This window comes from Nocardioides sp. YJ-D4, from assembly GCF_054031495.1.
The window spans coordinates 1,125,115-1,573,754 of record NZ_CM132932.1 but is presented as its reverse complement, the minus strand read 5'-3'; the positions used below and the strand labels follow the sequence as shown (position 1 = coordinate 1,573,754).

The following is a 448,640-nucleotide window of genomic DNA, read 5'->3' as shown; positions in this document are numbered from 1 at the left end:
CCGGAGGCGACCAGGATGGCGGCCGAGGGCGCGACGTACCAGAACTCCTTCGTCATCGACTCGCTCTGCTGCCCCTCGCGCGCAGCGCTGCTCACCGGGCAGACCCCGCACCACACCAAGGTCCTCACCAACACCCAGAACGACCCGGAGCACCCGGTCGGCGGCTGGTCGGCGTTCCAGCGCTACGGCAACGTCGAGAAGCAGTTCAGCATCGGGCTCCAGGAGGCCGGCTACACGACCGGTTTCGTGGGGAAGTACATCAACGCCTACGAGGCCACCGTCGGCTCCGACGGCAAGCGCGTGCCGCCGCCCAAGGTGCCTGGCTGGGACTCCTGGAACGCACTCCTCGGCGGCGCCTACGGCGGCTGGGGCTACCAGAGCACCTTCCTGGACGGCAACGGCGCGGTGCAGCTCCGCAACCACCCGAGGCCGCCGACCTCGGCCGGAGTGGCGCGCAAGGACGCGGGCTACGCCACCAACGTCACCCGTGACTACGCCCTCTCCTTCATCGAGAAGCACCGCGACGACGAGAATCCCTACTTCCTCGAGATCGCCGCCTACGGGCCTCACTCGCGCCTGGGCCACCACTACCCGGGCCTGGACACCTGGTTCCCGCCCGCGTTCGCCGACCAGGCGCCGGCCGGCGACCCCGCGGGCGGCAATTGCGGCCGGGTCGCGTGCGCCGACCTGAGCCTGACGGACCTGGTCGGCTACGGCGACGACCGCTGGGACAACGCGCCGACCTACCTCGGCCGCGGAGGACGTACGTCGCAGGCTCCCGCCTGGCGCACCAACAAGGTCTCGCTGAGCGACGAGACCGCGCTGAGCCAGTACCGCGACCGCGCCCGGATGGTGCAGTCGATCGACCGGATGATCACCCAGGTGCGGAAGGCCGCCGGGGATGACACCTACATCGTGCTGACCTCCGACAACGGCTTCCACCTGGGACAGCACCAGCTCAACGGTGGCAAGGGCGCCCCGTACGACTCCGACACCCGCGTGCCCATGGTCGTCGTCGGCCCGGACGTGGTGCCGGGCAAGCGCAGCCAGTTCGTCAACAACATCGACCTCGCGCCGACCTTCCTCGACATCGCCGGCGCTCCGACCCCGTCCTACGTCTCCGGGACCTCGTTCGCGGAGACCCTGAGCCGGCCGCGGCTGCCGGGTGGGCGGTACGCCTTCTTCGAGCACACCTATGCGAAGTCGCATCCCGGCGAGGTCGACCTCGACAACGGCTCGGGCGGCACCATCGACATCATCCCGTCCTACATCGGGGTGCGCGGCTCGCAGGGCCTGCTGGTCCGGTTCGACCTGGACAAGTCCTGGAAGGGCACCGACTACGCCTACGAGCTCTACCGCTACGACCGGCCGTGGGAGGACCGCAACGTCTTCGCCGAGGATCACGCGAAGCCGTATGCCCGTGACCTGATGCGCCGGTTGAACGCCTACGAGGGTTGCGCACCAGCTGTGTGCCGGGCTTTGACCCGCTGATAACCGATGTGGGCTATGGTGTCTCCGCTGAGGAAATGTGTCCTCGGTCACTTCACAACGGATCGTCCGGCACGTACCTGCCGGTGAAGGAGACAACGGAATCATGGCAACAGTTACGTTCGAGAAGGCGCAGCGTTGGTACGCCGGCGCCGCCGAGCCCGCGGTCAAGGGCATCGACCTCGAGATCAAGGACGGCGAGTTCATGGTGCTCGTCGGTCCGTCCGGATGCGGTAAGACCACCACCCTGCGCATGCTCGCCGGGCTGGAGGAGGTCAACTCGGGTGCCATCAGGATCGGCGACCGTGAGGTCACCAACGTGGCCCCCAAGGACCGCGACATCGCGATGGTCTTCCAGAACTACGCGCTCTACCCGCACATGAGCGTCGCCGAGAACATGGCGTTCTCGCTGAAGATGGCCAAGGTGCCGAAGGCCGAGCGTGACAAGCTCGTCGCCGAGGCCGCCAAGACCCTGGGCCTGACCGACTACCTCGACCGCAAGCCGAAGGCGCTCTCCGGTGGTCAGCGCCAGCGCGTCGCCATGGGCCGTGCGATCGTCCGCCAGCCGCAGGTCTTCTGCATGGACGAGCCGCTCTCCAACCTCGACGCCAAGATGCGCGTGCAGACCCGCACCGACATCGCCAAGCTCCAGGCCGACCTCGGCATCACCACCGTCTACGTCACCCACGACCAGGTCGAGGCCATGACGATGGGCGACCGCGTCGCGGTGATGAGCAACGGTGAGCTGCAGCAGGTCGACACCCCGCTCAACCTCTACCGCAAGCCGGTCAACCTCTTCGTCGCCGGCTTCATCGGCTCGCCGCAGATGAACCTCATCAAGGCCACCGCTGCCGACGGCGGCGGCGCGAAGATCGGGGAGTACGTCGTCCCCGTCGGCACCACCGACATGCCCACGCAGATCACCGTCGGCGTGCGTCCGGAGAGCTTCCGGGTCATCGGCGAGGGCCAGGGCGGGCTGCCGGTCCAGGTGACCGTTGTCGAGGAGCTCGGCTCCGACTCCTACGTCTACGGCACCAGCGACGTCGAGGGTGTTCCCTCGACCCTGATCGTCCGGGTCTCCTCCAAGGACCACGTCAGCAAGGGCGACACGATCTACGTCACCACCGACCCCGAGGACGTCCACGTCTTCGACACCGAGTCGGGTCTGCGCGTCAACTGAGCGCCGACCGACGCGCTCAGTGCTGCTGGTTCATCCGGGCCAGCATCGCGTTGTAGGCATCGAGGGCCTCGTCGCTGTCGGGATCCACGGATCCCGGCTCGGCGGGGCCCTCCGTCGTACCCCGGGCGCTCTCCTCGGCGAGCCGGCTGCTGCGTACGCCATCGAGGAAGCGGCCGGTCATCTTGACCCGGCGCTCGGGTGAGGAGACGACGGCGATCACCAGGCCGATGGCGAGCAGCATCATGCCGCCGTCGCCGCCGGCCCACATCAGGCCGCCGGCGGTCTGGATGTCCTTGACCGCGTCGAGCGCCCACTCGGGCCGGGCGCCGGAGTAGACCGGGTAGAGGTCGCGCTCGGCCTGCAGCATCACGATCCCCACGATCGTGTCGGGCACCATCCCGACGACGAGGAGCGCGATCCGGCCCAGGTAGGGCAGGTCGGTGCGTACCTTCTCCTCGCCGATCGTGCCGGTGAGGAAGAGGAAGCCGGCGACGACGTAGAGCACCTGCTCGCCGACCATCAGCGACGTGCTCTGTGCCATCGAGTCCATGAACCCGGACAGGTGGGTGCCGATGATGACCACCGAGTAGAGCAGCGTGCCGGTGACCGGGTGGATCAGGATGGTGACCGGGAGCGAGCGCATCGCCCGCTCGGCCCGCGGGCCGGTCTCGGCGATGACGGTGAGCGGGTGACCGAGCACCAGGAGCGTGGGCACGACCATGATCAGCGTCAGGTGGAGCACCATGTGCATCCAAGCCAGCGCCATCGCGTAGCCGTTGATGGCCGAGGCGACCACGACGTACATCAGGCCGAGCCCGGTCAGGAACGACGCAACCCGCCAGCGCTTGACCGTCGAGGCCGCGCCGGCGGCGTTGCGGAGCGTGAGATAGCCCGCCGCGAGGATGACCACGGCGAGCAGCCAGCCGGGCTGGAGACTCCAGGTGGTGAAGAACTCGGACCAACCGAGCGGGGGCAGGGAGCCGTGGTCGTGCATGGTCTCACGGTATCTCCGGGCCCACGCCGAAGGTTATTTCGGGCGGCTGCCGGGGTCGATCAGCGGCACCAGGAACAGCCGGGCGAGCGCGCGCAGCTGCGCCTCGTCGTCGATGTCGACGACCTCGCTCGGGGTGACCAGGAACGAGGTCGAGGTGCGGACCATCAGCTCGGCGACGAGGTCGACCTCGATCTCGGCAGGTACGTTGCCGGCCCGCTGCTCGCGACGCAGCTGGCCCGCGACGAAGCGTGCGATCGTGGCCACGGTGCGGCCCCCGTCACCGACGATGGAGTGCACCAGAGAGTCGGTCTCGACGGTGAGCAGGCCCCCGATCAGCGGGTTGCCGCGGATCGCCCGCATCGCGCTGGCGAAGCCGATCTCCACCCGCTCCGCCGCGTCGGCGGCATCGGCGATGTCGAGCACGAACTGGTCGAAGTAGCGGCGGAACTCGCGGCGTACGACCTGCTCGACCAGGGCGTCCTTGTTGGCGAAGCGCCGGTAGACGGTGATCCGGGCGACCCCGGCGCGGTTCGCGACCTCCTCCATGGTGGTCCGCCTGATCCCGATCTGGCGGAACTGCTCCGCGGCGGCGTCGAGGAGCTTCGCGGTCACCGCCTCGTCCTCGATGGGCTCGGCGACGTCCGTGAGCGCCCTGGCGAGCAGCGAGCCCGACTCGCCCTCGGGGACCGTGGCGTGCATCCGCTACGCGGTGACGGTGTGGTCGGCGGCTCGGTCGGCCGTGCGGCGTACGACCTTGATGAAGGCGGGCCACAGTGCTCGGGGCAGGTCGTGACCCATGCCCTTGAACAGGGTGATCTCCGAGCCGGGGACGGCCGCGGCGGTCGCCCGGCCGCCGGAGACGTGGACCATCTTGTCGGTCAGGCCGTGGATCACGCTGAACGGGACCCGGATACGACCGAGGTCCTCGGTGCGGTCGGGCTGGGTGAGCACGGCGAGCATCTGCCGCGCGACGGCGGGCCCGCTGACGCCGCGGTTCCAGGTGTCGATCGCGCGGCGGCGTACCTCGTCCTCGGGCTCGGGGAAGCCGGGGGAGCCGATCTGGATGCCACCCTTGATCTGGCGCTCGATGTAGCCCTCCAGGCCAGGCTTCTTGATGACCAGCGCGGGCAGCAGGGTCGGGTGCTGGAAGCCGACACCGCGACGGCCGGTGGTCGACATCGTCGAGCAGACCGAGCGCACCCGGTCGGGGTGGCGGATGGCGAGGGTCTGGGCGATCATCCCGCCCATCGACACGCCCCACACGTGCGCGGAGTCGATGCCGAGATGGGTCAGCAGCGCGGCCGCGTCGTCTGCGAGGTCGTCCATCGCGTACGGCGCCCGCGTCGGCAGCCCCGCGAACGCACGCGCCAGCCGCGCAAGCGTGATCCGCTCGTCGGAGGGGTGCGGCGAGGAGTGGCCGATGTCGCGGTTGTCGTAGCGGACCACGTAGAACCCGGCCTGGGCCAGCTGCTCGCACAGCTCGGTGTTCCACCAGGTCATCGGGCCACCGAGCCCCATGATCAGCAGCAGCGGATCAGCGCTGGGGCTTCCGAACGTGTCGTACGCCAGCTCGACCCCTCCGGGGAGGAAGGCGGTGGACTCGGTCGGCTCGGCGGCGGTGGTCATGTGGTGATTTTACGGGACGCGGCCAGATGTCTCCGGGACGCGTAGATCTCGACCCGCCCGTCGCTCGGGCTCGCTCGATCTTTTCGCGTTCGCCCGGCGCAAGCGCCGGGCGAGGCTCAGAAGTCGATGGCGCTGTATGCCTGGAGCTTGGCGAGCTGGTGCTCCGAGGTGACCTTGCGGATCGTGCCCGAGCGGCTGCGCATCACCAGGGAGTCGGTGACGATGGCGCCGTGGGGGAGGTACTGCACGCCCCGCATCAGGTCGCCGTCGGTGATGCCGGTGGCGACGAAGAAGCAGTCGTCGCCGGTGACCAGGTCGTCGGTGTGGAGCACGAAGTCGGGGTCGAGGTTGTGGCCGGCGTCGAGGGCGCGCTGGCGCTCCTCGTCGTCCTTGGGCCACAGCCGGCCCTGGATGGTGCCGCCGAGCGCCTTCATCGCGCACGCGGCGACGATGCCCTCGGGAGTGCCGCCGATCCCCATCAGCAGGTCGGCGCCGGAGCCGGCGCGGGCGGCCGAGATCGCGCCGGCGACGTCGCCGTCGACGATGAACTTGATCCGGGCGCCGGTCTCGCGGATCTCCTCGACCAGCTTGTCGTGGCGCGGCCGGTCGAGCACGATCACGGTGATGTCGGAGGCCTTGGTGTCCTTCGCCTTGGCCACCGCGGCGATGTTCTCGGCCACGGGAAGGCGGATGTCGACGACGTCGGCGGCCTCGGGGCCGGTGACCAGCTTCTCCATGTAGAAGACGGCGCTGGGGTCGTACATGCTGCCGCGCGGCGCGACCGCCATCACCGCGACGGCGTTGCTCATGCCTTTGGCCGTCAGGGTGGTGCCGTCGATCGGGTCGACCGCGACGTCGCACTCGGGGCCGGTGCCGTCGCCGACCTGTTCGCCGTTGTAGAGCATCGGGGCGTTGTCCTTCTCGCCCTCGCCGATCACGACGGTGCCGTTCATGGCGACCGTGGAGATCATCGTGCGCATCGCGTTGACCGCGACACCGTCGGCACCGTTCTTGTCACCACGCCCCACCCAGCGGGCCGCGGCCATCGCAGCCGCCTCCGTCACGCGCACGAGCTCCAGGGCCAGGTTGCGGTCAGGAGCGGTGGGGGCGACGCCGAGCGGCTGGGTGTCGTTCATAGGGGTCAATCTATCCGCCGGGCGCGGTGGAGCGGCCACGGTGTCACTTGATCGATCCAGAGACAAGCCTCACAGCAAAACCCGACTGCGGGTCGTTCAGAACCTGCTCGGTGGGGCCGTCCTCGACGATGTGACCATGCTCGATCACCACCACCCGGTCGGCGAGCGCACGGGCGTCGGCCGCGTCGTGGGTGACGATGATGGCGGTCCTGTCCTCGAGGGCGGTACGCAGGGTCTGCCGCAGCGCGGGACGTACGTCGACGTCGAGCGAGGCCATCGGCTCGTCGAGCAGGAGCAGCTCTGGGTCGGCCGCGAGGGCCCGCGCCACCGCTACGCGCTGGGCCTGACCGCCGGAGATCTGCGTGGGTCTGCGGCCGGCGAGCATCTCGGCGCCGACCTCGGTGAGGTGGCGGGTGGCGAGCTCGTTGGCCTGGCGGCGGCGTACGCCACGGGCGCGGGGCGCGAAGGCGACGTTGGCCAGCACGGACAGATGTGGGAAGAGCAGCGGGTCCTGAGCGAGGAGCGCGATCCCGCGGGCGTGCGGGGGAGTGCCGTCCAGGACGCGGTCGCCGAGGCGTACCTCTCCCTCGTCGGGACGCAGGAGTCCGGCGATCACGCCGAGGATGCTGGACTTGCCGGCGCCGTTGGGGCCGGTGAGCGCGACCGTTTCGCCCGCGGCCACGTCGAGGGTGACGTCGATGCCACGCTGGGGGATCACCGCCCGCAGATGAAGCCTGCTCATAGAGCTCTCCCGTGGCGGGCGAAGCCGATCACGGCGACCGCGACGACGACCAGCACCAGCGAGAGCGCGACCGCGGCGTCCGGGTCGTCGACACGGAGCAGGTAGACCTGCAGCGGCATGGTGCTGGTGACCCCGGGGAGGTTGCCGGCGAAGGTGATCGTGGCGCCGAACTCGCCCAGGCAGCGGGCGAAGGCCAGGACCGACCCGGAGAGCAGGCCGGGGCCGACCAGGGGGAGCGTGACGCGCCGGAAGACGGTGGTCGGGCGGGCCCCGAGGGTGGCCGCGACCGCCTCGTAGCGAGTGCCGCTGGTGCGCAGCGCGCCTTCGAGGCTGATCACCAGGAACGGCAGCGCGACGAACGTCTGCGCCATCACCACGGCGAGCGTGGTGAACGGGATCTGGATGCCGACCAGGTCCAGCGACTGTCCCAGCAGCCCCCGCCGGCCGAAGGTGTAGAGCAGCGCCAGGCCGCTGACGACCGGTGGCAGCACGAGCGGAAGGAGCACCAGCGAGCGCATCAGCCCCTGGCCCCGGAAGCTGGTGCGGGCGAGGACGGTGGAGAGAGGTACGCCGAGGAGGATGCACAGCGCGGTGCTCGCCACCGCGGTGCGCAGGCTCAGCCAGAGTGCCTCCAGCGCGGACGGCGAGGTGATCAGCTCCGGGAAGCTCGCCAGATCGACGCGGAGGATGATCGCGGCGAGCGGAACGATGATGAACGCCGCCGCGAGGGCCGCCGGGAACCACAGCCAGCGTGGCATCCCGACGGACGGACCGGCCCCCCTCTGCCGGTCCGTCCGCCTGGCGGTCCCGAGAAGATCAGGGCTGGCTGAAGCCGGCATCGGTCAGGACCTTCTGTCCGGTCTCGCTCAGCACCAGGTCGACGAACTCCTGGGCGAGGTCGGCGTCGTCGGAGCCGTCGATGGTGCTGATCGGGTAGGTGTTCACGACTTGGTCGGCCTCATCGAACTCGACGCCCGTCACGGTGTCGCCGGCGGCTTTGACGTCGGTGACGTAGACCAGTCCGGCGTCCGCGTCGCCGGAGGTGATCTTGGCGAGTACGTCGCTGACCGACTGCTCCTCGCTGACCGGCTCGATGTCGACGCCGGTCTCCTCCTCCATCTGCGCGGTCGCGTTGCCGCAGGGGACCTCGGCCGCGCAGACGACGACCTTGGTCCCGTCCTTGGCGAGATCCTGGAAGCCGGTGATGTCGGCCGGGTTGCCCGGGGGCGTGGCGATCTCCAGGGTGTTGGCGGCGAAGTCCTCCGGGTCGGCGGCCAGGTCGCCGAGCTTGTCCATGTTCTTGGTGTCGGCCGAGGCGAAGACGTCCGCCGGGGCGCCGTCCTCGATCTGGGCCACCAGGTCCGAGGAGCCGCCGAAGCTGGTGGTCACCTTCACGCCGGGATGGTCCTTCTCGAACTCCTCGGCCAGCTTGGTGAACGTGTCGGTCAGCGAGGCCGCCGCGAAGACGGTCAGCTCCCGGTTCTCCGACCCCTCGCTCGAGCTCCCGCAGCCGGCGAGCGCGAGGGTGGCCGCCATCGCGACGGCGGCACCGATTCCAGGGCTCTTGATCATGGGCGCTCCACGACGACGTTGGTTGACTTGATGGATGCGACCGCGCTGACTCCTGGCTCGAGACCCAGCTCGACAGCGGCCTCGGCGCTCATCAGGGAGACGATCCGGTAGGGCCCGCAGACCATCTCGACCTGGGCCATCACGGTGTCCAGGGTGGTCTTGGTGACGATCCCGAGCATCCGGTTGCGGGCGCTGACCGCCTTCGCCCGGTCCGGGTCGGGGGCATCGGCCAGCTCGGAGGCCAGCTCGGCCAGGACGATGCCGTCGATGACCGCCCGGCCGTTCTCCGTGCTTGCCTCGATCCGTCCCGCGTCGATCCAGCGGCGCACGGTGTCGTCGCTGACGCCGAGGAGTCCCGCGGCTTCGGCGATACGGTAGGTGGTCACCGGAGGAGTATCGCATCTGCGGAGAGATCATGGGTGGATTGTCCTCATCTGCGGAACGCTCGGACTCGTTGGTCGAGCTTGTCGTGACCACGATTCGAGGGAACATCGACCGAGTGGGACCATGGAGGGCGTGAGCGACACCGATCAGCAGCAGCCCGCCCAGCCGTCGAGTGAGCCGGCGAGCGAGCAGCCGGAGACCCCGGCGCGCAGCTACCCACGCACGTTCGGTGCCCTGATCGGGTCGATGATCTTCCTGCTCGTCCTCGTCGTCCCGATCGTGCTGATCGTGCAGTGGCGCGGCAACCTCGAGCGTGAGGTCAGCGGTGCCAACGAGACCTACAAGGCCGACTGGGCCGAGGCCGTACGCAGCGCCCAGGTCGCCGACCTCGACGTCGTCTACCCGCGCGAGCTGCCTTCGGGCTGGTACGCCAACACCGACCCGTCCTACCAGGGCGGTGAGGAGCCGGCCTGGACCATGTCGTTCGTCAAGGGCGAGACCTCCTACGTGGGCTTGGAGCTCTCCTCCCGCTCGGCGCAGTCGCTGGCCCAGAAGAACGTCGACACGCAGGCCAAGAAGGGCGACGAGGTCAGCATCGACACCGACGTCGCCGACACCTGGACCGAATGGTCCGACTCCGGCGGCGACACCGCCTACTCTGCCGAGGTCGACGGCCAGACCCTGATGCTCTGGGGCCCCAAGGACGGCGACGTCCGCGACTACCTCGCCCTCATCACCACCGAGCCCCTGAAGTAGCGAGACGCCACCCGCGTCGGCCGAGACGTCACCTACGTCGGCCGACGTGGCAGTGCGGTGACTTCTCGGCCGACCTAGGTGACGTCTCGGGCGACGGGAGTGACGTCTCGTCAGTCCTGGATGGCGGCGTCGATCTTCTTCCGGGCGCCGTCGAGCCACTCCTGGCACAGCGTGGCCAGCTTCTCGCCGCGCTCCCACAGGGCGAGGGACTCCTCGAGGGTGATGCCGCCGGCCTCGAGCTTGCGGACGACCTCGACCAGCTCCTCGCGGGCCTGTTCGTAGGACAGGTCGCTGTTGTTGTCGTCAGTCATCGGCAGGATCTTTCTCAATCGAGGTGATGGTCGTTGTCAGGCGGCCGTCGGCGAGGCGGATGCTGACCGTCTCGCCCTCGGCGGCGTCGGCGACGCTGGTGAGGACGTGTCCGTCGGCATCCTGGGCGACGGCGTACCCCCGTCTCAGCGTCTCCAGGGGTGAGAGCGCTCGAGCTCGGGCGCGATGGTGGCCGATGTCGTCGGCGGCCCGGTCGAGGGCGTGCCCGAGGGTGCGGCGGGCACGGTCGCGCAGCGAGGTGACCTCGTCGCGCCGGGCGTCGATCAGGGAGCGCGGGTCGGCCAGCACCGGCCGGGAGCGCAGCGCGTCCAGGAGCGTCTGCTCGCGGTGGATCAGCGCGGCGATCCCGCCGCGGAGCCGGTCGCGTCCGGTCGCGACGATCCGCTGCTCCTCGACCACGTCGGGTACGACGAGTTTGGCGGCATCGGTCGGCGTCGAAGCACGTACGTCGGCGGCCAGGTCCAGCAGCGGCGAGTCGGGCTCGTGGCCGATCGCGGAGACGACCGGGGTGCGCGCGGCGTGCACCGCACGGATCAGGTGCTCGTCGGAGAACGGCAGCAGGTCCTCGACCGAACCGCCGCCACGGGCGATGACGATCACGTCGACCTCGGGGTCGCGGTCGAGCCGCTGCAGCTTCTCGACGACGTCGGCAGCGCTGCGCGCCCCCTGCATCGCGGCGTACGCCACCTCGAACCGCACCTGCGGCCACCGCCGCTTCGCGTTCTCGAGCACGTCTCGCTCCGCCGCGGAGTTCGCTGCGGTGAGCAGCCCGACCTTGGCCGGCAGGAAGGGGAGCGGGCGCTTGAGCTCGGCAGCGAACAGGCCCTCGGCGGCCAGCAGCTGCCGGCGCTGCTCGAGCCGGGCGAGCAGCTCGCCGAGCCCGACCGGACGGATGTCGCGGGCCTGCAGCGAGAGGGTGCCGCGGTTGGCGTAGTAGGACGGCTTCGCATGGATGATCACCGAGGCGCCCTCGACCAGCGGCGGATTCAGGCTGTCGAGCAGGAACCGCGTGCACGTCACCGGTACCGAGATGTCGGCCACCGAGTCGCGCAGGGTCAGGAAGACGGTCTGCATCCCCGGCCGCCGGCTCATCTGGGCCACCTGCCCCTCCACCCAGACCGCACCGAGCTTGTCGATCCAGCCACCGATCGCGTTCGCGATCTGCCGCACCGGGGCGGGCGACTCGGGGGAGGTGTCCAACGCCATGTCGCCAACCCTAGAGCGGGCCACCGACATTAGAGGTGTCACGCCACGGTCTCTAGACTGGAGCCATGAGCATCGACCTTGGCACCCCACGCCTGATCTCCGACGACGAGAAGGCTGTCCTCCTCGCGGAGCCGCGCGGTTACTGCGCCGGTGTGGACCGGGCCGTGATCACGGTCGAGGAGGCGCTGGACCTCTACGGTGCGCCGGTCTACGTGCGCAAGGAGATCGTGCACAACAAGCACGTCGTCGACGACCTGCGCAACCGTGGCGCGATCTTCGTCAACGAGCTCGACGAGGTGCCCTCGGGTGCGACCGTCGTCTTCTCCGCCCACGGCGTCTCCCCGGCGGTCCACGCCGACGCCGCCGTGCGTGAGCTGAAGACGATCGACGCGACCTGCCCGCTGGTCACCAAGGTCCACCTGGAGGCCAAGCGGTTCGCCCGCGAGGGCTACAGCATCCTGCTGATCGGCCACGCCGGTCACGAGGAGGTCGAGGGCACCATGGGCGAGGCGCCGGAGGCGACCACGCTCGTCGAGGGCCCCGGCGACGTACCCGGCCTCGAGGTCGCCGACCCCTCCAAGGTCGTCTGGCTCTCCCAGACCACCCTCTCGGTCGACGAGACGATGGAGACGGTCGCCGCGCTCCGGGCGAAGTTCCCCGAGCTGCTCGACCCGCCCAGCGACGACATCTGCTACGCCACCCAGAACCGCCAGCAGGCGGTCAAGGAGATCGGCGGGGCCAGCGACCTGGTCATCGTCGTCGGCTCCGGCAACTCCTCCAACTCGGTCCGCCTGGTCGAAGTCGCCCTCGAGGCCGGCGCCAAGGCCGCCTACCGCGTCGACGATGCCAGCGAGATCGACGAGTCCTGGCTCGAGGGCGTGCGCAGCGTCTCGGTCACCTCCGGAGCCAGCGTGCCCGAGAAGCTGGTCGAGGGTGTCGTCGGGTTCCTCAAGGACCGCGGCTTCCCCGACGCCAAGGCGCACAAGAGCGCCGAGGAGTCGCTGATCTTCGCGCTGCCGACCGAACTCCGCAAGGACCTGAAAGCCGCTGCCGCGAGGGGTTGATCCCAGCCCGCCCGGTGGCGTTAGGGTCGAGGGGTGGCCCGATTTCTCGACGTACACCCAGACAACCCGCAGCCCCGTCTGATCAGCCAGGTCGTCGATGCCTTGCGTGACGACCAGCTGATCGCGTACCCGACCGACTCCGGTTACGCGCTCGGCTCGCGGATCGGCAACAAGGACGGTCGCGACCGGATCCTCAAGATCCGTGGTCTCGACGACCGCCACCACTTCACGTTGATCTGCAAGGACTTCGCGCAGCTCGGCACGATGGTCCACGTCGACAACAGCGCCTTCCGGGCGATCAAGCACGCGACCCCGGGGCCCTACACGTTCATCCTCCCGGCGACGCCTGAGGTGCCGCGACGGCTGATGCACCCGAAGAAGAAGACCGTCGGCGTACGCATCCCCGAGCACGCCGTCGTGCAGGCGCTGCTCGAGGAGCTCGGTGAGCCGCTGCTGTCCTCGACGCTGATCCTGCCCGGCGAGACCGAGCCGGAGGTCTTCGGGTGGAACGTCAAGGAGGCGCTCGATCACCAGGTCGACATCGTCATCGAGGCCGGTGAGACCCCGGCCGAGCCGACCACCGTCATCGACTGGTCCGACGGCGAGCCCGAGGTCATCCGTGAGGGTGCCGGCGACGTCTCCGGGTTCCTGGCGCTGGACTGAGTTGCTGGACTGATCAGGAGGCTAGGGCGCGTTCGCGCTCGACCTCGTCGCGGGTCTCGGTGCGCTGTTTCAGCACCCGGCGGCGCATCACCAGGCAGCCCAGGCACAGGGCGTAGCCGATGAAGAGGCTGATCGCGTGGTGTCCGAGGCCGCTGACCACGGCTTGGACGAAGCCGTCCCCGGCGTCGGCGATCGATCCGGGCTGCGTCGCGGCCAGCAGGATGAAGATGCCGAGCATGATCAGCGGCGGGAGCACGCCGACCACGAAGAAGTCGCTGGGTCTGACGATCAGCGCGAGCGTCAGCGCGATCGCCACGAAGGCGAAGTCGAAGAGCAGGCCGATCTGGTCGTCGATGAGCAGATCGACGAAGGTCACCGTCAGCGAGGTGGCGGATCCGAGCGCGACAACATGGCGGCCGGACTCGCGTCCTTCCTCCCAGATGGTGCGCTGACTCATGGGGTCACGATCTCTCGTATGCAGCCTGTGTATCCGAACCCACGGTAGGGCCCGGCACACCGTCATTCTCGGCGGCGCGCCGATCATCTTCCCTTACGCTGCTGAGCCGCTCCACAGCGCGTATCTCCACCGGACGCGGCGTCTCGAGCTCGTCGTCGGTTACCGATAATTCATTGAAACGACGGGCGGCCACCAGGACCCGGTTGTCGAGGGATCCGATCGCCTGGTTGTAGCGGGTCACCGCGGTGTTGAGGGAGCGCCCGATCCCGTCCAGGTGGCTGGACATCGTGGACAGGCGCTGGTGCAGGTCACGGCCGAGCCGGTGGATCTCCCGGGCCTGCTCGGCGAGCGCCTCGTGGGACCACCCGTGCGCCACCGTGCGCAGCAGCGCGATCAGCGTGGTCGGGGAGGCCAGCACGACGCGGCGCTCCGCGGCGTACTCGATCAGGCCGGGCTCGGTCTCCAGCGCCGCCGAGAGGAACGACTCCGCCGGCACGAAGAGCACGACGAACTCGGGCGACTCCTCCAGGAAGCGCCAGTAGGACTTCGAGGCCAGCTGGTCCACATGCGTACGCAGCTGGGCGGTGTGTCTGCGCAGATGAGCTCGGTAGTCGTCCTCGTTGTCCGCCGCCGCGGCGTCCAGGTAGGCGTCCAGGGGGACCTTGGAGTCGACGACCAGCTCCTTGTTGCCGGACAGGTGCACCACCAGGTCGGGTCGCAGCCGCCCGTCCTCGAGATGGACCTGCTCGGAGAAGTCGCACTTGTCCACCAGGCCGGCGAGCTCCACCGCGCGGCGCAGGTGCATCTCGCCCCAGCGGCCCCTGACCTGGGGTTTCCGCAGCGCCGTCGACAGCGACCGGGTCTCGGTCTGGAGCCGCCCGACCTCCGTCTCGAACTGCCCCTGCCAGCGAGCCCGCTCGCGGTCGAGATGCTGCATCTGGTCGCTGAGCCGGTCGAGCCCCTGCATCACCTCGGCCTGGTCCACCATCCCCGCCGCGACCGTCCCCACGCTCCGGGCGCGTGCCCACAGCACCCCGAGCACGACGCCCAGGGCAAGACCGATCACCAGTCCGAGCACGAGGATCCAGATCTCCATACATCGATCCTCGCAGGCACCACCGACAATTTGTTCGGATGGGCACTGTCGGCGGTTCGTGGTTCCATGGAGGCATGGCCCACGACGTCGAGCTCGCCGAACGAGTGCGGGACCTCGTGCCCGCCGGTGCCACCGAGGTGAAGATGTTCGGCGGGCTGGCCTTCATGGTGAACGGCAACATGGCCTGCGCCATCCGCCGCGACGACCTGCTCGTACGCACCGGCAGATCGGCCTTCGAGGCCGCCATCGCCGCGGGTGCCGAGCCGGCGATCATGGGTGGCCGGACGATGTCCGGCTACGTCAACGTCCCCGCCGACCTGCTCAGCGGCGACGCGCTCGCCGGCTGGGTCGAGCGCGGCGTCGTCACCGCCGAGTCACTGCCACCGAAGTAGCGCGACCACCGGAAGGTGATCGCTCCCGGTCCGGTCCAACGGTCGTACGTCCTCGACCTCGGCGCCACGGGCGAAGACGTGGTCGATGCGGATGGCCGGGAGGGCTGCCGGGAAGGTGAACCCGAAGCGGTCCTGCGGTTCGCTGACCTGGGAGATGACCGCACGGAGTGCGCGGTCGCGCGCGTCTGCGTTGAAGTCGCCGGAGACGATCACGACCTCGGTGTCGTCGGCACGCAGAGCCTCGGCGAGAAGCTCGATGCTCCCGTTGCGCGCCCTGACGTCCAGGCCGCGGACGCCCAGCCGGATCGAGGGCAGATGCACGGCATAGACCGCGACGACAGGGGCGTCGTCGGCAGGCCTGGTCTCGACCCGCAGCCCGCGTCTCCACGACGCGTCCACGCCCGCCGGGCGCAGATCGAGAGGTGTCGCGTTCTCCAGCGGTCGTGCCGACCAGACCCCGACGGTGCCGTACGTCTCGTGGTGCGGAAGGACATCGCCGAACGCCCGGCTGTAGTCGTCGACCCGCTCGGGAACCACCTCGTTCAGCGTTACGACGTCGGGCGAGGCCGCGAGGATCTCGCGGACGGTCCCGGTGATGTCCGTGTTCGTGTCGCTCACGTTGTGCTGGACGACGACCAGGTCAGGGCGCGACGCGGGAACGTCGGAGAGCTTGGGATGAAACGTCCAACCCCAGGCCACGGCGGGCACGAGGAACGCGACGACCGCGGCGGCCGACCGTCGCGCCAGCCCGACGATCAGGACCAGCACCGCCACGGCGCCGAGCCAGGGCAGGAACGTCTCCACGAGGCTGCCGATGCCGAGCGCCGACGGGAGATGGGCGTGGAAGACGATCGTGCCGCCGATGGCGAGCAGGAGGATCGCGCACACCGTTCCACGGGACCAGACCGTGCTCCGGCCCTCCCGGTTCACCTCATCGCGGTCAGTCGGCGAGATCGACGATCACCGGAGCGTGGTCGGAGGGAGAGCCGGTGCCGATCGCGGGGTTGCGCTCGTCGAGGTCGACGAACGCGCCCGTCACCCGCGAGGCGAAGGAAGGGGAGCCGAGGACGAAGTCGATGCGCAGGCCGCGGTTGCGCTCGAAGCGCTGCCGGTAGTAGTCGAAGTAGGTGTAGGCCTCCGGACCGGGCACGAAGGGGCGTACGACATCCTTGAAGTCCTTCTCGATGGCGAAGAAGGCGTCGCGCTCGGCGGGGGTGAGGTGGGTCTTGCCGACGAACTGCTTGGGGTCGAAGCAGTCCTCGTCGAAGGGGCAGACGTTCCAGTCGCCGACCATGGCCGAGGGGCCGTCGTGCCAGGCCAGAGAGGCCTTCTGCAGGGCCGCGAGCCATTCGAGCTTGTAGGCGTAGTGCGGGTCGTCGGGCTTGCGGCCGTTGGGGACGTAGACCGAGGTCACCCGGATCCCATCGCACGTTGCCGAGATGGCGCGGGCCTCGGCGACGTCCTTGAACGACGGCATCCCCTCGAACCCGACCTGGATGTCGGTCAGCCCGACCCGCGAGATCAGCGCGACGCCGTTCCACTGGTCGTAGCCGACCGAGGCGACCTCGTAGCCACGGGCCTCCAGCCCCATCGTCGGGATCTGGTCGGGCTTGGCCTTGGTCTCCTGCAGGGCCAGCACGTCGATCGAGTGTCGCTCGACGAAGGCCTCGACGCGGTCGATGCGGGAGCGGATGGAGTTGATGTTCCAGGTGGCGATACGCACGCCCGTCAGACTATCCAGAGGACGTATTGGACTACCGTTTGAGGCGTGGGCAGAGCGACGATCGAGATGCACGGGGTCCGTCGTCTCTATGAGCAGGCCGATCTCGCCGAGCTGATCGCCCTCGACGACATCGACCTGACGATCGAGCCCGGCACGTTCGTGAGCATCATCGGGCCCTCGGGCTGCGGCAAGTCGACCCTGTTGCGGCTGATCAGCGGGCAGGAGTCGGCCGACGCCGGGAAGATCACGGTGTGCGGTCTGACGCCGAAGGAGGCGGCCGAGGCGAAGGCCTTCGGTTTCGTGCCGCAGTCTCCGGCGCTGCTGCCCTGGCTGAGCGTGCTCGGCAACGTGACCCTGCCGCACAAGGTGAATCGCCGCAGCGACCGCGGCCGGCCCGATCTCGAGGCGATGCTGCGCGAGGTCGGCCTGGGGGAGTCGCTCCACAAGCTCCCGGCCGAGCTGTCCGGCGGCATGAAGCAGCGGACCGCGATCGTACGCGCATTCGGGCTGCGCCCTGACGTACTCCTTCTCGACGAGCCCTTCGGTGCGCTCGACGAGTTCACCCGCGAGGCGCTCCAGGAGCAGCTGCTGGAGCTGTGGGAGCAGACCCGCGCGACGGTCGTCTTCGTCACCCACTCGATCTCCGAGGCGGTCAGGCTGTCCGACAAGGTCGTGGTGATGGCTCCGCGACCGGGCCGGATCACCGATGTCATCGACATCGACCTGCCCCGTCCGCGTCACCAGGAGCTGCTCACCTCGCCCGAGTTCCACGCCTACGAGCTCGCCCTCCGGGGCAGCCTGAGGGACGCCTTCAGCCACGGAGAGGTCGTCTCGTGACCCTGGACTCAGGTACGCAGCCGGCCCCTCGGCCACATCTCGTCGTCCCCACTCCCGAGCAGCTCGCCGCGCGCCGCCTGCGCCGCCGTACGCGGCTGCTCCGCCCGCGCTACTGGCTCCCGTTCGTCCTCCTCGTCGTGGTGCTCGGGCTCGCCTGGGAGCTGGGCGCGCGGCGGATGCCCTACCTGTTCGCGCCGCTCGGCGACATCGCGAGCGTGCTGACCGAGGACCCCGGCTACTTCCTGAGCAACACCCTGGTCACGCTCAGCGAGGCGCTGGTGGGGCTCGGGATCGGCTTCGTCGCCGCCTTCGCCCTCGCCGTCGTGGTGAGCGAGATCGCGGTGGTGCGGCGTGCGGTGATGCCGGTGGCCGTCGTGCTCTCGGTGACGCCGCTGGTTGCAATCGCGCCGCTGCTCGTGGTCGCGCTCGGGTTCGGGATGGGGCCGAAGGTCGTCCTGACCGCGCTGGTCTGCTTCTTTCCGATCCTGATCAACGTGGCGACCGGGCTGCGGGCGGTGCCCTCGCCGGTGCTGCAGGTCTACCGGACCGTGGCCGCGAGCCGGCTGGAGGTGCTGCGCTACCTGCGGGTGCCGGCCTCGCTGCCGTACGTCTTCGCGTCCCTGCGGATCGTCTTCCCGCTGTCGATGATCGGCGCCGTCGTGGCCGAGCTCTCCGCCGCGGGGTCGGCAGACGGCCTCGGCAGCGTGATACAGGTGGCCAGCTCGCAGAACAGACTGGCTACGGTGTGGGCAGCGATCTTCGTCCTCGCGGCGCTCGGGTCGCTGCTGTTCTGGCTCGTGACGCTCGCCGAGCGTCGAGTGCTCCACTGGCACGAGTCCTGATCTTCGAGTGAAGGAGCCCTTCATGTCTCGCGTACGTCCGATCGCTGCTGCCCTCACGTCGGCGGTCGTCCTGCTCGGTGCGCTGACCGCCTGCGGGTCCTCGCAGAACTCCGCCGGCGAGCAGGGGAGCGCGGTCTCGGCCGAGCGCTGCGAGCAGAACGAGAAGGCCGGGAAGATCACCTACATGTCGGGCTACTACTGGCAGGCGTCGGCCTCGATCATGGAGGCCATCGCCGCAGATCGGCTCGGCTACTTCACCGATCTCTGCCTCGACGTCGAGCTTCAGCCGGGCTCGGGCGACGTCTCCCAGAATGCCAAGCTGATCGCCGCCGGGAAGGTGCAGGTCGGGCCGCTCTCCGAGCAGGACATCATGACCTCCAACGCGAGCGGCCTGAAGGTGCTCGGCGTCTCGTCCTACTCCAACGCCGGTCTCGACGTGCTGATGACCGGCACCTCGATCACCGACCTGAAGCAGCTCGAGGGCAAGACCCTCGGCCACAAGGGCTGGGTGCCGGTCGGCGTACAGGCGATGCTCGCCGAGGCCGGCGTGGACATGACCAAGGTGAAGCAGGTCAAGGTCGGCTACGACCCCGGCGTCCTGCCGCGCGGCCAGGTCGACGCGCTGGTCGGGTTCGTCTCCAACGAGCCCAACCAGCTGAAGGAGGCCGGCGAGGACGTGACCGTCTGGGAGCCGACCGACTTCGAGGTGCCCGGTTCCCTCGGCGCCTACTCCGTCAACCTCGCCTGGGCCGAGAAGCACCCCACCGCCGTCGAGGACTTCCTCCGGGCCGTCTTCAAGGCCTACACCTACTGCGCCTCCGCGGACCACGTCGAGGAGTGCATCGGCTACCAGCACGACCTGGCCGGCGCCGAGTCCGACGAGAAGCACGAGACGGCCATCTGGCGCACCGAGGTCGCGGTCGCGGCCGACAACCCGCTCCCGGGCAAGTTCGGCTCGGTCGACCCCGACAACGTCGCGGCGCTGGCCGGGGTCGTCACTGCGTACGCCGGGCAGAAGGTCACGCCCGAGCAGGCTGCCTCCTGGTTCGACACCTCCTTCGCGGAGGCCGTCGTCGATGACAGCGACAAGGTGATCTGGCCCGCTCCGTGATGCGACCGGCGGCAAACGTACGAGTTTCGTTCGAAACTTTTGCCTGGCAAACGGGAATTTGACCGAAGTTTCTATGCCGTATGCGGGGTCGTAACGCTTGAATCTCCTGTGGCCCTCGGGGTGCCCTATCTCGGGCGGCCGCTCACATTTCCAGGAGGAAGAGCTATGCGAGTTCGTATTCCCATGATGATCGCCGCGGCTGCGGGTGCCGCAGCGCTGACTGCGTCGATGGTTCCCGCATTCGCCGAGGAGGCACCGAGCTACCAGGAGTTCGAGGCGTCCACATACGTCGACGTGGACGGTCAGTACATCGTCAACGGCGACGAGGTCGTCTCCAACCAGGGTGACCTGCACAAGTTCTACGAGTCGATGGTCTCGACGCCGAAGCACGTCCCGGAGGACGGCCTCATCGTCAACACCGTCAGCGGCCGGGACGACAAGTGGTCGGCCTCGCAGGCGCTCAACCTGACCTACTGTGTCTCGGACAAGTTCGGCACCAACAAGGCCGGCATCGTCTCGGCGATGGCCCAGGGCGCCGGCCTGTGGGAGGCGGCGAGCTCGGCGGTCGAGTTCACCTACGTCCCCGCCCAGGACGGCGCGTGCAACACCCGCAACTCCAACGTGCTCTTCTCGGTCGAGCCGGTCAGCACCTCGCAGTACATCGCGCGAGCGTTCTTCCCCTCGACCTCGAAGCGTTCGCGCAACGTGCTCATCGACGACTCGATCTTCTCGTCGGGCAACTGGGAGCCGGGTGACATCCTCGCGCACGAGCTCGGTCACGCCCTCGGGTTCCGTCACGAGCACACCCGCCCGGAGGCGGCGACCTGCTTCGAGGACAACAACTGGCGTGCGCTGACCCCGTACGACTCCTCCTCGATCATGCACTACCCGCAGTGCAACGGTGGCTCGGAGGACCTGGAGTTCCAGGCCTCCGACGCGGCCGGGGTCCGGGCGCTGTACGGCTCCTGATCCACCAGCAGTGATCCACCAGCAGTAAGAGAGCGGCCCTCCCGGGCTTCCGGGAGGGCCGCTCTCATGGGGGGTTCTAGTAGGACAGCCCGTGACCGAGCGGGAAGAGATCGGGGATCTCCACCGGGAGCTTGCCGCTCGGGTTCACCTCGCCGTAGAGCACCCGCACCAGCGACTCGAGCTGGTGGGAGGTGTAGCCGTAGGTGTCGAGCACCGTCGCGGCCTCGGGGAAGGAGGTGACGTCGTAGGGGTTGCGCATCGCGGTCACGATCACCGGGGTGTCGGTGGCGAGCAGCGCCTTGACCAGCTTGGTCTGGGCCACGGACGCCGGGGTCGGCTGACCGGTCGCCGGGTTGATCTGCCAGGCGTTGTTGGTCGGCACCACCACCAGATCCTTGCCCGCGGCAGCGGCGACCGCGGCATCGATCTGCGCGTCGGTCGGAGTGGTGCCCGACTGCAGAACCTGGGTCGTCGCGCCGCGCTTCTGCAGCCCGGCCGCGATGCCCGCCGTCGTGTCCACGCCCCAGCCCGCGACCAGGACGTTCTTCGCCCCCGGCGCCAGCGGCAGCAGATCGTCGTCGTTCTTCACCAGCGTGGTGGTGCGGTCGGAGATCGCCTGGGCGTCGGCCTTGTGCACCGGGTTGCTGAAGACCGCCGGAGCGGCCGCCACGTCGACGTACGGACTCTCGAAGATCTTGTTCTCGAGCTTGTGCTCCAGGATCCGGTAGACCGACTCGTCGAGCCGCTGGCGCGAGATGGTGCCGTCCTTGACGGCGTCGAGCACGGCGGCGTACGCCGTGTCCATCTGAGGCGGGATGAGCAGCTGGTCGGCGCCGGCGAGGAAGGCCTCGACCGGGGCGACGTCGGGCGGGTACGTCGCGCTCGCGCCCTGCATGTCGAGGGCGTCGGTCACGATCAGGCCGTCGAAGCCCATCTCCTCGCGGAGCAGGCCGGTGAGGATCGGCTCGGACATGGTGGCCGGCTCGCCGCTCGGGTCGATCGCGGGCACGGTCACGTGGGCCGTCATGATCGCGTCGATCCCGGCGTCGATCGCCGCCTTGAACGGCGGCAGGTCGATCGCCTCGAGCTCCTCGCGGCTGTGGGTCACCTCGGGCAGGCCGTAGTGGCTGTCGGTGCCGGTGTCGCCGTGGCCCGGGAAATGCTTGGCGATCGAGGAGAGGTCACCGTCGTCGAAGCCGCCGACCTCGGCCGCGACGATGTCGGAGACCGCGGCCGAGTCGGCACCGGCGCTGCGGATGCCGATGACCGGGTTGTTGGGGTTGAGGTTGACGTCGGCGACGGGCGCGTAGTCCTGGGTGACCCCGACCGCGGCCAGCTCGGTGCCGATCACCTCGGCGGACCGGGCCGCGTCCTCGGTCGAGCCGCCGGCGCCGAGCGCCATCTGGCCGGGCATCTGGGTCGCGCCGCTGGCCGGACCGAAGCGGGCCACGAGCGCGCCGCCCTCCTGGTCGACCGCGATGTTGAGCGGGATCTTGGGCCGCTGCTGCAGCGCGGCGCTCTGGAGGCCGTTGGAGAGCTTCGCGACCTGGGCGGCATCACCGATGTTGTCGGGCCCACGGGTCGTGAAGTAGATGACCCCGCCGGGCTGGTACTTGGCGATCGCCTGCGCCGGGGTGTCCACGCCGTAGAGCCTCTGGTTGCCGGCCTTCGCCGTGTCGCTGACGTTGTTGGCGTCGCGTCCGTAGACCTCGATCACGAAGAGCTGACCGACCTTCTGCTGCAGCGACATGTGGTGCATCAGCGAGACGATCTTGCGGTGCTGGGGCGACGCCATGTCCGTGGCGGTCGTCGCGGGCGGATCCGGCTCTGCGGCGTGGGTTGCTGCGTACGGCGTAGCAACCGCCACCGCGGCCGCGAGTCCCGCAGCCGCCAACCTTCCGCGTCTGGTCAGTGTCGTTCTGCTCATGACAACCTCCCCATCTGCACCGCGGTACGCGGCACGGCGATTCACTCTAGGGGCTACCAACCGGTCACGGAAGAAAATTCCCGAGTCGGCAGATGGGGGCAGGACGATTTTCACCGGATCGGTGGACAGAACGGCCCGGCAGGGCCAGGGTGAACCTTCGTGCGCATCGTTGTCGGAGCCGCAGCGGCGGCCACTCTCGCTCTCACCACCCTCACGTTCGCGCCGGCGGCGCAGGCTGTGCAGCCAGGGGGTGCGTACGGCTGGACGTCTGTGAACGTGGATACGACACAGGGGTTCCGGGCGCTGGACGCCGTCGACGCGGAGACCGCGTGGGTCGGCGGGGACGGCGGGGGAGTGTTCCGTACGACCGATGGCGGCCGGACCTGGGACGAGGTCTCGCCACCGGGATCCGACGGGCTGCTCTTCCGCGATGTCGAGGCACGCTCGGCGAGCGAGGCGGTCGTGCTCTCCATCGGCGAGGGCGAGGCGAGCCGGATCTACAAGACCGTCGACGGCGGAGCGACCTGGACCGAGACGTTCCGGTCCGCGGAGCCGACCGCGTTCTACAACTGCGTCGACTTCTGGCCCGGCGGCAAGCGCGGGATCGCGATGAGCGACCCGGTCGACGGTGAGTGGCGCATCATCACGACCTCCGACGGCGGCGACACCTGGACGATCGCGGACACGCGCGGCCTGGAGGCGCCGGGTGAGTTCGGCTACTCGGCCAGCGGGACCTGCCTGGTCACCGCGGGGGCGCGCGACGCCTGGATCGGCGGTGGCGGCGCGGCCGCGAAGATCTACGCCACCCACGACGGCGGTCGTTCCTGGTCCGCCGCCGACTCCACGATCGCGACCGGTGAGGCCGCCGGTGTCTTCGGGCTCGGGTTCCGCAACCCTCGCCAGGGCATCGCGGTCGGTGGCGACTTCGGCCTCGAGGACGACGGCGTCGACCGCGCCGCGTACTCCACCGACGGCGGCCGCACCTGGACCAACTCCGACTCCGACCTGGGCGGATACCGTGAAGCGGTCGCCTGGATCGGTGGCCGCACGGCGATCGCCGTCGGCCCCAACGGCAGCGACATCAGCCATGACAACGGCCGTTCCTGGAAGCCGTTCGGCGCCACCCAGACCCGCTTCCACACCGTCGACTGCGCCCAGGGTGTCTGCTGGGCCGCCGGTGCGGGCGGGCGGGTCGGGGTGCTCGCCCGCTGAGCTCAGATCTTGAGCCCGATCGTCATCGGTCCGCTCGAGGCCATCTCGTGCTCGCCGCGCTCGATGCAGAACTCGTTGCCCTCCGGGTCGCGGAGCGCGACGAAGCCGGTCCCGTCCTCCTTGCGGTGGTCGCCGAAGACGGTGGCGCCGAGCGAGAGCGCGCGCTCGACGAGCTCGTCGCGGGTGGTGTCCTCCGGCTTGATGTCGATGTGGACCCGGTTCTTCGCCGACTTCGCCTCGGGCACCGGGACGAAGAGGAACATCAGCTCCTTCGACGGGAAGCTGCGGGCGACGATCACCTCGGGGTCCTCGTCGTAGAAGAGGTGCCAGCCGGTGACCGCCGACCAGAACTCCCCGAGCTTGCGGGGGTCGGCACAGTCGAAGGTGAGATGGCGGATCTGGATAGTCATGGCCGGATCATCCACCGAAGCCCGCCCGACGCGGAACGGGTTATTCGACGAACTCCGAGACCGTACGCGGCGTGGCCGCCGTCGCCAGGGCGACGGCCGTCTCGAGCGGCACGTCCGGGATGTCGACGTGCTCGTGGCCGGCCGCGGTCATCGCGGTGACCTGGGCCAGGCCGATGCGGCGGTCGAAGAACGTCTGTCTGACCCGCCAGCCGATGATGCCGTCGGTCTGCAGTGCGGTGCGTACGGCGGTGTACGAGCCGGAGCGGACGACCAGGTAGCGATCGGTGAGCGCGTGGCCGAGGTGGCGGTGGCGCAGCTCGGCACCGAGCAGCCCGAGAACGAGGGCGACCACCAGCATGGCGACCGGGATCCACCAGAGCCAGACGTCGCCGAAGACGCCGATCAGCACCGTCGGGACGAGCGCGACGAGCGTCCACACGACGGTGGCGACGACCGCCCGGAACCAGTAGCGCCGGCGTGGCCGCGGCCCGTGTCCGGTGAGCGCCGTCGAGAACGCGTCCTCGCCGAGGATGTCGGTGCCGACCTCGGAGACGACCTGCTCCGGGGCCGTCGGCAGGACCGCGGGGAAGTTGTCGTCGAGCCCGGTCGTCAGCAGGTTGAGATCGGCCCCGCCGGCCAGGCCGATCAGCGGGCCGACGGTGGAGGTGGCGCCGCGTACTTTCGCCTCCTCCACCGTCGTCGCGCGGGTGCTGGTCAGGCCGAAGCTGCGTCGCAGCGTGGTGCCCTCCCGGCCCTGCTCGCGTACGACCTGGAGGTCCCACCAGCGCACCGCGTAGCCCACGCACGACCCGATCGCCCACACCGCGGCGGCCCCGACGATCGCGATCGGCACGGCGATAAACAGCATGCGTACGAACTCGTCGACCGGGACGCCGTTGACCTCGCCGTTGGTGACCCGGACGCCGAAGGATTCCCACGGGATGAGGTCGGAGAAGGCACCGAAGAGCGCGCCCAGACCGCCGAGCGCGATCGCGAGGTTCCTGAGGTTGAGCGGGGCGTACCTGATCCAGGACCAGTCGAGCTTGGCGATGATCTCGCCCTCGGGTGAGTCCGCGACGGGCGCGGTCTCCGGGGAGGAGCCTTCGGCCGAAGGGACGTCAGACGCGAATGGCCCGGATGGTGCGGGGGCCGCGTGCAGAAGCTCGCGCCGCAGCCGGGCGGCGGCATCCTTGGTGAGCGAGTCGAGGGTGATCTGGCCCTCGTCGACCCCGGTGCCGACATTGACCTTGGTGACCCCGAGGGCACGATGGATGAGGGTCGAGCTCAGGTCGACGCTCCGCACCCGGTCGAGCCGGGCGGTCAGGGTGGTGCGGTTGAGCAGGCCCTTGCGTACCTCCAGATGTGTCGGTGTCACCCGATAGCTCGTGGTCAGCCACGGGACCATACCGGCCAGAGCCGCGACCACCGCGATGCCGACCGCGACCAGCAGACCGATGAACACGTTCGCCTGCCCGGCACCGAAGGCACCGACCGCGGCCGGGATGATCGCCTGACGCAGCGTCGAGAGCGGGCTGACGACCGCGGTCCATCCGGCCAGCCGCTGCCACTCCGCGTCCGGAACGAGAGGAGTGTCAGGGACCTCGGGGACGTCAGGGACCTCGGGTGTGCTCACGTCGCGTCCTCGGGCGTCGCCGCGGTGATCGCCACCAGCTTCGCGACGACCTCGAGCGCGAGCGCGTCGTCGAGGCAGGCGATCTGGACGATGCCCGCCGAGGAGGCGGTGGAGACCTTGACCGTACGCAGCCCGAACCGCCGCATCAGCGGCCCCTGGGTCGAGTCGACCGTCTGCACCCGGGAGAGCGGCACGATCTCGTCGATGACGGTGAGCCACCCGTGGCGTACGTGGACGGCGATGTCGGTCACCTCCCACCGGTGGATCCGGAACCGGATCGAGGGCACGAAGGTCAGCCCCGGCACCGGCGCGAGGACGAAGACCACGGCGACGGCCCAGAGGATCCAGGTCCAGAAGCCCTCGGGGACGAGCACCGCCGCCACGATCGCACCCACCGCGAGCGCCAGCCAGATCACGGCGCCGATCGCCTCCGCCGTACGCCAGTACGCCGGCGCGCGCTCGGAGACCTGATGTGCGGGTTCGCGCAGTCGCTGTGGTGCGTCGGGGGCGTTCACGGGACGCGAGCCTATTGGGTGGTCGGTCTTTACCGTCGGATATGTGCAGATTCGGTGCAGACGGCGCCAGCGCACCCCTAGAACAGCTAGGGTTAATGCCTAGAAGAACTAGGTATGGGAGGCGGGTGCGCATGCGCATCGACAAGGATCTGGTCGCCGCCTCGGCGACCCCGCTCGTGCTCGGCATCCTGGCCGAGGGCGAGTCGTACGGCTATGCCATCGGCAAACGGGTCGCGGAGCTCTCCGGTGGCCGGATGGAGTGGACCGACGGGATGCTCTACCCGCTGCTGCATCGTCTGGAGCGACTCGGCTACGTCGACGCAAGCTGGGGACGATCGGAGAGCGGCCGCCGGCGCAAGCACTACGCGATCACCGACACCGGCCACCAAGCGCTCGCCGACCGGCAACGTCAGTGGCAGGTGGTCGCCGACACCCTGGACAACGTGTGGCGCAACTTCGGCACGCCCCCGGTCGCGGAGGGGCTGGCATGAGTCTGGACCTGGAGGCACAGATCGATCAGTGGCGCGGCTTCGTGGCCCGCCGGCCCGCCCTGGCCGCCGACGACGTCGTCGAGATGGAGGACCATCTCCGCAACCAGATCGCTGATCTCACCGACGGGGGTCTCGCCGAGGACGAGGCGTTCCTGGTCGCGGTCAAGCGGATGGGCAACCTCGACGACGTCTCTCGGGAGTTCGCCCGTGAGCACTCCGAGCGGCTGTGGCGACAGCTGGTGCTGATCCCGGAGCCGGGTGCCGGCGTCGTCGGGTCGCGCTGGCGCGACCTCGGCATCGTGATCGGCGTGGCGCTGCTGGCCGGCGTCGCGCTCAAGATCCTCATCGAGTCCTTGGACGAGTTCGCGTTCATCCGCAACGTCGCGTTCGTGCTGGTCGCGGCCGTGGCCGGCTGGATGGCGTACAAGCGCCGGGTCTCCTGGCGCGTGGCTGCAGTCCTCACGGCGGTGGCAGCCGCGCTCGTGCTCGTGGTCAACCTTTACCCGTTCGAGATGACGCCGGTGCCCGGTGCGGGCGAGGATCCGGGCATGACCGCCGTGCTCGTGGTCATCCACACGCCGGTGGTGCTGTGGTTGCTCACCGCGGTGGCGTACGCCGGCGGCATCTGGCGCTCCCACGGCCGTCGGATGGATTTCGTGAGGTTCACCGGCGAGCTGGCGATGTATCTCGCGCTCATCCAGGCCGGCGCCGGAGTGCTGATCGGGCTCAGCGTCGGGGTGTGGAACCTGGCCGGTTTCGACCTCGAGCCCTACCTGGAGAACTGGATCCTTCCCTTCGGTGTCCCCGGCGCGATCATGGTTGCGGCCTGGCTGGTCGAGGTGAAGATGAACGTGGTCGAGAACATCGCCCCGGTGCTCACCAAGGTCTTCACACCGCTGGCACTGGTGATGCTGGTGGCGATGTTCGCGGTGATGGTCCTCGGCGACTCCTTCGACGCGGTCGACCGCAACCTGCTCATCCTGATGGACGCGGTGCTGATCTTGGTCGTGGCCCTGCTGCTCTACTCCATCTCCGCCCACAACCCGATGGAACCCGCCGGCGTCTTCGACTGGATCCAGCTCGCGCTGGTCGTGGCCGCCCTCGCCGTCGATGCGATCGCGCTGAGCGCGATGCTGACCCGGATCGCGGAGTTCGGCTGGACCGCCAACAAGACCGCGGCCCTCGGCCTCAACCTGATCCTGCTGGCGCACCTCGCCTGGACCGGTTGGCTCACCCTGCGTTTTGTACGCCGCACCGGAACGTTCCACGACGTGGAGCGCTGGCAGACCCGCTATCTGCCGGTCTACGGCCTGTGGGCGGCGGTCGTGGTCGTGGCCTTCCCCGTCATCTTCTCGTTCGACTGACGCGCCCGGGTGTCATCGCCGCGCCTTGTGCGCGGCGATGACCGAGGGGTACCAGTCGAAGGAGGGTCGCGGGGAGAGCGAGCCGGCGATACCGGTCGACGATCCGGCCGGGTTCGGCGCAGAAGGCCGCTGCAGCCCCGTTCGGCGTTTCGGCCGTGGTCGGCGTACGACCCTAGGATTGTCGATCGTGGCACTCACCATCGGCATCGTGGGACTTCCCAACGCGGGCAAGTCGACCCTCTTCAACGCTCTGACCAAGAACGACGTACTCGCGGCGAACTACCCGTTCGCCACCATCGAGCCCAACGTCGGTGTCGTCGGGGTTCCCGACGAGCGGCTGGCCGAGCTGGCGAAGATCTACGGGTCTCAGAAGCTGCTGCCGGCCACGGTGCAGTTCGTCGACATCGCCGGCATCGTGCGCGGCGCCTCGCAGGGTGAGGGCCTGGGCAACAAGTTCCTCTCCCACATCCGCGAGTCCGACGCGATCTGCCAGGTCACCCGGGTCTTCCGCGACGACGACGTCACCCACGTCGACGGCAAGGTCGAGCCCGCCAACGACATCTCCACCATCCAGACCGAGCTGATCCTGGCCGACCTGGAGACGGTCGAGAAGGCGATCCCGCGGCTGGAGAAGGAGTCGCGCAAGGCTCCTGACCTCAAGGCGAACCTCGCTGCCGCGGTCGAGGCCAAGGAGGCCCTCGAGGCCGGCACCCCGATCATCGCCACGAAGATCGACCGCGCGCTGATCCGCGACCTGATGCTGCTCACCGCCAAGCCCTACATCTTCGTCTTCAACTGCGACTCCGACGAGCTCGCCGACGAGGCCCTGAAGGACTCCATGCGCGAGCTGGTCGCCCCCGCCGAGGCGATCTTCCTGGACGCGAAGTTCGAGTCCGAGCTCGTCGAGCTCGACGAGGACGAGGCCCGCGAGTTCCTGGCCGATGCCGGCGTCGAGGAGCCCGGCCTGGACATCCTCGCCCGCGTCGGCTTCGACACCCTCGGCCTGCAGACCTACCTCACCGCCGGCCCCAAGGAAGTACGCGCCTGGGAGATCCCCAAGGGCGCCACCGCCCCCGAGGCCGCCGGTGTCATCCACACCGACTTCCAGAAGGGCTTCATCAAGGCCGAGATCGTCTCCTACGACGACCTCATCTCCGCCGGCTCCGTGGCCAAGGCCCGTGACCTCGGCAAGGTCCGCATGGAGGGCAAGGACTACGTCATGGCGGACGGCGACGTGGTCGAGTTCCGCTTCAACGTCTGAGAAGTGATCTGCTGAAAAGCCAGACGCCTGCCATCGGGCATGCGAATTTATACGCATGCCTTATGATGCAACGTTCCACCGAGGGAAGCGGCTCCGTGCCTTGGCGCGATGGTCGGAAGTGGGCGTCTTGGAACCGCGCGCGAGATTGCCAATCGAGGCTAGGTTTGCAGCCCGTGTCGACCAACGGTCGGGGGTCTTCTTCCGGCCAGTACTACTTTGTGACTCGGACTCCGTAGAATTTCATCGCCAACTGAGTTACCTCATAGACGCCTTCGACGCATTGCCTGAGCGAGTTGACATTGCGTTCGACTCGACTTGGAAGGCCTTTGAGGTTGCGTCCGCTGCCGCGGTTAGCGCAAACATCACCGACCGGCTTAAATTGCTGTCTCGATCGATTGATGTAGCCGTTACCGATCGACTCTGTGCAAGCATTCCGGTGCAGTCATGTGAGTATCTCTTCAAAAAGATCGTTGCTGATATTGATGAACCTGAATCGCGGTCTCGATTCAGAAAACGAATCGATGGTCTGGGAGATTCCGCGATCAACCAGCTAGTCGGCCACCTACGCGCGACATATGGTGAAGGATCTCTGGAGTCAGGGCGAAAGGGTGCGTTGCTGCTTAGAAGAGCACTTCGGGGTGAGATCCTCAGGCTCGGTTCCGACATCGATTTTCAATTGAGCGGATTATCGCGTTCAAGATTTCTGATGTCTGTCTTTCTGTATACGGCTCGCAACGATAGAATTCATGGAGAGTCCTTCTCGCCGTTTGTGAGCAGTGTGGCGAGTTTGCGAACCTATACCCACCCATACTTTGCGTTTCTGGCGTCCTATTACCTACTCCTGTGCGTTTGGCGAGAAACTATGCCGGACGTGCTTCCGGGCGGTCATGTCGGCATAGCATCTTCGCTCGACGAAAATATCAAGCTGGCGATGGAACTGTTCGGGCGACATTGGGAGAGGTAGAAATGGTGGTCGGGGAGTGCCGGATGTATTTGTAGAAGCAGATTGGCTGCATAGTCGAGTTCCGCTTCAACGTGTAAGCCTCCGGGACCGAGCCTCCGAGGAGATACTCGCGTCATGACGATCGACCGTCTGATCGCGTCGGGGCTGTTGTCGGCCGACGACGCGGAGTGGTCGCCGGTAGCCGGCGGAGAGTCCGGTGCCACGGTGCTTCATGACCGTGAGGCGGAGCGCTATGCGAAGGTCGTTCCCGCTGCGGCGGCGCAGGACCTGGCTGCGGAACGCGATCGGATCACCTGGCTCGGCGAGGCAGGCCTCCCCGTCGCCTCCGTGCTCGACTGGTGGGCGACGGACGATGGCGCGTGCCTGATCACCAGTGCGGTGGCCGGCGTCTCGGCAGACCAGCTGGATGCTGATGCGCTTCGACGCGCCTGGCCGAGCATCGCCGCGATCGTTCGTACGCTGCACGGCCTGCCTGTGGAGGAGTGTCCCTTCGACAGGGGGCTCGGGGTGATGGTGCCGCTCGCACGGGAGGTGGTCGCCGCGGGTCGAGTCCAGGCTGAGTTCCTGCCGGTAGCGCTGCAGCAGGTGCCGCCGGCGACGATCCTCGACGGGATCGAGGACGAGCTGCCGCAGCGTACGTTTCAAGAACGCACCTCACCTGTCGTGTGCCACGGCGACCTCTGCCTTCCGAACGTCCTCGTGGACCCGGACACGATGCGCGTATCTGGACTGATCGATCGGGGGCGGCTCGGTCGTGCGGACCCGTACGCGGACATCGCCCTATTGCTTGAGAATGCTCGCGAAACGTGGCGTGATGAGGCCACCGCTTCCCAGACCGATCGTGAGTTCGCCGAGCTGTATGGATTCCGTCTCGACGCCGAGCGTCGGCGCTTCTATCTGCGTCTCGACCCACTGACCTGGCCTGGCTGAACGATCAGGCGACAGCCGCATGATCAGTGGACTGGTGGGCCCTGCGGCTGCCCCTCGAACCTGGCTCCGCTCGGTTCGGCGAATACCGCACCTCATGAGCGGAGGCCGGCGGCGTGGTCCGCGTAAGCGATACTGAGCGGGCACGACATGCCGCCGCCTCAACCCAACACTGGAGGTTCCATGCCCAAGGGCTACTGGGTCAGCGCCTATCGCAACATTTCAGACCCTGAGAAGCTGGCCGCGTACAACAAGCTGGCCCCGCAGGCCGTCAAGGCCGGGGGCGGTCGGGTCCTCAGCCGTGGCAGTCGGGTCGTGGCGCACGACTCCGGAATCGCCGAGCGCACCGTCCTGATCGAGTTCGACAGCTTCGAGCAGGCCGTAGCGGCGCACGAGAGCGCGGCGTACCAGGAGGCGCTCGCCGCCCTCTCCGACGGTGTCGAGCGCGACTTCCGCATCATCGAAGGCATGGACTGACCGAAGTCCAGGATCTTCAGGTGCCACGGATCGAGCTCACCACTGAGATTCCGGCGACGCCGGAGCGGTGCTTTGAGCTGAGCTTGTCCGTGGACGCGCACCAGTCGTCGATGTCCGACTCGGGTGAGCGCGCCATCTCCGGTGTCACCTCGGGTGTGATGCGTCGGGGCGACTCGGTGACCTGGAGAGCACGTCACCTCGGGATCGCGTTCACGATGACTTCGGTGATCAGTCAGTACGACGCTCCGTACCGGTTCGTGGACGAGCAGGAGTCCGGCCCGTTTCGGCGTTGGTGGCATGAGCACCGATTCGAACCAGTCTCTGGTGGCACCCTGATGACCGATGTCGTGGAGTTCGAGTCGCCCGCCGGACCGGTCGGGCGGTTCATGAACGCCCTCGTGCTGACTCGGTACATGACGAAGCTGTTGGAGCAACGGAACGCGTGGTTGGTCGACGCTCTCTCTGCGCCTGAGGTCTGATGGCTCTCGTGGCGCGAGCCCTCGTCGCCCCGTGCTGATGCAGCAGCAACGTGGGAGTCCCGAAGTCACCCGGTGACCTCAGGACTCCCACGTCGCTTGTCGGTCAAGGTCGCGGCACCTTCTGCTCCTGCTGGGACCCCGGGACGAGCTGGCCGTCGATGGCAAGCTCGGAGGTGTACTCGTCCATGTCGTGGGGGACCTCGAAGGCGGCGTATCCGGCTCCGTCGACCTCATGGACGTCGAGGTCCTTGGTGTAACCCGCTGACGTGATGCGGACAGACGTCACATCGGGATGAACGGCGTAGACCCAGACGAACGAGTCGCCGACCTCGACACCAGAGGCGTTGAAGAGCGCCGGATTCTCCAGATAGCGGGACGTGTCGTTGACGTGGCCGCAGTCCATTTCGACGTACTCACCGTACTCATAACCAGTAGTGCTCCACTCGCTTCCGAGCAGGTTCTCCTTCTCCTCGACCAGTTCCACTCCGGTGACGGGCTGACCACACTCATCGGTTCGGTCGGACTCGATCAGCAGGTAGCGGCTGCCGTCCACGCTTCCGCGCATGACGATGTCCTGCGGAGGGATCTTGTCGACGTACTCCGGTCCTTGGCGGACGATCGCAGCTCCCGCGGCCGTCGCCAGCACCACAGGGATGGCGACTGCGCCGAGGCCGACCAGGATCCGCCGCCTGCGGTGCGGCTTTCGTGCGGTGTTGATCCGGCTTGCGGCGAAGTCGTCCTCGGCGAGTGTGTCCGCAACCGTGTGCAGGGTGTGTCGCAGCAGCAGGCCGAGGCTCTCCGGGTCGTGGGTGTTCTTCATGCGAGTGCCTTTCGGAGCTTGCCCAGCGCCCGCCGGTGGTCCGAGCGGACAGTTGCTGCTGGGCGGTTGAGGATGTCTGCGATCTCAGCCAGGGGAAGATCTTCGTAGTAGTGGAGGACGACGACGGCGCGTTGCGTCCACGGCAGCTGCGCGATCTGTGTCCAGGTCTCGTCAACCTCAGGCGGAAGGGTCACCAGCGGCCGATCAACGGCCTTGGCTCGGAGGCGGAACTGCCGTCGCTGGGCATCCTTGACGAGATTGACCACGGCCTTCTTGAGGTAGCGCGACGGGTTCTCGATCTGATCCCAGCGCTCGTGGGCCGAGGTGAACGCTGACTGGACCACGTCCTCGCTCATCTCGTGCGAGCCAGAAACCAGGTACGCCAGCCGCAGGAGCGTCATCCGGTACTCCCGGTAGGCCTCCTCGAACCCAACGTTGGGCATCTGCCCCTTCGTCGTCATCACACCTTCTCAGTCGTACCGGACACCCGAAACGTTGCACCTGATACTGCGCCGAATGTGGTGATCGCCAGGCACCTTCGAGTATCCGGCGGCCTTGCAGACATTCGTAGCGACAGGAGTCCCGAGCGGTGGTCGCGGTGGCGCCTGCGATCGTAGAGACCGAGACGACCTTGAACCGGGTCGATGAGGCGTACGCGCTGGCCTGGGCCGAAGCGCGTACGGCAGCCGACGAGGACCTGATCGACGTGCTCCGCCAGGCAGGACTCGGGCCGAGCTGGACCGAGCCGGGCCGGCCACGGGCGGATCTGCTGCTCGCCATCTGGCGGGCGGGCGCTACCCCGCGGTCCGCCTCGAGACAGCTTCGCGAAGCTCTCGGCGTACGGTCTGGTGCTTGACCCTGGTGGGGACCAGGAGAAGTCTGGAGAGATGACCAACCGTGCGATCGATGACTCGCGTTCGCTGCTGACTCTCGGCCGGGTGGACTCGGTGCGGGTCCAGGTCGGCTATCGGGCCAGCCCTGACGACCAGGTGGACCGGCAGTACCTGCTCGACCTGTCGGTCCCAGAGCCGGACGGCGGGGGAAGCGAGGATGTACTCGACGAGCGGGAGATCCTCGCCGCGCTGGAGCCAGTCCTCTACGCCGGAGCCGACGCGCGACGGCACTACTCGCTGCACCAGCACCGATGGCACACCAGCTGGGGCGCCAGCCCGGGCGCCCTCGAGATCGGGCTGCTGGTGAACACCGGGCCTCGGACCACGGCCGTCTCGGAGGCGTCGTACGACGGTGTGGCCCGCGCCTTTCGTGACGTGATGGAGGTGGTCGGCCGGCCGGAGCGGACGCCGACCTCGCGGGAGTCGGCGGTCCAGCGCACGCTGCGTGCGGCCGCGACGGCGTACGCCGTGGACCCGGACGCCCTCTCGCTCCGTGCGGAGGAGCACCACACGGCCGACAACTCCTGGACGCTCACCCTGCGCTCCACCGCGGGGGATGAGTACGACGTGGTGGTCGGTTTCGTCGAGGGGTACGCCGGTGCGGTGTCGGTGCGGCATGCACACCGGATCGAGGCGGCCGACTCCATCGGCCCCGAGTGACCTGGAGCCATGAAGTCGCCGCGCTACAGCCAGGGCCGGCGTCCGGGGCCGGTCGGGTGGGTGCCGGTGACGCCCATGACGACCGAGTACAGGCTGGTCTCGGCGGTGATGAAGAGGCGGTTGCGCTTGGCGCCGCCCCAGGAGATGTTGGCGACGGTCTCTGGGACGTTCAGGCGGCCGATGAGAGCGCCGTCGGGGTCGTAGCAGTGCACGCCGTCGTCCATCGCGGCGACCCAGAGGCGGCCGCCGTCGTCGAAGCGGAGGTTGTCGAAGCGGGCGCCGTCGCGGGCTCCGGCGTCGGCGAAGACCTCGCCCTCGGAGAGGGTGCCGTCATCGCGTACGTCGAAGACCCAGATCTTGCCGGCTCGGGTGTCGGAGACGAAGAGCTGGCGCTCGTCGGGGGAGAAGACCAGCCCGTTCGGGGCGCCGAAGCAGTCCGCGACCAGGCGGACCTCGCCGCTGGCTGGGTCGATCCGGTAGACGTTGTTGGAGCCGATCTCACTCTCGGCGCGGTAGCCCTCGTAGTCGCTGGTGATGCCGAAGTCCGGGTCGGAGAACCAGATCGAGCCGTCTGACTTCACGGTCGCGTCGTTGGGGCTGTTCAGGCGCTTCCCTTGCCAACGCTCGGCCAGCACGGTGATCGTGCCGTCGTGCTCGGTCCGGGTGACCCGCCGGTTGCCCTGTTCGCAGGTGATCAGCCGGCCCTCGCGGTCGAGGGTGTTGCCGTTGGTGTGCCCGGCGGTGCGGCGGAAGACGCTCACGTCTCCGGTCTCCTCGTCCCAGCGCAGCATCCGGTCGTTGGGGATGTCGCTCCAGACCACCTGACGCCAGGCGGGCACGTAGATCGGCCCCTCGGCCCAACGGCACCCGGTGAAGAGGACCTCCAGCGCCTCGTCGCCGTTCATGCATCGTCCGGTGCGGAACCGGTCGTCGAGCATCTCGTACAGCCCAGGGCGATCACTGCTCATGGAGTCCACTCCTCAGTATCCAATGCCGAATCTGAATCGGCCTGAGGTGAAGACTGCAAGATCAGGTATGGTCAGCGCAAGATATTTCTGAACGGAGAACCTGTGGACCAGATCGATCGCGAGCTGCTGGCCGAGCTTCAGAGCGACGCCACCCAGTCCTACGCCGCGCTGGGCCATGCAGTCGGCCTCTCCGCGGGTGCGGCTCACGAGCGCGTACGCAAGCTGCGTGAGAGTGGTGTCATCCGGCGCACCACCGCCGACGTGGACCCGGCCGCCGTGGGCAGCTCGGTGCTGGCGTACGTCATGGTCGACTCCACGTCGTGGATGGGAGAGTCGGCGGAGGCGTTCGCCGCGCTCCCGGAGATCGTGGAGGCCCACATCATCGCGGGCAGCGCCTCCGTGCTGGTGAAGGTGAGGACCGCGACCACCGAGCAGCTGCAGGACGTGCTGCGCCGGATCTACGCCATCGAGGGCGTCAGCGGAACGCAGGCGACGGTCGTCCTGGAGACCTTCTTCGAGCGGCCGCTCTCGCCGGTGGTAGCGGACCAAGCCTGAGGTCAGGCGGGCACCTTGTCCAGGAAGCCGCGTACGTCACGGATCCGCTGGTCGGCGTCGACGACGACCACGTCGAAGCCGATGACGACCGGCTCCGCGCCGGCCGGTCCCAGACCCCACTGGAACCGAGCCTGCTGGTGGTGGGCGTCGACGGTCCCCACGGGCGTGAACACGAAGCCCGGGAACTGCGCACGTACGGCCTGGATGGTCGCCCCGACGGCCTCGCGGCCCTGCACGTCGGCGAGCGGGTCCACGTAGACGCAGTCGTCGGACCAGTGCTCGGCCAGCAGCTTGGTGAGCACCGACTCGTCGGTGGCGTTCCAGGTGTCCAGGTAGCGCGTCACGATGTCGTTCATGGTGTCTTCCTTCTCTCGGATCGGGTTGCCACGAGAAGGTTCGCCGCTGGTCGGTGCGCGGGTCGATAACCTCCGAGGTCATGGCCCTCGGAATCCAGGGTTGGCTAGCCTCGGGCCGTGATCTCAACCGCGACGTCACCGTCACCGTCGGTCGGCAGCGAGCTGCGCCGCTGGCGCGAGCTGCGGTCCTTGAGCCAGCTCGCGCTCGCCACGCAGGCCGAGGTGAGCACCCGGCACGTGAGCTACGTCGAGAACGGTCGCTCCCGGCCGACACCGGAGATGATCGTCCGGCTGGCCGAGGTGATGCGGGTGCCCATGGCCGAGCAGAACCGGCTCCTGCTCGCCGGCGGGTTCGCGCCTCGCTATCCGCACCGTGCCACCGACGACGACGCGCTCGCGCCGGTGATGGCCGGGCTTCGCAGCCTGTTGGACGCCCACGCGCCGTACCCGGCTCTGCTCCTCGACGACCACTGGGACATCGTCGATGCCAACCAGCCCGTCGACGGACTGCTCGACGGCTGTGACGCCAGCCTGCTCGAGCCTCCGCTGAACGTGATCCGGCTCTGCCTGCATCCGCGCGGACTCGCCCCGCGTATCCGCAATCTGCCCGTCTGGCGAGCCCACCTGCTCCATCAGCTCGGCCGCCGCATCACCCACACCGGGGGCGACCCGGCCCTGGTCGCTCTCCGCGACGAGGTCACCGCCTACCCCTCCGGCGACGAGCCGTCCGTCCGGCCGCTGGCCGACCCGGTCGTCCCGCTGGAGATCGACGCGGGCGGCCACGCGCTGCGCTTCTTCAGTGTCGCCAGCCAGATCGAGAATGCCTCGGACGTCACCCTCAACGGGCTCCATCTGGAGACCTTCGTCCCCGCCGACGACCGGACGCGACAGCTGCTCAGCCGGTGACCAGTCGCTCTCTCCGTTGACGCGTGCGGCTCAGCTGTCGAGGGGCATGCGTACGCCGGTGAGCTCCTCGGAGACGGTCCACAGCCGCTGCTGGGTCTGCAGGTCGTAGGAGGCGGGGCTGGAGGTCACCAGCTTCGGATATCCGCGGGCCTCGCCGAGGCCGCTGGGCCCGTAGTACTGACCGCCGATGACGGCGGGGTCGGTGGCGGCACGCAGGGTGGGGAGTGCGCCCATCGCGGGCGCCTGGCCGACCAGGGGCGCGAGCCAGTCGAAGGCGACGCGGATCGGGCCGGGAGAGTTGCGGCCGAGCTCGGTGTTGGAGCCACCGGGGTGGGCTGCCACCGCGATGGTGGTGCCGTGCGAGGCCAGCCGGCGCTGGAGCTCGTAGGTGAACATCAGGTTGGCGAGCTTGGCCTGGCCGTACGCCGCGACGCGGCTGTAGGACCGCTCCCACTGCAGGTCGTCGAAGTGGATGTCGGCGCGGATGCGGTGGCCGAGGCTGCTGACCGTGACGACCCGCGAGCCGGGGACGGGGAGGAGCTGGTCCAGAAGCAGGCCGGTGAAGGCGAAGTGGCCGAGGTGGTTGGTGCCGAACTGCATCTCGAAGCCGTCCGCGGTGGTCTGCTTCGGCGTGTACATCACGCCGGCGTTGTTGATCAGGAGGTCGATCCGCGGGTGACTGGCGCGCAGGTCGGCCGCCGCGGACCGGATCGACTCCAGGGAGGCCAGGTCGAGGACCTGGACGGTGACGTCGCCGTCGATGCGCGCGGCTGCCTGCTTACCCTTCTCTGCGTCGCGTACGGCCATGACCACCTGCGCACCGTGCTCGGCGAGCATGCGGGCGGTCTCGAAGCCGAGGCCGGTGTTGGCGCCGGTCACGATCGCCACTCGGCCGTGCTGGTCGGGGATGTGCTGATCAGTCCAGGTGTCGCTCATTGTCCACTCCTAAAGAACCATCGGTCTGTTATCACCAACTTAAGAGACCGATGGTCTGATGTCAAGGGACCGGCGGTCTTTAAGTTAGTCTGGGGCGGTGACATTCCAGCGGGCACGAAGCGACGAGCAACGAGAGATCCGCCGCCGGGCGATCCTGGACACGGCGGCGGCGATGCTCGACGAGATGCCGGTGGCCGACGTGAGTCTCAACGAGCTCAGCCGGCGGGTGGGGCTGGCCAAGTCGAACGTGCTGCGCTACTTCGAGTCGCGCGAGGCGGTGCTGCTCGAGCTGCTGGACGACTTCTTGGGGGCGTGGCTCGAGGAGCTGGCCGAGGAGCTGGCCGCGGGTGTCCAGGCCGAGGCGTCACCGGAGGTGCGGGCGGACCAGCTGGCCGAGGTCCTCAGCCGGTCGCTGTCGGGTCGGATGGTGCTCTGCGACCTCTTCGGTGCGCAGGGTGGCGTCCTCGAGCACAACGTCTCGGTCGAGGTCGTCAAGCGCCATAAGCGCTCCACCCACGAGCACCTCGCCACCATGCTCGAGCTCGTACGCCGCCACCTGCCCGAGCTCGGCGACGGTGCCGAGACGTTCTGCACGATGAGCCTGATCTCGGCCGGCGCGCTGGCGGCGTACGTCCCGCCGCCGCCCAGCGTCCTCGCCGCCTATGCGGACGAGCCGGAGCTCGGCGTACTGCATCTGGATCTGCGCGACGCCCTGCGCACCTCGTTCACCGCGGCGCTCGTGGGCGTGCTGCCACGCTGACCTACCCCTTGATCAGCCGCATGGTCTGGTGCGACAGCACCCGGCTCACTGCGGGCAGCCGGGAGATCGTCCCGACGATGAGGGCTTCGTACGCATCGGGGTCGGCGACCTGGACGCGCAGGTAGTAGTCGGGCTGGCCGAGCATGCGGCGCATCTCGGTGACCTCGGGGACGGCGATGGCGGCGGTCTCGAAGTCCTCGATGGTCTTGCCGTCGTTGACGGCGATGTCGATGGCCACGATGACCTCGAACCCGCGTCCGCCGCTCTTCGGGTCGATGCTGGCGTGGTAGCCCTTGATCACGCCGGCGCGCTCCAGCCGCTGCACCCGGCGCAGGCATGGCGCCGGGGTGAGCCCGACCCTTCGGGCGAGCTCGGCGTTGCTCAGCCGGGCGTCATCCTCGAGCTCGGCAATGATTGCTCGATCCAGGTCGTCAATCGCATGATCATTGCGCACAGCGGCACTTTAGCATCGCCGATGGGCAATCCAAGGACGTCAGAACTTTCCTAGGCTTGCCGCATGCACGTGATGGATATGGAGACGGCGCCCGGGGAGCTCGCGGGGACCCGCGAGGAGGTCGCCGCCGGGTGGAGGACAGTGCTTCCCGCATGTGTCGCCGTCGTCCCGCTCGGGCTCGCGCTCGGCGTACTGGTGGTCCAGTCCGGGCTCGCCTGGTGGTGGGCGCCGGTGCTCGGCGCGGTCGTCTTCGCCGGCTCCATGGAGTTCCTGCTGGTCGGCCTCCTGGCCGCCGCCGCGCCGCTGGCGCAGATCGCGGTCAGCACCCTGCTGGTGAACTTCCGGCACGTCTTCTACGCCATCACGTTCCCGATGCACCGGGTGCGCGGCCGCGGGTGGAAGGCCTACAGCACCTTCGCCCTGACCGACGAGGCGTACGCGCTCACCGCGACGCCGGAGGCGGCCGAGTGGTCGCGGACCAGGATCATCAGCATCCAGGCGTTCTTCCACCTGGCGTGGGTGCTCTGCGTGGCCGCCGGCGCCGGGCTGGGATCGCTGATCCCGCCGCAGGTGGTCGGCCTCGACTTCGCGGTCACGGCGCTGTTCGTGGTGCTGGGGATCGAGGCGTACAAGGTCCGGAGGTCGGTGCCGATCTCAGTGCTCGCCCTGGGCTGCGCGATCGTCGCGGCGCTGATCTCGCGCGACAACATGCTGCTGATCGCGATGGGCATGTTCTGCGCCGCGCTGGTCTGCTCGTACGTCCTGGCTGCCCGTAGGAGCAGGCGTGACTGATCCCTGGTACGTCCTGTCCGCCGTCCTCGTCTCCGCGGCCGTCACCTGGACCCTTCGCGCGGCTCCGTTCGCGATGCTCGCTCCGCTGCGGCACAGCGCGCTGCTGGCCTACATCGGCGACCGGATGCCCGTCGGCGTGATGGTCATCCTCGCCGCCTACACCCTCCGTGACACCGACCCTGCCGTCCTGGCCTCTGCCGGACCGGCCGCCCTCGCCCTCGCGATCACGATCGGGCTGCACCTGTGGCGAGGCAGCATGACGTTGAGCATCTTCGCGGGCACGGCCGCGTACGTCCTGATGACCTCGGTCATCGCGGCCTGATCGGCAGCTGTCGGGGACTACGGTGTCCGCATGACCGTAGAGAACAGTGCCAGGAAGTCTCGTCAGCGAGGCGACGGACGGAACGGGTTCGAACGCTTCGTGGAGGTGGTCACCTCTGTGGTCAGCCATGCTCCCTTCTTCTATGTGATCGTGGGCGTCCTGCTGCTGTGGGCGGTGAGCTTTCCCTTCTGGTCCTCCAGTACCAAGTGGGAGCTGGCCGTGCACACGGGTTCCTCGGTCCTGTCGCTGCTGTTGCTGGTGCTGCTCCAGAACGCCGGGCGGCGCTCGGAGGAGGCGTCCCACGAGAAGCTCAACGTGATCGCCTCGGCCCTCTCTGATCTCATGGAGTCCCGGGCCCGCGACGACGAGGACCTTGCCGACTCGGTGCGGATCCTGCGCGAGGCCGTGGGGCTGGAAGAGCGACACTGAATACTCGCGCCACCACCCGCTGAGAAGGAGTGCACATGACAGAGCAGACGATTCCTGAGCCGGTCGCCACCTTCATCGAGGCCGTCAACAGGCACGACGAGTCCGCGTTCCTCGACGCCTTCACCGAGGGTGGAGCTGTCGACGACTGGGGCCGTGTCTTCACCGGACGAGAGCAGATCAAGGGGTGGAGCGACAACGAGTTCATCGGCGCTCAGGGGACCCTCGCCGTCGAGGAGGTCGCGGCCGAGGACGGCACGGTGACCGTGATCGGCGACTGGCGCTCCACCCACGCCAACGGCCGCTCGAAGTTCGTCTTCGACGTCGACGGCGACCGGATCACCACGATGACCATTCGCGAGGGCTGACTCGCCTTGACCTCGATCCGTTGGGGGAGTGGGCGCTGGACCCATCCGCCTGTCGCCGCCGTGGAGCGCGGCTCCGACCTGCTCGTCACTGCCGCCGAAGGGAGCGACGCGTGGCGTACGACCTCCTACGGGTTCGTCCACGACAGCGAGCACGCCCTGCTGGCTCCCTTCGACCAGGACACCGCGGTCGAGGTCGAGTTCACGGCAGCGTTCTCAGAGCAGTTCGACCAGGCCGGGATCTTCGTACGCGTCAGCGAGACGCATTGGGTCAAGGCAGGCGTCGAGTACGCCGACGGTCGTCCGCAGCTCGGTGCCGTCGTCACCGACGGCAGATCCGACTGGTCACTGGCGCCCGTGCCCGACTGGCGCGACCGCAAGGTCCGCATGCGGGTCAGTCGATCCGGTGACGCGCTCACCATCCGAGCCGCGGTCGACGGAGGCTCTCTTCAGCTCGTCCGACTCGTTCCCTTCGCTCCGGAGCTCGTCGCCGAGGCCGGGCCGTTCACCTGTGCTCCCACGAGGGCCGGGCTCACGATCGCCTTCCATGCCTGGCGTACGACCGCGGCGGATGCCGCCCTGCACTGATCGTGGCCCTAGTTGATGATCTCGGCCCGTTCGTCGGCTCGGATCGCAGCGAGGCGGTCGCGCCACATCTGGAGGGCCTCCGGCGTCAGCCGGGTCCAGTCGTGGACCTCGGAGACGATCCGGAGCGGTGCCGTGCTGCGGTAGGAGCGGGTCGGGTTGCCCGGGAACTTCTTGTCCGTGACGTTGGGGTCGTTCTCGTACTCTCCGGTCGGCTCGACGAGATAGACCCGTGGCTCGCCGGCGCCGGGGGCGATCTCGGCGGCTAGGCCTGCGCCGTCGGGGAGTGCGGTGAAGTAGATGTGGTTCATCACCACCTCGGGTTTGTAGTTCGACCGGAAGCCGGGGGTGAGTAGATCTCCTTCGCGCAGATCGGCCTTTGTGCCGTGGTAGAACGGCCCGTCGTCCAGCGGCTCACTCATGGTTGGAGGCTATCTGAGGGCTGGGGTATTCGTGCTTGGGTTCCAGCGTGGGTGGGGCCAATACGTTGTCTGGGTTGGGAGATTTAGAAGCAGGGTGTCTGGGTTGGGTGCCATTTACCTGTCTTGCGGGCTTCCAGCAGCGGTCTGGGTTTTGTTGGGGATATCTGTCCCTGATTGGGTTCATTGGTTTTGTGTTGTGTGGTAGGCTCGGCGCAGGCGTGAACGTGAAGGCCGACCACCTCGAAAGAGGCGTGCCCCATCCACCCGAGACACAACGGGGGGTGGGGTAATCCAGGGGAACCAGGGGCGTGCACGCTGAGCTGCGAGGGTAAGTAATAGCCCGTACTCCGGGCCTCCGAGACCAGCGAACCAGCACACACCCGTGCCAGCGGGCGTGGAGAGTTCGTACGTCGGGAGGTGACCGGTTCGATGACCACGCTGCAGCAGCCCCAGCACCCTGTGCTGGGGGCGGTGGTCGCGATCACTGCCTCGCTCGAGGGAGTTGCGGCGGCGAACCCGTCGTTCATGGCCACCGACCAGAAGGCCACCGCGCTGCTCGAGATCGCCCGCGCGAAGGCGCAGCTGGCCGAGCTCGAACTGCGGGTGCTCGCTGTTGCTGATGATGTCGCGGACGAGTCCGCGGCGCGGGATGTCGCGGCGTGGTTGCATCACCACACCCACCAACGCCCCGAGACCCTGCGCGCCGACCTCCGGCTCGCTGAGGCACTGGACCGCTCATATGGGCTGGTGGCGGTCGCCATGCGGGCCGGAAACTGCAACCCGGCCCAAGCCCACGTCATCGTGAACGCCCTCGACGACCTGCCGACCGACCTCGACCCCGAGATCAAGACCAAGGCCGAAGAAGCCCTGGTCGCCTACGCGACCCGGTTCGACCCCACCCAGCTGCGACGTCTGGGGCGCCGGATCCTCGATGTCATCGCGCCCGAGATCGCCGAAGCCGAGGAGGCGAAACGGCTGGCGGCCGAGGAGGCCCACGCCCGGAAGAAGACCCGCCTGGCGATGCGGCGCCTCGGGGACGGCACCACCCGGATCTCGGCGGTGGTCCCGGACGCGACCGCGGACCGCCTGGCCACCACCCTGGAGGCGTTCGCCTCACCCCGCCGCGATGACGGCACCCGCACCGAGACCGGCGACTACCTGCCCTACGACCGCCGACTCGGACGCGCGTTCTGCCAGCTCCTCGAGACGATTGACCCGGCCCGGCTCCCGATCCACGGCGGGGATGCGACCACGGTGATCGTCACCATCGACCTCGACCAGCTCCGCAAGGAAGCCGGCATCGCCCAGATCCTCGGCGGCAGCCCGATCACCGCCGCCGAAGCCCGACGCCTGGCCTGCACCGCGAACATCCTCCCCGCCGTCCTCGGCGGCGCCTCCGAGGTCCTCGACCTGGGACGCAAGGAACGCTTCTTCACCGCCGCCCAACGCCGAGCCCTCCTCCTCAGATCGGCCACCTGTGAGGCCGAAGGCTGCGACATCCCCGGCACCTGGGCCGAGGCCCATCACTGGCTCGCTTGGGCCCAAGGTGGGGCGACCGACCTCGACAACGCCGCCCTGCTCTGTTCCCATCACCACCACCGCGCCCACGACGCCACCTACCTCCACGAACGCCTCCCCAACGGCGACATCCGCTTCACTCGACGAACGTAGATCGCGGCGGAACTCAGTCGAGCCACGAGCGCCTGCGACGTACGGTTGCCACCATGAGCGCCACCCCGATCGGGCCGAACCCTGCGGGCATCAGACCGGCGGAGCCAGCGGATGCGCCGCGGCTGAGGGAGATCGCGCTGGCGGCGTACGCGAGCTATGTCGAGCGGATCGGGCTCGAGCCTGGGCCGATGGGGGCGGACTACGAGGAGGCGATCGCCTCCGCGGAGGTCTGGGTGGCGATGGTTGATGGCGATGTCGCCGGATACGCGGTCACGAGGCATCCAGGGGACGGGGTGCTGTTGGAGAACCTCGCGGTGGCGCCTGGCCATCAGGGGCGGGGGATCGGACGAGCACTGATCGCTCACGTCGAGTCCCGCGCGATGGCCCGCGCCGCGACGTACGTCGAGCTCTACACGCATGAGGCGATGACCGAGAACCGGCGGCTCTACGCGCGGTTGGGGTATGAGGAGACCGGGTACGTCGTCGAGGATGGCTACCGCCGTGTGTTCATGGCGAAGACACTCTGATGCGGGTGTCGGTGGTCGGATCCTCTGGTTCGGGTAAGTCGACGGTCGCCCGGAGGCTGGCGGAGACTCTTGGGGTCCGGTACGTCGAGCTCGACGCGCTTCATTGGCGGCCGGGATGGGTCGAGGAAGAGCACGACGGGTTGGGGCGGTCTTCGTCTCTGGGATCCGAGCGACTCGGTCATCCGCTGGGCGTGGGACTCGTATGCTCCGCAGGTGAAGCGTTATGAGGCCGCGATGGCCGATCCGCGTCACTCTCACCTGCGGTTCGTCCGGCTTCGCTCGAGGCGGGACGTCGAACGGTTCCTAGAGAGTGTCGGCGTGCAGGATCTCGACGTCGAGTGCTGAGAGCCGCTTGATCACGCCATCGGTCGGGGCGGCGTCGGTGATGATGCCGGTGACCTGACCCCACGGCAGCACCCGGTAGGGGGAGGCGGTGCCGATCTTCTCCGAGGAGGCGAGGACGTACGTCTCGGCCGCACGCGCGGCGAGGGCGCGCTTCATGGCGGCGTCCTCGGCGTCGCCGGTGGTGAGGCCGGCTTCGGGGTGGACGCCGGTGACACCGATGAGGCAGAGGTCGGCGGAGACGTTCTGGGCTGCTTCGACGGCTGCGGCGCCACAGGCGACGGCGGAGTGCTTGAAGACCCGGCCACCGAGGAGGAACAGGTCGGCGCTCGGGTGCTGCAGGAGGGCCGACGCGACGGTCGGGCTGTTGGTGATGACGGTGCACTCCACGTCTCGGGGAAGTGCCTCCGCGACGGCGAGCGCGGTGGTGCCTCCGTCCAGGATGAGCGTGCTTCCGGGACGTACGAGGCCCGCGGCCGTGGCCGCTACCGCACGCTTTCCGCCGGGCTCGACGCTGTGGCGGGTGGTGTAGTCGACGACCGCCGGGGAGACGGGGAGCGCACCACCGTAGACGCGCTGGCACAGACCCTCCGCGGCCAGGTCACGCAGATCGCGGCGGATGCTGTCCTCTGAGACGCCCAGGTCGACGGCGACGTCCTTGGCCACGATCTTGCCTGTTTCGTCCAGAATGCGCAGGAGGTGAGCGCGGCGCTGTCCAACGAGCATGCACGTTCCTTTCTGTTCTTGCACAGTATTGCATGTAGCCTGGCGCCATGACGACACCGAAGCCGATGCTCATCCTCATTGCCGGCCCCTATCGTTCCGGCACCGACGGTGACCCCGCGGCCATGGCCGCCAACCTCGAGCGGCTCGAAGCGGCCGCCTGGCCGATCTTCGCCGCCGGCCACATCCCGATGATCGGTGAGTGGGTCGCGCTGCCCGTGCTCAGCTCTGCCGGCGCGGGGCCCACCGACCCGCTGGCAGAGGAGGTCCTCTACCCGACCGCGGAGCGGCTGCTTCAGCGCTGCGACGCCGTCCTCCGGCTTCCCGGGGATTCGGCCGGAGCCGACCAGGATGTGGCGATCGCCGAGAGCCGAGGGCTTCCGGTCTACTACGACATCGCGGAGATCCCGGCGATCGAGGCCCAGCGCGCATGAGCGGCCGTCCAGGGCATCGAGGTCCCCGACCATCGAGGCCGCATCGGTCTCGACCGCGCCGGTCGAGAGCTGACCCGCAACCCCGACGTCGTGGTCCGAGACGTCGAGCTGACCTCGCAGGGGTGGCACGTACTCAGGCGCACCACGTTCGACTACCGCCGACGGGACGGGCGCTGGGAGACGCAGCAGCGCGAGACGTACGACCGCGGGAACGGCGCCGTGCTCCTTCCTTACGATGTCGAGCGCGGCACGGTCTTGCTGACGCGGCAGTTCAGATATCCGGTCTACGTCAACGACCATCCTGACGGGCTCCTCATCGAGGCGGCTGCGGGGCTGCTGGATGCCGACGACCCGGTCACCGCCATCCGCCGGGAGAGCGCCGAGGAGCTCGGTATCAGCCTCACCGACGTCGACCACGTCTTCGACGCCTACATGAGTCCCGGGTCGGTGACCGAGCGGCTCCACTTCTTCGCGGCGGCCTACACGCCGGCGAGCCGCATCGGAGACGGGGGCGGAGTCGCCGAGGAGGGCGAGGACATCGAGGTGCTCGAGCTCGACTTCGCCGAGGCGCTGGCGATGACCCGGGACGGCAGGATCATCGACGGCAAGACGGTCATGCTCCTGCAGTGGGCCGCCCTCGACGGACCTTTCGCCCGCGTCAGGAGCCGGCAGGCTTACGCGTGAAGGTCAGGTGGGTGACGCCGCTGGGCGTCGAGACCGCCTCGATGTCGTAGTCGTTCTCGGCTCCCTCCAGGCCGTCCCAGACGCGTACGCCACGACCGAGGACGATCGGCACCTGGACCAGGTGCATCAGATCGACGAGCCCGGCTGCGACGAAGTCGCGCACCACGGTCGCGCCGCCCCCGAGGCGTACGTCCTGACCGTCGGCCGCCTCGAACGCGGCCGCCAGCGCCTCGGCCGGAGGCGCATCCAGGAAGTAGAAGGTCGTGCCGCCCTCCATCTCCACGGGCGGACGCGGCCGGTGGGTGAGGACGAAGGTCGGCGAGTGGAACGGCGGGTTGGAACCCCACCAGCCCTTCCACTCGGGGTCGTCCTGCCACCCCGGCGGACCGAACTTGTTGGCGCCCATGATCTCGGCGCCGATGCCCTGGCTGTGCCGCTGCGCGAAGGCGTCGTCCGCGCCCGCGCCGCCGGACGAGTCCCAGTAGCGGGTGGCGAACATCCATTCGTGAAGGCGCTCGCCGGCATGGCCGAACGGCGCCTCGGCCGACTGCGGCTCCCCGGTCGCGAAGCCGTCGAGCGAGATCGAAAGATTGTGGACTCTGGTGAGTGGCATGGGTTCCTCCGTGAACCATGACGACGAGTCAGCTCGGCGTCCGATCGAGCGTACTGCTCGAGGACGGAGACGACGACGCCTTTCTCCGGCGGCCGTGATGGAATCGCCAGGTGCGGCGCCACCACGGAGCGCGGCGTGGCTCGGAGGGTGAGGATGACCGGTTCGTTCTGGTGGGACCTGGCGATCGGCATCGCTGCGGCGCTGTTGCTCACCTGGCTCTGCCTCATCGTCGCGCTGCTCGTCGTCCGCCCGCGCGGCGACCTGTTGCGTGAGGCTCTGCGGATCCTGCCCGACGTGGTGCGGCTGCTGCGTCGGCTTGCGACCGACAGATCGATGCCTCGCGGCGTACGGATCAGGCTCGGGCTGCTCATGGTCTACCTCGCCCTGCCGATCGACCTGGTGCCCGACTTCATTCCGGTGCTGGGCTACGCCGACGACGCGATCATCGTCGCCGCCGTCCTCCGCGGTGTCGTCCGTCGCGCCGGGATCGACGCGGTTCGCGCCCAGTGGCCGGGCACCGACGACGGCTTCGCCGCGCTGGTCCTGATCGCGGGCCTCGACCCGAAGTAGCTCCTCGCTCAGCAGACGTACGCTGGGTCGGTGGCCGAGCGAGTCGAACGGGAGCGTGTGGTGGCTTTCCGGCTGGCATCGCACCAGCTCGATGCCCGACTTGGAGAGCAGGGCCTGGTAGCGGCTGCGGGACGGTGCGGTATCCAGAACTCTCCTCCCGGGTCGGCGCTGCTGGCGTTCCACGCACGGGTCGACGGTGTCTCGGCTGACCTGGTTGCCGACGCCGTCGAGGGTCGGGAGCTGTTGCTGACCTGGAGCATGCGGGGTGCTCCCTACTATGTCCCGACCGCCGAGGCGTACATCTTCACGACAGGTGTGCTTCCTGTGACCGAGGAAGCGCGGCGGCATTTCCTGCTGGGCGTCCAGCAGGCGGTCGACAGACTCGGGCTGACCGTCACCGAGGCCGTCGACATCGTCGCAGCGGCCACTCGTGAGGTGCTGCCGGGACGGCAGCTGGCGATCGACGAGCTCGGAGCCGAGGTGGCCAGACGGATCGCCCCCGAGCTGACGGACCGGCAGCGAGCGGTCTGGAACGAGGAGGGGCCGTACGCCGAAGGGCAGCCCATCGGGGAGGCGGTCGTGCACTTCTGCGTCCGCCTGCTCGCGCTGCAGCGGACCGTCTGCTTCGCACCACGCACCGGGAACAAGGCTCCGTTCGTCCTGACCGAGGAATGGCTCGGACGTCCTGTCGCGGAGACGGATCCCGTGGCGTCTCGCCGCGAGCTGCTTCGGCGCTACCTGCGCTGCTACGGCCCGTCGACCCGAAGCGACTTCGCGACGTGGCTCGGGGTGCGAGCGGGGGACGTCGATCCGTGGTGGAGCAGTCTCGAGGACGAGCTGGTCGAGCTGGACTTCGGCGGCCCCGCCTGGGCCCTCGCCGCCGATCTCGACGCACTCCGAACGGCGAGGATGCCCACGGGCGTGCGGCTTCTTCCGCCCCGAGATCCCTACACCCAGCTGCGCGATCGAGACACCATCGTGGGCAAGGCCCATCACCGGGACGTCTGGAGAACCGTCGGCGATCCCGGAACGATGCTCGTCGACGGCGAGATCGTCGGCACCTGGCGCGCCCGCAAGAGCGGGCGGAGGCTGCGCGTCGACCTGAAGGCGTTCGAGGCGCTGAGCCGACGCCATCAGGACGCCCTGGTCGCGGAGGCGGAGAGCATCGGGCCGCTGCGGGAGGCGTCGTCGGTGTCGGTGGACGTCACCACCTACTGACCGCGATGGTGCTGGAATAGGGCGATGTCGTCTGCTCCCCGTGTCGTCGTCTGCGGCCCCGCGTCCTGGAACCACCTGATCGAGCTCGACCGGCTGCCCGAGCCGGTGCCACACATGCAGTTCGCGCGTCGCGCGTGGCACACGGTCGGCGGCACGTCTGCGGGCAAGGCGCTGCATCTGGCCGGGCTCGGCATCGACGTACGCCTGTGGGCTCCTGTCGGTGACGACGAGGACGGCGTGCGGCTGCGCGAGCGGCTCGAGCAGGCGGGGGTCGTCATGGAGGCGATCGCGAGCGAGCAGACCGAACGGCACGTCAACCTGATGGCCGAGGGCGGGGGCCGGGTCTCGTTGTACGTCTCGACCCCCTCGATCCCGTCCACCGAAGCGGTCGAGGCGGCGGTGAGCGCGGTCGCCGCCGCGGACCTCGCGGTGATCGACCTGAGCGAGCTCGGTCGGCTGGTGCTCGAGGCGATGCCCGCCCGACGGGCGCCGCTGTGGATGGACCTGCACGACTACGACGGCGCCACCGCCTTCCACGAGCCCTTCCTTCGCGCCGCCGAAGGCGTGTTCATGAACGACGACGGCACCGAGGACCCGTGGGGGCTGATGGCCTCGTGTCTCGACCGCGGTCCCCTCTTCGCCGTCTGCACCCTCGGCGCGAAGGGAGCGATCGCGCTCGAGGCCGACGGGACCCGGCACGAGGTCGCGGCGACACCGGCCACCGTCGTCGACACCAACGGTGCCGGCGACGCTTTCATGGCCGGCTTCCTGGCCGCGTGGCTGCGTACGGAGCCGGTGGACGTCGCCCTTCGTGCCGCCGCCGAACAGGCCAGGGTCGCGATCGAGACCGAGCACCTCCACCCGGCCCTCGCTCAGAAGGCCGTCCGCCGTCAGGCGTGAGGAGAGAGCCCGGACAACATCACGTCGAGGAGCAGGTCGCGGTCGGTCCCGTCGCCCAGGCGGACGGCGTGCTCGACCCCGCAGACGAGGCGCTGCAGGTGGCTGGTGGTGATGTCGGGACGCACGGCGCCATCGCGGATGGCCGCCTCGAGGGTGGTCTCGGCGAGCCCGAAGAGCTCGTCCCGGAGCGTGCGTGCGGCCGGTGAGACCTCCTCGGACAGCAGGATCGCCTGGAGACCCTCGTGCTCGACCTGGAACAGGGCGGCGCTGCGTACGAACGTGGTGAACGCCTCGCCGGGATCGGGGAGCGCGGCTGTCGCGCGTGCCTGGGCGACGAGCTGCTCGAGCGCATCGAGGTTGAGTGCCTCCACGAGGGCGTCGACCGTGGGGAAGTGGCGGTAGACCGTCGCGACGCCGACGCCGGCTGCACGCGCCAGTTCGTTGAGACGCAGGTCGGCCACCGGTCGCGCGCGGGCCGTGTCGAGGATCTTCGCGCGGGAGCGAGCTGCGTCCGAACGTAGCGGGGACATGGGCACAGCCTACGCGATTCGGATGAGTTATCCGCTTTGGGTATATCCTGAAACGGATCATCTATCCGATTAGAGGAGCATCCATGACCTGGGACCCCATTCACCTGCCCGATCTACGTGGTCGCGTCTATGCCGTCACCGGCGCCACCGGAGGAATCGGCTACTTCGCCGCCGAGCAGCTCGCAGCGGCCGGCGCCGAAGTGGTGCTCGCCTCGCGCTCGCCCGAGAAGATCGGCGTCGCCGCGGCCGCGATCCGCGGACAGGTCCCGGACGCGGTCACCAGCGCGGTCGCCTTCGACCTCACCTCGCTCGCATCAGTCGAGGAGGGCGCCGATCAGCTCGCCGCGCTGCCGCGGCTCGACGGGATCTTTCTCAACGGTGCCCCGATGCAGCTCGACCGCCGGGCCAGGACGACGGACGGCCTGCCGCTCATGACCGGAGCGCACACCGTCGCCAACTTCGGCCTCGTCGCTCGGCTCCTCTCCGCGCGGTCCACCGGGACCGCCTACCCGCTCCGGATCGTGCATGCCTCGACCGGGTTCGTGCGGCGCTTCCACCTGGACGTGTCCGACCCGCGGGCGACGCCGCGCACCGGCATCGCCGCGTACGTCAAGGCCAAGACGCTCACCGAGATCTTCGGCTACGAGCTCGACCGCCGGCTCCGCGCAGCGGGGCTGCCCGTCGCCTCGATCCTCACCCACCCCGGAGTCGGGGTCGACGCGAAGACACCCCGGCGCGCCGGGATCCGGGACGACAGCGTCGGCTATCGGCGCAACCCGTACACGCCCTGGGCCCAGGGCAAGGACGCGGCGGCCTGGTCCGGGGTGCGCGCCCTGGTCGACCCGGACGCGGTCGGCGGCGACTACTTCGGTCCCGCGAAGATCGCCGGCCCTCCCGTACGCCTGACCCCGCTGCCGCACACGATCGACCCGGGGCCGGGCGTCGTCGCGCGCGTGTGGGAGGCGCTCGAGGAGATGGCCGGCGTGACCGTCGACTTGTCCTCCGCGGGAGCTACCCGTACCTCACCTGCAAACCCGTCAGGGTCGCGGGCTCAGAACGGGTAGCGCGCCGGCTCACCCCGCATGGTGATCCACCGGGTCTCGGTGAACGCCTCGATGTTGGCCTCGGCGCCGCCGAACCGGGACCCGGTGCCGGACGCGCGGACGCCACCGAACGGCGCGTTGGCCTCGTCGTTGACGGTCTGGTCGTTGATGTGGACGATGCCGGTCGGGATCTGCTCCGCGACCGCGAGGCCACGCATGACGTCCTTGGTGACGATGCCGAGGGACAGGCCGTACTCGCTGGCCGCCGCGAGCTCGATCGCGTCCTCGACGGACTCGACCTTGGTCACCGGTGCGACGGGGCCGAAGACCTCTTCCGCGTACGCCGGCGCGGTGATCGGGACGTCCGCCAGGACTGTGGGCCGGTAGAAGAGATCCTCGTACGTGCCGCCGGCCGCGATGACGGCACCGGCATCCGCCGACGCAGTGACCAGACCGTGGATCTTGTCGCGCTGGCCGGCATCGATGACGGGGCCGAGGGCGACTTCGTCGGTGGCGGGATTGCCGACCGGTAGGTGGCTGGCCTTCTCGGCGAGGGCCTCGACGAAGTCGTCGTAGATGCTGGCGGCGACCAGGTGTCGGCCGGTCGTCATGCAGATCTGGCCCTGGTGGAAGAACGAGCCCCACGCCGCCAGGTTGACGGCGGCCTCGACGTCGGCGTCATCGAGGACCAGCAGCGCGGAGTTGCCGCCGAGCTCGAGGTGGGCACGCTTGAGGTGCCTGCCCGCCAGCTCACCGATGCGGCGGCCGACGCCGGTGGAGCCGGTGAACGAGATGACCCGGACGTGGGGATCCGTGATCAGCGCTTCGCCCACGTCGGCGCCGCCGGGCAGCATCTGGAGCACTCCCGGGGGCAGGCCGGCCTCCTCGAAGATGCGGGCCATCAGCGTGCCGCCGGTCACGGCGGTGCGCGGGTCCGGCTTGAGGATGACGGCGTTGCCGAGGGCGAGGGCAGGGGCGACCGAGCGGATGCCGAGGATGATCGGCACGTTGAAGGGGGCGATGACGGTGACCACCCCAGCGGGCATGCGGCGTGTCATCGACAGACGCGGCTGTTCGGACGGGATGACTTCGCCGCTCGGACGGCTCGGGAGGCCGGCGGCCTCGTAGCACTCCTCGGCCGCGACGTGGAGTGCGAACCCGGCCATACCGGGTACGGCGCCGACCTCACGGACGTTCCACCCGGTGATCTCCTCGGCATGCCGCTGCCACAGGTCGCCGGCGCGGCGCAGGACGGCGGCGCGTTCCGGGTGGGGGAGTGCGGCCCACTCGAGCTGGGCCTCGGCGGCTGCTGCGGCGGCATCCGCCACGTCGGCCGCGGTGGCCAGCCCCATCCTGCCCAGCTCGGCGCCGGTGGCCGGTTCGACGACGGCGTAGTCGCCTCCTCGCCCGGGTTGCCAGGCGCCGGCCTTGAGGATGTTGCCGGACCAGTCGACGGAGTCGAGAACGGACATGGTGTGCTCCTGAATGTCGGGTGGTCAGTTGCTTGGGTGCGCCGGCACGGTCAGCAGAGCCAGCATGGCGATCACGGCCGCGCCGGCGAAGGCGTAGAAGCCCCACGGATAGGCGATGCCGGCGGTGAGGAGCGCGCCGCCGAGGAACGGCCCGACGATGGCGCCGACCCGGCCGATGCCGGCGGACATGCCGAGCGCCGTGCCGCGGATCCGGGCGGGGTAGAGGTGGCTGACGAACGCGTAGACCAGCACCTGCGCGCTGAAGACGAAGATGCCGGCGGCCAGCACCGCCGCGTACACCAGGAAGCTGCTCTCCATCTTGATCGACAGCAGGGCCAGCATCAGCGCGGCGACGCCGAACCAGGTCACCACCGTCGGCTTGTTGCCCTTGGCGTCGGAGATCAGGCCCGCCAGGACGAGCCCGATCACGGCGCCGACGTTCAGGGTGAGGAGCAGGCCGAGCCCGGCGTCGAGGGAGTAGCCCGCCTCGCCCATGATCGTCGGCAGCCAGGTGTTGAGGCCGTAGACCAGCAGCAGTCCACAGAACGACGCCGCCCACAGGCCCAGGCTGACCCACAGCAGGCGGCCGCGAACGACCTCGGAGGGATGTACCTTCTCCGCCTCGACAGTCTCCAGGTAGGCCTGCGACTCCGGGAGCTTCGCCCACATCACGGGGACCGTCAGCAGGCCCGCGACGCCGCCGATCACGAACATCGCCTCCCAGCCCAGGTGCGGGATCACCCACAGGGCCAGCAGAGCGGTGAGTACGGCTCCGACGTGGTAGCCGGTCATCATCCGGGTCATGGCCGTGCCCGAGCGTCCCTGGCGGGCGTGCTCGCTCATGAACGCCAGGGCCGTCGGCAGGCAGGCGCCCAGGCCCAGACCTGCCAGGAAGCGCAGCACGATGAACACCGTGGCGTTCGGAGCGAAGGCGACGGCCAGGGTGAGCAGCGAGAACAGCGCGATGCTGCTGATCAGGGTCCGGCGACGGCCGAACCGGTCGGCGAGCGGTCCTATGGCCACGGCGCCGATGCCGACGCCGATCAGGCCGACTGTGGCGGCCGTGGTCAGTGACGCCTCGGTGAACCCGAGCGCGCCGGTCCCCGCCAACGTGGGGATAACCGCTCCGAGAACGACGAGGTCATAGCCATCGAGGGCGACAGCGAGCCAGCAGAGGACGACCGGCCACAGGCTCCGGGTATCGCCACTGACGGTGGACGATGTGGTTGCGGACACATTCATGGGGGCGAACCTACGAGCACTCGCCCTGTGAGTATCGACACAGCTTCCACTCAGTGGAAGCATCGCCAAAATTTTCCTAGCCGACGTTCCTCAGAGCCGCCGGCCGATCGACTGTGCGGCGACACGGAGTGCGCCGTGCAGTCTCTGTTCGCTGCCCTTGAGCGTGGGCACCACCAGACCCAGGGAGGCGACCACCTCGTCGCGGCGATGGATCGGGACGGCGATCGAGCAGGCGCCGAGGCTCATCTCCTCGCGGGTGGTGGCGTAGCCCTTGTCGAGCACCTGCCGCAGCTGCCTGCGGAGGACGCCCGGCTGGGTGATCGTGTAGGGGGTGATCCGGGTGAGGGCGCCCAGCACCGCGTCCTGGACCTCGACCGGAGCGTGGGCGAGGAGGACCTTGCCGACGCCGGTGGTGTGCAGCGGCAGGCGCCCGCCGACCTTGCTCACCACCGGGACGGACTGGTTGCCGCGCAGCCGGTCGAGGTAGACCACCTCGAGCTCCTCGCGTACGGCGAGATGGACGGTGGCCAGGGTCGCCCCGTAGAGGTCGTGGAGGAACGGTTCGGCGACCTGGCGCAACCCGGTCTCGGCAGGGGCCAGGTGGCCGATGTCCCAGATCTTCCGGCCGATGACGTACTCGCCGGAGGGCAGACGCTCCAGTGCACCCCACCGGAAGAGCTCGCCCAGGAGCCGATGGGTCGTGGCGAGCGGAAGGTCCGCGCGGGCCGCGATGTCGCTGAGCGACATCGACCGGTGCTGCTCGTCGAAAGCGCTCAGGATCGCAAGTGCCCGGCTGGTCACGCTCGTGCCAGTCTGTCGGGTGTTCCCTGCCATTGCTGCGGAGATTACTCCTCAGCCGCCGAACGCGGGGTGGAGCGGCCTGCCGGACCCCTGGGAGCGGGCGGTCGCGGTGGGCTCGACCGGGTCGAAGGTCCACAGCGCGTACGCCCCGGGACCGACGTGCAGCGTCGAGTTGCCGATCGTCTCGGTGTGAGGCTCCTCGGCCGCCTCGTTGAGGGCGAGGATGATGTGGCGTACGCCTGCCTCCTCGGCCGGGACCGGGAGCAGGCGGATCGTGGTCATGCCGTCGAAGGCTAGGACGCCGCCGTCCTTGAGGACCCGGATGGTGATCCCGGCTGCGCGCCACAGCGGCACCATCTTCTCGATGTCGGCGGCGGTCGTGGCGATCTGGATGCCGATGACGTCGCGCAGCTGGTGGTCGAGATAGCGGTCGCGGTTGTAGCGGTCGCGGCTGACGTCGCCCTCGTAGGCCGGGGGCGGGAAGGAGAGCCGCGGGTCGTCGAGGAACTCGTCGCGATACTCCATCGCCCAGGAGAAGAAGGTGTCGTAGGTCGAGGTCGTGTAGGCGGCGTCGAACCACGGGATCAGGTTGCCGTCGCCGAGATCGGTCACCTGGGTGAACTCGACCGGGTCGGCGACGAGGTCGCGCAGGTTGTCCGCCGCGATGGCCAGGTCGCCGTCGTCGTCCGCCGAGACGGCGAGCCCGGTGTCACCGACGACCGCGTCGGGAGCGTCGCCCGGACCGAAGAACTCCAGGTAGATCTCCTTGCCGAGCAGGTAGCGACCGGTCCAGGTCGAGGTCCCGTCGTTGCCGGTGCTGATCCGGCGATCGGCGAACTCGCCCAGGTAGTCGGAGTGCTCGATCGCGTCGGCCGTCTCCCGGTCGACCATCGCCCAGGCGTGGTTGAAGGCCAGGAGCGGGTCGGGACGCCCCTCCTCGGCGCGAGCAGGCTCGGTGGCGTGGGCAGGAGTCGCCAAGGCCCCCGAGGTGATGGCGAGCGAGGCGAGTGCGGCCGCGATGAGGCCCGAGAGTGGAGTCCGCATGCGTCCCAGTCTCGATGACCGAGGCGCTCCTGTCTTCGGAATTCGGCGGCTGGCGGCCGGTTGCCGGCGCTCGGCTCGGGTCGGTCAGGCGCCGTGGGATGCGGTCGCCAAGGTGGCGCCGAGTCCGATCATCACAACGCCGCCACCGGCGCCGAGGCCGTCGAGACGCTTGGGCTTGCGGGCGAACCAGGCCTTGGCACGGCTGGCAGCGAAGACCCAGCCGGAGTCGCAGGCAAAGGCCATCGCCGAGAAGATCGCACCCAGCAGGAGGATCTGCGGAACGGCCGGCGCCGAGGTGTCGATGAACTGGGGCAGGAACGCGAGGTGGAAGACGATCGTCTTCGGGTTCGTCGCGCCGACGATGATGCCGGTGCGGACCGCGCCCCACCCGCTCACTCTCGCAACCTCGCCACCGTCCAGGGCCGCGCGGGCATCGCCGCGGTGACGGATCGCCTGGATCCCGAGATAGACGACGTACGCAGCGCCGACCAGCTTCACGACCGTGAACGCCGTCGCGGACGCGGCCACGAGCGCGCCGAGCCCGATGGCCACCGCCAGGACCTGGATGAACTGGCCGGACGCGTTGCCACCCACGGACAGCACCGCATCGCGGCGCCCGGCGGTCAGAGCCCGGCCGAGGGCGAAGAGAACGCTCGGGCCCGGGATCAGGATGAAGACGAAAGAGGCCAGCGCGAAGGCGGCGAACTGGTTCAGGGACGGCACGATTCTGATTCTCCGGCACGGCCGTCCAGACGTACGAACCATTTCTGGCAGGCGAGACGAGGTTCGGGCGCACGGTCCCGGTCCGGATCACGCACCATGGGTGATTCGCACGTCGCGCGGGTCGTCTCGAATGGCTGTCATGACCAACATGACAGGGGCAGCGGTGACCGCCGGATCAGGAGCCGTCCTGTTCACGCTCGCCTCGGCGCAGTTCCTGATGACATTGGACAGTTCGGTCATGAACGTCTCCATCGCAACGGTGGCCGAGGATCTCGACACGACGGTCACGGGTATCCAGACGGCCATCACCCTCTACACGCTGGTGATGGCCAGCCTCATGATCACAGGCGGAAAGGTGGGCCAGCTGCTGGGCACCAAGCGGGCCTTCGCGATCGGCTGCGTCATCTACGGTGTCGGCTCTTCGACGACGGCACTGGCTCCCAACCTGACCGTGCTCCTCATCGGATGGTCGTTCCTGGAGGGTGTCGGGGCCGCGCTGATCATGCCGGCGATCGTCTCGCTCGTAGCCACGAACTTCGCTCGGGCCGAACGACCGCGCGCCTATGGACTGGTGGCGGCAGCAGGAGCGATCGCAGTGGCCGCAGGACCGCTGATCGGCGGAATGCTCACCACGTACGCCTCATGGCGGTGGGTGTTCGCCGGAGAGGTCCTGATCGTGTTGGGCATCCTGCTCCTCACCAAGAGGATGACGGACGCGCCGGCAGACCCGAGCGCACGCCTCGACCTGGTGGGCACCGTGATATCGGCGCTCGGGCTCGGCCTGGTCGTGTTCGGGATCCTGCGCGCGGGGGCCTGGGGCTTCCTGATCTCGAAGGAGGGGGCGCCGTCATGGCTCGGCGTCTCACCTGTCCTCTGGCTAGTGATCGCCGGTGGACTCGTGCTCCGGGCGTTCCTGGGATGGGAGCGACGGCGCCAACAGGAGGGGAGGTCAGCGCTGATCGACCCGGCGATCCTCGACAACGGAGTGCTACGTGGCGGCCTGACGTCCTTCTTCTTCCAGTATCTCCTGCAGGCCGGCCTGTTCTTCTCGGTGCCGCTGTTCCTGTCGGTGGCCCTCGGACTGTCCGCGGTCGAGACCGGGGTGCGCATCCTTCCGCTGTCCCTCACCCTGCTGCTCGCCGCGGTCGGCATCCCGAAGCTCTTTCCGGACGCCTCGCCCCGCAGGGTGGTCAGGGTCGGGTTCGCCGCCCTCTTCGCCGGCAACGTCTCTCTGCTGGTCTCGCTCGAGGTCGGCGTAGGGCCCGAAGTCGTCACCTGGCCGATGCTGCTGGCCGGACTCGGCGTGGGAGCGCTGGCCTCGCAGCTGGGCAGCGTCACCGTCTCTGCGGTCCCCGACGAGCAGAGCCCGGAAGTCGGCGGGTTGCAGAACACGGTCACCAACCTGGGCGCGTCGATCGGCACAGCCCTTGCGGGCGCCGTGCTGATCTCTGCCCTGACCTCGTCGTTCCTGACCGGAATCCAGAACAACCCCGACGTCCCCGACAGCCTCTCCTCGACCGCCGCGGTCGAACTCGCTGGAGGAATCCCCTTCGTCCCTGACGACGAGCTGGAGGACGCCTTGGCCGACGCCGGCGTGCCGGACAGTACGTCCGCCGCGATCATCGAGGAGAACTCGGCCTCCCGCCTCGACGGGCTGCGGGCCGCCCTGTCGGTGCTCGCGCTGATCTCTCTCGTCGCCCTGTTCTTCGCCCGCCGAGTGCCTACCAGGCAGCCCGGTGCCGAGCCGACCGTCTCGAGCGAGGTATGAGCAACAGCTAGGCGACGCGGGAAGCCTTGATCTGCTCCACGAGGATGTCGCCGTGCCCGGCGTGGCGGGCGAGCTCCTGGATCATGTGCGCATAGATGAACCGCAGCGACACCGGGTTGCCGTGCCAGTCGAACTCATCGTCCAGCTCGTGTTCGGCAGCGATCTCGCGGGAGCGCTCGCAGGCCGCGCGGTGGGCCGCCCGGACGGACTCGACCGTGTCCTCGGGGTCCGGCAGGAAACTCTCGTCGACGGTGTCGGGCAGCCCGATCTCCTTGCGCGGCACGCCCGCCACCCGGGCGTGGAACCACACCTTCTCCACGAAGGTCGCATGCTTCACCAGCGCCAACGGTGTGGTCAGCGACGGCACCAACCGCCGTCGCGCCTCCTCGTCGTCGAGGTCCTCGAGGATGGCGTTGATCTCGTCCCGCTGGATGTCGACCATTCCTTCGAGAAGCGCGCGCTCGTCCGCCTGTCCGATCTTCATGCGGGCAGGCTAGCCGGGCGCCGTTCAGCAGCGCTCCCTGACGTACGCCTCGGCCTGCAGGTGATCCCAGCCGCGTGACTCCTCGAGCCCGCGAACGAGCATCGAGACGTACGCAGCCGACGGCTGGGTGTGCGGGACGGCGTCGAAGCCGTGGGGCGCGGTGAAGGTGAGCATCGGGAGGCCGTCGCGGCGACCGACCTCGATCAGGGTCTCGTAGTGGCCCGGGCCCGCCTCGTGGCGGCCCTTCTCGAGCCCGTCGATGACGACCTTCTCGATCGGGTCGCCGACGGTGGGCAGCCGGTCCATCTCCTGGGCGGCGATGTCGGCGAACTGCTCGGCGGTCATCCGGAAGGCCCGGGCAGCAGTCCACGACCCGGCCGCGTCGTGGTCGTAGAACGCCACCCCACCGGTCCACGTCGTCGACTCACCCGCGAAATAGAGTCGCCCGGGGAGATCGACGGCGGCGTCGTCGACGGGCATGACCGGCGTACGGGCCCCGACGTACGACCGCCGCGCACCCTCCGGTTGGCCACCGAGGAGATAGGCGCGGAGACGGTCGCGGCACATGTTGGACCCATAGCTGACGTACCAGACCTCAGAACTCATCGCGGCGCAGCCTACCGAGGGTGCGGGAGCGAGCAGCCGGCGACCTAGAGAGCGGCGAGCACGCCGTCGGCGTACTTCTCCAGCTTCGCCTCGCCGATCCCGCTGATCGTGCCGAGCTCCTCGCGGCTGGCCGGCAGGCGGGTGGCGATCTCGCGGAGCGTGGCGTCGTGGAAGACGACGTAGGCAGGTACGCCCTGCTCCTTGGCGACCTCGCCGCGCCATGCCCGCAGCCGCTCGAAGACCTCGGCGGCCTCGGGCGAGAGGTCGGCGGCGGCCACCTTCGGCTTCCGCTCCCCGGAGCTGCGACGGGCCTGCCGCGGCGGCTCCTTGCGGAGCATCAGCTGCTGCTCGCCGCGCAGCACCGGGCCGGCGGCCTCGGCCACCGAGAAGACGCCGTAGCGGGTGTCGACCGCGAGCATCTCCCGGGCCAGCAGCTGCCGGATGACGGAGTGCCAGTCGCTCTCGGCGATGTCGGTGCCGATCCCGAAGACCGAGAGCTCGTGGTGGCGGAACTGGCGGACCTTCTCGGTCTCCTTGCCCCGCAGGATGTCGACGATCTGCCCGGCCCCGAAGCGCTGTCCGTTGCGCTCGCGGTCGAGCCGGATGACGGTGGAGAGCACCTTCTGGGCGGGAACGGTGCCGTCCCAGGACTCCGGCGTGGCCAGGCAGGTGTCGCAGTTGCCGCACGGCTCGGCGCCCTGGCCGAAGTAGCGCAGCAGCTGCACCCGCCGGCAGTCGACGGTCTCGCACAGCGCCAGCATCGCGTTGAGGTGCTGGCCGAGCCGGTGCTTGTGGGCCCGGTCGCCCTCGGAGGTCTCGATCATCTGCCGCTGCTGGACGACATCGGCGAGCCCGTAGGCCAGCCACGCGGTCGACGGCTGCCCGTCACGCCCGGCCCGGCCGGTCTCCTGGTAGTAGCCCTCGACCGACTTGGGCAGGTCGAGATGGGCCACGAAGCGTACGTCCGGCTTGTCGATCCCCATCCCGAAGGCGATCGTGGCGACCATGACGATGCCGTCCTCGCGCAGGAAGCGGGACTGGTTCTGCGCGCGGGTCCTGGCGTCGAGACCCGCGTGGTAGGGGAGCGCCGGGATCCCGGCGCCGACCAAGGTCGCGGCGGTGCGCTCGACCGAGTTGCGCGAGAGGCAGTAGACGATGCCGGCCTCGCCGGGATGCTCGGTGCGGATCAGGTCGAGGAGCTGCTTGGCCGGCTTGTCCTTCGGGGCGATCCGGTACTGGATGTTGGGCCGGTCGAAGGAGGCCACGAAGTGGCGGGCGTCCTCCAGGTTGAGCCGGGAGGCGATCTCGCGCCGGGTCTCGGCGGTGGCGGTCGCGGTCAGCGCGATCCGCGGCACCTCCGGCCAGCGCTCGTGCAGGTGGGAGAGCTGCAGGTAGTCGGGCCGGAAGTCGTGACCCCACTGGGAGACACAGTGGGCCTCGTCGATCGCGAAGAGCGAGATCTTCGCCTGGTCGAGCAGCCGGCCGGTCTCGGGCACTCGCAGCCGCTCCGGGGCCAGGTAGAGCATGTCGAGCTCACCGGCGAGCAGCGCCTTCTCCACCTGCTGCCGCTCGTGGGGCATCTGGGTGGAGTTGAGGAAGCCGGCGCGTACGCCGAGTGCGGAGAGCGCGTCGACCTGGTCCTGCATCAGCGCGATCAGCGGTGAGATGACCACCCCGGTCCCGGCCCTTACCAGGGACGGGATCTGGTAGCACAGCGACTTCCCGCCACCGGTCGGCATCAGGACGAGCGCATCGCCGCCGCCGGCGACGTGCGCGATGATCTCCGCCTGCTCGCCGCGGAACTCGTCGTAGCCGAAGACGCGGCGCAGGACATCCAGCTCGGGAGTCAGCGCATTCACGCGAGTGACCCTATCGGCCGCCACCGACGGTCTCCTCAGACAGAGACCTTCTCCCGCTTGACCGTGGCGCCGTCGGCTTCGTCGGCGCCGTGGGCCCGCTCGAGTGCGGCACCCTCGACGTCCACGTTCGGCAGGATGCGGTCGAGCCACTTCGGCAGCCACCAGGCGGAGCGGCCGAGCAGGTGCATCAGCGCCGGCATCAGCAGCATCCGGACGATGAACGCGTCCAGCAGCACCCCGAGCGCGAGCCCGAAGCCCATCGAGCGGATCATCACCGACTCGGCGAAGATGAACCCGCCGAAGACGGAGACCATGATCAGGCCGGCCGCGATCACGACCGAACGCCCGGCCCGGAAGCCCTGGGCGACGGCGATGCGGGCCGGGGCGCCGTGGACGTACGCCTCACGCATGCCGGAGGCCAGGAACAGCTGGTAGTCCATCGCCAGGCCGAAGAGGATCCCGACCAGCAGGATCGGCAGGAAGCTCAGGATGGGGCCGGTGCTGTCGAGGCCGATCCACTCCGCGCCGATGCCCTTCTGGAAGACCGCGACCACGACGCCGTACGTCGCCAGCAGCGAGAGCACGAAGCCACCGGTCGCGATGAGCGGGACCAGGATCGAGCGGAAGACCAGGATCAGGATCAGCAGCGAGAGGCCGACGACGACGGCGAGGTAGGGGAGGAGTACGTCGTTGAGCCCCTGCGACACGTCGATCGCGACCGCGGTGGCGCCGGCGACGCCGAGCGTGATGTCGCCGTTGACCGCCGGCATCTCCCGGATCGCGTTGACCAGCTCGTTGGTCGAGACGCTGTTGGGGCCCTCCTCGGGGACGACCTGGAAGGCCGCCGTGCGACCGTCCTCGGAGACCGCGGCCGGGGCCACGGCGCGTACGTCATCGAGGTCCGCCAGAGCCTTGGCGACCGTCAGCTGGGATCGCTGGATGCCGGCCTCGTTGAGGCCGTCGGGCAGCTCTGCGGCGACCAGCAGCGGGCCGTTGGCGCCGGCGCCGAAGCTCTCCTCGGTGATCGTGTAGGCGGTCTTGGCCAGCGAGCCCTCGGGCTCGGAGCCACCGTCGGGCAGGCCGAGGCGCATGTCGAGGGCGGGGACCGCGAGAGCAAGCAGGGCGACCACGGAGGCGACGACGGTGACCAGCGCACGCCAGGTGGGCATCGGCTTGGCGTGGGCCTCGGCGGCGTCCTGCTCGGCGACCTTCTTCCGGGCGCGCTTGGAGACGATGCGGCCACCGACGAGGCCGAGGATGGCCGGGGTCAGGGTGATCGCGACCAGGACGGCGATCGCGACGCACGCCGCGCCGACCGAGCCCATCAGGCCGAGGAACGGGATCCCGGTCATGTTGAGGGCGACCAGCGCGACGATCACGGTGGAGCCGGCGAAGACGACCGCCGTGCCGGCGGTGCCGTTGGCGAGCGCGATCGACTCCTTCACGTCGGCGCCGTGGAGCAGCTGCTTGCGGTGCCGGTTGAGGATGAAGAGCGAGTAGTCGATGCCGACCGCCAGGCCGAGCATCAGACCCAGGATCGGGGTCATCGACGCCATCTGCACGACGCCGGAGAGGGAGAGCGCGCCGAGCGCGCCGATGCCGACTCCGGTCAGCGCGGTGACCAGCGGGACGCCGGCGCCGATGATCGTGCCGAGCATCACCAGGAGGACGATCGCGGCGACGCCGACGCCGACGATCTCACCGGGACCCATCGGGTTGGGCGCCTCCTGGGAGATGTCGGAGGAGACGCCGATCTCGACGCCGTCGATCGGGTTGTCGGTGAAGTGGTCGACCGTGGCCTTCTTGGTCTCCTCCGACATCTCCAGCCGGCCGACGGAGTAGGCGACGTTGACCAGGGCGGCCGAACCGTCCGCGGAGACCATCCGGATCTCCTCGGAGAGCTCGAGCAGCTCGGCGCCGTTCTCGGCCTTGGCGGTGTTGGCCTCGAGGTCGGCGGCGCTGTCGTCGAGCTTGGACTGCTGCTTGTCGAGGGCGGCCTGCTGGGCGTCGATCTGGGTGGTCGGCATCCCGGCGGCCTGCAGCTGGGCTCGGGCCGCGTCGATGTCGGCCTGCGCCTTGTCGAGCCTGGCCTGAGCACTGTCGAGCCGGGTCCGGCCGGCCTCGAGCCTGGCCTGGCCCTCGGTGACCTTCTCGGCCTGCGCCTTGCGCTGGGCCTCGGTCTGGAACGGGTCGGTGACCGCGGCGACGTCGGGGAGGTCCTCGGCGCTGGTGATGAGCGCCCGGATCTCCTGCTTCTGGGTCGCGCTGAGCGGGGTGCCGTCCTCGGTCCGGAAGGCGATCGTGCCGGAGCCGCCGGCCAGGTCGGGCAGCCCCTCCTGGAGCTCGTCGACCACCTCGGACGAGGGCAGGCCCGGGATGTCGAAGCTGGTGGTGAGCTCGCCGGACCAGGCGACGTACGCCCCGGCGGCGCCGGACAGCGCCAGCACCCAGGCAAGGATCACAAGCCAGGCGCGGCGCGCGGCCGACTTGCCCAATCGGTACAACAGCTCCGCCATGACGGCATCCCTCCGGTAATACGCAACGGTGCGTCCAGTTAATCACCTGTACGCCGATGGACAAGGGCTGCTGAGCGAGTGATGTGTCACACCTGTGCCGTGGCCAGGAGATGCCACGGGCTCTTAGGATGCCGTTCATGCCAGCGTCAGCAGGAGTGCGCCGAAGGGGTGCCGTACGCAGCGAGGAGGCTCGCATGGCGGTCCTCGACGCGACCGGGCGGCTCTTCGCCAGCCAGGGCTATGACCACCTCACCATCGAGGGAATCGCGGCCGAGGCCGGTGTCTCCAAGCAGACGATCTACCGCTGGTGGCCCTCGAAGAGCGCGGTCGTCGCCGATGCCATGATCGAGGACCTGCTGCTGCCGGACCACCCGGTCGTACCGGACACCGGGGACATCCGCGGCGACCTGATCGCCTGGATGCAGAGCCTCATCGACCTCGTCGCCCAGCCCGGCAACGACGGCCTCGTCCGCTCGCTCGTCGCGGCCGCCTGCGAGAACCCCGACATCGGCACCCGCCTCAACGACGCGCTCGGCATCACCGCCACCGTCTCGACCCGCATCGAGGCGGCCGTCGAGGCCGGCCAGCTGCCCGCCGACCTGCCGGTCACGGAGTTCGTGCGCGCCCTGGTCGGTGGCTTCGTGCTCCACTCCCTCGAGCGCACAGAGCCGGCTCCGGACGTCGCCGAGCGCCTGGTTCGCGCGCTCTTGCACTGAACTTCCCTTTACCCAAGAAAGAGGGATACGGACCTTCGCGGCCCGGCTACGGTGGAAGGCATGCCGAAGGTGCCGCCGCCCGTCTACGTCGCCGTGGGCCTCGCCGCCCAGCATCTGCTCGCTCGGGGCCGCCGACCGACGCTCGTGCGGTCCGTCGCGGCCGGTCTCCTCACGGCCGGCTCGGTCTATGTCGCCGGCGGAGCCGCCCGGGGGTTCAAGCACAAGGACACCACGTTCGACCCGCTCGAGCCCGAGGGTGCGACTGCGGTCGTCACCGACGGGCCGTTCCGCTACACCCGCAACCCGATGTATGTCGGCATGGCCGGTCTCCTCACCGCCCACGCCGTTCTCCGCGGTGGCTGGCTTCCGCTCGTCCCCGTCGCGGCCTTCGTCGCCGTCATCGACCGCACCCAGATCCCCGCCGAGGAGCGCGCCCTGTCGTGGAGCTTCGGCGAGGCGTACGACTCCTACCGGAGCGCCACGCCCCGATGGCTCGGTCCGGTCCGGGGTGTCCCGCGTGGCTGAGCTCCTCCACACCGTTCTCGACACCACCGACGTACGACTATGCGCAGAATAGGCGCGTGAGCGAGATCGAGTACGTAGACAACCCGGCCAGGCATCGCTACGAGATCCGTGACGGCGAGACCGTCGCGGGGCTGGCGGCCTACCGGCTGCCCGACGACGAGCACGTGGACTTCGTGCACACGGAGGTCAAGGAGGCCTACAACGGGCAGGGGCTCGCCTCGAAGCTGGTGGCCTTCGCGTTGGCCGACGTGAGGGCGAAGGGGAAGCGGATCATTCCGCATTGCCCGTACGTCGCGGGGTGGCTGAAGCGGCACGGCGAGGAGTACGCCGACATCACCGACTGGCCGGCCCGATAACGAGGCTCGATCAGAGGGAGTCGGCCGACTTCCGCGGCTCCAGGCCCAGCTTGGCCAGGGGAGTGCAGGTCATGTGGGCCGAGGGCCAGGTCTGGCCCCGGGAGGACCCGCGGGAGTAGGGCCTGGCGCCCGACTGGTAGGTCACGAAGAACTCGTCCCCGACCTCGGCGACGCCTTCGGCAAGGTGCGGGAGCCACTGCAGAGCGCGGGGCCGGATGGTGACCCGGTCCTGCACGATCAGCTGGCTGCGTCGGGCCGGACCACGGTTGACGCTGAAGACGTACTCCTCCTCCCGGACCACGACGCCCTGGGTGCCGACCGGGGTGCGTACGCCGATCGGGGTCTTGATCTGCCAGGTGTCGTCCTTGCGGATGTACTTGTAGAGGCGGTTGTTCGCGTGCGACCCGACGTAGAGCAGGTCCTTCGCGGCGGCGAGGTAGGAGCCGGCGGCGAGGGCGACCAACGGGGAGACGGTCGAGACGGTCGAGAGCGGTTCGGCGTGGACGATCTGGGTCAGTGAGTAGCGGTAGAGGCGGGGCGGGTTCCCCTCGCGGCACACGTAGACCTCGTCGCCGATGACCGCGACGCCGCCGGCGTTGACCGGTCCGCTGACGCTGCCCTTCGGCCCGCCGAGGTAGACGGCGTTGATCAGCTCGCCCGACGGCCTGTCGATCAGAGCGAGCGCGGAGCCGAGCTTGTCGCCGTAGTAGCCCTGCAGGAGCAGCTCGGCCTCGGGGGAGTACGCCAGGCCCTGGGGGATCCAGCCGTGGTCCTCGTCCCCGGTGAGCACCCCGGCGGTGGCGATGTGCGGGATCAGCGGACCGAGTCTGCTGCCACTACGGCCCAGCCAGGTCTCGGTGCGGTCGATGCCGCGTTGGACCCACTTCTGCTGCCTCTTGGCCATCACCTTGGGGTCGATCACGATCAAAAAATCTATCCGCTCGGGCACCGATCGACGGTCGCTTCGGGGTGCGAGTCCGACAACTGTCCATCTGACGGAACGGTCGGGCGACAGGTTCCATGTACTCGCGGGTAGATATGGTGGCAGGATCTGCCGACATGACGAAGCACGCCGACGTGATCGTGGTAGGAGCCGGCCTCGCCGGCCTGGCAGCAGCGGCCGAGGTCGCGGACGCGGGAAAGAGCGTCCTCCTGGTCGACCAGGAGCCGGAGCAGTCGCTGGGCGGCCAGGCCTTCTGGAGCCTCGGCGGGCTCTTCCTCGTCGACAGCCCCGAGCAGCGCCGGATGGGGATCCACGACTCACCCGAGCTGGCGCTCCAGGACTGGATGGGATCTGCCCAGTTCGACCGTGACGAGGACCTGTGGCCGCGGCGCTGGGCCGAGGCGTACCTGGACTTCGCGGCGGGCGAGAAGCGGTCCTGGCTGCGTCAGATGGGCCACCGGATCTTCCCGGTCGTCGGCTGGGCCGAGCGTGGCGACGGCCGCGCGGACGGCCACGGCAACTCGGTGCCGCGCTTCCACATCACCTGGGGGACCGGGCCGGGCGTGGTCGAGCCGTTCGAGCGGCGGGTGCGTGCCCACGCCGACAGCGGCCGGATCACCTTCGCCTTCCGGCACCGCGTGGACCATCTCGTGGTCGAGGACGGGGCCGTCGTCGGCGTACGCGGCAAGGTTCTCGAGCCCAGCGACATCGAGCGCGGGCATGCCTCCTCGCGCACGGAGGTCGAGGACTTCGAGCTCAGCGGCCAGGCCGTGATCGTCACCTCCGGCGGCATCGGCGGCGACCACGACCTCGTCCGCAAGCATTGGCCCGCCCGGCTCGGCACCCCGCCGAAGTCGATGGTCTCCGGCGTCCCGGCGCACGTGGACGGCCGGATGCTCGCCATCACCGGAGCGACCGGCGCCAAGATCATCAACGACGACCGGATGTGGCACTACGTCGAGGGCATCCGCAACTGGGACTCGATCTGGGCCAACCACGGCATCCGGATCCTGCCCGGTCCGTCCTCGCTGTGGCTGGACGCGACCGGCAAGCGCCTCCCGGCGCCGTTCTTCCCCGGCTTCGACACCCTCGGCACGCTCAAGCACCTGCGTCAGACCGGCTACGACTACTCCTGGTTCGTGCTCACCGAGAAGATCATCAAGAAGGAGTTCGCGCTCTCCGGATCGGAGCAGAACCCCGACCTGACCGGCAAGGACATCAAGCTGCTCGCCGAGCGGGCGCGCAAGGGCCCGGGCCCGGTGAAGAGCTTCATGGAGCACGGCGAGGACTTCGTGGTCGCCGAGAACCTCACCGCGCTGGTCCACGGCATGAACGGCCTCGCGGAGAAGGACCCGACCGGCCCGCAGATCAAGGAGAGCGAGCTGCGCCGGATCATCGAGGCCCGCGACCGCGAGATCGCCAACAACTTCACCAAGGACGCTCAGATCACCGCGCTGTACGCCGCCCGCCACTACCGTGGCGACAAGCTGCAGCGCACCGCCAAGCCCCACCGGATCCTCGACGCCGAGGCCGGCCCGCTGATCGCGGTCAAGCTGCACATCCTCTCCCGCAAGACCCTCGGCGGGCTCGAGACGGACCTGTCCGGCCGCTGCCTGACCGCCGCCGGCACCCCGCTTCCGGGGCTCTATGCGGCCGGCGAGGTCGCGGGCTTCGGCGGCGGCGGGATGATGGGCTACAACGCGCTCGAGGGCACGTTCCTCGGCGGCTGCCTGTTCTCGGGACGTACGGCGGGCCGAGCGGCGGCCGCGGCGATCTGACCCGGTCGGCTCAGTGGGCGCCGGAGAGGTTCAGCCCGACCACGCCGACGACGATCATCGCCAGGAAGCCGGCCTTGGCGGCGGTGAGGTGCTCACCGAGGAACATCACGCCGATGCCCGCGACCAGGGCGGTGCCGAGGCCTGACCAGATGGCGTACGCCACCGAGACCGGCATCCGCTCCACGACCACCGAGAGCAGCCAGATCGAGGCGCCGTAGCCGGCCAGGACGGCGACCGACCAGCCGAGGTTGCGGAAGCCCTCGGTGCGTGGGAGCAGCGCGGTGCTGACCACCTCGATCGCGATGGCGGCGACGAGCAGAATGGCGGCGTACATCTTCGGGTCCTCCTGAGGCGCATGTAGCGACTGCTACATCATGCCAAATGTAGCAGTCGCTACATGTTGGGCATAATGCTTTTCATGGACCGCAAGGAGGAGCTCCTCGGGCAGGTGGTCGACCACGTGCTGGAGCACGGGCTGATCGGCCTGACCCTGCGTCCGCTGGCGGCGGCGATCGGCACCAGCGACCGGATGCTGATCTACCACTTCGGCGGGCGCGACGAGCTCGTCGCCGCGGTGGTGGCGCGCACCAACGAGCTCTCCGTCGCAGCGATCGCCGCGCTGGAGCCGGCCGATGACGTACGCGCCGGGGTGGAGACCCTGTGGCGGGCCTACCGCACCGAGCCGCTGCACAGCTGCCTGCAGATCTACCTGCAGGCGGCCGCGACCGGGCTGATCGGGATGGAGCCCTATCGCTCGGTCGTCCGGGAGACCAACGAGCTGTGGTACGCCGCGCTGCGCGACTACCTCACCGCCTGTGGCGCGCCGCCCGAGCGTGCGGGCCGCATCGTCACGCTCGTCGACTCGTCGCTGTTCGGCTTCCATCTGGACCTGGCCACCGACCGGCCCGACGAGCTCGCCGCCGGAGTGGCGGATCTCGCCGCGGCCGCGGGAGCGATCGCCGAGGGCTGATCGAGGGTTCGGCACAATGCGGCGGGTGAACTCGCTGCTGAAGACGATCCCCGCCGACCGTATGCACCTGTGGCTGATGCTCGTGCTCACCTTCACCACGGGCATCAACGACGCCGTCGGCTACCTCGGTCTGGACAAGGTCTTCACCGGCAACATGACCGGCAACGTGGTCATCCTCGGCATGGCGCTGGTCGGCGACACCGGCCTCCCGGTCCTCGGGCCGGCGCTGGCACTGGTCGGGTTCATGGCCGGAGCCGCGCTCGGCGGGCGGGTGCTGAAGGCCGACAAGCGGGCCTGGAGCGGGCGCACGACCGCACTGTTCTCCCTGGTCGCGGTCATGATGCTGGTGCTGGCCGGGCTGCTCTTCGTGACCGGTGACGAGCCCTCGAGCGCGGTGATGATCACGACCACCACGCTCGCCGCGGTCGCCATGGGGACCCAGGCGGCTGCCGCTCGCCACATCGCGGTCAAGGACGTGACGACCGTCGTCGTCACCAGCACGATCACGGGCCTCGCGGCCGACTCACCGCTCGGCTCCGGCAAGGCGTCCTTCCGTGGTGGCGGCACTGCGCGGCGCGTGATCACCATCCTGCTGATCCTGCTCGGCGCCTCCGCCGGCGCCGGGATGCTGCTGTGGCACACCGGCGGCGGCCTGCTGCTGGCCGGCATCCTGATCGGGCTCGCCACCATCCTCGGCGCCTGGCACGCCCGGGTGCACCGCTCGATCATCTAGGGTCTGCCACGTGGAGTGCCCCAAGTTCGCGGTCAGCGTCGATCTCGTCGTGCTCACCGTGCGTGACGACGCGCTCTGCGCCCTGGTCGTACGCCGCGGCATCGAGCCTTATCGAGGCGCCTGGGCGCTGCCGGGTGGATTCGTCCTCGACGACGAGGGTCTTGAGGAGGCGGCGGCACGCGAGCTCGCGGAGGAGACCGGCATGCGGCCGGGCAGCGTGCATGTCGAGCAGCTGGCGACGTACGGCTCTCCGGGGCGGGACCCGCGGACACGCGTCGTGACCGTCGCCTATCTCGCGCTGGCGCCCGACCTGCCGGTGCCCGCGGCGGGGTCGGACGCGGCGGAGGCGCAGTGGTGGCCGGTCGACGCGCTGCTGGCCGGCGGCGGCCTCGCCTTCGACCACGCCGCGATCCTGCGTGACGGCGTCGAGCGCGCGCGCTCCAAGCTGGAGTACTCACCGCTGGGTGCGGCGTTCTGCGCCGAGGAGTTCACCGTCGCCGAGCTGCGCCGGGTCTACGAGATCGTCTGGGGCGAGCGCCTCGACCCCCGCAACTTCCATCGCAAGGTCACCAAGACCGAGGCCTTCCTCGAGCCCACGGGCGCCACGACGACCCGGGACGGTGGCCGGCCGGCTCAGCTCTTCCGCCGGGGCTCCGCCGAGCACCTGCACCCGCCGCTGCTGCGGCGTACGACCTGACGGTTTGGTCACCGAAAGGTCTCGGGCTGATCACGAACCGATAACGGCGAACTCGGTGTGGTGGACGGCACACACGACGCGGCCGAACGCGTTGGGTAACTAGACAACAGTCACGGCATTCTTGTCCAGCGGACGCCGCGTCTCGGGATCGAACGCCCTGTTCGAGAGTTTCTCTTGAAAGGGTCGTTACAACGCCGAAACGCCAGTGCCAGCCCCTGAAACCTCCGCTCGCTACGGTCCCCGAAACCTATGCGTGACACTCCTCGAAGGGAACTCGTTTCGATGTCTACCCCCGCCTCTCGGACCTCGCGACGTACGTCAGTTCAACGCCGGGCCGCCGCGGCCCTGCTGACCCTGGTCGCCGCCACCACTCTGGCCGCCTGCGGCTCCGACTCCGAAGAAGGCAGCAGCGAGGAGGGCTTCGGCACCATCTCGATGCAGTACTCCTGGATCAAGAACGAGGAGTTCGCCGGCGAGTTCTACGCCGAGGACAAGGGCTACTACGAGGAAGCCGGCTTCGACGCGGTCAACGGCATCTCCGGCCCCGACACCGGCGTGGCCAAGCTGCTCTCCGGCAAGGTCCAGGTCGCCATCAACGACGCCGCCTCGGTCGGCTCCGCGATCGCCGAGCAGGAGGCGCCGCTGAAGATCATCGGCGCCACCTTCCAGAAGAACCCGTTCACCATCCTCTCCCTCAAGGACGGCGGCAACATCGCGACGCCGGCCGACCTCAAGGGCAAGAAGATCGGCGTCCAGGACTCCAACGTCAACGTCTTCAAGGCGATCCTCGCGGCCAACGGCCTGGAGGAGAAGAAGGACGACATCACCGTCGTCCCGGTCGAGTTCGACCCGACGCCGCTGATGAAGGGCCAGGTCGACGGCTTCATGGCCTACCTGACCAACGAGTCGATCACCGTCGAGATGGCCGGTCACGAGGTCACCAACCTGCCCTACGCCGAGAACGGCGTGCCGTACGTCGCCGAGACCTACACCGTCACCGACCAGTACCTCGCCGAGAACCGCGACCTCCTCAAGGCGCTGCTGACCGCCGAGATCAAGGGTTGGACCGAGACCTTCAAGAACCCCTCCGACGAGGTCGTCAAGGTCATCACCACCCACTACAACCAGGCGGCCAGCGACTCCGACGGTCTCGAGGCCAGCTTCGGTGAGCTCGACCCGGTGAAGACCAAGCGCGGTCTCGAGGAGTCGCAGAAGCTGATCTCGACGCCGGAGACCGAGAAGAACGGCCTCTTCACCATCTCCGAGGAGCTCCAGCAGCAGACCGTCGACTCGCTCGCCGCTGCCGGCTGGGAGGTATCGGCCGAGGACCTGTTCGACACCTCGATCATCGACGAGATCTACGAGGAGAACCCCGAGCTCAAGGACTACCAGAAGTAGTCATGGCCGAGAACAAGCTCATGGATGCCGGTGCTCCCGCTGCGGAGACCGGTGGCGGCACCGGCATCCACATCTCCGGAATCAGCAAGGTCTTCGGCTCCGGGTCGAAGGCAGTCACAGCGCTCAAGGACACCGAGCTCCACACCGACCAGGGCTCGTTCCTGGCCCTGCTGGGGCCTTCCGGCTGCGGTAAGTCGACGATCCTGCGGATCCTCGCGGGCCTGGAGACGCCCACCAGCGGAGAGGCGTACGTCGACGGCAAGGCTCCCGCCGAGCTGCGGCGTGACTCCGAGCTGGGGATCGCGTTCCAGGACCACGCGCTGCTGCCGTGGCGCTCGGTGGTCGGCAACATCAAGCTCGTCTTCGAGGTCGCCGGGCGCCGTCCCGACATGTCCTACATCCACGAGCTGATCAAGCTCGTGGGACTGGAGGGCTTCGAGAAGGCGCGCCCGGCGCAGCTCTCCGGCGGGATGCGGCAGCGGGTCTCGATCGCCCGCGCGCTCGCGCTGAAGCCGTCGGTGCTCCTGCTCGACGAGCCGTTCGGTGCGCTGGACGACATGACCCGGCAGAACCTCAACCTGGAGCTGCTGCGGATCTGGACCGAGAAGCCGGCGACCACGCTGCTGGTCACCCACGGCGTGAACGAGGCGATCTTCCTCTCCGACCGGGTCGCGGTGATGTCGCCGCGACCGGGCCGGATCAAGGAGATCATCGAGGTCGACCTTCCCCGGCCGCGCACGCCCGAGATGATGCGTACGCCGGAGTTCCACGCGCTGGCCGACCGGGCCTCCGAGCTGCTCTTCGGTGACGACGGGCGCGCCGAGGCGGAGTCTTGATGCGGCTGAGTCAACAGCTGGCCGGCTGGGTGGCCGGTCTGATCGGCGTGGTCACCCTCTTCGTGCTGTGGGCCGTCGTGGCCGTGACCGTGTTCCCGCCCGACCCCGGCACCGGGTTCACGCCGGTGCCGCCGCCGTGGACGGTCCTCTCCGAGATGGCCGCCGCGGGCCCGGCGGCGTTCTGGGACGGCGTACTCCGGGAGACACTGATGGAGGCGTCGATCGGGTTCCTCTGGGGCAACCTGATCGCCCTGCTGCTGGCCTCCCTGGTGCTGCTGGTGCCGTGGCTGGAGCCGATGATCATGCAGATCGCGGTGACGACGTACTGCCTGCCCGTGGTCGCCGTGGGCGGCATCTCGATCGTGGTCCTCGGCGGCGCCGAGCAGCCCGGTGACCCGTCGAAGACGTCGATCTTCCTGGCCGCGCTGATGGTCTTCTTCACGACCGTCGTCGGCGCCGTCCTCGGGTTCAAGTCGGCCGATCGCGCCTCGCTCGACGTGGTGCGGGTCTACGGCGGGTCGGTGTGGACCCAGCTGGTGAAGGTACGCCTCGTCGCGGCCGTGCCGGCGATCCTCAACGCGCTGCAGATCGCGGTGCCGACCGCGATCCTCGGTGCCGTGCTCGGCGAGTACCTCGGCTCCACCGACCGTGGCGTCGGGCGCACGCTGATCGTGCTGCAGGGCAAGCCGGACCCGGAGCGGCTCTGGGCCGTCTTCCTGGTCTGCGCCCTGGTCGCCCTGGCCGGCTACCTGCTGCTGGGGCTGGTCTCGCGTCTGGTGACGCCATGGGTCGCTGGGAGGTCCGGATGAGGTCGGGTGCGAAGGGTCTGTCGCGGGCGGTCCTGGGGCCGGTGCTGCACACCGTCGCCGCGCTGGCGATCGTGGTCGTGCTCTGGCAGGCGTTCGTGTCGTTCTCCAGCGTCTCGGAGTTCGTCGCGAAGGGTCCGCTGGACGTCGTCGACCACCTCTTCACCGGGCCGGACGCGGATGCCCACCGGGCGGAGCTCTTCCCGCTGACCTGGGTGACCCTGAGGGACGCCGCGCTCGGCTTCCTCGCCGGGATGGCGATCGCGGTGGTGGCGGCGGTGCTGTTCAACCTGTCGCGTACGGTCGAGGCCGGTGTGATGCCGCTGGCGCTGCTGCTGCGCTCGATCCCGCTGGTCGCGATCGCTCCGGTGGTCATGCTGATCACCGGCCGGGCTTCGACCGCCTCGGTCGTGGTGCTCGGGATCATCGTGGTGCTGTTCCCGGCGCTCGCCGCGGTCCTGTTCGGGCTCTCGCAGGCCTCGCCGCAGTCGCTGGACCTGGTCGCCGTCTACGGCGGATCGCGGCTCACCGCGATCCGCAAGGTGTCGCTGCCCGGCGCGCTCCCGTCGATCTTCGCCGCCGCCCGCGTCTCGGTGCCCGGCGCGGTGACCGGTGCGCTCCTGGCCGAGTGGCTCTCGACGGGCAAGGGCATCGGCGGCAACATCCAGAAGTTCCCCGCCGCCGCCCGCTTCGACGACCTGTGGGCAGCCGTCGCGATCATCACCGTGGTCACGCTGGTGCTCTACAACCTCGTCCAGCTCCTGGAGTCGGTCGCGCTGGAGCGGATGGGGATGACGACCCGCTAGCGCCGAGGCGTCACGTACGTCGCGCGAAGCGTCACTCCGGTCGGCCGAGTGGGCAATCCGATGCCCACTCGGCCGACCGGAGTGACGTCTCGACGGGTCAGTAGTCGGTGCGGTCCTGCTTCGCGAGCCACGCGTCGAACGGGTCGTACGCCTGCGGGATCCGCAGCTCGTCGACGCGGGTCGGCCAGTCGTGGTGCTCGTTGGCGCGGCCGGTCCCGAACAGGTCGTAGAAGGCGCGGTCGTCGAACCCGCCCTTGGCCGCGTCGTCACGGTCGGCCGCGTAGACGACCCGGTCCAGGCGCGCCCACAGCGCGGTCGCCAGGCACATCGGGCAGGGCTCGCACGAGGTGTAGAGCGTGCAGCCGGCCAGCGAGAAGCTGTCGGCCTCCTTGCAGGCGGAACGGATCGCGACGATCTCGGCATGGGCGCTCGGGTCCAGGTCGCGGGTGACCCGGTTCTGGCCCGTGCCCAGCAGGATGCCGTCGCGCAGGATGATGGCGCCGAACGGGCCGCCGCCGTTGTTCACGTTGCGCACGGCCAGCGCTACGGCCTGCTCCAGCCACATGGTGTCCGTCATGCCTAGTCCCCTCGCACAGGCCCGAGGATCGATGTTCCTACTGTCATTCTGCTCCTCGACATCACTCGACCTCGTGGAGCCGGTCATAGGTGGCGCTGATGGTCGAGACGCGGTCGCGTCCGGCCCGTCCCCGCTCGTGGAGTACGCCGTCGGCGAGCACGCTCGCCAGCGACATCGGCGCGGCCAGGGAGTCGAAGGCGAGAGCGCCCTGGACCGGGCACTCCAGCGCGATGTCGGCACGGCCGAGGTGGACCGTTCCGGTCGGGTCGGCGATCACGATCACGGTGCTTCCGGAGGCCGCGGCGGCGTCGACGAACTCGCCGAAGCCCGGCGGCCGGCGCCGGAGCCCGACCGCGACCACCACCGATCCCTCGCCGAGCTCGGCCAGCTCCTCGCCGATGACCTGGCCGGGAGCGGGCGCGAGCGTGACCCGCTCGCGGGTCTGGGTGAGCTGCTGGCGCAGATGGAGCGCGACCGGGTAGGAGTTGCGCCAGCCCGCGACCATCACGTCGCTCGCCTTGGCGATGGCCTCGATCGCCTCGGCGATGCCGGCCTGCTCCACGACCCGCGTGATCGCGGCTGCCTCACCCTCGGCGTGGGCGCTCAGGTCCGGAGCGCCCTCGACCCGTCGCGGCTCGCCGGCCGTACGCAGCCCCCGCAGGTGGTCGCGTACCTCGTCGAAGCCGTCGAAGCCCAGCGAGCGAAAGAGCCGGCTCATCGTCGCTTTGGACACCTCCGCGAGCGAGGCCAGCTCGGCCGCGCGGTAAGTCGCCAGGTCGTCGAGATGCTCCAGCAGCGTGTCGGCCGCCTTGCGCTCCTGGGGCGAGAGCGTCTGGTAGTTCGCGGCGATCCGCCGGTCGATCCGCTGATCCGCCCGAGTCGTGCTCACGGTCATGTCGATCACGCGAAGCCCGGCACCGAGGCCCAGGCGTCCGGCTCGGTCGATCCGTCGCGCTGCAGGGTCGCCTCGATGAGCCCGTAGGGCCGGTCGGCGGCGAAGAAGACCTCGTTCGGGTTGTCGAGGTCGAAGGGGGAGAGGTCGACGAGGAAGTGGTGCTTGTTGGGGCAGGAGATCTTGAACTCCGCGATCCCCTCGAAGGCCTCCATCACGGCCTTGCCCATCTCATAGATGGTCTGCTGCAGCGCGAGCGAGTGCACCTCGGCGAAGGTGTCGAGCATGATCGCGCGGATCCGGTCGTAGGCCTCGTTCCAGTCCTCCGGATGCGTCTCCCAGCGCCACCAGGCCGTGACCGAGGTCGCCAGGATCCGGTCTGTCGTCTCGGCGAGGGTGGTGTAGCGGTCGCGCGGGAAGCCGTGGAACTCCGAACCGGTCGACTTGAGCACCACCAGGTCGGTCAGGCCCGAGAGAACGAACTCTCGTTCGCCGTAGCTGTTGACCACCGCCGTACGCGTCTCCTGACCGCGCCGGGCGAACGAGAACTCGTTGGCCGGGATGCGGTCCCAGGAGTAGGACTCCGCCTTCATCACCGACCCGGTCACCCACGGCTGATCGGCCCAGTAGGCGGTGAGATCGAGCAGGAACGCCTCCGGCGAGGTGATGCCGAGCTCCTTGGCCTTCGCGTAGACCACGTTCTTCTGGGTGTCGGTGGCGTGCACGTGCAGGTTGTCACCCTCGGTGAACGCCGTCGCGAAGTCGCCCCTGAGCTGGGTGGACACGTTCAGGTCGTGGATCGTGTGCCGCGCGCCCTCCCGGTCGACCTTGACCAGGCGTACCTCCGCCTTGCCGTGCTGGTTGGGGCCAAGAGTGATCGACATCAGCTTCCTCGATAGGTCGTGTAGGAGAACGGGCTGAGCAGGAGGGCGACATGGTGGTGCTCGCCGGCGGTGACGGTGAACCCGACGGTCACCTCGGGAAAGAAGGTCTCGCGATCCTGCTCGGCGAACCACGGCCCGGTCTCGAAGGTCAGGATGTGCGGCCCGGGCGGCACCTCGCCGTCGAACCGCACCCGCCCGTCGGCGTCGGTGGTCGCGGTGCGCGCGCTGTCGTCGGGAAGGGTGAGGTAGAGCGCCAGCCCTGCGGCGGGCCGACCGAGGGCGGCGTCGAGGACGTGCGTGGAGACGGTGGTCATGCCACCAAGCCTCGCAGCCGGAGCAGCGCGATCTCGGCGAGCTGGCCCTTGGTCACCGCGATTTCGGTAGCCGGGTCGTTCTTCAGCCGCTCCTCGAGCAGCGCGAGCATCTCCTCGGCGCTGCGTCCGGCCGCGCGTACCAGGTAGATCCGCCCGAACCGCTCCTCGTAGGCCGCGTTCCCCGCCCTCAGCCGCGCCTGCACCTCGGCGTCGGCCGGGTCGACTCCGGCCTGCTCACGGGCGGAGAGCGCCGCGCTCGCCCCGTCCCCGGAGTGCCGTTCCCCGATCCTGGGGTGGTCGGCCAGGGCGCCCTCGACCTCCTCGTCGGTCCAGGCCGCGGCCAGTTGCCTCGCGGCGGCGAGCAGGTCGGGGATGTCCGTATAGGGCCGCCTCGCGACCAGCCCGGCCGCCCACGAGGGGATCGCGACGCAGGGGGCGACGACGCTCTCCGCCTCGTCGGCGGGGAGCGCATGGAACTCAGCGAGCGTCATGGTCACCAGGGCAGCCTATGAAACGAGCGTTTCGGCGTCCGCAACGCAGGTTGCCTTTGTGTAACGCCCCGGCGGCTACCCCGCGAAGCTCTGGGCCAGGGCGAGAAGGTCGCGGTCGCGGCCGGGTGCCGCGACCAGACAGAGCCCTGCCGGGAGGTTGGTGGAGGTGCGTACCGGGATCGAGACGGCGGGCAGGCCGGCGATCCCGGCGACGCAGGTGAGGCGCATGGTGTCGTCGCGCGCCCCGGCAGCGTCGGCCGCCGTCGGTGCCACCGAGGAGGCGCTGGGGTAGGCGAGGATGCGGTCGCCGACGACGTCGAGGATCTCCGTACGCGCCTGCGCGAGCACGGTGCGCGCCTCGGCGGCCTGCTCCCGGGTCACCGACCGGGCCATCTCGAACCGCCCGCGCACCGCCTCGCCGAGCGTGTCGAGCCGGGTCTCCAGCCAGGCCCCGTGGGCCTGCCACGCCTGGTAGGCCTGGCCGATGACGAAGGCCTGGCGCCACTCGTCCAGCCTGGCCGCCTCCCAGTCCAGCGGCTTGGCCTCGGGCAGCGCCTGGTTCACCGCGGTGGCGACGTCCTCGGCGGCGAGCCCGACCAGCGACGGCACCAGGTGGACCTCGTCCACCGAGACGGACGACGTCGGAGCCTCCGGCAGCAGTACGTCACCGACCGCCTGCAGCAGGAACGCCGAACGCGTCATCCAGCCGACGGTGTCGAAGGCCTTGGCGAGCGGAAGCAGGCCTTCGCGCGAGACGGCCCCGTGCGACGTACGGATCCCGTAGAGGCCCTGATAGGCGGACGGGACCCGGATCGAGCCGCCGGTGTCGGTGCCGAGCCCGATCGAGGCCTGGCCGAGGGCGACCGCGGTCGCCGACCCCGATGACGAGCCGCCGGGGATCCGTCCGGGAGCCTTAGGGTTCGGCGGCGCCCCGTAGTGGGCGTTGAGCCCCGACAGCGAGTAGGCGAACTCCTCGGTGCGCGCGATTCCACGCACCGACGCCCCGGCATCGAGCAGCGCGGCGACGGCGGCGGCATGCGACGGTGCCGTCGGCGCCTGCTCCAGCCAGGCCGGGCTCCCGGCGCCGACCGCGAAACCGGCGACCGCGAAGAGGTCCTTGACCGCGACGGTCTCGCCCGAGAGCGCGCCGTCGGCGGTGTGCGAGGAGACCAGCGGGTCCCCGACGACCCGCCAGATCCGGGTGTCGAAGGCCGGCGCGGGCGTCGAGACATGGGCCGCGGTGACCTGCCAACCGCCGTACTCGATCCGCACCGGGTCTCGCGCCCACAGCTGCGTCTGGAGCCCGCGTCCACCGCGGTCGAGCTCCGTGACGGCCACGATCAGCGCGTGGTCGTCGTCGATCACCTGCACGTGGGTCTGCACGATGCGCCGCTTCGGCGCGCCGCCGCGCGACCCGCGAAAGGCGGAGATCTGCTCGTGCCCGACGAGCAGACCGGCGGCATCGCCTCGCAGGGTGGTCGGTGAGTCGGCGAAGAGCGCGTCCAGAGCGGCGACGTCGTCGGACATCAGCGCGCTCTCGTACGCCCGGAAGGCCTGCAGCAGCCCGTGCGGGACCGGTGTGAGCTGGGCGCCGGCATGTCGAGGGGTCATAGGGCGAAGTCTGCCTTGCGGATCGTGGCGTGTACGCCTTTGACGACGTCGACGACCTGAGAGATCCGGAAGTCGGTGGCCGCCGAGAGATAGGCGTACGCAGCCTCCGGCTCCATGCCGAAACGCGCGCTGAGCAGGGCGATCGCGGCACGGACGCAGTTCTGCGTGGCCACGTCGAGGGACTCGTCGAGCCCGGTGGGAATCAGGAACTCAGAGGTCTCCGCCAGCGGCCCGGCGAGCTCGCCGAACCGCGTGGCGGCCTCCTCGCGAGCGACCAGGTCGAAGCGGAGCGTCGCCCGGAGAGACGCCTCCAAGGCCGTCAGCGAGACCTCGCCGTCGCCCTGCGCGAAGTGCGGGTCGCCGACGTAGGCCAGCGCCCCGGCGACCTGGACGGGCAGGTAGAGGGTCGCCCCGGCCGTGAGCAGCCGGATGTCGATGTTGCCGCCGTGCGACCCGGGCGGGACCGAGTGCGGCCGCTCAGGCCCCGGCACGGCGACCCCCATGATCCCGAGGAACGGGTCGAGGGCGAACGACGCCGGCCCGATCACCCCACGTCCGTCGACGACGGGCGTGAAGACGCTGTGCACCGGAGAGCCGCGGCGCGGGAACTCCTCCGGCAGTGCTCCCCGCCCGTGCCGGTTCGAGACGACGCCGTAGGGCACTCGCGGCAGCGTCTCCAGCACCGTGATCGCGAGCAGGTCGCCCACCTCGGCACCTTCGACCTCGATCGGTCGCGAGACCACGTGCGGCCCGTCGACGCCGAAGGTCCGCTCGTAGCCCGAGGCTGCGAGAGCGACCGCGTCGGAGAGGACCTCCGAGACGCCGTGGGCCGAGAAGAACCGCTCGGGATCGCGCCCCTGGTCCTCGAGGATGCCCTCGTGGGAGATCGTGTCCACGGTCACCGAGGTCCCCGGCGCGACGCTCAGCACGGGGGAGTCCGTCGCGCACGGCAGCCGTCCCCACAGCACGTTGTCGACCTCGGCCGGGAGGTAGGTCGAGGAGCTGATCGGTCCGGTTCCCGGCTGCAGTGCCGTCACGGTGGGGGCAGTCATGGTCGAAACCGTATGGAACGGATGTTTCACGCTCGTGACGAGCGGATCGGCCGGTGACTCAGAAGACGAGCGCGACGCCGAGGAGCACCGCGATGAGCAGCAGCGCCCCGGCGAGGATGAACCCGGTGGAGAAGGCCGGCAGCGGGCGCCGTTCCCGCATCGCGCGTTCGACCCGCGCCCAACGGACCATCGCGAGGACCGTGCACAGGATCGCGGTGAGCACCAGCAGGGCGACCACCCCGATGCGTACGCCCTCCGCGGAGGGCACCTGGAACGAGTGCAGCGCGACCGCACCGGCGAGCAGGCCGAGAACGGTGCGTGCCCAGGCCAGGAAGGTGCGCTCGTTGGCCAGCGTGAACCGCGGGTCCGGCTCGGAGCCGTGGTGGTAGACCCAGTGCGGGTGCCGCGGGTCCTCCTTCGATGGCGTCTCGGTCATGCCCCCATCGTCCACCACATCGGGTCCCGATCTAGATTATTACCCATGGGTAATAGGGAACCGGCCGAGTTCGACCGCGACATCGCGGTCCGTCGGGTCGATCAGAAGACGTACGCGGCCGACCTCGCGCCGGGCTGGGTGGTCGGCGGCGGGGTCAACGGCGGCTACCTGCTCGCGGTGATCGCCAACGCGCTGCGGGCTCACCTGCCGAACCACCCGGACCCGATCGTGCTGAGCGCGTTCTACGCCGGCGCGAGCACCCCGGGGCCGGCGGAGGTCCGCATCGAGACCAAGCGTGACAAGGGCTCGCTGGCCATCGCGACCGCCGAGCTGTGGCAGGGCGAGGAGCTGCGGATCACCACCACGGCGACGTACGCGGACCTCGACGGACTCCACGCCAAGAGCAGCGGCTTCGAGCGGGTCACCGCGACCGAGCCGGAGCTGCCGCCGCTCGATGAGTGCCTCTCCTCGACCACGGCGCCGGAGGAGATGAAGAAGTTCGTGCCGATGCTGGACCGCTACGAGCTCTGCGTGCCGAAGGAGCAGTTCGTCTGGGGCGGCGCGGCGCCGACCGGCGAGGCGGTCTTCACCGGTTGGTTCCGGCACCACGACCGCGAGCCCGACCCGCTCTCGCTGCTGCAGGTGCTCGACGCGCTCCCGCCGGTCACCTTCGGGCTCGAGCTGCCGGGCTGGGCGCCGACCCTCGAGCTCACCTGCCACATCCGTCACAAGCCGGCACCGGGCTGGCTCAAGGTCACCCACTTCTCACGCAACCTCTCGGGCGGGATGTTCGAGGAGGACTGCGAGGTCTGGGACTCCGAGGGCAAGCTGGTCGCGCAGGCGCGTCAGCTGGCTCGGCTGCCGCGCGCCTGACGGGTCAGATCCGCCGACTCGGCGCCACGAAGGGTCACATCGGGGCGCAGCGGTCCTTCCCGCCGTACGCGTCCCAGTGCCAGGCCTCGGCCGAGTACTGCTTCAGCCCGAAGTCCAGAGCGTTCTTGTTCAGGAACCGCCACACTGCGCTGGCCGGCTCCGAGGCCCGCGTCGCGCAGGTCTTGCCGCCGGTCGCGCTGGGCTGCTCGAAGTCGATGGCGATGCCGAGCTGGTGGGAGGAGTGGCCGGGCTGCGCGGTGAGGGTGTAGTCGCCGGACGGACAGCCGCCGGTGGCGTCCTCCTGGCACAGCGACTTCTGCTTCTTCATCGTCCGGAACGAGCTGCCCGCGACCAGGTCGACGCCCTGCTTCGAAGCCCTCTTGACCAGCGCTGCCGCGGCCCCGGAGATGCGTGCGTTGACGACGGTCAGGCCGTCGGCGCCGTCGATGTAGTAAGGGTCGCCCTTGGTGCTCTCGGTGCCGGTGTTGGGCAGCCCCTCGACCGCGCAGAGCCGCACCGGGATCAGCCTGCCCTCGTCATATCCCTCGCCCTCGCCGAGGTCCTTCGTCCCCGGCGCGCACACCAGCGCGGTCGAGTCGGCGCGTACGTTGCCGACCGGCCTCGTCGGCGCCGCGACCTCGAGGAGCTTGCCCTCGGCACCGCCGGCGGCGCGCTGCTCGGAGGCCTCCACGGCCAGCTCGGCGAGGTGGCCGGTGACCCCGCCGGTGTTCGCGTCGGCGTCGGCTTGTCCGGCGTCCGGAGCCGTCTTCGGGACGTCCTCGGGGCAGGTCGTGATCGTCTCGCTCAGCGGCTTCTGGGTCCCGGACGCGAGGGTGATGTCGGCACACACGACCGTGGTGTGGTCGCGCTTGGCGTAGGTGTCCTGCCAGGTCCGGTAGCCCGCCACCGAGAAGCTGTTGCCTGCCTCGTCCGCCTGCAGCGTACGCAGCCTCAGGCCCTCGCCGTAGGCGCCCGGCTGCTCCAGCCACGTGCCGATGTCCGCGGCGGTGACCTCCCAGCCGACGCTGCGCAGCGACGCCACGGCCACCGACAGGTCGCTGCCGACGTCATTCAGGTCATCGGTGGTGGTCTGTTCCCACTTCTGCGTCTGGTCGTAGAAGTCGTACGCCCCGTAGCCGCCCACCCCGACCAGCGCGAGCAGCAGCAGACTCACGACCACCTTCGGCCACCGCCGCTTCTTCGGCGGCTCCGGCCCGAACCGGCCGGGTCCGAAACCCTGCGGGTACGCCGGGGGAGGCTGCTGTCCGTAGGGCTGCTCGAGGTAGGGCTGGTCTTGGTAGGGCTGGTCTTGGTAAGGCTGCTCCGGATACGGCTGGTCCTGGTAGGGCTGCTCCGGATACGGCTGGTTCGGGTAGGGCTGCTGATCCGGGTAGGGCTGCTGGCCGTAGGGCGGCTGCTCAGACGGATAGGGCTGCTGCTGTGCCGGCGGGTAGGGCTGCTGCTGACCCGGGTACGGCCGCTGCTCGGGGTAGCGCTGCCCGCCCGGGTAGGGCTGGTGCTGACCCGGATGAGGCCGCTGCTGACCGGGGTGCGGCTGCTGCGGCCGTCCCGGCGGCGCCTGTGGTCGTTGGGGCTGCCGCGGGCCGGGGAGCGGCTGCTGCCCCCGGTAGGGCGGGCGAGGCTCGCCGGGGCGCCGCGGGGGCCACTGCTGATCGCTCATGATCGGGCCCCGGACGGGGGCAGGCAGGCGATGAGCAGAAGACGGCGAGGCACGGCGTTGGAGCGTACCCAAGAGACACCACTTTCCGGGTGTCTAGGGAACAATCTCACACGTGAACAGCCCCAAGACCGTAGTGGCCGCGGCGATCCTCAGCGCCGACGGCAAGCAGGTGCTGGCCGCGAGGCGTACGTCCCCGCCCGAGGCCGCCGGACGCTGGGAGCTCCCCGGCGGCAAGGTCGAGGAGGGGGAGACGCCGGAGGCGGCCCTCGTCCGGGAGATCGGCGAGGAGCTCGGCTGCCTGATCGAGGTGCTCGACTGGATGCAGGGCGAGGCGCCGATCGGTGAGGAGGCCCGCCTGATCGCGGCCACCGCGCGGGTGGTCGCGGGGGAGCCGAGGCCGCGCGAGCACGACCAGGTCCTCTGGTTGGCGGCCGAGGACCTCGACTCGGTCGACTGGCTCGAGCCCGACCGTCCGTTCCTCGATGCGCTCCGCCACGTACTCGGCGTGCCCGAAGGGACCACCCTGCGCGGCATCTTCTTCGAGGAGGAGGACGCCCGTTCGGCCGCCTCGACGCTGGAGCGCGAGGGCTGGACGGCCCGGGTCACCCGGGAGCGCTACCAGGGCGAGGACGACGACGAGGACCACCCCTGGTCGGTGGAGACGGACGCCCCGGAGATGGTTCTGGAGCTGCTGGTGGACCAGTACGACGGCTGGCTCGACATCCCCGAGGATGCACCGGACGACTCGATCGCCCCCGAACCCGTCGAGCTCCCCGACAACCCCAAGCGGATAAAGCGCCCCGACCTAGGATCGAGTTCGTGACTTCACAGAAGAGCCTGCTGCTCGTGCACGCCCACCCCGACGACGAGACGATCACGACGGGGGCGACGATGGCGAAGTATCTCGCCGAGGGCGCCCGCGTGACCCTGGTGACCTGCACGGCAGGCGAGATGGGCGAGATCCTGGTGCCCGAGCTGGCCCACCTCGCCGCGGATCAGGACGACGCCCTGGGCGATCACCGCCGGGGCGAGATCGAGGACGCGATGGCGGCCCTGAAGGCGCCCGACGGCAGCCAGGTCGACCACCGCTGGCTGGGCGGATTCGGCAACTACCGCGACTCCGGGATGACCTGGAGCGAGGACCGCACCCACGCGCTCCCCGACCCCGACGCCCGCGAGAACGCCTTCTGGTACGCCGACCTCAACGAGGCCGCCGACCACCTCGTCACGATCATCCGCGAGGTGCGCCCGCAGGTGCTGGTCACCTACGACGAGTTCGGCAACTACGGCCACCCCGACCACATCCAGGCCCACCGGGTCGCGACGTACGCTGCCCATCTCGCCGCCGTGCCGACCTACAAGAAGGAGCTCGGCGAGGCCCACGAGATCGACCGGATCTTCTGGACCGCGATCGCGGAGAGCTGGATCCGCGAGGGGCTGCGAGCGGCCCGCGCGGCCGGCAACGAGGACGCGCTCGGCGGGATGGACCCCGAGGGTCCGCTGCCGATGGCCACCCCCGACGTCGACATCGCCGCCGCGATCGACGGCACCGCCTTCGCCGACCAGAAGGTCGCCGCGATGCGCGCCTACCCCACCCAGATGGACATGGAGGAGGGGATCTTCGCGATGACCAACAGCCTCGGTACGACCGCGTGGTCCCACGAGCACTTCCGGATCGCCAAGGGAGACGTCGAAGGGACCACCCTGACCGACCTCTTCGCCGGGTTGTGAGGCCGTTCGGCGGCGGCCTGGCTCGTGGTGGGGCCGGTCTTCTCCTCGGTCTCGTCGTCGGGGTCGCGGCGGTCGCGGTCCACCCGTGGTGGTGGGGTCTGCTGCTCGCGTTGGCCGCGTCCTCGGCGACGCTGCTCGTGCTGCCGCGCGGGGCTTCGAGGATCGCGTACGCCGTGGCCTGGGCGATCGTGGTCGCGCTGGCCGCGACGCCGAGGCCGACGGGCGGGTATGCCGTCGCGGGCGACGTGGCGGGATACCTGATGATCTTCTGGGCCGTGCTGATGGTCGTGGTGGCCACCGCGACCGTGTCGAGGGCCGCTTCCCGGGCCGATCAGGACCTCGCCGCGAAGTGACGAACGTCCCAAGATGGGCTACGGGTTCGGCCTAGGGGGGTATAGGTCCTAGGCTCTCCCGCATGTCCCATGAGCCCGAGGCCTCCAAGGCCCCCGAGCCCGCGAAGCAAACTGACGCGGCCGGGTCCAACGCCAGCCAAGCTGGCGCGGACGATGCTGCCATCGAGACGATCATGATCCCTCAGATCGAGATCGATGCTCGTGTTGCCGAGTCGACGGGTGCTGCGCCGGTCCCGACCGATGCCGATGAGGATCCCGCCGAGGAGACCCTGCTGCGCAGCACGATGCTGCGCTCGGAGCTGCCGAAGCGCGCGCCGCTGCCGGAGGACGAGAACTTCCTCTTCGTCTCGAAGAACCGGAAGTTCGCCCCGGAGCCGGACGCGGCCGACGCCGCCCCCGACCTGGCTGACGACGCGGCGACCGAGATCGCCTTCGACCGCCAGGTCCAGGACGTCCCCGACTTCGATGACGAGCCTCTCGAGGCGACCGTCATGGGAGTCGGTCCGTTCGTCGTGAACGAGCCGGCGCCCGCCGAGCCTGCTCCTTTCGAGACGGCCTTCGAGCAGCCCGACTACGCCCAGCCGGTCGCGGCCGAGAGCAAGCCGCTCGGCACCGGCACCAAGGTCGCCGTGGCGATCGCGGGCGGCGTCGCCATCCTGGCCTTCGCCGGATGGGCTGCTGCGTACGCCGTGGCCGGGGAGAAGATCCCCGAGGGCACCACGGTCGCGGGCGTGGACATCGGCGGCATGACGGCCGACGAGGCGACGCCGCTGCTGGACCAGAAGTTCGCCCCGGCCCACAGCCAGCCGATCAACGTGACCGCCGGCGACAGCACGACCGAGGTCAACCCGGCCGACGCGGGCCTGAGCTTCGACGCCGAGGCGACGATCGAGAAGGCCAATGCCGTACGCAGCTGGAGCCCGGTCAAGCTGTGGAAGCACTTCACCGGCGGTGGCGAGATCGAGCCCGTCATCAAGGCCGACGACAAGCTGATCGCCAAGGTCGCGGCCAAGGTGAACAAGCGCGCCGGCACCCCCTTCAAGGACGGCGACGTCGTCATCAAGAAGGGCAAGATCAAGACCACCCAGCCGGTCGCCGGCGAGGGCGTCAGCGATGAGGCGCTCCAGACCGCGCTCGCCGGTCAGCTCCTCGTCGAGGGCGACCGCAAGGCCGACGTACCTCTCGCGGAGCTCACCCCCGACGTCGACGAGGCCGACGTCCAGGAGGCGGTCGACAAGGTCGCCACGCCGGCGGTCTCCGGCCCGATCACGCTGAAGTTCGAGAAGACCCCGGTGGAGCTGTCCCCGAAGGAGTTCGGCGACGCGATCCGGTTCGACCCCAAGGACGGCGAGCTGCAGGCCTCGGTGGCGCCCAGCAAGCTCAAGAAGGTGCTCAAGAAGGCCCTCGCCGACGACGCCGCGAAGCCGGTGGACGCGACCATCAAGATGGTCAACGGCGCTCCGAAGGTCATCCCCGCCAAGCCGGGTGTCACCTTCAACCAGAAGGACCTGGAGGCGGTCTTCCTCGACGTCGTCACCGCGCCCCAGGGCGAGCGCACCGTCGAGGTGAAGTCGAAGGTCGCCAAGCCGAAGGTCACCACCGAAGAGGCCAAGGCCTGGGGCGTGAAGGAGAAGGTCTCGACCTTCACCACCAACTTCCCCTACGCCGAATACCGCAACGTCAACATCGGCCGCGCCGCCGAGCTGGTCAACGGCACCGTGCTCGCTCCGGGCGACACCTTCTCCCTCAACGGCATCGTGGGGGAGCGTACGGCCGCCAACGGCTTCACCAAGGGCTGGATGATCCAGAACGGGATCTTCCGCGAGGACTACGGCGGCGGTGTCTCGCAGATGGCGACGACCACGTTCAACGCGATGTTCTTCGCCGGTCTCCAGGACGTCGAGCACAAGGCGCACTCGCTCTACATCGACCGCTACCCGATCGGCCGTGAGGCGACCGTCGCCTGGCCCTCGCTGGACCTGAAGTTCAAGAACAACACCAAGTACGGCGTCCTGATCCGCTCCTGGGTCAACCCCGCCAGCGCCGCCGGCCAGGGCTCGGTGACCGTCGAGATGTGGTCCACCAAGATCTACGACATCAAGGCCCGCACCGGCGAGCGCTACGACTTCAAGTCGCCGGGCAAGCAGAAGATCACCGACGGCAACTGCGAGAACACCGTCGGCGCCCCGGGCTTCTCGATCAACGTCTGGCGCGACTTCTACAACGCCGGATCGGGCACGAAGGTCGACACCGAGACCTTCAAGACCACCTACATCCCGCAGGACGAGGTCGAGTGCACGGACGAGTCGGAGAAGCCGCCGCCGCCCGCCGACCCCAACTAGCGTTCAGCGAGAGCTGAGTCGGCGCAAACGGACCGGAGCGAAGCGAGGACCGTGTTGCGCCGACTCGGCGCGTGCTGTCAGGGCGTCAGGCGGTGCAGGTCACGGGGGAACAGAGTGACCTCGCGGATGTTGGCGGCCCGGACGAGCCGAGCGACCCATCGTTCGAGGCCCAGCGCAAAGCCGCCGTGGGGCGGCATCCCGTGGGCGAAGGCCTGCAGGTACGACGCGTACGCTGCCGGGTCCTCACCGCGCGCCCGGATCGCCTGCTCGTAGTCGGCGAGCCGGTGCAGGCGCTGCCCGCCGGTGACCAGCTCCAGGCCCCGGAAGAGCAGGTCGAAGCTGTTGGTCCAGCGCTCGTCACCGGGCTGCGGGTGGGTGTAGAACGGCCGCTTCCCGATCGGGTAGCCCTCCACGGCTAAGAAGTCCGAGGCGTACGTCTCCCGAGCCCACGCCCCGAGCGCGCGCTCGTGCTCGGGAGCGAGGTCGGGCTCGTCCTCGGCCGCCCCGACCAGCTTCAGCGCGTCGGTGAAGTGGATGACCGGGATCTCCTCCGGCACCACGGGAAGCGCTGCGCCCAGCCGTTCGACCGCGTCTGAGGCGTACGCCGTGATCCCCCCGACCATGCCCGCCACCACCGTGCGGAGGACGGCGAGCACGTCGCGGTGGTTGCGGATGAATCCGAGCTCGACGTCGAGGCTGACGTACTCGGCCAGGTGTCGCACCGTGTCATGCGGCTCGGCCCGGAAGACCGGCCCGACCTCGTAGACCCGTTCGAAGACGCCCACCAGCTGCTGCTTGTAGAACTGGGGCGACTGGGCGAGGTAGGCGGACCGCCCGAAGTAGTCGATCTCGAAGACGTTCGCTCCAGACTCGGTCACCGACTCCACGATCTTGGGGGAGTGGACCTCGGTGAAGCCGGCGGCGTCGAGGGTCTGCCGGAAGCCGCGAAGGGACGCCGCGGCGAGCTCCCATCGGGCCCGGACCGCCGGATGACGCCAAGTCACCGGCGCGTGGTCGAGCAGGGTCGGCAGACCGGCCGCGAGCTCGGGTCGCCAGAGCTCGACCGGCGGGGTGATCGCAGGGTCGGAGAGCGAGGTGACCACCGGCGAGGTGACCTCGACCCCTCCCGGCGCCTGCGGGTTGGCGGTGGCGATGCCGATCACCTCGACCGGCGTCTCCTCGGGTGGCGTCTGCTGCCCGTCGGCCGGCTTGATCACCACTTGGGCAAGGCCGCTGTGGTCACGCAGCACGAGGAACGTCACGGCGGCGAGCTCGCGTCGTCGGTGCACGTGTCCGCAGAGCCGAACGGTGGTGCCTGGTGTGGCCGCGGTGAGACGGGCGGCGAGCGTACGGTCTATCGGTTTCATCATTCCTCCAGGTGGCGAGGCCCTGGAGGTGTGGGCGGGGGCTAGGTCGCGGTGCCACCACACCTTCGCTGATGTCTCATCAGCCTCTCGTCGATACGCCGTACGCGCGGGTGCCGCCGTGCCGCGGGGCAGAGGGTCGTCACTCCTCGGCGGTGCCGCTGACGATCGTAGATCTCGCCACAGGCCGTCCGCCAACGCGTTTCTGGGCGTGACGCGGGTCACAGCCGTTCGTTGAAGCGGTCATGCGCCCGTTCCTGTTGAGTCTTCTCGCTGCTGTCGCGCTCGTTCTCGTCCCGGCCCCGCCTGCCGCTGCTGCGGGGTCGAGCCCGACCGCGATCCCGCTGCCAGGGTCGCCCTACGGAGACCCTGCCGGGTCCAACGACTGGGCGTGCGCGCCGTCGGCAGCGCGCCCGACGCCGGTGATCCTGGTGCACGGCACCTTCGGTGACCGCCGCTCGCTGCTGGACCCGATCTCGCTGGCCATGAAGCGGGCCGGGTTCTGCGTCTACTCGTTCGACTACGGCAACCGCGCGACCGGCGACATCCGGGACTCGGCCGCTCACCTGGGTGAGTTCATCGAACGCGTACGCGAGGTCACCCACGCCGACAAGGTGTCCCTCGTCGGTCACTCCCAGGGCGGGATGATGCCGCGCTACTACATCAAGAACCTCGGTGGCGCCGCCCACGTCGAGGACCTCATCGGCCTCGCCCCCTCCAACCACGGCACGACCATCGTCATGGACGGGACCGCGATCGGAGCCACCGGTCTGTGCCAGTCGTGTGCCCAGCAAGCGGCCGGCTCGCCGTTCCTCGTCGACCTGAACGCCGGCGACGAGACCCCGGGCGACATCTCCTACACCCAGATCGTCACCGCCACCGACGAGGTGGTCGTGCCTCACACCTCCGGCTTCCTCGCCGAGGGCCCGAACACCACCAACGTACGCATCCAGGACGCCTGCGCCCTCGACCTCTCCGACCACCTGCTCATCCCGATGAGCACCTCCGCCATCGCCCTCACCCTCGACGCGCTCACCCACGAAGGCCCCGCATCCCCGGGCCTGAAGACCTGCTGACCGTCGCCGGGAGAGGGCATCCCCGACGATGTGGTCACCAGATGGTGTGAATGGAGTCGTACGCCTGCAGCCTGCTGTCCTTGGTCACCAGGGGAAGGTTCTCGAGCATGCTCTGAGCTGCGAGCATTCGGTCGAACGGATCGCGGTGGTCCCAGTCGAGCTCACCGGCGAGGCGTGAGTGGTTGAAGTCCATCGGCAGCCGCTCCAGGACATGAAGGCGTGTGCGGTCCTCGAAGGTGGCGGCCAGGGTGCCTCCGCCGGGGAGCTTGCTGAGCCGAGCCTTGGTGGAGATCTCCCAGAGGCTCGCCGCCGAGACGAAGACCTCGGTGTCGATGTCGATGACGGCCTCGTAGGCAACGGTGCTGAGCCGGTCGGGGTCGCTCACCAGCCAGATGTATGCGTGGGTGTCGAGGAGGACCCGCTCATAGGTCTTCATCGAGCGAGCCCTCCCAGGAGGCGATCTCGTCGTCGGGGAGTGGGTCGAAGAACTCGTCGGGCACGCTCACGCGCAGGCCGCCGAGAATCCGTCTGGTCGGCCTCTCGATCGGCACCAGGCGGGCGATGGCGCGGTCACCTCGGGCGATGACGACCTGGCCGCCCGCCTCGACCTCGGTGAGCAGGCTCGACAAGTGTGTCTTCGCCTCCTGCACCTTCACCACATGTGCTGCATCCATAACATCCACGGTAGGTTGGTCAACCAGGTTGGTCAACCCATGGTCGTGACCCACTGAGGAGGATCAGGATGCATCTGGATCTGGTGACATTCGTCGTGCCCGACTACGACGAGGCGGTGGACTTCTTCCGCGACGTCCTCGGCTTCGAAGTGACCGAGGACGCCCCTGCGACGACGAACGACGGCCGCCCGAAGCGATGGGTGGTCGTCCGCCCGCCGGGCGGCGGCACCGGGTTCCTGCTCGCTCGGGCCGACGGTCCGGCGCAGGCCGCGAGGGTCGGTGACCAGACCGGCGGCCGGGTCACGTTCTTCCTCCGCGTGGACGACTTCGGGGTGGCGTACGAGAAGCTGGTCGCTGCCGGGATCGAGCTCGTCGGGCCGGTGCGCGAGGAGCCCTACGGCACCCTTCAGGTCTTCAGGGACCCCTTCGGCAATCTGTGGGATCTTCTGTCAGGGTAGGCGTACAAGCGCCTGGACAGGGGTGTGGTCGCTGGGCCAGCGACCGTCCTTGGTCCAGGTGTTGATCGCGGATTCCTTCACGGTGATCCCAGGAGTCGTCAGGATCCAGTCGATCCGGTTGCCGGTCGGGGAGGGCGTGCCGTAGTTGGGGAAGGTGCCCACACGCGGGGTGAGGTGGGTGCCCGCGAGCCAGGTGTCGATGAGGCCGCCGTCGGTCACCAGCGTCGTGTAGGACGCCGAGGCCTCGGCCGCAGCGTTGCAGTCGGCGGTGAAGACAGCCGGGAGGCCGGTGTCGGCGATGAGCGAGCGGACGACCTCCGCACCTCGGACCCGGGCGTTCTCGGACTGGTGGTCGAAGTGGGAGTTGACGTGCAGGAACTCCGTGCCTGTCTCCAGGTCGCGGAACCGCACCCAGGTCACGATCCGGGTCACCGTGTTGCCCCAGGTCGCCGAGCCGATCAGATCGGGAGTGTCGGAGAGCCAGAACTGGTCCCACCACAGGGCCTCGAGCCGAGAGGCGTCGTAGAAGATCGAGGAGTACTCGCCACCGGCGCCGCCGTCACGCCCGAACCCGAGCATCCGGTACTTCGGCCCAAGACCCGCCTCGAGGGCCACGAGCTGCCCGAACTCCGCCTCCTGCACGCCCAGGATCGTCGGCTTCTCGAGCTCGACGAGCTCGGTGACCAAGGGCTTGCGCTCGGGCCAGTAGTCGGGCTGCCCCGGCTGCGTGCCCTCGCGGTCGTAACGGATGTTGAAGCTCATCACGTGCAGGTCGGGCGCCTTGACCTTGCCGATCAAGGCGTCACCCGAAGGCCCAACGTATGCAGCGACACCGGTCGCGGGCAGGGTGCCGCCCAACGTCGTGCCGGCCGCTGCGGCCACGCCCAGCGCGCCCGCGGAAGAGAGGATTCCTCGCCTGGTGATGCTGATGCCCGATTCCATCGTTGCTCCTTCGGTGGGGGTTTCCACCCACCTCAACAGGCGCAGATGAGCACTCGCGGAACTCTGGGTGAGCGGGCCCGGACGGCTCCGCTACGGAGTGGGCGAGGCGTAGTAGCGGCAGCGGTGGTGCTCGGTGAAGCCGAGACCCTCGTAGAGGGCGAGGCCGGGGGCGTTGGTGGTCTCGACGTGCAGCCAGGCGGCGCGGGCACCGCGTTCGGCGCCCCATTCGAGCAGGGTGGCGAGGGCTTTGCCGGCGAGGCCCTGGCGGCGGTGTGCCTCGGCGACCTCGAGGTCGTGGATGGCCAGCCAGTCGCGTTCCATCGTGCCCATGATCCGGGCGGTGTCGCCGAGGGTGATCAGCACCTGCGCGCCGCTCTCGCCCACGGTCTCGACGTGGGCGTCCTCGACGGGCGGCGGCAGCAGTCGCCGGGTGGCGGCGAGCCCGGCGAGCTGGAACTCGACGGTCACGTCCTCGACCCAGCCGCGCGCGAGCACGGCCTCCTCGGCCGCGGAGCCGACCTCGATCTTCACCCTGGGTCGCTTGTGGCGGGCCCGGTAGAAGCTCTCGACCCGATCGATCGCCGCCTCCAGGTCGACACCGGGGTCGCCGATCGCCAGCGCCGAGTTGGGCCGCCGGCGGACCGAGACCTCGTGGTCGAAGAGGACCCACTCGCCCAACGGCTCCGAGGTGGTGCCGGGGAAGATCGCGGCGCTGAGCAGCTCGGCCTCGCGCACCCCGATCCGCAGGCGTACGTTCGGCCGCGGTGGCACCGGTTTGCCGGAGACGATCTCGGCTACGGGCACGCTCACCTGCTCCCCGGACTCGCGCTCGATGACCGCGATGCCGTCGGCCCAGGACGTACAGATCCCGAGGATGTCGGTGAAGGCGGGGCCGCCGGTGGGGCCGGTCTCGCCGGGCACGAGGCGACGGATGACGATCCGCTTGCCGACGACATGTGGTCCCAGGAGATGAGCAGGCACGTGGGGATACTAGGCTGTTCCCTGAAGGGCCAGTCGCGCCCCTCTGACTTTCGTGATACCCCGCTTGGAGGAGCCCCGAATGACGTACGTCATCGCCCAGCCCTGTGTTGACGTGAAGGACAAGGCTTGCGTCGACGAATGTCCGGTGGACTGCATCTACGAAGGCAAGCGGATGCTCTACATCCACCCCGACGAGTGTGTCGACTGCGGCGCCTGCGAGCCGGTGTGCCCGCCCGAGGCGATCTTCTACGAGGACGACACCCCGGAGGAGTGGAAGGAGTACTACGACGCCAACGTCAAGTTCTTCGACGACCTCGGTTCGCCCGGTGGTGCTGCCCGCATGGGTGAGATCGACAAGGACCACCCGTTCGTCGCCGCGCTGCCCCCGCAGAACCAGGACTGATGCCGGCCTCGATCCCGGTCTCGCAGCGGCTGCCTGACTTCCCCTGGGACAAGCTCGCTCCGTTCAAGGAGAAGGCGTCCGCGCACGCTGACGGGCTGGTAGACCTCTCGATCGGGACTCCGGTCGACCCGACTCCCGTCGTGGTGCAGAAGGCCCTTGCTGCTGCAGCGGACTCGCCGGGGTACCCGACCACGATCGGCACACCCGCGGTGCGTCAGGCCGCGATCGACTGGCTCGCCCGCAACCACGGCGTCGACGGCCTCGGGCTGGACAACGTACTGCCGGTGATCGGCTCCAAGGAGCTGATCGGCTCGCTGCCGCTGCACCTCGGCGTCGGGCAGGGTGACCTGATCGCCTACCCGGAGCTCGCCTACCCGACCTACGAGGTCTCCGCGGCTCTCGTCGGCGCCGACACCGTCGCCACCGACTCGCTGGTCGCGCTGGGCCCGAAGGCGCCGAAGATCCTGTGGATCAACTCGCCCTCCAACCCGAGCGGCCGGGTGCTCCCGGTCGAGCACCTGCGCAAGACGGTCGAGTGGGCGCGTGAGCGCGGCACGCTGCTGATCTCCGACGAGTGCTACATCGAGTGCGCCTGGGACGTCGAACCGATCTCCGTGCTGCACCCCGACGTCTGCGGTGGCTCCTACGAGGGCATCCTCGCCGTCCACTCGCTCTCCAAGCGCTCCAACCTCGCGGGCTACCGTGAGGCCTTCGTCGCCGGAGACGCCTCGGTCCTCGGCGAGCTCCTCGCGGTCCGCAAGAACCTCGGCCTGATGATGCCGGGCCCGCAGCAGGCCGCCATGGTGACCGCGCTCGGCGACGACCAGCACGCCAAGGAGCAGCACGCCCGCTACGCCGCCCGGCGCACCAAGCTCAAGGCGGCGCTGGAGTCGGCCGGCTTCCGCATCGACCACTCCGAGGCGTCCCTCTACCTGTGGTCGACCCGCGACGAGGACTGCTGGGCCACTGTCGAGTGGCTCGCCGAGCGCGGCATCCTCGCCGCTCCCGGCGTCTTCTACGGTCGCGCCGGCAGCCAGCACGTACGCATCGCCTTCACCGCCACCGACGAGCGCGTCGACGCGGCCGTCGCCCGCCTCTCGGCGTAGCCGGGCGGCGTTTGCCCCATACGTGAAGATTGGTGGAGTGAGCGCACAGCCGGGGACCCCGACGGGCCCGCCGACCATCCCGCCCCCGGGTCCGCGCCCTCCCGCGCCGGGCCCTCACGGGCCGAGACTCCCCGAGCCGGCGCGCGAGGCGCTGCGGAAGTCGGCGCGGGAAGCCCGCAAGCAGCTGCGGCCGGTACGCAAGCACCTCATCGTCCTCGGCGTAGTGATCGCCGTCGCCCTGGTCTTCGCGGGCCTGCGGCTCCTCGGTGTCGGGGTCGGCGGCATCCCGGTCCTCGCCCGCGAGGCCTGCACCGTGACCTCCGAGGGCGAGACCTACGACCTCTCCTCCGAGCAGGCCGAACGTGCCTCGGCGATCGCCGCCCAGGCCGTACGCCGCGGCCTCCCCGCCCGCGCGGCCTCCGTCGTGCTGGCGGTCGAGCTCGCCGACCACTCGCTCGAGCGGGATCCGGCGAAGGCGGCCGGCCTCTACGACCGGCTCTCCGGGGTCGCCGACTATCGCCAGCAGTCCGTCCCGGGCGTCGCCCAGCAGATCAGCGACGGCTCGCGTGACGGTTATCGCGATGCCGAGCCCGAGGCACGGGCACTGGCCTCGGCACTGACCGGCAACACGCCTGAGGCATTCTCCTGCGTCGTCAAGGGTGGCGCCGAGGAGGTCCCGGACAGGCTCAGCGGAGCCGGACTCACCTCGCGTGCGGAGGCGCTGCGCGAGGACGTACGCAATGTCTACGGGGGCCTCCCCGAAGGCGGCTTCCAGCCCGGCGGGGTGACGACCGGACACATGGTCGGCTCGGCCCACTACGAGGGCCGCGCGGTCGACTACTTCTTCCGCCCCATCAACGCCCGCAACAACATCAGGGGCTGGTCCCTGGCGCAGTACCTCGTCGCCAACGCCGACCGCCTCGACATCGAGACCGTCATCTACGACGACCGCATCTGGACCAAGTTCCGCTCCGGCGCCGGCTGGCGCGACTACGAGGTCCCGCCTCGTGGCGGCGACCAAGCCATCCTCGAGCACCGCGACCACGTCCACGTCGACGTAGCCGACTGACACCGAGGCGTCACGTACGTCGGCCGAGTGGGCGCTCGCGTCGGTCGAGTGGGCACCCCGATGCCATCTCGGCCGACCGGGGTGACGCCTCGACCGACGGGGGTGACGCCTCGGCGGGTGGGGTCAGGCGAGGGTGACGACGATCTGGTCGCTGGTGACCTTGGGAGTGTCGGCCCACTCCTCGTCCTTGCCGGCGGACCAGGTACGGCCGTCGTAGGCGATGGAGGTGGCGCCGAACTCGCTGGCCCGGGCGAGTACGTAGTGGGCGACGGCCCAGCCGTTGCGCTGGCCGGTCTCGCCGGCGTCGACGGGGATGACCACGGTGCTGCCGTCGACCCGGGCGCGGCCGACCATCTGGCCGAGCAGCTGGTTGACCTCGGTCTTGGTCGCCTGGGGCTTGCCGGAGCCGGCCTCGGGCTCGTCGATCCGGCAGGTCAGCGCGGCGGGGGAGTAGCCGCTGATCGCGGAGGCGATCGCGCGGCCCTCGCCCTCGTGGTCGGCGTACGCCTCGGGGTAGGCCGAGCGCTGCACCTCCTGCGCCGCCTCCGTGACCACCATGTCCTCGTAGCCCTCGATCTTCACCAGCGCGTCGTAGAACTTGTTGGTGGCGTAGACGGGGTCCTGGACCTGCTCCTCGGTGCCCCAGCCCATCGACGGGCGCTGCTGGAAGAGGCCGAGCGAGTCCCGGTCACCGTGGCTGATGTTGTAGAGCTTCGACTCCTGGATCGCCGTCGCGATCGCGATCGTGGCCGCCCGCGCGGGCAGGCCGCGCTTGAGCCCGAGCGCCGTGATCACGGCGGCGTTGCCCATCTGCTCGGGGTCGAAGCGCGCCTCGTACTCGCCCGCGACCGCCGTGCACTGCTGAAGGTCGGGCAGGATCGAGTCCAGCTTGTCCGTCGCGGCCTGGACGACCCAGTAGATGCCGCCGGCGATCACGCTGAGCACCACCACGGCGGTGAGGAGCTTCTTCAAATCGGCACTCTGCTCTTCGGTGAGTGTCAGTTGGCGTGGAGAGCGGCGTTGAGCTCGATGCCCTCGCCCTTCCACGGAACTGCCTCGATGGCGCCGCTGACGGAGTTGCGGCGGAAGAGGATGTTGGAGGCGCCGGAGAGCTCGCCGGCCTTCGTCACGGTGCCGTCGGGGAGCGTGACCTTGGTTCCGTACGTCACGTAGCACCCAGCCTCGACGACGGCGTCGTCGCCCAGCGAGATGCCGATACCGGAGTTGGCACCGAGCAGGCAGCGCTGGCCGATGGAGATGACGGCCTTGCCGCCACCGGAGAGGGTGCCCATGATCGAGGCGCCGCCACCGACGTCGGAGCCGTCGCCGACGACGACACCGCCGGAGATCCGGCCCTCGACCATCGAGGCGCCGAGGGTGCCGGCGTTGAAGTTGACGAAGCCCTCGTGCATCACGGTGGTGCCGGAGGCCAGGTGGGCGCCGAGGCGGACGCGGTCGGCGTCACCGATCCGGATGCCGCTCGGGACGACGTAGTCGACCATCCGCGGGAACTTGTCCACGCCGTAGACGGTCACGTGCTGGCCCGCGGCGCGCAGCCGGGCGCGGGTGAGCTCGAAGCCCTCGACGGCGCACGGGCCGGCGCTGGTCCACACCACGTTGGTGAGCAGGCCGAAGATGCCGTCGAGGTTCTGCCCGTGCGGCTGCACGAGGCGGTGGGAGAGGAGGTGGAGCCGCAGCCAGACGTCCTCGGTGGTCTCGGGCGCCGTGTCGAGGTCCTTGACCTCGACGAGGGCGACCCGCTGGGTGACCTGACGCACCTCGTCGGCGCCCTCGAGCGCGGTCAGCTCGGCCGGCGCGGTCGCGTCGGCGGGCTTCTCGCCCAGCTGCGGCGCGGGGAACCACACGTCGAGCACAGAGTTGTCGGCGGCGTACGTCACGAGGCCGAAGCCCCAAGCTGCATTCGTCACGGGCCGCAGTCTAGTGGCCGAGCCTGAGCGGTCCCTTATCGACGGTCTCGACGTGCGAACATGTGGAGGTGAGCAAGAAGAGTGCGCCGCCGATGCCCCAGCTCCTCCAGGCGGAGGACGGCACCTGGACTCTGGACATCCCGGGGGTGGCGACCAGCAAGGGGCACCCGGCGCCGGAGTGGGCGATGGCGAAGGGTGTGGAGGTCGTCCGCCGCGCCGCCTCCGACATCGTCCGCAGCTGGATCAACGGCAAGCCGGTGAGCGACGCCGAGAAGCAGGTGGTCCTGCTCGTCACCCGAGGTGACTCGCAGGTGTACGCCTGGCTCGACGCCGCCTTCGCCGACGACAGCCCCCGCTAGTCCGCTAGCAGCAGCGGGCCTGCGGGTTGTGCTCCTTCTCGTCGGCCCGGTGGCGCTCGAACGCGCGCCGGGTCATCGGCTCGACGCCCTCGCGCTCGCACCGGGCGACGTACTCGTCCCACTTCGCCTCCCCGGTCGCCTGGCGGAGCAGCCGCCAGGCGCCGGAGAAGCGATCGGAGACACGCTCGGTGAGCAGGCTCATGAGACCGGCGTCTTCTGGGACGCCTCCCACTCGCGTACGGCTTCCTTCTCCTCCTTGGTGGCGAAGAAGTCAGAAGGCGCGACGATCTTCGACTCGACCTTCGGGACCTCGGTGGTCGGCAGCGAACCGCCGGCGCGGATCGACTTGACCACAGTCACCGCGGCACCGGCGACGATCACGATCACCAGCAGCGCGAACGCTGCCTGCAGGATGCCGCTCTGGGTCGAGTTGTAGATGATCTGGTCGACGTCCTCGGGGGTCTTCGCCACCCCGTAGAGCTCACCGGCGTCGCGAGCCTCGCGCGCGGCAGAGGCCTGGGCGAAGTAGCCGATCGCGGGATTGTCGCTGAACACCTTCTGCCAGCTCGCCGTCATGGTGACGATGAGGTCCCAGACCAGCGGGATGCCGGGCACCCAGGCGAACTTGGCCAGACCGTGCTTGAACATCAGCACCGTGGCCAGGGTCAGGGCGACGGCGGCGAGCAGCTGGTTGGCGATGCCGAAGAGCGGGAACAGCTGGTTGATCCCGCCGAGCGGGTCACCGACGCCGATCCAGAGCATGTAGCCCCAGGCCAGTACGACCAGCGCGGAGGCCGACCAGGCTGCCGGCCGCCAGGAGGTGTCGGCGTAGCGCTTCCAGACGTTGCCGATCGTGTCCTGGAGCATGAACCGGCCTACTCGGGTGCCGGCGTCGACGGCGGTCAGGATGAAGAGCGCCTCGAACATGATCGCGAAGTGGTACCAGAAGGCGGCCAGGCCGCCACCGAAGGCCTCACTGAAGATCAGCGACATCCCGAACGCCAGGGTCGGGGCGCCACCCGTGCGGGAGATGATCGTCTCCTCCACGCTGGCCGCGGCTGCCTCGAGCTCGGCCGGGGTGATCGTGAAGCCGAGCCCGTTGACGAAGGCGGCCGCGGTCTCCGGGGTGCCTCCGGTCGCGCCGGCGGCGGCGTTCATCGAGAAGTAGATGCCCTGGTCGATGACCGAGGCCGCGATGAGGGCCGAGATCGCCACGAACGACTCCATCAGCATGCCGCCGTAGCCGATCATCCGGACGTGGCTCTCCTTGGCGACCATCTTCGGCGTGGTGCCGGACGAGATGAGCGCGTGGAAGCCGGAGAGGGCGCCGCAGGCGATGGTGATGAAGACGAACGGGAACAGCTTGCCGGCGAAGACCGGACCCTCGCCGTTGGTGGCGAAGTCGGTGACGGCCTCGTTCTGCAGCACCGGCGCCGCGAGGATCAGGCCGACGGCCAGCAGCACGATGACGCCCACCTTCATGAAGGTGGAGAGGTAGTCACGCGGGGTCAGCAGCATCCACACCGGGAGGATCGAGGCGATGAAGCCGTAGACGACCAGGCAGATCACCAACGTCTCGTGGGAGAGGGTGAGGGCGCTTGCCAGGCCCATCTCCTCGACGTACCCACCGCCGATGATGGCCAGCAGCAGCAGTGCGACGCCGATGACGGTCACCTCGCTGACGCGGCCGGGGCGCAGGTAGCGCAGGTAGAAGCCCATGAAAAGCGCGATCGGGATGGTGAGGCCGATCGAGAAGACACCCCACGGCGACTCCGCGAGCGCATTGACGACGACCAGCGCGAGCACCGCCAGGATGATGATCATGATCGCGAAGACGGCGATCAGCGCGGCCACGCCGGCGACGGTGCCGATCTCCTCGCGCACCATCTGACCGAGGCTCTTGCCGTCGCGGCGCATCGAGAAGAACATCACGACCATGTCCTGCACGGCACCGGCGAAGATGACGCCGACGATGATCCAGATCGTGCCCGGCAGGTAACCCATCTGCGCGGCCAGCACCGGGCCGACCAGCGGGCCGGCGCCGGCGATCGCGGCGAAGTGATGCCCGAAGAGCACGCGCCGGTCGGTGACGTCGAAGTCCTGCCCGTTCTCCAGCCGCTCGGCCGGGGTGGCCCGGGTGTCATCGACCTTCAGCACCTTGTTGGCGATGAACTTCGAGTAGAACCGGTAGGCGATCGCGTACGAGGCCAGTGCGGCGAACAGGATCCACAGCGCCGAGACCTCCTCGCCTCGGGACAGGGCGAGCACGGCCCAGCAGACGGCGCCGACGGCAGCGACGGCGGTCCAGATGACAACAGACTTCACGTTGGGCCCGGTCCGTGGGCCCGGGCTGGTGGGGTTGGCGGTCGACGTCGACATGGTCTCCCTCTGATGCAGCGCGCGGTAACGGTCGTTGTGACCGCTGTCTCAGCCTAGTCTCAGGAAACCGCCTGGTGGGCGGGGGAGGGGCTACTGCCCGGTACGCCCGTCGATGACCTCGCGCAGCAGGTCGGCGTGACCTGCATGGCGGGCGTACTCCTCGATCATGTGGACCAGGATGTCGCGGATGCTGGTCGACTCGTCGCCGCGGCCGAGGTCTCGGGTCTCGCCGAGCATCGTGTCGTCGATCGAGTCGAGCCACTCGTCGGCCGCCGCGACCTGCTCACGCCAGCTCGCGAACGCCTCGTCGACCGACTCCTGGGTCGGCTCCACCTTGTGGAACCCACCGGTGGGGTCGTCGGCGTCGAGGCGGGGGAGCTCGAGGTCCTCCTTGAGTACGCGCTCGAACCAGCCGTGCTCGACCCGCGCCATGTGCCGGATCAGCCCGAGCAGGCTCAGGTCGCTCGGCGGCACGCTCTGCTTGACCAGGTCCTCCGGACCGAGGTCCTGGCACTTGAGCTCGAGGGTGAGCCGGTAGTGGCGCAGGTAGTCCCGGTACGTCGCCAGCTCGCCGACGGCCTGCTGGTCCTGGTGGCGTGGATCCTCGCCCTCGGGAAGCCAGATTCCGTCGAAGCCCACCTGTCGCTGATCACTGCTCATGGGCTCACCCTCGCGGAACGAGCGCCTTTCGGCCAATGATTTCAGCCGGTGAAGCTGGGCGGCCGCTTCTCCAGGAACGCGTTGATGCCCTCGCGGCCGGAGGCCGAGCCACCGAGCGCGGAGATCGACTGCGCCTCGCGGCGCAGCCCCGACTCGGGGTTGGGGTCGGCGACGTCGCGGATCAGGTGCTTGGTGCTCGCCAGCGCCTCGGGGGAGCCGGCGAGGAGGGTCGCGACGACCTCGTCGACCGTGGCGGCGAGCTCCTCGGCCGGTACGACGCGGGCGACCAGTCCGGCCTCGAGCGCCTCGGTCGCGGAGAGCATGTCGCCCAGCAGGGTCAGCCGGAGCACCCGGTGCAGACCCAGGGTGTGCACGAGGAGCGACCCGCCGCCGTCGACCGACAGCCCGACCTTGGCGTACGCGAGGCTGAACTTCGCCTTGTCGGCGGCGATCACGATGTCGGCGGCCGCCGCCAGCGGGAACCCGACCCCCGCGGCGGTGCCCTGGACGGCGCTGACCACGATCGCGTCGCAGCGGACGAGCTCGGTGATGATCCGGTTGGCGCCCTCGGCGAGCTCGAGGATGAACGGTCCCAGGTCGTCGGCGGCGGCAAACCCGGCCAGGTCACCCCCGACGGAGAAGTACTTCCCCTCCGCCGCCAGCACGATCACCCGCGCCGAGTCCGCCTTCGCGCGCAGGATCGCCGCCAGCATCTCCGCGCCCGCCTCGGGCGTGAAGACGTTTCCCCGGTCCGGGTTGGTCATCGTGATGCGCGCGCAACCGTCGGCGTACTCGTAGCGAATCAGGCTCATGCGCGCATCCTGCCAGGTGCCCCGACGAGGTGTCCGCACACCGATATGGTCGCGACGTGAGCACGGTGCGCCGGGTGGCGGTTGAGGAGACGTATCCGTTGCGGGCGAAGGTGTTGCGCAACGGAGGGCCGCCGGAGGCGGCGAGGGTGCCGGGGGACGACGGTCCCGAGGTCGCTACGTATGCGGCGGTGGATGTGGACGGGAACCTGATCGGATGCGTCGGGCTCTTCCCGGAAGCATGCCCTGACCTGGCCGAACACCCCGGGAAGGGGTGGCGGATCCGGGGGATGGCGACGGCGGACGGGTGGCGCGGCAAGGGCGTCGGAGCCGAGGTGCTGCAGGCGGCGCTGGACCATGTCGCGGCCAGAGGCGGTGGGCTGGTCTGGTGCAATGCGCGTACGCCGGCGGTGCCGTTCTACAAGAGGGCCGGGTTCGTCGAGATCGGCGAGCCGTGGGACGACCCGGAGATCGGTCCGCACGTGCGGATGTGGCGCGCGGTGTAATCGGGTTCGCGTGGCGGGCGCCGGGCGGCGTACTCTCTTCCTTACAGGCGTTCGAGCCGTCATCAGCGGCGAGCCCCGGGAAGAAAGCCTCCAGGTGGATCGAAGGCAAGTAGAACCCGGCGGGAGTGGCCCGTCACAGCCGTAACGAAGTGGTCCGGCAGGACAAGCAGGGTGGTACCGCGGTCGAAAGATCGTCCCTGTGGTGAAGACAAACCCACTACCACCCAGCAGGAGATGCGTCGATGGCCTATCCGAAGGTCAACTCAGCCACAGTCCCGGCCAGCCCACGCTTCCCGGAGATCGAGACGCAGATTCTCGATTACTGGAAGAAGGACGGGACCTTCCAGGCGAGCATCGACAACCGTGACGCCGGCGAGAACGGCGAGAACGAGTTCGTCTTCTACGACGGCCCGCCGTTCGCCAACGGCCTGCCGCACTACGGCCACCTGCTGACCGGGTACGTGAAGGACATCGTCCCGCGCTACCAGACGATGCGCGGCAGGCGCGTCGAGCGGCGCTTCGGGTGGGACACGCACGGCCTGCCCGCCGAGCTCGAGGCGATGCGCCAGCTCGGCCTGAAGACGACCGACGAGATCGTCGAGATGGGCATCGACAAGTTCAACGCGGCCAGCCGGGCCTCGGTGCTGAAGTACACCGGCGAGTGGCGCGACTACGTCACCCGCCAGGCGCGCTGGGTGGACTTCGACCACGACTACAAGACCCTCAACCCCGACTACATGGAGTCGGTGATCTGGGCGTTCAAGACGCTCTACGACAAGGGCCTGGTCTACGAGGGCTTCCGCGTCCTGCCCTACTGCTGGCAGGACGAGACCCCGCTGTCCAACCACGAGCTGCGGATGGACGACGACGTCTACAAGGACCGCCAGGACCCCGCGGTCACCGTCGGCTACGCGCTCGATGCCACCGGTGAGGACGAGGTCCTCGACAACGCCCACATCCTGATCTGGACCACCACGCCCTGGACCCTGCCGTCCAACCTCGCCGTCATGGTCGGCTCCGAGATCGACTACGTCGTGGTCGAGGGCCCGGTCCCGGGCACCGACAAGACGGCCAAGTACCTCCTCGCGGAGGCTCGCCTCGCGGCGTACCAGAAGGAGCTCGCTCTGCCCGATAAGGAGGGCGACGCCGACGAGCCGACGATCCTCGGACGATACAAGGGCGCCGAGCTGCTCGGCCGCACCTACCAGCCGCCGTTCTCCTACTACGCCGGTCACCAGAACGCCTTCCGGATCGTGGCCGCCGACGACGCCGTCACCACCACGGACGGCACCGGGGTCGTCCACACCGCCGGTGCGTTCGGTGAGGTCGACAAGGAGGTGACCGACCGCGAGAACATCGAGGCGGTCATGCCTGTCGGCAAGGACGGGCGCTTCACCGCGCCGGTGGTCGACTACGCCGGTGTCCAGGTCTTCGACGCCAACCTGCAGATCATCGACCACCTCAAGGCGGTCACCCGCGGCGAGGCCGGGGGATCGGTGACCGCCGGCACGATCCTGTTGCGCCGCGAGTCCTACAACCACTCCTACCCGCACTGCTGGCGCTGCCGTCAGCCGCTGATCTACAAGGGCGTCTCGAGCTGGTTCGTCGAGGTCACCAAGATCAAGGACCGGATGCTCGAGCTCAACCAGCAGATCCGCTGGGTGCCCGAGCACATCCAGGACGGCCAGTTCGGCAAGTGGCTGGAGAACGCCCGCGACTGGTCGATCACCCGCAACCGCTTCTGGGGCTCGCCGGTGCCGGTGTGGAAGTCCGACGACCCGGCCTACCCGCGCCTGGACGTCTACGGCTCGTTCGCGGAGCTGGAGCGCGACTTCGGCACTCTTCCCAAGGACGCCGAGGGCAATCCCGACCTGCACCGTCCGTACGTCGACGACCTGGTCCGTCCCAACCCGGACGACCCGACGGGCAAGTCGATGATGCGCCGGGTCTCCGACGTCCTCGACGTCTGGTTCGACTCCGGGTCGATGTCGTTCGCCCAGAACCACGTCCCGTTCGAGAACGAGGAGTGGTTCCAGCACCACTTCCCGGGCGACTTCATCGTCGAATACATCGGTCAGACCCGCGGCTGGTTCTACACCCTGCACATCCTGGCGACCGCGCTCTTCGACCGCCCGGCGTTCTCGAGCTGCATCAGCCACGGCATCGTGCTGGGCTCGGACGGGCAGAAGATGTCCAAGTCGCTTCGCAACTACCCGGACGTCAACGAGGTCTTCGACCGCGACGGCGCCGACGCGATGCGCTGGTTCCTGATGTCCTCGCCCATCCTTCGCGGCGGCAACCTGGTCGTCACCGAGCAGGGCATCCGGGATTCCGTACGCCAGGTGATGATCCCGCTGTGGAACAGCTGGTACTTCTTCCAGCTCTACGCCAACGCGGCCGGCCTGGAGACCACCGGCTCGACGGCGTCCGAGGACCCGCTGGACCGTTACGTCCTGGCCAAGCTGCGCGACTACGTCGGCGAGATGACCTCGGCGATGGACGACTACTACGTCGCCGAGGCCTGCGAGGCGACCCAGCGGTTCATCGACGTGCTCACGAACTGGTACATCCGGCGGAGCCGCGAGCGGTTCTGGAACGAGGACAAGGCTGCCTTCGACACCCTCTACACGGTGCTGGAGACGGTGACCCGCCTGGTCGCGCCGCTGCTGCCGCTGACCACCGAGGAGATCTGGCGCGGTCTGACCGGTGGCCGCTCGGTGCACTTGGCAGACTACCCGGTCGTCGAGGACCTGCCGGCCGACGCCGACCTGGTCGCCCGGATGGACGCGGTGCGCACGGTCTGCTCCTCGACCTCCGCCCTGCGCAAGGCACGCAAGCTCCGCAACCGCCTGCCGCTCGGCGGCCTGACGGTCGTCGGTGCCGACATCGCCGGCTTCGAGGAGATCGTCGCCGACGAGGTCAACGTCAAGTCCGTCCGGCTGCTCGCCGCCGACTCGGAGGAGGCCGGCACCTACGGCATCGAGCAGCGGCTCGCCGTCAACGCCCGCGCCGCCGGTCCGCGGCTGGGCAAGGACGTCCAGAAAGCCATCAAGGGCTCCAAGTCCGGTGACTGGTCGGTCTCCGAGTCCGGCGAGGTCATCGCCGGTGGCCTGGCGCTGGTCGAGGGTGAGTACACCCTGGAGACCGTCGCCGGTGCCGCCTCCGACGACATCGCCGTCTCGATGCTGCCCAGCGGTTTCATCGTCCTGGACACGGTCGTCACCCCCGAGCTCGCCGCCGAGGGCCTCGCCCGCGACCTGATCCGCGCCGTCCAGCAGGCCCGCAAGGACTCCGGCCTCAACGTCGAGGACCGCATCACCCTCTCGGTGACCGGCTCCGAGACCGTACGCCAGGCAGCCACCACCCACGCCGACCTCATCTCCCGCGAGACCCTCGCCACGACGTACGACGTGGTCGACTCGCTCGAGGGCAACCCGGTCGACCTGGGCGACGGCGAAAAGGCCCAGATCGCGGTCACCAAGGTCTGAGCCTGGGACCCTGCGACGAAGGAGCAGGGTCGCAACGCGAAGAGATCGAGCGAGCGCAGCGGGTGAGCCGGCGAACCCGCGAAGCGGGTCGAGATCCGTCCAGCATTGCTGAAGCTTAGGAGGGTGAGTCACGCTGGCTGTGACTCACCCTCCTACGGTTCGCTCGCGTTGGAGCTGACTGCCGGTACGGTGCGATCGTGGCCAGCCAGGAGGAGATCGATCGGCAGATCCGGGCCTACTACGGAGGCCTCGACTGGGACGAGGGAGCCCGGCTGACCAGCAGGTCGGCTCAAGGGTCCTGGAGTTCGTACGTACGCAGGAACTCATAGCCGAGCGGATCCCAGCGGAATCACGGATCGCAGATATCGGCGGCGCGACTGGGGTCCATGCCGCGGCGCTTGCGGATGCTGGACACCAGGTCACGCTTCTGGACGCGGTCGTCGAGCAGGTCGATCGAGCTCGGTCGTTCGGCACTTTCGAGGCTCTGGTCGGCGACGCGCGGGAGCTGCCCTTTGAGAACAGCAGTCTGGACGTGGCGCTGCTCCTCGGTCCGCTCTACCACCTTGCCGACCGTGAGGACCGGCTGCGGGTGCTGTGCGAGGCGATCAGGGTGGTGCGGTCGGGTGGGTGGATCTTCGGCGCCGCGATCCCAAGACTGGCAAGGCTCGCCGCGATGTCCGGTGGGGCCGGAGTGCCGCGAGGGTGGGAAGACCTGATCGAGCATGGATCTCCGCCTGCAGGAGGACGATTCCCGGGCGGGCATTTCCACACCAGTGCCGAACTGTCAGCGGAGCTGAGCGATGCGGGGTTGCTGCAGGTCGAGGTGGTGGGTGTCGAGGGGCCTGCTGGCTTGGCGTTGGAGCAGATGCCCGGGGTCGATGAAGAACTCCACCGGGCCGCGCTGACCATGGCGCGTGCAGTAGGTGGGCAGAAGGGTGTTCAGGATCTCTCGAACCATCTCCTCGGCACAGGACGACGACCTTAGGAAGGTGTCTCCCGTTCTGGGTCGTCGCGTGCGATAACTGTGACGTGGACATCTCGGAACCTGGCGGTGAGCAGAAGGCGGCATGGGATCGAGAGCATGCGGTGCGACTGATGGAGGCGCACCGACGTCAGCAGGATGGCGTGCTCAGCCATGCGCAGCTCGCGGCCGGTGGGCTGACGCGCGCTGACATGATCAGGATGCAGCGGCGCAAGGAGATCGTGCGCGTGCATCCGCGGGTGTACGTCGATCACACCGGGCCGCTCACCTGGCACCAGCGCGCCTGGGCGGCCGTCCTGTACGCGGCCCCCGCCTACGTGTGCGGCCCGAGTGTCGAGGCACCCCGCACGGAGCGGCCGATGGTGCCCGGGGTGGTGCCCGACCCGATCCATGTCGCCATCGACCAGACCCGGAGGGTCGCGCCTCAACCCGGCATCGTGATCCACCGCCTCACCAACCTCGAGACCCATGCCCACGGCGGTGTCCCGCCTCGCCTGAAGCTGGAGGACAATGCGCTGGCGATGGCGCATGACGCCCGCTCGGAGATCGACGCGATCGCCAGTCTCGCCGATGTCACTGGGCGTGCCTATGTCACCGCCGACTCGCTCCGCGCGGCGTTGAGTCGGTTCCCGTCCCTGCGCCGCCGCGCCTGGATCGCCAAGATCATCGATGACCTGGAGTCCGGTACGAACTCCGTGCTCGAGCACGGCTATCTCACCAAGATCGAGCGCGCCCACGCGCTGCCACGCTCCGAGCGACAGACGGTGCGAGCGACGCCCGAGGGCAATCAGTTCCGAGACGTGGAGTATGCGGCGTACGGCCTGGTCGTCGAGCTCGACGGAGCGCTGGGTCATGACACCTGGCGCGACCAGGCCCGCGATGCCGATCGGGTGCTCGACGACCTCGCCACCACCGGCACTGTCACCGCGCGACTGCGCTGGCACCAGGTCTTCGAAACGTCGTGCCGGACCGCACTGGGTATCGCGAAGGTCCTGGCTTCGCGCGGCTGGACGGGGTCGCCGACGGCGTGCGACGACGCCTGCCTGATAGCGCGGAAACCTTAGGAGGCTCAGGCACACGTGGTGTGACTGAGCCTCCTAAGGGTCAAGCGAGACACGGCTCACGCCGCAGCCAGTCTGGCGTTGCGCCGGGCTGCGGACCTCGCTACTGCGAGGGCGACCGCTGAGTAGGCGGTCCAGACGAGGAAGGCGTAGGTCGCATCTGCCAGAGTCGTCGCGGGCGGGATGGCGGAGAAGGTCAGGGTGCTGGCGATGAGAGTCACCCATCCGGCGCAGATCGACACGGTTGCGCCACCCGCGTACGCGGCCAGCTGGGTGCGGGCCGAGTTGGGTGCGCCGGAGGAGAGCGTGGCGACCACGCGGCCGCCGATGGTGCCGCCGATGAGCGGGATGGCGACGGTGACGACCGCGTAGACCACCCAGCCGAGCGATTCCGATCCTGCGCCCGGTGCGGTGGTGAGAGTGGCAGGAAGGTCCGCGTGAGCGCGCCAGGTGAGTTCGTACGGCGCCAGGAGCACGGCGAAGGCGATGACGCCGATGATCCAGTAGGACGCGAAGGTGAAGGCTCGCTGGGTCGGGGTCACGCCACCAGTGTCCGGCAACCGGGCGCGGGCTCGCATGAGTTCGGACACTCAGACCGTCCGGGCGCTACGGTCGGGGTATGCAGGGGCCGACCTTTCGTGAGCTGGCGATCCAGGCGTTGTCGTCGGTGGAGCGCGGCTACGACCTGCTGGCGCCCAAGTTCGACGCGACGCCGTTCCGGACGCCAGACTGGATGCTGGCCGCGACGATCACCGCGCTGCGGGAGTACGGGCCGTTCGAGCGAGGGCTCGACGTGTGCACCGGCACCGGGGCGGGGCTGGAGATGCTCGCGGAGGCGACCACGGAGCGGCCGACGGGGGTCGACTTCAGCGTGGGGATGCTCGAGCAGGCCAGTGTGGCGCACCCCGACGCCGACCTGGTGCGGGCGGATGCTCGCGCGCTGCCGTTCGAGGACGCGTACGACCTGGTGGTGAGCTTCGGGGCGCTGGGCCACTTCCTGCCGGAGGAGCGGCCGGAGCTCTTCGACGGCATCCATCGGGCGCTGCGGCCGGGCGGGGTGTTCGCGCTGCCGGTCAGTCGGGCGCCGGGGCCGACCCACCCGGCGTACTGGCTGCTCTCCGGCTTCGACCTGGTGATGCGGGTGCGCAACGCGGTGTGGCGGCCGAAGTTCGTCATGTACTACCGAACCCATCCCAGGCCGGCGCTCTTCGCCGACCTGGCCAACGCCGGGTTCATGGTCGAGACGACGCCGATGCCCGGCGTCGGCGAGCTGATCATCGCTCGCCGACCACCGGGCTGACGTCCGCGGACACCTCAGGCGCGGCGCGGGTTGCGCTCCGCCAGCCGGGCGGCGATGACGGGGACGATCACGACCGCGGCGATGAGGTGGGAGATCACCAGCATGATGTTGGTGGCGTAGGAGTCGGTGACGGCGACCAGGCTGGGCACCAGCGAGAGCGCGGTCAGGGTCCAGGCGGTGCGCTTCCAGGTCGAGCGCGGACGCTTGGCGAAGCGGGCCAGGCAGACGGCGATGAGGATGCCGATCAGGCCGAGTTCGGCGACGGCCCAAGCGAGTCCGGTCGCGGGGATCGCGGCGGGATCGACTCCGGTGCCGGGCAGTGCGACGTTGAACGGCACGCCGACCGCGCGGGCGATGAACTCGTAGACGCCGGTGACCAGGGCGCCGACGAGGACGGCGGTGACGCTGACGAGCCAGACCGGCATCCGCGCAGCGAACTGACCGCGGGAGGTGGTCGTGGCCTGGGTGTAGGTGCTGGTGCTCATGATGGTGCCTCTCGTCCGGTGGTGGTTTGTCGCGGTCCGTACGGCCGCTTCTCACTCACTCCACGAACGGCTCGACACCGATCCGACAGGTTCCGCGAAAAAAGTTCTGCACGACGAAGATCACACCCGTCATGTCTATGATTCAAACGTAAACCAAGTGAGCCTTGGTCGGCATGACCCGCAAACCTCGGATCGCGAAGCTGCTGAGCCCCCTGATCGGGCTGTTCGGCCTCCTGTTCATCGCCAGTGGCGCCGTCACCTACTACCTGGCCCACACCCAGCTGAATGCGCAGGAGATCACCGTCGCCGACGACGCCTCCTTCCTCGCCGGAGACAACGTCGACGGCCCGTTCTCGGCCTACGCCCAGGCCGCCACCGTCGAGAAGCACGCCCTGGGGATCACCAAGGGCAAGACGTACGCCGAACTCGACCAGGAGGACCCGATCCGCGCAGTCGCCGCGGAGTCGTCGTTCGTACGCGCCTCCCTGCTGACCGCGGTCACCGCCTTCGGCCTCTCGGCGCTGGTCGCGGGCCTGGGCGTCGTCCTGCTCTTCGTCGCCTTCGCACTCGGGTCGCTGACCCGGGCCTTCGCGCCGGTGAAGGAGAAGGCCACGGACGAGACCGACGGCCTCGAACCAGCCACCGCCTGACCCCCACCCATCCGCCAACGGGCCCGGGAAGGCATCGCCTTCCCGGGCCCGTTCTCCGTTCTCAGCCCAGGCGCCGGAACGCGCGGACCGAGAGCGGGACGAAGATCGCCAGCAGGACGGCCGGCCAGGCGAGCGCCAACAGTGTCGCGTGGTCGGCGAGCACGCCGGAGGTGATCCCGGTCGGGTTGCCGAAGAGGTCGCGGCAGGCGGTGGCGGTCGCCGAGACCGGGTTCCAGGCGGCCAGGAAACCGAGCCATCCGGGCATCGTCTCGGGCGAGACGAACAGACTCGAGCAGAACCCCAGCGGCCATACCAGCACCTGCACCATCGTCAGCGCACCCTCCATCCGCAGGGTCAGGCCGAGGAAGATGCCCAGCCACAGCATCGCCAGCCGCAGCCAGAGCAGGAGCCCGACCGCGGCGACCGCCTCGAGGAAGGTGCCCTCGATCCGCCACCCGATGAGCAGCCCGCCGAGCATGAGGACGCCCAGCTGGACCGCGGAGTTGCCCAGGTCGGCGATCGCCCGCCCCAGCGGCACCGCGAGACCGCTCATCGGCAGTGACCGGAACCGGTTGGTGACCCCGCGCTTGGTGTCCTCGGTGACCACGGCCATGGTGCCGTCGATGCCGAACATCATCGTCAGCGCGAGCACTCCGGGCAGCAGATAGGGCAGGTACGACCCGCCGCCCGGCATCTCGATCGCGCCGCCGAACAGGTAGCCGAAGATCAGCAGCATCATGATCGCGAACAGGATCCCGAAGACCGGTCCCCACGGCTCGCGCTGCCAGTGCTTGAGGTCGCGGAGCGTGATCACCCAGGTCTGGGTCGCGGTCTGTCGCAGGGTGGAGGCGATGGCGGTCATCGGGCGGCTCCTTCAGGATCGGGTACGTGGCCGGGGGCGGTCAGGTGGAGGAACACCTCGTCCAGGGTCGGTCGGCGCAGCAGCACGTCGTCGACCGTGATGCCGGCGGAGTCGAGAGTGCGTACGACCTCCACGACCGCGGCACCGCCGCCGGCCGCGCCCGCCTCGACGGTGACCTCGTGCCGGTCGGGATCGACGACGGCGGCGGAGCCGAGGACGCCGGCCATCCGGGCGAGGTCGTCCGGGCCGGTCGCGGTGATGATCACCCGGTCGCCGCCCAGGTCGCTCTTGAGCGCCGACGGGGTGCCCTCGGCGATCACCCGGCCCGCGCCGAGCACGGTGACCATGCCGGCGAGCTGGTCGGCCTCGTCCAGGTACTGCGTGGTCAGCAACACCGTCGTCCCGTCGGCGACCACCTGCCGCACCATCTCCCAGACCTCGTGACGGCCGCGCGGGTCCAGCCCGGTGGTCGGCTCGTCGAGGAAGAGGATCCGCGGACGGGTGACCAGGCCGGCGGCGATGTCGAGGCGCCGCCGCATCCCGCCGGAGTATCCCGAGACCTTCCGGTCGCCGGCCTCGGTGAGGCCGAACGCGTCGAGAAGCTCCCCGGCGCGGCGTACGGCATCGGGCTTCGAGAGGCCGTGCAGGCGGCCGAACATCGCCAGGTTCTCCCGGCCGTGAAGTGCCTCGTCGAGCGCGGCGCTCTGCCCGACCAGGCCGATCGTGGAGCGGACCCGGGCGGGGTGGCGTACGGCATCGTGGCCGCCGACGCGCACCTCACCGGTGTCGGGCCGAGTCAGGGTCGCGAAGACGTTCACCGCGGTCGACTTGCCGGCGCCGTTGGGCCCCAGCAGCGCGTGCACGGTGCCGGCGGCGACCTCGAGGTCGAGGCCGTCGAGCGCCTGGGTGTCGCGGTAGCGCTTGCGCACGCCGCGCGCGGACAGAGGACTCGAGGTCATCGGCCCACCTCGATCCGGAACACGCCGCAGCGGCCGACGACCGCCTCGAACGCCTCCGGCGTCATCGCCGTGACCACGCCGGCGTCGAGCATGATCTTCGCGCCGTCCGTCATCCGCTCCGGCCAGGCCCGGAGCACGGTCAGCGCCTCCTCGCGCTCCACCTCTACAAGACGCACCTCCTCGGTGGCCTTGCCGATCCGGAGAGTGGCTCGGCCGCCGGCGGCACGTACGTTGCGGGCCCAGTCGGCTCCCGGAAAGCCCTCGAGCAGATAGCGGTGTCCGTCCAGGTCCAGGACCGAGAGCGGAGTGCTGCGGGGCTTGCCGCTCGCGCGGCCAGGCACGGTGAGCACCGGCAGCTCCTTCATCCCGAGCCCGGTCTTCGACAGGGTCATGAAGACCTTGTTCATCGGCTTGAGCCAGCGCGGCGGGACCGGCTTCGCGTCGTTCGGCATACACGTTCCTCCAATTTCGTACGTTGTACGAAGATGTCAACGGAGTGACTGTAGCATTTGTTCCGTACGATGTACGAAATTATTTCGGATGAGGTTACGATGAGCGACGTGCCGGACCAGCCAGACCAGTCGGACCCCTCCTTGCGCCTGCTGTGGCGCCATCGGGCGGGTGCGCGCGAGGAGCCGAAGACCAAGCGCGGCCCGAAGCAGAAGGTGAGCGTCGACGAGATCGTCGATGCCGCGATCGACCTCGCCGACGCCGAGGGCCTGGCCGCCGCCACGATGCGCGCGATCGCCCAGCGCTTCGGTCTGGGGGCGATGACGCTCTACTCCTACGTCCCCAACCGGGACGCGCTCCTGGTCCTCATGGCCGACCAGGTGACCGGCCGCGCCGAGCTGCCGGAGCTACCCGAGGATCCGCGCAAGCGCCTCGAGCTGGTCGCCAACCACACGCACGACGAGCTCCGGGCCCATCCGTGGCTACTCGAGGTGCAGGACGTACGCCCCTGGCTGGGTCCCAACATGAGCGAACGCTACGAGTGGCAGCTACGGGCCGTCGACGGTCTCGGGCTCTCGGACCTGGAGATGGACCAGACGGTCGCCGTGCTGGTCGGCTTCGCGGGCAACATCGCCCGCAGCGAGCTCATGAAACGCCGCGCCGAGCAGGTCACCGGGATGACCGAGGCAGAGTGGTGGGAGGCCAACTACGACACGCTGAACGAGGTCATGGCGGGCAGCCACTATCCGCTGGCCAACCGCGTCGGCACCGCCGCCGGCGAGGCCTATCAGGCGGCCAGCGACCCCGCCCGCGAGCTCGACTACGGGCTGGCCCGGATCATCGACGGGGTGCTCGCGCACGTCGGCCGTTAGCCGACGCTGCGGCGGGCAGGGTCGGCGAGCTGCTGCGACAGGTGGGCCACCAGGTCGGCGGAGTCGTCGCGAGCGCCGTCGATGTAGGTCGAGCGCCGGCGCCGCAGCACCGGGAGCCCGGTGACGTAGAGGCCGGGCATGTCGGTGACGCCGCCGTCGTGGCGGATCGCGCCCTTGTGGTCGAAGACGTCAGCGTCGAGGAAGCGGTGGTCGGGCTTGATGCCGGTCGCCCAGACGACGGAGCCGATCTCGCCTGAGGTCAGCGATAGCGACAGCAGCGGTTCGGGCACGCGGGTCGGCTCGAGCCGCTCGCCGGAGCCGCCGAAGGCATGGTCGATGCCGTTGAGCAGTCGGTTGCCCTTGAGGTCGGCAAGAGCCGCCATGTTGGTCAGCGAGCCCGAGAAGAGCGCCTCGCCGTCGCGCAGCGCGGCCAGCTTGCCGACAACGCGTACGCCGGCGTCCTGCAGTGTGTTGAGGTCGAGCGTGGTGGTGCCGCCGACGAGCTGGAAGGAGGAGAGCCGTCGGGCGCGAGTGATGTCGTCGATCTCGTCCCAGCGCTCGTCGAGGATGCCGGCCTCCTCGATCCAGGCGAAGATGTCGCGCCCGCGGTAGCGGCGCGGCACCCGAACGTGCTCGCCGACCGCGAGGGTGACCTGGCGACCCGATGCCTGCAGCTCCGCCGCGATCTGTACGCCGCTGGCTGCCGCCCCGACCACCAGCACGCCGCCGGGCGGGAGCTGCGAGGGGCGCCGGTAGTCGATGGCGTGCACCGAGGGCAGTCCGGGTGGGAGCTCGGCGGCGAGGGCGGGCACGACGCCGCGTACGGAGCCGGTGGCGAGCACGACCTGCTCCACCGACCACGGACCCGCGGAGGTCTCGACCAGAAAGCCGCTCCGGCTGGGGGCGAGGCGGTGGACCTCGACGTTCTCGTGCACGGGCGCTGCGATCACGTCGGCATAGCCGGTGACCAGCGAGGCGACCTGGGCGGCGGTGAGGAACTCGTCGGCCTCGGCGGGGCCGAGCAGCGGGTCGGCGAGCCCGGGAAGTCGGTTCATCCAGCCCGGGGTCAGCAGGCGGAGCGAGTCCCAGCGCTGGGTGCGCCACGAGTGAGCGACCTGCCCGCGCTCGAGGACGACATGGTCGATCCCCTCGGCGCTGAGTCGGTGGCTCACTGCGAGGCCGCTGTGCCCCGCCCCGATCACCGCGACGGTGGTGCGGCGAGACGAGGCACTCATCCTCACGAGACCGAGACGCTGACCGCGGTCGGGTTGGTGAGGATGTCGAAGACGGCCGAGCGCTTCTGCGACTGCGCGACCAGCGCCTCGACGTCCTCGGGGGAGGCGTCGGCGTCGATCGAGTAGTTCACGCGGACGCCGGTGAAGCCGTTGCGTACGTCCGCATCGGCGCCGAGGATGCCGCGGATGTCGTGGTCGCCCTCGATGGTCGCGGTGACGGAATTGAGCTGGATGCCCCGCTGCTGGGCGACGGCGGCGACGCCGGCCGTCAGGCAGCCACCGAGCGCGACCAGGACGGTCTCGACCGGCGTGGGGCCCTGGTTGTCGGCGGCGAACTGGGGCGGGTGGTCGCCGTCGGACTCGAACGACCGCTCGGACTCCTGCTCCTCGCCCAGGCCGAAGAAGCCCTCGACCTTGCTCTTGGAGTGGGTGCCCTTGATCCACGTGTTGGTGGCGCGCCAGGTGAACTTGGCCGCCTCCGGGGTCTCCTGGAGGGCGGCGCGTGCGCCGAGCAGTGCGGCGACGTTGACGCCGTTGTCGACGGTGGTCTCTGTCATGTTGGTTCCTCGTTTCGATGGGTGTGGATGGGCGTGGATGGGCGGTGGAGGCGACTCAGACCAGCGAGACGTTGACCGGGACCGCGCTGCGGAGCGTGTGGCCGACGGGCGAGCTGGCGAGCACCTTGGCGTGGAGCGACTCGAGCTCCTCGCGGGATGCCTCGGACGCGATGGTGACCACGGCGTCGATCGTGTCGAAGCCGGCGTGGCCCTCGGCGAGGCCGAGGAAGACCGTGAGGTCGACGTCGCCCTTGAGGTCGATGCGCAGGTCGTCGAGCTCGATCCCGGCCACCGAGGCGTTCGCGGCGTAGCCGACGGCGAGGCAGTTGCCCAGGGCGCCGAGAAGCTGCTCGACGGGGTTGGCGGCGGTGTCGCCGCCGCCCAGACCTGAGGGCTCGTCGGACTGCGTGGGCTCGAAGGACCGGATCTTCGCTTCGGACGCGAAGGCGCCCTTCCAGGTCACGTGTGCGGCCCAGGTGGTGCGCGCCTTGGCGGGATCGTCCTGGATCGCCTGGACGAGGTTGCCGACGGCGGCGAGGTCGACGTCGTTGAGCTGTGTCGTTGAATCGATGCTCATGGGAACACTCCGGAGTCGAGGGAACGGCTTAGTCGAGATATTAGACTAACTAACTCGACTAAGGAAGGGACCTCACCGCGCGGTCCGGCGTGAGGTGATCAACCCGGTGTCGAACCCGGCCAGGTGCAGGCCGCCGTGGAAGCGGGCGTGCTCGATCTTGAGGCAGCGGTTCTGGACGACGGTCAGCCCCGCCGCGCGCGCCGACTCCGCGGCCTCGTCGTTGGTCAGCCCGAGCTGGAACCACACCACCGGCGACCCCAGCGCGACCACCTCGTCGACGACCGCGGGCAGGTCGCTCGCGCGCCGAAAGACGTCGACGACGTCGGGAGTCTCCGGGAGATCCGCCAGGCTCGAGTAGACCGGCTGGCCGAGCACCTCACGACCCGCGGCGTTCGGGTTGATGAAGTAGAGCCGATAGTCGGTGTCCTGGGTGAGGTAGGTGGCGACGTAGTAGCTCGACCGCGCGGTGTTGGGGGAGAAGCCGACGATCGCGATCGACCTCGTGGCCTGCAGCAGACCCTGCCGCTCGCGTGCGCTCGGCTCGTGCGGAATCTGTGGGATGGCCATCAGATCTCCTTCCTGGTCGAAGCGAAGCCCGAAACGGTTGGTACGGCGGCGGTCAGCGCCTGGTCGAGGTCGTAGATGATGTCGTCGGCGTCCTCGATGCCGACGCTGATCCGCACCAGCCCGGGGGCGACGCCGGCCTCGGCCAGCCGCGACTCGCTGAGCTGGCGGTGGGTCGTCGAGGCGGGGTGGATCACCAGGGTCTTGGCGTCGCCGATGTTGGCCAGATGGCTGGCGAGCTCGACCGACTCGATGAACCGCTCGCCGGCGGCGCGACCGCCCCGGACGTCGAAGGAGAAGACGCTGCCGGGGCCCTTGGGCAGATACTTCTGCGCCCGCGCATGGTGCGGGTGCGAGGGCAGGCCGGCCCAGCGTACGTTCTCGACCCGGTCGTCGGCATCGAGCCACTCGGCGACGACCCGTGCGTTCTCCACGTGCCGCTGGACCCGCAGCGCCAGGGTCTCGACGCCGAGGGCGAGCTGCCAGGCGGACTGCGGGCTCAGTGTCGCGCCGACGTTGCGGAGGTGCTCGGCGCGGAGTCGGGTGAGGAAGGCGTACTCGCCGAAGTTGCCCCACCACGACAGCCCGCCGTAGTGCTCGACCGGCTCGTGGAAGAGCGGGAACCGCTCCGGCGAATACTCGAACCGGCCGGACTCGACGACGACTCCGCCGAGCGTGGTCCCGTGTCCGCCGAGGAACTTGGTGGCCGAGTGCACCACGATGTCGGCGCCCCACTGGATCGGCCGAGACAGGTACGGCGTCGGGATCGTCGAGTCGACGACGAACGGCACCCCGTGCGCGTGCGCGACGTCGGCCAGCCCCTCCAGGTCGGCGATGTCGCCGGACGGGTTGGCGACGGTCTCGGCGAAGACGAGCTTGGTCTCGGGGCGGATCGCCGCGGCGTACGCCTCCGGATCGGTTGAGGAGACGAAGGTCGTGGAGACGCCGAAGCGGCGCAGGGTGACGTCGAGCTGGGTGACCGAGCCGCCGTAGAGCTGGGCGGAGGCGACGATGTGGTCGCCGACGCCGGCGAGGGAGGCGAACGTGACGAACTCGGCCGAGAGGCCCGAGGCGGTCGCGACCGCCCCGATGCCCCCTTCCAGGGAGGCGAGCCGCTCCTCGAACGCGGCCACGGTCGGGTTGCCGACGCGGGTGTAGATGTTGCCGTACTTCTGCAGCGCGAAGCGCGCCGCGGCGTCGGCGGTGTCGTCGAAGACGAACGACGCCGTCTGGTAGATCGGCAGCGCCCGGGCGCCGCTGACGCCGTCGGGGATGTTGCCGGCGTGGATCGCACGGGTGTTGAAGCCGTACGCGTGGTCACTCATGAACCAACTCCAGTTCGATCGGTGAGGAAGCTCCGGACGAGGTCGAGATAGCCGGGCGGGTCGAGCAGGAACGAGTCGTGGCCCCAGGTCGAGGCGATCTCGTGGCGCTCGACGTCGACGCCGGCGCAGCGCAGCTCCTTCTCGATCAGGACCGAGTGGGACGTGGGGAAGCGCCAGTCGGAGTCGAAGGAGATGACCTGGAACCGGGTGTCGCGGATCCGCTCGGCGAAACCCGCCGAGGCGAACGGGTCGAAGTAGTCGAGGAGGCGGGAGAGATAGAGGTAGGAGAGCGCGTCGAAGCGGTCGACGAACGAGCTCGCCTGGTGGTCGAGATAGCTCTCCACCTCGAAGTCGATGCCGAATCCCGGGGTGGCGCCGCGCCGCGACCGGCCGAACTTCTCCTCCAGCCCGGGCTCGGAGACGTACGTGACATGGCCCAGCATCCTCGCCACCGAGAGGCCGTCGGCGGGGATCACGCCGTGGTCCGGGTAGCGTCCGCCGCGGAAGTCGGGGTCGCGCAGGATCGCCTGCCGGGCGACGTTCGAGAGCGCGATGTTCTGAGCGCTCAACCGGGCTGAGGCGGCGACCAGGACCGCCCGTTCGATCTGGCCGGGGGCGTCGGCGGCCCACTGCAGGACCTGCATGCCGCCGAGCGATCCGCCGACGGCGGCGTGGAGCTTCTCGATGCCGAGGTGGGCCAGCAGCCGGCGGTGGACGGTGACCAGGTCGGCGACCGAGATCAGTGGGAAGTCGAGCCCCCAGGCGCGGCCGGTGGCGGGATCGGTCGAGGACGGGCCGGTGGTGCCCCGGCAGCCGCCGAGGAGATTGGCGCAGACCACGAAGAACCGGTCCGTGTCGACCGGTCTCCCGGGGCCCACCATCGTCGGCCACCACTCCGTGACCTCGGCGTCGCCGGTGAGCGCATGGGCGATGAAGACGACGTTGTCGCGGGCGGGTGCCAGCTCGCCGTAGGTGGCGTAGGCGACGTCGACGGGTCCCAGTGTGTCGCCGCCGGACAGGTGTAGCGGGTCGGCCTCGTCGAAGAGGCGGGCGTGCCGCACGGTGGTCATCGACACCCTCTCTCCATTAAGTCGAGTCGTTAACTACAGAATGTAGCGTGCGTGTCGAGCCCGCGGATGGATGTCCGGCATCCAGGCAGCCAGGTCCCCCGCGTGATCTCTCATGGACGGCTGGTTGACTAGCGCCTGTGACAACCAGTCCTGACACTCCCGAGATCGACCTGACGACCGACGTGGTGACGCTGACCCGGCAGCTGATGGACATCAACTCGGTGAGCCTCAACGAGCTCGAGCTGGCCGACGCCGTGGAGCGGGCGCTGGCTGCGTACGACCACCTCGTCGTCGAGCGGCGGGGCAACTCGATCGTGGCGCGCACCGACCTCGGGCTCCCCGAGCGTGTGGTCATCGCCGGCCACCTCGACACGGTGCCGGTCAACGGCAACTTCCCGAGCCGCCTCGACGAGGCCACCGGCATCCTGCACGGCCTCGGCGCATGCGACATGAAGTCGGGCGACGCGGTCATCCTCAAGCTCGCCGCGACCCTCCGGACACCCAACCGCGACGTGACGTACGTCTTCTACGACGCGGAGGAGATCGAGGCCGTCCACAACGGTCTCGGCAAGCTCGCGGCCAGCGAGCCCGACCTGCTCGCCGGAGACTTCGCGATCCTGATGGAGCCCTCCAACGCCGGCGTCGAGGCCGGCTGCCAGGGCACGCTGCGGGTGGAGGTGCGCACCACCGGCGAGCGCTCCCACAGTGCCCGTTCCTGGCGCGGCGTCAACGCGATCCACAAGGCCGGCGAGGTGCTCCGCCGCCTGGAGTCGTACGTCCCGCGCAAGCCGGTCATCGACGGGCTGGAGTATCACGAGGGCCTCAACGCGGTCTTCGTCGCCGGGGGAGTCGCGGGCAACGTGATCCCCGACGAGTGCGTGGTGACGGTCAACTACCGCTTCGCGCCGGACCGGAGCGAGGAGGAGGCGCTGGCGTTCGTGACCGAGTTCTTCGAGGGCTACGACGTCACCCTGACCGACTCGGCCCCGGGTGCGCTGCCCGGTCTCGACCGCCCGGCGGCCAAGGCGTTCATCGAGGCGGTCGGCGGTGAGGTCGGACCCAAGTTCGGTTGGACCGATGTGGCGCGGTTCACGGTTCTGGGCATACCGGCGGTCAACTATGGTCCAGGTGACCCGATGTTCGCCCACAAAGCCGACGAGCACGTGCGGATCTCCGAGATCACCGCGTGCGAGCAGGCCCTTCGTGATTGGTTGACCGCATGACCCGACGCAGCGGCTCCGGCCCACGCCCTACCAAGGGGCGCCCCGCCGGCAGCACCACCGACCAGCGACTGCTGGACAGCTCCGGCCACGGCGACTGGGTCCACACCGATCCGTGGCGGGTCATGAAGATCCAGGCCGAGTTCGTCGAGGGGTTCAACGACCTCTCCGAGGTCGGCCCGGCGGTCTCGGTCTTCGGGTCGGCGCGCACGCCGAAGGACCACCCGACCTATGCGCAGGCCGAGGCTGTCGGCCGAGGTCTGGCGGAAGCGGGCTTCGTGGTGATCACCGGCGGCGGTCCGGGCACGATGGAGGCGGCCAACAAGGGCGCCCTCGAGGCCGGTGGGGAGTCGATCGGCCTCGGCATCGAGCTGCCCTTCGAGGCCAGGCTCAACGACTACGTCAGCTTCGGGCTCAACTTCCGCTACTTCTTCGTGCGGAAGATGATGTTCGTCAAGTACTCCCAGGGCTACGTCGTCATGCCCGGCGGTCTCGGCACGATGGACGAGCTCTTCGAGGCGATGACGCTCTCCCAGACCAAGAAGATCACCCAGTTCCCGGTCGTGCTCATGGGCGTGAAGCACTGGGAGGGGCTGCTCGACTGGATGCGCGAGACGATGCTGGCCGACGGCCGGATCAAGCAGAGCGACCTGGACATGATCACCCTCACCGACGACGTGGACGAGGCGGTCGAGCTGATGTTGAAGGCGCGTGACTGACGCATGGGTTGGATCTTCGCGGCACTCATCGTGCTGGCTCTCGGAGGAGTCGCCCTCGTAGCCGCCGGGACAGGCGCGCCGATGGGGGAGGAGTACGGCGACCAGCCCGACGCTCTGGTGCCCCGCGACCGCGTCCTGGAGGCGGCAGACCTGCGTCACGTACGTTTCTCGGTGGCCTTCCGCGGCTACCGGATGGACGAGGTGGACGCTCTGATCGCCCGCCTTGCCGAGGAGGCAGAATGGCGTGAGTCGACCGCAGCCGGGGATGCCGGTGCCGAGGTCGGAGTCGGGGGACTCACATCACCTACGCCCGAGCCCGATTCGGGCTCGCCCGACGTCTAGGACAGAATCGCTGCCGTGAGCTTCGCTGCCGTACTCGTCTACGCCGTGACCGCCCTGGTCGCGGTGATCGTCGCGCTCACCTATCTGAAGCCACATCTCCTGCAGCCGCAGGAGGCGGGGCTGCCGTCCAAGATCCACCTGTACGCCGGTGCAGCCGGCCTCCTGGTCTGGGTCCTCTTCCTCGCCTCGCCGTCGTCGTTCTTCCTCGGCGGCGACATCCCGGGGGTGATCGGGCTCTTCGGGATCTGGCTCGCCGCGATCGCGGGTCTCTACCTGGTCGCCCGCCGGCTCAAGGAGCAGCGCGCCGCAGCCTCCGGCCACGACGACTACGGCTATGACGACGACTACGACGACTACGCGGAGGAATACGCGGAGGACGGCTACGGCTACGACGAGGCCGGCTATGCCGAGCCCGGTTACGACGACTACGCCGAGCCTGACGGCCGGGCGGGCTACGCGGACCCGCGCCGACCGGTCCAGCAGCCCGTTCCTCAGCCGGTCGCCCAGCAGGGACGTCCGGCCGAACGCCGGCCCGAGCCCCGGCGAGCGGCCTCGGGTGTCGACGAGACCGCGGTGATGGCGCCGATCGAGCGCGACCCCTCGCCTGCGCCGCCGCCAGCTCCGGCCCCCGCTCCGGCGCCTGCTCCGGCCCCCGCTCCGACGCGGGACGGGCAGATCGGTCGCCGCGTGGCCGGGCGGCAGACACCGCCCCCGCCCGCTCCACAGCCCGCACCGCAGCCTGCGCTGCAGCCGGCACCGCAGCCCCAGCCGTCCCCGCAGAGGCCTCCTCGGCGGGCAGCCGCACCCCAGCCGCCTGCGCCCCAGCCGCCGCAGCAGCCCGTACGTCACCAGCCCGTGCCCCAGCCACCGGCCCCGGCGGGTCCTGCCCGGCCGCGGCAGGACCGCCCTGCTCCCGCGCGACCGGCGCAGGAGCGGCGAGCCCCGGAGCAGCCGATGCGCGAGCGTCCGGCGCCTCAGCGTCCCGCCCCTCAGCGTCCGGCTCCTCAGCGGCCGGCGCCCGAGCAGCCCCAGCCGAGCCAGGGCGAGCCGGGCCGGAGCGGCCAGGACCCGTGGGGTCGCCGTCAGGAGCCGCCGCAGCGCCGCTCGCGCGGCTACGACGATCGCTACGACGACCGCCGCAACGACAGCCACGACGAGTTCGCCGATCGTCGCTACCGGCGCGACAGCAGCTACTCCGACTACCCGGGCCAGCAGCCGAGCCCGCCGCGCGCACCGCGCCCCGCACCCCGGCCCGCGCCCCAACCGGCACCCCAGCCCGCACCCGCGCCTGCACCGCCGCCCGCGCCGAGCCGGCCCGCCGGCCGCCAGCCGGGGCAGCGGACCGAGACGTACGATCCCTACTCCTTCGAGTCCTACGGAACCCGGGACCGTGATCGGGACCGGGGCCGCGACCGGACCGGGCCCCCTGCCCCGACCCCGCCCGCGCCCGAGGCGCAGCCGCGTCGACGGCAGCGGGACCAGGGCTACGACGAGTCGGCCTACGCGGGCTACGAGCAGGGCTACGACCAGGCGTACGCGCAGCGCTACGACTACGACGAGGCCTACGACCGTGGCTATGACGATCGCTACGACGAGCGCTACGACGATGCCTACGACCGGCCCGCCGGAGGCGACCGTCGGGACCCGGACGGAGCCTTCCACGAGTCCTCCGGAGCGGCCATCGTGGTGCACCTCACGCTGGTGATCCTCGCGATCTGGCTGACCTGGGCCTACGGAACCTCGGTCATCTGACAGGTTCGAAGGCAGGTCAACCCGCCGAAACTCGCACCTTGCCGTCAGGTCTGCTGACCTGATGAGGGATAATGGACGTGCAATGCGCGCTCCGAGGCCATCCGGCAGGTGAGCGCCGACACGCGAGACACGGAAGAAGGTGCCGCATGGCGGCGATGAAGCCGCGGACGGGAGACGGTCCGCTGGAGGTCACCAAGGAAGGTCGGGGCATCGTGATGCGCGTCCCGCTCGAAGGTGGTGGCCGGTTGGTCGTCGAACTGAACGCCGAAGAGGCCGCCGCGCTCGGCGAAGAGATCAAAGGCCTTGGGCTGAACGCGTAGATGACCACAACGCTGCCGTCACCGGCTCTGCCGTCGCAGGTCGGGCCGCCCACCTTCACGCTCAATCCGCTCGGCCCGGAGAGCCTGGATGCCGAGATCATCGCGCTCCCGGTCATCCCGGGCGAGGACGAGTTGGTCATCGGTCCCGGGGCCGTCGACCTCGGCGACCAACACGACCTCCTGGGTCATCTCGAGTTCGAAGGCGCCACCGGCAGTGCCGGTGAGGTGACGACGTACGCCGTCACCGGCTCCGGCACCCTGCGACAGATCCTCCTCATCGGTGTCGGCGCGCAACGTCGCGACGACTTCCGGCGGGCGGGAGCCGCGCTGGCTCGCGCCGTGCGGGATCGGTCCGAGGTGGTCACGACCATCCCGGCGGCCGACCCGGAGGTCGGGCTCGAGCCGTTCGTGGCCGGTGCGACGCTGGGGTCCTTCCTCTTCCACTGGCGCTCCGAGGGGGCGCCGTGGAAACCGGTGGAGACGATCACTCTGGCCGACCTCGGCGACGACCAGGCGGCAGCGTTGGACCGGGCCCAGGCGATCGCGCGCGCCAGCTGGCGCGCGCGGTTCTTCTCCTCGGTCCCGAGCAACGTGAAGAACCCGGCCTGGCTCGCGGGGCAGGCGACGACACTGGCAGCCGAGACCGGCCTGAAGGTCACCGTCTGGGACGAGGACCAGCTCGCGGCCGAGGGCTTCGGAGGCATCGTCGCGGTCGGCCAGGGCTCGGCGACCCCGCCGAGGCTGATCCGGCTCGACTACACGCCCCGCAAGACGGGGCGGCTGAACTCGTTGAAGACGGTGCCGACGGTGGTGCTGGTCGGCAAGGGCATCACCTTCGACACCGGGGGGCTCAACATCAAGCCCGGCGACGGCATGCTCAACATGAAGCGCGACATGACCGGCGGTGCGGTGGTGCTCGCGGTGATGTCGGCGCTGGCCGAGATCGGCTGCCCGGTCAAGGTGGTCGGCATCATCGCCGCCGCCGAGAACGCCATCTCGGGCTCGGCACTGCGCCCCGGCGACGTGGTCACCCACTACGGCGGCCGCACCTCCGAGGTCACCAACACCGACGCGGAGGGCCGCCTCGTGCTGGCCGACGCGATGGCCTACGCCGTGGACAAGCTCAAGCCGGCCGCACTGGTCGACATCGCCACCCTCACCGGTGCGATGCGGGTGGCGCTCGGGCAGACGATGGCCGGCTACTTCGCCGACGACGACGCACTGGCCACGCTGCTGGCCGAGGCGTCCGAGGTCTCCGGTGAGACGCTGTGGCGGATGCCGTTGGTCGCCGACTACGAGGACAAGCTGTCCTCGAAGGTCGCCGACGCCGACAACGCACCCGGCGGGCCCGGCGCCATCACTGCCGCGCTCTTCCTGCACCACTTCACCGGTGGCATCCCGTGGGCCCACATCGACGTCGCCTGCGGTGATGCGTACGCCGACGTCCACGAGCTCACTCCCGGTCCCACCGGATTCGGCGCCCGGGTCCTCCTCAGCTGGCTGGCGAGCGCAGACCCGCTCTCCGGCGTAGGTTCCTGACGAGACGTCACCCGCGTCGGCCGAGAGGTCACGTACGTCGGCCGAGATGGCATGCAGATGCCGCCTCGGCCGACGTACGTGACGTTTCGGCTAGATCTTGCGGGCGAGCAGGAGGCCGTCGCCCACCGGGAGCAGCAGCGGGATGAGGCCGTCGCTGTCGGCGACCTGCTGGTTGAGCTCGCGGATGGTGGCGGTCTCCTCGTCGCGTACGGACGGGTCTGCGACGCGGTCGTGCCACAGCGCGTTGTCGAAGGCGACGACGCCGCCGGGACGGAGCAGGCGCAGCGCTTCCTTGAGGTAGGCCGAGTATTCGGTCTTGTCGCCGTCGACGAAGACCAGGTCGTAGTGGTTGTCCGTGAGCCGGGGGAGTACGTCGAGGGCGGCGCCGGCGATGCACCGCGCCTGCCGCTGGCCGAAACCGGCCTCGGTGAAGCTCTGTCGGGCCAGCCGCTGGTGCTCGGTCTCGATGTCGACGGTGGTCAGGACCCCCTCGGGGCGCATGCCGCGCAGCAGCCACAGCCCCGAGACACCGGTGCCGGTGCCGACCTCGACGACGTTCTTCGCATCCAGGACGGAGGCGAGGAAGCGCAGCGCCGCACCGCCGCCCGGCCCGATGGGTGCGACTCCGACCTCCTCGGCCCGGGATCGGGCGGCTGCGAGGAGGTCGTCCTCCGCGACGAACTCGTCGGCGTAGGTCCAACTTGCGGTCGAGACAGGGCTGGTCACACCGCAAAACCTAACCTGTTTCGCGTAACGGTGCGGGAACGCCTGATCCAACTTGTGCGTTGGAAGAGCACAGGAAGAGGAAAAATAGGAGCCTCACAGGCAACTCTCAGCCCTTCCGGTCCTAGGCGATCTACCGTAGGAGATGTCAGCGATCAGCGAGACAGACGACAGGAGCACCATGACCGCGGAGCCCATGCAGACCCCGACCGAAGAGCCGGGTGTTCCGACGTGGGACGAGATCGTGGAGAAGCACTCCGACCGGGTCTACCGGCTCGCTTACCGTCTCACCGGCAACCGCCACGACGCGGAGGACCTCACCCAAGAGGTCTTCGTGCGCGTCTTCCGCTCTCTCGACACCTACAGCCCCGGCACCTTCGAGGGCTGGCTGCACCGGATCACCACCAACCTCTTCCTCGACCAGGCCCGTCGTAAGCAGCGGATCCGCTTCGATGCCCTCTCCGACGAGCGCGCCTCGCGCTTGACGAGCAGCGGCCCGACGCCGGACGTGGCCTACACCGACCAGCGCTTCGATGACGACATCGAGCGCGCGCTGGCCACGCTGCCGCCCGACTTCCGGGCCGCGGTCGTGCTCTGTGACGTGGAGGGGCTCTCCTACGAGGAGATCTCCGAGATCCTCGGTGCCAAGCTCGGCACCGTCCGCTCGCGTATCCACCGCGGCCGGGCGATGCTCCGTGACAACCTCGCCCACCGCGCCCCGCGCGGCGGACGACTGCGTCACTCCGGGCCCAAGGTGTTGTGGGGCGGGGCTTCATGAGTCTTCTGGGCAACCACCTCGGCGCGCGCATCAGCGCCCTTCTCGACGGACAGCTCCCCGCAGCAGACGAGGAGCGGGCCTGGGCGCACGTGCACGAGTGCTGCGCCTGCCGCCGCGCGGTGGAGCGCGAGGGCTGGCTCAAGCGACGCCTGGCCGGTCTCAGCGTCGACCCGGGCGTCACCGCTCCGGCCGACCTCAAGGGCTCGCTCCGCGGCGGTGTCCTGGCCGCCTCGATGTGGCCCGCCGACGACCTCGACGAGACCTACTCCGACCCCCGGTCGATGCGGCGTACGTTGGTGATGGTCGCCGCCGGTGGCGGTGCTGTCGGTGCCGCTGTCTTCGGCATGTTCGCCTTCGCCGCCGCGCCGGCCGACGCGCCGGTTCCCAGGAATCTTCCGGTCACCGCGGTCACCCAGGTGCCGGGCACTCCGGGCGCCCCCGTCGTCGCCCACGTACGCCGCTGAGCATCGGCCCGGCGACGCGACACGAGACCCGGGCTGCCCATTGTTGGGGCGAGTGGGAAGAATGGGTGTCGTGACGCAGGAACCACAAGACGACCAGTCGCGGCCGATCTCCCGTTGGGCACCACCGTCCGACGTGCCCCCGGCCGGGCAGTCGTCCCCCGACGACCTTGTCGACGACGAGCGGGACACGGCCGAGGTGCCGTTGCCGGGTATGCCGAGACCTGCCGTGGAGCCGGTTCCGGCCGCCGACACCGCTCCGCTGCCGCCGATGGTGCCGCCGCCACCGCCGGGCGGTTCCCTGCCCGGGTTCGACAGCCCGCCTGCGCCACCACCGTCCTCACCCCGGACCGACTCCTCGCAGCGCCGCCGTGTCCCCGGCCCGATCTGGGCGCTCGCGGCCGCGGTCGCGTTCCTGCTCGGCGTGCTGGGCGGCTATGCCGGCGGCGTACTCGAGGACCAGGACGACATGTCCAGCCTGGCCGGCGGTGGGCTCGAGCCGGGCTCGATCGAGACCGACGCGCCGCTCGAGGGGGACGACGCCAGCATCGTGAAGGTGGCCGCGACGCTGCTGCCCTCGACGGTCCAGATCTTCGCCGAGTATCAGGGCGTCGAGGACGCCGCGACCGGCTCCGGCTTCGTCTTCGACCGGAACGGCCACGTGGTGACCAACAACCACGTCGTCGCCGACGCCGCCAAGGCCAAGGGCAGCATCGAGGTGGTCGACCACAAGGGCCGCCGTTACAAGGCCGACGTCGTCGGGCGCAGCGCGGTCTACGACCTCGCGGTCCTCGACGTTCCCGAGGTCAAGGAGCTCGAGCCGGCCTCGCTCGGCAGCACGTCACGGCTGAGGATCGGTGAGGGCGTCGTCGCCATCGGGTCGCCGCTCGGCCTCAGTTCCACGGTGACCTCGGGCATCGTCAGTGCGCTCCAGCGCCCGGTGAGCACCGGGCAGACCGAGGACGACACCTCCTACATCAACGCCGTCCAGACCGACGCGGCGATCAACCCCGGCAACTCCGGCGGCCCGCTGGTCAACCTCGTCGGCCAGGTGATCGGGGTCAACTCGGCCATCGCGACCGCCGGCGGGGGAGAGGGCGGAGAGGGCGGCAGCATCGGCGTCGGGTTCGCGATCCCGATCGACCAGGTCAAGGTGACCGCCGCGCAGATCCTGAAGACCGGCAAGGCGACCTACCCGATCGTGGGCGCCTCCGTCGACGTGCAGGCCGCCGATCACAACGGAGCGCTGATCTCGGTGGTCGACGCCGGCTCGCCGGCCGCCGCCGGTGGGCTCAAGGACGGCGACCGGGTCACCAAGGTCGGAGACGTCACCGTCACCGACGGGATCGGCATGATCGTCGCCATCCGTGCCCACCAGCCCGGGGAGACGGTCGAGTTCACGGTGATGCGCAACGGCGCCCGCCACGAGCTCAAGATCAAGCTCGAGGCGCAGACCGAGAACCTCGCCTAGACATCGACGCCCCGCTCCGCCGCGACCAGCTCCCGCACGGCCGGGGCGATCTCGGCGCCGAGGCGCTCGGTGATGGCAGGGTCGTCGCCTCCGATGAGGTACGCGGAGAAGCCGTGCTCCAGGGTGAGTCCGGCCAGATCCTCGACCCACTGGTCCACCGGTCCGTCGAGCAGCCCGCGGCTGGCCGGCTGGAGCGAGACGTTCATGACGTTGAGAAGACGGCGTACGTCGCCGGGCGAGCGGCCCGCTGAGACGGCCGCCTCGTCGATGCGCTCGTTGAGGCCGGGGACCGCGGCCGGACCACCCTCGATGTACTCCATCGTGGGCAGCCACCCATCGGCGTGCGCACCGGTCAGCGCCAGCATCCGGGGCTTGTAGGAGCCGACCCAGATCGGGATGTCGTGGGCAGGGGCGGGGCCCCGCTTGACGCCGTCGGCGACGTAGTAGTCGCCGCGGAAGTGGACGCCGCCGGGGCTGTCGGTCTCCCACACGTCCCGGATGATGTCGATCGCCTCGCGCAGCGCGTCGACCCCCGCGCCGGCGCCGAGCCGGCGACCGCCCATCGCGGCGATCCCGTCCCAGAAGGCTCCCGCGCCGAGTCCGAGCTCGATGCGGCCTCCGGTCAGCCGGTCCAGGGAGGCGACCGCACGGGCGAGCGTCGCGGGTGGGCGCAGCGGCAGGGAGAGGACGTTGCCGGCCAGGTGGATGTGCTCGGTGCGCGCAGCGGCGTACGAGATCAGGGTCCAGGCGTCGAGGAGTGCCGGCTGATAGGGGTGGTCCTGGAAGGTGACCAGGTCCAGTCCGGCTCGGTCGGCGGTGACGGCGAGGTCGACGACGCGTTGCGGCGTCCGTGCGCTGGGGGTGACGAAGGTGCCGAAGAGTAGGTCGTGTCCGTAGTCGCTCATGCTTCCTCCGCCGGGTCGTTGTTCGAGTTGAAGTGTGGTGCGATGTTGAAGTTGTCGCGGAACAGGTTCTGCGGGTCGTAGCGTCGTTTGATCTCCCGCAGCCGATCCAGCGCCCGGGTCCCGAAGGCGTCGGCCAGCCGGCCCGGATCGGTGTCGGTCTCGAAGCTGAGATAGAGACCGTCCAGATGGTTGCGCAAGCCGTCCCAGGCTGCGTCGAGCGCACGCCGGTTCCCGCCGAGACCGGTCACCTGGAAGGCGGCATCACGATGCGGGAACGCGGTCTCGCCCGGGTCGACCTCGGCGACCGCTCCACCCATGGTGCGCAGCTGGAAGAACTGCACACCGCCCGCACGCAGCATGGCGGCCGCGTCGCGCGCGAACTCCGGGGTGAGCGCGCCGATGAGCCCCGAGTGCGAGTGCGGCTCCCCATGGCCGTGGTGCCCGTCGCTGCCGACGTCCGGCGCCTGGTTCATGACGTCGGTGTAGCGGGCCAGCACCACCTGCTGCTGGACGAGACTGCCGAGGCCTGCGAACGGGTTGAGCCGCTCGACGATGGTCTCGGGGTCGGAGGAGTCGACCAGCCCGTAGAGCTGGATCACCGAACCTCCCGGCTGCGGTGGGCCGGTCACCAGGAACACCGTGGTGTCGCGAGGCGCGGCGGTGGCGATCTCGCCGAAGCGGAGCAGCGCCTCCTCGAGGTCGGGAACGACCAGCATCAGCTGGGCGGAACCGACCTCGGCGACCTCGTGGGCCTCGAGCTCGAAGGCGGTGACCACACCGAAGTTGGCCCCGGCACCGCGTACGCCCCAGAACAGGTCGGGGTTCTCGGTCGCGGTGGCGCGGACCAGCGACCCGTCGGCGAGCACCATCTCGACCGCGATCAGATGGTCGATGGTCAGGCCGTGCTCGCGCGAGAGGAAGCCGATGCCGCCCGCGGTCGCCAGACCTCCGACCCCGACGCCGCCGTAGTCGCCGGAGCCGATCGCCCAGCCGTACGCGTCGAGGGCCGCGGCCACCTGCTTCCAGGTGGCTCCGGGGCCGATACGGACCAGGCGCCGCGCCGGGTCGATCACCTCGATCCGGTTCATGGCTCTCAGGTCGATCACGATCCCGCCGTCGTTCGTCGAGCGCCCGCTCACGCCGTGGCCGCCGCTGCGGATCCCGAGGGGCAGGTCGGTGTGGCGGCGGGCGAAGCCGATCGCATCGGACACCTCCGCCGGCGTACGCGGCCGCAGCGCCAGGCCTGGGCTCCCGCCGCGCAGATAGGTCGAGCGAACGCTGCGATAGCCCGGGTCGCCCGGCTCCACCGCGCCGGCCACCAGGGTCGCCGGGATGTCGTCGTAGGCGATCCCCGGCCGGCGCAGCGCGCGCACCGCCGCGGGACGCCGGGGCCTGCCCGAATCCGGGCCGCCGAGCTCGGCGAGCAGCCCCGCGACCCGTTCGATCTCGGCCTCGGTCGTGGCCGGGACGACCACCGCACGGCCACCGGGGCCGCTCAGCTCGTCGGAGGTCGGCGAGGTCAACGAGGTCAGTGAGTCCGCGGTCGCTCCCGCGGGAGCGACGATCCATGCGGACGTGTCGGTGAGCAGGCGGGCGCCGGCGAGCTGGTCGAGGTTCTGCCTCGCTTTCTCGGCGACCTGTGGAGACCATCCGTCAGGGGCCGAGGGGTCAGCCGTGCCCGCCGCCTCGATGCCGACCCCGATCTGGATCGCCTTGGTGCTGCCGAGCAGCCAGGTGGCAACGGTCCACGGATCGTCAGCGCCGGGGTCGAGCACGACCAGGTCCAGGCCACCCTCCTCGGCCCGGCGGGCCAGGGAGAGCAGTCGTTCCGGGGCGAGGCCGGCAGCGAGGGCGACGCCCAGTTCGATCGTCATGCACATCCTCCAATACGCGGTGTTGAAGATCGTATGTGAAACAGACGATTGGTTCAACAGCAGGAATTGCTAGGATGTTCCCGTGACCACGAACGCAGACGAGCAGACCGATGCCGACCTCGGATGGAGCCTCGGCACCCTGCTGCGCGGCTACCGGGAGCACGTCAACGCCGCGATCGGTGAGTTCCCGCACGGGCAGCGCGGCTACGAGACGATGTGCGCGGTCGTCCGGGGCGACCAGCCCAGCCAGCTCGCCCTGGCGACCCACCTGGGCATCGACCGCACGGTGATGACCTACCTCGTCGACGACCTGGTCGAGGCCGGACTGGTCGAGCGGCGTGCCAACCCCGCCGACCGTCGCCAGCGCCAGGTGGTCGCGACCGGGGCCGGCGCGGAGGCTGTCGCCGCGCTGTGCCGCCAGGTGGCCGCCGCCGAGGCGGGCGTGCTCTCCGGTCTGGAGCCCGAGGAGCGCGGCATGCTGCGCCAGCTGCTCCGGAAGGCGGCCGGCGCGGCCCCCGCGCACAGCCCGGAAGCCTGTGCGGTGGTCACCGGCGAGGACCACGAGGCGTGAAAAGACGCGAAGAGCTGCTCGGCAGCATGCCTGGCAGCTCTTCGCGTTGTTGTGGGGAAGGTTTAGTTGTGGGGGTTGAGGTTGCTGTGACTCAAGAAGCGTCCGGCGTGGCAGCGGGCGCGGGCGCCTCGGCCTCGACGAACGGGTGGTCGGCCACAAAGGCCTTGGTCTGCGAGTACATGTCATCGATGAACTTCTCGAGGACGCTGGACTCAACGCGCCACTGGCCGCGCCCGCCGATCTTGATGGCGGGGAGCTCACCACGGCGGACAAGGGCATAGACCTGTGCGCTCGAGGTGTTGAGCACCTCGGCGACGTCGGCAAGAGTCAGGAAGCGGGGGGTACCAGACATAAGGATCAGTCTCCCAGACTCTGCAAGCGGCCGTAAACCATCGAGCCAACCTGTTAGTCCGCATTAGGTACTGTTGCGCTGCTTTGTGGATGCGTGGTGGGTGAACCGTGAAGCAGAGACGCGCTAGGCAGCGAACAGTAGATACAACCCACCAACAGTGAAGCCGACCATCGTGAGCAGAAGCGGGATCTGCCCGGTCACCAGGTGCTGCGGCGGAAGCACCTGGAGCGCCCGGATGTGGGCCGACCAGACTCCCAGCACGTGTCCGGTGATCACCGCGGCCACCTTGATGACGGCCAGCAGCGTGGCGTGGAAGGCGAAGAAGTAGGAGACCGGCAGGTCCGCGGTTCCGAACCAGTCGCTTCCGTTTCCGAACGGATCCGAGGCGTTGCGCAGCGTTGCCAGCCCGCTCTCCCAGAAGTAGCTGAGGTAGTGGGCCACCACGTAGCCGACGATGATCGGCACCAGCGACGGCGCCAGCTCGCCGGGCAGCGCCCGGCGCGGCACGTCCCCGACGCCGGTCAGCATCGTCCCGGCGCAGTAGAAACCGGCTACGAGCAGCGGGAACGCGATCAGGGCGACGTTGCTGATCAGGTAGGCGGTGCTGCCCGAGATCTCCGGGTTCTGCACGAACTGGAGCCATGGCGGCGACTCCCGGTAGGAGTCGTAGACGATGGTGCCGAAGAGCACCGAGACGACCGCGACCAGCCCTGGCGTCGGACGCAGGGTGTCCAGGTTGCCGAGCGGGGTCCGCAGGACCAGGTTGCCGGCCTGCGTACGTCCCCACACCGACAGCCGCGCGGTCAGTGACGAGTAGACCTCGAACGGGTCGCAGCGCTCCAGGAACTCATCGCCGAAGAGCACGCCGCCGAGGATCATCACGGCCAGGTAGACGGCCAGCCAGAGACGTACGGGGCCGAGATAGTTGTTCTCCGGGTAGACCAGCTCGAGCCAGGCGAAGGCGAGCAGCGTGAACGCCGCCGGCCAGTAGCCGAGCCGCTCGGGCAGACGCAGCGGCGGATCGCCGGCACCGCGCAGCCACGTCAGTCCGGCCACGATCGTGCGGGCCGGGCTGATCGCCCGGAAGACCCGCCCGAAGAGCAGGGAGAACGGGACGAGGCCGACCCACAGCCAGACGTACGTCATCCCGAAGATGGGGTTGTTGGCGTTGTCGGAGCCGGCGAAGGCGACCAGCACGAAGTAGGCGAAGATCAACAGCCCGACGACGCGCCACAGTGCGGTCCAGGCGGGGGAGTCGACGACACGCCCGAGACGGGGCACCGGCCATCCGCGTGGGTTCCGTACGCCGACGACCTGGCCCTCGGCTGCGCGCTTGGTGGTCAGCACCAGCAGCGCGAAGGAGACGAGGAGGGCGAGGACGGCGCCCGCGATGACGTACTCGAGCGGCAGCGGGAGGTCTTGGCGACCACCCACGCCGTGGGTGAGGATCACTTGACCTCGAGGGTGACGATGGTCTTGCCGAGGGTGTGTGACTCCACCTCGTACTGACCAGGGATGTCGAATGCGCCCAGGCTGATCCGTGTGGTGCCCACGCCGTAGGCGGCGGACTGCTCGGGGTCGGAGTGCACGTGGATCTCGCCGGCGGCGTCGGCGGTCACGTCGAGCTCGACTCCGTGGCCGACGGGGACGTCGATCTGGGTCCCGTGCGGGTCGACCGAGTCACCGGAGAAGTTGATCTCGACGACCACCGGGTCGCTGTCTTTGCTGGGCTCGGTGGCGACGTCGTTTCCGCAGGCTGTCGCGGCGCACGCGATCCCGCAGATTGCTGCCACGACCGCGATGATCCGGGCCGTGAGGCGCATTGCTCCCCCGTTTCGTGGGCTAAGTTCAAGCTGGCGTCTGCCACAATCGCACATGAACCAAAGAGGGGGCTGAGAGGGCATGAGGAGGCAGCGTGAGTGACCGACTTCGGCCACGCGAGGTGGCTTTCCTGGACGGGGAGACGCTGGCGGTGCCGCACCAGGTGGCGAGCATCGAGCTGATCGAGCCCAAGTCCGAAGGCTTCGACTACGGCGCGTTCCTCGAGCACGTCGAGGACCGGCTGGCCTTCGTGCCCCGCTACCGCCAACGGGTCCGTGTCGTGCCCGGCCGCATCGCCTACCCGGTCTGGGCCGACGACGACCGTTTCGACCTCACCTACCACGTACGCCGCTCTGCGCTGCCCCGTCCGGGCTCGATGGATCAGCTCCTCGACCTCGCCGGACGGATCGTCTCCCGGCCCCTGGATCGCTCGCGGCCGCTGTGGGAGCTGTACGTCATCGAGGGCCTGGCCGGCGACCGGGTCGCGCTGATCACCAAGACCCACCAGGCGCTGGTGGACGGCGCCGAGACCGTCGACCTGGTCCAGCTGCTCCTCGACGACAAGCCCGAGGTCGGGCCGATCGTGCCGGACCTGTGGGAGCCGCCGGAGCCGCAGTCGAGCGCGCGACTGGTCGCGGGTGCGGTCTTCGACGCGGTCACCTCGGTCAGCGGCCTGACCGGCACCGCACGCAGCCTGGGCGGCTATGCCCTGGGGCGGGTCACCGGGGTGGCGAAGGATGTCCAGAACGCGGGCGTCGGCATCGCCCGGGCGCTCAGCCGCCGCACGCCGGAGCGGCCGACGCCGCTCAACGGGACGCTCTCCCAGCAGCGGCTCGTGGTCACGCTCCAGGCTGACCTGGCCGACTTCCGCCGCATCCGGGACACCCACGGCGGCACCGTCAACGACGTCATCCTGGCTGCCGTCACCGGCGGACTGCGCGCCTGGCTGATGACCCGGCAGCAGTCCCTGGCCGGCGTACGCCAGGTGCCGGCGCTGGTGCCGGTCTCGGTGATCGACGAGGAGCTCGACCCCACCCAGCTCGGCTCCGCGGTGGCGCCCCACTTCGTGGTGCTCCCGGTCGCGGAGCCGTCGCCGGTGGTCCGTCTCCACCAGGTGTCCTACTCCTTCGAGCAGCACCAGGCGCACGCCCGCACGGTCAGTGCGCAGCGGCTGGCCGGGATCAGCGGCTTCGCCCCGGCGACCTTCCACGTGATCGGCTCCCGGGTGGCCGCCGAGAGCGAGCACGACTACCTGCTCTCCGTATGTAACGTGCCCGGACCGCAGGAGCCGCGCTATGCCGCCGGCTCCCGGCTGGTCGCCTCCTATCCCATCCACCCGCTGGCCGAGGGGCACACCCTCGCGATCGGGGTGACCTCCTACGACGGGCAGGTCTTCTTCGCGATCACCGCCGACCGCGACCTGGTGCCCGACGCGTCGCTGGTCGGCCAGTGCATCAGCGAGGCCCTCGACGAGCTCCTCGACACCGTCTCCGGACGCCGGTTCCGGGCGCCCCGGGGCCTGCGCGTGGTCAAGAACTCCGGCGAGTGAGGCAGAATCCGACCCGTGACCCGCATCTACGTACCCGCCACGCTCGAGCTCCTCGCTGACTGGTACGCCAAGGGCGAGCTGCCCGGCACCGCCGACGGCTACGCGGCCCCCGACGACAGCGAAGAGGCCGAGTACGCCGCCCTGATGAGCGCCGCCGACGACTCGGCGGCGCTCCTGGCCGGTCCCGGGCGCAGGGTCGTGATCGTCGTCGACGCCCCTGCGGCTCTGGGCGATCAGGTGGTTCCGCTCAAGCTCGTCGCCGCGGTCCACGCCGACCTGGCGGATCGCCCGGCCGACGCGGACCCCGACGAGGATCTGGGCTGGTTCGCGACCCAGGAGATCCCCGACCTGATCGGCTAGATCACCGCTCGTTCCACCAGGTCTCGGTGTCGACGCCCTGATACGGCGGGACCTTGACGGTGCGGGCGCCGGCCTTGCCGCCGATGGTGACGGTGCGGTAGCTGATGTTGTTCGACCGGGTCCGCTCGTAGAGGTTGCCGTCGGGGTTGACGGTGACCTTGATCCGGTACGTACCGTTCTTGACCTTGCTCAGGTCGAAGGCCTGGGTCTGGGCCTGGTTGTAGGTGTCACCCCAACCCGTCGGCATGCTCTCCCGCAGCCAGAGTGCGGACTTCTCGCCACAGGCCGACTCGAGGCCGGTCTGGCTGGGCCGCAGCGTAGCGCCGGGCACGGTCAGGTCCACCGGGTCGGTGGGCGCAAGGCACCAGGACTGCTTGCCGCTGGTCGAGATGACCTTGTCCTTGGCGTCGACCAGCTCGTACTTGGCGAAGTCGAGGAAGTGCCAGTGGTTGTGCTCGGGAGCCTCGTGGAACTCCATGGTGCCGGTCTTCTTGACCCCGACCTGCTTACCGTCACGGTAGAACATCTGGTAGGCGTCCATGACCGGCGCGGTGCCGCGGCGGAAGCCCTCCACGATCATCGGCGCGGGGCCGGCGTTCCACTCGTTGGCGGCGAAGTTGAGGCGGTCGGTGCCGCCTTCGTCGACCTCGGTCGAGATCTGCCAGGCGGGCAGCGAGATGAGGTCGGGCAGGGTGTCCTTCCTGGGCTTGCCCGGCGTGATCTCGCCGCGGGCGCCGCCCAGCGGGAGCCGGCCGCGGCCGTTCTCGCCGCCTTCGAGCGTCTCTCGGGGCACCACGGTGCGGGCGCCCTGGTCGTCGTCGGCTCCGTGGGCCGCCATGGCGCCCATGCCGACGCCTCCCTCGCCGCCTTCCCCTTCGCAGTTGCCGTCGGGGCACTGGTCGACGATGACCAGGTTCTGCTTGGCGGTGCGGTTGGACGTCGACAGCCCGAGGAAGTCGGCGACCGGCTTGTCGATGCTCATCGTCATGATGAGCTCGGTCTCGCCCTTGGTCTGGAAGCCGAGGTCGGAGACGGTCGGGACCGCCATGCCGCGCTCGATGCCGTACAGGACGCCCTTGGTGAACCAGTTGCCGCCGCAGAACTCGGGGTAGACCGGGCCGGTGGCGCCGTCGGTCTGCACCCGCTGCCGGTCGTAGCCGCCGGGGCAGAGCGGGCGCTTCTCGTCGAGGATCACCTTGCCGGACTTGCTCTTGAGGGTGACCCGGAGCCCGTTCTTGAAGCCCTTCATGCCGTCGACGATCGCGGCCGGCGCGGTCGTGGTGGTGCGCTTCTTGCCGCGGATGACGGTCTTGGTCAGCTTGACCGGTTTGTCATAGGCCGACTGCGTCGCGCGGAACTCGAAGCCCGCGTCGTAGGCGGCCAGCCAGACCGACGGCTGGACGTACGCCTCCCCGCCCCAGGCCTCGACCTCGACGGTGTCCGAGGCGGCCACGAGCTTGAGTGCTCCCTTGCCGGTGCTGCCGCTCGCGGGACCGGAGTTCGCCGTCACCGTCGTCGTGACGACGAGTGCGGCTGCCACCAGCCCGATGCCGGCCGAGACCAGCTGCCGAGTGCGAGTACGAGGTTTGACCATCGAGATGCCCCTCCAGTGTGTGGCCCGAATCCCTCCTGATCCGGGGCCCGAGTACCGGCAACTTATTGCCAGCCACCTATTGGGACGGTTAACTTTTCGATCCGGTTGCATCGGATCGAGAGAATCACCGAGAAAGGTACGCCGCTCCGACCGCCTGCTCGAGGTCGAAGGCCTTGAGCATCAGCTCCTCGACGTACTCCTCGAGCTTGGCGCCGACCAGCGGCACGGGCACCTTGATGTTCAGCCGCACGCTCTCGGTGGTGCGCCCGTCGGACTCGGACAGCGAGATGTTGCCGCGCAGGGTGGCCAGGCCGCCGGGGACGGTGATGTCGACGACGGCGACGGTGTCAGAGGACCAGACCTCGTTCTGATGGACGGTGAGGTCGCCGGAGACGATGCGCTTCGCGAAGGAGGGTACGCCGACGGTCGACTGCACCCGGTCGATCCGGACCTCCCGCGGCGCACCGCCGATGGTCACCCGGCGACGGAGCGCTCCCTGGGCGTCGGCGACCCGCTCGCGGAAGCCCGGATCAGCGAGCATCGCGGACACCTCGCCCATGCGGGCGTCGTAGACGAGCTCGTGCTGAAGGGTCGTCGTCATTGCCGAATCCTTTGGGGCTCTTCTGCGGGTTGGGATGGGGGATGAGGAGGCTCAGGCGGCGAGCCAGCGGGTGCCTACCTCATGCTCCTTCTCGAGTGCCTTCTTGAAGATCGAGAGGATGAGATCCTCCAGCTTTCCGCTGACCAGGGGCACATTCACGGTAGCGGTCAGGGTGACCGTCTCGATGGTCTTCGTGCCGTTCTCAGCCAGCCGTGCGATGCCGGAGAGCGAGCCCGGCTTGCCCGGAAGCGTGACCTCGAGGTCGCCGGAGGTGAAGTCGCCCGACCAGATCTCGTCCTGGTGCACCTCGATGGTGTCGCCGACGAACTTCTTCGCGAACCCGGGCACTCCGCTGACCGCCTGGGCGTAGCGGATGCTCACCGTCGAACCGGTGATCGCCACGCTCTTGGACAGCGCGTGCTGGGCGTCGCAGACCTGCTCGCGGAACGCCGCGTCGGAGAGCATCCCCGAGACGGCTGCGATCGGCGCGTCGTAGGCCAGGTCGATCGACAGCTTCTTGCTCATAACCACACATCATGACGCCTAGTGCGGTCAGAGTCATCAACAGAGCCGCCGAGAGAACGGACACATTCCAGGAGTATGCTCTTTACCCCCAGGGTGCTGAGAGGTCGTCAGCCTATGACTCACATCGGCGATTCCTTCGGATCCAGCCGCCTACTCAGAGCCCTCGCGGGATACCGTGACTGGTGTGTCAACGGAGACGCATATCAAACCTGTCCAAGCTCAGCAGAACGTCCTGCAGAACCGCCTGCCGAGCACCACCTACTTCCGCCACGTAGCCCCTGAGGAGCTCACCGGCCGCAGCGAGGCTGATCTCGCCGGCGCGGTGGGATCGCATCTGGCGCTGGCAGCGAACCGCCCGCAGGGCACCGCCGCCGTGCGCATCCTCACCCCGACCACCGCCGCAGACGGTTGGTCCGCCGGAGGCCGCAGCGTCGTCGAGATCGTCGTCGACGACATGCCCTACCTCGTGGACTCGGTCAAGACCGAGCTCTACCGTCGTGGCCTCGACGTACATCTCGTCGTCCACCCCGTCATCGACGTCGCCCGTGACGTGACCGGTGCGCTCGAGGGGGTGAACGAAGGCGACATCAGCGAGTCGTGGATGCACATCGAGATCGACCGTCTCGCGCCCGACGCCGCCAAGGAGATCGTCTCGGGCCTCGAGGGAGTCCTCGAGGACGTACGCGAGGTCGTCGAGGACGAGCCGAGGCTGCACCGCCGGCTGGCGGAGATCGCGGCCGGCCTGCGCTACACCCCGCCCAACAGCGTGCCGCGCGAGGAGGCCTCCGAGGCCGCCGAGCTGCTGGCCTGGCTGGCCGAGGACCACTTCCTGCTGACCGGCTACCGCGAGTACCGCCTCGACGGCGACTACCTGCGCGGTCGCTCCGGCACCGGCCTGGGCATCCTGCGCGCCGACCCGCCGCAGGCACCCGACCACGGCAAGATGCCGCCCAAGGTCGCCGCCCACGCCCGCGACAAGGTCATGCTCGTCCTGGCCAAGGCCAACTCACGCTCGACCGTCGGGGAGCCCGCCTACCTCGACCACGTCGGCATCAAGATCTTCAACGGCGCCGGCGAGGTGATCGGCGAGCACCGCTTCCTCGGCCTCTTCACCACGAAGGCGGCCCGGCAGTCGGTGACCCGGATCCCGGTCGTACGCGGCAAGGTCGCCGCGGTCCTCGACCACACCGGCTACGACGCCCGCAGCCACACCGGCAAGGCGATGCTCGACGCGATGGAGTCCTACCCCCGCGAGGAGCTGTTCCACGCCTCCACCGAGGAGCTGATGGACCTCGCCGAGGCCGCGCTGGGAGCGATCGAGCGTCGCATCCTGCGGGTGGCCGTCCGGCCCGACACGTACGGGCGCTATGTCTCGGTGCTCGTGTCGCTGCCGCGTGACCGCTACAACACGACGGTCCGCGAGCGGTTCTCGAAGGTGCTTCTCGACGCGCTCGGCGGCACCGACCTGGAGTTCACCGTACGCATCAGCGAGTCGACCACCGCCCGGGTGCACTTCGTGGTCCACGGCACCACCGAGTCGCTGGGGAAGGCCCTGGACACCCCGGGGCTGGTCGACAGCCTCGAGTCGCGGCTGCGCAAGGCCGCGCGGAGCTGGCGCGACGACCTGGTCAGCGCGGTCATCGCCCATGCGGGCGAGGACGGCGCCGCCCGGCTCGCGCACGTGCTCGACGCCTTCCCGGAGGCGTACAAGGAGGACTTCGACGCCGACACCGGCGCCGCCGACCTGACCCGGCTCGAGATGCTCTCGCACCAGGGCGAGGCGGTCGACTTCTCCTTCTACAAGGACCCGGAGAGCCCTGGCGGTTTCCGGATCAAGATCTTCCGCACCGGTGGCCCGCTCTCGCTGTCCCTGATGCTCCCGATCCTGTCCTCGTTCGGCTTCGAGGTCACCGACGAGCGGCCCTACGACCTCGAGGGCGTCGGCACGTCCGGGTCGGAGGAGTGGTTCATCTACGACTTCGGGCTCGCCTACCCCGGCACCCCGGTCGGCACGCCCACCCAGCTGGTCGCCGCGCTGCACCAGGCCTGGTCCGGGCGCAGCGAGATCGACGGTCTGAACGCGCTCGTCCTCGCGGGGCTCGACCACGGTCAGGTCACCATGCTGCGTGCCTACGGCCGCTACCTGCGCCAGGCCGGCACTCCGAGCTCGTTCTTCTCGATCGGCAACGCGCTGTGCACCAACCCGGGCATCGCCCGGCAGATCGTGGAGCTGTTCGAGACCCGTTTCGACCCCACGCTCACCACGCGTGACGAGACGAAGCGGGCCGAGGCGATCATCGAGGCCCTCGACGACGTGGCGAGCCTGGACCAGGACCGGATCCTGCGCAGCTACGTCACCGCGATCCTGGCGACGACGCGGACCAACTACTACCGCGGGCGCAGCTACCTCGCGTTCAAGTTCGACCCGCAGCAGCTGCCCGACCTGCCGCTGCCGCGGCCGGCGTACGAGATCTTCGTCTACTCGCCCGACGTCGAGGGCGTGCACCTGCGCTTCGACGCCGTGGCCCGTGGTGGCCTGCGGTGGAGCGACCGGCGCGACGACTTCCGCACCGAGGTGCTCGGGCTGGCGAAGGCGCAGCAGGTCAAGAACACCGTGATCGTGCCGGGCGGCGCGAAGGGTGGCTTCGTCCCCAAGGGCGTGGCCGGTCCGGACGCGTACGTCACCTTCCTGCGTGGTCTCCTCGACGTCACCGACAACCGGGTGGACGGTGAGATCGTGCCGCCGCCCGACGTGGTGCGCCACGACGCCGACGACTCCTACCTCGTCGTCGCCGCCGACAAGGGCACCGCGACGTTCTCCGACCTGGCCAACTCGGTCGCGGCGGAGTACGACTTCTGGCTCGGCGACGCGTTCGCCTCCGGCGGCTCGGCGGGCTACGACCACAAGGCCATGGGCATCACCTCGCGTGGCGCCTGGGTCTCGGTGCAGCACCACTTCAAGCGGCTCGGCATCGACCCCCAGACCGATGAGATCACCGCGGTCGGCGTCGGGGACATGTCCGGTGACGTCTTCGGCAACGGCATGCTGCGCTCGGACCGCATCCGGCTCGTGGCCGCCTTCGACCACCGGCACATCTTCATCGACCCCACGCCCGACGCGGCGGTGGGCTTCCAGGAGCGGAAGCGGCTCTTCGAGATGCCCCGGTCGACCTGGGGGTCCTACGACACCTCACTGATCTCGGCGGGCGGCGGCGTGTGGTCGCGGCAGCTGAAGTGGGTGCCGATCAGCCCCGAGGTGCGGCAGGCGCTCGGTCTGGCGACCGACGTCAAGCGGCTCACGCCGCAGGAGCTGATCAGCGCGATCCTGCGGGCGCCGGTCGACCTGCTGTGGAACGGTGGGATCGGGACGTACGTCAAGGCGTCCAGCGAGACCGACGCCGACGCCGGTGACCACGCCAACGACGGGGTCCGCGTGGACGCCGCCGAGCTGCGGGTGCGGGTCGTCGGTGAGGGCGGCAACCTGGGCATCACCCAGGCCGGCCGCGTCGAGTTCGCCCGCAAGGGTGGGCTGATCAACACCGACGCGATCGACAACTCCGCCGGTGTCGACACCTCCGACCACGAGGTCAACCTCAAGATCCTGCTGGACCGTGAGGTACGCGCGGGCTCGCTGACGCTGGCCGCGCGTGACGAGCTCCTCGAGGAGATGACCGACGAGGTCGCCGCGCTGGTGCTGGCCGACAACGAGGCCCACAACGTGACCCTGACCCGTGCGGTGGCCTCGGCCCCGCAGCTCCTGGAGGCTCACGAGCGCCAGATCGCGGAGTGGGTCACGGCAGGCCTGCTCGACCGCGACGTGGAGGGCCTGCCCTCCTCGACCGAGGTCGCGCGCCGTTTGGAGGCGGGGGAGGGGCTCACCGCCCCCGAGCTCGCCGTCGTGCTCGCCTGGACCAAGATCGAACGCCGGCGCGAGCTGGTCGCCGAGGGCGTCCCCGACCCGGCCGCGGACCCGGAGATGACGGAGCGCCTGGTGGCGTACTTCCCGACCGCGATCCGCGAGCGGTTCCCCGAGGCCATCGTGGATCACCCGCTGCGGTGGGAGATCTGGGCGACCTCGGCGGTCAACGAGGAGGTCAACCTCGCATTCGGGACGCTCGACGCGCAGTCACGGTGAGCATCGTGCCGGCGAGCAGGAGCGAGATGCCGAGCGCGGCGAACACCCACGACGGGCCGCCGGTATCCGGCAGCGAGCTCTGAGGTGAGGTCTCCGTCGGCGGTCCCGGGTTCGGGGCCGTCGGCGGATTCTCATTTCCGCCGGGGATCGGCACGTCGGTCGGGTCCGGCGTGGGCGTCGGGTCCGGGGTCGGCGTGGGATCCGGGGTCGGGTCCGGGGTCGGTGTCGGGTCCGGTGTGGGGCTCGGCGAGGGAACCTCGTCGACCCTGAAGTCCTGTCCGCCACGGATCTCGCCGGCCGAGGTGATCGTGACCGTACGCGAGGCCTCGCCGACGACCCGCATCCCATCGGGTGCGGTGACGGTGATGGTGTAGTCGCCCGGCGGGAGACCCTCGACGATGTAGCCGCCCGCGTCGTCGGTGGTGGCGGTGACCGGGCCGTCGGGCCCGTCGACCGTGACGGTGACGCCGGCGACCGGGTCTCCGGTGGAGGCGTCGGTGACCCGGCCCGTGATCGTGCCGGGGCGGGTGAGGTCGAAGTCGACCCCGGTGACGTCGCTCGTGGCCACGGTGACCGGTCGCGTGGTGGCGCCGGTGTATCCCTCGGGTGCGTCGATCTCGGCGGTGTAGTCGCCGGGCGGCACCCCGTCGAGCCGGTAGCTGCCGTCGCCGTCGGTGACGGTGGTGATCGGGTCGCCGCCGCCGGCGGGGACCAGGCGCACCTGGACGCCGCCGAGCCCGCTGCCGCCGCCGGTCACGGTGCCGGAGACGCCGGCCAGCTGGTTGACCACGAAGTCCTGGTCGGTGATGGGGGTGTCGTCGACGGTGATGTCGGAGCGGGTCGTACCGTCGGGGCCCGCGGTGTAGCCCTCGGGCACCGTCAGGGTCACCGAGTAGCCGGTGCCGACCGCGTTGTCGTCGAAGAGATAGCTGCCGTCGGTGCCGGTGGTCGTGGTCGCGGTGGTCCCGTCGGGCCGGGTGAGGGTCACGGTCGCGCCCGGGACCGGAGCGCCGGCGTCGTCGCGTACGGTGCCGCTGATCGCCTGCGGGATCACCTGGCGCACCTCGAAGTCGGCCCGGGAGGCGGGGTCGCCGTCCTCGCCGCGGTTGCTGACGGTCGCCTCGGTCTGCCCGACGATCGCGCATCCGTCGGGCTGGCTGAGCCGGACGGTGTAGCCGTCCTGGGTGGCGAAGTCGCCGAAGGAGTAGGTGCCGTCGGCGGCGGGGCTCGTGGTGGCCAGCGTCTCCCCGTAGGGCGAGACGAGGGTGAGCACCGAGCTCTCGACCGGGCAGGACCCGGAGGTCGACACGTCGGCGACGGTGCCGCCGATCGGCCGCGCCCGGCTGACGAACCAGGTCTGGTAGACCGGGAACCCGGCCCGGCGGGTGAAGACGAAGGTCAGGCTGGTGAGCCGGATGTCGGGCTCGTACCAGCCGCTGGCGCCGTTGGTGTCGGTGGCGGTGGGGTTGCCGGTCAGCGTCGAGGTCGCCGGGTTCCAGGTCGGCTGGTCGGTGCCACCGGCGTAGTTGAACGGCCCCTGGAACCACGAGGAGATCTCCGTGGCCGGGACGTCCTCGCCGTTCTCGTCGGTCGCCTGGACCTGGACCTGGTCGGAGTCGATGTCACCGAGCACGAACGCCCAGCCGGTGTCGGGCGTGGGGTTCGCGAAGGCGTACGTCGTGGTCGAGGCGCCTGTCGGGGTGTCGGCCTTCGGGCGCAGGTTGATGTAGGCCGAGTTGCGGCTAGATCCGTACTTCGCTCCGGGAGGCGTGCTGGCGTCGAGGAACGTGCTCGCGCCGCTGGGAAGGGCGACGTTGGCCCGGGAGTCGCTGGCCATCTGAGCCGCGGGGAAGCCCGCGGACCGCTGGGTCATCGTGGTGGAGTAGTCGTTGGACGTCCCGGAGACGGGCGCCCATTCGGCCCACGAGTCGGTCACGGCGTGAGCCGGTCCCGGGGACATCACCGTGACGAACACGCCGGCCAGAAGTGCCAACGCCAGACAGGCCCGGTTGAACATTGCGAGGGGATCCTTTGCTTCCGAGGAGCAAAACGTTGCGTTGGGGGACTTTGAGAAGGTTAGCCTTGCGGAACCGGATTTTTACGCTCTGAAGTGCGTGTGTGGCCGAGGTTGTCGTCGTTCGAGGCCAGGGTCTGCCAGTCCGCGGGGCGCGGGATCGATCTCACCGAACGGGCGAGCGTGGGGATGAGAGCGGCGAGAGCGACCAGCGCCGTGACCGCGAGCACCGCGGTGGTGCCGTCGGTGACGGCGAGCAGTGCCCCGGCCAGGGCGGGCGCCAGCGGGATCGAGAGCATGGAGACGAACTGGGCCGCGGACTGCACGCGTCCGACCAGCTCCGGTGGGGTGATCGCCATCCGGTACGCCGAGACGCCGGCGTTGCCTGCGGGGTTGAGGAAGAGGCCGACGGAGACCGCCAGGGCCATCACCGCCGGGTGGGTCCAGAACGCCAGCGGGATCGAGAGCGGCACGAAGCTCCAGGCGACCAGGGCGGTGAGTCTGCCCGTGGGGATCCTGTCGATGAGCCAGGGAGCGACCAGCGCGCCGAGGATCCCGCACGCTCCGATCGCCGCCTCGGCCAGTCCGATCTGCCAGGCCGGGAACCCAGCCTCGATCAGTCGCAGCAGGGCCATGAAGAAGAGCGCGTTGACGGCGAGGTTGGCGGCGGGCCCGAAGAAGAGCAGCGTACGTAGGAATGGCTGCCGCCAGCTGTAGCGCAGTCCGGCGACCAGGTCGGCCGAGGCCTTCTCGCGAGGCGTGCGGGCGAGGGCAGGCGGGGCCGAGAGGTCGGCTCGGACGCGTCCGAGGAGCAGCCAGCCGGCGGCGTACGCGATGGCGTTTCCGGCGAACGGCGCCCAGCGGGTGATGCCGAGCAGCACGCCGCCGAGCGGCCCGCCGAGCAGTCCGGCGATGTGCTGGCGTGCCTGCTGCTGGGAGAGGGCCGTCGGGAGGTCGTCGGCCGCGACGACCGATCTGATCGCTGAGTTCTCGGCCGGGAGGAAGAGCCCGTTGAGCGCTCCGGTGAGGAGGGCCACGAGGAGCAGGTGGGGGAGGGTGAGCGAGCCGAGGATCCCGGCGACCGCGAGCGAGGCGTACAGGACGGTGCCCGAACCGTGCGCGAACCGCATGATCCGCAGCCGATGGCGGCGGTCGGCGATCACCCCGGCGGGCAGCAGCATGCCCACCATCCCGATGAGGTGGATCGCCTCCGCGGACGCGGCCCAGAAGGCGGATCCGGTCATCGCGTAGGCGACCAGCGGCATCGCGAAGAGGCTCACCCGGGTCCCGAGCTCGGCGACGGTGGCACCGATCCAGAGGGCGGTGAAGTCGTGGTTGCGGGCGAGCTGGCGGTAGGAGGGCATACTCGCACCATAGAGTGCGCAAGATATGTTGCGCAATATGTGTTGCGGAATTCTGTAGACTGCGGCCATGGCTACGTACGACGACCCGCGGATCCTGCGCGCGATCGCCCACCCGACTCGCAACCGGGTGCTGCACGAGCTGTCCGCAGCGGGATCCCTCCGCGCCGCGGATGTCGCGCAGCGCACCGGCATCCCGGCCAATCAGGCCAGCTTCCACCTGCGCCAGCTGGCGAAGTACGGCCTGGTGGAGGTCGACCCCGACGCCGGCCGGGACAAGCGCGACCGTGTCTGGCGGCTCACCGACGACGACATCACCATCAGCCCGAGAGAGATGGTCCAGCAGCCGGGAGGCGAGGCGGCGTACACGGTGTTCCAGCGCAGCTCCGTCGCCTGGGGCCACCACCTGGTCGACGAGGCCTTCAAGGTCTCTCCGGAGGACGATCCCGCGAAGCGTTACGTGTCGGAGTCCTCCCTGCGGCTGACCAGCGACGAGGCGCTCCAGCTGCAGCAGGAGCTGAACCAGATCGTGGGGCGCTACCGCGACACCGGCCGCCAGCCATCCGGCGAGGAACGGGACCTCTACTCGGTCTACCAGATCGTCCAACCGATGCCGGACCTGGCCGGTGAGCCCGATCCGGAGGCGGCGACGTGAGTCATGTCTCAACGCGCGCCTCAGGCCTGCTCCTACTCGCGAGTCACCGAGAAGTTGGTTTACCGTCCGAAGTCGCGGCCATTCCAGGACGCCAGTAGGGAGATAGACGAACGATGAGCACGAGCCAGATCGCCGAGAAGCGCGAGGTCCGCGAAGCCAACCGAGTCGAGGGCCACAACGCCCGGTCCTGGCTCCTGGTCTCCGCGATGCGTACGGAGATTTTCGACGACGCCCAGCTGAGCCGAGCCGACCAGATCATCCTCGACATGGAGGACGCGATCGACACCTCGCTCAAGTCGCAGGCGCGCGAGAACGTGACCAGCTGGCTCAAGGGTGGCGGCCGTGCCTGGGTACGCATCAACGACTGGACCACCGAGGACTGGAGCGAGGACCTCGCGGCGCTGGCCGGGATCGAGACGCTCGCCGGGGTGATGCTCGCGAAGACCGAGTCGCCGGACCAGGTGACCGACACGTTCCAGCGGCTCGGCGGCTCGACCCCGGTGATCCCGCTGCTCGAGTCGGCGCTGGGGATCGAGGACGCCGCGACGATCGCTCGCGCCCGCGGTGCCTATCGGCTCGCGTTCGGCTCGGGTGACTACCGCCGCGACACCGGTGCGGAGAACGACCCGCTCGCGATGGCCTACCCGCGGACCAAGCTCGTCCTCGCCTCGCGGATCGGCAACCTCCCGGGCCCGATCGACGGCCCGACCGTCGGCAGCAGCCACCCGCTGCTCCGTGAGCAGGGCGCAGACGGCGTCGCGATGGGCATGACCGGCAAGCTCTGCCTCGATCTCGAGCAGCCCGCGGTGATCAACGAGTCGTTCAGCCCGTCCCCGTCGGACGTCACCTGGGCCTACGAGTTCCTCCACAAGTTCGAGGAGGGTGGCCGCGTGATCCGCGACGGCAGCGACAAGCCCCGGCTGGCCCGCGCCGAGACGATCAAGCGCCGCGCGGAGCTGTTCAAGATCAAGCCGGACACCGAGGCCTACGACGCCCCCTCGGCGGGGCCGAGCGTCTACTGATCGACGCCGACTCGGCGCTCTGGGATGGGACAGACGCGCCGGGTCGGCACGGCTCAGCTAGCGTTGATGTCGTGGATCTGCAGCAGCGCATCAATGACCGGGCCGGTGAGATTCTCCTGTTCGCCGTCACCCCGCCGAGGGTGACGACGGCACCCGAGAGGGTGCAGCAGATCGCGGAGGTCACGCTCGAGCGGATCCGGCCCCTCGATGTCGACGGGCTGATCCTCTACGACATCGACGACGAGTCCGACCGCAACCCCGAGGAGCGGCCGTTCCCGTTCGTACGCACCCTCGATCCCGCCGAGTTCCTCGAGCGCAACCTCGTCGGTCTTGACGTGCCGGCCGTCGTCTACCGGGCCACCGGGAAGTACGACGAGCCGACGCTGCGCGACTGGGTCAAGACCCAGGACCCGGCCAAGGCGCTGTCGGTCTTCGTCGGCGCCTCCTCGGGTGAGAAGCGGGTCGCCACCAGCCTGCGCCGCGCCCAGCAGATCCGGAACGAGGCCAACCCCGACCTGCTCCTGGGTGCCGTCGCGATCCCTGAGCGGCACACGGCCAAGGGCGACGAGCACCTCCGCCTGATCGCCAAGCAGGAGGCGGGCTGCTCCTACTTCGTCACCCAGGTCGTCTACGACGTCAACGCCGCCAAGAACCTCGTCTCCGACTACCGCTACGAGTGCGAGACCCGTGGCCTGCAGCCGGTGCCGATCGTGTTCACCTTCTCCGTCTGCGGCTCGATGAAGACCCTCGAGTTCCTCCGCTGGCTCGGCGTCGACGTCCCGCGCTGGATCGAGAACGAGCTGCGTCATGCCACCGACACCCTCGACGCCTCGCTCGAGCAGGCCGAGGCGACGGCGATCGAGCTGATGTCGTTCTGTCGTCAGCTCGGTGTGCCGTTCGGCATCAACATCGAGTCCGTCTCGATCCGCAAGGTCGAGATCGAGGCCTCCGTACGTCTGGCCGAACGGCTCCGCGGCAAGCTCGCCCGCTGAGGTCGGTCGGCGCGGAGCGGCTACAGCCCCGTACGCATCGCCCACAGCTCGGGGAACAGGATGATGTCGAGCTGCTTGCGCAGATAGGAGACACCGCTGGTCCCGCCGGTGCCGACCTTGAACCCGATGATCCGCTCGACGGTGGTCACGTGCCGGAACCGCCAGACCCGGAAGGCGGTCTCCAGGTCGGTGAGCTCCTCGCCGAGCTCGTAGAGGTCCCAGTGCTTCTCCGGGTCGCGGTAGACCTCGCCCCAGGCCGCCTCGACGGCGTCGGAGGCGGCGTACTCCTGCTTCCAGTCCCTGTCGAGATGGTCGGCCGGGATGTCGAAGCCGCGCCGGGCCAGCAGGCGCAGCGACTCGTCGTAGAGGGACGGACGTCCGTACGCGGCCAGCACATCCTGCTCGTGCGGCCGCCCCTCGTGCACGCGGAGCGTGTAGGCGGCCTTGTTGCCGAGTGCGAACTCGATGCAGCGGTACTGCCACGACTGGAAGCCCGAGCCGGTGGCCAGGTAGGGGCGGAACTTGTCGTACTCGGTCGGGGTCAGCGTCGAGAGGACGTCCCAGGCGTGCACGAGCTGCTCCATGATCCGGGAGACCCGGGCCAGCCCCTTGAACGCCGGGCGCACCGCATCCCCGGCGAGGAGGCGCTGAGCCTCGGTCAGCTCGTGCAACGCGAGCTTCATCCACAGCTCCATCGCCTGGTGCTGCACGATGAAGAGCATCTCGTTGTGGTCGCCCGAGAGCGGGTGCTGAGCGCCGAGCACCTCCGGCAGGTGGAGGTAGTCGGAGTAGTCCATCGGAAGGTCCTGCGTGCTGCTCATGTGACTGCTCCTCGGGTCCAGAAGCGCTCGTCGCGCCATTCGTCGTTGTCCATCACCGAGACCAGGTGGTCGACGGCGTCCCAGACGTCGACGTAGCGGGTGTAGAGCGGGGTGACGCCGAAACGGAGGATGTCCGGTGTACCTGCTCGGAAGTCGCCGACCACACCGCGCTCGATGAGCGCCTGCACGATCGCGTACGCCCCGTCGTCGGCGACGCTCAGCGACAGCTGGCTGCCCCGCTGGGTGTCGTCCAACGGCGACTCGATGGCGAACCCGGGAAGCCGGGACGCGACGAGGTGGGCGAAGAGCCTGGTCAGCGCGAGCGACTTCTCCCGGATCGCCTCGAGACCGCCGTACACCTCGGCGGCCAGCAGCGTGTCGACGCCGCACTCCAGGGCGGAGATGCCGATGACGGCGGGGGTGCCGGACAGGTAGCGCGAGACCCCCTCCGCGGGCCGGTAGCCCGGCGACATCTCGAACGGTGCCGCGTGACCCATCCAGCCCGACAGCGGCTGCTCGAAGCGGTCGACGTGGCGCGGGTTGACCCACAGGAACGCCGGCGAGCCGGGGCCGCCGTTGAGGAACTTGTAGCCGCAGCCGATCGCGAAGTCGGCGTCGGCGCCGCGAAGGTCGACCGGCACCGCACCGGCCGAGTGACACAGGTCCCAGACGGCAAGGGCGCCGTGCTCGTGCGCGAGCGCGGTCACCGAGGCCATCGAGTGCAGGTAGCCGGTGCGGTAGTTGACCTCGGTCAGCATCAGCACCGCCGTGCGGTCGAGCAGCCCCTCGATCTCCTCGGGGGAGTCGAACAGGATCAGCTCGTAGCCGCGCTCGCGGCACAGCGAGGAGGCGATGTAGAGGTCGGTGGGGAAGTTGCTCCGCTCGCTGACCACGACCCGGCGCTCAGGTGAGTCGACGGACGCGATCGAGAGCGCCGAGGCGAGGACCTTGTAGACGTTGAGCGAGGTCGAGTCGGCGACCACGACCTCGCCCTGACCGGCGCCGACGAGCCGGGCGATCTTGTCGCCGACGCGCTGGGGGAGGGTGATCCAGGACGCGGTGTTCCAGGACTCGATCAGCCCCTGGCCCCACTCCTGGGTGACCACCTCGGCCACTCGGCCGGCGGTGGCGCGGGGGAGTGCCCCCAGCGAGTTGCCGTCGAGGTAGATCGTCTTCTCGGGCAGGTCGAAGAGGTCCCGCAGCGGAGCCAGCGGGTCGGCCTGGTCGAGAGCGACCGCATCGTCGCGGTTCATTCGGCAGTCTCCTTGATCGGCCTGAGCACTGCCCGCACGGGCGCGGCGTCGGCGGTGGTGAGCTTGAGGGGGAGCGCGATCAGCTCGTAGTCGCCCGCAGGAACCTCGTCGAGCAGCAGGTTCTCCAGGATGCGTACGTCATGACGGTGGGTCGCGAAGTGGGCCGGAAGATCCTTGGAGGAGGACGGGTCGAGGCTGGCCGCGTCGGTGCCGACCAGCTGCACGCCGTGGGCGGCGAGGAGGTCGATCAGGGCCGGGTCGATCGCGCAGAAGTCGTCGTCCCAGGTCGTCGGCTGGGTTGCGTACGTCCGGAACAGCACGCGCGGCGGCAGGTCCGTAACGTCGATGTCGTCGACGGTGACCAGCGGCCGCACCCCCGAGACGTCGACCACGCGGCACCGACCGAGGAACGGCTCCAACGGCATCTCGCCGGCGGGCGTGCCACCGTCGGTGAAGTGCAGCGGAGCGTCCGCGTGCGCGCCGACGTGGGCCGACAGGGTCAGCTCGGCGACGTTGACCGGGCAGCCGGGGCCGATCCGGAACGTCCAGCCGACCTCGGTCGCGTGGTCACCGGGGAAGACCGGCGAGTCGACGTGAACGGGTGGTGAGATGTCCCACAGTTGCGCCATGTTCCGCAGCCTAGACGACCCGATTTTCCGTCGACTCGGCGCGTCGTGACAGGTCATCCCGTCGAGTCGGCGCATCGTGACCGATCATCCCGCCGAGTCGGCGCGTCATGACGAGCCGACTCGGCGCTTCAGGCGGAGAAGAACTCCGTCGCCACCGGAGCCAACGCCGACGCCTTGACCATGTGGTCCTGCCCGTCGAGGACGACGTAGCGGCCCTCGGGAACGGCCTGGGAGATCGCCTGCTGGGCGTTGGTCATGTAGGTCGGGCTCTTGCTGCCCGCCACCGACAGCACGGGCACCGACACGTTCTTGAAGTAGCCGCCCGGCAGGGGCAGACCCTGCTGGAACGGCACGCACATGCCCAGGTCGTAGACCAGCGTGTGGGCGACCGGGGTGAGCTTCTTGAAGGCCGGGGTGAGACGCATGATCTTGATTGCGACCAGCGGCATGCCGACCACGCGCATGAACAGCTCGATCGCGGCGGCCCGCTTGCCCTTCTCCACCAGCTTCTCGACCTGCTGCGCCAGGTCGGCGTCGTTGGGGCGGTGGGTGTCGTCGAGGATGAGCGGCGCCTCGTAGGCGACGATCTTGTCGATCGGCAGCCCGGCCCGCGCGCCCTCGAGGGCGAGGAAGGCGCCGGAGCTCAGGCCCAGCAGATGGGCGTGTCCGCCGGCCGCCTCGATCACTGCCCCCAGGTCGGCGACCTCCTGCTCCACCGCTTCCATCGTGCCGGCGGCAGCAGGCTTGGCGATGTTGCTGTCGCCGCGGCCGCGACGGTCGTAGCGGTAGACGGTGAACCGGTCCGAGAACGCGTCGGCCAGCTCCTTCGACGGCCCGAAGCCGCGGTAGCACATCGCCCCGTCGACCAGGACGAGCGCCGGGCCGGTGCCGACGACGTCGTAGGCGATCTTGGTGCCGTCGGCTGAGGTGGTGGTTGTGGTCATCGTTCTGCTCACTTCTGTCGCGGTGGTCGAGCCTCAGAAGACCCGGTTGATACTGACGCGTCGGACGAGACCCCGTCGCTTCGACACGCGGCCGCACGTTTCTCGAGAAGCTCCTGTTCGCCGGCGTTGGTGGTCAACGAGGCCGCCTCGTCGAACGCCGCCGCGGCCTCGAGGTGCCGTCCGGCCCGGTGCAGCAGGTCACCACGTACGCCGGCGGGCAGATGCGACCCCGGAAGCGCTCCCTCGGGGAGTGCCGCCAAGATGGCCAGCCCGGCATCGGGACCGAAGGCGCGCCCGTGCGCCACCGCGCGATTGACCTCGATGATCGCCCCCGGGACGCCGGTCGCGAGCATGTCGTAGAGGCGTGCGATCTCGGCCCAGTCGGTGTCCTCGGCCCGCCGGGCGCGGCCGTGGCACGCGGCGATCATCGCCTGCACCAGATAGCTCCCGCCGGGCGTGCCGGAGGAGGCCAGCGCCGTCGCCCGGTCGACCGCGGCCAGGCCACGGCGCAGCAGCAGCTGGTCCCAGCGGGTCCGGTCCTGGTCCTCGAGCAGCACCGGGTGACCCTCGGCATCGGCCCGGGCCGCGAGCCGTGACCCCTGGATCTCCAGCAGCCCCTGCAGCGCCTGCGCGTCGGGATCCCCCGGGGCGTGCGCGGCCAGCATGCGGGCCAGCCGCATCCCCTCCAGGCACAGCTCGGGGCGCGTCCACGACGGCCCCGACGTCGCCGCGTACCCCTCGTTGAAGACCAGGTAGATCGTCTGCATCACGTCGCGCAGCCGTGCCGTCCGCTCCTCGCCGGTGGGCAGCTCGAACGAGGCCCCGACCTCGGCCAGAGTGCGCTTCGCCCGCGAGATCCGCTGGCCGACGGCCGACTCCTTGGCGAAGTAGGCCCGGGCGATCTCGGCGGTCGTCAGACCGCCCACGAGCCGCAGCGTCAGCACCGTGCGGGAGTCGGGCGCCAGCGCCGGATGGCAGGAGAGGAACATCAGCCGCAGCACATCGTCCTCGATAGGTCTGAACGCAGTGGCCTCGACCGCGGCAGCCAGGTCAGGCATCTCACCCTCCTCCAGTTCATGGCCCAGCAGGGCGACCTTGCGGCGCAGCACCTCGTCACGGCGGAACCCGTCGATCGCGCGCCGCTTCGCGATCGACATCAGCCACGCGCCGGGGTTGCGAGGGATGCCCTCGTGCGGCCACTGCTCCAGCGCCGCGACGAGGGCATCCTGGGCGAGGTCCTCGGCCAGGTCGAGGTCGTGCGTCATCCGCGCCAGACCGGCGAGGAGACGTACGGACTCGTTGCGCCAGACCGCGACGATCGCGTCCTCGGTGGGCGAGCTCATTCAGCCGGGGTCGGCGGACCGAACAGCGGCCGCATCTCCACGGCCACGTCCTGCCCCGGCCACAGCTCCTCGTGGAGCTGGATCATCCGGCGTCCGAGCTCGATCGCCTCGTCGGGTGAGCGGACCTCGAAGAGCGAGAACCCGCCAGCGACCTCCTTGGCCTCCGCGAAGGGCCCGTCGATGTGGGTCACCTCCCCAGCGGTCAACCGGATCTCCACCGCGGGACCGAGCCCGTCGGCGTCGAGCAGGATGCCGTCGGCGTACTGCTGCTTGATCTCGGCCTCCACCGCCTCGATCAGCGCGGCCGGCGGCGGCCCGGCGTCGGGGGCCATCTTCACGAACATCATGTAGCGCATCTGCGTCTCCTTGCGTGTCGGCGTCGCGTCCGTTGCGCGTCGTCGCCTACGCGTCGAGGAGAGCCTGCCGCTTTCGACACGCCCGCACCAGAGATTTCGGTACGTGTCGCCCTAAGGCGCCTACGACGCCTTCGACGCCTTCGACTTCTTCGTCTTCTTCTCCTCGGCCTCCTCGGCCTCCTCGGGGACCTCCTCGCCGCGCGACTTCTTGGCCGCGGCGACCGAGCGCTGCAGGGCGGCGAGCAGGTCGACGACCTCGCCGGAGGTCTTGGTGGAGGTGGGGGTCCGCTCGACCTCGCCGCCCTCGATCTTGGCCTTCACCATCTCCTCGACGGCGCTGGCGTAGTCGTCGGAGAACTCCTCGGGATGGAAGTCGCCCGCGAGGGTCTCGACGAGCATGTTGGCCATCTTGATCTCGGAGTCCTTGATCTCGCCGGCCTCGACCTTGAAGTCGGGCACCCGGATCTCGTCGGGCCACATCATCGTCTGCAGCACGATCACGTCGCCGTTGTCGGTCGGCCGCACCCGGAGCGCCGCGACCGTGGTGCGCTGCCGCAGGGCGACGGTCACCAGCGCGACCCGGTCGGCCTCGAGCAGGGCCTGGCGCAGCAATGCGTAGGGCTTGACCCCGGTGTTCTCCGGCTCCAGGTAGTAGCTCTTCTCGAAGAGCATCGGGTCGATCTGGTCGCTCGGCACGAACTTCTCCACCGCGATCTCACGCGAGGAGGTGGTCGGCAGGTTGGCGAAGTCGTCGTCGGTGAGCACGACCATCTCGCCGTCCTCGGTCTCATAGCCCTTCGCGATCTCGGAGTAGGGCACTTCCTCGCCGTCGATCGAACAGATCCGCTGATAGCGGATTCGGCCACCGTCGGACTGGTGCACCTGACGGAACGAGACGTCGTGCGACTCCGTCGCCGAATAGAGCTTCACGGGCACGCTGACCAGCCCGAACGACACCGCGCCCTTCCAGATCGCACGCATGGTGACTCCCTCCGTAACGGCAACGTCTCGCCCAGTATCTGCCGTATTCCGTTTTCGCGGTACCCCTTAACCCCACGCGTCACACGGCCTGCTGGAGGCAAGATGGACACATGCGGCCCATGCTCGCCACGCCCGGCGCCCACGTTCCCCCGGGGGAGGAGTGGGTCCATGAGGTCAAGTGGGACGGCATCCGGCTGGTCGGAGAGTCCGAGCAGGGACGTACGCAGACCCGCCTCGCGACGCGCAACGGCAACGACGCGACCCCTGCCTGGCCCGAGATCGCGACCGGGCCGACGCGCGACATCGTCGTCGACGGTGAGGTGATCGCGCTCAACCACGCCGGGCTGCCCGACTTTCGGGTGCTGATGGACCGGATGCACAACCGCGACGTCCGCCGGGCGGCGCGGTTCGCGGAGCGGATCCCCGCGACGTACATGGTCTTCGATCTGCTCCGTCTCGACGGGCGGCTGCTCATCGAGGAGCCCTGGGCCGAGCGCCGCAAGATCCTCGAGGCGGTCCATGCCGACGGCGATCTGGGCTCATGGCAGGTGCCGGCGACGTACGACGATGGCCGGATGCTCCATGAGGTCACGAAGCAGCAGGGGCTGGAGGGGATCGTGTCGAAGCGGCGCGGAAGCCGCTACCGGCCGGGGGAGCGGAGCAAGGACTGGATCAAGCTGGCCCACCGCTACCGGGCCTCGCTGGTGGTCGGCGGCTGGCGACCCGAGGTGGGCACCGAGGGCGGTACCGAACGACTCGGCGCCCTGCTCGTCGGGCAGCCGACGCCCGAGGGGCTGATCTACCGTGGGCGGGTCGGCAGCGGCATCACCGGCAAGCGGGCCCAGCGGCTCGGGGAGCTGCTGCGCGAGACCAGCCGGAGCCCCTTCGCCGGACCCGACGTCGATCCGGACGGGGGAGTGCCGTCGCTGGACGCTCGGGGCACCCACTGGGTCGAGCCGCTCCTGGTCGTCGAGGTGGAGACCCACGGCACTGCTGTCGCGGCGGCGAGCTACAAGGGCCGGCTGCGACAGCCGAGCTTCATCGGCATCCGCGAGGACATCGAGCCGAAGGATCTGTGATGGTCGAACGAGAAGAGGTACGCGTCGAGGTCGACGGCCGGGTCCTGACCCTGACCAGCCTCAGCAAGGTGCTCTATCCACGCACGGGCATGACGAAGGGCGAGGTGCTCAACTACTACGCCCAGGTCGCGCCGGCGCTCCTGCCGCAGCTCCAGGACCGTGCCGTGACGAGGATCCGCTGGCCGCACGGCGTCGGCGACATGTCCTTCTTCGAGAAGAACGCACCGGCCGGCACGCCCAGCTGGGTCCGTACGGTCATCGTTCCGACAACGGGATCCCGAACCGCCGACCACAGGGAGGGAACACTCACCTTTCCGATCCTCGACAGCCTCGCCGCCCTCACCTGGGCCGCGAACCTCTCCGCGCTGGAGCTGCACGTCCACCAGTGGACGGTCGGCAGCGACGGCACCCCGGCAGGCGCGAACCGGATCGTGATCGACCTCGACCCCGGCGAGCCGGCCGGCCTGCAGGAGTGCTGCGAGGTCGCGCTGCTCGTGCGCGAGGCGCTTGCCGCCCGTGACCTCGCCGCGACGCCCGTGCTCAGCGGGAGCAAGGGCGTGCACCTGTACGCCGCCCTGCCCGAGCCCGTCGAGCCGGACGTCGCCACGGCGCTGGCCAAGGAGATCGCCGAGGACCTCCAGAAGGCGCACCCGAGCAAGGTGACCGCGACGATGACCAAGAGTCGCAGGTCAGGCAAGGTTTTCCTGGACTGGTCGCAGAACTCGGGATCGAAGACGACCATCTGTCCCTACTCGCTGCGGGGCAAGGGGATCCCCACGGTCGCGGCCCCGGTGACCTGGGACGAGGTCGCCGAAGGGGCCGAGGATCCGCTCGGTATCGACCAGCTCGGACCTAACAATGTGATCACGCGCTTATCTGAAAGGGGGGATCTCTTCACAAGCCCTACGGGGCTGTAACTATTGTTCTCTTCATGTCGAACTCCGTGCTTGTCGTAGAAGACCAAGAGGACATCGCTGCTCCCCTGGTGCGCACGCTCCAGCGTGAGGGCTATGACGTCACCTGGGTCGACTCCGGCAAGAAGGCGCTGGAGCTGCTGGCACCTCCGTACGACGCCGAGCTGGTGCTGCTCGACCTGGGCCTTCCGGACATGGACGGGCTCGAGGTCTGCAAGGCCGCTCGAGACAACGGCTACGAGGGCGGGATCATGATCCTCACCGCCCGTGACGCCGAGATCGACCTGGTCGTGGGGCTCGACGCCGGTGCCGACGACTACCTGGCCAAGCCGTTCGCGCTGGCCGTCCTCCAGGCGCGGGTCCGCGCCCTCCTGCGCCGCTCGGGCCCGGTCGAGCCCGGCGCCGACGACGACGCCCTGCGCATCGACGTGGCTGCCCACCGGGTCTACGCCGGCGAGCGCGAGGTGACCCTGACCGGCAAGGAGTTCGCGCTGCTGGCCGTCCTGGCCGCCTCCCGCGACAAGGTCGTCTCCCGCGACCGGCTGATGGCCGAGGTCTGGGACGAGAACTGGTACGGCTCGACCAAGACGCTCGACGTCACCGTCGGACGCCTGCGCCAGAAGCTCGAGGCGGCCGGTGTGCAGGAGAAGGTCGTCGCCGTCCGCGGCGTCGGTTTCCGTCTCGAAGCAGCGGAGTAAACGCAAGTTCGACACGGTGTCATACGCGTGTTCAGTGCGTGAGATGTTTCACAAACGACGGCAAAGCCACGCGTGAACACGCCGTTTGTGCTTCAGATTCGGCCATTCGGGATTGGATCCGTTCCAGATCGCATGTCACCTTGGATGAGCCGTGCAGAACGCACGACCGGCCCCGGTACACGCCGAATCCTGTCCCTCCGGACGCCGGCCCCTACTACTGAACCCCCTTTACCCTCACACTCAGCAGTACGTATGGGACAGGAGCGGGGGACCCAAGTTCCACGCGACTAACTCGGACGGTCGCTTGGGGTGAAGCCATCGCCACGATGGCCGGGCAACCTTCTAGCCCGAACCCGACAGCTCACCTCGCAGGCGTGGGAAGGAACTCACGCATGTCCAAGTCCGTATCTCATCCTGCCCATCGAGGCGCGCCCCGCCCGTTCCGGTCGCCGAACGTCTCGATCGCCCGGACGATCGCAGGATCTCTCAGTGGCCACGGCAAGCTCCTCGGCCGCATCACCCTCGCCAGCGGCATCGCCGCCGGTGCCCTGGTGGCAGTCCCCGCCGCCAACGCCGCGCCGGCCTCCCACGAGACCACCTCCGTCGAGTCGGCCGTCGAGCCGGCCAAGGTGGTGGAGGCTCCGACCCTGGAGGCCTCGGCCACCCCCACGGCGATGCTCACCGACATCAAGCAGCTCGAGAGGGCTGTCGAGGTGCAGGAGCGCAAGGCCGAGGCAGCCCGCAAGGCGGCCGAGGCGAAGCGCAAGGCAGCGATCGCCGCCAAGAAGGCCGCGGAGGCGAAGAAGAAGGCCGAGGCCGAGGCCAAGGCCTTCGCCGCGAGCCAGGAGGGCAAGATCGAGCGCGCGATCAGCGTCGCCTCGGAGCAGATCGGCGACCCGTACGTCTGGGGTGCCACCGGTCCGAGCTCGTTCGACTGTTCCGGCCTGACGCAGTACGCCTTCAGCGCTGCCGGCATCGAGCTCCCCCGGGTCTCGCGCGACCAGGCGGCTGCGCTGCCGACGATCCCGAACGACCAGATCCAGCGCGGCGACCTGATGTTCTGGGGCAGCCCGGTCTACCACGTGGGCATCTTCCTGCGCTGGGAGAATGGTCAGGCGATCATGCTGCACGCCCCCAAGCCGGGCGCGTCCGTTCGTGAAGAGGCTGCCTGGGACGGCTGGTTCGCCGGCTCGACCCACCAGGCCTGAGGCTTCTCGGGACCCATATATCCCCCTGGCGCTCGCCCTCCGGTTCCCCTACCGGAGGGCGAGCGCATATTTGCGGGGTCGGCGAATCGGGCGGCGAACCACCGGTCAAGTAACCTGTAAGACGTGGCAGGCCCCGAATTCGACACCGAGATCAAGCAGCTCCAGGCAACGATGCAGACCATCGGCCAGGTGCTGGACCTGGACGCGATGCGCAAGGAGATCGCCGACCTCGGCGAGCAGGTCGCCGCGCCCGACCTCTGGGACGATCAGGACAACGCCACCCGCGTCACCGGACGTCTCTCCCTGCTACAGGGCGAGCTCAACAAGTTCACCGAGCTCCGCACCCGCATCGAGGACCTCGGCCTGATGGTCGAGATGGCCCAGGAGGAGGGCGACGCCGACTCGCTCGCCGAGTCCGAGGCCGAGCTGGGCCGGGTGAAGAAGGCCGTCGAGAGCCTGGAGATCCGCACCCTGCTCTCGGGGGAGTACGACTCCCGCGAGGCCCTGGTGACGATCCGCTCCGGCGCCGGTGGCGTCGACGCCGCCGACTTCGCCGAGATGCTGATGCGGATGTACGTCCGCTGGGCCGAGCGCAACAAGTACCCGGTCGAGGTCTTCGACACCTCCTACGCCGAGGAGGCCGGGCTGAAGTCCGCCACCTTCGCGATCCACGCCCCCTACGCCTACGGCACCCTCTCCGTCGAGGCCGGCACCCACCGTCTGGTGCGGATCAGCCCCTTCGACAACCAGGGCCGTCGCCAGACCTCCTTCGCCGCGGTCGAGGTCGTGCCCGTGCTGGAGCAGACCGACGAGATCGAGATCGACGAGAACGACATCAAGGTCGACGTCTACCGCTCCTCGGGCCCCGGTGGCCAGTCGGTCAACACCACCGACTCGGCGGTCCGGCTGACCCACATCCCGACCGGCACCGTGGTCTCCTGCCAGAACGAGAAGTCGCAGTTGCAGAACAAGGCCGCCGCGATGATCGTCCTCAAGGCCAAGCTGCTCGCGCTGAAGAAGGCCGAGGAGGAGGCGCAGATCAAGGAGCTCAAGGGCGACGTCGCCGCCTCCTGGGGCGACCAGATGCGCAACTACGTCCTCAACCCCTACCAGATCGTCAAGGACCTGCGTACGACCTACGAGGTCGGCAACCCGCAGGCGGTCTTCGACGGCGACATCGACGGGTTCCTCGAGGCCGGCATCCGGTGGCGCCGCGGCGCCGAGAAGGCCGAACAGAACTGACCTGATGGTTGCGCTGACGCGCACCAGGCTTCCACTCCCAGGCCGAGGCGCGGCGTACGTCTTTGACGCCTACGGCCCTGAGGACGGGGTGCCGATGGTGCTGTTGCACGAGCTCGGTGGCAGTGCGAAACGGTGGCAGGGTGTGGTGCCGCCGTTCGCCGATGCCCACCGGGTGCATGCCTTCGACATGCGTGGACACGGGGACTCGGATTGGGCCTCGGAGTACTCCCACCGGCTCATCGCCGACGACGTCATCGTGGCGATGGACGCGCTCGGGATCTCGGGCGCCGTGGTCGTCGGGCACTCGACCGGCGGCAACGTCGCCCTCCTGGTCGCGATGCACCGGCCCGACCTGGTCTCCCGGCTGATCATCGAGGACGTGGTGCCACCCGCGCCGCGCCAGCGCAGGTCGCCCGGGCGCCCGGCACGGCCGATGCCCCACGACTGGGAGTGCATCGCGTCCCTGCTGGTCGAGGCGACGATGTACGACGCGTGGATGTGGGAGCAGCTCGAGCTGCTGCCCATGCCGACCCTGCTCGTGGCCGGTGGCGGCAACAGCCACATCCCGCAGTCGGATCTGGAGAAGGTCGCCCAGCGGATCCCGCAGGCCGACCTCGTCCACTTCGACGTCGGTCACTTCGTGCACCGCAATCAGCCCGCCGAGTTCGCCGACACCGTCCTGGCCTGGCTCGCGTCGCGGTCCTGAATCCGACCCGTACTGCGTCGCGGGTGGGATCCCCATCCCTAAGGACCCCACCCGCTCTCGCCAGCCGGCTCTGCTCTGACTCAGTGCCCGCGGCGGCGCGCGCCGCCCGGTGAGGTGCCTACCCGGCCCGAGCGACTAAGTCGATTAAAGCACTCGACTTTGGGTCGGCGCAAACGACGCGCCGGGACCGGGCCTCGATCGAGAACCTCAGGCGTCGGCGGCGGCCGCGGTGAGGGTCACCAGGCACCAGCGGGAGGCGCGCTTCTGGACCGTCGCGGGCGCCTCGCCGGCCTTGCCGGTGAGCTCGCAGGAGAGCCAGGCGTCGCCGAAGAGGCCGCGGTGGACCACCTTCGTCTGCTTCTTCGCGTCGGTGCAGGTGAGGGCGACCGACGGCTTCCCGTACGCAGGGGTCGACGCGGCCTTGCAGCCCTTGGGCACGCTCTTGGTCATCTGCGTGGCCCAGTCCAGGGTGACCGGCGGCGCGAAGACCCAGGCCCGCGCCGAGGTGGCCGAGTCCTCCGGCCCGGTCCAGATGCAGCCGTACTCCTGCGCGACATCGTTGACCTGGCCCGAGATGGCGGTCTGGTCGCCGTCGCCGTAGGCCTTCTTCTCGGCGGCGGCGCCGCCGAGCGCCTCGGTCGCGTCCTCGGTCGGGACGCGGTCGCAGAACGCGCCGCGGCGTACGTGCATCGTGGTGGTGTCCGTGGTGCTCAGGTCGCCCTTCACCTCGGGGACCTCGGGCTCGTCGTCTTTCAGGGTGAGTACGCCGACCCCGACCGCGATCGCGGTGAGGACTACGGCACCGATGAGGATCCGGACTGCAGAGCGCACGCCGTCAGAGTACAGGGGCAGGTATGTCCGAGCCGAAGTGCTGAGCCCACCACCGTTGCACTACCCTCGGTGCGGTGATCCGCTTCGAGAAGGTCAGCAAGGCCTACCCAGGGCAGGCGCGCCCCGCCCTCAACAGCCTTTCGATCGACATCCAGAAGGGGGAGTTCGTCTTCCTCGTGGGCCAATCCGGCTCGGGGAAGTCGACGGCGCTCAAGCTGATGCTGCGCGAGCAGCGCCCGACCACCGGTCGGGTCTACGTCGCCGGCAAGGAGATCAATCGGCTCGCCGGCTGGAAGGTGCCGCGGCTGCGCCGCCAGGTCGGCACGATCTTCCAGGACTTCCGCCTCCTGGCCAACAAGAACGTCGCCGAGAACGTCGCCTTCGCGATGCAGGTGACCGGTCACTCCAACCGCGAGATCCGGGAGCGCGTCCCGGAGACGCTCGAGCTGGTCGGCCTCGACGGCAAGGGCGACCGGATGCCCGACGAGCTCTCCGGTGGTGAGCAGCAGCGCGTGGCCGTCGCCCGCGCGTTCATCAACCGGCCGATGATCCTGATCGCCGATGAACCGACCGGAAACCTCGACCCCGGCAACACCGTCGGCATCATGCGCCTGCTCGACCGCATCAACCGGTCCGGCACCACGATCGTGATGGCGACCCACGACGTCCAGATGGTCGACCAGATGCGCAAGCGCGTCATCGAGCTCGAGCACGGCCACCTCGTACGCGACCAGGTCCAGGGCGGCTACGGTGCCCAGTTCTGAGGCGCCAGCTCTGAGGCTTCAGCTCTGAGCTGACCCTCGTTCTCGACCAGGTCCCACAACCCAGAAAAGGTTCCTCGACCCGCCATGCAGCTGCGCTATGTATTCACCGAGCTCCGCCAGGGGCTACGCCGCAACCTGTCGATGCACGTCGCGGTGGCCCTGACGCTGCTCGTCTCGCTCACCCTCGCCGGCGTCGGCCTGCTGCTGCGTGAGCAGGCCCAGCTGACCGAGGAGGTCTGGGGCGACGAGCTGCAGATCACGTTCTACATGTGCAACGGCGCCAACGACCGCAACCCGCAGTGCGCGGGTGCCGTCGACGACAGCCAGAAGAAGGTCATCACCGACGCCCTCGAGGACAACAGGTACGTCGACAAGATCGAGGAGGAGAGCCAGGAGCAGGCCTACGAGCGGCTGCAGGCTCTCGACGTCGAAGGCGTCAGCGGTCCCGACCCGGTGGTCAAGTCCAGCGACATGTGGGAGTCCTACTGGGTCACGATGACCGACCCGCACCACTCCGCCGAGATCATCGAGGCAGTCGCCGGCCTGGACGGCATCGACCACGTCGGTGACGTCCACGAGGTCACCGGGCCCATCCTCGCCGCCGTCGACGGGCTGCAGAGCGCGGCGCTGGTCGGCGCGATCGTGCTGGTCATCGCGGCGCTGCTGCTGGTCGCCAACACCATCCGGCTGGCGGCCTTCGCCCGCCGTCGTGAGATCGGGATCATGCGACTGGTCGGTGCCTCGACCCTCTACATCGCGCTGCCGTTCCTCCTGGAGTCGCTCGTGGTGGCCCTGGTCGGGATCGGACTGTCCGGGATCGCGCTGGCCGCGGTGATGTACTTCGGCGTCGAGCAGCGGCTCTCGTCCACCGCGGTGACCCAGTGGGTCGGCTGGGAGGAGTTCTTCAGCTCCTTCGCGATCGTCGCGATCCTCGGCATCCTGCTCACGCTGGTCCCGACACTCCTGCTCACCCGCAAATACATCAAGGTCTGACCCGGATCCCCTACCGTCGAGCCGTGCACGTCTTCCCCCGTGCCGGTTCGCTCGCCGCTGTGCTCAGTTGCGCCGTGGTGGCCGCCGTGCTGCTCTCGCCCACCCTTCCCTCCTCCGCCGACGAGAAGGACCGCCTCGAGCAGGAGCAGCGCGAGGTCCAGCAGGACCAGAAGGCCGCCGCCGAGGATCTCGAGCACTCCAGCGCCGGCCTGCGCAAGGCGTCGGCGACGTACGCCGCGGCCCGGAAGAAGCTCGACCAGGCCCAGACCCGCCTCGACGAGCTCAACGCCAAGCTGGTCGAGGTGCAGGCCGCGCACACCAAGCTCGAGGCCGAGCTCGCCGAGCAGAAGCTGCTGCTCGCCGAGGCGAAGCGGGAGCTCGCCGAGGGCCAGGCCGAGGTGAAGGTTCAGCGCGAGGAGATGCGCGACGCGATCCTGACCCGGTTCACCGGGGGAGACCCGCGGCTCGCCCAGGCGGCGGCGCTGCTCTCCGGAGGCTCCCTCGAGGACCTGATGCGCCAGCAGACGTACGTCGACGCGGCTTCCGCGGGGCAGGACGCCACCCTCCAGCGGATGGAGGCGACCGAGACCATGCTCGTCGTCCGCGAGGGCGAGGTGCAGGAGGCGACCGACGCCATCGCGGCCAAGGAGAAGGAGGCCCGGCAGCTGGTCGCCGAGGTCGACTCGCTCCGGGACCAGGCCGCCGCCGCCCACGCCGAGATGTCCACGCTCGCCGACCAGGCGGCCACCGCGAAGCAGTCGGCCGAGGCGGCCCGGGCGGCGGACGCCGCCGAGCTGCGCAAGCTCGAGGCCGAGGAGTCGGCGCTGCGTACGAAGATCCGGTCGCTCGCCTCGGCGAGCTCCGGCTCCGACCGCAACGTCGGGTCGGTCGGCGGGCTCTTCGGGCCGCCGGTGACCGACACCTACGTCACCTCGCCCTACGGCATCCGCAAGCACCCGATCTACGGCTACGTCTCGCTGCACAACGGCACCGACTTCTCCGCGCCCTGTGGCCGCCCGCTGCTCGCCGTCGACTCGGGGCAGATTATCTCGACCTCGTACTCCAGCGTGTGGGGCAACCGCCTGCACCTGTATCTCGGCAAGGTCAACGGGCACTCCTACACCGCCGTCTACAACCACATCTCGAGCTACGCGAGGACCTCAGGGTCCGTCGGACGCGGTGAGACCGTGGCGTACGCAGGGACCACCGGCTGGTCCACGGGCTGCCACCTGCACTTCACGATCCTGCGCGACGGCACTCCGGTGGACCCGGCACCACTGCTGGGCTGAACTCTGGCGGCTGAGCCCTGGGGGGTATCGTCACCTGCTCGTCCGGTCATCCCCCACTGCCACCGGAGGCAATGCTGTGCACCCCGCGCGACTCGGCGCCATCCGTCTGAGCCGTCCCCTGCTCGCGCTGCTCATCGGCTGCGTGCTCGCCGGGACGCTGATCACCCCGCTCGCCCGAGCCGACGACTCGCTCGAGGACCAGCAGGAGCAGATCGAGAAGGAGAAGGAGGCGGCCCAGCACGCCGTCGAGCACTCCAGCGACGCTCTGCAGCGGGCCACCAGGGCCCTGGCCGCCGCCCAGAAGAAGCTGGCCGGCGCCCGGTCCCGGCTCGAGAAGATCGACGTACGCCTGCGGGCGGCCGCCCGTGAGCACCGCCGTGCCGAGGCGTCCCTGGAGCGGCAGCGAGCCGTGCTCGAGGCTGCGCGTACGGACCTGCGCACCGCGCGGAAACGGGCGGCCGCGTCCCAGGACGACCTGCGCGACACGATCCTGGAGGAGTTCACCGCCGTCGGCGACCCGCGGCTCCAGGAGTTCTCGGCGCTGCTCGAGGGCGCGACGCTGGAGGAGCTGATGCGGCGGCGCAACTACACCGACGCGGTGACCTCCTCGAAGGCCAGCACGCTGGAGCGGCTGCAGGCCGGGGAGCGCCTGGTTGCCCGTCGCGAACGCGGCCAGCGCCGGGCCACCGCGGCGGTGGCGGCGACCGAGAGGACTGCCGCCAGGAAGGTCGCCGAGGTCAAGCGGCTCCGAGCCCGCGCGGCCGAGGCCCGCGACGAGATCTCGGCCCTGGTGACGCGGACCGCGGCGGCCAGGACGAAGGCCGCCGAGCTCGCCGAGGAGGACCGCAAGGTCCTCGCCGAGCTCGAGAAGCAGGATGCGGCGCTCAAGGAGAAGATCGCCGCGCTCGCCGAGGGCGCGCAGAACCGGACCGTCGACACGCTCGTGGGCATGTTGGCGATGCCCGTCGCGGACTCCTACGTCACCTCGCCCTACGGGATGCGCACTCACCCGACCACGGGGGAGTACAAGCTGCACGACGGCGTCGACCTGCACGCCCCCTGCGGAACGCCCCTGCGGGCTGCCGAGTCGGGCACGGTCATCGCGCAGGAGTGGAACGACGCGTACGGAAACCGACTGCACCTGTTCCTCGGCAACATCAACGGGCACTCCTACACGGCCGTCTACAACCATCTCGAGGCGTACCGGAGCGCTGTCGACGACACGGTCGCGCGCGGCGATGTCATCGGGCTCGCCGGGACGACCGGCTGGTCCACCGGATGCCATCTGCACTTCATGATCCTCCGGGACGGCGAGATCATCGACCCGATGCCGCTGCTGGGTCTGTGACTCGTCCCTAAACGTTTCGCGGTCATGACCCTGCGCCTGAGAGAATGGAGGAATGGCGAAGGAGCAGGGGCGCAAGATGATCGCGCAGAACAAGAAGGCGCGACACGACTACCACATCGAGGACACCTACGAGGCCGGCATGGTCCTGCAGGGCACCGAGGTGAAGTCGCTGCGTGAGGGTCGCGCCTCCCTGGTCGACGGCTTCGTCGACATCGACCGTGGCGAGGCCTGGATCCACGGGATCCACATCCCCGAATACCTCAACGGCACCTGGACCAACCACTCCGCGCGCCGCAAGCGCAAGCTCCTCCTGCACCGTGCCGAGATCGACAAGATCGAGCGCAAGGTCTCCGAGAAGGGCCTCACCGTCGTCCCCCTCGCCCTCTACTTCCTCAACGGTCGCGCCAAGGTCGAGATCGGCGTCGCCAAGGGCAAGAAGTCGTGGGACAAGCGCAACACCATCGCCGAGCGTACGGCCAAGCGGGAGGCCGAGGTCGAGGTCGGCCGGAAGCTCAAGGGGATGAAGGGCTGACGGGTTTTCCGCCGGCGAATAACCGAGTGGGGAATGCTGGCGGGGGGCTGTAGTGTTCTCTTACTGCCTGCACAACGGGCATTGACAAATCAAAAGGGGCTGATCGGTTTCGACTTGGGACGTTGCTCCCAGGGGAAGCGGGTCGAGGAGCCAGCGTCATCTCGTAAACGATCGCTGGAAACCAATAACTGCCAACGCTAAGCGCAGTTCCTTCGCTCTCGCCGCCTGACGCGGTGATCGAAGCGTCTGACCGAGTATCCGTCTCCGGCTCGGATCCAGGCGTCATCTAGGAGACTCCACCTCATGCACATGCCGACGGGGCATGAGGGACATCTAGTCGGCTGAGCCTGTCGGGGACGTGTCTGCGTCGAGCCCCGGGGATGAGAGAACGCCACCCACAGACTGCACCCGGAGAAGACCTGGCACGGCGCTCGAGGACCGGGGTTCGATTCCCCGCAGCTCCACAAACCTTTGGCCGACGTGTGCCCTCCATTCGGAGGGCCACGTCGGTTTGTCATTTTCAGGCGACGCTTCGCGTCGCGGCGGGGGCTTCGCCACCCGCACCCCCTTAGTTCCGTGTGGCTGATGTTTCGGTGGGCGGAAGACTTCCTGTTGTTCACCTCCCTGGCGAGATGACTTCTCTTGCGTGCGCGATAGGGTTGTGAGGCGTACGTCACATGGAGGTAAGGATGTTCGAGGAAGGACAGCTCTACTCACCCGTCACCGTGGGCGAGGATGGGCAGGTCGAGGTGCATCTGGGGGACAATCACCCCGGGTTCGCGGACCAGGACTACCGGGCACGACGCAGCGAGATCGCTGGCGCGGCGCTCGGTTGGAAGCCGGGGCAGCCGGTGCCCCGGATCGACTACACAGACACGGAGAACGAGATCTGGCGCACGGTGTGCCGTGAGATCGCGCCGCTGCACGCGAAGTACGCCTGCCGCAACTACATCGCGGCCGTGGAGGCCCTCAACCTCCCGCAGGATCGGGTGCCACAGCTCGACGAGGTCAGCGCCGGCCTGAAGCCGCTGACCGGCTTCGAGTACGTCCCGGCCGCGGGGATCGTCCCGCTGGAGGAGTTCTACGGGAGCCTGGCCGACGGGCAGTTCCACTCGACGCAGTATCTGCGTCACCACGCCGTGCCGCTCTACACCCCGGAGCCCGACATCATCCACGAGGTGATCGGCCATGGGAACCTCCTCGCCGATCCTCAGGTCGCCGAGGTCAAGCGCCTGGCCGGCGCCGCCGCGCGTCGTGTCCAGACCAGGGAGGCGCTCCAGGTCGTCGCCGACGTCTTCTGGTTCACCATCGAGTTCGGCGTGCTGTACGAGGACGGTGACATCAAGGCCTACGGGGCCGGGCTGCTCTCCTCCTACGGCGAGATCGAGGAGATGCACGAGGTGGAGGTACGTCCGCTCGACTTCGCCCAGATGGCGACGGTCGACTACGACATCACCCACTACCAGCCGGTGCTCTTCGCGGCGGAGTCGTTCAGCCACATGGTCGATGAGGTCGGCAACTTCTTCGCGACCTGCGACGACGACACGCCACAGCGTCTCGGTGCCGTCTAGACCGTTTCGACCGGTTCCGAGGCGTTAGCCTCGGATGATGATCGACGGCTACCGTAACCGCGCGCTGGAGGCGGCGCTCGCCGCCGCCGACGCCGACGCGGTCGGTGCCGCGCTGCGTACGGGGCAGGTTGTCGTTCCCCAGCTCGACGAGGCTCGGATCAGGGTCTTTCCCGGGGATCGCGGCAACCGGCCACCGTACGAGGCGATGCTCTTCTCCTCCCAGGCGGCGCTGGAGACCTTCCTGGCCGAGGACACCCGCCGGCGGGCGCAGCTGCGCACCGCCGACGGGCTGCGGGAGTTCCTCACCGCCAACATCGAGGAGATCGCGTACGTCACCTTCGACCCGGCCGGGCCGAACCGGTACCGGGCGGGGATCAAGGACGTGCTCAAGGCGATCGGTCCCAAGCCGCACGTCGACCTGCGGCTGCCGAAGGCGCAGGAGTGGTACGTCGTGGACATGTCCGACGAGGACGTACGCGACTACCAGCTCGCCGACCTGGCCGCCAAGGTCCTCCCGAAGGTGCAGCGGTCCAGGGTCGAGCAGCCCGACTGGGCACAGTGGATGGCCGCCGCCAAGGACGCGGCCGTCGAGCAGGGCGCGGCGTTCCTGGCCTTCTGGCTGCAGCGAGTCGGGCGGCGCCCGGCCGGGCTGGCGGTCGCGTTGAGCCGGCCCGCCCCGTTCGGCATGGTGCGGCACCCGCTGCAGGCCGAGACGACGACGGTGGGGGAGCGGTGGGTGGCCTCGCCCGACCGGCTCTACGAGTCGCGGCTGATCTACTCCTTCCCGCACCCCGACCTCGCCGACCTGGCCCTGCCGACCGTCGACCTCGTGGTCGCGACCTTGTCGTGGGGAGACGAATCGTGAGCTGCGTCTTCTGCGACGTCGTCGCCGGTGACCTCGCGGCCGAGGTCGTCTTCGAGGACGAGGGCTTCCTGGCCTTCCTCGACCATCGACCGGTGCAGAAGGGCCACATCCTGATGGTGCCGAGGCAGCATCTCGCCACACTCCTCGATCTCCCTCCTGACCTGCACGAACGCTTCGTCGCCAACGCCCAGCGCCTGGCCGCAGCGGTCGTGGACGGACTCGGCGCCCAGGGCAGCTTCGTCGCGGTCAACAACGTGGTCAGTCAGTCCGTCCCACACCTCCACCTGCACGTCGTCCCGCGCACCCGCGGCGACGGCCTCAAGGGCTTCTTCTGGCCCCGCCACAAGTACGCCGCCGGCGAGCAGAAGGAATACGCCGACCGGCTGCGCGCCGTGCTGGGCTGACTCCGGGCTGAGTTCACCGAGGCGTACGGCTTCGGCCATCGAGGCGTCGGGGCGAGGTCGGGGAGGGCCGATTCACTCGAGATCAGTTGTTGTCCACTGATCCCGGGAGTGCGCAATGTCGCTGTCGTCCGTCGCGTCCAAGACCTTCACCTCAACACTGGCCGGCGTCGCGCTGGCAGCAGGCACGATGATCGTTCCGGTGGCGGTCAACGCCGTCGAGGCCAACCGGGCCGACGACATCACCGTCACCGCCCACCGCGGGGCGAGCGCGTACGCCCCGGAGAACACCCTCGCGGCCTTCGCCGTCGGCATCGAGCAGCGGGCCGACTGGATCGAGTCGGACGTGCAGGCCACCAAGGACGGCGAGCTCGTGCTGATGCACGACACCACCCTGTCACGCACCACCGACGTCGAGCAGCGCTTCCCCGGCCGCTCGCCGTGGAACGTCAAGGACTTCACCCTCGCCGAGATCAAGACGCTGGACGCCGGCTCCTGGTTCAGCGAGGAGTACGCCGGCGAGCCGGTGCCGACGCTGAAGGAGATGGTCGAGCAGGTGCGGCCGACACGGTCCGGGATCCTGATGGAGCTCAAGTCGCCGGCGCTCTACCCGGGGATCGAGAAGAAGGTCGCGGCCGAGTTCGACTCGTTCCCGGGCTACATCGACTCCGCGGTCGCCGCCGGCCGTCTCGCGGTGCAGAGCTTCGACTTCGGCTCGATGAAGACCTACAAGGGCATCCAGCCCGAGGTGCCGGTCGGCCTGCTCGGCACTCCCGCCTACGCCGACCTGGACAGCTACACCTGGGCCGACCAGATCAACCCGCACTTCGGCTCCTTCGACGCGGGCTACGTCGCCCGGGTACACGCGCTCGGGATGCACATCCACTCCTGGACGGTCAACGACGCCGCGACCATGAGCGCCGTCCTGGACCGCGGTGTCGACGGCATCATCACCAACAACCCCGACGTGCTCCGTGAAGTGATCGCCGGGCGGCGTACGCCGTCCCTAGACTTGGGCGATGCCGCCTGAGTCGCTTCGGCAGATCGTCACGCCGCGTTCACCGCACACCGGCCCCAGCGACTCCCGGGGCCGGTGTGATCTGGGCATGATCACGCTGAACCCCACTCGCATGCGTACTCTCGCGCTTGCCGCCGTCGCGGCGCTCGCCGCCGGGACCGTTCTGGTCTCGCACCCCGCCTCCGCGACGGCCACCACCACGACCGCCGCCCAGGCGGCCAAGCACAAGCAGGCCGACCCGATCGTCTTCGGTCACCGCGGTGCCTCCGGCTACCGGCCCGAGCACACCCTGGCGGCGTACGACCTGGCCATCCAGCAGGGTGCCGACTTCATCGAGCCCGACGTGGTCTCGACCAAGGACGGCGTGCTCGTCGCCCGCCACGAGAACGAGATCTCCGGCACGACCGACGTCGCCGACCACCCCGAGTTCGCGGCTCGGAAGACCACCAAGACCATCGACGGCAACGCGCTGACCGGCTGGTTCACCGAGGACTTCACCCTCGCCGAGCTCAAGACGCTGCGCGCCAAGGAGCGCATCCCGGGCGACCGTCCGGCCAACACCGCGTACAACGGCCTCTACGAGGTGCCGACCCTCGACGAGGTGCTCGACCTGGTCGACGCCAAGGAGGCCGAGACCGGCCGCACCATCGGCGTCGCGCCGGAGACCAAGCACCCGACGTACTTCGACTCCATCGGTCTCTCGCTGGAGGAGCCGCTCGTGAAGAGCCTCAAGCGCCACGGCCTCGGCGGCAAGCGCGCCGCGGCGGTCATCCAGTCCTTCGAGGTCAGCAACCTCAAGGACCTCAACCGCATGGTCGACACCAAGCTGGTGCAGCTGATCGACTTCGGCGGTGCGCCCTACGACCAGGTGGTGGCAGGCACCGGCGTGACCAACGACTACCTGGTCACCGACAAGGGTCTGCGCGGCATCAAGCGGTACGCCGACCAGGTGGCGCCGTACAAGTTCTACTTCATCCCGCGCGACGCGGACGGCACCCTGGGTGAGGCCACCGACCTCGCCGACCGCGCCGAGCGCGTCGGGCTGCCGACCGTCATCTGGACCATGCGCGCCGAGAACAAGTACCTCCCGACCGAGTGCCGCGTCGGCACCGACCCGATCGCGATCGGCGATCTCGGCTGCGAGGTCGGTCCCTACCTCGACGCCGGTGTGGACGCGTTCTTCACCGACCACCCCGACCTGGGCGTGGCCGCGCGCGACGCTTGGCTGGCGAACCAGTAGAGCTACCAATCAGTAGACACCTCGCGACATGACGTACGGCCCTCGCTATTGTCGGCGGGGGCCGCACGTGTTCGTGGGCCTGGTCACAACCAAAGGAGTTTGAGTCATGGGTCGTTTCGACGGACGCGTCGCAGTCATCACCGGTGCAGCGCGCGGGATCGGTTTCGGAGTCGCCACGCGTTTCGCCGAGGAGGGTGCCTCGGTCGCGATCATCGACCTCGACGAGGCCGCCGCCGCTGAGGCTGCCGCCAAGCTTCCGCTCGCCGAAGGCGCCAAGTCGGTCGGCATCGGCGCCAACGTCGCCAAGGCCGAAGACACCGAGGCCGCGGTCGCGCGCGTCGTCGAGGAGCTCGGCGGTCTGCACATCCTGATGAACAACGCCGGCATCACCCGCGACAACCTGCTCTTCAAGATGACCGAGGACGACTGGGACCTGGTCATGAACGTCCACCTCAAGGGCCACTTCCTGATGAGCAAGGCCGCGCAGGCGGTCTTCGTGAAGCAGAAGTACGGCAAGATCATCAACGTCTCCTCCACCTCGGCCACCGGCAACCGTGGCCAGGCCAACTACTCCGCGGCCAAGGCCGGCGTGCAGGGCTTCACCCGCACCCTCGCGCTCGAGCTCGGTCCGTTCGGCGTCAACGTGAACGCCATCGCGCCGGGGTTCATCGCCACCGAGATGACCGACCAGACCGCTGCCCGCCTCGGCCTCGACGTGGACGAGTTCCGCAAGCTCTCGGCCGACGCCAACCCGGTCAAGCGCGTCGGCGAGCCCGCCGACATCGCCGCCGCCGCGGCCTTCCTGGCCAGCGACGAGGCGTCCTACATCACCGGCCAGACCCTCTACGTCGACGGTGGCGCCACCGTCGCCTGAGTCCTCCGAAGAAGGAACCCCGGGCGCGAGCCCGTTGACCGCAACGATTACCGTCTGTCACTCGTCTTGGTACTGAGCCGATTCAGATGGAGATTGATGATGCGTACGTCCCGCCCGGGGTTCCTCCTGCGAGCAGCGGCGACGCTGACCGCTGCGGGTCTGGTCCTGACCGGCTGTGGGTCCTCTGAGGAGCCCACGGAGGCGAAGCCGTCGCCGTCCGCGCCCGCTGAGCCCGACCACGAGCCGCTGACGGGCGTCGAGCTCCCCGAGGGGCAGACCGCCGCACGCAAGCACCCCGCCTACATCGTCAAGATCGACAACACCGCGGCCAGCGACCCGCAGTACGGTCTCGCCAAGGCCGACATGGTCGTCCAGGAGCTGGTCGAGGGTGGTGTGACCCGGCTGGCCGTCGCGTACTACTCCCAGCTTCCCAAGGAGGCCGGTCCGGTCCGTTCGATGCGGGCGACCGACGCGGGTATTGCCGCGCCGATCAACGCCAAGATCATGACCAGCGGCGCGGCGCCGTACACCTTCGCGCAGCTGAAGAAGCACGACATCTCGTGGATCGACATGTCCACCCCCTACGTCGTACGTGACACCAGCAAGCCCCACGACTTCCTGCACAGCGTGGTCGGCAAGGTCGCGAAGGCCGGCAACGCGGCCGCGAAGGACGGCAAGGCGAAGCGGCCCGGCGACTTCATGCCCTGGGGCGACGCGACCACCAAGCTGGCCGGTGGCAAGCCCGCCAAGGCAGTCGACGTGAAGTTCTCCCAGGCGCGCACGGACAACTGGGTCTTCAAGGGCGGCAAGTACCGCCTGCAGAACAACTACATGTCCAAGAGCGGCCAGTTCCTCGCCGACACCGTCGTGGTCGCGCAGACCAAGACCACCATCGCCCCCTACAAGGACCCGGGCGGCGCGATCGTGCCGGTCTCCCACTTCACCGGCCGGGGCAAGGCGTGGATCATGCGCGCCGGCCAGATCGTCGAGGCGACCTGGGTGAAGAAGGGCGAGAAGGGTGCGGTGACGTTCACCGACGCCAGCGGCGCCGCGATCGAGATCCCTCCGGGCAAGGTCTGGCTGGATCTGATCCCGAAGGGCAACGGTCAGGTCGAGCCTGGTGGCGTGATCGTCAAGTAGTGCCCAGAGATCGGGCTCTCAGCGCATGTCCTCGACCTTGACGCCCTGCTTCGCCAGGGTCTGGACCCCGGTCAGCAGGTAGGTCACGGCCAGCTCGATGCGCTCGGCCGCGTCCTCGGGATCGCTGGCCTCGGTGACGGACTCGCCGGCCGCCGACATCGCCCCGAAGAAGAGCCGGGCGAAGGTCGCCACCATCTCGTCGTCGACGGTCCGGTCACCGGCCCGAAGGACGGCGGCGACGATGTCCTCGACGACGGTGAAGGTGGAGCGCTCCTCCTGCTCGCGGTAGCGCTGGTAGCCCAGGACGGCCGGACCCTCCTGCACGACGATGCGGCGGTAGGTGGGCTGCTGGACGGCCTCCAGGAACGTACGCAGCCCGGCCCGGGCCTGCTCCCAGGGGTCCTTCGTCTCGCGCATGGCGGCGTCGATGCTCTGCGCGGTGGCGGCCTCGACCTTCTCGAAGACGACCTCGTAGAGCGCCTGCTTGCCGCTGAAGTGGTGGTAGAGCGCACCCTTGGTGACCTCGGCCCCGGCCACGATGGCGTCCAGCGAGGTGCTCGCGTAGCCGTGCTCGGTGAAGAGCCGCTCGGCGACCTCGACGAGCGTCTTCTTGGTCGAGGCGGAGAACTGCTGCCTCCGTGACATCCCCGGCACCGACGGAAGCGGAGGAACCTTGGGGACGAGCTTGCTCACGGACGACTTTGCCACCCGTCCACTCTAACGGCCGTGTTCGGAATCACCGTCCCAGGTGTTGGCCATACCGTCAGTATGTCCAATACTATAGGTACGTACTCACGGTATGTGAGTGCTCACCTTCCGCAAGGAGCCGACAAATGAGCTGGACCAGCCATCACAAGCGCGGGGAGATCCTCCGCGGCGTGGTCACCGTCATCGACGAGCGTCGAGACGGTCTGCTGCCCATGGATCTTCCCGGCGTCACCGAAACCTTCACCGACGAGCTCGACCTGCTCGCCGCCCTGCAGCTGCGCTGGCACACGCGCCTTTCTGGCCGCATCGAGTCCGAGCTCGCCAACCAGCCGATGGACCTCGAGGACGCCGTCGTCCGGGCCTGGCACGGTGCTGCCGACGACCTGCCCGGCATCCGCGCGGTCCTGGACCGCTACCACGCCCTTCCGGTCGACGAGGCGATGGCCACCGCGCTGGCCAAGGCGCAGACCAAGGAGCACCTGACCCTCGCGGTCATGGCCGGCCGCGGCGCCTTCGCCGACGCCGAGTGCGTCCGTCTCGGCTCGATGATCGAGGCGCGTGCCCGCGCCGAGTACGCACCGGCCGCCGAAGTCGTCGAGCGCGGGCCCCTCGCCGGCCTCGTCGACATGCTCCGAGCGGTCCGCTCGGCAGCCTGAAGCTGCGTACGGGCCGTCTGACCAGGCCCCGGGCGCCGGTGCGCTCCCTCCGCGGACTCCCTCCGCACCTCCCTAAGTGCCGGCCCCGGGGCCTTTCCTGTCTCGTCCCGATCAGCGGGCATTGTTGGTTTCTTGTTGCGGGTGGCGTGACCGGGGTGGTGCGATCATGGCGTCATGACGGAGCAGAAGGACGTACGCGCCGGGCGGCTGCTGGTGGCCACCCCGGAGCTTCGCGACCCCAACTTCGTCGACACCGTGGTGCTCTTGATCGAGGTCAACGACGACGGTGCGCTCGGCGTGGTGCTGAACCGGCCCTCACCCGTGCCGGTCGCCGAGGTGCTGCATCCGTGGGCGACCTCCGTCGCCGATCCCGACGTCCTCTTCCAGGGTGGCCCGGTGAGCAAGGACTCCGCGATCGCGGTCGCGCTCCTGGTCGACTCCGACGACCCGCCGCTGGGCTTCCGGCCCGTCGTCGGACGCCTCGGGCTGCTCGACCTCGACACGCCCGTCGAGCTGGTCGACGGCACCTTGTCGCGGCTGCGGATCTTCGCCGGATACGCCGGCTGGGGCGCGGCTCAGCTCCAGGGCGAGGTGGACGAAGGGTCCTGGTATGTGGTCGACGGCGAGCCGTACGACTCCTTCCTCGACGACGTGAGCTCGATGTGGGCAGCGGTGCTCCGGCGCCAGCCCGGTGAGCTGGCCTTCCACGCCACGCGACCGCCCGACCCCGAACTGAATTAGCGGGCTAGTAAGGTTGGGGGCATGGGCATCCTGGGATTCGGCACGAAAGAAGCCGTCAAGGAACGGGAGGACATCCGCGAGCAGGACGTCCCCACCGAGGAGGGTGACCACGACCGCTACTCCCACTACGTGGAGAAGGACAAGCTGACCGAGGCGATGGTCATGGGCACGCCCGTGGTCGCGCTGTGCGGCAAGGTGTGGGTGCCGAGCCGCGACGGGTCCAAGTTCCCGGTCTGCCCCGACTGCAAAGAGATCTTCGAGGGGATGCCGCCGAGCGGTGGCGAGGGCGACGACGAGTGAGTAGCGCCGAGCTTCCCGGCGCCCTCACACCCGCGTGGCCCAACAAGGCCGCGTGGGGCACTGCGCCCAAGCTGCGTGCTTGGCAGCAGGAGGCGCTGTCCAAGTACCTGTCCGAACAGCCCCGTGACTACCTCGCCGTCGCGACACCCGGGGCCGGAAAGACCACCTTCGCGCTGACCGTCGCCGCCGAGCTCCTCGGCCGCAGGCTGGTCGACCGGGTCACCATCGTCGCCCCCACCGAGCACCTCAAGGTCCAGTGGGCCGAGGCCGCCGCACGGGCCGGGATCCCGATCGACCCGACCTACTCCGCGGGCCAGGGCAAGACCTCGGCCGACTACGTCGGGATCGCGGTGACGTACGCTGGGGTGGCGGTCAACCCGCTCGCGATGCGGATCCGCACCGAGCGGTTCAAGACGCTGGTGATCCTCGACGAGGTGCACCACGCCGGCGACGCGCTCTCGTGGGGCGAGGGGGTCCGGGAGGCCTTCGAGCCGGCCGCGCGGCGGCTGGCGCTGACCGGAACGCCGTTCCGCTCGGACACCAACCCGATCCCGTTCGTCACCTACGCACCCGGCGAGGACGGCATCCCGCGCTCGGCGGCCGACTACACTTACGGCTACGCCGAGGCGCTGCGCGACCACGTCGTCCGGCCGGTGCTGTTCATGGCCTACTCGGGACAGATGCAGTGGCGCACCCGGGCCGGCGACGAGATCGCCGCCCACCTCGGTGAGCCGCTGACCAAGGACCTGACCTCGCAGGCGCTGCGGACCGCGCTCGACCCGGCCGGATCGTGGATCCCGTCCGTGCTCGCGGCCGCCGACAAGCGCCTGACCGAGGTGCGGCGCCACGTCCCGGACGCGGGCGGGCTGGTCATCGCGACCGACCAGGATTCGGCGCGCTCCTACGCCAAGACGCTGAAGACCATCACCGGGCAGAGCGCGACCGTGGTGCTCTCCGACGAGAAGGCCGGCTCGAAGAAGATCGCCAAGTTCTCCGAGTCCGACGACCGCTGGATGGTCGCGGTCCGGATGGTCTCCGAGGGCGTCGACGTGCCCCGGCTCGCGGTCGGGGTCTACGCGACCACCACCTCGACGCCGCTCTTCTTCGCGCAGGCGGTGGGGCGCTTCGTACGTGCTCGTACGCGGGGTGAGACCGCATCCGTCTTCCTGCCGTCCGTCCCGAACCTACTCGGCTTCGCCTCCGAGCTGGAGCTGCAGCGCGACCACGTGCTCGGCAAGAAGGTCACCAGCGAGGACGACATCTTCGCCGCCGAGGACGCGCTGATGGCCGCGGCCAACGCCGAGGAGGGCGCCTCCGAGGAGGAGCTGGGAGCCTGGGAGGCCATGGGCTCCGAGGCACGCTTCGACCGGGTGCTCTTCGACGGCGGCGAGTTCGGCCACTCCGGCGAGGTGCACGTCGGCTCCGAGGAGGAGATGGACTTCCTCGGCATCCCCGGGCTGCTCGACGCCGACCAGATGAAGACCCTGCTCCAGCAGCGGCAGAGCGACCGGGCCCGCAAGCAGAAGTCGGCCTCTGCGCCCGTTGCTGCCGACGAGCCCGTCGCCGCGGTCGCCGCCCACGAGCAGCTCGCCGTGCTCCGTCGCGAGCTCAACGGCCTGGTCGCCGCCTGGCACCACCGCACCAAGACGCCCCACGGGGTCACCCACAACAGGCTCCGCAAGGAGTGCGGCGGCCCGCCGGCCGCGGTCGCCAACGCCGACCAGCTCAAGGCCCGCATCGACACCCTGCGCGACTGGGCCGCGCGCGGCTCGGCGTAGCCGCCGCCGAGTCGGCTCGTCCTGACCGAAGTTCCCGCCGAGTCGGCTCGTCATGACGAGCCGACTCGACCTCGGAGTTGGTCAGAATGAGCCGACTCGGCGTGGTGGCGAGGCTGATCGGGCACACTGGCTGCCGTGAGGACTGGAGCTCCGCGCCTGCGGGTCGGGACCGCGCGATGACCGCGCTCGAGATTGCGGTGACCTCGGTCGGCGGGGCGGTCGTCGCTCGTGCCGGCGGAGCCACCCGCGTGGAACTCTGCTCGGCGCTCGAGGTCGGAGGCGTCACCCCGTCGCAGGGGCTGGTCGAGGGTGTCCTCGACGCGGTCGGTGGCACCGACGCCGACGACGGCTGGCAGGGCGTCCACGTGCTCGTCCGGCCGCGGCCGGGAGGTTTCGGTTACTCCGCCGAGGAGCGGCTGCTCCTGGTACGCGAGGTCGAGACGGTCCTGGAGGCGGGAGCCGACGGGATCGTGATCGGCGCGCTCACCCCGCACGGGGAGCCCGACGTGGAGCTGGTCCGGGAGCTGGCGGGTGCTGCCGCTGCGTACGAGGCGACGGTGACGTTCCACCGGGCGATCGACCTCAGCGCGGACCCGGTCGCCGCGATCCGGGCACTGGACGGCGTGGTCGACCGGGTGCTGACCTCAGGTGGTGCGCCGGCCGCTGCGGCCGGGGCGGCGAAGATCGCCGAGATGGTCGCGGTCGGCGGACCGGACGTACTGGCCGGAGGCGGGGTGACCGTGGACGCCATCAGGGCGCTCGCGGATCTCGGTGTCGAGGGCGTGCACCTCTCCGCCAAGCGACGGGTCGTCACGACCCGCGGGGTGGCGCTGGGAGTCGCCGACGACGGCGGTCACTGGGTGACCGATCCCGATGTGGTCGCCGCAGCGGCCGCCGCCTTGGCCTAGGCGGGGGAGTCGCCCTCGACCAGGTCACGCAGGACGGCGACGGCGCCCTCGAGATCGGCCTGGGTGCGGTGGCGCGACTCCAGCCGCTCGGCGATGAGGTGGGAGATGCGCTCGCGTACGTCGGCGAGGTCGGCGCGGCCGGCATCGGTCAGCGTCACCAGGCTCGCCCGCGCGTCCGCGGGGTTGGGCTCCTTGCTGACCAGGCCGGTCTCCACCAGCTGGGCGATCTGGGCCGACATGGTCGGCTGCGAGCAGCCGTCGGCGCGGGCCAGGTCGGTGATGCCCAGCGGTCCGATGGCGTCGAGGATCGTGAGCACCCGGACGCTGGCCGGAAGGTCGAGCGCTCGGCGGACCAGGCGCATGAGCCGTGCCGCGTAGACGACGAGGTCGCTGGAGAGGTCCAGGGTCTTCGCCGAAGCGGAGCCCGAGGCCATGGGTGTCGCCGAGGCGGAGCCCGAGGCGGTCGGGGCTTCCGAGGGAAGCAGCTGCTGTGAAGGCATCGATCGGAATCCAGAGTTGGGGGTTGCGGCGCGGTGAACGGGTGGAGACTATCTGAGAATGACTACGGAACGGCACACCTGGATCGCGTTCCTGCGCGCCATCAACCTCGGTGCGACCCGGAAATTCCCGAAACAGGCGATCTCAGCCGCCGTGGTGAGGGCGGGCGGAACCGACGTCGAGACCTACATCAACACGGGCAACGTACGCTTCGACCACCCGGTCGGCGACCGGGCCGAGATGGAGGCGATCCTGGAGGAGGCCTTCGCGGCCGACCGATTCTTCGAGGTGCCGACGATCTGCGTGACGCCCGCTGAGCTGAAGGTGATCGCCAACGACGCCGCGGCGGTCGGGATGGGTCACGAGGGCAAGCAGTTCGTGTTCCTGTGCAAGGAGCTCACCGACTCCGGCTCCCGGGACGCGCTGGTCGCCCGGGCGGGGGAGGGCGAGCGGGTCTACGTCATCGGCCGCGCCGTGCACCTGCTCACCGAGGGTTTCCATCAGACGAAGATCACCAACGCCGTCGTCGAGCGCCACATCGCCATCAGCACCAACCGCAACGTCAACGTGATCCGTACGCTCGCCGACAAGTGGGCGTGAGCCGTGCTGCGCCTCGATCCGGTCAGGCGGGAACCTCGGTCTCGGCAGCCTCGACCACCGATCGCCGAGTGATCTCGAAGTCTGCCGGGTCGAAGCGGCTGATCCGGCGGACCAGCTCGCCGGTGGACCACGGCCAGGAGAAGCTGTTGCGACCGTTGGCGTCGATGAAGTAGCTGTGGCAGGACGCGCCGCTGTAGGCGGTGCCGGCGAGCGCGGCCTGCACGTCCGCGACGTACGCGGCCTGGGCCTCTGGCCTGACGTCGAGCTTCGACCAGCCCTGTGCGCGGGCGGTCGTGATGGCTTCGGTGATCATCGCCACCTGCGACTCGGCGACGGCGAAGGCCGAGCCGTGACCGGTGCCGAGGCTCGGGCCGAGCACCACGAACGCGTTGGGGAAGCCGGTGACCGAGGTGCCCTGGTAGGCCTCGGGCGAGCCGGCCCAGTGCTCGGCGAGCGTGCGGCCGTCGGCTCCACGGATCAGGTCGGCGACCGGCATGTCGAGGATGTGGAAGCCGGTGCCGAGGATGATCGCGTCGACCTCCGCCGCGCTGCCGTCGGTGCCGATCACGCGTGCGCCCTCGACCCGTTCGACGCCGGTGGCGTGCACCTCGACGTTCGGCTTCGTCAGCGACTGGAGGTAGTTGTTGGAGAAGAGGATCCGCTTGCAGCCGAGCAGGTAGCCGGGCGTCAGCTTCGCCCGGAGCTCCTTGTCCCGGACGACGGCGCGCAGGTAGGCCCGGCCGATCTGCTGCAGGCCCTGCATCAGCGGCTGCGGGCGGCGAAAGGCGATACCGACGGCCTCCATGGCGGCGTACTCGACCGCCCCGAGCGCCTTCTCGAAGAAGGGCACGTGGTGCTTGACCCACTTCTCCGCGTCCGGCACGGGATGGTCGACCTTGGGCAGCACCCAGTGGGCGGTGCGCTGGAAGAGGTGCAGGTCGGCGACCTGCTTCTGGACCTCGGGTACGAACTGGACCGCCGACGCCCCGGTGCCGATCACGGCCACCCGCTTGCCGTCGAGGGCCACGTCGTGGCTCCACCGGGCCGAGTGCCAGACCTCGCCGGGGAAGTCGGCCAGACCGGGCATGTCCGGGATCTTCGGCTCGTTCCACGGCCCGGCGGCGGCGACCAGGAAGCGGGTGGTGATCTCGCCGTCGCTGGTGTCCAGGCGCCACCCGGCGGACTCGGCGTTCCAGGTCGCGCCGCGGACCTCGACCCCGAACCGGGTGATGTCCTCGAGGCCGCGATCCCGGGCCACCCCCTCGATGTACGCGAGGATCTCCGGCTGGTTGCCGTAGACCCGGGACCAGTCGCTGTTGGGCGCGAACGAGAACGAGTAGAGGTTGGACGGTACGTCGCACGCGCACCCCGGATAGGTGTTGGCCCGCCAGGTGCCACCGTAGGTGTCGGCCTTCTCGAGGATGACGACGTCCTCGACGCCCGCCTCGCGCAGCTTGATCGCGGCCGCGATGCCGGAGATGCCGGCGCCGATGACGACGACCTCGTGGTGGGTGCTCGTGCGTGCGCGTCGTCGACTCATGTTGGGATACTAGTGGTATTTGAATACCGGCGGTAGGTCGAGCAGGTAAGATCTACCCGTGGGCCGGATCACGCGCAAGGAGTCGCACGCGCAGACGCGTGAGCGACTCATCGCCACCGCGCACGGGATGTTCCTCTCCGATGGCTACAACGCGACCTCGCTCGACAAGGTCGCCACCACGGCGGGCTTCTCAAAAGGCGCGGTCTACTCGAACTTCTCGACCAAGCACGAGCTCGGCCTGGCCGTGCTCGACGTGATCCACCGGGAGCGAGCGCAGTCGTTGGCGGACGCCGTCAGCGGCGTCGACACCGTCGAGGGCAGGATCGACGCCTTCGCGGCGTGGGCGGAGGCCAACATCGGCGACGTCGGCTGGACCGCGCTCGAGGTCGAGTTCGCGACCAGCACCCGCCGCGTCCCCGAGGTGAGCCAGCAGCTCGCCAGCCGGCGTCGCGAGCTCACCGCGACCATCGCCGGCCTCATCGAGCAGCAGGCCGCCGACCTCGGCCTCACCCTGGCCTCGCCGGCCGAGGACGCCGCTGTTCAGCTGCTCTCGCTCGGCATCGGGCTCGGTGTCCAGCGTGCGTTCGACCCCGACCTCTCGGTCACCAGCCTGGTCGACCTGCTGCGGTCGCTGCTGGAGAGCGCGACGCCTGCGTCGTAGGCCGCGCGAGTCCCTAGTGGGCCGGGGCGCCGTTGCGCTCGGGGGCCGGGAAGGAGACCCGGTTCAGGCGGCGTACGGCCGGACTCAGCAGCGTCGCCAGCGAGATCACCACGTAGGCGATGCCGGCGATCGCGAGCATGTTCTCGATCCCGTACGCAGCGGCCAGCGGCCCCATCGCCAGCTGCCCGACGGGGATGGCGATGTAGGTGCCGAGCTGGTCGTAGGAGGACGCCCGGGAGAGCAGGTCGCTGGGGACGTTCTCCTGCATCGAGAGCTGCCAGCCGAGGCTGAAGACCTGGATGCCGGCGCCGGAGAGGGCGGCCGCGGGCAACAGCACGGCCAGGTCGGTGGAGAAGCCGAGGGCGGCGATCGGCAGCCCGAACAGGGCCATGCCGATCATGCCGTAGAACAGCGGCCGCTCGAGCCGCACCTTCATCAGCACGAGGGTCGCGACGAGCACGCCGATCCCCTGGAAGGTGAGGATCAGGCCCCAGCCGCCCGCGCCCAGGCCTGAGCCCTCGGCCCGCTGCGGGCCGAGCGTGAGGAGTCCGCCCTCATAGAGCGCATTGAGCATGGTCGCGGCGCCGACGCAGAGCCACAGCCAGCTCGTCGAGCGGAAGTAGTCCCACCCCGTGCGCAGATCGCCGATGACCGAGGCCTTGCCGACCGCGCCGCTGATCTTGACCGGCAGCAGCAGCAGAGCCGCGATGATCCAGGTGGCGGCGTCGAGCGCGAGCGCCCAGCCCGCGCCGACGCTGAGGACGAGCAGGCCGGCGGTGCCGGGACCGGCGACCGCGACGATCGCGCGGGTCAGCGACATCAGCACGTTGGCCTCCTGCAGCATGGTGCGAGGCACCACGAGCGGGATGATCCCCTGCTGGGCGGGCAGGCCGGCGGCGGAGACGATGCCGTTGAGCGCGGAGAGTGCGATCAGGTGCCACAGCTCGGCGACACCTGCGATGACGAGGACGGCGACGGCCGCCTGACTCAGGCCCGAGACCAGGTTGGAGGCGAACAGGATCCGGGCTCGGCCCATCCGGTCGGCGAGCACGCCGCCGATGAGCATGAAGACGATCATCGGGATGGTGCGGGCCGCGAGGACGGCGCCGATCGCGATCGGCGCGTCACTGATCTCCAGGACCGCGAAGGCCAGGGCGACGGGCGCCATGAAGTTGCCGACCAGGTTGATCGATCGTGACGCGAAGAACCAGCGGAAGTGGGGTTCGCGAAGGGGGGCTGTCGCCGAGATCCGAGCCATTCGAGAGAGAATAGACCTTCGGGTGATTTCTATCTGCCCAAAATTCTCAATTCTGTCACGAGACCGTTATCCCGGCCGAACGCAGCTCCTCGATGGCAGCCGAGGTGCTCGCCGCGGCCACGCCGGCGGTCAGATCGGCAAGCAGCGTGGTGTGGAAACCGGCGGCTCGCGCGTCGAGCGCGGTGGCACGTACGCAGTAGTCGGTCGCCAGCCCGCACACGTCGACCTCCTCGACGCCGTGGGCCCGCAGCCAGTCGGTCAGATTGGCGCCGCCGGTGGCCGCGCCCTCGAAGCCGGAGTAGGCCGCGGCGTACTCGCCCTTGCGGAAGATCTCGTCGAAGGTGACCGGGTCGAGGTTGTGGTGGAAGGCCTCACCGTCGGTGCCGACCACGCAGTGCGCCGGCCAGGAGTCCACGTAGTCCGGCGGGTTGCCGAAGTGGTCGCCCGGGTCGATGTGGTGGTCCTTGGTGGCCACGACCAGCCCGTACGTCTGCTCCGGGTCCTTGCTCGCCGCCCGCTCCCGCAGCAGCTGACCGATGTCGTAGGCCACCCGGGCCCCGCCGTCGACCGGCAGGGACCCGCCCTCGCAGAAGTCGTTCTGTACGTCGACCACGATCAGTGCACGCGTCATGCCCGTCAGCCTAGACCGGCCTGGGGAGACCGGCCCCGCGAGACATCACTGAAAGAGCGTCGGGATCGACGGATCGCCCTTCAGGAGCGAGTGGGCGATGACGGGGAGCTCGGCGACCGAGGCGCGGTGACGCTCGCGCGCGGCGTCGAGGGGCTCGCGGCCCACGACCTCACCGTTCTTGACCAGTTGGGTGAGCAGCGGCCGGTCGTTGCCGTCGCCCTCGGGTGCGGTGCCGATGCCGATCACCTCGGCGTCGGCGACGTCCTTGCGGTTGCGGCGGCGCAGGGCGTACTTCCGGCCGCCGATCGACGCCTTGGACGCGCTCTTCTTGGCGACCGGCTCCAGGTCGCCGGAGGCGCCCTCGCGGGAGACCAGCTTGTAGACGAAGCCGGCGGTCGGGTGCCCGGAGCCGGTGACCAGCTGGGTGCCGACGCCGTAGCCGTCGACCGGGGCGGCCGCGAGGCCGGCGATGGCGTACTCGTCCAGGTCGCTGGTGACGATGATCTTCGTCTCGGTGGCGCCGAGGTCGTCGAGCTGGCGGCGTACGTCATGGGCGAGGAGCCCCAGGTCGCCGGAGTCGATCCGCACCGCGCCGAGCTCGGGACCGGCGATCTCGACCGCCTTCGCCACGGCCTCGGCGATGTCGTAGGTGTCCACGAGCAGCGTCGTGCCCTTGCCGAGGGAGGCGACCTGAGCCTGGAAAGCCTGCTCCTCGGTGTCGTGCAGGAGGGTGAAGGCGTGGGCGGAGGTGCCGGTCGTGGGCACGCCGAAGCGGGCGCGGGCGGCGAGGTTGGAGGTGGCGGTGAAACCGGCCACGTAGGCCGCGCGGGCGGCGGCGATCGCGGCCGCCTCGTGGGTGCGGCGCGAGCCCATCTCGATGCACGGGCGCTCACCGGCCGCGAGCGTCATCCGGGAGGCCGCGGTGGCGATGGCCGAGTCGTGGTTGTAGATCGAGAGGAGCACGGTCTCCAGGACGACCGCCTCGGCGAAGCTGGCCTCGACCACGAGCAGCGGCGAGTGCGGGAAGAAGGTCTCGCCCTCGGCGTACCCCCAGATGTCGCCGGTGAAGCGGTAGCCGGCCAGCCATTCCAGGGTCGGGCCGTCGACGACGCCCTCCAGGACGGCCAGCTGCTCCGGGCCGAAGCGGAACGCCTCGAGGGCGTCGAGCGCGCGCCCGACCCCGGCCACCACGCCGTAGCGGCGCCCGCCGGCCAGGCGCCGGGGGAACAGCTCGAAGACGGCGCGACGCTCCGCGGTGCCCGCCTTCAGGGCGGCCTGGAGCATGGTCAGCTCGTAGTGATCTGTCAGGAGCGCGGTCGAGTCCGCTGTCGAGTCCACGGGCACATCGTGGCACGATGGACTGCATGAGCGCGCCAAGCCCCGTGGAGCTCGACGAGCCGGAGATCGACGACGTCGTCTCACCGTCGACCCCATGGGTGACCATCGTCTGGAACGACCCGGTCAACCTGATGTCGTACGTCACCTTCGTCTTCCAGAAGTACTTCGGCTACTCCAAGAAGAAGTCGGAGAAGCTGATGATGGAGGTGCACAACGACGGCAAGTCGGCCGTCTCCTCAGGGTCACGCGAGGAGATGGAGCGCGACGTGCAGGCGATGCACGAGTACGGCCTGTGGGCGACACTGGAGAAGCAGGAGTGATGGGCGGGTTCAGCTACCACCGCCGCAGCAAGCAGATCATCGCGACCTTCTCCGGGTTCGAGGCCGACCTGCTCCGTTCGTTGGCCTCGCAGCTCGTCGAGCTGCTGCGCAACGAGGTCGCCGCACCTGCCGAGAGCGACGACCCGCTCGAGGCCCTGCTCGACTTCTCGGGGCCGACCACCGAGCCCGAGGACCCGGTCCTGAAGCGGCTCTTCCCCTCCGCCTACGGGAACGACGAAGAAGCCGCCGGGGAGTTTCGGCGGTTCACCGAGGGTGGGCTGCGCGACGGCAAGGCGCGGGCCGCGTCCACGATCATCGACTCGCTCGAGGAGGCGGGCCTCCCGCCCGAGCTCGACGAGGACGGGCTGGTCATCGACGTCGAGCTGCCGATCCGCGACGCCGAGGCGTGGATGCGCTCCTTCACCGACATCCGGCTCGCGCTGGCGACCCGGCTCGGGGTCGAGGAGGGCGACGAGGACTTCTGGGACTCGCTGCCCGACGACGACCCCGCCGGCCAGGTCTACGGGATCTACCAGTGGGTCGGGATCCTGCAGGAGACCATGGTCGAGGCGCTGTGGGCGGCGTCCTGACTACGGCGAGCGTTCGGCTGCACGACCGTCCAGCAGGGTGACCAGGATTCGGGTGAGCGTCCTCCGGTCCTCCTCGGGCAGGGGCCGCAGGAGCTCGTCGGCCGCCTGCTGACGAGCCTCCTCGATCAGTCGTCCCAGGCGTACGCCTTCCTCGGTCGCGACCACGCAGACCGCCCGACGGTCGGCGGGATCCGGCTGGCGCACGACCAGGCCGTGGAGCTCGAGGCCGTCGATGACCTCGGTGGCCGACCGGGGGACGATGCGGAGCCTCTCGGCGAGCGCCGAGAGGCGCATCGGCTCATCGGCGGCGAGCACCATCCGCAGAGCGCGGGCCTGCGAGGGGGTGACGCCCCAGCGGGCGGTCGCGTCGCCGAAGCGGCGGCGAAGGGTGCGCGCTGCCGCCATCAGCAGGTCGGCGGTCTCATCCACAGGAATAATCCTAACGCCATCGTGCGTTGGCCTCATTGTGAGCAAACCTCAGTAAATAGGATCGAGGTGTTCGAATGAGTGAGCCGCACCCGTACAAACCTTCCGGCGAATCCGGCCGATCCGGCCGTGATCCCGGCACCAAGCGCGCCGATCGCGCCCAGCTCGAGGCCCAGCCGGTCTCGCTGCGGCGGATCGCCCGCCTCTTCGCGCCCTACCGTGGGCGCCTGCTTCTCGTCGTGGCGCTGATCGTGGTGAGCTCGGTGATCGGTCTGGCGCAGCCGTTCCTGGTCAAGCACGTCATCGACACCGCCCTGCCCGAGCGCGACACCACGCTGCTCGTGCTCAGTGTCGCCGCGATGGTGCTCGTCGCGATCGCCTCCGCCGCCCTCGGCGTGGCCCAGACGCTGATCTCGACCGAGGTCGGCCAGCGGGTCATGCACCGGCTGCGTACCGACCTCTTCGGGCACCTGCAGCGCCAGTCGCTCGACTTCTTCACCCGTACCCGGGGTGGCGAGGTGCAGTCGCGGATGGTCAACGACATCGGCTCGATGCAGTCGGTGGTCACCTCCACCGCCACCTCGATCGCGGCCAACGTCACGGTCGTCGTCGGCACCGTGGTCGCGATGATGGCGCTCAACTGGCGGCTCGCGCTGATCTCGCTGGTGGTGCTGCCGCCGGCGGTGTGGACGACCCGCAAGGTGGCGCAGATGCGCTACGCGGTCACGACGCAGCGTCAGGCGAAGATGGCCGACCTGCACGTGCAGGTCGAGGAGGGGCTCTCGGTCAGCGGCATCCTGCTGACCAAGACGCTCGGTGCCGCGCCGGCCCTGGCCTCCCGTTTCGAGCAGACCTCCCACGACCTCGTCGGTCTGGAGGTACGCAGCCAGCTCGCCGGGCGGTGGCGGATGGCGACCATGCAGGTGGTCTTCGCCGCGGTTCCGGCCGCGCTCTACCTCGCCGCGGGCTTCCCGGCGACCTCCGGTGCGCTGACCATCGGGACCCTGGTCGCCTTCGTCTCGCTCCAGGGCTCGCTCTTCCGGCCGCTGATGGGCCTGCTCAACGTCGGGGTCGACGTGACCTCCTCCCTGGCGCTCTTCTCGCGGATCTTCGAGTACCTCGACCTACCGGTCGAGATCGACGACCCGGCCTCACCGGTGCCGCTGGGTGAGGCTCGCGGGGAGGTCGTCCTCGACGACGTCGGGTTCTCCTACGACGGCTCGCAACCCGTCCTCGACCACATCTCGCTGCGGGTGCCCGCCGGCGGCTCGCTGGCGCTGGTCGGAGCCACGGGATCGGGAAAGTCGACGCTGGCCGGGATGGTCGCGCGGCTGCACGACCCGACCTCTGGCCGGGTGCTGCTCGACGGGGTCGACCTGCGCGACCTGACCCTCGCCGACCTGGCCGCCAACGTCGGCATGGTCACGCAGGAGACCTATCTGCTCCATGCGAGCGTTCGCGACAACCTGCGCCACGCGCGCCCCGAGGCGAGCGACGCCGAGATCGAGGAAGCTGCCCGTGCGGCCCGGATCCACGACCTGATCGTCGGGCTCCCCGACGGCTACGACACGCTCGTCGGCTCCCGCGGCCACCGCTTCTCCGGCGGTGAGCAACAGCGGCTGGCGATCGCCCGCACACTGCTGCGAGACCCGCGGGTGCTCGTGCTCGACGAGGCCACGTCCGCGCTCGACAACACCACCGAGCGGGAGGTCCAGGCCGCGCTGGACCGCCTGGCGGAGGGGCGTACGACGATCACCATCGCCCACCGCCTCTCCACCGTTCGCGACGCCGACCAGATCGCCGTGCTCGACCAGGGCCGGGTCGTCGAGGTCGGCACCCATGAGGAGCTGCTGCTGCGGGGCGGCGCCTACGCCGACCTCGTACGCGGCGGTCTGACGGCGGCTGCCTAGCACGGATCCTGTGCGCGATGCGGACGGCGTCCGAGGGCCGGTCACGTTCAGGATCCGGTGCTCGGGCGCATACGCTGAGCAGCGTGCTGACCATCGACCAGGCGACGTACGACGCGATCGTCGCCCACGCGAAGCGCGACCATCCCGACGAGGCGTGCGGGATCGTCGCGGGCCCTGAGGGGTCCGACCGGCCGGAGCGGTTCATCGAGATGATCAACGCCGCCGGCTCGCCGACCTTCTACGAGTTCGACTCGACCGATCTGCTCCAGCTCTACAAGGAGATGGACGCGAACGACGAGGAGCCGGTGGTCGTCTACCACTCCCACACGGCGACCGAGGCCTACCCCTCGCGCACCGACATCGGGCTGGCGATGGAGCCGAACGCTCACTACGTGCTGGTCAGCACCCGAGAGCACGGAAATGACGAGGGTCCGGTCGAGTTCCGGTCCTACCGGATCGTCGACGGCACCGTCACCGAGGAAGAAATCAGCATCGTCCCGACGTTGTCGTGACGCGCAACACCTACATCTAGGAGAACGAACCCATGGCCATCGAGGTCAAGATCCCGACCATCCTCCGCACCTACACCGCCGGTGAGAAGGCAGTCAGCGCCGAGGGCAAGACCCTGAGCGCGCTCATCGACGACCTCGAGGCGAACCACTCCGGCATCAAGGAGCGCCTCATCGACAACGGTGACCTGCGCCGCTTCGTCAACGTCTACATCAACGACGAGGACGTACGCTTCATCGGCGGTCTCGACGCCGAGCTCAAGGACGGCGACCAGGTCGTCGTGCTTCCCGCCGTCGCCGGCGGCTGCTGAACCCTTCAGCCCAGAATGCCGCGGTCGTACGCTCGTGCGACCGCGGCTGCTCTGTCTGTGACCCCGAGCTTGTCGAAGATGTGACCCAGGTGGGTCTTGACCGTCGCCTCGCTGACGAAGAGCTTCGCGGCGATGGCGCGGTTGGTCGTGCCGCGCGCGACGAGGGTGAGCACCTCGCGCTCGCGGGGGCTCAGCTGGGCCGTCGGACCGGGTGAGCGCAGCCGGGAGGCGAGCCGGGTCGCGACCGCGGGGGAGAGGACGGTCTCGCCGGCCGCCGTCGCGCGGACGGCCTCGACCAGGTCCGGCGTCGGCGCGTCCTTGAGCAGATAGCCGGTCGCACCCGCCTCGATCGCGGCGACCACGTCGGAGTCGGTGTCGAACGTCGTCAGGACCAGTACGCCCGTGGGCGACTCCAACGCCCGGAGCCGCTCGATCACCTCGACCCCGCCGGTGCCGGGCATCCGCAGGTCCAGCACGAGTACGTCCGGCTCGAGCTCCTCGACGAGGGCCAGTGCCTCCGCCCCGTCGCCGGCCTGGCCGACGACCTCGAAGCCTTGCGCGCGGAGCACGCCGACCACCCCGTCGCGTACGACGGGGTGGTCGTCGGCGACCACGATCCTGATCTGAGTCATGCGGGTCCTCGGGGGAGTGCGGGGATGCTGGCGGAGACGGCGGTGCCGGCGCCGGGGGCGGACTCGAGGGTGAAGGTGCCGGCCAGGCGCTGCGCTCGCTCGCGCATCACGCCCAGCCCGAACGAGGACGAGCGGCGCGGAGCGCCGGGGTCGAAGCCGGAGCCGTCGTCGCGCACGTCGAGGATGACGTCGGCGTCGTCGAAGGTGAGGGTGACGCCGACCCGGGAGGCGTCGGCGTGCTTGGCGACGTTGGCGAGCGCCTCCTGGGCGATCCGCAGCAGCGTCGCCTCGACCTCGGAGTGCAGCGCCGTGGCATCGCCGACGACGACGAAGGAGGCCTCGACACCGTGGTCGTCGCGCCAGTTCGTGACCAGCGTCGAGAGGGCGTCGGTGAGGCCCGCGTGGGCCAGCTCGGCAGGGGTCAGGTCCTGGACCGACCGCCGAGCCTCGACCAGCGCGGTGCGGGCCAGCTCGGTCGCCCGGGCCACCCGGCGGCGTACGTCCTGGGCGTCCGCGGATCCCTCGGCGGCCTGGAGCTGGGCTACGACGCCGGCCAGGGACTGGGCGATGGTGTCGTGGATCTCGCGGGCGAGGCGCTCGCGCTCGTCGCGTACGCCGGCCGAGCGTGACTGGGCGAGCAGCTCCTGTTGGAGCCGGGCGTTCTCGGCGAGTGCTTCCTCGAGACGGCCGATCGTCGCGGCGCGCTCCCGGCTGACGGCGTCGAGGTGCTCGCTGTAGCGGCCCATGAGGGAGGCCAGACCGAAGTTCAGCACGAACAACAGCGGCAGCAGCAGGCTCTGCCACGGGTTGTCGTATGGGGGCGGACCTCCGGTCTGACCCATCGCCATGATCACTGCGGTGGCCGCCATCGCCACCCATCGCCACCGACCGCGGAAGGAGTCGAACGCGTCCAGGAACCCGATCCAGGCGAAGATGCAGAACAGCGGGTGCATCGCGGTCAGCACCGCGGCCAGGGCCGTGCGGCCGATGTAGCCGACCGGATGGGGGCGGCCGTAGACGTACATCCATCGCCACGTCCACACCGCGGTCGCCGCCACGAGGATCCCGAAGATCACGCGCGCGCCGGGCGACTGCGGCCCGATCTCGGGGAAGGTCGCGACGCTGATCGCGGTGGCGAGCGCGAGCAGCACGAAGGGCAGCACCTTGAGATTGCGCTCCCAGCGCTGCTCGTGCCCGACAGCCGAGGTCATAGGAGGGACCTTCTCATTCCCAGCGGAAGGCGCGCACGGCAATCAGGTAGAGCACGACCGCCCAGCCGCCCATCACCGCCAGATCCACCAGCTGCGGGAAGGCGCCGCCGGCGGCGTCGTTGAGCGCGTTGGAGGCCGCGCCGTACGGCGTGAACGAGATGATGTCGCGGGCGGTGCCGCCGAAGGCCTCGACCGGGAAGTAGACCCCCGCGGTGAACATCGACGGGAAGAAGACCACCATCCCGACCACCTGCCCGGTCTTCGCGTTGGGGGAGACCGCGGTGATCGCGGCGCCGATCCCGAGCGAGACGGCCAGTGCCAGGACGTAGGCGACGACGTATCCGAGGAGCGACTCCGGGAGCGGGGTCCCGAACGCCACTCGGCCGAGCACGATCACGATCACCGAGGAGGCCGCGACCGCGACCGCGTGCACCAGCACCTGGCCGAGCAGGATCGAGGCGGGGCGGGCCGGTGTGGTCCCGAGTCGCCGCAGGACCCCGCTCTCGCGGTAGCCGGTCAGCGTCGGCGGCATCGTCATGATCGCCGCCATGATCATCGAGAGCAGCACGGTGACCGGCACGTAGACATCGATCAGGCTCCGGCCGCCGAGGTCGGCACTGTCCTCGCGGAAGCTCGGGATCAGCCCGAGCACCCCGAGCAGCAGGCTCGGGAACAGGACGATCCAGAAGAGCGAGAGCCGCTCGCGGGCGAAGAGCCGGGACTCCGTACGGATCACGGCGACGGTCGGGCTGGTCATCGGAGCGCCTCCATGGCGTCGGGCGAGGTGTCGGTGAGGTCGAGGTAGGCGGCGTCGAGGCTCCCCGCGGCGACGCGGAGTCGCTGCGGAGCCACTCCTTGCGTACGCAGGGCCTCGATGACCGCGAGCGCGACTCCCTCCGCGCCCTCGACGGTGACGGTGCCGTTCTCGGCGCGCACCGCGGTGACGCCGGCGAGGTCGCGCAGGGACGCCAGGTCGATCGCGACCGTGGTCTCGAACGTGGTGATCGTGGCGGCGGAGGCGGAGTCGATGAGCCCCGCCGGGGTGTCCAGCGCCCGGATCCGGCCGGCGTCGACGATGGCGATCCGGTCGCAGAGCGTCTGCGCCTCCTCCATCGAGTGAGTGACCAGCAGGACGGTCACACCCCGGTCGCGTACGTCTCGCACCAGGTCCCACACCTCACGGCGGGCCCGCGGGTCCAGGCCGGTGGTGAGCTCGTCGAGGACGACGACACGCGGCCGGCCGATCAGTGCCAGCGCGATCGAGAGCCGCTGCTGCTGACCGCCGGAGAGGTTCTCGAACCGCTGCCCGAGGTGGCTGCCGAGGCCGAGCCGCTCGGCCAGCGGCGCCCACGGCTCCGGGTCGGGGTAGAAGGCGCTCCACAGCTCCAGCGCCTCCTGCACGGTGATCTTCGGCTGCAGCTTCGCCTCCTGGAGCTGTACGCCGAGCACCTCCGTCACGGCGGCGCGATCGGTCCACGGGTCGATGCCGTGGACCCGGATCCGGCCGCGGTCGCCGACCCGCAGGCCTGCGATCGACTCGACGGTGGTGCTCTTGCCGGCTCCGTTGGGGCCGAGGATGCCGAAGATCTCTCCGGTCTCGACGTGAAGGCTGATCTCGTCGACCGCCACCTTGTCGCCATAGGTCTTGCGCAGGCCGTCCACGACGACCGCCGGTTCTCGCTCCTGATGCATACCTTCAGCCTGGTCGGTGACGCGGTCTCACGGATCGGGCGATCGGCGCGAGTGGGCATCAGTCGATCGGTTGATGCGACGATGGACCCCATGCGCTATGACAACCTGCTGGCGTCGGTCGGGGGCACCCCGTTGGTGGGGCTGCCCCGCCTCTCGCCCTCTCCCGACGTACGTCTGTGGGCCAAGCTCGAGGACCGGAACCCCACCGGCTCGATCAAGGACCGCCCGGCTCTTCGCATGGTCGAGGAGGCCGAGAAGGACGGCAGGCTCCGCCCGGGCTGCACGATCCTGGAGCCGACCTCCGGCAACACCGGGATCTCGCTGGCCATGGCGGCCAAGCTCAAGGGCTACCGGATCGTCTGCGTGATGCCCGAGAACACCTCCGAGGAGCGGCGCCAGCTGCTGCGGATGTGGGGCGCCGAGATCGTCTCCTCGCCCGCCGCCGGTGGCTCCAACGAGGCCGTCAGGGTCGCCAAGCGCCTCGCCGCCGAGCACCCCGACTGGGAGATGCTCTACCAGTACGGCAACGCCGCCAACGCGCGCGCCCACGAGGAGGGCACCGGCCCCGAGCTCCTCGCCGACCTCCCCTCGATCACCCACTTCGTCGCCGGACTCGGCACGACCGGGACCCTGATGGGTGTCGGCCGCTACTTCCGCGCCGCCAAGCCGGACGTACGCATCGTGGCCGCCGAGCCGCGCTACGGCGAGCTCGTCTACGGGCTCAGGAATCTCGACGAGGGCTTCGTCCCCGAGCTCTACGACGCGTCCCTGATCGACGCCCGGTTCTCGGTCGGCCCCCGTGACGCCGTACGCCGCGTCCGCGAGCTTCTCGAGCTCGAGGGCATCTTCGCCGGCATCTCCACCGGCGCCATCCTCCACGCCGCTCTCGCCCAGGCCGCCAAGTCCCTCAAGGCCGGCGAGAAGGCCGACATCGCCTTCGTCGTCGCCGACGGCGGCTGGAAGTACCTCTCCACCGGGGCGTACGAAGGCACCATCGACGACGCCGAGGAAGGCCTCGAGGGCCAGCTCTGGGCCTGACCGCCGGTGGCCGGCGTCAGCGGCAGAAGGCGTAGACGACGAGGCCGTAGTCCTCGCCGGAGAAGACCTGGTCGAGGGCCTTGCCGGTGAGGTGGGCGTCGACGTAGCGCGGGGCGGGGCCGGTGGCGACGATGGCGTGGCCGGGGAGCCTGCCGGTCATGTCACGTGGGGCCTCGGCACTCCAGCAGTCGTGCTTCTCGATGAGGGCGGCGGGGCTGCCGGGGGCCATCGGGCGGCCGGACCAGACGCTGCCGGCGTCGGGCTCGGCGCCGAGCTGCACCAGCGCTACGGCGACGGCGGATGCGTACATCGCCCAGATGCCGAGCGCCAGGAACCCCGTGCGTCCGAGGAAGGCTCTCACTCCTGGGCAACGCGGCAGCAGGCCCCGGGGTTACGGGCGGTGGCTGGAGACGGCCACGTCGTGGTCGTGGATCCAGGCGAGATGACGGTCGTACGCATCGCCTGACCCGAGCCGCTTGTTGCGGGCCTGGGCGCGCGGACCGTCGGGAAGATGGAGGACGTCGGCGGCGGCCAGCGAGGCGATCTGGATGCGGCGGGTGCGGTCGCGGCGGCGTAGCTCGTAGGTCGCGCGGGCGCGGTCCGTGTCGTCGTCGCCGGCAAGACAGTCGGCGAGGACGATCGCGTCCTCGATCGCCTGGGCGGCACCCTGACTGTGGTGGGGGACCATCAGGTGAGCGGCGTCGCCGAGCAGCGTGACCCGGCCGCGCGACCAGGTCGCCAGAGGCGGCCGGTGGAAGAGACCCCAGTGCTCCGAGCACGGTGCCGCGGAGATCATCTGGACCACGGCCGGATGCCAGCCGGCGTACGCATGGACATGCTCGTCCGGGTCGGCCGGCCAGGACCACGAGTCCGGTGTCCAGGGCCCGAGCTGCCGCTTGACCAGCAGGAACGCGTGGTCGCCGTCGCCGACCGGATGATGCATCAGGTGGCCGTCGGTCCCCGTCCACACCTGCACCCGGCCGGGGTCGGGGAGCAGCGTGAGCTGCGAGCGCGGGACGATCCCGCGCCAGGCGATGCACCCCGAGAATTGGGCGTCGTCGTAGCCGACGACCTGCTCGCGCAGCATCGATCCGGCGCCGTCGGCGCCGATGACCAGGTCGGCCTCGACCGACTCACCGCCGGCGAACTCCAAGGTCACGGGGCCGTCGCCCGGATCGGTGAGGCCGACCAGACGGTGGCCGAGGTGGAGCCCTTCGGTGCCGAACGCCTCGCTCAGAAGCGCGTGCAGGTCGGCGTGACCGATGCCGTAGCAGGGCGCCCCGGCACGGTCGGCGTACTCCGCGGCGGAGAGCACCCGGCCGATCGCGGCCCCGGTGTGGCCGTCGCGCCAGACCCAGCCATTGACGGTCGCCGCCGCCTCGCCGAGATCCGGCTCGAGTCCGATGCGCTCCAGGAGCCGGGTCGCGTTGGCCGGTAGCAGCACGGCGTCACCGGCCGGGCGTGGGTCGGCCGCGGCCTCGTACACCTCGACATCGATGCCTCTGCGGCGCAGCTCGACGGCGAGAGTCAGGCCGCCGATGCCGGCGCCGATGATCGTGACCCGCCGGGCACGACGATCCCTGCGTAAAGCTGCCCGAGCCATCCGGGTGACTGACATCGCACGCTCCTTGGGGAGGTTACGTTCGAAACGTACCTCAGGGGCGTGTGTGCTCGTGGACGGTTACGGCAAACATCATTTGACGTCGAGGGTCTGCTCCGTGCCGATGTCGCTGGTCTCGATAGGCCCGAGGCCGAGGAGATCCAGGGCCAGGTTGCCGAGGTCGGCGTTGCGTACGGGCTGAGGGCCTTCGTAGTCGGGCCGGTCCTTGCCCGGATCGCGGTAGTCGTCGGCGTTGAGCTCGTAGAGGTCCGTACCGGCGCCGGCGTCCGGGCCCCACACGATGAACGGGATCCGGTAGTTCTCGTAGACCTTCTCGGAGTGGTTGGTGATGCCCGGCTTGAAGCCGTGGTCGGCGGTGAGGATGACGTCGAGCTCCTTCGTCAGCCCCGGATCGGCGTCGATGACGTCGAGGAACTCGCCGACCTGGGCGTCGGACTCCTCGACGGCCTCCAGATACTCCGTCGACATCCCGCCCGAGGCGTGCCCGGCGGCGTCGGGAAGGGACAGATGTACGAAGGTGAGATCCCGCCGCTCGTCGGCGAGGTCCTCGGCGGCTTCCGGGACCAGCTCGTCGTGGTCGTCGATCGGGACGTAGAGGTCGATGTCGTCCCGCCAGGCCCGCTGCCACAGCTCGAACTTCTGCTTCGTCACGAAGACCCCGGTGCTGAGCCCGGCCTCATGGGCGACGGTGAACACCGACTCCTCGTTCTTCGAGATCGACTTCGACGGGTCGCCGACGTTCCAGGTGACCCCGTGGCCGCCGTCGTCGGCGTTGATCGGGTCGCTGGTGACCATGCCGGTGTGGTTGGGCAGGGTGATGTTCTTCTCGTAGGCGGTGCGCGCGTTGAGCGTCGAGGCGCCCTCGTCGATCAGCCGGTGGATGTTGGGCGTCTTCGCCGGTCCCAGCTTCGCCAGCGCGTCGGGGTTGAGCCCGTCGATCGAGATCGCGAGCACCTTGCGGTCGACCTGGGTGGGCTCACGTTCCGCACGGTCGCGAGCGTCGCGACTGTTGCCCTTGTCGCCGCTGTTGCCACCGCCGCCGTCCCGGTCGGGCAGGGCGGTGAACGCGACGACGAGCACCACGACGACGAAGATGCCGAGGGAGACGAGAGGGAAGAGGCGACGCACCGGCACACCCTAAGTGAACCCGATGGCACCCCGGGCGAACGCTCAGCGAATGTCTAGTGACTGAGTTGAGTTCAGCGTGCTGCCGGGGATCGGACCCAGGCCGAGCAGGTCCAGGGCCAGGTTGCCGAGGTCGCCGTTGCGGATCGGCTGCCTGCCGGCGTACGTCGGCCGGGTTGTCCCCGGCGCGAGGTAGTCGGGATTGAGCCGGTAGAGCGAGGCGCCGCGGGCGACGCCGGGACCCCACACGACGAACGGGATCCGGTAGTTGGAGTAGAGGTGGGCACCGTGGTCCGTGGCGGCGGCCTCGAAGCCGTGGTCGGCGGTGAGGATGACGTACGTCGACCGCTTCAGCGTCATCGAGGAGTCGATCGCCTTCAGCAGCTTGCCGATGCGGGCATCGGTGCGCATCACCGAGGCACGGTAGGCCGCGCTCATCCCGCCGTCGCGGTGACCGTAGTGGTCGGGGGAGCCGAGGTGGACGAAGGTGAAGGCCCGCTTGTTGGTCGCCAGGTCGGCGGCAGCCCGGCTGACCAGGTCGGCGTCGCTGTCGACCACGAACCGGTCGATCGAGGGCCAGGAGCGGTCGAAGAGGCCGAACTTCGACTTCGACGCGAACAGGGCACTGCTCCGGCCGGTGCGCTCCACCTGGCTGAAGATCGATGAGACCGGGTGGCCGGCGGCCTCCTGCACCGTCATCCAGCGGCGGTCGTCGTTCCAGGTGACCCCGTGGCCGTGCGCGGACCGGGTGATCCGGCGGCCGGTGACCATCGAGGTGTGGTTGGGCAGGGTGACGTTCTGCTCGTACTCGCTGCGCGCCTGGCGGGTCGAGGCGCCGCCACGCATCAGCCGGTAGAGGTTGGGCAGGTTGCCCGGGCCGAGCTTCTCGATCGCGGTCACGCTGAGGCCGTCGACGGAGATCGCCAGCACTCGCGTCGTGGTCGCCGCCTGCGCCGGCCGCCCCGGCAGCTCGACGACCGCGAAGGTGACGCCCAACAGGGTGATCAGGACCATCAGCACCAGCGAGCGCCGAGAAATCGTCATAACCGGACGTTAACAACACTGATCCGGCCCGCTCATGAACGTGAGATGGATCTCGGGTATGTGTCGAGTGACCCCCAGCACTGCGAAGTTGCGCTGTTTGGGCCTAGCCTTGACGATCGTGCAGTCCGTCTCGTCCCTGGGTTCGCCCTCGCCCCTGGGTTCAGCCCAGCCCGACCGCGACGCCCCGATCGGGATCTTCGACTCGGGCTTCGGCGGTCTCACAGTCGCGCGATCGGTGATCGACCAGCTCGCCCACGAGTCGATCCTGTACGTCGGCGACACCGCACGCGCGCCTTATGGGCCCAAGCCGATCGCCGAGGTGCGCGAGTATGCCCTGGAGTGTCTCGACCATCTCGTCGCGCAGGGCGTGAAGGCGCTGGTCATCGCGTGCAACTCGGCCTCGGCCGCGATGCTGCGGGATGCCCGGGAGCGCTACAAGCCGCTGCCCGTCGTCGAGGTCATCCTGCCGGCGACGCGCCGCGCCGTCGCGGCCTCCCGCACCGGCCGGATCGGGGTCATCTGCACCCATGCGACCGCCGAGTCGATGGCGTACGACGACGCCTTCGCGGCGGCACCCCACGTCTCGCTGCACACCCAGGCGTGCCCCCAGTTCGTCCCGTTCGTGGAGGCCGGCATCACCGGCGGCGATGAGCTCCTCGCCGCCGCGCACGAGTATCTGGACCCGCTGACCAGCGCCGGGGTCGACACGCTGATCCTCGGGTGCACCCACTATCCGCTCCTGACTGGTGTGATCTCCTATGTGATGGGCGACAATGTGACGCTGGTCAGCAGTGCCGAGGAGTCGGCGAAGGACGTCTACCGCGTCCTCGCCGAGCACGACCTGATGCGCGAGGGCGGCGAGCCGACCTACACGTTCCTCACCACCGGCAACCCCGCCGAGTTCAAGGCGATCGGTGCTCGGTTCCTGGGTCCGGAGCTCGCCGCCGCCCAGCAGTTCGCCGGAGGGATGGGATGACCTCCGGGATGCGGCTGACCGTCATCGGATGCTCGGGCTCCTATCCCGGGCCCGACAGCCCCGCCTCCTGCTATCTCGTCGAGGCCGACGACGAGGACGGACGTACGTGGCGGATCGTGCTCGACATGGGCAACGGTGCGCTCGGGGTCCTGCAGCGCTACATCGACCCGCTGCTGATCGACGCCGTCCTGCTCTCGCACCTGCACGCCGACCACTGCGTCGACATGACCTCCTACTACGTGCTCCGCAAGTGGCACCCCACCGGCCCGCAGCCGCCGATCCCCGTCTACGGCCCCAAGGGCACCGGCCGGCGGCTGGCGAAGGCCTACGACCTGCCCAAGCGCCCCGGGATGCGCGAGGAGTTCGCGTTCTCGACCTACACCGGGCCGATCCACCTCGGTCCGTTCACGATCATCCCCACGGCCGTGGAGCATCCGGTCGACGCGTACGGGCTCCGGATCGAGGCCCACGGCAAGGTCATCGCCTACAGCGGCGACACCGCCGAGACCGAGGCGCTGCTCGACATCGCCACCGACGCCGACCTGTTCGTCTGCGAGGCCGCCTTCCGCGACGGCGTCGACAACCCGCCCGGCGTGCACATCACCGGCGTCCACGCGGGGGAGTACGCCACCAAGGCTCATGTGAAGAAGCTGGTCGTCACTCACGTCCCGCCCTGGCACGACTCCGCCGACGCCCTCCGTGAGGCGCGCTCGGCGTACGACGGTCCCACCGAGCTGGCGGCGACGGGGGCTGTGTACGAGGTTTGAGGTCGGGTTGGGATACCCGGTTAACCGGGTATCCCTGCACTTCTCGGGCATTGCAACACCTGAGAAGTGCAGGAAAAGCCTGAGCGGTGTGACCCGTGTGGCCGGTGAGGCGAGCGGCTCAGACCAGGCCGGCGTCGTGCACGGTGATCGCGATCTGGACCCGGTTGGTGGCGCCGAGCTTGTCGAAGAGTCGTGAGACGTGCGCCTTGACGGTCGGGATCGAGAGGTAGAGCTCCTTGGCGATCTCGGCGTTGCTCAGCCCGCGCCCGACGGCGAGGGCGACCTCGTGCTCGCGCTCGGTGAGCGCCTCGAGCCGGCGGCTGGCGGCGGCGGCGCGCTCGCCGGTCGGTTCGGCGCGGAGCCGGGTGATCAGGGTGCGGGTCGCCTTGGGGGAGAGGATCGGCTCGCCGGAGGCGACCGCGCGGATCGCTGCCACGATCTCGGGCGGGGGCGTGTCCTTGAGCAGGAACCCGTCGGCGCCGGCGGCGAGGGCGTCGACGACGTACTCGTCGGCACCGAAGGTGGTCAGCACGATGACCCGCGGCGACCTGGACTCGGTGAGCACCCGACGGGTGGCCTCGAGGCCGTTGATGCGCGGCATCCGGATGTCCATCAGCACCACGTCAGGGGCGGACGTACGGACCAGAGCGAGCGCCTCCTGGCCATCGGTCGCCTCGCCGACGACCTCGATGTCGGCCTGGCCGCCGAGCATCAGCCCGAGGGCCGAGCGTACGAGCGGGTCGTCGTCGACGATCCCCACCTTGATCTTGACCGGACTCTCTGGGTTGGTCCCTGGGCTGCTCACTGGCCCCACGGTAGCCATGCTTCGAGGATGAAGACATCCTTTTCCGCGCGGTGCGTGAGGCGTCCACCCGCCAGGTCGACGCGCTCGGTGAGCCCGATCAGGCCCAGCCCGGCGCCCGGCGTGTTGGAGTCGAAGCCGAGCCGGTTGCGCACCAGCACCTCGATCCCGTGCTCCTCCGAGCCCTGCAGGGACACCTTCAGAGCCGCCCCGGGCGCATGTTTGCGGGCGTTGGTGATGCCCTCCTGCACGACCCGGTAGATCGACCGCCCGATCGCCTCCGGCGGCGAGCCCTCGACGTCGTCGTCGAAGGTGATGTTCATGCCGCCCTCGCGGGCCTCCTCGACGAGGCGGCTGAGGTCGGCGTACGTCGGCTGGGGCGCGGTCTCGGGATCCTCGCCGTTGCCGCGCAGCACGCCGAGGACGGTCCGGAGGTCGTCGAGCGCCCGGTGAGCACCGTCGCGGATGGTGCCCACCTCGGCCCGTAGTTGGTCGGCGGAGAGGTCCTCGCGGTAGGCGAGCGCGCCGGCCTGCATGGAGATGTGGGAGATGCGGTGGGCGAGTACGTCGTGCATCTCGCGGGCGATCCGCCGGCGCTCGGTCTCGCGGGCCTGGGAGACGCGCAGCGCCTGCTCGGCCTCGGCGGTCTCGGCGCGGAGCCGGAGCGTCGCGATCAGCTCACGACGGGAGCCGATGTACATGCCCCATGCGACCATCGCGGCGATGATCACCACGTTGGCGCCGAGGTTGAAGCCCCACAGCGGGATGCCAGGGATCTCCTCGGTGGGGGTGGTCTCCATGACCGCGAACCAGAACATGCCGGCGGCGACGTTGAGCAGCGAGATCGGGATGATCTCGCGCCAGCGGCGCCGGGTCGCCAGCGAGACCAGGGCGAGGCTCGACGCGCCGGCGGAAAGGATCGAGAACGCCCCGGCGACGATGGTGAACGTGGCGATCGCCACCGGCCAGCGGCGGCGCCAGAAGACCAGGACCATGCAGACGACGCCGAGGCCGAGGTCGAGCAGGAAACGCCATTCCGGCCACCCGTCGGTGCTGGATATCAGGCCGATGGCGCTGATCCCCAGCGCGAGGAGATACCGCCACACGTGCCCCCACAGGCTCAGGCGTGGCTGATAGGCCTCAGGTGACGGTTGCTGCACGGCGTACACGCTAGTCAACCGAGGTCGGGGACACAGGATCCCGCGGTCGCGCCAGGACCCATACTTTCGTCGGGTCGAGGGTCATCCGTATGTCCGATGCAGTCTGCGCCGGAGGCACGGCAGGATGTACGACATGATCAAAGTCGAAGGACTGACGAGGGTCTATGGGACCTTCACCGCGGTCGACGACGTGTCGTTCACCGCCGAGGCCGGCAAAGTCACCGGCTTCCTCGGCCCGAACGGCGCGGGCAAGTCGACCACCATGCGCATCATGGTCGGACTGACCAACCCCACCAAGGGTCGGGCAACGATCAACGGCAGCCTCTACGCCGACCTCCCCAACCCGGGCCGCCACGTCGGCGTCCTGCTCGATGCCAGCGCCCAGCACGACGGCCGCACCGGCCGCGAGGTGCTCACGCTCGCCGCGATGACGATGGGCCTGCCCAAGTCGCGCGTCGACGAGATGCTCGAGCTGGTCTCGCTGACGCCGTCGGAGGCGAAGCGCCGGATCAAGAACTACTCGCTGGGCATGAAGCAGCGTCTCGGCATCGCGCACGCGCTGATCGGTGACCCCAAGGTGCTGATCCTGGACGAGCCGGCCAACGGCCTGGACCCGGCGGGTATCCGCTGGATGCGTGGCCTGCTGAAGGAGTACGCCGACCGCGGCGGCACCGTCCTGCTCTCCTCCCACCTGCTTCACGAGGTCGAGCAGATCGCCGACGAGCTGATCCTCATCGGCAACGGCCGCATCGTGGCCGAGGGCACCAAGGACGCCATCCTCGCCGGGCAGGGCACTGCCGGCCAGTCGCTGGTCACCTCCCTGGACAACGAGGCGCTCACCGTCGCGCTCAAGGCCAAGGGCTACAGCGTCGAGCCGATCGGCACCGGCATGCGCGTCTCCGCCGCCCCGGCAGAGGTGGGCAAGGCCGCTCTGGAGGCCAACGTCGTGCTCACCGACCTCCGTGACGGCGGCGCCGGGCTCGAGGACATCTTCCTGCAGCTCACCGCCGAGACCCAGCGCGAGAGCACCACCCAGATCCACGCCGAAGGAGTCTCCGCATGAGCGCCGTATCCGTAGCGCCGTCCACCCCGCTCCCGGCGGTGACCAAGGTGCCGTTCGGCCGGCTGCTGCTGGTCGAGTGGCGCAAGATGACCGACACCCGTGCCGGCCGCGCCCTGCTGATCATCTCGGCCGGACTGTTGCTGCTGGCCATGGCGATCGTGGTCCTGGTGGCCGCGCTCAACGAGACCGTCGAGGTCTCGCTCTCGGCGTGGTCCTCGATCCTGGTCATCCCGCTCTCGCTGCTGACGCCGGTCCTGGCGATCATGATCGTCACCCAGGAGTGGGGCCAGCGCACCAACATGGTCACCTTCAGCCTCGAGCCGAGCCGGCTGCGAGTGATGAGCGCCAAGCTGGTCGCCGTCGTCGCGCTTGCCCTCGTCCTGATCGCCGTCGCGCTGCTGTGCGGCATCGTCGGGAACGTGCTCGCCGCTGCGGTGGGCGGATACGACGCGAGCTGGTCGATCGACGGTCAGGTCCTGGGCTGGACGATCGCCCAGCAGCTGCTCTACTTCGTGAGCGCCTTCGGTCTCGCGATGTGCCTGCTCAGCACGCCGTTCTCGATCGTGGTCGTCTACGTCGACCAGCTGCTCCTGCCGCTGATGGTGTGGTCCACGCTCTACTTCATCTTCGACTGGGCCGCCGACGTGATCCCGTTCATCGACATGGGCTACGCGCTGTCGCCGTTCGCGGCAGGTGCCGGATCTGTGCCGGACGGCGCGAATCTTCCCGACGTCGGTACGCAGCAGGTGCTCGCACTGATCTGCAGCATCTTCCTGTGGGTGGTCGTCCCGGTCGTGCTGGGCGCTTACCGGGTGATCAAGTCCGAGGTGAAGTAGTTCATCGGACTGTTCGCGACACGACACGCGGGGGTGGGTGCTTCGGCACCCACCCCCGTCACCGTTGTCGGACGTGGGCACCTACCTGCGTTACGCGGCGCTCGGTGACAGCGCCACCGTTGGCCTCGGCGACCCCACCGTTGAGGGTTGGCGAGGATGGGCCCGGCTTCTCGCCGAGGCTCTGGGACAGACGTACGACATCTCCTTCTGCAACACCGCGATCATCGGTGCGACCTCGACCGTCGTGGTCGAGCAGCAGCTCGCCGATGCGGTGGCGCACCGGCCCGACGTGGCCTCGCTGATCGTCGGGGTCAACGACGTGATGCGGTCGACCTGGGACACCGAGCGTCTTCGCAACGACCTGATGACCTGCGCCGACGCGCTCGCGGGCCAGGGTGCGCTGCTGATGACGGCGCGTTTCCACGACCACTCGGTGATGTGGCCGATGCCTGGCTGGATGAAGCGGTCGCTCCAGCGGCGTACGGCCGATCTCAACGCCATCTGGGACGAGGTCCACGCCACCTACGGGGGCCTGCGGCTGGACCTGGGTGCGGTTCCCGACCTGCACGAGCGAAGGTTCTGGGCCGCCGACCGGCTGCACCCCTCCGAGCTCGGCCACCGGCGGATGGCTCGCGCGTTCGGCGAGCAGCTGGTGGCGTACGGCCTCTCCTTCGAGCCGCCGTCGCTGGAGCCGGCCGGCGGGCTGCCGACCACCTGGCGGCAGGACCTGGCCTGGATGGCGGGCGAGGGCGTGCCCTGGATGGGGCGCCGGGCGCGGGATCTGGGCCCGTGGGTCGTACGCCGGGCGTGGGCACGGGAGACCGTTGCATAGGGTGGTCCCGTGACCACACGAGCTGACGGGCGCGCCGACGACGAGCTGCGCCCCATCAAGATCACCCGCAACTGGCTGGACCACGCGGCCGGCTCCGTCCTCATCGAGTTCGGCAAGACCCGTGTCCTGTGCGCCGCCTCGGCCTCCGAGGGCGTGCCGCGCTGGCGCAAGGGCTCCGGGCTGGGCTGGGTGACGGCTGAGTACGCCATGCTCCCCGCCGCCACCCATGAGCGCTCCTCGCGCGAGTCGGTGAAGGGCAAGATCGGCGGACGTACGCACGAGATCTCCCGCCTGGTGGGGCGCTCGCTGCGCGCCGTCATCGACTACAAGGCGCTCGGCGAGAACACCATCAACATCGACTGCGACGTGCTGCAGGCCGACGGCGGGACGCGCACGGCCGCGATCACCGGCGCCTACGTCGCGCTGGCCGACGCGGTCGCCTCGCTGGGTGTCTCGAAGGCGCTCACCGGCTCCGTCGCCGCGATCTCGGTCGGGATCATCGACGGTGTGCCGCGCCTCGACCTCCCCTACGAGGAGGATGTGCGCGCCGAGACCGACATGAACATCGTGATGACGGGCGAGGGCAAGTTCGTCGAGGTGCAGGGCACCGCCGAGGGCGTCGCCTTCGACCGCGCCGAGCTCGACGCCCTGCTGGCGCTGGGCGAGAAGGGCTGCGCCGACCTGACCAAGCTGCAGGAGGCCGCACTTGCCGGCTGAGCCCAGGAACGAGCCCAGCATCCACGTCGCCTCGCGCAACGCCAAGAAGCTGGAGGAGATGTTCCGGATCCTCTCGCCGCTGGTGCCCGGGGTCTCGGTCGTCGGCCTCGACGACGTCACCCACTACGACGAGCCGGTCGAGGACGCACCGACGTTCGAGGGCAACGCGCTGATCAAGGCGCGGGCCGGTTTCAAGGCCACCGGCCTGCCGACCGTCGCGGACGACTCGGGTCTCTGCGTCGACGCGCTCAACGGGATGCCCGGGGTGCTCTCGGCGCGCTGGGGCGGTCCGCCCAAGTCCGACGCGCGCAACAACGAGCTGCTCCTGGCTCAGCTCTCCGACGTCCCCGACGAGCGCCGCGGCGCCCACTTCGCCTGCGCGATCGCGTTCGTCTGGGACGGTGGCGAGATCGTGGTCGAGGGCCGCATGGACGGCCGGATCATCCGCGAGGTCCGCGGTGACGGCGGCTTCGGCTACGACGTCCTGTTCGTCGCGGTCGACACCGAGGACGGACGTACGTCCGCGGAGCTGTCGATCGAGGAGAAGGACGCCATCTCCCACCGTGGCCGCGCCCTGCGCGAGATCTCGCCACAGATCGCGAAGCTGCTCGCCTGATCCGCTTGCTCATCTCTGGGCGGCGGTCGCTTCGGCAACGCCGTGTACACTGTGTACACATGCCATGGAGGGAGGCCGTATGGGTGCGTCAGTGGACTACCAGAGTGCCCGCGAGGCACGAGAGCACTTCAAGGACATGCTCGACGCCGCAGATGGTGGCCGCCCGGCGACCGTTTCGCGTGGGGCGCGCCGGGTGGCGGCGGTGGACGCGGACCGCTTGGTCCACTTTCTGATCAGCGTTCGTCCCTCGGGTGCGGTCGCAGTCGCAGAGAACGACGCGTGGTCGATCTTCATCCCGGGCCTGCCGGTGGCTGCCGACGGTGTCACGCTCGACGAGGCGGTCGAGGAGATGGTCGACGCGCTTCGCGACTACGCCGAGGACTGGGTCGACCGGCTGCACGCCGCGCCCAACCACGCCGACAACTGGGGCCTGGTGCAGATCGTGGGGTTGGCCTCCGACGAGCAGCTGCGCGACTGGCTGCTGGCCTGACATGGTCGAGCGCAGGCGTCCGGCGACGAGGGTCGACCATCAGTCCTTCTGCGTCACCGAAGGATGGATCGAGCGCCGGCGGGCCACCGGCAAGCGCGGCACTCATCACGTCAACTACGAGCTCGCCGTGCCCGACGGCCGCATCCTCTACACGCGCATCAGTCATCCCGTCGACCGAACGGACTACGGGCCGAGCATCTGGGGCCACATCCTCAAGGATCAGCTCGAGGTCACCACCGAGGAGTTCTGGGCATGCGTGGAGGACAAGACCCTTCCCTCGCGCAGCCAGATGCCGGAGCCGCGCGAGGCCATCCCGCTGGGAGTGCTTCGGGTCCTGATCCAGGAGGCGCACATCCCCGAGGCGGACGTGCGGGCGATGACCAAGGCGGAAGCCATCCAACGTCTGGCCGACTTCTACACCCGCGGCTCGTGATCGCCGCGGGGTGAACGGGCCGGTTAGCCTCGGCGCGTGACCGCCTTCGACGCGCAGCATCGTCAGCACGCCTACCGGTTCCGGCTCGAGTGGGGCCCGGTGGGCGCCGTGGCGATCGGGCCGGTGGACATCGCCGTCGTGGTGGACGTGCTCTCGTTCACCACGACCCTGACGGTCGCCGTCGAGCGCGGGATCGAGGTGTTCCCGTTCCGGTGGCGGGACGACCGGGCGGAGGCGTACGCACGTGAGCGCGACGCCGTACTCGCGGTGCAGCGCCAGGACGCGGTGCCCGGCCGGCCCTCGCTCTCGCCCGCCTCGCTGCACCGGGCCGAGGGCGTCAGGCGGCTCGTGCTGCCCTCGCCCAACGGGTCGACGATCAGCAGTCTGCTCGCCGACGGTGGAGCCACGGTCGTCGGTGCCTCGCTCCGCAACCGCACCGCGGTCGCCGAGTGGCTCGCTCCTCGCTGCGCCGAGGGCGCGAGCGTCGCCTTCATCGCGTCGGGGGAGCGCTGGCCGGACGGCACGCTCCGCCCCGCGGTCGAGGACCTCTGGGGCGCCGGGGCGGTGCTGGCCGCTCTCGACCCGAGCGACCTTTCGCCCGAGGCAGCGATGGCGCGCGACGCGTCCCGTGCGGCCGATCTTCCGGACGCGCTCCATGCCTGCGCGGGCGGCCGGGAGCTGACCGCGAAGGGCTATGCGGACGACGTGGTCGTGGCCTCCGAGGTGGACGGCTCGTCGGTGGTTCCGCTCCTGCGCGGCCGGTCGTTCGTGTCCACCACAGACCGGCTCACTGATCCGTGCTGAGCCGGCCCTCCAGACCGATCTGCCAGTCGAAGAGCCCCTGCTCGACGAGCAGCGTGAGCAGGGCCTTGTCCAGCCCGGTCGCGATCGCGACACCGATGAGCACCAGGACGACACCGAGCACCTTGTGGAAGGTGCCCTCGGGGTCGATCGCCCACCTGAGCCTGGCGATCAGTGCCCGGCCGCCCGCCATGACCGCGGCCAGCAGGAGCGTCAGGCCGGCGACGTACGCGAGCAGGTAGCCGAGGCCGCGCAGCGGCTCAGCCGGGAGGATGGCCGCCACGATCAAGGCGTACGTCGGGCTGCAGGCGCTGAAGACCGGCCCCATGCTCGCGCCCAGGAGGATGTCGCCGCCGATCCCGCGACGGGTGCTCGCCCGGGCCAGACGCTCCTGGGCGCGCGAGCCGAGCCCGAGCCGGAACGCCACCGCGTCCCACAGCCGTGGCCAGATCATCACCACACCGAAGAGCGCCACGATCACACCGGAGACGACGCTCCAGAACCGTGGTGGGACGTCGATCAAGAGGGTCGTCGACTTGAGCGCGACACTGAACACGATGACGGAGACACCGAGCGCCGCCACCGCCACCCACGGCCGGCGCTCGCCGGTCCCGCGGGAGAGGATCACGGGCACGAACGCCACCACGCACGGGGCGAGCACCGAGAGCGCCCCGGCGAGGAACGACGCGAGCAGCAGCGTCACTGGGTGTTCTCGAGGATGGCGTCGACCGACTTGTCCTGGCCGTAGCCGGACCAGAGCTTGACCGTCTTGCCGGCGGGGTCGACGCGTACGAAGGTCGACTGGATCGTCACCCCGTGCTGCTTGCGCAGGTCGGTCGCGGAGTCGTAGTCGACCTTCAGGATCTGGGCGCCCTCAGGCACCTCACCGCTCTTGATCGCCTCCTCGAACCCGCGGCACTCGGGGCACCAAGGGGCGTGGAAGAAGAGGATCGTGTCGGTGTAGCACTGGTCGGCGACGGCCGCCTCGGAGTAGTCGGCATAGCGTCCCGTTGCCTCGCACGTGGGGGAGGAGTCGTCTCCGGCGGCGGGCGAGGTGGGCGGCGTGCTCGCGCTGGTGGAGGGCGATGCGGAGTCATCGGCGGTCTCCGCCGCGCCGCAGCCGACGGTCACCGCGCAGAGGATGGTCAACAGGGCCAGGAATCGGGTGCTCACGGGCATGGGTTCGGAGCGTAACTCTCCCCGGACTGGTGGGTGCACCGACCTCATTGAAGAGCGGCGGTCAGGCGCAGCACGTTGTCGACGTACGCCGCGACCTTCGGCCGCGCGAGCCACTCCTCGAGCAGCAGCTCGCGCGAGATGGCCCGGTAGCCGTCCTCGACCTTCCGCAGCTGTGCCACCGGTTCGCCGTCGAAGAGCATCAGCGAGATCTCGTAGTTGAGGGCGAAGGAGCGCATGTCCATGTTGCTCGAGCCGAGCACGGCGACCTCGTCGTCGATGCTGAAGTGCTTGGAGTGCAGGACGGCTGGCTTGGGGTAGAGGTAGATGCGGACACCGGCCTCCAGCAGCGCCTCGTAGTAGGAGCGCTGGGCGTGGAAGACCATGAACTGGTCCTTGCCCTCGCTGACGAAGAGCTCGACCTCGACGCCACGGCGGGCGGCCGTCGTCACGGCGTACAGCAGCGACTCGTCGGGCACGAAGTAGGGGCTGGTGATCGAGATCCGCTTCTTGGCGGCGTACATGAGGTGGGTGAACGCGCGCAGGTTGTTCTCGGCGTCGACACCCGGTCCGCTGGGCACGATCTGACCGGTCACGTCGCCGGCGCGCGGCGCGGTGGCGGCCAGCTCGGAGCGCAGCAGCTCGCCGGTCTCGGTGTCCCAGTCGCTGGCGAACACGACGTTCAGCGCAGTCACCAGCGGACCCTCGATCCGGGCGTTCAGCTCGACCCATTCCCGGCCGGCCCGGTGGTTCTTGGGCTTGTTGTAGCCGGGCTCGATGAGGTTCTGCGACCCCATGAACGCGACCCGGCCGTCGACCACGAGGAGCTTGCGGTGGTTGCGCAGGTCGGGCCTGCGGATCTGGCCGCGGAGGGGATCGATCGGCAGCAGGGGGTGCCAGTCGATGTCGGAGGCGTCGAGTCGTTTGACGAGCTGGCGCCAGAGCGGGATGCCGCGTGAGCCCAGGTGGTCGAGGAGGAGCCGTACGCTCACCCCACGCGCCGCAGCCCGGTCGAGGGCGTCGAAGAACGGCTCGGTCATGTGGTCGCAGGCGGTGATGTAGAACTGCACGTGCACGTACGTCTCGGCCTCGTCCACCGCGGCCGTCATCGCCTCGATGGAGGCGGCGTAGTCGCCGATCAGATCGATCCGGTTCCCGGCCCTGGCAGGCAGTGAACCGAGCCGTTCGTTCAGCTCGATCGTGGCCACGTCGACCTCGGAGATCGTCTTCTCGTGCGGCGTCCGCGGTAGGCCGCGTACGTAGCTCAGCACCTCCTCGTTGAGCGCCCGCTGCCGCTCGTGACGCCGCCGGTCGAGCCGGGTCTGACCGAGCAGCAGGTAGCCGATCAGGCCGATTCCCGGGATGAAGAAGATGGCCAGCAGCCACGCCATCGCACTGCTCGGACGCCGGTTCTTCGGCACCACCCCGAGCGCGATGACCTTGACCAGCAGGTCGATGATGTAGATCGAGGTCCCCATGACCCCCGCCACTGTCATGCGCATCAGCATGCACCACCGCCACTCGTGTGGGAATCTTCTGACATGGTTCGACTCTTCCCCGCCGCCCGCCGTGCCATCGCCGCCGAGGAGGCCTCGCCGCCGGTCTGGGAGGTCGACGTGGCCGCCCAGCGTGACCAGGCCCGCAAGCTGGCAGCGGCCGAGGCGAAAGAGGAGGTCGCGGAGGTCACCGGCATCGACGCCGACGGGGTTCCGTGCCGGCTCTACACCCCCGAGGACGTACGCGAGGGGGTGATCGTCCACCTCCACGGCGGTGGGTTCGTCTTCAACGACGTCGAGGTCCACGACGCCGCGTGCCGGCGGCTGGCCAACCGGAGCGGGCTGCGGGTGCTGTCGGTCGACTATCGCCGGCCTCCGGAGGACCCCTATCCCGCGGCTCCCGATGATGTCGACACGGTCGTCAAGTGGCTGGGCAACGACCCGCTGCTGAGCACGCTGCCGGCGTACGTCCACGGCGACAGCGCCGGCGGCAACCTCGCTCTCGTCGCGGCTCTGCGCAACCCGGGTGTCTTCGACGCGATGGTGCTCGTCTACCCGTTCCTCGACCCGTCGATGAGCACCCCGGGCTATGCGATGGAGGACGGCTGGAACGAGGAGGCGGCGTGGTACTGGAAGCAGTACGCCTCGACCGAGGCCGATCTCCGCAATCCCGACCTCGGCCCGTACCTCGCCTCTGATCAGGAGCTTCGTGGCCTGCCGCCGACGCTGATCGTCAGTGCCGAGGGCGACATCCTCACCGACGAGAACGAGGACTTCGCGCTCCGGTTGGCCGACCTCGGCGTCGAGGTGGTCGCGTTCCGCGCGGTCGGCCAGATCCACGGCTTCTGGCGCCATGGCCAGACCTTCCCCGCCGCGGAATCGGTGATGGCGATGACCGCTGGCTTCTTGATCCAGCACAGCGTGAACCGGCACAGTTCGCGGGGACGTCAGTGACGGAGCCCTACGACGTCACCGAGGTCCGGGCCGCCTACGACACCGTCTCCAAGGCGTACGCCGAGATCGTCGACCCGACGATGACCGAGACCTCGTTCGACGCCGGTGTCCTCGACACGTTCATCAGCTACGTACGCAAGGACGGTGGCGGGCTGGTCGGCGACATCGGCTGCGGGCCCGGGCGGGTGACGGCCTATCTGGCCGAGCGGGGGATCGACGTCTTCGGGGTCGACCTGTCGACGGGCATGATCGCGCAGGCCAAGGAGCGGCATCCGGCGCTCCGGTTCGAGGTCGGCGACATGGCCCGTCTCCCGCTCCGGGACGGTGAGCTCGCCGGGGTGCTGGCGTGGTACTCGCTCATCCACACCCCGCCCGCGCGCCGGCCCGAGGTCATCGCCGAGCTCGCCCGGGTCACCCGCCGGGGCGGCCGGTTCGTGACCGCGTTCCAGGTCGGGGACGAGCACGTACGCCACATCGGCGCCTACGGCCACGACGTCACCTTCGACGGCTACCGGCTCCCGGTCGAGGCGACCAGCGCCCTGCTCGAGGAGGCTGGTTTCGAGGTCACCGGGACGGTGGTGCGCTCCGCCGAGGACTGGGAGCGGACGCCGCAGGCGTATCTCGTCGCGCGCCGTCGCTGACGACCGATAGGTTGCGCGCATGACGCAGCAGCCCTACCACGTCCCTCGCTTCTTCCTCCGCCAGAAGGTGACGCCCTTCGCCAACAAGTACGTCGCTCAGGCCGCCAACGCAGACGGCTCGGAGGGGCAGGTGCTCGCCTTCGCGCAGCAGAAGCGGCTGGCGTTCAAGGAGCAGGTGACGTTCTACGCCGACGAGTCGAAGTCGCAGGCCGTCTTCGCGTTCAAGGCGCGGGCGGTGATGGACCTCAACGCCGGCTACGACGTCACCGACCCGAGCGGTGCGGCGCTGGGCTTCTTCCGCAAGGACTTCGGTAAGAGCCTGCTGCGCTCCACCTTCCAGGTGGAGGGTCCGGGCTACTCCGGCACCGGTCAGGAGCGCAACCAGGTCATCGCCATCCTGCGCCGCTTCACCGAGCTCGACTTCCTGCCGATCCACTTCGACTACGTGTCCTCCGAGGGCCAGCCGCTGATCTCGATCGAGCGCCGCTTCGCCTTCCGTGACAAGTACACGGTCACCGTCCACGACCCGCGCGTCGACTTCCGGGTCGCCGCTGCCCTCGCGGTCGCGATGGACGCGCTGATGCAGCGCTGAGCCGTTCGGCTCAGGGTCCGTCCGCCGCCGCCAGGTGCGGACGGACCAGGTCCAGCAGCAGCTGGTGGGTGGCAGCGTCGGCCGCGGCGATCATCCCGCGGCCGGTGTGGATCGGGTCGCCGTTGAGGTCGGTCACGACGCATCCGGCGGCCTGGCACAGCGCGATGCCGGCAGTGAAGTGGACGCTCCCCTCGAGGTAGCCGTCGGTGACGTACGCCGCTCGCCGTCCGGCCGCCACCCAGGCGACCGCGAGGGTGGAGGACATCACCCGCGGGCCGAACTGGGCTCGCAGGCGCGGGTCGGCGACGAGCTGTCCGCCGACGAACGGCCGGTCGAGCGGGCCGTCGCACTGGATGTCGACGAGCCGGGTGCGCGGGGTCGGCGTGAGGACCGTGTCGCCGCCGCCCTGGCGCAGCCGGGCGGAGGTGCCGTCGGTCCAGAAGATCTCCTCGCTGATCGGGTCGGCCGCTACAGCCGCCTGGATGCCGTCGGGCGTCACGAGCGCGACGTTCACCGCGGCGAGCGGAGTCTGGGCGGCGTAGTTGAGCGTCCCGCAGAGCGGGTCGACCAACCATCGCCGCTCGCTGTCCCCGCTGCGCCCGGTCTCCTCGCCCTCGAAGGCGTCCTCCGGCCGGTACGTCGCGATCGTCTCCCGGACCGCCTTCTCCGAGGCGATGTCCGCCTCGGTCGCGAAGTCGGTTGCCGACTTGTCGAAGTGGCTCAGATCCGTGCCGTACATCTGCTTGACGACGGCCGCCCCGGCGGTGGCCGCGGCGATCGCGACGGCCTCGTCCGGGAACGCCGCCCGGAAGGCGTCGATCGCCGGATCCGGTTGCTGCTCCGGCTCGTCGCCGATGAAGACCGCCACGACCTCTGCCTCGGGATCCTCGTCCAGGCTGGGCAGGATCTTGTCGCGCCAGCTCCACAGGTTGGGATGGTCATAGTCGACGTACGCCTCGGCGGGCGAGATCAGCTCGATCGCCCGCTCGAGGTCTTCTCGGGACAGTCTGTATGCCGCGGTGCCGCTCGTGTGTCCGACGACTGTTGCGATCACCACGGCCGGGAGGCGGTGGCCGTAGGCGTTGACCAGGGGGAAATGCTCTGGCCCGTGGTCGGGTGCTGTCGATGGGCGGAGGCCTACGCCGTGGGCGTTCGGGGGCGTCCAGCCTTCGATCGCTGATTCGAACCTTGATCGTGCCGCGAGGATCTCGTCCATCGTCGTCCAGTGGTCCACGGTGGGGGAATCTATCGGGGGGCTTGTCTTTCGGGGACTGCTTTTCGGCTGTTCTTCTTGGTTGGGGTGGGCCGCCGACCCGTTCTTGGAGGGTCTTCTCGACGGTCCCCGGAGTCAAGGACGGCCTGCGGCCGCCGGCTTCGCCGGCCGCTTCGCGGTCCTTGACACCGGGGCCCGTCGAGAAAGATTTGGCTGGCTATCGGGGCGGCGGCCCGGGTGTGGCGCAGCGGAATCCTGCTTCGAAGGTGAGGTTGATGAGGCGTGAGGGTGGCCCTTCGGGCCACTTACCATCCACAGGAACGAGGTCGTTCGCTCACCGCGAAAACTGCGGCTGACCAGGGAAAATAGGTGGCAGTACGGGCGCTGGAAGCGTAGAATGAGACACATCACAGCACACTTCTGAAGGAGAGGGCAGCGATGAGTCTCGGCCGCGACATCGACCACTGGGGCACCAACCCCGGCGATGCGATCGACGCTGCCCTGGCCGCCATCGAGACCGCCTTCCAAGATCTCCTCACGACCGACCCGTCCTACTGGCGCACCGGGCAGAAGAAGGACCTGCTGGAACGGTTGGAGAAGCTCCAAGCCCAGCAGGCCGCATTGAAGCTGCGGGTGCTCGCCACGGCCGGTGACATCGCTGAGGAGACCGGTGCCAAGGACGCGTCCGGGTGGATGCGGACCGAGCTCCTGGTCGACAAGGGCGTGGCTCGCTCCCAGGTGAAACTCGCAGCAGCGGTGACCAAGTACGACCTCGTGGCCGCCGGCCTCGCTGAAGGTGTCGTATCTCAGGACAAAGCCCGAGTGATCACCCAAGCCCTCCACGCCATCGAGACCGATCCCGCCGCCAGCGCCGAGGACCTGATCCTGGCCGAGAAACTGCTGGTCGATTACGCGACCCGGTTGACGGCGAACGAGTTGAAGATCGTCGGACGCCGGATCCTCGCTGAGATCGACCCGGAACGATTCGAAGCCGCCGAAGCCAAGGCCTTGCAGCGCGAGGAGGAGCACGCCCAGCGGCGCACGTTCTTCTCCTCCCGCGACAACGGCGACGGCACCATCGACATCCACGCCCGGGTCTCGCGTGCGATCGGGATGCGGCTCCGCACATTGTTGGACTCGTTGGCCCAGCCCAGGAAGCTCTCGGCCGAGGACAAGGGCCGCAAAGCCCCCCTATGACCGGTTGCTGGGCCAGGCGTTCGCCCGGGTGGTCGAGACCTACGACGTCGACCAGCTCCCTCGGCACGGTGGCCACGGGACCACGGTGTTCATCACCATGAGCGTCGAGGACCTCCGCAACGACCTCGGCACCGCCGCCCTCGGGTTCGACGGGGACCAGATCGCCGCTGCCGAGGCCCGCCGGATGGCCTGCAACGCCGACCTCGTCCCGGTGGTGTTGGGCACCGACTCCGAGATCCTCGACCTCGGCCGCACCGCGAGGTTGGCGTATCCAGTCCAACACCGAGCGCTCCGGCTACGGGACAAGTGTTGCCAGGCCGAAGACTGCGACGCGCCCGCCGCGTGGACCGAAGCCCACCACCTGAAACCCTGGTCCGAGGGCGGGAAGACCGACATGGCGAACATGGTCTTGTTGTGTGCGAGTGACCATCGTCGGATCCACGACCCCGACTACGCCTATGAGCGGCTCCCGGATGGGCGGATCCGGTTCACCAGGCGCACCCGAACCAACTGATCCCCGGGCGGCGGCGGACTCCGGCGCGTCATCGGCGCCGGCTTGTGTCGCCGTGCCCGTGGTCATCCGATCCCATGATGGGCCGATCGCTGAGCTGAGTCCTCACACCGTCCTGTCGTGCCACTCCTGCCGGGTGGCCAACCTGCCGATACTCTGCATCCGGCGGCGCTGCATCGGGCGCGGCACTTCAGCCGCCACCTGATGACCAGCCCGTCCGCCCAGGTGACCCTCCCGAGGCAGCCCTGGCCAGGAGCCACCTGAGGCAGCAGCATCCGGCATGCCCCGGTCATCGCCTCCTCCTCTTGGCGGCATCTTGTGAAGCATTCACAAGATGGCGCCAACTGGCGTAGGCACCGAGCAGAACCTTCACCCACCATGACTCACCGGCCCGAGATCCCAAGCCCGTACGCAACCCATGGAATCCGCGCCAGACCCCGCCGCCGACCCGATAGCCAGCCAAATTCTCGACGGAGCCCGGTGTCAAGGATCGCCGCAGGCGACCGGCGAAGCCGGCGGCCGCAGGCCGTCCTTGACTCCGGGATTCGGCGAGAACACCATCCGTAACGGGTCGGCGGCCGCCGGCGCCAGAGGCACGCCAACCCACCAAATCCAAAGATGCCCCACAGGTAGGAGAGGATGGGCGCATGCGCGTCCACATCGGCTGTGACCATGCCGGTCTCGAACTGAAGTCCCACCTGATCAACCGTCTGACGGAGCTCGGCTATGAGCCTGTCGACCATGGCCCGTTCGTCTATGACGCACTCGACGACTACCCGGTCTTCTGCATCCGGGCGGCCGAGGGGGTGGCCCGGGACCGGGCGCAGGGGCTGGACAGCCTCGGGGTCGTGATCGGGGGGTCGGGCAACGGTGAGCAGATGGCGGCCAACAAGGTGACCGGCATCCGCTGCGCGCTCGCGTGGAGCGAGGAGACCGCCAAGCTCGCCCGTGACCACAACAATGCCCAGGTGGTCGCGGTGGGTGGCCGGATGCACAGCCTCGAGGACATGACGAAGTTCGTCGAGATCTTCCTGGCCGAGCCGTTCAGCGAGGACGAGCGGCACGTACGCCGCATCGACCAGCTCCACGCCTACGACGCCGACGGCGTACGTCCGCCGCTTCCCGACTCGGCCAAGGGCCTGGGGCCCGCCGAGGACCAGGACTGATCCGGGGATGCCCGAGGGGCACACCCTCCACCGTCTCGCGCTCGATCTGAGCGACGCCTTCGCCGGTCAGCAGGTCAGGGTCAGCAGCCCGCAGGGCCGGTTCGCCGACTCCGCCGCGCTGCTGGACCGCCAGGTCTTCACCGGGGCCGAGGCGTGGGGCAAGCAGCTCTTCCTCGAGTTCCCGGGGGAGCAGTACGTCCACATCCATCTCGGCCTCTACGGCAAGCTCGACCTGAAGCCGTACGCCACGGAGCCGCCGCTGCCCGTCGGCCAGGTCCGACTCCGGCTGACCGGCAGCGAGACGTACGCGGACCTGCGCGGCGCCAACACGTGCAACCTCGTCACCGCGGCCCAGCGTGACGCGGTGGTCGCGAAGCTCGGGCCGGACCCGCTGCGCGACGACGCCGACCCGGGTCGCGCGTGGCTGCGGATCAGCCGGAGCCGTACGACGATCGGCGCGCTGCTGATGGACCAGTCAGTCCTGGCCGGGGTGGGCAATGTCTATCGGGCCGAGGTGCTCTTCCGGCACCGGATCGACCCGATGCGCCCCGGCAACACCCTGCGCAGGCAGCAGTGGGACGCCATCTGGGACGACCTGGTCGAGCTGATGAAGCTCGGCGTCCAGCGGAACCGCATCGACACCGTCCGCGACGAGCACACCCCCGAGGCGATGGGCCGTCCCCCGCGTCAGGACGACCACGGTGGCGAGGTCTACGTCTACCGCCGGCACGGCCAGCCCTGCCTGGTGTGCGGCACGAGCGTACGGACCACCGAGCTGCAGCAGCGCAACCTGTTCTGGTGCCCGAAGTGCCAGCGCACGTACCGGCCCCGGACGAGCGTAAAGAAGTAGCCCGCACTACTCTCCGGCCTGCGAGAACGACCACGCAGCCCCCACCTCGAGACCTAGAGTGAGGCCATGTCGAGCCATGCCTTCGCAGACCGCCTGCGGAGCAACGCGATCCGCCGCAGGTTCCGTGACCCGGAGCTGCGAGCGGTGCTGTGGCTCGGGCTGCTGACCATCGTCCTGACGGTCCTCGCGGCGGCTCAGACGGGCTGGCTGCAGGTGGTCCCGGTGGCGGTCCTCACCGTGCCGCTGCTGCTCGGAGCGGTGCTGCTCGGACCCCGTACGCTCAGCTGGTTCGTGGTCTTCGTGATGGTGATGATCGTGGTCGCCGCCAGCCAGGTGACGCTCTCCGACCGGGACGCCGCCGCCATCGGCGTGCACTTCCTGCTCGGCGCGATCGTGCTGTTCGTCGCGATGCGCCGCACCTACCTCGGCGTCGGGGGCTTGAGCGACGAGATGATGCTGCTCGACCTGACCCACAAGCTCGACCAGGGTGCGATCCCGCCGATGCCTCACGGCTGGCTCGCCGACTCGGCAGTCCTGCCGGCGGGCGGCACCCGGTTCGCCGGCGACTTCGTGGTGGCCGCGCGGGAGGCCGACCGGCTGGAGATCGTCGTCGTCGACGTCTCCGGCAAGGGGGAGCGTGCGGGCACCAGAGCACTTCAGCTCTCTGGTGCGTTCGGCGGCCTCCTCGGCGCCGTATCGCCTGCCGAGTTCCTGCCCGCCGCCAACCGCTACCTGCTCCGTCAGGACTGGCAGGAGGGCTTCGCGACCGCGGTCTACCTCTCGATCGACCTCGACAACGGCGCGTACGAGATCCGTACGGCCGGCCACCCGCCCGCACTCCTGCGCCGCGCCGCCACCGGCCGCTGGGAGGAGGCCGAGAGCAACGGCCCGGTGCTGGGGCTCATCGACGACGTCGAGTTCGACGCCTGCGAGGGAGTGCTCGGGGTGGGCGACATGGTGATGCTCTACACCGACGGCGTCGTGGAGGCGCGGGGTGTCGACCTCGAGCGCGGCATCGGCAACCTGGTCGCCACCGCCGACCACCTCGCGGTCACCGGCAGAGGTGGGGGAGCGCGCCGCCTGCTCGAGGGACTGAGCGCCAGCTCCGACGATCGCGCGCTCGTCGCGGTCGGGCGAAGGTGACCAAACCAACGCTGCGAACCGACCGGTAGGGGAGCCGGTTACAGGTGTGAGCCAGATCTATGGCAGGATTTCGCAGGTCGCACGAGGGCGCTGGCTCTCGCGTGCGCGGATGTAGCTCAATGGTAGAGCCTCAGTCTTCCAAACTGATTACGCGGGTTCGATTCCCGTCATCCGCTCCAAGTGCCATTCCCGCTGATTGGGGAGGGGCCCTTGACGGGGCGTAGCGTAGTGGCTAGCGCGCCTGCTTTGGGAGCAGGAGACCGCAGGTTCGAGTCCTGTCGCCCCGACATTTCATTGCCCTGCACGCGACATCATTCTCAGAAACAAACGACAGGAGACACCCTGTGAAGAGCGCCGTCGAGACGTTGAGCCCGACCCGGGCCAAGCTGACCGTCGAGGTGCCCTTCGAGGAGCTCAAGCCGAGCCTCGACGCGGCGTACAAGCAGATCGCCAAGCAGATCAACGTTCCCGGCTTCCGCCGGGGCAAGGTCCCGCCCCAGGTGATCGACAAGCAGGTCGGCCGCGGCGCGGTGCTCTCCGAGGCGGTCAACAACGTCCTCCCGCAGATGTACTTCGACGCCCTCCAGGAGAACTCGCTCGAGCCGCTCGCGCAGCCCGAGATCGAGGTCACCAAGCTCGAGGACAACGAGACCCTGGAGTTCACCGCCGAGGTCGACGTCAAGCCCGAGATCACGCTGCCCGACTACGAGGGCATCGAGGCCAAGGTCGAGGACATCGAGCTCACCGACGCTGACGTCGAGGAGCAGATCCAGGCGATGCGCGAGCGCTTCGGCACTCTCAAGGACGTCGAGCGCGCCGCCGCCGACGGCGACTTCGTGGTCATCGACCTGAAGGCGACCAAGGACGGCGAGGACGTCGAGGGCGCCGAGGCCGTCGGGATGAGCTACCAGGTCGGCAAGGGCGGCATGCTCGACGGCCTGGACGAGGCCATCGTCGGTCTGTCCGCCGGCGAGTCCAAGGACTTCAAGAGCACCCTCGTGGGCGGTGAGCTGATCGGCCAGGAGGTCGACGTCAACGTCACCGTCAACCAGGTCCAGGAGCAGGAGCTCCCGGCGTACGACGACGACTTCGCCCAGCTCGCCAGCGAGTTCGACACCGTCAAGGAGCTCGAGGAGGACGTTCGCGGCCGCCTCGGCAACGGCAAGCGCCTCGAGCAGGCCGCCGCCGCCCGTGACGCCGTCCTCGAGGCCCTCCTGGAGCAGGTCGAGATCCCGCTGCCGGAGAGCATCGTCACCGACGAGCTCAACGCGCGCCGCGAGGGCATCGAGCAGCAGCTCGGCTTCGCCGGCCTCACCTTCGAGAAGTACCTCGAGGACGAGGAGCAGACGATCGAGGAGTTCGAGGCCGACCTCGAGCGCCGCGTTCGCGACGCCGTCGCCGCCCAGCTGATCCTCGACCAGATCGCCAAGGAGAAGGAGATCGGGGTCGAGCAGCAGGAGCTGACCGAGCACATGATGCGCCGCGCGCAGCAGTCCGGTCAGGACCCGCAGGAGTTCGTCAACCACATGCTCGAGCACAACCACGTGCCCGAGCTGGTCCAGGAGATCCTGCGCGGCAAGGCGCTCGCCCAGCTCGTCGAGGCCGCCAAGGTCACCGACGAGTCCGGCAACCACGTCGAGCTGAAGAACCTCCGCCCCGACGGCACCATCGGTGAGGACGAGCCCGAGGCTGAGGCCGAGGCCCCCGAGGAGACCGAGAAGGCTGACGCCTGATCACCCTCAGACGTACGTCACAGCGCCCCTGCCTCACGGCAGGGGCGCTGTCGTTTTCGGCTGAGTCGGCGCTACTGGGCGTCGAAGTTGTCCGTGGGGTCGCCTGAGACCTCCAGATGCTTGGCCGCGCAGTCGGTCTTCGACAGGCCCTGCTCGACACACCACTCCAGCGCGGGTGTGGAGGTGTCACTGGGGTGGGGCACCACGACGGCGTACATCCCCGGCTTCACGTACGAGCTCGGCCACTCGCCGGTGTCGAGGAGCAGGGCCTCGGGATGGGCGGTCTTGATCTTCTGGTAGCGGGTCAGTGCCTGGTGCCAGTCGGCGTCGCCGCCGTCCCCGGCACCGACCGCCGCCAGCTGCGGGATCCAGGTGCCGATGAGCTTGGTGGCTGCTTCGGTGTCGAGGCGGGAGATGCGGAGCAGCTGATGCTCCGGCGGGGCGTTCGGGTCCACGGAGGGCACGCTCGACGGCTCGCTGGTGGGGCTGGTCGAAGGCTCCGGCTCCGCCTCGGACTGCACGGGTCCGGCCCCGTCCTTGCCGAAGATGAACCCGAGCACTCCGGCGACGAGCACCAGCACCACGATCATCACCAGGATCGGCGCGGTACGGCCCTTCCGTTGCGCCGGGGGTGGCGAGGCGGCGTCGTCGAAGAAGTATCCCCGCGTGCTGCGACCCGTGGTCGCGTCGTCGCCGAGCTCGTCCACGAAGAGCGGACGATGCTGCTCCGGGGGAGCCAGGAGCGGGGTTCCGCAGCCGATGCAGTAGATGGCCCCGGGCAGCAGAGCATCGCCGCACGACTGGCAGTGTGATTCCTTCTCGTCGCCCTCATCGCTCACGCGCGGACACCCCCTTCCGCATCCGACGGTAACCCGCGGAGGCCGCTGTCGTCACGCAACACCAGTAACAACAGCATCACGGACACCAGAAGCGTGAGTGAACGCAAACGTTCTGAACAGGGTCGCGGCGGTGTGATCTGAGACACAGACGGGCCGCACTGTGGGCGCAGGTGATCCTGTCGGCCCAGCGTAGGCCCTACGCTGCCAGCGTGACCTCCAGCCCTGAGACCGTCCGCGCCGTGGTCCTCAACGTCGAGGACGCCCCGGTGGACCCCGACGCCGAGGAGCTGCTCGACCGCGGTCAGGGCAAGGTGGCCGGCCTCGTCGGTCTGGCGAAGCTCGCCTGGCGCATCACGGCCTTCGCTCGTCGCCCGTTCGCGGCCCCGTTCGCGCTCGCGACCCCGATCATCCGCGGTGTCGTCAACACCGACTCCGGACCCGCCGTCGCCGTCCGGCACCAGGGTCGCATGGTCAGCCCGAAGGAGTGGGCCGCCGCCCAGCGCCAGGTCGGGACGAGCCCTCGGATCCTGGTCCTGATCCCGCCGGCGGGCAAGGACGAGACCGTCTGGGACGAGGGTTCGCAGGCGACCGGGGCGACGTACGCCGACCGGCTCGCCGAGCTGCTCGGCTGGATGCCGCTGCACATGCACGTCTCGGCCGGCAGCAAGTCGGTGCCCGCCGCGGTGGCGCTCAGCAGCCGGATCCAGGAGTGCGTCGACGCCCTCGCGGCGGAGCCGCGCATCGTCCTGGTCGGCTACGCCGGTGGTGGTCTGATCGCCCGCAACGCGCTCGGCGTGGCGACCGCCGGGACGCGCCCGTGGACGACGTACGTCTCCGAGCTGATCGCGCTCGGCACGACGCCCTACGCGGTCACCTCGGCCCCGATCTCGGGTGGGGTCGGCAAGCAGCTCGACGAGCACCTCGCCGGGATCGCGGTCGTCGGGGCCGACGAGGCGATGCTGCCGCCGCGCCCGGATGTGGACTATCTGCTGGTCACCGACAAGGCGACCTCGCGCCCCAACCGGGTCGGGCGACTCTTCGGGGAGATGCTGTGGTGGCGGCACAAGACGCCGCTGAGGTCGCGCCGGGTGCGCGACCTGTTCCCGACGGCGGAGCGGTTCACGCTCTCGACCGCCGAGACGCCGCTGTCGAACCATCCGGCGGTTCACGACGCCCTGCTGCGCTGGCTGGCGTAGCCCTGGGGATCGCGGTGCCGCGCGGATTGCGACGCGATCGCCAATAGTTCTGCCGTCGGCGAACAATGGCACACCAGCCGTGGAACAACTGGATGTGGCGGCTAGTGTCGATCCTGTGAACATCGACTCCAGCGCGGCTGACGCTCATGCCGGTGCCCCAGGGCTCTCCCCGAGCCTGGGCGGCAACGGCGGCGGTCTGAGCCTTCTCGACGACAACATCTACAACCGACTGCTGCGGGAGCGCATCGTCTTCCTCGGCTCCGAGGTCCGCGACCAGAACGCCAACGCGATCTGCGCGCAGCTCCTGCTGCTCTCCGCGGAGGACCCCGAGGCCGACATCTTCCTTCACATCAACTCGCCCGGTGGTTCGGTGGATGCCGGTATGGCCATCTACGACACGATGCACTACATCCCCAACGACGTGGCGACCGTCGGCATGGGCCTGGCTGCCTCGATGGGCCAGTTCCTGCTCTGCGCCGGCGCGAAGGGCAAGCGCTACGCGCTGCCCCACGCGCGGATCATGATGCACCAGCCCTCCTCGGGCATGGGCGGCTCGGCCTCCGACATCAAGATCCAGGCCCAGCAGTCCCTGCACATCAAGAAGGTGCTGCTCGAGCTGATCAGCGAGCACACCGGCCAGAGCGTCGAGCAGGTCACCACGGACGCCGACCGCGACCGCTGGTTCACCGCTGCCGAGGCACTCGACTACGGCCTGGTCGACCAGGTCATCAGGAGCGCCAAGGAAGCATCCGACGAAGGCCGCCCCGCCCACAAGAAGGACTGAGGACATGAACTACTACATCCCGCAGTGGGAGGAGCGTACGTCGTACGGCGTCCGCCGGATCGACCCCTACGCCAAGCTCTTCGAGGACCGGATCATCTACCTGGGCACCCCGATCAGCGACGATGTCGCCAACGCGGTCATCGCCCAGCTGCTCTGCCTGCAGTCGATGAACCCGGACCAGGACATCTCGATCTACATCAACAGCCCCGGTGGCTCCTTCACGGCCTGCACCGCGATCTACGACACGATGCAGTTCATCAAGCCGGACGTGCAGACCGTCTGCATCGGTCAGGCCGCCTCGGCCGCCGCGATCCTGCTCGGCGCTGGTGCGCACGGCAAGCGGATGGCGCTGCCCAACAGCCGCATCCTGATCCACCAGCCCTACACCGAGGGCACCTTCGGCCAGACCTCCGACATCGAGATCCAGGCCAACGAGATCCTGCGGATGCGTGAGCTGCTCGAGAAGATGATCGCCGACCACAGCGGCAAGTCGATGGACGAGGTCAGCCACGACATCGAGCGAGACAAGATCCTCACCGCCGCTCAGGCGGTCGAGTACGGCCTGATCGACTCGGTGCTCGAGTCGCTCAAGACGCCGGCTCTCGTTTGACCATCGGGCCCCGCGCCGCTCCCACACTGAAGGCGCGGCGCGGGGTACCGTCAGTAACTATTCGGACCTAGCAGCACAAGTCGGGGAAGGAAGGCCACTCGTGGCACGCATCGGCGACGGAGGTGACCTGCTGAAGTGCTCCTTCTGCGGGAAGAGCCAGAAGCAGGTCAAGAAGCTCATCGCGGGTCCCGGCGTCTACATCTGCGACGAGTGCATCGACCTCTGCAACGAGATCATCGAGGAGGAGCTCAACGAGGGCTCCGAGGTGGAGATCGCCGACCTCCCCAAGCCGAAGGAGATCTTCGACTTCCTCAACTCCTACGTCATCGGCCAGGAGCAGGCGAAGAAGTCGCTCGCCGTGGCGGTCTACAACCACTACAAGCGCGTCCAGGCCGGCCTGCAGCCCGGTGGCCCGCAGGGCCCCGGCAAGCACGCCAAGGAGGAGCAGGTCGAGGTCGCCAAGTCCAACATCTTGGTGATCGGCCCGACCGGCTGCGGCAAGACCTACCTGGCGCAGACGCTGGCCCGGATGCTCAACGTCCCGTTCGCGATCGCGGACGCCACCGCGCTGACCGAGGCCGGCTACGTCGGTGAGGACGTCGAGAACATCCTCCTCAAGCTGATCCAGGCCGCCGACTACGACGTCAAGAAGGCCGAGACCGGCATCATCTACATCGACGAGATCGACAAGGTGGCCCGCAAGGCGGAGAACCCCTCGATCACGCGCGACGTCTCCGGTGAGGGTGTGCAGCAGGCGCTGCTGAAGATCATCGAGGGCACCACCGCCTCGGTGCCGCCGCAGGGTGGCCGCAAGCACCCGCACCAGGAGTTCATCCAGATCGACACCACCAACATCCTCTTCGTGGTGGGTGGCGCGTTCGCCGGTCTGGAGCACATCATCGAGCAGCGGGTCGGCAAGAAGACCCTCGGCTTCACCGCCGAGGTGCGCGGCAAGGCCGAGAAGGAGTCCGAGGACCTGCTGAAGCTGGTGCGTCCCGAGGACCTCACCAAGTTCGGGCTGATCCCGGAGTTCATCGGCCGGCTGCCGCTGATCGCGAGCGTCGAGAAGCTCGACCAGGCCGCGCTCGTCCAGATCCTGACCGAGCCGCGCAACGCGCTGGTGAAGCAGTACCAGAAGCTCTTCGACCTCGACGGCGTCGACCTCGAGTTCACCGAGGACGCGGTCACGGCCATCGCCGACAAGGCCCTCGAGCGTGGCACCGGTGCCCGTGGTCTGCGGGCGATCATCGAGGAGGTTCTCCTCTACGTGATGTACGACGTCCCCTCCCGTGGCGACGTCGGCAAGGTGATCGTGACCCGCGAGGTGGTCGACGACGGCGAGATGCCGACGCTCGTTCCTCGCGAGAAGGAAACCAAGAAGAAGTCCGCGTAGCCCGTTTGGGTCATTTTCTCCGCCCGGGTCGGTATTGGCCCGGGCGGTCGGACACAATACGCACTGATGATCATCTGTACCTTTCCAGCTCCGTCACTCGGTAGGGAAGTGGGCACGTGAGGTTCCAGAGGGGCCCGGTGATGGCCTACGCCGCCGTAGTGCTCATCGGCCTGCTCGTGGTCATCCAGACCCTCAGCCCGGACATCTCCGCGTTGCACCGGGTGCCGCGTACGCTCTCTGGCCAGGCCGACTTCACCGTGATCCCGCCGGCGCCGTCTCCCGGTGTCTCCGGGGTGTCGACGATCCCCAGCAACACGCCCGATACGGACCGGAAGAGCGACCCGGAGGACTCCGCGCCGCCGAAGAGCCGCGAGGAAGAGAAGCCGGACAGGGCGCCGTCCGCGCCCGCTGAGCAGCCCGACGCACCGCCCTCCGAGGAGCCGACGACGCCCGCCGACCCCGGTGAGGGCAACGGCAACGGCAAGCCGCCCACGCTGGTCCCGTCCGTGGGACCGATCCCGGGGATCATGGCCCCGCTGCTGTGGCCGTTCGTGTCCGAGGAGGACGCCCGCCCCGTCGACGAGGCCGTGCCGATGTTCCTGCGGCAGCTGATCGCTGCCGACGCCGGCGTCCCGGTCGAGGATCTTCCGCTGGAGGAGCCCAAGAAAGACCGGGAGACCGATGAGGCGACCGCGGAGTCGAAGGAGCCCGACGCGGAGTCGACCAAGCAGGAGTCCGAGGCCGAACGGGTCCTCGAGGACGCCTGCGAGCTCACCGCCGCGATCGCCGAGGACGTCAAGACGCTGCCAGGAGCGAACGACGCTCCCGAACCCGAGGGCACGCCGGAGTGCGATGAGGCGTGCGCTGAGCCGAAGACACCGGTAGGGTCGTCGCCCGCAGCCGAACCCGAGGCCACCACCGAATCCGCTGAGCCGTCCGACACCGAGCCGTCCGAGGCTGAGACGACGGACGCACCGGAGCCGGAGGAGCCGAAGGAAGGCAGCAAGGACGACCAGACTTGTGCCGAGAAGTCGGTGCAGTAGGGATCACTCCGATGGCGACCGCACCACGCCAGAGTGACCGGCCGAGCGAGTCCCCCCGGGCGCTTGGCTGGAGTGAGGGACGAAGCAGGCCCCGGAACCGCATCGCGGTCCGGGGCCTGCTCCGTCGTTGGGCTCCGTCGGTCTGAGGCTCAGTCCTCGGGGACCTCTGCCAGCTCAGCGGTGACGGAGATCTCGGTCGCGTTCTCGTCGACGGTGAAGAAGAGGTCGCCGACGATGTTGCCGACCCGCTTGAGGTCCGGCGCGGCGGCCTCGGCGTCCTTGACCAGCTTGGCCGGGCCGGTGACCTCGGCCTTCGCCAGCGGGTGACGCATCTTCACCTTCGCGGTCGACTTCGCTCCGCGGATCCCGGTCAGCGTCGCCGCGACGGCGTCGAGCGCCGCCGGGTCGGCGGCGGCAGCGGTGCCGAGCTCGAGCTCACGCGGCCACGAGGAGGTGTGGATGGAACCGGTCTGCCACCACGACCAGACCTCCTCGGTGACGTACGGCAGGAACGGCGCCAGCAGGCGCAGCTGGACGTGGAGAGCCGTGGCGAGAGTCGCGCGGGCGGACTCGGTGGCGAGACCGCCGTCCTCGTCGTAGGCACGCTCCTTGACCAGCTCGAGGTAGTCGTCGCAGAACTCCCAGAAGAACTTCTCCGAGGTCTCCAGCGCCGTGGAGTAGTCGTAGGCCGTGAACGCGTCGGTCGCCTTGGTGATCGTCTCCTTGAGACGGGCCATCAGCGCGCAGTCGACCGGCTGGGTGATCGCGACCGGGTTCAGCGTGGTCGCGCCGACGTTGCCGAGGACGAACTTGGAGGCGTTGAGGATCTTCATCGCCAGACGGCGACCGACCTTCATCTGAGTCTCGTCGAACGGCGAGTCCATGCCCGGGCGGGTCAGTGCGGCCCGCCAGCGAACCGCGTCGGCGCCGAACTTCTCGAGGATCTCGGTCGGTACGACGACGTTGCCCTTCGACTTCGACATCTTCTTGCGGTCGGGGTCGAGGATCCAGCCGGCGATCATCGCGTGGCTCCACGGGACGGTGCCGTCCTCGAGTTGGGCGCGGACGATGCGGCCGAAGAGCCAGGTGCGGATGATCTCGTGGCTCTGGGTGCACAGGTCCATCGGGTAGACCCGGCTGAACAGGTCGGGGTCGGCCTCCCAGCCGCCGGCGATCTGCGGGGTCAGCGACGAGGTGGCCCAGGTGTCCATGACGTCCGGGTCGCCCTGGAAGCCGCCGGGCTTGCCGCGCTGCGCCTCCTCGTAGCCGGCCGGGACGTCCGTGGACGGGTCGATCGGGAGCTGGTCCTCGCTGGGCAGCAGCGGCTTGTCGTAGTCGGGGTTGCCCTCGGCGTCGAGTGCGTACCAGACCGGGAACGGGATGCCGAAGAAGCGCTGGCGGGAGATCAGCCAGTCACCGTTGAGGCCGCCGACCCAGTTGTCGTAGCGGTGGCGCATGTGCTCGGGCAGCCAGGTCAGGTCACCGCCGCGGGACAGCAGCCGCTCACGCAGCTCGGGGTTGCGGCCACCGTTGGTGATGTACCACTGCCGGCTGGCGACGATCTCGAGCGGCTTGTCGCCACGCTCGTAGAAGTTGGCCATCCGCTGGGTCTTCTTCGGCTCTCCGTCGAGGTCACCGGACTCGCGGATCATCGCGACGACGGCCTCGCGGGCCGAGTGGACGGTCTTGCCCTTCAGGTCCTCGTACGCCGAGACCCCGGCCTCGGTGGTGATCCACTCCGGGGTCTCGCGGGCGAAGCGGCCGTCGCGGCCGATCAGGGCGCGGGCGGGCAGGTTGAGCTCACGCCACCACTGGACGTCGGTGAGGTCACCCCAGGTGCAGCACATCGCGATGCCGGCGCCCTTGTCCATCTCCGCGGCCTCGTGAGGCAGGACGGGGATCTCGACGCCGAAGATCGGGCTGGTGACGGTGCTGCCGAACAGGTCCTTGTAGCGGTCGTCGTCGGGGTGCGCGATCAGCGCGACGACGCTCGGGATCAGCTCGGGGCGGGTGGTCTCGATGTGGACCGGGGTGCCGTCAGCGCGGTGGAAGGCGACGCGGTGGAAGAAGCCGGGGTAGTCCTTCGCCTCCAGCTCGGCCTGGGCGACCGCGGTCTGGAAGGTGACGTCCCACAGGGTCGGCGCCTCCTGCAGGTAGGCCTCACCGCGGGCCAGGTTGCGCAGGAACGCCTTCTGCGAGGCGGTCTGGGAGACCTTGCCGATGGTCGTGTACTGCTGGTCCCAGTCGAAGGAGAGACCCAGGGTGCGCCACAGGTCCTCGAAGACCTTCTCGTCCTCGACGACCAGCTGGTTGCACAGCTCGACGAAGTTGGGCCGGCTGATCGAGATCTGGCGCTTCGGGTCCGGCTTCTCCGGCGGGGTGAAGTCGGGGTCGTAGGGGAGGCTCGGGTCGCAGCGGACGCCGAAGTAGTTCTGGACCCGGCGCTCGGTCGGCAGACCGTTGTCGTCCCAGCCGATCGGGTAGAAGACCGACTTGCCGTTCATCCGCTGGAAGCGGGCGATCAGGTCGGGGTGGGTGTAGGAGAAGACGTGGCCGACGTGCAGGCTGCCGGAGACGGTCGGCGGCGGGGTGTCGATCGAGTAGACGTTCTCCCGCGGCTGGGTGCGGTCGAAGGCGTACGTCTTCTCGTTCTTCCACTGCTCGGCCCACTTGGCCTCCAGACCCTCGAGGACCGGCTTGTCCGGTACGGCGACTACGCGCTGCTCAGCGGGCGTAGTCGTCTCCGGTGCGGTCTGCGTGGGCGTGGTCTCAGTCATGGGACCAAATCCTATGGGCGCGCGGGGGCTGGCGCGAAACCGGTTGAGACCGGCGTTGCACACTCGCCATGCTTCGGTCATGGGCACCATCGACTTCTTCACCGACGCAGCCGAGTTCCTCGCCGTCGCCAAGGACTATCTCGCGGCTGAGCCGGTGACCGCCAACGTGGTCGCCACCAACGCGGAGAAGGCCACCCGGGTGGAGCAGGAGGGGCCGTACCGCTGGTTCGCCGTCGCTCGCGAGGGGGACCGGGTCGTCGGCGCGGCGATGCGGACGGCCAACTTCGAGCCGTACCCGCTCTACGTCTGCCCGATGCCCGAGCCGGCAGCGCTCGAGCTCGCGCGTGCCCTGCACGCGAGGGGCGAGTACGCCGGTGGGGCCAACGGCGCGCTCCCGGCGGCCCGCACGGTCGCCGAGGAGACCGCCCGGCTCGCGGGCGGGCGGGTCAGCGTCGCGATGGCGTCGCGCCTGCACGAGCTCGGCACGCTGGTGATGCCGTCCGGAGTGTCCGGGCACGCCCGCCCGGCGACGTACGACGACCTCGAGCTGTGCCGGGACTGGCTGGCCGACTTCGGGCACGCGGCCAGGGAGCAGTCCACGAACAAGGCGTACGCCCACGAGCACGCAGCGGTCGGCGAGGACGAGGTGCGGCGCCGGATCGAGGAGTTCCTGCTGCTGTGGGAGGTCGATGGTGAGGTCGTCTCCCTGGTCGGCGCGACCCCGCCGGCGCACGGCGTGGTCCGGATCGCGCCGGTCTACACGCCGAAGGAGCAGCGGGGCCACGGCTACGGCACCGCGGTGACCGCCGAGGCCTCACGCCTCCTCGGCGCCGACGGCAGCCGGCTGTGCCTGTTCACCGACGCCGACAACCCCGTCTCCAACCACGTCTACGCCAAGATCGGCTACCGCCCCGTCGTCGACATGGCCAACCACACGATCGTCGACTGACCCGCCGAGTCGGCTCGAACTGACGAGATTCCGCGCCGAGTCGGCTCGTTCGAACGAGCCGACTCGGCGCGGGTTGCGGTCAGGATGAGCCGACTCGGCGTCTCAGTCGACGGTGAAGCGGCGGCCGAGGTAGTGGTCGACGGCCGGCCAGATGTGGCCTTCCGACTCGGCGGCGTTGGTCCAGCGCAGGGACCAGCCCCCGCCGGTGGCGGTGGTGATGTCGGCGGAACGGCGGCCGCTGCTGCTCTGCTTGAGGTGGAGGGCGCGGATCTGGTCCCAGGGGAGGTAGGTGGCGTTGGCGGCGGTGGCCAGCTCGGCGGGCGACCTGTCCAGGGCGCGCTGGATCAGCTTCTTGCCGGGTGAGCCGGACGTCACCGAGGCGAGGCCTGTGGCGAGCCGGTCGGAGCCGGAGGGCTTGAGCAGCATCAGTCCGGTTTCGGTCACCAGGAGCGTACGGAAGCCGTCGCCGGAGATCGGGGCCAAGGCGCCGATGTATCCGTCGGGCGTCGTCGCAGCCGGCGTCTCGGCGTCGGCGGGCGCCGGCGTCTCGGCGTCGACCTGGGCGTCGAGCTGGTGCACCCAGGCGCGCAGCGCGGCTGCGTAGCCGGGGGAGCCGAGGGCCTCGTAGGCGAGCTCCTCGGGGTCGACCTCCTGGCCGGCGACGTCGACCAGCCGCCAGGGGCCGGCCCAGCTGAGCTCGTAGCGCGCCTTGTCTTCGCCGACCAGCTCGTGGGCGATGGCGGCACCGAGGAGCCGGGCGATGACCTTCCGCTTCGCCTCGGCGTCGTCGACCTCGACCAGGTCAAGGAGCGTGTCGAGGTTGCCGGAGGCGATCAGGTCGAGGGCTCCGCGGACGGTGGCCGGCTCGATCTGGTTGTCCTGCATCGCGTTCAGGAGCGTCTCGGCGTTGATCGCCGCAGCACGTGCGCCGGCGACGCTCACGATCTCGGCCATCGGCGCCGGGGTCAGACCCGAGCCGGCGAACGTCTTGTCCTCGAGGGCGAGGAAGTTCTGGGACGGGTAGCGCAGGATGCTGGCGGCGTTGCCGGACTTGTCCGCCTCGTCCGCGGAGGCCATCGACTCCAACCGCTCGATGCGCTCCGACAGCGGTGGGTGGGAGTCGTAGGCCGACGTCTTCGCCTCGAGCGGTGCCGCGCTGATCCTGGCGAGCTCCTCGAGCCGCTCGGGGTCGCTCATCAGGTTCGTGAAGTTGTCGAAGAAGCGCGTGGGCCGCAGACCGTAGTGGGTGCCGGCCTCGACGTACTGCTCCAGATAGATGTGCCAGGCGGCGTCGAGCGCGGGGAGCGTGCGCAGGGTGGTGGCCGCGGTCAGTGGCCCGGCGACGGTCGCGCTGAGCCGGTCGGCGTCGATCTCATGGGCGTGCGCGAGCGGGCGGGTCAGGGAGAAGAAGAGACGGGCGTACGTCCGGAACGGCCGCTTCACCAGCGGGTTGGAGAGACCCGCGGCGACCTCGGCGATCGCCAGGCGGCTCCGGTGGATGAGAGCGCCGAGCCGGGTGTGGCTGGTGCTGTGGTGGCCGAGCTCGTGGGCGAGCACCGCGTGCAGCTGGTTGCGGGAGAGGCCCTGGAGGAGAGGTACGCCGAGGAACATGCGCCGGGTCCCGGTCCTGAGCCCGAGCAGGCTGGTCTCCTCGCTGACCGCCGCGTTGACCTCCGGCACCAGCCGGATCTCGTCGGGGGCGCGGGTCCCGGCGGTGGCGGCCAGCGCGCGGACCTCCGCCCACAGTCCGGGCTGTTCCTGCTCGGTGAGGACGAGCCCGCCGGGGTCGCCCGAGGTCCTGGGGCGCCGCCGTGGGGCCATCTGCTGACCGACCAGCGCGAAGGCAGCCAGGACGTAGGCAACGGCCAGGAACGAGACCGCGAGAGCAGCCCGGAGCGTACGCATGAATGGTGGACCTTGTGGGGGGATGGGGGTCAGTCCGAGATGAGTGGGAGGGTAGCGGGTCTGGCAATTCGCTGGGAAGCGTGTACGCCATAGACTCGACCCGATGAGTGAGACTCCCGCGCCGCGTCTGGCGGCCACGATCGAGGAGGTCTGGGAAGCGCTGCAGTCGCGCTGGCCCGAGACCCGGCTCGAGCCTTCCCTGGACCGGATCCGCGCCCTGCTCGAGATCCTCGGTGATCCGCAGAACGCCTTCCGGATCATCCAGCTGACCGGCACCAACGGCAAGACCTCCACCTCCCGGATGATCGACACGCTGCTGCGGTCCCTCGACCTGCGCGTGGGGCGGTTCACCTCGCCCCACGTGGAGCGGATCAACGAGCGGATCTCGATCGACGGCGAGCCCCTGACCGACGACGAGTTCGTGGCCGCGTTCAACGACGTCGCCCACTACCTCGGCATGGTCGACGACGACCAGCCGCACCCGCTGTCGTTCTTCGAGTCGATGGTGGGGATGGCCTACGCGAAGTTCGCCGAGGCCCCGGTCGACGTGGCCGTGGTCGAGGTCGGGCTGGGCGGTGGCTGGGACGCGACCAACGTCGCGAACGCCGACGTCGCGGTGGTGACCCCGATCGCGGTCGACCACGCCAAGTATCTCGGTGACAACCCGGTCGCCATCGCGCGTGAGAAGGCCGGCATCATCAAGCCGGGTGCGGTCGCCGTGATCGCCGAGCAGTCCGTCGAGGTCGCCGCGGTGCTGGATCAGCACGCGGCGGAGGTCGGCGCCCGGCTGCTGTGGGAGGGCACCGACTTCGGGGTCGTCTCCCGCACCCCGGCGGTGGGCGGACAGATCCTCACGCTGCGCGGGCTGCGGGGGGAGTACGAAGACCTCTTCCTGCCCCTCTACGGCGCCCACCAGGCGCAGAACGCGGCGACGGCGCTGGCCGCGGTCGAGGCGTTCCTGGGAGACACCGTGCTGGCCGACGAGCTCGTGCGCGACGCGTTCGCCAAGGTCGACTCGCCGGGCCGGCTGGAGATCATGCGGTCGTCCCCGACGGTCCTGTTGGACGCCGCCCACAACCCGGCCGGTGCCGAGGCGACGGTCGCCGCGCTCGAGGACTCTTTCTCGTTCTCCGGTGTCGTCGGCGTCATCGGGGTGATGGGCGACAAGGACGTCGAGGGCATGCTCGCCGCCTTCGAGCCCGTGCTGGAGCACCTCGTCGTCACCCAGAACTCCACCGAGCGCGCCCTTCCGGCCATCGAGCTCGCGAAGATCGCCGTCGACCTCTACGGCGAGGAGCGGGTCTCGGTGGTGCCGCGCCTGGCCGACGCCATCGACGCCGCGATCGGCCTGTCGGAGTCCTCCGGCGGAGGCTCGATCTCCGAGGGTGCGGTGCTGGTCACGGGTTCCGTGGTGACCGCCGGAGAGGCGCGTACGCTGCTGGGCTCCCGTGGCCCGGCCGCCCGGTCGGCCGCGACCGCCCGGGTCGTGCCGACCGCCGACCCCGAGCTGGAGGCCTACCTGGAGGCGGACGCAGATGGCGAGTGAGCGGGAGAAGTCGCCGCGGCGCGGGATGTGTGCCGCGATCGTCTCGATGGAGGGACTCGCGGTCGCGCTGGCCGCGCCCGTGATGATCTCGATCGGCGGGGTCTCCGCCGGGCTGGCGCTCCCGCTGGGCCTCGGGTTCTTCGTGGCCTGCATCGTGGTGGCCGGCCTGCTGCGCCGCCCCTGGGCCTACTGGCTCGGCTGGGCGCTGCAGGTCGTCGCGATCGGGATGGGCTTCCTGATCTCGATCATGTTCGTCGTCGGCGTGATCTTCGCGGTCCTGTGGGGCATGGCCGACATCCTCGGTCGCAAGATCGAGCGCGAGCGGGCCGCGGCCTTCGAGGCGTTCGACCGGATCGCCGCCGAGGAGAGCGCTGAGGACGACGCCGCGGAAGTGGCCGGCGAAGAGGCCGAGCCCAGGTAGGTTGGCTGCCGTGGAGGAGCGCGACGAGCTTCAGATGGCGACCGACGACGAGACGGCGACCGACTGGGCCCTGTGCCCGGCGTGCGGGAACGCGCTGGTGCTGCGGCGGCCTCGGACGCGTACGGCCCACTACGCGCACAAGGCCGGAGAGTCGTGCCGGCTCGTCGGCGCGCAGCTGCGTCGCACCAGCTCCGGGTGGGCCGTCGGCGGTGGCGAGGACGACCCGGACAGTCTCGAGAACCTCTTCGACCTGATCGAGGACGACGCACCCGGCCGCTAGCGCGCGAGGGCCCCGGTGAGCGCTGCGAGCGCCTGATCGAGCTCCGCATCGGTCACGCCGCCGAACCCGATCACCAGGCCGGTCAGGCCGCTGGAGCGCGCGTAGGTGGAGAGCAGGTTGATCTCGAAGCCTGCCGTTCGGGCGGCGTCACGGGCTCTGCGCGCATCCGTCTCGGGCAGCAGCCAGGTGGAGTACATCCCGGCGAGCGGGCCGGCGAGCGTGGCGTACGGGCTCATCGCCGCCGCCACCCGCGGGGCGCGTTCGGCGTAGACGCGGCGGGCGGAGCGTACGGCCCTGTCCAGCCAGCCGTCGCGGAGCAGCGTCAGCAGGGCGCGCTGCGAGGGCCAGGCGGCGCCGGCGTGGGTGATGGTGCGGCGGCGCACGATCCGCTCGTGCAGGTCGGGCGGCGCGACCAGCCAGCCGAGACGAAGCGTCGGGACCACCGACTTCGCCGCGGTGCCGAGATAGACGACCCGGCCGCGGTCGAGCGTCGCCATCGCGGGCACCGGCGCGACGTCGTAGCGGAACTCCGAGTCGTAGTCGTCCTCGATCACCACCGCGTCCGCCCGTCGAGCGGCCTCGAGGAGAGCCAGCCGGTCGGCCGCCGGCATGACGCGTCCCAGCGGGTGCTGATGCGCCGGAGTGACGTACGCCGCGACCGCAGGCGCCAGGTCGGCGACCCTGTCCACGGCCGGCAGGTCGATGACCTCGCGACCGTAGGTGAGCACCGTCTCGGCCGCCGCCCGGTATCCCGGATCCTCCACGGCGACCGGCCCTGGGCGCAGCTCCGGCAGGAGCGCGCGGAGCCCGTCGCTGGTCCCCGCGGTCACGATGATCTCGTCCGGGTGGAGGTCCAGGCCGCGGGTGCGTCCGAGCCTCGCCGCCAGCGCCTCGCGCAGCTCGAGCACCCCTTGCGGATCGTCGTAGCCGCGCGGGGGAGTGGCCACCGAGACCTCCCGCCACGCCCGCCGCCACCCCGGCTCCAGCCGCGGGTCGAAGAACGGTGTGCCCGTATCCAGCCGAGACGTCGCCCGCGTCGGCCGAGACGTCGCCCGCGTCGGCCGAGGCGTCACGCCCGTCGGCCGAGACGTCACCCCTGTCGGGCGGGTCGCGGTGACGTACGTCCCGGATCCGCGGCGCGCCTCGAGCCAGCCCTCGGCGGTGAGCTGGTCGTAGGCCTGCTCGGTCACCGCGCGCGAGACGCCCAGGTCTGCCGCGAGCGCACGACTCGAGGGCAGCCGGTCGCCGGTCCCGAGGGTGCCGGCGAGGACCAGGGCGCGCACCTGGCCGGCGAGCTGGGCGGGGAGCGGCTCGCCGGAGGTGCGGTCGAGGGTCACGGGAAGCATCGGTCGAATGGCCTGTCGGAGTAGGTCGGAATTGGCCCGTGCGTGCAGGCCACTTCGCTACCAGGATGGTGCCATGAGCACGACGTTGTCACCCACCCCACGCACCCGGATCAGCCGCGGGAAGAACCGCGCCGTCCCCGACCGCGAGCGCCTGCACGCGTTCCTCGGCGAGGCGCTCATCGCGCACCTGGGCGTCACCGTCGGGTCGGGCGAGGATGCCCACCCGGTCGTCCTGCCCACCGCGTACGGCTTCGATCTCGACGGCCCGGACGCAGGCGGGTCGCTCTACCTGCACGGCTCGGTGGCCGCCGGCTGGCTCGCGCGGGCGCTGGAGCGCGACGTGTGCGTCACGATCACCGAGCTCGACGGTCTGGTCGCGGCGCGGAGCGGGTTCCACCACTCGATGAACTACCGCTCGGCCGTGGTCATCGGCCGCGCCCGCCTGGTCGAGGACCCGGAGGAGCGCGAGCGCGCCCTCGCCCTGGTCGTCGATCAGATGATCCCCGGCCGCTGGGACACCCTGCGTCCGGCCACCCGCAAGGAGCTCGCCGCGACCGCCGTACTCGCCCTCCCGCTCGCCGAGGCGTCGATGAAGGCGCGCGCCGAGGGCCCGGTCGACGACCCCGCCGACATCGACTCCGGCACCTGGGCCGGCGTGATCCCGATCCACCGTGTCGCCGGCACCCCGGTAACGGCCGACGACGCGGACGGCGCGCCCCCGGCAGACGTCGTACGCCGCGCCGCCCAGCTGGGCGCCGAGGTGGGATAGTCCGGGGAGTTTCCGTCCGTTACCGGCTGGTAGACCCACGGAAGCTCCCCGGACTACCGGGCCAGCGAGGTGGATCGCCAGAACAACCAGCCCGAAGCCGCGAACATCGCCGCGTACATCGCGCTGATCATCACGACGTCCCGGGCGCCGTCGAAGTCGTCGTGGAGCCCGGCGACGATCGCGATGAGGCCGACGACCAGGGTGGCGACGGCGGCGGCGCCGTCGGAGAGCGCCATCCCGCGGGGCCGGAACCGGAACAGGACTGCACCGAGGACGACGATGCCGATCGGAGCGAGATACATCATGTCCGCGCGCCCGCCGTCGCCGATGATCCCGAGCGCGCCGGCGCCGAGGACAAGCAGAGTCGCGGTCCCAGCGGTGGCGATCCCGCCGAGCACGTACAGGTTCTTGGAGGTCATGCTCCGAACCTAGGGCGCGGGGCCGGGAGGATGCGGGGAGGAGATGTGCAGGTCTCGTGCAGATCTCCTCCCCGGCCGCCGCCTAGGAGAGCCCGGCGCGCCGCAGCGCGTCGGCCATCGCGCTGTTGGCCGGAGCGGACGAGCCGCGCCCGCCACCCTGGCCACCACGGTTGCCACCGGGGCGCCCGCCGCCGCTCTTGCCGCCGCCCTTGGGCCCGCCCTTGCCCTGGCCACGCTGGCCACCGCCAGGGCGACCCGAGCGGCCGGACTCGCCCTTGGCAGGAGCATCCGCGGGAGCGTCGTCGTTGAGCCGGAGCGTGAGCGAGATCCGCTTGCGGGCCTCGTCGACCTCCAGCACCTTGACGCGCACCACGTCACCGGAACGGACCACGTCGCGCGGGTCCTCGACGAACTTGTCCGACATCGCGGAGATGTGGACCAGGCCGTCCTGGTGGACGCCGATGTCGACGAAGGCGCCGAAGGCGGCCACGTTGGTGACGGTGCCTTCCAGGACCATGCCGGGACGCAGGTCGGCGATCACGTGCACCGACTCGGAGAAGGTCGCCGTGCGGAACTCCGGCCGCGGGTCGCGTCCGGGCTTCTCGAGCTCGGCGAGGATGTCGGTGACCGTCGGCAGACCGAACTTCTCGTCGACGAACTCAGACGGCTTCAGCGACTTCAGCGCAGAGGTGTTGCCGATCAGCGACCCGATGTCCGCCGACGCCTTGTCGAGGATGCGGTTGACCACCGGATAGGCCTCCGGGTGCACGCCGGACATGTCGAGCGGGTCGTCGCCGCCGCGGATCCGGAGGAACCCGGCCGCCTGCTCGAACGCCTTCGGGCCGAGCCGCGCCACCTTGGTGAGCTCGCGGCGGGTGCGGAAGGGCCCGTTGGCGTCCCGGTGCGCGACGATCGCCGAAGCCAGCGACTCGGTGATCCCCGAGACTCGGCGCAGCAGGGGAGCCGAGGCGGTGTTGAGGTCGACGCCGACGCCGTTCACGCAGTCCTCGACAACGGCGTCCAGGGACTTGGAGAGGCCGTATTCGGGCAGGTCGTGCTGGTACTGCCCGACGCCGATCGACTTCGGCTCGATCTTCACCAGCTCGGCCAGCGGGTCCTGAAGACGGCGCGCGATCGACACGGCCCCACGCAGGGACACGTCGAGATCCGGAAGCTCGGCGGAGGCGTAGGCCGAGGCGGAGTAGACCGAGGCGCCCGCCTCGGAGACCATCACCTTGGTCATCTTCAGGTCCGGCAGCAGCTTGAGCAGGTCGGCGGCGAGCTTGTCGGTCTCGCGCGAGGCGGTGCCGTTGCCGATCGCGATCAGGTCGACCTTGTGCTTCGTGCACAGCTTCGCCAGCGTCGCCAGCGATCCGTCCCAGTCGCGCCGCGGCTCGTGCGGGTAGACCGTCGAGGTGTCGACCACCTTGCCGGTCGCGTCCACGACGGCCACCTTCACGCCCGTCCGGATGCCGGGGTCGAGGCCCATCGTCGCCCGGGTGCCGGCCGGCGCGGCCAGCAGCAGGTCGCGCAGGTTGTCGGCGAAGACCGCGATCGCGGACTCCTCGGCCGCGGTGCGGATCCGGGTGCGCATGTCGAGCTCGAGGCGGAAGAGGATCCGCGTACGCCACGCCCACCGCACCGTCTCGGCCAGCCACTTGTCCGCCGGACGGCCGGAGTCCGTGATCCCGAAACGGGAAGCGATCGAGCGCTCGTAGTCGGTCACCTCGCCCGGCTCCGGCTCCTCGGCGTAGGGGGAGAGGGTGACGTCGAGCACCTCCTCCTTCTCCGCGCGCAGGACGGCCAGGGTGCGGTGCGAGGGCAGCGAGGCGTACGCCTCCGAGAACTCGAAGTAGTCGGAGAACTTCGCCGCGGACGGGTCGTTCTCGCGCCCCTCGCGGACGCGGGTCACCAGACGGCCCTGCTTCCACATCCGCTCCCGCAGCGTGCCGATCAGGTCGGCGTCCTCACCGAACCGCTCGACCAGGATCGCGCGAGCGCCGTCGAGCGCGGCCTTCACGTCGGGGACGTTCTCGCCGAGGAAGCCCTCGGCCACCACGTTCGGGTCCTGCGACGGGTCGCCGAGCAGCCCGTCGGCCAGCGGCTCGAGCCCGTTCTCGCGGGCGATCATCGCCTTGGTGCGCCGCTTCGGCTTGAACGGCAGATAGATGTCCTCCAGCCGCGCCTTGGTGTCGGCGGCGAGGATCGAGGCCTGCAGCTCGGGGGTGAGCTTGTCCTGCTTCGCGATCTCGGCGAGCACCGCCGCGCGCCGCTCCTCCAGGTCGCGCAGGTAGCCGAGACGCTCCTCCAACGTACGCAGCTGGGCGTCGTCGAGGCCGCCGGTCACCTCCTTGCGGTAGCGCGCGATGAACGGCACCGTCGAACCCTCGTCGAGCAGGGCGACCGCTGCGGTCACCTGCGCCGGGCGCACCCCGAGATCTTCGGCGATGCGGGCCGGGATGGCGGCCATCGAGTCTGCGAGCGTCGGAGCTGATGGGGTTGTCGTCACGGAGCGCCATCCTGCCGCATCCCACCGACATGGTCTCAACGTGGCTCGACGGCGACGGGCCCGAACGTGCCCGGACCGGCCCGCCCCGATACGCTCGCCCCCATGACGCAGCGCACGTTCGTGATCCTGAAGCCCGACGCCGTCCGCCGGGGCCTGGTGGGGGAGATCCTGTCCCGCTACGAGGCCAAGGGCCTCTCGATCGTGAAACTGGAGCACCGCACCATCGACGCGGGCATGGCCGACGAGCACTACGCCGAGCACGTCGAGCAGCCGTGGTACCCGCCGCTGCGTGACTTCGTCACCTCCGGCCCGCTCGTCGCCGCCGTCCTCGAGGGCGACGAGGCGATCGAGGTCGTCCGCGCGCTCAACGGCGCCACCGACGGCCGCAAGGCCGCCCCGGGCACCATCCGCGGCGACTTCTCCCTCTCCAACCGCGAGAACCTCGTCCACGGCTCCGACTCGCCCGAGTCGGCCGACCGCGAGATCAAGCTCTGGTTCGGCGCCTGAGACGACCGAGCGAGGTCGAGCGGCGAGCTTGCTCGTCCGCTTGTGCCGAGCGAGGGAGTAACCGCGCGAAGCGCGGAGACGCCCGAGGAAGTGAACGATCGCGCCGGTGAATCCACCGGCGCGATCTCTCGTTCCACCGGTCTTTCGACGGTCTCCGGAACCAGGTATCCCCGGCTTCGGCGGCGTGGATGCACCCCGTATCGTTGCGGTTTCGGCGAGCCTCTCCGGTTTGGGGCTCGGACCTTCGTAGCCTCGTCGGCAGGCCCGCATCCTGCAGCACAGATCCCCGACGCGGCGCCCCGGGAACGCGAGGACGTATGGCGAGCATCATTGGACGTGACATGGCGGTGGACCTCGGCACCGCAAACACACTCGTCTACGTCCGCGGCAAGGGTGTCCTTGTCGATGAGCCGAGTGTGGTCGCGCTCAACAAGAACACCGGCGAGATGGTCGCCGTCGGCCATGAGGCCAAGAAGATGCTGGGACGTACGCCTGACGACATCGTCGCGCTGCGACCGCTGAAGGACGGCGTGATCGCCGACTTCGAGGCGACCGAGCAGATGCTCCGCTACTTCATCCATCAGGTCCACCGCCGCCGCTACTTCGCCAAGCCGCGGATGGTCATCTGTGTCCCGTCCGGGATCACCGCGGTCGAGATCCGCGCGGTGAAGGAGGCCGGCTACCAGTCCGGCGCCCGGATGGTGAACATCATCGAGGAGCCGATGGCGGCCGCGATCGGCGCCGGGCTCCCGGTGCACCTGCCGACCGGCAACATGGTCGTCGACATCGGCGGCGGCACCACCGAGGTCGCGGTGATCAGTCTCGGCGGCATCGTCACCTCGCAGTCGATCAGGACCGCCGGCCACCAGCTCGACAACGCGATCATGACCTGGCTGAAGAAGGAGCACGCGCTGCTCCTGGGCGAGCGCACCGCCGAGGAGGTCAAGATGACCCTCGGCTCGGTCTGGCCGCTGCCCAACGAGCCCGAGGCCGAGATCAGGGGCCGCGACCTGGTCAGCGGCCTGCCGCGCACCGTGACCGTCTCGAGCGCCGAGGTGCGCAAGGCGATCGAGGAGCCGCTGCACGACATCTTCGACGCGGTCCGCTCCACCCTCGACCAGACGCCGCCCGAGCTGGCCGGCGACATCATGGACCGCGGCATCGTCCTGACCGGCGGCGGCGCCCTCCTGCGCGGGCTCGACGAGCGCCTGCGCCACGAGACCGGCATGCCCGTCCACGTCGCCGAGTCCCCGCTGACCTCGGTCGCGATGGGCGCCGGCCGCTGCGTCGAGGACTACGACGTGCTCCGCCCCGTCCTGGTGAACGAGAACAGGAGATGGTGACGTGTCGTTGCTGAGCCCCCGCCCCAGCGAACGTCTGCGCAAAGGGCTGGAACAACGCAAAGGCCCCAAACCCGTGGTCCGTACGCCGCGGGAGAGGCTCAACCGCCGTGGCAGCCTCGAGACCAAGGCCGGCGGCGGTGGGCCGAAGCGCTCCTGGCTGATCGCGCTCATCCTGTGCTGCGCGACGCTGGCCACGCTCGACCAGACCCCCGTCCTGGAGCCGGCCCGTGCTGCGGTCGGCGAGGTGATCTCACCGCTGGAGACCGGCGCGGCGATGGTGGCCCGCCCGTTCACCGACATCCCGGAGTGGTTCGACACCCGCGACGAGCTGCGCGACCGGGTCGCGAAGCTCGAGGCCGAGAACTCCACGCTGCGCCGCCAGGTCGAGGTCACGGACTACGGCCGCGCCAAGCTCGCCGAGTACGAGTCGATCACCCGCGCCGCCGAGGACCTCGGCTACGCCATGGTGCCGGCGCGGGTCACCGCCTACGGCCCCGCCCAGACCTTCAACCGCACGGTCACCATCGACGCCGGCAGCGCCGCGGGGATCAGGTCCGACATGTCGGTCGTGACCGGCGACGGCCTGGTCGGCCGGGTGCTGCGGGTCACCAAGACCTCGGCGACGGTCCTGCTGATCGTCGACGCCGCCTCGGTCGTCGGCGGACGCGTCGGCGGTGAGGACCGCAGCGGCAAGAAGTCCGGTCAGGTCGGCATGGTCCGGGGCTCCGGCGCGGTCGCCGGAGGCGCCAACGCCGGTCTGCTGACCCTCGACCTCGTCGACCAGACCACCACCCCGCTCAAGGGCGACACGGTCATCACCTGGGGTGACGGCCGGGCCGCTCCGTACGTCTCCGGGCTGCCGATCGGCGAGGTGACCGACAGCTTCGAGAGCGTGCGTGACTCCTCGCAGACGGTCCGGATCAAGCCGTACGTCGACTTCGGCTCGCTCGACGTCGTCGGTGTGGTGGTGCCGGGCGACACCATGAGCGACCGCGCCGTCGTCACACCGGAAGGAGAGCTGCGATGAGCGAGATGGAAGGCCGTGCCTCCGGGGCCGCTCCGGTGCTGCGCAACGTCCTGGTCGGCATGCTGGTCGTCATCGCCGTCGTCCTCCAGCTGAGCGTCGCGCCGGCCTTCGCCATCCGCGGGATCACCCCCGACCTGGCGCTCCTGGTCGTCCTCGCGGTCGCGCTCACCCGTGGCGGGCAGGCCGGCCTGGTGACCGGGTTCGCCGCCGGCGTACTCCTCGATCTGGCCCCGCCCGCCGACCACACCGCGGGCCGCTGGGCATTGGCCCTGCTGATCGTCGGCTACGTCGCCGGCCGCGTCCGCGAAGGCAGCATCGGCGAGGGCAGCATCCACGGTGGTCTGGGCCGTCCCAACGCGATGACCGTGATGGCCACGGTGGCCACCTGCGCGTTCATCGGGGTCAGCATCTTCGCGGTCAGCGGCTTGATCCTCGGTGAGGCGCCGCTGACGCTGCTGCCGACCGTGGCGATCAGCGTGGGCTACGACCTGCTGCTGGCGCCGTTGCTGATACCGGCGCTGCTGTGGCTGATCGGCAAGGGAGATCTCTGAGATGCCGCGGAGCACGTCTCGGGGGGCCCGACTCTCCACCGCGCAGGTCAGCCGGCTGCGGCTGATCGTGATCCAGGCGCTCGTCTTCTCGCTGCTGGCCACGCTGGGGGTCAGGCTCTTCTACCTGCAGGTACGCCACGGCGACGCCTATCAGGCTGCCGCGGCCTCGCAGTCCAAGCGCGAGATCGTGCGCCAGCCGGTGCGCGGCATCATCGTCGACGCCCAGGGTCGACCGATGGTGACCAACCGCTCCGCCTGGGTGGTCAGCCTCGACCAGGGCGTGCTCGACGGGCTCGACGACGACGACAGGAAGACGCTGATGGCTCGCGTCGCCAAGGCCGTCGACGTGTCCCCGAAGAAGCAGGACGAGGCGATCGCCAACTGGTCCGGCACCCGCTACCAGCCGGTCCCGATCGCCACCGACGTCTCCGAGTCGACCGCGCTGCGCATCCTCGAGCAGCCCGAGGACTTCCCCGGGGTGGTCGCGGAGAAGCAGACGCTGCGCTCCTACCCGAGCCCCTTCGGCATCAACGCCGCCGGCGTGCTCGGCTATCTCTCCCCGATCACCGAGGACGAGAACGACAACGCCAAGGAGCGCGGCGACGAGTCGCTCAACATCACCTCGATGGTCGGTCGCTCCGGTGTCGAGAAGGAGTACGACCAGTGGCTGCGCGGGATGCCCGGCTACGACACCGTCACCGTCGACTCGCTCGGCCGAGAGATCGGGCGCGGTGACTCGGTCGCCTCCCAGCCCGGCGACACGCTGGTGACCAGCATCGACGCCAAGGTGCAGGGCCGTGCCGAGAAGCTGCTCGCCGAGTCGATCGAGACCGCGCGCAACACCTTCGACAAGATCTCCGGCCGCAACTTCGAGGCCGACTCCGGCTCGGTCGTGGTCATGGAGGCGCAGACCGGTCGACTGGTCGCGATGGCCAACCAGCCGACGTACGACCCCGAGGAATGGGTCGGCGGGATCACCCAGAAGCAGCTCGACAGGCTCTACTCCGAGAAGGCGGGCTACCCGCTGTTGCCACGGGCGACGCAGGGTCAGTTCGCGCCGGGTTCGACGTGGAAGCCGTTCATGACGGTCGGCGCGCTCAACAACGGCTACAGCCGCGACACCCTGCTCAACTGCTCCAGCGGGCTTCAGGTGGGCAACCGGGTGTTCAAGAACTACGAGTCGGGCGCCTACGGGTTCATCGACTTCGCCAAGGCGCTCCAGGTCTCCTGCAACACGTTCTTCTACCAGGTCGGGGTCCACTACTGGCAGAAGTACGGCTCCAACCCCGCCGACGTCAACGCCAAGGACCCGCTGGTGGAGACCGCCAAGGCCTTTGGCTTCGGCAAGCGCACCGGCATCGACCTGCCGGGGGAGTCGACGGGCCGGATCGCGGACCGGAAGTGGAAGGCCGAGTACTACCAGGCCATGAAGGGCTACTACTGCCGGATGGACGAGAAGAAGAACGCCCCCACCGACTTCCTGCAGCTCTTCGCCCACGAATTCTGTATCGAGGGCAACTACTACCGCACCGGCGACGCGGTGAACTTCTCCATCGGCCAGGGCGACACCATGGTCACCCCGATCCAGCTCGCTCGGGCCTACGCGTCCCTGGCCAACGGCGGCACCCTCTACGAGCCCAGGATCGGGAAGGCGGTCGTCAGCGGCGACGGGACGGTGGTCGAGAGGATCGATCCCAAGGTCGCCGGCAAGGTGAAGATGTCGGCCAAGAGCATCGACTACGTCAACGAGGCGCTGCTCGGCACTCCCCAGTCGGGTTCCCTTGCCTGGAAGTTCGGCGGGTTCCCGCTCGACGAGGTGAAGGTGCGCGGCAAGACCGGCACCGCCGAGGTCACCGGCAAGCAGACGACCGGCTGGGTCGCGACGTACAACAAGAAGTACGTCGTCATCATGACCATATCCCAGGGTGGCACCGGCTCGGGCTCGGTGGGCGATGCCGTACGCAAGCTGTGGGAGTCGCTCTACGGGATCGAGGAGGGCGGCGCCGAGGTGCGGCCCGACAAGGCCGCGATCCGGGGCATCGACCCACCCAGGAACCTGCCCGCGTTCGGCGCCGACGGCTCGATCGTCGCCCCGAAGGACTGAGGGGTTGAGGGGCAGAGCATGAAGAACGACGTGATGGCCTTCGTACGCCGCATCGACCTGGTCCTCCTGGGCGCGGTGCTGGTCCTGGTGTCGCTCTCGGTGCTGCTGGTCTGGTCCGCGACCATCCACCGGGACGCGATCACCGGTGGCGACACCACCGCCTACCTGCGCAAACAGGCGATCAACGTGGCCGCCGGGCTGGTGCTGATGGTGGGCGTGGTCGCGACCAACCACCGCTGGGTCCGGCTCCTGACGCCGGTGGTCTACCTGGGCGCGGTGGTGGGCCTGGTGCTGGTGCTCGTGATGGGCTCCACGGTCAACGGATCGAAGTCGTGGGTGGTCCTCGGGCCGGTGCAGGTCCAGCCGTCGGAGCTGGCCAAGCTGGCCGTCGTCATCGCGATGGCGCTGGTCCTGGCCGAGCGCAGCGAGGGCCGCTGGCGGGCACGGGTGTCGCTGGGCGACGTGGTCGCGATGATCCTGGTCGCGGCGGTGCCGATCGTCCTGGTCCTGCTCCAGCCCGACCTCGGCACCACGCTGGTGCTCGGTGTGACGGTCTTTTGCGTGCTCGCGGCCGCGGGCACACCGCGGCGATGGCTCGCGCTGCTGGCGTTGGCCGGCGTCGCGGGTGCCACGACGGTGGTCGCGACCGGGGTGCTGAAGCAGTACCAGATCAACCGGTTCATGGCGTTCACCGATCCGTCGCTGGATCCTCGCGGCGCGGGCTACAACGTCCAGCAGGCGCGGATCGCGATCGGCGACGGCGGCATCTTCGGACAGGGTCTGTTCCAGGGCTCGCAGGCCCGTGCGGGCTTCGTCCCCGAGCAGCACACCGACTTCATCTTCACGGTCGTGGGGGAGGAGCTCGGGCTGGTCGGCTCGCTGCTGGTGATCGGGCTGATCGGTGTTGTCCTGTGGCGCGGACTGCGGATCGCGGCGCGTACCGACGACCTCTTCGGGCGGGTGGCGGCGGCCGGGATCGTGTGCTGGCTCGGCATCCAGAGCTTCCAGAACATCGGCATGTGCCTGGGCATCATGCCGGTCACCGGGGTCCCGCTGCCCCTGGTTTCCTACGGCGGTTCCTCGATGATCGCGGCACTGCTGGCGGTGGGTCTGCTGCTCGGCATCTCGGCCCGTTCGCGGCGCACCGGTCTGGACCGGTCCGGACCACTTCAGGACCTCCGCTCGCGTGATCGCCTGCAGGTTGCTGCAGTGCGAAAAGATGTCGCGTTTCATCGAAATTAAACTCGATTACGTTCCCTCCCGGTTGCCCTACAGGGCATCTGTTACCCCTTGCAGCCCTCATCCCGAGGCTGCTTGACGACGGGAGCAGTAATCGTGAACCGACCCCACAGAATCCAGCGCCTCGGCGCACTGGCAGCAGCGACGGTCACCGCCGTCGGTGCCGCCACCACCATCCTGGCCATGTCCGGTCCCGCCGGCGCAGCCGACAGTCCGGCACCGCTGATCGGTGCCGAGAAGTCGACGGCCATCGACAACTCCTACATCGTCGTGATGAAGGGCAACGGTGCGGCGGCCAAGGCCAACGCCGCCGACGCCCGGGCGCTCGCCAAGGAGAAGGGTGGCTCGGTGAAGTACGCCTACGACAAGGCGATCACCGGATTCTCCGCCACGCTCGACGCCGATGCGCTCGACGCGCTCCGCAGCAACCCCGATGTCGACTACATCGAGGCCAACCAGGTCGTGAAGGCCAGCGGCGACCAGGCCAACCCGACCTGGGGGCTCAACCGGATCGACCAGCGCAACCTGCCGCTGAACTCGAACTACCACTACGACTACACCGGCTCGGGTGTGAAGGCGTACATCATCGACACCGGCATCCGGTCCGCGCACGCGGACTTCGGTGGCCGGGTGACCTCCGGCTACACGGCCATCGGGTCCAGCACCGAGGACGAGAACGGCCACGGCACCCACGTCGCCGGCACCGTCGGCGGGTCGACGTACGGTGTCGCCAAGAACGTCACCCTCGTGCCCGTCCGTGTCCTCGACGCCTCCGGGTCCGGCACGACCGCCGGCGTGATCGCGGGTGTGAACTGGGTGACCTCCAACCACACCTCCGGTCCGGCGGTCGCCAACATGTCGCTCGGTGGCGGGGTCTCCTCGACCCTCGACTCCGCGGTCTCCAGCTCGATGGCGGACGGCGTCACCTACGCCGTGGCCGCGGGCAACGACTCCGGTGCGAACGCGTGCAACGGCTCGCCCGCCCGGGTGGCCGGAGCCCTGACCGTCGGCTCGACGACCAACACCGACGCCCGGTCGAGCTTCTCCAACATCGGCTCGTGCGTCGACCTGTTCGCCCCGGGCTCCTCGATCACCTCGGCGTGGCACACCTCCAACACGGCGACCAACACGATCTCCGGTACGTCGATGGCGACCCCGCACGTCGCCGGAGTGGCAGCGCTCTACCTGCAGGCGAACCCGACGGCATCGGCCTCCGCCGTCGCCTCGGCGATCAACGCCAACGCCACCACCGGCGTGGTCACCTCGCCCGGGACCGGTTCACCCAACCGCCTCCTCTACTCGCTGTGGAGCGGTGGCACCGACCCGACGGACCCGCCGACCACGGGCAACCTGCTGACCAACCCGGGCTTCGAGTCGGGCGCGACCGGCTGGACCGCCTCCTCCGGCGTGATCGACAACTCGAGCGGCGCGCCGGCGCGTACGGGCTCCTACAAGGCGTGGCTGAACGGCTATGGCACCGCTCGCACCGACACGCTGTCGCAGTCGGTCACCCTGCCCACGACCGGTAAGACCCTGTCGTTCTACCTGCGGGTGATCACCAACGAGACGACCACCTCGACGGCCTACGACAAGCTGACCGTCAAGGTCGGGTCGACGACGCTGGCGACGTACTCCAACCTGAACGCGAGCTCGTCGTACTCGTTGAAGTCGTTCTCGCTCGGGTCCTTCGCCGGCAGCACCGTCACGCTGACGTTCACCGGCACCGAGGACTCCTCGCTCGGGACCAGCTTCCTGATCGACGACACCTCCATCGCCTGATCTCGGGCACTCATCTGACGGCCTGACCTGAGGCCTGACCACGCCGGGTCGCTCGCGTAACGCGGGCGGCCCGGTGTGTTGGTGAAAGGCCATTTTTCCTGCCCTGTTTATGGCCTGTTTACAGGTGTTCACCTTTGGTATCTGCACGTTGCTGCAATGCGAAGAGTTGGGTCGTTACGGGTCCTACGTAACGTGATTACGTGGTTGACCGAACGCTTCGGGTTGCGGCCGTAGGGAGGGCGCAGGGCGTTCGGCCGGCACGTGCGACGTCTGCGCGTGGGACCGCCTACAGGCGGTTCCCAAGTCCGGTGCAATGAATGGTTGTGGCCCCATCGGGCCGCACGATGACGGGAGTCAGTTCGTGAACCGAACCATCAAGAACCGGGCCTTCAAGGCGCCGGCAGTCATCTCCGCCGTGGCTGTGGGAGCAGCAGCCTCGGCGATCGCCTTCACCGTCCCGGCAGGTGCCGCGGACAGTCCGGCACCGCTGCGCGGCACGGACGCCTCGACCGCAATCGAGGGTGAGTACATCGTCGTGATGGAGAAGCAGGGTCGCAGCGACGTGGCCAGGTCCGAGGCCAAGTCGGTGCGCAGCGACGCCCGCGAGGCCGGTGGCGACGTACGGGAGGTCTTCAACACGGCGTTCAACGGCTTCTCGGCCTCGCTCGACAAGAAGGCGCTCGAAGAGGTCCGCTCCAACCCGGACGTGGCCTACGTGCAGGCCAACCACCGCTACACCACCCAGGGTGACCAGGCGGACCCGACCTGGGGCCTGGACCGGGTCGATCAGGCCGCGCTGCCGCTCGACAAGAACTACCACTACGAGCAGACCGGCAAGGGCGTGACCGCCTACATCATCGACACCGGCGTCGCGACCGACCACTCGGAGTTCAGCGGCCGGATCGGTGAGGGCTTCGACGCGGTCGACGGCGACACCGACCCGACCGACGGCAACGGCCACGGCACCCACGTCGCGGGCACCGTCGCCGGCACCACCTACGGTCTGGCCAAGGAGGCCACGATCGTTCCGGTCCGCGTGCTCGACGATCAGGGCTCCGGCACCACCGAGGGCGTCGTCGCGGGCATCGAGTGGGTCACTGAGAACCACACCGACGGCCCGGCCGTCGCCAACATGTCGCTCGGCGGCGGCAACGACGCCGCTCTCGACGCGGCCGTCCAGGCCTCGATCGCCGACGGTGTGACGTACGCCGTCGCGGCCGGCAACGAGAGCTCGGACGCCTGCGGTTCCTCGCCGGCGGCCGTCCCGGAGGCGATCACCGTCGGTGCCACCGACGACACCGACGCCGCCGCGGACTTCTCCAACACCGGTGAGTGCCTCGACATCTTCGCCCCCGGCGTCGACATCACCTCGGCCTGGAACGACGGCGCGACCAACACCATCTCCGGTACGTCGATGGCGACCCCTCACGTCGCCGGCGCCGCCGCGCTCTTCCTCGAGGCGAACCCGTCGGCCACCCCGGCCGACGTCGCCACGGGCCTGACCGGCGCCGCCACCCCCGACGTGGTCACCAACCCGGGCACCGGTTCCCCGAACCTGCTGCTCACCACGCTGTTCTGAGCCACCGGCTCTGAGGTCAGGGTGTTGGGGCCGTCCGGGAGGGGCGGCCCCAACACCCATTTCCGCGCCGCTACGACGGCTTGGTCCACTCGATGGTGTGCCGGAACCCGAGGCGGCGGCGGATCGAGGCACCGGGCAGGACCTCTCGGACGGTCTCGCGCAGCTCGTCGAAGGGCATCGTCGGGTCCTTGATCGGGACCGGCGCGAAGGGTGTGCCGTCGGCCGACGGCCACGGATGCTTGACGTAGCCGATCACCGGGTTGGTCACGGCCGAGGCGAGGTCCCAGAGGTGGTCCGTCGCGCTGCGGGGCGGTGCGAGGCCGACCGCCAGGAACCGCCCTCCCGGCTCCAGGAGACGGCGCACATCAGCGAGTGCGGCGGCCACGTCCAGATGGTGCAGAACTGCGACCATCGTGACCAGGTCGACCGGCCCGGTGGTCTCGGCCCAGGGGCGACCGTCGACGGTGACATTGGCGAGAGCCGCGCAGCGGGCGGCGGCGTGTCGCCGCATCTCCTCGTCGCGATCGTTCCCGCGGACCGTCTCGAACCGCGGCGACAGCGACGCGACGAGCTCACCGCGTCCACAGCCGACGTCCAGCGCGCCGCGGCGCCGCGCCGGCAGGTTCGCGAGGATCCAGCTGTGGAAGTGGTCGTTGTGGCTCCAGGGATGCCGGGCGTTGAGCCTGGCCATGCCTGTTGCCACGGTCCCTCCGGCGAACTCTCCTGCCCACGTACGCAAAGCCATGCCTGGCATTCTGTCCTCGCGACGCCAGGTTTGGTAGGGGAGTCAGGAGGCGGCGTACGCTTGGGGTTGATCGTTCCCGAGCTTTGAGGTGCCCATCGTGACCGTCGCCCAGAGCGACCTCGTTCCTGAGTCTGTCTTCCCTCGGCTGGAGCCGCGCCTGGCGCTGGTGTCCAAGCCGATCCAGTACGTCGGTGGGGAGCTCAACTCGACCGTCAAGAAGTGGGACGAGGTCGAGGTGCGGTGGGCGCTGATGTACCCCGACGCCTACGAGGTCGGCCTGCCCAACCAGGGTGTCCAGATCCTCTACGAGGTGCTCAACGAGCGTGACTGGATCGCCGCCGAGCGCACCTACGCGGTGTGGCCCGACCTCGAGAAGATCATGCGCGAGGGCGACGAGCACGGGCCGATCCCGCAGTTCACCGTCGACGCCCACCGTCCGGTGAAGGCGTTCGACGTGTTCGGGCTCTCGTTCTCGACCGAGCTCGGCTACACCAACATGCTCAACGCGCTCGACCTCGCCGGGATCCCGCTGCATGCGGTCGACCGCGGCGACGACGACCCGGTGGTGCTCGCCGGCGGCCACGCCGCGTTCAACCCGGAGCCGATCGCCGACTTCCTCGACGCTGCCGTGCTCGGCGACGGCGAGGAGGTCGTGCTCAAGATCTCCGAGGTCGTGCGCGAGTGGAAGAACGACGGCCGCCCCGGCGGCCGCGACGAGCTGCTGCGGCGACTCGCCGTCTCCGGCGCCGTATACGTCCCGAAGTTCTACGACGTGAACTACGCCGCCGACGGCCAGATCGAGGCAGTGGTTCCCAACCGCCCCGACATCCCGTGGCGGGTGCGCAAGCACACCTTGATGGACCTCGACGCCTGGCCCTACCCGCGCAACCCGCTGGTGCCGCTCGCCGAGACCGTCCACGAGCGGTTCTCCGTGGAGATCTTCCGCGGCTGCACGCGTGGCTGCCGCTTCTGCCAGGCCGGGATGATCACCCGCCCGGTGCGCGAGCGCTCGATCACCACCATCGGCGACATGGTCGAGAACGGGATCCGGAAGTCCGGTTTCGAGGAGGTCGGCCTGCTCTCGCTGAGCTCGGCGGACCACACCGAGATCGGTGACGTAGCGACCGGCCTGGCCGACCGCTACGAGGGCACCAACGTGTCGCTATCGCTGCCCTCGACCCGTGTCGACGCCTTCAACATCACCCTGGCCAACGAGTTCTCCCGCAACGGCCGTCGCTCCGGCCTGACCTTCGCCCCCGAGGGTGGCTCGGAGCGGATGCGCAAGGTGATCAACAAGATGGTCACCGAGGAGGACCTGATCCGCACCGTCGGTGCCGCGTACTCCCACGGCTGGCGCCAGGTGAAGCTCTACTTCATGTGCGGTCTGCCGACCGAGACCGACGAGGACGTCCTCCAGATCGCCGAGCTGGCGAAGAAGGTCATCGCCAAGGGCCGCGAGGTCTCGGGCCGCAACGACATCCGCTGCACCGTCTCGATCGGTGGCTTCGTACCCAAGCCCCACACCCCCTTCCAGTGGGCCTCCCAGCTCGACCACGAGACCACCGACGAGCGGCTGCAGAAGCTGCGCGACGTGGTCCGTGCCGACAAGAAGTTCGGCCGCGCGATCGGGTTCCGCTACCACGACGGTAAGCCCGGCATCGTCGAGGGCCTGCTGTCCCGCGGCGATCGTCGGGTCGGCCGCATCATCGAGCACGTCTGGCGCGACGGCGGCCGCTTCGACGGCTGGAGCGAGCACTTCTCCTACGACCGCTGGATGACCGCCGCCGAGACCGGTCTCGCCGGCACCGGCGTCGACCTCGACTGGTACACCACCCGTGAGCGTGAGTACGACGAGATCCTCCCCTGGGACCACCTCGACTCCGGCCTCGACAAGGACTGGCTCTGGGCCGACTGGGAAGACGCCCTCGCCGTCGCCGACGGCGAGGACATCGAGGTCGAGGACTGCCGCTGGACCCCGTGCTACGACTGCGGCGTCTGCCCGGAGATGAACACCGACATCCAGATCGGCCCGACCGGCAAGAAGCTGCTGCCGCTCAGCGTGGTCTGAGTCGTACGACTCGCCTGGAGGCGTCACCTTCGCGCATGTGCATGGAAGTGGCAGGGACCGGCGCGACTTCAGCTGTCATTTCCCCGCACATGGGGGATTGTGACGGCATAGGTCCTGGTCAGGGTCGATTGGCGCGCATCGTGCCGGTGACGGAGTCTTCGGAGACGGCCCAGCAGGAGACCACGTAGGGCTCGTCTCCGGAGACGGAGAATCCGTAGCGCCAGGCAGCCTCGTCCTCGGAGATACCGAGGTACTTCGCTACGGCGTTGGAGCAGAGCGGATCAGCCTCGGCCTCCGCATCCTCGAACCAGCCCTTGTCGGCAAGCGTGTAGGTGCCCGCGACCTCCACCCGGTGAGGCTCGTCGCAGGAGGTGAGGGTTGGGCTCTCGATACTCAGCAGGCAGTCCCCGGTGACGGATTCTTCCGGAGGAACGGGCCAACCGGGATCCTCCGCCATGTCGATATCGTCCTCCGCAACCACGGGAACGTCTATGGCTTCTGTGGTCGTCACCAGGATCAGGCCGAGCGCAAGAGTGACAGCCAGGTGCAGCGCGGCACTTGCCAAGGCGATCGACGCCGGCACCTTGCCGTGGTCGACGCCGTGGCGTGAGCGCAGGAGCACAACGATGGCGAGGGTCGTGCCGCCGAATGTGCACGCCAGGCCCAAGAACGTGTCCAGAGGACCGATCAGCAGACCGAGCGGAGGAACCCACACCAAGGTGAGCGCCAGAGCGACCCAGGCCAGGTGCGACGACTGTTCGGCCTGTGGGCTGAGCGCCGCCGGCGGGTGATCCATGGCGCGGAGGCTAGGGCGTCGAGCGCCTGGGCGTCCCCGGAATGAGTCGGCGTACCCGATCTGGCTGACCGGTCAGCTGATGGCGGCGGTCGCCTCGATCTCGATGAGTACGTCGGGGCGGAAGAGGCCGGCGACCTGGACCAGCGAGCTGGCCGGCGGGTGCGCGAGGTCGACGAACTCGTCGCGCACCGACCGGATCAGCGGCAGCTCGGTGGTGGAGACGACGAAGTAGGTCAGCTTCACCACGTCCGCCCAGCTCGCGCCCGCAGCAGCCAGGGCCACGCCGAGGTTGACGAAGGTCTGCCGGGTCTGCGCTTCCCAGCCGTCGGCCACGGCGCCCTCGTCGGTGACACCGACCTGGCCCGAGGTCACGACCAGCCGGGCGCCGGGGTCGGTGATCACCGCGTGGCTGTAGCCGGCGGGTGCGGGAAGGTCTTCGGGAGTCAGGAAATCCATCCGATGAAGGTAGACCCGACTCGGTCCCTTTGGCGACCGGTTACCCGCCGCTCAGCCGACCGGGCGGACCCAGCGGCGCCACTCGGCCTGTGACTCGTAGCCCGAGCTCTTCCATAGCGACTGTCCCAGGTCGTTGCCCTCCAGGACCATCGCGTCGATCCGGCCCGCGCCGAGCGCCACGAGGCGGGTCTCGGCGTGGTCCAGGAGGCGACGGGCCAGCCCCTGGCGGCGTACGTCGGGGTGGACCGCCAGCCGGTAGAGGTGGGCGCGCCAGCCGTCCCAGCCTGAGATCAACGAGCCGACGATGCGGCCCTCCTCGGTGACGGCGACCGTGCAGGCCTCCGGGTCGCGCGCGATCAGCGTCTCGACCTTCACCGCGGAGTCCGTCGGCCGCGAGTCGTTCTCCGCGGCCACCTCCCACAGCTCCAGAAGTGAGGGGACGTCAGCAACTACCGCTGGGCGCAACTCGATCACGGCGGGAAGTCTCCCACGCGCTCGCTCGACCACCGGTAGGTTGCCGCCATGTCGGACAACAGTGCACTGGGACGCAGATATCTCGAGCTCCTCGAGGCGCGGGACTGGGACGCCTGGACGGCGCTGCTGGCCGCCGACGTCGTCTACGACATGCCGCAGACGCGCGAGCTGATCAAGGGGCGCGCGTCGTTCCTCGAGTTCAATCAGACCTATCCCGGAGAGTGGCACCTGACACCGAAGGTGGTGATCGCCGACGACGAGCGCGCGGTGGTCTGGTTCGACTGGCGGATGGGCGACGAGTCGGGTCAGTCGCAGACGTTCCTCGAGATCGACGCCGGACGGATCACACGTGTCACCGACTTCTGGCCGGAGGCGTACGACCCGCCCGAGCGGACCGTGTCGGTCGAGCGCTACTGACGCCGGCCGGGGTCCGTCGTCACGGCGAGCCCTCCAGCGACCCGGTCGTCGGCGTCCCGGTGCCGACGTTGCACAGCACCTCGCGGTCGCCTTCGGCCCAGCTCTCCGCGACGGGGAGGAAGAAGTACACCTCGAGGGTGCTCTCCTCGTAGGCCTGGCCGGTGAAGCCCGAGAAGGCCTCGACACATCCGCCCTCCGCGAGGCGTGCGACCTCCGCGTCCCCGGGCCATCGGCCGTCCTCGAGCTCGAAGCCGTGGAAAGCCTCCCAGTCGTGGGACTCGGCGCAGGGAACCAGGTCGACGGTGCCCACCATGACCACCTCGGTCTCGGGCACCTCGGCCTTGCTGTTGAAGCAGTCGCCGACCCGCAGCGCGGTGGTCAGCACCGTACCGCTGGAGGTGGCGGATCCGTCCTCGTCGCGGTCGACGTTGGAGCCGGTCCGCATCGAGGAGAGCCACGCGAACAGCCCGATCGAGATGATCAGCCCACACACGCCGATCGCGATGCCGGTGATCGCCTTTCCGGTGCCGTAGTTCCGCCCGGGCGTGGACTTGACCAGCACCGCGATCGCGAGGCCGATGCCGACGATCATCGCGAGCGGCACGAAGACGATGCAGCACAGGACGAGGGCGACGACGGCCATCGTCTGCGACGGGGGCTGCTCAGGCGGCGGCGGCGGAGGAGGAGGAGGAGGAGGTGGTGGTGGAGTCGGGCTGCCGGGCACCACCTGCTGGTACGGGTCGGAGCCGTACCCCGGAGGCGGCGCGTTGGAGGACATTCTCGATGGTCCCACAGCGGACGATCCCGCGCCGCGGAAAATCCGTCCTAGCAGTCCGCGGCGCCGCGCATGGCGAAGTCGATGCTGACCGCGTGGTGGTCGGAGAGGCCGGTGGGGGTGACGTTGCCGTCGCCGGCGGAGAGCCAGGAGTTGGGGAGCAGGTAGTCGACGCGGCCGCCGCCGTCGTGGCTGGCGCCGAGAGAGGCGCCGGCGTCGGACAGCGTGGCCAGTGCGGTGCCCAGGACGCTGGAGCCGTCACCGGCGTTGAGGTCGCCGCCGAGGAGCTTGGCGCCGTCGTAGGCGTTCACCTTGGCCATGACCGCACCGATCTGGGCCTGCCGCAGCGAGTCGGAGGTGTGGTCGAGGTGGGTGTTGAAGACGACCAGTCGCTGACCCTCGACCATGATGTTGGCCCGGAGCACGCCACGCTGCTCCTTGCCGTCGCGGTTGGGCAGGTGGGTGTTGCCGGACTCGGCGATGGGGAAGCGCGACAGGATCGCGGTGCCGTAGCCGCCGCGATCGGTGATGTAGGCGTTGGCGCCGAAGACCGACTGCATGCCCAGGTGCGAGGCGATGATCGCCGGCTGGTCGACGTTGCCGGAGCGGCGGCGGTTCTGGTCGACCTCCTGGAGGAGTACGACGTCGGCGCCCGAGGCCCGGATCACGCTCGCGATGCCGCCGAGCTCGCCGGGGGAGACCCGGCCGCCCTTGATGTTGAAGGTCATCACGGTCAGGTTGCGCGGGACCGCGCACGGGTCGATCTTCGGCTTCTTCGGGGCCTTGTCGATCGTCGGCGGTGCGTCGAGCGTCTTGAACTTCGGCAGCGGCTTCGACGACGCCGAGGCGGAGGCCGACGGGCTGGCCTCGGGATCGGCGCTCGGCGAGGAGGAGGCGTCCGCGGATGCCTGCCTGGAGTCGCTCAGCCGGGGCGCGAGGACGGTCAGGGCGGCGATGGCGCCGACCGTCAGAACCACCGCGAAGATCGGCAAAAGTTCCTTGAGGCGTACCGAGAACTTCCTGCTTCTGTGGTGGCTCACCGCGCGAGTCTCCCATTTTTGGTGCGCAAACCGTTACAGACCGTTCGCTTTCCATTCGCCGGATGGGTGATCGCGCCCCCGGACCGACATAATCGACCTCGTGCGTCAACAGCCCGAACAGCAGGCCCCGCCGGTCCAGCGCCTCCGCATCCGCTACGCCAAGCGCGGCCGGCTCCGGTTCACCAGCCACCGCGACTTCAGCCGCGCCTTCGAGCGCGCGGTCGCGCGGGCCCGGATCCCGGTGGCGTACTCCTCGGGCTTCAACCCGCACCCGCGGATCTCCTACGCCGGTGCGGCTCCGACGGGAGCGGCGAGCGAGGCCGAGTACGTCGAGCTGGGACTGCGCGAGACGGTCGACCCGGCCGCGACCAAGGCTGCCCTGGACGAGGTCATGCCCGACGGTCTCGACCTGATCGACGTCGTGGACACCGCCACCTCGCCCAAGGGTGCGCTGGCCGACCTGCTCACCGGCAGCGAGTGGATCATCGACCTGCCGACGGCACCGGAGGACGCCGCTGCGGCCGTCGAGGCGTTCCTCGGAGCCGAGGAGGTCATCGTCTCCCGGATGACCAAGAAGGGTCTGCGCGAGTTCGATGCCCGAGGCGCGGTCGTACGCCTCAGCTCGGCGCCCCGCGAGCGTGGCTCCCGGCTGGAGCTCATGCTCAAGCACGGCACCCCGACCGTACGTCCCGACGACGTCGTCACCGGTCTGGAGCGCATCGGCGGCCTGAAGGTCGGCCCCGAGCACGGTGGGCTGCCGCTCCTGACCCGGCTCAGCCAGGGAGTCTTCGACGAGGCTTCCGGCACGATCGGCGACCCGCTCCACTAACGTGCCCTGGGTGAGGCTCTGCCGATGAGAATGGTCACCGACCGTGAGCGACGGGCGAGGCTGGCCCGCCGGCACGGACTCGCCCCCGCCCACAGGTACGCCGACGTCGCGGACGCGACGCAGGCGATGACCGCCTGGCACGCGACCGAGGCCGCGACCGTCCACCTCGCCCTGCACGCGCGGGTCCACGACCTCGGCGTCGAGGACGTCGATCGGGCGCTCTACGAGGAGCGGTCGCTGGTCAAGCAGCTGGCGATGCGGCGTACGCTCTTCGCCTTCCCGCGCGACCTGCTGCCGGCCGCGCTGGGGAGCGCCTCGGCCCGGGTGGCCGCCCAGGAGGAGAAGAACCTCCACAAGTGGCTGACCGCCGGCGGGATTCACGAGGACCAGGACGGCTGGATCGAGAAGGCGTACGCGGCGACGCTGGCCGCGCTGGCCGACGGAGAGCCACGGACCACGACGCAGCTGCGCGAGCTGGTCCCGGAGCTCGACGCCCGCTTCCGGATGGGCTCGCCGGGGAAGAAGTGGGGCGGTGAGTTCGCGATCGGCCGCTGGGTGATCGGCACCCTCGCCGCGCAGGGCCGGCTGATGCGGGCGACCAACCTCGGTCACTGGCGGCTCAACAAGCCTGCCTGGACGCTGACCGAGTCGTGGCTCGACGAGGTGCCGGCCCCGCTCGCCTCTGCCGAGGGCTACGCCGAGCTCGTCCGCCGCTGGCTGGGGACCTTCGGTCCGGGCACCGAGGCCGACGTGGTCTGGTGGCTCGGGTCCACGAAGACGGCCGTGCGAGCCGCGCTCGCCGCCGTCGGCGCCGCGGAGGTAGAGCTCGAGGGCGGTGGCACGGGATGGGTCCTTCCCGACGACCCGATCGCCACCTCGCCGGAACCCGAGACCGAACCCTGGGCCGCTCTGCTGCCCACCCTCGACCCCACCGTCATGGGGTGGAAGGAGCGCGGGTTCTATCTGGACGCCGAGGACGTGGCGTACCTCTTCGACTCCAACGGTAATGCCGGCAACACCGCCTGGTGGGACGGCCGGATCGTCGGCTGCTGGGTTCAGGACGCGGACGCGACGGTGCGGGTGATCCTCCGCCACGACATCGGCGCCGCGGGCCGCGCGGCGCTGGAGGCCGAGGCGGAGCGGTTGACCGCCTGGCTGGACGGTGTCGTGATCACCAACGTGTACGCCTCGCGGCAGATGAAGGACGCGCGGCTCCCCTAAGGACGACCGCTTCGCAAAGGAGAGCGTCAGACGTCGCGGCGGCGCAGCACCCAGGCGGAGCCGGCGACCAGCCCGACCGCCCAGATCAGGAGTACGCCGCCGAAGAGCCAGTCACCCTCGACGAGCGCGTACCCGGCCGGTGCCGGGGTGTAGTCGATCGCGGTCTCCAGCCACGACCAGCCGAACCGCTGGGCGAGCAGCCCGAGCAGCTCCGGCATCAGCAGCAGAAGGAAGAGCACGAAGGAGAGCGCGCCGGCGGTGCGCCGGAACAGCCCGCCGAAACCGAGGCCGACGGTCGCGAGCAGTGCCAGGAACACGCCGAGCCGCAGGACAAGTGCGACGTCGTCGCCGGTGAGGTCGCCGAGCTCGCCGAGCCGGATCGCCGCGGCCAGCAGGCCGAGCCCGGCCACGGCCACCCCGGCCACCAGCACGCTCGCCGCCACGACCAGCGCCTTGGCGCTCAGCACCCGGGTCCGCGACGGCGTACAGGCGAAGGTGACGGTGATCGAGCGCGACGCGAACTCCGCGGTGATCGCGAGGATGCCGAAGGCGGCGGCCAGGAACTGGACGAAGTACTGCGTCGACCCGATCACCGACGCCGTGGAGGCGACGGCCGACGGGTCGCCGTCGTCGGCCTGGAGCAGCGAGGTCAGCAGCATGATCGCGGTGGCGCCGCCGAGGAACCAGAGCGAGGAGCGTACGGTCCGGATCTTGAGCCACTCCGAGCTCACGACCCGGGCGAGGGCGCTCATGCGGCACCTCCGGCGGAGTACTCGACGGCATCCGCGGTCAGCTTCACGTAGGACTCCTCCAGGGTCGGTTCGACGGGTTCGAGCAGGTGCAGGAGCACCCCGGCGCGATGGGCGAGCGTGCCGACCTCCGCGGGGGTCAGCACCGCCACGGTCAGCTCGTTCTCGCCGTTCCAGGTCACCTCGTGACCGGCCAGCAGCTCGGCGAGCGGGCCGAGCTCGGGGCCGCGTACGCGGGTGCCACTGGGGGAGAGGAACTCGCTCATCGGGGCGTCGGCGACCAGGCGCCCGCGGCCCAGGACCACGAGCCGGTCGGCGGTCTGCTCCATCTCGCTCATCAGATGGGAGGAGACGAAGACGGTGCGTCCTTCGGCGGCGAGGCCGCGCAGCAGCGTACGAATCCAGCGCACGCCGTCGGGATCGAGGCCGTTGACCGGCTCGTCGAGCATCAGCACCTTGGGATCGCCGAGGAGCGCGCCGGCGATGCCGAGGCGCTGGCTCATACCCAGGGAGTACGTCCCGGCACGGCGGCGGCCGGCAGCGGTCATGCCGGTCAGCTCCAGGACCTCGTCGACACGGCGGTCCTCGATGCCCTGGCTGCGAGCCATCGCGCGCAGGTGGTCCCGTCCCGAACGGCCCGGGTGGACCGCCTTGGCGTCCAGGAGCGCGCCGATGGTGTGCGTGGGACGGTCGAGATCGGCGTACGCCTTGCCATCGACGGTCGCGGTGCCCGACGTCGCGGCGTCGAGGCCGAGGATGAGACGCATCGTGGTCGACTTCCCGGCGCCGTTGGGGCCCAGGAAGCCGGTCACGGAGCCGGGCTCGAGATCGAGGGTGAGGTCGTCCACGGCGGTCTTGTCGCCGTACCTCTTGGTGAGGTTGCGCAGCTGGATCACGGGCCGAGCCTAGGCGCGCGGCCCGGCGCGCGAATCAGCCCGAGGGATGATCTGGCAGGTCCGTCCAGGGGCGTACGTCGTCCCAGATATCGATCTGTTGACAGGGTGTATGCGATACTCCGAGACGACTGCTCAAACAATCGGGCCCGCCCCGAGGAATGGACAGTCCGACGACGCCTCGCCGGCGTGGGTCCTCCGGGGCCGCACTCCGGCACACAGGAGGTAGGGCGTCACCAGACCGCGACGCAGGCCTAGCAGGTCAGTGAGAGCGACTCGCCCGGGAAGGTCCCGGACGGCCGAGCGACCGCGGCAGGTGACGAACCGCTGCCTGTGACGCACCGCTGCGGAGGATGCCGCCGCCCTGACAAGCTTTGCGCCGCGACGCGGCTGCTACGTGGAAAAAGTTAGATACTGCGCAGCGCCCGTTTCCCGGCACCTGACTATCCGGCACCTGTGAAGGTCCTGGATGAGGAGAACGGCATGGCCGACGAGACCACTGTCGAGAACACCGAGAACGACGCTGAAACAGCGCAGGCTCCGGTGACCGACACCCCCACGACCGACGCGGAAGCGACCGGCGAGACCACCCCCGCGAAGAAGACTGCGGCGAAGAAGACCACGCGCAAGCGCACCACCAAGAAGGCCGCCGCGGCCCCGGCTGAGGCTGCCGAGGCGCCCGCCGACGGGACCGTCGAGGCCGCTGAGGCCGCCGAGCCCCCCGCCAAGAAGACGGCGGCGAAGAAGACGACCCGGAAGCGTACGACCAAGAAGGCTGCCGCTCCGGCTCCGGCCGAGGTCGAGACCACCGAGACCACCGCCGCGCCGGAGGCCGAGACCTCCGAGACCTCCGAGACCCCCGAGACTCCCGCCGAGACGGTCGAGGCTCCGGCCAAGAAGACGGCTGCGAAGAAGACCGCCGCCAAGCGGACCACCGCGAAGAAGACGGCCGCCAAGAAGGCCGCCGCGCCCGTCGTCGAGCCCGTGGAGCCCGTCGAGACCCCCGCCGAGGAGGTCGCCGACGAGACCCTCGAGGAGACCGGGGCCGAGCAGGCCGGTCCGCCGGCCCCCGCGGTGCTGTTCCAGGCGCCGACCAAGACGACCACCCGCCGGCGTACGCGCAAGGTCGCCGAGCCGAAGCCCGTCGAGGAGCCTGTCGAGGCCGCTGTCGAGACGCCCGCCGAGGTGGAGCCGCAGGCCACCGAGCCCGCCGTCGAGCCCGCCGCTGAGGTGGCGAAGGAGGAGGCCCCCACCCGGACCCGCAAGCGCGGTTCGCGCAACGCGGCGCCGGTCGAGGAGAAGGCCGCCGACGAGGAGCCCGAGGCGACCGACACCGAGCCCGAGACCGAGTCCGAGACCGGCAACGAGTCCGACGAGAGCTCGGCCGACGACGGTGAGGGTGGCGGCAACGGCCGTCGTCGTCGCCGCCGTGGCGGCCGCCGCCGTCGCAAGGGTGCCAACGGCGACGCCGACGGCTCCGACGCGTCCGACACCGAGGACAGGTCCGAGGACACCGACGAGAGCGACGACGCCGGCAAGGACGCCGACGCCGAGCAGGGCGAGGGCAGCACCTCCTCGCGCCGTCGCCGTCGTCGCCGCCGGGCCGGCGAGGCCTCGGGCGACGCCGCCGCCGGGGACGACCCGGAGAACACCGTCACCAAGGTTCGCCAGAGCCGCACCGGTGACGACCAGATCACCGCGCTGGCGGGCTCGACCCGCCTGGAGGCCAAGAAGCAGCGCCGCCGCGAGGGCCGCGAGGCCGGTCGCCGTCGCGCCCCGATCGTGAGCGAGGCCGAGTTCCTGGCCCGCCGCGAGTCGGTCGAGCGCGTCATGGTGATCCGCGAGCGTGAGGACCTCACCCAGATCGCGGTGCTCGAGGACAAGGTGCTCGTGGAGCACTACGTCGCCCGCGAGAGCCAGACCAGCCTGATCGGCAACGTCTACCTCGGCCGCGTCCAGAACGTGCTGCCCTCCATGGAGGCCGCGTTCATCGACATCGGCAAGGGCCGCAACGCGGTGCTCTACGCCGGTGAGGTCAACTGGGCCTCGCTCGGCTGGAAGGAGGGCCAGCCCCGCAAGATCGAGTCGGTGCTGACCTCCGGCCAGAAGGTGCTCGTCCAGGTGACGAAGGACCCGATCGGCCACAAGGGTGCCCGCCTGACCTCGCAGATCTCGCTGGCCGGCCGCTTCCTGGTCTACGTGCCCGACGGCACCACCTCCGGCATCTCCCGCAAGCTGCCCGACACCGAGCGCAACCGCCTCAAGACCCTCCTGAAGGAGATCGTCCCCGACACGGCCGGCGTGATCGTACGCACCGCTGCCGAGGGCGCCGCCGAGGACGAGCTCACGCGTGACGTCGAGCGGCTCAAGGCGCGCTGGGAGGACATCGAGAAGAAGGCCAACGGCAACGCCCCGCAGCTGCTCTACGGCGAGCCCGACCTGACCCTCAAGGTCGTGCGCGACCTGTTCACCGAGGACTTCGCCAAGCTGGTCATCTCCGGCGACTCCTCGTGGGAGACCGTCAAGGACTACGTCCAGTCGGTGGCCCCCGACCTCGAGGAGCGGGTGGAGAAGTACGACGGCGAGGCCGACGCCTTCGCCGCGTACCGGATCGACGAGCAGATCGCGAAGGGCCTGGACCGCAAGGTCTGGCTGCCCTCGGGTGGCTCGCTGATCATCGACCGCACCGAGGCGATGACCGTCGTCGACGTCAACACCGGCAAGTTCACCGGCTCCGGGGGCAACCTGGAGGAGACGGTCACCAAGAACAACCTCGAGGCGGCCGAGGAGATCGTGCGCCAGCTCCGGCTGCGCGACATCGGCGGCATCATCGTCGTCGACTTCATCGACATGGTCCTCGAGTCCAACCGTGACCTGGTGCTCCGTCGCCTGGTCGAGTGCCTGGGCCGCGACCGGACCCGTCACCAGGTCGCCGAGGTCACCTCGCTGGGTCTGGTGCAGATGACCCGTAAGCGGATCGGCACCGGTCTGCTCGAGGCCTTCTCCGAGAACTGCGACGCCTGTGGCGGCCGTGGCCTCGTGATCCACGAGCACCCTGTCGAGGCCGGCAAGTCCTCCGGTGTCGCCCCCGACGAGCCGCGTTCGCGCCGTCGTGGCGGTCGCGGTGGCCGCGGCAAGGGCAAGGACGAGATCGGCACCGAGCACCGCGCCGAGCCCGTCGAGGAGTCCGCCAAGACGCCCACGCCCGCCGAGTTCGCCGCCATGGCCGGACAGAGCGACAGCGTGGAGAAGACCGACGAGCCGGCTGCCCAGGTCGTCGAGCCCGTCGAGACCCCCGCCGAGCCCGCCGAGGCTCCCAAGGTGACGACCCGCACGCGTTCGCGTCGGTCCAAGGCGTCTGCCCCGGTGGCCGAGCCGGTCGAGACCCCCGCCGAGTCCCCGGTGGCCGAGCCCGTCGAGGCCTCGGCCGAGCCGGCGACGGTCGAGGCTCCCAAGGTCACGACCCGCACCCGTTCGCGCCGGTCCAAGGCGTCGACCCCGGTGACCGAGCCGGTCGAGACGCCCGCCGAGGCCCCGGCCGCCGAGACTCCGGCCGAGCCGACGACCCCGGCCGAGCCGGAGGCCCCGAAGGTCACCACGCGTACGCGCACCCGCCGTGCCGCCACCACCGGCCGTCCGGTCCTGGCCGCCGTCGTCGGGAGTTCGACCGCGTCGAAGCCGGAGCCGGCACCGTCCGAGCCGGTCGCGGCCGAGCCGGTTACGACCGAGCCGGTCGCCGAGGAGGAGCCCGCTCCCGTGGCCCCGGCCGTCGAGCCCGAGGCGACCGAGCCCGAGTCGAAGCCGGAGCCGATCGTGGCCGAGCCGGTTGCGGCCGAGCCTGTCGACTCCAAGCCCAAGGTGGTCACCCGGCAGCGCCGCGGCGCCCGCCGCGAGGTCGTGAGCACCGGCGAGGGCGCGGTGATGACCGCGACCAAGTCCGAGGCGCCGATCGTCAGCAACGGCACAGCCTCGACCCCCGCGCCGAAGGTCGTGACCCGCACCCGCGGCGGCGCGAGCCGAAACACCGCGCAGTCCGAGACGTCCGAGTGACCGCCCGAAGGGCAGAAGACAGCTGACGTACGCTCAGGAGCCCCGGCGACCGCACCAGCGGAAGCCGGGGCTTCGGCGTTCCCGCTGCGCCCTCCTCGTCAACGCGGGACGGCCCGACGACCATCGAGGCGTTCGACGACTCGCTCGACCTGGCGACGTACATAGTCCGGACGCTGCATCACGTCCTCCCAGACGAAGCGGAGGACGGTCCAGCCCCGCGCGACCAGATCGGTGTAGCGGCGGATGTCGCGCCGGAACGGTTCCTCGCCGGAGTGGTAGGCCCACGACTCGCACTCGATGAGAAGCCGCAGGCGAGCATCGACGAGGTCTCCGTACTGCTCTGCCCCGGCCTCGCTGAATCCCAGCTCACCCTGGGGTGTGACCGAGAGCCCGGCGATCGGGAGCACGATCGCCCTCGTCACCGATTCGAAGGCATTTGCTGCCCGCCGGTCGGCAACGGCGATGACATCCAAGGCGCGTTGCCGCCCGGTGCGCGGCAGGGACTCGGCCGCGGCGACCAGGTCGTCGCGGGTGAGGCCGGTGACCAAGCCGTCTCGCAGCGCCGAGTCGGCGACGCACAGCGCCTGGTCGAACGGAAGCTGCCGCGCGCAGTCCACGACGGTTCGGGCACGGGAGGTGATCGCGCCCGGACCGATGGCGTCGCCGGGAAGATCGCGGCGACGTACGACCACACCTGATCGCGCCTTGCGCGAGCTGTTACGCGGCACTGTCACCTCGATCTCGGTCGGCTCGTGCTTCAGCGACCAGCCCCACACACGTGCGGCGCTGAGCCCGGAGACCACTCCGCCGAGCGCGAGTGCCGCCGACTTGTCGTCGGGGAGCCCATGAAGCGCCACCCGGGCGCCGGTGAGCACGACGAGCTTCCCCGCAGACTGAGCAGCGTCAAGTTCGTCGCGCAGTCCCAGGTCGAGCAGCTCCTTGCGGGTGGCGGCTCCGCCACGTACGCGGAGGATCTCCGTCAGGTCAGGAGCGGCGCACACAGTTCACCTCAGTGGTCGACGTCTGGGCAGGTCAGCCGCCCGAGTGTGTCCAACCTGGTGCATCGAGGCACACGGTTCAACCTCATATCCCCGCTGACCCGCCCGAACCGCACGAACTGTGTGTCAGCTCTCCCAGGATTCGAGAGTCTTCCGCGCACCGACCGCGTGCAGGGACGCCAGCGCCTCGGCGTACGGCTCGGTGAACTCAGGGGAGTCGACGAGGTCGCCGAAGAGATCGGGGTCGCGGAGGAAGGCGAGCGGGTCCTCGCGCTGTGCGATCGCGCGGGCCGTCACGTCGGCCCGGCGCCGGTCGACGATGTCGATCGGCGCGCCCTGCTCGTCGACGCCCTCGGCGTAGCGGGCCCAGGAGGCGACGACGAGCGCCGACCGACGCACCGAGCCGCCACGATCCAGCTGAGCGGTGATGACCGGCACGAGCCACTTGGGGATCCGGTCGGAGCTCTCCGCGCAGAGCCGCGCCAGGGTGTCGCGGATGTAGGGGTTGGCGAAGCGGGAGATCAGCTCCTGCTGGTAGCCCGGCAGGTCCACCCCGGGCACCTGCGGCAGGGTCGGGGTGCCCTCGTGTGCCATGTAGCCGAGCAGGAAGTCGACGAACAGCGGGTCCGTGCAGACCTCGTGGGCGTAGCGGTAGCCGGAGAGGTAGCCGAGGTAGCACAGCGCCTGGTGGCTGGCGTTGAGGAGCCGCAGCTTCATCAGCTCGTACGGCTCCACGTCCGGCACCATCTCGACCCCGGCCTGCTCGAACGGCGGCCGTCCCTGCGGGAAATGGTCCTCGAGCACCCATTGGGAGAACGGCTCGCTGACGACCGGCCAGGCGTCCCCGATCCCGAACCGCCAGCCGACCTCCTCGACGTCGGCGTCGGTCGTGGCCGGGGTGATCCGGTCCACCATCGAGCTCGGGAAGGCCACCTCGGACCTGATCCAGTCGCCGAGCTCCGGGTCGCGCAGGGAAGCGAAGGCGGACAGCATCCCGCGGGCGACCTCCCCGTTTCCGGCGATGTTGTCGCACGACATCACCGTGAACGGCGCGATCCCCTCGGCCCGACGGCGCGCCAACGCCTCCACGACGTACCCGAACGCCGTCGACGGCACGGCCCCGGGCTCCAGGTCCGCCTGGATGGCGGGGTCGGAGGCGTCGAAGCCGCCGGTCGCCTGGTTGACGTGATAGCCGCCCTCGGTGATGGTCAGCGACACGATCCGGATCCGCGGGTCGGTGAGCAGGTCCAACACGTCCGCGGGGGAGTCGGGGGCGAAGAGGTAGTCGATGATCGAGCCGATCACCCGGCCCCGCACGCCTCCGTCCGGCGCCCGCTCGACGAGCGTGTAGAGATGGTCCTGAGCGGCGAGAGCGTCCCGCATGCGTACGTCCTGGGGCATCAGCCCCACCCCGACGATGCCCCAGTCGCGGACGCCCGAGGCGAGCAGGTCGTCGACGTAGCGTGCCTGGTGGGCGCGGTGGAAGCCACCGACCCCGAGATGCACGATCCCGGGGGTGACGGCGGAGCGGTCGTAGGCGGGGACGGCGACGGCCGCAGACAGCTCGCCGAGCCGAGCCGACGTGAGTCGAGCGTGAGTCATTTGACCGCCCCGAGGGAGAGGCCCTGCACCAGCTTGTCCTGAGCTGCGAACCCGGCGATGAGCACGGGCAGCGAGATCAGCGTCGCTCCGGCGGCCAGCTCGGCGAGGTAGGCGTGCTCGGTCTGGATCAGCGTGTTCACGAAGACAGGGCCTGTCTGCGCGGCGACCGACGTCAGCACCTTGGCGTAGAGCTGCTCGTTCCAGGCGAAGATGAAGCAGATCAGCGACGTGGCCGCGACCCCCGGCATCGAGATCGGCGCCACGATCCGGGTCAGGATCCGGAACGTCGAAGCGCCGTCGATCGAGGCGGCCTCGATGATCGCGGGCGGCACCTCGGCCAGGAACGAGCGCATCATCCAGACCGCGATCGGCAGGTTCATCGCGGTGTAGAGCAGGATCAGGATGATCACGTTGTCGGGCATCTTGATGACCTGGGTCGTGAACAGGTAGATCGGCAGGATCCCCGCGACCATCGGCAGCATCTTCGTCGACAGGAAGAAGAACATCGCGTCCGACCACTTCTTCACCGGCTTGATCGCCAGGGCGTACGCCGCCGGGATGGCCAGGGCGAGCACCAGCAGCGTCGAGATCACGCTGGTGATGACGGAGTTGATCAGCGCCGGGGTGATCGGGTTCGCGGAGGTGAACAGGCCGGTGTAGTTGTCCAGCGTCAGCGGGGCACCCCAGCTCGGCGGGTACGTCTGGGCGTCCTGCGGTGCGTGCAGCGAGGTCAGGACCATGTAGAGGATCGGGATCACGAAGATGATGCCGACCAGCCACGCTGCGATCGGGATGACGATCTTCGCCACCCGTTGCCGGTTCCATGCGTTCATCGGCTTGCCTCCTCGTCGGTCAGCAGGGACGACACGACGCGGAGCGCGAAGGTCGCGATGATCAGTGAGCCGATGACCACGACGACGCCCAGCGCGGAGGCGACCCCGTAGTCCTTGGCCGAGTAGAACGTCTCGTAGACGGCGTACGGGATGTTGGTGGAGTTCAGCCCACCGGTCATACCCAGGACCGAGTCGAAGTTCTGGACGATGAAGATCGTGCCGAGCACGATCGAGAGCTCGAGATAGCGGCGTACGTGGGGGAGCGTCATGTGCACGAACGTCTGCCATCCGTTGCAGCCGTCGATGCTCGCTGCCTCCAGCACCTCAGGGTCCTGCGACTGCAGGCCGGCGAGCAGGATCAGCATCATGAACGGCGTCCACTGCCAGATCAGCTCGATCTCGATGGCGAGCTTCGGATGGTCGGTGAGGAACGCGATGTCCTGGGCACCGGGCACCCCGAGCTGACCGAGCACACCGTCGACCAGGCCGAACCCGGTCATCAGGATGCCGTTGCCCCAGAAGACCGCGGCCGCGATCGGCACGATCAGGAACGGCGCGATCATCATCGTGCGGACCAGACCGCGGCCGATGAACGCATGGTTGAGCAGCAGTGCGATCCCGAGGGCGAGCACGGCGCTGACCCCGACGACGACCACGGTCATCTCGATCGTGTTCAGGACGGCCGTACGGTAGGCCGGCGTCGTGAACACGGTCTTGAAGTTGTCGAAACCGGCGAAGCTGCGCTCCGGGGCGTCGGGCTGGGCGCTCCAGTTCATGAACGACATCACCAGCGTCGCCACGAACGGCAGCTGCGTCACGACGATCAGGAAGATCAGCGCGGGCAGCAGGGGCGCGCGCAGCTTCCACGACTCCCGCCCCCATTTCCGGTACGCCGCGGGCGGCCGGGTCGCCGTCGGCTCGGTCGTTTCGGGGAGTGGTGCGGTCACGGTGGCCATCACTGCTTCTCCTTCTGGACGTCGCCGTACGCCTGGGCGAGCGACTGACAGCGGTCGAGTGCCGCGTCGGTGGTCTTCGAGCCCGAGATGGCGCTGCTGAGCTGCTTGGCGCACTCGGTGCCGAAGTCGGTGAAGCTCGGAACCCCGACGAACTGGATGCCGTTGTAGGGCCGCTTCTGGACGCCGGGGTTGTCGGCCTGGGCGTTCTTGATCGCGTTCATGGTCGGGGTCGCGAAGGAGCCGGCCACCTCGAGGTACTCGGGGTCTTCATAGGTCGAGGCCCGCTTTCCCGCGGGGACGTTGGTCGGCCCGCCGGTGTCGTTCTCGGTGTCGGCCATCACCAGCTGCTCGTACTCCTTGCTGGAGGCCCAGGCGACGAACTTCTTGGCGTCCTCCTGGTGCCGCGACGCCTTCTGGATCGCCCAGGCCCAGGTGTAGAGCCAGCCGGCGTTCTCGGTCTGGTCGCGCGGGGCGGCGACGTAACCGACCTTGCCTTTGACCGGCGACTCCTCGGCCTCCAGCGACCCGGCACCGGAGGTGGCGTCGTACCACATCGCGACCTTGCCCTGCTGCATGGCGTTGAGGCACTGCGGGAAGCTGAAGGTCGCGGCACCGGCCTCGCCGTGCTCGCGGACCAGGTCGACGTAGAAGTTGGCCGCCTTCTTGAAGCCGCCCTTGTTGACCTGGGCGTTCCAGTCCTCGTCGAACCAGGTGCCGCCCATGGTGTTGACCACCGTCGTGATCGAGGCGAGGTTGTCGCCCCAGCCGGCCAGGCCACGCAGGCAGATACCGCGCATGTCGGCCTCGGCCTCGTCGATCTGGGCGGCGAACCCGGCGACCTGCTCCCAGGTCGGGTTCGGCGGCATCTCGATGCCGTGCTTCTCGAACAGGTCCTTGCGGTACATCAGGAACGAGGACTCGCCGTAGAACGGCTGCCCGTAGACCTTGCCGTTGGCCGAGAGCGCCTCGGTCATCGGCGGCAGGATGTCGTCCTGGTCGAACTCGGGGTCGTTCGCGATGCTCTCCATGTCCGAGATCCAGCCGGCCTCAGCGTAGTAGGGGATCTCGAAGTTGGACAGCGTCGCCACGTCATAGATCCCGGACTGATTGGCGAACTCGGTGCTCGCGGTGTCGCGCATGTCCTGCTCGACCTTGACCACGAAGTTCACCTCGATCCCGGTCTCCTTCGTGAAGTGCTCCGCGGTGAGCTCCTGGAGCTCGAGCATCTGGGGGTTGTTGACCATCAGCACCGTGATGCTGTGCTCGCCCGCGCTCGTCCCGCCGGCGCCCAGGCCGCCGGTGCCGCATGCCGTCAACAAAACCGTGCACAGTGATAGCGCTGTCAGCGCTGCGGAGGTCCGTCTCCGTACCCGCATCGATCTGCCTCCTCGCAGTGTGACTGTCGTCACGGACCACGATGGCGTAATTCTCGCCGGACCCCCTAGCCCGGTCGCTGCGCCCGAAGCGCCCGGTTGCCGCCCGATCTCAGGCCCGGATGACCCGGGGTCCGAGTGCCGAGAAACGGCGGGCCTCGGAGGCCGGCAGCTCGGTGCCGGTGATGAGCAGCTCGAAGTCGCGTACGCCGGCGAAACGGCACAGGCTGGAGGCCCCGAACTTGGTGTGGGCGCCGAAGAAGATCCGCCGCCTGGAGCGTTCGATGGCGGTGCGCTTGACCGCGGCGACGGAGGGGTCTTGGGTGGTCAGACCCTGTTCGCGGGAGATCCCGTTGGCGCCGATGTAGGCCAGGTCGATCACCAGATCGGTGAGCATCCGGGTCGCCCACTGGTCCACGACGCCCCGGGTGATGGTGCGGACCCGGCCGCCCAGGATGATCACGGTGAGCTCCGGATCGGCGGAGAGACGGGTGGCCACCGGGAGCGAGGGGGTGATGATCGTCGCGGGCCCCTGGCCGAGCAACTCCTCGGCGAGGAACTGCGGCATCGTGCCCTCGTCGATGTAGATTGTCTCCGCGCCGTGCCGGTGCTGGAGGGCGGCCCGGGCTATCCGGTGCTTCTCGTCGACGTCGCGGCCCGCGCGGAACTCGAGCGAGGTCTCGAAGCTGCCGCTCTCCAGGGCGACCGCGCCGCCGTAGACCCGCTCCACGACGCCGCGGTCGGCGAGCACCTTGAGGTCGCGCCGGATCGTCTCGACGCTCACGCCGAGATCGGGCGCGAGATCGGTCACCGACACCCGGCCGGTCGTGCGTGCGCGCGCCAGGATCTCCTCCTGCCGGGCCTGGTTCGCGAGCGACGGTTCGGTCGACGTCATGGGCGCCATCATGCCCGGAATTGTGCCCGGTTCGTAGGGATTGGGGCCGAACCGGGCGCCCGGTTGGTGCGATCGGGGCCTTCTGAGGCACCATGTCGCAGGCACCCATGGCGACAGTGTCGGGTGGACGGTGCCGCGGCGTTTTGCGGCTACCTCGTCGCGTACGTAAGATTGAATCTCGGCGTGCGCAGTGCGCCGTTCCTGCAGGCATCTGCTGGCACCTATCGCTTCGGGGTCCGGTCTGCCTTGCCGCGGGTCGACACAAGACTTTGAGTTCGGAGCAATGAAGGAGACCGCGGTGTACGCGATCGTGAAGGCTGGCAGCAAGCAGCAGAAGGTCGTTGTCGGCGACGTCATCGAGATCGACCGCCTCGACGGTGAGAACGGCTCGGCCGTCTCGCTGCCCGTGGTCCTCCTGGTCGACGGCGAGAACGTGACCTCGACCGGCCTCGACAAGGCTTCGGTTGCTGCTGAGATCGTCGGTGCCTCCAAGGGCCCGAAGATCATCATCCAGAAGTACAAGAACAAGACCGGCTACAAGAAGCGCCAGGGTCACCGTCAGAAGTACACCCAGGTCAAGGTCACCGCGATCAACGCCTGATTCCGGCGTTCTAGAGACACTTAAAGGACTGAGAAGATGGCACACAAGAAGGGTGCGGCAAGCACCAAGAACGGTCGCGACTCCAACGCACAGCGCCTCGGCGTGAAGCGCTTCGGCGGCCAGGTCGTCAGCGCCGGCGAGATCATCGTCCGCCAGCGTGGCACCCACTTCCACCCCGGCACCAACGTCGGCCGTGGCGGCGACGACACCCTGTTCGCCCTGCAGCCGGGTGCGGTCGAGTTCGGCAAGCGCCGCGGCCGTCGCGTGATCAACATCGTTCCGGCTGACGCCTGAGTCGATAGCACTTCTTCGAAAGGGCGCTCCCCGCTGGGGGAGCGCCCTTTCGGGTTTTGGGTTGTCTCAGAGCTCCGTCGCGCGCTGTGCGATCGCCTCGAAGGTGTCCCACGGGACCTCCCAGCGGGTCCCGGCACGCGGCCAGTGGAGGGCGATGTCGGTGATCCCGATCTCGGCGTAGGAGCCGGCGAGGTCCTCGAACGCGTCGGCCGACTCGGTCCAGGGCTCGTCCGTGAAGCCGGACATGAAGAGCTTCGGCATCGCGTCGTAGTCCCGGTCCGCCTTCTCGCAGGCGGTACGGAGCATGTCGAGCCGCTGGGCGACGTACGCCTTCGGGTCGTCGCTCTGCGGGTTGGCGATCCACCCGTCGCCGACCTCGGCCGCGAGCCGGATCCCGCGCGGGCCGTTGCCGGCCAGCCACAGCGGGGTGCGGGGCTGCTGCACCTGACCGGGAGAGACGGTCACCTCGTGGGTCTGCCAGTGCTCGCCGTCGATCGTCACCGGCGAGTCGCGCAGGAGTTGGTCGACGATACGGGTCCACTCCGCGAACCGGTCGGCGCGCTCGCGAGGCGTGAACTCCCGCCCGAGCACGTCCCCGTCGGAGGTGTGGTCGTCGCCGCCCGCGCCGATGCCGATCGTCACGCGCCCACCGGAGATCCGGTCGAGGCTGCGGATCGCCGCGGCGGTCGGGATCGGCGTACGGAAGTTCGGGGTGGTCACCAGTGTGCCCAGCCGGATCGTGGAGGTGAGCGCGGCCGCGGCCGCCATCGACGTGAACGCCTCCTCCCACGGGCTGTGCCCGCGCCAGGCCAGGTGGTCATAGACCCACGCCGTCTCGAACCCGAGCTGCTCGGCCTGGACCCAACGCTCGCCCATCGCCGGCCAGTCCTCGATCGGCCACATCACAGTTCCTACTCGCATGGGCTCAAACTTAGTGCCGAGTCGGCGCATCCGATCCCTCTCGCTCGCTTCGCTTCGCGAGACACGGGATCAGATGCGCCGACTCGGCAGGCCTGCGGGCTGGACGATCGCGGATAGCGACTGTGGGGCGTGCCGTCGGTAGGCTGGAGCCATGGCTGTACCCACCTTCGTCGACCGCGTCACCCTCCACGTCGAGGCCGGTCGCGGCGGACACGGGGTGGCGTCGGTTCACCGCGAGAAGTTCAAGCCGCTCGGCGGTCCCGACGGCGGCAACGGCGGCCCGGGCGGATCGATCATCCTCCGCGTCGACCCCGACGTGACCACCCTTATCGACTACCACCACAGTCCCAAGCGCAAGGCCCCCAACGGCGGCCAGGGCGCCGGTGACCACAAGAACGGCGCCCACGGCGAGGACATGGTGCTTCCGGTCCCCGACGGCACCGTGGTGACCGACATGAACGGCAACGTCCTGGCCGACCTGGTGGGCCCGGGCTCCGAGCTGGTCATCGCCGAGGGCGGCCGTGGCGGGCTCGGCAACGCGGCACTGGCCTCCTCCAAGCGCAAGGCCCCCGGCTTCGCGCTCCTCGGCGAGCCGGGCGAGGCGCGAGAGATCGGGCTGGAGCTCAAGGTCGTCGCTGACATCGGCCTGGTCGGGTTCCCGAGTGCCGGCAAGTCGTCGCTGATCGCGGCGATCTCGCGCGCCCGGCCGAAGATCGCCGACTACCCGTTCACGACCCTGGTGCCCAACCTCGGTGTCGTGAAGGGCGGCGAGATCACCTTCACCGTCGCCGACGTACCGGGCCTGATCGAGGGTGCCGCCGACGGTCGCGGCCTCGGTCACGAGTTCCTGCGCCACATCGAGCGCTGTGCCGCGCTCGTCCACGTCATCGACACCGCGAGCATCGAGCCGGGCCGCAACCCGATCGACGACCTCGACGTCATCGAGAACGAGCTCTCCCGCCACGGCGGCCTCGAGGACCGGCCCCGGCTGGTCGCGTTGAACAAGGTCGACGTCCCCGACGGCCGCGAGATCGCCGAGATGACCATCGGCGAGTTCGAGAAGCGCGGGATGAAGGTCTTCGAGATCTCCGCCGCCTCCGGTGAAGGCACCCAGCAGCTGATCTACGCGATGGCCGAGCTGGTGGCCGCCTCCCGCAAGGACGTCCCGGTGGTTCCGCCGACCCGGATCGTGCTGCGCCCCGAGGGCGCCGAGGGCAAGAACGGCTTCACGGTCAAGGTGTCGAAGAACGGCGAATACCTCGTCCGTGGCCCGCAGCCCGAGCGCTGGGTGCGCCAGACCGACTTCGAGAACGAGGAGGCCGTGGGCTACCTCGCCGACCGCCTCAACCGGCTCGGCGTCGAGATGCGCCTGGTCGAGCTCGGGGCCCAGGAGGGCGACACCGTCATCATCGGCGACCCGGCCAACGCGGTCGTCTTCGACTTCCGCCCCTCGATCGAGACCGGTGCCGAGATGCTCGGCCGCCGCGGCGAGGACCAGCGCTTCTACGAGGAGCGCCCCGCTGCCGCCCGCCGGCGCGAGATCGACGCCGGGATGGAGACCAAGGAAGAGTACGAAGCCCGCGCCGACGTCGCGCGCCGGTTGCGCGACGGGGCCGGCCCGGTGGCGTACGAGATCGGCGGGGAGGACGACCCGGATCGCGACTGGGCCGAGAACGACCCGTCGGCGGATTCGGAGCGGTAGCGCGCGCTCGACCAGCGGAAACGTGCGCTTCGTCCGGCGCGAGCGCCGGTAGGATCCGGCGCAGCGAAGTGTGAAGGCTGACGTACGAGGGGGATCGGTGCAGCGCGAGGTCGTGACCGGGGCACGCCGGGTGGTGGTCAAGGTCGGGTCGTCGTCGCTGACCACGGCTGCGGGAGGCATCGACCCGGCCCGGGTCAGCGCGCTGGTCGACGTACTCGCCAAGACCCGCGCCACCGGGGCGGAGGTCGTGCTGGTCTCCTCCGGGGCGATCGCGGCCGGGCTGTCGCCGTTGGGGCTGGCCAAGCGTCCGCGGGCGCTGGCCAAGCAGCAGGCGGCGGCGAGCGTGGGGCAGGGGCTGCTCGTTCACCGCTACACCGACGAGCTCGCCCGGCACGGCATCATCGCAGGTCAGGTGCTGCTCACTGTCGATGACCTGAACCGGCGGGCCCACTATCGCAATGCCGACGCGACGCTGTCGAAGCTGCTCGACCTGGGTGTGCTCCCGATCGTCAACGAGAACGACACCGTGGCCACCTCCGAGATCCGGTTCGGCGACAACGACCGGCTCGCGGCGCTGGTGGCCCACCTGGTGAAGGCCGACCTGCTGGTGCTGCTCAGCGACGTCGACGCGCTCTACGACGCGCCGCCGTCCCAGCCCGGCTCGCAGCGGATCGACGAGGTCGCCTCGCTGGCCGATCTCGATGGCGTGACCATCGGGAAGGCCGGCGCCGCGGGAGTCGGCACCGGGGGGATGGTGACCAAGCTGGAGGCCGCCCGGATCGCCGTCGACGACGGTGTCCCGGTCGTACTGACCTCGGCCGCTCAGGCAGAGGCCGCGCTCGCGGGCGAGCCGGTCGGCACCCTGTTCCATGCCGTCGGCAAGCGGCGCCCGGCGCGGCTGCTCTGGCTTCAGCACGCGACCGAGCCGGTCGGCTCGATCACCGTCGACGCCGGGGCGGTCGCCGCGATCAGTCGCCGCGGTGCATCGTTGCTCGCCGCGGGGGTCACTGGCTCCTCCGGCGCATTCCATGCCGGTGACCCGGTCGACGTCGTCGACCCGTCGGGCGTGGCCGTCGCGCGCGGCCTGGTGAACTACGACGCCGACGAGATCCCGCGGCTGGCCGGGCGTTCCTCCGGCTATCTCGAAGCCAATCTCGGGGCTGCGTACGCTCGGGAGGTCATCCACCGCGACGACCTGGTCGTCCTATGAGCGAGCGCCAGCGAGCGACCGTCGAGCACTCCACGCGGCTGGCTCCGTACTCTGGCGCTTGCGCTACGGAGGTGGCCGCGTGAGCCGAGCTCGGTGGGTGCCGTTGGCGCTGGCGTGGGGAGTGCTCGTCCTCTGTGGCCTGCCGGCGCTGGCGATCACGTTCTCCCGGGCACTGGCGAGCACGGATCTGCGGGCGGTGCGCCTGGCCGCGTTCGCGCCCTTCGGCGTCGGGATGTACGCCCTGTGCCTGGTCGCGGTCCTGGTTCTGGTCTGGCTGGCCAGCGGCCCCGGGCGGATCCGGCTGGCGGTCGTCGCCGGGGTCGTTGCGCTGCTGCTGGCGGTGCACGTGGCCTGGCAGGCGCCGCTCTACGCGGGGTCCCGCGCGACCAGCGCGGGTGAGCCGCTGACCGTGATGACCACCAACCTTCTCGAGGGCAAGGGCGACACCGATGTCGTGGTCGAGACGGTGCGTGCGCACAAGGTCAACGTGCTCGCCATCCAGGAGATCACCCCGGAGGCGTTCGCGAAGCTGTCGAGGACGCTGCGCGACCAGCTGCCCTACTGGATCGGCGAGGCCGCCCCCGGCACCGCGGGCACGATGATCTTCGCCGACCAGCCGATCACCAAGTCGCGCCGGATCGCGACGGAGATGGGGTCGTGGGTCGCCGACGTGGGGGAGCGGCGGGTCGTCGTCGCGCATCCGGCGCCGCCCACGCTCGCATCCTGGCCGGCCGAGCAGGAGCTGATGATCGAGGAGACGGCCGCGGAGAAGCCCGACCTCGTCCTCGGTGACCTGAACGCCTCGCTCGACCACCACACGGTCCGCCGGCTGCTCGACGACGCAGACCTGCAGGACGCGGCCCGGGCCAGCAACGCCGGATGGCAGCCCACCTGGCCGACCGAGGGGTTCGCCGGCGTACCTCTTCCGCCGTCGACCGCGATCGACCACGTCCTGATCGGGGATGACCTGGTCGCGCTGGCGACGGAGACGGTCGAGGTGCCAGGCTCCGACCACCTGGCGCTGGTCGCCTACCTCGGGACTCCCGAGGAGTGAGGCTCCGCCGGGCTAGCTGCTCTTGAGCACCCCGAACCACTGCTCGGCACCGAAGCTCAGGAACCGCTCCACCTCGACGAACCCGAGCCTGCGGGCCAGGCGCAGGGAGCGCTCGTTGGCGACCTGGGTGGTGAGGACGACCGGCTCGCCCGGGAGCGTCTTCTCGATCCAGCCGAGCGCGGCTCTGGTCGCCTCTGTCGCGATGCCCGCGCCCCACGATGTCCTGAGAAACTCATAGCCGAGCTCGACCTCGTCGCCCTCCTCGCGTACGTGGTGCGCCCACGCCCGGTCGCGGCGCTGGATCGTGATCCTGCCGATGAACTCGCCCGCGTGCTCGACGGCGAAGATTCCGGGCCTGGTGTTCGGATCCTCCGGGATCAGCTCTTCCAGCTCTTCTCGGGTGTGCTGTGGGCCGCCGAGGTACGCCTGCACGGTCTCGTCCGAGAGGAGCTCTACCAGTCCAGGTCTGTCCTCGGGTTTGGTGTGTCGGAGGATCAGGCGCTCGGTGTGGATCGGGGCTGGGGGCCAGGGGACGTCGCCCAGGGGTTTCATGTTCTTGGACGGTAGCTGGGTTCGGGGTTGGGCAGGTTCTTTTTGGGGTACGTGGGTGGTTCTGGTTTGTCCTAGCGCTGTGATTTGGGGCTGGGGTGGGCCGCCGACCCGTTCTTTGAGGGTCTTCTCGACGCACCCCGGAGTCAAGGACGGCCTTCGGCCGCCGGCTTCGCCGGCCGCTTCGCGGTCCTTGACACCGGGGCCCGTCGAGAAAGATTTTGGCTGGCTATCGGGGCGGCGGCCCGGGTGTGGCGCAGCGGAATCTTGCTTGGGACAGGTGATGTTAATGGGGCGGAAGGGTGGCCCTTCGGGCCACTTACCATCCACAGATACGAGGTCGTTCGCTCACTGCGAAAACGGCGGTTGATCAGGGAAAATAGATGGTCAAGCAGGTGTTGGAAGCGTAGAATCGGACACATCACAGCACACCTCTGAAGGAGAGGGCAGCGATGAGTCTCGGCCGCTCGATCGACCCCTGGGGCACCAACCCCGAGGATGCGATCGACGCTGCCCTGGCGGCCATCGAGACCGCCCTTCAAGATCTCCTCTCGACCGATCCGGCCTATTGGCGCACGGAGCAGAAGAAGGATCTGCTGGAGCGGTTGGAGAAGCTCCAGGCCCAGCAAGCGGCATTGAAGCTGCGGGTGCTCGCGTCTGCTGGCGATATTGCTGAGGAGACCGGCGCGAAGGACGCCTCCGGGTGGATGCGGACCGACCTCCTGGTCGACAAGGGCGTGGCTTGCTCGCAGATCAAACTCGCGGCAGCGGTGACCAAGTACGACCTCGTGGCTGACGGCCTGGCCGAGGGTGTGGTCTCCCAGGACAAGGCCCGGGTGATCACCCAGGCGCTCGACCAGATCGAGGCCGATCCCGCAGCGAGCGCAGAGGACCTGGTCCTGGCCGAGAAGCTGCTCGTGGACTATGCCGCCCGGTTGACCGCGAACGAGTTGAAGATCGTCGGCCGCCGGATTCTCGCTGAGATCGACCCGGAACGATTCGAGGCCGCCGAAGCAAAGGCGCTCCAGCGCGAAGAGGAGCACGCCCAGCGGCGGACCTTCTTCCAGTCTCGTGACAACGGCGACGGCACCATCGACATCCACGCGAGGGTCTCGCGTGCGATCGGGATGCGGCTCCGCACGTTGTTGGACTCGTTGGCCCAGCCCAGGAAGCTCTCGGCCGAGGACAAGGGCCGCAAAGCCCCCTACGACCGGCTCCTCGGGCAGGCGTTCGCCCGGGTCATCGAGACCTACGACGTCGACCAGCTGCCCCGCCACGGTGGCCACGGGACCACGGTGTTCATCACCATGAGCCTCGAGGACCTCCGCAACGACCTCGGCACCGCCGCCCTCGGCTTCGATGGGGAGCAGATCACCGCCGCGGAGGCCCGCCGGATGGCCTGCAACGCCGACCTCGTCCCGGTCGTGCTCGGCACCGACTCCGAGATCCTCGACTTCGGGCGGACCGCGAGGTTGGCGTATCCGGTCCAACACAAGGCCCTCCGGTTACGGGACAAGTGTTGCCAGGCCGAAGACTGCGACGCCCCCGCGGCCTGGACCGAGGCGCACCACCTGAAACCGTGGTCTGAGGGCGGCCTCACGAATCTGGCGAACATGGTCTTGTTGTGTGCGAGTGATCATCGCCGGATCCACGATCCCGACTACGTCTATGAGCGGCTCCCGGATGGGCGGATCCGGTTCACTCGGCGCACCCGAACCAGCTGATCCCCGGGCGGCGGGCTCCGGCGCGTCATCGGTCCGGGCCTGCGTCGCCGTGCCTGTACTCATCCGAGCCCCCGGTGGGCCGATCGCTGAACTGCGTCCTCACACCGTCCTGTCGTGCCACTCCTACCGGGTGGCTAACCTGCCGATGCTATGCGGCGGTGAGGGCTGATCCGGACGGCGCTGCAGTTGGTGTGCTGGCAGTCCGGGGCGTATCAATCGCCACCTGATGACCCTGCCCATCCGTCCAGGCGACCGCCTGAAACGGGCATGGCCGGTAGCCAGCTGAGGCAGCAGCGTCCACTCTGCCGCGGCCGTCGCCCCCGTACTCCGGGCCACCTTGTGAAGCGTTCACAACGTGTCATCGTCTTGTAAAAGCACGACGAGGCCTCCAGCCTCGAGGACTCACCAACGCCGGTCCCCAAGCACGTACGCAACCAAAGGAATCCGCGCCACACCCCGCCGCCGACCCGATAGCCAGCCAAAATTCTCGACGGAGCCCGGTGTCAAGGACCGCGAAGCGGCCGGCGAAGCCGGCGGCCGCAGGCCGTCCTTGACTCCGGGATCTGGCGAGAACACCCTCCCGAAAGGGTCGGCGGCCATCAGCCATTCGAGATCGAGCACCACGCAACACCTCATGACGGCCAGACCCCACCTGCTTGACTGCAGGCTATGACCGACGTCGAAGAGCTGCCGAAGATCAGCATGCTCTGGGAGTCCGCCGACCCAGGTGCCGCGCTCATCGAGCGGTTCGGTTTCGCTTCCGCAGCCGAGGCGATGGACTGGGTGACCGGCGTACTGGCCGAGCACTGGGGGCTAAGGGTGGACGCGTGCGAGCGGCTGGTGATCAGTGATGCCAACTGCCTGGCGTGGCTCGTCGTCGACAGCTCTCGGATGATCGCCAAGTGGTCGATGCGCCCACGCGTGTTCGCGCGCTTGGCGGCGATCGCACGGCTCACGTTGTGGCTGGGCGAGCGTGGGATACCTGTGTCGATGCCGCAGGCGGCTCGGGACGGCAGGGTCCAGGTGGAGGTCGACGGGTTCTCGCTCGGGCTTCAGCGGGTGGTCGATGGGGAGCTGTTGGACGTCACCGATCCCGTTCAGGTCCGGGCTGCGGGTGAGATGCTCGCGAGGATGCATGCCGCGATGGCCGACTACCCGGAGCGGATCCCCACCGACGAGCCGCCGACACTCGGCGCCCAGCTGGTCGGCAACGACTTCAGGTCGGCGAACATCATCTGGTCAGGCGGCAAGATCACGGCGGTCCTCGACCTGGAGGAGACGACGTACCGCCGCCGGGTGGACGACCTCGCTCAGGCCGCCGTCCTGCTCGGGACGCGCTACCACCACTGGCGCCCGACACCGGCCGACGTGCGCCGAGCGTTCGTCGCGGCGTACGACTCGGTTCTTCCGCTGACCGAGGACGACGCCGGCTCGCTCGCGGACGGCATCGAGGCGCACGTGCGGAGCATCCGGTGGCCAGGCTGATCCATCAGTCGCCGACGGCGTCGATGCCTCGCTGGACGATGAGGGGGTCGGGGGTGCCGACGACCTCGGGGTCCTTCTCGTCGTAGTCGTGGTGGGCGAGGAAGTAGCGCATCGCATTGAGGCGGGCGCGCTTCTTGTCGTTGGAGCGGATCGTGGTCCAGGGCGCCCAGTCGGTGTCGGTGCGGCGGAACATCTCCTCCTTGGCAGCCGTGTAGGAGTCCCACTTGTCCAGCGACTGCACGTCGATCGGGGAGAGCTTCCACTGCCGTACCGGGTCGATCTGGCGGATGATGAAGCGGGTCCGCTGCTCCGACCGTCCCACCGAGAACCAGAATTTCGTGAGCGTGATGCCGGAGTCGACGAGCATCTGCTCGAAGAGTGGCACCTGGTGCATGAACTGCTCGTACTGGTCGTCGGAGGCGAAGCCCATGACCCGCTCGACGCCGGCGCGGTTGTACCAGGAGCGGTCGAAGAGGACCATCTCGCCGGCGGTGGGCAGGTGCTGGACGTACCGCTGGAAGAACCACTGCTGCGACTCCCGGTCCGACGGCTTGGACAGCGCGACCGTGCGGGCGTAGCGGGGATTGAGGTGCTCCATGAAGCGCTTGATCGTGCCACCCTTGCCGGCCGCGTCCCGGCCTTCGAAGATCAGCACGTGCTTGCCGCCGACGCGGTCGTTCCAGCGCTGGAACTTCAGCAGCTCGACCTGGAGAAGGTACTTCTGCTCGTCGTAGACCTCGCGGGCGATCCGCTCGGTGTAGGGATAGTTCTCGCGCCAGGTGTCGACGGCCTTGCCGGCCGGGTCCAGGAGTACGGGGTCGTCATCGTGATCCTCGCCGATCGTGTGGCCCTCGGTGATCAGGTTGTCGATGTATTCGCGGAATCCCTGGGACATGGCACGAACCTAGAGATCCGAGGTGAACGTCAGGTAGCGCGGCAGCTCGCCCGGACCGTCGACGGCGGTTCGTGGAGCACACCCGCTGCGCCGTACCCTTGGTAGACGATGAACCCCCGGACCGTCTATCTGGACCACGCCGCCACCACGCCCATGGCCTCGGCGGCGATCGAGGCGATGACCGCGGAGCTGGCACTGGTCGGCAATGCGAGCTCGCTGCACGCATCGGGCCGCCGTGCCCGCCGGGTGCTGGAGGAGTCCCGAGAACGGATCGCGGCGGCGCTCGGGTCCCGGCCGGGTGAGGTCGTCTTCACCTCCGGTGGCACCGAGGCGGACAACCTCGCGCTCAAGGGGGCCTACTGGGCCCGCCGCGGCCAGGACCCGGCCCGCACCCGCATCCTGGCCTCCACCGTCGAGCACCACGCCGTTCTCGACCCGCTGCACTGGCTGGAGTCGACCGAGGGAGCTCAGGTCGAGCTCATCCCGTGCGACGCGACCGGCCGCATCGACCTCGCCGCGATGCAGGAGGCCATCGAGCGCGATCCCGCGTCGGTGGCGCTCATCTCGGTGATGTGGGCCAACAACGAGGTCGGCACGCTGCAGCCCGTGGCCGACATCGCCGCGATCGCCGCCGAGTACGGCATCCCGGTCCACTCCGACGCCGTCCAGGCGGTCGGCGCGGTGCCGGTCGACTTCGCGACCAGCGGCGTCGACGCGCTCTCCCTGACCGGCCACAAGCTCGGTGGCCCGGTGGGCGCCGGGGCGCTCGTCGTGCGCCGTGAGCTCGAGCTGACCGCGCTGGTCCACGGAGGCGGCCAGGAGCGAGACGTACGCAGCGGCACCCACGCCACCGCGGCCATCGTCGGCTTCGCGGCCGCCGTCGAGTTGGCGGTCAAGGAGCAGGAGGCGTACGCGACCAGGGTCGGCGCCCTGCGTGACCAGCTGGTCGAGCAGGTGCTGGCGGTCGTTCCGGACTCCCACCTCAACGGCCCGGCCCTCGCGCCGCTGGGCCGCCACCGGCTGCCCAACAATGCCCAGATCGCTTTCCCCGGGTGCGAGGGCGACTCGCTGCTGATGCTGCTCGACGCCGCCGGGGTCGAGTGCTCGACCGGTGCGGCCTGCTCGGCCGGCGTACCTCAGGCCTCGCACGTGCTCCTGGCCATGGGCCAGTCGGACGAGCAGGCGCGCTCCTCGCTGCGCTTCTCGCTCGGCCACACCACGACGGCCGAGGACGTGGACCGGCTGGTCGCGGCCATCGGACCTGCGGTCGAGCGCGGCCGGGCTGCGGGGTTGCAGCGATGAGCGAGCGTCAGCGAGCGAACATTGGAGCCTGCATCGGGCCGCGTCCGTATCATGGCGCTTGCGCTACGGAGGTGGCCCGATGAGAGTGGTCGCCGCCATGTCCGGGGGAGTGGACTCCGCCGTCGCCGCCGCCCGCGCGAAGGAGGCCGGCCACGACGTCACCGGCGTCCACCTGGCGCTCTCGCGCAACCCGGCGTCCTACCGCACCGGCGCCCGCGGGTGCTGCACGATCGAGGACTCCAACGACGCCCGCCGCGCCGCCGACGTGATCGGCATCCCGTTCTACGTCTGGGACCTCTCCGACCGCTTCCACGAGGACGTGGTCGAGGACTTCATGTCGGAGTACGCCGAGGGGCGCACCCCCAACCCCTGCCTGCGCTGCAACGAGAAGATCAAGTTCGCCGCCGTGCTGGACCGGGCGCTCGCGCTCGGCTTCGACGCGGTCGCGACCGGCCACTACGCGACGCTTCGCACCGGCGCCGATGGGCTCGTCGAGCTGCACCGCGCCGTCGACGCCGGCAAGGACCAGTCCTACGTGCTCGGCGTGCTCGACCAGGCCCAGCTCGAGCACTCGCTGTTCCCGCTGGGCGACACGCCCAAGCCGCTGGTGCGCGAGGAGGCCGCTCGCCGTGGCCTGCTCGTCGCCGACAAGCCCGACTCCCACGACATCTGCTTCGTCGCCGACGGCGACAACGCCGGCTGGCTGCGCGAGAAGCTGGGCGACCGGGCGCCCAACGAGTCCGGGCCCATCGTCGACGAGACCGGTGAGGTCCTGGGCGAGCACCAGGGGACGTACGCCTACACGATCGGGCAGCGCAAGGGCCTCCGCCTCGGCAAGCCCGCGCCCGACGGGAAGCCACGGTTCGTGCTCGACATCGAGCCGGTCTCCGGCACCGTCACCGTCGGGCCCAGGGAGCACCTGGCCGTCGATGGCCTCTCCGGCATCCGGCCGCGGTGGGCTGGACGCGCGCCCGAGGGCGTCCTCGAGGGCACCGTGCAGCTGCGTGCGCACGGCGACGAGCACCGGGCGCGGGTGACCGTGGTCCCCGAGGGAGCCGAGATCGAGCTGCTCGACCCCGCCTACGGCATCGCGCCGGGACAGGCCGCGGTCATCTACGACGGCACCCGGGTCGTCGGCTCGGTCACCATCTCCAACACCCGCCGGGTGGCTCTCGCGTGAGGGCTACCGGAGTCGGGTCGCTGCCTGGTGAGGACTACGCAGAGGCCTGCCGCGTCGTGCTCGGCGAGCTCACCGACCTGCCGCACCTTCCCGAGCTGCCCGCGCGTGGCGCGATCGCGAACATGACCGGCCGGGCGCTGGCGGTCCTGGAAGGTCTCGACGCCGACCTGCAGCCCGCGGGCTGGCGCCTGACCGGCACCTCCGGCTCCGCCGGGGTCGATCACCGGCGCGCCCGCAGCCTGCTCGCCCAGGACCTCGACGTCATCGAGGAGCTGGTGCAGGACTCTCCGCTCACCTCCGGCGGCGGCGCGTTCAAGATCCAGGTCGCCGGACCCTGGACCCTCGCCGCCACCGTCGAGCGGCCGCGCGGTGACAAGCTGCTCGCCGATCACGGTGCTCGGCGTGACCTGGCGCAGGCGCTGGCCGACGGCGTACGCACCCACATCCGTGACGTACGCCGCCGCCTCCCGGGCGCGGACACGCTGGTCGTCCAGGTCGACGAGCCGGCGCTGAGCGCTGTGCTCAACGCCCAGGTGCCGACCGCCTCGGGATTCGGCAAGCACCGCAGCATCGACTTCCCCGAGGCCTCCCAGGCGCTGGAGTGGGTGCTCGGCGCGATCGCCGAGGAGGGCGCGATCCCATGGGTGCACTCGTGCGCACCCGGGACCCCGCTGGACCTGCTCCGCAAGGCCGGCGCGAAGGGGATCAGCGTCGACCTGACCCAGCTCACTGCCGCCGACCACGACCACCTGGCCACGGCCCTGGAGGCGGGCGACACGGTCGCTCTCGGCGTGGTCCCCGCGATCGCTCCGGCAGGCCCCGCGCCCACCGACAAGTCGGTCACCGAGACCGTGGAGCGGTGGCTCGACATGCTCGGGCTCGACGCTGCCCACGACATCGTGCTGACGCCCGCGTGCGGCCTCGCCGGCGCCGACGGACGATGGGCTCGCACCGTCCTGCGAATCCTCACCGAAAGCGCGCGTCACCTGGCGTAGGGTCCCCTCATGCAAAAATGGGGGACGGCACTTCTGGCCGCGGCTCTTCTGCTCGCCGGCTGTGGCAACGAGGTCCGTCAGGCGGACGACGCGGGCGAGAAGCCCAGACCGACGCAGACGGCGAGCATCGACCCGGCTGATCTGCGGCCCGGTGACCAGCCCGCGACCCCTGAGGCGATCGCGGCGATCACGCTCCAGCGCGTGCCCGTCCAGCCGGAGGAGTTCGAGGGCGGTGACCTCTACTTCGAGCAGGACGAGGTCGGCACCGTGCTCCTGTGGGGAGCCGACCATTCGTTGGAGGTCAAGGCCGGCCCGGTCGACGACGACCTGCTCTCGACCTGGTGTCACGACGGCATGTCCGGCTGTGTCGAGGTGAAGGCAAAGACGGGCACGGCGACCGTCGCCTGGGACGTCGCCACCGACGACGGCACTCCCGGTCAGCTGATGGTCTCCCACGCGTCCAGGGGAGAGGAGCGCCGGGCCGCGTACGTAGGCGAGAAGATCACCGGCGACCCCCGCAAGCTCGATCTCGAGGTGAGCGTGGACGATCTCATCGCCCTGGTCACCGACCCGCGCCTCGGCACGAAGACGACCATGAAGATGACGAAGGCGCAGGTCAGTGGCTTTCCCTCGGAAGGCGCCAACGGCACCGACGAGGTCGCGCTGACCGCCGGCGCGATCGCGGCAGGACTGCTCGAGACCAAGGCGTACGCCGACATCGACTCCTTCGAGAAGGCCGACGTCGCGGGCTACGGCAAGGGTGCCTTCGGCGTCGTCGGCACCACCCCCGGCGGCGGCACCGTCACCGCGGTCCATGCTCCGAACCTGCCCGCCGGGAAGCGGAAGTGCCCCACGACCCTCACCTGCTCCAAGGGCGACACCGACGGCTACGACGGCTGGACCGACGGGTCGGCCGAGACCGTCCGCTGCCACAAGGCGGAGGGGAACCTCCCCGCCTTCTGTGCGGTCGTACGCGAGCAGGCGCCCGCACCGTTCCCCGGTGACGACCTCGATCCGGTCCTGTCCGGGCTCGAGGTGGCGCTGGGCACGCTGTGGCCGACGGTTGCGGCCGAGACCGCCAGCCGAGGGGAGTCGCTGGTCGACTGAGCGCGATCAGCGCCCGGCGACCCGCTGACCCTCGTAGTTCGGGCTGTCGTAAGCCTGGCCCCGCTGGCTCGGCGGTGCGAACGACTCGGGCGGACGCGGCTGGCGATGCGCGGGCTGCTGCTGGGGAGCCGGGTGCTGCGGTTCCAGGTGCTGGGGGCTCGGTTGACGGTGGCTCGGCCGATGCGGAACGGGCTGGTGTTGATCGGGCTGGCGCGGTCCCGGCTGGCGAGGACCTGGCTGGCGCCGGATCGGCTCCGGGCCCTCAGGCAGCCGGCGCGGGAGCGGAGGCTCGGGCCGGGGATGGGGCTGGTGGCGAGCGTGGGCCGGGTAGGGTCCCGACGCCTGTCGCGGGTCGGCGGGGTACCGCGGCGCCTGGGTGTAGCCCGGCTCGTCCCACTCCTGCTCACGCCTGCGACGTCCGGAGAGCATCGCGACGGCACTGGCCACGAGCGCGAGGACGATCATCGAGGCCACGATGATCCAGGTGAGCGGGCCGACACCGCCCTCCTCGGCCGGTGCGGCCAGCTTGAGCTCCTCCGTCTTCGGGGCGCAGCCGCTCTGGACGCACTCGCCGTCGCTCGGAGTGCCGGTCACGACGAAGGAGATCCCGCGGTTCACTGAGCCCTGGAAGGTGAGGGTGTGCTTGCCGAGGCCGATGTCCTTGGGAAGCCGGCCGGACCACTTCGCGACGCCGCGACCGTTGGCCTTGACGCTGGTCGAGAGCACCAGCGGGGTCGAGTAGACGACGACCCTGATGCCGGTCTCGTTGGGCTTGAAGCCGGAGGCCTCGGCGTGGATCACGTCCTCGGCGTCCACGGAGGCGTCGTCGACCCCGGTCAGGCTCAGACCCTTCGCGGTCGGTGGCTCCTCGGGCGCGCTCCACGGCTTCTTGGACGCCGTCTTCCTCGGCTTCTCGCCGGAGCCGGCATCGGCGCCGTCGCCGGAGTCGCCGGCTGCGGGTCGCCCCGAGGACGTACCGCCGCCAGAGCCTGAGCCCGAGCCGGATCCTGAGCCCGAGCCGGATCCGGAGCCTGAGCCGTCCGAGGATCCGGTGTCGTCCGAGGGCTCATCCGGGGTCGGCGAGCTGCTGGGCTCGGAGAGTGCGTCGAAGTCGAAGGGAACGTCCACCGCCCGCGAATCGGCCGAGTCGTAGAGGTCGCGCCCACCAGCACGCATCGTCATGATCTGGTAGTCGGTGCCGGGGTCGAGCTGGGCGACCTGCGCGGCGTCGAGGGTGAACGTGTAGGTCCAGTCCTCGGGGTCGTCGGGGTTGATCACGACCGACTTGACGAAGGTGCTCCGTGTGCCTGATCCGCGGTAGCCGACCGGGTTGAGGGCGATCTCGATGCCCGGATCCTTGCCGCTGTAGTCGGTGCCGTGGACGCTGAGAACCACGCCGTCCTTCGACTGCTCGAGGATCGACACCTCGACCTCGGCGTCGGAGAAGGCGCTCCCCAGCCCAAGCGCGTACGTGGCGCCGACCGGGGCCAGCACCAGCGCGAGCGCCGTCGACAGCGTCACCACGATCCGAGAAAACACGGAGACCTCACAAGGCGGTCATTGGGGGACTGGTGTCGGCCCGCCTTGCCCGACGCGGGGGAAGGTAGCCGTCTTTACCTTCCGTCGTGACCCGCGTCACCCAGGTGTTGATCGGTTGCGTCGATATTGAGGGGGTTGAGTGTCGTTCAGGTCGACGAAACGCCGAAAACGCCCGGGCGGGTATGCGGTCGGAAATTGTCGGCGGGACCAGGCAAGATGGTGCCCGTGAACGATGACGTGACCGACGCGGGCCCCGAGCAGAAGAACGAGCACCAGGAGCTCGTCGAGCAGATCGAGGATGCTCGCTACCGCTACTTCGTGCTCGACGAGCCGACGCTCTCCGACGCCGACTACGACCAGAAGTGGCGGCGGATCAACGAGCTCGAGGAGCAGTTCCCCGAGCTGCGCACCCCCGACTCGCCGACCCAGAAGGTCGGTGGCACGTTCTCGACGGAGTTCACCGCGGTCGACCACCTCCAGCGGATGGAGTCGCTCGACAACGTCTTCTCGTTCGACGAGCTCGCCGGCTGGCACGCCCGGATCGCCAAGGACGGCGCCGGCCAGGCCGAGCTGCTGTGCGAGCTCAAGGTCGACGGACTGGCCATCAACCTGCTCTACGAGAAGGGCCGCCTGGTCCGGGCGCTGACCCGCGGCGACGGCCGCACCGGAGAGGACGTCACCCCGAACGTACGCACCATCAAGTCGATCCCGCACCGGCTCACCGGCACCGACGAGTTCCCGGTGCCCGACCTGGTCGAGGTGCGCGGCGAGGTCTTCTTGTCCATCGAGGCCTTCGACAAGCTCAACGCCTCCCTGGTCGACGCGGGCAAGCCGATGTTCGCCAACCCGCGCAACTCCGCCGCCGGGTCGCTGCGCCAGAAGGACCCGCGAGTGACCGCGACCCGCGCGCTCGGGATGGTCTGCCACGGCATCGGCGCCCGGGAGGGCTTCCAGCCGGTCGCCCAGTCGCATGCGTACGACGCCCTGAAGGCCTGGGGGCTGCCCACCTCCCAGCGGGTCAAGGTGCTCAAGACCCTCGCCGAGGTCGAGGAGTTCATCAGCTACTTCGGCGAGCACCGCCACGACGTCACCGAGCACGAGATCGACGGTGTCGTGATCAAGGTCGACGACATCTCGCTGCAGCGCCGCCTCGGCTCGACCAGCCGCGCGCCGCGATGGGCGATCGCCTACAAGTACCCGCCGGAGGAGGTCAACGCCAAGCTGCTCGCCATCGACGTCGGCGTGGGCCGCACCGGCCGGGTCACGCCCTTCGGCGTCATGGAGCCGACCAAGGTCGCAGGATCGACCGTCGAGCGCGCGACGCTGCACAACGCCCACGAGGTGAAGCGGAAGGACGTACGCCCCGGCGACACCATCATCCTCCGCAAGGCCGGCGACGTGATCCCGGAGATCCTCGGCCCGGTGCTGCCGCTGCGACCCGAGGGGCTGCCGGAGTGGGTGATGCCCACCGAGTGCCCCGCGTGCGGCACCACGCTCGCCGAGCAGAAGGAGGGCGACAAGGACCTGCGCTGCCCCAACCACCGCGGCTGCCCCGCGCAGGTGCGGGAGCGGGTCTTCTTCGCCTCCGGACGTGGCGCCTTCGACATCGAGGGGATGGGCTATGAGGCAGCGGACGCCCTGCTGGCCGCCGAGGTGATCACCAACGAGGGCGACATCTTCTCGCTCGACGAGGCCAAGCTCGCCACCACGGCGTTCTTCACCCGGGCCGCGAAGAAGGCCGAGAAGGAGGCCGGGGCCGGCGACCGGGTGCTCAACGCCAACGCGCTGGGACTGCTGCGCAACCTGGAGGAGCGCAAGCAGGTCCCGCTGTGGCGGGTGCTGGTCGCGCTCTCCATCCGCCACGTCGGCCCGTCCGCGGCCCGGGCGCTGGCCACGGAGTTCGGCTCGCTGGACGCCATCTGGGCGGCCTCCCAGGAGGAGCTGGCTGCCACCGAGGGCGTCGGCGGGATCATCGCCGAGGCCATCGTCGAGTGGCGCCAGGTCGACTGGCACCAGGAGATCGTCGAGAAGTGGCGTACGGCCGGGGTCTCCCTCGAGGACGAGCGCGACGAGTCGGTCGCCCGCACGCTCGAGGGGCTGACGATCGTGGTCACCGGGTCGCTGGAGGACTTCTCCCGCGACGGCGCCAAGGAGGCGATCATCAGCCGTGGCGGCAAGGCCGCGGGGTCGGTCTCGAAGAAGACCGACTACGTCGTGGTCGGCGAGAGCGCGGGCTCCAAGGCCGCCAAGGCCGAGGAGCTGGGCCTGCCGATCCTCGACGAGGCGGCGTTCAAGGTCCTGCTGGAGAGAGGACCCGAGGGGCTCTGAGCGATGAGGGGCCCGTCGTCGGCCGCGCCTACCCGTCGGTGCTGAGTTCGGCAACGATGTCGAGGTGACCCGCGTGCCGGGCGTACTCGGCGAGCACGTGGAAGCAGATCCACTCCAGCGTCGGCCGGTTCTCAGCGAAGCGTCCGCCGGGCGAAGCGACGGTATCGAGTGCGTATGTCCCCAGGATCTGGGACGTACGCTGCCCCAGCGCCGTCAGCCGCTCGGCGATCTGCTCCGCCGTGACGTCGTCGGCGACGACCCACCGTGCCGCTGGCCGGGTCTCGTCGGAGTCGTCGGAGCGGAACGGCTCCTCGACGTTCCAGTCGCCCCACGGGTCGTCGACCGGCTCGCCGAGGAAGCCCCAGACGAACCAACGCTGCTCCATGTGGAGCACATGGCTGAGCAGCTCGATGGGCGTCCAGTTGCTCGGCACGCGCGCCTGGCGGCGCTGCTCGGCAGGCAGGGCGAGGACAGCGTCGATCATGTCGGCGCGCACCCAGGCGAGGTATCCGGCCCATCGCTCCGCGCCGGCCGGGTCCGTCTTGGCGGGCTCGCCCGGGTTTCTGCTCATTCGCATGTCCTCGCTCATGGTGTTGACCTTAGGCGCCGATCCTGGACGAGGCGGCGTTCAAGATCCTGCGGGAGGCGGGCCCGACTGGACTCGGCTGGAAAATACCCCCCATAGTGTGGCGTCGTGCTCGACGCTCTTCCCCCACTCCTCACGGTCGCCGCGGTCCTCCTGGTCCCGGCGACCGTGCTGCTGTTCACGATCCGTACGCCGCGTGCCGGCTCGCTCTCCGCGGGCACCGCGGTCCTCGCGGCGACCCTCACCGCGGTGGTCGCCCTCGGGGCCGGCCTGCTGCTCGGTCAGGACGCCGTCCAGGCCGCGATCGGAGCCGTCGTCCTCGGCTCCTCGCTGCTGGCCTGGCTGCCCGCGGCACGGGACTGGGACGTACGCGGCCTGGTCGCCTGGGCACTCACCATCGACGTGGGGCTGCTCTACCTGACCTATGTGGGGCTGTGGACGGTCACGGTCCACCCCGGAGTGTGGACGACGACGCTGTCGAGCCTGCTGTGGGTGCTGGAGGTCTTCGTCTTCGTGATCGGCGTGGGCTACCTGTGGGAGATGGTCGACGTGCTCGCGCGGCGCCGCTGGCGCGGGTGGCCGACCCGGGGCGAGCACCACCCGGGCTGGCGCCATCCGTTCGTGAGCCTGCACGTCCCCACCCACAACGAGCCGCCGGAAATGGTCATCGAGACCCTCGAGCGGATGCTCGAGCTGGACTACGACGCGTACGAGATCCTGGTCATCGACAACAACACCGACGACCCCGCGCTGTGGCGGCCGGTGCAGGACTTCTGCGAGCAGTACGACGGGGTCACCTTCATCCACCTGGCCAACTGGCCGGGGTTCAAATCGGGGGCGCTCAACTACGCGCTGACCCGGATGAACCCGCGCACCGAGGTCGTCGGCATCGTCGACGCCGACTACCACGTCGCCCCCGACTTCCTGGCCCACAACGCCCCACTGTTCAGCGACGATTCCGTGGCCTTCGTGCAGACGCCCCAGGACTACCGGGACTGGGACGTCTCGGCGTACTTCCGCCGGCTCTATCACTCCTACGGCTACTTCTTCGACGTCAGCCAGGTCTCTCGCAACGAGCGCAACGGCGCCATCTTCGGCGGCACCATGGGACTGATCCGCGCCTCCGCGCTGGTCCGGTCCGGCGGCTGGGACGAGTGGTGCATCACCGAGGACGCCGAGCTGTCGCTGAGGCTGCTGAAGATGGGCTACAACGGCATGCACGTCGACCGTTCCTACGGCCGCGGCGTGATGCCGCTGACCTTCGAGACGCTCAAGAAGCAGCGGTTCCGGTGGTGCTTCGGTGGCATCCAGATCCTGCGCATGCACTGGCGCTCGTTGCTGCCCGGACGTCGCACCGAGGACAACCAGATGACCCTGGCGCAGCGCTGGGCCTACCTCGTCGGCGGGCTGCAGTGGTTCGGCGACCTCGCCGGAGCGCTGTTCACCTTCTTCCTGATCTCGGGCGCACTCGACCTGATGCTGGGCGGGGGACTGGTCGTACGCCGGCTCTCGGGGCTCCTCCTGTTCGCCACCGTCGCGCTGGTGCTCTTCGGCGCGGCCCGATCGATCGCGCTGGTCCGGCTCCGTGGCGGTGCCTCCTGGGGCGACGCGCTCGGCGCGTTCGGGCTCTGGCTGGCGCTCGGGGTGACCGTCGCACGGGCCTCCTGGCTCGGGCTGGTCTCGCGCGAGGGCACCTTCCTGCGTACGCCGAAGATCAAGGGGCAGCCGCGGGTGCGGGACGTGATTCGCGGCAACCTGGTGGAGACCGTCGCGGCGTCGGTCTGTCTCGTCATGGCCCTCGTGGTCGGCGTCCGTGGCGGGGCGACCGGCGTCGCCATCGCCGTGCTCCTCGCGTTCCAGGGTGTCGGCTACCTGCTGGCCCCGATCAACAGCTGGGCGGCGATCCGCAGCGACCTGCCCGCCGACCTGCGACGCCGTCGGGAGCGGATCTGGGCATGGAGCGCCGCCGCAGCGCCCGCTGCTCGCCGCGGTGGACTGGTGCTGGCCTTCAGTTCGGTGATGCTCGCCGGACTGGTCGCGCTCGCGGCGCCCGTGGGCAGCCCGGACGTACCCGAGGTCGGCGACGTCCACGGTGCGCTCGAGAAGAAGCCGCGCGACCGGGAGGACCGGCCCACCCCCGCACGGAGCCCGGCGCCGGAGCCGACCGCGGACCCGACCCAGGCCGCGGAGCCGTCATCGAGCGGCGCCGCCGGCGCCACGGCCAGCACCCGACCGACCCAGGCCGCCGACCCGACCCCGACGACCGATCCCACTCGCGGTGCCGATCCGACCCAGGCGGCGCCCACCCAACCGGGCTCCGGCGGTCGGCCGACCGACAAGCCGTCCAACGGCGGCGGCCCGAACAAGACCCAGTAGGCGTCATCTGCTCGCTGCGGCGTTACCGACGTGAGAGTTGGGGCCGCTGACACCTAGGATGTGCGCATGCCAGAAATCACCCGCGACGAGGTCGCGCACCTGGCCGACCTCGCCCGCATCGACCTCAGCGACGCCGAGCTCGATCACCTTGCCCCGCAGCTGCAGGTGATCCTCGAGTCCGTCGCCTCGATCCAGGGGCTTGCCGGCGACGACGTGCCTGCCACCTCCCACCCGCTTCCGATGACCAACGTCTTCCGTGAGGACGTCGTCGTGCCCGGTCTGACGCCGGAGCAGGCGCTCTCCGGTGCGCCTGCCGTCGAGGAGCAGCGATTCTCGGTACCGCGGATCCTGGGGGACGAGCAGTGAGCGACCTGATCCTGAAGTCGGCGGCCGAGCTGGCCGACTCCCTTGCCGCCGGTGAGACCACCTCGGTCGAGCTGACCCAGGCCCACCTCGACCGGATCGCCGCGGTCGACGGCGACGTCCACGCCTTCCTGCACATCGACGCCGAGGGTGCGCTGTCCCAGGCCGCCGCCTCCGACGCGCGCCGGGCCAACGGCGACGCGCTGCACGCTCTCGACGGTGTGCCGATCGCGGTCAAGGACGTGCTGACCACCATCGGCCTGCCGACGACCTGCGGCTCCAAGATCCTCGAGGGCTGGGTTCCGCCCTACGACGCGACCGTGGTCAAGAAGATCAAGGCTGCCGGCCTGCCGATCCTGGGCAAGACCAACATGGACGAGTTCGCGATGGGCTCCTCCACCGAGCACTCTGCGTACGGCCCGACGAAGAACCCATGGAAGCTTGACCGGATCCCCGGCGGCTCCGGTGGTGGCTCGGCCGCGGCCGTCGCCGCCTTCGAGGCCCCGCTGGCGCTCGGCACCGACACCGGCGGCTCGATCCGTCAGCCGGGTGCCGTCACCGGCACCGTCGGCGTGAAGCCGACCTACGGGTCCGTCTCCCGCTACGGCCTGGTCGCCCTGGCCAACTCGCTGGACCAGGTCGGTCCGGTGACTCGTACGGTCCTCGACAGCGCCCTGCTGCACGAGCTCATCGGCGGCCACGACCCGCTCGACTCCACGTCGACGACCACCCCGGTGACCGGTCTCGTCGACGCGGCCCGCGCCGGTGCGACCGGTGACCTCAAGGGCGTCAAGGTCGGCGTCATCAAGGAGCTCGCCGGCGAGGGCTGGGCGCCCGACGTGATGCGCAAGTTCAACGAGTCGGTCGACCTGCTCACCAAGATGGGCGCCGACGTCGTGGAGGTCTCCACGCCGAGCTTCCAGCACGCGATGGCGGCCTACTACCTGATCCTGCCGGCGGAGTGCTCCTCCAACCTGGCCAAGTTCGACGCGATGCGCTACGGCCTGCGGGTCACCCCCGACGGCGACCCGTCGGCCGAGGACGTCATGAAGGCGTCCCGCGACGCCGGCTTCGGCGACGAGGTCAAGCGCCGCATCATCCTCGGCACCTACGCGCTCAGCAGCGGCTACTACGACGCCTACTACGGTCAGGCGCAGAAGATCCGCACGCTGATCATCGAGGACTTCAAGAAGGCCTTCGAGCAGGTCGACGTGCTGGTCTCGCCGACCTCCCCGTCGACCGCGTTCCCGCTGGGCGCGAAGCTCGACGACCCGCTCGCCATGTACGCGCAGGACCTGGCCACCATCCCGGCCAACCTGGCCGGCACGCCCGGCATCTCCATCCCGGCCGGAGTCTCCGACGTGGACGGGCTGCCCGTCGGCGTACAGCTCCTGGCTCCGGTCCTGGAGGACGCCCGTCTCTACCGCGTCGGTGCCGCCCTCGAGGGCGCCGTCGGCCAGGTGCTCTCGATCGACAAGCTGGAGGTGGCCCGATGACCGCGACATTGGTCGGTTTCGACGAGGTGCTGGAGCGCTACGACCCGGCGATGGGCCTCGAGGTCCACGTCGAGCTCAACACCAACACCAAGATGTTCTGCGGCTGCCCGGCGACGTTCGGCGGCGAGCCCAACTCGCAGGTCTGCCCGACCTGCCTCGGCCTGCCCGGCTCGATGCCGGTCGTGAACGCCAAGGCAGTGGAGAGCGCGATCCGGATCGGTCTGGCCCTGAACGGGGAGATCGCGGAGTGGTGCCGGTTCGCCCGGAAGAACTACTTCTACCCGGACATGCCGAAGAACTTCCAGACCTCGCAGTACGACGAGCCGATCGTCTACGACGGCTACCTCGACGTCGAGGTCGAGGGGGAGACCTTCCGGGTCGAGATCGAGCGCGCCCACATGGAGGAGGACACCGGCAAGACCACCCACATCGGTGGCGCGACCGGCCGCATCCACGGCGCCGACTACTCGCTGGTCGACTACAACCGGGCTGGCATCCCGCTGATCGAGATCGTCACCCGCCCGATCCTCGGCACCGGTGCCAAGGCGCCGCTGGTGGCGAAGGCCTACGTCGCCGCGCTGCGCGAGATCCTGCTGGGTCTCGGTGTCTCCGACGTACGCATGGACCAGGGCTCGATGCGCTGCGACGTCAACCTGTCGCTGTCCCCGAAGGGCTCGGGCAAGCTCGGCACCCGCACCGAGACGAAGAACGTCAACTCGCTGCGCTCGGTCGAGCGGGCCGTACGTTTCGAGATGTCGCGCCACGCCGGGATCCTCGACGCGGGGGAGGCGATCTTCCAGGAGACCCGCCACTTCCACGAGGACACCGGCACCACCTCGGCCGGCCGGGCGAAGTCGGACGCCGACGACTACCGCTACTTCCCCGAGCCCGACCTCGTCCCGGTCGCGCCGTCGCGCGAGTGGGTCGAGGAGCTGCGGGCGAGCCTCCCGGAGCGCACCGCTGACAAGCGGGCCCGCCTGCAGGTCGAGTGGGGCTACTCCGACCTGGAGATGCGTGACGTCTGGGCCGCCGGCGCGCTGTCGCTGATCGAGGCGACGGTCGCCGAAGGAGCCTCCGCACAGGCGGCACGCAAGTGGTGGATGGCCGAGCTCTCCCGCAGCGCCAACGACCGTGGCGTCGAGCTCGCCGAGCTCGGTGTCACCCCGGTGCAGGTCGCCGAGGTGCAGAAGCTGGTCGACGCCAAGACGCTGACCGACAAGCTGGCCCGTCAGGTCTTCGAGGGTCTTCTCGCCGGTGAGGGCACGGTTTCCGAGATCATCGACTCCCGCGGGCTCGCCGTGGTCTCCGACGACGGCGCGCTCGGCGCAGCCGTCGACGAAGCCATCGACGCCCAGCCCGCGGTCGCCGAGAAGATCCGCGGCGGCAACCAGGCCGCAGCCGGTGCGCTCATCGGCGCGGTCATGAAGGCGACCGGCGGCAAGGCCGACGCCAAGCGTGTCCGCGAGCTGATCCTGGAGAAGCTCTCCTAGGACCCGCCGAGTCGGCTCGTTCTGACAGCAAACTCCGCCGAGTCGGCGCGTCATGACGCGCCGACTCGGCGGTGGTTTTGGTCAGGATGAGCCGACTCGGCGATGGGGTGCACTGGCAGACTGTCCGGCGTGACCGTGACCGAGCCCTTCCGCATCGCACTGCTCATCGACGCCGACAACGCGCCTGCCTCGAAGATCGACGACATCTTGAACGACCTGGCCGAGTACGGCGAGGTGACGATCCGGCGGGCCTACGGCAACTGGACGAAGTCCGAGCTCAAGGGCTGGATCGAGGAGCTGCACGATGCCGCGATCAGGCCGATGCAGCAGTTCGACCTGACCGCGCACAAGAACGCCTCCGACATGGCGCTCGCGATCGACGCGGTCGAGCTGCTGCATGCGGCGATCCCGGACGCGTTCGCGCTGGTCTCCTCCGACTCCGACTTCACTCCGCTGGTGCACTACCTGCGGGAGAAGGGCCGCGCGGTCTACGGCTACGGCCGGGAGAAGACGCCGGCGCCGTTCAAGAGCGCCTGCACCCGGTTCACGGTGGTGGAGAAGCTCGGCGGCTCCGAGGAGGAGACCGAGGCCGACTCCGAGCCCGGGACCACGCGCAGCCGCAAGCAGTCGTCCTCGGCGACCAACGGGCAGGCACTGAAGCGCAATGCCCGGCTGATCCAGCTGCTGCGCAACTCCATAGCCGCGGCCGCCGACGACGACGGCTGGGCCCTGGTCGGCACCGTGGTCTCCCGCATCCGCAACCAGTCCTCCGAGGACCCGCGCAACTACGGGTACGCCACCTGGACCAAGCTCATCAAGGCGATCGACCTCTTCGAGCTCAAGGACGAGGGCACCTCCGCGATCGCGGTCAGCGACAAACGCACCAAGAAGTGACGTACGACTTCTAGGGCCTGGCCACCGAGTCCTCGGCTGCTTTCGGGCGGGCGCACTTGATTCCCTTGGGCACGGACCCGTGGAGGTGCTTCAGCGCGGCCTTGAAGTCGCGGCAGCGCTCGGTGTCCTCCTCCTTGTTGCGGGGGTAGCCGATCGCCGCATTGACCCCACCCATGTCGAGAGCGTCGGCGAGCGGGTTGATGTCGCGGGCGACGGTCCAGTACCACCGCGAGATCGGCGCGCTGTAGTCCAGCGACCGGGCGAGCTCGGGGCGGCGGCGTAGGTCGATGTCGAAGTAGGCGCCGGCGTCGGTGTAGTTAGCCTCGCCGGTCAGCTGGATGTAGCCGCGGCCGGTGAACTTCCGCTTGTCGCGGCCCTTGGCGTCGTGGTGGAAGGAGCTCTCGTTGGCGAGCGTGGTCAGATACGCCGCCTGCCGGTAGGCGGTGGTGATCCCGGCATCGGCCATGGCGCGGTTGAGGCTCGGCAACCCGGTCTCGACGGTGCTCCGGTCGCCGACCTTCTCGCCGAACATGGCGACCAGATCGGCGTACGTGACCGATGTCCGTGCCTCCTGCGCGCCGGCAGTCGTGGTCGGGGAGAGGGCGAGAAGGGTGGCCGAGATCGATGCTGCGACAAGGCCGAGAATCCTGTGGCGCATGGGGACAGAGTGACTGCTCGGCGGCGATCCCGCAAGAGGCCCCCGCCCGGCATAGGATGGGGCGTCTCAATCAACACACGCCGTGGTGGGGGAAGCCGGTCGAATCCCGGCGCTGACCCGCAACCGTAGGCCCAGGCACCGAGAGTGTCCTGAGCGAGCCGGAGCACCTGCCGACGGACGCGTACTGACCTGACGCTGTCGTGGAAAGCAGCGGGTCGGCCCTGGGCCTTCCCGACGAACAGCGCGGAAGGAACCATGAAGAAGACCGTCCTCGGTGGCATCGCCGCCACCCTCGCCCTCACCTCGCTCGCCGGCTGTGGCGAGAAAGCCGTCGAGGAGGGGGAGAAGCCCACCTACGACGCCAAGGTGTCCACCTCGGTGGCCGACTGGCTCGTCGCCCAGGCGCCGGAGGGCGTGGCCCGCAACGCGCAGTACGGCACCGACGACTTCGGGCTCAGCGCCGACATCGGGATCGCGCTGGCTGAGGTCGGCGGCTACGACGAGGAGATCTCCACGATCGCCGCGGCGGTGATGGAGAACAAGAAGGCCTACACCTCGCCCGGGTTCGGCACCGTCACCTCGGCCGGGGCCACCGCGAAGGCACTGGTCCTCCAGCAGAACGTCGACGCCTCCGACCCCGGTCTGCTGAAGCAGCTCGAGGGCACGGTCGCCGAGAACGGCCGTATCGCCGACGAGCTCGACCCCAAGAACAAGAAGGCGGCCGACTACTCCAACACCATCGGACAGTCGTACGCCGTATGGGCACTGAACAACGCCGAGAGCGAGAAGGCCGCGGCGGCGACGGAGTTCCTGGCCGGGCAGCAGTGCGAAGAGGGGTGGTTCCGGGTCACCTTCGCGGCTGACCCCACCGCCGCCGACCAGAGCTGCGACGCCGACCCGAAGGCAGTCCCGGACGCCGACGCCACCGCGTTCGCGCTGATCGCCCTGTCCGGGGTCGCGTCCCCGGAGGCGGAGAAGGCCGTCGAGGCCGGCGTGGACTGGCTGAAGGAGACCCAGGCGGAGGACGGGTCGTTCAAGGCGGCCACCGGCAACATCGCCAACTCCAACACCACCGGCCTGGCCGGGTGGGCGTTCGGTCGCGCCGGTGAGACCGACGCCGCGGAGAAGGCGGCGAGCTGGGTCGCCGACCACGTGGTGACCTGTGGTGACGACGCCGGCGCGGTGGCCTATGACGACGCCGCGCTGACCGAGGGCAACACCAAGGGCCTGACCAAGGAGTCCGAGGGGATGTACCGCCTCGCCGCCGCCCAGGCGCTGCCGTCGCTGGTCTTCCTGCCCAAGGATGCGACCGCGAAGAGCTCGTGCTGATCCTGCGGTCCGCTGCGGTGGCTCTGGCAATCCTCGCCGGGGCCACCGCCCCCGTCTTCACCGCCGTCTCCGCCGTCTCCGCCGTCTCCGCCGTCTCCGCGGTCTCCGCGGTCTCCGCGTCGTCAGCTCAGGCGTGCGACGGGGTCACCGTCGTCGTCGAGCCCAACGCTCTGGGTGGCGACCCCGAGGTCACCTGTGTCCAGCCCGAGGAGGGTGACACCGGCGCCGACCTCTTCGAGAAGGCGGGACATCCACTCACCTATGTGACCTCGATGCCCAGCGTCGTATGTCGCATCGATGAGCGGCCGAAAGCCGCCGGTTGCGCCCAGATGCCGCCTGCCGACGCGTACTGGTCGCTGTGGATCACCGACGATTCGGGGGCCTGGAGCTACGCCTCCAGAAATGTTACCGAAATCAGCGTGACCTCCGGGCAGGGTGTTGCGTTCACGTGGATAGACGACAATGTCGTTACCGCTCCGGCGACGGAGCTTGGGGATGCTGTGGGGGCGCCCTCAAGCCCGTCGCCGGAGTTATCTCCGGAGGAGCCGACGGATTCCGCCTCCGAGACCGAGCATCTGCCCGCCTGGGTCGCGCCCGCGGGGATCGTCGCACTCTTCACCGTCGCCGGTGCCGTGTGGTGGCGCCGACGATGAGCGCCATGCTTCGTACGGCCGCGGTCGCGCACCTGCCCCGTGATCTGCACCCTGTCGCCTGGTGGGTGTGGGCGATCGGCATGGCTGCGTACGCCTCCTTCACCATCAACCCGCTGCTGCTCCTGCTCGTGGTCGGGGTGGTGTCGGTCGTGGTCGCCGCCCGTCGTGGCGAGCAACCGTGGGCGAAGGCGTTCCGGCTCTACATCGGCCTCGCCGTGTTCATCGTCGTGACGCGGGTGCTCTTCCGGGTGTTGCTGGGCGCCGTTCCGGGGCACGTGATCCTCGACCTGCCCGAGATCCCGCTCCCGGAGTGGGTGCTGGGGATCCGGCTGCTCGGGCCGCTCACCCGCGAGGCGCTGCTGGCCGGCCTCTATGACGGTATGCGGCTCGGCGTCATCGTGATCTGCGTCGGCGCGGCCAACGCGCTGGCGAACCCGAAGCGGCTGCTGCGCTCGCTGCCGCCGGCGCTCTACGAGATCGGCACCGCTGTCGTGGTCGCCGTGACGGTGCTGCCGCAGCTGGCCGAGTCGGTGCAGCGGGTGCGCGCCGCGCAACGGCTGCGTGCCGGTGCGACCGGAAACGTCAGGCGTCTGCGCCGCTTCCTGGTGCCGGTCCTCGAGGACGCCCTGGAGCGGTCGATGGCCCTGGCGGCGGGCATGGACACGCGCGGCTACGGACGTACGGCCGGCGTCCCGGTCGCCACCAGGCGGATCACCTCGGTGCTCATGCTGGTCTCGCTCGTCGGCCTCTGCGCCGGCGTCTACGCGGTGCTGGACGGCACCACGCCAGGCTGGCTGGCCGCCACCATGCTCGCGCTCGGCGTCGGCGCCGCCGCCGGTGGGCTGGCGCTCGCCGGCCGCCGGGTGACGCGGACCGTCTACCGGCCCGACCGATGGCGCTGGCCGGAGGTCGTGGTGGCTGTGAGCGGGATCGTGGTCGGCGCCGTGGGCTGGTGGGTCGCCCGCTACCAGGTCCCGGTCGCCTTCCCGGGGGTGAGTACCGTCCCGGACGTCACGCTGATCGCCATGGCCGGTGTGCTCGTCGGGCTGGTCCCGGCCGTCGCCGCCCCGCTACCGGCATCATCGCTCGTTGACCAGGAGGCAGTCGCATGATCGAGCTGCGAGGCATCACGTTCACCCCGCCCGACTCCTCCGAGCACGTGCTCAAGGACGTCGACCTCACCATCGAGGAGGGCGAGCTGCTGCTCGTCTCCGGTCCGACCGGCTCGGGGAAGTCGACCCTGCTCGGCGTGCTCGCCGGCCTGGTGCCGCGCTTCTCCGGCGGCGTGCTCGACGGTGACGTCCTGCTGGACGGCGCCTCGATCGTCCGTACGCCGCCGCGCGAGCGCGCCGGGATCATCGGCTACGTCGGGCAGGACCCGGTGGCCGGGTTCGTCACCGACACGGTCGAGGAGGAGCTCGCCTACGGGATGGAGCAGCTCGGCCTCCCGCCGGCGACCATGCGGCGCCGGGTCGAGGAGACCCTCGACCTGCTCGGCATCGCCGAGCTGCGGCAGCGGTCGCTGCATACCCTCTCGGGCGGGCAGCAGCAGCGCGTCGCGATCGGCTCGGTGCTCACCACCCACCCCCGGGTCGTCGTGCTCGACGAGCCCACCTCCGCCCTCGACCCCACCGCCGCCGAGGACGTACTCGCCACCATCACCCGGCTGGTCCACGACCTCGGCACCTCCGTCGTCCTCGCCGAGCACCGGCTCGAGCGGGTCGTACCGTTCGCCGACCGCATCGCGCTCCTCGTCGGCGACGGTTCCGTCGCGGTCGGCGACCCCGCCGAGGTCCTGGAGACCTCGCCCATCGTGCCGCCGCTCGTCGAGCTCGGCCGCGAGCTCGGGTGGTCGCCGCTGCCGCTGACCGTGCGGGATGCGAGGCGGCGGGCGCGGGGGTTGGAATCCCCGGTTAACCGGGTATCCATGCACTTCTCTGGCAATGCAACGCCAGAGAAGCGACGGAAAAGCCTGAGAAGTTCCGGGCTTACCGTCACCCGAGGACGTACGCCGGTCCTGCACGACGTCTCGCTCGAGCTGCCGGCGGGGCGGGTGACGGCGCTGATGGGACGCAACGGCTCGGGCAAGTCGACGCTGCTGTGGACGCTGCAGGGGACCCAGAAGCGGCTGGCCGGTTCGGTGGACGTCGGCGGCAAGGATCCGGCGACCCTCGACCCCGACGAGCGCCGCGAGCTCGTCGGGCTGCTGCCGCAGACGGCTGCCGATCTGCTCTACCTGGAGACGGTGGCCGAGGAGTGCGACGCGGGTGGCCCGCGGACCAGGGAGATCCTGGACAGCCTGGTCCCCGGCATCCCCGACGGCCAGCACCCGCGCGACCTCTCCGAGGGCCAGCGCCTGGCTCTCGCGCTGTCGCTGATCCTGAGCGCGGACCCGCCGGTCGTGCTCCTGGACGAGCCCACCCGCGGCCTCGACTATGCCGCCAAGCACGCTCTGTCCGAGATCCTGCGCGAGATCACCGAGGCCGGCAAGGCGGTCCTGGTGGCGACCCACGACGTCGAGTTCGTCGCCGAGGCCGCCGACGACGTGGTGGTGCTCGCCGATGGCGAGGTGGTCTCCGCCGGTGACGTACGCACCGTCACGGCGGAGTCGCCGGCGTTCGCGCCGCAGGTGAGCAAGGTCTTCGGCCCGGGCTGGCTGAACGTACGCGAGATCGTCGAGGCGGTGGGCGAGAGATGATCAGGTTCACGCCCCGCACCGCGGTCCTGCTCGCGATCATCTCCGTGGCCGGGTTGATGATGTTCGGCTGGCCGCTGCTGCTCCACGGCTACGACCGGGTGCAGCCTCCGTTCATCTTCCTGGCGCTGATTCCGCTGATGCTGGTGGTGCTGCTGAGCGAGCTCTCCACGGGCGGGATCGACACCCGGATGATCGCGGTACTCGGCGTGCTCAGCGCGATCGAGGCCGTCCTGCGCGCCGTCTCCGCCGGCACCGGCGGGGTGGAGCTGGTCTTCTTCATGCTCATCCTCGGCGGCCGGGTCTTCGGTCCGGCCTTCGGGTTCGTCCTCGGCTGCACGAGCCTGTTCGTCGCCGCGCTCGTCACCGCGGGCGTCGGCCCCTGGCTGCCCTACCAGATGCTCGGCGCCGCCTGGGTGGCGATGGGAGCCGGGCTCCTGCCACGCGCGAGCGGCCGCCGGGAGATCGGGCTGCTGGCGGCGTACGGGATCTTCGCCTCGTACGCCTACGGGCTCCTGCTCAACCTGCAGGGCTGGCCGTTGCTCACCGGCGTCACGGTGCCCGGCGCGAGCGGCAACCTCTCCTACGAACCCGGTGCCGCGCTCAGCGAGAACCTGGCCACGTTCCTGCGCTACACCCTGGTGACCTCGACCAGCAGCTGGGACACCGTGCGCGCGATCACCACCGCGGTCGCCATCGCCCTGCTCGGGCCCGCCGTCCTCGCCACCCTGCGCCGCGTCGCCCGCCGGGCCACCGTCACCGGCGTCGTCTCGGCACCCTAGACGCGCTGGTGCTCGGAGACCCGGGTGAGAAAGGCGAGCAGCAGCTGGTGGACGCGGTCGGGCTGCTCCATCTGTACGAAGTGGGTGCCCTCGAGCTCGACGAAGGTGCCGTTCTTGACCCCGGCGGCGACCTTCGACATGTGACGCGCACCGGCGATGAGGTCGCGAGTGCCCGCGACCAGCACGACCGGCACCTTGATCCGGCGCAGCGAGACCGGGCGGCGCTGGGAGGTGCGCAGCGCGAGGTGGAAGTACCACTCGACCGGCGTGGTCAGGAACTCCGCCAGCGCGGCCGCGGCGAGCTCGGGATCAGGGACCTTGCCGATCAGGCCGGCCTTGGAGAACACCTCGATCGCTCGCGGGCCGAGCTCCAGGCGCGCCGCCAGGGGAGTGATCAGGGAGCCGGTGCGACACAGCACCCTCGAGGCGGTGCGGGTCACGATCGCGGCCGCCGGGGCGGGCAGCCGCAGCGGCCCCAGCATCGACTTGAACGTGTCGCCGGGCACCCCGGCGACGCCGAAGATGCCGGAGACCCGCTCGGGATGGTCCGCGGCCAGCTCGAACGCGGTGTTGACCCCGATCGACCAGCCCATCACGACCGGCCGGGAGAGCGCGAAGGCGTCCATCACCGACAGCGCGTCCTCGGCGAAGTGCCTCGAGGTGGTCTGCTCCGGATCCTTCGGCCGCGCCGAACCGGAGGTGCCGCGGTGCTGCCAGGAGACGACGCGTACGCCGCACGAGGTGTGCAGCAGCGCCGGCCAGTTCCAGGGGCTGGTGCCGAGGCCGTTGCACAGCAGCACCGTCGGCCCCTCGATCACGCCTTCGGGGTCGTTGGTCCACGCGCGGATCAGGGTGCCGTCATCGGAGAGCACATCCCGGAACGCGACGGTGGACTCGGCAACGGCCCGCGGAACGCTCATGCAGACATTCTCTCCGAAGCAAGCAGCTCGAGATAGTTCTGCACATCCTCACGCTCGGCACGCCGCAGCAGGATGGCCTCCTCGGCGGCCTTGGCGTTGTGCCGGGCGACGAGCTGGGAGGCGACCGGCCAAGCGAGCAGCAGCTGGATCGGTCGTAGGAACGGGCCGACCATTCGCCCCGCGGTGCGAGCGGCGAGGAGGGCGGCGACTTGGGCGACGGCAGCGGTGTGTACGGGTGCGGTGATGGTCGACAACGGAGCAACTCCAAGGACTGGCGGGGACCGGGCGGCGAGGGGGAGTTGTCACCGAACTGTAGTGACCTCAACGTTCGGAGTCAGTGACGTTCCGATGTCGCTTGTGTGAAACACGGCACTACACCGGGGTGGACTCCGCCGGCACGTGATGCTCGGGCTTGCCGGTGCGCGTCGCGCCCGCGGAGGCGACCACGACACACGCGATGGCCAGCCACTGCAGGACCGAGAGCCCTTCGTGGAGGATCAGGATCGCGGCCAGCGCGCCGGCGGCCGGCTCCAGCGACATCAGGATCGCGTAGAGCCCCGACTTGATCGAACGCAGGGCGACGAGATCGAGGGAGTAGGGGATCACCGAGGACATCAGGCCCACCATCAGCCCGACCAGCCACACGTGCGGAGAACCCAGCCCGTCGGCGTACGCCATCGCCGCGGGCGTCAGCGCCACCGCCGCGACCGTGGAGGCCAGAGCGAGCCCGTCGAGCCCCTCCCACCGCGCTCCGGTCGCCTTCGACAGCACGATGTACGCAGCCCAGCAGGCCCCCGCGAGCAGCGCGAACAGCACGCCGACGATCGAGATCCGACCGGGCTCGAGACCGAGCAGCACCACCCCTGCGGCCGCCAGCGCGACCCAGACCAGGTCGCGGGCGCGCCGCGAGGTGACCAGCGCGATCGTGAGCGGGCCGATGAACTCGATGGTGACCGCGATCCCGATCGGCAGCCGGGCGAAGGACTGGTAGATGGCCCAGTTCATCAGCCCGAGCGAGGCCCCGAAGGCGATCACGACGAGCCAGTCGCGGCGTGCGAGGCCGCGGACCCGGGGCCGGGTGATCGCCAGCAGGATCAGCGCGGACAGCGTCAGTCGCAGCCACACCATGGCGGTCGGGGTGACCTCGTCGAAGAGCGACTTGGCGAAGGTCGCGCCGATCTGCACCGACGCGATCCCGATCAGAACCAGGACGACCGGGTGGGCCAGCCTCGCCCGGAGAGAGCCTCTACCGGTTGAGGAGCGTGTGACCACCCGGTCAGTCTAGGACCACGTAAAGACCGCTACTGCGCCGAGTCCGTCTGCGAGACGTTGGAGAGGTTGATGGCCCTGTTGGCCTCCTCCGCGAGCCGCTCGGACCCACGCCGCGACTCCTGCGGGACCATCGCATGCTCGACATGGTCCTGCTCGTAGAGCTCCGGCGGGATCGGCGGGGGCACGGTGGCCGTGATCCGCGATCCGTCGGGGCGGATACCGCCGTGCGGCTCCTCGTCGAGGTGGGTGCCGATCCGCGGCCCCTGGTCGGCGAGCGGCACGATCACCGGCGAACCCTTCGAGACCACGAACTCCTCCCCGCGGACGCTGATCGGGATGTCGTACTCCTCGCCCGGGGTGTCCACGACGGTGAAGACGATCTGGTCGCTGGTCAGCGCGACCTGCATCCGGGTCGAGTGCCACTGGACCCGGAAGACCAGCGAGCCCCACTGGACCGGCAGGCGCGGGTCGAAGGAGAGCTTGCCGTCGTAGTCGCGCATCCCGCCGAAGCCGAACGCCAGACCGCCCCACACGCCGCCGGTGGAGGCGATGTGCATCCCGTCGACGGTGTTGCCGTGCATGTTGTGGAGGTCGACGTAGAGCGCGTCGTAGAAGTAGCGCAGGGCGTCGTCCTGGTAGCCCACCTCGGCCGCCACGATCGACTGCACGACGGCCGACAGCGTCGAGTCGCCGGTGGTGATCGGGTCGTAGTACTCGAAGTCGGCCCGCTTCTGCTCAGGGGTGAACCGGTTGCCCTGCTGGAAGAGGGCGAGCACCACGTCGGTCTGCTTGAGCACCTGGAACCGGTAGATCACCAGCGGGTGGTAGTGCAGCAGCAGAGGACGTACCTCGTCCGGGGTGTTGGGCAGGTCCCACACCTCGCGGTCGAGGAAGTTGTCGTCCTGCGGGTGGATGCCGAGCCCCTCCTCGTAGGGGATGTGCATCGCGGCGGCGCAGCGACCCCACTCCTCGACCTCGTCGGGCGAGATGTCGAGCCGGCCCATGACCTGCGCATACTCGCGCGGATAGTCCGCCCGGAGCATCTCGATGGTCTCGACGGCCTTCTCCAGGTTGTAGCGGGCCATCACGTTGGTGAACAGGTTGTTGTTGACCACCGTGGTGTACTCGTCCGGCCCGGTCACGCCGTGGATGTGGAAGGACGGCTCGCCGTTGTGGCGCCAGAAGCCGAGATCGGCCCACATCCGCGAGGTCTCGACCAGGATGTCGACACCCTCGCGGATGAGATAGCCGATGTCACCGGTCGCGTAGACGTACTTCATCAGCGCGAAGGCGATGTCGGCGTCGATGTGCACCTGCGCGGTGCCGGCCGCGTAGTAGGCCGAGGCCTCCTGCCCGTTGATGGTGCGCCAGGCGAACAGCGCCCCCTTCGCGGCCATCTCCGAGGCTCGCTGCCGGGCCGCGGGGAGCATCACCGAGCGGGCGTGCATCACGTTGCGGGCGACCTCGGGCTGGGTGTAGCAGAGGAACGGGATGACGTAGCACTCCGTGTCCCAGAAGTAGTGCCCCTCGTAGCCCGAGCCGGTGACCCCCTTCGCAGGGACGCCGAGACCGTCGGTGCGGGCGGTCGCCTGGGCCAGCGAGAACAGGTTGAACCGGATCGCCTGCTGGGCCGCGGCGATGTCCTCGTCGTCCTCCGTACGGGCCGCGGAGATCTCGACGTCGGCGGCGGACCAGAACTCGTCGTACCAGTTGCGCTGGTCGCGCTCGAAGTGGCTGACGCCCAGGCGGATCGCCCGGTCGAGCGTACGTCCGCAGCGGTCGGCCAGCTCGCGCACCGGCACCCCACGGGAGGTGTGGTAGGCCACGGTCTTCTGCAACCGCAGCGTGCTGCCCTCGGTCGCGTCGACCCGGAAGACCGTCTTGGCCAGGTCGTCCTCGGCGCGGACGACGGTCTCGACCGGGTCCGGCGTCTCGATCTGGTGGGCGGCGCTGACCGCGATCGTCATCCCGGAGTTGGCGCACCGGTAGCCGAGGGTCATCTGCTCCTCGTCGGCGACCGACATCTGCGGGAGCAGGACGCGGGTGTCGAAGGCGGAGGCCTTGCGCGGGTCCATGCCCTCGCCCAGCGCCGCCGACGGCACGTGGTACTCGTCCTTGCCGTCTTGCCGGTTCAGCAGCTGGGACGAGACGACGATCGGCGCCGCGCCGCTCAGCATCGTGATCTCCAGGGTCTGGATGGAGAGGTGCCGCTGCGTCATCGACACCATCCGGGTCGACTTGATCGCGACCCGCTTGCCCGAGGGCGTACGCCACACCAGATGCCGCCGCAGCACACCCTCGCGGAAGTCGAGCACCCGCTCGTACTCCTCCAGGTCCGAGGTGCCGAAGGTCAGCGGCTCGTCGTCGACGTAGATCTTCATGATCTTGGCGTCGGGGGCGTTGACGATGGTCTGGCCGGTCTTGGCGAAGCCGTAGGCGTTCTCGGCATGGCGGATCGGCCAGGTCTCGTGGAACCCGTTGATGAAGGTGCCGTGCGCGTAGGTCGGGCGACCTTCCTCGGGGGTGCCACGCATGCCGAGATAGCCGTTGGCGACGCTGAAGATCGTCTCGGTCAGGCCGAGGTCGTCGGGGGAGTAGCTCGTCTCCACCAGCCGCCACGGGTCGATGGGGTAACGGGCCCGGTCCAGGGGGTTCGGGCCGACGTTGGTTCTCACTGCTGTGCTCCTCGAGCAGGGTCGTCTGGGACAAGTTCAGCAAGGTCGGAAACGACGAGACTGGCGCCGGCGGCCGTGAGGGTGTCGTGGCCGGCGCCACGGTCCACCCCGACGACGAGCGCGAAATCTCCTGCCTTGCCGGCGCGCACCCCGGAGACGGCGTCCTCGAGGACGACGGCCTCGCTCGGGGTGGCTCCGAGGACCTTACCGGCGTAGACAAACGTGTCCGGCGCAGGCTTGCCGGGAAGACCCTGCTCATCTGCGACGGCTCCCGACACGACCGTCTCGAACCGGTCCAGCAGCCCCGCCGCCTTCAGCACGGTCGGCGCGTTGACCGACGAGGACACCACGCCGAGCCGGACGTCGAGGGTGGTCAGATAGTCCAGGAAGCGCACCGAGCCGGGGTAGGCCTCGACGCCGTCGCGTTCGAGCACCATGTTGAAGGCGTTGTTCTTCCGGTTGCCGAGACCGCAGACGGTCTCGAGCTCGGGCGCGTCGTCCGGGGTGCCCTCGGGAAGCCGGATGTCGCGGGAGGCGAGGAAGTCGCGGACGCCGTCGTAGCGCGGCTTGCCGTCGACGTACGCGAAGTAGTCCTGGTCGGTGTAGGCCGGCGCACCCGGGGTCTTCTCCTGCAGGTAGGCGTTGAACATCTCCTCCCACGCACGCATGTGCACGACCGCGGTCGGCGTGATCACGCCGTCCAGGTCGAAGAGGATCGCGGTGAACGTCTCCCAGGCAACAGGTCTGGTCATGACTTCAGGCTAGGGGCTGGGCGGCCCAGGCCGAAGAATCAGGCCCCGCTCGCGGTGGTGTTTTCCCTCACCGTTCTTTCGCCGAAATCTCCTGGCCACAGAAGCCAGGCGGGTGGATGCTGGAAGACATGGGTACGCAGCTGCTGGTTGGGACCCGCAAGGGTCTGTGGATAGGGCGCTCTGACGACGCCCGGCAGGACTGGGACTTCACCGGTCCGCACCATGACATGGAGGAGATCTACTCCGCCATGATCGAGCCCGGGACCGGGCGAGTCCTTGCCGGATGCTCCTCGCTGTGGCTGGGTGCGCTGGTGCGCGCCTCGGCCGACGGCGGCGAGACCTGGACCGAGACCTCGATGTCGTTCCCCGAGGACGTCGACGCGAGCCTGGCCCGGGTCTGGCAGCTCCAGCCCGGCCTCCCGGAAGGCACGATCTGGGCGGGTGTCGAGCCCGGCGCGATCTTCCGGTCCCGTGATGGTGGGGCGAGCTTCGAGCTGGTGCGCGGGCTGTGGGACCACCCGCACCGCACCGAGTGGAACGAGGGCTTCGGCGGGCAGGCGTTCCACACGATCCTGCCGCACCCGACCGACCCCGACTCGGTGACCGCGGCGATCTCGACCGGCGGCGTCTACCAGACCCGCGACGGCGGGGAGACCTGGGAGGCCCGCAACAACGGCATCATCGCGGTCTTCCTGCCCGAGGGGCAGCAGTACCCCGAGTTCGGCCAGTGCGTCCACAAGGTCGCCCGCCACTCCTCCCGTCCCGAGCGGCTCTACCTGCAGAACCACGGTGGCGTCTACCGCTCCGACGACGAGGGCCTGTCCTGGAAGTCCATCGCCGACGGGCTGCCCACCGACTTCGGCTTCGCGATGGTCGTCCACCCGCAGGAGCCCGACACGATCTTCACCTTCCCGATCGGCGCCGGCGAGTCCCGCTACCCACCGGAGGCCAAGCCGATCGTGTGGCGCTCGCGCGATGCCGGGGACCACTGGGAGGCGCTCGACAAGGGCCTGCCCGACCACTTCTACGTGGGCGTCATGCGCGACGCGATGTGCGCCGACGACCACGAGACCGCCGGGGTCTACTTCGGTGCCCGCAACGGCTCGGTCTGGGCGTCTGCCGACGCCGGCGAGACCTGGCGCGAGATCCTCCGCGACATCCCCGACGTGCTGGTGGTCAGGGCCGCGAAGATCTGAGGCGCACGGATCCGTAGCGTGTTGCCGTCCTCGATGCGGTCGGTCGAGGCTGCACAGGATCCTTGGTCTGGGGGCATGCTGGAGGTATGGGATGCCACTGGCTCACCGCCGTGCTCGTATGCGCGCTGTCCGCCTGTGGCGCCGGCACACCAGTCGGGTCCTCAACGACGCGGCCCCCGCCCTCGTCCTCGTTGGTTCCGGCGCCCACCCTTGCTGCGGAGCCGCGAGTGCGGCTGACCGTCGTCGGGGATCTGATGCTGACCCGCGGGGTGCCCGATGCGGCGGCGGCGCTGGCTCCGATGCAGGCTCGCTTGGCGGGCGCTGACATCACCGTAGGCAATCTCGAGTCGACGTTGTCGAAAGCAGGGAGCCCGACTCAGGGTGGGGATTCCTTCGGTGCTGGGCCGGAGGTGCTGCGGCCTCTGCGGGAGGCCGGTTTCGATGCGATCTCGTTGGCGAACAACCACACAGGTGACTTCGGCGACCGGGCGCTGACGGAGACGGTCGAGGCGTCATCGGGGGCGGGGATCGTGCCGTTCGGGGCCGGGCGGGATCTCGACACGGCTGCCCGGCCGGCCGTGGTCGAGAGAGCCGGGATCACCTTCGCGTTCCTGGGGTTCAACGCGATCGGCGAGACGCCTCGGGCGACGAGGAGCGACCCGGGCGCCTTCTCGGTGCGGATGCCGCCACGTACGGGTCCTCTCGTCGATGCCGACCTGCGCCGGGTCGAGCGGGAGGTCCGAGCCGCCGAGAAGGTTGCCGACGTCGTGGTGGTGCTGCCGCACTGGGGTACGCAGTACACCCATCGCCCCGAGGCAGTTCAGCGCCGTGTCGCCCGTCGTCTCGTCGCTGCCGGGGCGGATCTTGTCGCCGGCGGCCACCCGCACTGGGTCCAGCCGCTCGAGCGGGTCGGCGGCGTACCGGTCATCCACTCGCTCGGAAACTTCGTCTTCGACATGGACTTCATGTCCCAGACGATGGAGGGCGTCGTTCTCGAGGCGACCTTCCGCGGCGCCACGCTGGAGGATCTGAACCTCGTGCCCTACCGGATGGATCCTGAGACGTTTGCCCCACGCGTGGTGGGCGGTCGTGAGGCGGCCCGGATCCTTGGGCAGGCTAGGCCATGATCCGTCGTATCGCGTTCGCGGCCGGGTCCCTCCTCGTCCTCACCGGGTGCGGTGAGGCGTCACCGACCCCCGAGACTTCTCCGACAACCACCGCGACAGCGCCGGCCACCGCGTCCAAGCCCTCGCCCACCCCGAGCGAGACCCAGGCCGCCCCGCCATTGACACCCGAGCAGTTCCGAGTCGGGACAGCGACCGACGCCGTACGCCACCTGGCGGGTGAGATCGGCCCGAGACCCGGGACGTCGCCCGCTTACCATCGAGCCGCAGCCTGGGTCGAGGGACAGCTGGCAGGGTTTGGCTGGCAGGTGCACCGACAGCGGTTCCAGACGCCTGCCGGAGTCTCGTGGGGCATCCCGGTCCGCGCGGGGGAGTCGGTCAACCTGGTCGCCGACAGAGGAGACGTACGCCCCGGGCAGCCGTGGCTCCTGGTCGGTGCCCACCTCGACACCGTCCCGCAGGCACCGGGTGCGGAAGACAACGCGTCCGGCGTGGCTGTGCTGCTGGCGATCGCCGAGACGGCCGCAGGACGGTCGACGAGGGTGCCGGTGCGGTTGGTCGTCTTCGGCTCCGAGGAGCCGCGAGGTGAGACCGACGGCGACCACCACTACGGCTCTCGCGCGTATGTTGCGTCCCTCACGCCCGTCGAGCGCAGAACGCTGGCCGGCATGGTCTCACTGGACCGGGTCGGCGTAGGGGAGGCTGTCCCGGCGTGCGGCGCACGCCCAGGACTCGACCGCACCCTGGCGAGCCTCCGAGCGGCAGCAAGGCGCGCGAAGGTGCCGACCACCGGCTGCTCCCAGACCCCCAACCGTTCCAGCGACCACTGGTCCTTCGTACGGGCGGGCCTGCCCGGCGTGCGCCTCGGTTCGACTCCATACGCCGCCTACCACTCACCCGCCGACACACCCGACGTCGTCGACGCGGCCCAGCTCGTGCGCACCGGCCGGATCATGCTTGCGTGGCTCGCCTGACGTCCGCGGTTCGTCGCTGGTCGAACGATCCACCCGAACCGGTCTAGCCTTCTGGCATGCCCACTCTTCGCTCCGCAACCTCGACCTCGGGCCGCAACATGGCGGGTGCCCGCGCGCTGTGGCGCGCGACCGGCATGACCGATGACGACTTCGGCAAGCCGATCATCGCGATCGCCAACTCGTTCACCGAGTTCGTACCTGGCCATGTCCACCTCCGTGACCTCGGCAAGATCGTCGCCGAGAAGATCCAGGAGGCCGGGGGAGTGGCCAAGGAGTTCAACACGATCGCCGTCGACGACGGCATCGCGATGGGCCACGCCGGGATGCTCTACTCGCTGCCGAGCCGTGAGCTGATCGCGGATGCGGTCGAGTACATGGTGGAGGCGCACCGCGCCGACGCGATCGTGTGCATCTCCAACTGCGACAAGATCACCCCCGGCATGCTGCTCGCCAGCCTGCGCCTCAACATCCCGGTCGTCTTCGTCTCCGGCGGCCCGATGGAGGCCGGCAAGACGGTCGCCGTCGAGGGCCTGGTCCACGACAAGCTCGACCTGGTCGACGCGATGGTGCTCTCGGTCAACGAGGCGGTCAGCGACGAGCTGCTCGACACGGTCGAGCGCTCCGCCTGTCCGACCTGCGGCTCCTGCAGCGGCATGTTCACCGCCAACTCGATGAACTGCCTCACCGAGGCCATCGGCCTCAGCCTGCCCGGCAACGGGTCGACGCTGGCCACCCACGCCAAGCGCCGGGCGCTCTTCGAGGAGGCCGGCCGGACGATCGTCGAGCTGTGCCGCCGCTACTACGAGGAGGGCGACGAGTCCGTCCTGCCGCGGAGCATCGCCAACCGGTCCGCGTTCGAGAACGCGGTCGCCCTCGACGTCGCCATGGGCGGCTCGACCAACACCGTCCTGCACCTGCTCGCGGCCGCGCGTGAGGCCGAGCTCGACTTCAACGTGCACGACATCGACGCGATCTCGCGCCGGGTGCCGTGCCTGAGCAAGGTCGCGCCGAACAGCCCGAAGTACCACATGGAGGACGTCCACCGCGCCGGCGGCATCCCTGCCCTGCTCGGCGAGCTGCGCCGTGGTGGCGCGCTCAACGAGGACGTCCACACCATCCACTCCGACACCATCGACGAGTGGCTCGGCACCTGGGACATCCGCGCCGAGAACCCCAGCCAGGAGGCGCTCGACCTCTTCCTCGCCGCACCGGGCGGGGTGCGTACGACCGAGGCGTTCTCCACCGAGAACCTCTGGGCGAGCCTGGACACCGACGCCGCCGAGGGCTGCATCCGCGACTTCGAGCACGCCTACTCCGCGGACGGCGGGCTGGCGATCCTCTCGGGCAACATCGCCCCCGACGGCTGTGTCGTGAAGACCGCCGGGGTCCCCGACGACTGCCTGACCTTCACCGGCACCGCGATCGTCTTCGAGTCCCAGGACGCCGCGGTCGAGGGCATCCTCGCCAAGAAGGTCGAGGCCGGCCACGTCGTGGTGATCCGCTACGAGGGTCCGAAGGGCGGTCCGGGCATGCAGGAGATGCTCTACCCGACCTCGTTCCTCAAGGGCCGCGGTCTGGGCCAGAAGTGCGCGCTGATCACCGACGGCCGTTTCTCCGGCGGCACCAGCGGCCTCTCGATCGGCCATGTCTCCCCGGAGGCGGCCGGCGGCGGCCTGATCGCCCTGGTCGAGGACGGCGACCCGATCTCCATCGACATCCCGAACCGCTCGATCTCCCTCGACGTCGACGACCTGGTCCTCGACCAGCGTCGCGCCGCTCAGGAGAAGCGGGACAAGCCCTACACCCCGGCCGACCGCGACCGGAAGGTCTCCGCGGCGCTGCGGGCGTACGCCTCGATGGCCACCTCCGCCTCCGACGGCGCCTACCGCCTCGTGCCGGAGTAACGGGCGTGGGAAAGGTTCATGCCCGCGTCGAGGGTCGGCTGCGGGAGTTCGTCGATCGTCAGGTCGTCTTCTTCGTAGCCACCGCACCGCTCTCCGACGAGGGCCACGTCAACCTGTCGCCCCGGGGCATCCCGGGCACCTTCGGGATGCTGGACGAGCTCACCTTCGCGTGGCTCGACGGCACCGGGAGCGGCAGCGAGACGATCGCGCACCTGCGTGAGAACGGCCGGATCACGGTGATGTTCTGTGCCTTCGACGGGGCACCGAACATCGTCCGCTTCCACGGGCGCGGCCGGGTCGTGACCCGCTACGACGAGGAGTACGCCGACCTGGCCGGCCGCTTCACGGACCTTCCCGGTGCCAGGGCGGTCGTCGTCGTGGACATCGAGCGGGTCTCCGACTCCTGTGGCTATGCAGTCCCGCTGATGTCGTACGTCGGCGAGCGCGATCTGCTCCCGGCGTACTTCGAGCGCAAGGGGGTCGAGGGTTCGGCCGAATATCGGCGCCGGAAGAACCTGGCCAGTCTCGACGGGCTCCCGGCGTTCGACTTCGACCCGGCATCCGAATAGCCGTCTCAGCAGCTGTCGAAACGGACCGTGGCCGTTCGTGGCATGGGTGAGGGGCCGACACGGCGGCCCACCTGATGCGGGAGTGGTTGCGATGTCGAATCAGAAGTCGGATCGGTGGAAGCGGAATCTGCTGGTCTTCCTCGGCGGCCAGACGGTGTCGTCGTTGGGATCGATGATCGTCGGGTACGCGGTGATGTGGCACCTCACGGTCGAGACCGGGTCTGCCGCGGTGCTGACCCTGAGCGTCGCGGCCGGGATGCTGCCGCAGGCGGTGGTGTCGGTCTTCGGCGGCGTATGGGCCGACCGGCATTCGCGCAAGCTGTTGATCATCGGGGCCGACTCGGCGATCGCGGTGGCGACCTTGGTGCTCGCGCTGCTGATGCTGAGCGGTGTCGGTGACCTGTGGATGATCTTCGTCGCGATGGCGGTCCGCTCGGCGCTGGCCGGAATCCAGGGGCCGGCGGTCAACGCCATGCTCCCGCAGATCGTCCCGGCCGAGCACCTGATGCGGGTCAACGGAGCCCAGCAGACGATCCAGTCGGGGATGATGCTGTTCGCGCCCGCGGTGGCCGCGGCGGTCTACGCGAGCACCGGCATCGTCGCGGTCTTCTTCATCGACGTGGTCACGGCCGTGGCCGGCGTACTCCTGCTGCTGCTGGTGCCGGTGGCGCGGATGGTCCGCTCGACCGAACCGGTGAGCTACTTCGGCGACCTCCTCGCCGGGGTGCGGTACGTCCGGGGGAACGCCTCCGTGCGCTGGGTGATGGGCCTCGTGGCCGTCGTCATGTTCATGGCCGGCGCCCCGGCGCACCTCACGCCGCTGATGATCACGCGCAGCTTCGGCGACGAGGTCTGGATGCTGAGCGTCAACGAGCTGTTCTGGAGCGTCGGGATGGTCGTCGGCGGCGCGCTGATGGCCGTGTTCGGGCCCAAGGTGAAGCGCCGGGTGCGGCTGATGGTGGCCGCCTCGGTCGGTGTCGGGGTGCTCGTCATCGGGCTGGGCGTCTCCACCGACTTCTGGGTGTTCTCGGTCGCCGGCCTGGTGATCTGCATCCTCTTCCAGACGCTGCTGGTGCCCGCCGCGACGGTCCTGCAGGAGCAGGTCGAGGACTCGATGCGCGGCCGGGTGTTCGGGTTCTACGGGATCGTCATGTCGGTGTCGATGCCGGTCTCGATGATCGTCTTCGGGCCGCTCGCGGACAGGTTCGCGGTGGAGTCGGTGATGGTCCTGGCCGGGGTGCTGCTCCTGGGCTGCCTGGTCGGGATGCTCGCCCTCGGCAGTGCCCGGCGCTCGCTCGCCACGGTGGACGCGGCCGCCTCCTGAGTGGCCTCGTGAGCAACGGTCACGGCGGTCGGAGACAATGACCGCCGTGACCGATTTCTCCTATCCCGCAGGTGCTGTCGTCGAAGGTTGGAAGGCGCGGCCGTGGCCCGAGCCGGTGACCCTCGAGGGAAGCTACGTCCGGGTCGCGCCGCTCTCGTCGGCGCAGTACTCGGACCTCTACGCCGCGGTCTGCGGCCCCGGCGACGCGGACCTGTGGACCTACCGGCCGATCACCATGCCGACCTCGCTGCAGGACCTGTGGATGCACCTGGCGGGGCTCGTCGACGCGGCCGACGTCGTGCCGTTCGCGTTCGTCCCGAAGGAGGGCGAGGGAGAGGGCAGGGCGAGCGGTGTCGCGGGCTTCCACGCGATCAACCCGGCGAACGGGAGCATCGAGGTGGGCGGGGTGCTCTTCGGGTCCGCGCTGGCCCGCACCAGGGCGGCGACCGAGGCGATCCACCTGCTCATGCGGCACGCGTTCGACACGCTGGGCTACCGGCGCTTCGAGTGGAAGCTCGACTCGCTCAATGAACCGTCCCGGCGAGCCGCGGAACGACTCGGGTTCAGCTACGAGGGCAGGTTCCGCAACCACATGGTCGTGAAGGGCCGCAACCGCGACACCGACTGGTTCTCGGTCACCGCGGAGGAGTGGCCGGCCGTGCGAGAGGCGCACGAGCGCTGGCTCGCACCGGAGAACTTCGACGAGCAAGGCCGCCAGCTCAGCCGGCTCCGGCCGCAGGTCGGCTAGGGAGCGTCCACCGCCACGACATGGTGGCGCCCCATCGGCAGCATGAGCGGCTTGTCCGAGACCGGGTCCTGGATGATCGTGCTTCGCATGCCGAAGACGTCCCGCACGAGCTCGGGCACCAAGACCTCATGAGGCCGGCCCGCGGAGTGCAGGCGGCCGTCGTGCAGCGCGATGAGATGGTCGGCGTAGCGTGCCGCGAGGTTGAGATCATGCAGCACCATCACGATCGTGGTGCCGGCGCTGCGGTTGAGGTCAGTCAGCAGGTCGAGCACCTCGACCTGGTGGCTGATGTCGAGGAAGGTGGTGGGCTCGTCGAGGAGCAGCACCTCGGTCTCCTGCGCGAGCGCCATCGCGATCCAGACCCGTTGCCGCTGCCCACCGGACAGCTCGTCGACGGTGCGACCCATCAGCTCGACGGTGTCCGTGGCACGAAGCGCAGCGGTCACCGCGCGGTCGTCGGCCTCCGACCATCGCGCCAGAACTCGCTGGTGCGGGTGCCGGCCGCGGCCCACCAGCTCGCCGACGGTGATCCCCTCGGGCGCGATCGGCGACTGCGGCAGCAGACCCATCCGGCGGGCGAGCTGCTTGGCCGGAGTCGCGTGAACCTCCTTGCCGTCCAGCAGCACGCGGCCGGTCCGAGGTGGCAGCAGCCGCGTCATCGAACGAAGCAGCGTCGACTTGCCGCAGGCGTTCGGACCGACGATGGCGGTGACCTCGCCGGGTGCGATGACGAGATCCAGGTCGTGCACGACCTCGCGGTCGCCGTAGCCGAGAGTCAGCTTCTCGATCTCCAGGCGCGGCGGGCCGTCGGGCTGGTCAGCGGGCTGGTTGGTGGTCACAGAGTGCCTCCGACTCGGTTGACACGGACGATGAGGTAGAGGAGATACGGGGCGCCGAGGATGCCGGTGACGACGCCGACCGGCAGCCGGGTCCCGAAGGCGTACTGGCCCGCGAAGTCGGCGACCAGGGTGAGCAGCGCGCCGACCAGAGCCGCCGGAACCAGGAGGGAGCCCCGGGAGCCGACCACCCGGGCGGCGATGGGCCCGGACAGGAGAGCGAGGAACGCGATCGGCCCGGACGCAGCCGTCGCGACGCACACGAGTCCGACCGCGGCGACGATGGTGAGCAGCCGCGTGCGTTCGATGCGTACGCCGAGCGCGGAGGCCGCGTCGTCGCCGAGCTGTGCGGCGGCGAGGGCACGGGTCTGGAGGAGCACGGCGCCGCCCAGCACGACGACCGCCGTGAGGACCACGAGGACGTCGCGCCACAGTGCTCCGTTCAGGCTGCCGGTCAGCCAGCGCAGCGCCTCGGCGAGCTGGAAGTTGGTGGCGCGCTCGAGCTGCCAGGCGATGACGCTCTGCATCATCGCGGCCACGCCGATTCCGATGAGGATCAAGCGTGTGCCGGCAGCGGTGCCGCGCCGATAGGCCAGCAGGTAGATGGTGAGCGCGACGCCCACTCCCGCCGCGACCGCGACCCACGAGACGACGAGGCCGCCGAGCGAGAAGCTCACGATGGCGACGGCCGCGGCCGCGCTCGCGCCCTCGGTGACGCCGATGACGTCGGGGCTCGCGAGCGGGTTGCGCAGCAGGGTCTGGAAGGTGACGCCCGCCAGGCCGAAGGCGATCCCCACCAGCAGGGCGAGGGTGGCTCGGGGCAACCGCAGCCGGCCGACGATGAACTCGGCGCCGCCGGCGTCGTCGCCGAACACGACACCAGTCACCTCGGCGAGTCCGTAGGTGGTCGACCCCAGCATCAGGCTGCCGAGGTAGGCGGCGGCCACGAGTGCCGCCAGAAGGGCGATCAGCTGGCGACGCCGGCGCTCACGGCTCCGCCGTGCCGCAACGACCCGGAGCAGATCTGCGTCGGCGTCGCCGGCGGCCTCGGACCCGATGACGTACGGAGAGAGACTCACAGCTCACGCACCTTGGCCTGGCGGACGACCGCGATGAGGACCGGCGCTCCGACGAGGGCGGTGATGATCCCGACGTCCACCTCGGTCGGAGGGGCGATGACTCGTCCGATGACGTCCGCGACCAGCAGCAGGACGGCGCCGCCCATCATGCTGAAGGGCAGCAGCCAGCGGTGGTCGGTCCCGATCAGGAGCCGGCCGAGGTGCGGCACGACCAGCCCGACGAACGCGATCGGACCGGTGATCGCGGTGGTGGCTCCGGCGAGCGTGACGGCGCCGGCGGCGGCCAGCAGCCTGGTCCGGTTCACGTGCTCGCCCAGGCCGGAGGCGAGGTCGTCACCGAGGCCGAGCATGTTGAGGCCGCGTACGCACCACAGGCACAGCAGGGCGCCGACGAGGAGGAACGGCGCCATCATCCACAGCTTGTCGTCGGTGGCTCCGCCGACGCCGCCGACCTGCCACGAGACCACGTTCTCCGAGATGTCGGGACGCGGGAGGACGACCGCGGTGACGAAGGAGGACAGCGCGGCGGCGGTGGCTGCGCCGGCGAGGGTGAGCTTGAGCGGCGTGGCCCCGCCTCGGCCCAGAGATCCGACCGTCCACACGAACGCCGATGCGAGGGCTGCGCCGAGGATGGCGACCCAGATGTAGCTGGTCGGGGAGACCAGGCCGAACCAGGCGATGCCGCTGACGACGGCCAGCGAGGCGCCCGTGTTGACCCCCAGGATGCCGGGGTCGGCCAGGGGGTTGCGAGTGATGCCCTGCAGCACCAGACCCGATACCGCCAGCGCGGCTCCCGCGACGGCGGCCAGCACCGTACGTGGCACCCGCTTGGCGACGGCGGCCTGCGCGAATCCCTCCGCCTGGCCGGAGATCCCGGCCCAGATGTCGGCCCAGGACACCTCGCGCGAGCCCATGATGATGGAGGTGGCCGAGGCCGCCAGCACTGCCGCGGCGAGCACGAGCAGCGCCAGGCTCCGCGTCCGCCGGGTGCCCCGCATCTGGGCTGCGGGGTCGGCGGGCGCGGAGTCCTGACGGCTGGTGAGAGACGTCGTCATCTCACTTGGTGGTGTACGCAGCTGCGTCGGCCAGCAGGCCGACGTAGTCCTCCGCCAGGGCAGCCACCGACAGCGCGGTCGGGTTGGCAGCCGTGCCCATGGCCTCGGCGCCGTCGAGGGTGACGATCGCCTTGTTCTTCACGGCCGGCAGCTGGGAGAGCACGGGGTCCCCCTCGAGGGCGTCGATGAGCTCCTGGCCGCCATAGGTGATGATGACGTCGACGTCGGCGAGCTCCTCGGCCCGCTCGGCGCTGATCGAGCCGGAGTAGTCGGCGCTGTCGCCGGTGGCCTTGACGATGCTCGGCGCGATCTCCATGCCGATGTCGGTGAGGTACTTGGACCGGGTGTCAGCGGCGCTGTAGAAGTTGATCTCGCTCAGGTCGGCCGGGTCGACGTGGGTCATGAACATGCCGGTCGCGCCCTCGAGCTCGGGCCGCGTCGCCGCGGCGTCGGCGATGGTCTTCTCGAGGTCCGCGACCAGGTCCTTGCCCTCGGACTCCATGCCGAGGCCCTTGGCGTTCTGGAGAATGGAGTCGCGCCACTCGGTCGCCCACGGGTCGTCCGGGTAGGCGACCACCGGGGCGATCTCGCTGAGGGTCTTGTAGTCATCCTTGGTCAGGCCCGAGTAGCCGGCGAGAATGACGTCGGGATCCGTGCCCGCGACGGCCTCGAAGTCGTAGCCATCGGTCTCGTCGAACAGCACGGGCGTCTCCGCGCCGAGCTCCTTCAGCTTGTCCTCGGTCCACTGCTGGACGCCATCGCCGTCGTCGTCGCCCCAGGTCATCTTCGACATGCCCACCGGCACGATGCCCAGCGCGAGCGGGACCTCCTGGTTGGCGAAGTCGACGGTGGCCACCCGCTCGGGCTTCTCCTCGATGACCGTCTCGCCGAAGGCGTGCTGCACGGTGACCGGCTTCCAGCCGTCGCCAGCGGCGCTCTTCGAAGAATCCTTGGCGTCAGATCCACACGCTGCCAAGCCTGCCGCGACCGCGATCAGTGCGACGGGCACCGCCGCCTTCCGTGCGATGAACATCTCGTCCCGCTTTCTGTTATTAGGTAAGGCGTACCTTACTAGAAGCCTTTACTCTACGCGGGATTGCGTACCTGTTCTCCGCTCCTGAGCCGATGTGCCGGTGGCTGGAGCGCAGCAGTCTGGGGGCATCGAGAAGCCCAACAGATTGGACACGAGCAATGAGCATCAACGAGACGGTGGCAACCCTCGCCGTGACCGGCGACAACTGGGGTCCGTGGCGCGAGAACGGGCCATGGCAGGACGGGGGAGGGCCGCCGGCGTTCTGGCCGATCTTCCCGATCCTGTGGTTCCTGGTGATCGCGGCGATCATCACCGCGGTCGTCCTCTACAACCGCAAGCGGGTGGCCGAAGGGCCGCGGCGCGCGGGCGAGGCCAGGCTGGCCGAGAGGTACGCCGCGGGCGAGATCGACGAGAACGAGTACCGGGCTCGCCGTGACGTTCTGCGCGAGAAGCCGGGCCGAACGAAGGAGGCCTGACGACCTCCGCTGGTCCATGGCAGTGTGGCTGTCATGGACCAGCGCATCAGCTTCATCACCCTGGCCGTCGCCGACGTGGCGGCGAGCCGGGCGTTCTATGTCGACGGGCTCGGCTGGACTCCCGAGATGGAGGCGGACGGCGTGCTCATGATCCGCGTCGGTGAGCACGTCATCCTCTCGCTGTGGGACCGGGGCGAGTTCGAGGAGGAGGTCGGCACGATCGCCGTCGCCGACGGCGTCGCGCCGTTCACCCTCGCCCACAACGTCGCCACCCGCGAGGAGGTCGACGGCGTCCTGGAGCTCGCCCGGTCGCTCGGGCGTGAGGCCTCGACCGCCGGGGAGCGGGTCTGGGGCGGCTACACGGGCTACTTCGCCGACCCCGACGGCGTGCGCTGGGAGATCGCCTACAACCCGGGCCCGGTCGGGCAGACCGTGCTGCCCTGACCCTCAGCCCGCGAACCCGGGCAGATACTCCTCGAGGATCTCCCGGAACGGCGCCTCCGCGTTGAGCTGCGCCAGCACCCCGAGACCACCGAGCCAGACCCGGTGGATGAGCAGGTAGGACGGCGGCAGATTGAGCTTGAGGCCGACCGTGTAGGCGGGATCCTTGGGGTCGTTGATCCGCTTGAACTCCTCGCGCATCCACTCTCGGGTGAACCGGAAGCGCTCCTCCAGAGCCGGGGTCACGAACGGCGCCAGGTAGTCGAGCACGTGCTGTGGCTCGACCTTGATGCCCTCGCGGATGAAGCCCACGTCGCGCAGGCCCGCGACCAGGGCGTCCGCGTCGCCGGTCGCGGCGATCCGGATCAGCCGCCCCATCGGCTCGGGGAAGCCCCGCTCCGGGAGCCGTGCGGCGAGCCCGAAGTCGAGCACGGCCATACGGCCGTCGGGAAGGACTCGGAAGTTGCCGGGGTGCGGGTCGGCGTGGAGCATCCCGGTCAGCCCGGGCGCGGAGAACCAGAACCGGGCGAGCAGCTCGCCGTAGTGGTCGCGCTCCTCGGGAGTGCCCTCGGCGATCACCTTCGCGATCGAGCCCTCCGACTCCACCCACTCGGTGACGAGCACCGAGGGGCCCACGGCGACGACATCGGGTACGTCGATGAGGGGATGGGAGGCGTACGCCTCGGCGAAGACGTGCTGGGCCTCAGCCTCCTTCGGGTAGTCGAGCTCCTCGACGACCCGCTCCTGCAGCTCGGCGACCAGCGCCTTGACGTCCATCCCGGGAACCACCGCGTTGCCGATCGCCGCGACCCGGCCGATCTGGCGCAGGTCGGCGCGCAATGCTTCGTCGGCGCCCGGATACTGCACCTTCACCGCGACCTCGCGACCATCCGCCCACCGGCCGCGATGCACCTGCCCGATCGAGGCCGAGGCCGCGGGCTCGTCGGAGAGCTCGATCAGCTGCTCGGACCAGTCGGGTCCGAGGTCGCGGGCCAGCAGGCCGCGTACGATCCCGGTCGGCATCGGGGGAGCGGAGTCCTGGAGCCGGGTGAGCTGGGCGCGGTAGTGGGCCGCCTGCGACTCCGGCAGCGCCGCCTCCATCACCGAGAGCATCTGCCCGAACTTCATCGCGCCACCCTTGAGCTCGCCCAGGGTGCGGAACAGCTGGTCGGCCGTACGCTGATGCACGTCGGCCAGCACCGCCTCGGCGGGCTTGCCCCCGATCCGCTTCCCGAGCCCGAGAGCCTTGCGCCCGGCGTACCCCATCGGCAGTGCGGCCAGCTTCGCCGTCCGTGTCGCCGCTCGCCGCGGCAACCCCTTCGACGACCCCTCCGCGTCACTCATGAGGCCAGTGTGCCTGTCGGCTGCAACTTGCGCACCGCGAAGTAGCCTTCCCGCATGACCTCTGAGCTGACGATCGTGACCCCGCTCGACCCCGCCGGGGAGGACCCGTTCGGCTGGTTGGAGGAGGTCGAGGGGGTCGAGGCGCTGGCCTGGGTCCGGGCCCGCAACGACGAGGCGCACGTGAGCGTCGGCGCCGATCCCGTCTTCGCCAAGATCGAGGCGCAGATCCTCGAGGTCCTCGACTCCGACGACCGGGTGCCCGAGGTCTCGCGCCTCGGCGCGCATCTCTACAACTTCTGGCGCGACGCCGACCACGAGCGTGGCATCTGGCGACGCACCACGCCGGAGTCCTACCGCACCGACGATCCCGAGTGGGAGATCCTGCTCGACCTCGACGCGCTCGCCGAGGAGGAGGGCGAGAGCTGGGTCTGGCACGGCGCCTCGGTGCTCCGCCCCGAGCCCGGCGAGCCGTGGCGCAAGGTGCTCGTCGACCTCTCACCGGGCGGCTCGGACGCCGACGTCACCAGGGAGTTCGACCTCGTCGAGAAGGCGTTCGTCGCGCCTGCGGATGGTGGCTTCACCCGTGCCGTCGAGCAGGGCGGCGCCAAGGGCGCGCTCTCCTGGTGCGGCCCCGACGCGGTCTACGTCTACACCGACTTCGGTCCGGGATCGCTCACGCCGAGCGGCTACCCGCGGATCGTGAAGCTGTGGCGCCGCGGCACCCCGTTCGAGGACGCGGCGGTGGTCTACGAGGGCACCGACGAGGACATGTACATCTCCGCCCGCCGCATCCACACCCCCGGCTTCGAGCGCGACCTGGTCAGCCGCTCGATCGCGTTCTACAAGTCCGAGACGTACGTCGCCACCGACCCCGGCACCCCCGAGCAGACCCTCACCAAGCTCGACATCCCCGACTCGGCCGAGGCCGGCTTCCACCGCGAGTGGCTGGTCATCGAGCTGCGCGAGGAGTGGACGGTCGCCGGAGCGACGTACGCCGCCGGCTCGCTGCTCGCGACCGACGCGGAGCGGTTCCTGGCCGGTGAGCGCGACCTGACCGTGCTCTTCGAGCCCACCGCGAAGACCTCTCTCGCCGGGGCGACCTGGACCCGCAACCACCTCGTCCTCAACGTATTCGAGGACGTCAAGAACCAGCTGCATGTGCTGACCCCCTCGCCCTCCGGCGAGTGGAGGCGCTCGGAGTTCCCCGTGACCGACCCGGTGGCCGCCGTCGGCACCCGTGCCGTCGACGCGGTCGAGTCCGACGAGGTCTGGGTCGTCACCAGCGGCTACCTGACCCCCACGACGTACGGGCTGACCGAGATCGGCGCGGAGACGATCGAGCCGCTCAAGTCGGCGCCGGCCTGGTTCGACACCGAGGGGCTCCGCGCCGAGCAGCGTTTCGCGACCTCGGCGGACGGCACCCGGATCCCCTACTTCATCGTCGGCGCCGAGGCTGCCCTCGCCGGCGGCGGTCGACCGGCGCCGACGCTGCTCTACGGCTACGGCGGCTTCGAGATCCCGATGACGCCGGGCTACTCCGCCGGTGTCGGCCGGTCCTGGCTCAGCGAGGGCGGTGTCTACGCCGTCGCCAACATCCGCGGGGGAGGGGAGTACGGCCCGGCCTGGCATCAGGCGGCGTTGAAGGAGAACCGGCACAAGGCGTACGAGGACTTCGCCGCGGTCGCCCGCCACCTCGCCGAGACCGGTGTGACCGACGCCCAGCACCTCGGGATCCAGGGTGGCTCCAACGGCGGGCTGCTGACCGGCAACATGCTCACCCTCTACCCCGAGCTGTTCGGCGCGGTCGTGATCCAGGTGCCGCTGCTGGACATGAAGCGCTACTCGCATCTTCTCGCCGGAGCGAGCTGGATGGCCGAGTACGGCGACCCGGACGTCCCGGAGGAGTGGGAGTACATCCGGACCTTCTCGCCCTACCACCTGCTGGACGCCGCCAGGACCTACCCGCCCGTCCTGCTCACCACCTCCACCAAGGACGACCGCGTCCACCCCGGCCACGCCCGCAAGATGGCCGCGCTCCTGGCCGCGACCGGCAAGGACGTCACCTACTACGAGAACATCGAGGGCGGCCACGGCGGCGCTGCCAACAACGCCCAGTCAGCCCATCTCTCCGCCTTCGCGTGGACCTTCCTGCGCGAGCGGCTCGGACTGGTCTGAGAGCTCCAGGACCACGACCGGAGTGGGGTGCGAGCGGCGGGCGGCGAAGTCGTCCAGCTCACCCCACCCGTCGTCGGAGGCGGCGAGCACCTTCCACAGCCGCTCCCGGTCGGGCCCGGTGGCCTCGCGGGCGCGAACCCGCTGCCGGCCGTCGACGGTCTCGACGACGGCATCGGGGTGCGCCAGCAGGTTGAGCCACCAGGCGGGCGGCGGGTCGGCCCAGCCGTTCATCGCCAACGTGACGTAGCTCGACCCGTCGGGGACGTAGGACACGATCACCGAGCGCTCCTGTCCGGTGCGGCGCCCGACCGTCGTCAGCCGCAGCATGCCGGCCCGGTCGGCGCGTGGGCGGCGCAGGAAGCGGGCTCCGCCAGCGGCGTACAACCGGCGGTGGAACCACCACGCGGCGCGGATGAACCAGCGTGGCGGTAGCCACGGGGACTTCTGCTTCTCGTCGGTCGACATCGTTGCCTCCATGGGGCAGTCAGACCCGAGAACCTTGTGTCCGGCCAGCGTATCGACGGCCGCGGGCCGGTCGCCTCGGTGAGAACCCTGAGATCCGCAACCGAACGACTGACAGATACTGGGACGGTGATCTCAGATCATGGGACGCGCGATAGGGTGTGGTGACACGGCGCGACACATGGGGTTAACGTGTGGGCATGCTGAACAGCATTCTCGTACTTATCAGGCGCGTCGCCTAGGAGCCACTGGCCCCAGACGACGCGTCTCCCTCCGTTGCCCGCCGGGCCGGAGGGTTTTTTGTTGCACAAGCAGCCCACCACGAGATCCCATGAGTAGAAGCTCCGATGAGTAGGACGGCGGACATGAGCGAGCAGATGACAGGCGCACAGAGCCTGATCAAGTCGCTGGAAGCAGCGGGAGCCGAGAACATCTTCGGCATTCCGGGAGGAGCGATCCTTCCGGCGTACGACCCGCTGATGGACTCGAAGATCCGCCACATTCTCGTACGTCATGAGCAGGGCGCCGGCCACGCCGCACAAGGCTACGCCGCCGCGACCGGCAAGGTCGGGGTCTGCATGGCGACCAGCGGCCCGGGCGCGACCAACCTGGTCACCCCGCTCGCCGACGCCAACATGGACTCCGTGCCGATGGTGGCCATCACCGGCCAGGTCGGCGCGGCGATGATCGGCACCGACGCCTTCCAGGAGGCGGACATCCGCGGCATCACGATGCCGGTCACCAAGCACAGCTTCCTCATCACCGACCCCGCGGAGATCCCGCTGCGGGTCGCTGAGGCCTTCCACCTCGCCTCCTCCGGGAGGCCGGGTCCGGTCCTCGTCGACGTCACCAAGTCGGCGTTGCAGGCCACCACCACCTACCGGTGGCCGACCGAGCTCCACCTGCCGGGCTACCGCCCGGTGACCAGGCCGCACGCCAAGCAGATCCGCGAGGCGGCGCGCCTGATGCTGGAGGCCAAGAAGCCGGTCCTGTACGTCGGTGGCGGCACCATCCGCTCCGGCGCCCACCGCGAGCTGCTGCAGCTGGCCACGCTCACCGGGATCCCGGTGGTGACCACCCTGATGGCGCGCGGCGCCTTCCCCGACTCCCACCCGCAGCACCTCGGGATGCCGGGTATGCACGGCACCGTCCCCGCCGTCGCCGGCCTGCAGAAGTCGGACCTGATCATCAGCCTCGGCGCCCGCTTCGACGACCGCGTCACCGGCAACCTGGACTCCTTCGCCCCCAACGCCAAGGTGATCCACGCCGACATCGACCCGGCCGAGATCGGCAAGAACCGCTACGCCGACGTCCCGATCGTGGGCGACGTGCGTGAGGTCCTCACCGACCTGATCGCAGTCCTCACCGCCGAGAAGGAAGCCGGCAAGGAGGGCGACTACGAGGGTTGGGTCGCGTTCATGGCCGGGATCAAGAAGGCGTACCCGCTCGGCTACGACCTCCCCGCCGAGGGCCTCTCCCCGCAGTACGTCATCGAGCGGCTCGGCAAGATCTCCGGCGAGGAGACGATCTTCACCGCCGGCGTCGGCCAGCACCAGATGTGGGCCGCGCAGTTCATCGGTTACGAGCACCCCAACACCTGGATCAACTCCGGCGGCCTCGGCACGATGGGCTACTCCGTCCCGGCCGCGATGGGCGCGAAGGTCGGGTGCCCGGACTCCACGGTGTGGTCGATCGACGGCGACGGCTGCTTCCAGATGACCAACCAGGAGCTGGCCACCTGCGCGATCGAGGGGATCCCGATCAAGGTCGCGATCATCAACAACGACAACCTCGGCATGGTGCGCCAGTGGCAGACGCTCTTCTACGGCGAGCGCTACTCCAACACCAACCTGCAGTCCCACGGCCAGCCCAAGCGCATCCCTGACTTCCCCAAGCTGGCCGAGGCCATGGGCTGCGTCGGCCTGGCCTGCGACTCTGCCGACGACGTCGACGCCACCATCGAGAAGGCCATGGAGATCAACGACATGCCCGTCGTCGTCGACTTCCGGGTCAACAAGGACGCCATGGTGTGGCCGATGGTCGCCGCCGGCTCCTCCAACGACGAGATCCAGTACGCGCGCGACCTCGCGCCCGAGTTCGACGAGGACGACCTGTGATGAGCATTCAGCCCGTGAAGACCGGCGGCAAGCACACGCTGAGCGTCCTGGTCGAGAACAAGCCCGGCGTCCTGGCCCGCGTGGCCGCGCTCTTCTCGCGTCGCGGCTTCAACATCGAGTCTCTCGCGGTCGGTCCGACCGAGCACGACGAGCTCTCCCGCATGACGGTCGTGGTCAATCTCGAGAACACCCCCCTCGAGCAGGTCACCAAGCAGCTCAACAAGCTGGTCGAGGTGATCAAGATCGTCGAGCTCGAGCCTGAGACGCGCGTCCAGCGCGCCCTCATGCTGGTCAAGATCACCGCCACCACGGAGACCCGCAGCCAGGTGCTCGACACCATCCAGCTCTTCCGGGCGAAGGTCGTCGACGTGTCCACCGACACGGTCATCGTCCAGCTCGCCGGCAACACCGGGAAGCTCAACGACTTCCTCCGGGTCATCGAGCCCTTCGGCATCCGTGAGCTCTCCCAGTCCGGCATGGTCGGCATGGGCCGCGGCTCCCGGTCGATCTCCGAGCGCAGCCTGCGATCCGTGGCTGTGCCCGCTCCGCCTTCCGCGGTCTGAAACCCCTATCAAACACAACTAAAGGAGAAGCCCTCGTGGCTGAGATTTTCTACGACGACGACGCCGACCTCGCGCTGATCCAGGCGAAGAAGGTTGCCGTCATCGGCTACGGCAGCCAGGGCCACGCCCACGCGCTCAACCTGCGTGACTCCGGTGTGGACGTGCGCATCGGCCTGCAGCCCGGTTCGAAGTCGACCCCCAAGGCCGAGGAGGAGGGCTTCAAGGTCCTCGCGCCGGCCGACGCCGCGGCCGAGGCCGACGTGATCGTCATCCTCGCCCCCGACCAGCACCAGCGTGGTCTCTACAACGACCAGCTCGCGCCCCACGTGACCGCCGGCAAGACCCTCGTCTTCGGGCACGGCTTCAACGTGCGTTTCGGCTACATCAAGGCGCCCGAGGGCGTCGACGTGATCCTGGTCGCCCCGAAGGCCCCGGGCCACACCGTCCGTCGTGAGTACGTCGCCGGCCGAGGCATCCCGGACATCATCGCCGTGGAGCAGGACGCCTCCGGCTCCGCGTGGGACCTCGCGAAGTCGTACGCCAAGGGCATCGGTGGCACCCGCGCCGGCGTCATCAAGACGACCTTCACCGAGGAGACCGAGACCGACCTCTTCGGCGAGCAGGCCGTCCTCTGCGGCGGTGTTTCCCACCTGGTCCAGGCCGGGTTCGAGACGCTCACCGAGGCCGGCTACCAGCCCGAGATCGCCTACTTCGAGGTGCTCCACGAGCTCAAGCTCATCGTGGACCTGATGTGGGAGGGCGGCATCGCCAAGCAGCGCTGGTCGATCTCCGACACTGCTGAGTACGGCGACTACGTCTCCGGCCCGCGCGTCATCGGCCCGCAGGTCAAGGAGACCATGCAGCAGGTGCTCGCCGAGATCCAGGACGGCTCCTTCGCCGCCCGCTTCATCGCCGACCAGGACAACGGTGCGGCCGAGTTCCAGAAGCTGCGCGAGGAGGAGGCCGGTCACCCGATCGAGGCCACCGGCAAGGCCCTGCGCGCCCACTTCTCGTGGAGCCAGTCCGACGACGACTACACCGAGGGTTCAGCCGCCCGCTGACAAGGTGCCGAGTCGGCACAAACTGACAGAAAACCAAGCCGAGTCGGCGCGTTCTAACGCGCCGACTCGGCTGGATTTTGTGGTCAGATTGCGCCGACTCGACGGGTTATTTGACCTCGGACTTGAGGACCAGGCGGAGGCCGACGAGCATCGGAACCACGAGCCAGATCAGGCCCGCGACGCCCAGCTGGGCCCACATCTTGTCGGTCATCTCGGAGTAGAGGTTCATCGTCGCCCAGTTGAGGTCGAACCAGGTGGCGTGCTCGGCCCACCAGGTGTTGGTCGAGGCGAGCGCCGAGGAGACGCCGGGGAGGACGAGGGCGTAGACGAAGTACGCCACGATCGCACCCGGCGAGCTGCGGAAGACCGTGCCGAGCATGAAGCCCATGAACATGCCGATCTCGCTGGCCAGGGTCACCTGGGCGAGCTCGGTGAACGAGATGTTCCACACCGGGTCGAGGTCCATGACGGCTGCCACGCCGAGGTAGCCGAGCGCCCCGACGGCCGCCGCTACCGCGATGGCGACGACGCCGACCACGGCGGTGACCAGGGCCTTCGCGGCGATGACGCGGCCGCGGCCGGGCACCAGGGTGAAGGTGGTCAGTGCGCTGCGGGCGCTCCATTCGCTGGTGACTGCCAGCACTGCGATCATCGGCAGGACCACCGACATCGGCATGCCCCAGGCGCTGGCGAAGCCCTCGTAGTCGAGGTTGTCGGCGTCGACGAAGATGATCGTCACCGCGGTCGCGGCCAGCGAGAGCACGACCAGGCTGGCCATCAGCCAGAACCCTGAGCGGGTGTCGAACATCTTGCGCAGCTCGACGCCGGCGATCCGGCCGAAGGGGATCGGGGCGGGCACGGCCCGCTCGCGGCGGCGTACTGCCTCGGGGTTGCGTCCGGCCGGCGTGGCCGGCTCAGGGGCGAGGGTCGTGGTGGTCATGCTGCATTCCCTTCGGGAGTCTCGAGGTGGTCGCGCTGGGTCTCGGCGGTGAGCTGGAGGAACATCTCCTCCAGGCCGGCGCCGTCGGCGGCGCGGAGCTCGGTCAGCACCAGCCCGGTGTCGAAGGCGATCTGGCCGACGGTGGTGAGGTCGGCGTCGCTGAGGACCGCCCCCTCGGTGGTGAGCTCGGCGGTGTGGCCGGCCCGCTGGAGGGCCCGGCCGAGCGAGGTGGGGTCGCTGGAGCGGGCGTACGTCTCGCCGCTGGTGAGCAGCTCCTGCTTGGTGCCCTGCGCCACGATCCGGCCGTTGCCGATCACCACGATGTCATCGGCGATCACCTCGATCTCGTGCAGCAGGTGCGAGGAGAGCAGCACGGTGCCGCCGTCGTCGGCGAAGCCGCGCAGCAGGTCGCGCATCCAGCGGATGCCGGCCGGGTCGAGGCCGTTGGCCGGCTCGTCGAGGATCAGCACCTCGGGGTCGCCGATCAGAGCCGTCGCGATGCCGAGCCGCTGCCGCATCCCGAGTGAGTAGTTGCGTACGCGACGACCGGCCTCCTCCTCGGTCAGGCTGACCCGGTCGAGGGTCTCGGCGACGCTGGACTTCGGCAGCCCCATGGTGCGGGCGGCCAGGGTGAGGATCTCGCGGCCGGTGCGCCCGCCGTGCTGGGCGGAGGCGTCCAGCAGCACGCCGACCTCGCGACCGGGGTTGGGCAGCTGGGAGAAGTGGCGGCCCAGCAGGTGGGCGCTGCCGGAGGACGGATCGGTGAGTCCGACCAGGATGCGCATGGTCGTGGACTTACCGGCGCCGTTGGGGCCGAGGAAGCCGGTCACCCGACCGGGCTCGGCGGTGAAGGTCACGTTGTCGACGGCCGTGAACCTGCCGTACCTCTTGGAGAGGGCATCGATCTGGATCATGCTCCGAGCCTGGTGCCAGGCGACCCCCGGGCGCGTCGGGCAGATCCCTGGCGGGTGCCTGGACCTTCCCCTGATCTCCCCTGAGACCGTCTCGGGGTAGATCGGTCCACTGTGGAATGTTTCGTACCGGACGAAACGTTCTCAGGGCATGCGTATTGATGTCTGGTCCGACGTTGTCTGTCCCTGGTGCTACATCGGCAAGCGCCACCTCGAGGAAGCCCTGGAGCGCTTCGAGCACAGCGACGACGTCGAGATCTTCTACCACTCCTTCGAGCTCGACCCGACCGCGCCGCAGGTGCCCGTCGAGACCACGGTCGAGGCCCTGGCAAAGAAGTTCGGCGCCTCCGTCGACCAGGCCCGCGAGATGATGAAGCAGGCCAACGTGCCCGCCGCCGCGGCCGGTCTCGAGTTCCGTCACGAGGACACCCCGCACGCGCGCACCATCGACGCTCACCGGCTGCTCCATCTGGCCAAGGCCGAGGGCAAGCAGGCCGTGCTCAAGGAGGAGCTGCTCGCTGCGTACTTCACCCGCGGTGAGTCGATGGGCGACCACGCCGTCCTGAAGCAGGCTGCGGTGAACGTCGGTCTCGACGCCCGCCGGGTGGACGAGGTCCTCGCGGGCGACGAGTTCGCCGGCGACGTGCAGGCTGACATCGACCAGGCCCGCGCCTACGGGGCGACCGGGGTGCCGTTCTACGTCGTGGAGGGGAAGTACGGCGTCTCAGGCGCCCAGCCGACCGACCTGTTCAGCCAACTCCTGGAGAAGGTGCACGCCGAGACCAAGCCGGCGCTCACGCTCGTCGGCGAGGGCGACGCCTGCGGTCCCGACGGCTACGCGATCTGAGCCGCCGGGCCGGAACGGTCTAGCGCTTGGTGGCGAGCAGGACGCTGGTGTCGGCGGCGACCATGACCTCGACGGTGGTGAAGCGCTCGTCGGTGAGCCAGGACTCGCGCAGGCTGTCGACGCGGCCGTAGACGATCGGCGGCCACAGGTCGGTCGGGATGAGGTCGTCGATGACGACGATGCCGCCCTCCTCGACCAGGTCGGAGAGCTGGTCGGGGGAGACCCCGCCGGGGGTCTCGGCGTCGAGGAAGAGCAGCGCGAACGGGCCCCGGTCGCGCAGGATGCCCCAGTCGGCGGCGATGACCTCGACCTGCGCGTCGTCCGCGAAGATCTCGGCGGCCTCCTTGGCGAGGTGCTCGTCGAGCTCGGCGGAGACGATCTGGGCGGCCTGGCCGCGTACGCCGCTTCGCAACCACGCGGTGCCGACACCGCAACCGGTGCCGAACTCCGCCATCGTGCCGCTCCGGGTGGCCGCCAGAGTCGCCAGCAGCCGCCCGGTCTCGTTGCGGCAGAACGACACATAGCCCGCGCGACGGGAGACGTCGAAGGCGCGGGTCACGATGTCCGGAAGCTCTGGGGGTGCACTCACAGGGCCAGTCTTCCCGATATCGCGTGTGAGCGCGCGCACGGGTGTCTCGGATGGCGGACCATTCGTCCAGATCTGCTCTCTGGAAGCGTCTCCCGGGTTAACGTCAGAACACCATGCGGAGCATTTTTCTCGTACTCGAGTGCCGCGACGGGGCCCGGCGGTAACGACCGCAGGAGAAGCCACCTCGTCGCGGTGGCTTCCGTCTTCTAAAGACCCCGGCTTCTCTCCCACACCCTCTGTTGACCCGAAGTGTGAAGGAAGAAGCCATGTACGCGATGTACCCCGAAAGCCCTGAGTACCGCGAGTGGGGGCCGGCGAGCCACAACCCGGACAACCCGCACAGCGTCGAGAACACCATCGCTGCGGTGCAGCAGGCGCTCGACCTGCGGGACAACGGCGGCCAGCTGCCCGACGACAACTAGTCTCGCCGTATGTCTACGACCAACCTCGCAGTGATCCCCGGCGACGGCATCGGACCGGAGGTGACCGCCGAGGCGCTGAAGGTGCTCGAGATCGCCTCTCCGGTGAAGTTCGAGCAGACCCGCTACGACCTCGGCGCCGAGCGCTATCTCGCCACCGGTGAGGTGCTCCCCGAGTCCGTTCTCGCCGAGATCAAGGAGCAGGACGCCATCCTGCTCGGCGCGATCGGCGGCAAGCCGAACGACCCGAACCTGCCTCCCGGCATCCTGGAGCGCGGGCTGCTGCTCAAGCTCCGTTTCGAGCTCGACCACTACGTCAACCTGCGCCCGTCGCGGCTCTTCCCGGGGGCGATCTCCCCGCTGTCGCCGGCCGTGCTCGACAAGGGAGAGATCGACTTCGTCGTGGTGCGCGAGGGCACCGAGGGCCTCTACACCGGCAACGGTGGCGCGATGCGGGTCGGAACCCCGCACGAGGTCGCCACCGAGACCTCGGTCAACACCGCCTACGGCGTGGAGCGGGTCGTACGCGACGCCTTCGCTCGTGCCCAGGCGCGCCCGCGCAAGAAGCTGACCCTGGTCCACAAGACCAACGTGCTCGTCAACGCCGGCTCGCTGTGGTGGCGGATCACCCAGCAGGTCGCCGAGGAGTTCCCCGACGTCACCGTGGACTACCTCCACATCGACGCGGTGATGATCTTCCTGGCCACCGACCCGGCCCGCTTCGACGTGATCGTCACCGACAACATCTTCGGCGACATCATCACCGACCTCGCCGCTGCCATCACCGGCGGCATCGGCCTGGCCGCCTCCGGCAACATCAACTCCTCCCGGGAGTTCCCCTCGATGTTCGAGCCGGTCCACGGCTCCGCCCCCGACATCGCCGGCCAGCAGAAGGCGGACCCCACCGCGGCCATCCTGTCCGGGGCCCTTCTGCTCGAGCACCTCGGTCACCCCGAGGCTGCCGCCGCCATCGACGCCGCCGTGCTCGCCGATCTCTCCGAGCGCGGCACCGAGCCACGTACGACCTCCGAGGTCGGCGACGCGATCGCCGCCCGCGTAGCCGGCTAGCCGCTCATCCCCGAAGGGGCCGGGCGCAGAGTTTCTGCGCCCGGCCCTTCGTCTGTCCTCATCACTTACGTTTCGACCGCAGAACAGGACTAATCTCATGGTCATGGAGATCAGCACCACATTGTCGACCCAACCGGCCACCGACAAGCAGCTCGCGGAGGTCCTGGCGAACCCAGGCTTCGGCAACCATTTCACCGATCACATGCTCACCGTCGAGTGGACGCCCGAACAGGGCTGGCACAACGGTCGCATCGAGGCGTACGCACCGCTCAGCCTGGACCCGTCGGCAGCTGTGCTGCACTACGCCCAGGAGATCTTCGAGGGGATGAAGGCCTACCGGCACGCCGACGGCTCGATCTGGTCGTTCCGGCCCGAGGCCAACGCCGCCCGGATGGCCCGCTCCAGCGAGCGGCTCGCGCTGCCCGTCCTCGAGATCGAGGACTTTGTGCAGACCGTCTTCGACCTGGTCAAGGTCGACCAGCGCTGGGTGCCCGAGGCCTCGGAGAGCGATGAGAAGAGCCTCTACCTGCGGCCCTTCATGTTCGCCTCGGAGTCGTTCCTCGGCGTGCGCCCGGCCCAGCACGTGACCTACATGGTCATCGCCTCGCCCGCCGGCTCCTACTTCAAGGGCGGCGTGAAGCCGGTGCGGATCTGGCTCACCGAGGACTACACCCGCGCCGGCCGCGGCGGCATGGGCGCGGCCAAGACCGGCGGCAACTACGCCTCCTCACTGGTCGCCCAGGCCGAGGCCTCGGCCAACGGCTGCGACCAGGTGGTCTTCCTGGACGCGCAGGAGGGCAAGTACGTCGAGGAGCTCGGCGGCATGAACCTCTACTTCGTCCACGCCGACGGCCGGATCGTCACTCCCGAGACCGGCACGATCCTCGAGGGGATCACGCGCGCCTCCATCATCGAGCTCGCGGGCAAGCTGGGCTACACCGTCGAGGAGCGCAAGTTCGCCATCGACGAGTGGAAGTCCGGCGTCGAGTCCGGCGAGATCACCGAGGTCTTCGCCTGCGGCACCGCCGCCGTCGTCACCCCGGTCGGTGAGCTCGTCCACAACGGCGGCTCCATCGCCTCCGCCGGTGAGGGCGAGGTCTGGAAGACCATCCGCAAGCAGCTCGTCGACATCCAGTTCGGCCGGGCCGAGGACACCTTCGGCTGGATGCGCAAGATCGTCTAGCCCAGCCGTCACGTACGCAGGCCGAGGCGTCACTCCCGCGAATCGACATGGCAGATCGGTGCCATGTCGGCCGACGGGAGAGACGCCTCGGCCGACGTACCTGACGTCTGGGCGGGGTGTCGGCTGCGGCGGATAAGGTTTGTCTCGTGACGACAGCCCCTCGCCGTCTCCCGGCGACCCAACGGGACACCGTTGGTGACTACGACCTGCTCTCCCTGCTGGGCCAGGGCGGGATGGGGCGGGTCCATCTGGCCAGCCACCGCACGAGCGGTGAGCGAGTGGCGCTGAAGGTGCTGCGTACCCAGTTCGTGGGGGATGAGGAGGGCCGCCATCGGCTCGCGCGCGAGGTCTCCTCGCTGCAGCGGGTGCGGAGCAGGTGGGTGGCCGGAGTGGTCGGCGCAGACCCGTGGGGTGAGGTGCCGTGGCTGGCGACCCGCTACGTGCCGGGGCCGACGCTGCACGACAAGATCATCAACGAGGGGCCGTTGTCGCGCGACGACGTCGAGCAGCTGGCCAGCGACCTGGCCGAAGGCATCGCCGACTGCCACGCCGTCGGCGTCCTCCACCGTGACATCAAGCCGGCCAACATCATCGTCGAGGGGCGCACCCCGATCCTGATCGACTTCGGGCTCGCCCGCGTCGCCGACGACCCGAAGATCACCGTGACCGGTCTGCTGATCGGCACCCCCGGCTACCTTCCGCCCGAGATCGCGGTCGGCGACCCGGCCACCCCGGCCTCGGACGTGCACTCGTGGGCCTCCGTGGTGGCGTACGCAGCGACCGGCCGCCCGCCCTTCGGCGAGGGCAACTCGATGAAGCTGATGGACCGCGCCCGGCGCGGTGAGCACGACCTCGAGGGGGTGCCGCAGCCGCTGCGCGGGCTGCTCGGCCAGGCGCTGTCGCCCGACCCCGCGGACCGCCCGACGCTGGACGAGGTGCGCGAGTGGCTGCGTTCGCCGCGCCGGCCGTTCGTGCACCGGCCGGTGGAGCAGCTCTCGCTGAGCGACCGGGCCGAGCGCGAGAAGGCCACCACGCCGGCCGCGCCGTTCACCCCGATCCAGAAGCTCGGCCCGCGCCAGGACAGCGGCCTGGAGAAGCTGCGCCGGGGTGCCGTCTGGCTCGGCCTGCTCGCCTTCGCCGTCGGCGTCATCGCTGCGTTCCCGAGCGTCGGCTTCTGGGCCGTGCTCGGCGCGGCGTGGCTGATCCGAGCCGGCACGCTTGCCGCCGGCGATCTGCGCCGGTGGCGGTGGTACCGCGGTCGCAAGTGGCACGACGCGCCCCGACTGCTGATCGGCGCTCCCTGGCGCCTGGTCCGTTCGCTCCCGAAGACGTTCGTGGTCGGGGTGTGGGGCTTCGGGTTCGTGGTGGCGGCGGTGCTGATCGGCTTCGCCCTGCAGCTCTCCCTCGAGGCGACGCTGGGCTTCGCCGGCCTGGCGTTCGTCGGCGCGCTGTGGACCGGCTCCGGGCGCGACCGGCTGCGTGACCCGGTGACCAAGGCGGTCCACCGGATCTCGGCGCGATGGGTGCCGTGGATCCTCGGGTTCGCCGTGGTCATCACCCTGGCGCTCTTCCCGATCCAGACCCTCGCCGACGAGGGCTCGCAGTTCTCCGGCGGCGACGAGCCGTGGTGGGTCGAGCTCCTCGGCTGGTGAGACGCCCGTCCCACGGAGAAAGATTTCGTGGCAGTATCAGGGCTATGACGACGTACGTCATCATCATTCGCTAGCGCGTCGAGCACCTGCCCGACGCGCCACCCTCTCGTTCCCGAGAGGGTTTTTTGTTGCCCAGCCCAACCCAGCCCAGCCCGAGGACCCGAGGACACAGAGCCATGGAATTCCACGTCTACGACACCACCCTGCGCGACGGTGCGCAGCAGGAGGGCCTGAACCTCAGCGTCGCCGACAAGCTCGCGATCGCCCGGCACCTCGACGGTCTGGGCGTCGGGTTCATCGAGGGCGGTTGGCCCGGTGCGAACCCGAAGGACACCGAGTTCTTCAAGCGGGCCGTCTCCGAGCTCGACCTCAAGCACGCGCGGCTGGCGGCGTTCGGGTCGACCCGCCGGGCAGGTGTGAGGGCTGCTGACGACCCGCAGGTCGCCGCGCTCCGCGACTCCGGGGCCTCCGTCGTCACCCTCGTCGCGAAGTCCCACGACCGCCACGTCGAGCTCGCGTTGCGCACCACGCTCGAGGAGAACCTCGCGATGATCCGCGACACGGTCTCCCACCTGCGCGAAGAGGGCCAGCAGGTCTTCCTCGACGCCGAGCACTTCTTCGACGGCTACCGGGCCAACCGCGACTACGCGCTCGAGGTCCTGAAGACCGCCTACGAGGCGGGTGCCGACGTGGTCGCGCTGTGCGACACCAACGGCGGGATGCTGCCGGGCTGGGTGGCCGACGTCGTCCACGACGTCCGCGGCGCCACCCAGGGAGCGGTCGGCATCCACTGCCACAACGACACCGGGTGCGCTGTCGCCAACTCGCTGGCCGCCGTGGACGCCGGCGCGATGCACGTCCAGGGCTGCATCAACGGCTACGGGGAGCGTACGGGCAACGCCGACCTCGTCTCCGTGGTCGCCAACCTGCAGCTGAAACTGGGCCGCGAGGTGCTGCCCACGGGGCTGCTGGGCGAGGCGACCCGCGTCGCCCACGCGGTGGCCGAGGTGACCAACGTGCCGCCCGCGGGCCGCCAGCCGTACGTCGGTGCCTCCGCGTTCACCCACAAGGCCGGGCTGCACGCCTCCGCGATCAAGGTGGACCCCAACCTCTACCAGCACATGGACCCGGCCGGCGTCGGCAACGACATGCGGCTGCTGGTCTCGGACATGGCCGGGCGGGCCTCGATCGAGCTGAAGGGGCGCGAGCTCGGCTACGACCTCTCCGACGACCGCGACCTGGTGGCCCGGGTGACCGAGCGGGTCAAGGAGGCCGAGCAGCGTGGCTACACCTTCGAGGCGGCCGACGCCTCCTTCGAGCTGCTCCTGATCGAGGAGGTCGAGGGCGCCCGGCCGTCCTTCTTCGACGTCGAGTCCTGGCGGGTCATCTCCGAGGCCCGCGGTGGCGGTGCAGAGACGGGCTCGACCACCGAGGCGATCGTGAAGATCCACGCCGACGGCGTACGTCATGTCGAGACCGGCGAGGGCAACGGCCCGGTCAACGCGCTCGACCAGGCGCTGCGGGCCGCGATCACGCGTGCCTTCCCGGTGGTCGCCGACTTCGACCTGATCGACTTCAAGGTGCGTCTCTTCGACCAGGGACACGGCACCGATGCCAGGACGCGGGTGCTGATCGAGACCTCCGACGGCTCGACGTCGTGGACGACAGTCGGGGTCGGGTCGAACGTGATCGAGGCCTCGTGGGAGGCGCTGGTCGACGGGCTCACCTTCGGGCTGCGCCGGCATGTGGGCGAGACCACACCGTCGGAGGCGGCTGTCACGGAATGAATCCGCAGGATGCGGGCGTTGAACACTTCAACATTGAACTATCCGCGTCCTGCGAGGAGAACCCGTGACCGACACCCGTATCGCCGTACTCGTTGGCAGCCTGCGCGCCGACTCCATCAACCGCAAGCTCGCCGAGAAGCTCGTCGCCGAAGCGCCTGAGGGTGTCGTCCTGGAGATCGTCGACGGACTGGCGGACGTGCCGTTCTTCAACGAGGACCTCGAGGCCGACCCGGGCGAGGCCGTGAGCCAGCTCCGCAAGGTGATCGACGAGGCCGACCGCGTGCTCATCGTGACCCCTGAGTACAACGGCACGATGCCCGCCGTCATCAACAACGCGATCGACTGGCTCTCGCGCCCCTACGCCGCCGGCGTGCTCAAGGGCAAGATCCTCTCGGTCGTCGGCGTCGCCCCGACGCCCTACGGTGCCAAGTGGTCCCACGCCGACGCGGCCCGCTCGGCTGGCATCGGCGGCGCCATCGTCGTCGAGGACGCCATCGTCTCCCAGCCGGTCCACGAGATCGACGTCTTCACCGACGTCGAGGCCCAGGGCCGCTTCCGTGAGGCCGTCGAGAAGCTCGCGGGCTTCCAGCCCGCCGCTGTCTGAGCCTCAACCAGGCAGCACCACGAGGGCAGGTCTCTGCGGGGGGAGACCTGCCCTTGGTGATTTATCGCGTGCGTGACTGCCGATTCGGCCGTACGTTTCGCTCATGAGTGGACCCGTGAAGCAGCTCCGACTGGTGGTCGAGGCGAAGGACTACGAGCAGGCGGTGGCCTTCTACCGCGACACCCTCGGCCTACCGGAGCAGGCCGCCTTCTCCGGCCCCGGTGAGGCTCATGTGACGATCCTCGACGCCGGTCTGGCCACGCTCGAGCTCGCCAACTCCGCCCAGCACGCCTACATCGACGAGGTCGAGGTCGGGCAGCCGGCGGCCGGGCACGTCCGGGTGGCGTTCGAGGTCGAGGACTCCGCCACCGTCGCCTCCCGGCTCGTCGATGGCGGCGCCACCCTCGTCGCGCCGCCCACCCGCACCCCGTGGGAGTCGCTCAACGCCCGTCTCGACGGGCCGGCGGGGCTGCATCTGAGTGTCTTCCAGGAGCTCGCCGAGCCCGTTCTGGCGCCGGACTATCCGGTCACCACCGAGCGGCTGGCGTTGCGCCCGATCGACGTCGAGCGCGACCTCGACGACCTGCACGCCTATCTCTCGCTCGAAGAGGTGTGCCGCTACATCCCGCCGGTTCCGCGTGACCGCGAGGAGCTGCGAAAGGCGTACGCACCCGAGAAGCGTCTCTCCGTCCTGCGCCGCGAGGGTGAGGTGCTCTGCCTCGCCGTCGAGCACGAGGGCCGGCTGATCGGCGACGTGGTGCTCTTCTGGCACAGCAAGGAGCAGCGGTCGGGGGAGATCGGCTATGCCTTCAACCCCGAGTTCAGCGGCCGTGGCTTCGCCACCGAGACCGCGCGGGCGCTGCTGGGGCTGGCGTTCGACGGGCTCGGCCTGCACCGGGTGACCGCCCGGGTCGACGAGCGCAACACCGCCTCGGCGCGGGTGATCGAGCGGCTCGGGATGCGGAAAGAAGCCGTCGAGCGCGAGGCCGAGTGGTTCAAGGGCGAGTGGACGACACTGGTGCACTACGCGATGCTCGAGGACGAGTGGCGCTCGGGCCACTAGTCTGCAGGGGTGGCCGAGCTTCATGATCTGACCGCCCTGGAACAGGGAGAGCTGCTGCATCGATGCGAGGTCTCCCCGGGAGAGCTCGCCGAGCACTACCTCGACAGGATCGCGAGGCTCGATAACGTCGGCGCCTTCGTCACCGTGGCCGAGGAGCGGATCTCGACCTGCGCTCGTGAGCTCGTGGTCAAGCCGGTCGGTGCCTCACCGCTGTGGGGCGTACCCACGGCGATCAAGGACCTCAACCTCACCCGCGGGGTGCGTACGACCTTCGGGTCGGCTGCCTTCGCCGACTTCGTACCCGACATCTCCGACAACGTCACCCTGTCCATCGAGGCGGCCGGGATGATCTCGCTCGGGAAGACCAACACTCCGGAGTTCGGCTCGCCCTGCTACACCGAGCCGGACGTGGCGCCGCCCGCCGTCACCCCCTGGGACCGTACGCGGATCGCCGGCGGCTCCTCCGGCGGTGCTGCCGCCGCGGTCGCCGCCGGCCTGGTGCCGGTCGCGCAGGGCTCCGACGGCGGCGGCTCGATCCGGATCCCGGCCTCGTGCTGCGGGCTGGTCGGCCTCAAGCCCACGCGCGGACGGATCTCCCCGTCGCCGATGTACGGCGACGCCGCCGGGCTCGCCACCGCCGGTCCGATCGCTCGGTCGGTACGCGACGCGGCGGCCTTCCTCGACGTGCTCGCGGGGCGGCGTACTGGTGATCCCTTCTGGGCTCCCGAGGAGCCGCTCCCGTTCCTGGACGCGTGCGAGCGGCCGCCGGGGCGGCTGCGCATCGCCCGGTTCATCGAGCCGCTGATCGCCCCGACCTCGGTCGATCCCGAGTGCGTCGCCGCCTGGGAGAACGCCTCTGCCTTGTTGGAATCGCTGGGCCACGAGATCGTCGACATCCCGCGGCCGCTGCCGGTCGAGGCGGTCGCGGTCTTCGAGACGGTCTGGGCGGTCGGGACTGCGATGTCGGTCGTCAACCTCACCCCGGATCAGCGATCGCAGATCCGGCCGCTGACCCGCTGGCTCACCGAGCGAGGAGAGGCGTTCAGCGGACCGGAGTTCGGGCTGGCGATCGCCGAGCTGCGTCGGTACGCCGCCATGGCCCTGGAGGCGCTGGCACCCTACGACGCCGTGCTCACCCCGACGCTCGCCACCCCTCCGCCGAAGGTCGGCGCGATCCGTGACGACGCCGACCCCGCCGCCGACTTCGAGGCGCAGAAGGCGTTCACCCCCTGGACCTCCGCCTGGAACGTCACCGGCATGCCCGCCATCTCCCTGCCCCTCCACTGGACCCCGTCCGGTCTCCCTGTCGGCGTCATGCTCGCCGCCCGTCCCGCCGAGGAGCCCCTCCTGCTCTCCCTCGCGGCCCAGATCGAGGACGCCGCCCTCTGGGACCACCGGCTCCCGCCCGGCTGGTGAAGCCTCGCCGAGACCGCAGAAATGGCGCGCCGAATCTGTAGTTGTGGGCGACGAAGGTCGACCTTCGTCACCCACAACTACAGATTCGCGCGACAGAACTACGGATTCGGCAGGGGGTCAGTCGCCGAGGCCGCGGGCCTTGAGGGCGTCTCCGGTCTCGTGAGCGCGGGCGACGACGCGGATGACGAAGGGGGAGAGGTACGCCCTGGGGTGCCGAATCCCGCGAGCGCGAGCCGCATCGCGGGTCTCGAGGAGCAGAGCGATGCTCGCCGGGATGCTGGTGATGGCCAGGCCGATCACGAGCGCGACCCCGTCCGGGTTCACGCCGATCGGCTTCAGCGGCGTGATGAGCCGGGTGAACAGGTCGAGCATCGCGTTGACCTCGGTGGTGGCGGTGAGGATGAGGCCGCCGAGCGCGAGGGAGATCAGGTCGACGCCGGCCTCGACCGCCCGCGGCCATCCGTGGGCATAGCCCTGGAGCGCGGAGAGGACGAGCGCGATCAGGAGTACGCCGCGGGCCGCCCGCCCCACCTGCCGCATCGGCAGCCGGGCGACGAGCGTGACCACGACCGCGATCCCGAAGAGCACCCCGGTGGCGACCAGCCCGTGGAGCACCACGAGCAGTGTGCTGAACACCAGCAGCCCGAGCAGCTTCGCACCGGCGGGGGTCCGGTGCAGGAGGCTGTCGCCGGGCAGGTAGGCGCCGAGTAGGTAGGTCACACGCCCACCGACTGCGTGTAGTGCGCGACGGCTTCGGGGGCGGGTCCGTCGAAGGTCACGGCCCCGCCGGCAACGACGAGCGCGCGGTCGCACCGCGCGGCGAGGTCGAGGTCGTGGGTGACCAGGACGAGCTGCTGCGAGAGCGCGAAGAGCGCGTCGGCGACCAGCCGGGTGTTGGCCAGGTCGAGCAGCGTGGTGGGCTCGTCGGCGACGACGATCGACGGCTCCGCAGCGAGCACGCCAGCCAGGGCGAGCAGCTGCCGCTGCCCGCCCGACAACGTGTGCACCGACTGCGTGGCCAGCCCGTCCAGCCCGAACCGCGCCAGCACCTCGAGAGCCCGGGCGTGCCGCTCCGACGAGGAGCGCACCAGCCGCCGCAGCGACAGCTCGACGTCCTCGACGCAGGTCGGCATGACCAGCTGAGCGGCCGGGTCGGTGAAGCAGAAGCCGACCCTGCGGCGTACCTCCTTGCCCTTGCGGGCGACGTCGAGGCCGTCGACCAGGACGCGGCCCGAGGTCGTCGACACCAGGCCGTTCAGCAGCCGGGCGAGCGTCGACTTCCCGGAGCCGTTGCCGCCGATGATCGCGATCCGGCGCTCGGTGAGCGTCAGCGAGGTGGGGGAGAGCAGCACCCGGCCGCCCTCGTCCTCGGGGAGAGCGACCGTGGCGGCATCGAGCTCGATCATCGGCGCAGGAGGTTCGGGAAGGCTCGGTGCACCTCGGCCGCGACGATCGCCACGAGCCCGGTCTTGACCAGGTCGCCGAACCAGAACGGCAGGTCCCACTTCCACACGGTGCTCAGCGGCTCGCCGGAGTAGATCATCATCCCCGCGATGCCGAGGGGGTGGACGATCAGGATCGAGCCGGCGATCGAGCACAGGAACACCACGACGGCGCGGGTGCGGGCGGGCCCGGCGACGTACTTGACCAGGAAGCCGACCAGCGCCGCCATCAGCGGGAACGAGATCAGGTAGCCGCCGGAGATCCCGGCGAACTTCGCGAAGCCGGAGGTGTGGTCGGCGTAGACCGGCAGCCCGATGCCGCCGAGCAGCAGGTAGAGAGCGACGGCCAGGAACCCGCGCAGGGGACCCAGCAGCGCGCCGGAGAGCGCGACCGCGAAGGTCTGCAGGGTGATCGGCACGGCGGTGCCGGTCGGGATGTCGCCGACCAGGGTGGAGGCGCAGATCAGCCCGGTGAACGCGGCGATCAGGGCGATGTCGGTGGTGGTGAAACGGGCCGGCCTCGACTCGTCGGCCTCCGGGGTCGACGTCGCACTGGTGGGGGACTCGGTCATACTCGCTCCTGCGTACTCAGACCTGAACCTTGGTCAGGTGAACGGTGTTCAGGTTAAGGTCGACGTACGTCTTCGTCCACTTCGTCCCACTACCCGGCCCCTGGGAGCAACATGCGATACCGCCGTGAGGACGTCGTCGCCCGCGCGCTGCAGGTCCTCGACGACTACGGTCTCGCCGACCTGACGATGCGTCGGCTCGGCACCGAGCTCGGCGTACGCCCCAGCGCGCTCTACCACCACTTCGCCAACAAGCAGTCGCTGCTGGCAGCGGTGGCCGACGAGATCCTGCTCCGCGGGCGGCACGAACCGTCGGGTGCCTGGGACGTACGCGTCACGGGCATCTGCACCGACCTGCGCGACTCGCTGCTGGCCTACCGCGACGGCGCCGAGGTCGTCGCCACCGTCTGGGCCTTCGGACTGGGCGCGACCCAGCCCCACGACGACCTCGTCGCGGCGCTGAGCGACGGCGGCCTCGGCGATCTCGCCCCGGTCGCCGCCCGCACCCTGCTCCACTTCGTCTACGGTCACGCCGTCGACGAGCAGACCCACCTCCAGGCCGCCGCCGCGGGCGCCATCGAGGACGACGTACGCGACACCGACGACTTCGTCACCGGCCTCGGCCTGATCGCCGCCGGCATCTCGATGGCCAAGGCCGTCCGCGAGGCCTCGGCCGACCGCTGAGGACGCTCAGACGGAGTCGACCTCCGCTCCGTGCTGCTCGGCGAGCAGCACGGCGCCGGCGAGGTCGAGCTTCGTGCCACGCAGCGATGCGGCGGTGAGGTCGACGCGGTCGAGCCCGGCCCCGCGCAGGTCGGCACCGTGCAGATTCGTCTCCTGGAGCGTGGCTCCGTCGAGCTGGGTGTCTCGCAGGATCGCGTCGGTGAGGTCGGCCAGCGACAGGTCGGCGTCGCGGAGGTCCAGCCCGGACAGGTCGAGCCGGGCGAGGTTCGCGCCGCGCAACGAGACCCCGCGCCACACGCCGCCGGTGACCTTCAGCGGCCGCAGGGTGCAGTTGGAGAACTCGCTCCCGCTGAGCTTGCAGCCCTCGAACGTCGAGTCGAAGAAGTTCGTACGCCGGAAGTCACAGCCGACGAACGCCGACCCGACGTGGGTCGAGGCGTTGAACCGGCCACCATGGAACGTGCAGTTCTCGAAGAGCGCCGCCGACGTCGTCGCCTCGGTCAGATCGACATCGGTGAAGACGCAGTCGACGAACCGAGCCCCGGTGAGGTCCGCTGCGTACCAGTCCTCGTTGCGGAAGTGCTCGTCGGTCGCCTCGGCGGGTGGGTTCGGCATGGCGCACACCCTGCCACGCGCCACCGACACTCCCGGCCGCGCGAGCTCTCAGTCGTGCTGGGTGAACCACTCGTCGAGGAGCGGCCAGGTGTTGTCCCGGGCGGCGCGGCCGGTGAGCAGGCCGAGATGGCCGCCGGGGACGATCTCGAAGCGGAGCTCCTCGGCGCCGGTGAGCAGGTCGACCAGCGGCCGTACCGAGGCGACCGGGCCGATGCCGTCGTTGGCGCCGGCGACGACGAGCGTGGGCTGCTTGACGTCGCGCAGGTAGACGGAGTGCTCGTCACTGAGGTCGATCTGCCCGCTGAACAGCGCGTTGGTGCGGAAGAAGTGGTGGTAGAGCTGCCCGAACGTGCGCCCCGGGTAGGCGATGATGTTGTCGGTGAACCGGTCGACCGCCTCGAGCTGGGCGAGGAACTCACGGTCGGCCAGGTTGGACAGCTTCGCCACCGGCTTGGTGAACATCTTGTCGACCGAGGAGATCTGAAAAGCCCACCTGACCAGCGGCTTCGGAGCGCCCCCGAAGGCCTGGTAGGCAGTGGTGACCAGGTTGCCCGGCGGCAGGTTCAGCAGCGGCCGCAGCGGCGCGATCAACGGCACCTGACGTACGTCGCAGGGCGAGCCGAGCACTGCCAGCGAGGCGATCGGGAGGTCGGGGGCGTCCGCGGCGGCGAGCATCGTGAAGATCCCGCCCAGCGACCAGCCGACCACGTGTACCGGCCGCCCGCCGGCGTGCTCGGAGACCGACCGGATCGCCTCCGGTGCGACGTGCGCGATCCAGTGCTCGATGCCGAGGCTGCGGTCGGCGAAGTTCACCTCGCCGTACTCGACCAGGTAGGTCGGCCGGTCCGTCCCCACCAGATGCTCGACGACCGAGCAGCCGCGCCGCAGGTCGTAGCAGATCGCCGGCGCCGCCAGCGGCGTCACCAGCAGCACCGGGTCGCCCTCGGGCGTCGTCCCCGCCACCGGCCGGTAGTGGTAGAGCTCGCGTCGGTTGCCGTCGTCGATCAACGTACGCGGCATCGGCCGGAGGTCGGCGAGCCCGCCGTAGAGCAGCGAGTGCGCGACGTTCCCCGCGGCGGCGCCGACCGTGGTGGCGATCGAGGCGGCAGCTTGTCGGGGGTGGGGGAGGATGGCCATTGTGGGCTTAACGTAACCCGCCTTCCCGGGTCACGCCGGGAGGAGCGCGCACAGTGTGTGACGTCTGTTACGCCTCGATGAGTCGCTCGCACTCGGTGATCAGGCGCTCGCGGAGCGGGGCGGCGCGCTCGGCGAAGGCGCGCTGAGCGGCGGCGTACTCCTGCTTCCCGGCGGCCGTCTCGATGCGGATCGGGTCGAGGTCGAGCTCGGCGAGGTCGTACGGAGCCGCCTTCATGTCCATCGTGCGGATGTCCCAGGCGAGCTCGAAGCAGTCGGCGACGAGGTCGGAGGAGACCAGCGGTGAGAGCCGGAAGGCGTGCTTGTAGAGGTCCATGTTGCCGTGCAGACAGCCCGGCTGCTCGAAGGCCGCCCGGTCGTCGGAGCGCGGGGAGAGGGTGTTGAGCGGCGCAGCCGGGGGAGTGAAGAAGCGGTACGCGTCGAAGTGGCTGCACGCGATGCGGTGGGACTCGACCACGCGGTCGGTGCCGGTGGTCCCGAGCCGCAGCGGCCAGTCGGCGTGGCGTACCTGCTCGGGGGTCAGCCGGTAGACCATCGCCCACTCGTGGAGGCCGAAGCAGCCGAAGTTGGCGTCGCGGGAGGCGGTGGCGCGGAGCAGCTTGAGGAGTGTCTCGACGAGCAGGCGCTTGTCGGCGAGGAAGTCGGAGGAGACCGTGCCGGAGGTGTAACCGCGCAGCGACTCGTACTCCGCAGCATCCTCCAGGACGACCCCGAACCCCGGGTGCCAGCGCAGCAGCTGGGCGGGCCGGTAGGAGTAGTAGGTGAAGAGGAAGTCGTTGACCGGGTGCTTGACCCGGGCGCCGCGGCGGGCGAGATGCGGCTCGACATAGGGCGCCAGGCGCGCTCGGTGAGCGGCCGCGCGAGCGGTCCACTCCGAACGCGACAGCACCTCCACGACGTACAAGCCTACGAAGGCGGCGCATAGTGAAGTGAATCGTGGCGACGGGTCCGGATAGGCTCAGCACGTGCGCATCGCCAGATTCACGACCAAGGGTGGCGAGCCCCAGTTCGGCGTCGTCATGGGGGACCTCGACGGCTACGGCCAGCTCAGCGAGGACGCGACCGTCGTCGCGCTCCAGGGCGACCCGCTGTTCTCGGGTGTCAACATCACCGACCAGGTCCACAAGTTCGAAGACGTCAAGCTGCTCGCGCCGGTGATCCCGCGCAGCAAGGTGGTCGCGGTCGCCCGCAACTACGCCAAGCACGCGGCCGAGCTCGGCAACGAGGTGCCGGAGGAGCCGCTCTTCTTCATCAAGCCCAACACCGCGGTCTGCGGTCCCGGCGACGCGATCCAGCGGCCGGCCGGGGTCGAGGACCTCCACTTCGAGGGCGAGCTCGCGATCGTGATCGGCCGGATCTGCCGCGACGTCCCGGTGGAGAAGGTGAAGGACGTCATCTACGGGATGACGGTCGCCAACGACGTCACCGCGCGCGACATCCAGCGGCGGCTCAAGCACTTCTCCCAGGCGAAGGGCTACGACACCTTCTGCCCGCTCGGCCCCTGGATCGAGACCGACGTCGAGCCGGAGCAGCTCGCCGCCGGCGTACGCATCCAGACCTTCCTCAACGGTGACGTCGTCCAGGACGGGTCCACGAAGGACCTCGTCCACGACATCCCGAAGCTGATCGCCCACATCAGCAGCGTGATGACGCTGCTGCCGGGCGATGTGATCCTCACCGGCACCCCCGAGGGTGTCGGCCCCATGGAGCCCGGCGACGAGATCGAGATCTTCGTCGAGGGGCTCGGAGCTCTGACCAACAAGGTGGCACAGCGTTGACTGGCAATGGAATGACCGGCTCACTCGAGCCCAAGGACTACCGGGTCCGGATGGCGCCCTCGCCGACGGGGTCGCCCCACGTCGGCCTGGTCCGCACCGCCCTGTTCAACTGGGCCTTCGCCCGCCACCACGGTGGCACCTTCGTCTTCCGTATCGAGGACACCGACAAGGCGCGCAACACGAGTGAGTCCTACGACGGGCTCATCGACCTGATGCGCTGGCTCGGCCTCGACTGGGACGAGGGCGTCGAGGTCGGCGGCCCCTACGGCCCCTACCGCCAGTCGGAGCGCTCGGAGATCTACGCCGACGCGCTCGGCCGGCTGCGCGCCTCGTCCCACGTCTACGAGTGCTACTGCACCGGCGAGGAGACCACCGCCCGCTACGAGCAGCGCCTGGCCGCCTACAAGGCCGCGAAGGCCGAGGGGATCAAGGGCGAGGCCCCGGCCCAGGGCTACGACAACCACTGCCGCGACCTGAGCGAGGACCAGATCAAGGCGTACGAGGCCGAGGGCCGCTCCTCGGTCCCGCGGTTCCGCATGCCCGACGGCTCGATCACCTTCAACGACCTCGTCCGCGGCGAGGTGACCTTCGAGACCAAGCACGTCCCCGACTACGCGCTCGCGCGCGCCAACGGCGACCCGCTCTACACGCTCACCGCGCCGGTCGACGACGCCACCATGAACATCACCCACGTCTTCCGCGGCGAGGACCTGCTGTCCTCGACGCCTCGGCAGATCGCGCTCTTCGACGCGTTCGTCGAGGTCGGCCTGGCCGAGCGGGCACCGGAGTACGGCCACCTGCCCTACGTCATGGGCCAGGGCAACAAGAAGCTCTCCAAGCGCGACCCGGAGGCGCACGCGCTGAAGTATCGCGAGGAGGGGTTCCTGCCGGAGGGGCTGCTCAACTACGTGGCGCTGCTCGGCTGGGCGATCGCGGCCGACCGCGACATCTTCACCATGGAGGAGATGGTCGAGGCCTTCGAGATCCACGACGTGGTCAAGAACCCGGCCCGCTTCGACATCAAGAAGGCGGAGGCGATCAACGCCTCCCACATGCGGCTGCTGCCGGTCGAGGACATCACCCACCGGGTGATTCCCTACCTCAAGGCCGACGGGATCATCAGCGACCCGGTCAACGATGCCGACGCGCAGATGCTCGAGGCCGCGATGCCGCTGGTCGCCGAGCGGATCAACAAGCTCGGCGAGGCCTCCGACATGCTGCGGTTCCTCTTCGTCTCGGAGGCCGACTTCGCGCTCGACGAGGAGGACTCCGCCAAGCTGCTCGACGAGGAGGGCCTGGGTGTCGTCCGGGCTTCGTACGACGCGCTCGTGGGTCTCCACGCGTGGTCGACGGCCGAGATCCAGGACGCCCTGACCGCCGCCCTGATCGACGGTCTCGGGCTCAAGCCGCGCAAGGCCTATGGCCCGGTGCGCGTCGCGGTGACGGGCAAGCGGATCAGCCCGCCACTGTTCGAATCCATGGAGCTGCTCGGTCGGGAGCGTACGCTGGGGCGCCTGAAGGCGGTTCTCGGGAAGTAGGTCGGACAGGATGAGCACGGTCGTGGAGCCGCCGTCGGGACTGGCGTACTACCAGGTGCAGCGCAGCGGGCGCAGTGGCTGGGGGCGGCCCCTGATCGGACTCATCCTGATCGGACTGTGCGTCTTCTTCGTCTCGCCGGCGGTGGTCTTGGTCGGGTTCGAGCTCTTCTTCATGCTCACCGGCGACAACGTTGCCACCGGGATGGCCAACGTCTCCGACGTGGAGAACGTCACCCCGGAGTCGCTGGCCTTTCTGCTGCTCTCGCTGGCCGGGGCGATCCCGGCGGCGATGCTGCTGTGCTGGGCGCTGCACGGCCTGCGTCCGGGGTGGCTGGCCTCGGTCGAGCGGCGGATCCGCTGGCCGTGGTTGCTGCAGTGCCTCGGGATCGCGGCGATCACGATGGTGGTCACGGTCATCATCGCCTCCCGGCTGCCGATCCCCGGCGACGACCTCGGGCCCAGCACGCTCAACCCCTACACGAGCACGATGCGCGACTTCGTGCTCGTGATCGTGCTGCTCACCCCGCTGCAGGCGGCGGGGGAGGAGTACCTGTTCCGCGGCTACATCTTCCAGACCTTCGGGTCGCTCTTCGGCGGGATGATGGGCGCCCGGACGGTCTCGGTGACGATCACCGCGCTGCTGTTCGCCTTCGCTCACGGGTCCCAGGACCTGCCGCTGTTCCTGGACCGGTTCGCCTTCGGCATCGTCGCCGGCATCTGCGTGATCGCCACCGGTGGCATCGAGGCGGGCATCGCGATGCATGTCCTCAACAACTTCGTCAGCCTCGGCATGGCCGTGGCCTTCGGCGACATCTCGACGGTGCTCAACACCACCGAGGGGTCGTGGTGGCGGATCCCGGTCACCCTGGTCCAGTCGGGCGTCTTCCTGGCGCTGACCGTGTGGGCCGCGCGATCGGCGGGCCTCTCGACCACGACCAAGAGCGCCTGAAAATGGGGCCAGGGGCGTGCCGATTTCGTAGCCTGGGGCCCTCGCCGGTAATGTTTCCTCTCGGTTCGAGGGAGAAATCCTGAGGGCCAGATCGCTCTTGTTGGCGGCCTCTGAGGCTAAGTCAACCAAGACGATGGGCTATGGTGTAATTGGCAACACGACTGGTTCTGGTCCAGTTATTCTAGGTTCGAGTCCTAGTAGCCCAGCGGATCCTCCTCGGAGGATTTGGGAGTCACCGAAGCGGTTCGCTAAGGTTTCACCCGCTGCAAGCCCCCGTCGTCTAGCGGCCTAGGACGTCGCCCTCTCACGGCGGTAACGCCGGTTCAAATCCGGTCGGGGGTACCACGCAGGAAGAGCCCCGAGTCACTGACTCGGGGCTCTTCGCTATTTCTGCGGAGGACAGCGAATCCGCTGCAACGTTTCGGGTGTGAGCGGTCAGGTATAGGGAGACAATGCCCGACGGCCAGGAGGACCCGATGTACGCCGACGAGATCGACGGTCTGCTGACAGCAAGCGCCCCGCAACCCGGTCCGCGGGCCGGTGCGCTCGCGATGGATCTCGCGACGGCGGTCGTGCACGCCGACCGGCGCGCTGAATCTGAGGCGCACGGGGCGAAGCGGAAGTCGGCGCGGAAGTGGCTCGTCGGCGGCGGGGCTGCGATCGGAGTGGTTGTCCTCACCGCAGCGATGACGGGGTCCGCCTGGATGATGAGCGTGCCGCCATTCATGACGCTCGGGCCCGGACTGCAACGCCTCTATGAACCGATCGACTACGTCGCCACCTGGGAGAACGGGGAGCAGCGCCGGTGTCAGCTGTTCCTCGAGTTCAAGGGCCTCGACGACGACGAGCTCGAAGATGTCGCTGCGTACGTGCGCGCCAAGAACTGGGCCTCCTGGCGCGAGGATCTGAGCGACGCGGCAACCGGGGAGGATGGGCCCGAGCTCAGGGAGCGCTTCCGCGTCGAGCTGCAGAGCGTGGTGCCCGGCCTGCGTGCGGTCTCCGTGTCGGAGGCGCCGGGGCCGATCATCACGGGCTACGGCACGAGCTGCGAGGACGGCCAGTGACCGCGGAGCAGGTCAGGGTGGCGACGAGGCGTGCCCTGGACGTCGAGGAGTGGCTCGGTGTGATGGCGCCGGTGCTGTTGGCGTACTTCGTGCGGCGGGTCGCTCCTCCCGAGGAGGCGGCGGATCTGCTCAGCGAGGCGCTGCTGGTGCTGTGGCGGCGAGCCGATGCGATTCCTCATGATGAGGATGCCGCCCGGATGTGGGCGTTCGGGATCGCCCGCAACGTGCTCCGTGGCCACCGGCGTACGAGTCGGCGACGGTCTGCGCTTGCGGACAGGCTGCGGGCTGAGCTGGCGAGCGTCGAGCCCGCATTGCCGGCGGATGAGAGAGTGCTGGATCTGCGCTCGGCCGTTGACCGCCTCAAGCCGATCGACCGCGAGATCGTTCGGCTCGTGCACTGGGACGGGCTGAGCCTCGTCGAGGTGGCTGAGCTGCTCGGCAAGCGGGAGGGCACTGTGCGCAGCCGGTATCACCGGGCACGCGTCGCGCTCAGGACATGGTTGGCTTGAGGTGGCCCCGATGCGTTGGATCGGTGGGTCATCCGGTAATGTTCTCTCTGCCTGCGGGGCCGAAAGGCCGTTGCAGGAGGTGCAAGCCCCCGTCGTCTAGCGGCCTAGGACGTCGCCCTCTCACGGCGGTAACGCCGGTTCAAATCCGGTCGGGGGTACAACGCACGGGAAGCCCCGAGTCACTGACTCGGGGCTTCTTGGTTCTCCGGGTCCAAGTCGAGCTGCATCCAGGTGACGTCGTGCCAGGCGTCGAACTTCCAGCCGATCCTGCGGTACGTCCCGACCTCGGTGAAGCCGAAGGAGCGGTGGATCCCGAGGCTGGCCTGGTTCGGGATGGCGATCCCGGCGAGCGCGCGGTGGAAGCCGCGCTCCTTCAGGTAGGGGAACAGGGCTGCGTACAGGGCCTTGCCGGCGCCGTTGCCGCGGCGGTCGCGGTCGAGGTAGATGGACACGTCGCAGGCCCAGCGGTAGGCGGCGCGGGTGCGGTGCTGGGTGGCGTACGCATAGCCGAGGACCTCCGGTCCGGCCTCGCCCTCGGTCTCCAGGACCAGCCAGGCGTGCTCGGTCAGGGACGACTCGATGCGGCGAGCCATCTCCTCGACCGTCGGCGGTTCGGTCTCGAAGGAGATGACGGTGTCGCGGACGTACGGCTCGTAGATCGCCGCGCAGGCGGCGGCATCCGCGGTCGTCGCGTGGCGGATGGTCCAGGCAGGAGGCATGTCTCCTATAGTAGTCACGTGGCTGACGATAGTGACAAGTTCGGTGAGGCCCTGGCGTCCAACATCAGGTCGGCGCGGGAGTCGCTCGGGATGACCGTCGCGGGGCTCGCGGAGGCGTCCGGGGTGTCTCGGGCGATGATCTCGAAGATCGAGCGGGGCGAGGCGCAGCCGACTGCGGTCCTGCTCACCCGGCTCTCCGGGGCGCTGGAGCTGACCCTGTCGGAGCTGATCGCGCGGGCCGAGGGGGATGCCGTTCGCGTGGCCCGGCGCTCGGAGCAGACCGAGTGGACGGACCCCGAGACCGGCTACGTACGCCGCGCCGTCTCACCGCCCGCGCACGGGATCCTGGAGCTGGTCGAGGTGGAGTTCCCGGCCGGTGCGTCGGTGGCCTCGCCGGCCTCGGCGTACCACTTCAAGGAGCAGCAGATCTGGGTGCTCTCGGGGCATCTGCGGTTCGTCGAGGGGGACATCGTCCACGAGCTCGACGCGGGTGACTGCCTGCAGCTCGGGCCGCCTGCCGACTGCGTCTTCGTCAACCCGACCGACGAGCCCTGTCGATACCTGGTCGTGATCGGCAAGCGGCGCGGGTGACTCAGACCGGGTTGCCGCCGCTCCAGACCTTGTGGGTGAGCGGAACCCCGGGGCGGTAGGCCAGATGCTTCGCGGAGGGCGCGTCGAGCGCCTGCAGATCAGCGCGGCCGCCCACGCTGATCCGTCCCACCGAGTCGCCGAGCCCGAGCGCGGTGGCGCCGCCGACCGTCGCTGCACAGAGAGCCTCCTCGAAGGTCAGGCGCTGCTGGAGCACGGCGGTGGCGACACAGAACCCCATCGAGGTCGTGAACGACGAGCCGGGGTTGCAGTTGGACGCGATCGCGATCGTGACGCCGGCGTCGACCAGCTCGCGCGCCGGGGGAAAGGGCTCGCGGGTGGAGAGATCGCAGGCGGGAAGGAGCGTGGCGACGGTGTCCGACCCGGCGAGGGCGTCGACGTCGGCCGGGCTCAGGTGGTTGCAGTGGTCGACGCTCGTCGCGCCCAGCTCGACGGCCAGCCGGACGCCGCCGGACTCGCCGAGCTGGTTGCCGTGGAGCTTGACGCCGAGCCCCGCGGCGCGGCCGGCCTCGAGGATCTCGCGGGACTCCTCGACGTCGAAGGCGCCTTGCTCGCAGAAGACGTCGATGTAGGTCGCATAGGGCGCGACGGCGGCGAGCATCGGGCCGGTCACGAGGTCGATGTAGGCGCGACGGTCGACACCCGCGGGAACGACGTGAGCGCCGAGGTAGGTGACCGCCTCGGCGTGCTCGGCGCTGATCCGGGCCAGGCGCTGCTCGGTCTCGACGTCGAGGCCGTAGCCGGTCTTGGCCTCGATCGTCGTGGTGCCGCCGCGGTGTGCCTCCTCCCGCAGCCAGCGCGCCCGGGCACGGAGGTCGTCGTCGGTGGCGGCGCGGGTGGCTTCGACGGTGCGCATGATCCCGCCGGCCTCGTAGGGCCGGCCGGCCATCCGGTCGACGAACTCCTCGGCGCGGTCGCCCATCGAGACCAGGTGGGTGTGGGAGTCGACCCAGCCCGGGAGCACCGCGCGACCGTCAAGGTCCTCACGTGTGTCCGCCGCTGGGGCGCTGTCGGCCGGGCCGATCCAGGCGATCCGGCCGTCCTCGATCACCACGGCGGCGTCGCGGAGGATGCCGTGCTCCTCGGTGTGTGTGGTCAGCTCGCCGACATTGGTCAGCAACAGGCTCATCCGAGCTCCTTCAGCGCTTCTGTGAACATGACGGCGGGGTCACGACCGTCCGCGAGTCGACCGTCCTCGGCCACCACGCGCCCGCCGACCACGACGCGACGTACGTCGGTGGCGGTCGCCACCAGGGCGAGCTGGTCGAGGGCGGCTCCGGCGGTGCGTACCGAATCTGGGTCGATCTCCACCAGGTCGGCGCAGGCTCCGATCCGGAGGCCGCCCGGGAGGCCGGAGGCGGCGTAGCCGGAGCCGGCGCGGGCGGTCTCGAGGTCGGCGGGGGAGAAGCGTCCGCGCTGCCGGCTGTGCAGCCGTTCGCCGGCTTCCACGCCGCGCACCTCGAGCCAGGGATCGATGACCGCGTTCTGGTCGGACCCGAGCGCGATGCGTACGCCTGCGTCGGCCAGCTCGCGGGCGGGTCCGATGCCGTCGCCCAGGTCGGCCTCAGTGGTCGGGCACATCGCCACCCCGGCGCCGCTGGCCGCGATGAGGGCGATGTCGGTGTCGGTCAGGTGCGTGGCGTGGACCAGCCAGGTGCGCGGGGAGAGCGCGCCGGCGTCGGCAAGGACCTGGGTGGGCGTCCGTCCGTACGCGGCGAGCGACTGCTCGTTCTCCGCGGGCTGCTCGGAGACGTGGACGTGGAGGGGCACCTCGGCGGGCAGCCGCTCGGCGACCAGCGCGATGTCGTCGGGGGAGACGGCGCGTACCGAGTGGATGGCCGCGCCGACGGCGTGGGTCTGATGAAGCTGCTGCCAGCGCTCGAGCCAGGCCTCGGCGGTGCCGTCTCCGAAGCGGCTCTGCTCGGGGAGGAGCGGCTTGCCCGGGGCGCTGGTCAGATAGAGGGTGTCGAGAAGGGTCAGCCGGATGCCGACGCTGCTCGCGGCCCTCGTGAGCGCGGTGCCGAACGCGTTGGGGTCCACGTAGGGCGTGCCGTCCGGGCGGTGGTGGACGTAGTGGAACTCTGCGACGGTGGTCCAGCCGGTCACCAGCATCTCGGCGAAGACGGCCTCGGCCAGGCGCTCGTAGGAGTCGGGAGTGAGGCGGTCGGCGACGGCGTACATCTGCTCGCGCCAGCGCCAGAAGTCACCACCCTGGTCGTGCGTCCGGCCGCGCAGCGCGCGGTGGAAGGCATGGGAGTGAGCATTGCCGGAGCCGGCGAGCACGGTGCCGAGGCGGAGGTCGGCGGCCTCGGCGCTCCCGCCGGGGGTGATCGCGGTGATCCGGCCCTCGGTCACCTCGATCACGAGGTCGGTGAGCTCGCGGCCCTCGACCAGCGCCCGCGCGGCATGGATCCGGGTCATCCGCGGGTCTCGCTCGCCAGCAGTCGGACGACGTCGGTGAGCGCCCTCGCCCCGGCCCGGCAGTCGTCGTCGGTGGCGGTCTCGTAGGGGGAGTGGGAGACGCCGGTGGGGTTGCGGGTGAAGAGCATCGCGGTGGGGATCTCGGCGGCGAGGATGCCGGCGTCGTGACCGGCACCGGTGGCGAGCACCGGCACTCCGCCCAGCGCGCCGACCAGGCGTTGTTGCAGGTCAGAGTCGAAATGGACGGTGGAGACGTAGGACTCCTCGACCACCTCCAGGGTGCAACCGTGCTCCTCGGCGGCCGCGTGCGAAGCGGCCAGGATCTCCTCGAGGAGGGCTCGGGTCTGCGGGTCGGTGTCGCCGCGTACGTCGAGCCAGGCATCCACCCGGGAGGCGATGACGTTGGTGCCGCCCGGGATCGGGGTGAGGCGGCCGATCGTGGCCCGGGCGGAGCCGGCACCGTCGTGAGCCGACGCGATGCGCTGGGCGGCCAGGACCGCGGCGGCCATCGCGGCGACCGGGTCGCGCCGGTCGCGCATCCGGGTCGCGCCGGCGTGGTTGCCCTCACCGGAGAAGACCAGCTTCCAGCGGCCGTGGGCGAGGATGCTCGAGGCCACGGCGACCGGGGAATCGAGATCGGCGAGCCCGATGCCCTGCTCCACGTGGAGCTCGACGAACGCGGCCAGGCTCGCCAACCGCTCCTCGTCGCGGCCCAGGCCGGCCGGGTCGATCCCGTCCGCTCCGCAGGCCTCGGCGTACGTCACTCCGGCGTCGTCGGTGAGCGCGGCCACCGCCTCGCCGGACAGCGCACCGGTCATCAGCTTCGAGCCCAGGCACGCGATGCCGAAACGCGAACCCTCCTCCTCGCCGAACGCGGCGATCGTCACCGGCCGAGCCGGTACGAAGCCCTCCTCCATCAGCGCCGAGACCGCGGCCAGGGACGAGGCGACCCCGAGCGGGCCGTCGTAGGCGCCCCCGCCCGGAACCGAGTCGAGGTGGGAGCCGATCGCGATCGCGCCGCCCCCGCCGCCCCAGTGAGCCCAGATGTTGCCGTTGCGGTCGGTCTCGACCTCGAGGCCGAGCCCTGCCGACGTACGCCGGAACCACTCGCGCAGCTCCAGCTCGGCCGGCTCGTAGACATGCCGGGAGTAGCCGCCGCGTACGGGATCGCGGCCGATCCCGGCGATCTCGTCGAGCAGCTCTACGACATCCAAACTCACGGTCTTCCTCTACTTCTGTTGCCGAGTCGGCTCATCCTGACGATCCCCGCTGCCGAGTCGGCTCGTCATGACGGGCCGACTCGGCAGGGGTTGTGGTCAGGATGCGCCGACTCGGCGAGGCGAACATTGATCAGGCGTCGAGCATCGGGACGTTGAGTCCCCGCTCACGAGCGACGTCGCGCGCGTGCTCGTAGCCCGCGTCGACGTGGCGCATGACACCCGTGCCGGGGTCGTTGGTCAGGACCCGCTCGATCTTCTCCGCGGCGAGCGGAGTGCCGTCGGCGACACAGACCTGGCCGGCGTGGATGGAGCGGCCGATGCCGACACCGCCGCCGTGGTGGATGCTCACCCAGCTCGCGCCGGAGGCGGTGTTGAGCAGCGCGTTGAGCAGCGGCCAGTCGGCGATCGCGTCGGACCCGTCCTTCATCGCCTCGGTCTCGCGGTAGGGCGAGGCCACGGAGCCGGAGTCGAGGTGGTCGCGACCGATCACGACCGGCGCCGAGAGCTCGCCGGAGGCGACCATCTCGTTGAACTTCAACCCGGCGAGGTGGCGCTCCTTGTAGCCCAGCCAGCAGATCCGCGCCGGCAGGCCCTCGAAGTGCACCTTCTCGCCCGCCTGGGTGATCCAGCGCTTGAGGCCCTCGTTCTCGGGGAAGAGGTCGACGATGGCCCGGTCGGTCTTGGCGATGTCCTCGGGGTCGCCCGAGAGCGCCGCCCACCGGAACGGGCCCAGACCCTCCTCGAAGAGCGGTCGGATGTAGGCGGGGACGAAGCCGGGGAAGGCGAACGCGTTCGCGAACCCGCCCAGACGGGCTCCCTCGCGCAGCGAGTTGCCGTAGTCGAAGACCTCGGCATCACGAGCCATGAACCCGACCATGGCCTCGACGTGCTTGGCCATCGAGGCCTGCGCCTTCTCGGTGAAGTCGTCGGGATCCTCGGCGGCCCGCGCGGCCCACTCCTCGACGGTGTACTCGAGCGGGAGGTAGGAGAGCGGGTCGTGCGCCGAGGTCTGGTCGGTGACGATGTCGATCTCGACCCCGCGCGCCAGGATCTCCGGGAAGACCGCGGCACAGTTGCCGACGAGGCCGATGGAGCGCGGCGTACGGGACTTCTTGGCCTCCTCGGCCTGGGCGAGCGCGTCATCGAGCGACGACGCGACGGTGTCCATGTAGCCGTGGTCGACACGGCGCTGGAGGCGCGCCGCGTCGACGTCGACGACGATCACGACGCCCTCGTTCAGCGTCACCGCGAGCGGCTGCGCGCCGCCCATGCCGCCGGCGCCGCCGGTCAGGGTCACGGTGCCGGCCAGGGTGCCACCGAACCGTTTGCGGGCGATGGCGGCGAAGCACTCGTAGGTGCCCTGCAGGATGCCCTGGGTGCCGATGTAGATCCACGAGCCGGCGGTCATCTGGCCGTACATGGTCAGACCGAGCGACTCCAGCCGCCGGAACTCCGGCCAGGTCGCCCAGTCGCCGACGAGGTTGGAGTTGGCGATCAGGACCCGGGGTGCCCACTCGTGGGTGCGGAAGACGCCGACCGGCTTGCCGGACTGCACCAGCAGGGTCTCGTCGGCCTCGAGCTCGTCGAGGGTGCGGACGATCGCGTCGTACGCCTCCCAGGACCGCGCGGCGCGGCCGGTGCCGCCGTAGACGACCAGGTCGTCGGGACGCTCGGCCACCTCCGGGTCGAGGTTGTTCATCAGCATGCGCTTGGCGGCCTCGGTCTGCCAGTTCTTGGCGGTGATCTCGGGGCCGCGCGGTGCGCGGACAGTGCGTGGTTCGCTCATGTCGCTCATCACATCACTGAAGTGAGCGAGCGCGCACGGGAAAGAAGGGTGCCGTCGGCGACGAGGCCGACGACCGCCTTGATGTCCGGGGACAGGAAGCGGTCCGGGCCGGGCGCGGGGACCAGCCTGCGGATCTCCTCGACCAGCGCGGCGCCGACGGGGCCGGGACGCTCGGGGGCGCGCATATCGATGGCACGGGCGGCGGTGAGGATCTCGATCGCGACGACCTGCTGTGCCCCGGTGATCGCGCGGCGGAGCTTGCGGGCGGCGTTCCAGCCCATCGAGACGTGGTCCTCCTGCATCGCGGAGGTCGGGATGGAGTCGACCGATGCCGGGACGGCGAGGCGCTTGAGGTCGGAGACGATCCCGGCCTGCGTGTACTGCGCGATCATGTGCCCGGAGTCGACGCCGGGGTCGTGAGCGAGGAACGGGGGCAGCCCGTGGTTGCGCGACTTGTCGAGGAAGCGGTCGGTGCGGCGCTCGGAGATCGAGGCGAGGTCGGCGGTGGCGATGGCCAGGAAGTCGAGTACGTAGCCGATCGGCGCGCCATGGAAGTTGCCGTTGGACTCGACCCGGCCGTCGAGGGTGACCACCGGATTGTCGACCGCGCTCGCGAGCTCGGTCTCGGCCACGCGCGCGGCGTGGGCCATGGTGTCGCGCACGGCGCCGTGGACCTGGGGCGCGCAGCGCAGCGAGTAGGCGTCCTGCACCCGGGTGAACCCGGTGCCGCGGTGGTCGGCGACGATGCCGCTGCCCGCGAGGACGGCACGGATGTTGGCCGCCGAGGTCGCCTGGCCGGCGTGCGGGCGCAGGGCCTGAAGGTCCTCGGCGAAGACGCTGTCGGTGCCCTGGAGACCCTCAATGCTGAGCGCTCCGGCGATGTCGGCGGTGGCGACCAGGTCGTCGAGGTCGGCGAGCGCCAGGACGAGCATCGCCAGCATCCCGTCGGTGCCGTTGATCAGCGCCAGCCCCTCCTTCTCGCGCAGCTGGACCGGGGTGATCCCGGCGGCCGCCAGCGCGTCGGCGGCGGGTACGAGGTCGCCGTCGGCGTTGCGTACGTCGCCCTCACCCATCGCCGCGAGCGCGCAGTGCGCCAGCGGGGCCAGGTCGCCGGAGCAGCCGAGCGAGCCGTACTCACCGATCACCGGGGTGATCTGGGCATTCAGGAGCGCGGCGTAGGTCTGGGCGACCTCGGGGCGCACACCGGTCCGGCCGGTGGCGAGGGTGGAGAGACGCAGCAGCATGAGGCCACGTACGACCTCCTTCTCGATCTCGGCGCCGGAGGAGGCCGCGTGCGAGCGGACCAGCGAGGCCTGCAGCTGAGCGCGGTGCTCGGGCGGGATCGAGGTGTTGGCGAGGGCGCCGAAACCGGTCGAGATGCCGTAGTGGGGCCGGGTGTCGTGAGCCAGCGACTCGATGAGCTCGCGGCTCGTGGCCATCGCGGCCAGCGACTCGTCGGTGAGGGTGATGGGGGTGTTGTGACGGGCGACGGCGACTACCTGATCGAAGGTGAGGGCACCGACCCCGACGGGAACCGTGGTGTAGGTCATGACCAGAGTGGATCACATCACATTCAGGCGGGTGAGCACAGGCCGTTGTCGGCGGCGTCCTTCTCCTGGTCCTCGGGGCTCACCGAGTCGGCCGGAACCTCGTCCGGTGAGGCGCTGACCTCGGGATTCGCCGGTGAGGCAGAGGTCGTGGGCGAAGGGGCGGTGGACGTCGTCGTCGTGTCGTGGAGCGGACGGTCCTCGAGCATCCGCTCCCACAGCTCGTCAGCCTTCGGGAGGATCTCGAGACGGCCCCAGTTGGGGTCGCCGGGAGGGTAGGCGCGGTTGGGTACGGTCTCGAACTCGATGCTCGACGGATCCAGGTCGCGCATCTCGCCGGCCAGGTCGGCCAGCCCGGCGACGGAGCCGATGTCGGTGGTGATGCTCTTGGAGAGCTCCGTCGCGAACCTGGCCAGGCGACGCGGGCGGGTCAGGGTGCCGGCGGAGAGGACCTTGGTGGCGAGGGCGGTGAGGAAGTACTGCTGACGCCGCATCCGGCCCAGGTCGGCGTTGGGAGTCGAGGAGCGGTTGCGTACGTAGTCGAGGGCCTGCTTGCCGCGCAGGTTGTGGGTGCCGGCGGGCAGGAAGATGTTGTGCTCCTCGTCGTCGATCGCCTCCGGGATGCAGATCGTGACGCCGCCGACCGCGTCGACCATCCCGCGGAACCCGGCGAAGTCGAGCGCGAGGTAGTGGTCGATCGGGATCCCGGTGAGCAGCTCGGTCTGGCGGGCGGTGCAGATCGGGCCGCCCAGGGAGTAGGCCTCGTTCCACATCACGCCGCTCGCCTCGGGGATGGTGGTGCCGTCCGGGGCGGTGCACTCCGGCCGGTCCACGAGCGCGTCGCGGGGGATCGAGACGCCGTAGGCCGAGGTCCGGTCGGCGGAGACGTGGAGCAGGATCGTGCTGTCGGAGCCGCCGGAGCCACCCTCGCCGTCGATCGAGCAGCCCTCGCAGTCACGTCCGTCGGTGCCGAGGATCAAGACGTTGAGCGGCTGCTTGGGGCCCTCGTCCTCGCTCTCCGGCTCGTCGACGAGGTGGTGGATGTCGCCTCCGGAGCCGAGGTTGCGGTTGAGGTGGTCGTAGAACGCCCAGGTGCCGATCCCGGTGCCGACCGCCAGGAACAGCATCGTCACCACGACGGTGAGCACGACCGTACGTGTCCCCGACCTCGTTTCGGTCCTCATCACCCTCCCTCGCTGGCCCGCGTGAGCAGACCGACTGCGTGTGCAGCCCACACAGGTTCTACGCGCCAGTGAGCCGAGAGGTTGCTGCTTCAGGTAACGGCATTGTGAAACCATGAGGAAGGCACTGTCCGAAAACCGCGCGTAATTTCTTTGCGAACGCGGCAACATGGTGGACATGGATGGGACGACGAGCGTGAATGGACTCGACTTCGAATCGTGCTACCGCGCTGTTCGTTCGCGCGACCGGCGCTTCGACGGCATCTTCTACACGGCGGTGGCCTCGACCGGGATCTACTGCCGGCCCTCGTGCCCGGCCCGGACCCCGGCGCTGGTCAACGTCTCCTTCCACCGGACCGCGGCGGCGGCCCAGGCCGCCGGCTACCGGGCCTGCAAGCGCTGCCGCCCCGATGCCACGCCGGGCAGCCCGGAGTGGGATGTGGCTGCGACGCTGGCCGGGCGCGCGATGCGGCTGATCGCCGACGGCGTCGTCGACCGGGAAGGAGTCGAGGGGCTGGCTCGCCGGGTCGGCTACTCGCCGCGCCACCTGACCCGACTGCTGACCACCGAGCTCGGCGCCGGTCCGCTGGCGCTGGCCAGGGCGCGCCGAGCGCAGACCGCCCGGACGCTGGTCGAGACCACCGAGCTCGGCTTCGCGGACATCGCCTTCGCCGCCGGCTTCTCGAGCGTACGTCAGTTCAACGACACCGTCCGCGAGGTCTACGCGGCCTCGCCGACGGAGCTCCGCGGCCGCCGTGGATCGCGGCGGCGGGCCGACGGGACGATCGCGCTGCGGCTCGCCGTCCGCACCCCGTTCGCCGGCCGGGCGCTGCACGCCTTCCTGCGCGACCACATGGTGCCGGGCGTCGAGGTCGCCGGGGTCGACGGCGGGCGACGCTGGTTCGCCCGCACGCTCGACCTGCCCAACGGGCCCGGCACGCTGCGTCTCGAGCTCGCCGACATCCCCGAGGGCGAGACCGGCTTCGTCCATGCGACCTTCAAGCTCGCCGACCTGCGGGACACCACCGCCGCCGTCGAGCGCGCCCGCCGGCTGCTCGACGCCGACTGCGACCCGCGTGCGGTCGGCGACGTCTTCACCGGGGACGAGGTGATCGGACCGCTGGCCCTCGCCCTGCCGGGGCTGCGGGTGCCGGGCACCGTCGACGGGGGCGAGCTCGCGCTGCGTACGATCGTGGGGCAGCAGGTCTCCGTCGCCGGCGCGCGCACCGTCCTGGCGGGGATCGTCGCCGAGCACGGCCGCCCGATCGCGACCGACATCGACGGCCTCACCCATCTGTTCCCGTCCGCGGACGCCCTTGCCGCCGCCGACCCGGCCGGCATGCCGATGCCGCGCTCGCGTGGACGCGCGGTCACCGGTCTGGCCGCGGCGCTCGCCTCCGGCGAGCTGCAGCTGGACCGCGGCACCGACCGCGACGTCGTGCACGAGCAGCTGATCAGCCTGCCCGGGGTCGGTCCCTGGACCGCCGACTACGTCGCGCTGCGGGCTCTCGGCCATCCCGATGTCTTCCTGCCGACCGATGTCGGCATCAAACGAGCGCTGGAAGTGCTCGGTGCGCCTGCGGCGGATGTCGCCGCCTGGCGGCCGTGGCGCTCGTACGCCCTGCTCTACCTGTGGACCTCACTGACTGCCTTGGAGAAACTGTGATGTGGACTCTCATCGACTCGCCCGTCGGCGAGCTCCGGCTGGTCGCGCACGACGGCGCGATCACCGCGATCGACTTCATGCCGGCCGACTATGCCAAGGGCCGGGTGCTCGGGGACCGGTCTGATTCGGATTCGCTGTTGCTGGAATGCGCCCGGCAGCTCGCCGAGTACTTCAAGGGTGACCGGACGAGCTTCGACCTCCCGCTGGCGCCCTCGGGCACTGCGTTCCAGACGCGCGTGTGGGAGCAGCTGCAGCAGATCGAGTACGGCACGACCGCCTCCTACGGTCAGATCGCCGGCCGCCTCTCGCTGACCGGCCACGGCGCCCGCGCCGTCGGGCTCGCCAACGGCCGAAACCCCATCCCCATCGTGATCCCGTGCCACCGTGTCGTCGGCGCGGACGGCTCCCTGACCGGCTACGCCGGTGGCCTGGACCGCAAGACGACCCTGCTGGGCTTGGAGAGCGGTGCCCTCTTCTGATGCCGAGACTGCAGTTGTGGCGTCCGAGACCGCAGTTGTGGCGTACGTCGGTGGTGGCTGCCGCGCTCCTCGCCACTCTTGCCGCGTGCGCGGAGGAGGCCACCGAGCCCGCGGCGCCCGCGACCAGCGAGAGCCGCGCCGAGGTCGAGAACGAGGTGCTGGTCAACGGCCGTGCGCGGTGTGACCAGGACGTGTCGAGCGACCAGGCGAAGGACACGATCGAACGCGTCGGCGGGCTCCAGCAGCCGACCTGGTCGGTGCGGTTCGCCGAGAGCACCGCGGCGGGGGTGGTCGTGCTGGTCACCGGCGATCTGGACGACGCCGAGCCCACGCTCTTCGACGACTATCGCGTGGCGGTGATCGTCGCGTCCGCCGAGGATCAGACGCGTACGGAGGACTTCAAGGCCGTGCGCGACGCGGTTCGGGAGCTCTGCGGCTGAACGCTCACCGAGTTACCTCGGTCAGGTGACGCTTCCTTCGTGGAACTCCGCGAAGGAAGCGCGTGCTCACCGAGTTACCTCGGTGAGCATCCGGCGCCCTACTCCGCAGCCGCGCGCCGCAGCGACTCCGAGAGCCGGTCGGCAGCAGCGAGGACAGCAGGTGCGTGCATCTTGCCCGGCTGGCGGGTGAGTCGCTCGAGCGGGCCGGAGACGGAGACGGCGGCGATGACCTTGCCGCCGGGGGAGCGGACGGGAGCGGACACCGAGGCGACGCCGGCCTCGCGCTCGCCGATCGACTGAGCCCAACCGCGGCGGCGGATGCCAGAGAGGGCGGCGGCGGAGAAGGCGGCGTTCTGCAGGCCGCGGTGGAGGCGCTCCGGGTCCTCCCACGCGATCAGTATTTGAGCGGCCGACCCGGCACGCATCGTCAGCTGCGAGCCGACGGGGATGGTGTCGCGGAGACCGGAGGGGCGCTCGGCGGCGGCGACGCAGACGCGGAAGTCGCCCTGGCGCCGCCACAGCTGCGCCGACTCACCGGTGATGTCGCGCAGCCGCGCCAGGACGGGCCCGGCGGTGGCCAGCAGCCGGTCCTCACCGGCGGCGGCGGACAGCTCGGCCAGCCGCGGGCCGAGAACGAAGCGGCCCTGCATGTCGCGGGCGACCAGACGGTGGTGCTCGAGGGCGACCGCCAGACGGTGTGCGGTCGGACGGGCGAGACCCGTGCCGGCCACCAGACCGGCCAGGGTCGCCGGGCCGGATTCGAGAGCTGTGAGCACAAGGGCGGCCTTGTCGAGCACGCCCACACCGCTGGAACTGTCCATATCGCAAGACTAACTTCTCAGAACCTGAGATGCAACGTTACGCTCGGAGAAGCAGACTGGAAGTGGCGGATCTGACATTGCGATTCAACGCTCGAACCGCCACCGGCCACTACAGACCAAAGATGCCAGATGGAGAACGTGTCATGGGCAGGACCTTGTCGGAGAAGGTGTGGGACGAGCATGTCGTCCGGTCGACCGCGGGAGAGCCCGATCTCCTTTACATCGACCTTCACCTCATCCACGAGGTGACGAGTCCGCAGGCCTTCGAGGGCCTGCGTCTGTCCAACCGCAAGGTACGCCGCCCCGACCTCACCATCGCCACCGAGGACCACAACGTCCCGACCCTCGACTGGGACAAGCCGATCGCCGACCCGGTCAGCCGCACCCAGGTCGAGACGCTGCGTAAGAACGCCGAGGAGTTCGGCGTACGTCTTCACCCGCTCGGCGACGCCGAGCAGGGGATCGTGCACGTGGTCGGGCCGCAGTTGGGGCTCACCCAGCCGGGCATGACCATCGTCTGCGGTGACTCGCACACCTCCACGCACGGTGCGTTCGGCGCGATCGCGTTCGGCATCGGCACCTCCGAGGTCGAGCACGTGCTCGCGACCCAGACGCTGATGCAGGACAAGCCGAAGACCATGGCTGTCACGGTCAACGGCACGCTGCCCGAGGGCGTCAGCGCCAAGGACCTGATCCTCACCCTGATCTCCAAGACCGGCACCGGCGGTGGCCAGGGCTACATCGTGGAGTATCGCGGCGAGGCCATCCGTGAGCTCTCCATGGAGGCTCGGATGACGATCTGCAACATGTCGATCGAGTGGGGTGCCAAGGCCGGCATGATCGCTCCCGACGAGACGACGTTCGCCTACATCAAGGACAAGCCCGAGGCTCCGAAGGGCGCCGACTGGGACCAGGCCGTCGCGCACTGGAAGTCCCTGGTCACCGACGAGGACGCCGTCTTCGACAAGGAGATCGTCCTCGACGCCGCCGAGGTCACCCCGTTCGTCACCTGGGGCACCAACCCGGGCCAGGGCGTCCCGCTGGGCGCGGCCGTCCCGAGCCCCGACGACTTCGAGGACGCCGACGAGAAGATCGCGGCCGAGAAGGCCCTGACCTACATGGGGCTCGAGGCCGGCACCCCGATGCGCGAGGTGCACATCGACACCGTCTTCCTCGGCTCCTGCACCAACGGCCGCATGGAGGACCTGCGTACGGCCGCCGACATCATCCAGGGCCACCATGTCGCCGAGGGGACCCGCTTCCTGGTCGTCCCCGGCTCGGCCAAGGTGCGCCTGCAGGCCGAGGAGGAGGGTCTGCACAAGATCTTCATCGACGCCGGTGCCGAGTGGCGCGGCGCGGGCTGCTCGATGTGCCTGGGCATGAACCCCGACACCCTCGCCCCCGGCGAGCGCTCGGCCTCCACGTCCAACCGCAACTTCGAGGGTCGCCAGGGCAAGGGCGGTCGCACCCACCTGGTCTCGCCGGAGGTGGCTGCCGCCACCGCCGTACGCGGCACCCTCTCCTCGCCCGCCGACCTCGTCACCGTTGGAGCCTGAGTCATGGACAAGTTCACCACCCACACCGGCGCCGGCGTGCCGCTGCGCCGCAGCAACGTCGACACCGACCAGATCATCCCCGCGGTCTACCTCAAGCGCGTGACCCGCACCGGCTTCGAGGACGGCCTCTTCGCTGCCTGGCGCAACGATCCGACGTTCGTCCTCAACAACGAGGCGTACGCCGGGGCCTCGGTCCTCGTCGCCGGCCCCGACTTCGGCACCGGCTCCTCGCGTGAGCACGCCGTCTGGGCGTTGATGGACTACGGCTTCCGCGTGGTCATCTCGAGCCGCTTCGGCGACATCTTCCGCGGCAACTCCGGCAAGGCTGGACTGCTCGCGGCGAAGGTCGACGAGAAGGTCGTCCAGAAGCTGTGGGACTACCTCGACGACAACCCGGGCGCCCAGATCACCGTCGACCTGGAGTCGCGCACCGTACGCGCCGGCGATGGCCCCGACGCCATCGAGGACTCCTTCGACATCGACGACTACACCCGCTGGCGCCTCCTCGAGGGCCTCGACGACATCGGCATCACGCTGTCCCACGAGGACGACATCGCGACGTACGAGGCGACCCGGCCCTCCTTCAAGCCGGTCACCCTGCACGCCTAGATCGAATCGTGAGTTGTGGGCGACGAGAGTGCACTCTCGTCGCCCACAACTGCGTTTTCGGCAGACGGAACTGACGTCTCGGGTGGCTAGGGGAGGCGGATCTGGCGGCCGTCGGCGCCACGCTGGGAGCCGGTGATGCGGTCGCAGGAGCCGGTGTCGACCCAGCAGCGGAGGTACCAGGACTCGGCGGCGGTCGCGGTGTAGAGGACGACGCTGCGGTCGGACTCGAAGCCGGCGACGCGGACCTTCTCGACGGAGTCGGGTACGCGCAGGTCGATGTGCTCGGAGGTGCTCATGTTGACCGCGATGCCGCGCTCGGCGCCGTAGCTGATCATCCCGGGGTCGCTGGGGTTGCGGGCGATGGCGACGATCGAGCCGTCGGGGGAGTCGGCGACCGACCCGGGCAGCGGCGCGTGGACGCCCGGCTGGGTGAGGCTGCCGTCGGCCTCGATGGCGGCGAAGCGGGCCTCCCACTCGCCGGGGTTGTGAAGGAGTACGCCGCGCCGCAGCGGGATCAGCTGCTGATAGCCGAGCGGCAGCGAGATCCGCTGGGTGGCCTCGCCCGGATCCCAGGCGGTCACCGGCGGCCGGGAGACGGTGAGCTCGCCGTAGTTGCCGGGCACCGCCGGCGGGGCGGGCACGATGCCGGTACGGAAGTACGCGCGGGTGCGGTCGGTGCCGAGGACCGCGGTGGCGGCAGGCGTGCCCTCGAGCACGAGCCGGTCGGTCTCCTCGCCCGTCGTGGTGTCCACCGCGACGAGGGCGGAGACGGCGTCGCCGGTCTGCTGGAGCGCGAAGAGCTGGTTGCCGTCCTTGCTCAGGACCGGCTGGGTCCACAGGCCGGGGACCTGGATGGTCGACCCGCGCCGCGCGATCCACACCGGACCGGGCTTGTCGGCGCGCTCGTACATCAGCACCGTCCAGCCGGCCACGCTCATCTGCGACCCGAAGACCTTCTGCGGCTTCGCGCCGAGCTGGAGTCGGCCGGCCTGGTCCACGAAGGGCAGGGTCGTCGCGGGGCCGACGGGCAAATCGGCGTACGTCGCCGGGATGGCCGGCTCGCTGTTGCGGACCGTCGGAGCGGGCGGCGCCGGCGTCGGTACGTTGGTGCCGGTGCGGCCTTCGGCGAGCCGGGTCGTGTGGACGGCCAGCCAGGCCACGGAGGCGATCAGGGCGAGGATGATGCAGGCCGAGAACAGGATCCCGGCGCGGCGGCTGGGCCGCACCGTGGTCTGCGGCTCCTCGAGCACCACGGTCGGCTGCTCCTCGTCGATGTGCACGTCGGTGATGGTCGTACCTTCCTCGTCCTGTCTCCCGAAGGCTGCGCTGTCGAAGCGATGCTGCGGACGTGCCCCGAGTCTCTCCACGGTAACCACGTGGAGGCGTCGGAATCAGGAGCGATCAGGTGAACAATCCGTTTTCACATGCCGTCGGTATGTCCGTAAGCGCCGGAGATGGCCTAAGGTCGATCGCGTGGTGAGAAAACGAGTAGCTGATGCAGGCAAACAGGCCGGAAGAGTAGTCGGCGCGGTGCGGGAGACGGCCGGGAAGCTGGTCGCCGACGTGGTGTCCGGCAAGGTCAAGGTCCCCTCCGTCCCGAAGGTCAAGGTGCCGCGGCCAGGGCGCAAGGCGCCGGCCAAGGCCGCTGAGCCGGTCATGCCGCCCGCCAAGCGGGTCGCCGAGCCGGTGAAGCCCGAGCCCACCGTCGAGGCCGCTGCGGACCCGGTCGCCCAGGCGGCTGAGAAGACCGCGCCGGCGAAGAAGACTGCCGCCAAGAAGACCGCTGCCAAGAAGACCACGGCCACGAAGAGCCCCGCGAAGAAGACGGCGACCGCGGCGAAGAAGACTACGGCGACGAAGGCTCCGGCGGCGAAGAAGACGACGGCCACGAAGACCACGGCGGCGAAGAAGGCCACGGCCAAGAAGACCACGGCCAAGAAGGCTCCCGCGGCGAAGAAGCCCACCACCGCAGGCGCGGCGACCCCCGCGACTCCGGCGACGGAGACCTCCGCCGCAGCCGCCCCTGCGAAGACGACGGCCGCGAAGAAGACGACGGCGAGAAAGACGACGGCCGCGAAGAAGACGACGGCCAAGAAGACCGCAGCCAAGAAGACGACGGCCAAGAAGGCTCCCGCGCAGACGACGGCGGCGAAGAAGACGACCGCGGCGAAGGAGGCACCCGCGAGCGGAACATCGACGAGCCCGACGACCGGGACCGAGACGCCGTCCGGCGACTCCTAGCCCGGACTCCCGACGCGCACGGAGGCGAGAGCCGTACGCGGCCCGAGCCCCAGGCTGCGTACGGTCTCGAGGTCCTCGAGGGTGTCGACGTCGTGGCGCAGCGAGTGGAGGTCGCCCTCCAGCGGATGGGCGCCACCGTCGCGATGGGCGGCGGCGGACCCGGGCCCGAACGCGGGCCGGAACAGGTCGTGGGCCGCGGTGTAGAGGGTGGTGCCCCCACCCGCCGCGTCCTCGACGTACGCAGCCTCGAACCCCTCCGCCGCGCGCAGCGCCGCGTCCAGGTCGGCGGAGCGGAGTGCGGGGAGGTCGCCGCAGAGCGCAGCGGGGCGGAGCCCCGGCCAGCGGCGCCGGGCTTCGAGCGCTCCCTGCACGAGGGTCTCGTTGAGGTCGCCGCTGACCCCGTCGGGGATGACGGCGGCGCCGAGACGGGCGACATCGGCGGCGAAGTAGGAGTCGTCGGTGATCACCAGCACGGCGCCGACGCCGGTGGCGGCCAGGCACGACTCGGCGGTGTCGAGGGCGAACGAGCGGGCGAGATCGGCCCGTTCGTGCGACTCGATTCCGACCAGCCGGGACTTGCCGCGCGCCGGGGGCTTGACGGGCAGCAGTACGACGTAACCGGGTGCAGGTACAGGCATCGAGGTAGATCCTGACAGGTATCTCACAACCACGCGGAGACGGCCCGGTAGCCTGCCCTGCGTGGGAAAGTACCGGAAGTTCCAGGAGGGCAAGCTCGGCTGGCCGTGGGTCGTGGCTGTCGGCATCGTGAAGCCCGTCCTCCTCGCCACCACCAAGCACCAGTGGGAGGGCGGCGAGAAGATCCCGGAGAGCGGGGGAGCGGTGTTCGCGCTCAACCATGTCTCCGAGATCGATCCGTTCACCGCCGCGCACATCGTGTGGGACTACGGACGTAGGCCGAGCTACTTGGCCAAGGCGGCGTTGTTCAAGGGTCCGTTGGGCAAGTTCCTGCGGGCCGCCCGGCAGATCCCCGTGGACCGGACCGCAGGTGCGTCGGCGTTCGATGCGGCGGTGAAGGCCGTCAACGAGGGCAGCATCGTGGTCGTCTACGTCGAGGGGTCCATCACCAAGGACCCGACCGGCTGGCCGATGCGCGGCAAGTCCGGTGCGGCGCGGATCGCGCTCGCGACCGGTGCCCCGGTCTACCCGGTGGGACAGTGGGGAGCCCAGGAGCTGCTTCCGGCGTACTCTCTCAAGCCGCACCTGATCGGTCGCAAGATGATTCAGATGAAGATCGGTGATCCGGTGGACCTGAAGGACCTCGAGGTCCAGGAACACACGCCGGCGGTCGTGAACCAGGCGACCGACCGGATCATGAAGGCGATCGTCGGCCTGGTGGCCGACATCCGGGAGGAGGAGCCGCCCAGCGAGCTCTTCGACCCGAAGAAGGCCGGCGTCAACGCGACCGGCGACCCCCGCAAGACGAAGAAGAAGGACGACAATTGAGCGAGCTTGGCAAGGTAGCGGTCTTCGGAGCGGGCTCATGGGGCACCGCCTTCTCGGTCATCCTCGCCGACGCTGGCAACGACGTGACCATGTGGGCGCGGCGTGAGGAGGTCGCGGCGGCGATCAACGACACCCACGAGAACCCCGACTACCACCCCGGCACCGAGCTGCCGCACAACATCAGCGCCACCCACGACATCGAGAAGGCAGCGCACGGAGCCGATCTGGTCGTCCTCGCGGCGCCGTCGCAGACGCTGCGCGCCAACCTCACCGACTGGGCGCCGTTCCTGCCCCAGGACGTACCGCTGGTCTCGCTGATGAAGGGTGTCGAGCTCGGCACCCTCGAGCGGATGAGCGAGGTGATCGCCCACGTCACCGGTGCGGGGCCGGAGCGGATCGCCGTCGTCAGCGGTCCCAACCTCTCCAAGGAGATCATCCGTCGCGAGCCCGCCGCCGGTGTGGTGGCGTGTGCCGACGAGGAGGTCGCCAAGACGATCCAGGCGCGTGTCCACTCGCCCGCGTTCCGTCCCTACACCTCGACCGACGTGGTCGGCTGCGAGATCGGCGGGGCCTACAAGAACGTGGTCGCGATCTCCACCGGGATGGCCGCCGGGATGGGGTTCGGCGACAACACCCAGGCGTCGCTGATCACCCGCGGTCTCGCCGAGACCGCACGCCTGGCGATGCAGCTCGGCGCCAACCCGATGACCCTCATGGGTCTGGCCGGCCTGGGTGACCTGGCCGCGACCTGCTCCTCGCCGCTCTCCCGCAACCGTACGTTCGGGGAGAAGCTCGGCAAGGGCATGACCACCGCCGACATCCTCGCCTCCAGCCACCAGGTCGCCGAGGGCGCCAAGTCGTCGCACTCGCTGCGCGAGCTGGCCGCGAAGGTCGGGGTGGATGTGCCGCTGGCGCAGTACGTCGACGACGTCGTCTCCGGCGCCAAGACCGTCAGCGAGATCATGGACGAGATGCTCGAGCGGCCGACGAAGGCCGAGACCGAGTAGGTCCCTTCGTCAAGGTACGCAGCCGAAGGCCCGCTTCCCGCGCGGAACTCCGCACGGGAAGCGGGCCTTTCTCTGCATACCTTGATGAAGGATCAGCGACTCAGGCTGTTCCGAGGTCCTTCCACGGACCCCACTCCTCGGTGCCCGGGGTGTTGCCCTGGGTCCACCACTTGGCCTCCCACAGGTGACCGCCGTAGGTGACACGGTCGCCGGCGACGTACACCGTGGTCGCCGACCATGCAGCCGCTCCACCAGGCGGGTCGGTCGGCGGGTCGGTGGGCTCCTCGGTCGGCGGGTCGGTCGGGTCCGGCTCCTCGACCGGGCCGCCCGTGCCGTTGCGCATGGCGTCGGCGAAGGTGCCGATCAGCTCGCCCTGGCGGTCACCGGAGAGCTCCCACCACATGCCTCCGCCGAGGCCCTTCGAGATGGCGTACGCCGCCTTCTGGGCGATCGTGCGCTTGTTGTCGTAGCTCCACCACTGGTTGCCGTCGTACCGCCACCCGGCGCCGGTCGCGGCGTCGTAGTAGTCGGTGCCGCGGGACTTGAGCTTGTCGTAGTCCTCGTTGCCGGCCTCGTACGTCCCCGGTGCCGCGGCGGTCGCCGGGCCCCATGGGGCGGAGGAGGTCGCACCCTGCCAGCCGCGGCCGTACGCCGCCATGCCGAGCCCGAGCTGGGCCGGTGAGATGCCGGCGTCGAGGTACTCCCGGACCGACTCGTCCACGCTGAACCGCTTGCCGTCGGGGCGCGGGTCGGCGGGGTCGGCGTAGAGGTTGCCCTGGTGGCCGGTCAGCGTCGGGTCCCAGGCGCCCCACAGGTCGTAGCCCTGGATGTTGCCGAAGTCGAGGGAGTTGAAGATCGCCGGGTCGTTCCAGCCGCCCGCCTCGATGTCCTGCGGGTTGGCCGGGAGGAACGCGGAGAGCTGATAGTCCTTGCCCGTGGTCGAGCCGAGGGCGTCCAGTTGGGAGCGGAACTCGGCCAGCAGCGCCTTGAAGTTGGCGCGGTCGTTGACCGTGTCGACGTGGTTGCCGGTGTTGCCGTTGGGCGAGCCCGGCCACTCCCAGTCGATGTCGAAGCCGTCGAAGACACCGGCCGCCGCTCCGGCGCCGCCGCGGCCGTCGATGACCGGCAGGTTGCCCTTGATGTAGAGGTCGATGCAGGAGGAGACGAGCTTGCGTCGCGACTCCGGCGTCGCCGCCGCGAGGGAGAAGTTCTTCGACCAGGTCCAGCCGCCCAGCGAGAGCAGGACCTTCAGGTCGGGGTGCTTCGCCTTGAGCTGCTTGAGCTGGTTGAAGGAGCCGGCCAAGGGCTGGTCCCAGGTGTCGGCCGTGCCGGAGACGGATGCGTCGGCTGCGTACGACATCCCGTAGTCGGCGTAGGCGTCACCGGCACCGTCGGAGCCGTTGGGCCCCTCGCCCTGGGCCTTGTTGGCCTCGAAGCAGGTCAGCGTCTGGTGGTGGATGTTGCCGAAGGCGTAGTTGAGGTGGGTGAGGTCGTCGGCGACCCCGGACGTCTCCAGCTGCTTGAGCTTGAAGGCTCGGCCGTAGACACCCCACTGCACGAAGTAGCCGACGTTGCGGTAGCCGTTGATCGCGGTCGGCTGCGCGGCGGCCGTCGTCAGCGATGCGCTGGACGGGGTGCTGGTGAGGACGAGCGTGCCGGTGAGGGCGAGCGCTCCGGCGAGTGCGCCGATGAGAAGGCCGACTGTGCGGCGTGATCTTCGTGAGGGCAAGGCGACATGCATGGTGACACCTCCGAGGTGATGGCTGGCTCGGGCACCAGGCGCCCGAATCGCCATTCGATGGTGGCAGCCGGTTTGTTTGTAAGCAACCCTTACTAATTAAGGAATTTCAGAACGTAATTCGAGGTCGGCGCCGAAGTAGTACGTTCGATGAGCCGCCAATCTCTGGGAGATCGCCATGCTCGGACGCCGCTCTGCAGTTGTCGCCACACTGACCGGAGGCGCGCTCGCGCTGGCCACCCTGGTCCCGTACGCCGGGGCGACCGCCGCCCCGGAGGAGAGGCTGGCGCCACCACCGAAGGTGCCCACCGCGGTCGGTTACGGAGGCGCGGTGGCCAGCGTCGACGCCGACGCGAGCCGGATCGGGCTCGAGGTGCTGCGCAAGGGCGGCAACGCGACCGACGCCGCGGTCGCGACGGCCGCGGCGCTCGGCGTGACCGAGCCCTACTCGGCCGGTATCGGCGGGGGCGGCTTCTTCGTGCACTACTCCGCGCGCACCGGCGAGGTCGAGACGATCGACGGCCGGGAGAAGGCGCCGGCCGCGATGCCGCGCGATGCGTTCATCGACCCGGCGACCGGGAAGGAGTATCCGTTCTTCCCGGACATGGTCACCAGCGGCGCCTCGGTCGGAGTGCCCGGCACGCCGCTGACCTGGGACAAGGCGCTGAGGAAGTGGGGCACCCGCTCGCTCGGCCAGTCGCTCGAGCCGGCCGCGCGGCTGGCTCGCCGGGGCTTCGTCGTCGACCAGACCTTCCGCCAGCAGACCGTCGACAACGCGGAACGTTTCGCAGCGATCGATTCCACGGCCGAACTATTCCTTCCCGGAGGATCCGCACCCGAGGTCGGTAGCCGGTTCCGCAACCCCGACATCGCCGCGACCTACGACCTGCTCGCACGCAAGGGCGTGAAGGCCTTCTACCGTGGCCCGCTGGCCGCGGAGATCGCCGCGACCGTGGCTGAGCCGCCGAAGAGCGACGACACCGACCTCCCGGTTCCGGCCGGCTGGGTGACCACCGAGGACCTCGCCGCCTACACCGCCCCCGACCGCGAGCCGACCCGCTCGACCTACCGCGACCTGGACGTCTATGGGATGGCCCCGCCGTCCTCGGGCGGCACCTCGGTGGGCGAGGCGCTCAACATCCTGGAGCGCTACGAGCTGGCCGGGATGACCAACACCGAGGCCTACCACCATCTGCTCGAGGCGAGCGCGATCGCCTTCGCCGACCGCGGCGCCTACCTCGGCGACCCCGACCACGTCGACGTACCCGTCGAGGCGCTCCTCGACGACACCTTCGCCGCCGAGCGGGCCTGCGGCATCGACCCCGCGGCGGCCCAGCCCAAGCCCGTGGCGGCCGGTGATGCGTACGACTTCGACGGGGTCTGCGACGGCGCGGAAGGCGCGGGCGAGACCGCGAAGGACACCGAGAACCTCGAGACCACCAACCTGACCGTGGTCGACCGCTGGGGAAACGTCGTCGAGTACACCCTGACCATCGAGCAGACCGGAGGATCCGGCATCACCGTGCCCGGCCGGGGCTTCATCCTCAACAACGAGCTGACCGACTTCTCGACGACCTACCGGGCCGACGACCCCAACCGGATCGAGCCCAACAAGCGCCCGCGCAGCTCGATGTCACCCACGATCGTCCTCTCCGACGGCCGACCCGTGCTGGCGGTCGGGTCGCCGGGAGGCTCGACGATCATCACCACGGTTCTCCAGATCCTCATCGAGCGGTACGCGCGCGACCGGACCCTGCCCGAGGCCATGGCGGCGCCGCGGGTCTCCCAGCGCAACGGGGCGAACACGGGTGCCGAGCCGGCGTTCATCGAGGCGTACGGAGGGCCGCTGACATCGCTGGGGCACACCTTCGCCCCGACTGCTGAGCTCGGCGCGGCCACCGCGATCGAGATCGGCCCTGACGGGCTGCTGACCTCGACCGCCGAGCCGTGGCGACGCGGTGGTGGGTCGGCGCTGGTGGTGAGCCCGGTCGACTAGCTGTTGAGGCGGTCCAGCGCCTGGAGGAGGTCGGCCCAGAGGTCGTCGACGTCCTCGACCCCGACCGACATCCGCACCAGCCCCTCGGGCACCGTCGCCGACTCGGTCTTCCAGCGCCGACGGCGCTCGAAGGTGGACTCGACGCCGCCGAGGGAGGTCGCGTGGACCCAGAGCGAGGTCGAGTGGGTCAGGAGGTCGGCCTGCTCCGCCGTGGGAAGGACGGCCGCGAGCATGCCACCGAACCCGGGGTAGCGGACCTCGGCGACCGCCGGGTGCGCTGAGAGCCGCTCGGCGAGGGTCGCCGCGTTGGCGGAGGAGCGCTCGACGCGCAGGTGCAGCGTACGGATGCCGCGAAGCGCCAGCCACGCCTCGAACGGGCCGGGGATCGCGCCGAGGAGGTCGCGACGGGCCTTGAGCACGTCCCACAACGTGTCGTCGGAGACCACGACCGCGCCCATGACGACGTCGGAGTGGCCGGCGATGAACTTGGTGGCCGAGTGGATGACGATGTCCGCGCCGAGCGCGAGCGGCTGCTGGAGCAGGGGAGTGGCGAAGGTGTTGTCGACCACGACCCGCGCCCCGGCCTTGTGCGCGGCGGCGATGACGGCCGGCAGGTCGGCGAGCTGCATCCCCGGGTTGGTCGGCGTCTCGACCCAGACCAGCGCGACCTCGCCGTCGAGCTTCTCGAGCAGCTTCACGACCGCGGCGGTGTCGGAGAAGTCCGCGAGGCGTGCGGTCAGCCGGCCGCGCCCCTCGAGGTCGGCCAGCTGGCCGATGGTCCCCAGATAGCTCTGCTCGGTCGCCACGACCACCGAGTCGTTGACCAGGTCGAGCAGCGTCGCGATCGCTGCGAGCCCGGAGGCGAACGACAGCGCCCGACCGCCCTCGAGCTGCCCGAGCGCCTCCTCGAACGCCACCCATGCGTCGTTGGTGTAGCGCCCGTACTCCTTGTCGCCGCCGGCCACATAGGTCGAGGCCATCGTGATCGGTACGTTGAGCGGCTGGTCGGGCTCATGGGCCGGCCGCCCGGCGTGGACGGCGATCGTGGCGGGCTTGTGGTCCATGACTTCGACCCTATTGCCCGCTCGACAACCGGGCTCACGCGCCGCGCGGTTACGGGTCAGCGCATGGTCCCGGATAAGGTTGCGGCCGTGTTGACGACCCTGCTGGATGGACGTGCCTTCGGTGAGAAGCACGGCAAGGATGCTGCCACCGTCGTGGCCCTGCACGGCTGGGCCCGCAACCGCAGCGACTGGGGCTCGACGCTCGAGGGCCTCGACGCGCTCGCGCTCGACCAGCCCGGCTTCGGCGCGACCCCGGCCCCAGATGAGGCCTGGGGGAGCAAGGAGTACGCCGAGTGGCTGGCCCAGATCCTCGAGGGTCTCGACCGCCCGGTGCTCGTCGGCCACAGCTTCGGCGGCCGGGTGGCCGTCCAGCTCGCCGCGGCCCGCCCGGAGCTCGTCCGCGGCATCGTCCTCACCGGCGTACCGCTGTTCCGCCCGAAGACCGGCGGCAAGCCCAAGCTCGCTTACCGGATCGGCCGCTGGCTCCACGCCAAGGGGCTGATCCCCGAGGCCAGGATGGAGGCGCTGCGGGAGAAGTACGGCTCGACCGACTACCGCAACGCCAAGGGCATCATCCGCGACATCTTCGTAAAGGTCGTCAACGAGTCCTACGGCGACCAGCTGGCAGCCATCCCCAAGGACCTTCCGGTCCGCCTGATCTGGGGTGAGAACGACACCGCTGCACCGGTCTGGATGCCCGGTGAGGCCATGGAGATCCTGGGGGACAACGCGACCCTGGAGATCGTCCCCGGGTCCGCGCACCTGCTCGACGCGGGGCTGGTCAAGAGCCTTCGAGGCGCCATCGACGAACTTCGTACGAACTGAATCTGAGGGGCTGAAGAAGAAGCATGTGGATCGTCCTGGTCACCTCCGCGCTGACCCTGGTCTCCTACTACCGCTGGCTGCGGGTCGCTCAGCGTGAGCACTACGAGCCGACGCGGCTGTTCGCGATCGAGTGGATCTGGATCAAGGCCCGCCCGATCGAGGCGATCCTGCTCGCCGCGGTGGTCGTGGTTTGTCTGGCCTCCTTCGTGCTGCCCTACGGCGCGCTCGTCGGCGCGCTGCTGTTCATCGGCTGGCCGGTGGGGATGAGCTTCAGCGGGGCCAAGCGGCTGGTGTGGACCGACCGCGTCAAGCGCCTGGCCGGTGTGCTCTTCGTGCTGCACGCGATCGTCACCCTGGTGATCGCACTGGTCGTGCCGGCCGCCGCCGGCCTGCTCCCGATCCTGGCCGTCCCGCTGGCAGAGGCCGCGCTGGCGATCATGTGGCCGGTCGAGAAGGCGATGGCGAAGAAGTGGCAGGTCCAGGCGGCCGCCACGATCAAGAAGGTCAGCCCGCGGATCGTCGCGATCACCGGCTCCTACGGCAAGACCTCGACGAAGAACTACGCCACCCACCTGATGCAGGGGCGCTGGTCCACGCTCGCGAGTCCGGCGAGCTTCAACAACGCGATGGGCCTCTCCCGCGCGGTCAACGACCGGCTCCAGCCCGGAACCGACATCTTCGTCGCCGAGATGGGCACCTACGGCCCCGGCGAGATCGCCGAGCTGACCGAGATCTTCCCGCCCGAGGTCGCCGCCATCACCACGATCGGCGAGGCCCACCTGGAGCGGATGAAGTCGCGCGAGACGATCGTGAAGGCCAAGTCGGAGATCCTCCCGAAGGCCTCGACCGTGGTGCTCAACATCGACGTACCCGAGCTCGCGCTCATCGCCGAGAACCTCCGCGCCAGCAAGCGCGTCATCGCCTGCTCCGCCGTCCCGGGCACCACCGCCGAGGTCGTGGTGACCGACTCTGCTCTCCAGATCAACGGCGAGACGTACGCCGTCCAGCTGCCCGACGAGGTCGGGCACCCGATCAACGTGGCGATCGCCGTCGGCCTCGCCCTCGCGGTCGATGTCCCGATCGAGACGATCACCCAGCGGCTGGCGTCGGTCCCCGGCACCCCCCACCGCGCCGAGGCCAACAAGACGCCCGGCGGCGTCTGGGTCATCGACGACACCTTCAACTCCAACCCCACCGGCGCCGCCGCGGCGCTGGCGAAGGCCAAGCGGCTGGCAGGGGAGTCGGGCACGGTGTGGACCATCACGCCCGGTATGGTCGAGCTGGGCACCGAGCAGGCCGCGCGCAACATCGAGTTCGCGCAGGCTGCGACGGCCTCCGACAAGATGCGGCTGTGCATCGTCGGTCGCACCAACCGAAAAGCGCTGCGTTCGGGGGAGCCAGCGCGAACCACTGCGTTCGAGAGCCGTAAGGCGGCAGCGGATCATGCTCTGACCGCGGCCAAGGAGGGCGACGTGGTGCTGTACGAGAACGACCTCCCCGATCACTACGCGTAGGACCCCAGGAGCTTCCACCATGAGCGTAACCAAGGCCACCATCGTCTTCGGCGGTCCCAGCGCCGAGCACGACATCAGCATCCTCACCGGCCTGCAGGCCGAGCGGGTCCTCTCCGGTGCCGGCGTCGAGGTGACGTGCCTCTACTGGGCGCGCTCCGACAAGTGGTTCCTGGTGCCCGCCAAGCAGGAGGCGCGTGACTTCCTCGGCGGCGAGCCGAAGGGCTCCAAGGCCGTCGAGTTCCGCCTTGGTACCGAGAAGGGCGACGGGTTCTACACCGTCGGTGGCTTCGGCGGCGGCAAGCGCCTCGAGACCGGCCCGATCCTCTCCGCCTTCCACGGCGGCGCGGGCGAGGCCGGCGGCATCCAGTGGCTCTTCGAGCTCGCCGGCCTCAAGGCGACCGGCGCGACCCCGGCAGCGGCGGCGCTCGGCATGGACAAGCTCGCCTTCGGTGCGGTCATGCTCAACGCCGGCCTCCCGTCGCTCCAGCGCGAGCTGCTCTCGCGCTACGCCGCCCCGTCCTTCGAGGGCCCCTACATCGTCAAGCCGCGCTTCGGCGGCTCCTCGATCGGCATCGAGGTCGTCGACGACTACGAGACCGGCCTGGCGCTCCTCAACACCTCCCCGCACCTGCGTGCGGGCGCGGTCGTCGAGCCGTACCGTCCCGACCTCTTCGACCTCAACGCCTCGGTGCGCACCGCGCCCGAGGTCGCGGTGAGCGACGTCGAGCGTCCGCTGCGCTCGGGCGAGGCGAAGATGTACGACTACTCCGCCAAGTACGTCCACACCGACGGCCTCTCCTCCTCCCCGCGCGAGTTCCCGGCCCAGGTCGAGGAGTCGGTCACCAAGCAGATCAAGGACCTGGCCGTACGCGTCGTGGAGCTCACCGGCCTGACCGGCATCCTCCGCATCGACTTCCTCTCCGACGGCAAGGGCGAGGTCTACATCAACGAGGTCAACTCGATCCCCGGCGCCCTCTCGCTCTACCTGTGGCCCGACACCCCGGCCTCCGAGGTGCTCACCAGCGCCATCGCCGAGGCCGAGAAGCACATCCCTCAGGTCACTCGGAACTTCGAGGAGGGCGTCGCCCTCAAGGCCGCCGGCGGCATCGCCGGCAAGCTCACCGGCCTGAGCTGAGCCCGAGTCGGCGCAAGCTGACCGAAAACCACGCCGAGTCGGCGCGTTCTAACGCGCCGACTCGGCGTGGTTTTACGTCAGGACGAGCCGACTCGGGCTCAGCGGGACAGGGCGCGCTTCAGCAGGGCGAGGGTGACCTCGCCCATCGAGGTGCCGTCGTGCTTGGCGGCGAAGGGGAAGACGCTGGTCTCGGTGGCGCCGGGGGTGATAGCGACCTCAAGGACGACGAAGCTGCCGTCGGGGGTGACCATGAAGTCGGTGCGGGAGATGTCACGCATGCCGAGCAGCTCGTGGGCGCGCACGGCGGTCTCGCCGAGCTCGGCGAGCAGCGCGTCGGGGAGGTCGGGGCGGCCGAAGCCGACGAACTCCGCGGTGTAGCGCGCCGCGAAGTCGAACTCGTGGCCCTTGCTGAAGTCGATGGCGATCGGGGTCAGCGGCTTGACGCCCTCGTCGGTCTCGTGGACGACCACGGAGACGTCGATGCCGGCGTAGAAGCGCTCGATGAGCGCCTCGTCGCAGTAGGCGTAGGTCTTGACCAGGGCCGCGGGAAGGGCGGAGAGGCCGTCGACGCCTGTGACGCCGAGCGCCGAGCCGCCGCGCGAGGGCTTGACCACGACCCGCTCGCCCAACCGCGAGATGACGTGCTCCATCAGCACCGGCGCCCCGACGTCGCGGAACGTCGTCGACGACAGCGAGACCGAGTCCGGCACGGGGATGCCCCCGCGGCGCAGGAGCTCGCGGGCAGCCGTCTTGTCGAACGCGACGCGGCAGGAGGTGGAGACGGTGCCGACGTACGGGATCCCGATCAGCTCCAAGAGCGTCTGGATCTCGCCGTCCTCACCGAACTGGCCGTGCAGAGCCGGCAGCGCCACGACCGCCTTGTCGCGTTCGAGGTTGTGCAGCAGCGCCCGGTCGAAGTCGTACGCAGCCACCTCCACGCCCAGCGCCGACAGCTCGCGCACGAGGTTGCGACCAGAGGCCAGCGACACGTCGCGCTCGTGGCTCAGCCCGCCGGCGATGACGGCGACAGGTCCGGAAAGGGGAGGTGTGCTCATGAGTTCGTTCTAACAGACGGCCGGGAAGAGCCGTCAATCTCAGATATGGACGACCGGGCAGGTAAGGGTGCGGGTGATGCCTTCGAGGCTCTGGACCCGGGCTACGACCAGCTTGCCGAGCTCGTCGACGTTGCGGGCCTCGGCGCGGACGATCACGTCGTACGGACCGGTGACGTCCTCAGCCAGGGTCACGCCCTGGATCTTGCCGATCTCGGTGGCGACCTCTGCGGCCTTGCCGACGTCGGTCTGGATGAGGATGTACGCCTGTACGACCATGGTGCTGCTCCTGTTCTCCGTGCCTTCCTTGGCACAACGTCAGGCAAGTAACCTATCGCGTTATCTATCGATCGACCTACACCGACCCTGAGGATAAGACGACCGGAGTGAGTCACCGCACGAAACGCGGAGACGGAGTGATGCGTGTCCCGGTATCTGCGCGTGTGGCGGGAAGGGTTGGATGGAGCCATGGCTTTTCCGAGGGACACGACGCTCGCCGACATCGGTGAGTTCGGGCTGATCACCGAGATGACCAAGCACTTCGCCCAGGGGGAGCAGGTGCTGGTCGGCCCCGGCGACGACGCCGCACTGGTACGGGTCAAGCAGGGGCACGTGGTGGTCTCGACCGACCTGCTCGTCGAGGGCCGCCACTTCCGGCGGGACTGGGCCGAGGCGTCCCACATCGGCCACCGGGCGGCGGGTCAGAACCTCGCCGACATCGCCGCGATGGGTGGCGTCGCCCACTCGATGACCCTCGGGCTCGCCCTTCCCTCGGACCTTCCGGCCGAGTGGGCCGTCGACTTCGCGGAGGGGTTCGCCGCGGAGTGCTCGCTGGTCGGGGCCTCCGTCGTCGGCGGCGACATCACCGGCGCCGACCAGATCGTCATCTCCGTGACCGCCATCGGCGCGGTCGCCCAAGCACCGGTCCTGCGCTCGGGCGCCGAGCCCGGCGACGTACTCGCGCTGTGCGGCCGTCAGGGATGGGCCGCGGCCGGCCTGGCGATCCTCAAGCGAGGGTTCCGGTCACCGCGGGTGCTGGTCGACGCCTACCGCCGCCCACAACCGCCGTACGCAGCCGGCCCCGCCGCCGCGGCGGCCGGTGCCTCGGCGCTGATCGACGTCTCCGACGGGCTCCTGTCCGAGGCCCGGCACATCGCCGATGCCTCGGAGGTCTCCATCGACGTGCACACCGCCGCGCTGACCATCCCCGACGAGCTCAACGCGGTCGCCTCGGCGACCGGTGCTGATGCGCTCGCGTTCGTGCTCAGCGGGGGAGAGGATCACTCGCTGCTGGCTGCGTTCCCGCCTGATGTCGAGCTGCCGGACGGGTGGGTCGTGATCGGGACGATCGGCGAGCCTGGTGGGGAGCCTGTCACGGTTGACGGGGAGGTCTATGAGGGGTCGACGGGATGGACGCACTTCTGAGGCTGGGCGTCCGTGTCCGGGGTTGATTCTCCGTCTGGCTTGCGTCGGGTTTGCGCCGAGTCGGCGCAACCGCACGCCTCGCTCGCTTCGCTTCGCTCCTAGGCGTGCAGTTGCGCCGACTCGGCGCCTCTCGGATCAAAGCAGAAGGGCCCCGCTCAGCGCTTGCGCGCTGCCGCGGGGCCCTTCGTGCTTTGAGGTCAGCGAGCGACCTTGCCGGCCTTGATGCAGGTCGTGCAGACATTCATGCGCTTCGGGGTGCCGTTGATGACGGCGCGAACGCGCTGGATGTTGGGGTCGAAGCGGCGCCTGGTCGCCTTCTTGGACCACGGCCGGTTGTTGCCGAAGCCCGGCTTCTTGTCGCAGATGTCGCAGACGGCAGCCACCGTGAACTCCTGAGGTTGAATAGATGATCGAGGTCGATTGGATAGTGTCGGCGGGCGCGATGAACGGCTGCCCTGCCGAGACAACCGAACAAGCGTAGCCCGTCCGGCTCTGCCCGGCGAAATCGTCAGTCGTCCGAGCGGCGATCCCGCCACCTGTCCAGCGGCGCGGCCAGTGCGGTGGCCAGCTTCCACCGCTTCGACCCGCGCAGATCGTCGATCTCGGCGCGCTGGCCGGCGAGCTGCTTGCGCTGCGACTCGAGCCGCCGCCGCTGGTCCGCGACGACCCCACGGAGCCTGGCGACCTCGTCGCGCAGCTCGAGGCCGTGCTCGACCCAGTCGGGGATCGCGGGCACCGCGGGGAGGTCGGGGGAGAGGCCGCGGCGCAGGACGACGTAGAACTCGATGTCGTTCTCGGGCACCGGCAGGAGCGACTCGACCGACCAGCCGGTCAGCCCCAGCCGGCGCAACTCGGCGATGATCTCGGGGAACGAGCGGTCGGTGTAGGTCCACACGTGGCAGTCGACGTACTCGCCTCGGCGGGCGCGCTCGACCTGGGCCCTGGTGTAGCCGAGGTCGTGGATACAGGTCTCGGCCTCGCTCGGCCCGCGGTGGTGGAGGCGCTTGGCGTCGGTGTTGACCGCGGACCGGTGGTGGTCGAAGACGGCGCGGACCGACGGGATCGTGTCGCCGTCCTCGTACGCCTGCAGGATCTGACCCATCGTGGTGGGCGGGCGATGGGCATCGAAGGTGTAGCGCCGGTCGGGGATTACCAGGACGAGGGCTCCGTCGGGAGCGACGACGGCCTCGACCTGCGCCAGCCATCCGACCAGGTCGGGAACGTGCTCGACGACGTGGCTGGCCAGCGCCCAGTCGAACGGGGCGCCCTCCTTGGCGGCCTCCTCGAGCGTACGCATCCGGGTGCCGTCCCACATCGGATAGTCGATCTCGGGGATGGTGTCGTGGTTCACCCGGGAGTGTTCGGCGTACGACTCGAAGAGCCGGTCGCGGTCGTAGAGATCCAGATAGGAGACCTCCGCGGCATCTCGCGGGATGAGCGGTTGGTGCAGGGGTCCGATCTCCAGGCCGCGCCCGGCCGAGAAGTCGAAGATTGCGTTGACGCGTTTCGCGCGTGGGGTCGGGGTCGGGATCGACATCCGTAGTCCTTCGGCGTTGGGGAACCTCCACACTAGGGATGGATCGTCACCGCCGCAGGGGATGACTCCGTAGAAGTTGTTACTCGCTCGTGTCTTTGCCGCAGCCTCGGATTTGTTCACCCGTCGTTTACCCCGTACCCAGGCACCGCCTACCCTGGGGGCCGCGATACCGGGAAGTGTGTCCGGCGTCACGGTGTCTGGGTGTATGCAGGGGTGTGTCGAGGAGTAGGGAGGGCAGCGTGGCCGAGGTCAAGCTCGATCTGTTCCGCCGGTTCGGCGACCTGGCGACCGACGCGCTCGCGTCGCACCGCGAGGAGATCGACGCGCTCAACGTCTTCCCGGTGCCCGACAGCGACACCGGCACCAACCTCTACCTCACGATCGCCGCCGCCCGTGACCGGCTGCGCGAGTTCACCGGCCCCGACTGGCGTGAGGGGCTGCGCGCCTTCTCGCGCGGCGCACTGCTGGGCGCCCGCGGCAACTCGGGGGTGATCCTGGCCGAGATGATCGGCGCCCTGCTGCGCCGCCTGATCCAGGCCACCGAGGACGAGCGCACCGCCACGGTCTTCGCCGACGCGCTGCGCAGTGCCGGCAACGCCGCGTACGCCGCGGTGGGGGAGCCCCAGGAGGGCACCATGCTCAGCGTGCTCCGGGCCGCCGCGGACGCCGCCGAGGCGTGCGTCGAGATCGACGAGACTGCCCGCACCCGCGACGTGATGTCGGTCGCCGCCAGCGCTGCCCGCGCCGCGCTGGCCCGTACGCAAGAACAGCTGCCCGCACTGGCCGCCGCCGGGGTCGTCGACGCCGGTGGCCGCGGGATCTGTGTGCTGCTCGACGCCTTCGAGACCGCCCTGACCGGACGCCGTCCGAGTCCGCAGAAGCCGATGGCGAGCACTCCGCACATCCCGATCCCGATCCAGACAAGCATGGGCGCGGCCGACGGCCACGCGCTGGAGCCCGGCGGCCCGGCGTACGAGGTGATGTACCTGCTCGACGCCGAGGATGCCGCGATCCCCGACCTCCGCAAGCGGCTCCAGCCGCTGGGCGACTCGCTGGTCGTGGTCGGTGGCGAGGGCATCTGGAACGTGCACGTCCACGTCGACGACGTCGGTGCCGCGATCGAGGCGGGGATCAACGCCGGACGACCCCACCGGATCCATGTGACCCACTTCGCCGAGCAGATCGCCGGCCAGGCCCATCGCCATGCGACTCGCGGTGGTCGGGCGGTGATCGCGTTCGCGGCCGGGCCGGGTCTGGCCGAGCTCTTCCGTGGTGCCGGCGCGATCGTGATCGAGGGCGGCCCGCACCGGCGCCCGACGACCTCCGAGCTGCTCGAGGCGATCACCGCGTCCGGCGCCGACGAGGTGATCGTGCTCCCCAACGACGCCCCGACCCGGCAGTCGGCCGAGGCCGCGGCCCGCACCGCCGAGGACGACCTCGACATCAACGTCGCGGTCATCCCGACCCGCAGCCAGGTGCAGGGGCTGGCGGCGATCGCGGTCCACGAGCCCGGCCGGAAGTTCGACAAGGACGTGCTGGAGATGACCGCCACCGCGCGACACGCGCGGCATGGTGCGGTCACCATCTCGAACACCCGAGCGATTACCATGGCTGGGCCGTGCATGCCGGGCGACGCGCTCGGGGTGCTCGACGGAGACTTCGTCAAGGTCGGCCAGGACCTGGAGACGTGTGCGACCTACGTGCTCGCCCGGCTCATCGGTGGTGGCGGCGAGCTGGTGACGCTGGTCTCCGGCCTCGAGGACCCCACGGGTGAGCTCGCCGGCGCCGTCGCGGCGTGGCTGGCTGCCAACCATCCGGCCGTTGATGTGATGGTGTACGACGGAGGCCAGGAGCGCTACCCCCTCCTGATGTCGGTGGAGTAGAGGAGAAGAGACGGTGCCGATCACCCTCGAGTCGCCGATCGAGGCCGTGCTGGGCAACAGCAAGCACGCCACGAAGTTCACCAAGGGTCTCGGGCTGCGCACCGTCGGCGACCTGCTCTACCACTTCCCGCGGCGCTACCTGCGCACCGCCGACCTCAGCCAGACGCCGCAGCTGCACGAGGGCGAGATGCTCACGGTGCTCGGCGAGGTGGTCCGCAGCGTCGTACGTCAGCACACCGACCGCCGCACCGGCCGGCCCGCCTTCCGCGTCGAGACCCAGCTCAAGGCCGGCACCGCCGACCTGCAGCTCACCTTCTTCTCCAAGTCCCAGCGGATCGCCGAGTGGCGCCGCGGCGTGCTCGCCCCCGGTGTCCGGGGCGTCTTCGTCGGCAAGGCCGGATCCTTCCGCGGCGAGTGGCAGCTGGCCAACCCGCAGATGGTCGTCTTCGGTGACCCGTCCGACTCCGAGAACGCCGCCGAGGCTGCCGACAACCAGATGGCGGTCGAGGAGCTGACCGAGCTCTTCCCGATCTACCCGCTCACCGCCGGGCTCCAGCACTGGGACGTGATGCGCGCGGTGCGATTCGCCCGGCAGGTCGTCGAGGACGTCACCGACGTGCTCCCGGAGCAGCTCCGGGAGACGTACGCCGTTCCGGGGCTGCGCGACGCCCTGGACCTGATCCACGCACCCCATGAGTTCAAGGACGTCCAGCGCGCCCAGCGGCGCTTCCGGTTCGAGGAGGCGCTCGGGCTGCAGCTGGTGCTGGGCCGCCGGCGACGGGCGCTCCAGGCGCTGGGCACCACTGCCCGCACCGGCGGCGTCCACCACCTGCTCGAGGCCTTCGACGAGCGGCTGCCGTTCACCCTCACCAAAGGACAGGAGGAGATCGGCGAGGAGCTCGAGGCGGCGCTGGCCCAGCCCCACCCGATGAACCGCCTGCTCCAGGGTGAGGTCGGCTCCGGCAAGACGCTGGTCGCGTTGCGCGCGATGCTGCGGGTCGTCGACTCCGGGGGCCAGGCCGCGCTGCTGGCGCCGACCGAGGTGCTCGCCCAGCAGCACTACCGCTCGATCACCGCGATGCTCGGCGATCTGGCCGCCAGCGGCCTGGCCGGCGGGCTCTTCGCCGGCGACCAGGAGCAGACCCATGTCGAGCTGCTCACCGGCTCGATGACCAAGACCCAGCGCAAGGGGCCGCTGAGCCGGATCGCCACCGGCGAGGCCGGGATCGTGGTCGGCACCCATGCCCTGCTGCAGGACCAGGTGATGTTCGACGACCTCGGCCTGGTCGTCGTCGACGAGCAGCACCGCTTCGGCGTCGAGCAGCGGGCCGCCCTGACCGACAAGGCCGGCACCCCACCGCACCTGCTGGTGATGACCGCGACGCCGATCCCGCGCACGGTCGCGATGACCGTGTTCGGGGACCTCGAGGTCTCCACGCTCACCGAGCTCCCGGCCGGACGCGCCGAGATCCAGACCAACCTGGTCTCGCTCGTGGAGCATCCCGCGTGGATCGCCCGGGTGTGGGAACGTGTCAAGGAGGAGGTGGAGAAGGGTCACCAGGTCTACGTCGTCGCCCCGCGGATCAGCGGCGACGAGTCCGAGCAGGGGGAGAGCGACCAGCGCGACTTCGATGCCGACGGCAACGAGGTCAAGGCCGCCCCGGCTCAGCTCTCCGCCGTCGACGAGGTCACCGAGGAGCTGACCACCGGCCCGCTGCAGGGACTGAGCGTCGCCAAGCTCCACGGCAAGCTCCCCGCCGAGGAGAAGGAGCGCACCATGAGCGCCTTCGCCGCCGGCGACATCGATGTGCTGATCGCCACCACCGTGATCGAGGTCGGCGTGGACGTACCCAACGCCACCACCATGGTCATCCTCGACGCCGACCGCTTCGGCGTCTCCCAGCTCCACCAGCTGCGCGGCCGGGTCGGCCGTGGCGGGCTGCACGGGCTGTGCCTGTTGGTCTCCCACGCCGAGACCGGCACCCCGGCCAGGACCCGCCTCGACGCGGTCGCCCAGACCACCGACGGGTTCGAGCTGTCGCGGGTCGACCTCGACCAGCGCCGCGAGGGAGACGTGCTCGGCGCCTCCCAGTCGGGCCGCCGATCGAGCCTGGAGAGCCTGCGGGTGCTCCGCGACGAGGAGACGATCCTGGAGGCGCGCGAGGCGGCCGAGACACTGCTCGAGGCCGACCCGGAGCTCGCGACCGCGCCGCTCCTGGCCGAGCGGGTCACCGAGATCGAGGAGTCCGCTTCCGCCGACTACTTGGAAAAGTCCTAAGGTGTCCCAATGACTCGGATCATCGGAGGCGTCGCCGGAGGGCGACGCCTACTCGCTCCCAAGGGGGTGCGGACCCGTCCCACCACCGACCGGGTCCGCGAGGCCCTCTTCTCGGCGATCGAGTCGTCCTACGGTTCGCTGGCCGGGCTGCGCTTCCTCGACCTCTACGCCGGCACCGGCGCGGTCGGGCTGGAGGCCTGGTCCCGCGGCGCCGGGGTCGTGACCCTGGTCGAGTCGGATCGGCGTACGGCCGGGGTGATCCGCTCCAACGCGAAGGAGCTCGGCTTCCCGCGGGCCCACGTGGTCGCGGCCACCGTGGCGAGCACCCTGGTGACGCCACCGCCGGCGCCCTACGACCTCGCCTTCCTCGACCCGCCCTACCCGCTCTCCGACGACGCCGTCTCCGAGGACATCGCGCTGCTGGTCAAGCACGGCTGGCTGGTGCCGGGCGCCCTGGTCGTCGTCGAGCGGTCCGCACGCAGCCCCGAGCCGGTCTGGCCCGACGGGTTCACCGACCAGAAGTCGAAGAAGTACGGCGAGACCACGCTCTGGTACGGCCACGCGCCGGACTGACCGGCTGGACTGACCGGCCGAACTGATCGAATGGGAGAAGAAACAATGACGCGTCGTGCGGTGTGCCCGGGTTCGTTCGACCCGCCCACGTTCGGCCACCTCGACATCTTCACTCGCGCCTCGGCGATCTTCGACGAGGTCGTCGTCGCCGTCGGGGTCAACCCGTCGAAGTCGAAGCGCCTGTTCACACCCGAGGAGCGGATGGAGATGATCACCGAGGTGACCGCTCCGCTGGGCAACGTACGGGTCCAGGCGTTCACGGGTCTGGTCACCGACTTCTGCGTCGAGATCGACGCCCAGGCGATCGTGAAGGGGCTCCGCGGGGCGCCCGACCTGGAGTACGAGGCGCCGATGGCGCAGATGAACGCCCACATGACCGGCGTCGAGACCGTCTTCCTGCTCAACGACCCGCGCTGGGCGGCGGTCTCCTCCTCGCTGATCAAGGAGATGGCCCATTTCGGTGGGGATGTGTCGGCTTTCCTGCCGCCGGATGTTCTCGCACGACTCACCAAGCGTTTGGCAGAACGTTCCGAGTAAGGGGGACCGTTCGCCGGTATCGTCTACTGGGCAGTTCCTTTGGGCTACCCCGACAATCCCTTTCCCTGGAGATCAATGTCCACCTCAGGCCGTTCCCCGCTTTCCTTGGCCAAGCAGTCTTATGCCGCTTCCCTCAAGGCCGTCGGTCGCGGGCTGACGAAGACGGGACTCGCGAAGGAGACCGCGCCGCCGGTCGAGCAGCGCTGGCGTCACTGGGCCCACTCGCTCACCAAGGTCTACGACTCACTGGCGATGGCGAAGCTGGACGTGCCGTGGTGGACCTACGACGCGATCGCCGCGGTCGACGCCTGGCTGAGCGAGCGTGAGCGCCCGATCCGGATCTATGAGTACGGCTCCGGCGCCTCCACCATCTGGCTCTCCCGCCGCGCCGACGAGATCCACTCCGTCGAGCACCACAAGGGTTTCGGCGAGATGATGCAGGCCGAGCTGGCCGGCGAGGAGAAGATCTCGCTGCGGGTCATCGAGCCGGTCGCCAGCGACAACCCCGTCGTACCCTCGCAGAAGGAGGGCCACGCGGGCCTCGACTTCGAGGCGTACGTCAACTCCATCGACGACGTCGACGGCGAGTTCGACCTCGTGGTGATCGACGGGCGTGCCCGTGAGGCGTGCCTGGAGAAGGCCAAGGACCGGCTGGCTCCCGGCGGGATCATCGTCTTCGACAACAGCCGTCGCAAGCGCTACGTCGAGGCCATCGCCGCCTCGGGGATGAAGGAGACCATCCACGCCGGTCTCACCCCGACTCTGCCCTACCCGGAGCGCACCTCGGTCCTGACGAAGGGCTGAGACCCACGTCATCACGGGCGCCCGGCGTGGATCATCCACGCCGGGCGCCCGCTCTCATAGGGTCGCCGTCATGGCGTCACCTGGGGACTCGAGAACTGATCACACCGAGCCGGTCGGGATCATCAGGTGGGCGACGTTCGCCGGGGTCTGTGTCGTGGCGCTGGTCTGGGCGGCCTACTCGGTCGGCGCCCAGAACGGCTCGTTCCTGACCCAGGACTTCGGCGCGCAGTATCACCTGGCCGAGATCACCGCCCACGGCGCGATCCCGCTGGTCGACTTCGAGCACGGCTGGAACGCCGGCTCGTTCTGGGTCAACGCGGCGCTCTACGCGATCGCGGGCGGCAGCCCGACGGTCTGGTACTTCCTCTGGGGCCGCCTGCTCGGTGCCGGCCTCGGAGCGGTCCTCGCCGCCGCGATCGGCCTCCGTCTGCGGCTGCACCCGGCCGTGATGATCGCGCTCGCACTCGGGGTGCTCCTGCTGGCCACCCCGTTGCACATCAAGTACACGATCTGCCTGCTGTGGGTCTTCGTCCTGCTGCCCACCGGTTGGCTCGAGTCACGCCCACGCCTGGCCGCGGCCGCGCGGGTCCTCCTCCCGGCCCTCGTCTTCTGGCAGTACGTCGAGCTGGCCGTGCTCCTCACCGGCGCCTCGGGGCTCTTCGAGCTGTTCGCCCGACGCTTGGCGTCCTGGCGCACCCGGATCCTCAACTGTGTTCAGCTGGCTGGGGGATTCGTGCTCGGGCTGGTCGTCCAAGCGGTGGCGTACAAGCTCGTGTGGGGGCTCTCCTTCGCCGACTTCAACCGGCAGGTGATCCTCGGGCAGACCGAGACGCACGAGGGTTCGCAGTACGCCGTGTGGAACTTCTTCGACCTGCCGACCGAGTCGGGGCGCTTCTTCATCCTGGCGCTCTACCCGTTCGCGCTGCTGATCCCCTTCGTGCCGCTGGTGTGGCAGCGGATCTCGGACTCCACCCGGCTGGTTGCGCTGGCCGGCCTGGTCCTCGTCGTCGTCCCGATCCGGCGCGTCGACAACCCCCACACCACCACCGTCTCAGCCCTCGTCCTCCTCGCCGTCGTCCTGGCGGTGGCCGAGCTCTACGAGCGCCGTACGTCCCTCGCGGCTGGGGTGAGAGCGCCGGCGATCGCGCTACCGCTCGCCGCGGCCGGCGCTCTGTGGGCTGCCGCGACCCTCTGGATCGGCTTCGGCCTGCAGAGCATGGCCGGCGCCGTACTGCTCGTGGCCTTGGCGGTCGCGGGTGCAGTCCTCGGATCGACGTTCCTGCGTGGTGCCGTTGCGGCTGTCTCCGCCGGCGCGCTGGTCGTGCTCGGCTGCGTACCCGCTCTCGCCTCCGTCGACCATCTCAACGACATGCGCCGCGACGCGAAGTCGTTCCAGGTGACCGACGCGATCACCCGCTGGGCGGGCCCGGAGTACGAACGCTGCAGCGGTGGCACCCGCGAGGCGCTGGTGATGCCCAACTATCTGGAGCTCTACGACACCCTCGAGATCACCAACCCGACGCCCTACTACCTGTTCCACTACGACTTCGCGCAGTACGAGGACGTGCTGGTGCCTCAGCTCGAGGACGGCTCGATCCCGGTCATCATCGAGACCATGCCGCTGCACACGCCGCAGCCGTGGCTCACCGATGCCATCCGTGCGAACTATGTGCCGTGCTCGGTCGTGAGGATCGAGAAGCAGGCGACGACTGTGACGATCTGGACTCACAAGTCTCGGGGGAGGGTTGAGCAGAGGGATCTGAGTGTTCGGGGTGGGGAGATCGTGGCGACGCGCTGAGGGGTGCCGTGTTCTTGTGGTTGGGGTTTGCCGCCGACCCGTTCTTGGAGGGTGTTCTCGCCGCCGTCCGGAGTAAAGGACGGCCTTCGGCCGCCGGCTGACGCCGGTCGCCTTCGGCGATCCTTGACACCGGACGTCGCCGAGAATTTTGGCTGGCTATCGGGTCGGCGGCAAGGGTGTGGCGCAGCGGTTTGGGCTGGGTAGGGGCTTGGGATCTGGGGTGGGCCGATCGCCGGAAGGAATTTTCCTTCCGGCGAGGCGAACGAATTTTCGTTCGCCTCAGAGGGGCCTGGCCCGGGGTGGGGTTGGTGCGTGGAAGAAAATTTTCTTCCACGCGGAGACCCATGTCTGATCTAGGAGTGGAGCGGTCACCCGCCGTGAGTGCCTGTGCCGTGGCCACACCCGGGCCGCCGCCCCGATAGCCAGCCAAGTTTTTTCTCGACATGGTCCGGTGTCAAGGATCGCCGAAGGCGACCGGCGTCAGCCGGCGGCCGCAGGCCGTCCTTGACTCCGGGGCAGGTCGAGAACACTCTCGAAAACGGGTCGGCGGCCCAAGACCAGCCCCGTACAACAGCCGAAAAAACACAAGAAAACCCCGCGTACGCCCGAAGACAAGAGCCACCCAAAAAGACACGCACCAAGAGCAGAAGATCACCAGAGAACCGACATAGGCTCACCAAAAGCCCGCAAGCCCCATCCGAAGGTCCCGAATGCTCCACTCCACACACGAGGACCCCACCGACGTACGTCTTCCAAGACGGCTGCTGGCGGCGATGGTACTGATGGCGTTTTTCGCCCTGAGCCTGAGCAGCTATGTCGCCCTGACCCGGGCGCTGCAGTACCAGACCCGCGACGAGGGGCCGAACGCCGGCTACGCGGTGGAGCTCGCCTCGGGACGGCTGCCGACGATCGACACGCCCGTGACGACCGATGTCCGTCGGTATCCCCAGGTCGTGGCGGGGCTGGACACCATGGGGGACGAGCCGCACCGCCACATCTGGACCGCCAACCATCCTCCGCTCTACTACCTGATGTCGCTGCCGTTCGTGGCCGCGGCCGGGGCTCTCGACGCACCCCAGGTGATGATCGTCGGGATGCGCCTGATCAATGCCGTCGGCTCCGCGCTGTGCGTGCTGCTGGTGGGCCTGATCGCCTTCGAGGTGACCCGGCGGGCGGCGGTCGCGTTCTTGGCCACCGGGATCAGCGCGTCGTGTGCCGTACTGGTGACCGCCGGCGGGCACATCGCCAACGACGGGGTCGCGGTCGCGGCGTCATCGCTGACCCTGCTGGCCGCGATCCGGATCCTGAGCCGCGGCCTGTCGCCGGGGCGCCTGACACTGGTCGCGCTGGCCGGGGCCGCCGCGGCAGGGGCGAAGGCTCCTGGGGTGCTGACCGTCGTCCTGTGCGGCGCTGCCATCGCGGTGGCTCTGGTGCTGCGGGACCCCTCGCGTCGCGGCGTGATCCGGGCTCTGGGGGCCTCGGCCGTGGCCACCGGCGTTCCGGCGCTCGCCACCGGATGGTTCTACGTCCGCAACATCGTCCTCTACGGCGACCCGACCGCCTCCGAGGCACTGCTGGACAAGTTCGACCGGGAGCCGAACGGCAATTGGTGGCAGGTCGTGACGGACGGCTCGCTCTGGGTGGACTGGTACGAGCGCCTGTGGGCGCCGCTGCTCGCCGAGGGATATGCGACGGGCGCCGATGTGCTCGCCGTCGTCGCGGTGCTCGGCCTTCTCGCCCTGCTCGTCCGCCGCAGCACCACCCGACCCACGGACGAGCCCTCGACAGCGGCCGGATGGCTGCTGCTCGCAGCTCACGCAGCGCTCGTCCTGGCGAACCTGGTCGGCTTCGTCGCGGGCGGCGGGAACCCGAACGACCGCTACCTGATGCCGCTCATGCCCCTGCTGGCCACGGTGCTCGCCGTCGGCATCTTGGCGATCGTCGACCTGATCCCGGCCGGCTCGCGCGAGTCACGGAGCCGGCTCGCGGCGGCCGTGATCACGCCCGTGCTGGGCGTCTACGCCCTGCTCATCTTCGGCTGGTTCATCAACTCGGTGACCTACGCGGGCCGGCTTCCGAACTCCGACGCCCGGGGTGCCGGACTCGTGGTCGCCGTGGGGATCGTGTGCGGCGTGACCGCCGTCTGCCTCGCGGCGCGGCCGCCCAGGATGTACGCCGCCGGCAGCAGCCGCGAAGCGCAGGCGATGCGCCAGCACCAGGAGCCTCAGCATCGCTCCATGACCTAGGTCCCGGCGATCCACCTGCGGGAGCCTGCCGCAGCGCGTACCTTCGGACCATGCCCGATGCGTCGGCCGCGACGGCGAACCCATCGCACGAGCACCGAGTGCGTGAACCCATCGGCTTGGTCAGATGGGCCACCTTCGCTGTGATCGTTGTCGTCGCCGTCGTACAGGCCGCCTACACCCTGACCGCGCAGATGGAGCCGTTGACCGGGGACAGGGGAGCGCAGTACTACCTGGGCAAGCTCACCGCCGAGGGTGCGATTCCGCTGGTCGACTTCCAGCACGGCTGGAACGCCGGGTCCTGGTGGGTGAACAGCCTGGTCTACCGGCTGGCCGGCGGCGACCCGCTGTGGTGGGAGTTCCTCCTGGGGCGCTTCTTCGCAGTGACCCTGTCGGCTGTCCTCGTGGCGGCGATCGGCCTGCGCAGACGCCTGCATCCGGCTGCGATGGCCGCCATGGCGCTGGCCGTCCTGACCCTCGCGTCGCCCGCACAGGTGAAGTACGTCCTACCGGTCGTCTTCGTGTTCCTCCTCCTGCCGGGAGGCCGGCTCGATTCCGGACGCTGGGGGTTGGTGGTGCGGGTGCTCGTCCCTGCGGCCCTCTTCTGGCAGCACGTCGAGCTGGCGATCCTGCTCACCGGCGCGGCTGGACTGTACGAGCTCATCGGGCGGGACCAGGCGCCGCTGCGGGACAGATTGGCACGAAGTGTCGCCCTCGCCGTCGGAATCCTGGCCGGATTCGTCTCGGAGGTGCTCTTCTACCGGATCGGATACGGGATGAGCCTCGGCGAGCTCAACCGCCAGGTCATCCTCGGTCAGACCCAGCAGTTCCCGAAACACTTCGGCTGGCCCTTCTTCGTGCCGTCGGACGGAGAGGGCTATCTCATCGTGGCCGTCTACCCGTTCCTCCTGCTGCTGATCTTCGTGCCGGTCGTGTGGCGTCTGGCGAGCGAGCCGACACGGTTCCTCGCGTTGTGCGCTCTGCTTCTCGCGACCATCCCGATCCGGCGTCCCGGCCCCGGGCACACCGAGACCGTGAGCGCCCTGCTGTTCGCGGCTCTGGTGTTCGTCCTCTGCGACGCGTATGACCGCAGGGACCAGGTCTCGTTGCCGGGCCGGCCGACACCGATGTCCGTCTGGAAGGTGGTGACCGCGATCGTGGGGCTCGCGGCCGGAGCAGCGTGGGTCGGTGCGGCTCTCGCCTTCGGGTTCGGTGCCCACAGCCTGATCGGGCCGGTCATCCTCGTGCTCGTTGTCGGCGTCATGATGATCGCTACGAGGCTGCCGGCGAGGTTGATCCCCGTCTCGGCGGGTGCCTGCCTCGTCCTGGCGGCGGTCCCCCTCGCTTCAGCCGTCGAGCACGTCGACGACCTGAGCCGGGACAGTCGTCAGATCGAGGCCGCCGATGCCTGGGCGGACGCGGTACGGCCCGAGATGACACGGTGCCTGAAGGGCGGGCGCACCGCCTTCGTGCTGGGCAACCACCTGTCGATGTACGACGCCCTCGACATCGAGAACCCGACTCCGTTCTACCTCTTCCACTACGACTTCGACCGCAACCAGAAGCAGCTGACGGCGATGATGGAGAGCGGAGAGGTCCCGGCGGTGCTGCAGATGACCGCGATGGCACCCGGCGGCTGGGTGGAAGCCGCGGTCGAGAAGGGCTATGAGCCCTGTGCCGAGATCTGGATTGCGAAGGATCATCAGCGCATCCGCATCTGGGCTCACCGCTCCCTCGAGCCGTTCGAGAAGCGGAGCGTCACGGTCGAGCCCGACGGCACCAGGACCTCGGTGCCTCTGCCTACCCCTTAGGCCGACGTACGCCGCCCGACAACCGCCCCCAGAGCAGCCAGCAGCACGTCGGCGATGAGCAGGAGGACACGGGAGGCGAGCGCCACGGTGAGCGCCTCGGGGACCCCGATGATCGGGCCGAGGGTGAGGGCGAGCAGCCCCTCACGGATCCCCGCGCCGGCAGGGGCGGGGATGAACGCGATCCCCGCGGCCCACGCCAGGGCCATCCCACCGGTCGCGGCCGCGACCTCGAGCAGCCCGATCGAGGCGTACGACTGCATCATCACGGCCAGGTGGAGGCCGAAGGCGACCCAGGCGAGCACCGCCCAGCCGATCGCGGTGAAGAGTCCCCGCGCGGTGAGGCGTACGTTGAGGGGTTCCCGGCCGAGCCGGGCGAAGAGCCAGTCGAGCACGCCCGGGACGACACGCGGGTGCAGGCAGACGGCCAGCGGCACCAGCAGAAGCAGCAGCCACCAGTAGCGGTCGAGGCCCTCGGAGGACGACCAGGGGAGCAGGAGCGCGCCGACGCCGATGCCGCTGGCGACGACGACGCCCATGAAGAGGATGTTGGCACCGAGCATCGTCCGGCGGGCGACGCCCCAGCGCAGCCCGAACTGCATCTGCGCGACGACCGGCCACACCGAGCCGGGCAGGTACTTGCCCAGCTGGGAGACGTAGAAGACCGAGTGGGAGTCGCGCAGCGACGGCCGGATGCCCATCCCGTGCAGGATGGCGACCCAGATCTGGGCGATCAGCATGGTGCCGACGATCGCCAGGAACCCGGCGATCGCGACGCGGCCGAGGCTCAGCTCCTGGACCGCGATGGCCAGGTCGGCACGCTGACGCCAGACCAGATACGCGCCGCCGAGCACGACGGCGAGGGCGAGCCCGATCTTGAGCAGCCGCTTCTTCAGACTGGGCCTCGCGGGGCTGGGGGTAGCCGACGACCCGGCCCCCGTGGCGGAGACCGGGTCGGAGTGGGTCGCTGTCACAGGCTGGTCGTCCACGTCTCGCCGGACTGGGCAGATGACTTGCTCGCGCGCGGTGTGTGCGGCAGGTCGAACTCGGCGACCGAGGTCTGGTCGCGGAGCATCTCGGTGCCGGACTTGCCGAAGCGAGCCTTCTTGGTGTGCTCCAGGTCGTCCTCGATGAGCACTCGGTTGGTGCGGATCAGGTCGGAGATCACGCCGAGCATCGCGGACATGAAGGCCAGGTTGATCAGCACGCCGCCGAGCAGCAGCGACTGGATGTGGTTGCCGTTGTCGCCGCTCAGCCACAGCACGAGGTAGCGGAAGAACGGGATCGCCCCGAGGACGAAGAAGAAGGCGGTGAGCCAGACGAAGATGGCGTACGGCTTGTACATCATGTAGGAGCGCACGATCGCCGCTCCCGACTTCATGATGTGCTCCGGCATCGACTTGAACAGCCGCGACTCGCGCGTCTTGGCGTTGGTCTCGATCGGCACCGAGGCGATCTTCATCCGCTTGTTGCCCGCCTGGATGATCGTCTCCATGCAGTAGGAGAAGCGGGTCACGGTGTTGAGCAGCATCAGCGACTCGCGCGAGTAGGCGCGGAAGCCGCTGGCCGCGTCGGGCAGGTCGGTCTCGGCGGCCATGTTGACCACCTTGGAGCCGACCTTCTGCAGCTTCTTCTTCAGCCCGGAGAAGTGCTCGATCCGGTCGACCTGCCGGTCGCCGATGACGATGTCGGCCTGGCCGTTGATGATCGGCTGGACCAGGTCGGCGATCCGGTCCTGCGGGTACTGGTTGTCGCCATCGGTGTTGACCACGATGTCGGCGCCCAGCTCGAGCGCGCGAACGACCCCGTCGTGGAAGGAACGGCCGAGCCCCTGGTTGCGGGAGTGGTGCACGAACTCGCGCACGCCGTGCTCCTTGGCCACCTCGACCGTCCGGTCCGTGCACCCGTCATCGACGATCAGGATCACGATCTCGTCGATTCCGGGGATCTGCTTCGGAATCGACTCCAGCACGGACGGGAGCGTCTCCTCCTCGTTGAGGCAGGGGACTTGAACGACAAGCTTCACAGGGACCTCAGGGCAAGTAGTGGGACCGAACACGGAATTCGGCGCAGATGAGGGGCTTCTGAACTGCCACATTACCGCGTGGATTCCGCGGCCCGACGGCCCCTCGCGGGTGTCATCCGGCGTATGTGCTAAGGCAACCTGGTGTTCAACACCGGTCTACGCCGTGTCCGCTCCGTCGCCCGCGAGCCGGGTGGATCGGTGGGCTAGGGACGGTCCTGAGGTCGGGGAAGGTCGTCGCGGAAGCGTGCCGGCCGACCCTCCTTGCGGGCGCGCGTGGCTTCCTCGAAGTTGTCGGTGAGCAGGCGTAGGTAGAGCTGGCCGATGCCTTCGATCGGCATGTAGCTCTCCATCGAACCGGCTGCGATCCCGGCATGGAGCGACTTCTTGGTCAGCTCGATGCCCGGCTGGGAGAGTTCCGCGATCCGCGTCCCGATCGCGACGGCCTCCTCGAGCACCGGGTCGGCCAGACGCGAGACGAGCCCGATGCGGGCGGCCTCCTCAGCGCTCAGGTCGCGGCCGGTGAACATCAGATCCGCCGCGTGGCTGGAGCCGACCGCCCGCGGCAGCGGATAGCTGAGCCCGAGCTCGCTCGCGGTGAGGCCGTTGTTGATACCGGCCGCACGGAAGTACGCCGCGGTGGAGGCGATCCTGATGTCGCAGGCGAGAGCCAGGCAGAGCCCGCCCCCGATGGCCGCACCGTTGACCGCTGCGATGACCGGTTGGTGCAGGCGGCGGATCGTCCCGATCACGTCCTCCAGGAGATCCAGCGACCGCAACGCATAGCCCGGTCGGGCGAGCCCCTCGGTGTGCGGCGGCCGCCCGGCCGACTCCTGGTCCGCGCCTGCACAGAAGGCACGGCCGGCGCCGGTGATCACGATCGCTCGGACGCTGTTGTCGTGGCCGATCTCGACCAGATGGTCGCGCACCGGCACCATCACGTCGAACGACATCGCGTTCATCCGCTCGGGACGGTCCAGGGTGAGGACCGCGACGCCGTCGGCCGGGCGGTCGACCGTGACGTACGGCATGGTCAGCTCACCTTCTCGCCGCAGAGGGCGTTGGAGATCTCCCGGCCATCCATCTCGGCGTACGTACAGCGCGCCTCGCCGGCGATCTGAGCAGCCATGAGCGAGACCTTGGTACGTCCGCGGACCGGTGTCACGCCCGCGGTGTCGCTGGGTGGAACGCGTTCTAGATGCTGGTGTCCTGAGGGGTCGCGGAGTCGTTCCTGCTTCGCCGCCACCTGCGGAACACGGTCGGGATGACCAGGAGGGCAAGAAGACCGAGAGCGCCGACTGCGGAGATCACCGCCCCGGCCCGCAGGCCGGGCGCCTCATAGCGGAGGGTGACCGTGTGGGTTCCGCCGGGGACGGGCACGGCAGCGAAGGCGTGGTTGCCGACGACCAGGTCCACCGGTCGGCCGTCGACCGTCGCCGACCAGCCCGGGCGGGCGATCGAGTCGGCGACGACCAGGTAGCCGGCTCCGTCCGCGGTGACCTCGGAGGAGATCGTCTCGGCCTCGTCGCGGCGTACGTCCACCTCGGCGGTCGAGCCGGACGCGGCCGGCGTCGAGTCGTCGTCGAGGAGCACCGTGCCGGGGGCGACGCCCTCGGTCAGCCGTCGCACCCGCGTGGGCCCGTCCGTCACGACCTCGCTGCTCCCTGCCCAGCGGATCCGGGGAAGCGCGCTCGCGCGCTCGTAGACGACCGCGCCGGCCGAGGTGTGCACGACGCGCAGGCCGTCGCCCTTCTCCGGACGGACCGCAGCGCAGACCGCGGAACCGTCGGTACGGCCGGCCAGCTGGACCGGTTTCCGCTTCCCCGCGAACGAGATGGTGACCGGCACCGGACCGGACGCGAAGCGGTGGTCGGGGATCGCGACGCGCAGCCTCTCCCCGCGCTTGAGCGGCCGGTTGACGGCGATGGCCCGCTTGGAGGTGACCTTCTCGGCGCCGGTCCCGACGCTCACCCGGACGACCGTCGGCGTCTGCGCCCGGGGCTTCAGGCCGTCAGGCACGGTGACCTCGATGCCACGCAGGTCGCCCTGCGGGACCTGGCAGGTCGCCTGCTGGCCGGGCATCACGGTGAGCGGCTGCCGTTGCGCGCCCGGCACCGGTGTCGGCGAGGAGACCCCGATGACCTCCATCGGCTGGGTCACCCAGTAGCGGACCGAGAGCTGGTCGAGCACCGGTTGACGCCCCGGGGTGGGTACGTTGGCGGGGAAGTCGCTGTAGGTCGGGGACAGCTGGGCGTCCGGGCTGACCGCGGCGATCAGCGACTTCCACTCCGCCGAGGTGAACTCATGGCCCGTCGGCGTACGCAGCCGGTAGTGGTCGGCGACGGCCGTGTGCTCCCAGCTCGAGGCGCCGTAGCGCTCCTCTCCGAGGTTCTTCTTCAGGAACTCGTGGGCCGGCGTGACCGGGTAGAACTCGTCGCGGTCGGTGAGCGGCAGCACCTCCCGCGCGAACATCGTGCTCTGCGCGAGCACCGCCAGGACGAGGACCAGCGGGCCCAGCAGCCGCAGCCGGCCCCGCAGCAGCAGCGTCGCCGCCACCGCGAGGACCGAGACCACTCCCAGCAGCGCCGGCACCCGCAGCTTCGCGGCGACGTCGGGGATCGGCCCCGGGGCGCCGTCGATGTAGACGTACGCCGCGTACAGGAAGTACGCAGCCACCCCGGCGGCCGCCAGCAGCACGAGCAGCGACACGACCAGACGCGGACACCAGGACCGACCCTCCTCGTCGGCAGTCCGCGACACCTCGGCCCGCTGGACGAGGCGCTCCAGCCCGATCCCGGCCAGCACCGCGCACAGGAACCCGAAGACCGAGTTCGCCCGCCCGAAGCTGTTGGAGCTGTAGCCGGGCAGCTTCTGCAGCAGCTCGAGCGGCAGCCCGCCGACCCACAGCAGCCAGACGACCGCGGCAAGTACGACCGCGAGCAGAGCGGGCGTCGAGGGGCGGCGGCCGCCGGGGAGCCTGACGATCAGGGCGCACAGGACCAGGATCAGCGCCGCGACGCCGATGAACGAGATCGACTCGATCGGGTTGTCCTCGCCGAACCAGAGCCCGTCGACGCAGGTGCCGTAGACGTCAGGGGCAACCGTCGTCAGCACGAGACTGGCCGGCTTGACCTGGTTGGGGACCCGCCCGTCGAGCCCGAGAGCGCTCATGTTGAGCGCGAAGGGGAGCACCTGGACCGCGGAGAGCGCGACGCCGAGCCCGACCCCGCCTGCGGCGATGCCGCCCGCGACCAGCGTGCGCCGCACGTCCCGCAGCGCCAGCGCCCGGACGACCACGTAGATCCCGCCCAGGGTCAGCGCGAACATCGTCACCGCCGGGAACCCGCCGAGCAGCATCGCGGCGACGACCAGGCCGACGGCGGCGAGGTCGCCCGCGCCGCGCTCGCGCACCGCACGGTCCAGAGCCCACAGCAGCAGCGGGATCAGGCAGGCGACCTTGGTGTGCGGCCAGTTGGTCCACATCATCATGAACCCGGAGGTGAAGAAGACCAGGCCGGCGACCAGCGCGATGCTGCGCCGCACCCCGAGCCGGCCGAGGAACAGCACCATCCCGGCCAGCACCAGGACCAGCTCGGTCAGCTTCACCCAGGCCGGCGCCAGCCACAACGGCATCACCCAGTAGGGCCACGAGACCGGGCTCAGCACCGCATGGTTCGGCAGCGAGGCCAGCGGCGCGCCGCCCACCTCGTACGGCGCCCAGGTCTGCCAGTTGCCGTGGCGTGCGCCCTCGACGATGTTCTCGACGCCGGGCAGGTAGTAGTCCCAGGTGTCCCCGCGGCACCACAGCGTCCCTTGCGGAATCGGGCCGTCGGCGGCGTACGGCATCATCGCGTGCAGCCATCCGGTGTCCAGCAGCATGCCCTGACCCACGAGCGCGGGACCGAAGGTCACCGCGACGAAGAGGACGAGAAGTGCCAGGACGACGCCTGAGCGCCACCGATCGGATCCAGTCACAACAGGGGAGGGCACAGGCCGAAAATCTATGAGTAGTCGGGAACCGACGTCGGTAGCGCGCGCGGTAGGTCGGTCAAGTTGTCTTTCGGGCGTTCCGGCCGGCGGGTCAGTCGCGCTTGGTCGCGACGGCCACCAGCCCGGTGCCGGTGTCGGGCCGTAGCCGCTGCAGGGCCATGAACGGGCTGGTCGCGAGGGCGATGGCGGCCCCCTTGAGCTGGCCGCTGGGCTGGAACGTACGCCCGGTCGCCCGGGTGAGCTCCTCGGGTGTGAGGTCGCCCACCTTCTCCAGCTTCCGGGCGTCGATCCGGTTACGGACCGCCTCCAGGGCGTAGCCGAGCGGCCAGCCGTAGACGGTGATGTCGACGTCGCCCAGACCGGCCTCCTCCAACCGTTCGGTGAGCTCGGAGGGGCTGTAGCGACGGAAGTGCCCGGCATGCCGGTCCATCGGCCCGAACCGCTCCTGGAAGGCCGGCACCGAGAGCACCAGCTGCCCGCCGGGGCGGATGTGGGTGACCCACTCGGCCAGCGCCCCCTTGTCGTCCTCGATGTGCTCGAGCACCTCGAAGGCGCAGACCATGTCGTACGTCCTCCCCGAGTCCAGCTCGGAGGACATCGCGTTGAGCACCGTGCCGCCCATGCAGGTGATCCGCTCGTACGCTACGGCGAACGAGTCCGCGTCCGGCTCGACCCCGAGGTAGTCGGCGCGCATCGCCAGGCGGGCGCCGAAGGCACCCTGGCCGCAGCCGATCTCCAGCGCCGTCCTCGGAGCCAGCCGGTCGATGATCCGGCTGACGACGTCGTAGCGGAGCCAGGCGCGGGGTGCGAGCGGCGGCAGTGGGCGGTCGGTGGCGGTGAGCGACATCGGGGTCCTGGGTCGGGTCGGGTTCAACTGGGCTGATTGCTTCGGGCTTCGCTTCAGCTAAGACATTCGAGGATGGGGGAGGCGACGGCCCGCGGGGTGTAGTGCTCGCGCGCCTGCTCGTAGGCGGCCTCGCGCAGGCGCTGGGCCTCGTCGGGGTCGTCGGCGAGCTTGGTCAGGGCCGAGGCGAGCTCCTCCGGGCTGCCGGGGGAGACCAGCATGGCCGCGCTCTCCAGCATCCGCCGCTGGGGCGCGGTGTCGGAGGTGACGACGACAGCGCCGGCGGCGGCGCCCTGGAACGCCTTGTTGGGCACCACCCGGCGTGCCTGCGGGACGGTGCCGAAGATGCCGAGGCTCACGTCGAACCCGGCGACGAAGTCGGGCAGGTCCTCGGCGTCGACCCAGTCGACCCAGGAGACGCGCGGGTTGCCGGCCGCGAGGCGCCGGGCCTCCTCGTACTGCTGGCCCTGGCCCACCATCGTCACCTCGATCCGCTCGTCGTCGGCGAGGATGTCGAGGGCGTCGGCGATCACCGGCGCGCCGTGGGTGGGGGAGAAGAGGCCGACGAAGACAGCCTTGAGTGGCTCCTCGGTCGGCCGCTCGAGCGCCTTGGCGCCCGCGTCGAACCACTCCTTGGTGGCACCCACCGGGCACACGACCGAGTGCCGGCGTACGTCCTCGGGCAGCCCCTCCTGCTGCTCGACCGTGTCCACGATGACCACGTCGGCCTGCTTCAGCGCCATCGCGTCGATCGCCTTCATCAGGCGCAGCTTCAACCCGCCGGATCCGGCCAGCCGCCGGTTGGTGGCCACCCCGGCGGCCGAGACCATGTGGTCGAGCAGGATGGTCGAGCGCGGATGGAGGAGACGGGCCAGGTGCACGTCGAAATGGCCCAGATAGCCGACCAGCACGGCGTCGGGACGCCCGCGCCGACGGCGACGCATCGACTCGGCGACCAGGCCGCTCCAGCAGGTCAGCAGGCGCAGCACGAGCAGCGGAAGACGCCACGGTTGTCGCAGGATCGCCACCCTCGCCGCGGTGTCCAGGCCGAGCGGCCGGTTGACCTCGGTGACCTCCGCGCCACAGGCGCGTAAGCCCTCGATGAGTACCGCGACCCGCGGATGGGAGGCCACGTCGTAGGTGCCGAAGGCGACGATGTGCATCACCTCAACGTTAGGGTCGTGATCAAGGAAAGATCGAGCAGCACACCCCGCATCTGAGATGTCGGCACCCGAAAAGTGCTGCCAAGGAGGACCCGTGGGCCGAGGTTGGACGAAGGCGGTGCCGCTCAAGGCGGTGGTCGTCGCGATCGTCGTCCTGGTGGCGGCGTACGCGGTCCACCGCAACTGGAACGCGCTCGTGCGGGGCTTCGAGGAGCTGCCGCTGTGGGTGCTCGGGGTCGCCTTTCTGCTGACCGTGCTCGCCCAGGGCGTGGCGCTGTTGATGTGGCGGGTGGTGCTGGCCGATCTCGGTTCGCCGCTGCCGCTGGTGCCCGCGGCCAGGATCTTCTACGTCAGCCAGCTGGGGAAGTACCTGCCCGGCTCGGTGTGGACGATCGTCGGACAGATGGAGCTCGCCCGCGCCGAGCGGGTGCCGCGGCGTACGTCCCTGACCCAGGGCGTTCTCGTGCTGGCGATCGCGGTCGGCGCCGGGGTGATGGTCTCGGTGCTGCTGATGCCGTTCCTCGGACAGGAGACGTTCGCGCGCTACTGGTGGGCGGTCCTGCTCCTGCCGCTGATCCTGGTCGCCCTGCATCCACCGGTCTTCGCGAAGGTGGCCGACACCGGGCTGCGGCTGGTGCGACGCGAGCCGCTCGAGGTGCTGCCGACCTGGCGGGGGATCGGCACGGCGCTGGCGCTGCAGGGCGTGGTCTGGCTCCTGCTCGGCCTCCAGATCTGGGTGGTCGTGGTCGGCCTGGGCGGCGACCCGCTGCCCTCGTTGCTGGCCAGCGTCGGCGGCTATGCGCTCGGGTTCAGCCTGGGGATGGCTGCGATCGGGCTCCCGGCCGGTGCCGGGTTGCGCGAGGCCGTCCTGGTCGTGGCCCTCTCCGGCGTACTCTCGCCCGGGCTGGCGCTGCTGGTTGCCCTGCTGGCCCGTGGGATCGCCGTTCTGGCCGACGTCGTCGTCGCCCTCGTCGCCGCCTTCCTGACCCGTCGCGACGGCGACCTTCCAACACCTGCCCCAACATCTGCCCCGTCACCAGCCAACGAACCACTCGGGAGACGTCTGTGCCCACCGCACGGCCCACCGCACCACAGCTCTGGACCGCCGGCCTGATCGCCAACCTCATCACCTGCGCCGGCGTGTGTGCCGGCTATGCGCTCTCCTCGCCGCTCTACGGCACCAAGGACGAGGTGGCCCACGTCGACCACGCCTACCAGCTCTGGCACGGCACCCTGATCGGCATCGGCGACCCGATGCGGATGCCGCAGATCTGGGGCTACACGCTGCCCTTCGACTGGACCGGCCAGCATCCACCGCTCTTCTACCTGATGCTGGCCCCCGTGGTCGGACCGCTCACCGACGCCGGCCACCTGCTCGCCGCCGGGATGGCGGCCCGCGGCATCGCCCTCGTGATCACCTGCCTCGTCGTGGCCGCGGTGATGTGGACGACGCGCCAGATCGTCCCGAGCCGCCCCGAGGTGTCGGTCGCGGCCGGCTTGGTCACCGCGCTCAGCCCGGCCCTGACCCGGCTCGGCGGCGTCGTCTTCAACGACAACCTGTTCGTGCTGTGGGCCACTCTTCTGGTCGGCCAGACCGTCTGGCTGCTTCGCCACGGGTCCCGTACCGGCGGGCTGGTGCTCTTCGGTCTGTACGCCGCGGCCGCCCTCGGCACCCGGCTCCCCGGCGTCGTATTCATCGGCCTGTGCGCGACGACCCTCGGCCTGGTCTGGCTGTTCGGCCCGCGCCGCGACTGGACGGGCATCCTGCGCCTGGGTGTCGCCGTGCTCCTCGCCGTCGCCGTCAACGCGTGGTTCTACATCCGCAACTTCCGTGCCACCGGCAACTGGTCCGGCATGCAGACCGACCTCGTCGGCAAGCCCGGCGGCCCCCTCCACGAACGGGAGGTACGCCCCGTGCTCGACGTCGCCACCGACCCCGACATCTGGCGCCAGCTGCTGATCCCGCCGGCGCTCCAGGAGCACGTCACCATCGGCGCCGTGCTCACCCTCGCCCCGCTGGTGCTCGGGCTGGTCGTCGGCCTCCGTGCTTTCTCCCGGACGCGGCGGGAGCCCGTCCGGGTGGCGACGGCGCTGCTGCTGCTCGTCCTGACCGTGGTCGTCATCGGGATCCAGATCAACTACGCGGCTGGTGGTGGGGGAGCGTACTGGCGCTATCTGATCCCGCTCACCGTCGTGACCAGCCTGCTCACCGCGCTCGGGCTCACCGTCACGCCGCGCTTTGCGGGGCCGGCGGTCGCGGTCTGGGCCGCGGCGGCGTTCGCGGTCTTCGCCGCCCACATCGCTCCGCCGAACCCGGCCGGTGGCGACCTGGCCACCGCACCGGTCTTCCAGTCGGCGGCCTGGGTCGCGACAGGCATCGCCGGTGTCGCGTGCGTGGCCGGTGTGGTGACCGTCCTTTTGGTCGCCGTCGTCCGGTCCCGGTAAGATCTCATCTGATCTGTCGTGCCCTCATCCGGAAGTGAAACATGACTGCCCTGGACCCGAGAGCGCCGCTCGTGCTCGATACACGCGAGCTCGGCCGCCGCCCGGGGTCCGAGCGTCACGTGGAGCTGACGGTGCCGGCGCCGGCGGATCTCGGTATCGAAGTCCTCTCTGTCCCCGAGGGTTCGCCGGTCGAGTTCGACCTGCGGCTCGAGGCGGTCATGGAGGGTGTGCTGGTCACGGGGACGGCTTTCGCTGTCCTCGAGGGCGAGTGCGTGCGGTGCCTGGAGCCGATCGAGGACGAAGCCGAGGTCGACATCCAGGAGCTGTACGTCTACGACGACTCTCGTGACGGCCAGGCCCCTGATGAGGACGACGAGACCAGCCGGACCGAGGGCGATCTGATCGACCTCGAGCCGGTGCTCAGGGATGCGGTGGTGCTCGCACTGCCGTTCCAGCCGATGTGCCAGGACGACTGTCCGGGACTGTGCCCCGAGTGTGGGGCGCGGCTCGCGGACGATCCCGGGCACGACCACGGCGACAAGGTCGACCCGCGCTGGGCGGGGCTGGCTTCGCTGAAAGATGAGCCCAGCAACTAGAGTTCGCCAGTAACTAGGCTTCAGTAGCCGGTCGAGATCCGACCGGCCGAATAAGAGGAGAAAACAGTGGCTGTCCCGAAGCGGAAGATGTCGCGCAGCAACACCCGCCACCGCCGCTCGGCCTGGAAGGCCGTTGCGCCGACCCTGGTGACGTGCGCGAACCCCGCCTGCGGCGCCAAGCACATCCCGCACCGTGCGTGCGGCGAGTGCGGCCAGTACGGCGCTCGCGCCGAGCGTCGCCAGGTCCTCTGATCTGACACGCGGTTAGTCTCCTGACCAACTACGCCGAGCTTCGCAAAGCGCTCGGGGATCCGATCCTGGACCCCGAGCTGCTTGAGCGTTCGCTGACACACCGGTCCTACGCCTACGAGAACGGTGGCCTGCCCACCAACGAGCGCCTGGAGTTCCTGGGCGACTCGGTGCTCGGCGTCGTGGTCACCGAGACCCTCTATCGCACCCACCCAGACCTGCCCGAGGGCAAGCTGGCCAAGCTGCGGGCGGCAGTTGTGAACGCCCGCGCCCTGGCCGAGGTCGGTCAGGCCATCGGCCTCGGCCAGCACATCAAGCTGGGCCGTGGCGAGGAGGCCACCGGCGGGCGCGAGAAGGCGTCGATCGTCTCCGACACCGTGGAAGCGGTGATCGGAGCGGTCCACCTCTCCGGTGGCATCGAGGTCTCCACCGTCCTCGTCCACCGACTCTTCGACCCCCTCATCGAGGCGGCCTCCGACCTCGGTGCCGGGCTCGACTGGAAGACCTCGCTGCAGGAGCTCGCCGCCGAGCGTGCCCTCGGTGTGCCCGAATACGTCATCACCGACGAGGGCCCCGACCACATGAAGACCTTCACCGCGAAGGTCCGGGTCGGCGAGCAGCTCTACGGCAACGGCGTCGGCCGCTCCAAGAAGGAGGCCGAGCAGGCCGCCGCGGAGACGGCCTACGGCGAGATCCAGGCCTCCGCTTCCTCCTCGGCCTGAGGTCAGTCGTTGCCTGAGCTCCCCGAGGTCGAGGTCGTACGCGCCGGCCTCGAGCGCCACGTACTCGGCGCGAGGATCCTCGCCGTCGAGGTCCTGCACCCCAGGCCCGTACGCCGCCACCTCGCCGGTGCCTCGGCCTTCGCCGAGGAACTGCGGGGTCGCGTGCTCGTCGGCGCCCGCCGCCGCGGCAAGTACCTGTGGCTGCCGCTGGACTCTGGGGACGCCCTCATGGCCCACCTCGGGATGAGCGGCCAGATCCTCGTCCAGCCGCCGGAGTCGCCCGACGAACGGCACCTGCGCGTCCGCATCCGCCTCGAAGGAGCCGCGGAGGGTCGCGAGCTCCGCTTCGTCGACCAGCGCATGTTCGGCGGTCTCTCGATCAGCCCCGGGGGAGCCGAGCTCCCGCCCGAGATCGTCCACATCGCCCCCGACCCGCTCGAGGCCGCCTTCGACGCGGAGGCTGTTGTCCGGCGGGTCCGGCGATCGGCCAGCGGCATCAAGCGGATCCTGCTCAACCAGACCGTGATCAGCGGCGTCGGCAACATCTACGCCGACGAGGCACTCTGGCGCGCCAAGCTGCACGGCGAACGGCCGGGGGACCGGCTGACCGGCCCGAAGGTGCGCGAGCTGCTCGGCCACGTACGCGACGTGATGACCGAGGCGCTGGCCCAGGGCGGCACCTCCTTCGACGCGCTCTACGTCAACGTGAACGGCGAGTCGGGCTACTTCGAGCGGTCGCTCGCGGCGTACGGACGTGAGGGCGAGCCCTGCGACCGGTGTGGTGCCCCGATGCGCCGCACCGCCTTCATGAACCGCTCCTCCTACTTCTGCCCCACCTGCCAGCCGGCACCTCGAGCCCGGCGAATCCCGGGGTAGATAGTCCATCTGGGCTATTGTTCACTGCCCCTTCGAACCACCCGAATGTTGCGGGCACGTGACAGTTCCGACGATCCTCAGCGTTGGTTAAGGAAACCGGATTCCAGTGGGTTAATCTCTGGTTCGTTCATCTCCGTTCGTCCCGGGTTCAGCTTCCCCCGGGCCGGGGGGAGCAGACGATTCACCGCCGTGTTCGGGCTGGCGGTTGTGCCGGGTGGCGACGTGGTCATCCGGATCTCGGGGAAGACAAACCACGGCCCATCCGTACCGGCACAGGCGTGAACCACACGCACGCGCCATCGGGTTGGTCAACAGCTCGACAGGACAACAGGTGGCTCCCCACAAGCTCGCCGTATCCGATCATGCGCCCACGACGCGCCCGCAGGATCTGGAACTACCGCAACCCCGCGTAGCCAATGCTCAGGCCGAGCAGACCCGCACCATCCCGGTCGCCATGGCCGCTGACCTCAACTACGCCAAGCCCATGTCGGTGGCGATCACGTCCTTGTTGGAGAACTCCGGGACCGACACCAGCTACGACCTGAAGATCCTCGTGGCGGAGGAGTACCCGGCGGAAGTACGGGACCAGATCCTCAGCTTCGAAAATCGTTATCCGGGCAACACGATCACGTTCGTCGTCGTGGACGGCTTCGCTGACGTCAAGGTCAGCACCTCGCACCTGACCGCACCTGCGTACTTCCGGCTCAAGCTGCCTGACCTCTTCCCGGATGTCGACAAGATCATCTACCTCGACGTCGACACCGTCATCGAGAGCGATCTGTCGCCGCTCTACGCGCAGGACGTGAACGACGTCTATGTCGCCGCAGTGCCGGCTGCCGTCTATCACCTCCGGTCAGCAGAGGCGGCCCGGGCGATGGGCATCCCGTCCTTCGACCGCTACGTCAACTCCGGTGTCATGGTGATGAACCTGGAGAAGATGCGTGAGGACGGCCTGGTCGAGCAGTTCCTCGAGCTCTCCGCCAAGGAGTTCGACTCCGACGATCAAGACATCATCAACATCGTTTGCTATGACGGCCTGCGCCATCTTCCGCTCCGCTTCAACCTGATGACGAAGTACGGTCCCAAGAACGTCGAGGAGTTCTGGAGCAGACCGGCCGTCCAGCGAGTCTGGTCCCGTGACGAGTACGACGAGGCGATGAGCTCGCCGGTCATCATCCACTTCGCGGACAAGCGGAAGCCGTGGATGGACGTCTCGGCCGACTTCGCAGAACGATGGTGGCAGTACGCGGCAATGAGCCCGATGTGCGCCGAGATCGTGGCCACTTATCTCGCCGACGCGGTCGCTCAGGCCGCCGGGACCGCCTCGGCTGTCCGCAAGCGGCTGAGAAGCCGGGTGGTCACCCTCGAGCAGGAGCTCCAGGGCCGGGATCAGGAGCTCGCCGACACCCGTGGCTCGGTGTCCTTCAGGATCGGGTCCCTGATGACGTCCGGACCTCGCGTCATCCGCAACTCGCTCAAGCGAGATGTCCGCTGGTCACAGCCCCGAGCCCGCGTCATCGAGAAGTAGCCCGGCGCAGCGGCGCGCCGTGAGCCGACTCGATCGAAACCAGACCAACCGCGGGACCGCCCGCACTGTCGTCACCCCAGAAACACAAGGAGGAACCATGCCTGCCGGTATGGGCGAGCAGCCGACCAACAAGCTCGGGCTGCGTCATCGGATGGTGCGCGTCGCGGAAGTGGACGGCGAACACAAGCTGGTGCTGTTCGGTCGCCCGACCAGCGGCGGTCCGGTCCTGTCCCGCTACACCCGGCTCCTGGACCGACAGTCGGGTCTGAACGCGAAGATCGAGCGTCTCCGGGCTCGGCTGGGCGAGCCTGCGGGGGACGAGCCGGAAACCGGGCGACCGTACTATCTCAAGCCCGACAGCGTTGAGCGGCTGAGCGTCGAGGAGATGGTCGAGACCCTGGCCGCGTACGACGTCGTCTCGTTCGATGTCTTCGACACGGCGCTGTACCGAGCGGTGGAGTTCCCCAAGGATGTCTTCCGGATCCTGGGGTCGAGGCTCGGCATCGACCGGTTCCCGAGTATCCGCAGGCAGTCGGAGGAGCACGCGCGTCGGGAGAACGACAACCACAAGGGGTCCCGAGAGGTCACCCTCCGTGAGATCTACGCCGTGATGGAGGAGCGTTACGGCGCGGATCCGGGGTGGGAGATGCTCGAGCGGGACCTCGAGATCGAGCTGGCCGAAGCGAACCCTTACATCAAGGAGGTCTTCGATCGGCTCCTCGCCAAGGGCAAGACCATCGTCTTCACCTCCGACATGTACCTCCCGCGGGAGGTCATCGAGGAGATGCTCGTCCGCAACGGCTACGCGGGCTACGAGAAGATCTACCTGTCGAACGAGTACCTTCGCCGTAAGGGCGACGGCACGCTGCAGCAGGTCCTCCTGGAGTACTACGGCAGCGAGACGTCGATCGTCCACGTAGGCGACAATCTCGAGGCAGACGTCGAGCAGTCCGAACGGGTCGGTCTTCCGGCCGTGTACAACCAGGACCAGCGAAGGCTCGTTCGGGAGCCGTACATGGAGACGCTGGCGGGCAGCTTCTACGGGGCGGCCCTCAACAACTCGATCGGCTCCGGCACTTGGACCGAAGGCCTGCGCTACACGCACGGCTACCGTGTCGGAGGCATTCTGGCCGCAGGATTCTGCGAGTTCCTCGAGTCGGTCGTACGCGAGAAGAACATCGATCGGATCCTGTTCTGCGGGCGCGACTGCGACGTGATCTCACGCGTCTACGACCGCTTCTACGGCAGCGCCGACGGCGTGTACATCGACATCTCCCGCTACGCGGCCGCCGGGATCACGCTCGACCTGAACTTCGACGACTTCATCGGGCGCTCCTTCTTCCGCTGGTTCAAGGAGTCCAACAACACCAAGACCATCGAGCAGCTCCTGATCGACACCGGGTTCGACTACCTGCTGCCGTACCTGGACAAGGCAGACATCGAGCGGTTCCTGTTCCCGGCCAGCGCCACCCGGCGACGTCTGGAGCAGTTCTTCTGGGACCACAAGCACGTCATCGAGGAGCACAATCGCACCAGCATCGACGCGGCGAAGGAGTACTTCGGCGCGGCCGTCGGCGATGCCAAGCGGGTTCTGATCGTCGACATCGGCTGGAGCGGCACCTGCATCACCGCCCTTCGACACTTCTTCGGCACCGCGTTGGCTGACCGCGCGCTCGAGGTCTCGGGCGCCCTGATGTGCACGAGCCGCACGGAACAGGTCACCGACACGGTGTCTGACGGCTTCATCAGCGCATATGCCTACTCGCCGATGGCAAACCTGGACCTCGCGAGGTTCATGATGCCCGGTGGACCGAAGGCGGCGCGCAAGACGGACCTGCTGCACCACCCGCTCGAGTACCTGTTCACCGAGGTTGCCTCCAGCGTTGTCGGCTATGGGTTCGAGAAAGGCCGGGCTGTCGCCCTCCGTGGCAACAACGCTCCGCGCAACGTCGAGCAGATCACCGAGATGCAGCGCGGGATCGTCGACTTCGTCGAGGCGTACCTCGCCCGCTCCAAGGGCTACCGGGACATCCGCCCGATCTCCCCCTACGTTGCGTTCAATCCGTTGAAGGCGGCGATCGAGAACGAGTCGTACTCCTACGACGTCTACAAGGACTTCCTGTACGACGCCACGCCAGCTCTGTTCGGCGAGGAGACGCATACCGAGCGATTCGGTGACCTGTTCGACCTCGGTGGGCCGATCCAGGCACTCGAGCCTGTTGCGTCGGAGGACTCCGCTCAGGTCTCGCGGTCGCGTCGCATCGTGTTCGTGTCGCCGGAGATGACCTACACCGGCACGCCTCGAAGCCTGCACCGGATGTGCAAGGTCGCGATGTCCCTGGGGTACGAGCCGGTGGTTTGGACGGCGAAGCCCGGTCCTTTCTCGAAGGAGTTCGCAGCCCTCGGCGTCTCGGTGAAGGTGATGCGCGCCGGCCAGCTGGGTCCGAAGCGGATCAACAAGCTCATCGAGAGCGGTGTCGAGCTCGTCGTCTGCAACACGGTGGCGACGGACGACTACGTGCGCGCCCTGGAGGGGCGGATCCCGCTCGTCTGGTACGTGCGTGAGGCGACCAACCTGCCTGACTTCTTCGCCGCGGCGCCGGAGCGCCAGGAGACGCTCCGCCAGAGCCGCAGCATCTGTGTAGTCAGCGAGTACGCCGCGGCAGCCGTCGCGGAGCACGCCGAAGGACCCGTCGAGGTGGTGCGTAACAGCGTCGTGGACGTCTCGGAGTACGCGCAGCCGTACGAGATCGCCGCCGGCGGCAAGTTCAAGTTCGTCCAGCTCGGCACCATCGAGCACCGCAAGGGATACGACGTCTTCATCGCCGCCTACAAGGCCATGCCGGAGGAGTATCGGGCTCGCGCAGAGCTGCACTTCGCGGGCGGGTTCATCAACAGCGGTACGTCGGTCAGCTCCTACGTGTTCGGCCAGATCGCGGAAGAGGAGAACATCCACTACCACGGTGTGATCTCCGACGAGCGAAAGAAGATCGAGCTCCTTTCGCAGATGGACACCGTGGTCGTCGCGTCGCGCGATGAGTCGTGTTCGCTGGTGGCGCTCGAGGGAGCGATGCTGTCCAAGCCCTTGATCGTGACGGAGAACGTCGGCGCCAAGTACATGGTCAGCGACGCGAACGGCCTGGTGGTCGACACCGGTGACGTGATGTCGCTCCGCGCCGCCTTCATGGCCATGATGGACAAGGAAGCCTCAACGCTCGAGAAGATGGGCAACGCGTCCCGCAGAGCGTATGACGAGCGGGCCAGCATGGATGCGTACACCAAGGACCTAGGAGCTCTCTTCGAGCGCCGGATCGCCGCTGGTGCCGGCCGGAGGATCCAGCCGGTCACGTCGAAGGCGGAGCGCCGCCGTGGACGAGTTCCTTCGGCGACCAGGGACGTGGTGGTGTCGCTGACCTCGATTCCTCACCGGATGCTCACCATCGGCCAGTGCATCGACTCTCTTGTGGAGCAGACGAAGCGGCCCGACAAGGTGCTCCTGTGGCTGTCCACCGAGAACTTCCCCAACCGCGAGGCCGACGTCCCGAACGAGGTCCTGGAACGTCAGGACGACTGCTTCCAGATCCGCTGGGTCGACGGCGACATCGCGCCGCACAAGAAGTACTTCTACGCGGTGCAGGAGTATCCCGACGCACTCGTCGTCACCGTCGATGACGACGTCGTCTACGAGGAGAACCTCGTCGAGACCCTGTACGAGGGCCACTTGGCAAACCCGCGGGCCATCATCTGCCAGCGGGCGAACCTGGCCATGTTCCGTCCCGACGGCACCCTTCGTTCCTACGACGGCTGGGTCTACGACTGCAACTACCTGCGCGGCAAGGCGAGCTACCAGCTCCTTCCGACGGGGATCGGCGGGGTGCTCTACCCGCCGCACTCGCTGCCCGCAGCGACTTTCGACCTCGAGGCGATCTCCGAGACCGCGCTGTACGCCGACGACCTCTGGCTCAAGGCGATGGCGACCGCCAACGGCTACCCGGTCTGGATGCCGCGCGAGCGCGCTGGCTATCAGCAGATCCAGGAGGCCCAGACCGTCGCGCTGTGGCGTCGCAACGCGTTCCAGGGCAACAACGACCTCGTTTTGGAGAAGGTGCTCGGCCACCTCGAGCACGGCGTGGGAGTCTCCCGTGATGCCCTCCTGCAGCGCATCCGTGGTGTCGCGGACGACGGTCGCATGATCGGACCGGACGACGTCGACACGGCGCCGCTTCTCTGACGGTCATGACGATGCACATGGACGAGAGACCTTCATGACGACGGCGACGAGTACGCGGTCGGCCGATGTGCGTACGGAACCTAGTGCGCCGGCGCGGGCAGGTGCGTTCCGGCCAGATATCCAAGCGCTCCGCGCGATCGCGGTGCTCTCCGTGTTCGCCTACCACCTCGCTCCGGGACGACTGAGTGGTGGGTACATCGGTGTGGACGTGTTCTTCGTCATCTCGGGGTTCCTGATCGGGAGTCACCTGCTCCGTGAGATGGAGACGACCGGCCGCATTCGGCTGGGCGCGTTCTGGGCCCGGCGAGCGAAACGGCTTCTGCCGGCGTCGCTCCTCGTCCTGCTGGTGAGCGCCGTGGCGACGTTCGTCTGGGTGCCGCGAAGTCTCTGGTCGCAGTTCCTGACCGAGATCGCGGCGTCGAGCCTGTACGTCGAGAACTGGCGACTCGCCTGGGCGAGCGTGGACTACCTCGCCGCCGACAACGAGCCTTCCGCCGTTCAACATTTCTGGAGTCTCTCCGTCGAGGAGCAGTTCTACGCGTTCACACCGGTTCTGCTGCTCCTGGTGCTGTTGCTCTCTCGGTTGATCGGCCCCAGGTCGTACGTCACGACCCGGGGACTGGCTGGATCGCTGTTCGCGCTCATCGCCTGCGCCTCCTTCGCCTACGGTGTCTGGCTCACCGCGAACACCCCAGAGGCGTACTTCTCCACCTTCACCCGAGCGTGGGAGTTCGCCGCCGGGGTTCTCATCGGATTGTTGCCGATGATCGCGTCGAGGAGAGCGCGCGCTCTGGGGGTGGCGCTGGGCCTTGCCCTGATCGCGACGGCAGCGACGCGCTACACCAGCGCCACGCCATTTCCAGGGGTCGCTGCTCTGGTTCCGGTGAGCGGCGCCGCACTGGCCATCTGGCTCGGTCGGGGAACGTTCCTCGCACGCGTCGGAACATGGCGACCCGTGTCCATCGTCGGAGACACCTCGTATGCCATCTACCTCTGGCACTGGCCGCTCATCATCCTGCTCCCGTACATCACCGGTGCGCCCTTGAACGTGGGGACGAAGCTGCTGATCCTCTGCGTGACATTCCCGCTCGCATGGCTCAGTACGACCCAGTGGGAGAACCGTGTGCGCTTCTCCGCACGGCTTCTTGGTGGACGTTCTCCGCTTTCTGTCGGCCTGTGGAGTGCTGCGGCGATGGTGGTCGTGCTGGCCGTCGCTGCAACCGGGCTGACAGCGCAGGCGATGAGTGCAGCGGAGTCGGAACGGAAGGCGAACGCCCTGCTCGCTCGGAACCTGCCCTGTCTGGGAGCGGCCGAGCTCGCCGACCCAACCTGCGAGAACCCCGATCTGGACGGCGTTCTCGTCCCGAACCCGTCCGACCTCGCCACGGACCAGGCGAACCGTGGCGAATGCTGGTCGAGCTCGGCGGCCAAGACCGGTGACGTCGTCATGTGCCAGCTCGGCCCGAAGACCGGCTACAGCAGACGACTGCTTGCGGTCGGTGACTCCCACAACGATCAGCTCGTCGGGGCGTACGAGGACATCGCGCACGAGTTCGGGTGGCGGATCGACGTCGCCGGCCGAGTCGGTTGTTACTGGACTCAGTCGGACCTCCAGAAGAACAGCACCGCAGACCATCGGATGTGCCAGGAGTGGCGGCGTGGCATCAGCGCGTACGTCGAGAACGCCGATGATCTGGACGCGATCCTCACCTCCAAGGCGCGAAACTCCTCTCCGATCCTGACCGGTGGCGATGTGACCACGTCTGTCGCAGAGACCGCAGACGGGTTGGCCCGCGCGTGGGCGCGCCGGCCGACCCCTCGAAAGGTGCCCGTGATCGCGATCGAGGACAACCCGGCGATGCCAGAAGGAACGATGGCCTGCGTGGAGGAGCAGCTGCTTGACGCAGCTTCAGCGTGTGCGCAACCACGCAGGAAGGTCCTGCCGCCGTCGGGACTGGCAGAGGCCGTGGCCATCGACCCGAACGCGGTGCTGGTGGATCTGACGGACCTCTACTGCGAACCGAAGTTCTGTCGGCCGGTCGTCGGTCACGTCATCGTCTACCGTGATGACGGTGAACACCTGACCCTCACCTACACGCGAACCCTTGCGCCGTACCTGGGCCGCGCCATCGAAGACGCCTTGTGACCGATCTAGATCTAGAGCGTCGCGGAACCAGTTCCGTCCCATCCTTGCGCTGCGAAAGTGATCACGAATGATTGACAGCACGACGTCCTCGGACCGTATGACGGCGATCGAGGTTTCGGGACGGAGTTACACGGTCTGCGTCCCGCATGCCGCAACGGACTACATCCAGTCGAACCTGGTGAAGACCGGCCGCCCCTACGAGGAGCAGATGCTCGAGGCGATGGTTGCTGCTCTCGAGCCAGGTGACCTCGTGATCGATGTCGGGGCCAACATCGGCAACCACACCCTGTACCTGGCGGTGGTCGGAGGGCTCCGCGTCGTCGCGTACGAGCCGAACCCCGAGCTGGTCGCCGGGATCAACGCCAGTGTCGAGGCCAACGACCTCGGTAACCGTGTCGTCGTCCGTGACGTCGGCGTCCATGCGAAGTCCGCACGCGGCACGATGGCGGACCTCGATGCGACCAATCTGGGGGCCCAGTCCGTCGCAGTGGCGGACGACGAGGGCGACTTCGCGGTCGTCGCTCTCGACGACGAGCAGTTTCCGGCTCGGGTGGCCGCGATCAAGATCGACGTCGAAGGCGCCGAGATCGATGTGCTCGGCGGCGCGGCTGAGCTCATCTCGCGGGACCGACCGCTCCTGTACGTCGAGTGCGGAACGTTGGCGGGGTACCAGAAGGTCTCCTCGTGGATGAGTCGGATGGGCTACACCCAGACAGGCACCTTCAACCTCACTCCGACCCATGTCTTCCGCCCCGCCACGGGAACACCCGAGGAGGCAGAGGTGGTTGCGGCGCTGGTGGCCGCGACCGAGGAGATCTACCGCCTCAATTCGTTGAAGCGGTCGCTCCGTGACCAGATCAGCGAGTACGAGAAGCGGGATCGCCCATCGGCCGGAAAGAAGGACCTCCCGCTGTGAGAAGTGCTCGGGGGCGCTCCGTCGGGCAACGGATCGGCGGGACGGACTGGCGCCAGCGGACGGACGCCGGGGTGCGCCGGGCGAAAGGGCTGCTGCGGGGTAGGCCTACGCTCAGCGTGGTCGTACCGGTCTACAACGTGGCGGAGTACGTCGAGAAGAGCCTGCGCAGCATCCTGGACCAGCCGCGAAGCGAGATCTCCAAGCTCGAGGTGATCGTCGTCGACGATGGCTCGACGGACGGCTCGGCGCAGATCCTGCGGCGACTTGTCGCCGAGGAAGCCTGCGTCACCGTCATCACCCAGCCGAACTCAGGGGTATCGCGAGCGCGTCACACCGGGATCGACGCGGCAACCGGCGAGCTGCTTACGTTCGTCGACCCTGACGACACCCTGCCGCATGATGCATGGTCGGCCATGGTGCGGTCGCTGCGGCGTACGGGTTCGGACTTCGCGGTCGGTGCGGCGGAGCGGGTCGCGGTCGAGGGCGGTGTGGAACGCAGGTTCATGACGCCGCTGATGCGCCGCAACCACGCGGAGGAACGGCTCAGGTGCCGGATCGAGGACGCGCCGCTGATGCTCGCCGACATCTTCGTGTGGAACAAGATCTTCCGGCGGTCGTTCTGGACGGAGAACGCGATCGCCTTCCCCGAGCGCACTCGCTACCAGGACCAGGTCGCACTCACCCAGGTGTTCCTCGCCGCGGACTCCTTCGATGTCATGACGGAGATCGTCTACGACTGGCAGGTCCGCTCCGACCGGTCCTCGGCGACGCAGAAGCGTGCACAGATCGCGAACCTCGTCGAGCGGATCGACACCAAGCGCCAGACGATCGACCTCGTACGTGCCGCCGGCTCGGCGAAGCTCATGGAGACCCTGCTCGTCGAGGTTCTGCCGATCGACATGTGGGAGCACTTCCGCGCGGCGGTTCACCCCGACACCGAGGATCCGAGCCGCTACTGGAAGCTGCTGCGTGGCGCCGTCCTCGAGTTCTGGTACGAAGCCGGTGTTCCGTTCGAGAACACGGCTGTTCCACGTGCCCAACGGCTGATGGCGTGGCTGGTCGCCCAGGACCGTGCCGACGACCTCGTCGCGCTGATCGCGATGATCGACAGGTACGGCGCGCGAGCGGCCTTTCAGCAGCATCCGTGGCGCAACGATCCGATGCTTCCCCCGGATCTGGGCAACATCGAGGAAGTCGGTGGGAGTGCCCTGCTGACGCGGCAACCAATGCGTGGATAGGCTCGGCCCCGTGCGAGAACGTTTCCGGTTGACCCCAGGCGGTCGTTACCCCCACGAGCCTTGGTTCCACATCGGTTCATTGGGGGTGACCACGACGTGGCTCGTGGTCTTCGCGAGCATCGTCGGGCTGATCCTCTTCGCCGTGATGGGCGGCCAGGGTGTGCTGGCGGGGCTCGCCCTGATCCAGCCCAACCTCGCCGAGCTCAAGCTGTGGACGCTGTTCACCTGGCCCTTCGCCTACCCGCAGTTCAGCATCTTCGACGTCCTGGCGATCTTCTTCTTCTGGTACTTCGGCTCCGACCTCGAGCGCAACGAGCTCGGCCGGGTCAAGTTCGCCTGGATGCTGGTGGCGTTCACGGCGGTGCTCTCGTTCCTGACCGTCGTCTTCGGCGCGGTGCTGGACCCGTCCTACCTCCTCGCCGGTCTCGGGATGCTGGAGATGATGGTGGTGCTGCTGTGGATCGCGCAGTGGCCCGACCGGATGTTCATGTTCAACATCCCGGCCTGGCTCTTCGGTGTGATCCTCGTCGGCATCCAGCTGATCCAGTACCTCGGCTACCGCAGCTGGGTGATGCTGCTCGTCTTCGTCGTCGGCCTCGCCGTCAACGCCTTCGTGGCGCGCCAGTTCGGCCTGCTCGACCGGTTCGCCTGGATCCCGCAGGTGGCCGGCGGTCCGGGGCAGCCGAGGGCGACCAAGCCCGCCAAGGCCAAGAAGCGCAAGTCTGGCCCGACCGTCGTCACCGGTCCCTGGGAGTCCTCGACCGTCTCCAAGGACGACCAGCGGATGGACGAGCTCCTCGAGAAGATCCACGCCGAGGGCGCTGACTCCCTGACCAGCAAGGAGAAGAAGGAGCTCATGCAACTGCGTGAGCGCCGACGCCGCGGCTGAGCCGAAAATGAGCCGAAGTTGAGTGCGATCCACTCAAGTTCAGGCTGGATTCGCGGCGGAAGCATGGTCGGAAGTCCCGGCTTTGGACACGCGACGTTGACGCTTGTCGATAACGGTGTCACCCTTGTAGACGGCCCGGTATCGCGGGAACTTCTAGTGATTCCAACGAAGGAAACGTATTCATGGCGAAGGCGCTGATCGGTTACATGAGCAGCGACCTGCGGACTCCCGCCCACCTCACAGCCGAGAATGCTCGGCTTCGTGCGCGTGTGCGTGAGCTCGAGGATCTCGTTCTCACTCTGAAGACGGAGAACGACGCTCTGGTAGCGGCTCACACCGCTGACCTGGACACCTCGATGCAGGAGATGCAGCCCGCCTGACCTGCGGGCAACTCTGCAACACCACGAGCGAGAGCTATTTCGTGTTTCGCGGCTAGCTTCGTTCAGGGGGAACCGACTCTGAAACTCAGGGTCGGTTTCGACCTTTTCGGGGGTGTACCGAGTGGTCGCCCAGCGTTCACCTCAGGTTCGGCAGATGGGCGTCGGGGACAACCCGGCGTCGCTACGCTCGCGCGGTTCGCCGCCGTCGGCGGCCCGTTTCGTGATCCCCCAGGAGCTCTCCGTTGTCCTCGTTGCGCCATCACCCGGTCCTGCGGTCCGCGGCCCGCCGCCTTCCCGACCCGCTCAAGGAGCAGATCAGGGCGGCGCTGGCCCGCCGTGAGCGACGCGGCCGCAAGCCGGTCATCGGGCTCGCCGGGTTCTTCGGTGCGGGCAACTACGGCGACGAGCTGTTCCTGTCGGTGTACGAGCAGTACTTCGGCGAGGAGTTCGAGCTGCGGGTGCTGGCCGACAACATGACCAAGCCCTACTACGACCGGCCGCTGCCCGAGATCGTCGACGAGGTGGACGCCATCCTCATCGGCGGTGGGGACATCCTGCAGTCGTGGCAGGCGGACCCGCGCTACTTCAACCACAAGATGCTGGCCAAGCCCGTCTTCGTGGTCGGTGTCGGGGTGCCGATCTACCGCAACACCGAGATCAAGCCTCACATCATCGAGAGGCACAGGAAGTTCCTCGAGCACCCGAACGTGAAGTTCATCGGCGTCCGCGACCAGCCGACCGCCGACTGGATCCTCGGGAACATCTCCGCCGACCTGGACATCAAGGTCGCTCCTGACATGGTCTGCTCGCTGGACCTGCCTCCGGCGACCAAGCCCGAGGGGGCGCCGATCCTCGGCGTGGTCACCCGCTACCGGCCCAACCTGGAGGAGCCCGACGACTACTCGCGCGTCGAGGAGATGGCCGGCAAGGCGATCGCGGAGGGGTGGCGCGTACGTCACCTCATCCTCGGCACGATGGAGGTCGGTCGCCGCGACGTGGCCAACGCCGACGACCTCGACATCCCGGGCAAGGAGGTCGTCTACACCGAGGACCTCGACGAGCTCACCCGGGCGATCGGGGAGTGCACCGCGTTCGCGAGCATGAAGTTCCACGGCTCGGTGGTGGCCACGATGTACGGCGTGCCGTCGATCGTGATGGTCGCGACCAACAAGAACCGCAACTTCATGAAGCGCATCGGGCTGGAGGCCAACGTCTCCGCCTTCGACGCCGCCGACCTGGCCGAGCGGTTCACCGAGCGCGTCGTCCCGGACCCCGAGGCGGTCGCCGGCCTGCGTACGGCCGCGGACGCCCACCTGCGCGAGCTGCGAGCCGAGGTGAAGCGGACGCTGGGGCTCTGACTCCGACCGTCGTGAGGGCCGAGGTCCCCAGATCGACGGACCCGGCGGGTTATCCTCGACCCGCTGGGGTTCCCCTGAGCAGCGGCGATTAGATTTGCTGGCTCACCTCAGCCACGCTGATGTGTTGCGAACTGTGTACGACCACGTGGTCCTGAGCCGGGGGAGAAGCCGATGTACCTCAAGCGTCTGACGCTGAAGGGTTTCAAGTCGTTCGCCTCCGCGACGACCCTCGAGCTCGAACCGGGGATCACCTGCATCGTCGGTCCCAACGGCTCGGGCAAGTCCAACGTGGTCGACGCACTCGCCTGGGTCATGGGTGAGCAGGGCGCCAAGAGCCTGCGCGGCGGCAAGATGGAGGACGTCATCTTCGCCGGTACGGCCGGCCGTGCCCCGCTGGGCCGCGCCGAGGTCTCGCTGACGATCGACAACACCGACGGCGCGTTGCCGATCGAGTACGCCGAGGTCACCATCTCGCGCACGATGTTCCGCAACGGCGGCTCGGAGTACGCCATCAACGGCAGCCCGTGCCGGCTGCTCGACGTCCAGGACCTGCTCAGTGACTCCGGCATCGGCCGCGAGATGCATGTCATCGTCGGCCAGGGCCAGCTCGACACGATCCTGCGGGCGACCCCGGAGGACCGCCGCGGCTTCATCGAGGAGGCCGCCGGCGTCCTCAAGCACCGCAAGCGCAAGGAGAAGGCGCTGCGCAAGCTCGACTCCACGCAGGTCAACCTGGACCGGCTCCAAGACCTGCTCGTCGAGATCCGCCGCCAGCTCAAGCCGCTCGGCCGCCAGGCAGAGGTCGCCCGGCAGGCACAGACGGTGCAGATGGACGTACGCGACGCCAAGGCCCGCATCTACGCCGACGACCTGGTCACCGCCAAGACCGAGCTCGACAAGGAGCTCGCCGACGAGGGTGCGCTGCTGGCCCGGCGGGCCGAGGTCGAGGAGACCATTGCGGAAGGACGCGAGCAGGAGGCGGTCCTGGAGGCTGCGCTGCGCGAGGACCTGCCGGCGCTGGCCGCCGCGCAGGAGACCTGGTTCGCGCTGAACTCGCTGCGCGAGCGGCTGCGCGGCACCCAGTCGCTGGCCTCCGAGAGGGTTCGCAACGCGGCCGGCTCCGAGGACCTGGAGGTGCGCCAGGGGCGTGACCCCGAGGAGCTCGAGGCCCAAGCCGAGGTGGCGCGCGAGCAGGAGGAGACCGCCGACGCCGAGGTCGAGGAGCTTCGCTACTCCCTCGAGGAGGCCGTCGAGTCTCGTAAGGAAGCGGAGGATGCCGCGGCCGAGGAGGAGCGCCGGGTCAAGGGGCTCGAGCGCGCCGCCGCCGACCGTCGCGAGGGGCTGGCCAGGTTGACCGGTCAGGTCAACGCGCTCAAGTCGCGAGCCGCTGCCGCCGACGACGAGGTCGGGCGCCTGACCGCCGCTCGCGAGGAGGCGCTGGCGCGCGCCGAGCGGGCCCAGCGCGACTTCACCGCACTGGAGACCAAGGTCGCCGGGCTGGACGCGGGGGAGGAGGGCCTCGATGCCGAGCACGAGGCCGCTGCCGCGGCCCTCGAGGACATCGAGGAGCGACTCGCCAAGCTGCAGGCCGAGGCTCAGCAGGCCGACCGGGACCGCTCGACGTTGGCCGCTCGCAAGGACGCCCTGGAGATGGGTCTGAACCGCAAGGACGGCGCCGGCGCGCTGCTCGGCTCAGACCTTCCGGGAGTGCTGGGGTCGGTCGCCTCGTTGCTGGCGGTCCGCTCCGGCTACGAGGCCGCGGTCGCGGCGGCGCTCGGGACCGCGTCGGACGCGGTCGTCGTCGAGTCCGCCGAGCGTGCCGTCGGCGCGATCGAGCATCTCAAGACCGAGGACCTCGGCCGGGCCGGGCTGCTCCTGGGCGGCTCTCCCGAGGAGACCGGCGGCTGGCCGGCGCTGCCGTCCGGTGCCGAGTACGCCCTGGACGTGGTCGAGTGCCAGCCGGTGCTGCGGCCCGCGGTGGCGCGGCTGCTCGACAAGGTCGCGGTGGTCGAGGACCTCGCCATCGCCAAGGCGCTCGCGGCGGAGAATCCCGAGGTCACCGCGGTGACCCGCGAGGGCGACCTGATCGGCGCCCACTTCGCCTCCGGCGGCTCCTCCAGCGTACCCAGCCTGATCGAGGTGCAGGCCGCGGTCGACGAGGCCACCGCTCAGCTCGCCGAGGCCCACGCGGTCTCCGAGCGGGCCACCTTCGAGACCTCCCGGCTCGAGGCCGAGCGGCTGGCCGCGCAGAAGCGGGTCGACGTGGCGCTGGCCAAGCTGCACGAGTCCGACGCGACCCTGGCCGCCGTGGCCGAGGAGCTCGGCCAGTTCGGCGCGCAGTCGCGTGCGGCTCGCGGCGAAGCCGAGCGGCTGCTGGCCGCCGTCGAGCAGGCGCAGGAGGCGCGTGAGAACGCCGTCGCCGGGCTCGCCGAGCTCGAGGAGCGCCTCGCCATGGCCGAGGAGGACCCCGAGGACGAGCCCGACCTCAGTGTCCGTGACGGGCTGGCCCAGGCCGCCCGCGACGCACGACAGCGCGAGATGGACGCGCGGTTGGCGCTGCGTACCTCCGAAGAGCGCGCCCGCGCGCTGGCCGGCCGTGCCGAGGGGCTGCTCCGCGCGGCCCGTCAGGAGCGCGAGCAGCGCGCCAAGGCGGCCGCCCGCCGCGAGCAGATGCGCCGCGAGGGCGAGGCCGCGCGAGCGGTCGGGACCGCGGTGTCCTACGCGCTGGACCGTCTGGAGGTCTCGGTGCAGCAGGCCGCCCGAGCGCGCACCGAGATCGAGGAGTCGCGCGCCGGGCGCGAGCAGGCGCTGCGCGAGTGCCGTTCGCTGCTGCGCAACCTCGGCAAGGAGCTCGAGGAGCTGGTCAACTCCGTTCACCGCGACGAGATGGCCCGCGCCCAGCAGCGGATGCGCATCGAGCAGCTCGAGGAGCGGATCCTCGAGGAGCTCGGTCTGGACGCCGAGGCGGTCAAGGACTACGGCCCCGACCAGCTCGTCCCGCAGCACCCCGACGAGGACGGCAACGAGCGCGAGCCGATCCCGTACGTCCGCGCCGAGCAGGCCAAGCGGCTCAAGATCGCCGAGAAGAACCTGCGTGCGCTGGGCAAGGTCAACCCGCTCGCCCTCGAGGAGTTCGCGGCCATGGAGGAGCGTCACAAGTTCCTCACCGAGCAGCTCGAGGACCTCAAGAAGACCCGCAAGGACCTCCTCGACATCGTCAAGGAGGTCGACAACCGCGTCGAGCAGGTCTTCACCGAGGCCTGGGAGGACGTACGCGTCGCCTTCGACCACGTCTTTGCGCGGCTCTTCCCCGGCGGTGAGGGCAGGCTCGTGCTCACCGACCCGGACAACATGCTCACCACCGGCATCGAGGTCGAGGCGCGGCCGCCGGGCAAGAAGGTCAAGCGGCTCTCGCTGCTCTCCGGTGGCGAGCGGTCCCTGGTGGCGGTCGCGTTTCTGGTGTCCCTGTTCAAGGCGCGGCCGAGCCCGTTCTACATCCTCGACGAGGTCGAGGCCGCGCTCGACGACACCAACCTCGGCCGGCTCCTGGAGATCTACGAGGAGCTGCGCGAGTCTTCACAGCTGCTCGTCATCACCCACCAGAAGCGCACCATGGAGGTCGGCGACGCCCTCTACGGCGTCACCATGCGCGGCGACGGTGTCACCACCGTCATCTCGCAGCGCCTCCGTGACGCCCAGCCTGCCTGAGCGTTCCGAATACGACGCCTGCCCCTGAGGGCCGCCCGGCGGCGATTGCGAGACCGTCCTCAACATCGAGGAGGCGCGGCTGCACCGACCTCAACCGGCGGAACGGCATGCTTCCATGAGCGCGTGAAACCGAGACACCGCGGCGCACGCGTGCTCACCTCGGCCGCGCTCGCCGGGTCAGGGGTTCTTGCCTACCTGGCAGCGTGGCAACGCTGGTCCGGGGTATGTCCGCGTGGTGGCTTCGACGAACCTGCGTGTCTCAAGCGGCAGGACCACCTCTACGACTACCAGTGGCCGGCCAGCCCGTGGCATCCGATCGGGCATGCAGCTGAGCTCTACGGGATCTCGGTCCTGTTGCTGGCCGTCGCGGCGTTCGCGCTGCCGTTTCTGCTGGCGCCCACCTTTCGTCGGCTCATCCTGTGGCCGCTCGCCGTCATCCCGGCTGCCGTGCTCACCGGCACCGGCGTGCTGGCCTTGGCATCTGGGATCGCGGGCGGGCCGGTCTCGGTTCCGGACTTCTACCTGACGGCCCTCATTGTCGTTGGCGGCATGCTGTGGCCCACCGCGCTGATCATTGCTGCCCTGATCGCAGCGGGTGGGTCCATCCCGACCGGATGGCCCGAGGCTTCCGAAGACCGGCCGCCCACCGTACGGTCCGTGAGCACGGTGGTCACAGCGCTGCTGATCGCCGCGACGACTGTGCTGCCGACATACTTCCTCGTTGGTCCAATCGCTGCGGGCTATGTCTCCCACGACACAGCCCCCTGGTCTGAAGCTCCCGCCGGCGCGCTCCTCGTCCTTGCCGCCATCGTCATGTGGCCGGCGACGACGCGTGTCACGGCTCGAAGGTCGACCAAGGGTGCTCAGCCTGAGACGGCGCGCGTGTCTTGATCGCTGGCTCACCCATGCTCGCGGCTCAGCGCCCGCGGCGGGAGGAGCGGATGAGGCTGCAGGTCGACGCGACGTACGCCGCAGAGTGCGCAACGTACGTAGACGACCCGGCCCTCCGAGGTCTGATGGCTGGACTCGGTGAGCCAGCCGTGGTCGTGGGTGGCGTCCGTGTGCCGGGACTCCTCTGTTGCGCTGTCGGTCATGCTCGCCACTCTGCTGTAATGGTCTTATGCATCTCAACCCTTACGGCGAGTACGCCGTGCTCATGGCCGCCTCGCTCGCCGACGACTGGCCCGAGGACCGGGCCGGTATCGAGGCTCGGACCAGGGAGTTCGGGATGACGATGGACTTCGGCGAGTCTCCGGATGACCACGCGCGCACTCGGCACGTGATCGACGAGTGGCTCCGCGTCGTCGACGCGCCGGAGCCGAGTGAACGGGCGCGGTTGCTCAACGAGCTGATGGCGCAGGCGACCGCCTATCCGAGGCTGACGGATCACGGGCGCGAAGGGTGGCACATCCACTACCGCGATGACACCAACGACTCCCTTCCCGACGTGCTGCGAGCGGTGATCAGCGTGGGCACGGCGCTGCACCTGACCACCCGAGGCATCCATCGGCTGGGCCGGTGCGAAGCGGGGAAGGCGGAGGGGGACCCGTGTTCGGCGGTGGTCGTGGACGTCACCCGCAACGGACGGCAGCGCTACTGCTCGGTCCGCTGCGCCAACCGCGCTGCGGTCCGCCGACACCGCGCCCGGCACTCCATGACTGCCTCCTGATCGACGTACTGAGGTCGAGCCGCTGACGACTGGGGCGAAGGAGAGGCACACTGGCCACATGATGTCCGTGCCAGACGGGGGCCGTCCTGAGCTGCGAGTGCGCCTCGCCGCCGAGACCGCCAGCGTGCCGGGCGCGCGCAGATTCGTCACCGACGGTCTCGTGGAGTGGGGCCGTGATCATCTTGTCGACGATGCCGCCCTGTGCATCACCGAGATGGCCGCGAACTCGGCCCTGCACAGCGGCAGCCCCTACATGCACATCCGTCTGCGTGACTTGGAGCCGGCCGTACGGCTCAGCGTCGAGGACGACGGCGCGCTGGTCCCGCTCCCAGCCGTGGCCCCGCCCCCGGTCGAGAGCCAGGGCACCACGGGACGCGGCTTGGCCATCGTGTCGGTGCTGGCGAAGTCATGGGGGATCGAGGAGCGTGCCGACGGGCGGCGCATCTGGGCCGAGCTCGCCGGCGACGGCGTCGAGCACGACGTACGGCCTCCCGCGGTGGAGCTCGGCGAGCAGGCGCTGCCGGAGCCGGCCGCCCTTCCCGCGGACTGGGTCACGGTGCGGCTTCCCGCGTGCCCGGTGCAGCTGGGGCTTCAGATCGACCAGCGCCTCGACGATCTGGTCCGCGAGCTCCAGCTCATCGACTCCGAAGTCGGACCGACCCCGCCGCGTGAGCTCGGTGAGCTCATCGAGCGGCTGGTGACCCGGCCGGCCTTCGCGCGGCACATGGGTCGTCGGATCGCTCTGGACGCAGCCGCGGCGGGGCTGGAGTACGTCGACATCGAGATGACCCTTCCCCGCGAGATGGGCCCCATGCTGCGGGAGCTGCTGGCTGCCGACAACCTGGCCGACGAGATCAGCGAGACCCACCAGCTGCTCACCCTGCGCTCCACGCCGGAGATGGTGTCGCTGCGGACCTGGTTCACCGAGAGCATCGTCGACCAGGCGGAGAACGACGCCGACCCCGTGCCGTACGACGAATGGGTGAAGGCGAGAGGCGGCGCTGGCTGACGGCGTCTCGACGGGCTCGGCCACCAGCAAGGGTGGGTTGAATGAACCGTCGATGAACCCGTGATGAAGGCATGCGGGGAAGCCCTCTGAGTGGTCAAAGTGGGCTCTTTTGCCTGCCTAGAATCCTGCGGTCACCGGCCAACCGGGGCACCGGCGAGACGTGGTCTCGACGTTCGGGGGATCGTCACGGTTAAGTACTTTGAGGACCCCCACATGCCTTCGACCCTGCTGTCGTTCCCCTACTACCGGAGCAACCCCTACCTCACGATGCTCACCGTGGCACCGCGGGCGGCGGGCTGGGACGTGGTCGAGGGAGTGCAGGGTCTGCACCGGCTCGAGGCGCGCGCGGAGCACCTGGGGCCGGGGGACGTGCTCCACGTGCACTGGACCTCGCCGGTGACCGCCGGCTGCGAGAGCGTCGAGGAGGCCTGGGCCAACGAGGCCCGGTTCGAGGACGTGCTGAGCGGACTGCGCGACCGTGGCGCCGACGTGCTGTGGACGGTGCACAACTCGATCGCGCACGAGGCCGACTACGTCGATGTCGAGCTCGCGGTCGCCAAGGCGCTGGCGAGCCATGCGACCCGGATCATCCAGCTCAACCCGGCGACCGTCGAGGAGACCGCGGCCTACTACGCGCTCCCGCCCGACAAGGTCGTCGACCTGCCGCACTCGTCCTACCTCGGCGTCTACCCCGACGGCGGTGACGACGTCGCCTCGCGCGAGCGCATCGGGGTCCCGCAGGGGGTGCCGACGGTCGGCTTCATCGGTCAGATCCGGGCGTACAAGGGCCTTGACGTGCTCTGCCGGGCGGTGGAGATCGCTGCCGAGCAGGTGCCCGACCTGACCTTCGTCGTGGCCGGCAAGGTGGTGCCCGCCTCCGACGTGGAGACGGTCGAGGAGATGCTCTCGGCGCCCAACATCGTCAAACGGCTCGGCTTCGTCGAGACGGCCGACTTCTCCGACTGGATGCGGGCCAGCGACGTGGTGGCGCTGCCGTACCGCCGCATCCTCAACTCCGGCTCGCTGCTGGCCGCCGGCACCTTCGGCCGCACCGCCCTGATCCCCGAGGACACCCCGGTCGCGCGGCAGTTCGCCGACCAGCCATGGGTGGTGACGTACGCGCCGGAGCCCGATGAGCCGGTGGCGCTGGCGGCGGCGATCCTGGAGGCCCTGGACGGGCAGGAGTCGCGGCATCGGGCCGCTCATGAGTTCACCCGTGCGTACACGCCCTACGACATGTCGCGCGACTACCTGCGGCTGCTCGACGAGCTGTCGAGCGATCTGGCCGGCGATCTGGAGGGTGCAGCCCGATGACCACACCTGAGCTCTCCGTCATCGTCCCGACGCACGATGTCGGCCTGTGGGTCGGCGAGCTGCTCTCCTCGATCCTCGAGGACCAGTCCACGCCTGCCGATCCGGTCGACCTGGAGGTCATCGTCGTCGACGACGCCTCGACCGACGAGACGTTCGAGATCGCCGAGGCGTACGCAGCCCGCGACCCGCGCCTGACCGTGGTCCGCTCGCCCGGCAAGGGCGGGGGCCAGGCGCGCAACCACGGTGTCTCGCTGGCCGGGGGCCGCTTCATCGCGTTCGCGGACGGCGACGACCTGGTGCCCCGCGGGGCGTACGCCGCGATGCTGCGCAAGACGCGGCAGACCGGCTCGGACATGGTCGTCGGCCGGTTCTTCAAGCTCTTCAGCGACCGGGTCTGGTGGCCGGTGCGGGCGTGGCCGGCGTTCGACGAGGAGCGCACCCTGGTGACGCTGGCCGACGCGCCGTCCGCGCTGCGTAACCGGGCGTGCTGGAACCGGGTCTTCCGGCGCGACTTCTGGGACACGGCCCAGATCTCGTTCCCGGACGCCTCACGCTCCAACGACATCGAGCCGATGGTCCACGCGCTGACCACCGCCCGCTTCGACATCGTGACCGAGACGGTCTACGTCTACCGCGACCGGCCTGGACCGGGGTCGATGACCGCGAAGTCCCACTCGCCGGCCGGGATCATCAGCTACCTCGAGCAGGAGCTGCGCTGCGCCCGCCGGATCATCGAGCTCGGCGACCTGCAGGTGCGCGCGGAGTACGCCTCGCTGATCTTCGACGCCGACGGCTGGATGGCGATCGTGCGCGCGCTGCGGGGCATGTCCGTGATCGACCCGGAAGCGCTGGAGCCGGCCCGGGTGCTGGTTGCCGAGCTGGTCGGACTCTTCGACGACGGTGTCGTCGACGACCTCGAGCGCGACAAGCGGTGGGGCTGGCGGCTCGTCGCCTCGGGCCAGTGGGCCACCGCTGCCCGGCTGATCGGCCAGGACGTCCGCTGGGGCGACCGGGCGGTCGCCGACATCCTGGAGACGCTGCAGCTGGTCGCCGACAGCGGCGTGGTGCCGCTGCGTACGCTCCAGCGGCCGCTGGTCAACGCCGTCGCGACGATCTCGCTGGGCGACGAGACGCTCGTCGGCGACGACCTCGCCGACCTGGTGCTCAAGCACCGCGACCTGTTCACGGTGGTCGCCGAGGCGGTCCAGGCAGACGAGGCTGGTGAGGCCGGTGTGGCGCTGGGCTGGCGGCTCGGCCGGATCATGGCGGCCCTCGACGACGGCCCGGAGCTGCTGCGCCAGGTGGTCTCGGGCGCGACCGACCCGGTGACCGCCACCTCGCTCTCGCTCGTCGACGGCCGCGCCCACCTGCACCTGACCCACACGATGGTCGTGCCCGATAGGCTCCGCGTCGTGTTCCTCCACGACCGCCGGCGCCGCACGCTGGACTACGGCGCCGCCGAGCTCGCCTCGGGCAGTCTCGAGGTCGCGCTGCCGACCGCCGCACTGTCGGGCGGTCGCTGGCGGATGCGGTTCGAGGGCCGCGACGCGCTGGGTGAGTTCGACGGGCCGGTGATCATTCACGAGGGCGTCATCGGCGAGCGGATCGGCGAGCGTGCGCAGATCGTCGAGCTCGACGGTCGTCCGCGCCATGGGATCGAGATCCCGCTGACCTTCGGCGAACGGGGCGTCCGCAAGGCCCGCCGCGTCGCCGGCCGGATCGCCCGCAGGGTGCGCCGGTGACCGCTGTCGCCGTCGCGCCCGCCAAGGACGGGCAGCCCGGGCAGGCCGGGCAGCCCGCGCGGGACAAGCGGCCGGAGATCCAGGCGCTGCGTACGGCCGCGGTGCTGGGGGTCGTGCTCTTCCACCTGTGGCCGGGCGCGATCCGGGGTGGGTACGCCGGCGTCGACGTCTTCTTCGTCATCTCGGGTTTCCTGATCACCTCCCACCTGGTGCGAGAGGCCGCCAAGCCCGGCGGGGTGCGGCTGGGCGCCTTCTGGGCCCGCCGGATCCGGCGGCTGCTCCCCGCGGCGCTGCTGGTGCTCGTGTGCAGTGCGGGGGCAACGTACGTCCTGGTGCCGGAGGCGCTGTGGCAGCAGTTCCTGCGGGAGACGGTCGCGGCCGCGTTCTACGTGGAGAACTGGCAGCTGTCCTGGGCTGCGGTCGACTACCTCGCCGCGGAGGACCCGCCCTCGCCGGCGCAGCACTACTGGTCGCTCTCGGTGGAGGAGCAGTTCTACATCCTGTGGCCGTTGCTGATCGTCGCGGCCGCGTTTCTCACCCGGCGCCGGCCCGAGCGGCGGATTCCCGCGATCCGGGCGGTCATCGCGGCCGTTCTCGTCGCCAGCTTCGCGGCATCGGTCGTCATCACCGCGACCGACGGCGCCGCCGCCTACTTCGTGACCCACACCCGCGCGTGGGAGTTCGCCGTCGGCGGCCTCCTGGCCGTGCTGCCGATCTCGCTGAGCCGGGCGCCGGCGCGGTGGGCGGCTCCGGTCGCCGTCCTCGGATGGGCCGGCCTGCTCGGCGCGCTGGTGCTCTTCCGCGAGTCGCTGCCGTTCCCAGGCTGGGTTGCGCTGCTGCCGGTCGTCGGGACCGCCTTGGTTATCTGGGCGGGCGCCCCACAGCGGTCCGGCGGTGCGATCGTCGGCAACCCGGTCGTGCAATGGATCGGGACGGTCTCCTACTCGCTCTACCTGTGGCACTGGCCGCTCGTCGTCGTGATCCCCTCGACCGGTCCGGTGCTCGGCACCTGGCTGCGCGAGCCGCTGATCCTGCTGCTCACGATCGGCCTCTCGGCGCTCTCCTACCGGTTCGTGGAGACGCCGTTCCGCACCGGGCCACTGCTCGGCACCTCCGCGCGGGCCTACCTCTTCGCGGCCCTCGGGATGGCGCTGGTCGCCGCCGTCGCCGTGCCCGGGATCGTGCACGGGCGCAACCTGGTCGAGCAGAGCCGGGAGCAGGCGAACGCGCTGGCGTCGGGCGACGTCGAGTGCTTCGGCGCCTCGGCCCTCCTGGAGTCCTGCGAGAATCCGAAGCTGGACGGGGTGCTGCTGCCCGCGCCGATCGCCCGCAAGGACGACACCGGCAACGCCTACTACTGCTACCTCACCGAGCGCCAGACGTACGCCGCCGACGCCCGCCCCGAGGTCTGCCACCATGGCTCGATCGAGCCCGACGCACTGCGGGTCGCGCTGGTGGGCGACTCCCACGCCGCATCGCTCGTTCCCGGGCTGTCTCAGGTCGCGAAGGGTGCCGGATGGTCGGTCGACGTCATGGTCGCCAATGGCGGCAGCCTGGTCGCACCCGCGGCTGGCGACGAGCGCCGTGCCTACCGGAAGGCGCTGCTGTCACGGCTGACCCGCGGGGAGGCGTACGACGTCGTGCTGGTCACCCAGCGGCGCAGCCAGTCGCTCGCCGCGGGCGATCCCGACCCGGCGGTCGACCATCTCCTGGATGCCTGGCGGCCGGTGATGAAGCGGGGGACGAAGGTCATCGCGCTGGCCGACAACCCGATGCTCACCCCGTGGGCGATGGGATGTCTCGACGGTGCCGAGTCGTTCGCGGAGGCGTCGGCGTGCGAGATGACCCGCCAAGAGGCGTACGCCACCTCCGACCCGCTCCCCGAGACCGTCCGTCGAGCCGGCGCCGGGGCGTCGCTGGTTGACCTGTCCGCCGCCTACTGCACGGACGACCGGTGCCCGTTGGTGGTCGGCCACGTGCTGGCCTACCGCGACGAGGGCCACATCACCGCGACCTTCTCCAAGACCCTCGCGCCCTACCTAGTCAGGTCCGTCGAGGACGCACTCTCCTAAGATCAGCGGCGATGAGCACTCCTGACCGCAAGGCCCCGACCCGCGCCGACTACGTGCACTGGCGCACGATCACCACCCGTTGGCGCGACGACGACGCGTACGGTCACCTCAACAACGCGACCTACTACGAGTACTTCGACACCGCCGTCAACGCCTATCTGTTCGAGACGACCGGCGTGAACGTGCGGAAGCTGCCGAAGATCGGGATCGTCGCGGAGACCTCGTGCCGCTACCTGCGCGAGATCGGGTTCCCCGAGCCGGTCGAGGCCGGGCTGGTCGTCGACAAGGTCGGGAGCTCGTCGGTCATCTACCGGATCGGGCTCTTCCAGGGGCCGGGCGAGGAGGCCGCGGCGGAGGGCCGGTTCGTGCATGTGTACGTCGACAACACCGACCCGTCGCGTCCGGTGACGCCGATGCCCGACGAGATCCGGGAGGCGGTCATGCCGCTGTGGCGGCAGAATTGACCTTGACAGTTGGGTGAACGTGCGTGGCGCCGTTCACCGCCACTCGGCACTGTGACAGTCTGACCCACTGCCGAAGCACGATCTAGAGCGTCTTGGGGGACCTTTAGTGGACGAAGAGTTGAAGCGCATCGCACGTGGCGGACTGCGCAGGGGGCGAGACCTTGCCCGCAAGGTCTACAACGACTCGCCCCTCTACAGCCGGGCCGACGACGTACGTCTGCTCGTCGACTGCCCGCTGTTCGACCACGAGTGGTACGCCGAGCAGGTCGGGCAGCGCCTCGACCGCAAACGCGCCGCCCGGCACTATCTCGAGCAGGACCCGGCCAAGCCGCTGACGCAGCCCAGCCCGCTCTTCGACCCGGAGTTCTTCGTCGCGCGGCTGACCCCGCGGCTGCGCAAGCAGATGGGCGATCAGGACCCGTTCCTCTACTGGCTGCGCGCCGAGCTGTGGCTGCAGCCCACCCACCCGCTCTTCGACACCGACGGCTACACCGAGCGGCGCAAGACCGAGAACTTCTACGGCGGCGCGATCGGTCACTACGTCGACCGGGGCGCCCGCAACGGACGCCGCGCCAACGACTGGCTGGAGCAGGTCGACGGCCGGTTCCCCGACCTGCGCGACTGGATTCGCGACCGGCGCGCGGAGTGGCAGGCCCGGCAGGGCGGCCCGAAGACCTGGCGGCCGGACATCGACCGCGTCCCGGCTGCCGCCGCCGGTCGTGAGCCGGTCGGCACGGTCACCGTCATCGTCGATCTGGGCGCTTCCGACGAGCATGCCCGGGCGACGCTGGACAGCGTTGCCGCCCAGACCGGGGTGAGCACCGAGGTCATCGTCATCGACCGCGGCCTGACCCCGGCGGTCGCGGAGGTCATCCCTGAGGTCGTCCCTGGTGCCCGGGTGGTGCTCGGCGACCCGGACCGCGGCGAGCCCGGCGTGGTCGCTGCGTTCTCGCAGGTCAACGGCGACTTCGTCGCGTACGTCGCCGGGGGAGATGTCTGGAGGCCCGGCCGTCTCGCTCGGCTGGTCTCGGTGGCCGAGGCGGCCGGGCGGCCGCTGGTCGCCGACGTGCTGGAGCGCCCGTGGCAGGCGGAGCAGCGGTTCGCCATCGACGTACCTCCGGCCTCGCCGGGACCCGACGTGCCCGGTCCGTTTATGCGGACCCTGGTCGCGCGACTGCTGATCTCCGTGCCGCTTCTGGAAGAGGTCGGTGGTCCCCGTGACGACATCGGCTTCGGCTGGGCCTACGACCTCGCGCTGCGGCTGACCTCGAAGTCCGTGATCGAGGTCGTGCCCGAGGTCGGCGTCGAGCGCCGCCAGGGCATCAACCCGCGACGTCCGCGCCAGGACCGGCTCCCGCTCGACCCCTTCGACCTCGAGTCGTGGGAGGACGTCGTACGCAACCGGACCTTCATCGACTGGAACGCGCTCGGCTCGCGCACCCCGGACCCGGACGTGGTCTCGGTGGTCATCCCCACCTACGACGACTCGCTGCTGACCGTGGGCGCGGTCGAGGCCGTGATGGAGCAGGGCGCGGGGGAGAAGCGGCTTGAGATCGTGGTCTGGGACAACGGCTCCTCGGCCCGCGTCTCGGCGGTGCTCGACTCGCTGCCGCTTCGCTTCCCCGAGGTGAAGGTGGTGCACAGCACCGTCAACCACAACTTCGCGCTCGGCAACAACCTCGCCATCCCGTACGTCACCGGGGAGACCGTGGTCTTCCTCAACAACGACACCACGGCGCTGGCCGGCTGGCTCTCGCCTCTGGTCGAGGCGCTCGAGGATCCTGAGGTGCTCGCGGTCCAGCCGCTGCTGCTCTACCCGAGCGGGTCGGTGCAGTCGGCCGGGGTCGTCTTCCCGCCCTACGGCGGGCTGCCCTACAACATGCTCGCCGAGTACCCGCCCGAGGACGCCGCCGGCCTCGACGGTCACCGGTTCTCCGCGCTCACCGGCGCGGCGCTGGTGATGCGCTACCGCGACGTCGTCGCATGCGAGGGGTTCGACCCGATCTTCACCAACGGGATGGAGGACGTCGACCTGTGCCACCGGCTCGCCGCGCTGCGGCCGGGCTCGTTTCGGGTCGTGACCTCCTCCGAGGTCGTCCACCACGAGTCGAAGTCGAAGGGCCGCTTCGCCCGCGCCCCGCGCAACCGGCTGATCTACCTCGACCGCTGGCTCGGGCGCACCGAGCCCCGCGACGACGTCGCCGCCTGGGCGGCCTGCGGCTACCAGGTCGTCGGCCGGGCGGCGGCCGGGAACCCGACCGGCCCCGCGAAGACGTACGCCGCCACCCGGCCGATCCTCGCCCCGATGCCGCGCGCCTCGGTCGTCGAGGGCGTCCCGCAGCTGCGCTGGTCGATCAAGATCTCCGCGCCCGGCGCGCCGGAGGGGGAGCGGTGGGGTGACACCCACTTCGCCCGTGCGCTGGCCCGCTCGCTGCGCAGGCTCGGCCAGTCCGCGGTCGTCGACCACCACTACGAGTGGGAGCGGCCGAGCGCGCTCGACGACGACGTCGTGGTCACCCTGCGCGGTCTCTCGCGCTACTTCCCGGCGCCCGACGGCCGGATCAACATCGGCTGGGTGATCTCCCACCCCGACGCGGTCACTCGCGCCGAGGCGGCCTCGTTCGACCGGCTGCTGGCAGCCGGACCGATCTGGGCTGAGCGGATGTCGGCGCGGTGGGGCATCCGCATCGACCCGCTGCTGCAGGCCACCGACCCCGAGCTGTTCAACCCCGACCGGGCGCTGCCCGACTCCGGGCACGCGGTGCTCTTCGTCGGCACCTCGCGCGACGTCGAGCGCCCGATCATCCACGACGCGGTCTCGGCAGGACTGCCGCTGTCGGTCTACGGCCACGGCTGGGAGCCCTACATCCCGCGCCACTACGTCAAGGCCCAGTTCATGTCCAACACCCGGCTCGGCGCCGAATACCGGGCCGCCGGGGTCGTGCTCAACGACCACTGGTCCGACATGCGCGACTACGGCTTCATCTCCAACCGGCTCTTCGATGCCGTCGCCTCCGGCGCCCGGGTCATCTCCGACGACGTCGTCGGTCTCCGCGACGTCTTCGGTGACACCGTGCAGGTCTACGAGACCCCCGAGGACCTGGTGAAGTGGTCCTCGATGCCCGACCCCTCGGTCGTCTTCGGCACCGACGAGCACATCCGCGCCGAGGCCGCCCGCATCCACCGCGACCACGGCTTCGACGCCCGCGCCCGCTCCCTCCTCGACATCGCGCTCGAGGAGCGCGCCAGGCGTGACCGCCCCTAGGGACCTGTCAGAGTGTCCGCATGACGAAGCTGTCGGTGATCCAGCTGCGCGAGCGGGACGCACTGGTCGATGACCTGAGGACGCTCTCGCCCGCGCAGTGGCGCTCGGCCACCCTCTGCGGGGAGTGGGACGCGGAGGAAGTCGTGGCGCACCTCGGCGCGGCCTCGCGACTCTCGTTCCCGGCCTGGCTGCGCAGCATGATCGGGGCGCGCTTCGATCCGGCCGTACACAACCGCAGGCGGCTCGAGGAGTTCCGCGGATCCTCGCCGGAGGAGACGCTCGAGATGTACGCCCGGATCCGACCCATCGCGCTGCCACGGAAGGAGAGCGTCGGCGGGCTGGGGGAGATGATCGTACACGGCGAGGACATCCGGCGGCCCCTCGGCATCCGGCACGACCCCGACCCCGAAGGGCTCTCGGCGGTCGCCAGGTTCTTCGCCACCAAGGACTTCGCGGTCAACAGCAAGTCGTTGGTGCAGGGCCTTCGGCTTCGAGCGGTCGACGCCGAGTTCGTGGCCGGTGACGGCCCCGAGGTCAACGGCCGCCTGCGCGATCTCGTCATGGCGATGGCCGGAAGGCGAGAGGTGATGGCGGACCTGCGCGGGGACGGTGTCGCTGAGCTTCTCGACCGGCTTAGCTGAACCCGCCGGGTGTCCGGGGAGTTTCCGTCGCTCTACCGGCTGGTAACGGACGGAAACTCCCTGGACTATCTGGTGGTTCCGGGTGGCCGTAAGGTGTCTGGTGCGATGAGGGCGGTACGGCACGGGGGAGATGGGTTGGGCGGCGACCGGAGCCGGCTCGAGCGGCTGATGGAGGAGTCACTCCGGGTCTCACCGGCGCCAGGAAGCCACTCGCCCGCCTGGCGCGCGAGCGTGACGCTGCTCGTCGGGCTGATCGCGCTGGCCGTGACAGGACACATCGAGCTGGCGGCGTACGCCTGTTTCGGCACCTTCGCCTCGATCTACGGTGGCCGCCAGCCGCTGCGAGGTCGCTGGCGGACGCAGACTGCTGCCGGCTTGATGATGTGTGCCGCGGTCCTGTGTGGCGCGCTCGTGGCGACATCCTCGCAGCGGGCCTGGCTCGTCATCCCCGTCGCCGCGGTGTGGGCCGCGGCCGGGTCGATGCTCTCGGACCGGTTCGTACTGCGGCCTCCGGGACCGATGTTCCCGGTGTTCGCGGTGGCGACCTGTGCCGCGCTCCCGGTGACCCCGTCGGGGGTCGTGGTGGCGGTCGGCGTGGCGGTCGCCGCGGCCCTGATCGCCGTGCTCCTCGGTCTGCTCGAGGAGCGGCTGGCCGGCAGCGGAGCCTCGGTCGAGGCGAGCCGTGGAGAGGTACGGCTCGACCACGCCACCGCGGTCGTCGTGGCGGTCGTGGTCGCCGGTACGGTCTCCACCGCGCTCGGGCTCAGCCACACCTACTGGGCGATGGTGGCCGCGGCCGTGCCGTTCGGCGTCACCGGGCTGCTGGCGCAGACGACCCGCGGGCTGCAGCGCGTCGTCGGCACTTTGGTCGGTCTGGTCCTGGCAGCCGTGCTGCTCTCGGTCTCGCTTCCCGCGCTCGTCGTCGCGGTGGTCGTCGCCGCGCTCCAAGCGGTCACCGAGCTGCTCGTCGGGCGTCACTACGGCCTCGCCCTCGTCGCCATCACCCCGCTCTCGCTGCTGATGGTCCAGCTCGGCCACCCACAGCCCGTCGACGCCCTGCTGTGGTCACGTTTCGCCGAGACGCTTCTCGGGGTCGTCGTGGGCCTTGCCGCCGCGCTCGCCCTCCGCGAGTTCCGTCGCCGCTGACCAGCCGAGACGTCACCCCGGTCGGCCGAGACGTCACCCCGGTCGGCCGAGACGTCACTTACGTCGGCCGAGACGTCACTTACGTCGGCCGAGGCGTCATGGCGGTGCCAAGTCGGCCGACCTAAGCGACGCTTCGGCCGTCCTTAGTGACGCTTCGGGCGATGGGCGCTGCGGTAGAGGATTACGCGCCGAGTCGGCGCAACCGCGCGCCTCGCTCGCTTCGCTTCGCTCCAAGGCGCGCAGTTGCGCCGACTCGGCTACACCAGGCTCGCTACTTCTCGAAGACGGCCTGGTCGAGGACGCGGCGCTCGTCGTCGGCCAGGACGACGAGCTCCTCGCGGGTCAGGCCGGTGCCTTCGCCGGTGGGGGAGAGGTTGATGAAGAACTCGTGCTTGACGGTGTCGTGGAAGGACGTCTCCCGCATCGAGATGAAGTCGAGGTCGGCGAGGTCCTGGAGCAGCAAGCGGAGGTGGTGGGGGGTGCAGACCCAGTTGTGGGTGTCGATGTAGCGCTCCCCGCGCTGGGCCTCGGCCCCACTCGCCTTCACAGCGTCGAGGCCGTGGGCGAAGGTGTAGTCGCCCTTGTGGCGCGGACCCCAGGCGGTGATACCGCCGTGCTTGGCCGCGTTGAGCCGCTCCTCGATGACGGCGCCCATGGTGTGCACGGAGGACGGGTAGAGCGAGGCGTCGATGACGCGCGAGAGCGAGGCGCGCTCGCGGAACCGGTCGAAGCAGTAGCGGTGGTCGGGGATCACCAGGGCGAGCACGCCTTCGGGGTTGAGCAGCTTCTCGCACTCGTTGATGAAGTCGATCATCGAGGTCGTGTGCTCGATGACGTGGGAGGCGACGACGAGGTCGAAGCGCTCCGGGATCACGTCTGACCAGGGAGTTCCCGGCCGGAAGACGTAGTCGACCTCCTCGATGTCATCGGGGTCGTACTGGGGGAAACCGGCATAGCGCTGAACCAGACCCTCGCGGTCGAGATAGTCGACGATGCGTACGTCATAGCCGTCCCGCTTGGGCAGGATCGCGTTGTGCGCGGGGCCGATCTCCAGGATCAGGGCGTCGGGCTTGACCCCGGCGAGCACCTGCTCACGACGCAGCTCGAGCCGGTCCAGGCCCGGGATGGCCGGCACCGCGGTGGTGCGGTTTCGGTCGCCCTGCAGCCCCTCCACCTTCGTACGCAGCTTCTGGTTGCGCTGCTTGAGCTCGTCGATCCGGCCGTGCAGGCGCGCGGCCTCGGCATCGGCGGCACGGACGGTCTGCAGACCTGCGGCGGCGAGGCCGCGGCGTACGGCGCCCCTGAAGGTGGGCAAGACAGGTCCTCCTGAGAAGAGAGTTTCAGCGTGTGCGGGGTGGGATGTAGGGCTCGGCCGCCAGTGCGGCCCGGCCGCGCTCGGCGCCGAGGGCGTGCTCGTCGTCGGGCACCGCCTTGTCGTTCTCCGGATCGAGCACGTCACGCATGAGGTCGGGGACGAGCGATCGGCCGAGCACGATGTGCAGGTGGTAGGTCAGCCAGTCGTCGAACGAGTAGTCCCCGGAGAAGGCGCCGGCGGCGAGCTCGGCCCGGGTCGGCGTGCGCGCGAGGTAGGCGTCCTGCAGCGTGCCGCTCAGGTAGCGCTGATAGTCGCGCATCCCGTGGTGGCGCGGGCTCGGCTTCAGGTCGGGGTTGGCCTCATAGCCCTTGCCGGCGTTGATCACCTTGCGCTCCAGCTGGGCCCAGGAGCGCCAGGGGAGGTGGAGCACCTCGAGAGCGACCTCGTCGGGCGGCTGGCCGTTGCTCATCAGCGAGACGAAGTGGTTGCCCTGGACGACCTTGATGTCCGACTCGCCGCGGTGGATGGCGTTGGGCGTCGGATGCGCGTGAAGCCCGGCCGCCTCGAGGCGCTCGTCGGAGCGCCGGTCGCGCCACTGGAGCCGGTTGATGCCGCCGCCGGTCCAGGCGGGCGGGCCGACGAGGTTCTCCACCTCGACGGTGAAGGCGTTCAGCGACAGGGGAGTGGCCTCGAGCGCCTGGCGTACGGTCAGGCCCTTGTCCTTGGGCACCAGGAACTCGTCGGCGTCGAGGTTGAGGACCCAGTCGGCGCGGAAGTGGGTGCGGGCACGTCGGGCCATCGCGGTGACGACCTTGCCCTGCTGCTTCTCGTGGACGGGGTCGTGATGGAGCTCGACCCGTCCCGTGGCGGCGTAGCGCTCGAGCACCTCGGTGGTCCCGTCGACCGACGCGTTGTCCGTGACGATCAACGTGTCGACACCCTGGTCCAGGTGGTGCTCGATCATCGCGGCGACGATGTCGACCTCGTCCCGGACCATCATTGTCCCGATGATCCTCATGCCGTGAAACACTACCGGCCCGGTGGACGTTGTCGAGATCCCGCGCCGTACGACGGGACGCACCGGGCGCGGGCGCGCGTACCCGCGCGCGCCGTTGTGTGCTCCGGGCGCGAGGTGTGCGAGGGTGGACGCCGTCCGTGCGTATCCAGAAGGAGGCTGGCCGAGCCAGTGACGACCATCCTTGTCATCTTCGTGGCGATGCTGCTCATCGTCGCGCTGGCCGGACTCGTGATCGTCTACACGGTCTTCCCCCACCGCGGACAGAAGATGCCGTACGCCACCAAGCTCGGTCAGGCGATGGAGCGGGCCGTCGACACGGCCCCCACGCTCAGCCCGGCCACCCGGCTGCAGACCCGCCGCGAGGACCGCCTCACCGAGCTGCTCGGTGAGCGCAAGCCAGGAACTACGGAAAATCAGGGCTAGTTTGATTGGATGAGGCCCATGGAAATGGTCACCCTCATCGTCATCATCGCGGTCGCCGCTGTCGCGATCATCGGCGGCGGCATCGTCGGCCTGGTCGCCAGCACCCGGCGCCGCAAGGACCGTTCGCTGCCGACCGAGGCGGGGACCGATGTCATCACCCGCCCCGAGGAGCCGACGGTCGGGGAAGCCGAGCCGGAGACCGTGCCGGCGGAGCCCGCCGCGCCGGTCATCGAGAAGCCGGAGAGCACCGCCTCCCGCCTGGTGCGGCTGCGCCAGCGCCTGGCCGTCTCCAACGCGCTGGGCCGCGGTCTGCTCAACCTGCTCTCCTCCGACAGGCTCGACGAGGACACCTGGGAGTCCATCGAGGATCTGCTGCTCACCGCCGACATCGGCGTTGCCCCGACCCAGGAGCTGGTCGAGGGGCTGCGCACGCGGCTGCGCGTCGAGGGCGGCAAGGTCGACGTCAAGGCGGCACTGCGTGACGAGCTGATCAAGCTAGTCGACCCGGGCATGGACCGCCGGCTCCAGGTCAGCGGCGCCGACGGCGCCCCCGGTGTGGTGCTGATGGTCGGCGTCAACGGCACCGGCAAGACCACCACCACCGGCAAGCTCGCCCGCATCCTGGTCTCCGAGGACCGCAAGGTCGTCCTCGGAGCCGCCGACACCTTCCGCGCCGCCGCCGCCGAGCAGCTGACCACCTGGGGCGAGCGCGTCGGCGTCGAGGTCGTACGCGGCCCGGAGGGCACCGACCCGGCCAGCGTCGCGTTCGACTCGGTCAAGGAGGGCCTCGACACCGGCGTCGACACCGTCATCGTCGACACCGCCGGCCGGCTGCAGAACAAGGCCGGCCTGATGGACGAGCTCGGCAAGGTCAAGCGCGTCATCGAGAAGCAGACCCCGGTCACCGAGGTGCTGCTCGTCCTTGACGCCACCACCGGCCAGAACGGCCTCATCCAGGCCCGCGTCTTCAGCGAGGCCGTCGCGGTCAGCGGCATCGTCCTCACCAAGCTCGACGGCTCCGCCAAGGGCGGCATCGTCGTCGCCGTGCAGCGCGAGCTCGGTGTTCCGGTCAAGCTCGTCGGCCTCGGTGAGGGTCCCGACGACCTGGCTCCGTTCACCCCTGAGGCCTTCGTCGACGCGCTCCTGGGCTAGCAAGGCGTGTCACATGGCAGGATCGCCGGTATGCGCCATTCACTCGCCGGCCGGGCCGAGACTTCCATGCAGGCACGACTGCTCGCCCAGCTCCGTGACGAGGGCCCGCTGTCGCGGGTTCAGCTCGCTGACCGGCTGAACGTCTCCCGCACCACGATCGCGGCGGAGGTCGGTCGGCTCACCGAGCTGGGCATGGCCCACGAGGTGGGGCCGGCGGCCTCCCGGGGCGGCCGGCGCTCGACCCTGGTCGACCTCGCGCCGGACATCCGGTTCGTCGGCATCTCGATCGGCGCCACCAGCATGTCGGTGGGCCTCACCGACGGCCGGCTGTCGGTGATCGGCACCCGGACCCGGGCGTGCGACATCCGCAGCGGCCCGGAGAAGGTGCTCGCGACCGCCCTCGACGAGGTACGCGCGCTCCTGGACGAGCACGACGTCACCGAGCCGATGGGCGCGGGCGTCGGCGTACCCGGACCGGTCGACTTCCACCGCGGCGTCTCGGTGTCGCCGCCGATCATGCCGGGCTGGGACGGCTACCCGGTGCGCGATGCGGTCGCCCGGGAGCTGGGCTGTCCGGTCGTGCTCGACAACGACGTGAACGTCCTCGCGGCAGGGGAGCAGCACGCAGGTGTCGCCCGGACCGCTCGTGACTTCCTGTACGTCAAGATCGGCACCGGCATCGGCTGCGGGATCGTCGTCGACGGGGAGCTCTACCGCGGCGTCGACGGCTGCGCCGGCGACATCGGCCACATCCGCGTCGAGGACTTCGGGCCGACCTGCGCCTGCGGCAACACCGGCTGCCTGGAGGCGTTCTCCGGCGGGGCGGCGCTCGCTCGCGAGGCGCTCGCCGCGGCCCGTTCGGGACGCTCGCCCGTGCTGGCCGAACTGCTCGCGGAGAAGGGCGAGCTGAGCGCCGAGGACATCGCCATCGCGGTGGCCCGTGGCGACGCCCAGGCGGTCCAGCTCATCCGGGAGAGCGGACACCGCATCGGCCAGGTCCTGGCCAGCCTGGTCTCGTTCTTCAACCCCGGCCTGATCGTCATCGGCGGCCGGGTCAGCAAGCTCGGCCATGGCCTGCTCGCCGAGATCCGCAGCGTGACCTACCGCCGCTCGCTGCCGCTGGCGACAGGCAACCTCCCGATCGTGCTCAGCGAGCTGGGCGACGAGGGCGGCGTCATCGGGGCCGCTCACTTGATCAGCGCCTCGGTGTACGCACCCAGCAGCGGCGAGGTCTAAACCCCGCTCTCGACCCTCTCCGAGGCGCACTATCGTCCCATCTTTCGAAATCATCTTGCGAAAGTACGCAAGTCACTTGACGTGACCGGCGTCACATCGATACGTTCGCGGACGATCTCGCTCCCCTCCACGACAGCGAGAGAAGGAGATGGACCGTGCGCAGATTCACCCTCTGGAGCGTCGCCACGACCGTGGTCTCAGGGCTCCTGGTTCTCCCCCTCACGACGTCCGCGGACGCGGCCCCTACGGCCGCTCCACCGCCGGACACCGACTTCGAGAAGGTGACCCTCAACGACCGCCCCGGTGAGCCGATGGACCTCGCGGTCCTGCCCAACGGGGACGTCCTCCACACCACCCGGGCCGGGAAGGTCTGGCTCAACGACGCCGACACCGGCGTCAACAGCGTCGCAGCCCAGTTCGACGTCTACCAGCACGACGAGGAGGGTCTGCAGAGCATCGCTCTGGACCCCGGATACAACGGCCGGACCAACAAGTGGGTCTACGTCTACTACTCGCCCCCGATGAACACCCCTGTCGACGACCCGGCCACGCCGGACGTCAACGAGGGTGACGCCCCCGAGTACGGCACGCCCGCCGACTTCGAGCCCTTCAAGGGTGCGATCCGGCTCTCGCGGTACCAGTACGCCGGCGGCAAGATCGACCTGTCCACCGAGCAGCAGATCATCGACGTACCGGTGGACCGGGGGCGCTGCTGCCACGTCGGCGGCGACATCGTCTTCGACTCCGCGGGCAACCTGATCCTCGCCACCGGCGACGACACCGACCCGTTCCAGTCCGACGGGTACGCCCCGCTCGACGACCGCGAGAACCGCAGCCCTGCCTTCGACGCGAGGCGTACGGCCGCCAACACCGACGACCTGCGCGGCAAGCTCCTCCGGATCAAGCCGAAGGCCGGCGGCGGCTACACCGTCCCTGCCGGGAACCTGTTCGCGCCGGGCACCGACAAGACCCGCCCCGAGATCTACGCGATGGGTCTGCGCAACCCGTTCCGGATCGAGATCGACCGGGAGACCGACCGCGTCTACGTGGCCGACTACTCGCCCGACGCCTCCTCCGCGAACCCCGACCGCGGCCCGGCGGGCCAGGGCAAGTGGACCGTCGTCACGAAGCCGGCCAACTACGGCTGGCCGCTGTGCGCGACCGCTGAGCTGCCCTACCGCGACTACGACTTCGCGACCGGGGTCTCGGGTCCGGCGTTCGACTGTGAGGCGCCCGTCAACGACTCGCGCCACAACACCGGCCTGACCCAGCTCCCGCCGGTGACGCAGCCGACGGTCTGGTACACCTACGGCCAGTCCGAGGAGTTCCCCGAGCTCGGCACCGGCGGCATCGCACCGATGGCCGGACCGGCGTACGACTTCCAGAAGTCCGCGACGAAGGACCCGCTCTCCGGCGCCTGGCCGGCGTACTACGACGGTGTCCCGCTGTTCGCGGAGTGGGGCCGGGACTACATCAAGGGCATGCGGCTCGATGCCGACGGTGAGCTCACCGGCATCGAGTCGGTGCTCTCCAGCTTCGTCACGGACAACGTGATGGACCTGGAGTTCGGCAAGGACGGCTCGCTCTACATGCTCGAGTACGGCGACGGGTTCTTCAGCGAGAACGAGGAGGCCCAGGTCTCCCGGATCGACTACATCGCCCGCACCGGCAACCACAGCCCGAAGCCGGTCATCAGCGCCGACAAGACCGCCGGTCAGCCGCCGCTGACCGTCGCCTTCGACAGCGCCGGGACGACCGATCCCGATGGTGACAAGCTCGTCTACCAGTGGGACTTCGACGGTGACGGCACGTTCGACGCCACCGGGAAGACCGCCACCCACACCTACGAGGAGCCGGGGGCCTACCGTGCGACTCTGACCGTCACGGACAAGGGCAAGGCCGGCCGCGGCAAGCACGCCTCGGCGGACGTCGACATCGTCGTCGGCAACGACGTTCCGGTGGTGACCCTGACGACCAGCCCGGCGCCCGGCGAGGCGTTCCACTTCGGTGACACCGTCCAGTTCCAGGTCGAGGTGACCGATGACCAGGCCGTCGACTGCTCCCGGGTCTCGGTGACGTACGTCCTGGGCCACGACGAGCACGGGCACCCGCAGTCCACCGCGAACGGCTGCAGCGGCTCGATCGTGACGACCGTCCCCGGTGGCCACGACCCCGGGCAGGACGATCTGAACGCCGTCTTCGTGGCGGAGTACACCGACCCCGGCGAGGGTGACATCCCGGCGCTCACCGGCAGTGACGAGGTGGTGATCGCACCCAGCGAGTGACCCTCGCGATCGACCTGAAAGGGGCATCCGGCCAGCCGTGGCCGGGTGCCCCTTTCGACTACTTTGTCCAATCACTTTTCAAAGTTCGACAGAAACTTTGCAGAAACCGCCGCGAAAGGGTTGTACAACGTGAGCGGGGTCACTAGTTTGTCTCTCAGTCACCGAATTCTGTGACTGCCATCACAGGCTGTGTCTGTGATGGACCCCTTCACCCCGGACAGGAGGCAGCCGTGCGCGACGCAGACATCACCGTGCGGGTCTCCGCCACCGCCGACCCGGCGGCAGTCCGGGCCGCGCGGATGGGCCTGCTCCTGCGGTCGCTACGCGACCGCGGCCCGCGCTCGCGTGGGCGCCTGGCCGAGGAGACCGGACTGACCCGCACGGTTGCGACCGGACTGATCGAGGAGCTCGCCGAGCTCGGGCTGGTCACCTGCGAGGACGCCGACCGTCGCGGCGCCGGCCGCCCCGGCGTCCAGGCCCGGCTCGTCGGCAGCTCGGTGTGCGGGGTCGGTGCGGAGATCAACGTCGACCATCTCGCCGTCGTCGCCGTCGACCTCGCCGGGTCCGTGATCGCCGAGTTCCGTCGCGGCATCGACGGACGCAGACTTCCGCCGGAGGGTGTGCTGGCCGAGGTCGCGGGCCTGGTCGACGACGCCCTCGCCGAGGCGCGCACCGCCGGCACCACCGTCGCGGGCATCACCATCGGTGTCGCGGGCCTCGTCGACACCGCCACGCAGCGGGTCACCCTCGCCCCCAACCTCGGCTGGCGCGACATCGACGCCGCCGAGGAGGTACGCCGCCGGCTGGCCGCCGACGCCGCGCCGGTGCCGCCGGTGCGGGTGGCCAACGAGGCCACCCTCGCCGCCACCGCCGAGCTCGACCCGGCCGATGCCGACCGCGCCGACATGGTGGTGCTCTACGGCGAGGTCGGCCTGGGCGGCGCGATTGTCAGCGGCGGCCGGGTGGCCCCGGGCCGGCACGGCTGGGCCGGCGAGATCGGCCACCTCCCGGTCGACCCTCGCGGTCGGCTGTGCGGCTGCGGCCGCACCGGCTGCTGGGAGACCGTGGTCGGCCTGCGGGCGCTGCTCGAGGCGGCCACCGACCCCGACGACCCGGTCCGCGACCCCGTGCTGACTCTGGAGGAGCGCCTCGCCACCCTGGTCGAGCGGGCCCGGCTCGCCGACGGCCGCACCCTGGCCGCGCTGGACGAGGTCGGGACCTGGCTCGGCACGGGCGCCGCCGTCCTGGTCAACACGCTCAACCCGGGCACCGTCGTGCTCGGCGGCTACTTCGCCGTGCTCGGCGAGTGGCTGCGCCCGGCCGTCGAGGCGCGGCTCGCCGCCGACGTCCTCGCGCCGCGTGCCGGTGGCACCCAGGTCGCGATCTCTGCCTTCGGCCCCACCGCCGCGGTACGCGGCGGCGCACTGGTCTCCCTGGAACCGGTGCTCTCCGACCCCACCGTCCTCGCCGACCTGCCCGAACTGCACGGAGGAACCCGATGACCCAGACCCCGAAGCCGTCGCCGGACGGCCCCGCCGCCAGCGCAGACGGGGGTGACGTACTGCTCGAGATGACCGGGATCGTGAAGCGGTTCCCCGGCGTGCTCGCCCTCGGCGGCGTCGACCTCGACGTCCGCGCGGGGGAGGTGCACTGCCTTCTCGGCCAGAACGGCGCCGGCAAGTCGACCCTCATCAAGGTGCTCTCGGCGGCGTACCAGCCCGACGAGGGGGAGATCCTCTGGGAGGGCGAGCCGGTCCGGCTGACCACGCCGGACGCCGCCATGAAGCGTGGCATCTCGACGATCTACCAGGAGCTCGACCTGGTGCCCGGGCTCACCGTGACCGAGAACATCTTCCTCGGTCACGAGCTCGCCACCGCCGGGTTCAGCCGCCGGGCGGAGGCGACCCAGCGGGTGCGTACGCTCCTGGCCCGGCTCGGCCACAGCGAGGTCGACCCGAACCGTCTGGTCGGCGACCTCTCGCCCGCCGGGCAGCAGATCGTCAGCATGGCGCGAGCGCTGTCCCACGACACCCGCCTGCTCATCCTCGACGAGCCCTCGGCGGTCCTCGACCAGGAGGAGGTGGACAACCTCTTCCGGGTGATGCGCGGTCTCACCGCGGAGGGTGTCGCGATCATCTACATCTCCCACCGCCTCGAGGAGATCCGCCAGATCGGCGACCGGATCACGGTCCTCAAGGACGGCCGCACCGTGGCCACCGGGCTCCCGGTCGAGGAGACCCCGACCTCGCAGCTGATCAAGCTGATGACCGGCCGCCAGATCGAGTACGTCTTCCCCGAGCGCCCCGCGACGCGACCCGGTCGGGACGGCACGCCGGTGCTCGAGGCCACGGGCCTGTCCGGCGACCGCTTCCACGACGTCGACCTCCGGGTCCACGCCGGCGAGATCGTCGGTCTGGCCGGCCTGGTCGGCTCCGGCCGCTCGGAGATCCTCGAGACCGTCTACGGCGCCCGCCGCTCCAGCGCGGGCACGGTCACCGTCAACGGTCGCCGGCTGCGCCGCGGCTCGGTGCGCGCCGCGGTGGCCGCCGGGATCGGCCTCGCCCCCGAGGAGCGCAAGAGCCAGGGGCTGCTGCTCGACCAGGCGGTCTACCGCAACGTGACCGTCTCGTCCCTGAACCGGTTCTCCAAGGGCAGCTTCCTCGACACCGGCGCCGAGCGCCGCGCCGCCGAGGAGCTCAGCCGCTCGCTCGACGTACGTCCGGCCGGGGTGGACCGGCCGGTCCGCAACCTGTCGGGCGGCAACCAGCAGAAGGTCGTGCTCGCCCGGTGGCTGCTGCGCGACTGCAAGGTGCTGCTCCTCGACGAGCCCACCCGGGGCGTCGACGTGGGGGCACGTACCGAGATCTACAACCTCGTCCGCCGCCTGGCCGACGAAGGTGTCGCCGTGGTCGTGGTGTCCAGCGAGGTGGAGGAGGTGCTCGGTCTCGCCGACCGGGTCCTCGTCATCAGCGAGGGCTCCGTCGTCCACGAGGGACCCGCCACCGAGATCGACGAGTCGAAGGTCCTGGACCTCGTGATGGAAGGAGAGGTCGCATGAGCGACACCCCCACAGACGCTGTGACCCCGGTGGACACGGCCCGGGTGGAGAAGGAGGCGGCCCGCCGGGCGGAGCCCGGCGGCGTCGCTCGGCTGCTGCGCGGCGGCGCGGGCCACAACCTCGGCCTGGTCCTGGCGCTGGCGCTGCTGGCCCTGGTCGGCGTCATCTCCGGCGGCGATCGGTTCGCCTCGGTCGACAACGTGATGACGATCCTGCGCCTCGCGGCGGTGATCGGCGTGGTCAGCATCGGGATGACGTTCGTCATCACCGGCGGTGGCATCGACCTCTCGGTGGGCGCGCT

Annotated in this window: 440 protein-coding genes, 5 tRNA genes, 1 other RNA gene, 2 pseudogenes and 1 riboswitch (2 of these 449 only partly in view); of the genes and pseudogenes, 266 read left to right on the top strand and 182 right to left on the bottom strand. The window is 69.6% G+C overall.

The window, feature by feature from the left end; translation table 11 throughout:
* Together ACW14X_RS07670 and ACW14X_RS07665 are read left to right on the top strand one after the other, a co-directional pair.
* On the top strand, positions 1-1,491 hold the 3' portion of the coding sequence (locus tag ACW14X_RS07670) for a sulfatase-like hydrolase/transferase (RefSeq protein ID WP_457165200.1). Its footprint begins 231 nt before the window's first position; the window shows 1,491 of its 1,722 coding nt (coding positions 232-1,722); its start codon lies off the left edge, out of view; it ends in the stop codon at positions 1,489-1,491.
* Positions 1,492-1,594: 103 nt separating this feature from the next.
* Positions 1,595-2,668 (top strand): ABC transporter ATP-binding protein, encoded by a 1,074-nt coding sequence (locus tag ACW14X_RS07665; protein WP_160024877.1) that lies wholly within the window; start codon positions 1,595-1,597, stop codon positions 2,666-2,668.
* 16 nt (positions 2,669-2,684) lie between these two features.
* Here the strand turns inward: ACW14X_RS07665 and ACW14X_RS07660 are convergent, their stop codons facing one another.
* The 8 genes from ACW14X_RS07660 to ACW14X_RS07625 form a co-directional block, all read right to left on the bottom strand.
* Entirely contained in the window at positions 2,685-3,662 is a 978-nt protein-coding gene (locus ACW14X_RS07660) for a cytochrome c oxidase assembly protein (RefSeq protein ID WP_457165199.1), read from the bottom strand.
* A gap of 33 nt (positions 3,663-3,695) precedes the next feature.
* Positions 3,696-4,361, bottom strand: a complete 666-nt coding sequence (locus ACW14X_RS07655; RefSeq protein ID WP_457165198.1) for a TetR/AcrR family transcriptional regulator — start codon at positions 4,359-4,361, stop codon at positions 3,696-3,698.
* A 3-nt stretch (positions 4,362-4,364) separates the two neighbouring features.
* Positions 4,365-5,288 (bottom strand): alpha/beta fold hydrolase, encoded by a 924-nt coding sequence (locus ACW14X_RS07650; protein ID WP_457165197.1) that lies wholly within the window; start codon positions 5,286-5,288, stop codon positions 4,365-4,367.
* 116 nt (positions 5,289-5,404) lie between these two features.
* Entirely contained in the window at positions 5,405-6,424 is a 1,020-nt protein-coding gene (gene glpX, locus ACW14X_RS07645; RefSeq protein ID WP_160024873.1) for a class II fructose-bisphosphatase, read from the bottom strand.
* 43 nt (positions 6,425-6,467) lie between these two features.
* Entirely contained in the window at positions 6,468-7,166 is a 699-nt protein-coding gene (locus tag ACW14X_RS07640; protein WP_457165196.1) for a sulfate/molybdate ABC transporter ATP-binding protein, read from the bottom strand.
* Complete coding sequence (locus tag ACW14X_RS07635) at positions 7,163-7,924, bottom strand: ABC transporter permease (protein ID WP_400458906.1); 762 nt, start codon at positions 7,922-7,924, stop codon at positions 7,163-7,165. The genes ACW14X_RS07640 and ACW14X_RS07635 overlap by 4 nt, the downstream gene beginning before the upstream one ends.
* Before the next feature lie 58 nt (positions 7,925-7,982).
* Positions 7,983-8,738, bottom strand: a complete 756-nt coding sequence (gene modA, locus ACW14X_RS07630) for a molybdate ABC transporter substrate-binding protein (protein WP_457165195.1) — start codon at positions 8,736-8,738, stop codon at positions 7,983-7,985.
* Positions 8,735-9,124, bottom strand: coding sequence for a TOBE domain-containing protein (locus tag ACW14X_RS07625; RefSeq protein ID WP_350838232.1), 390 nt, complete (start codon positions 9,122-9,124; stop codon positions 8,735-8,737). The genes modA and ACW14X_RS07625 overlap by 4 nt, the downstream gene beginning before the upstream one ends.
* A gap of 130 nt (positions 9,125-9,254) precedes the next feature.
* Between ACW14X_RS07625 and ACW14X_RS07620 the strand changes: the two genes are divergently transcribed.
* Positions 9,255-9,878, top strand: coding sequence for a DUF4245 family protein (locus ACW14X_RS07620; protein ID WP_400458903.1), 624 nt, complete (start codon positions 9,255-9,257; stop codon positions 9,876-9,878).
* A gap of 110 nt (positions 9,879-9,988) precedes the next feature.
* Here ACW14X_RS07620 and ACW14X_RS07615 read toward each other — a convergent pair whose 3' ends face one another.
* Entirely contained in the window at positions 9,989-10,189 is a 201-nt protein-coding gene (locus ACW14X_RS07615) for an exodeoxyribonuclease VII small subunit (protein ID WP_160024867.1), read from the bottom strand.
* A complete protein-coding gene (gene xseA, locus ACW14X_RS07610; protein ID WP_350838230.1) occupies positions 10,182-11,414 on the bottom strand; it encodes an exodeoxyribonuclease VII large subunit in 1,233 nt (410 codons plus the stop codon). The genes ACW14X_RS07615 and xseA overlap by 8 nt, the downstream gene beginning before the upstream one ends.
* Positions 11,415-11,479: 65 nt before the next feature.
* Here xseA and ACW14X_RS07605 point away from each other — a divergent pair, with 65 nt between their 5' ends.
* Positions 11,480-12,478 (top strand): 4-hydroxy-3-methylbut-2-enyl diphosphate reductase, encoded by a 999-nt coding sequence (locus ACW14X_RS07605; RefSeq protein WP_160024865.1) that lies wholly within the window; start codon positions 11,480-11,482, stop codon positions 12,476-12,478.
* A gap of 33 nt (positions 12,479-12,511) precedes the next feature.
* Positions 12,512-13,141: an L-threonylcarbamoyladenylate synthase gene (locus ACW14X_RS07600; protein WP_457165194.1), complete on the top strand. Its 630-nt coding sequence runs from the start codon at positions 12,512-12,514 to the stop codon at positions 13,139-13,141.
* A 13-nt stretch (positions 13,142-13,154) separates the two neighbouring features.
* Here the strand turns inward: ACW14X_RS07600 and ACW14X_RS07595 are convergent, their stop codons facing one another.
* Both ACW14X_RS07595 and ACW14X_RS07590 read right to left on the bottom strand, forming a co-directional pair.
* Positions 13,155-13,598: a DUF6542 domain-containing protein gene (locus ACW14X_RS07595; RefSeq protein WP_160024863.1), complete on the bottom strand. Its 444-nt coding sequence runs from the start codon at positions 13,596-13,598 to the stop codon at positions 13,155-13,157.
* A 4-nt stretch (positions 13,599-13,602) separates the two neighbouring features.
* Positions 13,603-14,694, bottom strand: a complete 1,092-nt coding sequence (locus tag ACW14X_RS07590; protein WP_160024862.1) for a DNA recombination protein RmuC — start codon at positions 14,692-14,694, stop codon at positions 13,603-13,605.
* Positions 14,695-14,768: 74 nt separating this feature from the next.
* Between ACW14X_RS07590 and ACW14X_RS07585 the strand changes: the two genes are divergently transcribed.
* Positions 14,769-15,086 (top strand): TfoX/Sxy family protein, encoded by a 318-nt coding sequence (locus tag ACW14X_RS07585; protein ID WP_350838225.1) that lies wholly within the window; start codon positions 14,769-14,771, stop codon positions 15,084-15,086.
* Here ACW14X_RS07585 and ACW14X_RS07580 read toward each other — a convergent pair.
* Together ACW14X_RS07580 and ACW14X_RS07575 are read right to left on the bottom strand one after the other, a co-directional pair.
* Entirely contained in the window at positions 15,069-15,974 is a 906-nt protein-coding gene (locus tag ACW14X_RS07580) for an endonuclease/exonuclease/phosphatase family protein (RefSeq protein ID WP_160024860.1), read from the bottom strand. The genes ACW14X_RS07585 and ACW14X_RS07580 overlap by 18 nt on opposite strands.
* A 52-nt stretch (positions 15,975-16,026) precedes the next feature.
* On the bottom strand, positions 16,027-16,809 hold the full coding sequence (locus ACW14X_RS07575; protein ID WP_160024859.1) for an exodeoxyribonuclease III: 783 nt from the start codon (positions 16,807-16,809) through the stop codon (positions 16,027-16,029).
* A 45-nt stretch (positions 16,810-16,854) separates the two neighbouring features.
* Between ACW14X_RS07575 and ACW14X_RS07570 the strand changes: the two genes are divergently transcribed.
* From ACW14X_RS07570 to ACW14X_RS07555, 4 genes are all read left to right on the top strand, one after another.
* The gene (locus tag ACW14X_RS07570; RefSeq protein WP_350720381.1) at positions 16,855-17,646 is read left to right on the top strand and encodes an ABC transporter ATP-binding protein; all 792 of its coding nucleotides are present in this window, start codon (positions 16,855-16,857) and stop codon (positions 17,644-17,646) included.
* The gene (locus ACW14X_RS07565) at positions 17,643-18,488 is read left to right on the top strand and encodes an ABC transporter permease (protein ID WP_350838223.1); all 846 of its coding nucleotides are present in this window, start codon (positions 17,643-17,645) and stop codon (positions 18,486-18,488) included. Before ACW14X_RS07570 ends, ACW14X_RS07565 begins: the two co-directional genes overlap by 4 nt.
* Before the next feature lie 22 nt (positions 18,489-18,510).
* On the top strand, positions 18,511-19,599 hold the full coding sequence (locus ACW14X_RS07560; protein WP_457165193.1) for an ABC transporter substrate-binding protein: 1,089 nt from the start codon (positions 18,511-18,513) through the stop codon (positions 19,597-19,599).
* A gap of 165 nt (positions 19,600-19,764) precedes the next feature.
* A complete protein-coding gene (locus ACW14X_RS07555) occupies positions 19,765-20,568 on the top strand; it encodes a M57 family metalloprotease (protein ID WP_350838219.1) in 804 nt (267 codons plus the stop codon).
* A 76-nt stretch (positions 20,569-20,644) separates the two neighbouring features.
* Here ACW14X_RS07555 and ACW14X_RS07550 read toward each other — a convergent pair whose 3' ends face one another.
* Entirely contained in the window at positions 20,645-22,495 is a 1,851-nt protein-coding gene (locus ACW14X_RS07550) for a glycoside hydrolase family 3 protein (RefSeq protein WP_457165192.1), read from the bottom strand.
* A 159-nt stretch (positions 22,496-22,654) separates the two neighbouring features.
* Between ACW14X_RS07550 and ACW14X_RS07545 the strand changes: the two genes are divergently transcribed.
* Positions 22,655-23,707: a WD40/YVTN/BNR-like repeat-containing protein gene (locus ACW14X_RS07545; protein ID WP_457165191.1), complete on the top strand. Its 1,053-nt coding sequence runs from the start codon at positions 22,655-22,657 to the stop codon at positions 23,705-23,707.
* Positions 23,708-23,709: 2 nt separating this feature from the next.
* Here ACW14X_RS07545 and ACW14X_RS07540 read toward each other — a convergent pair whose 3' ends face one another.
* The 3 genes from ACW14X_RS07540 to ACW14X_RS07530 are packed head-to-tail and all read right to left on the bottom strand — an operon-like array spanning position 23,710 to position 26,265.
* Positions 23,710-24,117, bottom strand: a complete 408-nt coding sequence (locus ACW14X_RS07540) for a VOC family protein (protein WP_165112114.1) — start codon at positions 24,115-24,117, stop codon at positions 23,710-23,712.
* Between the two features lie 40 nt (positions 24,118-24,157).
* Positions 24,158-25,750, bottom strand: a complete 1,593-nt coding sequence (locus ACW14X_RS07535; protein ID WP_457165190.1) for a PH domain-containing protein — start codon at positions 25,748-25,750, stop codon at positions 24,158-24,160.
* Positions 25,747-26,265, bottom strand: coding sequence for a PH domain-containing protein (locus tag ACW14X_RS07530; RefSeq protein ID WP_160024852.1), 519 nt, complete (start codon positions 26,263-26,265; stop codon positions 25,747-25,749). Before ACW14X_RS07530 ends, ACW14X_RS07535 begins: the two co-directional genes overlap by 4 nt.
* 131 nt (positions 26,266-26,396) lie before the next feature.
* On the opposite strand from ACW14X_RS07530, the gene ACW14X_RS07525 reads away from it, so the two are divergent.
* From ACW14X_RS07525 to ACW14X_RS07500, 6 genes are all read left to right on the top strand, one after another.
* The gene (locus tag ACW14X_RS07525) at positions 26,397-26,756 is read left to right on the top strand and encodes a PadR family transcriptional regulator (protein WP_457165189.1); all 360 of its coding nucleotides are present in this window, start codon (positions 26,397-26,399) and stop codon (positions 26,754-26,756) included.
* Positions 26,753-28,120, top strand: coding sequence for a permease prefix domain 1-containing protein (locus tag ACW14X_RS07520; protein WP_457165188.1), 1,368 nt, complete (start codon positions 26,753-26,755; stop codon positions 28,118-28,120). Before ACW14X_RS07525 ends, ACW14X_RS07520 begins: the two co-directional genes overlap by 4 nt.
* A gap of 187 nt (positions 28,121-28,307) precedes the next feature.
* The gene (ychF, locus tag ACW14X_RS07515) at positions 28,308-29,381 is read left to right on the top strand and encodes a redox-regulated ATPase YchF (protein ID WP_141803377.1); all 1,074 of its coding nucleotides are present in this window, start codon (positions 28,308-28,310) and stop codon (positions 29,379-29,381) included.
* A 1,078-nt stretch (positions 29,382-30,459) separates the two neighbouring features.
* The gene (locus ACW14X_RS07510; protein ID WP_457165187.1) at positions 30,460-31,275 is read left to right on the top strand and encodes an APH(3'') family aminoglycoside O-phosphotransferase; all 816 of its coding nucleotides are present in this window, start codon (positions 30,460-30,462) and stop codon (positions 31,273-31,275) included.
* A gap of 180 nt (positions 31,276-31,455) precedes the next feature.
* Positions 31,456-31,749 carry a DUF1330 domain-containing protein gene (locus tag ACW14X_RS07505; RefSeq protein ID WP_350838209.1) on the top strand — a complete coding sequence of 98 codons (294 nt, stop codon included), beginning with the start codon at positions 31,456-31,458 and terminating at the stop codon, positions 31,747-31,749.
* Between the two features lie 20 nt (positions 31,750-31,769).
* Positions 31,770-32,228, top strand: coding sequence for an SRPBCC family protein (locus ACW14X_RS07500; RefSeq protein WP_350838207.1), 459 nt, complete (start codon positions 31,770-31,772; stop codon positions 32,226-32,228).
* Positions 32,229-32,331: 103 nt separating this feature from the next.
* Here ACW14X_RS07500 and ACW14X_RS07495 read toward each other — a convergent pair whose 3' ends face one another.
* Together ACW14X_RS07495 and ACW14X_RS07490 are read right to left on the bottom strand one after the other, a co-directional pair.
* On the bottom strand, positions 32,332-33,048 hold the full coding sequence (locus tag ACW14X_RS07495) for a hypothetical protein (RefSeq protein WP_350838205.1): 717 nt from the start codon (positions 33,046-33,048) through the stop codon (positions 32,332-32,334).
* Complete coding sequence (locus ACW14X_RS07490; protein WP_350838203.1) at positions 33,045-33,509, bottom strand: RNA polymerase sigma factor; 465 nt, start codon at positions 33,507-33,509, stop codon at positions 33,045-33,047. The genes ACW14X_RS07495 and ACW14X_RS07490 overlap by 4 nt, the downstream gene beginning before the upstream one ends.
* A 137-nt stretch (positions 33,510-33,646) precedes the next feature.
* Here ACW14X_RS07490 and ACW14X_RS07485 point away from each other — a divergent pair, with 137 nt between their 5' ends.
* Both ACW14X_RS07485 and ACW14X_RS07480 read left to right on the top strand, forming a co-directional pair.
* The gene (locus ACW14X_RS07485) at positions 33,647-33,904 is read left to right on the top strand and encodes a hypothetical protein (protein WP_350838201.1); all 258 of its coding nucleotides are present in this window, start codon (positions 33,647-33,649) and stop codon (positions 33,902-33,904) included.
* Between the two features lie 31 nt (positions 33,905-33,935).
* Positions 33,936-34,601, top strand: a complete 666-nt coding sequence (locus ACW14X_RS07480) for a hypothetical protein (protein WP_457165186.1) — start codon at positions 33,936-33,938, stop codon at positions 34,599-34,601.
* 23 nt (positions 34,602-34,624) lie between these two features.
* Here ACW14X_RS07480 and ACW14X_RS07475 read toward each other — a convergent pair whose 3' ends face one another.
* Positions 34,625-35,569 carry an SMP-30/gluconolactonase/LRE family protein gene (locus ACW14X_RS07475; RefSeq protein WP_457165185.1) on the bottom strand — a complete coding sequence of 315 codons (945 nt, stop codon included), beginning with the start codon at positions 35,567-35,569 and terminating at the stop codon, positions 34,625-34,627.
* Between the two features lie 102 nt (positions 35,570-35,671).
* Between ACW14X_RS07475 and ACW14X_RS07470 the strand changes: the two genes are divergently transcribed.
* Positions 35,672-36,124 carry an Lrp/AsnC family transcriptional regulator gene (locus tag ACW14X_RS07470; protein ID WP_350838195.1) on the top strand — a complete coding sequence of 151 codons (453 nt, stop codon included), beginning with the start codon at positions 35,672-35,674 and terminating at the stop codon, positions 36,122-36,124.
* A 2-nt stretch (positions 36,125-36,126) separates the two neighbouring features.
* Here the strand turns inward: ACW14X_RS07470 and ACW14X_RS07465 are convergent, their stop codons facing one another.
* Positions 36,127-36,480, bottom strand: a complete 354-nt coding sequence (locus tag ACW14X_RS07465; protein WP_457165184.1) for a nuclear transport factor 2 family protein — start codon at positions 36,478-36,480, stop codon at positions 36,127-36,129.
* A gap of 117 nt (positions 36,481-36,597) precedes the next feature.
* On the opposite strand from ACW14X_RS07465, the gene ACW14X_RS07460 reads away from it, so the two are divergent.
* Positions 36,598-37,386, top strand: a complete 789-nt coding sequence (locus tag ACW14X_RS07460; protein ID WP_457165183.1) for a helix-turn-helix domain-containing protein — start codon at positions 36,598-36,600, stop codon at positions 37,384-37,386.
* A 30-nt stretch (positions 37,387-37,416) separates the two neighbouring features.
* Here the strand turns inward: ACW14X_RS07460 and ACW14X_RS07455 are convergent, their stop codons facing one another.
* On the bottom strand, positions 37,417-38,322 hold the full coding sequence (locus tag ACW14X_RS07455; protein ID WP_457165182.1) for an SDR family NAD(P)-dependent oxidoreductase: 906 nt from the start codon (positions 38,320-38,322) through the stop codon (positions 37,417-37,419).
* 97 nt (positions 38,323-38,419) lie between these two features.
* On the opposite strand from ACW14X_RS07455, the gene ACW14X_RS07450 reads away from it, so the two are divergent.
* Positions 38,420-39,082: a TetR family transcriptional regulator gene (locus tag ACW14X_RS07450; protein ID WP_457165181.1), complete on the top strand. Its 663-nt coding sequence runs from the start codon at positions 38,420-38,422 to the stop codon at positions 39,080-39,082.
* A 1-nt stretch (position 39,083) separates the two neighbouring features.
* Here the strand turns inward: ACW14X_RS07450 and ACW14X_RS07445 are convergent, their stop codons facing one another.
* The gene (locus ACW14X_RS07445) at positions 39,084-39,536 is read right to left on the bottom strand and encodes an Lrp/AsnC family transcriptional regulator (protein ID WP_457165180.1); all 453 of its coding nucleotides are present in this window, start codon (positions 39,534-39,536) and stop codon (positions 39,084-39,086) included.
* Positions 39,537-39,599: 63 nt separating this feature from the next.
* Here ACW14X_RS07445 and ACW14X_RS07440 point away from each other — a divergent pair, with 63 nt between their 5' ends.
* The 5 genes from ACW14X_RS07440 to ACW14X_RS07420 are packed head-to-tail and all read left to right on the top strand — an operon-like array spanning position 39,600 to position 42,029.
* Positions 39,600-40,328, top strand: coding sequence for an AzlC family ABC transporter permease (locus ACW14X_RS07440; RefSeq protein WP_457165179.1), 729 nt, complete (start codon positions 39,600-39,602; stop codon positions 40,326-40,328).
* Positions 40,321-40,650, top strand: a complete 330-nt coding sequence (locus ACW14X_RS07435; protein ID WP_457165178.1) for a branched-chain amino acid transporter permease — start codon at positions 40,321-40,323, stop codon at positions 40,648-40,650. Before ACW14X_RS07440 ends, ACW14X_RS07435 begins: the two co-directional genes overlap by 8 nt.
* A 30-nt stretch (positions 40,651-40,680) precedes the next feature.
* Positions 40,681-41,079 (top strand): low affinity iron permease family protein, encoded by a 399-nt coding sequence (locus tag ACW14X_RS07430; protein ID WP_160024839.1) that lies wholly within the window; start codon positions 40,681-40,683, stop codon positions 41,077-41,079.
* A gap of 35 nt (positions 41,080-41,114) precedes the next feature.
* Positions 41,115-41,444 (top strand): nuclear transport factor 2 family protein, encoded by a 330-nt coding sequence (locus ACW14X_RS07425; protein ID WP_160024838.1) that lies wholly within the window; start codon positions 41,115-41,117, stop codon positions 41,442-41,444.
* Positions 41,445-41,450: 6 nt separating this feature from the next.
* Positions 41,451-42,029 (top strand): DUF1349 domain-containing protein, encoded by a 579-nt coding sequence (locus ACW14X_RS07420; RefSeq protein WP_457165177.1) that lies wholly within the window; start codon positions 41,451-41,453, stop codon positions 42,027-42,029.
* 8 nt (positions 42,030-42,037) lie between these two features.
* On the opposite strand, the gene arr is transcribed toward ACW14X_RS07420, so the two are convergent.
* Positions 42,038-42,448: an NAD(+)--rifampin ADP-ribosyltransferase gene (arr, locus tag ACW14X_RS07415; RefSeq protein WP_457165176.1), complete on the bottom strand. Its 411-nt coding sequence runs from the start codon at positions 42,446-42,448 to the stop codon at positions 42,038-42,040.
* Positions 42,449-42,877: 429 nt separating this feature from the next.
* Between arr and ACW14X_RS07410 the strand changes: the two genes are divergently transcribed.
* Genes ACW14X_RS07410 through ACW14X_RS07400 form a run of 3 tightly spaced genes read left to right on the top strand, consistent with a single transcriptional unit; the run spans position 42,878 to position 44,873 of the window.
* Entirely contained in the window at positions 42,878-44,119 is a 1,242-nt protein-coding gene (locus tag ACW14X_RS07410) for a DUF222 domain-containing protein (protein WP_457165175.1), read from the top strand.
* A 53-nt stretch (positions 44,120-44,172) separates the two neighbouring features.
* The gene (locus ACW14X_RS07405) at positions 44,173-44,646 is read left to right on the top strand and encodes a GNAT family N-acetyltransferase (protein ID WP_457165174.1); all 474 of its coding nucleotides are present in this window, start codon (positions 44,173-44,175) and stop codon (positions 44,644-44,646) included.
* Entirely contained in the window at positions 44,646-44,873 is a 228-nt protein-coding gene (locus tag ACW14X_RS07400) for an AAA family ATPase (protein ID WP_350838170.1), read from the top strand. Before ACW14X_RS07405 ends, ACW14X_RS07400 begins: the two co-directional genes overlap by 1 nt.
* A 76-nt stretch (positions 44,874-44,949) precedes the next feature.
* On the opposite strand, the gene ACW14X_RS07395 is transcribed toward ACW14X_RS07400, so the two are convergent.
* Positions 44,950-45,714 (bottom strand): DeoR/GlpR family DNA-binding transcription regulator, encoded by a 765-nt coding sequence (locus ACW14X_RS07395; RefSeq protein ID WP_457165173.1) that lies wholly within the window; start codon positions 45,712-45,714, stop codon positions 44,950-44,952.
* 47 nt (positions 45,715-45,761) lie between these two features.
* Here ACW14X_RS07395 and ACW14X_RS07390 point away from each other — a divergent pair, with 47 nt between their 5' ends.
* Together ACW14X_RS07390 and ACW14X_RS07385 are read left to right on the top strand one after the other, a co-directional pair.
* Positions 45,762-46,145 carry a DUF4406 domain-containing protein gene (locus ACW14X_RS07390; protein ID WP_457165172.1) on the top strand — a complete coding sequence of 128 codons (384 nt, stop codon included), beginning with the start codon at positions 45,762-45,764 and terminating at the stop codon, positions 46,143-46,145.
* A gap of 90 nt (positions 46,146-46,235) precedes the next feature.
* Positions 46,236-46,829, top strand: a complete 594-nt coding sequence (locus tag ACW14X_RS07385) for an NUDIX domain-containing protein (RefSeq protein WP_457165171.1) — start codon at positions 46,236-46,238, stop codon at positions 46,827-46,829.
* Here the strand turns inward: ACW14X_RS07385 and ACW14X_RS07380 are convergent.
* Positions 46,804-47,442: a dihydrofolate reductase family protein gene (locus ACW14X_RS07380; RefSeq protein ID WP_457165170.1), complete on the bottom strand. Its 639-nt coding sequence runs from the start codon at positions 47,440-47,442 to the stop codon at positions 46,804-46,806. The genes ACW14X_RS07385 and ACW14X_RS07380 overlap by 26 nt on opposite strands.
* A 153-nt stretch (positions 47,443-47,595) precedes the next feature.
* Between ACW14X_RS07380 and ACW14X_RS07375 the strand changes: the two genes are divergently transcribed.
* From ACW14X_RS07375 to ACW14X_RS07365, 3 genes are read left to right on the top strand one after another with little or no spacing between them, the layout of a single operon-like run.
* Positions 47,596-48,012 (top strand): YkvA family protein, encoded by a 417-nt coding sequence (locus ACW14X_RS07375; protein WP_457165169.1) that lies wholly within the window; start codon positions 47,596-47,598, stop codon positions 48,010-48,012.
* 30 nt (positions 48,013-48,042) lie between these two features.
* Positions 48,043-49,230, top strand: coding sequence for a winged helix DNA-binding domain-containing protein (locus ACW14X_RS07370; RefSeq protein ID WP_457165168.1), 1,188 nt, complete (start codon positions 48,043-48,045; stop codon positions 49,228-49,230).
* Between the two features lie 24 nt (positions 49,231-49,254).
* Positions 49,255-50,130, top strand: a complete 876-nt coding sequence (locus tag ACW14X_RS07365) for a carbohydrate kinase family protein (RefSeq protein ID WP_457165167.1) — start codon at positions 49,255-49,257, stop codon at positions 50,128-50,130.
* Here ACW14X_RS07365 and ACW14X_RS07360 read toward each other — a convergent pair.
* Positions 50,121-50,660: a TetR/AcrR family transcriptional regulator gene (locus ACW14X_RS07360; protein ID WP_457165166.1), complete on the bottom strand. Its 540-nt coding sequence runs from the start codon at positions 50,658-50,660 to the stop codon at positions 50,121-50,123. The two genes, ACW14X_RS07365 and ACW14X_RS07360, sit on opposite strands and share 10 nt — an antisense overlap.
* A gap of 83 nt (positions 50,661-50,743) precedes the next feature.
* Here ACW14X_RS07360 and ACW14X_RS07355 point away from each other — a divergent pair, with 83 nt between their 5' ends.
* A complete protein-coding gene (locus tag ACW14X_RS07355; RefSeq protein WP_457165165.1) occupies positions 50,744-51,724 on the top strand; it encodes an SDR family NAD(P)-dependent oxidoreductase in 981 nt (326 codons plus the stop codon).
* Here ACW14X_RS07355 and ACW14X_RS07350 read toward each other — a convergent pair.
* The 5 genes from ACW14X_RS07350 to ACW14X_RS07330 form a co-directional block, all read right to left on the bottom strand.
* Positions 51,712-53,175: a benzaldehyde dehydrogenase gene (locus ACW14X_RS07350; protein WP_457165164.1), complete on the bottom strand. Its 1,464-nt coding sequence runs from the start codon at positions 53,173-53,175 to the stop codon at positions 51,712-51,714. The genes ACW14X_RS07355 and ACW14X_RS07350 overlap by 13 nt on opposite strands.
* A 24-nt stretch (positions 53,176-53,199) precedes the next feature.
* Positions 53,200-54,417: an MFS transporter gene (locus ACW14X_RS07345; RefSeq protein ID WP_160024825.1), complete on the bottom strand. Its 1,218-nt coding sequence runs from the start codon at positions 54,415-54,417 to the stop codon at positions 53,200-53,202.
* Positions 54,418-54,507: 90 nt separating this feature from the next.
* Positions 54,508-55,218, bottom strand: a complete 711-nt coding sequence (locus ACW14X_RS07340) for an IclR family transcriptional regulator (protein WP_457165163.1) — start codon at positions 55,216-55,218, stop codon at positions 54,508-54,510.
* Between the two features lie 51 nt (positions 55,219-55,269).
* A complete protein-coding gene (locus ACW14X_RS07335) occupies positions 55,270-56,262 on the bottom strand; it encodes a DUF5829 family protein (protein ID WP_457165162.1) in 993 nt (330 codons plus the stop codon).
* 84 nt (positions 56,263-56,346) lie between these two features.
* Positions 56,347-56,985 carry a LysE family translocator gene (locus tag ACW14X_RS07330; RefSeq protein ID WP_457165161.1) on the bottom strand — a complete coding sequence of 213 codons (639 nt, stop codon included), beginning with the start codon at positions 56,983-56,985 and terminating at the stop codon, positions 56,347-56,349.
* A 139-nt stretch (positions 56,986-57,124) separates the two neighbouring features.
* On the opposite strand from ACW14X_RS07330, the gene ACW14X_RS07325 reads away from it, so the two are divergent.
* Positions 57,125-58,753 (top strand): MFS transporter, encoded by a 1,629-nt coding sequence (locus tag ACW14X_RS07325; protein ID WP_457165160.1) that lies wholly within the window; start codon positions 57,125-57,127, stop codon positions 58,751-58,753.
* Positions 58,754-58,760: 7 nt separating this feature from the next.
* Here ACW14X_RS07325 and ACW14X_RS07320 read toward each other — a convergent pair whose 3' ends face one another.
* From ACW14X_RS07320 to ACW14X_RS07305, 4 genes are read right to left on the bottom strand one after another with little or no spacing between them, the layout of a single operon-like run.
* Positions 58,761-59,237, bottom strand: coding sequence for a DinB family protein (locus tag ACW14X_RS07320; protein WP_457165159.1), 477 nt, complete (start codon positions 59,235-59,237; stop codon positions 58,761-58,763).
* Positions 59,238-59,261: 24 nt separating this feature from the next.
* Positions 59,262-59,843: a histone deacetylase gene (locus tag ACW14X_RS07315; RefSeq protein ID WP_350838140.1), complete on the bottom strand. Its 582-nt coding sequence runs from the start codon at positions 59,841-59,843 to the stop codon at positions 59,262-59,264.
* Between the two features lie 44 nt (positions 59,844-59,887).
* Complete coding sequence (recQ, locus tag ACW14X_RS07310) at positions 59,888-61,702, bottom strand: DNA helicase RecQ (RefSeq protein ID WP_350838138.1); 1,815 nt, start codon at positions 61,700-61,702, stop codon at positions 59,888-59,890.
* A 35-nt stretch (positions 61,703-61,737) separates the two neighbouring features.
* Positions 61,738-64,218, bottom strand: coding sequence for an MMPL family transporter (locus tag ACW14X_RS07305; RefSeq protein WP_457165158.1), 2,481 nt, complete (start codon positions 64,216-64,218; stop codon positions 61,738-61,740).
* 137 nt (positions 64,219-64,355) lie between these two features.
* Here ACW14X_RS07305 and ACW14X_RS07300 point away from each other — a divergent pair, with 137 nt between their 5' ends.
* Genes ACW14X_RS07300 through ACW14X_RS07290 form a run of 3 tightly spaced genes read left to right on the top strand, consistent with a single transcriptional unit; the run spans position 64,356 to position 65,815 of the window.
* On the top strand, positions 64,356-64,934 hold the full coding sequence (locus ACW14X_RS07300; RefSeq protein WP_160024817.1) for a TetR/AcrR family transcriptional regulator: 579 nt from the start codon (positions 64,356-64,358) through the stop codon (positions 64,932-64,934).
* Positions 64,935-64,994: 60 nt separating this feature from the next.
* Entirely contained in the window at positions 64,995-65,459 is a 465-nt protein-coding gene (locus ACW14X_RS07295; protein ID WP_457165157.1) for a methyltransferase family protein, read from the top strand.
* Positions 65,460-65,515: 56 nt separating this feature from the next.
* Positions 65,516-65,815 (top strand): GNAT family N-acetyltransferase, encoded by a 300-nt coding sequence (locus tag ACW14X_RS07290; RefSeq protein WP_457165156.1) that lies wholly within the window; start codon positions 65,516-65,518, stop codon positions 65,813-65,815.
* Between the two features lie 10 nt (positions 65,816-65,825).
* On the opposite strand, the gene ACW14X_RS07285 is transcribed toward ACW14X_RS07290, so the two are convergent.
* Complete coding sequence (locus ACW14X_RS07285) at positions 65,826-66,737, bottom strand: hypothetical protein (RefSeq protein WP_457165155.1); 912 nt, start codon at positions 66,735-66,737, stop codon at positions 65,826-65,828.
* A gap of 137 nt (positions 66,738-66,874) precedes the next feature.
* On the opposite strand from ACW14X_RS07285, the gene ACW14X_RS07280 reads away from it, so the two are divergent.
* The gene (locus tag ACW14X_RS07280; RefSeq protein ID WP_457165154.1) at positions 66,875-68,536 is read left to right on the top strand and encodes an FAD-binding dehydrogenase; all 1,662 of its coding nucleotides are present in this window, start codon (positions 66,875-66,877) and stop codon (positions 68,534-68,536) included.
* A 10-nt stretch (positions 68,537-68,546) separates the two neighbouring features.
* Here the strand turns inward: ACW14X_RS07280 and ACW14X_RS07275 are convergent, their stop codons facing one another.
* The gene (locus tag ACW14X_RS07275; protein WP_160024812.1) at positions 68,547-68,870 is read right to left on the bottom strand and encodes a DMT family transporter; all 324 of its coding nucleotides are present in this window, start codon (positions 68,868-68,870) and stop codon (positions 68,547-68,549) included.
* Between the two features lie 84 nt (positions 68,871-68,954).
* Here ACW14X_RS07275 and ACW14X_RS07270 point away from each other — a divergent pair, with 84 nt between their 5' ends.
* From ACW14X_RS07270 to ACW14X_RS07240, 7 genes are all read left to right on the top strand, one after another.
* A complete protein-coding gene (locus ACW14X_RS07270; RefSeq protein WP_400458805.1) occupies positions 68,955-69,506 on the top strand; it encodes a TetR/AcrR family transcriptional regulator in 552 nt (183 codons plus the stop codon).
* Positions 69,507-69,531: 25 nt separating this feature from the next.
* On the top strand, positions 69,532-70,239 hold the full coding sequence (locus tag ACW14X_RS07265; RefSeq protein WP_350838122.1) for a YoaK family protein: 708 nt from the start codon (positions 69,532-69,534) through the stop codon (positions 70,237-70,239).
* A gap of 10 nt (positions 70,240-70,249) precedes the next feature.
* Positions 70,250-70,936: an NUDIX hydrolase gene (locus tag ACW14X_RS07260; RefSeq protein ID WP_457165153.1), complete on the top strand. Its 687-nt coding sequence runs from the start codon at positions 70,250-70,252 to the stop codon at positions 70,934-70,936.
* A gap of 282 nt (positions 70,937-71,218) precedes the next feature.
* Entirely contained in the window at positions 71,219-72,334 is a 1,116-nt protein-coding gene (locus ACW14X_RS07255; protein WP_350838115.1) for an ABC transporter substrate-binding protein, read from the top strand.
* 2 nt (positions 72,335-72,336) lie between these two features.
* On the top strand, positions 72,337-73,170 hold the full coding sequence (locus ACW14X_RS07250) for an ABC transporter ATP-binding protein (RefSeq protein ID WP_457165152.1): 834 nt from the start codon (positions 72,337-72,339) through the stop codon (positions 73,168-73,170).
* Positions 73,170-73,979 carry an ABC transporter permease subunit gene (locus tag ACW14X_RS07245; protein ID WP_160024806.1) on the top strand — a complete coding sequence of 270 codons (810 nt, stop codon included), beginning with the start codon at positions 73,170-73,172 and terminating at the stop codon, positions 73,977-73,979. Before ACW14X_RS07250 ends, ACW14X_RS07245 begins: the two co-directional genes overlap by 1 nt.
* Positions 73,976-74,782 carry an ABC transporter permease gene (locus ACW14X_RS07240; RefSeq protein WP_457165151.1) on the top strand — a complete coding sequence of 269 codons (807 nt, stop codon included), beginning with the start codon at positions 73,976-73,978 and terminating at the stop codon, positions 74,780-74,782. The genes ACW14X_RS07245 and ACW14X_RS07240 overlap by 4 nt, the downstream gene beginning before the upstream one ends.
* 97 nt (positions 74,783-74,879) lie before the next feature.
* Here ACW14X_RS07240 and ACW14X_RS07235 read toward each other — a convergent pair whose 3' ends face one another.
* The 8 genes from ACW14X_RS07235 to ACW14X_RS07200 all read right to left on the bottom strand — a co-directional run bounded on the left by ACW14X_RS07235 (position 74,880) and on the right by ACW14X_RS07200 (position 81,039).
* Positions 74,880-75,359 (bottom strand): nucleoside deaminase, encoded by a 480-nt coding sequence (locus tag ACW14X_RS07235; protein WP_160024805.1) that lies wholly within the window; start codon positions 75,357-75,359, stop codon positions 74,880-74,882.
* A 61-nt stretch (positions 75,360-75,420) separates the two neighbouring features.
* The gene (locus tag ACW14X_RS07230; RefSeq protein WP_160024804.1) at positions 75,421-76,254 is read right to left on the bottom strand and encodes a MurR/RpiR family transcriptional regulator; all 834 of its coding nucleotides are present in this window, start codon (positions 76,252-76,254) and stop codon (positions 75,421-75,423) included.
* A gap of 5 nt (positions 76,255-76,259) precedes the next feature.
* The gene (gene pucL / locus ACW14X_RS07225; RefSeq protein ID WP_457165150.1) at positions 76,260-77,135 is read right to left on the bottom strand and encodes a factor-independent urate hydroxylase; all 876 of its coding nucleotides are present in this window, start codon (positions 77,133-77,135) and stop codon (positions 76,260-76,262) included.
* Positions 77,135-77,449 carry a hydroxyisourate hydrolase gene (gene uraH / locus ACW14X_RS07220; protein ID WP_350844098.1) on the bottom strand — a complete coding sequence of 105 codons (315 nt, stop codon included), beginning with the start codon at positions 77,447-77,449 and terminating at the stop codon, positions 77,135-77,137. Before uraH ends, pucL begins: the two co-directional genes overlap by 1 nt.
* Positions 77,446-77,940, bottom strand: coding sequence for a 2-oxo-4-hydroxy-4-carboxy-5-ureidoimidazoline decarboxylase (gene uraD, locus ACW14X_RS07215; RefSeq protein ID WP_457166054.1), 495 nt, complete (start codon positions 77,938-77,940; stop codon positions 77,446-77,448). The genes uraH and uraD overlap by 4 nt, the downstream gene beginning before the upstream one ends.
* Before the next feature lie 75 nt (positions 77,941-78,015).
* On the bottom strand, positions 78,016-79,551 hold the full coding sequence (locus ACW14X_RS07210; RefSeq protein WP_457165149.1) for an AtzH-like domain-containing protein: 1,536 nt from the start codon (positions 79,549-79,551) through the stop codon (positions 78,016-78,018).
* Positions 79,548-80,603: an acetamidase/formamidase family protein gene (locus ACW14X_RS07205; protein WP_457165148.1), complete on the bottom strand. Its 1,056-nt coding sequence runs from the start codon at positions 80,601-80,603 to the stop codon at positions 79,548-79,550. The genes ACW14X_RS07210 and ACW14X_RS07205 overlap by 4 nt, the downstream gene beginning before the upstream one ends.
* Before the next feature lie 58 nt (positions 80,604-80,661).
* Positions 80,662-81,039 (bottom strand): YidH family protein, encoded by a 378-nt coding sequence (locus ACW14X_RS07200; protein WP_160024799.1) that lies wholly within the window; start codon positions 81,037-81,039, stop codon positions 80,662-80,664.
* A 45-nt stretch (positions 81,040-81,084) separates the two neighbouring features.
* Here ACW14X_RS07200 and ACW14X_RS07195 point away from each other — a divergent pair, with 45 nt between their 5' ends.
* Positions 81,085-81,912, top strand: a complete 828-nt coding sequence (locus ACW14X_RS07195; RefSeq protein ID WP_160024798.1) for a thioesterase family protein — start codon at positions 81,085-81,087, stop codon at positions 81,910-81,912.
* A 34-nt stretch (positions 81,913-81,946) separates the two neighbouring features.
* On the opposite strand, the gene ACW14X_RS07190 is transcribed toward ACW14X_RS07195, so the two are convergent.
* Complete coding sequence (locus ACW14X_RS07190) at positions 81,947-83,593, bottom strand: D-alanyl-D-alanine carboxypeptidase family protein (RefSeq protein ID WP_457165147.1); 1,647 nt, start codon at positions 83,591-83,593, stop codon at positions 81,947-81,949.
* Positions 83,594-83,705: 112 nt separating this feature from the next.
* On the opposite strand from ACW14X_RS07190, the gene ACW14X_RS07185 reads away from it, so the two are divergent.
* From ACW14X_RS07185 to ACW14X_RS07170, 4 genes are all read left to right on the top strand, one after another.
* Positions 83,706-84,416: a (deoxy)nucleoside triphosphate pyrophosphohydrolase gene (locus ACW14X_RS07185; RefSeq protein WP_160024796.1), complete on the top strand. Its 711-nt coding sequence runs from the start codon at positions 83,706-83,708 to the stop codon at positions 84,414-84,416.
* Positions 84,413-85,324: an N-acetyl-1-D-myo-inositol-2-amino-2-deoxy-alpha-D-glucopyranoside deacetylase gene (mshB, locus tag ACW14X_RS07180; protein WP_350844086.1), complete on the top strand. Its 912-nt coding sequence runs from the start codon at positions 84,413-84,415 to the stop codon at positions 85,322-85,324. Before ACW14X_RS07185 ends, mshB begins: the two co-directional genes overlap by 4 nt.
* Positions 85,321-85,677, top strand: coding sequence for a hypothetical protein (locus tag ACW14X_RS07175; RefSeq protein WP_457165146.1), 357 nt, complete (start codon positions 85,321-85,323; stop codon positions 85,675-85,677). Before mshB ends, ACW14X_RS07175 begins: the two co-directional genes overlap by 4 nt.
* A gap of 62 nt (positions 85,678-85,739) precedes the next feature.
* On the top strand, positions 85,740-88,019 hold the full coding sequence (locus ACW14X_RS07170) for a VanW family protein (RefSeq protein WP_457165145.1): 2,280 nt from the start codon (positions 85,740-85,742) through the stop codon (positions 88,017-88,019).
* A 77-nt stretch (positions 88,020-88,096) separates the two neighbouring features.
* On the opposite strand, the gene aspS is transcribed toward ACW14X_RS07170, so the two are convergent.
* Positions 88,097-89,386, bottom strand: a complete 1,290-nt coding sequence (gene aspS, locus ACW14X_RS07165) for an aspartate--tRNA(Asn) ligase (protein WP_457165144.1) — start codon at positions 89,384-89,386, stop codon at positions 88,097-88,099.
* A gap of 242 nt (positions 89,387-89,628) precedes the next feature.
* Between aspS and ACW14X_RS07160 the strand changes: the two genes are divergently transcribed.
* The gene (locus tag ACW14X_RS07160) at positions 89,629-90,459 is read left to right on the top strand and encodes an esterase/lipase family protein (RefSeq protein ID WP_457165143.1); all 831 of its coding nucleotides are present in this window, start codon (positions 89,629-89,631) and stop codon (positions 90,457-90,459) included.
* A gap of 34 nt (positions 90,460-90,493) precedes the next feature.
* On the opposite strand, the gene ACW14X_RS07155 is transcribed toward ACW14X_RS07160, so the two are convergent.
* Together ACW14X_RS07155 and ACW14X_RS07150 are read right to left on the bottom strand one after the other, a co-directional pair.
* Complete coding sequence (locus ACW14X_RS07155; protein ID WP_400458769.1) at positions 90,494-90,895, bottom strand: type II toxin-antitoxin system VapC family toxin; 402 nt, start codon at positions 90,893-90,895, stop codon at positions 90,494-90,496.
* Positions 90,882-91,133, bottom strand: a complete 252-nt coding sequence (locus ACW14X_RS07150; RefSeq protein ID WP_457165142.1) for a type II toxin-antitoxin system Phd/YefM family antitoxin — start codon at positions 91,131-91,133, stop codon at positions 90,882-90,884. The genes ACW14X_RS07155 and ACW14X_RS07150 overlap by 14 nt, the downstream gene beginning before the upstream one ends.
* A gap of 68 nt (positions 91,134-91,201) precedes the next feature.
* On the opposite strand from ACW14X_RS07150, the gene ACW14X_RS07145 reads away from it, so the two are divergent.
* The gene (locus ACW14X_RS07145; RefSeq protein WP_457165141.1) at positions 91,202-91,591 is read left to right on the top strand and encodes a VOC family protein; all 390 of its coding nucleotides are present in this window, start codon (positions 91,202-91,204) and stop codon (positions 91,589-91,591) included.
* Here ACW14X_RS07145 and ACW14X_RS07140 read toward each other — a convergent pair.
* Both ACW14X_RS07140 and ACW14X_RS07135 read right to left on the bottom strand, forming a co-directional pair.
* Positions 91,583-92,533, bottom strand: coding sequence for an endonuclease/exonuclease/phosphatase family protein (locus tag ACW14X_RS07140; protein ID WP_457165140.1), 951 nt, complete (start codon positions 92,531-92,533; stop codon positions 91,583-91,585). The genes ACW14X_RS07145 and ACW14X_RS07140 overlap by 9 nt on opposite strands.
* 90 nt (positions 92,534-92,623) lie before the next feature.
* Positions 92,624-93,514 carry a GNAT family N-acetyltransferase gene (locus ACW14X_RS07135; RefSeq protein WP_457165139.1) on the bottom strand — a complete coding sequence of 297 codons (891 nt, stop codon included), beginning with the start codon at positions 93,512-93,514 and terminating at the stop codon, positions 92,624-92,626.
* Positions 93,515-93,593: 79 nt separating this feature from the next.
* On the opposite strand from ACW14X_RS07135, the gene fdxA reads away from it, so the two are divergent.
* Genes fdxA through ACW14X_RS07120 form a run of 3 tightly spaced genes read left to right on the top strand, consistent with a single transcriptional unit; the run spans position 93,594 to position 96,092 of the window.
* A complete protein-coding gene (gene fdxA / locus ACW14X_RS07130) occupies positions 93,594-93,917 on the top strand; it encodes a ferredoxin (protein WP_008358813.1) in 324 nt (107 codons plus the stop codon).
* Positions 93,917-95,023, top strand: coding sequence for a succinyldiaminopimelate transaminase (dapC, locus tag ACW14X_RS07125; RefSeq protein ID WP_350720716.1), 1,107 nt, complete (start codon positions 93,917-93,919; stop codon positions 95,021-95,023). Before fdxA ends, dapC begins: the two co-directional genes overlap by 1 nt.
* Before the next feature lie 37 nt (positions 95,024-95,060).
* The gene (locus ACW14X_RS07120; RefSeq protein WP_457165138.1) at positions 95,061-96,092 is read left to right on the top strand and encodes a hypothetical protein; all 1,032 of its coding nucleotides are present in this window, start codon (positions 95,061-95,063) and stop codon (positions 96,090-96,092) included.
* Positions 96,093-96,215: 123 nt separating this feature from the next.
* Here the strand turns inward: ACW14X_RS07120 and ACW14X_RS07115 are convergent, their stop codons facing one another.
* Positions 96,216-97,064 carry a hypothetical protein gene (locus ACW14X_RS07115; RefSeq protein ID WP_160024787.1) on the bottom strand — a complete coding sequence of 283 codons (849 nt, stop codon included), beginning with the start codon at positions 97,062-97,064 and terminating at the stop codon, positions 96,216-96,218.
* A gap of 26 nt (positions 97,065-97,090) precedes the next feature.
* Positions 97,091-98,020, bottom strand: a complete 930-nt coding sequence (gene dapD / locus ACW14X_RS07110) for a 2,3,4,5-tetrahydropyridine-2,6-dicarboxylate N-succinyltransferase (RefSeq protein ID WP_457165137.1) — start codon at positions 98,018-98,020, stop codon at positions 97,091-97,093.
* Positions 98,021-98,088: 68 nt separating this feature from the next.
* Here dapD and ACW14X_RS07105 point away from each other — a divergent pair, with 68 nt between their 5' ends.
* A complete protein-coding gene (locus ACW14X_RS07105) occupies positions 98,089-98,379 on the top strand; it encodes a hypothetical protein (protein ID WP_457165136.1) in 291 nt (96 codons plus the stop codon).
* 4 nt (positions 98,380-98,383) lie between these two features.
* Here the strand turns inward: ACW14X_RS07105 and ACW14X_RS07100 are convergent, their stop codons facing one another.
* The 4 genes from ACW14X_RS07100 to ACW14X_RS07085 form a co-directional block, all read right to left on the bottom strand.
* Positions 98,384-98,581 (bottom strand): YbdD/YjiX family protein, encoded by a 198-nt coding sequence (locus ACW14X_RS07100; protein WP_350720724.1) that lies wholly within the window; start codon positions 98,579-98,581, stop codon positions 98,384-98,386.
* Entirely contained in the window at positions 98,578-100,758 is a 2,181-nt protein-coding gene (locus ACW14X_RS07095) for a carbon starvation CstA family protein (RefSeq protein WP_457165135.1), read from the bottom strand. The genes ACW14X_RS07100 and ACW14X_RS07095 overlap by 4 nt, the downstream gene beginning before the upstream one ends.
* Positions 100,759-100,848: 90 nt before the next feature.
* A complete protein-coding gene (locus ACW14X_RS07090) occupies positions 100,849-101,418 on the bottom strand; it encodes a DinB family protein (protein WP_457165134.1) in 570 nt (189 codons plus the stop codon).
* Between the two features lie 41 nt (positions 101,419-101,459).
* Positions 101,460-102,230, bottom strand: coding sequence for an enoyl-CoA hydratase-related protein (locus tag ACW14X_RS07085; protein ID WP_160024783.1), 771 nt, complete (start codon positions 102,228-102,230; stop codon positions 101,460-101,462).
* 56 nt (positions 102,231-102,286) lie between these two features.
* Here ACW14X_RS07085 and ACW14X_RS07080 point away from each other — a divergent pair, with 56 nt between their 5' ends.
* The 4 genes and pseudogenes from ACW14X_RS07080 to ACW14X_RS07065 all read left to right on the top strand — a co-directional run.
* Positions 102,287-102,733, top strand: coding sequence for a GNAT family N-acetyltransferase (locus ACW14X_RS07080; protein ID WP_457165133.1), 447 nt, complete (start codon positions 102,287-102,289; stop codon positions 102,731-102,733).
* 242 nt (positions 102,734-102,975) lie between these two features.
* Positions 102,976-106,221 (top strand): isoleucine--tRNA ligase, encoded by a 3,246-nt coding sequence (ileS, locus tag ACW14X_RS07075; RefSeq protein WP_457165132.1) that lies wholly within the window; start codon positions 102,976-102,978, stop codon positions 106,219-106,221.
* A gap of 197 nt (positions 106,222-106,418) precedes the next feature.
* Positions 106,419-106,550, top strand: coding sequence for a hypothetical protein (locus tag ACW14X_RS07070; RefSeq protein WP_457165131.1), 132 nt, complete (start codon positions 106,419-106,421; stop codon positions 106,548-106,550).
* Positions 106,520-106,798 (top strand): annotated as a pseudogene (locus ACW14X_RS07065) (class I SAM-dependent methyltransferase); the annotation flags it as partial. The gene ACW14X_RS07070 and the pseudogene ACW14X_RS07065, both read left to right, overlap by 31 nt.
* Before the next feature lie 207 nt (positions 106,799-107,005).
* Here ACW14X_RS07065 and ACW14X_RS07060 read toward each other — a convergent pair.
* Positions 107,006-107,179 (bottom strand): hypothetical protein, encoded by a 174-nt coding sequence (locus tag ACW14X_RS07060; RefSeq protein WP_457165130.1) that lies wholly within the window; start codon positions 107,177-107,179, stop codon positions 107,006-107,008.
* Between the two features lie 137 nt (positions 107,180-107,316).
* On the opposite strand from ACW14X_RS07060, the gene ACW14X_RS07055 reads away from it, so the two are divergent.
* Positions 107,317-108,267, top strand: a complete 951-nt coding sequence (locus ACW14X_RS07055; protein WP_350844054.1) for a hypothetical protein — start codon at positions 107,317-107,319, stop codon at positions 108,265-108,267.
* A 56-nt stretch (positions 108,268-108,323) separates the two neighbouring features.
* Here ACW14X_RS07055 and ACW14X_RS07050 read toward each other — a convergent pair whose 3' ends face one another.
* Positions 108,324-108,806, bottom strand: coding sequence for a hypothetical protein (locus ACW14X_RS07050; RefSeq protein ID WP_457165129.1), 483 nt, complete (start codon positions 108,804-108,806; stop codon positions 108,324-108,326).
* 77 nt (positions 108,807-108,883) lie between these two features.
* Between ACW14X_RS07050 and ACW14X_RS07045 the strand changes: the two genes are divergently transcribed.
* Positions 108,884-109,564, top strand: coding sequence for a class I SAM-dependent methyltransferase (locus ACW14X_RS07045; protein ID WP_457165128.1), 681 nt, complete (start codon positions 108,884-108,886; stop codon positions 109,562-109,564).
* Positions 109,565-109,578: 14 nt separating this feature from the next.
* On the opposite strand, the gene ACW14X_RS07040 is transcribed toward ACW14X_RS07045, so the two are convergent.
* Complete coding sequence (locus ACW14X_RS07040; RefSeq protein ID WP_160024777.1) at positions 109,579-110,049, bottom strand: DUF6069 family protein; 471 nt, start codon at positions 110,047-110,049, stop codon at positions 109,579-109,581.
* A 173-nt stretch (positions 110,050-110,222) separates the two neighbouring features.
* On the opposite strand from ACW14X_RS07040, the gene ACW14X_RS07035 reads away from it, so the two are divergent.
* Positions 110,223-110,699: an aromatic ring-opening dioxygenase LigA gene (locus ACW14X_RS07035; RefSeq protein ID WP_457165127.1), complete on the top strand. Its 477-nt coding sequence runs from the start codon at positions 110,223-110,225 to the stop codon at positions 110,697-110,699.
* A 61-nt stretch (positions 110,700-110,760) separates the two neighbouring features.
* Here the strand turns inward: ACW14X_RS07035 and ACW14X_RS07030 are convergent, their stop codons facing one another.
* Genes ACW14X_RS07030 through ACW14X_RS07020 form a run of 3 tightly spaced genes read right to left on the bottom strand, consistent with a single transcriptional unit; the run spans position 110,761 to position 112,972 of the window.
* Entirely contained in the window at positions 110,761-111,561 is an 801-nt protein-coding gene (locus ACW14X_RS07030) for an ABC transporter permease (protein WP_350844046.1), read from the bottom strand.
* Entirely contained in the window at positions 111,558-112,520 is a 963-nt protein-coding gene (locus tag ACW14X_RS07025) for an ATP-binding cassette domain-containing protein (protein WP_457165126.1), read from the bottom strand. Before ACW14X_RS07025 ends, ACW14X_RS07030 begins: the two co-directional genes overlap by 4 nt.
* Positions 112,517-112,972, bottom strand: a complete 456-nt coding sequence (locus ACW14X_RS07020) for a nitroreductase/quinone reductase family protein (protein ID WP_457165125.1) — start codon at positions 112,970-112,972, stop codon at positions 112,517-112,519. Before ACW14X_RS07020 ends, ACW14X_RS07025 begins: the two co-directional genes overlap by 4 nt.
* A 108-nt stretch (positions 112,973-113,080) precedes the next feature.
* On the opposite strand from ACW14X_RS07020, the gene ACW14X_RS07015 reads away from it, so the two are divergent.
* Positions 113,081-113,842 carry a TetR/AcrR family transcriptional regulator gene (locus ACW14X_RS07015; RefSeq protein ID WP_457165124.1) on the top strand — a complete coding sequence of 254 codons (762 nt, stop codon included), beginning with the start codon at positions 113,081-113,083 and terminating at the stop codon, positions 113,840-113,842.
* On the opposite strand, the gene ACW14X_RS07010 is transcribed toward ACW14X_RS07015, so the two are convergent.
* The 6 genes from ACW14X_RS07010 to metX all read right to left on the bottom strand — a co-directional run bounded on the left by ACW14X_RS07010 (position 113,839) and on the right by metX (position 119,170).
* On the bottom strand, positions 113,839-115,077 hold the full coding sequence (locus ACW14X_RS07010) for an NAD(P)-binding domain-containing protein (protein ID WP_457165123.1): 1,239 nt from the start codon (positions 115,075-115,077) through the stop codon (positions 113,839-113,841). The genes ACW14X_RS07015 and ACW14X_RS07010 overlap by 4 nt on opposite strands.
* A 2-nt stretch (positions 115,078-115,079) precedes the next feature.
* Positions 115,080-115,634: an OsmC family protein gene (locus ACW14X_RS07005; RefSeq protein WP_160024770.1), complete on the bottom strand. Its 555-nt coding sequence runs from the start codon at positions 115,632-115,634 to the stop codon at positions 115,080-115,082.
* A 55-nt stretch (positions 115,635-115,689) separates the two neighbouring features.
* Entirely contained in the window at positions 115,690-116,211 is a 522-nt protein-coding gene (locus ACW14X_RS07000; protein WP_457165122.1) for an OsmC family protein, read from the bottom strand.
* A gap of 72 nt (positions 116,212-116,283) precedes the next feature.
* Positions 116,284-116,778, bottom strand: a complete 495-nt coding sequence (locus ACW14X_RS06995; protein ID WP_457165121.1) for a CoA-binding protein — start codon at positions 116,776-116,778, stop codon at positions 116,284-116,286.
* On the bottom strand, positions 116,778-118,100 hold the full coding sequence (locus tag ACW14X_RS06990; RefSeq protein WP_457165120.1) for an O-acetylhomoserine aminocarboxypropyltransferase/cysteine synthase family protein: 1,323 nt from the start codon (positions 118,098-118,100) through the stop codon (positions 116,778-116,780). Before ACW14X_RS06990 ends, ACW14X_RS06995 begins: the two co-directional genes overlap by 1 nt.
* Positions 118,097-119,170, bottom strand: coding sequence for a homoserine O-acetyltransferase MetX (metX, locus tag ACW14X_RS06985; RefSeq protein ID WP_457165119.1), 1,074 nt, complete (start codon positions 119,168-119,170; stop codon positions 118,097-118,099). Before metX ends, ACW14X_RS06990 begins: the two co-directional genes overlap by 4 nt.
* A gap of 137 nt (positions 119,171-119,307) precedes the next feature.
* Between metX and dapE the strand changes: the two genes are divergently transcribed.
* From dapE to ACW14X_RS06955, 6 genes are all read left to right on the top strand, one after another.
* Positions 119,308-120,393, top strand: coding sequence for a succinyl-diaminopimelate desuccinylase (gene dapE / locus ACW14X_RS06980; protein WP_400458726.1), 1,086 nt, complete (start codon positions 119,308-119,310; stop codon positions 120,391-120,393).
* On the top strand, positions 120,390-121,109 hold the full coding sequence (locus ACW14X_RS06975) for an LOG family protein (protein WP_160024764.1): 720 nt from the start codon (positions 120,390-120,392) through the stop codon (positions 121,107-121,109). Before dapE ends, ACW14X_RS06975 begins: the two co-directional genes overlap by 4 nt.
* Before the next feature lie 3 nt (positions 121,110-121,112).
* Entirely contained in the window at positions 121,113-121,451 is a 339-nt protein-coding gene (locus ACW14X_RS06970; protein WP_457165118.1) for a DivIVA domain-containing protein, read from the top strand.
* Positions 121,452-121,466: 15 nt separating this feature from the next.
* Positions 121,467-123,203 carry a hypothetical protein gene (locus tag ACW14X_RS06965; RefSeq protein WP_457165117.1) on the top strand — a complete coding sequence of 579 codons (1,737 nt, stop codon included), beginning with the start codon at positions 121,467-121,469 and terminating at the stop codon, positions 123,201-123,203.
* A 146-nt stretch (positions 123,204-123,349) separates the two neighbouring features.
* Positions 123,350-123,523, top strand: coding sequence for a DUF3117 domain-containing protein (locus tag ACW14X_RS06960; RefSeq protein ID WP_008358749.1), 174 nt, complete (start codon positions 123,350-123,352; stop codon positions 123,521-123,523).
* Positions 123,524-125,062 carry a leucyl aminopeptidase family protein gene (locus ACW14X_RS06955; RefSeq protein ID WP_457165116.1) on the top strand — a complete coding sequence of 513 codons (1,539 nt, stop codon included), beginning with the start codon at positions 123,524-123,526 and terminating at the stop codon, positions 125,060-125,062.
* A 90-nt stretch (positions 125,063-125,152) separates the two neighbouring features.
* Here the strand turns inward: ACW14X_RS06955 and ACW14X_RS06950 are convergent, their stop codons facing one another.
* On the bottom strand, positions 125,153-125,788 hold the full coding sequence (locus ACW14X_RS06950) for an O-methyltransferase (RefSeq protein ID WP_457165115.1): 636 nt from the start codon (positions 125,786-125,788) through the stop codon (positions 125,153-125,155).
* 178 nt (positions 125,789-125,966) lie between these two features.
* Between ACW14X_RS06950 and sigE the strand changes: the two genes are divergently transcribed.
* The 3 genes from sigE (at position 125,967) to ACW14X_RS06935 (ending at position 128,495) form a co-directional block, all read left to right on the top strand.
* Positions 125,967-126,563, top strand: a complete 597-nt coding sequence (sigE, locus tag ACW14X_RS06945) for an RNA polymerase sigma factor SigE (protein ID WP_201451088.1) — start codon at positions 125,967-125,969, stop codon at positions 126,561-126,563.
* Positions 126,560-127,027, top strand: a complete 468-nt coding sequence (locus tag ACW14X_RS06940) for an anti-sigma factor (RefSeq protein ID WP_160024758.1) — start codon at positions 126,560-126,562, stop codon at positions 127,025-127,027. Before sigE ends, ACW14X_RS06940 begins: the two co-directional genes overlap by 4 nt.
* A 70-nt stretch (positions 127,028-127,097) precedes the next feature.
* Complete coding sequence (locus ACW14X_RS06935; protein ID WP_350837269.1) at positions 127,098-128,495, top strand: S1C family serine protease; 1,398 nt, start codon at positions 127,098-127,100, stop codon at positions 128,493-128,495.
* Here the strand turns inward: ACW14X_RS06935 and ACW14X_RS06930 are convergent.
* Complete coding sequence (locus ACW14X_RS06930) at positions 128,492-129,400, bottom strand: LLM class flavin-dependent oxidoreductase (RefSeq protein WP_457165114.1); 909 nt, start codon at positions 129,398-129,400, stop codon at positions 128,492-128,494. The two genes, ACW14X_RS06935 and ACW14X_RS06930, sit on opposite strands and share 4 nt — an antisense overlap.
* Positions 129,397-131,274 (bottom strand): FAD-binding protein, encoded by a 1,878-nt coding sequence (locus ACW14X_RS06925; RefSeq protein WP_457165113.1) that lies wholly within the window; start codon positions 131,272-131,274, stop codon positions 129,397-129,399. The genes ACW14X_RS06930 and ACW14X_RS06925 overlap by 4 nt, the downstream gene beginning before the upstream one ends.
* An 82-nt stretch (positions 131,275-131,356) precedes the next feature.
* Here ACW14X_RS06925 and ACW14X_RS06920 point away from each other — a divergent pair, with 82 nt between their 5' ends.
* On the top strand, positions 131,357-131,845 hold the full coding sequence (locus ACW14X_RS06920; RefSeq protein WP_457165112.1) for a MarR family winged helix-turn-helix transcriptional regulator: 489 nt from the start codon (positions 131,357-131,359) through the stop codon (positions 131,843-131,845).
* 91 nt (positions 131,846-131,936) lie between these two features.
* Here ACW14X_RS06920 and ACW14X_RS06915 read toward each other — a convergent pair whose 3' ends face one another.
* The 3 genes from ACW14X_RS06915 to ACW14X_RS06905 form a co-directional block, all read right to left on the bottom strand.
* Complete coding sequence (locus ACW14X_RS06915) at positions 131,937-132,197, bottom strand: helix-turn-helix domain-containing protein (protein WP_091049065.1); 261 nt, start codon at positions 132,195-132,197, stop codon at positions 131,937-131,939.
* Between the two features lie 123 nt (positions 132,198-132,320).
* Entirely contained in the window at positions 132,321-133,649 is a 1,329-nt protein-coding gene (locus tag ACW14X_RS06910; protein ID WP_457165111.1) for a hypothetical protein, read from the bottom strand.
* On the bottom strand, positions 133,646-134,020 hold the full coding sequence (locus ACW14X_RS06905) for a hypothetical protein (RefSeq protein WP_160024752.1): 375 nt from the start codon (positions 134,018-134,020) through the stop codon (positions 133,646-133,648). Before ACW14X_RS06905 ends, ACW14X_RS06910 begins: the two co-directional genes overlap by 4 nt.
* A 92-nt stretch (positions 134,021-134,112) precedes the next feature.
* Between ACW14X_RS06905 and ACW14X_RS06900 the strand changes: the two genes are divergently transcribed.
* Both ACW14X_RS06900 and ACW14X_RS06895 read left to right on the top strand, forming a co-directional pair.
* Positions 134,113-135,567, top strand: coding sequence for a wax ester/triacylglycerol synthase family O-acyltransferase (locus tag ACW14X_RS06900; protein ID WP_201451087.1), 1,455 nt, complete (start codon positions 134,113-134,115; stop codon positions 135,565-135,567).
* 15 nt (positions 135,568-135,582) lie between these two features.
* Complete coding sequence (locus ACW14X_RS06895; RefSeq protein WP_160024751.1) at positions 135,583-135,927, top strand: DUF6912 family protein; 345 nt, start codon at positions 135,583-135,585, stop codon at positions 135,925-135,927.
* Between the two features lies 1 nt (position 135,928).
* On the opposite strand, the gene ACW14X_RS06890 is transcribed toward ACW14X_RS06895, so the two are convergent.
* The 3 genes from ACW14X_RS06890 to ACW14X_RS06880 all read right to left on the bottom strand — a co-directional run bounded on the left by ACW14X_RS06890 (position 135,929) and on the right by ACW14X_RS06880 (position 138,647).
* Positions 135,929-137,521 carry a lysyl oxidase family protein gene (locus ACW14X_RS06890; protein WP_457165110.1) on the bottom strand — a complete coding sequence of 531 codons (1,593 nt, stop codon included), beginning with the start codon at positions 137,519-137,521 and terminating at the stop codon, positions 135,929-135,931.
* Positions 137,522-137,645: 124 nt separating this feature from the next.
* Positions 137,646-138,122: a DUF2505 domain-containing protein gene (locus ACW14X_RS06885; protein ID WP_160024749.1), complete on the bottom strand. Its 477-nt coding sequence runs from the start codon at positions 138,120-138,122 to the stop codon at positions 137,646-137,648.
* A 51-nt stretch (positions 138,123-138,173) separates the two neighbouring features.
* Positions 138,174-138,647, bottom strand: coding sequence for a DUF2505 domain-containing protein (locus ACW14X_RS06880; RefSeq protein ID WP_457165109.1), 474 nt, complete (start codon positions 138,645-138,647; stop codon positions 138,174-138,176).
* A gap of 184 nt (positions 138,648-138,831) precedes the next feature.
* Here ACW14X_RS06880 and ACW14X_RS06875 point away from each other — a divergent pair, with 184 nt between their 5' ends.
* Positions 138,832-142,782, top strand: a complete 3,951-nt coding sequence (locus ACW14X_RS06875) for an NAD-glutamate dehydrogenase (RefSeq protein ID WP_457165108.1) — start codon at positions 138,832-138,834, stop codon at positions 142,780-142,782.
* On the opposite strand, the gene ACW14X_RS06870 is transcribed toward ACW14X_RS06875, so the two are convergent.
* Together ACW14X_RS06870 and ACW14X_RS06865 are read right to left on the bottom strand one after the other, a co-directional pair.
* The gene (locus ACW14X_RS06870; RefSeq protein ID WP_457165107.1) at positions 142,742-144,799 is read right to left on the bottom strand and encodes an MSCRAMM family protein; all 2,058 of its coding nucleotides are present in this window, start codon (positions 144,797-144,799) and stop codon (positions 142,742-142,744) included. The genes ACW14X_RS06875 and ACW14X_RS06870 overlap by 41 nt on opposite strands.
* 59 nt (positions 144,800-144,858) lie before the next feature.
* On the bottom strand, positions 144,859-146,160 hold the full coding sequence (locus ACW14X_RS06865; RefSeq protein WP_160024745.1) for an MFS transporter: 1,302 nt from the start codon (positions 146,158-146,160) through the stop codon (positions 144,859-144,861).
* Positions 146,161-146,227: 67 nt separating this feature from the next.
* Here ACW14X_RS06865 and ACW14X_RS06860 point away from each other — a divergent pair, with 67 nt between their 5' ends.
* The 3 genes from ACW14X_RS06860 to ACW14X_RS06850 all read left to right on the top strand — a co-directional run bounded on the left by ACW14X_RS06860 (position 146,228) and on the right by ACW14X_RS06850 (position 148,826).
* A complete protein-coding gene (locus ACW14X_RS06860; RefSeq protein ID WP_160024744.1) occupies positions 146,228-146,812 on the top strand; it encodes a winged helix-turn-helix domain-containing protein in 585 nt (194 codons plus the stop codon).
* Between the two features lie 113 nt (positions 146,813-146,925).
* Entirely contained in the window at positions 146,926-147,834 is a 909-nt protein-coding gene (locus ACW14X_RS06855; RefSeq protein WP_201451086.1) for an HpcH/HpaI aldolase/citrate lyase family protein, read from the top strand.
* Positions 147,835-147,905: 71 nt separating this feature from the next.
* Positions 147,906-148,826 carry a methylenetetrahydrofolate reductase gene (locus ACW14X_RS06850; protein WP_457165106.1) on the top strand — a complete coding sequence of 307 codons (921 nt, stop codon included), beginning with the start codon at positions 147,906-147,908 and terminating at the stop codon, positions 148,824-148,826.
* Between the two features lie 20 nt (positions 148,827-148,846).
* On the opposite strand, the gene kynA is transcribed toward ACW14X_RS06850, so the two are convergent.
* From kynA to ku, 7 genes are all read right to left on the bottom strand, one after another.
* On the bottom strand, positions 148,847-149,647 hold the full coding sequence (kynA, locus tag ACW14X_RS06845) for a tryptophan 2,3-dioxygenase (protein WP_457165105.1): 801 nt from the start codon (positions 149,645-149,647) through the stop codon (positions 148,847-148,849).
* A complete protein-coding gene (kynU, locus tag ACW14X_RS06840) occupies positions 149,644-150,900 on the bottom strand; it encodes a kynureninase (RefSeq protein WP_457165104.1) in 1,257 nt (418 codons plus the stop codon). Before kynU ends, kynA begins: the two co-directional genes overlap by 4 nt.
* Positions 150,897-151,529 (bottom strand): arylformamidase, encoded by a 633-nt coding sequence (gene kynB, locus ACW14X_RS06835; RefSeq protein WP_457165103.1) that lies wholly within the window; start codon positions 151,527-151,529, stop codon positions 150,897-150,899. Before kynB ends, kynU begins: the two co-directional genes overlap by 4 nt.
* Positions 151,530-151,657: 128 nt before the next feature.
* The gene (locus ACW14X_RS06830; RefSeq protein ID WP_457165102.1) at positions 151,658-152,473 is read right to left on the bottom strand and encodes an alpha/beta fold hydrolase; all 816 of its coding nucleotides are present in this window, start codon (positions 152,471-152,473) and stop codon (positions 151,658-151,660) included.
* A gap of 8 nt (positions 152,474-152,481) precedes the next feature.
* The gene (locus ACW14X_RS06825) at positions 152,482-153,816 is read right to left on the bottom strand and encodes an RNA polymerase sigma factor (protein ID WP_457165101.1); all 1,335 of its coding nucleotides are present in this window, start codon (positions 153,814-153,816) and stop codon (positions 152,482-152,484) included.
* Positions 153,813-154,172 carry a YciI family protein gene (locus ACW14X_RS06820; protein ID WP_160024737.1) on the bottom strand — a complete coding sequence of 120 codons (360 nt, stop codon included), beginning with the start codon at positions 154,170-154,172 and terminating at the stop codon, positions 153,813-153,815. The genes ACW14X_RS06825 and ACW14X_RS06820 overlap by 4 nt, the downstream gene beginning before the upstream one ends.
* A 120-nt stretch (positions 154,173-154,292) precedes the next feature.
* A complete protein-coding gene (gene ku, locus ACW14X_RS06815) occupies positions 154,293-155,153 on the bottom strand; it encodes a non-homologous end joining protein Ku (protein WP_457165100.1) in 861 nt (286 codons plus the stop codon).
* A gap of 110 nt (positions 155,154-155,263) precedes the next feature.
* Here ku and ACW14X_RS06810 point away from each other — a divergent pair, with 110 nt between their 5' ends.
* The 6 genes from ACW14X_RS06810 (at position 155,264) to ACW14X_RS06785 (ending at position 161,000) form a co-directional block, all read left to right on the top strand.
* Positions 155,264-156,232, top strand: coding sequence for an ATP-dependent DNA ligase (locus ACW14X_RS06810; RefSeq protein WP_457165099.1), 969 nt, complete (start codon positions 155,264-155,266; stop codon positions 156,230-156,232).
* Positions 156,232-157,149, top strand: coding sequence for a non-homologous end-joining DNA ligase (ligD, locus tag ACW14X_RS06805; RefSeq protein ID WP_400458677.1), 918 nt, complete (start codon positions 156,232-156,234; stop codon positions 157,147-157,149). The genes ACW14X_RS06810 and ligD overlap by 1 nt, the downstream gene beginning before the upstream one ends.
* Positions 157,150-157,163: 14 nt before the next feature.
* Positions 157,164-157,844 carry a response regulator transcription factor gene (locus tag ACW14X_RS06800; RefSeq protein ID WP_176884042.1) on the top strand — a complete coding sequence of 227 codons (681 nt, stop codon included), beginning with the start codon at positions 157,164-157,166 and terminating at the stop codon, positions 157,842-157,844.
* A gap of 227 nt (positions 157,845-158,071) precedes the next feature.
* A riboswitch (cyclic di-AMP (ydaO/yuaA leader) is annotated at positions 158,072-158,234 on the top strand.
* Positions 158,235-158,236: 2 nt separating this feature from the next.
* The gene (locus ACW14X_RS06795; protein ID WP_350837301.1) at positions 158,237-159,052 is read left to right on the top strand and encodes a C40 family peptidase; all 816 of its coding nucleotides are present in this window, start codon (positions 158,237-158,239) and stop codon (positions 159,050-159,052) included.
* Between the two features lie 123 nt (positions 159,053-159,175).
* Complete coding sequence (gene prfB, locus ACW14X_RS06790; RefSeq protein ID WP_160024731.1) at positions 159,176-160,294, top strand: peptide chain release factor 2; 1,119 nt, start codon at positions 159,176-159,178, stop codon at positions 160,292-160,294.
* Between the two features lie 4 nt (positions 160,295-160,298).
* Positions 160,299-161,000: an alpha/beta fold hydrolase gene (locus tag ACW14X_RS06785; RefSeq protein WP_457165098.1), complete on the top strand. Its 702-nt coding sequence runs from the start codon at positions 160,299-160,301 to the stop codon at positions 160,998-161,000.
* A gap of 207 nt (positions 161,001-161,207) precedes the next feature.
* Here the strand turns inward: ACW14X_RS06785 and ACW14X_RS06780 are convergent, their stop codons facing one another.
* Positions 161,208-161,831: a hypothetical protein gene (locus tag ACW14X_RS06780; RefSeq protein WP_350837305.1), complete on the bottom strand. Its 624-nt coding sequence runs from the start codon at positions 161,829-161,831 to the stop codon at positions 161,208-161,210.
* Between the two features lie 74 nt (positions 161,832-161,905).
* On the opposite strand from ACW14X_RS06780, the gene ftsE reads away from it, so the two are divergent.
* The 13 genes from ftsE to ACW14X_RS06715 all read left to right on the top strand — a co-directional run bounded on the left by ftsE (position 161,906) and on the right by ACW14X_RS06715 (position 173,866).
* Entirely contained in the window at positions 161,906-162,595 is a 690-nt protein-coding gene (gene ftsE / locus ACW14X_RS06775) for a cell division ATP-binding protein FtsE (RefSeq protein WP_008358693.1), read from the top strand.
* Between the two features lie 84 nt (positions 162,596-162,679).
* Positions 162,680-163,588 (top strand): permease-like cell division protein FtsX, encoded by a 909-nt coding sequence (gene ftsX, locus ACW14X_RS06770; RefSeq protein ID WP_160024728.1) that lies wholly within the window; start codon positions 162,680-162,682, stop codon positions 163,586-163,588.
* A gap of 23 nt (positions 163,589-163,611) precedes the next feature.
* Positions 163,612-164,877: a murein hydrolase activator EnvC family protein gene (locus tag ACW14X_RS06765; protein WP_350837307.1), complete on the top strand. Its 1,266-nt coding sequence runs from the start codon at positions 163,612-163,614 to the stop codon at positions 164,875-164,877.
* Positions 164,878-164,953: 76 nt separating this feature from the next.
* Positions 164,954-166,225, top strand: coding sequence for a peptidoglycan DD-metalloendopeptidase family protein (locus ACW14X_RS06760; protein WP_457165097.1), 1,272 nt, complete (start codon positions 164,954-164,956; stop codon positions 166,223-166,225).
* A 52-nt stretch (positions 166,226-166,277) separates the two neighbouring features.
* Positions 166,278-166,757 (top strand): SsrA-binding protein SmpB, encoded by a 480-nt coding sequence (gene smpB, locus ACW14X_RS06755; protein ID WP_350716188.1) that lies wholly within the window; start codon positions 166,278-166,280, stop codon positions 166,755-166,757.
* Between the two features lie 95 nt (positions 166,758-166,852).
* Positions 166,853-167,224, top strand: a transfer-messenger RNA (tmRNA) gene (gene ssrA, locus ACW14X_RS06750).
* Between the two features lie 222 nt (positions 167,225-167,446).
* Entirely contained in the window at positions 167,447-168,328 is an 882-nt protein-coding gene (locus tag ACW14X_RS06745; RefSeq protein ID WP_350716189.1) for a phenylalanine 4-monooxygenase, read from the top strand.
* 37 nt (positions 168,329-168,365) lie between these two features.
* Complete coding sequence (locus ACW14X_RS06740) at positions 168,366-169,193, top strand: hypothetical protein (RefSeq protein WP_457165096.1); 828 nt, start codon at positions 168,366-168,368, stop codon at positions 169,191-169,193.
* Positions 169,190-169,597 carry an HIT family protein gene (locus ACW14X_RS06735; RefSeq protein WP_400458657.1) on the top strand — a complete coding sequence of 136 codons (408 nt, stop codon included), beginning with the start codon at positions 169,190-169,192 and terminating at the stop codon, positions 169,595-169,597. The genes ACW14X_RS06740 and ACW14X_RS06735 overlap by 4 nt, the downstream gene beginning before the upstream one ends.
* 115 nt (positions 169,598-169,712) lie before the next feature.
* Entirely contained in the window at positions 169,713-170,624 is a 912-nt protein-coding gene (locus ACW14X_RS06730; RefSeq protein WP_457165095.1) for a glycerophosphodiester phosphodiesterase, read from the top strand.
* Positions 170,625-170,700: 76 nt separating this feature from the next.
* Complete coding sequence (locus ACW14X_RS06725; protein WP_457165094.1) at positions 170,701-171,852, top strand: glycerophosphodiester phosphodiesterase; 1,152 nt, start codon at positions 170,701-170,703, stop codon at positions 171,850-171,852.
* Positions 171,853-171,958: 106 nt separating this feature from the next.
* On the top strand, positions 171,959-172,726 hold the full coding sequence (locus ACW14X_RS06720) for an SDR family NAD(P)-dependent oxidoreductase (protein WP_160024719.1): 768 nt from the start codon (positions 171,959-171,961) through the stop codon (positions 172,724-172,726).
* Between the two features lie 99 nt (positions 172,727-172,825).
* Positions 172,826-173,866 carry a DUF3048 domain-containing protein gene (locus tag ACW14X_RS06715; protein ID WP_160024718.1) on the top strand — a complete coding sequence of 347 codons (1,041 nt, stop codon included), beginning with the start codon at positions 172,826-172,828 and terminating at the stop codon, positions 173,864-173,866.
* Between the two features lie 18 nt (positions 173,867-173,884).
* Here ACW14X_RS06715 and ACW14X_RS06710 read toward each other — a convergent pair whose 3' ends face one another.
* Positions 173,885-174,574, bottom strand: coding sequence for a TetR/AcrR family transcriptional regulator (locus ACW14X_RS06710; RefSeq protein ID WP_350664140.1), 690 nt, complete (start codon positions 174,572-174,574; stop codon positions 173,885-173,887).
* A gap of 125 nt (positions 174,575-174,699) precedes the next feature.
* Between ACW14X_RS06710 and ACW14X_RS06705 the strand changes: the two genes are divergently transcribed.
* The 5 genes from ACW14X_RS06705 to ACW14X_RS06685 all read left to right on the top strand — a co-directional run bounded on the left by ACW14X_RS06705 (position 174,700) and on the right by ACW14X_RS06685 (position 178,957).
* Positions 174,700-175,230, top strand: coding sequence for a hypothetical protein (locus tag ACW14X_RS06705; protein ID WP_457165093.1), 531 nt, complete (start codon positions 174,700-174,702; stop codon positions 175,228-175,230).
* 174 nt (positions 175,231-175,404) lie between these two features.
* Positions 175,405-175,971, top strand: a complete 567-nt coding sequence (locus ACW14X_RS06700; RefSeq protein ID WP_160024716.1) for a YqgE/AlgH family protein — start codon at positions 175,405-175,407, stop codon at positions 175,969-175,971.
* Between the two features lie 21 nt (positions 175,972-175,992).
* Positions 175,993-176,271, top strand: a complete 279-nt coding sequence (locus ACW14X_RS06695) for a DUF3039 domain-containing protein (protein ID WP_160024715.1) — start codon at positions 175,993-175,995, stop codon at positions 176,269-176,271.
* A complete protein-coding gene (locus ACW14X_RS06690; RefSeq protein ID WP_160024714.1) occupies positions 176,268-178,049 on the top strand; it encodes a DEAD/DEAH box helicase in 1,782 nt (593 codons plus the stop codon). Before ACW14X_RS06695 ends, ACW14X_RS06690 begins: the two co-directional genes overlap by 4 nt.
* A gap of 176 nt (positions 178,050-178,225) precedes the next feature.
* Positions 178,226-178,957 carry a copper homeostasis protein CutC gene (locus tag ACW14X_RS06685; protein ID WP_457165092.1) on the top strand — a complete coding sequence of 244 codons (732 nt, stop codon included), beginning with the start codon at positions 178,226-178,228 and terminating at the stop codon, positions 178,955-178,957.
* On the opposite strand, the gene ACW14X_RS06680 is transcribed toward ACW14X_RS06685, so the two are convergent.
* The gene (locus ACW14X_RS06680; RefSeq protein WP_457165091.1) at positions 178,954-179,457 is read right to left on the bottom strand and encodes a MarR family winged helix-turn-helix transcriptional regulator; all 504 of its coding nucleotides are present in this window, start codon (positions 179,455-179,457) and stop codon (positions 178,954-178,956) included. The two genes, ACW14X_RS06685 and ACW14X_RS06680, sit on opposite strands and share 4 nt — an antisense overlap.
* A 58-nt stretch (positions 179,458-179,515) precedes the next feature.
* On the opposite strand from ACW14X_RS06680, the gene ACW14X_RS06675 reads away from it, so the two are divergent.
* Positions 179,516-180,055 (top strand): DUF1697 domain-containing protein, encoded by a 540-nt coding sequence (locus tag ACW14X_RS06675; protein WP_160024711.1) that lies wholly within the window; start codon positions 179,516-179,518, stop codon positions 180,053-180,055.
* Positions 180,056-180,077: 22 nt separating this feature from the next.
* On the opposite strand, the gene ACW14X_RS06670 is transcribed toward ACW14X_RS06675, so the two are convergent.
* Positions 180,078-181,595: a flavin-containing monooxygenase gene (locus ACW14X_RS06670; RefSeq protein ID WP_457165090.1), complete on the bottom strand. Its 1,518-nt coding sequence runs from the start codon at positions 181,593-181,595 to the stop codon at positions 180,078-180,080.
* A 58-nt stretch (positions 181,596-181,653) separates the two neighbouring features.
* Between ACW14X_RS06670 and ACW14X_RS06665 the strand changes: the two genes are divergently transcribed.
* A complete protein-coding gene (locus ACW14X_RS06665) occupies positions 181,654-182,256 on the top strand; it encodes a TetR/AcrR family transcriptional regulator (RefSeq protein ID WP_457165089.1) in 603 nt (200 codons plus the stop codon).
* 13 nt (positions 182,257-182,269) lie between these two features.
* On the opposite strand, the gene ACW14X_RS06660 is transcribed toward ACW14X_RS06665, so the two are convergent.
* From ACW14X_RS06660 to ACW14X_RS06650, 3 genes are read right to left on the bottom strand one after another with little or no spacing between them, the layout of a single operon-like run.
* Positions 182,270-183,514 carry an MFS transporter gene (locus tag ACW14X_RS06660; protein WP_160024708.1) on the bottom strand — a complete coding sequence of 415 codons (1,245 nt, stop codon included), beginning with the start codon at positions 183,512-183,514 and terminating at the stop codon, positions 182,270-182,272.
* A 55-nt stretch (positions 183,515-183,569) separates the two neighbouring features.
* A complete protein-coding gene (locus ACW14X_RS06655) occupies positions 183,570-184,154 on the bottom strand; it encodes an isochorismatase family protein (protein ID WP_457166053.1) in 585 nt (194 codons plus the stop codon).
* 36 nt (positions 184,155-184,190) lie between these two features.
* Positions 184,191-185,483: a nicotinate phosphoribosyltransferase gene (locus ACW14X_RS06650; protein ID WP_160024706.1), complete on the bottom strand. Its 1,293-nt coding sequence runs from the start codon at positions 185,481-185,483 to the stop codon at positions 184,191-184,193.
* 26 nt (positions 185,484-185,509) lie between these two features.
* Between ACW14X_RS06650 and clpS the strand changes: the two genes are divergently transcribed.
* Complete coding sequence (clpS, locus tag ACW14X_RS06645) at positions 185,510-185,803, top strand: ATP-dependent Clp protease adapter ClpS (protein WP_457165088.1); 294 nt, start codon at positions 185,510-185,512, stop codon at positions 185,801-185,803.
* Positions 185,803-186,393: a DUF2017 domain-containing protein gene (locus ACW14X_RS06640; RefSeq protein WP_457165087.1), complete on the top strand. Its 591-nt coding sequence runs from the start codon at positions 185,803-185,805 to the stop codon at positions 186,391-186,393. Before clpS ends, ACW14X_RS06640 begins: the two co-directional genes overlap by 1 nt.
* Here the strand turns inward: ACW14X_RS06640 and ACW14X_RS06635 are convergent, their stop codons facing one another.
* A complete protein-coding gene (locus ACW14X_RS06635; RefSeq protein WP_350837333.1) occupies positions 186,394-186,822 on the bottom strand; it encodes a MarR family winged helix-turn-helix transcriptional regulator in 429 nt (142 codons plus the stop codon). It lies immediately after the preceding gene.
* A 74-nt stretch (positions 186,823-186,896) separates the two neighbouring features.
* Between ACW14X_RS06635 and ACW14X_RS06630 the strand changes: the two genes are divergently transcribed.
* From ACW14X_RS06630 to ACW14X_RS06620, 3 genes are all read left to right on the top strand, one after another.
* The gene (locus tag ACW14X_RS06630; protein ID WP_457165086.1) at positions 186,897-188,729 is read left to right on the top strand and encodes an ABC transporter ATP-binding protein; all 1,833 of its coding nucleotides are present in this window, start codon (positions 186,897-186,899) and stop codon (positions 188,727-188,729) included.
* An 83-nt stretch (positions 188,730-188,812) separates the two neighbouring features.
* A complete protein-coding gene (locus ACW14X_RS06625; protein WP_160024702.1) occupies positions 188,813-189,241 on the top strand; it encodes a Mov34/MPN/PAD-1 family protein in 429 nt (142 codons plus the stop codon).
* A 32-nt stretch (positions 189,242-189,273) separates the two neighbouring features.
* Positions 189,274-189,549 (top strand): MoaD family protein, encoded by a 276-nt coding sequence (locus ACW14X_RS06620; RefSeq protein WP_008358635.1) that lies wholly within the window; start codon positions 189,274-189,276, stop codon positions 189,547-189,549.
* 5 nt (positions 189,550-189,554) lie between these two features.
* Here the strand turns inward: ACW14X_RS06620 and ACW14X_RS06615 are convergent, their stop codons facing one another.
* The 4 genes from ACW14X_RS06615 to ACW14X_RS06600 are packed head-to-tail and all read right to left on the bottom strand — an operon-like array spanning position 189,555 to position 193,084.
* Positions 189,555-190,181, bottom strand: a complete 627-nt coding sequence (locus tag ACW14X_RS06615; protein ID WP_457165085.1) for a response regulator — start codon at positions 190,179-190,181, stop codon at positions 189,555-189,557.
* Entirely contained in the window at positions 190,178-191,392 is a 1,215-nt protein-coding gene (locus ACW14X_RS06610; protein ID WP_457165084.1) for a sensor histidine kinase, read from the bottom strand. The genes ACW14X_RS06615 and ACW14X_RS06610 overlap by 4 nt, the downstream gene beginning before the upstream one ends.
* A gap of 13 nt (positions 191,393-191,405) precedes the next feature.
* On the bottom strand, positions 191,406-192,149 hold the full coding sequence (locus ACW14X_RS06605) for an ABC transporter permease (RefSeq protein WP_160024699.1): 744 nt from the start codon (positions 192,147-192,149) through the stop codon (positions 191,406-191,408).
* Positions 192,146-193,084, bottom strand: a complete 939-nt coding sequence (locus ACW14X_RS06600; protein ID WP_457165083.1) for an ABC transporter ATP-binding protein — start codon at positions 193,082-193,084, stop codon at positions 192,146-192,148. Before ACW14X_RS06600 ends, ACW14X_RS06605 begins: the two co-directional genes overlap by 4 nt.
* A gap of 90 nt (positions 193,085-193,174) precedes the next feature.
* Here ACW14X_RS06600 and ACW14X_RS06595 point away from each other — a divergent pair, with 90 nt between their 5' ends.
* On the top strand, positions 193,175-194,122 hold the full coding sequence (locus ACW14X_RS06595; RefSeq protein ID WP_160024697.1) for a pyridoxal-phosphate dependent enzyme: 948 nt from the start codon (positions 193,175-193,177) through the stop codon (positions 194,120-194,122).
* A gap of 16 nt (positions 194,123-194,138) precedes the next feature.
* Here ACW14X_RS06595 and ACW14X_RS06590 read toward each other — a convergent pair whose 3' ends face one another.
* The 4 genes from ACW14X_RS06590 to ACW14X_RS06575 form a co-directional block, all read right to left on the bottom strand.
* Positions 194,139-194,483, bottom strand: a complete 345-nt coding sequence (locus ACW14X_RS06590; RefSeq protein WP_457165082.1) for a hypothetical protein — start codon at positions 194,481-194,483, stop codon at positions 194,139-194,141.
* 30 nt (positions 194,484-194,513) lie between these two features.
* Positions 194,514-195,740 carry an FAD-dependent oxidoreductase gene (locus ACW14X_RS06585; RefSeq protein WP_457165081.1) on the bottom strand — a complete coding sequence of 409 codons (1,227 nt, stop codon included), beginning with the start codon at positions 195,738-195,740 and terminating at the stop codon, positions 194,514-194,516.
* Between the two features lie 75 nt (positions 195,741-195,815).
* Positions 195,816-196,871, bottom strand: a complete 1,056-nt coding sequence (locus tag ACW14X_RS06580) for an alkaline phosphatase family protein (protein ID WP_457165080.1) — start codon at positions 196,869-196,871, stop codon at positions 195,816-195,818.
* A gap of 42 nt (positions 196,872-196,913) precedes the next feature.
* Positions 196,914-197,912 carry an alkaline phosphatase family protein gene (locus ACW14X_RS06575; RefSeq protein WP_457165079.1) on the bottom strand — a complete coding sequence of 333 codons (999 nt, stop codon included), beginning with the start codon at positions 197,910-197,912 and terminating at the stop codon, positions 196,914-196,916.
* A 118-nt stretch (positions 197,913-198,030) separates the two neighbouring features.
* Between ACW14X_RS06575 and murI the strand changes: the two genes are divergently transcribed.
* Positions 198,031-198,888 carry a glutamate racemase gene (murI, locus tag ACW14X_RS06570; RefSeq protein WP_160024693.1) on the top strand — a complete coding sequence of 286 codons (858 nt, stop codon included), beginning with the start codon at positions 198,031-198,033 and terminating at the stop codon, positions 198,886-198,888.
* Positions 198,885-199,655 carry an MBL fold metallo-hydrolase gene (locus ACW14X_RS06565; RefSeq protein WP_160024692.1) on the top strand — a complete coding sequence of 257 codons (771 nt, stop codon included), beginning with the start codon at positions 198,885-198,887 and terminating at the stop codon, positions 199,653-199,655. Before murI ends, ACW14X_RS06565 begins: the two co-directional genes overlap by 4 nt.
* Before the next feature lie 118 nt (positions 199,656-199,773).
* On the opposite strand, the gene ACW14X_RS06560 is transcribed toward ACW14X_RS06565, so the two are convergent.
* Entirely contained in the window at positions 199,774-200,460 is a 687-nt protein-coding gene (locus ACW14X_RS06560; protein WP_160024691.1) for a response regulator, read from the bottom strand.
* Positions 200,457-201,617, bottom strand: coding sequence for a sensor histidine kinase (locus ACW14X_RS06555; RefSeq protein WP_457165078.1), 1,161 nt, complete (start codon positions 201,615-201,617; stop codon positions 200,457-200,459). The genes ACW14X_RS06560 and ACW14X_RS06555 overlap by 4 nt, the downstream gene beginning before the upstream one ends.
* Before the next feature lie 133 nt (positions 201,618-201,750).
* Here ACW14X_RS06555 and ACW14X_RS06550 point away from each other — a divergent pair, with 133 nt between their 5' ends.
* From ACW14X_RS06550 to ACW14X_RS06515, 8 genes are all read left to right on the top strand, one after another.
* Complete coding sequence (locus ACW14X_RS06550) at positions 201,751-202,680, top strand: ABC transporter ATP-binding protein (RefSeq protein WP_201451081.1); 930 nt, start codon at positions 201,751-201,753, stop codon at positions 202,678-202,680.
* On the top strand, positions 202,677-203,516 hold the full coding sequence (locus tag ACW14X_RS06545) for a hypothetical protein (RefSeq protein WP_160024688.1): 840 nt from the start codon (positions 202,677-202,679) through the stop codon (positions 203,514-203,516). The genes ACW14X_RS06550 and ACW14X_RS06545 overlap by 4 nt, the downstream gene beginning before the upstream one ends.
* 73 nt (positions 203,517-203,589) lie before the next feature.
* Positions 203,590-204,348, top strand: coding sequence for an SGNH/GDSL hydrolase family protein (locus ACW14X_RS06540; RefSeq protein WP_457165077.1), 759 nt, complete (start codon positions 203,590-203,592; stop codon positions 204,346-204,348).
* A 9-nt stretch (positions 204,349-204,357) separates the two neighbouring features.
* Positions 204,358-205,065, top strand: coding sequence for a ribonuclease PH (rph, locus tag ACW14X_RS06535; RefSeq protein ID WP_350837361.1), 708 nt, complete (start codon positions 204,358-204,360; stop codon positions 205,063-205,065).
* A complete protein-coding gene (gene rdgB, locus ACW14X_RS06530; RefSeq protein WP_350837363.1) occupies positions 205,055-205,681 on the top strand; it encodes an RdgB/HAM1 family non-canonical purine NTP pyrophosphatase in 627 nt (208 codons plus the stop codon). Before rph ends, rdgB begins: the two co-directional genes overlap by 11 nt.
* A 79-nt stretch (positions 205,682-205,760) precedes the next feature.
* On the top strand, positions 205,761-206,171 hold the full coding sequence (locus tag ACW14X_RS06525; RefSeq protein ID WP_350716248.1) for a hypothetical protein: 411 nt from the start codon (positions 205,761-205,763) through the stop codon (positions 206,169-206,171).
* Between the two features lies 1 nt (position 206,172).
* Positions 206,173-206,604: a hypothetical protein gene (locus ACW14X_RS06520; protein WP_350837365.1), complete on the top strand. Its 432-nt coding sequence runs from the start codon at positions 206,173-206,175 to the stop codon at positions 206,602-206,604.
* Between the two features lie 36 nt (positions 206,605-206,640).
* Complete coding sequence (locus ACW14X_RS06515; RefSeq protein ID WP_457165076.1) at positions 206,641-207,408, top strand: 2-phosphosulfolactate phosphatase; 768 nt, start codon at positions 206,641-206,643, stop codon at positions 207,406-207,408.
* Here the strand turns inward: ACW14X_RS06515 and ACW14X_RS06510 are convergent.
* From ACW14X_RS06510 to cls, 3 genes are read right to left on the bottom strand one after another with little or no spacing between them, the layout of a single operon-like run.
* Entirely contained in the window at positions 207,392-208,108 is a 717-nt protein-coding gene (locus tag ACW14X_RS06510) for a cytochrome c biogenesis CcdA family protein (protein ID WP_457165075.1), read from the bottom strand. The two genes, ACW14X_RS06515 and ACW14X_RS06510, sit on opposite strands and share 17 nt — an antisense overlap.
* Positions 208,105-208,584, bottom strand: a complete 480-nt coding sequence (locus ACW14X_RS06505) for a thioredoxin family protein (protein ID WP_457165074.1) — start codon at positions 208,582-208,584, stop codon at positions 208,105-208,107. The genes ACW14X_RS06510 and ACW14X_RS06505 overlap by 4 nt, the downstream gene beginning before the upstream one ends.
* Positions 208,585-208,628: 44 nt before the next feature.
* On the bottom strand, positions 208,629-210,083 hold the full coding sequence (cls, locus tag ACW14X_RS06500; protein ID WP_457165073.1) for a cardiolipin synthase: 1,455 nt from the start codon (positions 210,081-210,083) through the stop codon (positions 208,629-208,631).
* 39 nt (positions 210,084-210,122) lie between these two features.
* Here cls and ACW14X_RS06495 point away from each other — a divergent pair, with 39 nt between their 5' ends.
* The 3 genes from ACW14X_RS06495 to ACW14X_RS06485 are packed head-to-tail and all read left to right on the top strand — an operon-like array spanning position 210,123 to position 212,264.
* Positions 210,123-211,031: an alpha/beta hydrolase gene (locus ACW14X_RS06495; protein WP_457165072.1), complete on the top strand. Its 909-nt coding sequence runs from the start codon at positions 210,123-210,125 to the stop codon at positions 211,029-211,031.
* Positions 211,028-211,672 (top strand): class I SAM-dependent DNA methyltransferase, encoded by a 645-nt coding sequence (locus ACW14X_RS06490; protein WP_350716262.1) that lies wholly within the window; start codon positions 211,028-211,030, stop codon positions 211,670-211,672. The genes ACW14X_RS06495 and ACW14X_RS06490 overlap by 4 nt, the downstream gene beginning before the upstream one ends.
* 19 nt (positions 211,673-211,691) lie before the next feature.
* A complete protein-coding gene (locus ACW14X_RS06485) occupies positions 211,692-212,264 on the top strand; it encodes an LURP-one-related/scramblase family protein (RefSeq protein ID WP_160024677.1) in 573 nt (190 codons plus the stop codon).
* 10 nt (positions 212,265-212,274) lie between these two features.
* Here the strand turns inward: ACW14X_RS06485 and ACW14X_RS06480 are convergent, their stop codons facing one another.
* Complete coding sequence (locus tag ACW14X_RS06480) at positions 212,275-213,321, bottom strand: inositol monophosphatase family protein (protein WP_457165071.1); 1,047 nt, start codon at positions 213,319-213,321, stop codon at positions 212,275-212,277.
* A gap of 594 nt (positions 213,322-213,915) precedes the next feature.
* Between ACW14X_RS06480 and ACW14X_RS06475 the strand changes: the two genes are divergently transcribed.
* The 8 genes from ACW14X_RS06475 to tig all read left to right on the top strand — a co-directional run bounded on the left by ACW14X_RS06475 (position 213,916) and on the right by tig (position 220,077).
* On the top strand, positions 213,916-214,674 hold the full coding sequence (locus ACW14X_RS06475) for a DUF222 domain-containing protein (RefSeq protein WP_457165070.1): 759 nt from the start codon (positions 213,916-213,918) through the stop codon (positions 214,672-214,674).
* Positions 214,675-214,702: 28 nt separating this feature from the next.
* Positions 214,703-215,188 (top strand): DUF222 domain-containing protein, encoded by a 486-nt coding sequence (locus ACW14X_RS06470; protein ID WP_457165069.1) that lies wholly within the window; start codon positions 214,703-214,705, stop codon positions 215,186-215,188.
* 644 nt (positions 215,189-215,832) lie between these two features.
* Positions 215,833-216,351, top strand: coding sequence for a ribose-5-phosphate isomerase (locus ACW14X_RS06465; protein WP_141792457.1), 519 nt, complete (start codon positions 215,833-215,835; stop codon positions 216,349-216,351).
* A 7-nt stretch (positions 216,352-216,358) separates the two neighbouring features.
* A complete protein-coding gene (locus ACW14X_RS06460) occupies positions 216,359-217,201 on the top strand; it encodes an Fpg/Nei family DNA glycosylase (RefSeq protein ID WP_457165068.1) in 843 nt (280 codons plus the stop codon).
* 66 nt (positions 217,202-217,267) lie between these two features.
* Positions 217,268-218,344: a PP2C family protein-serine/threonine phosphatase gene (locus ACW14X_RS06455; protein ID WP_160024673.1), complete on the top strand. Its 1,077-nt coding sequence runs from the start codon at positions 217,268-217,270 to the stop codon at positions 218,342-218,344.
* 105 nt (positions 218,345-218,449) lie between these two features.
* Positions 218,450-218,523: transfer RNA gene (locus tag ACW14X_RS06450), tRNA-Gly, on the top strand.
* Positions 218,524-218,558: 35 nt separating this feature from the next.
* Positions 218,559-218,631 (top strand) — tRNA-Pro (locus tag ACW14X_RS06445).
* 57 nt (positions 218,632-218,688) lie between these two features.
* On the top strand, positions 218,689-220,077 hold the full coding sequence (gene tig, locus ACW14X_RS06440; protein ID WP_160024672.1) for a trigger factor: 1,389 nt from the start codon (positions 218,689-218,691) through the stop codon (positions 220,075-220,077).
* Between the two features lie 71 nt (positions 220,078-220,148).
* Here the strand turns inward: tig and ACW14X_RS06435 are convergent, their stop codons facing one another.
* Positions 220,149-220,916, bottom strand: coding sequence for a hypothetical protein (locus ACW14X_RS06435; RefSeq protein ID WP_160024671.1), 768 nt, complete (start codon positions 220,914-220,916; stop codon positions 220,149-220,151).
* A gap of 209 nt (positions 220,917-221,125) precedes the next feature.
* On the opposite strand from ACW14X_RS06435, the gene ACW14X_RS06430 reads away from it, so the two are divergent.
* From ACW14X_RS06430 to ACW14X_RS06410, 5 genes are all read left to right on the top strand, one after another.
* Entirely contained in the window at positions 221,126-222,112 is a 987-nt protein-coding gene (locus tag ACW14X_RS06430; protein ID WP_160024670.1) for a hypothetical protein, read from the top strand.
* A 121-nt stretch (positions 222,113-222,233) separates the two neighbouring features.
* Complete coding sequence (locus ACW14X_RS06425; protein ID WP_396982905.1) at positions 222,234-222,896, top strand: ATP-dependent Clp protease proteolytic subunit; 663 nt, start codon at positions 222,234-222,236, stop codon at positions 222,894-222,896.
* Positions 222,897-222,900: 4 nt separating this feature from the next.
* A complete protein-coding gene (locus ACW14X_RS06420; protein ID WP_091049270.1) occupies positions 222,901-223,506 on the top strand; it encodes an ATP-dependent Clp protease proteolytic subunit in 606 nt (201 codons plus the stop codon).
* 100 nt (positions 223,507-223,606) lie between these two features.
* Positions 223,607-224,899: an ATP-dependent Clp protease ATP-binding subunit ClpX gene (gene clpX, locus ACW14X_RS06415; RefSeq protein ID WP_160024669.1), complete on the top strand. Its 1,293-nt coding sequence runs from the start codon at positions 223,607-223,609 to the stop codon at positions 224,897-224,899.
* Between the two features lie 116 nt (positions 224,900-225,015).
* Complete coding sequence (locus ACW14X_RS06410) at positions 225,016-225,942, top strand: hypothetical protein (protein ID WP_457165067.1); 927 nt, start codon at positions 225,016-225,018, stop codon at positions 225,940-225,942.
* Positions 225,943-226,091: 149 nt separating this feature from the next.
* On the opposite strand, the gene valS is transcribed toward ACW14X_RS06410, so the two are convergent.
* Positions 226,092-228,719, bottom strand: a complete 2,628-nt coding sequence (gene valS, locus ACW14X_RS06405) for a valine--tRNA ligase (RefSeq protein ID WP_457165066.1) — start codon at positions 228,717-228,719, stop codon at positions 226,092-226,094.
* A gap of 79 nt (positions 228,720-228,798) precedes the next feature.
* Between valS and ACW14X_RS06400 the strand changes: the two genes are divergently transcribed.
* Positions 228,799-229,668 carry a GNAT family N-acetyltransferase gene (locus tag ACW14X_RS06400; RefSeq protein ID WP_457165065.1) on the top strand — a complete coding sequence of 290 codons (870 nt, stop codon included), beginning with the start codon at positions 228,799-228,801 and terminating at the stop codon, positions 229,666-229,668.
* Positions 229,669-229,770: 102 nt separating this feature from the next.
* Here ACW14X_RS06400 and ACW14X_RS06395 read toward each other — a convergent pair whose 3' ends face one another.
* On the bottom strand, positions 229,771-231,573 hold the full coding sequence (locus ACW14X_RS06395; protein ID WP_457165064.1) for a M48 family metallopeptidase: 1,803 nt from the start codon (positions 231,571-231,573) through the stop codon (positions 229,771-229,773).
* 103 nt (positions 231,574-231,676) lie between these two features.
* On the opposite strand from ACW14X_RS06395, the gene ACW14X_RS06390 reads away from it, so the two are divergent.
* Genes ACW14X_RS06390 through ACW14X_RS06380 form a run of 3 tightly spaced genes read left to right on the top strand, consistent with a single transcriptional unit; the run spans position 231,677 to position 233,820 of the window.
* On the top strand, positions 231,677-233,119 hold the full coding sequence (locus ACW14X_RS06390; protein ID WP_457165063.1) for a bifunctional folylpolyglutamate synthase/dihydrofolate synthase: 1,443 nt from the start codon (positions 231,677-231,679) through the stop codon (positions 233,117-233,119).
* The gene (locus ACW14X_RS06385) at positions 233,109-233,540 is read left to right on the top strand and encodes a DUF4233 domain-containing protein (protein WP_457165062.1); all 432 of its coding nucleotides are present in this window, start codon (positions 233,109-233,111) and stop codon (positions 233,538-233,540) included. The genes ACW14X_RS06390 and ACW14X_RS06385 overlap by 11 nt, the downstream gene beginning before the upstream one ends.
* A 10-nt stretch (positions 233,541-233,550) precedes the next feature.
* The gene (locus ACW14X_RS06380) at positions 233,551-233,820 is read left to right on the top strand and encodes a competence protein CoiA family protein (protein ID WP_160024663.1); all 270 of its coding nucleotides are present in this window, start codon (positions 233,551-233,553) and stop codon (positions 233,818-233,820) included.
* Here the strand turns inward: ACW14X_RS06380 and pdxR are convergent.
* Positions 233,817-235,166: a MocR-like pyridoxine biosynthesis transcription factor PdxR gene (pdxR, locus tag ACW14X_RS06375; protein ID WP_457165061.1), complete on the bottom strand. Its 1,350-nt coding sequence runs from the start codon at positions 235,164-235,166 to the stop codon at positions 233,817-233,819. The genes ACW14X_RS06380 and pdxR overlap by 4 nt on opposite strands.
* 73 nt (positions 235,167-235,239) lie before the next feature.
* On the opposite strand from pdxR, the gene ACW14X_RS06370 reads away from it, so the two are divergent.
* Positions 235,240-235,935, top strand: a complete 696-nt coding sequence (locus ACW14X_RS06370) for a pyridoxamine 5'-phosphate oxidase family protein (RefSeq protein WP_457165060.1) — start codon at positions 235,240-235,242, stop codon at positions 235,933-235,935.
* Between the two features lie 53 nt (positions 235,936-235,988).
* Here the strand turns inward: ACW14X_RS06370 and ACW14X_RS06365 are convergent, their stop codons facing one another.
* On the bottom strand, positions 235,989-236,354 hold the full coding sequence (locus ACW14X_RS06365) for a hypothetical protein (RefSeq protein WP_457165059.1): 366 nt from the start codon (positions 236,352-236,354) through the stop codon (positions 235,989-235,991).
* Between the two features lie 82 nt (positions 236,355-236,436).
* Positions 236,437-238,863: a Tex family protein gene (locus ACW14X_RS06360; RefSeq protein WP_457165058.1), complete on the bottom strand. Its 2,427-nt coding sequence runs from the start codon at positions 238,861-238,863 to the stop codon at positions 236,437-236,439.
* Between the two features lie 102 nt (positions 238,864-238,965).
* Here ACW14X_RS06360 and ndk point away from each other — a divergent pair, with 102 nt between their 5' ends.
* From ndk to ACW14X_RS06320, 8 genes are all read left to right on the top strand, one after another.
* Positions 238,966-239,370, top strand: a complete 405-nt coding sequence (ndk, locus tag ACW14X_RS06355) for a nucleoside-diphosphate kinase (RefSeq protein ID WP_008358543.1) — start codon at positions 238,966-238,968, stop codon at positions 239,368-239,370.
* Between the two features lie 317 nt (positions 239,371-239,687).
* Entirely contained in the window at positions 239,688-240,713 is a 1,026-nt protein-coding gene (gene mreB / locus ACW14X_RS06350; protein ID WP_160024659.1) for a rod shape-determining protein, read from the top strand.
* 73 nt (positions 240,714-240,786) lie between these two features.
* The gene (gene mreC / locus ACW14X_RS06345; RefSeq protein ID WP_350837409.1) at positions 240,787-241,740 is read left to right on the top strand and encodes a rod shape-determining protein MreC; all 954 of its coding nucleotides are present in this window, start codon (positions 240,787-240,789) and stop codon (positions 241,738-241,740) included.
* Entirely contained in the window at positions 241,737-242,291 is a 555-nt protein-coding gene (gene mreD, locus ACW14X_RS06340; RefSeq protein ID WP_160024657.1) for a rod shape-determining protein MreD, read from the top strand. Before mreC ends, mreD begins: the two co-directional genes overlap by 4 nt.
* 1 nt (position 242,292) lies before the next feature.
* A complete protein-coding gene (gene mrdA, locus ACW14X_RS06335; protein ID WP_160024656.1) occupies positions 242,293-244,395 on the top strand; it encodes a penicillin-binding protein 2 in 2,103 nt (700 codons plus the stop codon).
* A gap of 18 nt (positions 244,396-244,413) precedes the next feature.
* A complete protein-coding gene (rodA, locus tag ACW14X_RS06330) occupies positions 244,414-245,637 on the top strand; it encodes a rod shape-determining protein RodA (RefSeq protein WP_160024655.1) in 1,224 nt (407 codons plus the stop codon).
* Positions 245,638-245,730: 93 nt separating this feature from the next.
* Entirely contained in the window at positions 245,731-247,413 is a 1,683-nt protein-coding gene (locus ACW14X_RS06325) for a S8 family peptidase (RefSeq protein ID WP_350837412.1), read from the top strand.
* Positions 247,414-247,774: 361 nt separating this feature from the next.
* A complete protein-coding gene (locus ACW14X_RS06320; RefSeq protein ID WP_350837414.1) occupies positions 247,775-248,992 on the top strand; it encodes a S8 family peptidase in 1,218 nt (405 codons plus the stop codon).
* Between the two features lie 70 nt (positions 248,993-249,062).
* Here ACW14X_RS06320 and ACW14X_RS06315 read toward each other — a convergent pair whose 3' ends face one another.
* Entirely contained in the window at positions 249,063-249,737 is a 675-nt protein-coding gene (locus tag ACW14X_RS06315; protein ID WP_457165057.1) for a class I SAM-dependent methyltransferase, read from the bottom strand.
* A gap of 97 nt (positions 249,738-249,834) precedes the next feature.
* Between ACW14X_RS06315 and ACW14X_RS06310 the strand changes: the two genes are divergently transcribed.
* Positions 249,835-251,805, top strand: a complete 1,971-nt coding sequence (locus tag ACW14X_RS06310) for a TIGR03960 family B12-binding radical SAM protein (RefSeq protein ID WP_201451078.1) — start codon at positions 249,835-249,837, stop codon at positions 251,803-251,805.
* Between the two features lie 118 nt (positions 251,806-251,923).
* On the opposite strand, the gene ACW14X_RS06305 is transcribed toward ACW14X_RS06310, so the two are convergent.
* From ACW14X_RS06305 to ACW14X_RS06295, 3 genes are all read right to left on the bottom strand, one after another.
* Positions 251,924-252,601: a hypothetical protein gene (locus tag ACW14X_RS06305; protein WP_457165056.1), complete on the bottom strand. Its 678-nt coding sequence runs from the start codon at positions 252,599-252,601 to the stop codon at positions 251,924-251,926.
* 72 nt (positions 252,602-252,673) lie between these two features.
* Positions 252,674-253,057 carry a RidA family protein gene (locus ACW14X_RS06300; protein WP_160024650.1) on the bottom strand — a complete coding sequence of 128 codons (384 nt, stop codon included), beginning with the start codon at positions 253,055-253,057 and terminating at the stop codon, positions 252,674-252,676.
* 51 nt (positions 253,058-253,108) lie between these two features.
* A complete protein-coding gene (locus ACW14X_RS06295) occupies positions 253,109-253,531 on the bottom strand; it encodes a GNAT family N-acetyltransferase (RefSeq protein ID WP_400470412.1) in 423 nt (140 codons plus the stop codon).
* Positions 253,532-253,579: 48 nt separating this feature from the next.
* Here ACW14X_RS06295 and ACW14X_RS06290 point away from each other — a divergent pair, with 48 nt between their 5' ends.
* Positions 253,580-253,948, top strand: coding sequence for a nuclear transport factor 2 family protein (locus ACW14X_RS06290; protein ID WP_160024648.1), 369 nt, complete (start codon positions 253,580-253,582; stop codon positions 253,946-253,948).
* A 19-nt stretch (positions 253,949-253,967) separates the two neighbouring features.
* Here ACW14X_RS06290 and ACW14X_RS06285 read toward each other — a convergent pair whose 3' ends face one another.
* A complete protein-coding gene (locus ACW14X_RS06285; protein ID WP_457165055.1) occupies positions 253,968-254,726 on the bottom strand; it encodes a septum formation family protein in 759 nt (252 codons plus the stop codon).
* A gap of 47 nt (positions 254,727-254,773) precedes the next feature.
* Positions 254,774-255,700 (bottom strand): endonuclease/exonuclease/phosphatase family protein, encoded by a 927-nt coding sequence (locus tag ACW14X_RS06280; protein ID WP_457165054.1) that lies wholly within the window; start codon positions 255,698-255,700, stop codon positions 254,774-254,776.
* Positions 255,701-255,863: 163 nt separating this feature from the next.
* On the opposite strand from ACW14X_RS06280, the gene ACW14X_RS06275 reads away from it, so the two are divergent.
* Entirely contained in the window at positions 255,864-256,592 is a 729-nt protein-coding gene (locus ACW14X_RS06275; RefSeq protein WP_457165053.1) for a TIGR03936 family radical SAM-associated protein, read from the top strand.
* Positions 256,593-256,616: 24 nt separating this feature from the next.
* Positions 256,617-257,813, top strand: a complete 1,197-nt coding sequence (locus ACW14X_RS06270) for a winged helix DNA-binding domain-containing protein (RefSeq protein ID WP_457165052.1) — start codon at positions 256,617-256,619, stop codon at positions 257,811-257,813.
* Positions 257,814-257,839: 26 nt separating this feature from the next.
* Here the strand turns inward: ACW14X_RS06270 and ACW14X_RS06265 are convergent, their stop codons facing one another.
* Positions 257,840-258,565 (bottom strand): ABC transporter permease subunit, encoded by a 726-nt coding sequence (locus tag ACW14X_RS06265; RefSeq protein WP_350716319.1) that lies wholly within the window; start codon positions 258,563-258,565, stop codon positions 257,840-257,842.
* A complete protein-coding gene (locus ACW14X_RS06260) occupies positions 258,562-259,458 on the bottom strand; it encodes an ABC transporter ATP-binding protein (RefSeq protein ID WP_457165051.1) in 897 nt (298 codons plus the stop codon). The genes ACW14X_RS06265 and ACW14X_RS06260 overlap by 4 nt, the downstream gene beginning before the upstream one ends.
* A gap of 480 nt (positions 259,459-259,938) precedes the next feature.
* On the opposite strand from ACW14X_RS06260, the pseudogene ACW14X_RS06255 reads away from it, so the two are divergent.
* Positions 259,939-262,495 (top strand): annotated as a pseudogene (locus ACW14X_RS06255) (Rne/Rng family ribonuclease); the annotation flags it as partial.
* A 1,108-nt stretch (positions 262,496-263,603) separates the two neighbouring features.
* On the opposite strand, the gene ACW14X_RS06250 reads toward ACW14X_RS06255, so the two are convergent.
* The 6 genes from ACW14X_RS06250 to ACW14X_RS06225 form a co-directional block, all read right to left on the bottom strand.
* A complete protein-coding gene (locus tag ACW14X_RS06250) occupies positions 263,604-264,506 on the bottom strand; it encodes a DUF559 domain-containing protein (RefSeq protein ID WP_457165050.1) in 903 nt (300 codons plus the stop codon).
* 123 nt (positions 264,507-264,629) lie between these two features.
* Positions 264,630-266,105 (bottom strand): mannitol dehydrogenase family protein, encoded by a 1,476-nt coding sequence (locus ACW14X_RS06245; protein WP_457165049.1) that lies wholly within the window; start codon positions 266,103-266,105, stop codon positions 264,630-264,632.
* Entirely contained in the window at positions 266,102-266,938 is an 837-nt protein-coding gene (locus tag ACW14X_RS06240) for a carbohydrate ABC transporter permease (RefSeq protein WP_160024640.1), read from the bottom strand. The genes ACW14X_RS06245 and ACW14X_RS06240 overlap by 4 nt, the downstream gene beginning before the upstream one ends.
* A complete protein-coding gene (locus tag ACW14X_RS06235; RefSeq protein ID WP_160024639.1) occupies positions 266,935-267,894 on the bottom strand; it encodes a carbohydrate ABC transporter permease in 960 nt (319 codons plus the stop codon). Before ACW14X_RS06235 ends, ACW14X_RS06240 begins: the two co-directional genes overlap by 4 nt.
* Positions 267,894-269,213 carry an ABC transporter substrate-binding protein gene (locus ACW14X_RS06230; RefSeq protein ID WP_457165048.1) on the bottom strand — a complete coding sequence of 440 codons (1,320 nt, stop codon included), beginning with the start codon at positions 269,211-269,213 and terminating at the stop codon, positions 267,894-267,896. Before ACW14X_RS06230 ends, ACW14X_RS06235 begins: the two co-directional genes overlap by 1 nt.
* 166 nt (positions 269,214-269,379) lie before the next feature.
* On the bottom strand, positions 269,380-270,162 hold the full coding sequence (locus tag ACW14X_RS06225; RefSeq protein ID WP_457165047.1) for a DeoR/GlpR family DNA-binding transcription regulator: 783 nt from the start codon (positions 270,160-270,162) through the stop codon (positions 269,380-269,382).
* A 298-nt stretch (positions 270,163-270,460) separates the two neighbouring features.
* Here ACW14X_RS06225 and rplU point away from each other — a divergent pair, with 298 nt between their 5' ends.
* Both rplU and rpmA read left to right on the top strand, forming a co-directional pair.
* Positions 270,461-270,763, top strand: a complete 303-nt coding sequence (rplU, locus tag ACW14X_RS06220; protein ID WP_160024636.1) for a 50S ribosomal protein L21 — start codon at positions 270,461-270,463, stop codon at positions 270,761-270,763.
* Positions 270,764-270,799: 36 nt separating this feature from the next.
* Positions 270,800-271,057 carry a 50S ribosomal protein L27 gene (rpmA, locus tag ACW14X_RS06215; protein WP_141803598.1) on the top strand — a complete coding sequence of 86 codons (258 nt, stop codon included), beginning with the start codon at positions 270,800-270,802 and terminating at the stop codon, positions 271,055-271,057.
* A 66-nt stretch (positions 271,058-271,123) separates the two neighbouring features.
* On the opposite strand, the gene ACW14X_RS06210 is transcribed toward rpmA, so the two are convergent.
* Positions 271,124-271,978, bottom strand: coding sequence for an LLM class flavin-dependent oxidoreductase (locus ACW14X_RS06210; RefSeq protein ID WP_457165046.1), 855 nt, complete (start codon positions 271,976-271,978; stop codon positions 271,124-271,126).
* Positions 271,979-272,129: 151 nt separating this feature from the next.
* Here ACW14X_RS06210 and obgE point away from each other — a divergent pair, with 151 nt between their 5' ends.
* The 3 genes from obgE (at position 272,130) to ACW14X_RS06195 (ending at position 275,944) form a co-directional block, all read left to right on the top strand.
* Positions 272,130-273,680 carry a GTPase ObgE gene (gene obgE, locus ACW14X_RS06205; RefSeq protein ID WP_160024634.1) on the top strand — a complete coding sequence of 517 codons (1,551 nt, stop codon included), beginning with the start codon at positions 272,130-272,132 and terminating at the stop codon, positions 273,678-273,680.
* A gap of 97 nt (positions 273,681-273,777) precedes the next feature.
* Positions 273,778-274,890: a glutamate 5-kinase gene (gene proB, locus ACW14X_RS06200; protein ID WP_201451076.1), complete on the top strand. Its 1,113-nt coding sequence runs from the start codon at positions 273,778-273,780 to the stop codon at positions 274,888-274,890.
* Positions 274,891-274,969: 79 nt separating this feature from the next.
* Positions 274,970-275,944: an endonuclease/exonuclease/phosphatase family protein gene (locus ACW14X_RS06195; protein WP_457165045.1), complete on the top strand. Its 975-nt coding sequence runs from the start codon at positions 274,970-274,972 to the stop codon at positions 275,942-275,944.
* A gap of 12 nt (positions 275,945-275,956) precedes the next feature.
* Here ACW14X_RS06195 and ACW14X_RS06190 read toward each other — a convergent pair whose 3' ends face one another.
* On the bottom strand, positions 275,957-276,496 hold the full coding sequence (locus tag ACW14X_RS06190; RefSeq protein ID WP_457165044.1) for a GNAT family N-acetyltransferase: 540 nt from the start codon (positions 276,494-276,496) through the stop codon (positions 275,957-275,959).
* Positions 276,497-276,945: 449 nt separating this feature from the next.
* Between ACW14X_RS06190 and ACW14X_RS06185 the strand changes: the two genes are divergently transcribed.
* Both ACW14X_RS06185 and ACW14X_RS06180 read left to right on the top strand, forming a co-directional pair.
* The gene (locus tag ACW14X_RS06185; protein WP_457165043.1) at positions 276,946-278,217 is read left to right on the top strand and encodes a DUF222 domain-containing protein; all 1,272 of its coding nucleotides are present in this window, start codon (positions 276,946-276,948) and stop codon (positions 278,215-278,217) included.
* Positions 278,218-278,886: 669 nt separating this feature from the next.
* Positions 278,887-279,702, top strand: coding sequence for a phosphotransferase enzyme family protein (locus tag ACW14X_RS06180; protein WP_457165042.1), 816 nt, complete (start codon positions 278,887-278,889; stop codon positions 279,700-279,702).
* A gap of 4 nt (positions 279,703-279,706) precedes the next feature.
* On the opposite strand, the gene ppk2 is transcribed toward ACW14X_RS06180, so the two are convergent.
* Positions 279,707-280,597 (bottom strand): polyphosphate kinase 2, encoded by an 891-nt coding sequence (ppk2, locus tag ACW14X_RS06175; protein WP_160024629.1) that lies wholly within the window; start codon positions 280,595-280,597, stop codon positions 279,707-279,709.
* A gap of 108 nt (positions 280,598-280,705) precedes the next feature.
* On the opposite strand from ppk2, the gene ACW14X_RS06170 reads away from it, so the two are divergent.
* From ACW14X_RS06170 to ACW14X_RS06155, 4 genes are all read left to right on the top strand, one after another.
* Positions 280,706-281,899, top strand: coding sequence for a cysteine desulfurase family protein (locus ACW14X_RS06170; RefSeq protein WP_350716348.1), 1,194 nt, complete (start codon positions 280,706-280,708; stop codon positions 281,897-281,899).
* A 79-nt stretch (positions 281,900-281,978) separates the two neighbouring features.
* Positions 281,979-283,079, top strand: coding sequence for a tRNA 2-thiouridine(34) synthase MnmA (gene mnmA, locus ACW14X_RS06165; RefSeq protein WP_457165041.1), 1,101 nt, complete (start codon positions 281,979-281,981; stop codon positions 283,077-283,079).
* On the top strand, positions 283,076-284,074 hold the full coding sequence (locus ACW14X_RS06160) for a uroporphyrinogen decarboxylase/cobalamine-independent methonine synthase family protein (protein ID WP_350837452.1): 999 nt from the start codon (positions 283,076-283,078) through the stop codon (positions 284,072-284,074). The genes mnmA and ACW14X_RS06160 overlap by 4 nt, the downstream gene beginning before the upstream one ends.
* 9 nt (positions 284,075-284,083) lie before the next feature.
* Positions 284,084-285,181, top strand: coding sequence for a hypothetical protein (locus ACW14X_RS06155; protein ID WP_457165040.1), 1,098 nt, complete (start codon positions 284,084-284,086; stop codon positions 285,179-285,181).
* Positions 285,182-285,187: 6 nt separating this feature from the next.
* On the opposite strand, the gene ACW14X_RS06150 is transcribed toward ACW14X_RS06155, so the two are convergent.
* Positions 285,188-286,702, bottom strand: coding sequence for a hypothetical protein (locus tag ACW14X_RS06150; protein WP_457165039.1), 1,515 nt, complete (start codon positions 286,700-286,702; stop codon positions 285,188-285,190).
* 234 nt (positions 286,703-286,936) lie between these two features.
* Here ACW14X_RS06150 and ligA point away from each other — a divergent pair, with 234 nt between their 5' ends.
* Positions 286,937-289,048, top strand: a complete 2,112-nt coding sequence (gene ligA / locus ACW14X_RS06145; protein ID WP_457165038.1) for an NAD-dependent DNA ligase LigA — start codon at positions 286,937-286,939, stop codon at positions 289,046-289,048.
* A gap of 28 nt (positions 289,049-289,076) precedes the next feature.
* Here ligA and ACW14X_RS06140 read toward each other — a convergent pair whose 3' ends face one another.
* Positions 289,077-289,619, bottom strand: coding sequence for a mycothiol transferase (locus ACW14X_RS06140; RefSeq protein WP_160024622.1), 543 nt, complete (start codon positions 289,617-289,619; stop codon positions 289,077-289,079).
* Between the two features lie 123 nt (positions 289,620-289,742).
* Here ACW14X_RS06140 and ACW14X_RS06135 point away from each other — a divergent pair, with 123 nt between their 5' ends.
* The 5 genes from ACW14X_RS06135 to ACW14X_RS06115 all read left to right on the top strand — a co-directional run bounded on the left by ACW14X_RS06135 (position 289,743) and on the right by ACW14X_RS06115 (position 296,253).
* Complete coding sequence (locus tag ACW14X_RS06135) at positions 289,743-292,010, top strand: glycosyltransferase (protein ID WP_160024621.1); 2,268 nt, start codon at positions 289,743-289,745, stop codon at positions 292,008-292,010.
* A 66-nt stretch (positions 292,011-292,076) separates the two neighbouring features.
* Positions 292,077-292,376, top strand: a complete 300-nt coding sequence (gene gatC / locus ACW14X_RS06130; protein ID WP_091049380.1) for an Asp-tRNA(Asn)/Glu-tRNA(Gln) amidotransferase subunit GatC — start codon at positions 292,077-292,079, stop codon at positions 292,374-292,376.
* Positions 292,373-293,869 carry an Asp-tRNA(Asn)/Glu-tRNA(Gln) amidotransferase subunit GatA gene (gene gatA, locus ACW14X_RS06125; RefSeq protein ID WP_457165037.1) on the top strand — a complete coding sequence of 499 codons (1,497 nt, stop codon included), beginning with the start codon at positions 292,373-292,375 and terminating at the stop codon, positions 293,867-293,869. Before gatC ends, gatA begins: the two co-directional genes overlap by 4 nt.
* Entirely contained in the window at positions 293,866-295,359 is a 1,494-nt protein-coding gene (gatB, locus tag ACW14X_RS06120; RefSeq protein WP_457165036.1) for an Asp-tRNA(Asn)/Glu-tRNA(Gln) amidotransferase subunit GatB, read from the top strand. Before gatA ends, gatB begins: the two co-directional genes overlap by 4 nt.
* A 129-nt stretch (positions 295,360-295,488) precedes the next feature.
* Complete coding sequence (locus ACW14X_RS06115) at positions 295,489-296,253, top strand: NYN domain-containing protein (protein ID WP_457165035.1); 765 nt, start codon at positions 295,489-295,491, stop codon at positions 296,251-296,253.
* A 10-nt stretch (positions 296,254-296,263) separates the two neighbouring features.
* Here the strand turns inward: ACW14X_RS06115 and ACW14X_RS06110 are convergent, their stop codons facing one another.
* Positions 296,264-296,911: a hypothetical protein gene (locus tag ACW14X_RS06110; RefSeq protein WP_457165034.1), complete on the bottom strand. Its 648-nt coding sequence runs from the start codon at positions 296,909-296,911 to the stop codon at positions 296,264-296,266.
* Between the two features lie 255 nt (positions 296,912-297,166).
* Between ACW14X_RS06110 and ACW14X_RS06105 the strand changes: the two genes are divergently transcribed.
* Genes ACW14X_RS06105 through ACW14X_RS06085 form a run of 5 tightly spaced genes read left to right on the top strand, consistent with a single transcriptional unit; the run spans position 297,167 to position 302,370 of the window.
* Positions 297,167-298,240, top strand: a complete 1,074-nt coding sequence (locus tag ACW14X_RS06105; protein ID WP_457165033.1) for a prenyltransferase/squalene oxidase repeat-containing protein — start codon at positions 297,167-297,169, stop codon at positions 298,238-298,240.
* Positions 298,234-298,893, top strand: a complete 660-nt coding sequence (locus ACW14X_RS06100) for a hypothetical protein (protein ID WP_457165032.1) — start codon at positions 298,234-298,236, stop codon at positions 298,891-298,893. Before ACW14X_RS06105 ends, ACW14X_RS06100 begins: the two co-directional genes overlap by 7 nt.
* The gene (locus tag ACW14X_RS06095) at positions 298,890-300,005 is read left to right on the top strand and encodes a CbiQ family ECF transporter T component (RefSeq protein WP_457165031.1); all 1,116 of its coding nucleotides are present in this window, start codon (positions 298,890-298,892) and stop codon (positions 300,003-300,005) included. The genes ACW14X_RS06100 and ACW14X_RS06095 overlap by 4 nt, the downstream gene beginning before the upstream one ends.
* Positions 300,002-301,591, top strand: coding sequence for an ABC transporter ATP-binding protein (locus tag ACW14X_RS06090; RefSeq protein WP_160024614.1), 1,590 nt, complete (start codon positions 300,002-300,004; stop codon positions 301,589-301,591). The genes ACW14X_RS06095 and ACW14X_RS06090 overlap by 4 nt, the downstream gene beginning before the upstream one ends.
* On the top strand, positions 301,588-302,370 hold the full coding sequence (locus ACW14X_RS06085; RefSeq protein WP_160024613.1) for a GumC domain-containing protein: 783 nt from the start codon (positions 301,588-301,590) through the stop codon (positions 302,368-302,370). The genes ACW14X_RS06090 and ACW14X_RS06085 overlap by 4 nt, the downstream gene beginning before the upstream one ends.
* Here the strand turns inward: ACW14X_RS06085 and ACW14X_RS06080 are convergent.
* From ACW14X_RS06080 to ACW14X_RS06060, 5 genes are all read right to left on the bottom strand, one after another.
* Positions 302,367-303,290, bottom strand: coding sequence for an alpha/beta fold hydrolase (locus ACW14X_RS06080; RefSeq protein WP_457165030.1), 924 nt, complete (start codon positions 303,288-303,290; stop codon positions 302,367-302,369). The genes ACW14X_RS06085 and ACW14X_RS06080 overlap by 4 nt on opposite strands.
* On the bottom strand, positions 303,287-303,544 hold the full coding sequence (locus ACW14X_RS06075; RefSeq protein ID WP_457165029.1) for a hypothetical protein: 258 nt from the start codon (positions 303,542-303,544) through the stop codon (positions 303,287-303,289). Before ACW14X_RS06075 ends, ACW14X_RS06080 begins: the two co-directional genes overlap by 4 nt.
* A 118-nt stretch (positions 303,545-303,662) precedes the next feature.
* Positions 303,663-304,562, bottom strand: coding sequence for an EamA family transporter (locus ACW14X_RS06070; protein ID WP_457165028.1), 900 nt, complete (start codon positions 304,560-304,562; stop codon positions 303,663-303,665).
* A gap of 29 nt (positions 304,563-304,591) precedes the next feature.
* Complete coding sequence (locus ACW14X_RS06065) at positions 304,592-307,237, bottom strand: glycoside hydrolase family 65 protein (RefSeq protein WP_457165027.1); 2,646 nt, start codon at positions 307,235-307,237, stop codon at positions 304,592-304,594.
* Positions 307,234-307,989, bottom strand: coding sequence for an HAD family hydrolase (locus ACW14X_RS06060; RefSeq protein ID WP_160024608.1), 756 nt, complete (start codon positions 307,987-307,989; stop codon positions 307,234-307,236). Before ACW14X_RS06060 ends, ACW14X_RS06065 begins: the two co-directional genes overlap by 4 nt.
* 128 nt (positions 307,990-308,117) lie before the next feature.
* On the opposite strand from ACW14X_RS06060, the gene ACW14X_RS06055 reads away from it, so the two are divergent.
* From ACW14X_RS06055 to ACW14X_RS06025, 7 genes are all read left to right on the top strand, one after another.
* Positions 308,118-309,185, top strand: a complete 1,068-nt coding sequence (locus tag ACW14X_RS06055; RefSeq protein ID WP_160024607.1) for an exo-alpha-sialidase — start codon at positions 308,118-308,120, stop codon at positions 309,183-309,185.
* Positions 309,186-309,412: 227 nt separating this feature from the next.
* Complete coding sequence (locus tag ACW14X_RS06050; protein ID WP_457165026.1) at positions 309,413-310,312, top strand: CapA family protein; 900 nt, start codon at positions 309,413-309,415, stop codon at positions 310,310-310,312.
* Complete coding sequence (locus tag ACW14X_RS06045) at positions 310,309-311,283, top strand: M28 family metallopeptidase (protein WP_457165025.1); 975 nt, start codon at positions 310,309-310,311, stop codon at positions 311,281-311,283. Before ACW14X_RS06050 ends, ACW14X_RS06045 begins: the two co-directional genes overlap by 4 nt.
* 56 nt (positions 311,284-311,339) lie before the next feature.
* Positions 311,340-313,187, top strand: a complete 1,848-nt coding sequence (ilvD, locus tag ACW14X_RS06040) for a dihydroxy-acid dehydratase (protein WP_160024604.1) — start codon at positions 311,340-311,342, stop codon at positions 313,185-313,187.
* A 5-nt stretch (positions 313,188-313,192) separates the two neighbouring features.
* On the top strand, positions 313,193-313,756 hold the full coding sequence (locus ACW14X_RS06035) for a pyridoxamine 5'-phosphate oxidase family protein (RefSeq protein WP_350837490.1): 564 nt from the start codon (positions 313,193-313,195) through the stop codon (positions 313,754-313,756).
* A gap of 91 nt (positions 313,757-313,847) precedes the next feature.
* Positions 313,848-315,080, top strand: a complete 1,233-nt coding sequence (locus ACW14X_RS06030; protein ID WP_457165024.1) for an MFS transporter — start codon at positions 313,848-313,850, stop codon at positions 315,078-315,080.
* Between the two features lie 46 nt (positions 315,081-315,126).
* On the top strand, positions 315,127-315,828 hold the full coding sequence (locus ACW14X_RS06025) for a GNAT family N-acetyltransferase (protein WP_457165023.1): 702 nt from the start codon (positions 315,127-315,129) through the stop codon (positions 315,826-315,828).
* Here the strand turns inward: ACW14X_RS06025 and ACW14X_RS06020 are convergent.
* From ACW14X_RS06020 to ACW14X_RS06005, 4 genes are read right to left on the bottom strand one after another with little or no spacing between them, the layout of a single operon-like run.
* Positions 315,825-316,667, bottom strand: a complete 843-nt coding sequence (locus ACW14X_RS06020) for an ABC transporter ATP-binding protein (RefSeq protein ID WP_457165022.1) — start codon at positions 316,665-316,667, stop codon at positions 315,825-315,827. The two genes, ACW14X_RS06025 and ACW14X_RS06020, sit on opposite strands and share 4 nt — an antisense overlap.
* Positions 316,664-317,743, bottom strand: coding sequence for a FecCD family ABC transporter permease (locus tag ACW14X_RS06015; protein ID WP_457165021.1), 1,080 nt, complete (start codon positions 317,741-317,743; stop codon positions 316,664-316,666). Before ACW14X_RS06015 ends, ACW14X_RS06020 begins: the two co-directional genes overlap by 4 nt.
* Positions 317,740-318,798 carry a FecCD family ABC transporter permease gene (locus ACW14X_RS06010; protein WP_457165020.1) on the bottom strand — a complete coding sequence of 353 codons (1,059 nt, stop codon included), beginning with the start codon at positions 318,796-318,798 and terminating at the stop codon, positions 317,740-317,742. The genes ACW14X_RS06015 and ACW14X_RS06010 overlap by 4 nt, the downstream gene beginning before the upstream one ends.
* A 1-nt stretch (position 318,799) precedes the next feature.
* Complete coding sequence (locus tag ACW14X_RS06005) at positions 318,800-319,831, bottom strand: ABC transporter substrate-binding protein (protein ID WP_457165019.1); 1,032 nt, start codon at positions 319,829-319,831, stop codon at positions 318,800-318,802.
* A gap of 158 nt (positions 319,832-319,989) precedes the next feature.
* Here ACW14X_RS06005 and ACW14X_RS06000 point away from each other — a divergent pair, with 158 nt between their 5' ends.
* The gene (locus tag ACW14X_RS06000; RefSeq protein WP_160024597.1) at positions 319,990-320,307 is read left to right on the top strand and encodes an SHOCT domain-containing protein; all 318 of its coding nucleotides are present in this window, start codon (positions 319,990-319,992) and stop codon (positions 320,305-320,307) included.
* A gap of 33 nt (positions 320,308-320,340) precedes the next feature.
* Positions 320,341-320,751 carry a VOC family protein gene (locus tag ACW14X_RS05995; protein ID WP_160024596.1) on the top strand — a complete coding sequence of 137 codons (411 nt, stop codon included), beginning with the start codon at positions 320,341-320,343 and terminating at the stop codon, positions 320,749-320,751.
* 3 nt (positions 320,752-320,754) lie between these two features.
* On the opposite strand, the gene ACW14X_RS05990 is transcribed toward ACW14X_RS05995, so the two are convergent.
* Positions 320,755-322,092 (bottom strand): ABC1 kinase family protein, encoded by a 1,338-nt coding sequence (locus tag ACW14X_RS05990; RefSeq protein ID WP_457165018.1) that lies wholly within the window; start codon positions 322,090-322,092, stop codon positions 320,755-320,757.
* Between the two features lie 54 nt (positions 322,093-322,146).
* On the opposite strand from ACW14X_RS05990, the gene ACW14X_RS05985 reads away from it, so the two are divergent.
* Entirely contained in the window at positions 322,147-324,267 is a 2,121-nt protein-coding gene (locus ACW14X_RS05985; RefSeq protein ID WP_457165017.1) for a prolyl oligopeptidase family serine peptidase, read from the top strand.
* Here ACW14X_RS05985 and ACW14X_RS05980 read toward each other — a convergent pair.
* The gene (locus ACW14X_RS05980; protein ID WP_350837507.1) at positions 324,208-324,732 is read right to left on the bottom strand and encodes a nitroreductase/quinone reductase family protein; all 525 of its coding nucleotides are present in this window, start codon (positions 324,730-324,732) and stop codon (positions 324,208-324,210) included. The two genes, ACW14X_RS05985 and ACW14X_RS05980, sit on opposite strands and share 60 nt — an antisense overlap.
* 362 nt (positions 324,733-325,094) lie before the next feature.
* On the opposite strand from ACW14X_RS05980, the gene ACW14X_RS05975 reads away from it, so the two are divergent.
* Genes ACW14X_RS05975 through ilvC form a run of 3 tightly spaced genes read left to right on the top strand, consistent with a single transcriptional unit; the run spans position 325,095 to position 328,470 of the window.
* Positions 325,095-326,846 (top strand): acetolactate synthase large subunit, encoded by a 1,752-nt coding sequence (locus ACW14X_RS05975; RefSeq protein ID WP_160024592.1) that lies wholly within the window; start codon positions 325,095-325,097, stop codon positions 326,844-326,846.
* Positions 326,846-327,409: an acetolactate synthase small subunit gene (gene ilvN / locus ACW14X_RS05970; RefSeq protein WP_141792540.1), complete on the top strand. Its 564-nt coding sequence runs from the start codon at positions 326,846-326,848 to the stop codon at positions 327,407-327,409. Before ACW14X_RS05975 ends, ilvN begins: the two co-directional genes overlap by 1 nt.
* Before the next feature lie 35 nt (positions 327,410-327,444).
* Positions 327,445-328,470 carry a ketol-acid reductoisomerase gene (gene ilvC, locus ACW14X_RS05965; RefSeq protein ID WP_160024591.1) on the top strand — a complete coding sequence of 342 codons (1,026 nt, stop codon included), beginning with the start codon at positions 327,445-327,447 and terminating at the stop codon, positions 328,468-328,470.
* Between the two features lie 106 nt (positions 328,471-328,576).
* Here ilvC and ACW14X_RS05960 read toward each other — a convergent pair whose 3' ends face one another.
* Both ACW14X_RS05960 and ACW14X_RS05955 read right to left on the bottom strand, forming a co-directional pair.
* Positions 328,577-329,410, bottom strand: coding sequence for an ABC transporter permease subunit (locus tag ACW14X_RS05960; RefSeq protein ID WP_160024590.1), 834 nt, complete (start codon positions 329,408-329,410; stop codon positions 328,577-328,579).
* Positions 329,407-330,324 carry an ABC transporter ATP-binding protein gene (locus ACW14X_RS05955; protein WP_160024589.1) on the bottom strand — a complete coding sequence of 306 codons (918 nt, stop codon included), beginning with the start codon at positions 330,322-330,324 and terminating at the stop codon, positions 329,407-329,409. The genes ACW14X_RS05960 and ACW14X_RS05955 overlap by 4 nt, the downstream gene beginning before the upstream one ends.
* Before the next feature lie 148 nt (positions 330,325-330,472).
* Here ACW14X_RS05955 and ACW14X_RS05950 point away from each other — a divergent pair, with 148 nt between their 5' ends.
* The gene (locus tag ACW14X_RS05950; RefSeq protein WP_457165016.1) at positions 330,473-331,168 is read left to right on the top strand and encodes a DsbA family oxidoreductase; all 696 of its coding nucleotides are present in this window, start codon (positions 330,473-330,475) and stop codon (positions 331,166-331,168) included.
* Between the two features lie 19 nt (positions 331,169-331,187).
* Here the strand turns inward: ACW14X_RS05950 and ACW14X_RS05945 are convergent, their stop codons facing one another.
* Entirely contained in the window at positions 331,188-331,757 is a 570-nt protein-coding gene (locus ACW14X_RS05945) for an O-methyltransferase (protein ID WP_160024584.1), read from the bottom strand.
* Between the two features lie 266 nt (positions 331,758-332,023).
* Here ACW14X_RS05945 and ACW14X_RS05940 point away from each other — a divergent pair, with 266 nt between their 5' ends.
* The 8 genes from ACW14X_RS05940 to ACW14X_RS05905 all read left to right on the top strand — a co-directional run bounded on the left by ACW14X_RS05940 (position 332,024) and on the right by ACW14X_RS05905 (position 340,949).
* Positions 332,024-332,179, top strand: coding sequence for a hypothetical protein (locus ACW14X_RS05940; protein WP_160024583.1), 156 nt, complete (start codon positions 332,024-332,026; stop codon positions 332,177-332,179).
* A gap of 9 nt (positions 332,180-332,188) precedes the next feature.
* The gene (locus tag ACW14X_RS05935) at positions 332,189-333,244 is read left to right on the top strand and encodes a 3-isopropylmalate dehydrogenase (protein ID WP_160024582.1); all 1,056 of its coding nucleotides are present in this window, start codon (positions 332,189-332,191) and stop codon (positions 333,242-333,244) included.
* Between the two features lie 103 nt (positions 333,245-333,347).
* A complete protein-coding gene (locus tag ACW14X_RS05930) occupies positions 333,348-334,427 on the top strand; it encodes a branched-chain amino acid aminotransferase (RefSeq protein ID WP_400469547.1) in 1,080 nt (359 codons plus the stop codon).
* 146 nt (positions 334,428-334,573) lie between these two features.
* Positions 334,574-336,079: a protein kinase domain-containing protein gene (locus ACW14X_RS05925; RefSeq protein ID WP_457165015.1), complete on the top strand. Its 1,506-nt coding sequence runs from the start codon at positions 334,574-334,576 to the stop codon at positions 336,077-336,079.
* Between the two features lie 176 nt (positions 336,080-336,255).
* Positions 336,256-337,866 (top strand): citramalate synthase, encoded by a 1,611-nt coding sequence (cimA, locus tag ACW14X_RS05920; RefSeq protein WP_457165014.1) that lies wholly within the window; start codon positions 336,256-336,258, stop codon positions 337,864-337,866.
* A gap of 64 nt (positions 337,867-337,930) precedes the next feature.
* A complete protein-coding gene (locus tag ACW14X_RS05915; protein ID WP_457165013.1) occupies positions 337,931-338,470 on the top strand; it encodes an NADPH-dependent FMN reductase in 540 nt (179 codons plus the stop codon).
* A 103-nt stretch (positions 338,471-338,573) separates the two neighbouring features.
* On the top strand, positions 338,574-339,533 hold the full coding sequence (locus ACW14X_RS05910) for a GNAT family N-acetyltransferase (RefSeq protein WP_457165012.1): 960 nt from the start codon (positions 338,574-338,576) through the stop codon (positions 339,531-339,533).
* Positions 339,534-339,542: 9 nt separating this feature from the next.
* The gene (locus tag ACW14X_RS05905; protein ID WP_457165011.1) at positions 339,543-340,949 is read left to right on the top strand and encodes an amidase; all 1,407 of its coding nucleotides are present in this window, start codon (positions 339,543-339,545) and stop codon (positions 340,947-340,949) included.
* 117 nt (positions 340,950-341,066) lie between these two features.
* Here ACW14X_RS05905 and ACW14X_RS05900 read toward each other — a convergent pair whose 3' ends face one another.
* From ACW14X_RS05900 to ACW14X_RS05890, 3 genes are read right to left on the bottom strand one after another with little or no spacing between them, the layout of a single operon-like run.
* A complete protein-coding gene (locus tag ACW14X_RS05900) occupies positions 341,067-341,669 on the bottom strand; it encodes an energy-coupling factor transporter transmembrane component T family protein (RefSeq protein ID WP_457165010.1) in 603 nt (200 codons plus the stop codon).
* Positions 341,666-342,355, bottom strand: a complete 690-nt coding sequence (locus ACW14X_RS05895; protein WP_160024574.1) for an energy-coupling factor ABC transporter ATP-binding protein — start codon at positions 342,353-342,355, stop codon at positions 341,666-341,668. Before ACW14X_RS05895 ends, ACW14X_RS05900 begins: the two co-directional genes overlap by 4 nt.
* The gene (locus tag ACW14X_RS05890; RefSeq protein WP_160024573.1) at positions 342,352-342,963 is read right to left on the bottom strand and encodes a biotin transporter BioY; all 612 of its coding nucleotides are present in this window, start codon (positions 342,961-342,963) and stop codon (positions 342,352-342,354) included. The genes ACW14X_RS05895 and ACW14X_RS05890 overlap by 4 nt, the downstream gene beginning before the upstream one ends.
* 111 nt (positions 342,964-343,074) lie before the next feature.
* Here ACW14X_RS05890 and ACW14X_RS05885 point away from each other — a divergent pair, with 111 nt between their 5' ends.
* Positions 343,075-343,644 carry a TetR/AcrR family transcriptional regulator C-terminal domain-containing protein gene (locus ACW14X_RS05885; protein ID WP_160024572.1) on the top strand — a complete coding sequence of 190 codons (570 nt, stop codon included), beginning with the start codon at positions 343,075-343,077 and terminating at the stop codon, positions 343,642-343,644.
* Positions 343,645-343,650: 6 nt separating this feature from the next.
* On the opposite strand, the gene ACW14X_RS05880 is transcribed toward ACW14X_RS05885, so the two are convergent.
* The 3 genes from ACW14X_RS05880 to ACW14X_RS05870 all read right to left on the bottom strand — a co-directional run bounded on the left by ACW14X_RS05880 (position 343,651) and on the right by ACW14X_RS05870 (position 346,309).
* Positions 343,651-344,259 (bottom strand): pentapeptide repeat-containing protein, encoded by a 609-nt coding sequence (locus ACW14X_RS05880; RefSeq protein WP_457165009.1) that lies wholly within the window; start codon positions 344,257-344,259, stop codon positions 343,651-343,653.
* A gap of 48 nt (positions 344,260-344,307) precedes the next feature.
* Entirely contained in the window at positions 344,308-345,396 is a 1,089-nt protein-coding gene (locus ACW14X_RS05875) for an alpha/beta fold hydrolase (RefSeq protein ID WP_457165008.1), read from the bottom strand.
* A gap of 67 nt (positions 345,397-345,463) precedes the next feature.
* Complete coding sequence (locus ACW14X_RS05870) at positions 345,464-346,309, bottom strand: 3-methyladenine DNA glycosylase (RefSeq protein ID WP_457165007.1); 846 nt, start codon at positions 346,307-346,309, stop codon at positions 345,464-345,466.
* Between the two features lie 70 nt (positions 346,310-346,379).
* Between ACW14X_RS05870 and ACW14X_RS05865 the strand changes: the two genes are divergently transcribed.
* The 8 genes from ACW14X_RS05865 to ACW14X_RS05830 all read left to right on the top strand — a co-directional run bounded on the left by ACW14X_RS05865 (position 346,380) and on the right by ACW14X_RS05830 (position 351,410).
* Positions 346,380-347,192 carry a fumarylacetoacetate hydrolase family protein gene (locus tag ACW14X_RS05865; RefSeq protein ID WP_350837525.1) on the top strand — a complete coding sequence of 271 codons (813 nt, stop codon included), beginning with the start codon at positions 346,380-346,382 and terminating at the stop codon, positions 347,190-347,192.
* Positions 347,193-347,203: 11 nt separating this feature from the next.
* Positions 347,204-348,730 (top strand): glutamate--tRNA ligase, encoded by a 1,527-nt coding sequence (gene gltX / locus ACW14X_RS05860; RefSeq protein WP_457165006.1) that lies wholly within the window; start codon positions 347,204-347,206, stop codon positions 348,728-348,730.
* Positions 348,731-348,740: 10 nt separating this feature from the next.
* Entirely contained in the window at positions 348,741-349,679 is a 939-nt protein-coding gene (locus ACW14X_RS05855; protein ID WP_160024566.1) for a CPBP family intramembrane glutamic endopeptidase, read from the top strand.
* 134 nt (positions 349,680-349,813) lie between these two features.
* Positions 349,814-349,885 (top strand) — tRNA-Gln (locus tag ACW14X_RS05850).
* 63 nt (positions 349,886-349,948) lie between these two features.
* Positions 349,949-350,024 (top strand) — tRNA-Glu (locus ACW14X_RS05845).
* Between the two features lie 107 nt (positions 350,025-350,131).
* Complete coding sequence (locus ACW14X_RS05840; RefSeq protein ID WP_457165005.1) at positions 350,132-350,743, top strand: hypothetical protein; 612 nt, start codon at positions 350,132-350,134, stop codon at positions 350,741-350,743.
* Entirely contained in the window at positions 350,740-351,252 is a 513-nt protein-coding gene (locus tag ACW14X_RS05835) for an RNA polymerase sigma factor (RefSeq protein WP_457165004.1), read from the top strand. The genes ACW14X_RS05840 and ACW14X_RS05835 overlap by 4 nt, the downstream gene beginning before the upstream one ends.
* Before the next feature lie 85 nt (positions 351,253-351,337).
* Positions 351,338-351,410: transfer RNA gene (locus ACW14X_RS05830), tRNA-Glu, on the top strand.
* Between the two features lie 21 nt (positions 351,411-351,431).
* Here ACW14X_RS05830 and ACW14X_RS05825 read toward each other — a convergent pair.
* Positions 351,432-351,971 (bottom strand): arsinothricin resistance N-acetyltransferase ArsN1 family B, encoded by a 540-nt coding sequence (locus ACW14X_RS05825; protein WP_457165003.1) that lies wholly within the window; start codon positions 351,969-351,971, stop codon positions 351,432-351,434.
* 18 nt (positions 351,972-351,989) lie between these two features.
* On the opposite strand from ACW14X_RS05825, the gene ACW14X_RS05820 reads away from it, so the two are divergent.
* The gene (locus tag ACW14X_RS05820) at positions 351,990-352,562 is read left to right on the top strand and encodes a helix-turn-helix domain-containing protein (protein ID WP_457165002.1); all 573 of its coding nucleotides are present in this window, start codon (positions 351,990-351,992) and stop codon (positions 352,560-352,562) included.
* A 1-nt stretch (position 352,563) separates the two neighbouring features.
* On the opposite strand, the gene hutI is transcribed toward ACW14X_RS05820, so the two are convergent.
* The 6 genes from hutI to ACW14X_RS05790 all read right to left on the bottom strand — a co-directional run bounded on the left by hutI (position 352,564) and on the right by ACW14X_RS05790 (position 360,738).
* Positions 352,564-353,709: an imidazolonepropionase gene (gene hutI, locus ACW14X_RS05815; RefSeq protein ID WP_160024563.1), complete on the bottom strand. Its 1,146-nt coding sequence runs from the start codon at positions 353,707-353,709 to the stop codon at positions 352,564-352,566.
* Positions 353,706-355,001 carry a formimidoylglutamate deiminase gene (locus ACW14X_RS05810; RefSeq protein WP_457165001.1) on the bottom strand — a complete coding sequence of 432 codons (1,296 nt, stop codon included), beginning with the start codon at positions 354,999-355,001 and terminating at the stop codon, positions 353,706-353,708. Before ACW14X_RS05810 ends, hutI begins: the two co-directional genes overlap by 4 nt.
* The gene (locus ACW14X_RS05805; protein ID WP_457165000.1) at positions 354,998-356,221 is read right to left on the bottom strand and encodes an allantoate amidohydrolase; all 1,224 of its coding nucleotides are present in this window, start codon (positions 356,219-356,221) and stop codon (positions 354,998-355,000) included. Before ACW14X_RS05805 ends, ACW14X_RS05810 begins: the two co-directional genes overlap by 4 nt.
* A 130-nt stretch (positions 356,222-356,351) precedes the next feature.
* Positions 356,352-358,007, bottom strand: a complete 1,656-nt coding sequence (hutU, locus tag ACW14X_RS05800; protein ID WP_457164999.1) for a urocanate hydratase — start codon at positions 358,005-358,007, stop codon at positions 356,352-356,354.
* 8 nt (positions 358,008-358,015) lie between these two features.
* Complete coding sequence (gene hutH, locus ACW14X_RS05795; protein ID WP_457166052.1) at positions 358,016-359,563, bottom strand: histidine ammonia-lyase; 1,548 nt, start codon at positions 359,561-359,563, stop codon at positions 358,016-358,018.
* A gap of 17 nt (positions 359,564-359,580) precedes the next feature.
* Complete coding sequence (locus ACW14X_RS05790) at positions 359,581-360,738, bottom strand: LCP family protein (RefSeq protein ID WP_457164998.1); 1,158 nt, start codon at positions 360,736-360,738, stop codon at positions 359,581-359,583.
* Positions 360,739-360,913: 175 nt separating this feature from the next.
* On the opposite strand from ACW14X_RS05790, the gene ACW14X_RS05785 reads away from it, so the two are divergent.
* From ACW14X_RS05785 to ACW14X_RS05775, 3 genes are read left to right on the top strand one after another with little or no spacing between them, the layout of a single operon-like run.
* A complete protein-coding gene (locus ACW14X_RS05785) occupies positions 360,914-362,401 on the top strand; it encodes a DNA-3-methyladenine glycosylase 2 family protein (RefSeq protein WP_400469464.1) in 1,488 nt (495 codons plus the stop codon).
* A complete protein-coding gene (locus ACW14X_RS05780) occupies positions 362,401-362,880 on the top strand; it encodes a methylated-DNA--[protein]-cysteine S-methyltransferase (RefSeq protein ID WP_457164997.1) in 480 nt (159 codons plus the stop codon). The genes ACW14X_RS05785 and ACW14X_RS05780 overlap by 1 nt, the downstream gene beginning before the upstream one ends.
* Positions 362,880-363,320 carry a hypothetical protein gene (locus tag ACW14X_RS05775; protein WP_457164996.1) on the top strand — a complete coding sequence of 147 codons (441 nt, stop codon included), beginning with the start codon at positions 362,880-362,882 and terminating at the stop codon, positions 363,318-363,320. The genes ACW14X_RS05780 and ACW14X_RS05775 overlap by 1 nt, the downstream gene beginning before the upstream one ends.
* A 98-nt stretch (positions 363,321-363,418) precedes the next feature.
* Here the strand turns inward: ACW14X_RS05775 and ACW14X_RS05770 are convergent, their stop codons facing one another.
* Positions 363,419-364,141: an IclR family transcriptional regulator gene (locus ACW14X_RS05770; protein ID WP_008358359.1), complete on the bottom strand. Its 723-nt coding sequence runs from the start codon at positions 364,139-364,141 to the stop codon at positions 363,419-363,421.
* 143 nt (positions 364,142-364,284) lie between these two features.
* Here ACW14X_RS05770 and leuC point away from each other — a divergent pair, with 143 nt between their 5' ends.
* Positions 364,285-365,697, top strand: a complete 1,413-nt coding sequence (leuC, locus tag ACW14X_RS05765; RefSeq protein ID WP_160024555.1) for a 3-isopropylmalate dehydratase large subunit — start codon at positions 364,285-364,287, stop codon at positions 365,695-365,697.
* A gap of 3 nt (positions 365,698-365,700) precedes the next feature.
* Entirely contained in the window at positions 365,701-366,306 is a 606-nt protein-coding gene (leuD, locus tag ACW14X_RS05760; RefSeq protein ID WP_350837549.1) for a 3-isopropylmalate dehydratase small subunit, read from the top strand.
* Positions 366,307-366,392: 86 nt separating this feature from the next.
* Here leuD and ACW14X_RS05755 read toward each other — a convergent pair whose 3' ends face one another.
* Positions 366,393-367,673, bottom strand: coding sequence for a hypothetical protein (locus ACW14X_RS05755; RefSeq protein ID WP_457164995.1), 1,281 nt, complete (start codon positions 367,671-367,673; stop codon positions 366,393-366,395).
* A 163-nt stretch (positions 367,674-367,836) separates the two neighbouring features.
* Here ACW14X_RS05755 and ACW14X_RS05750 point away from each other — a divergent pair, with 163 nt between their 5' ends.
* Entirely contained in the window at positions 367,837-368,547 is a 711-nt protein-coding gene (locus ACW14X_RS05750) for a histone H1-like repetitive region-containing protein (RefSeq protein WP_457164994.1), read from the top strand.
* Here ACW14X_RS05750 and cofC read toward each other — a convergent pair.
* The gene (gene cofC / locus ACW14X_RS05745; RefSeq protein ID WP_457164993.1) at positions 368,544-369,185 is read right to left on the bottom strand and encodes a 2-phospho-L-lactate guanylyltransferase; all 642 of its coding nucleotides are present in this window, start codon (positions 369,183-369,185) and stop codon (positions 368,544-368,546) included. The genes ACW14X_RS05750 and cofC overlap by 4 nt on opposite strands.
* Positions 369,186-369,246: 61 nt before the next feature.
* On the opposite strand from cofC, the gene ACW14X_RS05740 reads away from it, so the two are divergent.
* Both ACW14X_RS05740 and ACW14X_RS05735 read left to right on the top strand, forming a co-directional pair.
* Positions 369,247-370,011, top strand: a complete 765-nt coding sequence (locus ACW14X_RS05740; protein ID WP_160024551.1) for a lysophospholipid acyltransferase family protein — start codon at positions 369,247-369,249, stop codon at positions 370,009-370,011.
* Positions 370,008-371,018 carry an NAD(P)H-dependent glycerol-3-phosphate dehydrogenase gene (locus ACW14X_RS05735; protein ID WP_160024550.1) on the top strand — a complete coding sequence of 337 codons (1,011 nt, stop codon included), beginning with the start codon at positions 370,008-370,010 and terminating at the stop codon, positions 371,016-371,018. Before ACW14X_RS05740 ends, ACW14X_RS05735 begins: the two co-directional genes overlap by 4 nt.
* A gap of 100 nt (positions 371,019-371,118) precedes the next feature.
* Here ACW14X_RS05735 and ACW14X_RS05730 read toward each other — a convergent pair whose 3' ends face one another.
* Positions 371,119-372,759 (bottom strand): glycosyl hydrolase family 18 protein, encoded by a 1,641-nt coding sequence (locus ACW14X_RS05730; RefSeq protein ID WP_457164992.1) that lies wholly within the window; start codon positions 372,757-372,759, stop codon positions 371,119-371,121.
* A gap of 175 nt (positions 372,760-372,934) precedes the next feature.
* Between ACW14X_RS05730 and ggt the strand changes: the two genes are divergently transcribed.
* Complete coding sequence (gene ggt / locus ACW14X_RS05725; RefSeq protein WP_457164991.1) at positions 372,935-374,752, top strand: gamma-glutamyltransferase; 1,818 nt, start codon at positions 372,935-372,937, stop codon at positions 374,750-374,752.
* Here ggt and ACW14X_RS05720 read toward each other — a convergent pair.
* Positions 374,749-375,816 carry a trans-sulfuration enzyme family protein gene (locus ACW14X_RS05720; RefSeq protein WP_457164990.1) on the bottom strand — a complete coding sequence of 356 codons (1,068 nt, stop codon included), beginning with the start codon at positions 375,814-375,816 and terminating at the stop codon, positions 374,749-374,751. The two genes, ggt and ACW14X_RS05720, sit on opposite strands and share 4 nt — an antisense overlap.
* An 87-nt stretch (positions 375,817-375,903) precedes the next feature.
* Between ACW14X_RS05720 and ACW14X_RS05715 the strand changes: the two genes are divergently transcribed.
* Genes ACW14X_RS05715 through ACW14X_RS05705 form a run of 3 tightly spaced genes read left to right on the top strand, consistent with a single transcriptional unit; the run spans position 375,904 to position 379,290 of the window.
* On the top strand, positions 375,904-376,641 hold the full coding sequence (locus ACW14X_RS05715; RefSeq protein WP_457164989.1) for an alpha/beta fold hydrolase: 738 nt from the start codon (positions 375,904-375,906) through the stop codon (positions 376,639-376,641).
* Positions 376,642-376,664: 23 nt separating this feature from the next.
* Complete coding sequence (locus ACW14X_RS05710; RefSeq protein WP_457164988.1) at positions 376,665-378,155, top strand: Mur ligase family protein; 1,491 nt, start codon at positions 376,665-376,667, stop codon at positions 378,153-378,155.
* A 19-nt stretch (positions 378,156-378,174) separates the two neighbouring features.
* Positions 378,175-379,290: a D-alanine--D-alanine ligase family protein gene (locus ACW14X_RS05705; protein ID WP_160024544.1), complete on the top strand. Its 1,116-nt coding sequence runs from the start codon at positions 378,175-378,177 to the stop codon at positions 379,288-379,290.
* A gap of 98 nt (positions 379,291-379,388) precedes the next feature.
* On the opposite strand, the gene ACW14X_RS05700 is transcribed toward ACW14X_RS05705, so the two are convergent.
* Both ACW14X_RS05700 and ACW14X_RS05695 read right to left on the bottom strand, forming a co-directional pair.
* Positions 379,389-380,345 carry a D-alanine--D-alanine ligase family protein gene (locus ACW14X_RS05700; RefSeq protein WP_141803690.1) on the bottom strand — a complete coding sequence of 319 codons (957 nt, stop codon included), beginning with the start codon at positions 380,343-380,345 and terminating at the stop codon, positions 379,389-379,391.
* 39 nt (positions 380,346-380,384) lie between these two features.
* A complete protein-coding gene (locus ACW14X_RS05695; RefSeq protein ID WP_091049571.1) occupies positions 380,385-380,621 on the bottom strand; it encodes an Lrp/AsnC family transcriptional regulator in 237 nt (78 codons plus the stop codon).
* 189 nt (positions 380,622-380,810) lie between these two features.
* Between ACW14X_RS05695 and ACW14X_RS05690 the strand changes: the two genes are divergently transcribed.
* Positions 380,811-381,767 (top strand): thiamine-phosphate kinase, encoded by a 957-nt coding sequence (locus ACW14X_RS05690; RefSeq protein WP_457164987.1) that lies wholly within the window; start codon positions 380,811-380,813, stop codon positions 381,765-381,767.
* A 197-nt stretch (positions 381,768-381,964) separates the two neighbouring features.
* On the opposite strand, the gene rpmB is transcribed toward ACW14X_RS05690, so the two are convergent.
* A complete protein-coding gene (gene rpmB, locus ACW14X_RS05685) occupies positions 381,965-382,150 on the bottom strand; it encodes a 50S ribosomal protein L28 (protein ID WP_141803692.1) in 186 nt (61 codons plus the stop codon).
* A gap of 125 nt (positions 382,151-382,275) precedes the next feature.
* Positions 382,276-383,304 (bottom strand): class I SAM-dependent methyltransferase, encoded by a 1,029-nt coding sequence (locus ACW14X_RS05680; RefSeq protein WP_457164986.1) that lies wholly within the window; start codon positions 383,302-383,304, stop codon positions 382,276-382,278.
* 239 nt (positions 383,305-383,543) lie between these two features.
* Between ACW14X_RS05680 and ACW14X_RS05675 the strand changes: the two genes are divergently transcribed.
* From ACW14X_RS05675 to ACW14X_RS05640, 8 genes are all read left to right on the top strand, one after another.
* The gene (locus ACW14X_RS05675; RefSeq protein WP_350718972.1) at positions 383,544-385,187 is read left to right on the top strand and encodes a DAK2 domain-containing protein; all 1,644 of its coding nucleotides are present in this window, start codon (positions 383,544-383,546) and stop codon (positions 385,185-385,187) included.
* A gap of 13 nt (positions 385,188-385,200) precedes the next feature.
* Positions 385,201-387,465, top strand: a complete 2,265-nt coding sequence (locus ACW14X_RS05670; RefSeq protein ID WP_457164985.1) for an ATP-dependent DNA helicase RecG — start codon at positions 385,201-385,203, stop codon at positions 387,463-387,465.
* Positions 387,466-387,474: 9 nt separating this feature from the next.
* Positions 387,475-388,038 carry a 16S rRNA (guanine(966)-N(2))-methyltransferase RsmD gene (gene rsmD / locus ACW14X_RS05665; RefSeq protein WP_160024539.1) on the top strand — a complete coding sequence of 188 codons (564 nt, stop codon included), beginning with the start codon at positions 387,475-387,477 and terminating at the stop codon, positions 388,036-388,038.
* Between the two features lie 45 nt (positions 388,039-388,083).
* The gene (gene coaD, locus ACW14X_RS05660; protein ID WP_457164984.1) at positions 388,084-388,575 is read left to right on the top strand and encodes a pantetheine-phosphate adenylyltransferase; all 492 of its coding nucleotides are present in this window, start codon (positions 388,084-388,086) and stop codon (positions 388,573-388,575) included.
* A 105-nt stretch (positions 388,576-388,680) separates the two neighbouring features.
* On the top strand, positions 388,681-389,379 hold the full coding sequence (locus ACW14X_RS05655) for a class I SAM-dependent methyltransferase (RefSeq protein ID WP_355230117.1): 699 nt from the start codon (positions 388,681-388,683) through the stop codon (positions 389,377-389,379).
* A gap of 70 nt (positions 389,380-389,449) precedes the next feature.
* A complete protein-coding gene (locus tag ACW14X_RS05650; RefSeq protein ID WP_457164983.1) occupies positions 389,450-391,177 on the top strand; it encodes a hypothetical protein in 1,728 nt (575 codons plus the stop codon).
* 782 nt (positions 391,178-391,959) lie between these two features.
* The gene (locus ACW14X_RS05645; RefSeq protein ID WP_457164982.1) at positions 391,960-393,423 is read left to right on the top strand and encodes a phospholipid carrier-dependent glycosyltransferase; all 1,464 of its coding nucleotides are present in this window, start codon (positions 391,960-391,962) and stop codon (positions 393,421-393,423) included.
* Between the two features lie 98 nt (positions 393,424-393,521).
* Positions 393,522-395,231, top strand: coding sequence for a hypothetical protein (locus tag ACW14X_RS05640; RefSeq protein ID WP_457164981.1), 1,710 nt, complete (start codon positions 393,522-393,524; stop codon positions 395,229-395,231).
* Here the strand turns inward: ACW14X_RS05640 and ACW14X_RS05635 are convergent.
* The 6 genes from ACW14X_RS05635 to ACW14X_RS05610 all read right to left on the bottom strand — a co-directional run bounded on the left by ACW14X_RS05635 (position 395,228) and on the right by ACW14X_RS05610 (position 403,248).
* Positions 395,228-396,202 (bottom strand): hypothetical protein, encoded by a 975-nt coding sequence (locus ACW14X_RS05635; RefSeq protein WP_457164980.1) that lies wholly within the window; start codon positions 396,200-396,202, stop codon positions 395,228-395,230. The two genes, ACW14X_RS05640 and ACW14X_RS05635, sit on opposite strands and share 4 nt — an antisense overlap.
* On the bottom strand, positions 396,199-397,254 hold the full coding sequence (locus tag ACW14X_RS05630; RefSeq protein WP_350718982.1) for a glycosyltransferase family 2 protein: 1,056 nt from the start codon (positions 397,252-397,254) through the stop codon (positions 396,199-396,201). Before ACW14X_RS05630 ends, ACW14X_RS05635 begins: the two co-directional genes overlap by 4 nt.
* A gap of 203 nt (positions 397,255-397,457) precedes the next feature.
* Positions 397,458-398,282 carry an enoyl-CoA hydratase gene (locus tag ACW14X_RS05625; RefSeq protein WP_457164979.1) on the bottom strand — a complete coding sequence of 275 codons (825 nt, stop codon included), beginning with the start codon at positions 398,280-398,282 and terminating at the stop codon, positions 397,458-397,460.
* A gap of 163 nt (positions 398,283-398,445) precedes the next feature.
* On the bottom strand, positions 398,446-401,226 hold the full coding sequence (locus tag ACW14X_RS05620) for a YfhO family protein (protein ID WP_457164978.1): 2,781 nt from the start codon (positions 401,224-401,226) through the stop codon (positions 398,446-398,448).
* A 106-nt stretch (positions 401,227-401,332) separates the two neighbouring features.
* Entirely contained in the window at positions 401,333-402,088 is a 756-nt protein-coding gene (locus tag ACW14X_RS05615; protein ID WP_160024531.1) for a class I SAM-dependent methyltransferase, read from the bottom strand.
* 53 nt (positions 402,089-402,141) lie between these two features.
* Positions 402,142-403,248: a glycosyltransferase family protein gene (locus tag ACW14X_RS05610; RefSeq protein WP_201451072.1), complete on the bottom strand. Its 1,107-nt coding sequence runs from the start codon at positions 403,246-403,248 to the stop codon at positions 402,142-402,144.
* Positions 403,249-403,342: 94 nt separating this feature from the next.
* On the opposite strand from ACW14X_RS05610, the gene ACW14X_RS05605 reads away from it, so the two are divergent.
* The 16 genes from ACW14X_RS05605 (at position 403,343) to ACW14X_RS05530 (ending at position 425,421) form a co-directional block, all read left to right on the top strand.
* The gene (locus ACW14X_RS05605; protein ID WP_457164977.1) at positions 403,343-404,362 is read left to right on the top strand and encodes a lysylphosphatidylglycerol synthase domain-containing protein; all 1,020 of its coding nucleotides are present in this window, start codon (positions 403,343-403,345) and stop codon (positions 404,360-404,362) included.
* A complete protein-coding gene (locus ACW14X_RS05600; RefSeq protein WP_457164976.1) occupies positions 404,314-405,693 on the top strand; it encodes a hypothetical protein in 1,380 nt (459 codons plus the stop codon). The genes ACW14X_RS05605 and ACW14X_RS05600 overlap by 49 nt, the downstream gene beginning before the upstream one ends.
* A 41-nt stretch (positions 405,694-405,734) precedes the next feature.
* Positions 405,735-406,289, top strand: a complete 555-nt coding sequence (locus ACW14X_RS05595; RefSeq protein WP_160024528.1) for a YceD family protein — start codon at positions 405,735-405,737, stop codon at positions 406,287-406,289.
* Between the two features lie 66 nt (positions 406,290-406,355).
* Positions 406,356-406,541, top strand: coding sequence for a 50S ribosomal protein L32 (gene rpmF, locus ACW14X_RS05590; protein WP_008358292.1), 186 nt, complete (start codon positions 406,356-406,358; stop codon positions 406,539-406,541).
* Positions 406,542-406,561: 20 nt separating this feature from the next.
* On the top strand, positions 406,562-407,260 hold the full coding sequence (gene rnc / locus ACW14X_RS05585; RefSeq protein WP_160029025.1) for a ribonuclease III: 699 nt from the start codon (positions 406,562-406,564) through the stop codon (positions 407,258-407,260).
* Between the two features lie 9 nt (positions 407,261-407,269).
* Complete coding sequence (mutM, locus tag ACW14X_RS05580; protein WP_160024527.1) at positions 407,270-408,136, top strand: bifunctional DNA-formamidopyrimidine glycosylase/DNA-(apurinic or apyrimidinic site) lyase; 867 nt, start codon at positions 407,270-407,272, stop codon at positions 408,134-408,136.
* A gap of 331 nt (positions 408,137-408,467) precedes the next feature.
* Positions 408,468-409,664 carry a glycosyltransferase family 8 protein gene (locus tag ACW14X_RS05575; protein ID WP_457164975.1) on the top strand — a complete coding sequence of 399 codons (1,197 nt, stop codon included), beginning with the start codon at positions 408,468-408,470 and terminating at the stop codon, positions 409,662-409,664.
* 97 nt (positions 409,665-409,761) lie between these two features.
* Positions 409,762-413,895, top strand: coding sequence for a glycosyltransferase (locus tag ACW14X_RS05570; RefSeq protein ID WP_457164974.1), 4,134 nt, complete (start codon positions 409,762-409,764; stop codon positions 413,893-413,895).
* 34 nt (positions 413,896-413,929) lie between these two features.
* Positions 413,930-416,041, top strand: coding sequence for an acyltransferase family protein (locus ACW14X_RS05565; RefSeq protein ID WP_457164973.1), 2,112 nt, complete (start codon positions 413,930-413,932; stop codon positions 416,039-416,041).
* Between the two features lie 67 nt (positions 416,042-416,108).
* Positions 416,109-416,957 (top strand): FkbM family methyltransferase, encoded by an 849-nt coding sequence (locus ACW14X_RS05560; protein ID WP_457164972.1) that lies wholly within the window; start codon positions 416,109-416,111, stop codon positions 416,955-416,957.
* Complete coding sequence (locus tag ACW14X_RS05555) at positions 416,954-418,195, top strand: glycosyltransferase family 2 protein (RefSeq protein WP_457164971.1); 1,242 nt, start codon at positions 416,954-416,956, stop codon at positions 418,193-418,195. Before ACW14X_RS05560 ends, ACW14X_RS05555 begins: the two co-directional genes overlap by 4 nt.
* An 85-nt stretch (positions 418,196-418,280) precedes the next feature.
* Complete coding sequence (locus tag ACW14X_RS05550) at positions 418,281-419,084, top strand: DUF6576 domain-containing protein (RefSeq protein ID WP_457164970.1); 804 nt, start codon at positions 418,281-418,283, stop codon at positions 419,082-419,084.
* Between the two features lie 182 nt (positions 419,085-419,266).
* Complete coding sequence (locus tag ACW14X_RS05545; protein ID WP_141803713.1) at positions 419,267-419,464, top strand: hypothetical protein; 198 nt, start codon at positions 419,267-419,269, stop codon at positions 419,462-419,464.
* 242 nt (positions 419,465-419,706) lie between these two features.
* Positions 419,707-420,822, top strand: a complete 1,116-nt coding sequence (locus tag ACW14X_RS05540) for a polysaccharide pyruvyl transferase family protein (protein WP_457164969.1) — start codon at positions 419,707-419,709, stop codon at positions 420,820-420,822.
* Between the two features lie 171 nt (positions 420,823-420,993).
* Entirely contained in the window at positions 420,994-424,530 is a 3,537-nt protein-coding gene (gene smc / locus ACW14X_RS05535; RefSeq protein WP_457164968.1) for a chromosome segregation protein SMC, read from the top strand.
* A gap of 150 nt (positions 424,531-424,680) precedes the next feature.
* Positions 424,681-425,421, top strand: coding sequence for a hypothetical protein (locus ACW14X_RS05530; RefSeq protein ID WP_457164967.1), 741 nt, complete (start codon positions 424,681-424,683; stop codon positions 425,419-425,421).
* 8 nt (positions 425,422-425,429) lie between these two features.
* On the opposite strand, the gene ACW14X_RS05525 is transcribed toward ACW14X_RS05530, so the two are convergent.
* Positions 425,430-425,624 (bottom strand): hypothetical protein, encoded by a 195-nt coding sequence (locus ACW14X_RS05525; protein ID WP_400469727.1) that lies wholly within the window; start codon positions 425,622-425,624, stop codon positions 425,430-425,432.
* A 26-nt stretch (positions 425,625-425,650) separates the two neighbouring features.
* Here ACW14X_RS05525 and ACW14X_RS05520 point away from each other — a divergent pair, with 26 nt between their 5' ends.
* The 9 genes from ACW14X_RS05520 (at position 425,651) to ACW14X_RS05480 (ending at position 437,852) form a co-directional block, all read left to right on the top strand.
* Positions 425,651-426,199 carry a CGNR zinc finger domain-containing protein gene (locus tag ACW14X_RS05520; RefSeq protein ID WP_350840635.1) on the top strand — a complete coding sequence of 183 codons (549 nt, stop codon included), beginning with the start codon at positions 425,651-425,653 and terminating at the stop codon, positions 426,197-426,199.
* Positions 426,200-426,257: 58 nt separating this feature from the next.
* Positions 426,258-427,208: an ATP-binding protein gene (locus ACW14X_RS05515; protein WP_160024513.1), complete on the top strand. Its 951-nt coding sequence runs from the start codon at positions 426,258-426,260 to the stop codon at positions 427,206-427,208.
* A gap of 213 nt (positions 427,209-427,421) precedes the next feature.
* Positions 427,422-428,522, top strand: coding sequence for a glycosyltransferase (locus ACW14X_RS05510; RefSeq protein WP_160024512.1), 1,101 nt, complete (start codon positions 427,422-427,424; stop codon positions 428,520-428,522).
* Positions 428,519-430,264, top strand: coding sequence for a glycosyltransferase family 2 protein (locus tag ACW14X_RS05505; protein ID WP_457164966.1), 1,746 nt, complete (start codon positions 428,519-428,521; stop codon positions 430,262-430,264). Before ACW14X_RS05510 ends, ACW14X_RS05505 begins: the two co-directional genes overlap by 4 nt.
* A complete protein-coding gene (locus ACW14X_RS05500; protein WP_457164965.1) occupies positions 430,261-432,336 on the top strand; it encodes an acyltransferase family protein in 2,076 nt (691 codons plus the stop codon). Before ACW14X_RS05505 ends, ACW14X_RS05500 begins: the two co-directional genes overlap by 4 nt.
* A gap of 11 nt (positions 432,337-432,347) precedes the next feature.
* A complete protein-coding gene (locus ACW14X_RS05495) occupies positions 432,348-432,800 on the top strand; it encodes an acyl-CoA thioesterase (protein ID WP_008358262.1) in 453 nt (150 codons plus the stop codon).
* Between the two features lie 118 nt (positions 432,801-432,918).
* Positions 432,919-436,065, top strand: a complete 3,147-nt coding sequence (locus ACW14X_RS05490) for a glycosyltransferase (RefSeq protein ID WP_457164964.1) — start codon at positions 432,919-432,921, stop codon at positions 436,063-436,065.
* Positions 436,066-436,085: 20 nt separating this feature from the next.
* Complete coding sequence (locus tag ACW14X_RS05485; protein WP_457164963.1) at positions 436,086-436,706, top strand: maleylpyruvate isomerase family mycothiol-dependent enzyme; 621 nt, start codon at positions 436,086-436,088, stop codon at positions 436,704-436,706.
* Positions 436,707-436,811: 105 nt separating this feature from the next.
* Positions 436,812-437,852 (top strand): FUSC family protein, encoded by a 1,041-nt coding sequence (locus ACW14X_RS05480; RefSeq protein WP_457164962.1) that lies wholly within the window; start codon positions 436,812-436,814, stop codon positions 437,850-437,852.
* 271 nt (positions 437,853-438,123) lie between these two features.
* Here the strand turns inward: ACW14X_RS05480 and ACW14X_RS05475 are convergent, their stop codons facing one another.
* A complete protein-coding gene (locus ACW14X_RS05475; protein WP_160024506.1) occupies positions 438,124-439,167 on the bottom strand; it encodes a methyltransferase domain-containing protein in 1,044 nt (347 codons plus the stop codon).
* Positions 439,168-439,192: 25 nt separating this feature from the next.
* The gene (locus ACW14X_RS05470) at positions 439,193-440,185 is read right to left on the bottom strand and encodes a glycosyltransferase family 2 protein (RefSeq protein WP_350719023.1); all 993 of its coding nucleotides are present in this window, start codon (positions 440,183-440,185) and stop codon (positions 439,193-439,195) included.
* 168 nt (positions 440,186-440,353) lie between these two features.
* Between ACW14X_RS05470 and ACW14X_RS05465 the strand changes: the two genes are divergently transcribed.
* The 7 genes from ACW14X_RS05465 to ACW14X_RS05435 all read left to right on the top strand — a co-directional run.
* Positions 440,354-440,608 carry a hypothetical protein gene (locus tag ACW14X_RS05465; RefSeq protein WP_160024505.1) on the top strand — a complete coding sequence of 85 codons (255 nt, stop codon included), beginning with the start codon at positions 440,354-440,356 and terminating at the stop codon, positions 440,606-440,608.
* An 18-nt stretch (positions 440,609-440,626) separates the two neighbouring features.
* Positions 440,627-441,760 (top strand): signal recognition particle-docking protein FtsY, encoded by a 1,134-nt coding sequence (gene ftsY / locus ACW14X_RS05460; protein ID WP_457166051.1) that lies wholly within the window; start codon positions 440,627-440,629, stop codon positions 441,758-441,760.
* 30 nt (positions 441,761-441,790) lie between these two features.
* On the top strand, positions 441,791-442,996 hold the full coding sequence (locus ACW14X_RS05455) for an ROK family transcriptional regulator (protein ID WP_457164961.1): 1,206 nt from the start codon (positions 441,791-441,793) through the stop codon (positions 442,994-442,996).
* A gap of 155 nt (positions 442,997-443,151) precedes the next feature.
* Positions 443,152-445,281, top strand: coding sequence for a PQQ-dependent sugar dehydrogenase (locus tag ACW14X_RS05450; protein ID WP_160024503.1), 2,130 nt, complete (start codon positions 443,152-443,154; stop codon positions 445,279-445,281).
* A 230-nt stretch (positions 445,282-445,511) separates the two neighbouring features.
* On the top strand, positions 445,512-446,783 hold the full coding sequence (locus tag ACW14X_RS05445) for an ROK family protein (RefSeq protein ID WP_457164960.1): 1,272 nt from the start codon (positions 445,512-445,514) through the stop codon (positions 446,781-446,783).
* Positions 446,780-448,339 carry a sugar ABC transporter ATP-binding protein gene (locus tag ACW14X_RS05440; RefSeq protein ID WP_201451071.1) on the top strand — a complete coding sequence of 520 codons (1,560 nt, stop codon included), beginning with the start codon at positions 446,780-446,782 and terminating at the stop codon, positions 448,337-448,339. Before ACW14X_RS05445 ends, ACW14X_RS05440 begins: the two co-directional genes overlap by 4 nt.
* Positions 448,336-448,640, top strand: partial view of an ABC transporter permease gene (locus tag ACW14X_RS05435; protein WP_457164959.1) — the 5' portion only. Its footprint extends 745 nt past the window's final position; only the first 305 of its 1,050 coding nucleotides appear in the window; it begins with the start codon at positions 448,336-448,338; the stop codon falls past the right edge of the window. The genes ACW14X_RS05440 and ACW14X_RS05435 overlap by 4 nt, the downstream gene beginning before the upstream one ends.

What these genes read in the sequence shown, in the direction of transcription:
- ACW14X_RS06870 (WP_457165107.1), bottom strand. Translation starts at nt 144,799, where the DNA reads ATGTTCAACCGGGCCTGTCTGGCGTTGGCACTTCTGGCCGGCGTGTTC.
- ileS (WP_457165132.1), top strand. Translation starts at nt 102,976, where the DNA reads ATGGCCTATCCGAAGGTCAACTCAGCCACAGTCCCGGCCAGCCCACGC.
- hutU (WP_457164999.1), bottom strand. Translation starts at nt 358,007, where the DNA reads ATGAGCGAACCACGCACTGTCCGCGCACCGCGCGGCCCCGAGATCACC.
- ACW14X_RS05565 (WP_457164973.1), top strand. Translation starts at nt 413,930, where the DNA reads ATGACGACGGCGACGAGTACGCGGTCGGCCGATGTGCGTACGGAACCT.
- kynU (WP_457165104.1), bottom strand. Translation starts at nt 150,900, where the DNA reads ATGAACCGCGACGATGCGGTCGCTCTCGACCAGGCCGACCCGCTGGCT.
- ACW14X_RS06180 (WP_457165042.1), top strand. Translation starts at nt 278,887, where the DNA reads ATGACCGACGTCGAAGAGCTGCCGAAGATCAGCATGCTCTGGGAGTCC.
- ACW14X_RS06525 (WP_350716248.1), top strand. Translation starts at nt 205,761, where the DNA reads ATGGGTGCGTCAGTGGACTACCAGAGTGCCCGCGAGGCACGAGAGCAC.
- ACW14X_RS07190 (WP_457165147.1), bottom strand. Translation starts at nt 83,593, where the DNA reads ATGAGCGATCAGCAGTGGCCCCCGCGGCGCCCCGGCGAGCCTCGCCCG.
- ACW14X_RS06670 (WP_457165090.1), bottom strand. Translation starts at nt 181,595, where the DNA reads ATGAGTCGACGACGCGCACGCACGAGCACCCACCACGAGGTCGTCGTC.
- ACW14X_RS07375 (WP_457165169.1), top strand. Translation starts at nt 47,596, where the DNA reads ATGACCGGTTCGTTCTGGTGGGACCTGGCGATCGGCATCGCTGCGGCG.
- ACW14X_RS06465 (WP_141792457.1), top strand. Translation starts at nt 215,833, where the DNA reads ATGCGCGTCCACATCGGCTGTGACCATGCCGGTCTCGAACTGAAGTCC.
- ACW14X_RS05545 (WP_141803713.1), top strand. Translation starts at nt 419,267, where the DNA reads ATGGCGAAGGCGCTGATCGGTTACATGAGCAGCGACCTGCGGACTCCC.
- ACW14X_RS07595 (WP_160024863.1), bottom strand. Translation starts at nt 13,598, where the DNA reads ATGAGTCAGCGCACCATCTGGGAGGAAGGACGCGAGTCCGGCCGCCAT.
- rodA (WP_160024655.1), top strand. Translation starts at nt 244,414, where the DNA reads ATGAAGAACGACGTGATGGCCTTCGTACGCCGCATCGACCTGGTCCTC.
- ACW14X_RS07025 (WP_457165126.1), bottom strand. Translation starts at nt 112,520, where the DNA reads ATGACCTCGAGTCCTCTGTCCGCGCGCGGCGTGCGCAAGCGCTACCGC.
- ACW14X_RS05910 (WP_457165012.1), top strand. Translation starts at nt 338,574, where the DNA reads ATGAGTGGACCCGTGAAGCAGCTCCGACTGGTGGTCGAGGCGAAGGAC.
- ACW14X_RS06630 (WP_457165086.1), top strand. Translation starts at nt 186,897, where the DNA reads ATGAGTGAGCCGCACCCGTACAAACCTTCCGGCGAATCCGGCCGATCC.
- ACW14X_RS07355 (WP_457165165.1), top strand. Translation starts at nt 50,744, where the DNA reads ATGACCTGGGACCCCATTCACCTGCCCGATCTACGTGGTCGCGTCTAT.
- sigE (WP_201451088.1), top strand. Translation starts at nt 125,967, where the DNA reads ATGACCGCGGAGCCCATGCAGACCCCGACCGAAGAGCCGGGTGTTCCG.
- ACW14X_RS07520 (WP_457165188.1), top strand. Translation starts at nt 26,753, where the DNA reads ATGAGTCTGGACCTGGAGGCACAGATCGATCAGTGGCGCGGCTTCGTG.
- ACW14X_RS07235 (WP_160024805.1), bottom strand. Translation starts at nt 75,359, where the DNA reads ATGACGGACACCATGTGGCTGGAGCAGGCCGTAGCGCTGGCCGTGCGC.
- ku (WP_457165100.1), bottom strand. Translation starts at nt 155,153, where the DNA reads ATGCGTGCGATCTGGAAGGGCGCGGTGTCGTTCGGGCTGGTCAGCGTG.
- arr (WP_457165176.1), bottom strand. Translation starts at nt 42,448, where the DNA reads ATGAGTGAGCCGCTGGACGACGGGCCGTTCTACCACGGCACAAAGGCC.
- ACW14X_RS07300 (WP_160024817.1), top strand. Translation starts at nt 64,356, where the DNA reads ATGCCAGCGTCAGCAGGAGTGCGCCGAAGGGGTGCCGTACGCAGCGAG.
- ACW14X_RS05520 (WP_350840635.1), top strand. Translation starts at nt 425,651, where the DNA reads ATGCATCTCAACCCTTACGGCGAGTACGCCGTGCTCATGGCCGCCTCG.
- ACW14X_RS06595 (WP_160024697.1), top strand. Translation starts at nt 193,175, where the DNA reads ATGCGCTATGACAACCTGCTGGCGTCGGTCGGGGGCACCCCGTTGGTG.
- ACW14X_RS05930 (WP_400469547.1), top strand. Translation starts at nt 333,348, where the DNA reads ATGGAGATCAGCACCACATTGTCGACCCAACCGGCCACCGACAAGCAG.
- ACW14X_RS05470 (WP_350719023.1), bottom strand. Translation starts at nt 440,185, where the DNA reads ATGAGGATCATCGGGACAATGATGGTCCGGGACGAGGTCGACATCGTC.
- ACW14X_RS06575 (WP_457165079.1), bottom strand. Translation starts at nt 197,912, where the DNA reads ATGACGATTTCTCGGCGCTCGCTGGTGCTGATGGTCCTGATCACCCTG.
- ACW14X_RS06970 (WP_457165118.1), top strand. Translation starts at nt 121,113, where the DNA reads ATGGGTTGGATCTTCGCGGCACTCATCGTGCTGGCTCTCGGAGGAGTC.
- ACW14X_RS06060 (WP_160024608.1), bottom strand. Translation starts at nt 307,989, where the DNA reads ATGACCAGACCTGTTGCCTGGGAGACGTTCACCGCGATCCTCTTCGAC.
- ACW14X_RS06745 (WP_350716189.1), top strand. Translation starts at nt 167,447, where the DNA reads ATGTTCGAGGAAGGACAGCTCTACTCACCCGTCACCGTGGGCGAGGAT.
- ACW14X_RS07055 (WP_350844054.1), top strand. Translation starts at nt 107,317, where the DNA reads ATGGAGGCGCACCGACGTCAGCAGGATGGCGTGCTCAGCCATGCGCAG.
- ACW14X_RS05495 (WP_008358262.1), top strand. Translation starts at nt 432,348, where the DNA reads ATGAGCACTCCTGACCGCAAGGCCCCGACCCGCGCCGACTACGTGCAC.
- ACW14X_RS06190 (WP_457165044.1), bottom strand. Translation starts at nt 276,496, where the DNA reads ATGAAACCCCTGGGCGACGTCCCCTGGCCCCCAGCCCCGATCCACACC.
- ACW14X_RS05810 (WP_457165001.1), bottom strand. Translation starts at nt 355,001, where the DNA reads ATGACCCGGATCCATGCCGCGCGGGCGCTGGTCGAGGGCCGCGAGCTC.
- ACW14X_RS07205 (WP_457165148.1), bottom strand. Translation starts at nt 80,603, where the DNA reads ATGACTGCCCCCACCGTGACGGCACTGCAGCCGGGAACCGGACCGATC.
- ACW14X_RS07380 (WP_457165170.1), bottom strand. Translation starts at nt 47,442, where the DNA reads ATGCCACTCACCAGAGTCCACAATCTTTCGATCTCGCTCGACGGCTTC.
- ACW14X_RS06475 (WP_457165070.1), top strand. Translation starts at nt 213,916, where the DNA reads ATGAGTCTCGGCCGCGACATCGACCACTGGGGCACCAACCCCGGCGAT.
- ACW14X_RS07315 (WP_350838140.1), bottom strand. Translation starts at nt 59,843, where the DNA reads ATGAGTTCTGAGGTCTGGTACGTCAGCTATGGGTCCAACATGTGCCGC.
- ACW14X_RS06045 (WP_457165025.1), top strand. Translation starts at nt 310,309, where the DNA reads ATGATCCGTCGTATCGCGTTCGCGGCCGGGTCCCTCCTCGTCCTCACC.
- ACW14X_RS05985 (WP_457165017.1), top strand. Translation starts at nt 322,147, where the DNA reads ATGACCTCTGAGCTGACGATCGTGACCCCGCTCGACCCCGCCGGGGAG.
- ACW14X_RS06105 (WP_457165033.1), top strand. Translation starts at nt 297,167, where the DNA reads ATGAAGAAGACCGTCCTCGGTGGCATCGCCGCCACCCTCGCCCTCACC.
- ACW14X_RS06495 (WP_457165072.1), top strand. Translation starts at nt 210,123, where the DNA reads ATGGTTCGACTCTTCCCCGCCGCCCGCCGTGCCATCGCCGCCGAGGAG.
- kynA (WP_457165105.1), bottom strand. Translation starts at nt 149,647, where the DNA reads ATGAGCAGCACGCAGGACCTTCCGATGGACTACTCCGACTACCTCCAC.
- ACW14X_RS07020 (WP_457165125.1), bottom strand. Translation starts at nt 112,972, where the DNA reads ATGCCGAACGACGCGAAGCCGGTCCCGCCGCGCTGGCTCAAGCCGATG.
- ACW14X_RS06400 (WP_457165065.1), top strand. Translation starts at nt 228,799, where the DNA reads ATGGGCACCATCGACTTCTTCACCGACGCAGCCGAGTTCCTCGCCGTC.
- ACW14X_RS05825 (WP_457165003.1), bottom strand. Translation starts at nt 351,971, where the DNA reads ATGCCTCCTGCCTGGACCATCCGCCACGCGACGACCGCGGATGCCGCC.
- ACW14X_RS07540 (WP_165112114.1), bottom strand. Translation starts at nt 24,117, where the DNA reads ATGACTATCCAGATCCGCCATCTCACCTTCGACTGTGCCGACCCCCGC.
- ACW14X_RS05570 (WP_457164974.1), top strand. Translation starts at nt 409,762, where the DNA reads ATGCCTGCCGGTATGGGCGAGCAGCCGACCAACAAGCTCGGGCTGCGT.
- xseA (WP_350838230.1), bottom strand. Translation starts at nt 11,414, where the DNA reads ATGGCGTTGGACACCTCCCCCGAGTCGCCCGCCCCGGTGCGGCAGATC.
- ACW14X_RS06705 (WP_457165093.1), top strand. Translation starts at nt 174,700, where the DNA reads ATGAGCTGGACCAGCCATCACAAGCGCGGGGAGATCCTCCGCGGCGTG.
- ACW14X_RS06585 (WP_457165081.1), bottom strand. Translation starts at nt 195,740, where the DNA reads ATGTCAGTCACCCGGATGGCTCGGGCAGCTTTACGCAGGGATCGTCGT.
- ACW14X_RS07465 (WP_457165184.1), bottom strand. Translation starts at nt 36,480, where the DNA reads ATGAACGACATCGTGACGCGCTACCTGGACACCTGGAACGCCACCGAC.
- ACW14X_RS07095 (WP_457165135.1), bottom strand. Translation starts at nt 100,758, where the DNA reads ATGTCGACGTCGACCGCCAACCCCACCAGCCCGGGCCCACGGACCGGG.
- ACW14X_RS06110 (WP_457165034.1), bottom strand. Translation starts at nt 296,911, where the DNA reads ATGCGCCACAGGATTCTCGGCCTTGTCGCAGCATCGATCTCGGCCACC.
- ACW14X_RS07005 (WP_160024770.1), bottom strand. Translation starts at nt 115,634, where the DNA reads ATGACAGAGACCACCGTCGACAACGGCGTCAACGTCGCCGCACTGCTC.
- metX (WP_457165119.1), bottom strand. Translation starts at nt 119,170, where the DNA reads ATGACCACCGTGCGGCACGCCCGCCTCTTCGACGAGGCCGACCCGCTA.
- ACW14X_RS07000 (WP_457165122.1), bottom strand. Translation starts at nt 116,211, where the DNA reads ATGAGCATCGATTCAACGACACAGCTCAACGACGTCGACCTCGCCGCC.
- leuD (WP_350837549.1), top strand. Translation starts at nt 365,701, where the DNA reads ATGGACAAGTTCACCACCCACACCGGCGCCGGCGTGCCGCTGCGCCGC.
- obgE (WP_160024634.1), top strand. Translation starts at nt 272,130, where the DNA reads ATGGCTGTACCCACCTTCGTCGACCGCGTCACCCTCCACGTCGAGGCC.
- ACW14X_RS05790 (WP_457164998.1), bottom strand. Translation starts at nt 360,738, where the DNA reads ATGAGGACCGAAACGAGGTCGGGGACACGTACGGTCGTGCTCACCGTC.
- mreB (WP_160024659.1), top strand. Translation starts at nt 239,688, where the DNA reads ATGGCGAGCATCATTGGACGTGACATGGCGGTGGACCTCGGCACCGCA.
- ACW14X_RS05875 (WP_457165008.1), bottom strand. Translation starts at nt 345,396, where the DNA reads ATGGCCATCCTCCCCCACCCCCGACAAGCTGCCGCCTCGATCGCCACC.
- ACW14X_RS06285 (WP_457165055.1), bottom strand. Translation starts at nt 254,726, where the DNA reads ATGTCCTCCAACGCGCCGCCTCCGGGGTACGGCTCCGACCCGTACCAG.
- ACW14X_RS06265 (WP_350716319.1), bottom strand. Translation starts at nt 258,565, where the DNA reads ATGAGCGCCCTCGCCCGGGTCGTGAGCTCGGAGTGGCTCAAGATCCGG.
- aspS (WP_457165144.1), bottom strand. Translation starts at nt 89,386, where the DNA reads ATGAAACCGATAGACCGTACGCTCGCCGCCCGTCTCACCGCGGCCACA.
- ACW14X_RS05780 (WP_457164997.1), top strand. Translation starts at nt 362,401, where the DNA reads ATGTGGACTCTCATCGACTCGCCCGTCGGCGAGCTCCGGCTGGTCGCG.
- ACW14X_RS07250 (WP_457165152.1), top strand. Translation starts at nt 72,337, where the DNA reads ATGGCCGAGAACAAGCTCATGGATGCCGGTGCTCCCGCTGCGGAGACC.
- ACW14X_RS07040 (WP_160024777.1), bottom strand. Translation starts at nt 110,049, where the DNA reads ATGAGCACCAGCACCTACACCCAGGCCACGACCACCTCCCGCGGTCAG.
- pucL (WP_457165150.1), bottom strand. Translation starts at nt 77,135, where the DNA reads ATGTCGATCACTCTTGGCCCCAACCAGCACGGCAAGGCGGAGGTACGC.
- ACW14X_RS06290 (WP_160024648.1), top strand. Translation starts at nt 253,580, where the DNA reads ATGTCGGACAACAGTGCACTGGGACGCAGATATCTCGAGCTCCTCGAG.
- ACW14X_RS06170 (WP_350716348.1), top strand. Translation starts at nt 280,706, where the DNA reads ATGAACCCCCGGACCGTCTATCTGGACCACGCCGCCACCACGCCCATG.
- ACW14X_RS05510 (WP_160024512.1), top strand. Translation starts at nt 427,422, where the DNA reads ATGCCTTCGACCCTGCTGTCGTTCCCCTACTACCGGAGCAACCCCTAC.
- ACW14X_RS05980 (WP_350837507.1), bottom strand. Translation starts at nt 324,732, where the DNA reads ATGTCGACCGACGAGAAGCAGAAGTCCCCGTGGCTACCGCCACGCTGG.
- ftsX (WP_160024728.1), top strand. Translation starts at nt 162,680, where the DNA reads ATGCAGCTGCGCTATGTATTCACCGAGCTCCGCCAGGGGCTACGCCGC.
- ACW14X_RS05880 (WP_457165009.1), bottom strand. Translation starts at nt 344,259, where the DNA reads ATGCCGAACCCACCCGCCGAGGCGACCGACGAGCACTTCCGCAACGAG.
- ACW14X_RS07295 (WP_457165157.1), top strand. Translation starts at nt 64,995, where the DNA reads ATGCCGAAGGTGCCGCCGCCCGTCTACGTCGCCGTGGGCCTCGCCGCC.
- ACW14X_RS06660 (WP_160024708.1), bottom strand. Translation starts at nt 183,514, where the DNA reads ATGGCTCGGATCTCGGCGACAGCCCCCCTTCGCGAACCCCACTTCCGC.
- ACW14X_RS06785 (WP_457165098.1), top strand. Translation starts at nt 160,299, where the DNA reads ATGGTTGCGCTGACGCGCACCAGGCTTCCACTCCCAGGCCGAGGCGCG.
- ACW14X_RS07045 (WP_457165128.1), top strand. Translation starts at nt 108,884, where the DNA reads ATGCAGGGGCCGACCTTTCGTGAGCTGGCGATCCAGGCGTTGTCGTCG.
- ACW14X_RS07550 (WP_457165192.1), bottom strand. Translation starts at nt 22,495, where the DNA reads ATGAGCAGAACGACACTGACCAGACGCGGAAGGTTGGCGGCTGCGGGA.
- ACW14X_RS06090 (WP_160024614.1), top strand. Translation starts at nt 300,002, where the DNA reads ATGATCGAGCTGCGAGGCATCACGTTCACCCCGCCCGACTCCTCCGAG.
- ACW14X_RS07480 (WP_457165186.1), top strand. Translation starts at nt 33,936, where the DNA reads ATGACCAACCGTGCGATCGATGACTCGCGTTCGCTGCTGACTCTCGGC.
- ACW14X_RS05485 (WP_457164963.1), top strand. Translation starts at nt 436,086, where the DNA reads ATGACGAAGCTGTCGGTGATCCAGCTGCGCGAGCGGGACGCACTGGTC.
- ACW14X_RS07560 (WP_457165193.1), top strand. Translation starts at nt 18,511, where the DNA reads ATGTCTCGCGTACGTCCGATCGCTGCTGCCCTCACGTCGGCGGTCGTC.
- ACW14X_RS05680 (WP_457164986.1), bottom strand. Translation starts at nt 383,304, where the DNA reads ATGTCGATCCCGACCCCGACCCCACGCGCGAAACGCGTCAACGCAATC.
- ACW14X_RS07155 (WP_400458769.1), bottom strand. Translation starts at nt 90,895, where the DNA reads ATGAAGACCTATGAGCGGGTCCTCCTCGACACCCACGCATACATCTGG.
- ACW14X_RS05975 (WP_160024592.1), top strand. Translation starts at nt 325,095, where the DNA reads ATGAGCGAGCAGATGACAGGCGCACAGAGCCTGATCAAGTCGCTGGAA.
- ACW14X_RS05950 (WP_457165016.1), top strand. Translation starts at nt 330,473, where the DNA reads ATGCGTATTGATGTCTGGTCCGACGTTGTCTGTCCCTGGTGCTACATC.
- ACW14X_RS07490 (WP_350838203.1), bottom strand. Translation starts at nt 33,509, where the DNA reads ATGACGACGAAGGGGCAGATGCCCAACGTTGGGTTCGAGGAGGCCTAC.
- ACW14X_RS07195 (WP_160024798.1), top strand. Translation starts at nt 81,085, where the DNA reads ATGGGTAATAGGGAACCGGCCGAGTTCGACCGCGACATCGCGGTCCGT.
- ACW14X_RS07510 (WP_457165187.1), top strand. Translation starts at nt 30,460, where the DNA reads ATGACGATCGACCGTCTGATCGCGTCGGGGCTGTTGTCGGCCGACGAC.
- ndk (WP_008358543.1), top strand. Translation starts at nt 238,966, where the DNA reads ATGACGCAGCGCACGTTCGTGATCCTGAAGCCCGACGCCGTCCGCCGG.
- ACW14X_RS06385 (WP_457165062.1), top strand. Translation starts at nt 233,109, where the DNA reads ATGGCGAGTGAGCGGGAGAAGTCGCCGCGGCGCGGGATGTGTGCCGCG.
- ACW14X_RS05890 (WP_160024573.1), bottom strand. Translation starts at nt 342,963, where the DNA reads ATGACCGAGTCCCCCACCAGTGCGACGTCGACCCCGGAGGCCGACGAG.
- ACW14X_RS06740 (WP_457165096.1), top strand. Translation starts at nt 168,366, where the DNA reads ATGATCGACGGCTACCGTAACCGCGCGCTGGAGGCGGCGCTCGCCGCC.
- ACW14X_RS05955 (WP_160024589.1), bottom strand. Translation starts at nt 330,324, where the DNA reads ATGATCCAGATCGATGCCCTCTCCAAGAGGTACGGCAGGTTCACGGCC.
- ACW14X_RS06795 (WP_350837301.1), top strand. Translation starts at nt 158,237, where the DNA reads ATGTCCAAGTCCGTATCTCATCCTGCCCATCGAGGCGCGCCCCGCCCG.
- ACW14X_RS06300 (WP_160024650.1), bottom strand. Translation starts at nt 253,057, where the DNA reads ATGGATTTCCTGACTCCCGAAGACCTTCCCGCACCCGCCGGCTACAGC.
- ACW14X_RS07495 (WP_350838205.1), bottom strand. Translation starts at nt 33,048, where the DNA reads ATGAAGAACACCCACGACCCGGAGAGCCTCGGCCTGCTGCTGCGACAC.
- mreD (WP_160024657.1), top strand. Translation starts at nt 241,737, where the DNA reads ATGAGCGAGATGGAAGGCCGTGCCTCCGGGGCCGCTCCGGTGCTGCGC.
- ilvN (WP_141792540.1), top strand. Translation starts at nt 326,846, where the DNA reads ATGAGCATTCAGCCCGTGAAGACCGGCGGCAAGCACACGCTGAGCGTC.
- ACW14X_RS05840 (WP_457165005.1), top strand. Translation starts at nt 350,132, where the DNA reads ATGCCCGACGGCCAGGAGGACCCGATGTACGCCGACGAGATCGACGGT.
- ACW14X_RS05625 (WP_457164979.1), bottom strand. Translation starts at nt 398,282, where the DNA reads ATGCCGTACGTCACGGTCGACCGCCCGGCCGACGGCGTCGCGGTCCTC.
- ACW14X_RS06880 (WP_457165109.1), bottom strand. Translation starts at nt 138,647, where the DNA reads ATGAGCAAGAAGCTGTCGATCGACCTGGCCTACGACGCGCCGATCGCA.
- ACW14X_RS06565 (WP_160024692.1), top strand. Translation starts at nt 198,885, where the DNA reads ATGACCTCCGGGATGCGGCTGACCGTCATCGGATGCTCGGGCTCCTAT.
- ACW14X_RS07525 (WP_457165189.1), top strand. Translation starts at nt 26,397, where the DNA reads ATGCGCATCGACAAGGATCTGGTCGCCGCCTCGGCGACCCCGCTCGTG.
- ACW14X_RS06365 (WP_457165059.1), bottom strand. Translation starts at nt 236,354, where the DNA reads ATGACCTCCAAGAACCTGTACGTGCTCGGCGGGATCGCCACCGCTGGG.
- ACW14X_RS07150 (WP_457165142.1), bottom strand. Translation starts at nt 91,133, where the DNA reads ATGGATGCAGCACATGTGGTGAAGGTGCAGGAGGCGAAGACACACTTG.
- dapC (WP_350720716.1), top strand. Translation starts at nt 93,917, where the DNA reads ATGCCGGCCTCGATCCCGGTCTCGCAGCGGCTGCCTGACTTCCCCTGG.
- ACW14X_RS06885 (WP_160024749.1), bottom strand. Translation starts at nt 138,122, where the DNA reads ATGACGACGACCCTTCAGCACGAGCTCGTCTACGACGCCCGCATGGGC.
- ACW14X_RS06615 (WP_457165085.1), bottom strand. Translation starts at nt 190,181, where the DNA reads ATGACTCAGATCAGGATCGTGGTCGCCGACGACCACCCCGTCGTACGC.
- ACW14X_RS07035 (WP_457165127.1), top strand. Translation starts at nt 110,223, where the DNA reads ATGACCCGCAAACCTCGGATCGCGAAGCTGCTGAGCCCCCTGATCGGG.
- rpmA (WP_141803598.1), top strand. Translation starts at nt 270,800, where the DNA reads ATGGCACACAAGAAGGGTGCGGCAAGCACCAAGAACGGTCGCGACTCC.
- ACW14X_RS07605 (WP_160024865.1), top strand. Translation starts at nt 11,480, where the DNA reads ATGAGCATCGACCTTGGCACCCCACGCCTGATCTCCGACGACGAGAAG.
- ACW14X_RS07425 (WP_160024838.1), top strand. Translation starts at nt 41,115, where the DNA reads ATGACAGAGCAGACGATTCCTGAGCCGGTCGCCACCTTCATCGAGGCC.
- ACW14X_RS07635 (WP_400458906.1), bottom strand. Translation starts at nt 7,924, where the DNA reads ATGCCACGCTGGCTGTGGTTCCCGGCGGCCCTCGCGGCGGCGTTCATC.
- mrdA (WP_160024656.1), top strand. Translation starts at nt 242,293, where the DNA reads ATGCCGCGGAGCACGTCTCGGGGGGCCCGACTCTCCACCGCGCAGGTC.
- ACW14X_RS06620 (WP_008358635.1), top strand. Translation starts at nt 189,274, where the DNA reads ATGGCCATCGAGGTCAAGATCCCGACCATCCTCCGCACCTACACCGCC.
- ACW14X_RS06715 (WP_160024718.1), top strand. Translation starts at nt 172,826, where the DNA reads ATGCGTACGTCCCGCCCGGGGTTCCTCCTGCGAGCAGCGGCGACGCTG.
- ACW14X_RS06550 (WP_201451081.1), top strand. Translation starts at nt 201,751, where the DNA reads ATGATCAAAGTCGAAGGACTGACGAGGGTCTATGGGACCTTCACCGCG.
- gatB (WP_457165036.1), top strand. Translation starts at nt 293,866, where the DNA reads ATGACCGCGACATTGGTCGGTTTCGACGAGGTGCTGGAGCGCTACGAC.
- ligA (WP_457165038.1), top strand. Translation starts at nt 286,937, where the DNA reads ATGGTGCCCGTGAACGATGACGTGACCGACGCGGGCCCCGAGCAGAAG.
- ACW14X_RS05515 (WP_160024513.1), top strand. Translation starts at nt 426,258, where the DNA reads ATGATGTCCGTGCCAGACGGGGGCCGTCCTGAGCTGCGAGTGCGCCTC.
- ACW14X_RS06505 (WP_457165074.1), bottom strand. Translation starts at nt 208,584, where the DNA reads ATGCCCGTGAGCACCCGATTCCTGGCCCTGTTGACCATCCTCTGCGCG.
- ACW14X_RS07200 (WP_160024799.1), bottom strand. Translation starts at nt 81,039, where the DNA reads ATGACCGAGACGCCATCGAAGGAGGACCCGCGGCACCCGCACTGGGTC.
- ACW14X_RS06545 (WP_160024688.1), top strand. Translation starts at nt 202,677, where the DNA reads ATGAGCGCCGTATCCGTAGCGCCGTCCACCCCGCTCCCGGCGGTGACC.
- ACW14X_RS07350 (WP_457165164.1), bottom strand. Translation starts at nt 53,175, where the DNA reads ATGTCCGTTCTCGACTCCGTCGACTGGTCCGGCAACATCCTCAAGGCC.
- smpB (WP_350716188.1), top strand. Translation starts at nt 166,278, where the DNA reads ATGGCGAAGGAGCAGGGGCGCAAGATGATCGCGCAGAACAAGAAGGCG.
- ACW14X_RS06640 (WP_457165087.1), top strand. Translation starts at nt 185,803, where the DNA reads ATGGGCGGGTTCAGCTACCACCGCCGCAGCAAGCAGATCATCGCGACC.
- ACW14X_RS05960 (WP_160024590.1), bottom strand. Translation starts at nt 329,410, where the DNA reads ATGACCACCACGACCCTCGCCCCTGAGCCGGCCACGCCGGCCGGACGC.
- ppk2 (WP_160024629.1), bottom strand. Translation starts at nt 280,597, where the DNA reads ATGTCCCAGGGATTCCGCGAATACATCGACAACCTGATCACCGAGGGC.
- ACW14X_RS05990 (WP_457165018.1), bottom strand. Translation starts at nt 322,092, where the DNA reads ATGAGTGACGCGGAGGGGTCGTCGAAGGGGTTGCCGCGGCGAGCGGCG.
- cimA (WP_457165014.1), top strand. Translation starts at nt 336,256, where the DNA reads ATGGAATTCCACGTCTACGACACCACCCTGCGCGACGGTGCGCAGCAG.
- ACW14X_RS07505 (WP_350838209.1), top strand. Translation starts at nt 31,456, where the DNA reads ATGCCCAAGGGCTACTGGGTCAGCGCCTATCGCAACATTTCAGACCCT.
- ACW14X_RS05995 (WP_160024596.1), top strand. Translation starts at nt 320,341, where the DNA reads ATGGACCAGCGCATCAGCTTCATCACCCTGGCCGTCGCCGACGTGGCG.
- ACW14X_RS05595 (WP_160024528.1), top strand. Translation starts at nt 405,735, where the DNA reads ATGACTGCCCTGGACCCGAGAGCGCCGCTCGTGCTCGATACACGCGAG.
- ACW14X_RS06245 (WP_457165049.1), bottom strand. Translation starts at nt 266,105, where the DNA reads ATGACTCACGCTCGACTCACGTCGGCTCGGCTCGGCGAGCTGTCTGCG.
- ACW14X_RS05720 (WP_457164990.1), bottom strand. Translation starts at nt 375,816, where the DNA reads ATGGACCACAAGCCCGCCACGATCGCCGTCCACGCCGGGCGGCCGGCC.
- ACW14X_RS06930 (WP_457165114.1), bottom strand. Translation starts at nt 129,400, where the DNA reads ATGAGCGACTACGGACACGACCTACTCTTCGGCACCTTCGTCACCCCC.
- ACW14X_RS06005 (WP_457165019.1), bottom strand. Translation starts at nt 319,831, where the DNA reads ATGTTCATCGCACGGAAGGCGGCGGTGCCCGTCGCACTGATCGCGGTC.
- ACW14X_RS07170 (WP_457165145.1), top strand. Translation starts at nt 85,740, where the DNA reads ATGTCCCATGAGCCCGAGGCCTCCAAGGCCCCCGAGCCCGCGAAGCAA.
- ACW14X_RS05525 (WP_400469727.1), bottom strand. Translation starts at nt 425,624, where the DNA reads ATGACCGACAGCGCAACAGAGGAGTCCCGGCACACGGACGCCACCCAC.
- ACW14X_RS05705 (WP_160024544.1), top strand. Translation starts at nt 378,175, where the DNA reads ATGAGCGTAACCAAGGCCACCATCGTCTTCGGCGGTCCCAGCGCCGAG.
- ACW14X_RS06730 (WP_457165095.1), top strand. Translation starts at nt 169,713, where the DNA reads ATGTCGCTGTCGTCCGTCGCGTCCAAGACCTTCACCTCAACACTGGCC.
- ACW14X_RS06225 (WP_457165047.1), bottom strand. Translation starts at nt 270,162, where the DNA reads ATGACGTCGACCGAACCGTCGCTCGCGAACCAGGCCCGGCAGGAGGAG.
- ACW14X_RS06855 (WP_201451086.1), top strand. Translation starts at nt 146,926, where the DNA reads ATGAGCACGAGCCAGATCGCCGAGAAGCGCGAGGTCCGCGAAGCCAAC.
- ACW14X_RS07160 (WP_457165143.1), top strand. Translation starts at nt 89,629, where the DNA reads ATGCGCCCGTTCCTGTTGAGTCTTCTCGCTGCTGTCGCGCTCGTTCTC.
- ACW14X_RS06520 (WP_350837365.1), top strand. Translation starts at nt 206,173, where the DNA reads ATGGTCGAGCGCAGGCGTCCGGCGACGAGGGTCGACCATCAGTCCTTC.
- ACW14X_RS07590 (WP_160024862.1), bottom strand. Translation starts at nt 14,694, where the DNA reads ATGGAGATCTGGATCCTCGTGCTCGGACTGGTGATCGGTCTTGCCCTG.
- ACW14X_RS06720 (WP_160024719.1), top strand. Translation starts at nt 171,959, where the DNA reads ATGGGTCGTTTCGACGGACGCGTCGCAGTCATCACCGGTGCAGCGCGC.
- ACW14X_RS05940 (WP_160024583.1), top strand. Translation starts at nt 332,024, where the DNA reads ATGTACGCGATGTACCCCGAAAGCCCTGAGTACCGCGAGTGGGGGCCG.
- ACW14X_RS05610 (WP_201451072.1), bottom strand. Translation starts at nt 403,248, where the DNA reads ATGCACATCGTCGCCTTCGGCACCTACGACGTGGCCTCCCATCCGCGG.
- ACW14X_RS06990 (WP_457165120.1), bottom strand. Translation starts at nt 118,100, where the DNA reads ATGAGTGACCACGCGTACGGCTTCAACACCCGTGCGATCCACGCCGGC.
- ligD (WP_400458677.1), top strand. Translation starts at nt 156,232, where the DNA reads ATGGTCGAACGAGAAGAGGTACGCGTCGAGGTCGACGGCCGGGTCCTG.
- ACW14X_RS07410 (WP_457165175.1), top strand. Translation starts at nt 42,878, where the DNA reads ATGACCACGCTGCAGCAGCCCCAGCACCCTGTGCTGGGGGCGGTGGTC.
- ACW14X_RS07100 (WP_350720724.1), bottom strand. Translation starts at nt 98,581, where the DNA reads ATGAGCCTGCTCACCGAGCGTGTCTCCGATCGCTTCTCCGGCGCCTGG.
- ACW14X_RS06865 (WP_160024745.1), bottom strand. Translation starts at nt 146,160, where the DNA reads ATGCCCTCCTACCGCCAGCTCGCCCGCAACCACGACTTCACCGCCCTC.
- ACW14X_RS06700 (WP_160024716.1), top strand. Translation starts at nt 175,405, where the DNA reads ATGACGGAGCAGAAGGACGTACGCGCCGGGCGGCTGCTGGTGGCCACC.
- ACW14X_RS06800 (WP_176884042.1), top strand. Translation starts at nt 157,164, where the DNA reads ATGTCGAACTCCGTGCTTGTCGTAGAAGACCAAGAGGACATCGCTGCT.
- ACW14X_RS06140 (WP_160024622.1), bottom strand. Translation starts at nt 289,619, where the DNA reads ATGAGCAGAAACCCGGGCGAGCCCGCCAAGACGGACCCGGCCGGCGCG.
- ACW14X_RS05560 (WP_457164972.1), top strand. Translation starts at nt 416,109, where the DNA reads ATGATTGACAGCACGACGTCCTCGGACCGTATGACGGCGATCGAGGTT.
- gatC (WP_091049380.1), top strand. Translation starts at nt 292,077, where the DNA reads ATGCCAGAAATCACCCGCGACGAGGTCGCGCACCTGGCCGACCTCGCC.
- uraD (WP_457166054.1), bottom strand. Translation starts at nt 77,940, where the DNA reads ATGACGCTCGCTGAGTTCCATGCGCTCCCCGCCGACGAGGCGGAGAGC.
- ACW14X_RS07555 (WP_350838219.1), top strand. Translation starts at nt 19,765, where the DNA reads ATGCGAGTTCGTATTCCCATGATGATCGCCGCGGCTGCGGGTGCCGCA.
- ACW14X_RS06675 (WP_160024711.1), top strand. Translation starts at nt 179,516, where the DNA reads ATGACTACGGAACGGCACACCTGGATCGCGTTCCTGCGCGCCATCAAC.
- ACW14X_RS07365 (WP_457165167.1), top strand. Translation starts at nt 49,255, where the DNA reads ATGTCGTCTGCTCCCCGTGTCGTCGTCTGCGGCCCCGCGTCCTGGAAC.
- coaD (WP_457164984.1), top strand. Translation starts at nt 388,084, where the DNA reads ATGACGCGTCGTGCGGTGTGCCCGGGTTCGTTCGACCCGCCCACGTTC.
- ACW14X_RS06485 (WP_160024677.1), top strand. Translation starts at nt 211,692, where the DNA reads ATGACGCAGCAGCCCTACCACGTCCCTCGCTTCTTCCTCCGCCAGAAG.
- ACW14X_RS07010 (WP_457165123.1), bottom strand. Translation starts at nt 115,077, where the DNA reads ATGAGTGCCTCGTCTCGCCGCACCACCGTCGCGGTGATCGGGGCGGGG.
- ACW14X_RS06695 (WP_160024715.1), top strand. Translation starts at nt 175,993, where the DNA reads ATGGGCATCCTGGGATTCGGCACGAAAGAAGCCGTCAAGGAACGGGAG.
- valS (WP_457165066.1), bottom strand. Translation starts at nt 228,719, where the DNA reads ATGACTGAGACCACGCCCACGCAGACCGCACCGGAGACGACTACGCCC.
- ACW14X_RS07090 (WP_457165134.1), bottom strand. Translation starts at nt 101,418, where the DNA reads ATGAGCAGTGATCAGCGACAGGTGGGCTTCGACGGAATCTGGCTTCCC.
- ACW14X_RS06030 (WP_457165024.1), top strand. Translation starts at nt 313,848, where the DNA reads ATGTCGAATCAGAAGTCGGATCGGTGGAAGCGGAATCTGCTGGTCTTC.
- ACW14X_RS05695 (WP_091049571.1), bottom strand. Translation starts at nt 380,621, where the DNA reads ATGGTCGTACAGGCGTACATCCTCATCCAGACCGACGTCGGCAAGGCC.
- ACW14X_RS06270 (WP_457165052.1), top strand. Translation starts at nt 256,617, where the DNA reads ATGAGAATGGTCACCGACCGTGAGCGACGGGCGAGGCTGGCCCGCCGG.
- ACW14X_RS05730 (WP_457164992.1), bottom strand. Translation starts at nt 372,759, where the DNA reads ATGCATGTCGCCTTGCCCTCACGAAGATCACGCCGCACAGTCGGCCTT.
- ACW14X_RS07210 (WP_457165149.1), bottom strand. Translation starts at nt 79,551, where the DNA reads ATGACCCCTCGACATGCCGGCGCCCAGCTCACACCGGTCCCGCACGGG.
- ACW14X_RS06810 (WP_457165099.1), top strand. Translation starts at nt 155,264, where the DNA reads ATGCGGCCCATGCTCGCCACGCCCGGCGCCCACGTTCCCCCGGGGGAG.
- ACW14X_RS07395 (WP_457165173.1), bottom strand. Translation starts at nt 45,714, where the DNA reads ATGCTCGTTGGACAGCGCCGCGCTCACCTCCTGCGCATTCTGGACGAA.
- ACW14X_RS07660 (WP_457165199.1), bottom strand. Translation starts at nt 3,662, where the DNA reads ATGCACGACCACGGCTCCCTGCCCCCGCTCGGTTGGTCCGAGTTCTTC.
- ACW14X_RS05440 (WP_201451071.1), top strand. Translation starts at nt 446,780, where the DNA reads ATGACCCAGACCCCGAAGCCGTCGCCGGACGGCCCCGCCGCCAGCGCA.
- ACW14X_RS06210 (WP_457165046.1), bottom strand. Translation starts at nt 271,978, where the DNA reads ATGCGAGTAGGAACTGTGATGTGGCCGATCGAGGACTGGCCGGCGATG.
- kynB (WP_457165103.1), bottom strand. Translation starts at nt 151,529, where the DNA reads ATGGCGCAACTGTGGGACATCTCACCACCCGTTCACGTCGACTCGCCG.
- ACW14X_RS06610 (WP_457165084.1), bottom strand. Translation starts at nt 191,392, where the DNA reads ATGACCTCGGCTGTCGGGCACGAGCAGCGCTGGGAGCGCAATCTCAAG.
- ACW14X_RS07145 (WP_457165141.1), top strand. Translation starts at nt 91,202, where the DNA reads ATGCATCTGGATCTGGTGACATTCGTCGTGCCCGACTACGACGAGGCG.
- ACW14X_RS07030 (WP_350844046.1), bottom strand. Translation starts at nt 111,561, where the DNA reads ATGACCGCCATCGCCTCCACCCTGCGACAGACCGCGACCCAGACCTGG.
- ACW14X_RS06975 (WP_160024764.1), top strand. Translation starts at nt 120,390, where the DNA reads ATGACCCGACGCAGCGGCTCCGGCCCACGCCCTACCAAGGGGCGCCCC.
- ACW14X_RS07280 (WP_457165154.1), top strand. Translation starts at nt 66,875, where the DNA reads ATGACGAAGCACGCCGACGTGATCGTGGTAGGAGCCGGCCTCGCCGGC.
- leuC (WP_160024555.1), top strand. Translation starts at nt 364,285, where the DNA reads ATGGGCAGGACCTTGTCGGAGAAGGTGTGGGACGAGCATGTCGTCCGG.
- ACW14X_RS06925 (WP_457165113.1), bottom strand. Translation starts at nt 131,274, where the DNA reads ATGACGATCGAACTGGGCGTCGCCCTCGCTGCCGGCCTCGCCCCGGAA.
- ACW14X_RS06905 (WP_160024752.1), bottom strand. Translation starts at nt 134,020, where the DNA reads ATGCGCCTCACGGCCCGGATCATCGCGGTCGTGGCAGCAATCTGCGGG.
- glpX (WP_160024873.1), bottom strand. Translation starts at nt 6,424, where the DNA reads ATGAACGACACCCAGCCGCTCGGCGTCGCCCCCACCGCTCCTGACCGC.
- ACW14X_RS05895 (WP_160024574.1), bottom strand. Translation starts at nt 342,355, where the DNA reads ATGATCGAGCTCGATGCCGCCACGGTCGCTCTCCCCGAGGACGAGGGC.
- ACW14X_RS07650 (WP_457165197.1), bottom strand. Translation starts at nt 5,288, where the DNA reads ATGACCACCGCCGCCGAGCCGACCGAGTCCACCGCCTTCCTCCCCGGA.
- ilvD (WP_160024604.1), top strand. Translation starts at nt 311,340, where the DNA reads ATGCCCACTCTTCGCTCCGCAACCTCGACCTCGGGCCGCAACATGGCG.
- gltX (WP_457165006.1), top strand. Translation starts at nt 347,204, where the DNA reads ATGACCGGCTCACTCGAGCCCAAGGACTACCGGGTCCGGATGGCGCCC.
- ACW14X_RS07440 (WP_457165179.1), top strand. Translation starts at nt 39,600, where the DNA reads ATGCACGTGATGGATATGGAGACGGCGCCCGGGGAGCTCGCGGGGACC.
- ACW14X_RS07400 (WP_350838170.1), top strand. Translation starts at nt 44,646, where the DNA reads ATGCGGGTGTCGGTGGTCGGATCCTCTGGTTCGGGTAAGTCGACGGTC.
- ACW14X_RS07230 (WP_160024804.1), bottom strand. Translation starts at nt 76,254, where the DNA reads ATGACCGTGAGCACGACTCGGGCGGATCAGCGGATCGACCGGCGGATC.
- cls (WP_457165073.1), bottom strand. Translation starts at nt 210,083, where the DNA reads ATGCGCATGACAGTGGCGGGGGTCATGGGGACCTCGATCTACATCATC.
- ACW14X_RS06080 (WP_457165030.1), bottom strand. Translation starts at nt 303,290, where the DNA reads ATGAGCGTTCCGCGGGCCGTTGCCGAGTCCACCGTCGCGTTCCGGGAT.
- ACW14X_RS06315 (WP_457165057.1), bottom strand. Translation starts at nt 249,737, where the DNA reads ATGGCTTTGCGTACGTGGGCAGGAGAGTTCGCCGGAGGGACCGTGGCA.
- ACW14X_RS06460 (WP_457165068.1), top strand. Translation starts at nt 216,359, where the DNA reads ATGCCCGAGGGGCACACCCTCCACCGTCTCGCGCTCGATCTGAGCGAC.
- ACW14X_RS07320 (WP_457165159.1), bottom strand. Translation starts at nt 59,237, where the DNA reads ATGAAGATCGGACAGGCGGACGAGCGCGCGCTTCTCGAAGGAATGGTC.
- ACW14X_RS06370 (WP_457165060.1), top strand. Translation starts at nt 235,240, where the DNA reads ATGAGCACGACGTTGTCACCCACCCCACGCACCCGGATCAGCCGCGGG.
- ACW14X_RS06955 (WP_457165116.1), top strand. Translation starts at nt 123,524, where the DNA reads ATGACCACAACGCTGCCGTCACCGGCTCTGCCGTCGCAGGTCGGGCCG.
- ACW14X_RS07060 (WP_457165130.1), bottom strand. Translation starts at nt 107,179, where the DNA reads ATGGTTCGAGAGATCCTGAACACCCTTCTGCCCACCTACTGCACGCGC.
- ACW14X_RS06240 (WP_160024640.1), bottom strand. Translation starts at nt 266,938, where the DNA reads ATGAACGCATGGAACCGGCAACGGGTGGCGAAGATCGTCATCCCGATC.
- ACW14X_RS07275 (WP_160024812.1), bottom strand. Translation starts at nt 68,870, where the DNA reads ATGTACGCCGCCATTCTGCTCGTCGCCGCCATCGCGATCGAGGTGGTC.
- ACW14X_RS06095 (WP_457165031.1), top strand. Translation starts at nt 298,890, where the DNA reads ATGAGCGCCATGCTTCGTACGGCCGCGGTCGCGCACCTGCCCCGTGAT.
- ACW14X_RS05645 (WP_457164982.1), top strand. Translation starts at nt 391,960, where the DNA reads ATGGCGTTTTTCGCCCTGAGCCTGAGCAGCTATGTCGCCCTGACCCGG.
- ACW14X_RS05505 (WP_457164966.1), top strand. Translation starts at nt 428,519, where the DNA reads ATGACCACACCTGAGCTCTCCGTCATCGTCCCGACGCACGATGTCGGC.
- ACW14X_RS06155 (WP_457165040.1), top strand. Translation starts at nt 284,084, where the DNA reads ATGCAAAAATGGGGGACGGCACTTCTGGCCGCGGCTCTTCTGCTCGCC.
- ACW14X_RS06825 (WP_457165101.1), bottom strand. Translation starts at nt 153,816, where the DNA reads ATGAGCTCGCCCACCGAGGACGCGATCGTCGCGGTCTGGCGCAACGAG.
- ggt (WP_457164991.1), top strand. Translation starts at nt 372,935, where the DNA reads ATGCTCGGACGCCGCTCTGCAGTTGTCGCCACACTGACCGGAGGCGCG.
- ACW14X_RS05775 (WP_457164996.1), top strand. Translation starts at nt 362,880, where the DNA reads ATGCCGAGACTGCAGTTGTGGCGTCCGAGACCGCAGTTGTGGCGTACG.
- ACW14X_RS05700 (WP_141803690.1), bottom strand. Translation starts at nt 380,345, where the DNA reads ATGAGCACACCTCCCCTTTCCGGACCTGTCGCCGTCATCGCCGGCGGG.
- ACW14X_RS07140 (WP_457165140.1), bottom strand. Translation starts at nt 92,533, where the DNA reads ATGGAATCGGGCATCAGCATCACCAGGCGAGGAATCCTCTCTTCCGCG.
- ACW14X_RS06010 (WP_457165020.1), bottom strand. Translation starts at nt 318,798, where the DNA reads ATGACGACGTCTCTCACCAGCCGTCAGGACTCCGCGCCCGCCGACCCC.
- ACW14X_RS07390 (WP_457165172.1), top strand. Translation starts at nt 45,762, where the DNA reads ATGACGACACCGAAGCCGATGCTCATCCTCATTGCCGGCCCCTATCGT.
- ACW14X_RS06000 (WP_160024597.1), top strand. Translation starts at nt 319,990, where the DNA reads ATGAGCATCAACGAGACGGTGGCAACCCTCGCCGTGACCGGCGACAAC.
- ACW14X_RS07335 (WP_457165162.1), bottom strand. Translation starts at nt 56,262, where the DNA reads ATGCGGACTCCACTCTCGGGCCTCATCGCGGCCGCACTCGCCTCGCTC.
- ACW14X_RS06420 (WP_091049270.1), top strand. Translation starts at nt 222,901, where the DNA reads ATGAACTACTACATCCCGCAGTGGGAGGAGCGTACGTCGTACGGCGTC.
- ACW14X_RS06915 (WP_091049065.1), bottom strand. Translation starts at nt 132,197, where the DNA reads ATGTCTGGTACCCCCCGCTTCCTGACTCTTGCCGACGTCGCCGAGGTG.
- ACW14X_RS07585 (WP_350838225.1), top strand. Translation starts at nt 14,769, where the DNA reads ATGGCCCACGACGTCGAGCTCGCCGAACGAGTGCGGGACCTCGTGCCC.
- ACW14X_RS06055 (WP_160024607.1), top strand. Translation starts at nt 308,118, where the DNA reads ATGGGTACGCAGCTGCTGGTTGGGACCCGCAAGGGTCTGTGGATAGGG.
- ACW14X_RS06305 (WP_457165056.1), bottom strand. Translation starts at nt 252,601, where the DNA reads ATGGATCACCCGCCGGCGGCGCTCAGCCCACAGGCCGAACAGTCGTCG.
- ACW14X_RS07640 (WP_457165196.1), bottom strand. Translation starts at nt 7,166, where the DNA reads ATGAGCAGGCTTCATCTGCGGGCGGTGATCCCCCAGCGTGGCATCGAC.
- ACW14X_RS06235 (WP_160024639.1), bottom strand. Translation starts at nt 267,894, where the DNA reads ATGGCCACCGTGACCGCACCACTCCCCGAAACGACCGAGCCGACGGCG.
- ACW14X_RS07240 (WP_457165151.1), top strand. Translation starts at nt 73,976, where the DNA reads ATGAGGTCGGGTGCGAAGGGTCTGTCGCGGGCGGTCCTGGGGCCGGTG.
- uraH (WP_350844098.1), bottom strand. Translation starts at nt 77,449, where the DNA reads ATGACCACCGTCTCCACGCACGTCCTCGACGCCGCCCTCGGTCGGCCC.
- ACW14X_RS07085 (WP_160024783.1), bottom strand. Translation starts at nt 102,230, where the DNA reads ATGAGCCTGATTCGCTACGAGTACGCCGACGGTTGCGCGCGCATCACG.
- pdxR (WP_457165061.1), bottom strand. Translation starts at nt 235,166, where the DNA reads ATGCTTCCCGTGACCCTCGACCGCACCTCCGGCGAGCCGCTCCCCGCC.
- ACW14X_RS05785 (WP_400469464.1), top strand. Translation starts at nt 360,914, where the DNA reads ATGGATGGGACGACGAGCGTGAATGGACTCGACTTCGAATCGTGCTAC.
- ACW14X_RS06390 (WP_457165063.1), top strand. Translation starts at nt 231,677, where the DNA reads ATGAGTGAGACTCCCGCGCCGCGTCTGGCGGCCACGATCGAGGAGGTC.
- ACW14X_RS06940 (WP_160024758.1), top strand. Translation starts at nt 126,560, where the DNA reads ATGAGTCTTCTGGGCAACCACCTCGGCGCGCGCATCAGCGCCCTTCTC.
- ACW14X_RS07665 (WP_160024877.1), top strand. Translation starts at nt 1,595, where the DNA reads ATGGCAACAGTTACGTTCGAGAAGGCGCAGCGTTGGTACGCCGGCGCC.
- ACW14X_RS05855 (WP_160024566.1), top strand. Translation starts at nt 348,741, where the DNA reads ATGAGCACGGTCGTGGAGCCGCCGTCGGGACTGGCGTACTACCAGGTG.
- ACW14X_RS07430 (WP_160024839.1), top strand. Translation starts at nt 40,681, where the DNA reads ATGACCGTAGAGAACAGTGCCAGGAAGTCTCGTCAGCGAGGCGACGGA.
- ACW14X_RS05480 (WP_457164962.1), top strand. Translation starts at nt 436,812, where the DNA reads ATGAGGGCGGTACGGCACGGGGGAGATGGGTTGGGCGGCGACCGGAGC.
- ACW14X_RS05710 (WP_457164988.1), top strand. Translation starts at nt 376,665, where the DNA reads ATGTGGATCGTCCTGGTCACCTCCGCGCTGACCCTGGTCTCCTACTAC.
- ACW14X_RS06395 (WP_457165064.1), bottom strand. Translation starts at nt 231,573, where the DNA reads ATGCGTACGCTCCGGGCTGCTCTCGCGGTCTCGTTCCTGGCCGTTGCC.
- ACW14X_RS06830 (WP_457165102.1), bottom strand. Translation starts at nt 152,473, where the DNA reads ATGACCACAACCACCACCTCAGCCGACGGCACCAAGATCGCCTACGAC.
- ACW14X_RS07455 (WP_457165182.1), bottom strand. Translation starts at nt 38,322, where the DNA reads ATGAGCGACACCTGGACTGATCAGCACATCCCCGACCAGCACGGCCGA.
- clpS (WP_457165088.1), top strand. Translation starts at nt 185,510, where the DNA reads ATGAGCGCGCCAAGCCCCGTGGAGCTCGACGAGCCGGAGATCGACGAC.
- ACW14X_RS07270 (WP_400458805.1), top strand. Translation starts at nt 68,955, where the DNA reads ATGGACCGCAAGGAGGAGCTCCTCGGGCAGGTGGTCGACCACGTGCTG.
- ACW14X_RS06185 (WP_457165043.1), top strand. Translation starts at nt 276,946, where the DNA reads ATGAGTCTCGGCCGCTCGATCGACCCCTGGGGCACCAACCCCGAGGAT.
- ACW14X_RS07615 (WP_160024867.1), bottom strand. Translation starts at nt 10,189, where the DNA reads ATGACTGACGACAACAACAGCGACCTGTCCTACGAACAGGCCCGCGAG.
- ACW14X_RS06605 (WP_160024699.1), bottom strand. Translation starts at nt 192,149, where the DNA reads ATGACCAGCCCGACCGTCGCCGTGATCCGTACGGAGTCCCGGCTCTTC.
- ACW14X_RS07305 (WP_457165158.1), bottom strand. Translation starts at nt 64,218, where the DNA reads ATGGCGGAGCTGTTGTACCGATTGGGCAAGTCGGCCGCGCGCCGCGCC.
- ACW14X_RS06455 (WP_160024673.1), top strand. Translation starts at nt 217,268, where the DNA reads ATGTCGAGCCATGCCTTCGCAGACCGCCTGCGGAGCAACGCGATCCGC.
- mnmA (WP_457165041.1), top strand. Translation starts at nt 281,979, where the DNA reads ATGAGAGTGGTCGCCGCCATGTCCGGGGGAGTGGACTCCGCCGTCGCC.
- hutI (WP_160024563.1), bottom strand. Translation starts at nt 353,709, where the DNA reads ATGAGCCTGTTGCTGACCAATGTCGGCGAGCTGACCACACACACCGAG.
- ACW14X_RS07325 (WP_457165160.1), top strand. Translation starts at nt 57,125, where the DNA reads ATGACCAACATGACAGGGGCAGCGGTGACCGCCGGATCAGGAGCCGTC.
- ACW14X_RS06890 (WP_457165110.1), bottom strand. Translation starts at nt 137,521, where the DNA reads ATGGTCAAACCTCGTACTCGCACTCGGCAGCTGGTCTCGGCCGGCATC.
- ACW14X_RS07475 (WP_457165185.1), bottom strand. Translation starts at nt 35,569, where the DNA reads ATGAGCAGTGATCGCCCTGGGCTGTACGAGATGCTCGACGACCGGTTC.
- ACW14X_RS06820 (WP_160024737.1), bottom strand. Translation starts at nt 154,172, where the DNA reads ATGCGCTACATGATGTTCGTGAAGATGGCCCCCGACGCCGGGCCGCCG.
- ACW14X_RS06685 (WP_457165092.1), top strand. Translation starts at nt 178,226, where the DNA reads ATGACCGCGCTCGAGATTGCGGTGACCTCGGTCGGCGGGGCGGTCGTC.
- ACW14X_RS06960 (WP_008358749.1), top strand. Translation starts at nt 123,350, where the DNA reads ATGGCGGCGATGAAGCCGCGGACGGGAGACGGTCCGCTGGAGGTCACC.
- ACW14X_RS05650 (WP_457164983.1), top strand. Translation starts at nt 389,450, where the DNA reads ATGGCGTCACCTGGGGACTCGAGAACTGATCACACCGAGCCGGTCGGG.
- rsmD (WP_160024539.1), top strand. Translation starts at nt 387,475, where the DNA reads ATGACTCGGATCATCGGAGGCGTCGCCGGAGGGCGACGCCTACTCGCT.
- ACW14X_RS07245 (WP_160024806.1), top strand. Translation starts at nt 73,170, where the DNA reads ATGCGGCTGAGTCAACAGCTGGCCGGCTGGGTGGCCGGTCTGATCGGC.
- modA (WP_457165195.1), bottom strand. Translation starts at nt 8,738, where the DNA reads ATGATCAAGAGCCCTGGAATCGGTGCCGCCGTCGCGATGGCGGCCACC.
- ACW14X_RS05935 (WP_160024582.1), top strand. Translation starts at nt 332,189, where the DNA reads ATGTCTACGACCAACCTCGCAGTGATCCCCGGCGACGGCATCGGACCG.
- ACW14X_RS05455 (WP_457164961.1), top strand. Translation starts at nt 441,791, where the DNA reads ATGCGCCATTCACTCGCCGGCCGGGCCGAGACTTCCATGCAGGCACGA.
- ACW14X_RS05770 (WP_008358359.1), bottom strand. Translation starts at nt 364,141, where the DNA reads ATGGACAGTTCCAGCGGTGTGGGCGTGCTCGACAAGGCCGCCCTTGTG.
- cofC (WP_457164993.1), bottom strand. Translation starts at nt 369,185, where the DNA reads ATGCCTGTACCTGCACCCGGTTACGTCGTACTGCTGCCCGTCAAGCCC.
- fdxA (WP_008358813.1), top strand. Translation starts at nt 93,594, where the DNA reads ATGACGTACGTCATCGCCCAGCCCTGTGTTGACGTGAAGGACAAGGCT.
- ACW14X_RS07405 (WP_457165174.1), top strand. Translation starts at nt 44,173, where the DNA reads ATGAGCGCCACCCCGATCGGGCCGAACCCTGCGGGCATCAGACCGGCG.
- ACW14X_RS05615 (WP_160024531.1), bottom strand. Translation starts at nt 402,088, where the DNA reads ATGTCGCTCACCGCCACCGACCGCCCACTGCCGCCGCTCGCACCCCGC.
- ACW14X_RS06680 (WP_457165091.1), bottom strand. Translation starts at nt 179,457, where the DNA reads ATGCCTTCACAGCAGCTGCTTCCCTCGGAAGCCCCGACCGCCTCGGGC.
- ACW14X_RS06860 (WP_160024744.1), top strand. Translation starts at nt 146,228, where the DNA reads ATGGCTACGTACGACGACCCGCGGATCCTGCGCGCGATCGCCCACCCG.
- ACW14X_RS07255 (WP_350838115.1), top strand. Translation starts at nt 71,219, where the DNA reads ATGTCTACCCCCGCCTCTCGGACCTCGCGACGTACGTCAGTTCAACGC.
- ACW14X_RS05885 (WP_160024572.1), top strand. Translation starts at nt 343,075, where the DNA reads ATGCGATACCGCCGTGAGGACGTCGTCGCCCGCGCGCTGCAGGTCCTC.
- ACW14X_RS07345 (WP_160024825.1), bottom strand. Translation starts at nt 54,417, where the DNA reads ATGAATGTGTCCGCAACCACATCGTCCACCGTCAGTGGCGATACCCGG.
- smc (WP_457164968.1), top strand. Translation starts at nt 420,994, where the DNA reads ATGTACCTCAAGCGTCTGACGCTGAAGGGTTTCAAGTCGTTCGCCTCC.
- ftsY (WP_457166051.1), top strand. Translation starts at nt 440,627, where the DNA reads ATGGAAATGGTCACCCTCATCGTCATCATCGCGGTCGCCGCTGTCGCG.
- ACW14X_RS07360 (WP_457165166.1), bottom strand. Translation starts at nt 50,660, where the DNA reads ATGTCCCCGCTACGTTCGGACGCAGCTCGCTCCCGCGCGAAGATCCTC.
- ACW14X_RS07655 (WP_457165198.1), bottom strand. Translation starts at nt 4,361, where the DNA reads ATGCACGCCACGGTCCCCGAGGGCGAGTCGGGCTCGCTGCTCGCCAGG.
- ACW14X_RS05690 (WP_457164987.1), top strand. Translation starts at nt 380,811, where the DNA reads ATGGCTTTTCCGAGGGACACGACGCTCGCCGACATCGGTGAGTTCGGG.
- ACW14X_RS06995 (WP_457165121.1), bottom strand. Translation starts at nt 116,778, where the DNA reads ATGGCCATCCCACAGATTCCGCACGAGCCGAGCGCACGCGAGCGGCAG.
- ACW14X_RS06600 (WP_457165083.1), bottom strand. Translation starts at nt 193,084, where the DNA reads ATGCATCAGGAGCGAGAACCGGCGGTCGTCGTGGACGGCCTGCGCAAG.
- ACW14X_RS06725 (WP_457165094.1), top strand. Translation starts at nt 170,701, where the DNA reads ATGATCACGCTGAACCCCACTCGCATGCGTACTCTCGCGCTTGCCGCC.
- ACW14X_RS06085 (WP_160024613.1), top strand. Translation starts at nt 301,588, where the DNA reads ATGATCAGGTTCACGCCCCGCACCGCGGTCCTGCTCGCGATCATCTCC.